The sequence below is a fragment of the Streptomyces sp. RLA131 genome, assembly GCF_056270125.1.
Window position 1 is genome coordinate 6,706,249 of the sequence record NZ_JBWDOQ010000002.1, and the last position, 453,540, is coordinate 7,159,788.

The following is a 453,540-nucleotide window of genomic DNA, read 5'->3' on the forward strand; positions in this document are numbered from 1 at the left end:
CGCCGTCGTTGTGGTTGATCTGGCCGGGGAGCCTGCGGGCCGGGTCGGCCCAGTACGGGACCCCGGCCCGCTGGATCCGTTCGAATCCCGCGTCGAACTCCTTCTCGGAGACGAGGAACGCGTAATGCTGCGGAGTGATCGCCTCGTCAGGACCGGCGGTCGCGAAGTCCAGGGTCACGCCGTTGTCGGTCCGTACGGGAAGGAACGGACCCCAGGCGGTGCCGACCTCCAGGCCGAGGACGCCGGCCAGGAACTCGGCGGCGGTCTGCCGGTCGCGGGACTGGACGATGGTGTGGTTCAGGCTGACTGACACGGTGGAATGCCTCCAACGGGCATCTCACGGACACCTCCATGCCTCACCCGGACGGTGACCGACACGCGACGCCGTACGGCGATCCTAACCGGGGTTCCGGGCGGGGCCGGGGCGTATCGTGAGGGGACGGTCACCCTGCGCCATCGGGGAAGCGTGATCGTCTCCACCGTTCAGCCGCACGGCTGTTGCCACCAGCCGGAGGCCACGTGCGCAGCAAGGAGGCCGGAGTATGAGCCGCACCGTCGTCCGTGGCGGACTGGTCGTGACCGCCGCGGAGGAGATCCACGCCGATGTCCTTGCCGAGGGAGGCCGGGTCGTCGCCCTGGCCTCGCACGACAGCGAGTTCGCGCGGAGCTGGGTGACCTCCGCCGACCGGGTCGTGGAGGCGGCCGGGAAGTACGTCATCCCGGGCGGTGTGGACGCGCACACCCACATGGAGCTGCCGTTCGGCGGCACCGCCGCCTCCGACACCTTCGAGACCGGCACCCGCGCGGCGGCCTGGGGCGGTACGACGACCATCGTGGACTTCGCCGTCCAGTCGGTCGGCGAGTCGCTGCGCGGAGGCCTGGACGCCTGGCACGCCAAGGCGGACGCCCAGTGCGCGATCGACTACGGCTTCCACATGATCCTGGCCGACGTCAACCAGGAGACCCTCAAGGAGATGGACGTCCTCGTCGAGGAAGGCGTCACCTCCTTCAAGCTGTTCATGGCCTATCCGGGGGTCTTCTACAGCGACGACGGCAAGATCCTGCGGGCCATGCAGCGCGGCGCCGCCAACGGCGGGCTGATCATGATGCACGCCGAGAACGGCATCGCCATCGACGTCCTGGTCGAACAGGCGCTGGCGGCCGGCCACACGGACCCCCGCTACCACGGCGAGGTGCGCCGGGAGCTGCTGGAGGCCGAGGCCACCCACCGCGCGATCAAGCTGGCCCAGGTCGCCGGCTCCCCGCTGTACGTCGTCCATGTCTCCGCCCGGCAGGCGCTGGAGGAACTCGCCGCCGCCCGGGACCAGGGGCTGAACGTCTTCGGTGAGACGTGCCCGCAGTATCTGTTCCTGTCCACGGACAATCTGGCCGAGCCGGACTTCGAGGGTGCCAAGTACGTGTGCTCGACGCCGCTGCGGCCCCGGGAGCACCAGGCCGAGCTGTGGAAGGGCCTGCGCACCAACGATCTGCAGGTGGTCTCCACCGATCACTGTCCGTTCTGCTTCTCCGGTCAGAAGGAGCTGGGCCGGGGTGACTTCTCCAGGATCCCCAACGGTCTGCCGGGGGTGGAGAACCGGATGGACCTGCTGCACCAGGCGGTCGTCGACGGTCGCATCTCGCGGCGCCGCTGGATCGAGATCGCCTGCGCCGCCCCGGCCCGGATGTTCGGCCTGTACCCGCGCAAGGGCACCATCGCGCCGGGCGCCGACGCCGACATCGTCGTCTACGACCCCCACGCCGAGCAGGTCATCTCCGCCGAGACCCACCACATGAACGTCGACTACTCGGCCTACGAGGGCAAGCGCGTCACCGGCCGGGTCGAGACGGTGCTGTCGCGCGGCGAGCCGGTGATCTCGGACCGGACGTACGTGGGCCGTGCCGGGCACGGCCGTTACACCCCGCGCGGTACCTGTCAGTACCTCATCTAGGAGCAGCGTCAATGGACTTCGGACTCGTACTCCAGGCCGATCCGCCGGCCTCCGAGGTGGTCGCCCTGATGAGGCGCGCTGAGGGCCAGGGCTTCACCCACGGCTGGACGTTCGACTCGGCGGTGCTGTGGCAGGAGCCGTTCGTCATCTACAGCCAGATCCTGTCCGGCACCGAGCGGATGATCGTCGGCCCGATGGTCACCAACCCGGGCACCCGCACCTGGGAGGTCACCGCCTCCACCTTCGCGACGCTCAACGAGATGTTCGGCAACCGCACCATCTGCGGCATCGGCCGCGGCGACTCCGCGATGCGGGTGGCCGGCCGGGCGCCCAACACCCTGGCCCGTATCGAGCAGGCCATGCACGTCATCCGGGAACTCGCCGAGGGCCGCGAGGCCGACCTCTCGGGCTGCGGCGGTACCACGATCCGGATCCCGTGGATCAGGAACGGCAGGCTGCCGGTGTGGATGGCGGCGTACGGGCCCAAGGCGCTGGCGCTGACCGGCGCGAAGGCCGACGGGTTCATCCTCCAGCTCGCCGACGTCCATCTGACGGAGTGGATGGTCAAGGCGGTCAAGGACGCGGCGGTGGCGGCCGGCCGCGACCCCGCCGACGTCAGGATCTGCGTCGCCGCCCCGGCCTATGTCACCGAGGACGGCTCACCCGGGGCGCTGGCCCACGCGCGCGAGCAGTGCCGCTGGTTCGGCGGCATGGTCGGCAACCATGTCGTGGACCTGGTCGCCCGGTACGGGAAGCACTCCGCGGCCATCCCCGACGAACTGACGGACTACATCGCGTCCCGCCAGGGGTACGACTACTCGCACCACGGCCGCAGCCGGCACCCGGACGCCGCCTTCGTGCCCGACGAGATCGTGGACCGCTTCTGCCTGATCGGCACCGCGCAGCAGCACATCGACAAGCTCAACGCCCTCAAGGCACTGGGCGTCGACCAGTTCGCCCTCTACAACATGCAGGACGCCAAGGAGTCGACCATCGACACCTACGGCACGACGGTCATCCCGGCCGTCAACGGCTGAACACCGCCCCCGGCTCCGCCCCCTGCTTCGTCCGCCCGGACCCCGCAGAGGGACGGCACGACCGCCGTCGATCTGATCTGATGTACACGTGATCGATGACGCACTGCTCAAGGCCGTGGAAGACCGGATCCGGGCCGTCGCCGCGGCCGAGATCCTGCCGAGGTGGCGGCAGCTGACAGCCTCCGACATCAGCACCAAGTCGGGACCGGGGGACCTGGTCACCGTCGCCGACCGGGAGGCGGAGGCCCGGCTGACCGAGGAGCTGACGGCGCTGCTGCCGGGGTCCGTGGTGGTCGGCGAGGAGGCCGTGCACGCGGACCCGGCGGTGCTGGACCGCATCGGGGACCCGGCGCCGGTGTGGATCGTGGACCCGGTGGACGGCACCGCCAACTTCGTGGCGGGACGCGAGGAGTTCGCGACGCTGGTCGCGCTCGCCCAGGACGGCGAGCTGCTCGGGTCGTGGACGTACGTACCCCAGCTGGGCCTGATGGCCACCGCGCGGCCCGGCCGGGGCGCGTGGCTGGGCGGCGAACGGATCCGCACCGCCGGCCGGGGGGAGCTTCTGCGGGTGGCGACCTCGCAGTTCGCGTACCTGGACGAGCAGGAGCGGCGCAGGTTCGAGGGGCTGGGGACCGAAGGGGTGTACGCACGGCAGTGCACCTGCGCGGGACTGGACTACCTGGAGGTCGCGCGGGGCGGAATCGACGCGGTGGCCTTCACCTGGGAGCTGCCGTGGGACCATGCCGCGGGGGTGCTGCTGGTGACGGAGGCGGGCGGGGCGAGCCTGACGGCGGCCGGTGAGCCGTTCCGGATCGGCGGGGGCAACGCCTTCCCGTTCTCGGTCGCACGGGACGCGGAGACGGCCCGGCGGGTCGTGGAACTGGTCGGGGCGACGGGACCGAGGCGAGCGACGGGGGAGCAGGAACGATGAGCAGGGCACACGTACGGGACGCGATCGTCGTCGGATCCGGCCCCAACGGGCTGACCGCGGCGATCGAACTGGCCCGCGCCGGACTGTCGGTGGAGGTCTACGAGGCCGCGGACGGCATCGGCGGCGGCGCCCGCACCGAGGAGCTGACGCTGCCCGGCTTCCGCCACGACCCGTGCTCGGCGGCCCACCCCTTCGGCGCCGGGTCACCCGCCTTCGACGCGATGCCGCTCGCCCGCCACGGACTGGCGTGGGTGCACGCCGAGCTGCCCATGGCCCACCCCTTCGACGACGGCACCGCCGCCGTGCTGGCCCGTACCGTCGGCGAGACCGCGGCCTCCCTCGGGGCCCGTGACGCGGGCGCGTACCGGCGGCTCATGGCGCCCTACACCGGCCGCTGGGCCACTCTCGCGGCGGACTTCCTGCGCCCGCAGTGGCTCGGTCTGCCCCGTGACCCGGTGCGCTTCGCCCGCTTCGGCCTGACCGGCCTGCCGCCGGTCTCCTTCCTCGCCCGCCGCTTCCAGGGCGTCCGGGCGCGCGGACTGCTCGCCGGCATGGCCGGGCACGCCGTCGCCCCGCTCACCTCGCCGCTCACCGGTGCCATGGCGATGATGTTCGCCCTCGCCGGCCACGAACGCGGCTGGCCGGTGGCGCGCGGCGGCTCCCAGGCCATCTCCGACGCGCTGGCCGGCTACCTCGACCAGCTCGGCGGCACCATCCGCACGGGCTTCCTGGTGCGCAAGCTCGACGAGCTGCCGCCGGCCCGCGCGTATGTCTTCGACACCTCGCCGACCGCGCTGGCCAGGATCGCCGGCCTCGGCGACGCCTACGCGGGCTACCGCTACGGCCCCTCCGTCTTCAAGGTCGACTACGCCCTCGACGGCCCCGTGCCCTGGACCGCCCCCGACGCGCGCCGCGCCGGCACCGTCCACATCGGGCCCACCTTCGGGGAGATCGGCGAGGCCCTGAACCGGGCGATCGGCGGGCAGCCGCCCCGTACGCCGTTCCTCATCACCACCCAGCCCACCGTCGCCGACCCCACCCGGGCCCCGGCGGGCAAGCATGTCTTCTGGGCGTACGCCCATGTCCCCAACGGCTGGGACGGCGACGCCCTCGACGTCGTCGAGCGCCAGATCGAACGCTTCGCCCCGGGCTTCCGCGACCTCGTCCTGGCCCGCGCCGTCAGCGGCCCGCCGCAGCTCGCCGCCCGCAATGCCAACTACGTCGGCGGCGACACCGCCTGCGGCGCCTTCACCGGCCTGCAGACCGCCTTCCGCCCCAAGCTGCGCCTCATCCCCTACACCACCTCCCGCCCCGACGTCTTCCTCTGCTCCTCCGCCACCCCGCCCGGCCCCGGCGTCCACGGCATGTCGGGTCACCACGCGGCCCGGGCGGTCCTGCGGTCGCTGCGGCGCTGAGAGCCGGGGTCCGACGCCCCGACGACCCGATGCCGCGATTAGTGTTATCGGCCCGGGTCCGTGTACGTCTCCCGTACGGGGCCCGAAGCCGGACCGTGGTGCGGAGTGCGTGTGGTGGAGATACGGCAGTGGAGCGACCAGGTCGCGGCGGCGCAGGCCGGGGACCAGCGCGCGCTGGACGCGCTGATAGCGCGGTACCTGCCGTTGGTCTACAACATCGTGGGCCGGGCGCTCGACGGCCATCCGGACGTCGACGACGTCGTGCAGGAGACGATGCTCCGCGCGGTCGACGGGCTGGACGGCCTGCGCGATCCGGACAGCTTCCGCTCCTGGCTGGTGGCGATCGCGATGCGGCAGATCCGCGACCGGTCCCGGGTCCGGCAGCGCACCCCTGTCGCCGTCCTCGACGAGGAACGGGACCACGCGGACCCGGGGGCGGACTTCGTGGACCTCACGATCCTGCGGCTGAACCTCGAAGGGCAGCGGCAGGAGGTCGCGGAGGCGACCCGCTGGCTGGACGGGGACGACCGGCGGCTGCTGTCGCTGTGGTGGCTGGAGGTCGCGGGGGAGCTGACCCGGCGCGAGCTGGCGACGGCACTGGAGCTGACACCGCAGCACGCGGCCGTACGCGTCCAGCGGCTCAAGGCGCAGCTGGAGGCGGCCCGTTCGATCGTACGGGCGCTGGGCACCGTACCGCGCTGCTACGAGCTGGGTTCGGTCGCACTGGAGTGGGACGGGCGGCCCTCGCCGCTGTGGCGCAAGCGGCTGGCGCGGCACACCCGGGCGTGCCCGGCCTGCGGGGGCACCCGGCCGGACCTGGTGCCGGCGGAGCGGCTGCTGGTGGGGCTGGCGCTGGTGCCGCTGCCGGTGGGGCTGGCGGTCGCGTGGCAGCTGCTGCCGGGCGCGGCGACAGCGGGCGCCGCGACGGCGGGCGCCGCGACGGCGGGCGCGGCGACGGCGGGCGCGGCGGGCGCGGCGGGCGCGGGTTTCGCCCAGTCGGCCTGGCAGCTCCTGCTCAAGCCCGCCGTCGCCGTGACGGCGGGGGTCACCCTGGCCGCGGGCGGCGCGGTCGTGGCGTACCGGGCCTCGCACGGTTCGGGCGCGGCCCTGCCCCGGGCCGCCGCCGCGCCCTCCGCCGCCGTCCGCGCTCCGGCGCCCGCCCGGACCACCGCACAGGCCTCGCCGACGCCCTCGAAGACGCCGGAACCGTCCCCGTCCCCGTCCCGGTCGGCGACGCGGCCGGCCGGCCCGGTCTACGGCAGCGTCGTGGACGTGGCCGACCCGCCGCCGGCCAAGGACACCGTCCCGGGCGCGCTGCCGAAGCGGCCGGAGTCCACGCTGACCAGCTCGTACGGCGGCAAGGCCGTCATGCAGTGGGCCGGCAACGCCGTCACCCTCAAGGGCCGCGGCTACTTCCGGGTCCGCTGGCAGCTCGGCACCACGCGCCGGAACCTGCTGGTCATGCCGACCTGGACCGGTCTGCGGGGCACCCTGTTCCATGTCGCCTCCGGCGGCGGCCGGCGCATGGACGAACACCCGGTCTGGCCCGGCTTCACCCTGCCCTCCGGCGCCCAGCAGATGTGGCAGAACGAGTACTACTACGTCGACGGCGAGGTCACCCTCCACCAGAACGAGAGCGGCGCCGCCGACTACGGCCTCGTCGTCGAGCTGTCCTCCTGGGCCGCCGTCACCGCCGACGTCACCGCCGGGCCGCCCGCCGGCGTGACCCGCTACGGCCTGGTCCGCGACACCGGCGGCGCCGACGCCCCCGTACCGCAGTACGTCACCCGGTCCTCGCCCGCCGACCAGAGCCGGGTGCCGCAGCGCTCGCGGGTGAAGTAGGCGGGCGCGCCCGAGCCGGGTCGGAGCGCGAGGGGCCCCGGCCGTAATCTCGCCCCATGGAACAGCGTGTATTGGGCAGGACGGGCCGCCAGGTGTCCGTCGTCGGACTTGGCACCTGGCAGCTGGGCGCCGACTGGGGCGAGGTGCGCGAGGAGGACGCCCTCGCCGTCCTCGACGCGGCGGTCGAGGAGGGTGTCACCTTCTTCGACACCGCCGATGTGTACGGGGACGGCCGCAGCGAGCAGCTGATCGGCCGCTATCTGCGGGAGCGGCCGGACGCCGGGGTCTTTGTCGCGACCAAGATGGGCCGCCGCCAGGACCAGGTCCCGGAGAACTACGTCCTGGACAACTTCCGTGCCTGGAACGACCGTTCACGCCGGAATCTGGGTGTGGACACCCTGGACCTGGTCCAGCTGCACTGCCCGCCCACCCCCGTCTACTCCTCCGACGCCGTCTACGACGCCCTGGACACCCTGGTGGAGGAGCAGCGGATCGCCGCGTACGGGGTGAGCGTCGAGACCTGCGACGAGGCGCTCACGGCCATCGCCCGCCCCGGCACGGCCAGTGTGCAGATCATCCTCAACCCGTTCCGGCTCAAGCCCCTGGAAGCGGTGCTGCCGGCGGCCGCGAAGGCCGGTGTCGGGATCATCGCCCGGGTGCCGCTGGCCTCCGGGCTGCTGTCCGGCAAGTACACCGAGGACACCGTCTTCGGCAAGGACGACCACCGCAGCTACAACCGCCACGGCGAGGCCTTCGACCAGGGCGAGACCTTCTCCGGCGTCGACTGGACGACGGGCCTCGAAGCCGCCGCCGAGTTCGCCGCGCTGGCCCCGCAGGGCGCGACCCCGGCCGGGACCGCGCTGCGCTGGGTCATCCAGCAGCCCGGCGTCAGCTCCGTCATCCCCGGCGCCCGCTCCGCCGCCCAGGCCCGCGCGAACGCCGGGGCGGCCGCGCTGCCCGCGCTGCCGCAGCCCACGCTGGACGCCGTACGGGACCTCTACGACCGTCGTATCCGGGCGCAGGTGCACGGCCGTTGGTGAGTCACCGGCCCGCTCCCGCCTCCTGGGCCATCGCGTCCAGGAGCGCGGGGAGCGCGCTGCCGATCGGCTCGCGCACGACCTCGTCGGCCACCGCGTCGTACGGGGTCGGCTCGGCGTTGACGATCACCAGCCGCGCCCCGTGCTCGGCGGCGATACCGGCCAGCGACGCCGCGGGCCGCACCTGAAGGCTGGTGCCCACCGCGATGAAGACCTCGCAGCCCTTGGCGACGGCCAGCGCGTTCCCCAGCACCACCGGGTCCAGCGACTGCCCGAACATCACCGTGGCGGACTTCAGGATCCCGTCGCACTCCCGGCACGGCGGATCGTCCTCACCGGCCCGGACCCGCTCCAGCGCCTCCTCCATCCCGGACCGCCGGTGGCACCGGGTGCACACCACCTCCCGGGCCGTGCCGTGCAGTTCCAGCACCTTGCGCGGCGGCAGTCCCGCCTTCTGGTGCAGCCCGTCCACGTTCTGCGTCAGCACCCGCACCGGCACCCCGGCCCGCTCCAGCCGCACCACCGCCAGATGCGCGGCGTTCGGCTCGGCCCGCAGGGTCGTGCTGTCCCGCCGCATCAGCCATGCCCGGCGCCTGATCCCCGGATCCGCCATGTAGTGGTCGTACGTGACCAGCTTCTCGGCCTCCGGGTCGCGGCGCCACAGGCCGTTCGGCCCACGGTAGTCCGGGATGCCGGAGTCCGTCGAGATGCCCGCGCCGCTGAGGACGGCGACGAGCGGCTTGTGGTTGCCCATGTGGCGAGGGTAATCCGGAAGCCGCCGCCGGTGCCTCCCGTTAACGTCGGACCATGACGGACATCAGGGCAACGCACCGACGGGCGTTACGCACCGTCCAGAACCTGGTCGGGAAGGCCGGGACGGACCGGCTCGGCGCGCCGACGCCGTGCGCGGGTTGGGATCTCGCGCGGCTGCTGGCACATATGACCGGCCAGAACCACGGCTTCGCGGCATCTGCCCGCGGCGAAACCGGTGACCTGGGGATATGGGCCGACCGGCCGGTGGGGACGGAACCGGCGCGGGTATTCGGCGAGTCGGCGGACGAGGTGCTGGCCGCGTTCGCGGAAGAGGGTGTCCTGGAACGCCGGTTCTGGCTGCCGGAGATCCGCGACGGCAGGACGTTCCCGGCCGGGCAGGCCATCGGGTTCCACTTCGTGGACACCGTGGTCCACGGATGGGACGTGGCGCGGACCCTCGGCGTCGAGGCCGGGTTCGACGCCGATGTGCCGGCGGCGGTGCTGCCGATCGCCGGGGCCGTGCCCGGGGGAGACGCGCGGCTGGCCGAGGGGGCCGCGTTCCGGCCCTCGGTGACGGTGGAGGACGCGGCGGGAACGCTCGACCGGGTCGTCGCCGCGCTCGGACGGTCCCCGGACTGGGCGCCGCCCCCTACGGTGTGAGGACCGCGGTGACGTCCGTGACCAGCGCCGCCGCCGCTTCGACGGCCTCCGCGGGCTCACCGAGCCCGGACAGCACCGCCTCGGCGCGCTCCCGGAAGCTCTCCGGGGTGTCCGGGAGGGCGGCGGCCGCGGCCAGCGCGCCCTTCTCGTTGAGGCACCAGACACGGTGGTGGGCGTGCAGGGCCTGGGTGAGGACACCGACGGCCCGCGACAGGCACAGGGCGGCGTGCAGGATGTCACCGGCGGACTTGCGGGCGGCGGTCACGCAGAACCCGGCCTCCCAGACCGCCCCGGTGAGCGCGGCGCGCAGCGGCTCCGGATACACCCGGGTCTGCTCCCGCAGCGCCGTCAACTCCCCCGAGGGATCGGCCAGTACGTGACCGAGGGCGACCTCGCCCGGGTAGGCGGGCGACCAGAAGCCGAGCGGGTGGCCTGGCTGGATCCCCACCTCGTACCGCCCCTGACGGCACTCCTGCCACACCCGCTCGACGCGGTCGAGGTCGCGCAGGATCCAGTCGACGTGCGCGCCCCCGGCCACCAGCCAGGCCCCGCCGTTGACCCAGGGGCCCCAGCCGCCGGGCCCGGCGACCGTGACGGGGACGCCGGTGACGTCGGCGGCGAGGGCGGTGAGCGCGGGCAGGTCCGGCCCGCCCCGGTAGTACACCCCGAGGTCCCAGTCGGAGCCGGGGCGCTGGGTGCCGCGCGCCCGGCTGCCGCCGAGCATCACGCCGGTGACGCCGGGGACCCGGGCGAGGCGGCCGGCCATGGCGTGCACGGCGTGCTCGGCGTGCTCGGCGTGTGCGGGGTGTGCGGGGTGTGCGGCGTCGAAGGTGGTGGGCACCGGACGAGCGTAGACCGGGCCCGGACGGCCGGCCCAGCGGTTTACGGTCCCTCTACGGGCGGTCATCCCGCGGCTGGTCCTCCTGGTGGGCCACGGCCTCGATCAGGCGTTGCAGGTCCGCCAGGTCCGCCTCGAACTCGGCGTCCCAGTCGACCGGTTGGTCCAGCCACCGGGCCAGCTCGGCATGGGCGGGCAGGGCGCCCCCGGGGAGCTGCCCGCGGCGCCCCCGGGGGTCGAGGCGGCCGGGGCCGAACCGGCCGCCCGACTCGGAGGCGGCGAAGCCGATGATGAAGGTGCTCACCATCCGCTCCAGCCGGGGAACCTCGCGCGGCGGCACACCGGCGTCGAGCAGGGCCGCGTAGATCCCGTCGATCGTCCGGACGGCGTCCGGGGTGACGCCTGGGCGGGAGAAGAGCAGGGCCGCCGCCCAGGGGTGGCGCTGGCTCATGGCCCGTGAGGCGTACGCGAGGACGCGCATCCGCTCCCTCCAGCCGGCCGCCGCTGTCCAGGCCTCGTCCCGGGGGACGAGTGAGAGCAGCCGTCCGATCATGCCGTCGAGCAGCGCGTCCTTGCCGCCGATGTGCGGATACAGCGCCATCGGTGTGACGCCGACGCGGTCCGCGACGGCCCGCATGGACACAGCCTTGATGCCGCGCTCGTCGGCGATGGCGACTGCCGCGTCCAGAATCTCTTCCCGTCGTCCGCTCATGGCTCTACACTGTAGATCTATACGGTGTAGATCATTTACGTTCCCAGAGGAAAGGGGGTCCGGACATGCTCACCGCCGAAGCGGTCGTCAAGCGCTACGGATCCGTCCGCGCGCTCGACGGCTTCGACCTCACCGTCGAGCCGGGCGAGATCGCCGGGCTCATCGGGCACAACGGGGCCGGCAAGACGACCTTCGTCGAGGTGGTCACCGGCCTGGTGCGTCCCGACGCCGGCCGCGTCACCCTCGGGGGCGCCTTCGGGGTCGCCCCGCAGGAGCTGGCGCTCTACCCGAGCGCCACCGTCCGCGAGAACCTGCGGCTCTTCGGCGCCCTGGCCGGGCTGCGCGGGGCGGGCCTGCGCCGCGCGATCAGCGGCGTCGCGGAGGAGCTGATGCTGGGCGGCGACCTGCTCGACCGGCCCACCGGGCTGCTCTCGGGCGGCCAGCGCCGCCGGACCCAGGCCGCCGTGGCCCTCGTCGCCGACCCGCCGCTGCTCCTGCTGGACGAGCCGACGGCAGGCGCCGACCCCGAGACCCGTACGGCCCTGCTCGACGCCGTACGACGACGGGCCGCGGCCGGTACCGCCGTCCTCTACACCACGCACTACCTGCCCGAACTGACCGACCTGGGCGCGACACTGGCCGTGTCCCGGGCCGGCCGCGTCGTCGCGCGCGGCACCCGGGAGGCGCTGACGGAGGGTCTGCCCGGCGAACTGCGGCTGCGCTTCGCCGACCCCGCGCAGCGCGCCCGCGTCCCCGCCCCGATCGCCCGCCGCGCCCGCGACGTCGCCGGCGAGCTGTGCGTGACCAGCCACGACGCCCCCGCCGACCTCGCCGCGCTCCTCGCCGCGGGCTGCGTCCCCGCCGCCGTGGACCTGCGCAGACCGGATCTCGACGACCTCTACCGGGCACTCGCCCTCACCACCACCGAGGAGGCCGCGCATGCCACCGCGTGATTCCGCCCTGCGCACGGCGACTGTGCGCACGGCGACTCTGCGTACGGCGACTCTGCGCACCGCCGCTTTGCGCACGGCGGCCCTGTGCGCAACGGCCCTGCGCGCGGCGGTCCCGGGCGCCCTGGCCCTGGGCTCGGCCGCCCTGCGCACGGGTGCGCCTGCGCATCCTGCCGGCGATCTGCGCGTGATCAACCATGGTGCCCTCGCAGACCTTGCCGTGCCGCTCGCCGCAGGCCTGCGGCGGTCGGATCTCGGACGACCTCGACCCCGGAGGCCGACCGTGCCGCCGCGTGATCCCGCCAGGCGTACCGCCGCCCCGCGCACGGCGCCGGTGCGCGCCCTGGCTCTGCGCGTCGCGCCCCTGCGTGGCGCCGCCGCGCACTGTGCCGGGGAGCTGCCCGCGACCAGTCATGGTGCCCTCGCAGACCGTGCCGTGCCGCTCGCCGCAGGCCCGCGCAGACCGGATCTCGACGGCCTCTACGGGGCACTCGCCCTCACCACCACCGAGGAGGCCGACCGTGCCGCCGCGTGATTCCGCCCTGCGCACCGCCGCCCTGGTTCGTCACAACGCCCTGCTCCTGGTGCGCGAACCCGGGCCGTTGCTCAGCCGCATGGTCCTGCCGCTGGTCTTCATCGCGATCCTGCGCCCCCTCTACGTCGCGGCCCAGGGCGACCGCGCGGGGACCGACCAGGCCGTCATGGGCACTCTCGTCACCTTCTCGCTGCTCGCGATGGGCACCGTGGGCGCGTCGCTGCTCACCGAACGGCTCTGGCACACCTGGGAACGGCTGCGCGCCACCCCTGCCCGGCCCGCTGAACTCCTCCTCGGCAAGGGCCTGCCGGTGATGGCCGCGATGCTCGCCCAGCAGGCCGTCGTCCTCACCTTCGGCGTTCTCGTGCTGCGCATGCCCGTCCCCGACCCGCCGCTGCTCGCGCTCGCCCTGCTGTCCTGGACGGCGGCGCTCCTCGGCATGGGGGCCGCCCTCGGTGCCATGGCGCGCAGCTTCGGCGAGCTGTCCGCCGGGTACGACATCGGCGGCATGCTGCTGAGCAGCCTCGGCGGCGCCCTCGTACCGCTGGCCTCGATGCCGCACTGGGTGAGGGCGGTCGCCCCCCTCTCACCCGGCTACTGGGGCATCTCGGCACTCCGTTCCGCCCTGCACGGCGCACCCGGGCAGACCCTGCGGGCCTGCGCGCTGCTGGCCGCCTTCGCCCTCGGTTTCGGCGCTCTGGCGGCGGTGCGGGCCGGGCGGGGGCCGAGCCGCTCGGCCAGGCTGTGACGGCTACGTTCCGGCGGGGTGGCCGTCCTCCAGCTCCGCTGTGCCCGAGCCCGCTTCGAGGGCGGCCAGCGCGGCCGTGATCCGCCGGTACAGCCCGGCGGAGACATACGACTCGGCCTCGGCCGGGGTGACCATGCGCCAGTCCGACAGCTCCTCCTCCTGGAGGCGGATCGCGCCCTGCCGCGCCTCGTCCAGGACACCGCCGTCGTAGAGGTACGCCACCAGCGGCGGCCGGCCCGGCCCGCGCACCCAGTCCACGGCCAGCAGCCGGCCGGGGGCGACGTCGAGCCCGATCTCCTCCAGCGTCTCGCGCCGCGCGCCCTGGCGCGGGGTCTCGCCGGCGTCGGACTCCACCGTGCCGCCCGGCAGCGTCCACTTCCCGTCCTCGCGGTAGGTCGTCTCCGCGATGAGGACGCGCCCCTCGGAGTCGCGGAAGAGAACGGCGGCGCCGGACAGCACCTTGGGCAGACCTGCGATGTACTCGCTGAACGTCACTGTCACCATGTCAATCTACGTCCGGCGACCGGTCCGGGGAGACCAGGCGGACGGTGCGGGACGCCAGTTCGGTGATGCGTACGCCGTCGAAACCGAACACCGCGCTGCGCACGCGGTCTTCGAGCGGCTCCGTCCACTGCGGCGGGATCGCGGCGGCGCCGCACAGCACTCCGGCCACCGAACCGGCGGTCGCGCCGGAGGAGTCGGTGTCCAGGCCCCCGCGCACGGTGAGGGCGATGGTGGTGGTGAAGTCCCCGGCGCCGTAGAGCAGTCCGGCGGTGATGCGGGCGGCGTTGGGCACGGTGTGGATCCAGGGCAGGCGGCCGTAGTCGGCGTCCAGTTCGGCCATGGTGTCGGCCCACTCCAGCCCCGAGTCGTGCAGGGCGGCGGTACCGCGTACGGCTCGGGCCAGCCGGCTGCTGGGCGGGATGTGGTCCAGCGCGGTGTCGAGGGCGGAGCGGGCGTCCCGGGCGGTGAAGGCGGCGGCGACCAGGGCGGCGGCCCACATGGCGCCGTAGACCCCGTTCCCGGTGTGCGAGAGGACGGCGTCGCGCCGGGCATGGGCCGCGGCGCGGGCGGGGTCGCCGGGGGAGGTCCAGCCGTGGATGTCGGCGCGGATGAGGGCGCCGATCCACTCCTGGTACGGGTTGTCCAGGGTGGCCGTCAGCGGCGGCCGCACCCCGTTGGCGAGGTTGCGGTAGGCGGCGCGTTCGGCGGTGAAGGTCTGCCCGTAGGGCAGCCGCAGCAGCCACAGCTCGCCGACCTGCTCGGTGGTGAAGCCGGGACCGTACCGCTCCAGCAGGTCCAGCCCCAGCAGGGCGTAGTCGATGTCGTCGTCGCGGGCGCTGCCGTGGATGTTGCCGCGGGTGCACTCCGGCCACTCGGGGCGCAGTTCGAAGCCGGCCGGCGGCGGATCGAGGGCCGGGATGTAGTCGGTGAGCGGCAGCGCGTCCGCGCGGCGCAGATAGGCGTCGATGCGCTCCCGGGTCCAGTGGTCACCGCGTTCGACGGGCTTGCCGAGCATGTTGCCGGCGATCCGGCCGAGCCAGCCGCCGAGGATCCTGTCGTACAGGCCGTCCGCCGTGGTGAGGTGCGCCGTGCCGCTGTCCGCTGTCATCCCTCCGGTGTACCCGATCCCGCGCCCGGGGCGGCGAACCCGTCGGCACCAGCGCGGCGAGCGCAACGGGGCTTCCCCCGGGGCCGGTCGCAGGGGTACACGGCCCTGTTCCTCCGCGTCGGCTCCGTGAACTGCCCCTGTCGCGGGCGGCGGGGCATGGGCAGATCCCCGTCCCCGGGATAGGGTCCGAACGGCGTGACCTTGCCTACCAGGGAGATCAATGGCGACCGAGGCGCGGCGAGTACTGATCGCCGCAGACAAGTTCAAGGGATCGCTCACGGCCGTTCAGGTCGCGGAACGGGTGGCGGCGGGGCTGCGGGCGGTCGCGCCCGGTGCCGTGATCGAGTCCGTGCCGGTCGCCGACGGCGGTGACGGCACCGTCGACGCGGCCGTGGCGGCCGGCTTCGAGCGGCGCGAGGTCACGGTGACCGGGCCGCTCGGTGAGCCCGTCGGTGCCGCGTACGCGCTGCGCGGGGAGACCGCCGTCGTCGAGATGGCCGAGGCCTCCGGGCTGCGGCACCTCCCGGCCGGGGTCTTCGCGCCGCTGACGGCCACCACGTACGGCACCGGTGAGCTGCTGCGGGCCGCGCTGGACGCGGGCGCGCGCAGCGTGGTGCTGGGGGTCGGCGGAAGCGCGACCAACGACGGCGGCGCCGGCATGCTCACCGCTCTGGGCGCCCGGTTCCTGGACGCCTCCGGCGCGCCGGTGGGGCCCGGCGGCGGGGGGCTCGCGGCCCTGGCCGCCGCCGACCTGAGCGGGCTCGACCCCCGGCTGGCCGGCACCGAGGTGGTTCTCGCGAGCGACGTCGACAATCCGCTGCTCGGGCCGAAGGGTGCCGCGGCGGTCTACGGCCCCCAGAAGGGCGCCTCCGCGCAGGACGTCGACACCCTGGACGCCGCCCTCGGGCGGTACGCGGAGGTGCTGGACGCCCGGCAGGCGGCCGAGGCCCCGGGTGCCGGGGCGGCCGGCGGCGTCGGGTTCGGCGCCCTGGTCGGGCTCGGGGCGGCCTTCCGTCCCGGTGTCCAGGTGCTGCTGGACATGCTGGGCTTCGCGGAGGCGCTGGGCCGCGCCGATCTGGTCATCACCGGTGAGGGCTCGCTGGACGAGCAGACCCTGCACGGCAAGGCCCCGGTCGGTGTGGCGGCCGCCGCCCGGGCGCTGGACCGGGACGTCATCGCCGTCTGCGGCCGGCTCGCGCTCCAGCCGGGCGCCCTCGGCGCGGCCGGTATCCGCCGCGCCTACGCCCTCACCGACCTCGAACCCGACGCCGGCCGCTGCATGGCGGAGGCCGGTCCGCTGCTGGAGCGGCTCGCCGCGCAGATCGCCCGCGACTTCCTGGTGTAGGGACGGGCGCACGACGTAGCGGAGCGGGGCCCGAGCCTTCCGGCTCGGGCCCCGCTCCGCTACGTACGCTCTGTGGAACGAGGGACTACGGCAGCTCCGCCGCCCGTGCCTCGCGCCGGTTGGCGCGCATGGTGTTGACGCGCCGGGTGGTGGCGAACAGCGGGATGAGCGCGCCGGCCAGGATCTGGAGCGAGGCGCCGGTCTGGAGCAGCATGTCCCCGCCGGGGACGGCGAAGGCCCAGCAGATGAGGCAGCCCATGCTGAGGGCGATCCAGGCCAGGGTGATCAGGGCGAGGCGGCCGCGCGGCTTGGGGTATTCGACGCGGCTGACCATGAGCCAGGCGACGCCGACGATCGCGAGCAGTGTGGGGATGAAGGGCAGGCCCAGCAGCACCACGGAGATCACGGTCATCGCCCCGAAGGGGCTGGGCATGCCCTGGAAGATGCCGTCCCGGACCGTCGTGCAGGAGAAGCGGGCGAGCCGCAGCACCACGGCCAGCAGCACCACGACCGCCGCGACGGCCGAGACCCGGCCGTACGCGTCGTCGGCCACCAGTCCCCAGACGACCACGAAGTAGGCGGGGGCCAGGCCGAAGCTGATCAGGTCGGACAGGTTGTCCAGTTCCGCGCCCATCGCGGAGCTGCGGAGCTTGCGCGCCACGAGCCCGTCGAAGAGGTCGAAGACGGACGCCATGAGCATCAGCAGCACGGCGGTCGCGGCGCTGTGCCGTGCCATGCCGCCGTCGGCGTTGCCCATGAGGTGCGGCACCAGGACGCCGGTGGTGGTGAAGTACACCGCCATGAAGCCACAGATGGCGTTACCCAGGGTAAGGGTGTCCGCTATCGACAGCCGCGTCGACAGTGGCATGTCGTCGACGTCAGCGGCGTCGTCGTCGTCCATGTCGAGGGCGTCGGCCCACGGGGCGCGGGCGGCGTCAGGATCAATCACGGTCAATGCGAGTCACCCCAGCCACAGTGGTCTGGCCGACCTCCACGTCGGGCTCGACGCCCTCGGGGAGGTAGATGTCGACGCGGGAGCCGAAACGGATCAGGCCGATCCGCTCACCCTGTTCGACCTTGGTGCCGGCGGGCAGGTACGGGACGATGCGACGGGCGACCGCGCCCGCGATCTGCACCATCTCGATGTCACCGAGCTCGGTGTCGAAGTGCCAGACAACGCGCTCGTTGTTCTCGCTCTCCTTGTTGAACGCCGGGACGAACCCGCCGGGGATGTGCTCCACGGACGTGACCGTGCCCGCGAGCGGGGCACGGTTCACGTGGACGTTCAGCGGGCTCATGAAGATCGCGACCCGGGTGCGCCCGTCCTTCCACGGCATGATGCTCTGCACCACGCCGTCGGCCGGAGAGATCACCCGGCCCTGAGCGATCTCTCGCTCGGGGTCGCGGAAGAACCACAGCATGCCCGCCGCGAGAGCGGTGGTGGGTACGGCCACGGCCGCCCAGCGTCCGGAACGCCGGGCGCGGACGAGGCTGACCGCTGCGGTGGCCACGGTCGGGAGGAGCCACGGCGACGCTCCGCGCGCGAGGCGGACCCGGCCGCGTTGTGCAGTGGAAAGGCTGTGGGGCATGGAAGACCTTCGTAGCGGAGGGTGCCGCGAGATGGTTCAGGGGACGGCGGCTTTCATGAATGGTATCGGTTGAGACGTGCAACTGGGCAAGCCAGCAGCCGAGTCGATGGCCGAGAAGTGATGACTGGGTGTGACCATTATCTCGGGCAAACAGCTACATTCATGACTTTCAGCCCTGGATACGGTACTCCTCCAGGAGCCTTCGTCCGATGATCATTTTCTGGATCTCGGCGGTTCCCTCGCCGATCAGGAGCATCGGAGCCTCCCGGTACAGGCGCTCGATCTCGTACTCCTTGGAGAAGCCGTAGCCGCCGTGGATCCGGAACGCGTCCTCCACGACCTCCTTGCAGTACTCCGAGGCCAGGTACTTCGCCATGCCGGCCTCCAGGTCGTTGCGCTGGCCGGAATCCTTCTTGCGGGCCGCGTTGACCATCATCTGGTGGGCCGCCTCGACCTTGGTGGCCATCTCGGCGAGCTTGAAGGAGATCGCCTGGTGCTCGATGATCGGCTTGCCGAAGGTGTGCCGCTGCTGCGCGTACGAGATGCCCAGCTCGAAGGCGCGCCGCGCCACCCCGCAGCCCCGGGCCGCCACATTGACCCGGCCGACCTCGACGCCGTCCATCATCTGGTAGAAACCACGGCCACTCGCGCCGCCCAGTACGCGATTTGACGGAATCCTGACGTCCTGAAGCACCATTTCGGTGGTGTCGACGCCCTTGTAGCCCATCTTCTCGATCTTCCCCGGCACGGTCAGACCGGGCACGGACGGGTTCGGGCCGAAACCCGGCTCCTTCTCGATCAGGAAGGTCGTCATCGACTTGTGCGGCTTGGCGGCCGCCTCCTCGGGCGAGAGGCCCTCGTCGGTGCGGCACAGCACCGCCACCAGGTTGGACGAGCCGCCGTTGGTCAGCCACATCTTCTGGCCGTTGATGACGTAGTCGTCGCCGTCCCGCACCCCCTTGGTGCGGATCGCCGAGACGTCGGAACCCAGGCCCGGCTCGGACATCGAGAAGGCGCCGCGCACCTCACCGGTGGCCATCCGGGGCAGGAAGTACTCCTTCTGCTCCTGCGTGCCGTGCTGCTTGAGCATGTAGGCCACGATGAAGTGGGTGTTGATGATGCCCGACACGCTCATCCAGCCGCGGGCGATCTCCTCGACCGTGAGGGCGTATGTGAGAAGGGACTCACCCAGCCCGCCGTACTCCTCCGGGATCATCAGGCCGAAGATGCCGAGTTCCTTGAGCCCCTCGACGATCTCGGTCGGGTACTCGTCCTTGTGCTCCAGCTCGGTCGCGACCGGCAGGATCTCCTTGTCGACGAAGGTGCGGACGGTGGAGAGGATCTCCCGCTGGATGTCCGTCAGCCCGTCGGTCTGCGCGAGGCGGCTCATCGGCTCAGTTCTCCCTCAACTCGGGGCGGCCGGGCTGCTCGCCGCCGCGCTCCTTGATGTACGTGGCGGTGGGCACCATCACCTTGCGGCGGAAGACGCACACCAGGGTGCCGTCCTGGTTGTAGCCCTTGGTCTCGACCTGGACGATGCCCCGGTCGTCCTTGGACTTCGACGGCCACTTGTCCAGCACCGTGGTCTGGCCGTAGAGGGTGTCGCCGTGGAAGGTCGGCGCGACGTGCTTGAGCGACTCGACCTCCAGGTTGGCGAGCGCCTTGCCCGACACGTCGGGGACGGACATGCCCAGCAGCAGGGAGTAGATGTAGTTGCCCACCACGACGTTGCGGCCCTGGACCGTGGTCGTCGCGTAGTTCGCGTCCATGTGGAGCGGGTGGTGGTTCATCGTCAGGAGGCAGAAGAGGTGGTCGTCGTACTCGGTGACCGTCTTCCCGGGCCAGTGCTTGTAGACGGCCCCGACCTCGAACTCCTCATAGGTGCGTCCGAACTGCATCTCTTCTATGCCTCCGCTGCTTCGAACGTGCCGGTACCGGACGGCACCGCCGGCTCCAGGCTGTTGGCCCGGCGGATCTCGTCCACGATCCGGCCGATGATCTCAGTGATGCCGAAGTCCTTGGGCGTGAAGACCGCCGCCACGCCCGCCGCGCGCAGCGCCTCCGCGTCGGCCGGCGGGATGATGCCGCCCGCGATGACCGGTACGTCGTCGACGCCCGCCGCGCGCAGCCGGGTCAGGACGTCGGGGACCAGTTCGGCGTGCGAGCCGGACAGAATGGACAACCCGACGCAGTGCACGTCCTCGGCGACGGCCGCCGACACGATCTGCTCGGGGGTCAGCCGGATGCCCTGGTAGACCACCTCGAAGCCCGCGTCGCGGGCCCGTACGGCGATCTGCTCGGCGCCGTTGGAGTGCCCGTCAAGACCGGGCTTGCCGACCAGCAGCCGCAGCTTGCCGACGCCCAGGTCGGCGGCGGTGGCGGTGACCTTGCGGCGGACCTCGGCCAGCGGGGTGCCGGGCTCGGCGGCGACGGCGACCGGGGCGCTGCTCACGCCGGTCGGGGCGCGGAACTCGCCGAACACGTCGCGCAGCGCCCAGGACCACTCGCCGGTGGTGACACCGGCCCGGGCGCACTCCAGGGTGGCTTCCATCAGGTTGTCGGTGCCGGCCGCCGCCGACTTCAGCGTCTCCAGCGCCTTGGCGGCGCGTCCGTCGTCGCGTTCGTCCCGCCAGGTGTGCAGCGCGGCCACCACCCGGGCCTCGTTGGCCGGGTCCACGGTCATGATGGCCGCGTCCAGGTCGGAGGTCAGCGGGCTGGGCTCGGTGCCCTGGTAGGAGTTGACGCCGACGATCTTCTCCTCGCCGGACTCGATCCGGGCCCGCCGCTCGGCGTGCGAGGACACCAGCTGCGACTTGAGATAGCCGGACTCCACGGCGGCCATCGCGCCGCCCATCTCCTCGATCCGCGCCATCTCGGCCAGCGACTGTTCGACGAGCTCGCCCACCTTGGCCTCGACGACATGCGAGCCGTCGAAGATGTCCTCGTACTCCAGCAGGTCGCTCTCCAGCGCCAGCACCTGCTGGATCCGCAGGCTCCACTGCTGGTCCCAGGGGCGCGGCAGGCCCAGCGCCTCGTTCCAGGCGGGGAGCTGCACCGCGCGGGCGCGGGCGTCCTTGGAGAGGGTGACGGCCAGCATCTCCAGCACGATGCGCTGGACGTTGTTCTCCGGCTGGGCCTCGGTCAGGCCCAGGGAGTTGACCTGGACGCCGTAGCGGAAGCGGCGCTGCTTGGGGTTCTCGATCCCGTAACGGTCCCGGGTGACGGTCTCCCAGATGCGGTTGAAGGCCCGCATCTTGCACATCTCCTCGACGAAGCGCACACCGGCGTTGACGAAGAAGGAGATCCGGCCGACCACCTCGCCCATCCGCTCCCGCGGCACCTGGCCGGAGTCGCGGACGGCGTCCAGGACGGCGATGGCCGTCGACATCGCGTACGCGATCTCCTGGACCGGGGTGGCCCCGGCCTCCTGCAGGTGGTAGCTGCAGATGTTGATCGGGTTCCACCGGGGGATGTGGCTGACCGTGTACGCGATCATGTCCGTCGTCAGGCGCAGCGAGGGCACCGGCGGGAAGACATGTGTCCCGCGCGACAGGTACTCCTTGACGATGTCGTTCTGGGTGGTGCCCTGCAGACGGGTGATGTCGGCGCCCTGTTCCTCGGCGACCACCTGGTACAGCGCCAGCAGCCACATGGCCGTGGCGTTGATGGTCATCGAGGTGTTCATCTCCTCCAGGGGGATGTCCTGGAAGAGCCGCCGCATGTCGCCCAGATGGGAGACCGGGACCCCGACCCGGCCGACCTCGCCGCGGGCGAGGATGTGGTCGGGGTCGTAGCCGGTCTGCGTCGGCAGGTCGAACGCGACCGACAGGCCGGTCTGGCCCTTGGCGAGGTTACGCCGGTACAGGGCGTTGGACTCCTCCGCGGAGGAGTGCCCGGCGTATGTCCGCATCAGCCACGGACGGTCCTTCTGGCGGCCTGTCATCAGATGTTCCGGAAGCGGTTGATCGCGTCGATGTGCTTGGCCCGCTTCTCCTCGTCGCGCACGCCGAGCCCCTCCTGCGGGGCCAGCGCGAGCACCCCGACCTTGCCCTGGTGGACGTTGCGGTGCACGTCGTGCGCGGCCTGGCCGGTCTCCTCCAGGGTGTACGTCCGGGAGAGGGTCGGGTGGATCTTGCCCTTGGCGATGAGGCGGTTGGCCTCCCACGCCTCGCGGTAGTTGGCGAAGTGCGAGCCGACGATCCGCTTCAGGCTCATCCACAGGTAGCGGTTGTCGTACTCGTGGTTGAAGCCGGAGGTGCTGGCGCAGGTGACGATGGTGCCGCCCTTGCGGGTGACGTACACGCTGGCGCCGAAGGTCTCCCGGCCCGGGTGCTCGAAGACGATGTCCACGTCCTCGCCGCCGGTCAGGTCGCGGATCCGCTTGCCGAGCCGCTTCCACTCGCGGGGGTCCTGGTTGTGCTCGTCCTTCCAGAACCTGAAGTCCTCGGCGTTGCGGTCGATGATGGCCTCGGCGCCCATGCTGCGGCAGATGTCCGCCTTCTGGGGGGAGGAGACCACGCAGATCGGGTTCGCCCCGCCGGCCAGCGCGAACTGGGTCGCGTACGAGCCCAGGCCGCCGCTCGCGCCCCAGATCAGGACGTTGTCGCCCTGCTTCATGCCGGCGCCGTTGCGGGACACCAGCTGCCGGTACGCGGTGGAGTTGACCAGGCCGGGGGCCGCGGCCTCCTCCCAGCTGAGGTGCCCGGGCTTGGGCATCAGCTGGTTGGACTTCACCAGCGCGATCTCGGCCAGGCCGCCGAAGTTGGTCTCGAAGCCCCAGATCCGCTGCTCCGGGTCGAGCATCGTGTCGTTGTGGCCGTCGGCCGACTCCAGCTCGACCGACAGGCAGTGCGCCACGACCTCGTCGCCCGGCTTCCAGGCGTTCACTCCCGGGCCGGTGCGCAGCACCACGCCCGCCAGGTCGGAGCCGATGATGTGGTACGGCAGGTCGTGCCGCTTGGAGAGCGGGGAGAGCTTTCCGTACCGCTCCAGGAAGCCGAAGGTGGACACCGGCTCGAAGATCGAGGTCCAGACGCTGTTGTAGTTGACCGAGCTGGCCATGACGGCGACCAGCGCCTCACCCGGCCCCAGCTCGGGGACCGGCACGTCGTCCAGGTGCAGTGACTTGCGCGGGTCCTTCTCGCGGCTGGTCACGCCCTCGAACATGCCGGCCTCGTCCTTGTGGACGGTGATGGCGCGGTACGACTCGGGGAGCGGCAGGGCCGCGAAATCGGCGGCAGTGCTGTCCGACGCGAGAATCGCGTCAAGAATGTCCTTCACGGTGGGCCTCCGGCGAAGCGCGACGAAGTCGGGATGCTCTTGCTTTGCGTGGTGGTGCCGTCGGTTCGGCGGTGATGCTTTTCCGTGACGGTCGCACGGGACGGGCCAGGGCGCGCGGTGGCGCGTTGCTGATGCCCCCGGACGCAGTCCGGGGATGCCTGTGACGCAGGCGTCCGGGCCTTTGGGGACAGACGGAGTGCGGCAGATCTTGCATACCGTCCGCCCGGACATTCCCCCGGCTCGCGCCGGGAGGTGCCCCCAACGTTATGGCACGCGGTGCCACCCGGCAAGACACTGCGTGCCAAATATTTCGCGCAGATGGCACGCGTACGTCACACCTGAGCGGTATCGGGGTCCGGTGCGCCCGGATGAGGGGGTGTTCCGCGCGGGTTGGCGCGGGTGTGAAGGGGCCGTGTGAGAGGGGGCCGGCTACGCGCCGGCGTCGCCCTTGAGGGCCTTCTCGATGGTCCGCATGACCTCGGCCGGGGAGGCGTCCGTACGGGCGACGGCGATGACGACCTCACCCGTCGTGGAGGCGGCCACCGGGGAGGCCGCCCGGCCCAGGGCCCGGCCACCGCCTATGCCGGTGCCGAAGGTGTCCTTGATGACGTCGAAGGCGTGGTCGAGCTGGGCCTCGACGTCACCCTTGCCGCCGGCCCGCAGCCAGCGGCGCAGGACGTGGTTGTGGGCGGCGACCACCGCCGAGGCGGCGACCTCCGCCAGCAGCGGGTCGTCGTCGCCGTCCCGGTGGGCGGACTCGTCGAAATGGCCCAGCAGATAGCGCGTGAAGAGCCGCTCGTAGCGGGCCACCGAGGAGATCTCGCGCTCCCTCAGGATCGGGATCTCCCGGGTCAGCCGGTACCGCTCGACGGAGACCTCGGGGGACTCGGCGTACATCCGCAGCACTTCCGTGATGCCCCGGCACACCGTGTCGAGCGGGTGCTCGTGCGGCTCGGCGGACTCCAGCACCTCCCCGACCCGGACGAGCGTGTCGTCGTGGTCGGGGAAGATCGCCTCTTCCTTGGAGCGGAAGTGCCGGAAGAACGTACGCCGTGCGACCCCGGCCGCCGCCGCGATCTCGTCGACCGTCGTCGCCTCGTAGCCCTGGGTCGCGAACAGGTGCATCGCGGCCGCCGCCAGATCCTGGCGGACCCGGTGGCGCTGGGCGGTGGCGGACGAGGTACGGGCGGACTTGACGGGCTGGGCCATATGGGGACCGTACTGCATCGCGGGCCCGGCACGCCGGGACGGCCCGAGGAGGCCGCCCCAGCCGGTGCCGCTGCCCGGGTGCTGGTCAGCGCCGTGCATACTCGCGGAAGCCGCGGCCCGTCTTGCGGCCCAGGCAGCCGGCGGACACCAGGTGCTCCAGCAGCGGCGCGGGGGCCAGCCCCGGGTCGCGGAACTCCTTGTGCAGCACCTGCTCGATCGCCAGCGAGACGTCGAGCCCGACCACGTCCAGCAGCTCGAACGGTCCCATCGGGTAGCCGCCGCCCAGCTTCATCGCGGCGTCGATGTCCTCGACCGTCGCGTAGTGCTCCTGCACCATCTTCACCGCGTTGTTCAGGTACGGGAACAGCAGCGCGTTGACGATGAAGCCGGCCCGGTCGCCGCAGTCCACCGCGTGCTTGCGCACCTTCGCGCACACCTCCCGGACGGTGGTGTGGACGTCGTCGCCGGTCAGGACGGTACGGACCACCTCGACCAGCTTCATCGCGGGGGCCGGGTTGAAGAAGTGCATACCGATCACGTCCTGCGGGCGGGACGTGGACGAGGCGATGGCGATCACCGGCAGCGAGGACGTGGTGGTCGCCAGCACCGCCCCGGGGCGGCACACCTTGTCCAGGGTCGCGAAGAGCTGCTGCTTGACCGCCAGGTCCTCGGCGACGGCCTCCACGGCCAGGTCCACATCCGCGAACGCGTCCAGCGAGCCGGCCGCGGAGACCAGGGAGACGGCGCTGTCCCGCTGCTCCTGGGTGAGCCGGCCCTTGGCCACCGACCGGTCCAGGGACCTGGCGAGCTGGGCGGCGGCCCGGTCGGCCTTGTCCTGGGTGCGGGCGGCCAGCACGACCTGGTAGCCCGCCTTGGCGAAGACCTCGGCGATACCGGTGGCCATGGTGCCCGAGCCGGCCACGCCGACCCTGCTCACCGGCCGGCCGACCCCCTGCGCACCGTCCGGCCGCGGGGTCTCGGTGTCGGCCACCACGGTGGCGCTGCCGGGGGCCTCGTAGGTGTAGAAGCCGCGGCCCGACTTGCGGCCCAGCAGCCCGGCGGAGGCCAGCTGCCCCAGCACCGGGGCGGGGGCGTGCAGCCGGTCGCGGGAGGCCTCGTACATGGCCTCCAGGACGGTACGGGCGGTGTCGATGCCGATCAGGTCGAGCAGGGCCAGCGGCCCCATGGGCAGCCCGCAGCCCAGCCGCATCGCGGCGTCGATGTCCTCACGGGTGGCGTACCGGGCCTCGTACATCGCGGCGGCCTGGTTGAGGTAGCCGAAGAGCAGCCCGTCGGCGATGAACCCGGGGCGGTCGCCGACCGGCACCGGCTCCTTGCCCAGCGCCCTGACCAGCTCGGTGACCGTCTGCGTGGTCTCGGGCGAGGTCAGGACGGTGGAGACCACCTCGACCAGCTTCATCGCGGGGGCCGGGGCGAAGAAGTGCAGCCCGAGCACCCGGTCCGGACGCGAGGTGTGCGAGGCCAGCCGGGTCACGGACAGCGCGTTGGTGCCGGTGGCGATGATCGCCCCGGGCTTGACGACGGCGTCGAGCGCGGTGAAGACCTCGCGCTTGACGTCGAAGTTCTCGGTGACGACCTCGATGACCAGGTCGGCGTCGGCCGCGGCCCGCAGCTCGGGGAAGGTACGGAAGCGGGCCAGGGTGGCGGTGCGCTCCTGCTCGGTGATCCGCTCGCGTCGCACGGCGCGGGCGGTGTTCGCCTCCAGGGTCTCGACGGCCTGGCGGGCGGCGTCGGGGGCGGTGTCGATGCCGATGACCTCGTGGCCCGCACGGGCCATGACCTCGGCGATGCCGCTGCCCATCGTGCCGAGGCCGATGACAGCTATGAGAAGGGGACGGTCCATCGCGGGACTCCAGGTGCTGAGGGTCCCGTCGCGCCGCGCGGCGCGCACGGGTGCGGAGTTTGGGTGGAACCGCGGGGCGTGTACGCGGGTAGGCGTGCCCACACGTGAACTGAGGAATGGCGGGCCCTGTCCCGGGGCCGCGCCGCGATGGCGCCGAACCGACAACGGCTGCACTCAGCGGCTGCGTCACCGGCCGCTGGGTACGTGGATCGAGAGTAACCGGCCAGTAACCTACGCGCCACCCCTGCGCCCATGTGATTTGGCTCGCTGACAGATGAGCGGAAAGAGGGTTGGAAGAGGGCCGGGAGGGCAGGAAAGAGGGCGCCGTGGCGCACGGCATAGGGTGTGCCGGTGGACACCCCCTTACGGGAAGAACTCGCCGCCACGCTCACCGAGCCGGGGCAGACCCTCGCCACCAGGCTGGACGCCGCCGTCGCCCTGGCCGAAGCCGGTGACCCGCGCGCCTTCGAGACCCTCGTGATGCTGCTCAACTACCGCGACCCCGGGCTCGCCGACATCGCCGCCCGCGCCCTGGCGCGCCTCGCCGACCCGCGCACCGCCCGCGCCGCCGCCGCGCTCGCCACCAATCCGCTCCGGGTCGCCTACGCGGCCCCGCCGATCCGGCTGCTGGTCGCGCTGCGGGCGCCGGAAGCCGTGCCCGCGCTGACCGGAACCCTGCGCCGGCTGCTGGCCGAGCCCGCGACCCCGTACTGGCGGGTCGCCCTCGCCTGCGCCGAGGGGCTGGGCGAACTGGCCGACCCCGGCGCCGAGCCGCTGCTCCGCGCGGCCTGCGACGACACCCGCCTGCGGGAGGCCGCCGTGGCCGCGCTGGCCCGGCTGCAAACCAGCCGGTCCGGCGACTGAGTGTTCAGCCGGTCCCGCGATCGCGGACAAGCGGCGGCCGCAGGCTAGGCCCGCAGGTCGAGCGGCCGGCCCGCTCGCAGGTTCCACCGGCCCGACCGGCCGGTCAGCTCCACCGCGGTCAGCGGCGGCACGTCGAGCCGCCAGAAGGCCTGCGGAGGCAGCCCCAACGCCCGTACCACCAGGGCCCGTACGACCTCCGGCTCGACCACCGCCAGCAGCCGGCCCGCCGGGCCGGGACCGTCCAGCCAGCCACCGGCCCGGTCGCACAGCGCCAGCAGCGACTCCCCGCCGTGCGGCGCGCCCGCCGGGTCCGTCAGCCACGCCGCGACGCCCTCCGGCTCGGCGGCCGTGACCTCCGCCAGCGTCCGGCCCCGCCAGCGGCCCATCGCCCACCCGGCCAACTCCCCGGGCGCGGCGGCGGCGTTCAGGCCGAGGGCCGCCGCCGTCTCCCGGCAGCGCGCCGAGGCGGCGGTCAGGGCACCGTCGGCGGCCGGCACCGCGCCCGCCGCGGCGCGCGCCCGCCGGGCCCCCGCGGGGTCGAGCGGCCGGTCGTCGTCGAAGCGGGCCTCGCGCAGGCCCGCGCTCAACGCCGGTGAGATCAGGGTCAGCCGACAGGTCATGCGCCCTCCATGCGCTCTTGGCCCAGGTGGCCGGTTCGCGATACGGTCACGTCGATATTGACGACGGCACAACGGAAGCCCGGTGAGAATCCGGCACGGTCGCGCCACTGTAAGCCGTGAGGCAAGTCAGACCCGACGCCGTCGTCCCGAGCTCCAACAACATTTGGGACGCGAGTTCCCCAGGAGGTCCCGCCATGGCACAGTCCGTCGCTCCGCCGACCGTTGCCCCCGCCAGCCCCGTCACCCTGCCGATCCGGGCCATCCTGCCCTGGGCCGTCTTCTTCGGCGTACTGATGCTGGTGCTGCTCTACTTCGTCGGCGCGGAACAGGGCGCCACCTCCCTGCTCTCCGGTGAGAACGTGCACGAGTGGGTGCACGACGGCCGTCACCTGCTCGGCTTCCCCTGCCACTGATCCTGCGAGGGGAAGACAGCTCGTGAACACCGTGAACGGTGCCACCGTCAGAAACCTCCTCGTACGCGGCATGCTCGCCGGCCTCGCCGCCGGTGTCCTCGCCTTCGTCGTCGCGTACCTCCTCGGCGAGCCGAGGGTCGATGCCGCCATCGCGTACGAGGAATCCCACTCCCACGAACACGAGATGGAGATCGTCAGCCGCACCCTGCAGTCCACCGCGGGCCTGGCCACCGGCGTTCTCGTCTACGGCGTGGCGCTGGGCGGCATCGCCGCCCTCGCCTTCTGCTTCGCCCTCGGCCGGATCGGCCGCTTCGGCCCGCGCGCGACCGCCCTGCTGCTGGCCGGCGCCGCCCTCGTCGCGGTCTACCTCGTGCCGTTCCTGAAGTACCCGGCCAACCCGCCGTCCGTCGGCGACCCCGACACCATCGGCAAACGCACCCTGCTGTACTTCCTGATGATGCTGCTCGGGGTGCTGCTGGCGGTCGCCGCCGTCATCCTCGGCAAGCGGCTCGCCCCGCGGCTGGGCACCTGGTACGCCACCCTGGCCGCCGGTGCCTTCTTCGTCCTGGCCGTCGGGCTCGCGTACGCCTTCCTGCCGGCCGTCAACGAGGTGCCGGGCGACTTCTCCGCGACGCTGCTCTGGCAGTACCGCCTGGCCGCCCTGGCCATCCAGCTCACCCTGTGGACCGCCTTCGGCCTGGTCTTCGGCGAACTCGCGGACCGGGTCCTTCAGCCCCGGCCCGCCGGCGTCGCCCGCGAGCAGCGAACCTCCGTCAGCGGCGTGCCGTCGTAGTCCTCCTGCTGCGTCGCGCCGTCCTCGGTGAAGCCGGCCCTGCCGTAGAAGCGGCGGGCCGGCGCGTTGCGGGCCAGCACCCACAGCCGTAGCCGTACGACTCCCCGGGTGGCGGCGGATCCGAGGACCGCGCCGGTCAGGGCGCGGCCCACGCCCCGGCCGATCCGGTCGGGGCGCACGTACAGCGCGTACAGCTCCCCGTCGCGCGGCCCGGCGGCCTCGCCCCGGTAGGGGCCGTGAGCCGCCCAGCCCACGACGACGCCGTCCTCGACTGCCGCGCCGTCCTCGCCATCTTCGACGGCGACCAGATTCTCCACCCGCCCCGCCGACTTCGTCCGCGCGAAGAACTCCCGCCGCCGGGCGGCGTCCTGCTCGGCGCTCATCGCGTCCAGATACGTCTGCGGCACGATCCCCGCGTAGGCGGTCTGCCAGCCCCGCACCCGGATCCGTGCCACGGCGTCGATGTCCGTCTCCGTCATGGGTCGCACACGCAGCATGGGCCCACCCTACGGAGAGCGGCCCGCCGCCGGACGGCGGTCCGGGTAACCTCCGGGACGGCGAATGTGCCGCGGATCCTGGAGGCCGAGGAGATGAGCACCGTTCGTACGCTGCTGGGCGACATCCCGGCGGCCGGGCTGGGGGTCTGCGACGCGCACGACCACCTCTTTCTGCGCTCGCCGCTCCTGCCCGGCCAGGAGCGGGACGACCCGGTGGCGGCGGAGGCCGAACTGCGGGACTTCCGGGCGCTGGGCGGGACGGCCGTCGCGCAGTGGACGCCGTACGGGATGGGCCGCGAACTCGCCCTGCTGGCACGTCTGTCGCAGACGTCCGGGGTCCATGTGATCGCGGCGACGGGGCTCCACCAGGCGGTGCACTACGACGCGGAGCTGCTCGGGGACGTACGGGACCGGCTGGCCGGGCTGTTCGTGGCGGAGCTGACCCGCGCGGAGCTGCCGGCCGGCCTGATCAAGGTCGCCGGCGGCTACCACGGCCTGGACGGGCACGCCCGCCTGACGATGACGGCGGCTGCCGAGGCCCACCACGCGACGGGCGCGCCCATCGGCGTCCACCTGGAAGGCGGCACCGGGGCGGCGGACGTCCTCGGCCTGCTCTGCGGGGACCTCGGGGTGGCGCCGGACGCCGTGATCCTGGGCCATCTCAACCGCTTCCCCGACATCCGCGTCCACCGCGAGGCGGCCGAGGCGGGTGCCTTCCTGGCCTTCGACGGTCCCTCGCGGGCCAACCACGCCACCGACTGGCGGCTGCTCGACTGCCTGACCGCCCTGGCGGAGGCCGGGCACACCGACCGGCTGCTGCTCGGCGGCGACTCCACGGTGCGGTCCGCCCTGGGGGTTCCGTACCTGCTCAGCGGGGTGCGGCCGCGCGTCGAACGTGAGCTGGGGGAGCGGACCGTCTCGCGGATCCTGACGGAGAACGCGGCCCGCGCATTCGCGCTGCGCCACTGAGTCACTGACACGCCGGACCGCCCGGGCGTTGACATGTGACCAAAGGGTCACCTATTTTTGGGGGTATGCAGGAGGACGCGGTGTTCAAGGCCCTCGCCGACCCGACCCGGCGGAGTCTGCTGGACGCGCTCTTCCTGGAGGACGGTCAGACGCTGAGCGCCCTGGAGGCGCGCTTCGACATCTCGCGGTTCGCTGTGATGAAGCACCTGCGCCAGCTGGAGGAAGCCGGCCTGGTGGTGACCAGGCGGCGCGGCCGCGAGAAGCTGCACCACCTCAACCCGGTCCCCATCCGGCTGGTCCACGACCGGTGGGTGAGCAAGTACGCGGAACCCTGGGCCGCCGCGCTCAGCGGCCTCAAGAGCCGACTGGAGAGTCCGATGGAGAAGATCTTCGAGATTTACATCCGCACCACCCCGGAGCGTCTCTGGGAGGCGATCACCGACCCGGACATCCGCAGCAAGTACAACTTCGGCGCCGGCGTCGTCACCCCGGAGTGGAAGGCCGGCGCGCGCTACGAGATGGGAGCCCCCGGAGCCCCCGGGCCACTGGGTGAGGGGGAGCTGCTGGAGGTCGACCCGCCGCGCCGGCTGGTGCAGAGCATGGTGGCGCTGTGGAGCGAGGACGTGAAGAGCGAGGGCACGTCGCGCGTGACCTGGGAGATCGAGCCCGTCGGTGACTCCTGCCGGCTCGTCGTCACCCATGACCACCTGCGCGAGGGCGCCAACGAGGAGCTGTACGGCGGCTGGCCGATGATCCTCTCCGGTCTGAAGACCTGGCTGGAGACGGGCGAGCTGCTGACGACCCCGGGCTCGCTGCTCTACACCTGAAGCATCAGCTCCGTGGGCTCCGGCCGCTCCGGAGGCCCCTGCTCCGGCCCCCGCTCCGGCCCCGGCCGCGGCCCCTGCTCCCGCCCCGGCCCCGGCTGCGGTTCGGCGCGGTGGGCCGCCGGCGGCCGGCCCGGGCCGATGCCGTACTCGGTGGCGAGTTCGTTGACCTGGCGCGTGACGCGCCGCTGGTACCAGGTGGGTGCGTAGGCCCCGTCCGCGTACAGCGCCTTGTAACGGCTGATCAGGCGCGGGTGGTGGACGGAGAGCCAGGCCATGTACCACTCGCGGGCGCCGGGGCGCAGATGGAGGACGAGCGGGGTGACCGAGGTGGCGCCGGACTCGGCGATGGCGCGGACGGTGGCCCGCAACTGCTCGGGCGAGTCGCTGAGATAGGGCAGCACCGGGGCCATCAGTACGGCCGAGGGGATGCCGTGCTCGTTCAGGGTGCGGCAGACGTCGAGGCGCTTGGCCGGTGAGGGGGTGCCCGGTTCCGCCGTGCGCCACAGCTCCCGGTCGGTGAAGCCGACGGAGACGGCGGTGGAGACCTCGGTGACCCGCGCGGCCTGTTCGAGCAGCTCCAGGTCACGGAGGATGAGCGACCCCTTGGTGAGGATGGAGAAGGGGTTGGCCCGGTCGCGCAGCGCGGCCAGGATGCCCGGCATGAGCCGGTAGCGGCCCTCGGCGCGCTGGTAGCAGTCCACATTGGTGCCCATGGCGATGTGCTCGCCCTGCCAGCGGGGTGCGGCGAGCTCGCGGCGCAGCAGGTCGGGGGCGTTGACCTTGACGATGATCTGCGAGTCGAAGTCCAGGCCGGTGTCGAGGTCGAGATAGCTGTGCGACCTGCGCGCGAAGCAGTACACGCAGGCGTGTGAGCAGCCCCGGTAAGGGTTGACCGTCCATTCGAACGGCATCCGGGACGCTCCCGGCACCCGGTTGACGATCGAGCGGGCCCGCACCTCGTGGAAGGTGATGCCGCGGAACTCCGGGGTGTCGAAGGTGCGCGTCACCACGTCGGTGCCGAAGAGGGCGGGGGCGCCGTCGCGGCTCAGGTTGTCCCAGCGCATGGTGCCTCCTGGCGTTGTCCTGATATCGAGAATAGAACATCTGAGCGAATCACGTCGAGTGGGATGCTTGGCCGCGCATGCGGCACGACGTGCGCAGCCATACGCAACCGACGGAGGACCGGCACATGGGCCAGGTAGAGGCCACCACCCAGCGCGAGATCGAAGCGGGACCGCAGGAGGTGTTCGCCGCGCTCGCCGACTACGACGGCACCCGCGCCAAGCTGCTCCCCGAGCAGTTCAGCGAGTACGAGGTCCGTGAGGGCGGCAAGGGCGAGGGCACCCTCGTGCACTGGAAGCTCCAGGCCACCGAGAAGCGGATCCGGGACGTGCTGTTCGCCGTCACCGAGCCCACCGCCGGTCAGCTCGTCGAGACCGACCGCAACTCGTCCATGGTGACCACCTGGATCGTCACCCCGGCCGGCGAGGGCCGCTCCAGGGTCGTCACCACCACCACCTGGAACGGCGCCGGCGGCATCGGCGGCTTCTTCGAGCGCGCCTTCGCACCCAAGGGCCTCAACCGGATCCACGACGCGGTACTGGCCCGGCTGGCCGCCGAGGTCGAGGCGAAGTAGGACTGCCGGCGCCGGCCGCGTCCGCGAGTGCGTGTCCGGGCATCACGACCGCCCGGCGCGCACCGCGGACGCGCCGCCGTCCGGCGCGGGGGAGTCCGGCGCGGGGGAGGTCACCGATACGGGTGGTTCCGCGGCCCTTTGGCGCATCGTCGCCGCCGCTGGTCGTTGTCGCTCGCAGGGCAGGCGCGACGAGGCGGACGAGGGAGCGGACACGTGGGCGACAGCGCACTGATCGACCGGGTGGACGCCGCGGACCCGTCCGGCGCCCCGGAGGCGGTGCGGGAAGTGGAAAGGGGGGCCGCGGGGGAGTCCGGGCCCGCCCCCGAACTGACGCCGCGCCAACTCCGGTTGGTCTTCCTCGGGCTGATGCTCACCCTGCTGCTCGCCGCGCTCGACCAGATGATCGTGGCCACCGCCCTGCCCAGGATCGTCGGCGAACTGCACGGCCTCGACAGGATGTCCTGGGCCGTCACCGCCTATCTCCTCGCCTCCACCATCGGGCTACCGCTGTACGGCAAGCTCGGTGACCTCCTCGGCCGCAAGAGCGTCTTCCAGTTCGCCATCGTCGTCTTCGTCATCGGCTCCGCACTGGCCGGCTGGTCGCGCTCGATGGACGAACTCATCGCCTTCCGCGCCGTCCAGGGCGTCGGCGCCGGCGGCCTGATGATCGGCGTCCAGGCGATCATCGCCGACATCGTCCCGCCCCGCGAACGCGGCCGCTACATGGGCCTGATCGGCGCCGCCTTCGGCCTCGCCTCGGTGGCCGGACCGCTGCTCGGCGGCTTCTTCACCGACCACGCCTCCTGGCGCTGGTGCTTCTACGTCAACGTCCCCTTCGGGCTGCTGACGCTCGCCGTCATCGCCGTCGTCCTGCGGCTGCCCCGGCCCGAGGCCCGGCCCCGGCTCGACGTCCTGGGCGCCCTGCTGCTGGCCGCGGGCTCGACCTGCCTGGTGCTGCTGACCAGTTGGGGCGGCACCACGTACGCCTGGCGCTCGGGGGTGATCGTCGGCCTCGGCGCGGGCGCGGTCGCCAGCGCCCTGCTGTTCGTGCTGGTGGAACGGTTCGCGGCCGAACCCGTCATCCCGCTGCGGCTGTTCCGCGACGGCATCTTCAACGTCACCGCGCTGATCGGCGCCGTCGTGGGCGTCGCGCTCTTCGGCGCCGCCAGCTATCTGCCGACCTTCCTGCAGATGGTCCAGGGCGCCAGCGCGACCGGCTCGGGGCTGCTCATGCTGCCGATGATGCTCGGCATCGTGCTGGCCTCGGTCGTCTCCGGCCGGCTCATCAGCCGTACCGGCCGCTACAAGATCTATCCCGTGCTGGGCGGCGCGGTCTCGGCGGCCGGGATGTGGCTGCTGTCGCGGCTCGACGCGGACACCTCCCGGGGTCAGTACAGCGTCTCCATGGCCGTGCTGGGTCTCGGTATCGGCCTCGTCCTGCCGGTGCTGGTGCTCGCCGTCCAGAACTCCGTACACCCCGCCGACCTGGGCACCGCCACCAGCGCCAACAACTACTTCCGCCAGATCGGCGGTTCCCTCGGCGCCGCCGTCTTCGGCACCCTGTTCGCCAACCGGCTCGCCGACCGCCTCGCCGCCGAACTCCCGCGCGGCGTCGGCGCGTCCGACCCGCAGTCCATCACCCCGCAGCTCGTCCACGCCATGCCGCCGGCACTGCGCGACGCGTACGTACGCGCCTACGCCGACGCCATGCCGCGCATCTTCCTCTACCTGGTGCCGGTGCTGGCCGTGGGCTTCCTGCTGGCCTTCCTGCTCAAGGAGAAACCCTTGGTGACCACCCAGCACCACGTCCCCGGCGCCCGCCGGACCGCCGCCGGGCCCGTGCCGGAGGCCGGCGTCCCCGTCTGCGGCACCGTCCAGCACTCCGACGGCACCACGGTCGGCCGCGCCGCCCTCACCCTCATCGACGCCACCGGCCGCCAGATCGGCCGCGGTGCCACCGCCGACGACGGCCGTTACGCCCTCAGCACCCCCGGCCACGGGGCCTTCGTCCTCATCGCCGCCGCCGGCGGCCACCAGCCGCAGGCCGTCACCGTCACCGTCGCCGGGCACCCGGTCGACCTGGACATCGTGCTCGGCGGCGCGGGACGCCTGGCCGGTACCGTCCACACCTCCGACGGCACCCCGGTCGCCGACGCCGTCATCACCCTCACCGACCCGCGCGGTGACGTCATCGCCGGCACCCGCACCGGCCGCGACGGCGGCTACGCCCTCACCGAACTCGTCGCCGGTGAGTACACCCTCGCCACCACCGCCCCCGCCTACCGTCCCACCGCGCTCCCCGTCGCCGTACAGCCCTCCCGGGAGACCCGCCAGGACATCGAACTCGCCGGCGGCGCCATCCTGCGGGGTGTCGTCCGGGCCCCGGACGGCCGTCCCGTGGAGGACGCCCGCGTCACCCTTCTGGACGCCGGGGGCAATGTCGCGGACTCGGTGACCACCTCCTCCGACGGGACCTTCCGCTTCGTCGACCTGGCGGCGGGCGAGTACACGGTCATCGCCTCGGGCTATCCGCCGGTCGCGACGGTACTGCGGCTGGAGGGCGGCGGGCGCACCGAACGGGATCTCCAGCTGGGATACGAGGACTGAGCGGCTGGCCGGTCCCGGCACGCCCCCGATCCCGTCCCGGCGGCCGTCCGCTCACTCGCAGGGCGTCCCCCGCGTCAGCGCGTACCGGGCCCCGATGTGGTAGGTCCCGGCCGCCGGGGCGTACAGGCGGGCCCAGCTGCCGGACTCCGACAGGCAGCCGTGCAGGGAGTCGGTGGCGCCCTCGATGCCGAGCCACGGGGAGTAGGGGATCCGGATCAGGTACGAGCCGGGCGAGGGGACATGGACGGTGACGGCGGCCGGGCCCGCGTGCGTGACGGTGGCGGGGGGATCGGCCAGCGGCAGGGTGCCGGTCACCCGGTAGACCCGCCAGTGGGCGTTGTGCCAGACGGGCCGCAGCCAGGCGTGCGGGCGGGCGGTGATCAGCTGCGACTCGGCGAGCGCGGCGCCGTCGGGCTGGTCGGAGGGCAGGACGACGTAGCCGACACCCCAGTGCCGCAGCCAGGCCCGGTAGGCGGAGGCGGTGAGGGTGCCGTCGTAGAAGAGGGGGTTGCGCTCCACGTCGGCCTGGCGGTTCCAGCCCCGGGCGAGATTGACGTAGGGGGACAGGCCCGCCGCCTCCCAGTGCGAACGCAGCGGGACGACCTCGACCCGGGCCCGGTCGGCGTCGAGCCGGCGGAGCTCGGCTATCAGCGGCGCGGCGTGCTGGACGGAGGCGCCGACGGGGGCGGTGTTGATGAGGTCGGTGACGGGTTTGGCGGTCTGCCAGACGGCGACGGCGCAGAAGGCCACGTAGAGGGCCACCGTGGTCCGGCTCCGGCCCCTGATCGTGCTCCGGCCCCTGGTGGCGGGGCGGCGGCCGTGCCGGGCCAGGGCGGCGCACAGCAGGACGACGCCACCGAACAGCAGCGCCAGCCGCTCGGCGTTGCTGCCGACGGGCGACGGGATGGCGAAGGTGAGGACTATCCCCGCCGCGTAGACCGCCGCACCGGCCCGTACGGTGCGCCAGTCGCGCGGCACGAGCAGCACCACCAGGACCGACGTGGCGAAGGGGAGGGCGGCGAAGTACCAGGCGAAGGGCTGGACTCCGGAGAACGGGAAGAGCAGTGAGGTCACGCCGACGACCAGCGGCGGCCCGGCGGCGAGTCCGTAGGCGTCCCCGCGGCGGCCGGTGAGGAACAGGGCGGCGGCGAGGACTTCGACGAACAGGCCGGCCACCGGGCTGCACGCGGTGGCCAGCACACCCAGGGCGCAGGCCGTGGCCAGCCGGCGGGGGCGGGGCGGCCCCAGGACCAGGTCGGTGGCCAGCAGGCCGAACAGGATGCCGAGGGCGAAGGTGACCCGGCCGGACGCCACGTCGCACCACAGGGCGAAGGCCGCCCACAGCGCCGGGAGCATGGGGCGGGCCACGCCGGAGCGCAGGATCAGCCGGGCCGCGACGGCGGCCGAGAGCGTGCCGGCCAGCACGGCGGTCGTGCGGACCCCGAGCAGTCCCATGACGTAGGGCGAGAAGAGGCTGTACGAGGCCGGATGCATCCCGCCGTACCAGGAGAGGTTGTACGCGGAGCCGGGGTACTTGAGGGCGAAGTCGGTCCAGGCGTACTGCGCGGCGAGGTCACCGGCGTCGTTGGCCAGGAACAGCGCCCAGACCAGGTGCAGCGCCAGGGCCAGCGCGGTCGCGGCCACGACCGGCCTGCGCAGCGCCCCCGGACGCCGCGGCCCGGGGCGCCGGACGGGCGCCAGAACTGGTTCCGGGCCCGGTTCCAGGACTGGTACCAGGACGGGCTCCAGAACGGGCTCCAGGACGGCCACGGCGGATCTCCTCGGGTGGGGTGCGACGTACGACCCCACCATCGTTGGTTCTGGAGTCCGATCAGGGATGAGGGACGCCGCCACGGGGGTCCGTGGTTGCCTGGCGGCCCGGCCAGATCTTCCCGTGGGCAGCGCGCCCGGTACGTCGGCCGCCGCCGGGCGGCCCGGACCCGCCCCGGCACATCCGGGCCGCCGGGCCGCCGGGCCGCCGGGCCGCCGGGAATAGCGGAGTCGCGGAGTCCGTTGCCATGGACGCGACATTCGGGGGTCGTGCAGACGAGACCCACGAGCAAGGAGGATCCGGTATGAAGGTGCGCCAGTCACTGCGGTCGCTGAAGTCCAGGCCTGGGGCGCAGGTCGTCCGCAGGCGGGGCCGGACCTTTGTGATCAACACCAAGAACCCGCGCTTCAAGGCCCGCCAGGGCTGAGGCCCGGCCCGTGGGCCGTGTTCTGGAAGTCCCGCCTTGTCCCGCGACGCTCCCCCAGCCCGGCGGCTGGGGGCACCCCCACCCGGCGGTAGCCGGGGGAGCCGCTGGACCCGCCCTCCGGGCTCCCGGCGCTACTTCTGAAACACGGCCCAGGGCCGTACGGCACCACGCGACCCCCGCAGCTCCGGCCGGCGGGGGTCGCGTCGTGCTGTGCCGTACCGGCGACCTGCGATAGACCTGGGCCATGGTGAAGATCCTGATCTCGGCCGACATGGAGGGTGCCACCGGCGTGACCTGGCCCGCCGATGTGCTGCCCGGCACCGAGCAGTGGCAGCGCTGCCGGCACATGTTCACGTCGGACGTGAACGCCGCGATCGCCGGGTTCCACGACGGCGGCGCCGACGAGGTGCTGGTCAACGAGGCCCACTGGAGCATGCGCAACCTGCTGCTGGAGGAGCTGGACGAACGGGCGCAGATGCTGACCGGCCGGCACAAGGACCTGTCCATGGTGGAGGGCGTGCAGCACGGCGACGTGGACGGCGTCGCCTTCGTCGGCTACCACACCGGGGCGGGCACGGAGGGCGTGCTGGCGCACACCTACCTGGCGAACTCCGTCACCGGGGTGTGGGTCGACGGCGAGGCGGCGAGCGAGGGACACCTCAACGCGCTGGTCGTCGCGGAGTACGGGGTTCCGGTGGTGCTGGTCACCGGGGACGACCGTACGGGGGCCGACGCCGGAGGCTATGCCCCGCGGGCCCGTACGGTCGCCGTCAAGGACTATGTGTCCCGTTACGCGGCGGTGTGCCGGCCGCCGGCCCGCACCGCGGCGGAGATCAGAGCGGCGGCCCGCGAGGCGGTGCCGCTCGCGGTGCGGCACGAGCCCCGCCGGGACGGCCCGTTCACCGTGGAGGTGGAGTTCGACGCCGTGCATCTGGCCGGGGCGGCCACGGTCGTACCGGGCGTGGAGCGGACGGCGGAGCGACGGGTGAGCTACGCATCGGCGACCATGTACGAGGGCATCCGCTGCTTCAAGGCGGTGACGACGGTCGTCTCGGCGGCGGTGGAGGAACAGTATGGCTGACCAGGCAGGACAGACGGTCCGGACGCGGCAGGCGGAACAGACGGGGCAGGCCGACCCGCAGGCGCTGGACGAGGTGGTGCGCTTCACCTCCGAGCTGATCCGTATCGACACCACCAACCGCGGCGGCGGCGACGGCAAGGAGCGCGAGGCGGCCGAGTACGTCGCCGGGCACCTCGCGGACGCCGGGATCCGGGCGCGGATCCTGGAGTCCGCGCCCGGCCGCGCCAACGTGGTGGCCCGGATCGAGGGCACCGACCCGACGGCGCCGGGGCTGCTGGTCCACGGGCACCTGGACGTCGTGCCGGCCGAGGCCGCCGACTGGACCGTGCACCCCTTCTCCGGTGAGATCCGCGACGGGGTGGTGTGGGGGCGCGGCGCCGTCGACATGAAGGACATGGACGCGATGATGCTGGCCACCGTGCGGTCCTGGGCCCGCACCGGGCGGCGGCCCCGGCGTGACATCGTGCTCGCCTTCACCGCCGACGAGGAGGACAGCGCCAGGTTCGGGGCCGGTTATCTGGCCACCGAACACCCCGGCCTCTTCGAGGGCTGCACGGAGGGCATCAGCGAGTCCGGCGGCTTCACCTTCCACGCGGGCGGCGGCCTGCGGGTCTACCCGGTCGCGGCGGGGGAGCGGGGCACCGCCTGGCTGAAGCTGACCGCGCACGGCCGGGCCGGGCACGGCTCGAAGGTCAACCGGGAGAACGCGGTGAGCCGGCTGGCCGCCGCGATCACCCGGATCGGCGAGCACGAGTGGCCGGTGCTGATCATCCCGACCGTACGGGCCGCGCTGACCGAACTCGCCGCCCTGCACGGCATCGAGCCGGACTTCGACGACGTGGACGCCCTGCTGGCCAAGCTCGGCCCGGCGGCGGCCCTGGTCGAGCCGACCGTGCGCAACAGCACCAACCCGACCATGCTCCAGGCCGGTTACAAGACCAACGTCATCCCGGGCCACGCCACCGCGTACGTCGACGGCCGGATGCTGCCCGGCGGCGAGGAGGACTTCAACCGCACCCTGGACCGGCTCACCGGCCCCCATGTGGAGTGGGAGTTCCAGCACCGCGAGGTGCCGCTGCAGGCACCGCTCGACGCGCCGGTGTACGCGGCGATGCGCGAGGCGCTGCTGCACTTCGACCCGGACGGGCATGTGGTGCCGTACTGCATGGGCGGCGGCACGGACGCCAAGCAGTTCTCACGGCTGGGCATCACCGGCTACGGCTTCTCACCGCTGAAGCTGCCGGAGGGCTTCGACTACGCCGGGATGTACCACGGCGTGGACGAGCGGGTGCCGGTGGAGGCACTGCACTTCGGGGTGCGGGTGCTGGACCGCTTCCTGACCGACGGCGGTGCGGTGTGACCCGGGTCGTCCCCTACGGTGCCTGGGCGTCGCCGGTCGACGCCCGTACCACCGCCGCGCACGACGGCCGGGCCGAGTTCCCCGGCATCGTCGGCGACGAGGTGTGGTGGACCGAGCCCCGGCCCGCCGAGGGCGGCCGCAGCACCCTCGTGCGGCGCCGGGCCGACGGCGGCACGGCGCCGGTGCTGCCCGCCCCCTGGAACGTCCGCACCCGCGTCATCGAGTACGGCGGCCGGGCGTGGACGGCCGCCGAACGGCCGGGCGGCGGACAGCCCGGCGGCGAACGGCCGGGCGGCGGAGCGCTGGTGGTCTTCGCCCACTTCCCCGACCAGCGGCTGTACGTCCACGAGCCCGACGTGCCCGGCGCCCGGCCGCGGCCGCTGACGCCGGTGTCCGCCGTGGGCGGCGGACTGCGCTGGGCGGACCCGCGACTCCACCCCGAGCGGGGCGAGGTGTGGTGCGTCCTGGAGGAGTACACCGGGCCGGGGCCCGGCGACGTACGCCGGGTGGCCGCCGCCGTCCCGCTCGACGGCTCGGCCGCCGCGGACCGCGCGGCGGTACGGGAACTGTCCGACGGCGCCCACCGCTTCGTCACCGCGCCCCGGCTGTCCCCGGACGGGCGGCAGGCCGTCTGGATCGGCTGGGACCACCCGCGGATGCCCTGGGACGGCACCGAGCTGATCATCGCCGAGGTCACGGACGACGGCGTCTTCACCGGCGCCCGTACGCTCGCCGGCGGGCCGGGCGAGTCGGTCGCCCAGGCCGAGTGGGCCCCCGACGGCACCCTGCTGGCCGCCACCGACCGCACCGGGTGGTGGAATCTGCACCGTCTGGACCCCGCCACCGGCGAGGCGGTCAACCTGTGCCCGCGCCAGGAGGAGTTCGCCGGGCCCGCCTGGCAGCTGGGCGCACGCTGGTTCGCCCCGCTGGAGGGAGGGCTGATCGCCGTGCTGCACGGCGTGGGCGCGCAGCGGCTGGGCATCCTCGACCCGGCCACCGGCGAGGTCGCCGACGCGGCCGGCCCGTGGACCGAATGGGCCGGCGGCCAACTCGCGGCAGCCGGCAGCCGGGTCGTCGGCACCGCCGCGAGCCCCCGCTCGTCCTACGAGGTCGTCGAGCTGGACACCAGCACCGGGCACGCCCGCGTGGTGGGGGCCGCCCACCACGACACCGTCGACCCGGCCTTCGTGCCCGAGCCCGTGGAGCGGGTCTTCACCGGCCCCGGCGGCCGGGAGATCCACGCCCAGCTCTATCCGCCGCGCAACCCCGGCCACACCGCCCCCGAGGGCGAGTCGCCGCCGTACGTGGTGTGGGTGCACGGCGGGCCCACCAGCCGGGTGCCGTGCGTGCTGGACCTGGAGATCGCCTACTTCACCTCGCGCGGCATCGGCGTCGTGGAGGTCAACCACGGAGGTTCGACCGGCTACGGGCGCGCCTACCGCGAACGGCTGCGCGAGCAGTGGGGGGTGGTCGAGGTCGAGGACTGCGCCGCCGTCGCCCGGGCGCTCGCCGCGGAGGACACCGCCGACGGGGCCCGCCTGGCCATCCGGGGCGGCAGCGCGGGCGGCTGGACCAGCGCCGCCTCGCTGACCTCGACCGAGGTCTACGCCTGCGGCACCGTCAAGTACCCCGTCCTCGACCTGTACCGCTGGGCCGCCGACGGCGAGACCCACGACTTCGAGTCCCACTACCTCGAATCGCTCGTCGGGCCGCTCGCCGAGGTCCCGCACCGCTACCGCGAGCGCTCCCCGGTCAACCGCACCGACCGCATCCGCTCGCCCTTCCTGCTCCTGCAGGGGCTGGAGGACGTGATCTGCCCGCCCGCCCAGTGCGAACGCTTCCTGGCGACCCTCGCCGAGGCCGGGCACCGCGTCCCGCACGCCTACCTCGCCTTCGAGGGCGAGGGCCACGGCTTCCGCCGCGAGGACACCATCGTCACCTGCCTGGAGGCCGAACTGTCGCTGTACGGACAGGTCTTCGGCTTCGACCCGCCCGGTGTTCCCCGCCTGGAGCTGACCACGTGAACCTCACCCCCCTGCGCCGCCCCCGGCCGCTCGTGCCGGGCGACCGGGTCGCCGTCGTCGCCCCCAGCGGGCCGGTCGTCCCCGAACGGCTCGACGCCGGACTCGACATCCTGCGCGGCTGGGACCTCGACCCGGTCGTCGCCCCGCACGTCCTGGACCGCGACCGCCGCCTGCCCTACCTCGCCGGCGTGGACGCGGCACGGGCCCGCGACTTCCAGGACGCGTGGTGCGACCCCCGGGTGGCCGCGGTGCTCTGCGCACGCGGCGGTTACGGCGCGCAGCGCATGACGGATCTGCTGGACTGGGACGCCCTGGCCGCGGCCGGCCCGAAGACCTTCGTCGGCTTCAGCGACGTGACCGTCCTGCACGAGGCCGTCGCCCAGCGCCTCGGCCTCGTCACCCTGTACGGCCCGGTGGCGGCCGGGGTCGCCTTCACCAAGGACGACGCCACACAGGAGCACCTGCGCAGCACCCTGTTCGCGCCGGAGACGGTCCGCACCCTCACCTCCGCCGGCGCGGCGCCGCTCGTGCCGGGCCGGGCCCGCGGCGTCACCGTGGGCGGCTGCCTGGCCATGCTCGCCGCCGACATCGGCACCCCGTACGCCCGGCCCGGCATGCGCGGCGGCATCCTCGTCCTGGAGGACGTCGGTGAATCCCCCTACCAGCTCGACCGGCTCCTGACCCAGCTGCTCCGCTCCGGCCTCCTCGACGGCCTCGCCGGCGCGGCCCTCGGCTCCTGGCGCGATTGCGGGCCGTACGAGGACGTCCGCGCCGTCCTCCTGGACCGGCTCGGCGGCCTGGGTGTCCCCGTCGTCGAGGAACTGGGCTTCGGGCACTGCGACAGCAGCCTCACCGTGCCGCTCGGCGTCCCGGCGGTCCTGGACGCGGACGCCGGGACCCTGACCCTTACGGAGCCGGCGTCGCGGGGACGCTGAGATCGATTGGGAGCACGTCGGCACCGCGATCCGAACTCGGCCCGGCAGCGCCGCCCGAGGGCGCTTCGGCTTTTGTGTAGAGGACCTCGCGGGCCTGTTCCGCGGCGCGGTTCATGCTCTCGCCGACGAAGTCGACGAAGCGGGCGATGCCTTCGAGGCGGACGGCGGCCGGGGTGCCGGGGCCGAGGATGCTGACGCCCTGACGTGCGGTCTTTGCGAGCTGGGTGTGGGAGCGGGCGGCGGCGATCATCCCCTGGTACCAGACGTCGTTGTCGACGACGTAGCGCTCACGGCGGCGTTCGTCGCGTTCGCGGCGGATGAGGCCCTGGCTTTCGAGGAGCGTGGTCGCTTTGGAGACGGACGCCGGGCTGACCTGGAGACGCTGGACGAGTTCGGACGCGGTGAGGCTGCCCGTGTCGGTGGTGTAGAGGGACGCCAGCACCCGGGACGTCATCTTGGGCAGACCCGACTGCATGAAGACGGTGGTGAAGATCTCCACGTACTCGCGCACGGCCTCGGCGTCGCGGCCGTGGGTCTGCGGGGGCGCCTGCGCCCCCCGGGGCGCGGCCTGCCTGCGCCGGTGGGTGCGCTGTTCGGTGGCGCGGTGGGCCAGGTCGGCGCGGTAGGCGGTGGGGCCGCCGTTCCGTGTCACCTCACGCGTGATCGTCGAGGTGGGGCGGTCGAGGCGTCTGGCGATCTCCGCGTATGCGACCCCGTCGGCCAGCCCCAGCGCGATCTGCTGGCGTTCCTGCTGGGTGAGCCTGCCTCCCGGCATCACGTTCTCCCTTCGTGCTTCCCTGACGTCCTCCAGTATAGCGTTCACTCCTTATTCATTGCAACGAGCAAGTTGAGTGCTGTTGCGTTAGAAATCAAGTCATTGCAACGATTTCCGTGCCTTCACCTGCTCTGATGGGGATAACGTGCAACGAGTCTGTTGCCAGATTCTCGAACGCAACGTAGCGTTTCCGATATCAGAAACAAGGAACCCGAAGGAGCGCACCATGCAGAAGTTCGACACCCCCGCCCCGGTCTCCGCCGTCCTCGACATCCCCGCGGGACGCATCCGGTTCATCGCCGCCGACCGGGCCGGCACCACGGTCGAGATCCTGCCCGCGGACCCCTCGAAGGGACGCGACGTGAAGGCGGCGGAGCAGATCACGGTCGAATACGGCGACGGCGTCCTGCGGATCGGGGCCTCACCGGCGAAGAACCGGATCCTCGGCAGCTCCGGATCCGTCGAGGTGACCATCCAGCTGCCCGCCGGCTCCCGCGTCGAGGCGAAGGCGGCCAGCGCCGAGCTCCGGGGCGTCGGACGGCTCGGCGACGTCGCCTTCGAGGGTGCGCAGGGCTCGGTCAAGCTCGACGAGACCGCGGGCGCCCGCCTCACCCTCCTCGCCGGCGACGTCTCGGTCGGCCGCCTGGGCGGCCCCGCGGAGATCAGCACCCGCAAGGGCGACATCCACATCGACGAGGCCCTGCGCGGCGCGGTCGTGCTGCGCACCGAGGCCGGCGACGTGTCGGTCGGCGCCGCCCGCGGAGTCTCCGCCTCCCTGGACGCCGGCACCACCCACGGCCGGATCCACAACGCGCTCAGGAACACCGAGGGCGCCGACGCCGGCCTCGACATCCACGCGTCCACGGCCTACGGCGACATCACCGCCCGCAGCCTGTAGAAGGAGCGCCCGTCTTCGGCGACACGATGAGCTCGGGCATCGGCGGCGGCGGTCCGGACCGCCGCCGCATACATCGCGTATGTCGTCCCGGGTTCGCTGCTGATGACCATCGGCAGCACCGTGGCCGGAACCGCGGTGTCCGTCTCCAACGACATGGCCGAGGGCATCATCGCCCGCTTCCGCACGACGGCGATCCACCGCCCCTCGGTGCTCGTCGGGCACGTCGTCGGCAGCGTGCTGCAGCCGATCATGAGCGTGGTCCTCGTGGGCGCCGTCGCCGTGGCCATCGGCTTCCGGTCCGCGGACACGACCGCCCTGGAGTGGCCGGCGGCGTTCGGGCTGCTCTGCTCTTCGCCATGGCACTCACCTGGATCGCGGTCGGCATGGGCCTGATCAGCCCCAACGCCGAGGCCGCCGGCAACAACGCGATGCCGCTGATCCTGCTGCCCATCCTGTCCAGCGCCTTCGCCCCGGTCGACTCCATGCCCGGCTGGTTCCGGCCGATCGCCGAGTACCAGCCGTTCACGCCCGCCATCGAAACCCTGCGGGGCCTGCTGCTCGGCAGCGAGATTTCCGGTCGGACAGACGGCGCTGCCGGCGCGGCACGCCCTGGCTAGAAGTAGTCCGGGCACCACGGCGCGACGGCGCTGCGCAGCAGCAGGTCGGCCGTGCGGGCGGCGCCGTCGCGCAGTTCGTGGACCAGACCGGCGGCGGCCAGCCGGGGTACCGACTCGCCGCCGAGGTAGAGCGAGCCCAGGGCGGAGGCGTCCAGCGCGAGGTCCGCGGGGGCGTCGGTGGGGATGGCCTCTCCGCTGCCGTCGGCAACGGCCTCCACGGCCCAGCGGCCGGCCGCGTAACCGCCGGGGCCCGGGTCGGTGACCTCCAGGACGACGCGGCCGGGCACCCGGTAGGTCCGCGCGGCGAAGGCGGCCGGCACGTCCAGCACGCGCAGCCAGAGGCCGTCGCCGCCCTCGTCCGTGGGCCGGGCCGCGCGGGGGTTGGCGAGCAGCAGCGGCAGCGGATCGTCGGGGGCGATGTCGTCGACCACGACCTTGCGCACCCAGTCGACGGAGAAGGCGTACCGCCACAGCGCCTCGGCGGCCTCCGGTGTGGTGGCGAAGTGGTCATGGACGGTGAGGGTGGAGTCGGGGGATCCGTCGGTCCACTCGCCCTCCACCCGGTAGGCCAGCAGCCCGGCCGGCTCGCCCGACGCGTCCCGGTACACGGCGACGAAGGGTTCCTTGAACGAGGCGCCGGGCCGGACCAGTTCACCGGTGTACACCTGCCAGAACCGGTTCGACCGGCTGATGGCCCCGGGCTGGCCCACCCGGTAGCGGTCGTGCAGCTCCGGGCCGAACCCGCGCAGCTCGTCCATGGTCACCAGATCGATCCGGCCGTCCCCGGTGTGGCCGACGTCCGCGCGCAGACCGCCCGAGGCGGGAACGCCGATCCGGTAACCGCCGCTGCGCAGGGCGGGCCCGTAGCCGTAGCGGCCGTAGATCGGATACTCGGCGGGATACAGGATCGTCACCGCGTCGCCGCGCGCGTGCGCGGCGGCGGTGCCGCGCTCCATCATCGCGCCCAGCAGCCCGCGCCGGCGATGCGTGGCGATCACCGACACGCTGGCGACGCCGTCCGCCCGCAGGGTCGCGCCGCCGGGCACGGTCAGCTCGAAGGGGATGCTGCGGAAGGTGCCCACGCAGCGGTCGCCGTCGAACGCCCCGAGCAGCCGGTCCGGCTCGTACATCCCCTTGCGCCAGGCCCCTTCGTCCGGCCGGTAGGGCGTGAGAAAGCCCTGCTGCGCGGCTCTGGCCCAGTCGTCGGTCTCGTTCTCGCTGATGAACCGGACGTCGAGGCCGTCGTTGGTGTTCGTGTTGGATCCCATGCTCTGCACGGTACGGAGCAGGGGCGCCGTCGACCAGCGATTTCCCCGGTCGCCGGGCTCAGCCGGCGGCGGGCAGGACGACCTCGAAGCGGCAGCCGCCCGGCACGTTGCGCACGGCGGCCCGGCCCCGGTGGGCCTCCACGATGCCGCGGACGATGGCGAGGCCGAGACCCGCCCCGGCGGGGGGCGTGCGGGCGTCGGTGCCGCGCCAGCCGGTGTCGAAGACGCGCGGCAGGTCGTCGGCGGGGATACCGCCGCAGCCGTCGGTGACGGAGAGGACGACCTGGTCGTCGAGGCGGTGCGCGGTGACGGCCACGGTGCCGTCGGCCGGGGTGCGGCGGATGGCGTTGACCAGCAGATTGGCCAGGACCCGGGTCATCTCTCGGCCGTCGACCTCCACCGGGACGGCCTCCACGCCGTGGCCGACCAGACGCACCCCGTGCTCGCGGGCCAGCGCGTCCGCGCCCGCGATGGCGTCGCCCACGAGGTCGTACGCGGACATCCGGGTGGGGGCCAGCGACAGCACGCCCGCCTGGATCCGGGACAGCTCGAAGAGGTCACCGACCATGTCGCTGAGCCGCTCCACCTCGGCGCGGATCTGGGAGTAGTAGCGCAGCGGTTCCTGGGCGACGCCGTCCTCCAGCGCCTCGGCCATGGCGCGCAGCCCGGCCAGCGGTGTGCGCAGGTCGTGCGAGATCCAGGCCACCAGTTCGCGCCGGGACGCCTCCAGGGCCCGTTCCCGTTCCCGCGAGGCGGCCAGCTTGGCGCTGGTGGCGGCCAGTTCGCGGCCGAGGTCGGCCAGCTCGGCGGTGGGCGCCGCGTCCGGCGCGGCGAAGCCGCCCCCGTCGCCCAGAGTGCGGGTCGCCTCGGTCAGGGCACGGCTCCCGGCGACGACACTGCGGCCCAGCAGCAGGGCCACGACCAGCGAGACGACCGCCGCTATCGCGCAGACGGCCGTGACGACGCCCAGGTCGTGCGAGGACAGGAACATCGCCCACGCCACCGACAGTGTCCCGGCGAGCATCGCGCCGACGGTGACCACGGCGACCACGGCCAGCGACAGGGCGACCGAGCGGTTGCGCAGCAGCCGCAGCACGATCGAGCCGGCGACGCCTGCCGCGGCGGCGCCCAGACCGGCGTAGGCCACGATGAGGGCGAGGTCACGCACCGGGCACCTCCGCGGCGGGGGCGTCCCCGCTCCCAGGCGGGTCGAAGCGGTAGCCGGCCCCCCATACGGTGCTGATCAGCCGGGGCCGCGCGGGATCGTCCTCGACCTTCTCGCGCAGCCGCCGCACATGGACGGTCACGGTGGACAGGTCGCCGAACTCCCAGCCCCACACCCGGTGCATCAGCTCCTCGCGGCCCAGCACCCGCCCCGGATGCCGCAGGAAGAACGCCAGCAGGTCGAACTCACGCAGGGTGAGGGCGAGTTCGGTGCCCGAGCGGGTGGCGCGCCGGGCCGCCGGGTCCAGCGCGATCGGACCCGCGCTCAGCCAGGCCCGGCCCGGGTCGGGCCGCGCGGCGGCCCCGGTCCTGCGCAGCACGGACTCCACCCGCAGAACCAGTTCGCGCGGGCTGAACGGCTTGGTGACGTAGTCGTCCGCGCCGACCTCGAGGCCCAGGATCCGGTCGTCCTCGTCGCCGCGCGCGGTCAGCATGACCACCGGCACCCGGCCCTGTTCCTCCCGGATCCGGCGGCACACCTCCAGCCCGTCCAGCCCCGGCAGCATCAGGTCGAGGACGACCAGATCGGGCCGTACGGCGGTGGCCCGGGCCACCGCGCCGAGGCCGTCGGCGGCCCGGTCCACGGCGAAACCGGCCCGGACCAGATAGCCGGCGACGACCTCGGCGACGGTCGGGTCGTCGTCCACGACGAGGACTCTGCGGGGGGTGGTGGTCACGCCCTGAGTCTCGCACCGGGCGACGGCGGACGGGCGCCCGCGAAGGGGCCGGGCGGTCGATGTCCGCGTTTCGTAAGGAGTCCGGAGTCCCGGATGCCGGGATTCCCGTTCGCAGGGCCGGAGCCTGACCGACCAACCGGCCAACAGCGGTACTGCCCGGTTCGGCGGGTCCGGCGGCCCGTCGCGTACGGCGTCGCCGCGGCCCTCGTTTTCGGCGGGATGCCGCTGCGACGATCGGGGAGCCGGATGGGCGGGCACTCGCGTCTGTAAGCACACAAGCGCGAATCACCGCAGAGGGAAGGCCTCCCGTATGAAGCGTGACCCCCGTGCCGCCGTCGTTGTCCTGGCGCGAGTCCTGTCCGGACTGACCGCCGCCGCACTGCTCGCCGCCTGCACCGCCTCGGGCGGCGGCCCGGCACCGTCGGCGAAGCCGTCGTCGGCCGCCGCCGCCATCACCGTGAGCCCCGGCCCGGGGGGCAAGGCCGTACCGGTGAGCCGCAAGGTCACCGTGCGGGTCAACTCGGGCACCCTGACCGCCGTGCGGGTCACCGCCGCCGGTCCCGGCCCGCTGCGCGGGGGGCTGTCCGGCGACAAGGACACCTGGACCTCCGCCGGACGGCTCGCGCCCGGTGTGACGTACCGGGTGACCGCCCGGGCCACCGCCTCCGGCGGCGGGAAACTCACCCGGCAGGTCACCTTCACCACGGCCGAGCCGAGCCGGAGCCTCATCGGCGAGTACCACCCGGACCAGGGCACCACGGTCGGCGTGGGCATGCCCGTCTCGATCGTCTTCAACAAGGCGATCAAGGACCGGGCCGCCGTCGAACGCCATCTCGCCGTCACCGCCTCCCCGGCCGTCAGCGGCTCCTGGAGCTGGATGAAGGACTGGTCCGGCCGCGACCGCGTCGACTTCCGCCCCCGTACGTACTGGAAGGCGGGCACCGATGTGACCCTGCGGATGAACCTCGACGGCATCGACGCGGGTGACGGCCTCTACGGCACCCAGAACCGCGTCGTGCGCTTCACCGTCGGCAAGGCCGTCACCACGACCGTCGACACCGCGAAGAAGAAGCTCACCCTCCGCGAGAACGGCCGTGTCGTCGGTACCCTCCCCGTCTCCACCGGAAAGCCCGGTTACGAGACCTGGAACGGCACGATGGTCGTCCTGAGCAAGGTCCCCCGGATCACCATGAACTCCCGTACCGTGCGCATATTCGGGACCCAGGCGTACAACCTCAAGAACGTCAAGTGGGATGTCCAGCTCAGCACTTCGGGCACCTACGCGCACGCGGCCCCGTGGAACGCCGGCAAGTTCGGGCGGGTCAACGGCAGCCACGGCTGCATAGGCATGAGCACCGCCGACGCCAAGTGGTTCTACCGCCATGTCGGGACCGGCGACCCGGTCACCGTCCTGCACTCCACCGACACCCTGCCGGTGGGCAACGGCTACGGCGACTGGAACGTCAACTGGGCGGACTGGCAGGCCGGGAGCGCGCTGCACTGACATCCGGCCTCTGGCAGGATCACCCGGGTGAGACTCCTCGGCCCCGGCCCGCTGCCCGCCGGTCTCGTCCCGCCGGTGGCGGCGGGCGCGCCGCCGCAGGTATGGCTGCTGCGCGCCGCCGACCACACGCCCGTCGACGGTCTCGGCGTGCTCGACGCGGCCGAACGGGCCCGCTACGGCGCCTTCCTGCGCGACGGCGACCGCGCGACCTACGGCGCGGCGCATGTCGCGCTGCGGCGGCTGCTCGGGGCCCACCTCGGGAAGCCGCCGGAGGCCGTGGTCCTGGGGCGCGAGGACTGCCCGGTGTGCGGCGGTCCGCACGGCCGGCCCGCGGTGGCGGGCGGCGCGGGGCCGCACTTCTCGCTGTCGCACAGCGGCGGAACGGTGCTGCTGGCCTTCGCCGGCACCCCGGTCGGCGTGGACGTCGAGCTGACACCGGCGCCGGGCACCGCCGAGGAGCTCGGCGACGTCATCCTGCATCCCGATGAACGCGCCGAGCTGGACGGCCTGCCGGCCGCCGCGCGGGCCGTCGCCTTCGGCCGCTGCTGGGCCCGCAAGGAGGCCTATCTCAAGGGCACCGGCGCGGGACTCGGCGACAACCCGCACCGCAGCCTGGTGGGCGCGGGGCCGGACCCGGCTCCGGTGCCGGGCTGGTCGATCACCGACCTCGACGTGTCGGGGTTCGCGGCGGGATACAGCGCGGCGGTGGCCCTGGCCCTGGTCGCGTCGGGGCCGTCGGCCGCGTGGCCGGGCCTCGAAGAGTCCGTCGGACCGCACAGGGCCGCGCCGTGACGGAGACGCCGGGCACGCCGACATTCCGGTCAGGTGATCGAGGACGGACCGGCAGCCGGGCGGACCGGCAGCCGGGCGGACCGGCTACGGATGCGACCGTGATCTCTGCCGCGACAGCGGCCTGGGCTGCGACCGCGCCCCGCCGAGCAGGACGGCCAGGCCCTCGGCCAGCTCCTCGCGCCAGCACAGGTAGTCGTGGCCGCCGTTGGTCTCCCGGTAGTCGACGTCGTAACCCTTGGCGCGCAGGGCGTCGCGCAGCCGGCGGCCGGCCGGCAGCAGCTCCCACTCCTGGAGGCCCACGGTGAGGCGGAAGCGGATCGGGCGCCGCCGGGCGGCCCCGACGCGGTCGGTCAGCCACTCCTGGCCGCATGCCGGGTCGGTGGGGGAGGTGGGCCACCAGAAGGCACCGGACTGGGCCAGTACGTTGCCGAAGCGGTCGGGGCGGCGCAGTGCCGCGTAGGCGGCGGCCAGGCCGCCGAGGCCCTGGCCGGCCAGAAGGGTGCGGGCCGGGTCGGCGCTGACCGGCCAGCGGCCGGCGGCCCAGGGGAGGAGTTCGCCGGTGAGGAAGTCCACGAAGGCGTCGTCGCAGGTGAGTTCGTCCCAGCGGGTGTCGTTGTCCAGGGAGTCCGGCATGAGGGCGACCAGCGGTGGGAGGACGCCGTCGGCGATGAGGTTGTCCAGCAGGGTGGCGACGCCCAGCCCCGGTCCCCACACCTCGCCGTCGAGCAGCACCAGGACCGGCAGGTCGGTCATGGTCTCGTGGCCGGCGGGCGCGTACGTCCAGACCCGGCGCCAGTTGCGCAGGTGGGAGCTGCGCATGGTGTGGACACCGCCCTCGCCGGTGCGGGCGCCGGGGCGTCTGCCCCAGGAGGACAGCGGTGAGTGCGCGGCGGCGGGCAGTTCGGCCACCGACAGCGGCTCACCGCCCCAACGGCGCGGGAAGGAGGCCCGGTTGAGGGGGTCGCGACGCGGCCGGGAGCGCAGCCACCGCAGATAGGTGGGCCCTTGGGGGAGTACGCCCGCCGGGCCGTCGTCGTCCACGCACAGCGCGTACGTGCCCCGCCAGTCGCCGCGCAGCCGGACCGTCCAGTGCCACACGTCGGTCCCCGGCACGAGGGACATCAGGTTGCCGCCCGCCCCGGCGGGCTCCACGAGCTTGTTGGGCAGCGCCAGGACCGCCCGGGTGACGTCCGGCTTACCGCGCCACAGGAAAGTGACGGCGGCGAATCCCGGGTCGCCCGCGATCGGTTCGACCAGGGGAGTGCCCTCGGTCTCCACGGCCCGCCAGAAGTCCGTTGCCTTCTCGGGGGCTTCGGCCAGCGCCGTGATCCTGGGGCTGCTTACGCGTTCCACGGGTGCCGGCCGGGGCATGCGGGGCGCGTGGGCCGGGCTGCCGGTCGGCGGACTCCAGGGGGCAGACAGCATGATCGGCAAACCAACCCTCCACGACGTAACGACACAGGCCTGGGCATTGGCAAAGAGACGCTAAAATCACGGTCACCTTACGCGCTTGCGCGCGTAACCGGAGAGTACGAGTCTGACTACCCGTGGCTGCCGTCGCTATGCGAGGGGTTTCCCTACGGGTAACCCCCGGGACGGGCCGTCAGTCCCGCCTGGGCCGCGGCCCGTTCGGTGGCGGCGGCGAGGGGGAGACGCCGTCGCGACAGGGCCGTCCGAGCCCGTCCGGTGACGGCGGAAGAGCCCCTGGCGCCGCGCGCCGAGCCACGCGGCGGCCTCCCGCGAGGGATCTGAGCGGCAGCTCGGGCCGGCGCCGACGGCCGTACGCCGGTGGGCGCGGCCGTACCGCGTCCAGCCGGTCCCCAGCCGCACCGCGAGGCCCCCAGGACCACCGGCCCGGGGCGCTGCGCAACCACGTCCGCACGCCAGCGCAGGGGCATCGGCCCTGGTCAAGCCCTTTTCCTCGGCCGATCCGCATGTCTGCGGGGAGGGCGGGTATGCGGCCCGTTCAACCTCCATGAGTCCCGCTACGAGAGGAATCGGCCATGACCGAGAGCAACCCCAACGGTGCCCTGCCCCCCGCGCAGCGCGCACTCCACGAGATAGCCGTGGGCGGCGACAACGCGGCCGCGCTCAGCACCCTCGCCGTCAGCGACGTGCTGCTGCCCGTGCCCGGCGAGCCCGACACCACGGGCGGCGTCCCGGAGCAGCAGGCCATCCAGCTCCCCGTCTACGAGCAGGAGGACGGGACCAAGCTGGTGCCGGTCTTCACCGACGAGGTCCGGCTGACGCAGGCGCTGCCCACGACCCAGAGCTACCGGATCGTGCCGCTCGCGGTGCTCAGCACCAGCTGGCCGTCGGACGAGCTGACGCTCTCCATCGACGCCGGATCGCCCGACACCCTCACCATCGGCGGCGAGGGTGTCAGGGCGCTGGCGGGTCTGTCCCCCGGTCAGTAGTCCGGCCGGTGACCGAGCCGGTCAGGCACCGGGGTCGGCGACGTCGCCCATCGGCCGGTAGACGGTCAGGGCCTCGTTGACCTTGTCGAGGACCAGCTCCGTGGGGGCGGGCGCCACTTCGCCGTCATAGGCGAGGTGAGCGCCCGCACCCATGCCGCTGACCCGGAGCCTGCGCACCCTGCTCTCCGAGTAGACCGGTGACTTCGCCAGCCCGCCGGTCACGGCGGCGGCGAGCAGCCGCGTACGGGCGAAGGGGCCGCCGTCGACGACCCGTACGTCCAGCAGGCCGTCGGCCAGGTCCTGCCGCTTGACCGGGGCCAGGCCCAGGCCGCGGTAGGAGCAGTTGCCGGCGAACAGCAGCCAGATCCGGCGGCGGTGGCCGTTGATGACCACCTCGACCGGGCTGGACGTGCGCAGCACATGCAGGGCGGCCAGCACACCGGCCGGCCAGCTGCCGGCGCGGCGGGCCCAGCGCTCGCGGTAGCGCACCAGCTCCGGGTAGGCGCCGACGCTGAAGGTGTTGAGGAACGGCACCGGCTCGGCGTCCGGGTCGTCCAGCGCCGTGCACCGCGCGATGTCCACGGAGACCGCGGTGCCCGCCAGCACCGCCGACGCGGCGTCCTCGATGGTGCGGATGGCCAGATCGGCGGCGAAGTGGTTGTAGGTGCCGCCGGGGAACACCACCAGCGGCACCCCGAACCGGACGGCGATGGCCGCCGCCAGGTTGATGCTGCCGTCACCGCCGTGGATGCCCAGCGCGCCGTCGGTCTCGGCCGCCTGGCGGGCCGCCTTCTCCAGCAGCCCGGCCAGGTCGTCGTCCTCCGTGCACAGCGCCACCTCGGCCTGCGGCAGGGCGGCCCGCAGCCGCTCGGCGGGCTGACTGAGCAGCGGGGGCGGCCCGGACGCCTCGTTGACGACGACATACAGCCCCCGGCCCTCGGGCAGGGCGGGGGCGTCGGTGCGCGGCTTGGCCGCGGGCGCCAGGTCCTTGTGGGTCGCCACGAGCCCCCGTACGGCGTAGGCCGCGCCCGCGCCGATCGCCGCGCCGACCAGGACGTCGGAGGGGTAGTGGACGCCGGTGTAGATCCGGGAGAAGGCCACCGACCAGGCGACCGGCGCGACCACCGCGCCCCACCGAGGGGACTCCATGGCCACGCCGGCCGCGAACGCCGCCGCCGACGCCGCGTGCCCCGACGGGAACGAGGTGGTGACCGGCTGCCGCCGCAGCCGCCGCATCACCGGCACCGCGTGCAGCAGTGGCCGGTTCCGGCGCACCGCCCCCTTGGCGATGGTGTTCACCGTGGCCGAGGCCAGCGCGAGCGAACCCACCCCGCGCAGCGCTGCCCGACGCCCGGAGCTGCCGCCCACGGCCGCGATGCCGGCCGCCACGCCGAACCACAGCAGACCGTGGTTGGCGCTGCGGCTCAGCCGCGGCAGGACGGGCTCGGCGGCGGGCCACTGGCGTTCGGCGACCTGACGGAAGAGCGTCCGGTCCCAGCTGATGAATTTCGACGTCATGCCGGGCGGATACCCCGTCGGGGCCGGTTTCAGCGGTCGGGCGGGCCCACCGTCACCGGATCGGGGCCGGCCGACGAGCCGGCGCTCACGGTGTGCGGGTCCGCCCCGTCGGCGACCGCGCGGACCGTGATGTCGCGTTCGGTGACCACCCCGACCACCCGGTCGCCCTCGGCGACCAGCACCCCGCCGATGTCCTGGTCACGCATCAGCTGCGCGACCTCCACCAGCGAGGCCTCCGGCCGTACGGCGGCCGGACCGGCCGTCATGACGTCCCTCACGAGCTGTGCCACCTGCGTCTCCTTCCGCCGGGTGCGCTTCTCAGCGCCCGCCGGCCGCCGTCACGATCTCCTGGACGTTGCGGTACTCGTGGTCGCCGCCGGGCAGCCCGCGTACCGCGTCGATCACCGGCCCGGGCGCGTTGTCGCCCTCCAGGGTCCGCAGCAGGGTGCCCCGCCGGGCCGGGAACGCCCGGCGGGTCAGGTGCCGCGCCAGTTCGGTGCCCAGCGGTGCGCCGTCCGGGCCGCCCGCGACGGCCGGGTCGTCGTCGGCCACCGGTTCCGGGTCGTGCCACTCCTGGGTCCGGGTGGGGTGGCCGGAACGCAGCAGGCCCTCCAGTTCGTGCTTCATCTCGTCGTCCTTGTGGACGCTGAGTCGGTTGCTGCCTCGCTGCACGATGCTTGCTCCCTTCCTCGGCGGACCCCGGTGCGGGATCCCCGTCGCCGTTCGCCTAACCAGGTGGGGCGTGATGAATCCGCCCTTTTCGGGTACGTGATGTCCATGAGCCCCCATGACGACGGAATCAACCCCGCTGATCTGGACGAACCACAACTGCTGCGGGAGCTGGAATCGGTCCACCGGACCCGGCACGAGACCCTTCTGCACGGCTCTCCGGCGGCCCTGGACGCCCACACTCAGCGCACGACCGCCCTGGAGGGCGAGTATCTGCGCCGCTACCCCGATCGTCAGGTGGCCGCCGGCCGTACCCGCGCGGGCGCGCGGGAGCGCGACTAACGCGCCCGACCCGGTTGGTTCACCGGGCCCGTCCGGTGGCGCCCCCTCCGGTCGCGGGCCCACGCAGGGCGGCAGCGACGCCGTGCCCCGGCGTACGGCGGGGCACGGCGGAGGCGGCGGGGTGGTACTGGATGGCCACCTTGCCCCTGCCGGTGCGGCAGGGCGAGCCCGCCGGGGCGGGTGCGATCTCTGCGGCGAGGCCCACGCCCCCGCACCCCAGGTGCGGGGGCGTGGGCCTCGACGGCGGGCTCCACGGGTAGAGACAGCCGTCCCGTCGCGCGGTGCTGCCGTCGATCCACAGGAGCTTCTTGTCCTCGACGGGGATGTTGTCGTACATGGCCTGGATGTCGCTGGGCCGGGTCATCAGGTCGTCGCGGACCTGGTAGAGGAACGTGGGAATCGTGACGCTCTTGGCCGCCGGGCCGAGGTCCTCCTCCGCCTCTGGGTCGCGCCAGGCCCTCGACGACCTCGCCGCCGCCGACATGGTGCCCCGCGGCGACATCATCGACCGCTTCCACGACAACGTGCTCTACAGCCTGCGGACGCTTCCCGAGCCGTCACCGTCCACTGACACGGACTCTGTGACCCCACTGTCATAACCCTGCGTATCCCGCCCGCTGACACCCACTCGGCGTCGACAACGTGAAAGGCCTGCCACCGCTCGCTGGTCCGCCATGCGGGCGGCGCCAAGGAACCGCGCCAAGGAACCGCGCCAAGGGTTTCGCGGCCGCCACAGGCCGTGGGCGCGCATGCCGGCGCGGTTTGGCCGCGGGGAGCGGGGGCACGCGAAAGAGGTGCTTCGCAACGGAGGCACGCCCGCCCGCCGCGGTGACACCGCGGCCCGGCCCGTGTGGGGCGTGCCGGTGTGCCGAGTGAAGCGTCCGGCCCCGCCCCCTCATCCGCAGGAGGCGAACGCATGGCCGCACACCCACATCCACACCCACATCCTGATCACGACGCCTCGGACACCACCGAGACCTTCCGGCGGATCGCCGCGCTCCCCGACGGTCCCGAGAAGGACGCCCTGCGCAAGGAGGTCGTCACCGCCTGGATCCCCATGGCGGACCGCCTCGCCGGACGCTTCCGCAACCGCGGCGAGAGCACCGAGGACCTGCGCCAGGTGGCCGCCCTCGGCCTGGTCAAGGCCGTCGGCCGGTACGACCCCGCGCGCGGCAACGCCTTCGAGAGCTTCGCCGTCCCCACCGTCGTCGGCGAGGTCAAACGGCACTTCCGGGACCACCTGTGGGCCATGCACGTCCCGCGCCGCGTCCAGGAGCTGCGCAACCGGGTGCGCGCCGCCCGCCGCGAACTCGCCCCGCTCCTGGACGGGCGAAGTCCCACCGTCCCCGAGATGGCCGCCCGCACCGGTCTGACCGAGGACGAGGTCATCGCCGGCATGGAGGCCATCGACAGCTACGCGGCCATGTCCCTGGACGCCGAGCTGCCCGGCGCGGACGGCCGCGCCCTCCTCGACAGCCTCGGCCACCACGACCCCGGCCTCGACATCGTTGTCGACCGCGTCACCATCGCGCCGCGGCTGCGCGCCCTCCCCGAACGCGAGCAGCGCATCCTCTACCTGCGGTTCTTCGACGACATGACGCAGAACCAGATCGCCGAGATCATGGGGATCTCCCAGATGCACGTCTCCCGGCTCATCAGCCGCACCTGCGCCGCGCTGCGCGCGCACGCCCTGTCCGAGGCCTGACCCGGCGCGGCGCACCCCGGTCCTGCCCGCTCCGGGTCAGGCCCTGCGCCCCGGCCCGCCCGTGCTCCCCGCGCCGACCGCGCCGACGTGTGCGAGGGTGCCCAGAAGGGCAAGGAGGACGGATGGTGCGCACCCTGTGGCCGGATCCCGGCCTGCCGGCCCCGCCGTACGCCGCGTCGGCCGGGGCCACCGATCCGCGCACCCTCGTCGCCGCCGCTGCCGGCTACTGGGGCCGCCGGGGTCTGCACACGGACCCCGGCCAGGTGGTGGCCGCCCCCTCCGCCGAGCCGCTGCTCGCCGCGCTGCTGGCCGCCGCCGGCGGTGACGCCGTCGTGGTGGGCCGCCCCGCCGCCGTCTGGCACAGCCCGCCGGGCCTGCGCACGCTGCGGGTGCGGACCCCGGCCGAGGGCGGTGGCGCCCCGGACCCGTTCGCGCTGCTGGAGACGGTCCGCCGGGCCCGTGCGGACGGCCTGGATCCGCGCGTCCTCGTACTGGCCGCCGCCGACGATCCGACCGGCACCGTCACGCCCCCCGAGCCGCTGCACGAGGTCTGCGAGGCCGCCGCCGGGGCCGGGCTGCTGCTGATCTCCGACGAGACGTACAACGACACCCTGCACCACCACGGCGTCGTGCTGCTCAGCCCCGCCGAGATCCTCCCCGGCCGCACAGTCGTACTCACCGACCTGAGGTCCCACCGGGTGCCCGCCGCCATCGCGCGCTTCCCGGCCGACGGTCCGGCCGCCGCACTGCGGCAGGCCGTCCGCACCGAGACCCTGCCGCCGTACGCGGCGCGGGCCGCCGCCTACACACTCGCCGAACCGGCCGACGTACGGGCCTACGCCGAGGCCGCCCGGCGGCTGCACGCGGCGGTGGGCGGCGCCGCCTGCGCGGTCCTGAGGGAGGCGGGCGCGCTGTGCCGGCCCCCGGAGTGCGGCTTCCAGCTCTACGCGGACCTGGCGCCGCTGAGCACCGGCCGCGACGCGGCCGGCGCGGAGGAGTGGCTGACCCGGCGGCTCGGCCGGCCGGTGCCCGGCGGCCACCGGTTCGGCGACGACCCGTCGGCGCCGCGGGTACGGATCGACGTCGGCCCGCTGTGCGGCACGGGCGAGGAGCCGCGCCGCGCGGCCCTGGAGGCGGCCGACCCGCTGACGCTGCCTCACATCACGGACGCGGTAAGGGGGTTGGCGGAAGTCCTCAGCGAACTGTCTGGCGACGGGTGACGGTCACCAGCCACCTCCACACCTGCGGGGCCACCGCGATGGCCAGGGTCAGCCCGACCGCGAGGATCACGCCCTCCCAGGGCTCCGCGAACAGCGAGCCGCCCAGCACCCCGATCAGCTGGTACGCCAGCGCCCAGGCCAGGCAGGCCGGTATGTCGCCGCGGGCGAAGCGGGCGGGCGGCAGCTCCGACAGCAGACAGGCCACCATCACCGGGATCCGCCCCGCCGGTACCAGCCGGGACAGCACCAGCACCGCGATCCCGTGCTGGTCCAGCTTGTGCTGAGCGGCCTCCAGGCGGCCGGGCTCGGCGCGGTCCTGGAGCCGCTTCAGCCACCGCGAGCCATTCCTGGAGTGCACGCCCCGGTGGCCCAGCCAGTACAGGCTCATGTCCCCGATGAACGCCGCCAGTGACGCCGTGACGAACACCAGCGCCAGCGCGACCGGCGGGTTCTGGTGGTGGAACGCCACCGCCGCCGCGCCGCTCACCAGCGCCCCCGTCGGTACGACCGGCACCAGCGAGCCGAGCGCCACCAGCAGGAACAGCGACGGGTACCCCACCACCTGCCCCGTGGAGTCGGCGGAGGTCGCGGCCCGCTCGGCCAGGAAGCCGATCATCGGGCGACCCCCAGCTCCACGCTCTGCCCGTGGTCGAGCCGGTGCACGGCCGTCCCCGGCGCGAGCCGGCCGGCCAGGCGTACGAAGTCGTCGCCGGGGGAGTGGAACTCGTGCGGGCGCACCGCGTCCATGCCGATCGGCCAGTACGTCCCGTAGTGGATCGGCACCGCGTGGACCGGCCCGCCGCCTCCGGGGTGGCCGCCCGCGCCCGTGCCCAGCCGGGCCAGCGCCTGCGCCGCCCGGTCCGCGTTCAGATGCCCCGAGCTCAGGAACGGCCCCCAGCCGCCGACCGGCAGCAGCGCGGCGTCACACGGCCCGACGGCCTCCGCCATCGCGTCGAACAGCCCGGTGTCGCCCGCGAAGTACGTCCGGGCCTCACCCTCGATCACATACCCCAGCGCCGGGCTGCGCCGCGGCCCGTACGGCAGCCGGCGCCCGTCGTGCGCGGCCGGGACCGCCCGTACCGTCACCGGGCCCGCCTTCACCTCGTCGCCCGGCGACACCTCCACCAGCTCCAGCCCGCGGGTCCGCCGCAACCGCCGCAGCCCCGGCACCGCGTCCTGCGCACCGCGCGGCAGCACCACCCGGGTGCCGCGCGCCAGCCGGGCCAGCGAGCCCAGGTGGAGATGGTCGGCGTGCAGATGCGACACGACCACCACATCCGCCTCGGCCGCCCCCGGCGGCGGCACCGCGCCCCGGCGCCGCCGCAGATGCGCCAGCCGCGCCGCGAACAGCGGATCCGTCAGGACCCGCACCCCGGAGTCCCGCACGGTCACGGTGGCATGACCCCACCAAGTGATCCCGACCGCCGCCACACACGCCTCCTCGTTTGGTGCCCGAGCCTATGCCTGCCCCGAAAAGCCGTCGTGACAGGCTGGGAGTATGAACTTGCGTCGGTGGCGGTCATCCGGCCGCACGGTCGGCCGCGTACTGGCCGTGTGGGCGGTGGCGACGGCGACCATGGCCGTGCTGGCCGGGATCCTGCCGGACTTCACCATCCAGTCGCCGACCGGCGACAGCCCGACCCGGATCGCGGTCACGGCGGCGGTCGGCGCGGGGGTGTTCGGCCTGCTGAGCGCACTGGTCTGGCCGCTCCTGGTCCGGGCGCTGCTGCTGGTGCCGGCGCTGGTCCTGGGCGGCCTGGTGTTCTTCCTCAACGGCTCGCTGCTGCTGATCGCGCTGCGCATCGCGCCCGACTGGCGCGGTGACGTCACCCCGGCCACCGCCGTCCTGATCGCCGCCGCGATGTCGGCGACCTCGTCCGCGACCAGCACCACGCTGGCGATGCGCGACGACGAGGCGTACGGACGCCGGCTGGCCCGGCTCGCCGGACGCCGGCCGGTCCCGCACAACCCCGAGCCCGGCATCGTCTTCCTCCAGCTCGACGGAGTCGGGCACGACGTGCTGCGCGAGGCGGTCCGCCCCACCCGCCGCAAGGGCCGCCCCCGGCCGGCCGCGATGGAGACCGTCGCGCGGTGGCTCGACTCCAGCCACCACCTCGTCCCCTGGCGCACCGACTGGAGCAGCCAGACCGGTGCCAGCCAGCTCGGCATCCTGCACGGGACCAACGAGGACGTGCCGGCCTTCCGCTGGTACGAGAAGGAGACCGGACAGCTGATCGTCTGCAACCGGCCGTCCAGCGCCGCCGAGCTGGAACGCCGCGCCGTGGAGCGCACCGGCCGCCCCGGGCTGCTCGCCGACGGCGGCGCGAGCCGGGGCAACCTCTTCAGCGGCGGCGCCGAGCAGCTGGCGCTGGTGATGTCGGTCGCCGCGCAGCGCGGCCGGCTGACCCGCTCGCGCAGCGGCTACTTCGCGTACTTCTCCGACCCCGCCAACGCGGTGCGCACCGCCGCGTCGTTCGTCGCCGAAGTGGCCCGCGAGATCACCGAGTCGACGGCCTCGCGCTTCGTACGCCGGGACCGGCCCCGGGTGAAGCGCGGCGGCCTCTACCCCCTCGCGCGGGCCTTCGCCACCGTCGTCGAACGCGACGTGGCGGTGGCCGCGGTGGTCGGCGACATGCTCGCCGGACGCGACGCCGTCTACGCCGACCTCGTCGCGTACGACGAGGTGGCCCACCACTCGGGGCCGCGGGGCGGCGATGCCATGCGGGTCCTGGCCCGGCTGGACCGTATGGTCCGCCTCGTCGCCGACGCCTCGCGTCACGCCCCCCGCCCGTACCGGATCGTGCTGCTGTCGGACCACGGCCAGAGCCACGGCGAGACCTTCGCATCCGTCTACGGGCTGCACCTGAAGGACCTGGTCCGCGCGGGCTGCGGACTGCCCGTCTCGCGCCGGGCCCGGCGCACGACCAGCGGCGCCGAGGCCCGCACCGCCGCGAGGGCCGCGCTGCGCAGGCCCGAACACGCCCGGCGGGCCGAGGAGGACACCGAGTGCGCGGGGCCGGTCTCGGACCCGGTGGTGCTGGCCTCCGGCAACCTGGGCCTGGTCAGCTTCCCCGACATCCCCGGCCGGGCCACCCGTGAGGAGATCGACCGCCGCCACCCCGCCCTGCTGCGCACCCTCGCCGAGCACCGGGGCATCGGTTTCGTCCTCGTCCTCGGCGAACGCCGCGGCCCCCTCGTGCTCGGCCCCGGCGGCGCCGAGCACGAACTGAGCACCGGCAAGGTCACCGGCGGCCCCGACCCGCTCGCCCCCTTCGGCCCCGGCGCCGCCGCCGCCGTCCTGCGCACCGCGGGCTTTCCGCACGCCGCCGACATCATGGTCAACTCCGCCTGTGACGCCACCACCGGGGCCGTCCACGCCTTCGAGGAACAGGTCGGCTCCCACGGTGGCCTCGGCGGCGACCAGAACCGCCCCTTCCTGATGTACCCGTACGTACTGGAGGGCCCTCGGGGACGGCTCGTCGGCGCGGAGGCGGTGCACGCGGTGCTGCGCGGCTGGCTGGAGCACACCGGCCGGACCGACCAGGCCGACCGGCCCGGCGACGAACCGGAGTTCACCCCCAGCGGGGCCCGCACCGGACACTGACCCCGGCGCGGCCGACCGGCCGGGCCGCCCTTACCAGCGACGTAATCGACGTGCCGAGCGCCCCCGGGCATCGTGGAACCCGTCCACCAGCGGCCACAACCGAGGAGAGCACACATGTCGCAGTACGAGAACGCCGCCGCCCGCTACATCCAGGCCTGGAACACCGCCGACCCCGAGGAGCGCGCCAAGGCCGTCGCGGCCACCTGGACCGAGGACGGCAGCTACACCGACCCGCTGGCCGAGGTGGCCGGGCACGAGGGCATCGCGGCAGTGATCGCCGCCGCGCAGGCGCAGTTCCCGGGGTTCGCGTTCCGGCTGGCGGGCGCGGTGGACGGGCACCACGACACGGCGCGCTTCGGCTGGGAACTGGTGTCGGTGGCCGACGGGTCGGCGCCGGTGGCGGGGTTCGACGTCGTCACGCTGGCGGCCGACGGCCGGATCCGCAGCGTGAGCGGCTTCCTGGACCGGGTGCCCGCGGCGGGCTGAAATACGGGTGCGGGACCGGGCGCTCCGATGGTGGGATGCCCGGATGGACAGCGAGACGCGCAGCGTCGACACCGGGACGTACGACGCGTCGGTCACCCCCTGGGCCGACCCGCGGTGGCGGCGCGAGGCCATGGAGTGGGCCCGGGAGGCACTGGCCGCCCGGGGGACGCCGGCGGCCGGACAGGGCGGCTGGGAGGTGCGGCTGCGCCCGTGGTCGGTGGTGATCCGGATCCCCTTGGAGGACGGCACCCCGGCGGTCTGGTTCAAGGCCAACCCGCCCGGCTCGGCCTTCGAACCGGCACTGACGCGGGCCCTGTCGCAGTGGGTGCCCGGACAGGTGCTCACCCCGGTCGCCGTCGACCCGGAGCGCGGGTGGGCGCTGCTGCCGGACGGCGGCGGCCTCCTGGCCGACGTACTGGACGGGGAGGGGGCCGGCCCGCAGCAGTGGGAGGGCCCGCTGCGGCAGTACGCCGGTCTCCAGCGCGCCGTCGGCCCCCGGGCCGGCGAACTGCTCGCGCTGGGAGTGCCGCAGGCCGGGCCGGAGCACCTGCCGGAGCGGTTCGACGAACTGGTGGCGCTGACGGGCGCGCCCGCGGAGGTCCGGCGGATCCGGCCGCGCCTGGCCGACTGGTGCGCGGAGCTGGCCGGTTCGGGCATCCCCGCCACCCTCGACCACAGCGACCTGCACGAGGCCCAGGTCTTCCACGGCGACGGCGGCCGCTTCGTGTTCTTCGACTGGGGCGACGCCTCGGTGGCGCACCCGTTCTCCAGCCTCCTGGTCACCGCCCGGGTCGCGAGCCTGCTCCCCGGCGGCGACCAGGAGGCCGTCCTCGCCGGGCTGCGCGACGCCTACCTGCGGCCCTGGGCCGAGGACGGCCACGACCTGACCGTGCTGCGCGGGCTGGCGAGCCTGGCCTGCCGGGTCGGGCCCGTCAACCGCGCCCTGAGCTGGGGGCGGGTCTTCCCGGCGGCCGGGGCCGCCCATCACCACAACATCGCCCGCTGGCTGGCCGAACTGCTAGACGAGCCGCCCCTGTGAGGGGGATACGCGCCGTACCGGCACAGCCGCGGACCGGGCCGGCCTGTGGACGTGCGCAAGGCCGGCCCGGGAGGGGCCGGCCCTGCGCGGGTGCTGAAGGAACGTCTACCGCTCAGGCGAACGTGGAGGGGTCGGGGCCCAGGCGGGTGCCGTTGTCGAGGGCGGCGACGGCCGCGAGGTCCTCCGCGTCCAGCTCGAAGCCGAAGACGTCGAAGTTCTCCCGGATCCGCGAGGGCGTCACGGACTTGGGGATGACCACGTTGCCGATCTGGAGGTGCCAGCGCAGTACGACCTGCGCGGGGGTCCTGCCGTGCTTGGCGGCGACCGCGGCCAGCGCCGACGAGCCCAGCAGGCCCTTGCCCTGTCCCAGCGGGGACCAGGCCTCGGTGGCGATGCCGTGCCCGGCGTGGAAGGCCCGCAACTCCGGCTGGGAGAAGTGGGGGTGCAGCTCGATCTGGTTGACGGCCGGTACGACCGAACCCTCGTCCAGGACGTGCCGCAGTTGCGCGACGGGGAAGTTCGAGACCCCGATGGCCTTGGCGCGGCCTTCGGCGAGGATCTTCTCGAAGGCACGCCAGGTGTCCAGGTACTTACCGTGCCCGGGCATCGGCCAGTGGATCAGGTAGAGGTCCACGTAGTCGAGGCCGAGCCTGTCCAGCGAGGCGTCGAACGCGCGCAGTGCCGAGTCGTGGCCCTGCTCCGAGTTCCAGAGCTTCGTCGTGACGAAGAGCTCCTCGCGGGGCACGCCGGCGGTGGCGATCGCCTGGCCGGTGCCCTTCTCGTTCTCGTAGATCGCCGCGGTGTCGATGCTGCGGTAGCCCGCTTCGAGGGCGGTGGAGACCGCCGCCGCCGCCTCGTTGTCCGGCACCTGCCAGACACCGAAACCCAGCTGGGGCATCTCGACACCGTTGTTGAGCGTGATGAAGGGGACCTTGCTCACGAGCACGTTTTCCTTACGTCGTCGGTCGTACTCTGTCTCCCTAGGTCAATGTTTCGCGGAGTGCCCGAATTCCCCGTTCAGCCGCTGTAAAGGGCTTCGATTTCCTGTTCGTAGGCCTTTTCGATCGCCCGGCGCTTGAGTTTCAGCGACGGCGTGAGCAGCCCCTGCGCCTCGGAGAACTGCCCGGCCAGGACCTTGAAGGTGCGGATCGACTCGGCCTTGGAGACCAGCGTGTTCGCGGCCACCACGGCCCGGCGTACCTCCGCCTCCAGATCCGGGTCGCGCAGCAGGTCGGTGAGGGCCGGCGTGGCCTTGCCGTGCATGGCCAGCCAGTGCGAGACGCCCTCCGGGTCGAGGGTGACCAGGGCGGCGACGAAGGGGCGGTCGTTGCCGACGACCACGCACTGCGCGACGAGGGGGTGGGAGCGTACCCGCTCCTCCAGGGGCACCGGGGAGACGCTCTTGCCGCCGTTGGTCACCAGGATCTCCTTCTTGCGGCCGGTGATGGTGAGGTAGCCGTCCTCGTCGAGCGCGCCGAGGTCGCCGGTGGCCAGCCAGCCGTCGTGCAGGATCTCCTGGGTCGCCTTGGTGTTGTTGAGGTATCCCTCGAAGATCTGGCCGCCCCGCAGCCAGATCTCGTGGTCGTCCGCGATGTGCACCGTTGTGCCGGGTACGGGCCGGCCCACGGTGCCGAAGCGGGTCTGCTCGGGCGGGTTGGCGGTGGCGGCGGCGGTCGACTCGGTGAGGCCGTACCCCTCGAAGATGCGGACGCCGGCGCCGTCGAAGAACAGACCGAGCTGCCGGTCCATCGCGGAGCCGCCGGAGAAGGCGTGCCGTACCCGGCCGCCCAGGGCGGCGCGCACCTTGCCGTAGACGAGCTTCTCGTAGAGCTGGTGCTGCATGCGCAGGCCGGTTCCGGGTCCGGGGCCGGTGCCGAAGGCCTTGGCCTCCATGGCTTCGGCGTGGCGGACGGCGACGTCGAAGGCCTTCTCGAAGACCGGCAGCCGGCCGCCGGCCTCGGCCTTGCGGCGGGCGCCCTGGTAGACCTTCTCGAAGACGTAGGGCACGGCGAGCACGAACGTCGGCCGGAAGGAGGCCATCGCCGGCAGCAGTTCGGCGGCGGCCAGGTTCGGCTGGTGACCGAGCCGGACCCGGGCGCGGACGGCGGCCACCTCGACCATCCGCCCGAAGACATGGGCCAGGGGGAGGAAGAGCAGGGTCGAGGCCTGGTCGCCGGGCCTGCTGTGGAAGACCGGCTCGTACTTGCTGATGATGTTGTCGGCCTCGGCCATGAAGTTGGCGTGGCTGATCACACAGCCCTTGGGGCGGCCGGTGGTGCCCGAGGTGTAGATGACGGTGGCGATGGCGTCCGGGGTGACCGCCATGCGGTGCCGGTGCACGACGTCGTCGTCGATATGGGTGCCGGAGCCGGTGATCTCGGTGAGGGCGTCGGAGTCCAGCTGCCACAGCCGGGTGAGCTGGGGCAGTTCGTCGATGACGGCGCCGATGGTCATGGCGTGGTCCTCGTGCTCGACGACGCAGGCGACCGCCGCCGAGTCGTGCAGCATCCAGCGCACCTGGTCGGAGGAGGAGGTGGGGTAGATGGGGACGGGCTGCGCGCCGATCGTCCACAGCGCGAAGTCCAGCACCGTCCACTCGTACCGGGTGCGGGACATCAGTCCGACCCGGTCGCCGAAACGTATCCCCTGCGCGATCAGGCCCTTGGCGACGGCCATCACCTCGTCGCGGAAACGGGCGGCGGTCACATCCAGCCACTCACCGGCCGGAACCGCGTCCTCGTCACTGTCCGCAGTCGGGATCTCCTCGTACCGGTACCGGCCGAGCACCACACGCTCCGGCTCCTCGGTGGCGTTGGCGAAGACCACGTCCGCCAGTCCGCCTACCTGGGGTGCCGTCACCAGTGGGGGGATGGTGAACTCACGCAAGAGCTGCTCCTCGACTGCTCGGGGCGCCCGTAACGTACCCGATACACAGGAAGCCGGGGAGGGGTCCGGATGCGTTCTGTGAGCGGTGTGGATTCGTACGTTCTTGCTACTTTCGGGTGAACTCCCTGCTACCGCCGGGAACATGACGCGCGCCGGGCCTCCGACCGGAGACCCGACGCGCGTAGATCTTCATGAAATCTGCTCGTGTCAGTTACTGACGCTCTACAGCTGCCGACCGCTGACGCTCCATCGCCACCGCCGCTGCCGCGGGTCCCGCCGGTTCCGCGGATCCCGCCGGTTCCGCCGCCCGCTCCGGCGGCCGGTCGTGGTGGGCGGCCTCCGGAGCCCTGCTGCGGACCAGGAGCAGGACGACGACGCCGGCCACCAGGCCGATCACTCCGGCGACCGCGGCCGCCACGTCCAGCCCCGCCGTGAAGGCCGCCCGCAGCGCGTGCTCCAGGGCGTCCCGCTGCCCCGACGACGCCCGGGCCAGCAGCTCCCGCGCCCCGCCACCGGCCAGCACCCGGGCCGTCCCGTGCGGATCCGGCACCCCGTCGCCGCGCAGCGAGTCCTGGGCGCGGGCGGTGAGCAGGGTGCCGAAGACGGCCACCCCGAGGGCGTAGCCGAGCTGGCGCATCGTGTTCACCGCTCCGCCGGCCATACCGGCCTGCCGCGGCGGTACGCAGGCCAGCGCCGCCGAGGCCACCGCCGGGGTGACCAGGCCGACACCGAACCCGGCCAGCACCAGCCCCCCGGTCAGCGACGCCCAGCCCGAACCGGCGTCCAGCACGGTCTGCGCCAGCGCCCCGGCACCGATCAGCAGCAGCCCCGTGCCGATCACCCAGCGGTGCGGGACACCGTGCAGCACCCGCCCGCCCACACCGGCCGCCACGAACGCCGCCAGCGCCAGCGGGATCAGCACCAGCCCGCCGCGCACCGGGCTCATCCCCAGCACCGTCTGCAGCCAGATCGAGGTGTACGGCGCGAAACCGAAGGCGGCCGCGTTGAGCGCCACGGTGCCCGCCATCACCCCCACGAACGACCGGTCGCGGAACAGCCGCAGGTCCAGCATCGGGTGCGCGCGGCGCCGTTCCACCGCCACGAACACCACCAGCGCGGCGACCGACGCCGCCAGCGTCGCGAACGTACGGCCCGAGGCCCAGCCCACCGTGTCCGCGCGGATCACCGCGTACGTCGCCGTCCCGGCGAAGGCCGAGAACGCCGCCGTACCGGCCCAGTCGATCCGGGCCCCCGCCCCGCCCCGCGACTCGCGCACCGCGCGCAGCGTCAGCCAGATCGCGGCAGCGCTCACCGGCAGGTTGACGAAGAACACCCACCGCCAGCTCAGCCCCTGCGTCAGCAGCCCGCCCAGCACCGGCCCCAGCGCCGCCGCCGCGCCGCTGACCGCACCCCACACACCGAGCGCCACCGACCGGTCCCGGCCCTGGTAGGCCGCCCCCAGCAGGGACAGCGTCGTCGCGAACATCGCGGTCGCGCCCACCCCCTGCACCGCGCGCATGCCGATCAGCATCCCCGCGTTCGGCGCCAGCCCGCACGCCAGCGAGGCCACCGCGAACAGCGCGGTTCCGGCCACGTACACCTTCCGCCGGCCGATCACATCCGCCGCCGAGCCCGCGCCGAGCAGCAGTGCGGCCAGCGCCAGGGCGTAGATGTCGATCACCCACTGCAGCTGCGACAGCGAGGCGTCCAGCGTGCCCCCGATGTCCGGCAGCGCCACGATCACGATCGTCACGTCCACCAGCAACATGAACGTGCCCAGACAGACCGCGACCAGCGGCCCCCACTTGCGCATCACTCGCTCCCCTCGATTCGGCACACCGTGTGCGATGTCCCGTAGCATCGCCCCGTGGCGGCCGCCTTCACCAGCCACGGCAGCTGATGCGAAGGATTCCGACATGGGGAGATCGTCAGTGGTGGATTCCCACGACAAGGAGAAGCGCGACCCGGGCAGTCACGAGGACCCCGGCCTCCACCCCGGCCTCGACCCCGACCGTGACCGCGACAAGGCGGGCCGGCTCGACACGCTGGACCAGCAGCTCCTGCACGCCCTGCAGATCGACCCCAGGGCGCCCTTCAGCCGTATCGCCGCCGTCCTGGAGGTCTCCGACCAGACGGTCGCCCGCCGCTACCGCCGGCTGCGCGCCGACTTCGGACTGCGGGTGGTCGGCATGACCGACGGCTCCCTGCTCGGCCGCACCCGCTGGATGCTGCGGCTGCGCTGCGCCCCCGACGCCTCGGTGGCCATCGCCCGGGCCCTCGCCCGGCGCCCCGACACCGCCTGGGTCCGGCTCACCTCCGGCGGCACCGAACTGCTCTGCGTCGCCGACGCCGGCCCGGACGCCTACGACGCCCTGCTCTTCGGCAAACTCCCCCGTACGCCGAGCATCGTCGAGATCGGCGCCGTCAGCCTGCTGCACGTCTTCTACGGCGGATCCCCCGGCTGGTTCACCAAGAACGGCCCCCTCACCCGCGCCCAGGCCGCCGCCCTGCGCCCGCCGCCGCACCAAGGCGCCCCCGCCCCCGGAGCGGGACCCGCTCCCGCCCCCGGGCCCGAGGACGAGGCGCTGCTCACCGCCCTCGCCGGCGACGGCCGTACCTCCTATCCCGAGCTGCACCGGGCCACCGGACGCTCGGAATCCGCCGTCAAACGGCGCCTGGAGCAGCTGTTCCGCTCGGGCATGCTCTATTTCGACGTGCAATTCGACTCGGCGCTGCTCGGCTACGACGCGCAGGCCGTACTCTGGCTGACAGTCGCGCCGTCCGCGCTCGCCTCCGTGGGCAAGGCGCTCGCCGGCCACCCCGAGACCGCCTTCGTGGCCGCGACCACCGGCACGTCAAACCTGATCGCTTCGGTCATCTGCCGTGACCACGCCGGTCTTTACACATATCTGAGCGAAAGGATCGGAGCAATCGAGGGTCTGCGCCATGTGGAGACCTCACCTGTCGTACGCAAGTTCAAACAGATGACGTACGAAGGCCATATCTAGCCCGATGCTCTTGCGCGGTGGCGGCTACCTGCTCCATCGTACGCACCACCAACGCGACCACCGGGGGGTGGGTACGACGGAAGTGACAGGGGAACAGGCCCCCGAGAGAACCAGCGGCACCAGTGCCGCGACGACGACAACCGGCACCGGCGAACTCGGCGAACGGATAGCGCGGCTGGCTGCCGCACAGGTCCGGCACGGCAGCGAACTCGACGGCCTCAGCGTCAAGGTGACAGGCGTCAACGCCTGGGTCGGCGGGATCCACGCGACCATGAGCGAGGTGTCCGCCCGGGTGGCGGACCTGACCCGGACGGTGAACGGGCTCGGCGAGGACGTCGCCAGCGGCCAGGCCGAACTCGCCGCCTTCATGCGGCAGTACGAACGCGACCGCATCGCCACCGGCGCGCAGACGGAGCTGGCTCGGCTGACCACCGACTGGCAGCTGCGCTTCGGCGGCCGCAAACGGATCCGCTCCCTCGCCCGGGGACTCCTGCACACCCTCACCGCCGACGCGATCCGACGCGACGTCGTCGAACCCGCGATCGTCGGGGAGTGCGTCAACGACGCGATGCTGCGCGACCCCTCCTACTGGCTGGCCCCGGCCTGCGTGGCACTGGCCGCCCGCCACCTCGGCGAGCATGTGCTGAGCGAGCACGCCCGTGGCCAGGCCTACGCCCTCGACCCGGCGAAGGCCAAGCTCTTCTCCGCCCTCACCTGCGCACGGCTCGGTGAGGAGAACGAGGCCGCCCGCTGGGCCGGCCGCTACCTGGAGACCCTCGATCCCCGGCGGCTCGGCCCGGAGTTCCTCCCGGTGCTCAGCGCCATCGCCGCCGGCGAACTCGGCGCCGAGGCACACACCTTCGCCCTCCAGGCGATGCTGCGCTGGGACACCGACCCGCTCACCCCGGAGCCCGTCCCGTCCGGCCGTGCCCCGCAGGCCCGGCACATCGCGGCGTCACGGCCCCGCTTCCAGCGCTGGGAACAGCGACTGTGGGAGTTGCGCACCCAGGTCTCCGCCGAGCGCTTCCCGGCCCTGCGGCAGCTCGTCGCCGGCCAGTGGGAACCCCTGGCGTACGGCTGGGAACTGGCCACCGTCCCCGGTGGCCTGCTTGCCCACCTGAGCCGCGAGTTCCCCGACACCCCGGAGGAGTTCGCCGCCGCGCGCGGCTACGCCGGGCTCGCGCTGCAAGGGCTCGTAGAACGCCTCGAACCCGACGAGGAGGAGCTGCGCCGCGAGGTGGAGTGGCAGCGCCGCGTCGTGGAGAACCGCGGCGAACCGCCCACGGACGCCGCCACTGATCCGGCGCCGGTGCCGCCCGCAGTCCTCGCCTTCGGCTCGGCCCCACCCGATCCGGTGCTCGACTTCTCCACCGTCCTGGACCAGGCGGTCTTCGAGCCCGACGGGATCGAACTCGGCTCCGCCGCCCGGCGTCTGGCCCTCATCTGCGTCTGGAAGAGCGTCCAGCACGCAGCCGGCGACTTCGTCACCGCCGCGGCCGCCCAGCGGCCCCCGCACATCGTGCTCACCCTCGACGGCTGGACCGCCGAGGTGCCCACCGACCCCGCCGTGCTCGTCGACGAACCCCTCCTCGCCGACAGTCTGGCCGCCCACATCGACCACCGAACCCGGTCCCAGGTCGAGGCCGTCACCCACAACCCCGTCCGGCTGCTGGCCGCCGGTCTCGGCGGCGCCCTCACCACATCCCTGTCCGTCGTCCTCCTGCACGGCGCTCCCGCCGTCACCCTCGCCCTCTCGGGCGGTGCGCTCCTGCTCTGGGGCCTGTTCGATCTCCGTCGCGTCCCCCTCCAGCGACGGCGCCGACAGGACCACGGCTCACGGTCCCGCAAGGAGTCCCTGCGCCTCCTGTCCGCCGCGCTGCGCCAGCGCACCGAGTTCTTCGACACCTGGGACCGCAGCACCGCCGAACTCACCGGACTGCGCGTCTGGTCCCCCTTCGGCAACGGCCCCGGATCCGTTCCCAAGACGCTCCCCTTCGACGACGACCCCGAGTCCGAGCAGTAGCCGTCCCCCACCGACGGCGCCACGGAGCCCCCACCCGCTGACGAGGCGGATGGGGGCTCCGTGGCTATGGGTTACCGGTGGCGGTCGTCACCGGTAGTGGTCGCAGAACCAGTGTCCGGGGACCCAGACCCTGACCCAGTACCCGTGGTGCCAGTTGCCCCAGCGGTCCTGGAAGCCGTGGTGCCAGAACCCGGTCCAGTGGCCCTGCTGCCAGTGGCAGTGGCGGTGGTGGTTGCCGTGGTTGCCGTGATTCCCGTGGTCGCCGTCATGTCCGTCGTTGCCGTTGTTGTTCCCGGGCCCCGGAGGGGGCGGAGCGGGTACCGCAGATGCGGCGCCCGCCGTGGCGAACGCGGCTCCGCCCGCGAGCATTGCGGACGCCGCACCTATCGCGAGGCCTCGCGTGAGTCGATTGCGCATGGTCGTCCTTCCATGGCTGTCGGTCAGTGAAGACACTGACGCTGAGCCGGGATCGAGACCCTGTCCGCCGCGAGGACGGGCGCGGCGCCGGTGGCGTGACAACGAGTCAATCGCCTTCGCATGAGACGGCCCTCCTTCCCCGTCGGCGCGGGATCGGTACCCGTATCAACTCGCATCATCGTATACGCCAAAAGGCGTCATGTAACGGAAAAAATAGGCAAAATCGGGCATTTGTCAACGCAGTATGTCTGCCACCAGCACAGATGCCGCCATTCCGAGGAACAGGGTGTAAGGCCCCGAGGGCCTCCCCGCGGTCCCCCGACCGCGGTCCCCCGACCGCAACTGCATGACCAGCACCCAGGCGAAGACGAGCGCCTCGACGACCGCCCCGGCCACCCCGAGCTGCGGGAACCGCAGACCGGTGACGACGGCGACCGTGCCGGCCGGATTGAGGCTCCCCAGCAGCGTCCGCACCCGCACCCGGCGGCCCTGGAGGACGCCCTGGCGGGTCGGCTCGTCGAGGCGGGTCAGAGCGGGTTTGGCACGGGCCGGCCGCACTGTCGCCGACGGCAGCGATTCGAGGACGGGAAGCACGGTGAGGGCGACAGCCAGGGCGTACACGGCGCTCGGTCCGGCAGCGCCCTAGGCTGGGGGTGTGGGATCGACAGAATCGTTCATCCATCGCGTCGGGGTCTTCGCGTCGGACCTCGCGGACAGCAGGGCCTTCTGTTCGGCCTGCTCGGCCTGTTCGCCCTGCTCGGCCGCGCCCGGCTCGCCGGGCATCGGGCTCGGACACGACAGCGATGTCACGGCCGGAAACCGGCACCGGGTCCGCCACGCACCGTCGCCGTCCAGGCAACGGACGGTGACCGGCCCCACCCGCGGCGCGCACCGGGCCCTTGCGGCGGCCGGCCGCGCGCGGGTCGGCGCCCGCAACACCATCGAAGCGGTACACATGGAGGAGTCCTGATGCCCCCGCGCCTCATCCTGGTCCGGCACGGCCAGACGGAATGGTCGCAGAACGGCCGGCACACCGGGCGGACGGACATCCCGCTCACCGACGAGGGCCGCGACGCCGCCCGGCTGCTCGGCAAGCGCCTCCAGCGGTCGCCGTGGCACGACTTCCCGGGCGCCAGGGTCCGTACCAGCCCCCTGGCCCGGGCCCGCGAGACCTGCGAGCTGGCCGGCTTCGGCGACCGGGCCGACGGGTGGGACGCCCTCATGGAATGGGACTACGGCGCCTACGAGGGCCGTACGTCCCCGGAGATCCGCGAGGAGCGGCCCGGCTGGGTGATCTGGCGCGACGGCGTCATCGGCGGGGAGACGTCCTGGCAGGTCGCCAACCGCGCCGACGAGGTCGTGGCCTGGGCCAAGGGCGCCGAGTCCGACGCCGTGGTCTTCGCCCACGGCCACTTCCTGCGCACCCTGGCCGCCCGCTGGCTGCGCCTGGACCCGATGCGCGGCATGGTGCTGAGCCTGGCCCCCGCCTCCCTGTCCGTCCTGGGCTGGGAGTACGGGAATCCGGCCGTCACCCTGTGGAACGACACCGCCCATCTGCAGGGGTGAGCGGCAGCGTCGCGGTGTAGCGCACCATGCCGAAGGCGGAGACCTTCGCCAGCACCCACCACCGTCCGTCGCCGCCGGCCTGGCCCCGTACCGCGTAGGGGAGTTCCACGGTCGCGCCGGGCGCGACGGCGAAACCCCGCGTGCGCGGGGTGACCGCCAGGTCGTCGCCGGGGGCGCCCCAGGTGCCGTACGGGCTGATCAGCTGGACCTCGCCACGGATCTCGGACCGCGCGTGGTTGGCCAGCCGGACGCCCCGGGCGGTCAGTTCGGCCCGCAGCGGGTCGGGGGTGGGGGCGCCCACGGTGACCGGGAGCACGTCCTCCAGCAGCTGGCCGAGGTCGTCGTCGATGCGCGCCGCCAGGTAGTACGTGCCGGGGGCGGCGTTGTCGTCCGGGCGTACGGTCACGGTGAACGCGGCATGCTCACCGGGCGCCAGATCGTACCCGGGGCCGCCGTCCGCCACGGTGGCGCGCAGCCCGGCCGGGACGTCGAGCCGGACCGTGCCCCGGGCGGGACGGACGGACGTCGCGACGGTGACCCGGAACCGGTCCGGGGCCAGCTCGCTGAGATGCACACTCACCGGCAGGTAACCGACCGGGGCGGGGCCGGTGTTGTGCAGCCAGTAGCGCGTGAACACCGGCTGGACGGGCTCACCGGCTGTCGCCTGCCCCGCTGTCGCCTGCCCTGCTGCCGGGTGGCCGGCCAGTGGGTGGCCGGCCAGCGGCAGGGCCGTCAGGGTCGCCACGTCCGCCGCCCCGAGCCCGATCCGTACGGTGCCGTCCTCCACGGTCAACGGCCGCACGGCGGAAGGCTGTTCCAGCAGATCCGTCGCCTCGGCGCCGGCCAGGCCCCCGTACAGCCGCACCTGGGCGGTCGTCGGCCGGCCCTGCGCCTCGTAGAGCCGGACCGCCACCCCGTCCACCGCCGGATCGACATCCCCGGCCAGCCCGGCCGCGAGCGGATTGCCGCGCGGCTTCAGGGCGCTGAGCAGGACGTTCGCCGGCTCGACGGTCAGTAGCGCGGCCCTCGCCGGCAGTTCGCCGGGCCCGGATGCCGTCCCGGCCGCCAGCAGCGGGTGGTTGGCCTCCTGCCCGGCCCGTACGAAGCCGACGTCCCGCCAGTCGCCGGGTCCCGCGACCAGGCTGTAGCGGAAGTCGTGCGTCCAGTGCTGGGAGGCGAAGCTGCTGCCGTCGGGCGCGGTGCGGCGCTCGCCGTCGATCCAGATCCCGGCCGGCCAGTCGGTGCAGGCGCGCATCAGGGTCAGGCAGAGCGTGCCGTCGGCGGTGGCCACGAAGCTGGGGGTGCCGTGGTTGACCAGCGCGGCGGAGTAGTCCTCGGCGGGCTCGGCCGTACCGGCCAGACCCGCGGGGACGGGTACGTCGATGACGGGGCCGTCCACCACCAGGCCGTGCGTGGCGATGAGCACCGGCAGGTCACGGGCGCCGCGCAGGTCGGCGCCGGGCACCCAGGCCTCGCGCCGGGTCCCTTCCGCCGGTACGAAGACCAGGCCGTTCGCCTCCAGCGCCTGCCGGTAGGCGGGTCCGGCGGACCGCAGGACCTCCTCCGCGAAGGCGTTGTCAGTGCCGAGTGCGAACCTGATGTCGGGGAGATTGGAGTCCGCGTCGAGGGAGCCGTAGCGCAGGCCCTCGGGGCGGGTCGTGGTGGCTGTCACGCCCTGGGCGACCAGGGCGGCCAGGAGGGGGCGTACATCATGGTCTTCGGGGGCGATCACCTCGGCGACGCCGATGGCATGGCGCTGCGTGCCGGTGTCCGTGCCGCTGTCCGTGCCGCTGTCCGTGCGGTGGAGGGCCAGGCAGGCGGTCGTGCCGAGCCCGGCCCAGGTGTGGGCGGGGTTGTCCAGGGTCCACAGGTGCTCGGCCGCGTCGGAGTCCGGGAAGCCGAACGACCGCCCGATCGCGGCGAATCCCACCTCGGAGAGGGGCAGCGTACCGGGCAGGTCGAGGTCGAAGCGGACCCGCAGCATGCGGTCCTCGCCGATGGAGCCGTCGGCGCGGGTCCTGAAGTCGATGCGGTCCGCGCCCGCGCCCTGGTTCCACAGTGTCGCGGTCTGCGTCAGACGCAGCTCGCCCAGCCGTGCCTCGCTGGTGATGCGGCGGCCGGCGGGGGAGTGCTCGACCCGCACGGAGACGGCCGGCTCCGCGCCGGTTCCGCGCCCGGGGCCCTTGGGGAGCAGATGCCAGGGGCCCTCGCCCCACACCGGGTGGGTGGAGTGCTCGTCCTGGACGACGAGTTCGGCGCCCAGACCGCCGGGCCGCAGCAGCTCCCGGCCGGTGCGCAGATCGGTGACGCGGCTCAGCGCCCCGCCGCGCGCGGGATCGGCCTCGATCCGGAAGACGCCGTTGTCGACGCAGGTCGCGCCGGGCACCACGGTCCAGCCGGGCGTCGCGCCCTCGACCAGACGGTGCACGCGGTGGCCGAGGGAGGGGACACCTGCGGCGAGGAAGGTGAGCGTGCCGGCCTCGGCGACGGCCGGTACCGGCCGCCCCGTCTCGTCGCGCACCTCAAGGCCCTGGGCGGGGTCGTGGGCGGGACCGTCCGCGGAGCCGTGGGCCGCGTCGTGGCCGGGGCCGGGGCCGTGGCCGTGGCCGGGGCCGGGGTCCTCGGACGCGGGGACGGTGAGGGTCACCACCCCGTCCCGCTCCCAGGAGAGCGTGTTGGCGACGAACACCGCCTCGCCCTCACCACGCGTGTCCGTGCCCTCGGCCAGCTGCTCCAGGGCCGTGCGGCGCACCTGGTCGCCCAGTTCGTACGCCTCGCGCCAGCCGCCGACCAGGTCGATGTAGACCTGGTCGGACTCGGTGCCGGTGACGGCGTCGTGGTGCGCACCGTAGGCGAGCTGCCGCCATGCCTTGTCGAGGGCCTCGGAGGGGAAGCGTTCGCCGAGCAGCGCGCCCGCGAGGGTGGCGAGGCGTTCGCCGTCCAGCACGGCGGTCTCGGCGGCGCGCTGCGCCTGCTTGGTGTCGATGTAGGAGACGTCCTTGCCGGTGAAGACCGGGTTCATGTCCCGGGTCTGCGGCAGCACGGGCGAGACGGCCCGGCCCTGCGCCTCGTGCCGTACGGCGGCGAAGAAGTCGCGCGGCAGGCCCATCGTGAAGCGCGGCCAGACGTAGCGCTCGGCCCACTCGCGGTGGATCTCGGTGCACCAGCGCGACGGCACGTTGTGGTCGTGGCCGACCGGGAGCATCACATTGCGCGTCGCGGCCACCTTCTTCAGGTCGGCGTACTGGTCGTACGCCGCCACCATGGCCGCCTCCAGCGACTCCGTACGGTGGATGGCCCAGCCGGCGGTGTAGTGGGCCGCCATGTAGTGGGTGAGCACGCCCCGCCCGCTGGGGGCGATCCACTCGAACTCGGAGGGGAACTGCATCCGGGTGATGTCCTGGGTGTGCCCCTTGGGGCCCGAGTTGTGGAACGGGCCGCGGGCCCAGGCGCTGGAGTCCAGTCCGGCGTCGGCCATCAGGCCGGGGTGGGCGGGGTCGTGGCCGAAGACGTCCAGCATCCAGCCCGAGCGGGGGTCGCCACCGAGGACGTCACGCTGGTAGCCGATGCCGTAGACGGTGTTGCGGATCGTCGACTCGGGGTGGGTGAGGTTGGTGTTGGGCTCGTTGTAGCTGCCGCCGACCAGCTCGATCCGGTCCGCGTGCAGAAAGCGCCGAAGGTCGGCCCGGTCGTCGGGGTGGGCGTCCCAGTGCGGCTTGAGATAGTCGATCTCGGCGAGCACGAAGCGGTAGTCCTCGTCGTGCCGGGCCGCGTCGAGGTGGGCGCGTACGAGGTCGAAGGCGCTGCGTACGTGGGGCGGCCGCAGCCGGTCGACCCAGGGCAGGTCGGGGAGTTCGTGGCGGACGGCGGTGAATCCGGCCTGGGTGTTCCACCACACCGGGTCGTAGTGGAAGTGGGACACCATCCACATCGTCCAGCCGGTGGCCTCGGCCGTGACGGTGCCCTGCGCCGTGCAGCGGCTGCCGTCGGCGTCCGGTCCCTGGCTCCTGGCCGGGCCCGTGGCCGGCTCCACGACGGCGGTGACCCGGTGCACGGACCCCTCGGTCGCCGGTGCCGAGATGACCACGCCGACCTCGGCCACGGCCTCCCCGCCCGGCCCCGGGGCCGCGATCAGCTCCGGTTCGGGGGTGCTGACGGTCGGGCCCTCCACCCGGACCCGCACCGGGCCGGTCCCGCCGTGCACGGTGACCCGTACGACTTGGCGGGGTGCCTGGGCGGTGCCGACGAAGAGGTCGGTGGACCGGATGGCGCCGATCCGCAGGTGGTCCCGGTTCATGCCGTGGTCGCCTTTCCGGGCGTGGGTCGGGGTGCCGGTCCGGACATCGGCCGGGCGGCGGGGCTCGTCGCGGCGCCGGCTGTGACCGGGGCTGGGGCTGGGGCTGTGGCTGTGGGGGGTTGCCGGGCTTCGGCGAGTGCGTGGGCCAGCCTGACCGCCCCGGTGACCGGCGGTACCCGCAGGGGGTGCACACGAGAGCCCGGCAGCGCGCCGGCCAGGGCAGCGGTGAGGGCGCCCAGGAGCTCGGGCTGGTTGAGCACGACGCTGCCGGCGACGACGATGTCGTCGGTGACGGCGCCGCGCTCGGCGAGCTGCACGACCAGTCGCGCCAGGGCCCGGCCGCCGGCCTCGATGACCTCGCGGGCGATATCCGAGCCGGCCGCGGCCGCCTCGAAGACGGTGGAGCCATGGCGGCCCCAGTCGGCGGACGGCTCCGGCGCGGCCTCCAGGGCCGCGCCGAGCGCGGGCACCTCGGGCACGCCGAAGGCCGCGGTCAGCAGCCGGGCGAGCTCGTCGGGATGTTCGTCGCGGTCGTGGGCGGCGTAGACGGCGCGGACGGCCTCGCGGACCAGTCCCGCGGCGCCGCCCTCGTCGCCCAGGACCGCGCCCCAGCCGCCGACCTGGACGGCCGTGCCGTCGGGCAGCCGCCCGACGGCGATCGAGCCGGTGCCGGCGACGAGCCCGACACCGTCGTCCAGGCCGAGGGCGGGGGCCAGCAGCAGTGAGTCGTTCATGACATGACAGGGCACGCCACCGAGACGGGCGCTGAGCGCCTGCCGGATGAGCGAGCCCTGCCGCGGCGTCTCGCACGCGTGGGCGCCGACGGCGACCGCGACGGGGCGGCTCCCCGCGGGCAGCGAGTGCTGGATCAGTTCGGTGAGCCAGGCCGCGGCATCGGTCGCGTCGTGGGGTCGCCAGCCACGGCTGGTGCGTATGTGATCGGCGACGATGTCGTCCCCGGCGCACGCCCGGACATGGGTCTTGGTGCCGCCGACGTCGATACCGACGATGAGGGGCATGGAGTCCTGCACGGTGGTTCTTTCGCCTTTCGCGACGCAACGCTGTGGGGGTGATGCGTGCTGCGCACGGCGGGCGAAACCGTGGCCGGATGGGGTGGGAGCAGCGGAGACGGTTGGTGTCAGGAGGCCCCGGGACGGGCCTCGACGGGATGTGACAGGCGTGTGTCCGACTTCGTTAGGAAATTAACTAACGAAGTAGAGTGAGTCAAGGGGCTGCCGAGAACCCGGCTGCCGGTGCCATATGCGCAAGTTCGATCGCGACGGACTTTTGGGGGAAGCATGACCAACGACAGCACCGGCACCGACCCGGCGGGGCCATGGCCCAGCGACAGCGCCAGATCCGTCTTCGCCGTCCTGGCCGGGGCCGGCAGCGCCACCCGCCCCCAGCTCGCCGCCGCCTGTGGCCTGTCCAAACCCACCGTCTCCCTCGCCGTGGCCGAGCTGGAGTCCGCCGGCCTGGCCGCCCGCTCCGGCACCGCCAATGGTGCCACCGGCCGCTCGGCGGCCGTCTACCGCCTCGGCCCGCAGGCCGGCTGCGTCGTGGCCGTCGACCTCGGCTCCACCCACACCGAGGTACGCGGCTGCGCCCTCGACGGTACGGTCCTGGCCGTCCGCAACAGCGGCGACGAACTGCGCCCCGCCGACGCCCTCCACACCGTCGTCGATGCCCTGAGCGGCGCCGGGGCGGGCCCGCTGCGGGCCGTTGTCGTCGCCGTCCCGGATGTGGTGAGCCGGGACGCCGAAGGCCGCTCGCGCCCGGCCACCGCCCGGATCGGCACCGCGTTCGACGCGCTGGCCCTGCCGCCCTCGGTCCCGGTCCAGGTCGAGAACAACGTCAACTGCGCCGCCCTGGCCGAGCTGCACGGGGGTGCCGCCCGTGACCGGGGCGCGGCCGGTTTCGGTTATCTGCAGATCGGCTACGGCATCGGCCTGGGCATCGTGCTCGGCGGCCAGGTGCTGCGCGGCGCCAACGGCGCGGCCGGCGAGGTCGCCAGGCTGCCCTACCCGTGGGCGGAGGGCCGGCAGGCCCAGCACGAGGGGCTGGAGGCCTATCTCGGGGCGCGCGCCCTGCTGACCCGGGCGGCCAGGGCCTGGGGGCCGGGGGACGGCCGCCGCCCGCTCACCGCCGAGCGGCTGTTCACGCTGGCCGGAGAGGGCCATTCCACCGCCGTGGCGATGGTCGCGGCCCATGCCGCCGACGTGGGCCGGCTGGCCGCCGCCGTGGCCGCCGTCTTCGACCCGGGCCTGATCGTGCTGGGGGGCGGCGTCGGCGCGAACCCGCAGCTCCTGCCCGGTGTCCGCGCCGAACTGGACCGGCTGAGCTGGCCCACCGAGGTGGTCTCCAGCGGCCTCGGCGACAGCAGTACCGTGGTGGGCGCCACCCGGCTCGCGGTGGCGCGCGGAATCCAAACCGTTACCGGCGGCGCGGAGGGCAGGCATTGACGTCGGGCCCACGTCTCTGCGAATGTCCGGACAAGCGCTTACCAAGCCGGCGGGACCCGGCTCCGGGTGAGATGTTCCGATCCGTACGAGGGCGTGCCCGTACGGCAGGACAGGATTCTGCATACAGGATCCAGGGACTCGATCCCTCAGGCGGCGCGGCCGGGCGAGGCCGCGTTCGCGGGAGCGCTCATCCCCGAAACCCCCAGATCAGCACCTGAAATATCCTCAGAGCATTCCCAGAGCATTCCCAGAGAAGATCCCTCAGAAGAATGTCCCGAATCAGCACATCACTCGGGCACTTCGTCGCGCACACGTAGGAGGAACCGGTGGGCACGGACATCTCGCGCAGAGGCCTGCTCCGCATCGGCGGAGGACTGGCCGCGGCAAGCGCTCTCGGCGGCACCCTCGCCGCCTGTGGCGGCACTGGCGCCAGCTCCGGTGGCGGTGACCTGACCATGACATGGTGGGGCAGCGACGAGCGGCACGCGGCCTACAAGAAGGCCCTGGCCACGTTCACCAAGAAGAACTCCGGCATCAAGATCAAGCCGCGCTACTCCGGCTACGACGGCTACTTCGACAAGTTCAACACCCAGGTCGCCGGCGGCAGCGCCCCCGACCTGCTCCAGATGGACACCGCGCTCGTCGCCTCGTACGCCAAGAAGGGCGTCCTCGCGCCGCTGGACGAGTACGTCGGCAAGTCGCTCGACCTCACCGGCTTCTCCAAGTCCCTGCTCGCCGCCGGCACGGTCGACGGCAAGCTCTACGGCGTGCCCTCCGGCATCGGCGTCAGCGTCCTCACGATGAACGTGACGGGCCTGAAGAAGCTCGGCCTGGCCGAGCCCGACAAGGAGTGGACCTGGGAGGACCTGAAGAGCTACGCGGCCAAGGTCTACAAGGCCAGTGGCGGCAAGGTCTTCGGCGTCGACGACGGCGGCGGCTCCACCAACCAGGCCTTCGACATCTTCGCCCGCGAGAAGGGCCAGAACCTCTACACCAGCGAGGGCAAGCTCGGCTACACCAAGGACACCCTTGAGGAGTGGTGGACCTACTGGGCCGAGATGCGCAAGATCCACGCCTCCGGCGGCGGCGCGCTCACCTCGGCGGCCCACAACGACCTCACCAAGAACGCGGTCGTCATAGGCAAGGCGATGATCTCCTTCGACTCCGGGCTCAACAGCAGCTCCGGCAGCCTCACGGGAGCCACGCTGGACCAGATCCCCACCCCGCAGGGCAGCTGGGCGGGTGCCCACGAGGGCAACTACGTCAACGGCGGCGTGCTGCTGAGCGCCACCAAGAAGAGCTCGCACATCGCGGACTCGGTCAAGATCATGAGCTTCTTCGCCCAGGACAAGACGGCGATCAAGGACATGGTCCTGTGGCGCGGCATCCCGCCGACCGAGAAGGCCCGCGCGATCGTCGCCCCGCTGATGACCGCCGACGAGAAGCGGTTCTCGGACGCGGCCGCCTACATCTCGGCGCGGGTCTCCAAGGCGACCAACGCGCTGCCCGCGCCGGTCGCCCCGCCCACCGGCGCCGACCAGGTCACCCAGCTGCTGTTCCAGTCCAACCTGGCGATCGCCTTCGGCAAGAAGACCATCAAGGCGGCCCTGAGCGAGTTCTTCGAGCAGGCCGACAGCATCCTGTCGCAGTAAGCATCCGCACCGACCGGGGAGAGGCCAGGGAGATGAGTGTGACCACCGAGACCACCGACGAGGTCGTGAAGGAGCCGCCGGGCAGCCGCCCGGCAGCCCCCGCCGACCGCGAACGCGATCGCAAACGCGCGGCCCGCCGCCGCGCCGGCGGCTGGTGGCCCTTCCTCTTCCTGGCCCCCTGGTTCGTGGGGGTGTTCGGGCTCGTCATCGGCCCGATGCTGGATTCGCTGTACCTCTCCTTCACGGACTTCGACCTTCTGAGTCCCGCCCGGTGGACCGGCCTGGACAACTACAGCCGGATGTTCACCGAGGACCCGAACTTCTGGCAGTCCGTCCGCGTGACGCTGGTGTACGTGGCCGTCTCGGTCCCCCTCAAGCTCGCGCTGGCCCTCGGCGTGGCGATGCTGCTCAACCGGCCGCTGCGCGGACTCGGCTTCTACCGGGCGGCGTTCTACCTGCCGTCCCTGCTCGGCGGCGCGGTCGCCGTGGCCATCATGTGGCGGCAGATCTTCGGCGAGGACGGCCTGTTCAACGACGTACTCGGCTGGTTCGGCATCAAGGGCCAGGACTGGATCTCCTCGCCCGACACCTCCATCTACACGCTGATCCTGCTGGCCGTCTGGCAGTTCGGCACCCCGATGGTCATCTTCCTGGCCGGCCTCAAGCAGCTCCCCAAGGACGTCTACGAGGCCGCCGCCATCGACGGCGCGGGCGCGTTCACCCGGTTCTTCCGGATCACGCTGCCGCTGCTGACGCCGATCGTCTTCTTCAACGTCGTGCTCCAGATCATCGGTTCGTTCCAGACCTTCACCCCCGCCTACGTCATCAGCAACGGCAGCGGCGGTCCGATCGGCTCGACGATGCTCTACTCGCTCTACCTCTACAAGAAGGGCTTCACCGACTTCCAGATGGGATACGCCTCCGCGCTGGCGTGGGTGCTGTTCCTGGTCATCGCCCTGTTCACGGCGGTCAACTTCATAGCCAGCCGGTTCTGGGTCCACTACGACGACTGAGGAGTACGCACCACATGTCCGCGAAAGCAATCACCATCCCCGGTCGCCGGATCCTGATCCACACGCTGCTCATCGGCGTCGCGCTCGTCATGCTCTACCCGCTGATGTGGATGATCAGCAGCTCCCTCAAGCCCGACCAGGACATCTTCACCAACGTGTCCCTGTGGCCGGAGCACTTCCATCCGCAGAACTACGCCAAGGGCTGGAGCGGCTCCGGCAACTCCTTCACGCTCTACCTCACCAACTCGCTGATCGTCACGATCGGCGCGGTGATCGGCAACGTCCTGTCCTGCTCGCTCGCCGCCTACGCCTTCGCGCGCTTCGAGTTCCGGGGCAAGCGGATCTGGTTCGCGCTGATGCTCGGCACCATGATGCTGCCGATGCAGGCCACGCTCATCCCGCAGTACACGCTGTTCTTCAACCTCAACTGGATCAACACGTTCCTGCCGCTGATCGTGCCGAAGTTCCTCGCGACGGACGCCTTCTTCATCTTCCTGATGGTGCAGTTCATCCGCAGCATCCCGCGCGAGCTGGACCAGGCCGCGATGATGGACGGCGCCAACCCCGGCCAGATCTATCTGAAGATCATCCTGCCGCTGATGAAGCCGGCCCTGGTCACCACCACGATCTTCACCTTCATCTGGACCTACGACGACTTCTTCAGCCAGCTCGTCTATCTGTCCGACAACGCCAAGTTCACCGTGCCGCTGGGCCTGACGCTCTTCCTGGACAAGACCAGTGGATCGTCCTACGGCCCGATGTTCGCGATGTCGACGCTGGCGCTGCTCCCCACCCTCGTCTGCTTCCTGGTCTTCCAGCGGCGGCTGGTCGAGGGCATGGCGACTTCCGGAATGAAGGGCTGATCCCCACCCATGGCCCCCTCCAGCTCCGCCTCCAGCTCCCCCTCCAGCTCCGCCTCCGGTTCCGCCTCCATCTCCACCTCGCCCTCCACTGGGCGACCGGTGTACCTCACCCACCAGCGCGGCGCCCTGCACGACCTGGCCGACGACCCGGCCGCGTACGACGCCGTGCTGGAGCGGGCCGCGGCCCAGGCGCTGGACCGCCTCACCGACGAGGGCAACCTCGAACGCCCCGGCTGCCAGGACGACATCGGCGACACCTCGCTCGGCGTCACCTCCCTGCTGGCCCTGGCCTGGCAGCGCTCGGCCGGCCGGCTCGGCCACCTCGCCGAACCGGTGCGCCGCAGCGTCGACTTCCACCTGCGCCACCGGGTCTGGCGCACCGACAACCCCGGCTACCCCAACCTGCGGGTCCGCGGCTCGGGCGAGCCCCATGCCCGTTACGTCCTGGCCGACCGCGAACACCCCGTCGGGGACTGGCCCAGTACCGCCTGGGCCCTGCTCCAGGCGGTCAACGTCCTGGACCTCGCCGACGGCCTGCTCACCGACACCCAGCGCGCCGAGCTCACCGACGTCGCCCACGGCTACTGGCGCTGGCTCACCGACATCGCGTACTTCAACCCCCAGGACACCGCCAACCAGGCCATCGGCGCCATCACCGGCGCACTCATGCTGACCCGGCACCTGGCCCCCAAGGACGCCGAGGCCGTCCGCGAACGCGCCCTGCACCTGTACGCCACCGAGATCCGTGCCCGCCACCTGCCCGACCGGGGCGCGCTGCTGCCCGCCGAACACGGCGGGGCGTACGACAACAACTACGGCCCGATCTCACTGTCCTTCCTCGCCCAGGCCCACCGGGTCAGCGGCAAGCAGGTCTTCGCCGAGGACGGCGACGAACTGGCCCGCTACATCGACGCCCGGCTGGCCTCCGGCGGCTACGACAACGGCGGCCCCCGCTACAGCGAGCAGCACTCCGGCTTCGAAGCCGTCCTCGGCATGCGCTACTTCAGCCGCCGTATCCGCTCCGATCTCGGCCGCTACCTCGGCGACACCCGCTGGGGCCGTCACGCCTGCGGCCCCGACGGGGCGCTGGACGGCCACTTCGCCTTCATGCTGGTCTGGCAGATCCAGGACTCCACCCGCTGGTACCGCACCCCGCGCACCGCGCCGGTCCGCCACCAGCTGCGCGCCGCCCGGGTCTCGGTCTCCTTCGACAGCGCCATGACGCCCGCGCTCATCGAGACCGCCGGGACGATCGTGCTGCCCGCCGCCGTCAACCGCCAGCACGGCATCGGTCCCGCTGTCGACGGCTTCCTGCTCACCCGCCCCATGGGCGAGGTGCGGGTCCGTGACGCCGCCGCTCCGGGGCTGGCCGCCAAGCTGGTCACCAAGCCCGTCGTCACCCGCGACCAGGTACTGGTCCATGTCCAGTCGCTGTACGTCACCGACGGCACCAGTCTGTGGCTGACCGTCGCGATGGAACGCACCGAGGGCGCCTATCTGCTGGCCGGACTGCCCTACGCCACCGCCGGCAACGGCCGCCTGGTCAAACTCACCCGGATCGCCGGTCTCGACCTGGCCGACAAGGGGGCCCGCCTCACCACCGGCGGTCCGCTGGTCGCGGGCGCCCTGGCGGTCAGCGGCGCCGGTGAACTCGCCCTGACCACACCGGACTTCCCCGGCACCGACGGCTCGGCGTACTTCAACAGCCCCGACACCATCGCCCTCACCCAGGAGCAGGCCGCCTTCCGGCTGGCCGCCGATCCGCGCGGCTACGGCAACCCCGACGCCGGCTGGCGGGACATGATCGCCACCACCGCGCTGGAGGCCGCGCCCGTCCCCGACGGGTCCGCGGTGCCGGACGGCCTCACGGTCTTCGCCGTCCGCTACGGGCCCGCGCACGCCGCCGGGGTTCCCTTCGCCCCCGTCCTGTCCCTGGATCCGCGCGGCCTGACGGTCCGTACGGAGGCCTTCACCGCCGTGATCGGTGATCCCGCCGGTGACGCCGCCGGCAACCCGACCCTCGAACTGGGCCGGGCCCCGGCGGCGTAGACCGCGCCGCCGGTCAGGAGTTGCCGGAGAACAGCCCCGGGCTGGTGTCGCCCGGGGTGCCGAACACGCCGCTGGGGCCGTCGACGAACGCGGCCCCGGTGAGCAGGGCGATGGCGGCGAGGGCGGCGCTGAAGAAGCGGCGCATGGTGAGTCTCCTTGGACGTCGAAGGTGGGCCGGACGTCCACTGGATACCGTAAACAGCCCGGCGCGCCGCCGCATTTCACTCCTCCGAGGGCGCGGCGGCGGCCGTCAGCGGCCCCACGGGGGCGACACCCGCGAGCCGTCGGGGAAGACGCCCTGAAGGCCACGGCTGGTGGTGACCCAGACCGTGGCCGGCTCGTCGCCGAGGTTGTCGAAGGCCAGGGCGGATCCGGCCGGTGCGATCGCCACATCGCCGGGGGAGAGGTGGTGCCGTTCGCCGTCGAGGGTGAGCCGCAATGAGCCGGTGAGCATCAGGAAGACCTCCTCGCGGCTGATGGTGTGGGCCGGTGTCTCGGTGCCGGCCGGGATCTCGCCGCGCCAGGCGCACAGTTCGGTGCTGCCGAGCGCGGAGGCGGCGTACGAAACGAAGCGGGTGCCGTGCATCTCGTGGACGACGGCGTCATGGGGGCGGACGACGGGCATGGCTGACCTCCGGGAGGAGCGGGGACGGGCAGGGGCGAGTGGGGACGAGCGGGGACGAGTTTTTAGGCAAGTAACTTGAGTAAGTTGCTTGCCCATATGGTCAAGCTGCTTGCGCAATGTGTCAAGCTTGGCCCGTGAACGAAGACGACGCCATGGCGCTGAGCGCCACCCTCCTGGCCGCCGCCGGCGACCTGGTCACCCGGATCCACGAGGGCGTGCGGGCCCGGGGCTTCGACGACCTGCGCCCCGCCCACGGCTTCGCCTTCGCCCGGATGTCCGCCGCCGGCGCCACCGTCAGCGAACTCGCCGACCACCTCGGCTTCACCCGCCAGGCGGCCAGCCAGCTCGTCGACGAACTCGTCCGCAAGGGCTACGCCGAACGTCACCCCCACCCCGACGACGCCCGGTCCCGCCTCGTCGTCCTCACCGACCGGGGCCGCGCCTGTACCCGCGCGGCCGAGCAGGCCGCCGCCGACGCCGTACGCCCCTGGACCGCCGTCCTCGGCGAACGCCGGCTGCGCGCACTCCACGACGACCTGGCGCGGATCGCCCCCGGCGGACCGATCCGCCCCACCTGGTAGCCGCCGGGCAGGGGTGCGGCCGGGGCATTGTCGGGGCGGCGGGCCGGGAATGCCCTGCCCGCCAAGGGAGTTGAGAACCGTATGACGGAAGCCGAGCGGTTGCGGGTACGCGAGTGGGGCGACGGCGAGCGGCTGGCCGTCCTGGTGCACGGCATCACCAGCGACTCCGGCAGCTGGTGGCGGCTCGGCCCCGCCCTGGCCGAACGCGGCTACCACGTCCTCGCACCCGACCTGACCGGCCACGGACAGAGCCCGCACACCGACACGTACACCGTGGACGCCTGGACCGAGGCACTGGTGGCCGCCGTACCCACCGGCCCGGACCTTCTGCTCGGCCACTCCCTCGGCGGGTTGCTGGCCGCCCTCGCGGCCGACCGGATCCGTCCGGCCCGCGTCGTCTACGAGGAGCCGGCCTGGTCGCCGTCGGCCGACCCGGCGATCCTGCGCGGCATCCTCGCCCAGAAGTCCTGGACGCCCCAGGACCTCCAGGCCCAGTACCCCGGCTGGGCGCCGGAGTCACGGCTGGCCAAGTACGACGCCCTCCAGCGCTGGGACACCACCACCCTGCGCGCCTTCGACCGCTTCCAGCACCACCTGCCGACGAGCCCCGCCGTCCCCTCCCTGGTCCTCACCGCCGACCCCAGCGACTTCGTCCCCCCGGGCCGCGCCGCCGAACTGACCGCCCTGGGCTACGAGGTCCGCCCCGTCCCCGGCGCCGGCCACATCGTCCACCACGACGACTTCGACGGCTTCCTCAAGGCCCTGGACGGCTGGCTGCGTTCCTGAGCCCCGCCTCTTCCCGGCCTTCCTTCCCCGCTTTTCTACCCCGCGCTGCCGACCAGGGCCGTCACGGCCGGCAGCCACGGCCGCGAGGCCGGGCCGGAGAGCACCAGCCGCCGGTGCTCCGGCCGCCGCAGCGGTACGAGGACCAGGTCGGCCGGCAGCATCGCCCCTGCCAGGCCCGGCACGACGGAGACACCGATACCGGCGTGCACCATGGCGATCAGCGTGCCCAGTTCACGGATCCGGTGCACCGGGGCGAAGCGCAGGCCCGCGCGGCGGAAGATCTCCCGGATCCGGGGCTCGCAGCCGCCGAGGGAGAGCAGGAAGGGGTCGTCCTCCAGGTCGGTCACGTCGACCTCCGGCTCACCGGCCAGCGGGTGGTCGCGGCGCACCACCGCGTGGAAGGCGTCCGCCACCAGCAGCCGGGAACCGGGCGGCTCGGACTGCGGGTCGACCAGCACGGCGGCGTCGGCGGTGCCGGACTCCAGCCAGGCCGACAGCTCCTCGTCGTCACCTTCGAAGATCCGTACCCGGATCCGGGGATGGGCCGCCGACCAGTGCTTGAGCAGGTCCGGCAGCAGCCCCTGGCAGACGGTCTGCGGCGCGGCGAGCCGTACCGTCCCGGCGGGTGCGCGGCCCAGCCGGGAGGCGATGGTGGTGACCGCGTCGGCGGACACCACGGCGGCGCGGGCGTGCGGCAGGATCCGCGCGCCGAGCGCGGTCGGCCGCACCGGGGCGTCCCGGTGCACCACCGGCGCGCCGAGCGTGCGCTCCAGAGCGGCGACCGCGTGCGAGACCGCCGACTGGCTGACGGCGAGCTCCAGCGCGGCACTGCCGAAACCACCGGTGTCCGCCACCGCGAGCAGCGCGCGCAACTGGGCCAGATTGACCGATGCTGAGGACGGCCGGGTCATGAGCAGGTCTCATCTCATGGTAGGCATGACTTGTTGGACTCATGACTACCGCGACCGCCACCGTGATGTCCATGGGGACTTCACGAACACCGTCGAGGACATGGCTGCCGGGCTTCGTCGCACTCTCCGCGATCTGGGGATCCAGCTTCGCGCTCATCAAGATCGCGGTCGACGCGGGCATGCCGCCCGCCTGGGTCGCGCTGTGGCGCTGCGCGCTCGGCGCGGCGGCGCTGTGGACGATCCTGGCGGTGCGGCGCCTGCACATCCCGCGCGACCCGCGAACCTGGGGCCACGCGGCGGTCGTCGCCCTGCTGCTGCACACCGTGCCCTTCGTCCTCTTCCCCTTCGGCGAGACCCGGATCAGCTCCGTCCAGGCCGGGGTGTGGAACGCCACGACCCCGCTGTTCACCATGATCTGCTCGGCGGCCGCACTGCGCACCGAACGGCTGGGGATACGCCAACTCATCGGACTGGCGCTGGGGTTCGGCGGCGTCCTGGTCGTCCTCGACGCCTGGCGCGGCCCCGGCCCCGGCCCCGGACAACTGACCGGCAGCCTCGCCTGCCTGGGGGCCGCCCTGTGCTACGGCGTCGGCTTCACCTACAGCCGCCGCCACCTCACCGGCCTGCCGCAGTCGGCGACCGCGCTGGCCACCGTCCAGATCACCGCCGGAGCCGCCGAACTCGCCCTCGTCGCCCCCGCGCTGGGCGGCCCGCCCCGCTGGCCGGGGGCGAACGCGGCGGCGGCACTGCTGGTCCTGGGCGTGATCGGCACCGGCGTCGCCTACATCATCAACGTCGGACTGCTGCGTACGGCGGGCGCGACCGCCGCGTCCACCGTCACCTACGCCATGCCGCTGTGGTCCACCGCACTCGGCGCGCTGCTGCTCGCCGAGCCGGTCGGGGCGAACACCGCCGCGGGCGGGGTGCTGATCGTCATGGCCGTGGCGCTCGTACGCGTGCGAGCTGACGCGACTGCGCCACCAGCCGTCCTGTCGAGTCCCACACCTCTGCGTCCTCCTCCATGTAGCCGTCGGCGAAGTTCCGGGTCGAGTGGCTGATCCGCAGCCAGCCCGGGGCGGGCCTCGCCCGGACATGGGCGGTCAGCTCCAGGGTCGGCGCCCAGCCGTCGATGCCGAGGTCGAAGGAGACCGGCGGCAGGCTGTCCACGGCGAGCAGCAGCATCAGCGGATCGGGCTCGCGGCCGTCGGGCAGCCGCAGCCAGCCCTGGATGAGTCCCCGCCCGGTGGGCGCGCCCACCGCCCAGCCGACGGTGGCCGGGTCGAGCCGCAGCTCGACACTGTCCAGCATCGGGGCCTCCTTAAGGAAGGCCGGCGGGGCCAGTTCGGTGCCGACGCAGCGTTCGGGCGTCGGCAGCTCCGGCGGGGTGGCGGAGGTGCGCACATCGCCCTCGGCATGACCGTCCAGGTCACCGTAGGTGGCGATGGCCCGCAGCCGCTCCTGGCCGTCCTGGGCGAGCGACACCGTGCCGGTGGAGACCGAACGGCCGCGCCGCAGGGTCTCGGTGCTCAGGGTCGCCGGGCCGGGCCGCGAGGCCGACAGGTAGTAGGCGCTGATCGAGAACGGATCCCGGTGCCCCTCCTGGCCGGCGCCCAGCTCGGCGGCGAGCGCCCGGCCGGCCAGGGCCAGCAGCAGGCCGCCGTTGATGCCCATGCCGATCCGCCAGCTCTCGTGCAGCTCGGCGTCGTACAGGCCCGGGGTGCCCGGGCGTGGCGTGACGGCCGTGTCGCGGTCGAACCCGAATATCTGGCTCATGATCCGTGTTCCTGTCCTTCGTTCAGCAGGCCGAAGGCGCGGAACAGCGCCTCCAGCGCGTCATCGACGTCCGCCGTCCCCGTCGCCAGGGGCAGCGAACCCCACATCCACAACTGCGCCAGCCCCTGCAGGCCGGCCCACAGTGCCCCGGTCAGCAGCGGGGCGTCGTCACCGGGCCGCCAGCCCTCCCCCTGGGCGGCCCGCACCAGCATGACCAGGTCCTCGAAACAGGTCAGGCTGACCCGGCTCAGCTCCCGGTCGTCCGGGTCGAGCAGATCGTGCCGGAACATCAGCGTGAACATCGCCGGGTGCGCGAGCGCGTACGCGACGTATCCGCGCCCGCCGCCGCGCAGCCGCTCGACCGCGCGGACCCCCTGCGGGCACCGAGCGGCGGCCCGGTCGGCGCCACGCCGCATCTGACGGAAGCCGATGGTCGCCACGGCGGACAGCAGCGCCGCCCGGTGCGGGAAGTGCTTCAGAGGTGCCCCGTGCGACACGTTCGCGCGCCGGGCGATGGCCCGCAGCGTCAGCCCTTCGACCCCGTCCTCGGCGAGTACGTCCAGGGCGGCGTCCAGCAGGCGGCGGCGCGGGTCGGCGGTGGTCACGGTAGACAGTGTCTACCGGGGAGGTGGACAGTGTCTACCCCGAGATGGGGCCGGGGGTGGCTGTGTATGCAGGATCCGTTGCGCCCGAAGTGACTGGATATTGCATACAGGATTCCCCGTCCGAACCGCCGGCTCGTGTATGCACGATCCAACCCGCCCCACCACCCGGCTCCCGTGTATGCAGGATCCGATCCGCCCCCTAGTGGGGAGCGGGCGACGGGGGCTCCCGGCGTCGGGGGTGCACGCGCTACCCCGCCGGGAGGTCCCCGACCCGCGTGCGCAGGGCGATGCGCTGCTCCCCGGCGTACACGTTCATGGAAGCGCCCCGCAGGAAGCCCACCAGGGTCAGCCCGGTCTCGGCGGCCAGGTCGACGGCCAGCGACGACGGGGCCGAGACCGCCGCCAGTACCGGGATGCCGGCCATGACGGCCTTCTGCGCCAGCTCGAACGAGGCCCGCCCCGACACCAGCAGGACCTTCCCGGCCAGCGGCAGCAGGCCCTGCTGCAGGGCCCGCCCCACCAGCTTGTCCACGGCGTTGTGGCGCCCCACGTCCTCGCGTACGTCCAGCAGTTCGCCGTCGGCGGTGAACAGCGCGGCGGCGTGCAGGCCCCCGGTCCGGTCGAAGACCTGCTGGGCCGCGCGCAGCCGGTCGGGGAGGGCGGCCAGCAGCTCGGGTTCGAGGCGGATCGGGGGAGCGTCCGGGGCGTCGGCGATCGGCCAGCGCGCCTGCGTACGCACCGCGTCCAGGCTCGCCTTGCCGCACAGTCCGCAGGAGGAGGTCGTGTAGACGTTGCGTTCTAGGGTGATGTCGGGGACCGGGACGCCGGGTGCGAGCCGCACATCCACGATGTTGTAGGTGTTCGCGCCGTCGACCGTCGCGCCCGCGCAGTAGACGATGTTCGCCAGCTCGTCCGCGCTGCCGAGCACCCCCTCGCTGACCAGGAAGCCCGCCGCGAGTGCGAAGTCGTCACCCGGTGTGCGCATGGTGATGGCCAGCGGCTTGCCGTTCAGCCGGATCTCCAGCGGCTCCTCGGCGACCAGCGTGTCCGCGCGGTGGCTCTCGGCCCCGTCCCTGATGCGCAGTACGCGGCGCCGCTCGGTGACCCGTCCCATGGTGATCAGTCCCGTCAGTTCCGGTGCTGTACGTGCTCGAAGCCGAAGCGCTCCCTGACACAGAGGTTGCCACGGGCGGCCGGCCGGTGGTGCGGCGCCCCGGGTCGCTGGCAGTCGACAGGATATTGTCTACAGTATGCCTTCCGGGGATGGTCGCGGTGTCATGCCGCGGTTGACGGCTCGTCCTCCGCGCGGGTACAAACGTGCGAATCTGCCGCGCATCACGTCCTGTTCGGAGCCCCGACCTCCCGTGACCACCACCGAAGCCGACCAGGGCGCCCAGCCGCCGGTCACGACCTGCTACCGGCACCCCAAGCGGGAGTCGTACGTCCGGTGCACCCGCTGCGACCGCTACATCTGCCCCGACTGCATGCGCGAGGCGTCCGTGGGTCACCAGTGCGTCGGCTGCGTACGGGAGGGCAGCCGGAGTGTCCGCCAGGCCCGCACGATCTTCGGCGGCCGGGTCGCCGGCAGCGCGGTCCCCGTCGTGACGTACACCCTGGTCGCGCTCAATGTGCTGATGTACCTCGCCGAGCTGATCCGCCCGGAGATCGTCGACCGGTTGTCGGCCCTCGGCCAGGGCCTGCTGGGCTCCGACGGCCAGTGGTACGTCTTCGACGGCCACGGCTATCCGGACGTCGCCACCGTGGGCATCGCCTACGGCGAGTGGTACCGCCTGGTCACCTCGGCCTTCCTCCATGCGCTGCCGACCCAGGGCTACTTCGGGATCACGCACATCCTGTTCAACATGTACTCCCTGCTCCTCCTCGGGCGGGTCATCGAAGGACAGCTCGGCCGGCCGCGCTACCTCGCCCTCTATCTGCTCTCCGCCGTCGGCGGCGGTGTCGCCCAGTACCTGATCGCGCCCACCCAGGGCGCGGTCGGCGCGTCGGGCGCGATCTTCGGACTGGCGGCCGCCTACTACGTGTTCAGCCGCCGCCTGCACCACGATCCGCTGGGCGGCAACCGGTTGATCACCGGATTCCTGCTCTGGATGCTGATCTCGGCCGGCATCACCTCCTGGGAGGGGCACCTCGGCGGACTGCTCACCGGCGGTGCCGTCGGTCTGGCGTTCGCGTACGCCCCGAGGAACCGGCGGGCGGCGGCGCAGGCGTTCGGAGCGGTCGCCATGGCGGTGGTGCTGGTGGTGCTGGTGGTGCTGAAGACCCGGGAACTGACCGGCGCGGCCTGAAGCCGGTCCACCGGCACCGGCTGGAAGGGGCCGGACTCCGGCTCGCCGGTATGCGGACGACGCGTCACTCCTTGTCGCTCACTCCCTGTCGCGCTTGTGCCACGCTGCGGGTTGTACTCCGTAGACTGTAGACGAAAGCCAATATCCATTCGCCTGAAGAGAACGGGGGGCACCGATGTTGTCCACTGCACTGCCACAGGGAGCCGTACCCAAGCTGGAACGCCCCGGACCGCTGCGCGAGCGCGTCTACGAAGCGCTCCTCGAACTGATCATCACCCGTGCCCTGCACCCCGGCCAGCACCTGGTCGAGACCGAACTCGCCGGCCACCTCGGTGTATCGCGGCAGCCCGTACGCGAAGCGCTCCAGCGCCTCAACACCGAGGGCTGGGTCGACCTCCGCCCCGCCCAGGGCGCGTTCGTCCACGAGCCCACCGACGACGAGGCCGACCAGCTGCTCGTCGTCCACGCCCTCCTCGAAGCCGAGGCCGCCCGCCTCGCCGCCGTCAATGTCTCCGACAAGGGTCTCAAGCACCTCGACGAGCTCTGCTCGGCCGGTGAACGTGCCGTCGAGGCCGACGACATCGACGCGGTGGTCACCGCCCATGCCGCCTTCCACGCCTACGTGATGGAGCTGGCGGGAAACGCCGTCCTCGCCGAACACGCCGCCCAGGTCGAGCGGCGCGTCCGCTGGTACTACACCCCCGTGGCCCGGCAGCGCGGCACCCAGGCGTGGAACGAGCACCGCAAGCTGATCATCGCCATCGCCGAGCGTGACGGATCCCGCGCCCAGCAGGTCATGCGCACCCACACCGAGCACACCCACAACGCGTACCACCAGCGTGAGAAGCACGCGGACTGAGCCACGAGCCGACGGCCGCGAGCCGAGCCGACCGCCACCAGCCGCCGACCGCCACGAGCAGCCGGGAGCCGCCGGGCAGCCGGGAGCCGTCGGAGCCGCCGGGGCAGCCGGGAGGCGCCGGAGCCGCCGGGGCAGCCGCCGCGTCTAGAGCAACCGGATGCCCTCGAACTGCCCGAGGTTCTCGCGGTAGAGCTCCAGGTTGAGACCGTTCGGATCGCGGACGTACAGGCTGTTGTCCACGCCGCGGTCGGGACCGAGGTAGTCGAAGCCGGCCGCGTCGAAACGATCCTTCGCGGCCGTGAACTGCTCGGCGGTCACCGACAGGGCCAGGTGCTGGAGGCCGCCGACGGTCTCGTGCTGTTCGGGGTGTTCGTGGCCGGGGAAGTCGAAGAAGCCCAGCAGGTTGCCGTTGCCGATGTCGAAGAAGAAGTGGCTGGAGCCGGCGTAGTCCCTGTTCTCCACCAGCTCGACCAGCGGGAAGCCCAGGAAGTCCTGGTAGAAGGCGATTGTCTCCTCGACGTCCCGGCAGATGAACGCCGCGTGGTGGATACCGGCCGCGGTGGTCGCCGGCCGCTCCGAAACCGGACGCAGATACTTGGTCCGCAGCGCGTCCCGCCGTTCGCGCACCGCTTCGAGTTCCTTGCCCTGGGGCTCGGCCATGATCTGATCGCCTCCTGATGACGTCCGCGGGAAAATCCCGATGCCCGTGAGGGCCTACTCGCTATATCTTCCCGGCATGGTGTCACTTGACCGACTCGCCGCCTTCGCCGCGATGTCGCTGCTCATCTGTGTGATCCCCGGTCCCAGTGTGCTCTTCGTCGTCGGCCGGGCGCTCGCCCACGGCCGCCGCGTCGCCCTGACCTCCGTCGCCGGCAACACGCTGGGCTCGTACGTCCTGGTGGCGGCCGTCGCCCTGGGGGTCGGCCCGGTCGTGGAGCGTTCCGCGCTGCTGTTCGCGACCCTGAAGCTGGCGGGCGCCGGTTACCTGGTGTACCTCGGGGTCAAGGCCCTGCGCGAGCGCCGGTCACTGTTCCTGACCGCGGGGGAGCGGCAGGCACCACGCGGCATGCTGCGCACGCTCGGCGAGGGTTTCGCGGTGGGGGTCTCCAACCCCAAGACCATGGTGTTCTACGCGGCCGTGCTGCCGCAGTTCGTGGACCGCGAGGCAGGGCGGGTGGCGGTGCAGATGCTGCTCCTCGGCCTGATCTTCAACGCCGTCGCCCTGGTCTCCGACTCGACGATGGGTCTGGCCGCCTCCGCCGCCCGTTCCTGGTTCGCCCGCTCCCCGAAGCGGCTGTCCATGGTGGGCGGAGCCGGTGGTCTGGCGATGATCGGGCTCGGCGTCACGGTCGCGGCGACGGGCCGTACGGACTGACCCCGCAGCAGCCGGGGAGCGCCCACCGCAGCCACCGGGGAGCGCCCCGGGGCCTACGTGGCCTAGGGGGCCTACGTGGCCTATGGGGCCTACCCAGCAGCGGGGCCCAGCAGCGTGTCGAGCAGCACCGGGAAGCCGGCGTCCGCCCCGCCCACCCGGTCGCCCGTGAAGTGGCCGTGCCCGCGGAACTCCCGGTAGTGGAGCCCGGCGACGCGCTTCCGGATCAGCCGCACACTCTCCTGGATGTCCGCCGAGTCGTCGTCGGAGTGGAAGAGCCAGATGCCCGCCGTACGCGAGGCGAGGCCCGGGTCGAGGTCGAAATCGAAGAACGCGGGTGCCACCGAGCCGTCCGGATCGAGCCAGGGGCCCACCAGCACCAGGCGTCCCACCCGCTGCCGCGGGTGCTCGCTGAGCCACCGCAGCAGGAAGCCGGCCCCGCAGGAGTGGCCCACCAGCAGGGTGTCGGGGCCGGTGTCGTAGCGCTCGAACTCCGCGCGCCAGGCCGGGTAGTCGGGCGCGTAGGCCAACGGCATCTCGGGGGTGTGCGCGGGGATGTCCCGTATGATCAGCTGTTTGGCCAGCCATGGCAGCCACTGCTGGTTGCTGGGCGAGAGTACGCCGGGATCGTAGAACTCCGCGCGGGGTGGGGACCCGTGGACGATGATCGCGTTCGGCATTGTCCGAGCATAAGGACGGCCCGGGCGAGCGGATAGGGTGCTGCCGTCCCCTTCCTCCCCGACCAGGAACGTGAGTGAGTAGCGCATGACTGAGCAGCCGTCCGGCGGCGACGAGGTGTTGCGGCGCCTGCGGTATCTGCGCGGCAGTATCGACAACCTCGACGCGGCCCTCGTTCATCTGCTCGCCGAGCGCTTCAAGGCCACCCAGCAGGTCGGCGAGCTGAAGGCCGCGCACAACCTGCCGCCGGCCGACATGGCCCGGGAGGCCCAGCAGATCGCGCGCCTGCGGGCGATGGCCGAGGACGCGCACCTGGATCCGGCGTTCGCGGAGAAGTTCTTGAACTTCATCATCGACGAGGTCATCCGCCACCACAAGGCGATCGCCGAGAAGGTCGTGACCGGCGATGGGAGTGCCTGAGACGCGACCCTGACCGACGTACCGCGCCGCGACGTACCGCGCCGCGACGTACCGCGCCGCGACGTACCGCGCCGCGACGTACCGCGTCGCGCCGCGCCGCGTCACGTCACGTCACGCGTGCGACACCGATGCCGACGCCGACGCCGACGCCGACGCCGACGCCGCAGGCTCCGGCCGGTGGACGCCGCGCGGCCGGTAGCCGAGCCGGTCGGAGACGCCCGCCAGGTCGGCCAGGTACCAGGTGATGGCGAGCCACATCTCGGTTCCCTGGAGACCCGGCTCGGTACCGGGGCCCGGGCCGCCGTCGGCCGGGGGGCCGAAACCGAAACCGGCCCCGTCCCGCCAGCGGAGCAGGGTGCGGGAGAGCTGGTCCTGTGCCCAGGCGCGGATCTCGGCCGTCCGGTGGGCGGTGCGCCGCGACGCCACCCACAGCGGATGGGCGACGTCCAGTACGTTGCAGGCGTTCTCCCGCCCCTCCGCGAACCAGCGCGGATCGCGGCCGTGGGTGAGTACGGTGTCAATGACCCGCTCCGGGTGCGGCACGTCCACGCCGAACTGGGCGTAGCTGCCGCGGACGAGGCGGTAGTACCCGTTGACCACCTGCAACCGGCCCGCGGGGTACGACTCGGGCTCGCCCCACATGCCCGTCCACGGGTCGACGCGGAGGGTCAGCCAGCCGAACAGCGCCTCCAGGGCGCCGGGAGCCGCGGCGCCGGCGCCCAGCTCGCGGTTACGGTGGGCGGCGGTGGCCCAGGAGTCCACCCAGGCGCCGGCCGACCAGGCCCGTGTCCGCCAGGGCAGGGACTCCAGCCGCGCGATGAGCTGACTGGCCGTCATATTCCGTGCGGCGTGGACGGGATGGGCGAGGCGGGAGTCCAGCAGGTCCAGCGCGTAGCCCACGGACAGTACGTGGTACTCGGCGCTGCCGTCGTCGATCCAGCCGTCGTCGCCGGGCGCGGGCAGGACGCCGGGGCCGCCGTCGGAGGCGTACTCGGGCACCAGTCCGCTGCGGGGATCCTGCAGGGCGCGCAGGCGTTGGGCGTGTTCGGCGGCGGGCAGTTGCGGCGGGGGCGCGTGCAGGAGCAGGTCGGTGATCTCGACGGCGTCGCAGTGGGCGCGGACGGTGGCGGGGGCTCCCGGCCGGTCGGTGTAGTGGCCGGCGTCCGGGTTCCAGCAGCGGGCGACGACCTCGGCGGCCTGCTCCCTGACCCGCTCGCCGAACCGCGCGACGGCACCGCCCAGTTCACCGCTCCGACCACCGCTCCGACCACCGCTACGTCCGTCACTTCGACCGTCACTGCGACCGCCGCGCCGGTCGCGCAGCGGCCGGGCGGGGTTGCCGGCCGCGATCGTCCAGTGGGGGAGGTCGTGGGTCACGACGGCGCCGGCGCCGATGACGCAGTGGTCGCCGATCGTCACCCCGTCCAGGACGACGACGTTCGAGCCGATCCACACGTCGTCGCCGACGATGATGCCCTTGCTGGTGTGGTCCTGCCGGAACACGGGTTGGTCGGGGGCGAATCCGTGGTTGAACCCGAGGAGCGAACTGTGCGCCCCGATGCGCACGCCGTGGCCGAGGGTCACACGTCCGCGGACCGTGGCGAAGGGATTGACGGTGCAGTCGGCCCCCGTCGTCAACTCACCGGTGACGTAGGCGTGTCCCGCGATGTAGGAGTTCTCGCCGAGCACGAGGGCATCGCTGAACACCCCGGCGGCGGGTGAGACGAAGCAGCGTGGCCCGAGGCTCGCCCCGCTGTCGGTCAACCGTCGCTGGCGCGCCTGCTGCGCGGCGCGCTGGGCGGCCGAGGCGCGCCGGTCGAAATCCCAGGGGCAGTAGTCGAAGTGCGAGTCGTCGACGGCGGTTCCCGAGTCCATCCGGCCGAGTCTAGAGAGCGCTTACTGCCTCGGCAATGCCGCCATCGCGCCACCGCACTTGAGCCAGATTCTAGGCGGCACCCGCGAAATGGTCCTGGTGCACCACGAGGACCGCGCCGCCGTCGGCGACCCCGACACGGACCTCGGGGCGTGCCTGGACCGACTGCGTACGAGTCATGAGCTGCCCCGCATACCGACGTGGTGCGCGGCTTCGTCCACACGCGTGGTGGCGCGCCGCGCGAGATCCGCCCCGAATCACGAGCGGAGTACACCCGATGACCCCGAGCCCGACCAACCCCCTCGCCCCACCCGCACCCTTCACCCCACCGAGCCCCCTCGCCCCACCCACCTCCCTCGCCCCACCGAGGCCCCTCGCTCTCAAGCCCGGAACCACCTGGTCGGACGCCTGGCAGCGCTGTCTGGCCACCGCCCCCGAGGCATTCCGGGACGACCGCGTCCTCAACCTCTGGCAGGGCGCCTGGCACGCCGACGGCCGCATCCTGCCCACCACCTCACCCGTCGACGGCACCCCCATCGCCGGCCTGCCCCGGCTCGACGCCGCCGGCGCCCACATCGCCGTACGTGCCTGCCTCGACCAGCACCGTGCCTGGCGCGGCGTCCCGCTCGCCGAACGCAAGGCGCGGGTCGCCGCCGCCCTGGACGCCCTCGTAGAGCACCGCGACCTCCTCTCCCTCCTCCTGGTCTGGGAGATCGGCAAGCCCTGGCGCCTCGCCCGCGCCGACGTCGACCGCGCCATCGACGGTGTGCGCTGGTACGTCGACGAGATCGACGCCATGGTCCGCGGGCGCACCCCGCTCCCCGGCCCGGTCAGCAACATCGCCAGCTGGAACTACCCGATGAGCGTCCTGGTCCACGCCATGCTCGTCCAGGCGCTGGCCGGCAACGCTGTCATCGCCAAGACCCCCACCGACGGCGGCCTCGCCTGCCTCACCCTCGCCTGCGCCCTGATCCACCGCGAGGGTGTCCCCGTCACCCTGGTCAGCGGCAGCGGCGGCGAACTCTCCGAGGCCCTGGTCCGCGCCCCCGAGATCGGCTGCGTCTCCTTCGTCGGCGGCCGCGACGCCGGCGGGCGTATCGCCTCCGCCGTCGCCGACCTCGGCAAACGCCACATCCTGGAGCAGGAGGGCCTCAACACCTGGGGCGTCTGGCAGTACACCGACTGGCCCGCCCTCACCACCCACATCCGCAAGACCTTCGACTACGCCAAGCAGCGCTGCACCGCCTACCCCCGCTTCGTCGTCCAGCGCTCGGCCTTCGCCGACTTCCTCGCCGCCTACCTCCCCGCCGTCCGCTCCGTACGCTTCGGTCACCCCCTCGCCGTGGCCGACCCGTCCGACGACCTCCCCGAGCTGGACTTCGGCCCCCTCATCAACGCCGCCAAGGCCAAGGAACTGGCCGACCTCGTCTCCGAGGCCATCGACCGCGGGGCCGTCCCCCTCCACCGCGGCACCCTCGCCGACGCCCTCCTCCTCCCCGGCCAGGACACCTCCGCCTACCTCCCCCCGACCACCCTCCTGGGCCCGCCGCCCTCCTCCCCCCTCCACCACGCCGAACCCTTCGGCCCCGTCGACACCATCGTTCTCGTCGACACCGAGGCCGAACTCCTCGCCGCCATGAACGCCAGCAACGGCGCCCTCGTCGCCACCCTCTCCACCGACGACGACTCCGCCTACGCCCGGCTCGCCCCCCACATCCGCGCCTTCAAGACCGGCCACAACGCCCCCCGCTCCCGGGGCGACCGCGCCGAGCTCTTCGGCGGCTTCGGCGCCTCCTGGCGCGGCGCCTTCGTCGGCGGCGAGCTGCTCGTCCACTCCGTCACCGAAGGCCCGGACCCGACCCCCGCCCCCGGCAACTTCCCGGACTACCACCTCATGCCCTGAGCCGCCCCCGCCCCGCCACCCGGCACCCGCCCGGCGCCGCACACCACAGCGTCGAATACGCAGGTGAAACGCTCCCCGAATCCTTGGTATCGTTGTCCCTGTCGCCGCGGGCAACCGCACGACACACACCTGGTCCGGGTGGCGGAATGGCAGACGCGCTAGCTTGAGGTGCTAGTGCCCTTTATCGGGCGTGGGGGTTCAAGTCCCCCCTCGGACACGTTTTTTACGCACATCAGTGGTGTCGGCCGAGTCTCGGTCGGCACCATTTGTGTTTCGTGGGAAGGCCACGGTGTTCGCCACCGAACAGGTCGGTGAACTGTGCGACGAACCGCCGCCACAGGCCCTTCCGCCTCGGCTTCGGCAGCTCGTTCGGGCCGCGTCGCTCTGTCTGCCGGAGCCGCACCTGCGCCGCCGGCAGTCCACGGGGGGATCCGTCCAGAGCGCCGAAGACCTCGGCCGGCGGCAGCCCCCACAGCGGAGTCCGGGCGGGGCGCCGAGGCCCGTCCCGCCGGAAACGGCGGGCGGCGTGTCATTTCGTGGTCCCGGTCATCCGGACCCCCGCGGGGAACACGGTGTCCGACGCGCACAGGGCCGATCAGGTGCTACGCCGGGACCGGCGGCCCGACGGCGTCAGCGTGCCCGGAGGGCCGGACGGTTCCGAAGCCGGGGGCGCCGGCCGGAGCGACCGCCGCAGGGTTCGGGTGCGCGATGCCGCCCCTCACTTCTTCTCCGACGCCCGTTCGGCGGCTTCCTTGACCGCTTTGAGGGTGGCGCGCAGCACGATGCCGACGCCGGCCGATACCAGCGTCCAGTAGCGCAGGAAGTACGCGGTGGAGTCGGGGTCGGTGCAGGCGGTGCGGGCCTCGTAGGTCAGGAGGGCCCGCCGCTCGCCGTACGGGTGGACGACGAAGGAGGCGGCCATCCTGGCCCAGCCCGGCTCGTCGAACGCGGTGAAGTCCTCCGCGGCGATCCACCGCCATTCGATGGACGGCCGCCACACCTTGCCTACCGCGCCGAAGACCAGCTCGCGGCCGGGGACCTCGCCGAGCGGCAGCCAGGGCTGCTCGCCCTTGTAGGCCAGGTCGAACAGGTCGGCGACGCGCAGCGAGGGGAGAGGCGGCGGGGTGCGGCCCAGGACCTTGTCCGGCATCGCTCGCACCCATGTCACCGCGTCGAACAGTGGGGAGTGGACGCTGAGCAGGTCGAGATCGCGTGCGGCGTCGAACACCACCCCCGGCGGAGCCGCGGCCGCGGTGCTCTCCAGACGGGTGAAGCGGAAGTCCGGCAGTACGCGGTCCAGCAGCAGCGGCGCGTCTGTCGGGGTTGGGGTCCTGGCATCCATGCGTTCCTCCGAATCACTGCCCACTCGTCAATCGTGACCGTCGTGGCCCGATTCGTCCTTGCAGGTGGGGCACTGTCGCCCGGGTGGCGGAGCCCTGGGTGTCGTCGCTCCCGTACGCGATGTGCTCGGAGACCGAGACCACGCCGTCAACGCTCCGGCACAACTGCTCGACGACGGGAACCAGGCTCTTGACCGCAACGGTTCCGCCGAGCGTGACCTGCCCCTCGCGAACCTCGACCCGTCACGTCCAGCGGGGCCAGGCCCATCGTCCGCCGCAGGACATCCTGGTTGATCCCGTCGCGAATGGCGTCGTCACGGCGCAGGAAGATCCGCAGCAGGTCGCTTCGGCTGACGACACCCATCGGGCGGTCCAGATCGTCCACGACGGGAACGGCGGTGATCATGACGCCGGCTGTGGCCACGAGTCAGGCGTGCCGGGAGCGCTGGTTCCGCCCGCTGAGGCGGAGCAGCTCGCTCCGCGGAGCGGATACCCGAGTCTCACGCTTTGGCCTGTACGCGGCCCGGGCCGCGTGACCCGGGGAGTGGTCCGAGTGGCCCATACGTGCCGCCGGGCAGGGGGTCAGGATGGAAGTACGGGCGGAAGCAGGGGCCGAGCGGGGCCGGATCGCTGCCCCGCGTGGTGGTGGTGGTGGGGCTTGGACTGCGACCGCCGGGCGACAGCGTCCTGCCAGAGAGGAACCGGTCATGAAGGCATTCGTTTTCCACGGCCCCGGGCAGTCCGCCTGGGAGGACGTCGCCGACCCCGGTGTCGAGGACCCCACGGATGCGATCGTCCGCGTCGACACCGTCACCATCTGCGGCACCGACCTGCACATCCTCAAGGGCGATGTGCCGGACGTCCGGCCCGGCACGATCCTCGGCCACGAGGCCGTGGGCGAGGTCGTCGAGGTCGGCCGTGGTGTCAGCACCGTCCGGCCCGGGGACCGGGTGCTGGTCTCGTGCATCACCGCGTGCGGGCGCTGCCGCTACTGCCGGGACAGCGCGTACGGGCAGTGCCGTGGCGGCGGGGGCTGGATCCTGGGCCACCTGATCAACGGCACGCAGGCCGAGTACGTACGGGTGCCGCACGCGGACCTGTCCGTGCACCCGCTGCCCGGCGCGGTGAACAGCCAGGACGCCGTGCTGCTGGCCGACATCTTCCCGACCGCCTACGAGGTGGGTGTCCTCAACGGCGAGGTGCGCCCCGGGGACACCGTGGTCGTGGTCGGTGCCGGGCCGATCGGGCTCGCCGCGATCGCCACGGCCCAACTCTTCTCGCCGGGCAGGATCATCGCCGTCGACCTCGCGCAGTCCCGCCTGGAGGCGGCCGGGCAGCTCGGCGCGGACGCGGTGGTCAATGCCGCCGAGGGCCCCGAACGGCTGGTCGCGGACCTCACCGAGGGACTCGGCGCGGATGTCGTCATCGAGGCGGTCGGCGTGCCCGAGAGCTTCGAGCTGTGCACCCGTATGGTGCGCCCGGGCGGCCACGTGGCCAATGTCGGCGTCCACGGCAGGCCCGCGACGCTGCACCTGGAGGACCTGTGGATCAAGAACCTGACGATCCGCACCGGCCTGGTCGACACGTACTCCACTCCCACCCTGCTGCGGATGATGGCCGCCGGACGGCTCCCCGCGTCGTCGCTGGTCACCCACAGCTTCGAACTCGACGGCATGGAGGAGGCCTACGACGTCTTCTCCCGGGCGGCGGACACCGGCGCGCTGAAGGTCGTGCTCGGTGGCAAGCACCACGACGTCGTGGCCCTCCGGGGCGCGTGAACGCGAACGTCACGGGGGACACCGGGCGCCGGATCGCACAACGGCGCGCGAGCTGGGCCTGACCCATGGGCCGCCGGCCGCCCGCCGCCCGCCGACCGCCGACCGGCTGATGTGCCGCAACGGACGCCGGGCAAGGACCAGTTGGCCCCTGTGGCCCGCGCTCGGCCCGGCGGACAGTGGCGGTATGGACAGACGCATAGTGATTCTGGGAAGCGGTGCCGGTGGCACGCTGACGGCCAATCGGTTGCTGCGTCACTACGACGAGAGCGAGTTCCGGATCATCGTGGTCGACCAGGACGACGACCACGTCCACCGGCCCGGGCTGGTCTCCGTCCCCTTCGGGCTCACCGAGCCCGAGGCTGTCGTCCGTCCGCGACACCTCCAGCTCCGCGACGGGATCGGCTTCCGCCGGGCGAAGGCCGCTGCGGTCGATCTCGACGCGGACAGGGTGCACTTCACCGACGGAACCTCCCTCGACTACGAGGTGCTGGTCCTGGCAACCGGCACGACCGCCCTGCCGGAGGAAGTCCAGGGCCTGACCGGCCCCGGACAGGGCGGGAAGGTCTTCACCCTCCACGACCTGCCCGGTGTCGTCGGCCTGCGCCGGGCCCTGGCCGCCTTCGAGGGCGGCCGGCTGGCTGTCGGCGTCGCGGGCCTGCCCGTCTCGTGCCCGGCCGTCTCGTGCCCGCCCGTCTCGTGCCCGGCCGCCGCGCTGGAGTTCTGCTTCCTCGCCGACTGGTACTTCCACCGGCGCGGGATCCGCGACCGCGTGGACCTGTCCTATGTCACCCCGCTGGACGGCGCGTTGGCCCGGCCCGCCGCCTCCCGCGTCCTGGGCCGGCTGCTGGAGGCCAAGGGCATCGAGCTGGTGACCGGCTTCACCACCGCCACCGTGGACGGCGGGGGCGGCCGCCTGGTCTCGTACGACGGCCGCGAGGTGCCCTTCGACCTGGTGGCCGTCGTACCGCCGCACAGCGCGGCCCCGTACGTCGCACGCTCCCCGGGCCTGGGCGACGAACGCGGCTTCGTCGCCGTCGGCAGACGCACCCTGCAGTCCACGGCCCGGCCCAACGTCTTCGCCATCGGCGACGCCACCGGGACGCCCGGCCCCGAACTCGTATCGGCGGCCCACAGCCAGGGGCAGGTGCTCGTGAACAACATCCGCCGGTTCCTCGCCGGCCGGCCGCTGGACGGCTCCTTCGACGGGCCCGCGAGCGGCTTCGTGGAGACCGGCTTCGGCAAGGCCCTGCTCGTCGACTTCGGTCACGACACCGAGCCGCGGTCCATGGAGTCCCGACTGAGCCGCCTCGGCAGGCGGGCGTCCTCGTGGCTGTACTGGAACAGCGTGCTCCCCGGCCGGGAACTGCCCGGCATCGGCTCGTCCATGCCCCGGCGCGGCAGGACCCGTCGTCACGCCCCGGCGCGGAGCGGCCGGTAGCGGGAGACAGTGAGCGGCCGTCGGTCCCGGACGGCGGCCGGCCGGACCCTGTCCGTCACCTCGTGGTCGTCCGACGACGGTCCTTCCCGAGCCCGCCGGTCGTGGGCGACGTGAGGACCACGACCGTGGTGGCCCGTGGCCCGCTGTGCGTCGTTCGGCCGCCACCTCGTGAGGCGGCGGCCGGGCTCACCTGTGCACCGGGTGTACCGGGCTCAGTCGTGCGGTACGACCGCGACCGGCGCCGGCGAGTGGTGCAGCACCCCGTGGGTGACGGGACCGATGTGCGCACCGAGCGGTGAGCGGTGGGCGCGGCGGCCGACGACCACCAGCGAGGCGTCGCGCGCGGCCTCGATCAGGTGACGGGCGGCCTGGCCGATCACTGAGTGCTCGGTCACCTCGACGCCGGGAAACTTCTCCCGCCAGGCGCGCAGCGTCCTGGTGAGCGCCGAGGCCTCGTCGTCGGCCAGTTCCTCGCTGAGCCCGGGGTCCATCACGCCGGGGCTGTGGCCGTACACGGGAGGCAGGCTCCAGCCGTGGATCACCCGCAGAGCGGCAGCGCGCCGGGCGGCCGCGTCGAAGGCGAACTCGATGAGCGCGTCGCTGGGCCGGTCGGTGTCCAGTCCGAGGACCACGTCGCGGTACGGGGTGGTCGCCGAGGGCAGCCCGTCGGCCCCCGGCCGGTGCTCGTCCTCCTCGATCTCACCGGCCCGTACGAGGACCACGGGCCGCTCGGCCGTGGCCACGGTGGCCTGGGCGACGGAACCGACCAGGAAACCGGCCACCCCGCTCAGCCCCCGGGAGCCCAGGACCAGCAGTTCGGCCTCCTCGGCGGCGAGCGGCAGCACGGCGGCGGGCTGACCCGCGAGTTGTTCGCTGGTGATCTTCAACTGAGGGAAGCGGACCCGGAGTTCGTCCGCGGCCTCGCGGGGGATCCGCTCGGCCCAGTGCCGCTGCGTCTCGGGGCCCACGAGCGGGGTCCGGGTGGTGGGTTCCCACTCCCAGACGTGTACGAGCCGCAGTGGCAGCCCGCGGCGCAGCGCCTCATGGGCGGCCCAGTGCGCGGCGGCGACGCTCTCGCGTGAGCCGTCCAGTCCGGCAGTGACGGTGCGGGCCATGTGCGTACCTCCGGATGGGAATGGGGAAGGGCGGGACTCGGTTCACGCCCAGACTGGGTTGCCCGGAGGGCGCGGCGGCAGGGGCCGCAGGTCCCCGCGCGGGGCCGACCGGCCCCTGTGGCGTCGGCCTACCGGCTCCGACACTGGTGGGGACCCCGGCGGGGACACCGACGGGGGTCAACGGAGGGGCAGGACATGGTGGTTCGCCGCGTCATAGCCGGGATCGACGGGTCCGAGCCCAGTCTGACGGCGGCCCGCTGGGCGGCGCGGGAGGCGGCGCTGCGTGGTTCCGGTCTCCGGCTGATCCACGTGTGGCCGCCGGATCCGTACGCGCCACCGGTGCTGGACCGGGCGGTTCGCGAACTCGCCCTGCGGCACCCGGGGCTGGATGTTCAGGGTCAGCAGGCCGACACCACCGGCGGAACGGCCGCCGACGTACTCGCCGATGCCGGCCACACCGCCGACCTGCTGGTGCTCGGCTCGCGCGGGCTCGGTGGATTCGCCGGTCTGCTGCTCGGCTCCGTCGCCCTGGAGACCGCAGGCCGGTCACCCTGCCCCGTCGCCCTCGTCCCGGAGCACCAGCCGGGCGGCGAACGGCCTTTCGAGGTGGTCCTCGGCATCGATGCCCGACACCCGGCCGGCCCGGCCGCCGACTACGCCCTCGACGCCGCCCAGCGCCGCGAGGCCAGGCTCCGCGCGGTCCACGCCTGGAGCCTGCCCGCACCGTACGGATCATCCTGGGCCCCGTACGCCGTCGTCGAGGAGGACCGCGCGGCCTGGGAGGACCAGGAGGTCCAGTTGCTCCAGGACGCGCTGCGCGGCCACCGCTGCCGGTATCCGGCGGTGCCGGTGGTCGCCGACGTCCGGCTCTTCAGTCCCGCGAAGGCCCTCGTCACGGCCTCCTCCCGGGCGGAGTCGCTGGTCGTCGGCCGCCCTGGCGGGTCCCTGAGCGGCGTGGCGCACGCCGTCGCCCACCACGCACGCTGCCCGGTGGTCCTGGTGCCGTGAGTGGCCGCCGCTGTCAGCCGCACGGAAGGCCGAGCGTGCGGGATTCGCCCTGGGCGACGGTGAGTTCGTGGCTGTCGACGACGACGGTGATCGGGGCTGAACTCCTTGAGCTCGGGCAGCGGGGCGGGGCGCAGGGCGTCGTCACGGGTTTCGAGGCCGGTGAGGCCGCGCTGGACGTGGTCGAGGGTGCCGGCGCATGCGCCGAGGCGGATGCCTTCGGCGGTGGTGCCGCCCTGGAGGTCGGCGATGTCGCCTGTGAGGGCTTCCCGGCAGCATCGACCGCCGGACCGGTGTCGTGCCCGGGCAGGTCGGCGGCGGGTCTTTCCTGCGGGACGGGCTCTCCCTCCGTGGCACCACGGGTGGCCGTCACGGGCGCGCCGCGACGTATTCCGTATAGGGCGCCGGCCAGGGCCGACGCAGGTGGTTGCGGCCCCTACGGCCGGAGCCGTTGATGCCCACTCGTACGGTCATGACGGTTCTCGCCTCCGGCACATGGGAACCCGGCCCGGGGCGGGGGAGCCCGGGTCGGGAGTGGGACGTGCGGTGCGGGTTCAGCGGAGCCAGCGGTGGTCGCGGACGACGGGCAGCTCGGCCCAGGCCTTGCCGAGTCCCCAGATGGTGCCGGCGCCGACGACCGCGAGGGCGATCAGGACGGCGGCGTAGACGATGTGGTAGTCGACCAGCGGGTTGGGCGACATGCTCGGCGAGCCGTCGGACAGGTGCTTGGCGAGCGGCCATTCGGCCATCCACATCAGCGCCATCATCGCGGTGCCCGCGACGGCGGCGAGCCGCAGGGCGATGCCGCTGACGAGGGCGAGTCCGACGCCGAGCAGGCCGAGCATGAAGAGCCAGTCGGCCCAGCCGGCCCCGGCCCAGTCGTGGAAGGCGGACTCCATCGGGCCGGCGGCGACGCCGCTGAGGAAGCCCTTGGTCGGCGAGCCGCCGTCGGTCCAGCCCTTGCCGGACGGGGTCGCGTAGCCCCAGCCGAAGGTCTTGTCGAGGAAGGCCCACAGGAAGACGAACCCGGTCAGGAGCCGGACGCCGGCGAAGACATGTGCGCGGGTCGCCGTGTCGGTCGCGGTGGCGGCGTCACCGGAGGCGGGAGCGGTACCGGTCCTGCGCAGCGACGGGAGGTGGAACCCCGGGCCCTGGTGCTGGCGCGGGTTCTCGTGGACTGCCATGATTCCATCCTTTTCGAGTGCTGTTCATGGTGCGCGGTGGTTGTTCGCTCCTCGTTGCACGTTCAATGTCCCGTTGCGACGGCCACCGGTGGAGGGGTCGGCAGGGTCCCCGCACGGGGCCGAACGGCCCTGTTTCCAGGGCCCGTTCAGCCGTTCCGACGCCAGTCGGTGACCTCGGGCAGGTCGGTGTCGGTGCCGCTCGCGGATCCACGCGTGGTGGCGCAACCGGGGCGTCCTCCGTCAACTGCCGTACGGGCGGCCCGCGAGGCGAGGCCCGCGGCGCGGTCAGTGGCGGCCGACATCACCGCGCTGGACGCGGTGGGGGGCCGGCCGGTGGAACGGGACAGGGCCACTGGTCACGCTGGCCCCGTCCGACCGGCCCCTTCGGTCAGCCGCGGGCACGACTGCCACGGGGCACTCGGCGCGGGACGCCACCGCCAGGCCGGCCGGCCCGGACGCGAAGCTCACTGCCGAGGTGCTGCCCGAGGACACCGTGCCGGCGCTCGCTGGTCACCGGTCACCGCGGCCGGGGTGAACTCTCCGGGCTGCTGCTCGCATCGACCGGCCTGGCGGTGGCACTTGTGCGCACCGGGCCACTGCCCGTGAACGCGTACGAGGGGCCGGTGCGGCCCCGATCGGGGACGGTCGGCCACCGGAGGAGGCCGACCGGCCCACGCGTTGCCGTCCCGGCCACGCGGACAGTGGGAGTGAGAGAGCGGGAACGCCACCAGGCAGCACCAGGCAGAAGGAGGCGAGGGCCATGACCGCGCAGCACCGTTGCGTCAGTGACCTGATGACGAGGGACGTCGTTCGCGCAGGTCGGGACACGCCCTTCAAGGAGATCGCCGAGCTCCTGATGGAGTACGACATCACGGCCGTGCCCGTCGTGGACGACGCGGACCGCCCGGTGGGCGTGGTGTCCGAAGCCGACCTGCTGCGCAAGGAGGCGCGGCAGGTGGATCCGGCCGGGCTGCTGCCGGCCGCGGCCATGGCGCCCGGGGACCGGGCCAAGGCCGAGGCCGTGACGGCCGAGGGCCTGATGACCAGCCCGGCGGTCCTCGCGCGCCCGGAGTGGACGATCGTGGAAGCCGCCCGGGTGATGGAGAGCAACCACGTCAAGCGGCTTCCCGTGGTGGACGACGCGGGCCGCCTGATCGGTGTGATCAGCCGTGCCGACCTGCTGCGGGTCTTCCTGCGGCGGGACAGCGCCATCCGCGAGGAGATCCAGGGAGATGTCCTCACGCGGACGCTGGGCCTGGCCCCCTGTGCGGTGACCGCCCACGTCGTCGACGGTCGCGTCACCCTGAACGGCACTGTGGAACAGGCAGGCGTGATGCCCGTCGTCGAGCGGCTGTGCCGTGGCGTGGACGGTGTGGTCGACGTCGACTGCCGGCTGGTTCACAAGCTCGACGCCTGAGGAGAACGCCATGAAGCAGCAGAAGATCGGCAACGTGATGACGGACGACGTCGTCCGGGTGGTGACCACGACGCCGTTCAAGGAGGTCGCGGCACTGCTCGCGGAGCACCGCATCAGCGGTCTGCCGGTCGTGGACGACGACGAGAAGGTCCTCGGGGTCATCTCAGAGACCGACCTGACGCTCCGCCAGGCCGAGCGGACGGACGCCGACGGCAAGCGGCGCTTCCGGCTGACCCGTCTGACCCGTCTGACCCGCGCCGCCCGCCGGGCCTCGGCCAGGGCCCGGGCGCGTACCGCCGGGGAGCTGATGTCCGTCCCGCCGGTCACCGTCCGTGCGAACGACTCCATCGCGCGCGCCGCCCGCACCATGGCGCAGCGCCGTGTCGATCGGCTTCCCGTGCTGGACGAGGAGGACCGCATCGTCGGCATCGTCACCCGCCATGACCTGCTGCAGGTCTTCCTCCGCGCCGACGGCGACATCCGCGAGGAGGTGATCGACACGATCCTGGTCCGCACTCTGTGGCTCGACCGGCATGCCGTCGGCGTCACAGTCACCGACGGCGTCGTCACCCTGGAGGGCCGGCTGGAGCGGGAGAGCGAAGTCACCATCGCCGTGCGGATGACGCGGCAGACCGACGGCGTGGTCGCCGTCGTCAACCACCTCACCTACCGCTTCGACGACTCCCAACCGCGCCCGGGCGAACCGGCGGTGCACGGCGTAGCCGACGGCTTTCTCCGCGGCTCCTGACGAGGGGCGGACACCGTGTTCATGTACGACAACGGCATGAACGGCTGGGGTTACATCCTCATGGCACTCGTAGTTCTTGGCGCTGGTGGCGCCGGCCGCCATGGCGCTGCTGCTGCGCCGCCCGCAGGCCGCCCCGCACGCGTTCGGCCCCACGCCGCAGCAGCCGCTCGCCGGGCGATTCGCCCGGGGCGGGATCGACGACGAGTACTACCGGCGGTTCTCCGCCCTGGAGTACAACGGCCCACCGGAGAAGACGAGGTGAATCACCATGACCGCACAGCGCGTGCTCATCGCCTACGGCACGAAGAACGGCTCCACCGCCGAGATCGCCGGGTGGATCGCGGGGGAACTGCGCCAGCGGGGCCTCGACACCGACGTCCGCTCCGCCGCCTCGGTCCGCGACATCGCCGGGTACGACGCCGTGGTGCTGGGAGCGGGCCTGTACGCGGGCCGATGGCAGCGCGACGCCGCCGGCCTCGTCCGCCGTCACCGAGAGGCACTCACGCATCGGCCGGTCTGGCTCTTCGGCAGCGGCCCGCTCGATGCCTCCGCCACTGAACGCGACCTCCCGCCCGCGCGAGGGGTGGCCCGCGTCGCCGACCGTCTGGACGCCCGCGACCACGTCACCTTCGGTGGCAGGCTCACCGAGGGCGCCCAGGGGTTCGTCGCCCGCCAGATCCTCAAGCAGGGCAAGGGCGGCGACTTCCGCGACCGCGAGCAGATCCGCACCTGGGCCCATGGCATCGCCTCCGGGCTCATCCCCGCCGCGCGGCCCGCTGACCGCGGCTGACGTGGCACATGGGCCGAGCGGCCGAGCGGTCAGGACCGCTCGGCCCATGTCCTGACCAGGGGCGTCGGCCCACGATGGTGATGAAAGCTCTTGTCACTGCCGAACCGGCATCATCTGGCCCGGAGGGCCGTCATATGACCACCACCACGACAAGCAACCTGCTCGGCGCACTGCCCCCCGAGGGCCGCGAGCGGATGATGGAGCTGGCCCGCGAGGTGTCGTTCACCGCGGGAACCCGCATCTTCGACGAGGGCCGCAAGGCCGACAGTTTCTGGATCATCCACACCGGCTCGGTCACCCTCGACCTGCATGTCCCCGGTCGCCACGCCGCCACCGTCGAGACCCTCGGCCCCGGCGATCTGCTCGGCTGGTCGTGGCTCTTCCCGCCGTACACCTGGCACCTGGGCGCCGAAGCCCAGAGTCCCGTGCGGGCGCTGGAGTTCGATGCCACGGTCGTGCGGGCCCTGATCGAGGCCGACCCGGTGTTCGGGCGGGCCGTCTCCCGCCGGATCGCCGAGATCGTCGCCCACCGGCTGCAGGGCGCCCGCACCCGTCTGCTGGACCTGTACGGACCGCACGGCAGCGGCCCCCTGCCGTGAACGCCGCCCGGCTCGGCACGGGACCCGGTGAAGGAGGAGACCCCATGCATGGCACCCCGCACATCGTGAGCGACGTGATGACCCGGACCGTTGTCGCCCTCGGCCGTGACGCCGCGTTCAAGGAGATCGTCCGGACGATGGAGCAGTGGAAGGTCAGCGCTCTGCCGGTCCTGGCCGGCGACGGACGCGTCATCGGCGTGGTCTCCGAGGCGGATCTGCTGCCCAAGGAGGAGTTCCGGGACAGTGATCCCACCCGCTCCGAGCAGCTGCGCCGGCTGAACGACCTGGGCAAGGCGGGAGCGCTGACCGCCGGGGACCTGATGTCGACTCCGGCCGTCTCCGTCCACGCCGACGCCACCATCTCCCGGGCCGCCAGGGTGATGGCGGCCCGGCGCGTCAAGCGGCTGCCCGTCATCGACGCCGAGGGGATGCTCACCGGCATCGTCAGCCGCGGCGACCTGCTCAAGGTGTTCCTGCGGCCCGACGAGGAGATCGAGGAGGAGGTCCGCCGCGAAGTGGTCACCTACCTCTTCCCCGGCGAGCCCTCGCCCGTCAGGGTCCGGGTGAAGGAGGGCGTGGTCACGCTCGCCGGGACGATACGCGACACCGCCCTGGTGCCCGTGGCGGTCCGGCTGGCCCGCGCGGTCGAAGGCGTCGTGGACGTCGGCTGCGAGCTCACCGGCGGCGCTCCCGGCGAAGCGGGATCCGGAGGCCGGACCGGTGATCCGGCCACCGAGCACCATGTCAGCGGCCCGGCGGTGCCACTCTCCCCGCCGGGCCGCTGACGGTCGTCCTCCGCCGACCGGCCGCGCCGTACGCCGCCCCCGCTCCGGGCCCACCTCGGCCTGCGCGCCGCACTCCCTTGGGGGTACGATCAGAAGGTAATTTGAACTTGTTCAAAAATGGGGGAGCAGACCATGCCTGAGCCGACCGTGCCCGGCCGGACCGACACACCCGCCGTCGCCCTGGGCCCCACCGCACTTGTCCTCGGCGCCATCTCCGCCATATGCCCGTGGACGCCCGCGCTGGCGCTCGCCACGCTCCCATGGGCGGTCATCGCCGGCGGCCTCGCCATCGCCCTCGGAGCAATGGGCATCCACCACGCCCGCGAAGGCGCCGGCCGCCTGTGGACCGCCGTCGCCGGAACCACCCTCGGCGCCATCGGATTCGTCGGCGCCACCACCTTCCTGTGGGCGCTCGGCGCCTGACCCCGGCGCCGTCGCCGGCCGGTGCGCCGGCCGCTTTCCGCGTGTGGCAGAACTCGAAGACGAGCCGGGCTTCGGCCCGGCCGCCCAGCACCTCGTCGATGGCGTCGTTGACCTGGTCCAGGCGCCGGGTCTCGGCGATCACCGGGTGCGGCCGGCCGCGTGCAGCGCGAAGACCTCGGCGAGGTCCTGACGGGTGCCGACGATGGAGCCGATGACGGAGATCCCGAACAGCACGGTCTCGAAGATCGGCAGCTCGATGGCCGCGTCGTCGCCGGGAAGGGCCACGCACACCAGCCGTCCGCCCCGGTTGAGGGACCGGTACGCCTGCTCGAAGACCTTCGGTGAGGCGGCGAGCACGATGGCCACGTCGGCGCCGCCGACGGCCTTGATCTCCTCGACGGGGTCGTGGGTGCGGGCGTTGACGAGATGGTCGGCGCCGAGCAGCCGGGCCACCCCGAGCTTGTCGGATTCGATGTCGACCGCGGTGACGAAGGCGCCGACCAGCCGCGCGTACTGCACCGCGAGGTGGCCGAGGCCGCCGATCCCGAACACCGCGACCCGCTCGGCCGGCACCACGCGGGCGACCTTGACCGCCTTGTACGTGGTGACGCCGGCGCAGGTCAGCGGGGCCGCGTCCAGCGAGCTGACGCCGTCCGGGACCCCGACGACCGCGCGCGCGTCGGCGACGACGTACTCGCCGTAGCAACCGTCCACCGAGTAGCCGGTGTTGACCTGGCTCGGGCACAGCGTCTCCCAGCCGGAGACGCAGTACCGGCAGTGCCCGCACGACGAGCCCAGCCACGGGACGGCGACCCGCCTGCCGACCAGAGCGGCGTCGACGCCCGCGCCGACCCGCTCGACCGGGCCGACGCCCTCGTGGCCGGGGACGAAGGGCGGGTTCGGCTTGACGGGCCAGTCGCCGTGCGCCGCGTGGATGTCGGTATGGCACAGCCCGGAGGCCTCCATACGGACCAGCACCTGGCCGGGGCCGGGCTCCGGGACGGGGAGTTCCTGGATTTCGAGCGGCTTGCCGAACTCGGTGACCACTGCTGCCTGCATGACGTGCTCCTGGGTGTGAGGAGGGGCGGGGGCGGGGTGTGCCCGGAAGCGGCTGATGCCGGGGTGCTCACATCCTGTGTCCGCGCCGGCCCCGGCGTCCGGGGCCGAACGGCCCTTCGGAAGGGGCCGTTCCGTACCGTCCTGAACCCTCGGGCGCACCCGTCCCGTTGGCCCGGCTCCGCCCCGGGGACCGTCCGCTTGGGCCGGTCGGTCCCCGCCAGGGACCTGCGGCCCCTGCTGCGGCCCCCTACCGGCCGGGAGCATGGAAAACAGGATCGGATGACGAGTGAAGGAGGTCGGCACCATGTCACGCACTGTTGTCGCAGGTCTGGACGGTTCGCCGGAGAGTCTGGCCGCAGCCGGATGGGCGGCCCGCGAGGCAGAGCGCCACGACGTACCGCTGCGCCTCGTGCACGCCTGGGACTGGCAGCCGCTTTCGTACGCCCCGCTCGCCGGAACCGAGCCGCACCGCCACTGGGCCGAGCGCGTACCGCGCGAGGCGACGCAGGAACTGGGCCGCCACCACCCCGACCTGGAGATCCACGCCGAACAGGTGAACAAACAGCCGGTAGACGCCCTCCTGGCCGCCGCCGAGGACGCCGAGCTGCTGGCGCTCGGGTCGCGCGGCCTGAGCGGTATCGGGGGCTTCCTGGTCGGTTCGGTCGCGCTGTCGGTCGTGGCCCACGCGACGCGGCCGGTGGTGCTGGTCCGCGCCGGCGAGCAGGAGCAGGACGAGCACCTCCGCGATGCCTTCGGCCGGCCGTCCACGAGTTCCCCGTACCGGGACGTCCTGCTCGGCCTCGACCTGGCACGGCCGAGCGACGCCGTGATCGGGTTCGCCTTCGACGCGGCCCTGCGCCGCACCACCGGGCTGCGCGTCATCCACGGCTGGAATCTCCCGCCGTACTACGGCTACGGCGCCGTCATGGATCCCGGTCTCAGCGCGGAACTGGCCGAACAGGAGACCAACGCGCTGACCGAGGCCCTGCGTCCGTGGCGCGAGAAGTACCCCACGGTCCGCGTGACCGCCCAGGCCGAGGTCGGTCCGGCCGCCGACCGCCTCGTCGACGCGGCAGCCGACGCCTCCCTGGTGGTCGTGGGCCGCCGCAGCCGAAGTGTGCCCGTCGGCGCCCACATCGGTCCCGTCACGCACGCCGTCCTGCACCATGCCGCCGCCCCCGTCGCGATCGTCCCGCACGACTGACCGGTTGAGTTCCCGAAAGGACCGGCGGCGGCGGGGCGTCGCCGGCCCGGCCTGCCCGTCGGAGTCGATGGATCGGTCCGGAGGCCGTGGCCGCCGGCAGTGCGGCGGTAATTGCAGAATGCGTATCTGACGCGGTACCGCGAGCGCCGACGCTGGGCAGTGGCGAATTTCGTGGGGCCAGGGAATTCACCGGCCTTGGCGGGCTCGATCTCGGAACGGGCGCCGGACTTTATGCCAGGGGCGCTGCTGCCCCGTCGCTTCGGGCCGGCCGCCGGCCACGACCGGCGGTGACGCGCCGGACCGCGCCCCGGCCGGTCCGATGGAGGATGTCGTGGCGGCTCCCGCTGAAGTCGCCTGCCGCCAACGGCGGAACCGTGCGCGGTGCACTCCACGAGCCCCCTGCGCGGTGCGGGCCGGGCGCACCGGGCGCACGCCACCGGTCGCGGGGACGGAAAGATCCACCGGTACCCGTCACAAGCGCCCGTGACAATACCGGAGGATATTTGGTCCGTGACTGCCGCCCTACCGGGGGATAGGGGCGGGAGGTACCATTGACTGGATATTTACCGCCGCCTCGACTCAGTCAAGGGGACTTACATGACAGAGCCGCTCCAGGTGGGTGCGCGTATCCGCCGTTTGCGACGGGCGCGCGGTCTGTCGCAGGCCGAACTGGCGGGACAGGACCTGTCCCCGAGCTATGTCTCGCTCCTGGAGGCCGGCAAGCGGGTCCCGTCCGGCGAAGTACTTCGGCAGTTGGCTTCGCGGCTGGGGTGCGACGTCGCTGAACTCAGCGGCCAGGACCTGCCGATGACGGTTCCCACTCCCGATCTGGAGGTCGAGCTGCGCTATGCGGAGATGGTGCTGCGCAACGGCGACGCCGAGGCCGCGCTGCACGCCTACCAGGCCGTGCAGCAGAGGATCTCGGTAGCGGAACATCCGCAGCTGTGGTTCGCGGCGGAAATGGGAATCGCCCAGTCACTGGAGCACTGTGGTCGGCTGGAGGAGTCAATCCAGCATTACGAGGCGCTGCGGGAAGCGTCGAACGGCAATCCCGAGAGCCGGGTCTCACGTCTGACGACGGTGGTCGCCCTGTGCCGCTGCTACCGGGAGCTCGGCGACCTCACCCACGCCGTGGAACTCGCCGAGTCCACGCTCACCGAGCTGGAGGCGCTGGATCTCACGCCGACACTGCTCGGCGTGGAGCTGCTGTCGACACTGGTGGGCGTCCATTTCGAGCGTGGTGACCTCCACCGCGCGGCTTATCTCGCGTCGCGTGCCATCGAGCAGGCCGAGAAGGTGAGCAATCCCAAGGCGCTCGGTGCCGCCTACTGGAACGCGAGTCTGGTCATGCACCGCAACGGCCACACCGCCGACGCCCTCGTGCTGATCGAGAAGGCGCTGTCCATCTATTCCGAGGGCGAGGACGAACGGGCTCTCGCGCGTCTGCGCAATGCCTACGCGTCCGTGCTGCTGCAGTCGGACACCCCCGATGCCGGTGCCGCCAAGGGGCTGCTGGAACAGAGCGCGGACTCCCTCAGCCGCGCCGGCAGCAGCGTGGACATCGCCTACTGCCACACCGACCTGGCGAAGGCCGAACTCCTCCTGGGCAATGCCCCGGCGGCGATCGGGCACGCGGACGAGGCGCTGCGTCTGCTCGGCCCGAACCACCGTCTGCAGACCGCCAGGACGTTGCTGGTCCTGGCGCATGCCCGGCTCGCTCAGGACGACCGGGAGGGCGCCCAGGCCGCCTACGAGCGCGGGGCCCTGATTCTCGAAGCGTCCGAGGCAGGGCGGCGGGCCGCCTTCGCCTGGGCCGAGCTCGCGGAGATCCTGCAGATCTGCGGCGACGACGAGCGCGCGGTCTGGGCCTACCGGCAGAGCCTGCGGTGCATGGGCCACCGGGAGACCGCACTCACCGCCTCGCTCAGGCAGTCGTTCTCCTCTCCGAACTGACGGCCGAGCACCACGGCGTCACCGGGTCCCGCCCCCGGACGAGCCGGCCTGCCCGTGCGGCGCCTCGGCAGCTGGACGGGCGGTCCTGCCACTCGGACGCGACCACCACGCGCGTGCCCCTTTGGTGGCTTTCGGGTCGCATGACCGTTCCTATGGATACCCCTTTCTTCGCCAAATCAGGCATTCTGACTCCCGGGGTTTATCTTGACATCGTCAGTCACGGGTGTCACTATCGAGTCAATGAGCAATCACCTTGCTGGGAGGGTAATGTGCGCCGGGGAATATCTGTCGTGCTTGCGTTGATGTTTGTGATGGGCGGCAGCGCGCCTGCGGTCGCGAGCTTAGAGGCGGGGGCGTCTACGGGGGGCAACGTGCGGGCGGCGGGTCAAACGCCGGGTGACGGGCCCTTGTGCTGCTGAGAACCCCTGCTGTGCGGTTCCGTCCGTGGGGCCCGGGTCGGAGTCGGCTTCGGCTCGGGAGGGCGGCCGGTGATCGGGCCCCATTGTGGTGACGCGTGATGACGCTTTCTTGTTCTGCTGACTTTTTCGGCACCGGGGTGGTGTGCTCGTCGGCAAGACGTAATAATGATCAGGTCAATAGGTCGTCGGCCTTGGTCGTAAAGGCGTCTATTCTTCTGGAGCGCCATGAGGGGGACCAGCCCGTCCGGCAGCAGCCCCTCCGAGGGCGCCGAGGCAGGCGCGCGACTGCTCGCCATGGAGTTCGCCGCGGCGGGGTACCGGCACCACCATCCGCAGGGGCTGAATTCGGATTCCGGCGATCCGGTGCTGTTCACCCATCCCGCCTCACCCGCGTGGCGGCGGTGGATGCTCGCCGAGCTTCCCCGGGCCGGCGGAGGCGCCGTCGTGGTCCAGTGGTGTGTCCGCGCCACCCGTCTGGACTCCCTGCCCGTGGCGGCGCCACCCTCCGCCGAGCGCGTGGTCGGTGCGGTCTGGCAGGGACGGCGAGCCCACGCCGCTCTGCTGGACGAGTTGTTGCGCGCCTTCGTGCGTGCGGGCGTCGATCCGCTGGACATCAGCTTCCTGCTGTCGGGACACGACCGATCCGCCGGGCAACCGGTCGCCGACGCGCTCCACGGCTTGGGCGTCCCCGCGCACCGTGTGGTGCACGGCGCGCTGCCGGCCGCCGCGCCACAGCGGATGGAACCCGAGCTGGGCCTGTGCGTGACCTTTCGGGTCGCCGTCGGGCCGCCGTGCTCCGCCGGATGCGCGCCCGACTGCCCGTGCGGCCGTCATCTGTCCGTCGCCCACTGCCAGTTCGTCGAGCGGGATCGGGCCGCGGACGGGCGCGTGGTGGCGCTGCGCCGCCCGGTCTTCGAGGTGCTCGTTCCCGAACACGCCCTGCTGTGCGCGTTGTTCAGCACCAGGGATCCGTATGCGCTGCCCGCCATGCGGTCGCTCATGGGACGTATCGCGGCCGTACTGCCCGGCCGGTCGGCGTTCCGCGACCGTCACGCCCGGGTCCTGGCCGACCACAGCTTCACCAGTGCCCTGCTGCTCGGGGAGGGCACGGCGCCGGGGCCCCCGGGGGCGTCCGTACGTCCTGCGACGTCTGGTGCGGCGGGCCGCAACCGAACTGCGTCTCGCCCAGGCGCCGTTGCCGGACCTGGTGGGCCTGATCGCATCCGCCGACCACCTCAACCGGGTCCCCATGGGGTTTCCTCCGCTGCGGGACAACGCGCTCATGCTGGCCCGGCGGGAGGTCGCCTCGGTCTCCCGGGTGTTCAACGACGGGTATATCCGCTTCCTGCGGCATGCGCGTGACGCGCGCGATCCGGCGGACACCGCGCGTGACCTGGTCCGTCTGCGGTCGGAGCACGGCGTGCCGCTCGCCCTGGCGCTGGCGTGGTGCCGGGAGGAGGGGCTGGAGGTGCCGCTCGCCCGTGTCGCCGCCGCCGATCTCGACAGCCGCACCGAGCGCCGGGCCACCGGCGGCGCGGCCGCCGCGGCACCCTGGGTACGGACCCGGTGACCGGGGCGTCGGCCCGGTCACCGCGCGCCAACGGAACACGGGCGCGGGGGACCGGCCCGGCGACCTGCCCGGCGACCGGCCCGGCGATCGGACCCCGCGCCCGCCGCAGGCTATGACGCGATCCGCCTCTCGTACTCCGCGACATCGACCGCATAGCCGGTCTCCGCGGCGATCTCCGCGGTGAACTCGATCGGGAAACCGTAGGTGTCGTACAGCGTGAAGGCGGTCTCGCCCGAGAGGGTGTCCCCGCCGTTGCGGCGCAGCAGGTGGAGTTCGTGTGCCAGCAGGGCCGTTCCCGCCTCGATGGTGGCGGTGAACTCCTCCTGTTCCCTCCGCAGCCGGTCGAGGACGCGGTCCTGGTGGTCCACCAGCCACGGATAGGTGGACCGGTAGGCCCTGATGACCACCGGCGCGGCCTGGCACCATTCCGCCGGGGTCATGCCGAGGTGGTCGGCGTACCGCACGGATCGCCGGACGATGCGGCGCAGCAACTGCCCGGCGCCCGGTTCGCCCGGGTGGATGTCGGCACTCCCCAGGAGGAGCACGGAGGTGCGCAGATGGTCGGTGAGGATACGCAACCAGCGGGTGAGGTCGGGGTCGTCGTCGATCTCGTCCATGGTGTACGGGCTGTAGCCGACCAGGGCCTCCACGATCGCCGCGAGGCGTGGTGTCTCGTAGACGCTGGAGCATCCGTCCCGGAACGCCAGGACGCGGTCGAGTTCGACCACCGGTCCGAGTCCGGGCACCGTGCTCCAGATCTCGGAGAACCGGCCGTTGCCACAGAGCCCCGGCAGGCAGCGGCCGGGATCCTCCGCCGGGCAGGGCCGCCCGGTGAGGTCGACATACCCGGCGGCGTCGGGAGCGAACTGCCTGCCGTCCTCCGCGGACGACCAGCGGCGGAGCCGGGCCACCCGCACGACGCGCTCCCGCGGGATGCCGTCACAGTGTCGGGCCTCCTGCGCGGCGGACTCCGGTCCGTGCGCGCTGTCGGCCAGGGCCACCCACAGGCGATCGGCGGAGACGCCCAGTTGGTCGGCGTCGCGCAGCGGGGTGGCGCTCCGTGCGGGCCGTTCGTCCTCCGGCCGGTCGGTGTCGTCCCACCTGCCGACCACTTCGAGAAGGGTGAGGTGGGTGGTGGTCCCCACCTCGTCCACGTCGTCCGTCCAGACCAGTTTGCGGTGGGCGGGCGACCGTCCGGCGGAGAGGGCGTCGTGGGGGCGGCAGTCGTAGGGGGACGCGTGCCCGGCGGAACCGGTGCCCAGGTCTTCGGACGAGGGGATGTCGTGGTTCATCTCTTGACCTCGCGAGGGATCTGCTGCCGGGCTCGTCGCACGGCAAGAAGCGGTTCGGGTCGGGGTCGAAGTCGGGGTCGGGGGGTCACAGCAGGCCGACCGGCCGGTCCAGCAGGGTGAGGGCCCCGTTCGCGGTCAGCAGCCGGTCATTGGCGTAGTTCAGTGCGGCCGAGCGCAGGTCGCGGAAGGTGCGCTCCAGCGGCAGGGGTGAGTCGGAGCTGTAGCCCAGGGAGAGGCCCGCCAGCTGCACCATCCGATCGACGGCGCCGAAGGTGAGTTCCGAGGCGGCCAGCTTGAGGGAGTTCAGGTGGATCTGGACCGCCGGGTCGTCCATCCGGGCGCCGGCGGCCCGGCGTTGGTCGACCTCCTCGCGGACGCGGTGGAGATAGGCGCTGACGAGTTCCAGGTCGAGCCGGATCCGGCCGAGCCGTTCCCGCAGGAGCGGGGACGAGGTGTCGTGCCGGCTGCTGCGGGGCAGCAGCCGCAGCAGCCCGGAGAAGACGCCGCGGGCCGCGCCGAGCCAGCAGGCACTCCAGGCGAGGTGTCCGACCGGGATCATGCTGTCCACCGCCACCGTGCGGAACAGGCCCGGCTCACCTATGAGTTGGTTGTCGGGGATGCTGCCCGCCAGCCGGAAGCCGGCACTGTCGGTGCCGCGCATGCCCGGCGAGTGCCAGCCCCTGGTGCGTTCGACGACCAGATCGTCGCGGTCGGCGTAGACCAGCGAGACCGCGTGGTCGTCGGCGCTCTCGTCGGCGCGCATGGTGACCAGGTACGCGTCGGCGTGCTCGCCTCCGCTGACCACCGGCGCCCGCCGGTCCAGCCGCAGGCGCCCGGGGTTCCGGCCGGTCGGGCCGGTCGGGTCGGTCGGGTCGAGGGGGTCGCGGGAGAGCGCGTCCGAGGCCGACAGCAGGAAGCCGCCCGTGTCGGCGCCGGTGGTGACCGAGGCGAGGTACACCTCGCCGGCCGCCACCCTGGGCAGGATCCGGGCGCGCAGCCGTGGGTCGGCGTGCCGGACCACCGCGTCGACCTGCTGGCAGTGCATCGCCCAGATCATCGCTGTCGACAGACAACTGCCCGCCAGCGTCTGCGCGGTGTCCACCAGCCCGCCCAGACCGGCGCCCATGCCGTCGTACTCCGCCGGGACGAGATAGCCCAGGTAGCCGGATTCGCGGAGCGCCCGGAGTCCTTCGACCGGGAACCGCGCGTCGCGGTCCACGTCGCCCGCGTGCAGTGCCAGCACACGGGCCACGTCGTCCAGGGCGGTGCCGTCGGTGGTGTGCGGTTTTGCGGTCTCAGACATCGCAGTGCACCTCCTGGGCCTGCACGGACAGCCGTCGGGCGGACAGGACCTGCCCGCGGTCGGTCACGATCTCGGTCGTCGGTGGTCTGCTGAGGAAGCCCAGCAGGCTCGCGGTCAGGCCGTAGGCGCCCACGTTGGGTATCGCGAGCAGTTGGCCGGGCCGCGGGTCCGGCAGCCGCACCGAGGTGCTGAGTACGTCGAGCGGGGTGCACAGGGGACCGGCCAGCACGCTCGGGTCGCCCTCCCCGGTGCCGTACGGCTGGGCGGAGGGTGCCAGCAGCCGGCCCAGGCCGGACATGCCCCCCAGGACGTTGATGCCGGCGTCGACCACGACGAAGGTCCGGTCCCCGCTGCGCTTGACGTCGAGCACCGTGGTGAGGAGCGTGCCCGCTGTCGCCACCAGGTACCGCCCGGATTCGAAGAGCAGGTCCGGTGCGTCCCGGCCGGGGAAGCGGGCGTCCAGGGCGCGGTGGATCCCGGCGGACAGCAGCGGATGCCGGGCCAGTTGTCCCGGCCGGGCGGACGGGGCGGGGAAGCCGCCACCCAGATCCAGTACCCGGGGTACGAATCCCGCGCGGTCGACGACCTCCGCGGCGGTGGCCAGTGCCTGCTCGAACTCCTGCAGCAGCGCGTCCGGTTGGTCGACGTTGGTCGCGAAGAAGGTATGCGTGCCGATCGGCCGGGTCCGTCCGCGGGGCCGCAGCAGGGCGCGGAGATCGTCGGCGGCCGACGGGTCGACTCCGAACGCGGTCGGTCTGCCCCCCATCCGCAGGGAACCCGCGGCACTGCCCCGGGGCGGGTTCAGCCGCACCAGGTACTCCGCGTCCGCGCCCGCCGTCGCACAGGCCTCGGCCAGCCGGTCGCGGTCGGTCGTGGATTCCACCGAGAACCGCCGGGTCCCGGCGTCCAGGGCGGTGGCGATCTCCCCGGGCGTCTTGCCGGGACCGGTGTAGAGGACGCGCTCCGCGGGATGCCCGGCGGCCAGCGCGGTGCGCAGTTCCTCCGGCGAGCTCACCTCGGCGCCCAGGCCCAGTACGGCGAGCTGCCGTACGAGGGCCGGATGCGGGTTGGCCTTGAGCGAGTACAGCAGCTCCGCGCCGTCGGGGAGGTCACGGGCGAGCGCCCTGGCGGCGGAGCGTACGACTGCGAGGTCGTAGACGTAGGCGGGAGTGCCGAAGCGCCGGGCCAGCCGCGGCCAGTCGGTCATCGCGGCACCTCGTGCGCCAGGGCGCGCAGCGCCGACCGGTCGACCTTGCCGTTGACGGTCAGCGGCAGCTCCGGCACGACGACGCAGCGGTCAGGGGCGCGGGCCGGGCCCAGCCGTTCCGCCACCCCCCGCACCACGTCGTGGGGGGTCAGCTCGGTGACCGCCCACACCACGAGCGTCCCGTCGGGTTCCGGCGGGGCGGCCGCGGCGGCCCTCACCCCGGGGATGTCCAGCATCGCGCTCTCCAGTTCGGGGGTGCTCATGCGGTGTCCTCGGCGCTTGAAGATGTCGTCGAGGCGTCCGACGAAACGGAGCCGCCCGTCGGCGTCCAGTCGGCCCTGGTCCCCGGTGAAGACCGCGGTGCCGATGCCGTCGGGGGCCGGGCGGAACCGTTCGGCCGTCGCCTCGGGGGAGCGCCAGTACCCGGCCATCACATGGGGCCCGGCCGAGACGATCTCCCCGGTCTCTCCGGGCGGGAGCGGCCGTCCCGCCCGGTCGACCACGAACAGCCGGGTGCCGGGCAGCGCGCGTCCCACCGTGCCGGGATGGTCGATGTCCTCGTCCGGGTCGGCGATGGAGATGCGCTTGCACTCGCTCATGCCGTACATGCACACCAGCGACGTCCCGGGAAAGGCGGACCGCAGCCGCTCGGCGGCCGTGCCGGTCAGCGCCGCCCCGGTGTTGGTGATCACGCGCAGTGAGGTGGGGCGCCGGTCGCGGGCGGCCAGCCGGGTCAGCAGCGCGGCGAGCGTCGGCACGGCGGGGAGCACGGTGGCTCCCGAGGCACGGATCGCCACGAGTTCACCGGCCGACAACTCGCCCTCCGGAAAGACGAGTTCGGCGCCCGACCAGGCGCAGAGGAAGAGCTGGTACAGCCCGTAGTCGAAAGACATCGGCAGCCGGTTCCAGACGATGTCCTGCGGCCGGTAGCGCAGCCTGTCCCCGATGGCCGCGACCGCGGCGGTGACCGTGACGTGCGGGCAGACGATTCCGCGTGGCCGGCCGGTGCTGCCGGAGGTGTACAGCAGCAGCGCCCTGCCGCCGGGCTCCGCGAGCGCGGCGGGCTCCGGCCCGGTGGGACCGGCCGTCAGGTCCGGGGCCGGCGGTGCGACGACGGGGACTCCGGCGTCCCGGGGCGCCCGCATGGTCCGCAGCCGCGTCGGGGTGCTGACGACGAGCGCCGGCGAGGCGTCCTGGAGCAGCCCGCGCAGTTCGTACTCACTGCTGGTGTGGGCCGCCGGAATCACCGTCGCGCCGGTGCGGAGCGCTCCGAAGAGCACCGCGGCCGATGCCCGGCCGGGCGGCAGCAGCGACAGCACCCGGTCGCCGGGGCCGATGCCGAGGCCGGCGAGCCAGCCGGCGGCCCCGCGGGCGGCGGCACCCAGCTCGGCCCAGGTCCACCGGCCGCCGCCGTCACGCACTCCGGGGCGCTGTCCGAACGTACGGACCGCCCGGTCGAGGAGGGCGACCAGGTCCTGCGGGCCGTCGTCGGGGTCACTGGACGAGCGCACGGTAGAGGCCTTCCTGTGCGATGAGTTCGTGGTGGCCGCCGCACTGTGCCACCCGTCCGCCGCTGAGCACGACGATCTGGTCGGCCTCCTCGACGGCGGTCAGCCGGTGGGCCACCACGATGAGAGTGATGCCCAGACCTCGCAGACGGGCGAGTATCTCCTTCTCCAGTACGGGGTCCAGGGCGCTGGTCGCCTCGTCGAGAACGAGGGCGGCCGGCTTGCGGAGCAGGGCCCGGGCGAGGACGACCCGCTGGCGCTGGCCGCCGGACAGTCCGGCCCCGCCGGGGCCCAGCAGGGTGTCGTAGCCCATCGGCAGGGCCGCCACCGTGTCGTGGATGCCGGCGGTGCGGGCGGCCGCCTCGATGTCGGCGTCGGGGGTCCCGGCCGCGTGCCAGGTGATGTTGTCGCGGACGCTTCCGGAGAAGAGCCGGGCCTCCTGGTTCACGAACGAGATCGACCGGCGGTACCCGGCGGTGTCGAGCTGCTCCAGGTCCCGGCCGTCCACCAGGACCCGGCCGGAACCCGGGGTGTGCAGTCCGGCGAGGAGCAGCGCGCAGGTGGACTTGCCCGACCCGGAGGCGCCCAGCAGGGTGGTGAAGCTTCCGGCGGGCACCGAGAAGGACACCTCGTGCAGGACCGGGGTGCCGTCGCGGTACCCGAACGACACCTGCTCGACCTGGTGGGCGGTCGCCGCGGTTGGCGCGTAGGACTCGCCCCGGTGTTCCGGGGCCGACTGCATGATGTCGTCGAGGCGGGCGAGGCTCGCGCCCAGTCCGGAGATCTGCAGCCCGACCTGGACGAGGTTGGTCAGGGGCACCAGCAGCCCCATGGCCAGGACGCTGAAACCGAGGACCTTGCCGGGGGACAGCGATCCGTCGGCGATGCGCAGCGATCCGGCGGCCAGCACCAGCAGCGGCGCGCCCGTCTGCAGCGCGCTGCTCAGGGCGGAGGACACCGCCAGCAGCCGCCTGCTGCGCAGCCTGACGTTCAACTCCTCGGCCAGGGAGTGGCTCCACCGCTGTCCCATGTCGTTCTCGGCGGCCGCCGACTTCATCGTGGGCATGCCCTCCATGAGTTCGGCGAGTTCCGCCTCGGCCAGCGAGCGTGCCTCCAGGGCGTCGGCCCCGGCGTACTCCTGGTGCCGCCAGGACACCGCCAGGACGCCGACCTGGAGCAGTGCCAGCGCGATGACCAGCATGGCGAGCAGGGGGTCGGCGAGCAGCAGGAGAGTCATGTAGAGCAGGATCAGCAGGCCGTCGAAGACGCTGGTGAACGCGGACACCGACAGCACCTGCCGCACGGTGGAGCTGGTGCGGACGCGTTGCAGGAGGTCGCCGGGCCTGCGGCTGGAGAAGAACTCGTAGGGCAGGGCGAAGAGCCGGTCGAGGATGCCCAGGGTGACGGTTTCGTCCACCCTCGCCTGGATGAGGTGGAAGGACATCGAGCGCGCGAACTGCAGTACCACCGAGGACGCCAGTACGGCCACCAGCCCGAGGCCGAGGTACTCGGCGGAGAGGGCGCCGCGGCCGCGGCTCACCTCGTCGCCGACATAGGCGGTCGCCAGCGGGACCGCCAGGTTCAGCAGCAGCAGTAGCAGCGAGCATGCCAGGAACGTCGCCCAGCGCCGGGTGCGCGGCAGGAACATCCGCAGGTACTGCCACGGGCTGCCGGACCGGCGCTTCGGCGCCGTGCGGTCGGCGACGTCCGGGCCGGGCGTGATCGCCAGGGCCACGCCGGTGAAGGCTTCGCCCACCGCGCCCAGTTCCATGCGCCGGCGCCCCAACGCCGGGTCGACGAGGTGGACCTGGTCGCCGGCGACGCGTTCGAGGACCACGAAGTGGTTGAAGTTCCAGAACAGGATGGTGCCGGTGGGCAGCGACCGCAGTCCCTCCAGGGGCACCCGCAGTCCCCGGCCGTGGAACCCGTAGGACCGGGCGGCGTCCAGCAGCAGCCGGGCGGACACCCCGTCCCGGCCGGTGCCGGTGGCCGCGCGCAGCTCATGGGACGGGGCGTCGACGCCGTGGAGGGCGAGCACCATCGACAGGCAGGCCGGTCCGCAGTCGCTGATCTGTGACTGCAGGCGCACCGGTACGCGGCGGCGACCCAGGACGCCCGCGGCCTGCCGCAGGCGTTCCCGGAGCGCCGGCCGCCGGCCGGACCGCCTGCGGAAGCCCTCGATGCCGACGGGGGCGCCGTACTGGCGTGACGCGCCCCGGGCGGCGTCGGCCTGGCGCCGGAAGCGGGGGGTGGGGGGCGTGCGGCCGCCGGATCCGGCACGCGTGGTTTCCGGTCCGGTGGAGTCCTCGGTACCGGTCTGATGGGTCACCGGGATCCTCCGGGGCCGTGTGCCGCTGCCATGTGTTTCGTAACTCTCCTTCCGGGCCCGCGGTGGCGGAGGCGCCCGGGCGGGAACGCCTGGACGCCTCCTCGGGTCACGCGCAGGCTGACGGCGCGATGAGCCCCGAACCGCCGACGATGTCGTCGAGCATGTCGTCGGACATCGCCTCGATGTCGACGACGTCGAAGAACTCCTGCTCCTCCATGGCTGCCTCCTTCCGGATCCAACTGGTGGTCGTGAGGTGCGCACGGGTGTGCGGCCACCTCGTCGCCGATGCCTCTCGCTCCGGTGACAGCACGATGGCAGCACGGTCGTTTTATTTAGTCAAGTTAGTCATGACTAAGTTTACAGAGGCTGTCGCTAATCCAGTCAAGTAGTGGACTGGGTCATCCTGGGTATGCCATGATCCCACCGTGTCTCACATCAAGGAGGGGCCTGTGGTTGGTCCCGTTGTTCTGGCCACACCCTCACCGATCACTCATCGGACCGCCGAGGAGAACCTGGGAATCGGTTATCTCGCGGCGTTTCTCAGAGAAGCAGGACACGAAGTCGTCGTCGTTGACGGCTGGCTGGAAGGATTGGACGTCCGTCAACTGGCGGACCTGATTCTGCTGCACAACCCCCTCATGGTCGGATTCGCCTGCTACCGCTCCAACATGGAACGGGCCATCGAGACCGTCCGTCTTGTCCGGCAGGAGTGCGAAAGCACCTTCGCCGTCGCCGGCGGATACGGTCCGACCTTCCACACCAATGAATTCCTGGAAGCCGGATTCGACGCAGTCGTCCGGGGGGAGGGCGAAGTACCGCTGCGCATGCTGGCCGACGGCCTGCGCGACGGTGAACCCCGGCTGGACTCGATTCCCGGGCTCAGCTACCGCGCCACGGACGGCGTCCCGTGCCACAACGGCGCACCGGCGCCCAAACTCCCCATGGGCAGCCTTCCGGCGCCCGCCCGCGACACCCTCCACCTGACCATCGCCCGGCGCAGCATGGTCCACGTCCAGACCGCCCGTGGCTGCCAGGCGTCCTGCACCTTCTGCTCGATCGTGGCCTTCGAGCGGGTGGGCGGCGGTTCGACCTGGCGCGAACGCACCATCGAGCAGATCGTCGACGAGCTGGCGGACCTCTGGTCGCGGGGGGCCACCCACTTCAAGGTCATCGACGACTCGCTGATCGAACCGCCCCGCGACGCCCGCTGGTGTGCCGAACTGGCCGACGCCATCGCCGATCGCGGGATACAGCCCCGGCTGCGCGGCTCGATCCGCGCCGACCGGGTGTCGGAGGAGGTCATGTCCGAGCTGGCGCGGGCCGGCTTCTTCTCCTTCTCCTGCGGCATCGAGAACTTCTCCGCCACCGCACTGCGCAGAATGGCCAAACGCGCCGACCCCGCCCAGAACCGGCGGGCCCTGGACATCTTCCGCAGTCACGGCATCTACGTACAGGCCGGACACATCCTCTTCGACGACCGCACTTCCCTGGAAGAGCTGGAGGAAAACCATTCCGGCATGCGTGAATACCAGTGGACGATCTCGAAAGGGATCTTCACCGAGATGTATGCGGCCGCCGGGACGAACTTCACCCGGCGGCTCAACAGGCGGGGCGCCCTGCAAATCCAGGAGGATGCCCTGGGTAACACCCGTTATGACCTGCTGGACGAACGCGTCCGACCCGTGTACAGCTCGCTGAAGCGCTGGCACAAAGCGCATTCGGCCGTTTATGACAAGGCCATCGATCCCCTTTCGGCGCCCAAGGCCCTCGATCCGCCGGAACTCGCGCGGCTGCACGAATTCGCCGTGCGACTGCGCGGCAGGGACCTCGACGTGCTGCGCGGGCTGCTCGACCTGGCCGCGGAACCGGTGGCCACCTCGCGACTGGAGGGCCGGGCCCAGGAACTGGTGACGGCCGAGATCGAGAGCAGCGCCGGCTGGCACGCCGAGCTGGACCGGCAGGTCGACGCCGCCTACCGCGACGTCGGCCTGGTCTACGACGCCGACCCCAACCCGTTTATCTGCTGACCCCTGGCCGATGGAGCACGCCGTGACCGACGCACCCGAACAGACCACGACCGACTTCCCCTGGACCCGCAACGAGAAATCCCTGCCGCTCTCGGTGATCAACGCCAAGGAGCACTTCGACCGGCAGGTGGGGCCGATCGAGCACGAGGACGCCGACGAGTGCCCGATCGACATCAAGAACATCGGCTGGACCCTGGGCAACGACTGCCCCTACCGCTGCAGTCACTGCTACTCCATGTCCGCGCGGGAGAAGGGCATGGACTTCACCCCGGAGATCGTGGACCGCATCATCGAGCAACTGGCCCTCAACGGCGTGGAGACCGTCAACCTCGGCGGCAACGAACCGCTCTTCACCAACGGCCCCAACCCGCGCAACACCCTGCTCCCGCGGATCATCGACGGGCTGGTGGACGCGGGCATCATCGTGGGGCTCACCACGTCCGGCGTGACCGCCCTGCACCTGGAGCGCGATCACACCGCGACCTGGCGGCGGCTGAACGACCTCGATGTCAGCTTCGACTCGCCGTTCGAGGACGAGCACAACGCCAACCGCGGCGCCAAGCTCTACAAACAGGCCATCCGCACCCTGGAACTCGCGCAGGAGTACGGCCTGGACCACACCATGATCATGTGCGGGATGAACTGGAACTTCACCCCCCGCCACCTGGAGAAGATGGTCGAGCTGGCGAAGCGCTACGACGCGAACATCCGGATCAACCCGATCAAGCCGGTGGAACCGAAGCACATGGAGTCGATGCTGACGGCCGAGCAGTACTACGAGGGCTTCGCCTACCTCATGGAACACTGCTCGCCGATCGACCTGGGCGAACCGCCGATCGCCGCGATGACGGACTATCAGAAGGCCAAGGGGTGCCCGTGCGGCCGCACCTCCTTCCGTATCCACTCCATCACCCCCGACGGCCGCATCCCGGTGTCGCCGTGCGTGTACCTGCACGACTACAAGGTGGGCGACCTCCGCAAGGACGACCTCCACGACATCGTCCGCTCGCCGCAGTTCCGCAGCTTCCGGCGCCGCAACGCCAACCCGGAACTGGTGGACGGCTGTGACGGTTGCAGCCTGCTCCAGTCCTGCCGCGGCGGCTGCGCCGGCCGGTCCTACCTGGTCCAGGCCCACGAGACCGGCAAGCGGTCCCTGTTCGCCCGCGACCCCTACTGCCCCCGCGACATAGCGCCCAAGCAGAAGTTCCCGCAGCGCCCGGTCGTGCCGACCGACAAGCGGCTGGTCCACATGGACTACCTGTGCACCTGGATCGGCAAGCCCCAGTGACCGCTCCGCCACCGGCCGAAGCCGTGCTCGACGGCGGCCTGGTCGGGGACCTTCCCGACGGGGTCGCCCGCCGGCTGGCCGCCGCGACCGGCGTGCGGGAATTGCGCCAGGTGCCGGCCGCGAGCCACAAGCAGCGGTCCAGCAACGCGTGGTTCCGGGGCGAGCACGACGGCGTCCCGGTGTTCGTCAAGCTCTACGCCCGGTCCGACCGGGCGGCCGTGGACGCCACGGTGGCCGCTCTGGTGCCGCCGGCCATGACCACCGAACTGCTGGCCCGGGGGACCGCCGGGGCGCTGGGCGCGTACGCGGTCTTCCGCTGGGCGGACCTGACGCCGGTCCCCGGCACGCCCGACGGTCCGGTGCTCGCCGGCACACTGCTGGCCGCCCTGCACGACGTGAAGCTGCCCCCGCCGCCGGCCGGACCTCCCCCGGCAGCCGTGGGCGAGGAGGCGTACGGCCTGCTGCTGGACAGCCTGGCCGCACAGGCTCCGCACCTCTTCGCCGAGGTGCGCGGCCGGTTGACCGGGCCGGCCGCCAGGGCCCTGGTCCGGGCCGCCGGCGACGAGTCCGCCGGACACCCGCAGGTGCTGCTGCACGGTGACTTCTCGCTGCGCAACATCGCCCGGGACACACGGGGCCGGGGCGTGGTCTTCGACTTCGAGCGAGCCCTGCGCGGCCCCCGCGAACACGACCTGGAGCGGCTGTGGGACCGGGAGCTGGCCTATGCCGCCGCGGCGCGGGAGCGGTTCGCGGCGGCGTACCGCGCCGGCCGGGAGCACGACCCCGGACCGTTCGACCGCGTTCAACTCGACTACGCACGGCTCACCTGCGCGGTCTCGACGCTCACGGCCGCCCGCCGTACGGGCGACGCGCCGTTCGAGCGGCAAGGCCGCAGGATACTGGAGGCACTGCGATGACAGCCCTATCGGACCGGACGGCGGACTACCTCCACGTCCCCATCGCGGGCATCACGTTCGCGGTGGACGCCGATCCCGGCGTCCGGTCACGGCTCCGTGAGATATCCGCCCCGTTCTACGAACCGGTGGACGCCCCGACCGGCCTCGTCTGGCGGATCCAGCTGAAGGTCTCCGACCCCGACCCCGGCACCGCCTCGGACCCCGGCCCCGCCCACGGCACCGTCTCCGACGACGACAACGAGCCGCCGCACCGCGTGCTGTTCGACACCGTGCGCCGGCACATTGTCATCGGGTGCGCGCTGCCGGACTGGCTGCCCGTCTTCGCGGTGCGCCACCTGTGCACCGTGGCGCGCAGCCTGGCGGTGGACGCCGGAGCGGTGCCGCTGCACGGTGCCGCGGTGGAACTGGCCGGGCGGGGGGTGATGTTCGTCGGCGAGAAGCAGGCCGGCAAGACCACCTCGTCCCTCTCCCTGGTCCGGGGGAGCGGCGGCAGCCTGGTCTCCAACGACGACGTCCTGCTCACCGACGGCCCGCTGGGCTGGCACATGGTCGGCGGGCCGCGTTCGGTGGGCGTACGGACCGGCTCCCTCGCCGAGCACCGGCCGGTGCTCACCGAACACGGCCTGCTGGCGGCCGTACGGCCGCACCCGGCGAACCGGCCCGACAAGATCTTCGTCTTCCCCGGTGACGTCCCGGTCCTGGGCGGATCGGTCCGGTCCGAGGCGGGCGCGGACGTGATCATCGAACTGGTCTGCCGGCCCGGCGAACCGGTCGGACATGAGGCGCTGGACGACGAGCAGGCGGCTGCCGTGCTCCACCGCTACCTCGAACCGGAGGCCGACCGCCGCCGCCTGGACCTCGTTCGGGCCATCCGGGGGGCACCACCCGCGCTGACCGGCGACACCGTCTCGTCGCTGGTGAGGTCGCTGCGCTTCTACCGGTTCAGCCACCCCGTCCAGGGGTGGGTGGACGATCTGATCTCGTTTGTCGACGGCACCGTACTGCGTGAAGGAGTAGGGGTATGAGACTCGGAGTGGTGCTACGCGCCGAACGGCTCATCCGGGAGGCGAAGTTCCGGCAGAACCGGGTGGTCACCGATTTCGGTCCGGTCGACCGGATCTTCAGCGGGACCCTTCACGACACCGAGACGCACTTCCTGTACGGCCGCTTCCCCGGCAAGCGTGTCCCCAGCTGGGAGATCCCCTTCCAGGCCAACCAGAGCGCCTTCGACGAACTCGGGGTCGAGCACCTCATCGGTACCTTCGTGGTGGGCGGGGTGGACAAGGACGTCCACGGCGGCGACCTCGTCATCCCGCACGACCTGGTGAGCCTGGCCGGTCCGCGGATCAGCCTGCCGCCCGCCGACGGGCGGTTCAGCAACGCCCATGTGATCCCGTCCTTCTGCCCCGTCCTGCGCCGCCTGCTGATCCGCGGCGCCCGGGAGGCGGGTATCACCGTCCACGAGAGCGGCGTCTACCTCAGCAACTTCGCCTTCGCCAGGATCGAGACAGTCGCGGAGCTGGAACTCATGGACCGGCTGGGCATACGCCTGGTGGGCCAGACCATGGACCCCGAGTTCACCCTCGCCCGGCAGCGCAAGCGCCACTACGCGGCCATCGCCGTGGCGATCGACTCGTACCACGACATGAAGAACGAGTCGGAGCAGAACCCCGACGAGTACCGGGCCCGCTCCCGGCAGGCCATCGCCGACGGCCGCGAGAAGTTCGAGCGGATCATCGAGGCCGGGCTCGCCACCCGAGGCCAGGACGAGGCGGGAGAGGAGTGCACCTGCGACCACTCGGCCAAGGGCCGCTACCGCGACATGTTCGCCTCGTTCCCGGAGGACCTGCTGTGAAGGAGTTCCCCGGCTTCGAGCACGCGTACCGGCACCAGCTCGGCGAGCTGCTGCACGCGCCCCAGTTCCGCAACGCCCCGCGCGGGGTCACCAGCCAGGAACGGCTGGCGGTGACCTTCGCCCTGGACAACCCCCGGCGGCGGCTGGTCATCCACCCCGCCCGCCGCAGCAACCTCGTCTTCAACTTCGCCGAGGCGCTGTGGTACCTGGCCGGCCGGGACGACGTGTCCTACCTCGCGCACTACGCGCCCGGCGTCGCCCGGTACTCCGCTGACGGCCACCGACTGACCGGTACCGCCTACGGACCGCGGATCTTCCGGCACGGATCCTCGGCCCTGGACCAGTGGAGTGCGGTGGTCGACCTGCTGCGCGCCGACCCCGACAGCAAACGGGCCGTGATCCAGGTCTTCCGGCCGGACGAACTCGACGCCCCGGACAACCGGGACGTGGCCTGCACACTGGCCCTGCAGTTCCTCATCCGTGAGGAACGGCTGCACACCATCGGCTACATGCGGGCCAACGACGCCTACCGGGGCATGGTCAGCGACGTCTTCTCCTTCACCTTCCTGCAGGAGATGATGGCCCGTCAACTCGGGGTCGCACTGGGCCCGTACACCCATGTCGCCGGGTCGCTGCACCTGGACCGGCCCGACCTGGAACGGGCCCGCCGGCTGGTCGGCGCCGGTCCGGCGCAGGGGCTGCCGCCGGACGTCATGCCACCGATGCCCGACGGCGACAACTGGTCCAGCCTGTGGCGGGTCATGACGATCGAGGAAGCGCTGCGCGCGGACGACCTGCGGCTGGACGCCACCACCCTGGACGGGCTGGACCTGCCCGAGTACTGGGAGCACGTCCTGGTCCTGTTCGAGTTGCACCGCCGGGAACGGTACGGCACCGGGGAGGCCGACGGCCTGGCCGGGCGACTCCCCCCGCTGTACCGGCAACTGCTGTTCACCCGCTTCCCGAACCTGGCAACCGACCGTACCGAGGTGATCACGACCGATGCAGCCGTCTGACCGAGCCCCCCGGACCCCGCGGCCGTCTTCACCGGCGGCCCCTTCAAGGCATGGGTCGACCCGGACACCAACGTCCTGTCCGCCCACCTGCGGAACCGCTACGAGTCCCTCATCGCCCTGTTCGGCACCGCGGGATGGCAGGTCCTCAACGCCCACCGCCACGAAGGCTGGGGTGAGCGCATGGTGAGCGACGTCGAGTGCACCACGCGTGACCTGGAGTGGATGCGCCGCTGCGATCTGTTCGTCGCGTTCCCGGGCGAGCCCGTGTCGCCCGGCACCCATGTCGAGATCGGCTGGGCCAGCGCCCTCGGCCGGCCCACCGTGCTGCTGACGGAACCCGGCCGTTCCTACGCGGCCCTGGTCACCGGACTTCCCTCCGTCGCCCCGGTACGCCTGCTGGTCCACCACGGCGGCCGGACGTTTCCGGACGAACTCGCGGCGGTCGTCGCGGAACTCCTCCCGGACACCGTTCCGGCGCCGGCCGGCCGGCCATGACCGCCGCCCGCACCCGCTGCCTCACGGTCGGCTCGTCCGACTCGGGAGGCGGGGCGGGTATCCAGGGAGACCTGAAGGCGTTCGCCTCGCTCGGCGCGTACGGCACCACGGTGCTGGTCGGCGTCACCGCCCAGAACACCGAGGGCGTCACGGCCGCCGCCCCCGTGGCGCCCGAGATCGTCGCCGCCCAACTGGACGCCGTGCTCGCGGACATCGGCGTCGACGCCGTCAAGGTCGGCACGAGCTGGAGCGCTGCAGTGGTCCACCTCGTCGCCGACCGGCTGCAGGACATCGGTGTCCCGGTAGTGATCGATCCGGTGCTCACCACGGCGGCCGGGTCCCAGCTCTCCGGCGGCCGGGAGGCGGTCGCCGCCGCCCGCGATCGCCTGCTGCCCCTGGCCTCGGTGGTGACCCCCAACCTCGGCGAGGCGCGGCAACTGGCCGAACTGCCCGGACAGAGCGACCCGGCGGTCCTCGCCGAGGCGCTGGCCGGCCGCGGAGCACGCGCCGTCCTCATCACCGACGTCGGGGGCCCGGCGCGCGGCGGAGGGGACTGGCTGTTCGACGGGCGGCGCCACCACCCCATCCCCGGGCAACGGCACACCACCGGCTGCGAACACGGCGCCGGATGCGCGCACTCCGCGCTGCTCGCCGTGCTCCTCGCCCGGCAGGTGCCGCTGGCGCGGGCCGCCCGCCTCGCCCACCACATGGTCGCGGCGGCCGTGCTGCACGGTTCCGCCGGCATCGGCGGCGGCACACACCCGGTCGACATGCTCGCTGCGGCCCGGCGCGCCGAGGAGCTGTTCGGCACGGGCGCCCGGTGACCGCCCGGTCCGGGACCGACGTGACCGTCATCGGGGCCGGCGTGGTCGGGCTGTCGACGGCCTGGCAGCTCGCCTGCCGGGGCGCCGAGGTCCTGCTGCTGGACGCCGGACCGCCCGGCGGCGGCGCCTCGCACGCGGCCCAGGGCGAGATGGTGCCGCCGGCCCCGCCGCTGGGCGGGCTGTGGCGGCACAGCCTGGAGCTGTACGAGCGGCTGGCCGACGACCACCCGGTGGAGTACGACCGCCCGCCGCGCGGGACGCTCGTGGTGGGGCTCCCCGGCCGGCCCGGCCCGGCGGTCCGCCGCACGGCGGCCGCCGGCGAACACCTCGCCGGCGACGACCTGCACGGCTTCGAGCCGGCGCTCGCCCCGCGGGTGCGGGCCGGACTGCGGTACACCGAGGGGCGGCGGCTCGGCCCGCGGTCGGTGGTGACGGCGCTCACCGCCGCCGCGGCGTGGTGATGCGCACCGGCCGCGGACCGCAAAAGGTCGAGCCGCGAGGCGGTCACGGCTGGTCGGTGACCGGACCGTGCGGCGACCGCCACGCCACGTTTGCCCTGGTGCTCGCGACGGGCCTGGGCACCCGGGGCCTGCTGCGGGACCTGGGGCTGAGGGTACCGCTGACCGGGCTGCGCGGTACGGTCCTGGTGACCGAACCGGCGCCCTTCGAGCTGCGCCACGTACTGGCCGAGACAGTGATCGGCCCCCCGGGCACCGTCGGCTTCCTGGCCCACCAGCAACCCGCCGGCCACCTGGTGGTCGGCGGATCCTGGTACCCCGAGGGCGAGCCCGACCCCGCTCACCTGCGGCTCCGGATCGTGCGGCACGCCCAGCGGGCACTGCCCGGGGTGTCCGGTCTCCGTGTCGTCGCCGCCCGGTCCGGCGTGCGCCCGTGCCTGCCCGACCGGCTGCCGGTGGTGGGGGAGATCGCGCCCGGCCTGTTCGGCTGCTTCGGCCACGGCGGCGACGGTTTCACCACCGGCCCCGGGTCGGCGGCGGTCCTCGCCGACCTGGTCCTCGGCGGCGTCCCGGCTGTCGATTTCGACCCGGCCCGCTTCGCCTTCGGCCGCTGGGAGCCGTCGCACCCCCAACCGGCAAACCCGTCGAGGAGTTCACCATGACGTATCTCGCCGAGTGCCGTGAGGCCAGCTCCGAGGTGTGGGAGGCCTACCGGGGCCATCCGTGGATCGAGGCGCTCGCCTCGGGAGAGCTCCGCGCCGAGCAGTTCGCGTACTTCCAGCTCGACGACGGCGCGCACGTCGCGGACTTCAACCGGGTGCTCGCCCTGGGCATCGCCAAGGCGCCGGTGGGACACCCCTGGGCGGCGGCCGCCGCCCATGTGCTCGACGACCTGTCGACGGTCTCGGAGCTGTCCGAGAAGAGCTCCCTGCTCAGAGAGCTCGGCTACCACGAAGCGCCCGCCCAGGACCGCTGGAACGCGTCCCCGGCCCGGGAGGCCTACGTCACCACCTGGTCCGGGCCGCGTACGAGGGGGGCCTGCCGGAGATCGCCGCCGCCCTCTACCCGTGCTCGCTGTTCACCGAGGTCATCGGCGAGCGCTTCCGGGGGGTGCGGGTCCCCGGGCCCACGGCCTTCAGGCGCTGGACGGACATGTACACCCGCCGTACCCGCGGCGAGATGTGTGCCCGGCACGCCGCGGTGGTGGAGGAGGCCGCGGCCGGTGCGAGCCCGGCCCGGCGGGAGTCGTTGCTGCTGCTCTACCGGCGGAGCCTGGAACACCAGGTGCGGGTCTTCGACGCCGCGTGGGCACTGGAGGGGCGGTGGCCGGGTGGCCGGGACGCCTACGCCCTGCGCGCGGTCCGCGCCGCGGCCGGCTCCCGGCCGAACGACACCTCTCCCGGCGCGAAGCCACCGGTCAGCTGAGAGTGCGCCGGGTCGGTCCGGGCGACTTCACGGCCGCCGCGGAAGACATGCAGACGCGCCGGGAGCAGGCGCAGTGCCGAGACCGGGTCGTCGGCGTCCAGGACGACGAGGTCGGCCGGCCTCCCCTCCCGCAGGCCGTAGCGCGCGCCCAGCCCGAGCAGTCCGGCGCCGGAGGTCGTGGCCGGGTCCAGGACGCGTGCCAGCTGGTCGTGCCCGGTCAGGTGGCCGAGCAGGGCGGCCAGTTGGGCCACCGCGAGCATGTCCCCGGTGCCCAGCGGGAACCACGGGTCCACCACCGAGTCCTGGCCCAGACCGACCCGTACGCCCGCGTGCAGCAGGGGCCCGAGCGGGGCCATGCCGCGCCGGACCGCCGTCGTGTCGGACCTCCCCTGGAGCACCACGTTCACGAACGGGTTGGCGACCACCCCGACGTCCGCGTCGGCCAGCAGCCGGGCGGTGGAGGCCAGTGTCGACGGGTCGTAGCCGGCCATGGCGGTGCAGTGGCTGACGGTCACCCGGCCCTGGCGTCCGTGGGCGACGGCGGCCAGGGCGATGTCCCGGGAGAACCGGGAGGCGGGGTCGTCGGTCTCGTCGCAGTGCATGTCCACATCGGCGTCGAACTCGTCCGCCAGCCGGAAGAGTTCATGGATCTGTGCCCGGCCGAGGTCGGCGGTGCGCTCGTGGTGCGGAATGCCGCCGACCAGGTCGCAGCCGAGCTCCATGGCTCTGCGTACCCCTCCCAGCCGCTCGGGGTCGAGGCGCCCGCCGTTGTCGAACAGTCCGTCCTGGGGGAACGCGACCAGTTGCAACGTGCAGACGTCGCCGACCTCCTGGCGCAGTTCGAGCAGGGCCCGGAGAGCGGTGAGATCCGGCGTGCCCACGTCGACGTGGCAGCGGACGTGAAGAGTGCCCTGGGCGACCATCCACCGCAGCACCTCGCGGGCGTTGCCCAGGATCTCCCGGGTGGTCATCGTCCGCTTGCGTTCGGCCCAGATCCCGATGCCCTCCAGCAGGGTGCCGGATCGGTTCGGGCGGCGCGGGTCGAGGGTCAGCGCGGTGTCCAGGTGCATGTGCGCGTCCACCAGGGGCGGAATCACCAGCCGGCCGCGCAGGTCGATGACGCGCCGGGCGGCCGGGCCGGTGGCGGCACATTCGCCGAGGGCGAGGAGCCCGTCCCTGAAGCGGATGTCCACCGGTTCCGCCCCGGCCGGGAATTCGCGCGTTCCGGAGTTCGACATCCGCTGCGCTATCCATGCCATTACTCCTCGGTCGCGCTTACGGAAGTTTTATGTCAAGGAGGTTGACTGCTTGTCATGCATATTTGACAAGCTATGTCGACGTGACTAGGTTCAGACCGCCGAGGGAGGAAGGAAGTCCCATGCCTGACATTCACGCCTGTCCCGGGCTCCGGCTCGCACGTACCGCTGTACGCGGCGCGGCGGTCGCGGTCACGACGGGCCGCCCGTCATGACCGCGACCGCCTCGCGCCGCCGCGTCCCGGCCGAACAGGCGCTGGCCGTGGTCGGACTGACCGTCCGGCAGGTCCTCGACGGCACCGGCGGCGCGCTGCGGGACGGCGAAGCGTACCTCGTGGGATCGCTCGCCTCGGGCCTGGGCAACGCCCACAGCGACGTCGACCTGCACCTGCTGGTGGCCGGCCTCGAACGACCGGTCGGCCCGACGCTGCACTTCGCCGCGGGTATCACCGTCGACGTCGAGGAGTACCCCGCGGCCTGGCCGGCGCGGGTACTGGAGGACGCGGCAGCCAGGCCCACTGCCCGGCTGCCCTTCGGCGGCGTGGCCCTGGGGGCCGCGGTGGACGGCCGTCAGCGCCGCTGGACCGCCCGGTGGGTGCACGCCACGCCACTCTTCCCGGACACCGCGCCGGTCTTCACCGACGAGCAGGTGGAGCTGCTGCTCCCGCTGCTCCTGCGGGAGGCGTTCGACCAACTGGTCCTCGCCCAGGCGGTCGCCCACCTCGCGGACGCCGCCGAGGGCGGTCCGTTCGGCCAGGACGCCCGCGGCTATCTCTGGAAGCGCGCCGGGCGCGCCCTGACGGAAGTGCGGTGCCGGGCCGCCGGGGACGTCACCACCGGGGAGAAGTGGCTGGCCGACCGGGCCGCCAGGCTCGGGCTGGACATCTGCGCGGCTCACGATCGCGACGGGCACCTCGCCCAGGCGCGCCGGGAGCTCGGCATGACACCGCCGGATGCCCGGCGGCTGGTCCTGGTGCGCCCCGCCGAGGACGCCCGCCGTGCCCGGCTGGCCGGCAGGGACGTACTGGTCAACCGCCACGACCAGCTGCTGGAGGAGTGGGTGGACTGCCGCGGGCCGCTCCTCGACGCCCTGGGGCGGTACCCCGCCGCCCGGCTGCTGGAAGCCGTCCGGCGCGGCGAGCTGGAACTCTCCGTCGATCCCGATGCCCTTGAGGTGGCCCTGCGATGCCCGGCCGTATGACCCACCCCGCCGATGACGGGACCGACGTCCAGTGGGTGATCACCCACGGTGCCAACATGTCCTGGCGGTACGCCCGTTCGGTGCAACCCGCCCTCGCCGACATGGAAGCCGCTCTCGAAACGGAAGCCTGGGGCCTGTGCGTCGGCGCCTGCGCCATGGCGCTGCTGGCCATGGCCTTCTGCCGCGCGGTGGGAGCGGGCCTCAGCGGCGTCCCGAGCCCCGTGGAACTGCACCTGCGGATGGCTGTCGATCCCGGTCCGGACGCCGTCGCCCTGCGTGCCCTGCCCTCGCCCAGCGACGCCGACGGGCCCACCGCGCACGAGGCGGCGGCCGTCGTACGGGAACTCGACGCCGAACTCCGCCGAGTGCTGCCGTTCGAGATGCCGGTGATACGCAAGGCCGGGGGGCGCGCCCCGTCGATCCGCATCACCGGCGAAATCGCCCGCTGGAGGGCGGAGCGCAACCTCGGCCCGGTCGACTGGAACAGGTCGGCACTCTAGCGGGCGGTGAGCGGGCCTACGCGCCGGGACGACCCTGTTCCCGGCGCGGCACCAGCAGGCCGCCGATCTCCAGCACGTCGTTGAGCAGGTGCCGGATCTGCTCGATCTCGTCGGTGGTGCAGTCCGTCAGTACCTTCACCTCGACGTCCCGCTTCTCGGGGTCCGCGGTGACGAACACCCCGACCACGCCCAGCCCTTCGGCGCTTCCGTGGAAGACGTCCACCCCCTCGCCGTCGCCGGAGGCGGTGCCGTCGAGGTAGCCGTAGTCCACCGGGTAGACGGCCTGCGGCACTCGCGGGTGGCGGGTACCGCGGGGACGGTCGACCACGAACGTCGAGGTGGCCGACAGGGTGTCGAGGTTCTGGAAGAAGCGACCTTTCGACATGGCGGCCTTGTCTGCCACATCTGCCATATCTGCCGTATCGGCCATATCGTTCATATCAGCCATGATCGCTCACCTTGGAGTGCACCAGGTCCACGATTCCGGCGATCGTCTCGAAGTTCTCGAAGGAGAGTTCGGCGTCCTCGAAGGTGATGCCGAAGCCGTCCTCCAGGGACAAGGTCAGCTCCACGCTGCCGAGGGAGTCCAGTCCGTGCCGGGCGAGTGAATCGGTCTCGGTGAAGCCGGCGGGCGCCCCGGTGATCTTTTCGACGTACTCCCGGACCATGGCTGATATGTCGTCCCTGCTCATCTTCACGCTGCCGTCACCTGTTGACATCAAAATGGACTGGGGAAGCCGACCGTAGCATTCACGAAGTTGCTCCGCCAGTAAAGTGACTGGATAATGACAGACTTGACCGCTTGTAATAGGGTGCCTGACGTATCAGTGCGTACGGGCCGCTCGACAGTCTCCTGGGAAAGGGCTTCCATGGGCGACGCCGATCTTGGATCACCGGCTCCCCTGTCATTCGGTCAGGACGCCTACGACCTCGCCGACCCCGGTGTCGAGCCACACTCCCTCCAGGCGGCCTTCCGTATCAACGGACCACTGGACGTCCGGGTCCTGGAATCCGCGCTGCGTACCGTGGTCGAGCACAACGACTGCCTGCGCGTCCGTATCCACCACACCTCCACCGGATCGCCGGTCCAGACCCTGCACACCCCGCCCACCGGCCCGCTCATGACACGGCAACTCGTCAGGGCTCGCTCCGAGGAGCAGTTCGCCACCTACGCGACCAAGCTCAGATCGGCCGCGCGGACCACACCCTGGAACCTCGCCGACGAGCCCTGCTTCCGCTTCCGGCTGCTCCGCCACACCGCCGGACACCACGCTCTGCTTGCCGACTTCCCACGGATCGGGATCGACGGCACCGGACGCGCGATCTTCGTCCGGCGGCTCTGGGAGGCCTACGGGCACCTGCTGTCGGGCCGCACGGTTCCCCGGCAGCGGCCCGCCGGTGACCTGCTCGCCACGATCCGCCGGCAGCGCGAGCGTTTCCGGCAGCGGTCGGCGACGGCCAACCACGACTACTGGAAGCGGAAGTTCGCGGAGCTGGCGCAGGCACGTGCCGGCGCCCCGACCGCCCCGGCCGATCCTGCCGAGCCCGTACAGCCGTGCCTGACCCGGTTCGTCCATCTGGAGGGCGACCGGCTGGCGTCGGTCCGCCGGGAGTGCGAGTCCGGCGGTGTCTCGCTGTTCCAGTGGGTCCTGTCCCACTTCGTCGTCACGGTCTTCCGGAGCCGGCCGCAACCCCTGCTGGAACTGCACTGCATGATGGACACGCGCGACCCGGGCGACCAGGACCTGATGGGGAGATTCGCCCGCTCGCTGCCCCTGCTGCTGCCCCGTACCACCGACAGTGACCAGGCACTGCGAGACGTCAGGACGGAACTGCTGCACACGATGCGACACCGGCACATCGGCTCGGCCGACCTCCGCCGGGCGCTTGCCTCCACCCCCCGGCTCATGTCGCGTGGCGCCGTCACCGCCCGCTTCCTGGACCACGGAACCGGACCGGATGCGACCGCGTCCGGCGGCATCGAGGTGGCGGCCAACGCCTTCCGGCCTGCGGCGATGTCCAGCCGTGGGGTCGAACTCGCCGTCCACGACTACCGGAACACCGTCATCCTCGCCGTCGACCTCGACAGCCGTGACTTCCGTGCCCCGGACGCCGACGCCTTCACCGGGGCACTGGCCCGGCAGATGGCCGTCGTACGGTGAGCGCGTCGGCCTCCACCCGTCCGCCGGGTCCGCGCCACGCGGCCTTCGACCTCGACGGCACCCTGCTGGACGACTGCGGCGGCTACGCCCCGTCCCTGCCGGACGGGCTGCGAGCGCTCCGGTCGGCCGGCGTCTCACCGCTCCTGATCACCGGCAGGCCGGTGGCCGGCTTCCGCCGCTTCGACCCGGACGGCGTGCTGACCGGTGCCCTGGAACACTTTCTGCTCAGCGACGGCAACGTCCTGCTCGACCGGGTCACCGGTGAGGTCACGGCCCTGCGCCGGCTCCCCGCGGAGCTCCCCGACCGGCTGGTGGACAGCGGTGTCCGCCACTTCGTCGTGGAACTCGCCGCGGAGCCGGTGGCGTCCTCACGGCAGGCCGCGCTGCAGTACGCCCGAACGCACGGTATGCCGCGCTCCGAGGTGACCGTGGCCACCGATGTCCGGGCTCTGCCCGGCCCGCTCGTCGCGGTAACGGTCTTCCCGCCGCACCCCGGGCTGTCCCCGGCCGTCGACGGGCTTCCCCACGACCTGGACACCGTCCGGGCCTTCGACGCCTGCGTGATCCGCCCCCGTGGTACCTGCAAGGCCACCGGCCTGGCACGGTTCCTCGCGCGGTACCGGGACGAGCCCGATCTGAGCCGGGTGGTCGCGTTCGGCAACGGCTACAACGACGCCTGCCTCCTTGCCTCCGCCGCCTGCGGTGTCGCGGTGCGCGGTGCCGACGACGTGGCGGTCCGCAACTGCGACCGTCACCTGACGGAACCTCTGGGGGACTTCCTGTCCCGGCCCGGCACGCCGTCGGCCCTGCGCGACATCCTCACGCCCGGCTCGTCCACGCCCGCCCTCTGCACCGGCGCTCACCGGCGCCCCCGCGTCCGACCGCCTCGGTAACCTGGCGCCGTGACAACCGCTGATCTCCTGCTGCGGGCCCTCCACGACACCGCGGACCCGCCTCTGCGCCCGCTGCCGGACCGGGTGGGCCGGCTCCTGCGGAACCTCGACGCGCCACCGCGCCTCGCGGCCCATCTGCGAGCCGTCCACGATGTCGCACACCAGCTCGTCGACTGGACGGCGCGGCGGCACCCCGCTCTGCGCTTCGATCGCGACGCCGTGCTCTTCGGGGCGGCCACGCACGACATGGGCAAGACGGTGCACGTCGCCGAACTGTCCGGGCCCGGCTCCGCGCACGAAGAGGCCGGCCGCCAACTGCTGCTGGCCCAGGGCTTCGGCCCGGAGCTGGCCCGCTTCGCGGGGACCCACGCGGCGTGGACCGGACCGGACATCGGGATCGAGGACCTGCTGGTGAGCGTGGCGGACAAGATCTGGAAGAACAAACGGGTCCCGGAACTGGAAGATCTCGTGGTCACGCGGCTGGCCGAGGCCGGCGGCCGGACGGCCTGGGAGGAGTTCCTGACGTTCGACGACCTGCTCGGGTCCATCGGTGACGGTGCCGACCGGCGGCTGGCCTTCCAGGCGTCCCATCCGGTCCGTCGGGGCGGTGGGCAGGCCGGTCAGTTCGCGGGGACACCCGTGGCGGACAACGGCTGCGGGGCGTAGCAGTCACAGGCCAGCACGGTGGCCGCGGCGGATGCCTTGGCCGGCACCTCGATGAGTGCCGTCATGCTGAGCTTCTCGTCGACCTTGTGCCGGCGGGCGTGACCACCGCCGAGCAGGACGTCCGCGCTGCTGCCGGGGTCGTAGCGGACCCAGCTCGTGGCGCTGGTGCCCAGGGTGTGGAACCCGACGTCGAAGGTGCAGGCGACCAGCGAACTCCCCGATCCGAGCGCGAAGACCGGCAGTTCGGTGCCCGTCACGCTGTAGTCGAAGCTGCGGCTGAGCTGTTCGCCGGCCCATCCGTTGTAGTACTTGACCACTCCGCTGGTGAAACCGCCCTCGGCGAAGCGCGCGTCGTCGGTCTTGCCGTGCGGCGCGGTGAAGCTCAAGTAGTCGGCGAAGCCGCCGCAGTACGTCCGCGCACGTGCCGCCGCCGGTGAGGTGGAGGCCGCGCCGGAGGAGCCCGTACGGATCGAGGGGAGCACCTTCGGCCGGACGGAGACCGTGCTCCCGCCCCCGCCCGCCGAGCGGCTGGAAGTGGGCCCGGGACTCGCGGACTTGTCCACCGGGTCGGTGACCGCCCAGGTCGCGGCGGTGGCCTTCCACGCGCCGGCCGCCCTGTTCCGGACGAAGTAGTGGAGTGTGGAGGAACGATCGCTCTCGCGCCCCTTCGACTTGCTGAGGACGGCGAAGAATCGCGGATACGTCGTCTGCTTCTCCAGCCCGGGGATCAGGAAGGCCGGCCTGACGTAGGTGACCGGGGTGTCCTTGGTTCCGGCCAGCCGGTGCATCCGATATCCGGCCCGGGACTGCTTGAGCAGGGTCCCGGTCTCCACCTTGCTGATCCTGCTCCCGTCCAGAGCGGCATCCGCGGCGGCGTTCTCCCGGACGTAGTGTGCGAAGACCTTTTTCGCCTGTGCCTGGGTGATGGCCCGGGTAGCGGGCTAAAGTTGCAGGTCGCGGGGCTGGCGTGGGCCGTGGGTGGGGCACTCGGGCCGATCGAGGCCGTGATCGCTAGCAGGTGATCATCGGTCAGCGGTCGACCCCGGCACGCCGGCGGCCGAAACGGCAATGCCTGCCGTAAAGGTGCGGCATGCCACGCTGCTGCGTCCGCCTGCGGCCTTTACAGCTGTGTGTCCGCACCTTCGAGCGGGATCGCCCGAGGGCCGTCATGCAGGAGCCGGCGGGAAATCGCACGGGCCGTCGCCCGCACGGCCGGGCCGTAGCCCGCATCCGCGAAACGGGTGCTGGGCGCCACGACCGACAACGCCGCCACCACCTTGTCGCCGTCCCGCACCGGCGCGGCCACGGTACTCAGCCGCCACGGATGACTCTGGCGACCGAAGGCGTAGTCACCGCGCCGTACCTCCGCGAGCACACGGCGCAGGTCGGCCGGCGTACGGATGTCGTCATCGCCGTGCCTGGGCTCATAGGCGGCCATGGCGTGGTCCTGTACGGCCGGCGGCGCGAAGGCGAGCAGCACCACTCCGACGCCGGTGGACGTCAGCGGCAGGCGGCCCCCCACGCGGAAGCGCACGGGACTGGCATCGAGTGCCGAAAGCCGCTCGACGAGCAGCGCCTCCCCCTGGTCGCGCACAGCAAGCAGCACGTGCTGACGGGTGACATGGAAGAGATCTTCCATGAATGGCATGGCCACGGACCGCAGCCCGTGTCCACGCGGTGCCAGGGAAGCGGTCTCCAGCAAACGCAGCCCCACGACGTAGCGGCCGTCGTCGAGCCGTTCCAGTGCACCCACATGGACGAGCGAGCGGGCGAGCCGCAGTGCACTGGTGCGGGGAATGCCGCTCCGCTGTGCGAGTTCGGCGAGGGGCAGTGCACGATGGTCGCTGTCGAACGCGCTGAGGAGGGCGAATGCCCGGTCGATGACCGGTTGCCCCGCAGCGGGCCTGCCTCCGCGTCTGCGTCGGGTGTCGCCGTGACTCGGTGTTTCATTCATCGGAATCACTCATGCCAGCCTACGACCGCTTTCCTACGGTGACACACATACCGAACCGCGAACCCGGGAGATCCGCATGACCTTGGCCGGACTCATCGACGTCCACGCCCACTTCGTCACCGACAGCTACGTCGCCGCGGCCCGATCCGCCGGTATCGAACACCCGGACGGGATGCCTGGCTGGCCCACGTGGAGTGTCGAACAGCATCTCGGCATGATGGAGCGCTCGGGGATCGAGAAGTCCTACCTGTCGGTGTCCTCCCCGGGCGTGCACTTCGGGGACGACAGCGCGGCCCGCGCCCTCGCCCGTGAGGTCAACGTCTTCGCCGCCGGGGTGCGCACTGCGCATCCGCGGCGGTTCGGTCACTTCGCTTCCCTGCCTCTGCCCGACGTCGAGGGCTCGCTCACCGAGGCCGCCCATGCACTCGACGTACTCGGTGCCAACGGAGTGGCGGTAAAGACCAATCACCACGGCCTCTACCTCGGCAACCCCGAGTTCGAGCCGCTGTGGGAGGACCTCGACCGCCGCGGCGCCGTCGTCTTCGTCCATCCCACGTCACCGCCCCACGCCGACGACGTCTCCCTGGGCCGACCGCGGCCGATGCTGGAGTTTCTCTTCGACGTCGCCCGCACCGCGAGCGACCTGCTCTTCCGCGGCGTCCTGACCCGGAATCCGCGGATCCGCTGGATCCTGACCCACGGCGGCGGGGCGCTCCCGCTGCTCGCCGACCGCATGGAACTGTTCCGCGCGCTGGGCGGCGGGCCCGTGGACGAACCGAGCGCCGTGGAACAACTCGGCCGCCTCTGGTACGACATGGCCGGGACGCCCTTCCCCCGCCAGATCCCGGCCCTCGCCGCAGCGTTCGGCGTCGAACGCCTCCTGTACGGCAGTGACTACTGCTGGACACCGGACGAGGCAGTGCTCGCTCAGGTCGAGGCCGTCGGTTCCGCGGCGCAGCCGTCCGCCACTGACACCTGGCGGGACCTCACCACCCGCAACGCGCGCCAACTGTTCGCCGGGGACGCACGATGACCGCCCGTCAGCCGAAGGAACGGACGCGGATACGGCGGCAGGTGGGGGCGTCTTGGGGCGTGGTCATCGGGCGGCTTTCTGGTCGATGCGGGTGCGGATGAAGCCGGCCGATCTTGGTGCCCAGCAAGCCGCGGCAAGACCTCGTTGAGCTCGTCACCAGCGTGGGACACGCCTTCATCTGGCCAGAAGGCAGGGAATACAGCAGCACTGACCCGAAGCTGCTGCCCTGATGGCGGCAGCGGTTGGTCGTGTCAAGAGCGGTAGCCGAACCTGACATCAACGTCTGACACCAACAGACCCGGACAGCGGCGATTGGCTGCGGCTCCAGGCGAACGGTGAGCAGAGGACTCCGGCGGGTTGGCGCAGCCTCCGGACACCCCATGATCGACCTGATAAGGATGAAGCCAGACCTCAAAATAGCCCCATTGGCCCTGAGAGCTGAGATCACGACAATGGCCCACGCAGGCGGATCACCTTGCAGCTCACCCCTTCTGATCGTCTCCCATGACGCCAGGGAGCAGCGCCTGCCCTCCCGAAGGTCGATTTCCGTTCAGCCTCGCCTCGTAGCGGATCGCGAGCTCGTGAAAGCGCGAGGTTAATGCCGCGCGACCGTGTGCCGAGCCTTCGTCCGCCGGTTCCCTCCTCTGCGAAGGACATGACGTTCACAGGATCTGAGAGATCTTGTAGGCAAGGCCGCCTTCGACCGGGTATCCCGACCCGACGCAGACCGTGCCGTTGAGCCATGCGTAGGTCTCGGCCCCTGTCTCGAAGAGCGGGGTGGTCCGGAAGTAGTAGCGGGTGGGGTCGGGGTCGGCCATGGCGTCGGGCGCGGGCGGGTTGACCCAGCGGCCCCCGTAGGTCATGTACAGGAGGGCACCGTCGTGAGTGCGCAGGGTCAGGCGTATGTCCAGACATATCATTCCATCGGGGCCGATCAACGCCCAGTCTCCGCCGCCGGGGAGGACGTCGCCGTGCAGTCTGGGGCCGTGGAACGTGCCGCCTGCGGCACCGAAGAGAACCCGACGGCCGAACGGGCCGCTACCGAAGGGCAGGGGCGGGTCCAAGTCGACGACCATGTCGAACAGGTGTGCTGTGCGGATGTCGCCGATGTCCTTCACACGCGGGTCTGCTGTCACGTGGCGTCACCTCCTGTGCGCGCGGGGAGGGTGCGTCGGGCCTCGTCCGTCGAGACGCCCGACTGGGCACACGGCGTGGCCAAGCCGAAGAAGAACCGTTCGCCCGCGATGAGCACGTTTTTGAAGGTTAACTGTATGAATGGCGCTTCGGCCGGGGAGCCGGGTCGGATCCGGCGGGCTTGGTGCTGGTCATGAGGGGGTGGTTCTCCTGTCGTGCCCTCTCAGGCTAACCCGCCGAAGCGGGGCGTCGCACCCAAGGCTGACAGAGAGGGACCTGGTGTTCTGCGATGAGGGTTACACCTTCGACGTTCGTCTGCGGGCGGGGACGACCGAGGCCGAATTGACGGACCTGGTGAATGCTGCGGGTTGATCTCAGCCCGTGACAGCGAGCCGGAGGACCAGGACGGCTTGGACGAGGCTCGTGATCCGGGTGGTCGAGCAGCGGAGTTTGCGGAGGAGGCGCCAGGACTTGAGGGTGGCGATGGCCTGCTCGACAAGTGCACGGATCTTTGCGTGGGACCGGTTGACGGCCTGCTGGCCGGTGGAGAGGCTGTCCCATCGGCCGCGGTAAGGGAGACGGACCGTGCCGCCTGCACCCTGGTAGCCCTTGTCTGCCCAGCAGGTGATGCCGGCCTCGGCGAGTGGATCACGTACGCCTTCGTCGACGCCGCTCGTACGGCTTCGGTGAGGGTGGGGGCGAGGGCGGCCAGGAGGTTGACGGCCTCGGTGATGTATCGGTAGTCGGTGGTGGTGCCGATCCCGAATCCGGCCGCGAGTTGGGCGTAGGGCTGGCCGTTGCGCAGGTATGCGAGGGTGAGCAGGGCCTGTCGTCCTGCGTTCAGGCGCCGCCATCGGGTTCCGGGAGCGCGGCGGTGTTCCCTCAGGCGGGCGGCGAGGAAGCGCAGGGCAGAGCTGGATACGTCGACGCCGGACGGGTAGACAAGCATGCGAAGCCTCTGGTGGAGACGGTTCTCTTGGTCGAAAACCCATCTACCAGGGGCTTCATCTGTCTGTCATCCCAACTGCGCAGCTGGCATGCGAGGTTGGAAAGAGCTGTGTGCCACGAACAAGAGGAGGGGCTCAATGTAGGAGAGCCGCTGCGATTGATGCTGTGCAGGAGATGAAGGATTTGGCCCTTCGGAGCCGCCCTGCGGGGGGAGGCTCCAAACCGCCACATGCTGCGGAAGCGGTGACGCGACCGTGGTGAGCGATGTGGAAAAGGCACTCTTTGAAGTGTCAGGTGGGGATCAGGAAGACGAGCGCGAGCGAATCACTGATGACGTGTCGTTATCCAACTCAAGTGGCATCAAAACCGGGGCGATGGCTTTTGCTCCGGGAAGAGTCTGGCGGGTTCCCGTTTATTGGCCAGGCGGTGTCCGGCATGGAGGTGACGTGAGCCTGATCTGCTGCTCTTGTACGGAACGTGGGAAGACATGCCTCGACACTGCAGCCCGGTGCGGGCGCGAGAGGGAGCACTCCAAGCGGTGACCACCGTGAGGATCCGAGTACCGTCGCGGGGCATGTCGGCGGACCGGCCCGTAGTAGTGCTGAAGCCCCTGTAATGGGGGTGGAGCGAAGGGGCCGGGTCACTCGTGACTGTGGGAGTTTGACCAACCGGAGGTTCTCCGGGAGGAGTCGAGGGACCAGTTGAAGTCGTCGGAGAAGTCGTTTGATATTTCGAAGTGGGAAGTCTGGGAGGCGTTCCAGGAGGTAAAGAGGAATCAGGGCGCGCCGGGAGTGGATGGGCAGTCCATTGCTGACTTTGAATCAGATCTTCGGGGCAACCTGTACAAGATCTGGAATCGGATGTCGTCAGGGGCTTACTTTCCCCCTCCGGTGCGAGCGGTGGAGATCCCGAAGCAGCATGATCGCGGCACAAGAATGCTAGGTATTCCCACTGTCGCCGATCGCGTTGCTCAGACCGTGGTGGCCAGGCACCTCGGAGTCCGGGTGGAGCCTGCGTTCCACGAGGATTCCTATGGATACCGGCCACGTCGGTCGGCCCTGGATGCGGTGGAACGCTGCCGGGAACGGTGCTGGAGGAAAGACTGGGTGATCGATCTCGACATTCAGAAATTCTTCGACAGCGTCCGGTGGGACCTCATCGTCAAGGCCGTGGAGGCTCACACCGATGCCGTCTGGGTGATTTTGTATGTCAAGCGATGGCTCCAGGCGCCGCTTCAACTGCCCGACGGCACCTTGCAGAAGCGGAACCGGGGGACCCCGCAGGGGTCTGCCGTTTCGCCCGTGCTGGCGAACCTGTTCATGCACTACGCATTCGACCTGTGGCTGGCCCGGGCCTTCCGGGATGTCCAGTTCGAACGGTATGCCGACGACGCGGTCGTGCACTGCGTCAGCGAGCGCCAGGCCCAACAGGTCCTGACGGCGCTCGGGAACAGGATGGAAGAGGTCGGGCTGCGGCTGCACCCCGACAAAACCAAGATCGTGTACTGCAAGGACGGAAACCGGCGCGGTGCCTACGAGCACACGTCGTTCACCTTCCTCGGGTTCACGTTCCAGGCCCGCAGGGCGCGGAACAGGAGAGGGAAGAACTTCACCAACTTCCTGCCCGCGATCAGCAAGGAGGCCCTGAAGAAGATCAGTGGGGAGGTCCGCTCCTGGCGGATCCACCTGCGGATCGGCCTCACCTTCGCCGAACTGGCCCGCAAGATCAACCCGATCGTCCGCGGGTGGATGCAGTACTACGGAGCGTTCTACCGCTCGGAACTGCTACCCCTCCTACGGCGCATCAGCGCCTACCTGATGCGCTGGATCCGCAAGAAGTACAAGCGATTTCGGTCGTTCAAAGCAGCCCACAAGTGCTGGCAACGCATCACCAGCCGGCACCCCAGGCTCTTCGCCCACTGGGCTTGGACACCGTGTTTCTGGTGATCAGAGTGATAAGAGCGGAGTGACGGGAGACTGTCACGCTCCGTTCTGTGGGAGCCCGGGGGTGAGATCCCCCCGGGCGACCCGACCAGTGAAATCACCAGCGTTGACACCACGGTTGCGGCTGTTGCAGCGGCCTTGTCCACACGACGCACAGCGCGCGGCACGATGACCCAGCCTCTCCCCGTTTTGCGTGATCACGACAGGGATAGCCGGTGGGTGCCGCACCGTACGGGCAACGCGCCCCCGCTGTCGCGGACCGGCCGTCCCCGGGTCCACCGCCGGCCACCCCGGCCGGCCGCGATCCGGCGGCCGGCGGCCGGGGGCCAGTACAAACAACCGTAAGCAGGTCAGGCGGGAGAAATGCGGAAATCGCCGATCGGGAGCCACCTTGAGCCTTGTTGCCACCCGCGCCGGCCGTCGCATCGAGGCGGGAACCGGCAGGCGCGGTAGGCTGCGACGAGAGCTTTTGACCGGTCAATGGGGGCGGCCAACGGGAGTTTTATGCTTTCGCGCGGTCAATTGAGAGACGGCGTGGGGAATGGGGCCCCGTCACGCCTCACCCCGGCCCGGTGGTGAGGATGGATTCAAAAATGGCCGATGCGGTCCGAGGTGTCGGTACGCGTGTTGTGGTGATCGAGAGCATCCCCCTGGTCCTGGGGGGATTACGTGCCGCGCTGGAGGGCGACGGCATCGCCGTCGCCACCGGGACCCCGGACCCGCGCGCGGGGGTGCGGGCGGTCCGGCAGCATAAGCCCGATGTGGTCTTCGTCGACCTCGACCTGCCCGGTCGCGAGGGAATCAGGCTGCTCCAGCGGTTGCGTCGGGAGTGCCCGGCGACGAGGACGATCGCCGCCGTGTCCCCGCAGCACGACGATGAGGGGCTCCTGCTGGCCACGCTGATGGCGGGAGCGACCGGCTACCTGCTCAAGGACACGGAGACCGCGGACCTGCTGCGCATCGTGCGGGCCGTGCAACGCGGCTGCGTCACCCTCGGCCCCCGGGTGGGCGACGAATTCTCCGCCCTGCTGGTACGCCTGGCGGGAACCGGCGAGACAATTCAGTTTCCGGCGCTCACCCATCGGGAACGGGAGGTGCTGCAATTGGTCTCGCTCGGCTACGGAAACCGCCGAATAGCGGCGGAGCTGTTCATATCGGAGAAGACCGTACGCAACTACGTCTCGTCCATCCTGCCGAAGATTCGTGTTTCCAGCCGTTCGGAAGCCATCATTTCCGTGCGGCTGGCGGGTCTTGAAGCGGCCCGGTCCGGCGCCGGACCGGGGACCGCCACGTAGGACGGGCTGGGAGTGTCACTCGTCGTGGGTCACGAGGCCGGCGGCCACCAGCCGGCGCACACTGTCGCTCACCTGCCGGCCGACGTCGTCCGAGCCGGCCGGGAGCCCGGCCGCCCGGGCGTACGCCGTGTGCAGCGCGTCGAGGCCGCGTCCGTCGCACAGTGAATAGATCGTCCACGAGCGCGAGTTGAGCCAGTGCATCCTGGCCGAACCGGCATTGCTGACGACGAGTTGCCCCAGGCCGGGCAGGGCGCACGCGTCCACAGGCGTGACCCTCTGGAGCACGCCCCCGGGCCGGACCACCGCCGTCGGCGGCCCCGCCGCCGCCCGGCGGGGCGTTGCCGCGGCCCGGTCGCGGGGCGCCGGCGCGTCCCCGTCCACCAGGCGCAGCGCGGTGAGGAGCCAGCGCGCGAACCGGTGCCCGTTCTCGGTCAACGCCTCGTCGGGGAGGGACAGAACGCATTCGGCGAGATGGCGGGCCCGTTCCGCACTGGACCGGTACGTTCCGTGCCGGGCGGCGGGGGTGCCGGGACTGGGCTCGTCGATGACCTCCGCGGACGGCGGCGGACCGAATCTCTCCCGTACCGCCGCGCCCGCTGCCTCCGCCGCGGCCCGGAAGACCAGCAGGTGTACGTAGAAGTGGAGGGCGACGAACACCCGGATGACCGTCCAGGAGCCGATACGCCACGGGATCGCGACCCGCTCGGTGGCGTTCATGACCACGGCACCGGTCCGCAGCGCGTCGAAGAGCTTGAGATGGGCGCCCTCGTGCAGCAGGCTCTCGGCCGCGAGCCACGGGTTCGTACAGCGCTCGGGCGCCATCAGCACCGTCGAGGGGAGCGGATCACCGCCGGACATGGACTGGAGGGGGCCCTCCTGGCTCTCCCGGTGGGTGAATCCGACCATGGCGATATGGCCGAGTACGCTCGCTCCCGCCGCGGGCATCAGCGACGCGAGGAGTTCCGCGCCCTCCCGCAGGGTGGCGCGGACGTCGTCCGTCGGATTGACCGGACCTTCGGCCCGGTCGTCGTCGAGCGCACCGCGATACAGCTCCATGAGGCGCTCGCCCAGCATCCGGTCCACTCCGCCGCGCGGTTTCAGCTCGGTGAGGATCCACGCGTCCCCCAGAACGGGCCAGGCCCGCCGGTGGGGACGGGTCAGGCTTTCGCACGGTCCCGGGGAGGAAGCGTCGGTGGCCGTCCGGCCGGCCAGGTACTCGCCGAATGTGCTCCGTTCGAGCGTGCCGCTCTCCAGCCGCGCGATGTCGTCCTCGAAGCAGTAGCGCAACACCGGGTCGAACAGCAACGGACGCAGGCGTTCCTCCGTCGCCGCGGCCACCGTCCGCAGCGCCTGCGCGCTTGCGCCGTCCCGCCGCGCCAGCATGGTCAACCCCAGCCGGAACCGGGCGTAGTTGCGTTGGCCGATGGCGGCGGAGTCGCCGAACTGCCGGTCGGCGCAGAGCAAGGAGTCGGCCCGCGCCGCCACGTCGGAGGCGGAGGAGCCGGCGGAGGAGCCGGCGGAGGAGAGGTCGGACAACAACGACGAACCGTCCTTCGGTGTCAGGAAGCGAGTGCGGGCCCGGAGCACTGGACCTTGCCGCGGATCCGGCACCCGGCCGGGCCACGCCGTCGCTCGCTTGTCGCGTGTGCGGCGGCGCGACCCTGGGCGGCGCCGCGCGTCAGGCGGTCAGGGCAGCCTGGTAGGAGGGAAGCCAGGCCCGCTCCGCCGGCGAGTCGGTGGCGACTTCCGGGGCCTCCTCGTCCAGGTACGTCTGCGAGGCCAGATCGGGTACGTCGATGTGGTCGACCAGCATTTCTCATCCCTCTCGGTCGGTGGACGGAGCCGGTGGGGATCCGCCACCGCGGACGCCGGCTCCCTGCCCGGTTCGTCTGGTACGGAGCAGCATTCTCCGGCAGTCCGCGTCCCACGAAGACGGGGCCGCTGTCCCGGTTCTTGTCCCGTGCCCGCCCCGGGGCCGGCCCCCGGCGGCGGCGGAGGCGATGGGGAACCGGCGTTCAGCGCCGCCCGGGTTCCGGGCCTGGTTCCTTGCCGAGGTCGACGCCGGGCGCTGCCGGGGTCGGGGTGAGGGCGAGGCGCTGCTGCTCCTCCTCGACGATCAGGCGGGCGAGGGACTGCTCGGAGATGTCCACGGCGTCGGGGGTGGACTCGGCGAGGTCGCTGCGGCGGGCGTAGGCGTCGAAGAGCCTCTGCTTGGTGCCGAGGATGTCGAGCATGCGCTGGTCGATGCTGTCGGGGGTCAGGAGGCGGTGGACCTGGACGCGGCGGATCTGGCCCATGCGGTGGGCGCGGGCGACGGCCTGGGCTTCCAGGGTCGGCTTGACCTGGGGTTCGCACAGGATGACGACGGAGGCGGCCTGCATGTTGAGGCCGGTGCCGCCGGCCTGGATCTGGCTGAGCAGTACGGCGTGGCCGGGGGCCGCGGTGAAGGCGTCGACGAGTTCCTGGCGCCGGGTGGCGGTCACGTCGCCGGCGATGGGGCCGAAGAGCGGATGCGCGCCGAGGGCTTCGTGGGCGGCGGTCAGCACGTCGCGGAAGTAGGAGAAGACGACGACCTTGAGGCCGTTCTCGGCGGCCTCGGCGGCGAGTTCGAGCAGCCGACGCAGTTTGGCGGACCCGGCGGGGTCGGCGTAGGCGGCGCGGCGCATGGCCATGAAGTTCCCGGCGGCGACCGCTTCGCGGTAGGCGGCGAGGTCGGCGGGGCTGAACTCCTCCCACTCGTCGGTCCGGAGGAGCTCGGGCAGTTCGGTGAGGACGTCCTGCTGGTTGCGGCGCAGGTATGCGGGGGCGACGGCCTTGCGGAAGGCGTGGGAGCCGGCGGCGGCGTCGCTGTCGCGGATGTGGGGGAGGAGGTCGGGCTGGAGGTGGTGCACGAGGTTGCGGAACTCCTCGACGCGGTTCTCCATGGGGGTGCCGGTGAGGAACAGCACGTGGCCGGTGCGCGCGGTCCAGCGGGCGATGGCCCGGGACCGCCGGGTGGCGGGATTCTTGACGTAGTGGGCCTCGTCGACGACGAGCATGCCGATCGCGAGGTCGTCGGGGACGGCGGGGCTGCCGAGGGCGTTCAGTACGTCGAAGGTGGTGACGGCGGTGCCGCCGTGGTGGATCCACTCCGCGAGGGCGGCGTCACGGTCCGGACCGTGCACCCGGTAGGCGTCCAGGGTGCTGCGGGACTCGATCTCGCGGATCCAGTTGATCAGGACGCCGGCCGGGCAGACCACCAGGAAGTGGGTCGCCCCCTCGGCCTTGAGGTGAGCGAGGGCGGCGATGGCCTGGATGGTCTTGCCCAGCCCCATCTCGTCGCCCAGGACCACCCTGCGCTGGGCCAGGGCGAACCGGGCGCCGAAGGCCTGGTAGCCGCGCAGCGACACCCGGCGGTGGGTGTCGTCCAGCCGCTGGGCCCGTACGCGGTCGGAAACCCCGCTGGGCAGAAAGCCCTCGGCCGCCTCGACGTCCGGGGTGAGCCCCGCGACCTCGGAGAGCAGGACGGTGTACTCGGCCGGGCGGACCTGGAAGTCCAGCCACGCCTCGTCCGCCGGGTCGGAGGGCCGGAGCAGATCGGTGGCCGCCTGGGCGAGCAGCAGGGGGACAGCGTGTGTGTCGGCGTCGGCGAGCAGGGCGTCGATCTGCTGGACGGCGTCGAGTGCCTGCTGTCGGCGCTCCCTTCCGGTGAACAGCATGCGCAGCCGGCCTCGGGCGGGGCGGGCGGCCGCGAGCAGCGGGGCCAGCCCGGAGTCGACGCGTCCTGCGGCGTCGACGGCCCGGGGGATGTCGGGACCGGCGTTCACCAGCCGGTTCAGCGCCGTGACCAGGGCCGTGGTGCCGGGGTCGCCGGTCGCGTCGGGATCGATCCGGACGGCGACGTGCTCCGCCACGGCGTCCGCGATCTGCCGCGCGGCGGCGACCGCCTGGCCGGCGCTGCGGGCACCGATGCCCGGGATCTGCTGGAGCGCGTACGGCCTGGCGTCCAGGACCTGGCGGACCGTCGTGTACCCGGCCTGTTCGAGGTTGCCCAGGCGCAGCCTGCCCTCGGTGACGTCCTTGAGGCGGGACACCGGGATGCCGTCGAGTTCCCGGCGGACCAGGGCGTCCGACAGGGGCGACAGGGCTGCCCGGATCCCGGAGAGCACCGCGGCGTGGTCGGCGGCGACCGTACGCGCCGCCGCCAGGAGAGCGTCTGCCTGGGCGAGGACCGCTCGCGCGCTCCCGCCGGAAGGCACCGGCCTGCGTTCCAACCCCACCCCGCCCGTCGCACCCACTGTGCCGTGCACCCACCGTGCTGTGCACATCTGCTCCGGGCACATGATTCCACCGGCGTGCGGCTCCCCCCGCGGCTTTTCTCGCGGCTTTTCTCCGCGGGGGGACCCACCGAGGCGGTCAGCTTCCGGCCGTGGCCTGTTCGGGCGCGGCGGCCGGGGCGTCCTTGCTGCCGGTGTCCGTGGCGCGGCGCGCGGCCGGGATGGTGACCGCGACCGCCGCGGCGACCAGGGCGACACCGCCGCCGACCAGCAGGCCGGTGCGGAAGCCCTGCTCGGAGGTGAAGGTGTAGCCGCCCATGGTGGTGGTCATCTGGGAGAGGAGCACGCCCATGACGGCGGCGCCGACCGAGGTGCCCAGCGCGCGCATGAGTGTGTTGAAGCCGTTGGCGGCGGCGGTTTCGGAGAGCGGGACCGAGCTCATGATCAGCGCGGGCATGGAACCGTAGGCCAGGCCCACGCCGCTGTTGATGACCATACCCACCAGCATGAGACCCCAGGCCGAGCCCATCAGCGCCTGCGACAGGCCGTAGCCGGCGGCGATGACCAGGACACCGCAGGTCAGGGTGGTCTTCGGGCCACGGGCGTCGGTGAGCTTCCCGCCGAGCGGCGAGACGAACATCATCATGATGCCGCCGGGAGCCAGCCACAGGCCCGCCGCGAGCATCGACTGACCCAGGCCGTAGCCGGTGGCCGAGGGGAACTGCAGCAGCTGCGGTACGACCAGCATGCTGGCGTACATGCCGAAGCCGACGAAGACCGAGGCGACGTTGGTGAGCAGTACCCGGGGGCGGCCCGTGGTGCGCAGGTCGACCAGCGGGTCGCGGGTACGCAGCTCCCACAGGCCCCAGGCCACCAGCACCACGACGGCGGCGGTGAACAGGCCGAGGGTGGTCACCGACCCCCAGCCCCAGTCGGCGCCCTTGGAGACCGCGAGCAGCAGGCAGACCAGTCCGGCGCCGAGGCCGATCGCGCCGGGCGCGTCGAAGCGCTGGCCCTTGGCGCTGGCCGGTACGTCGGGGATCAGGAACCAGATCAGTACCGCGACCGCCGCGGCCAGGCCGGCGGAACCCCAGAACAACGCCCGCCAGTTCGCGTACTGGGCGACCGCCGCGGCGATCGGCAGTCCGAGGCCGCCGCCGATTCCCATGGAGGCGCTGACCAGCGCGATCGAGGAGCTGAGCTTCTCGGCCGGCACGACGTCACGCAGCAGGGCGATGCCCAGCGGCACCATGCCCATGCCCATGCCCTGCAGACCGCGCCCGACGATCATGGGGACGACGGAGGACGAGAGGGCGCACACCACCGAGCCGCCCACCAGCGGTACGGCGCACACGAGAAGCATCCGCCGCTTGCCCACCAGGTCGCCGAGGCGTCCGGAGACCGGCACGCAGACGGACGACACCAGGAGGGTGGCGGTGATCACCCAGGCGGAGTTCGAGGACGTGGTGTTCAGGATCTGCGGCAGCTCCGCGATCAGTGGCGTGACCAGCGTCTGCATGATCGCTGCCACGATGCCCGCGAACGCCAGCGTGGCGACCACGCCGCTCGATCGGGCTGACGACTGGGGGGCGTCCATCACGGGACTCCTGGGAGGTCTGTCGGGACTGGGGTGAGGATGTGCATCGTACACGTCATATGTATCAAGCACTTCAAGTGGTAGATGCATATGCCTGTGGGAGGATGGGGGCCGGGGCCGGCCCGCGAGGTGAGGTGCCGCCGGCCCGGCGGGAAGCGGGAGGCGACAGGCGCATGGTCAAGCCCACACACGAGGTCGAGTACGAGCAGATGCTGCTCAGCCGCCACGGCCTCCCGCTCCACAAGAGCGGACGCCGCAAGGGCGGCGTACTGGACCGCAGCGCCTACATCCTGCTCAGCCGCATCCGCGTCCAGGGACCGATGTCGATCGGCGAACTGAGCGACGCCTTCGGACTCGACGCCTCCACCCTCAACCGGCAGACCGCCGCGGCGATGCGCGCCGGGCTGGTGGATCGCATCCCCGACCCCGAAGGGGGCATGGCCCGCAAGTTCCGCATCACCGACGAGGGCGCGCGGATGCTCGACAAGGAACGCGAGGGCACCATAGACGCCCTGGACCGGGTCATGGCGGACTGGCCCGACGAGGACATCGCCGCCTTCGCCGCCTACCTGAGGCGCTTCAACACCGACATCGAACGCCTCGGTGGACGCCCCTGGCCCCGCCCGTGAACACAGCCGCGGCAGCGGCGCAGGCCGGCTGACGGGCCACCCGTCCGACCGATCGCCGGGATCCGTCGGACGGGTGGCGCGGCGGGTAACCGCCGCAATTCGTACGGCGGTTACGCGCCGCTCGCGTCGAGCATCTCCTCGCGCTCGACGACCTTCACCCGCTGGCGGCCCTGCGGTTCGCCGAGGGCCCGCTCGTGCGCGTCCAGGCGGTACCAGCCCTCCCAGGTGGTGTAGCGGACGTTCCGCTCGCGCAGGTGCGTCCCGATCGCGTCCTCGCCGGGCTCGGCGGGAGCGGTGAGGCGGCCGGCGGCGTGATCGGCGAGCAGGCAGGCGACGGTCTCGTTGGCGTCGCCCTTGGTGTGGCCGATGAGGCCGACGGGGCCGCGCTTGATCCAGCCGGTGACGTACGTGGACGGGATGTGGGCACCGTCGCCGTCCAGGACGCGCCCGGCCTCGTGCGGGACGGTGCCGGAGACCGGGTCGAAGGGGAGCTTGGGCAGCTCCTCGGACAGGTACCCCACGGCGCGGTAGACGGCCTGCAGGTCCCAGTCGCGGAAACGGCCGGTGCCGCGGACGTTGCCCGTGCCGTCGAGTTCGGTGCGCTCGGTGCGCAGACCGGTCACGCGGCCGTCCTCGCCGGTGATCTCCACCGGGGACTCGAAGAAGTGCAGGTAGAGCTTGTGCGGGCGGTCGCCGACATCGCGGATGGCCCAGTTCTCCAGGGTGGAGGCGACCATGTCGGCCTGCTTGTTGCCGCGCCGGGTGGCTATGGACCCGTCGTCGTACTCGATGTCCTCGGGGTCGACGACGACCTCGATGTTCGGGGAGTGGTTGAGCTCGCGCAGCTCCAGCGGGCTGAACTTCGCCTGGGCGGGGCCGCGGCGGCCGAAGACGTGCACCTCCAGGGCGCGGTTCCCGGCCAGGCCCTCGTACACGTTCGGCGGGATCTCGGTCGGCAGCAGCTCGTCGGCGGTCTTGGCCAGGATGCGGGCGACGTCCAGGGCGACGTTGCCGACGCCGAGGACGGCGACCTTCTCGGCCTCCAGGGGCCAGGTGCGCGGGACGTCGGGGTGGCCGTCGTACCAGGAGACGAAGTCGGCGGCGCCGTAGGAACCGTCCAGGTCGATGCCCGGGATGTCGAGGGGGCGGTCGGCGGTGGCGCCGGTGGAGAAGACCACCGCGTCGTAGAAGCGGTGCAGGTCGTCCAGGGCCAGGTCGCCGGGGTAGTCGACATTGCCGAAGAACCGGACCTGGGGCTTGTCCAGGACCTGGTGCAGCGCGGTGACGATGCCCTTGATCCGCGGGTGGTCCGGGGCGACGCCGTAGCGGATCAGACCGAACGGGGCGGGCATCCGCTCGAACAGGTCGATGGACACCCCCGGATCGGCGGCGGCCTCGGACTTCAGCAGGGCATCTGCGGCGTAGATCCCGGCGGGACCGGCACCGACGATGGCCACCCGTATGGCGCGTGACATGGAGCAACCTTCCTTTTGGCGCAGTGCTCCACAGTACGCGAGGGGGTAAGGCCACCCTTACCCCGTCCATATCCTGGTTCCGGTGGCCGGCGCGGGCCGTGTGTGTCCGCCCCCGTAGCCCCGTAGCCCGGCCGGTGCCGGCGTGCCGGCACCGGCCGGGCGACGGTTGCGGCATGGGCCGCCGCTAGGCCGTGTTTTAGAAGTCCCGCCTGTCCCGCGACCCTCCCCCAGCCTGGCGGCTGGGTGGTACCCCCAGGTACGGCACCTCGCTGCGTTGTCGAATTGTCCGAGTAGCCCACTACGAGGACAGTTCTCCGCCTTGCGATGCACCGCACCAGACGCCGCGGGACCCGCCCTCCGGGCGGCCGGGGCTACTTCTAAAACACGGCCTAGAAGCAATGCCGTTGCGTTACGGGCTTGCGGGCTGGGGTCTTGTGATGAGGACCGCTTGAGGTCCGGTGCGGGTCGGCTGTGGCCAGGAACGGTGTTCAGTTCGCTTGAGGCGGTAGTTGGACATCTTGCGTTTCACCACGCGGGGCTGGCTGCGGAGGCGTCTGACGGGCAGGAGCCGTTCCAGGAGGTCCTGCTCGAGCATCACCAGTGCTCTGACCAGGAGGTCAGGGGGAAAAACTGCCCGGCGTGACGGTCACGCTGCGCCGGGCAGAGCGCAGCGTTTCGGTGAAGGAGACCCGGTCAGGGTCCAGGCCACGGGTGGCAGCCGTTCTCAGCATGAGTTCCCGCAGAGCGTGGTGGACCAGCAGGTGTGCCCAGATCTGCTGGTGAACACCGTCGGGTGTTTTACTGCTGAGCACGACGCGTGCGCCACGCTGATGGGTTTTGATCTCGGCGAAGACGGACTCGATCTCCCAGCGTTCGCGGTAGAGCGCGGCCAGCTGCCGGGCAGGATACCGTCGGGCGTCCAGCAGGCTGGTGACCAGGCGATAGTCGTCGGTCTCACCCTCACCGGCCCGGTCCTTGAGCCGGTAGGCCAGGACACGGACCACAACCGGCTCCTTGCGGGCCGGGCCGCCGCTCGCTCTGATGTGTGAGAGCCATGACCCGTCGCGGAACTGTTTGGTGACGGGCAGGACGCGGTTGGCGGGCACCCGCCACAGCAGGTCGGCGCCGGTGGCGGTGAACGCCTGCCACAACGGGACGCCAAGGAACCCACGGTCGGCCAGGACCAGCTGACCTGGGCCGGTCGAACGCGGCAGGCGGCCTACCAGAGTGACTTCCCCGGTGCGGCAGCCGGCCAGTTCCGCGTCCAGCACCGCATGGCTGCCGATCTCCACCAGAGCTGCCATCCGCACTTGCGGAAACGCGCTCCTGCCCGACCCGCGGCCACTGCCCGGACGTCCGAAGGCAGTCTCGTTGGCTTCACTGTCCGCGACGTCCCAGCACGTGCCGTCGACGGCGAGCAGCCGCAAGCCCCGCCAGAACGCGCCGGGCGTCGCCTCGGTCGCCATCGGCTTCGCGGTCGTGGCGAACAGCACCCGCAGCGGCTCGGAGCCCAGCCGCTGCCGGGCCCTGAACAGCGAGGACTTCGCCGGAACACGCCAGTTGCCCAGCAGCCCCGAGCCCCGCAAGCCCTCGACGAGATGGCGCATCACTTCCAGATACGGGGCAGGTGAGAACAGGGCCAACGCCAGCACGAAGTACACCACCAGCCGCGCGGGAAGCAGCCGCTGACGTCGCTCGGCACGGCCGCACGCCGTCACCACCCGGTCCACCAAGCCTGGCGGATACACCCAGGTCAACAGGCCGAGACCCGATAAGTCAGACACACTCGCAGCCATCCGAACCACCCCCGGGACGAACTGCCAAGCACAGTACGCCTACAGCAAAGGCAACGGCATTGGGCCTAGAAGACTGCTGAAAATCTCATGTTCTGGCCCCGGCTCGGTGGAGTCGGGGCCAGTCTTGTAGGCATGCAGGGTGAGTGGGCCGGGGAGATGGTCGGGCCGGATGTGTGGGAGACGTGCCGGGAGTTGATCCCGGTGGGGAGTGTGTTCGCGTTCCTGGCCGAGCATCGTGAGGTGCTGTTCCCGCCGGGGATGTTCGCGGACATGTATCCGTCGTCCAATGGCCGTCCGAGTCTGCCGCCGCAGGTGCTGGCCGCGACGGTGGTGCTGCAGAGCCTGCAGGGGCTGTCGGACTTCGAGACGGTCCAGGAACTGCGGTGTGACCTGCGGTGGAAGGCGGCTTGCGGGCTCGGGCTGTACGACACCGCGTTCGATCCGTCGCTGCTGACGTACTTCCGGCGCCGCTTGCGTCATTCGGCCGATCCGATGCGGATCTTCACCAAGGTCAGGGAAGTCGTGGCCGCGACCGGCGTGCTCAAGGGCAAACAGCGGCGCGCGCTGGACTCCACCGTGCTCGATGACGCGGTGGCCACCCAGGACACCGTCACCCAGATCATCTCCGCGATCCGCCGGGTGATCCGCGAGGTCCCCGGCGCCGACGAGGTGGCCGCGGGGCACTGCCGGGCACACGACTACACCGACCCGGGCAAGCCGAGGATCGCCTGGGACGACGAGAGGGCCCGCGCCGCGCTGGTCGACGCGCTGGTCACCGACGCCCTCAACCTGCTCGGGCACCTGCCCGAGCAGAACCTGGGGGAGAAGGCGGCGAACGCGGTCGGCCTGCTGGCCCTGGTCGCCGGGCAGGACGTGGAACCCGCCGAGGACTCCGACGGACGCGACGGGCGCTGGCGCATCGCCAAGCGCACGGTGGCGGACCGGACGGTGTCCACCGTTGACCCCGACGCGCGGCACATCCACAAAAACCGCACCCGTCACCAGGACGGCTTCAAAGGGCATGCGTCCTTCGAGCCGGAGACCGGGCTGTTCACCGCCGTCGCCCTGACCAGCGGCTACGGCCCCGACAACCACGAGGCCGCCGTCGCCGCCGGTCTGCTGGCCGACGAGGAAGAGGGCGCGGAGTTAACCGTGCTCGGCGATTCCGCCTACGGCACCGGCGACCTGCGCGCGCAACTGCAGGCCGACGGCCACACCCTGGTGATCAAGCCGCCGCCGTTGCGGCAGGCAGTGCCCGGCGGGTTCACCGTCGACGACTTCCGTATCGGCCTGACCGCAGGCACCGCGACCTGCCCGGCCGGAAACACCGCCAACCTCGGCCAGATCAAACCCGACGGCGCCCGCACCGCCCAGTTCAAGGGTGTGTGCGCCGACTGCCCGCTGCGGACGCGTTGCACCACCTCCAAGACCGGACGCACCCTCAACGTCCACCCCCAGTACGAACTGCTGGCCGCCGCCCGGGCCCAGGCCGCCACCGACCCCGTCTGGAAGGACGAATACCGCCGATGGCGGCCACCCGTCGAACGCGCCATCGCCTGGCTCGTCGCCAAGGGCAACCGCCGGGTTCCCTACCGCGGCGTCATCGCCAACAACATCTGGCTCCACCACCGCGCCGCCGCCCTCAACCTCCGCCGACTGATCAACCTGGGACTCACCCGGACGAGCAACACCTGGCATCTCACCCCAGCCACCGCATAGCAAAAGGGCCGCCCGGCCTGCGGCCGGACAGCCCCTCGACAAGATTTTCAGCAGTCTTCTAGGTCCTGTCTGGAGTTCGGATCACGAGTGTGGTGCGATGCTGCGGAGCCAGAGCATCGCACCACACAGGTGCAGTCCGGCCTCGTAGCTCTCCGGGGTCTTGTCGTACCGGGTAGCGATACCGCGCCAGTTCCGCAGCCGGTTGATGCACCGTTCCACGGTGTTGCGCTCTTTGTAGAGTGTCGCGTCGTGTGAGACTGGCCGACCGCCAGCGCTGCCACGCTTCTTGCGGTTCGCGGCCTGGTCGACCTTCTCCGGGATCACGGCTCGGATCCCGCGTCGTCGCAGGTAGTGGCGGTTGCGTCGGGACGAGTACGCCTTGTCCGCGGCCACCGCATCCGGCCGGGTCCGCGGGCGCCCGATCGGGCCGCGCACCTTCACCCGTTCCAGGACCGGGGCGAACTGTGGACTGTCGCCGGCCTGCCCGGGCGTGAGGACGAACGCAAGCGGGCGACAGCGTCGGTCAGCCGCCACATGGATCTTGCTCGTCAGTCCGCCCCGGGAACGCCCCAGCTCGGCGGCTTTCAAGCGGGCTCGGTGTCGTCGGCGGACCCGTCGCCGCTCGACGCGCGCCTCATCCTCGGCCTGTCCGTCCTGCGTTCTTTGCGCCTTGCCATCGCCCCCTTTTCGGCCTCGACGGCCATTTCCAAGGCCGCCAACTGCTCGGGGTCCAGGGCCATCCCGGCGGCGTGATGGTGGGCCCGGGCGGTCGCAGAGTCCACGCTGACCAGGCCCAGGTCGGCCTGGCCGCGGGCGGCGGCCTCGGCGATCACTGTTTGCATCAGATCCTGGAAAACACCCCGCGTCGCCCAGATCCGGAAGCGGTCGTACGCGCTCGGCCAGGGCCCGAACTCGGTCGGCAGGTCACGCCAGGGGCTACCGGTCCGGAACCGCCACATCACCGCGTTGAAGTGTTTCCGCAGGTCAGGGATGGGCCCAACCGCGGCAATCGGGAGATGGGGCTCGATCAGGGCCCACTGCTCTTCGGTGAGATCGCCTCGCGCCATGACTGACGGCCTATCAAGACCGAGCCCTCGCGCGCAGGCGATCTACCGAACTCCTGATCCGAACTCCAGACAGGACCTAGGAGCCCGCCACCGGCTCGCCACGGCCCCAGGCCCAGGCCAGCCGGTCGGCGCCGGAGGCGTTGGTGGTCGCCAGCCAGGGGCTGGCGGGGTCGCCGGTGAGGGTCTGCAGGCTGTAGGTGTCGCCGGTACGCAGGCCGGGCCAGTAGACCGAGCCCATGCGCAGTGCGCGGAAGGTGTCGGTGTCGGCCTGGATGAACGAGATCTCGTTGTTGCCGGCGTTCGTTCCGTTGTAGTCCAGGCCGCTGGTCATGGTGGCGCCGAACTCGTCGGCCACGGTGCGCCACGCGCAGTCGCCCAGGCGGGCCTTGAGGTCGGTGGTCCACTCGTCGTAGGTGCGGTTGCCCCAGAAGCCGTAGTGGTGCAGGGAGAGGTAGGTGCCCTTCAGCCGGGGGTCGGCGCAGACGGAGACGACGCTGTCGTTGTAGCCGCTGCCGCTGACGAATACACGGTCGCGCGGTACGGCGGCGCGGAAGGTGTCGATCCACTGGGCGGCGACATCGGCCCACTCGGCGGGGGTGTACCCGTGCGGTTCGTTCATCGGCTCGAAGTAGACCCGGTCGTTCGCCTTGTAGGCGCGGGTCACGGTGGACCACATGCGCCAGTAGGCGGCGGTGTCGTCGATCAGGCCGTCCTTGGCGGCACCGGTGCCTTCCCAGTAGGAGACGATCACCTTGAAGTGCAGTCGGGTGGCGGCGTCGATGACCGCCCGGTAGGAGTGCCAGTACGAACCGTTGACGGTGTACGGGTTGATCGGCAGCCGGACGGTGTTGGCGCCGAGGTTGGCGTGGAAGGCGGCGATGACGCGGCTCGCCTTCCGGTAGGTCGTGGCGTAGCTGTCGGAGAGGGACAGGCCGGACAGCACCACCGGGTCGTCCGCGAAGTTGTCACGGGGGTCGGCCCAGTTCACGCCTTTGAACTGGCTGGTGTTGGCGGTGTGGCCGGTGGTGGCCGTGGCCGGCGTGGCCGCTGCGGCGGAGGGCTGGAGGCCGGCGCACAGCAGCGCGGCGGAGGCCACGGCGGTGGCGACGAGCGTGCGTCCGCCGGTCCGCCCGGGGCGGCGGACACGGGCGCGGATACGGGCGCGGATGCGGGTGCGGGTGGGCATGGCGGCACCTTCTTCGTGGGGGGACTCGACGGGCGGGCCTGTGGTGGCGGCAGGGCGAGGCACAACTGCTCGGTCCGGTTCGCTCGTTCGGGCTGGGCCTGGTCTCGCCGAGTCGGCGTTCCGGGTGATGTTTGCGCAAACATGGCCGACTGAGCTGCGAGTGTGGTCGTGGCCACTTCAATCTGTCAAGCATGTTGCGTCAGGGTTTCAACTGTGAGGCCCACGGCCATGCTTGAGGGATGCGGACGGTGTTCCGGCCGTGTTCCGGCCCTGTTCCGGCGGGGTCGCGGCCGGGCTGGCGGGATCGGTCCCGCAGCAGGTCGGGGGCTGCCCCCGATACGGCCGGACCAGCACGCCAGGAGCCTCCATGAGCGTCTGGCGCGTGATCCGGGTACCGCTGGCCCGGTCCTTCGTACGGCTGACCGTCGGGATGTACCCGCCGGCCGTACGGGCCAGGCTGGGCTACCGCTGGTCGCGGCGGAGCGCGCTCGCGCTGCGCCTGCTCGGCCGTACGGTGGCGCTCGGCTGGCACCTGGTGCCCTTCGAGCGGCGCTACCACCCACGCGCCCGGGCGGCCTGGCGACGTGCCCGCGGGCTGTCCGTACCGCTGGTGGATACTCCGGCGCGTAACCTGCCTCCGGTCGAGCGCCGTGGCGAGCCCAGGCACTATGCGCCGGACGTGCCGGACGTGCCGGACGTGCCGGATCGGCGGGATTTTCCCAGCTGCGGGACACGCTGAAGCAGGCCGCGCACGCGCCGACACGCGGGTGTCCCCGGAGAGACATCGGGCCCGGCCCGCCGTTGCGCCCCCCGCACGTCCCGTGAGGAGTCGCAGGCGGGCCAACTCCCGTGTCGCAGAGGGCCGCTACGCTAACCTCGCGCTCACACCGTGCGAGAGAACCAGGATTCCCATGCCAGACGACAAGCGCTTTCGGCCAGAGACGATGGCCTATGCGGTGGCCGGCATGGAACCACCCCCTCCGGTTCCGCTGCGGGACAGCGACCCCCGGCGGGTCGGCCCGTATCTCCTGGTGTCGGTGCTCGGCAGCGGCGGGATGGGCCGGGTCTACCTGGGCCGGGCCACCACCGGCGCGGGCGGACTGGCCGCCGTCAAGGTGATCCGGCCGGAGTACGCGGAGGACCCGCAGTTCCGGAAGCGTTTCGAGCGGGAGGTCGGCGCGCTGGACCGGGTCCGCAGCGCGCACACGGTGCGGCTGCTGGGCAGCGGCTGCGACGGAAACCTGGTGTGGGTGGCCACCGAGTACGTACCGGGGCCCACGCTCTCCCAGGTGGTCGACGCGCGCGGTCCGATCGACGCGGCGGCGGCCTGGCGCCTGATGGCCGACCTGGGACGTGCGATCGAGGCCATGTGGCGGGCGGGGATCGTCCACCGCGACCTCAAGCCGTCCAATGTGATCCTGGCCTCCGACGGCGCCCGCGTGATCGACTTCGGGATCGCCCAGGCCACCGACGGCGCCTCGATCACCACCACGGGCCAGCACGTGGGCACCGCCGCCTACATGTCACCGGAGCAGGCCAGAGGCCATCAGGTGACCGCCGCGTCCGACATCTTCTCCCTGGCCTCCACCCTTACGTACGCCCTGGTCGGCAAGGCCCCGTTCGGGGAGGGTACGGGTGTCGACGTCCTGCACCGGGTCGCCTTCGAACCGCCGCGGGAAAAGGTCCTGGCGGCCGTGGCGGCCACCGATCCGGAGCTGGCGGCCTTCATCCGGACCTGCCTGGACAAGAACCCCGAGCTGCGTCCGGCACCCGGGACCGTGTTCCGGACGGCCATCGGCCAGCAGCTGTCGGGGCCGGCCACGGCGCCGCCCCGGTCCGCCCCGAGCCGCCCCGCCGCCGGGCCAAGCGGGCCCGCCGGGCCCGCTTCCAGGAAGCGCAGGAACGTACTCGTGGGCGCCGCCGTGGCCGTCGCCGTCCTGGCCGCCGCGGGCACCACCGTCGCACTGCTGCACCCGGGCGGCGACGGGACGGCGGCCGCGTCCGGGCCGGACACCTCCCCGACCGCGACCACGGACGGAACTGCCACCTCCGCCGCCTCACCGAAGGCCACGTCCACCTCCGCGTCGACGTCCACGTCCTCGGCGGCCGGCCCGTCGAAGGCCGAGGACTCTCCGGGGCCGACGACCGCCGGGAATCCCGCGAACCCCGACATCCGGTCCGCCTCCTGCCCCACCCCCATCACCTCGGGGACCGGCGGCGCCTGCGTCCGCGCCCTCCAGAGGCTGCTCCTCGGCTACGGGCTGTACGTCACCGTCGACGGCAAGTTCGGCGGCCGGACCCTCGCCGCCGTCAAGGTCTTCCAGACCGAGGCCGGAATCACTGTCGACGGAAGGGTCGGCGCCCAGACCAAGAAGTACCTCTACAGCCGCCCCCGCGGCCCGCTCCGGAGCGGCGCGCTCACCGTGACCGAGAGCGTCGACGCCGTCGACACCGCCCGCTGCCTCGACATGGCCACCGGCGCCGCCCGCAAGGTCCGGGTCTGGGACTGCGCGGGGGCCGGCAGGCAGAAGTGGGCCCTGTACCCCGTCCCCGGCCAGAGCTCCGCGTACACCGTCGTCAACCGCGGCAGCCATCTCTGCCTGGACGCCGACGCAGCCACCTCCGGCCGGAACGGCCAGAAGGTCCGGGGGAGGGGCTGCGACGGCCTGACCGCCCAGCGCTGGACCCTCGGCGCCACCGCCGCCTCCGGCGGCCGCACCCTGGTCAGCGTCCCCAACGGCTACTGCCTGGACGCGGACGCCGCCACCTCCGGCCGGAACGGCCAGAAGGTCCAGGGCTGGAGCTGCGCGGGCAGCAGCAACCAGGTCTGGAAGTGGGCGTGACCCCGCCGGGTCACCGGTCCGGGCGCGCGCCGCGCTGCTGACGCCACGTCAGATAGTGGTCGAGTACCGTCTCCTCGACCGGGCGGTAGGTGATGCCCAGTTCGTCCACGCCGCGCCGGTTGTCCACCGCGAACCGGATCCCCAGGTGCTTGCGGATGTAGTCCGGCGTGAGCCCGAAGGCCGGCCCGAGCGTTCTGACCGCCCAGTGCGGCAGCCCGTGGGCGGGGAGCCTGAGGTTCCGGGGGAAGCGGTCACGGAGGATGCGTGACATCTGCAGGAACGAGTACATCTCCTCCCGCGCGACGATGTAACGGCCGTGCGCGTCCGCGGTTTCCGCCGCCGCGACGTGCGCGCTCGCGACATCCCTGACGTCCGCGACCGTGAAGCTGAAGTCCGGTGCGCCGTAGAAGAAGTAGCCCTTGAAGAGCTCGTCCAGCAGGAACAGACTCCCGGATTCGGACGCGGGGGTCAGTGAAGGCCCCAGTATCAGCCCCGGATTGACGGCGACCATGCTCCAGCGGTCCTGGGCCCGCGCCGCCTCCCAGGCCGCCTCCTCGGCGACCGTCTTCGCGTAGTGGTACGGGTTGTTCTCCGGGGTGCTGGTGGTGTTGACGTAGCGCTCGGAGAGCACCTGCCCGTCCATGCCGAGGACGTCGGCGTAGTCGCCGAAGATCGCGCCGACGGTGGAGGTGAGCACCAGCCGCTCGACCGTGGGAGTGCGTTCGATGCCAGCGAGGACATTACGCGTGCCGGTCAGCGCGGGCGTCACGACGTCCTTGGCGCCCTTCTTGATCGTCTCGGGCATGAAGAACGGCGAGGCGACGTGGAACACCACGCGACAGCCGTCCATCGCCCTGTCGAAGGACCTCTCCGTCAGCAGATCGGCCTCGAACAGGCGCAGCCGGTCCGGGAAACGGCCCCGCAGCGCTTCCAGCGGCCGCCTCTTCGCGGCTCCCGCCGAGGGCCGGAGCGTGGTGTGCACGCGATAGCCGCGCTCCAGAAGCAAGGTGACCAGATGACCCCCGACAAACCCGCTGCCACCGGTCACCAACACGGTCTCGCCGCCGCCGTCCACTGTGCCCCCTCCCGCCGATCCCAGCGCGCACCCTACCGGCGTGAGCCGTTACATGGTGGTGTCCTGGGATGCGGGGTGGAAGGCCACGTTCGGCGCGGTCCGTGCCGGTGCTGTCCGCACCCGCACCCGCACCCGCACCCTCACCCGCACCCGCACCCTCACCCTCACCCATGCCCCGGCCTACCGCCGGCCCCGGTCCCCAACGCCGCGAGCGCGCCCGCATCCGCAGCGAACGACAACGGCGCCGGGGTCGACCCGCCACCCGAGCAGCCTGACCCCCACACCTCAAACGTGCTCGGTCACGGCGCCGGTGCCGTGATCGCGATGGTCGGGCAGATGTCGATGAGTTCTCGCTGTCGTGCATCACCCGTCGGCGAGGCGTTGGATGGTGGCGCTCAGCCAGGCCTGGAGATCGGCGGGGTCGCCGAGTTCGGAACGCAGGACCCGGCGACGGGTCGAGACGCCGAGCACGAAGGCGTCGATCGCTGCGGCTCGGCTGCGGGCGTCCGCGTCGTCCAGGCCGCTGTCGCGCAGGTAGCGGTGCAGCGGCTCCAGCGAGTTCGTGTCGAGGAAGGCGGCCAGCGCCTCCGCCGCCTGCGGGCGTTCGCCGGAGGCCCGTTGCAGGACGAGCAGCGGATCCTCCCCGGGTGCGCCGAACCAGCGCTGGACGATGCTCGCCGCGAGGCGCGAACCCAGCGCGGAACGGTCGCCGTCGAAGGAGTCGGAGACCGGGATCTCCACCCGGGTTGCCGCCAGGAAAAGGCCGTCCTTGCCGCCGAAATAGCGCGTGATGAGGTTGGGAGACACGCCGGCGGCGTCGGCCACGCCTTTGACCGTGATCGCCGCGTACCCGTGCTGGGCGAACTGGCGTTGTGCGTGCTCCAGGATCCGCTGCCGGGTGGCGGCCGCATTGCGCGAAATCATGTGTACGAGCATACACATCATGTGTACGCTGATACACATGAACAACGAGATACGGGAACGACTCCGGCGGACGCGGCGCGTCACGACCCCGTGGAGTGACGACGGGACGCGCGGCATCAGCGGCACCCACCTCGACGCACTGCTCGAACGCTGGGCGAACGGGTACGACTGGGGCGTGCACGAGCGCCGCATCGGCGAGTTCCCCTGGGTGACGGTGCGGGCAGGCGGCACCGACCTGCGTGTGATCCACCAGCGGTCCGCGGATCCCGGCGCCCCGGTTGTCGTGCTGCTGCATGGCTGGCCGGACTCGGTGTTGCGGTTCGAGCGCGTCCTGCCTTTGCTCGCGGACATGCATGTGGTGGTTCCCGCGCTGCCGGGCTTCCCGTTCGCGGCCCCGCTCACCACTGCCGACATGTCGGTCAACCGGATCGCCGGGATCGTCGCGGAGGCTCTGGACGAACTCGGTTACTCGCGGTACACGGTGTCCGGCGGCGACGTGGGTGGCACCGTCGCGGAACTCCTCGCGGCCCAACACCCGGACCGGGTGGCTGCCGTGCACCTCACGAACATCGCCCCGCAGCGTGCGCTCACGGCGGAGCTCGCGCCCGACGCGGCGGCCTACCTCGCCCGGGCGGCGCAGTGGTTCCGGACCGAAGGCGGGTACATCGCGGAGCAGTCGACGCGGCCGAACACCCTCGCCGTCGCCCTCGGCGACTCACCCGCCGGCCTCGCGGCGTGGATCGTCGAGAAACTGCAGTCCTGGTCCGACGAGTCGGCCTTCACTACGGACGAGCTGCTCACCTGGGTCACCGCCTACTGGGTCACCGGCACGATCGGCACCTCTTTCACCACCTATGTCGAACCGGCCACCCTCCCTGACCGGATCGACACGCCGACCGTGCTCTCCGTGTTCCCGCGCGACATCAAACCGGAGCCGCGAAGCTACGCCGAGGCGTTCCTGAACGTTCGCGATTATGTGGAACACCGAGCCGGCGGCCACTTCGCAGCCTGGGAACAGCCCGAGGCTTACGCCGACGACGTACACCGTGCGGTCAAGCTGGGCGGCTGACGCGGAGCTTGGGGATGCTCCACCACTGCAACGCCGTGCGCCCGGCACGGCCCATGGCATGGAAGCCGGCACCGTGAACGCCGTGGGGCTGGAAGGGCAGACCCCGCGCGAGCGCCGGGGCCTTCCTCCTGCCGGTGATCGGCGCGGGCATGGGCGGACAGCTCGACGACGGCGGCGGCACCGATACGGGCAAGAGCAAGAGCGGGTCGAAGCCGGTCGCGGCTGCGCCCCGCACGGCGAGCCCGATGGTGTCGAGGAGCGGGACCGCTGAGCCGAGGACGCGGGACTGCGCGGGTGAGCACCTTGACGAGGCCGAGGAGAAGGCCCGCGCGGCCGGATACACCACCTTCGGCGCGACCGGCGTGACCCTCGCGGTACGTCCTGGTGTCACCGGGGCCGGAAGTAGGTGCCGGTGGACTGCTTTCCGGTGACCGTGGCGATGCAGCGCAGCACGCGGAGGCCGTCGGCGTACTGGGTCGGTGAGGGCGGGAGGACGTCGACGGTCCAGCGGGCGGGGGCGATCTTGAGTGCCGCGCCCCGGCGGGACTTCGCCATGACGTCGCGGGAGCAGAGCCGGCGTACGTCGGGGTGGTTCTCCAGCTCCTGCTGGTTGACGGTCATGCCGTCCGCCGGGAGCGGGGCGATGGCGAAGGTCTCCCAGGGGTGCTCCACCAGGCAGTCCGCGCGGTTGACGGTGACGTTTCCGGTGATGACGACCAGGCCGCCCCAGCATTCGGCGGTCGTGGTGCAGCGGGCGTGCAGCCCGCCGACGGAGGCCGCCGGGCAGCTCTCGGTGGTGGTCGGCACCTTGAAGGCGGCGGTGGCGGAGGATGCCGTGGGCGTGGGGGAGGAGCCTGCGGACGTTCCGGAGGAGGCCCCGCCCCGGGCCCCGCCCTCGGTCCGGTCCTCGGTCCGGTCCTGGTACGCCAGCACGCCGGCCGTGCCGAGCAGGGCCGTGGCCAGGACCAGGGCCGGGACCGCCAGGCGCCGGCGCCGGTTCGGCCGCCGCTTCCGGCCGGTCGTGGCCAGGGGCTCGGTGTCCGGCGGGAGTTCCGCATCGGTCCGTGGCGGCGTGTCGGGGGCGGCGGGCGCCGACGTGCCCAGGTCGACGGCGGCGAGTGCGTCCCGGAAGGCCGCCGCGTCGGGGGTGCGGTCGGCCGGGTCCGCGGCCATGGCCCGCCTGAGGACGTCGGTGAAGGCCGGGCTGACGCCGGGCAGGTCGGGCAGGGGCCAGGTGTGCCGCACGATGACCTCGGCGATGCTGAGGCTGCCCTCTTCGGGGTAGTGCGGGGCCCGGCCGTGCACCAGGGCGTAGACGGTCGCGGCGAGGGAGTACACGTCACCGGCGGGTGTGGGGGTGGCCAGCCTGAACGCCTCGGGCGGGGCGTACGCGGGCGTCAACGCCTCCCGGGTCACGGACAGGTCGTGGTCCGGCCGGGGCATGGCGGCCAGCCCGAAGTCGGCGAGGGCGACGCCTCCGTACTGGTCGACCATGATGTTGCCCGGCTTGATGTCGCGGTGCAGCACCCCGGCGGTGTGCGCCGCGACGAGCGCGTCGGCGATGCGCACCCCGATGTCCCGCGCCTCCCGCACCGGGAACGGGCCCTGCCGGCGGAGCCGGTCACCCAGGGAACCTCCGGGACACAACTCCAGCACCATGTACGGCCGGCCGTCGGCGAGGACTCCGGCGTCGTACACCGCCACCACGTTGGGATGGCCCGACAGCTGACCGGCGGCGGTGACCTCGCGGATGAACCGCTGCCGGTCGCGGGCGGAGGACAGCACCCGGCTGTCCATCTTCAGCGCGACCTCCCGCCCCACGGACAGCTGGCGCGCGCGGTAGACGGTGGCGAACCCGCCCTGGCCGAGGACTTCGACGACCTCGTAACCGGGCAGGTCCGTACGTTCGGACTGCATCCTGCGGAATCCCCCAGCGAAGCTGCCTGACCCCGGTCGCGACACCCGGCCGGGGAATTGAGAGCGCCGACTGTAGCCCACCCGTCCGACACCGGCCCCGAAGCGGCAGCTGCGATACCTCGGCGCGGCCCCCCGCGCTTTGCTGCGCGCCGCCGGAGCGCTGTGCGGTGCTGAGGGGGGAGCACGGTCCTCGGTGGGTTCGCAGCACTCAGCGGGCCAGTCGCCCGCTGTCTTGTGGGTATAGGCCTGGGAGTTGGACTCGACTATGGGGGTTTCAGGAAGTGATGACATCGTTACTCTGGGTCATTGTCCTCGTTGGTGCAGCTGTTCTCATCGGTACACGAGGACGTGCTCGAAGCCAACGACGGCGTGCCTCAGACAGGGCGTCCTCGCCTCCTCCGTCATCACGAGCTGAGGCGGCGCGTAGATCAACCGAGCGTTGGATCGAGGCCGGGCGATCCTTCAGGCCGCAGGTCCCGCCCCAACAGCACAGCGCTCCCGGTTTCATCCCCTCCCGACACGACTTGTTCCTGAACGAACCTGGTGAGGCGGTGACCAAGAGGGGTATTGCGGAAACAGGATCGGCCCTCGGAGACACGCCGTGGCACAGAGGTGCGACAGGAGAGACCGTCCAGGCAATCTTCTGGAGTCTCTGGGACGGCGGGGCTGGTACATCTTGCACGCGGTCCCTTGCCCGTCCGGTGGAGACATCGACCATCTCGCCATTGGACCCGGCGGTGCATTTGTGATCAACACCAAATATCTCCGCGGCGCACAGGTTCAGGCAGACGGCGATCACCTTCGTGTGGACGGGCGGTGCCGCGACAGTGATCTCCTCGAAAGGAGCCGCTGTGAAGCCTTCGAAGCCTCCGAGATTCTGTCAACCGCCACGGGATTGCAGGTCGAGGCTGTTCCTGTGCTTGCCTTCGTCGATGCTATGGATGTCGAGGTCGAAGGCCGGCCCCGCGGGGTGCTGGTGACGGACGTGCGACGGCTGATTGCTCTGCTGGCTGGGGAACATGGCGCCGTGCTGGGCGCTGGGGAGATCGAGGTCCTTTTCAGCGCAGCTCGTGACCTGCGCGTATGGCGTGGAATGGGTGGTTGAGTGCCTGCTGGGCCAAGAACCCCGACCCTGCCGAGGCGCATGGGTACCCTTGATCACATCGCAATTGCGGCCCGACGGGCTTCCGCTCCACTCCGGTGGAGTCTCGAAGGACATGCCCCCACCCGCACGAGTCACTTCGTGCTGCCTGGGGGAATTCCTTGCTGTTCCGCGCGTCGGCCAGGACGGTCGCCGTCATGGCGCTAGACGGTTCGCTCTTCCATCACCTCGCCGAGAAGTTCGTCCGCATGCACGGTTATCGCCCTGGACCTGCCGAGGCCCGTTCCTGGGAGCGCAGCATCCCGCTCCTGGTCGCCGCCCTCAACGAAGCGGGCCTCGGCGACGTGGAGGTCATGCTCGAGTACGCGCTTCCCCTGAACAGCAAGCGGGCTGACGCCGTACTCGCCGGGGTGCACCCGGTCAGCGGGGAGTCGTCCTATGTCGTGGTCGAGCTGAAGCAGTGGAGCGAGGCCGTGCCGCACGAGGACGACCCGGCACTCTGCCATGTCGAGGCATACGCGCAGCCTGTCCTGAACCCCATCGAGCAGGTGCGCCGCTACTGCGAATACCTGGTCAACTTCAACGGCGCGGTCGCCGAACACCCGGAGCGTGTCAATGGGGTGGCGTACCTGCACAACGCCACCGAGTTCGGGGCGAGCGGACTCCGTCAGATCGAAATCGACGACCGGGGACAGTTGTTCACCGCCGAGCGACGCGGACAATTCGTCGGCCACCTCCGTGCCAAGCTGAGCGACAAGCATCGGGGCGCCCCTGCGGCCGATGAACTCCTTGCGGGGAAGACGGTCCCGTCGAAGCAGCTGATGTCGGTTGCTGCCCAGGAGGTGCGCGAGCGCGAGCAGTTCGTACTGCTGGACCAGCAACAGGTCGCCTACCGCATAGTGCTCAACGCCGTCCGCAAGGCGAAGCAGTCCGACCACAAGGAGGTCGTGGTCGTCACCGGGGGCCCCGGCACAGGCAAGAGCGTCATCGCGCTTTCTCTGCTCGGTGAGCTGTTCCGGCAGGGTGTGCCCGCCTTGCACGCCACGGGCTCCCAGTCGTTCACCAAAACCATGCGCAAGGTCGCGGGCGCCCGTAAGCGTGAGGTGCAGGACCTCTTCAAGTACTTCAACAGCTTCATGACGGCAGAGAAGAACACCCTTGACGTGCTGATCTGTGACGAGGCGCACCGCATCCGCGAGACCTCCGCCAACCGCTACACCTCGGCTGCCCACCGCACGGGCAGACCACAGATCGACGAACTCATCGACGTTGCCCGTGTCCCCGTCTTCCTCCTCGACGAACACCAGGTGGTGCGTCCTGGTGAGATGGGCAGGGTGGCTGACATCGAGGCAGCCGCTGCCCGGAAGGGGGTCGCCTGCCGTGTCGTATCGCTGGACGGTCAGTTCCGCTGCGGCGGCAGCGACGCCTATCTGCGTTGGGTGGTACGGCTCCTGGGCCTGGAGGCGGGCGGCTCGGTGGCCTGGGATCCTGACGACCGTATGCGACTCCTGGTCGCCGAAAGCCCCGAGGAGATGGAAGCCTTCCTCGACGGCCGCCGCGCCGAGGGCTACGGCGCCCGGATGTCTGCGGGCTACTGCTGGCCGTGGTCGCCGGAACCCAGGCCCGGGAACCCGCTTCCCGTGGACGTGGTGATCGGCAACTGGGGCCGCCCCTGGAACCTGCGGGGCGACCGAGCCGTCTCCGGCGCCCCGCCGTCCGCCCTGTGGGCCACCGACCCGGCCGGCTTCGGCCAGGTCGGCTGCGTCTACACCGCGCAGGGCTTCGAGTACGACTGGTCCGGCGTCATCATCGGCCCCGACCTGGTCTGGCGCGTCGACCGCTGGGTCACGGACCGTACGGCGTCCAAGGACCCGGTCTTCAAGAAGTCCACGTCGGATGCCGACGTGGACCGCCTGATCCGCAACACGTACAAGGTGCTGCTGACGCGCGGCATGGTCGGCACCGTCGTGTACTCCACGGACCCGGAGACGCGCGAGAAACTGCGGGAGCTGGTCAGGGCGGAGCAGGAGGTGGCCACGGTCCGACCGGTTGCTCAGTCGACATCGACGGCGTAACCGATCGGGGAAGCCTCATGGATGCGACCCCCTCCGTTTCCGACCAGCGTGAGCTGAAGGTGTAGTACCGCTCTCCGTCCGGGTTGAGGACCGCTTCCAGCATGGCCATCGACCGGCGCAGGTTCCGCAGCGTCGGGACATCCATCCAATCGGACACCGCTGCCAGTTACCCGGTCGCCCTCCCGGCGGCCGGGCGGCGACAACAAGCCACTTCCATCCGCACGGACGCCCGATTCCTTAAGATCGCCCGTACCGGTTGCGGCCCGACGGGCTTCCCCACGCGGACACGCCCCCACCCGCACGAGTCACTCGTGCCCTGGGGGAACCACCTCGTGTCTGTGCTCCTGCTGAAGCTTTCAGCAAATGACCTGCTCACCCTGAACTTACGGCGCCGAATGGTGCCCCACCTCGCAGCCCGGTGGCAGCATTTCCGCGGATCCGAGGCCTCGGTCTCCGAACGCTCCGCATGGGCGGAGAGCCTGATCGAGCTTGCGAAGGACCTTGTCGCGGCCGGCCGTGGCAACGTCGAGATGATTGTCGAATGCGCGGCGACGGTCGACGAACCCGAGGATGGCACCGAACTCCGGCTCATCGACGTGGTACTCGTCGGCAGACACCCCGAGACCCACCGGCCCTCATTCCAACTTGTGGAGCTGAAGCGCTGGTCCACGGTGACCCGGGTGGAGGCCTTCACCGCTGAGCTGGTCAGGGTCCCGGGGATGGATCCGAAGCGGCATCCCGCTCTCCAACTCCGTGAGTCCTACGAACTGTTCACCGGCGACAAGGGGCCGCTGAGCGGCCTCACCGTCGAATGCGGCGGCTTCACCTATCTGCATAACGCCACCGACGAGTCCGTGAAGGCGTTGCTGGGCGCGGACGCACCCACGGGGCCCTATGCGCGCGCATACACCAATGACAGTCGCGCCAGATTGCTCGCAGATCTGCGGAACGACTTCGCCGAGGACGGTGCCGACTCCGAGGCCGAGAGCTTCCTGCGGCGCATGAACCTGCGGAACACCCCGCTGCTCGACGCGATGATCAAATCTCAGGGCGAGGACACGGTGTTCACCCTTCGGGGCGAGCAGAAGAAGGTCGCCGGGGCCGTTCTGGAGCGAGCGGCCATGATCCTCGGGGACCCCGACCGTCCCGGGCTCCTTCCGGACGACAGGCGAGCTGTCTTCCTCGTGACGGGCGGCGCCGGCACGGGCAAGAGCGCCGTCGGACTGCAGCTCAAGGCGGATCTCGAAGCAGTCGGCCGCACGGTCAAGTACGCCAGCGGCAGCCGGGCCTTCAACGGCGCGATCCAGGAGCATGTGGGCTACGGCGACAAGGAGTTCAAGGAGACCTTCACCTACTTCAGCAACTTCGTCACACCCCCCGACCCGCCCTTGGACGTCCTGATCTGCGACGAGGCTCACCGCCTGCGCGACCGCACCACCAACCGTTACCTCCCCGCGGAGAGGCAGGGCACGAAACCTCAGGTGGACGAGCTGCTGGACGCCTCCCGTCTCACCCTGTTCTTCCTGGACGAGAGCCAGTCCGTGCGGCCCAACGAGGTCGGCACGGTCGCCCTGATCGAGAACGCCGCGAGGGCGCGGGGGATCCGCCCGGTGCTGTACCCGCTCAGCGAGCAGTGGCGTTGCGGGGGAAGCGACGCCTACGTGCGCTGGGTGCGTGCCGTGATCGGCCTCTCGGACGAGGAGCCGAAGCCGTGGATCCCCGACGGCCTGATGCACGTGGAAGTGGCGGAAAGCCCCGAAGAACTCGAACAGATCATCAGCACGGAGGCCGCGGCCGGCGCCTCGGCCCGCATGGTGGCCGGATTCTGCTGGCCCTGGACCAAACCCCTGGGCAAGGAGAAGCGGCTGGAGGCCGATGTCCGCATCGGTGACTGGCACAAGCCCTGGAACGCCGACAGCCTGAGCTTCTGCGAGAACGGGGCGGTCCCACCGTCCAGGATCTGGTCCGTGCACGAGAACGGGATCAACCAGATCGGCTGTGTCTACACGGCCCAGGGCCTCGAATGGGACTGGTGCGGTGTGATCCTCGGCGACGACATGGTGCGGCGGGAGGGACAGTGGGTCTTCCGGAAGGGCAAAGCACGCAAGGACCCGGAGGCAGGAGTGAAACGCGTCGCGGTGCCGGGCTCCTTCGACCCGAGACTCAACGGGAAGAAGCTGAGCCAGGAGGACTTCGCCCGGTGCGTACGGCACGCGTACCACGTGCTGATGACGCGAGCCAGCCGTGCCACCGTGCTCTACTCCACGGACGAGGAGACCCAGGCTTACCTGAGAGACATCGTCGGCGACGTGCACATTCACGGACTGCGTCCCACCTGGGAGAACCTTCCGCCCGCCGCTCGGCAGCCGCACCTGCCCCGTCCGCCGCGAGGGCGGAATCGTTCACGTGCCAGAAAGAGGAAGAAGAAGCAGCTGGATGCCGGGAAGGACGGGAACCACCCCGGGCAGAGAACTCTCTTCTGAGAGGTGCCCCGACCGCTCCCGAGAGACGGCGAGTCGAAAGAGGAGTGGCGGGCTCACCGGGCCCGCCACCCGCCTGTCTCAGATGAGCAGACGCGCTGCCGCCGCCAGCGCCTCCAGCACGAGGTTGGAGACGATTCCGGCGGCGGCGCCGATCAGGACCTCACGGACCCAGACGCGGCGCGCAGGCTTGTACTCGACAGGGTTCAACAGGACCACTCCTCGGACGTGGGCTCGGAATGGCGGGACCGCCCTTCCGGGCATCCGTCCTCACGCGAGGTGAGGTCCACGCGGTGGCTCTCCATCCGTTGCCCACGACCGGCGAACCGGACCGCGAACTCTGCGCTCGTACCCTCCGGGAAGGTGCGCAGCCCAAAAACCTTACCCCACAGCGGACTTCGATTGCGCGCCCGAAACTCGCCGCAGGCCGTACGGGCAGCGGTGTACGGGTTCGCGGCGCGGAGCGTACGAGTAACCGATCCCGGTGGTGGCGTCGTTGGACAAGGGCGAGGAGTACGACATGTATGACGAGGGGGCCGCCGATGGCGAGCAGCAGTTGTGGACCCGAACCGTCGGACGGCCTGCGGGCGTTCGGGGCGGTCCTCAAGGTCTTCCGTGAACGGGCCTCGCTCACGCAGGAGCAGCTCGCGGAGCGGGTGTGTTTCTCGATGCACTTCGTGGCCTCGATCGAGCAGGGGCGGCGGCTGCCGCCCGGTGACTTCGTGGAGCGGGCCGAGGAGGTGCTGGACGCGCTCGGCGTGCTGCGGGCGGCGGCGCGGCATGTGGCGCGGCAGCCGGGCCTGGCGGCGTGGTTCCGGCAGTGGGCGCAGCTGGAGGCGACGGCGGTCAGCCTGGGCACGTACGAGTGCCGGGTGGTGCCCGGACTGCTGCAGACGGAGGCCTACACACGCGCCGTGATGCTGAACGTCCCGCCGCCGCCCACCGAGGAGGAGGTCGAGCAGCGGATCGCCGCGCGCCTGGAGCGGCAGGAGTTGCTGACCCGCAAGCCGCCGATCGCGTTCAGCTTCATCGTCGAGGAGTCGGTGCTGCTGCGGCACACGGGCGGCGAGGACGTGACCCGGGAACTCCTCGGCCACCTCCTCGCCTGCGCGCGGTTGTGGAACGTCGAGCTGCAGATCATGCCGCTGCGCCAGCCGCAGCACGCCGGTGCGGACGGCCCGATGCGGCTTCTGGAGGCGCAGGATCACCAGTGGCTGGGCTATGCGGAGGGGCAGCAGACCGGGCAGCTGATCTCTGGCCGGAAAGACGTCAGCCTCATGCAGATGCGCTATGCCAAGATGCGCTCACAGGCCCTGTCCCCGGCGGATTCGGCGGAGCTGTTGAAACGGATGCGAGGAGCTCTATGAGCGCCAACGGCGAGCTGGACTGGTTCAAGAGCAGCCACAGCGGTTCCCAGGGTGACGACTGCGTGGAGGTCGCGTACCGGCCCGAGGCCGTCCACATCCGCGACTCCAAGGACAAGGACGGCCCCCGGCTGTCCGTGTCCCCGGCCGCCTGGGCCGATTTCGTCGCGTACGCCGCAGGCTGAGCCGCGCGAGAGCTCACCGCCCGCGTGGCCGGAGCCACAAGGTGGGCCGGGGCGGGGCGCGCCAAAGGGAAGGTGCTCAACGTACGATCAGCCAATGGCTGACATGACCGACACCACGCCCGGCTGGCTCGCTCCGGACGAACTCGAACTGGCGCGCGAGCGGATGCCGATTCTGTATGTCAACGCTGTGCCGGTGCGGGTCGGCGACAGCGGTGACGTCACGCACATCGGGCTTCTGCTGCGGATCGGGCCGGAAGGTACGGTCAGCCGTGCCCTGGTCTCCGGGCGGGTGCTGCACCATGAGCGGGTCCGTGACGCGCTGCTGAGGCACCTGGAGAAGGATCTCGGCCCGGTGGCGCTGCCACGGATCCCGGCCTCTCCGCAGCCCTTCACCGTCGCCGAGTACTTTCCGACGCAGGGGGTGACGCCCTTCCACGACGCCCGCCAGCACGCGGTGTCCCTGGCCTACATCGTCCCGGTGGCCGGCGACTGCACCCCCCGGCAGGACGCCCTGAACCTGGTCTGGTTCAGCCCGGAGGAGGCCGCGGACCCGCTGGTGCAGCAGGAGATGCCCGGCGGGCAGGGCGTTCTCCTCAAGCAGGCCCTCGCGCACGTCGGCTGCCTGAGCTGAGGACCAGCTCGCCGACGGACGCGGCGACCGGCTCGGCCTGCTGGGAGAGCGGGTAGAGGCGGTCGGTGTCGACACCGGCGACCAGGGCCGGGGCGGTGACGCGCCGCAGGGCGGCGGCGCGGCCGCCCCGGGCGTGGCCCACGTCATGGCTGTTCACGGCCTGGGTGAGCACCACGCAGGAGCCCGCGCCGAAGCGGCGTACCGGCTTGCCCGCGTGGCGGTCGGGACAGGAGTCGACCTGCGTGTCGGGGCGCCGCCGCAGGCCCGTGCGGCGTGCCCGGCGGGTGGACCGGCGCGGCCCGTGCGGCGGATACGGCGGCGGCCGGTCATGACCGGCCGCCGTACGTGGCCCGCCCGAGCGGCGCCACGCGTTCCCGTACGTGTTCCAGCAGCCCTCTTCCTTCCGGGCCGTTGAACCACTCGGCGTGGCGCAGGTAGTAGTCGTAGGCCAGGGCGACGCTGTCGGCGGAGCCGATCACCCCGTGGAAGTAGTCCATTTCCGACAGCGCGAACTCGGCGTGCACCAGCGGCAGCAGTTCCGGCAGTGCGGCGGCCTCCGCTGCGCTGAGCGGCCGGACCGCGGTGTAGCCGTCGAGCAGGGCGTCCAGATGGGCCCGTTGGACGCGTACCGTGCCGTGCGGCAGGTCCAGCCACTGGACGATGTTGCGTTCGACGGCGGTGGCCAGGTCGTGGACGGCGGTGGTGCGGTCGCTGAGCCCGAAGTCCAGCACCGTGGCCACCCGCGCGTGCGGGCCGTCGGTGTCCCACAGGAGGTTGGAGGCGTGCCAGTCGTTGTGGGTCCACAGCGGTTCGAGGCCGTCGAGCAGCGGGGCCAGCCGCCGGTGGAAGGGCAGGTGCACCCGTTCGGTGTCGGCCCGCCACGGCCGGCCGGCCAGCGCGGCGGCCAGCGCCGGGCGCCGCGCCGCGTACCGTTCCAGCGCCGCCGCCGGGTCGGCCGGGTCGGCGAAGACGGTGAAGGAGGACACCAGGGGCTGCACCCGGCGCGGCGGCGCCTCGTACCCGGCCGCGGCGAGGTGGAGCCGGGCCAGCGCGGCCCCGGCGGCGCCCGCGTGCCCGGCGGAGGTGAACGGCGACCAGGACAGCGCGTCCTGGTACAGGTCGGTACCGGTACCGGCGGTGTGCACCTCGTACACCCACTCGCCGAGCCGCACCGCCGACAGGACCTCCACGACGGGGGCGCCGTGCTCGCGCAGGTGCCGCAGGAAGGCGTGCTCCTCGGCGAGCCCGTCGAGGCCGCGTACGCGGGAGTGGTGCCGTTTGACGAAGAGCAGCCGGTCGCGCTCCACCAGGGCGGCCGCCGAGAAGGGGCGCGGGCTGCGCCACAGCACCCGGGCCGCCGGGCCGTCGCCGAGCACCTCGGCGACCTCCGCCTCGGTCAGCGGGGGCCAGTCCGGGGCGACCGGCTCGGTGCCCATGCCGTGGGCCGTCAGCCGGCTCACCGGACGGCCCGGTCGCTCAGGGCGTCCAGGACGCGGCGTTCGACGGCGGTGAACTCCGGCTCGGTGACCAGGTCCGCCGGGCGCGGCCGGGGCAGCGGCACCTCGATCCGCGCCACCACGGACGCGGGTCGCGGGGAGAGTACGTGCACGGTGTCGGCGAGCAGTACCGCCTCGCGGATGTCGTGGGTGACCAGGACCACCGTCCAGCGGTAGCGCTGCCACATGTCGGCCAGCCACAGCTGCATCTCGGTGCGGGTGAGCGAGTCCAGCGCGCCGAACGGCTCGTCCAGCAGCAGGACGGGCCGCTCCAGGACGACGGTGCGCAGCAGGGCGGCGCGCTGCCGCATGCCGCCGGAGAGCTGGAAGGGGTAGGCGGACTGGAAGCCGTCCAGGCCGAACGCCCCGAACAGCTCACCGGCCCGGCGCCGCGCCTCGCGCCGCCGGACGCCCTGGGCCTCCAGGCCGATGGCGGTGTTGTCCAGGACGGTCCGCCAGGGGAAGAGCAGGTCCTTCTGCGGCATGTACGCCACCTGCCCGGACCGCAGATCGGCGGGCCTGCCGTCCACCAGCACCTCGCCGGAGGTCGCGGTGTCCAGCCCCGAGACCAGGTTGAACAGGGTGCTCTTGCCGCTGCCGCTCGGCCCGATCACCGCGGCGAACTCGCCGGGCCGCACGCTGAGTTCCAGATCGCGCAGCACCTCCAGATCGCCGAAGGACCTGCCGACGCCACGGATCTCCAGCCGCGCCCGCGTGCCGGTCATGCGCGCTCCTCCTTCTTCAGCGCCCGTTCCCAGGGCAGTACCAGCCGTTGCAGCAGGTAGGTGGCCCCGAACAGCGCGATGCTCAGGGCGGCGGTCACCGCCACCGCCGCGAACACCAGGTCGGTACGGAAGGCGCTCTTCTGCGCCTGCATGTAGATGCCCAGGCCGCTCTCGGCGCCCGCGTACTCGGCGAAGACGGCACCGACCACCGCGTAGGTGATGCTGACGCGCAGCCCGGCGAAGAAGTACGGCATCGCGCTCGGCACCCGCACCAGCCGGAAGCTGCGCAGCCGTCCGGCGCCCAGCGAACGCAGCAGCCGCATCGCCTCGCGGTCGGTGGCGGCGAAACCGGCGGCCAGGTTGGCGGCCAGCGGGAAGAACGTGGTGAGGGTGACCACCAGCATCTTCGGCAGCAGACCGAAGCCGAACCAGATGATCAGCAGCGGGGCCACGGCGACGATCGGGATCGTCTGCGAGGCCACCAGCAGCGGGTACAGCCCCCGGCGGGCGGTCGCGGAGAAGTCCAGCAGGACCGCGACCAGCCAGGCGGCGACGAAGGACAGGCCGAAGCCGGACAGCGTCTCCTGGAGGGTCGGCAGGGTGTTGGCCCACAGGTCGGCGCGGTTGGCCCAGCCCTGCCCGACGACCCGGGCCGGGCCGGGCAGGGTGCTGGGATCGACGCCGGCGGCCGTGGTGTAGAGCTGCCAGCCGGTGATGACCAGGGCCAGTACGGCGAGGGGCGGGCCGACGGAGGTGACCGCCCGGCGGACGGCGTTGTGCCGGGCCATCACTGCTCCGGCAGGTACGTGGTGGTGAAGAAGGCGGAGGCGTCCGGCTCCTTCGTCAGCTTCTTGCCGTTCGCGTCGCTGAGCAGGCCCGCCTTGAACTGGAAGTGGGTGTAGTCCTGCCAGCGCTTCGCGCTCTGCCCGCCGACGCTGCCGTCCGCCGCGAGGTAGTACTCCTTGGCGAGCAGCCGCTCGCTCTGCTTCACCAGTTCGGTGTTGGTCAGTACGCTCCGGTTCGCCTTGATCAGCAGCGCGGAGGCCTTGTCCGGGTTCTTCGCCGCGTAGGCGTAGCCCTTGCTCACGGCGGCGAGGAACTTCCGGGCGACGGCCGGATGCTGCTTGAGGTACTGGCCGGAGGAGGCGATGAGCGTCGAGTACGTCGCCGGGAAGCCGTAGTCGGAGAGCTGGAAGTCCTTCAGCGGCTTGCCGAGCAGCTTGGCCTCCAGGCCCTCCCAGGTCGGCATCGGCATGGCGAAGTCGGCCTTGCCCGCGTAGAGGGCGGAGTACGCGGAGGTGCTGAGCGTCACGGTCTTGAAGTCGCCGGTGCCGCCGTCCGCGCGGATCACCTTCCGCAGCAGCGGCTTCTCGTAGGGGGCGCCGAACCCGGCGTAGGTCTTGCCGTCCAGGTCCTTGGGGGAGGTGATGTCGTCGCGGTCGGCCCGGACGGAGATGGTGACGTCGGTCTTCTGGGTGACCGCGAAGACGGAGGTGATGTCCTGGCCGGCGGCGCGCGCGGTGCTGACGCCCTCCTGGTACGAGATGCCGAAGTCCGCCTTGTGGTTGGCGATCAGCGTCTCGGGGGCGGTCGAGCCGTACGGGACGATCCGCAGGTCGATCCCGGCCTTCTTGAACCAGCCGAGCTGCTGGGCGACGTAGATGCCCGTGTGGTTGGTGTTGGGCGTCCAGTCCAGGGCGAGGGTGACCTTGGTCAGGCTCGCGGCGGCGGCGGCGGAGGTGCCGGAGCCGCTGTCCGGGGACGAGCAGCCGGTGGCGGCGAGCAGTACGGCGGCGGACAGGGCGGGAACGATACCGAGCAGGGCGCGGCGTCTCATGGCGGGGATCCTCGGGGGTGCTGTGCGCGGTCCGGCGGGCAGGCCGGGGTGACGGGGTGACGGGGTGGCTCGGTCAGCCCCGACACAGCGCGCTGGTGACCCGCATGAGGTCCACCGCCATGCGGCGGGTGAGGTCGGCCGCCTGCGCGGTCAGGGCCCCTACCCCGCGGGAGAAACGATCGGTGCTCATCGCGCGGCCGCGCCCAGCAGCAGTTCGTTGGTGAACGACCGCTCCCAGCCGTCCGCGTGCGCTATCGCGCCGTGCTCGGCGAGCCAGCGGGCGTACGGCCGCGTACGCCCCTCGTCGATCACGCCCCAACGGCCCTCGGTATCGGTCCAGGTCGGGGCCACCAGCTCCAGCGACCGGGCGATCAGCGGGCGCGGGAAGTACGGGATGACCCGCTCCAGCAGCGCCAGCGTACGGTCCGGTTCGGCGGCGGCCGCGGCGAAGCCGCGGGCGGTGGCCTCCAGGAAGGCCCGGACGAGGCCGGGGTTGCGCTCGATCAACTGCTCGCGGGTGCCGAGCACATAGCTGTGGTAGCGGGGCGCGCCGATCTCGTCGACCGGCCAGGTGATCCGCTGCTCCTCGGGGAGCCGGCCGCGCAGGGCGTCCCAGGACCAGTAGTTGCCGAAGGTGGCGTCGGCCTCGCCCGCGGCGATGTCGTCGACGGTCAGCTCCCGGCTGCCGGAGTCGACGGTGACGACCGTGTCCGGATCGCCCCCGTCGGCGGCGACGAGATGCCGGACCATGGCCCGGCCGCGCGGCGTCGGGTTGAAGGCGATCCGGCGTCCGGCCAGGTCGCGGGGGCGCGATATGCCGGTGCTGGTGACGGTCTGGACGGCCTCCAGGGCGCGGTGGTTGACCGCGGCCACCGCGATCAGCGGCTGGTGCAGGGTCCGCCGGGCCAGCAGCCGGTTCGGCGGGAAGACCCCGAAGTCCGCCTCGTGCCGGAGCAGATACTCCAGGGTGTCGCCGCGCCCGGCGTCCTGAACGGTCATTTCCACGTCGATCCCCGCCGCGCGGTACCAGCCCCGCTCACGGGCGGTGTAGAAACCGGCGGAATTCGGCCATGGGTGGAAGTAGTCGAGCATGACGCGGACGTGCGACATCGGGGAACTCCGCAGCGGGTGAAGGCGGGGCAGAAGAGGGTGGGGAGAGGCGAGGCGGGGAGAGGCGAGGCGCCGGGCCCGGGAGGACGTCGGTTCAGCGACAGGAGCGGGGCGTCAAGGCCGCGGCCGGATGACACTGCTGCTCGGAAACTGCTGCTGACATCGGTACTCCTACGCGGCACTGACGACTCAAGTGATGCGGTCGGCGTCCCCTTGGGGCCCGGATTCCCGGTCCCAGACGCCCTCTCAGCCCGTTCGGCTCGGGGCTCCCGCGTAGATGGCCGAAACCATAACCTTCCAGGGGTGATTCCACGCAAGCGCAGTCCGAGGAGTGGGACACTTTTGTCTCGTAGCGTGATACGAGTGGCGATACGTGCGAGGTCACGGCGTTAGCATCCGGCCATGGACGCCTTCCTTCCCGGCCCTCTGGTCGATGACGTATGGCTGGCCCGGCACCTCGGCGACCAGCGGCTCGTGGTCCTGGACGCCACCGCGGAACTGCCCTCACCACGCCACGACGGCGACTACCGGGTGGCATCCGGCCGCGCGGGCTGGCTCGGCGCCCGTGTCCCCGGCTCCCGGCACGCCGACCTCACCGCCGAACTGTCCGACCCCACCGCGCCCCACCACTTCACCCTCCCGGCCCCGGACGCGCTGGCGGCGGCACTGACCCGGCTCGGCGTGCGCGACGGCACATCGGTCGTCGTCTACGACAACGGCGGCGGCATCTGGGCCGCCCGGCTGTGGTGGATGCTGCGCTCCCTCTCGGTGCCGGCCGCCGTGCTGGACGGCGGCCGGGCCGGCTGGCTGGCCGCCGGACACCCGGTGGAGTCCGGCGAACCGGATGTATCGGGTCAACCCGTCGCACCGGACGGCAAGCTGACCCCGGTGCCCCGCCCCGGCCTCTGGGCGGGCATCGCCGACGCCGAGGCCGTGGCCGGCGGCGAACGCCCAGGCACCCTGGTCTGCGCGCTGCCGGCCTCCGGCTTCGAGGGCACCGCCCCCACCCGCTACTCCCGGCGCGGCCACATCCCCGGCAGCCACAGCCTCCCCGGCCGGGACCTGCTGGACGACGCGGGCCGATTCCTGCCCCCCGCGCGACTGGCGGCCCGGGTCGCCCCGGTACTCACGGATCCGGACTCCCCGGTCCTGCTCTACTGCGGCGGCGGCATCTCCGCCGCGGCGGTGGCGCTCGCGCTGACCCTGCTCGGCCGCGAGGACGTCGCCGTGTACGACGGCTCCCTGGAGGAGTGGTCCGCCTCCCCGCGCCCGCTGGCCACCGGCCCCGAGCCCGGGACACCGTAGCCCCGGCCGCCCCGGCCGCCCCGGCCGCAGCGCCGCGCCGCACCCGCCGCCCGCCGAGGGGGGGGTCACCGCGCGGACTGCCCGGCGCCCAGGAAGGTGAGCAGGTCCACCGGGGCCGCGGGCGCCGGGCGGCCCGTTCCGGCCGCGACGAGCGACCGGTGCAGATCGCGTACCGTGCGCGCCACGGCGTCGCTGACCACGGTGACGCCGGCCTTGCGCTCGAACCAGTTCCAGTCGCCGTGCACATTCACCTCCAGGAAGACGGGTTCACCGCCGTCGAGGAGGAAGTCGAACGCCCCGTAGGTGAGGTCCCATGCCCGGGACAGCGCGCCGACCGCGTCGGCCACCGGTGCCGGCGCGTCGACCGCGCGTACGCGTACGCGGTCGGGGCGGGACCAGATGTCGCCCGGGTCGTCCTTGACGACCTCGAAGGCGTGGACCTCCCCGCCGACGGCGTAGACCCGCATCTCCCGCTCGTGCGCGACGTACTCCTCCACCACCACAGGTGCGCCCGCGCGGAACGGCGGCGCCCCGTCGGCCAGTGACCCGCGATCGACGATCCGCGGGAGGAACCAGGCCAGTTCGCCGGGCTCGGGCTCCACGAAGTGCCGGTCCAGCACCTTGACGACGTACCGGCCGCGCGGGCAGTGTGCCGCGACGGCCCCGGGATCGGTGGTGACCAGCCCACGCGGTGTGCGCACCCCCAGCGCGAGCGCCCGGGCCCGCTGCTGGAGCCGGCCGGGTTCCACCCCGCCGATGACCGCCCCCGACACCACGGACAGCTGGCGGACGAGCGCGGTCCACGAGTCGCGGTGCAGCATGCGCCCCGCGGCGTCGCCCGGTCCCGGCGCGGCGCGCATGGAGAAGTGACGCAGCCAGGTGACCGTGGGAAGGCAGCGGACCCCGCCCACGGTGAGGGCGCCCCCGGCCTCCACGGTGACCGCGACCCCGTCCAGGCCGTCGCAGTCGAGACGGCGGACGGGGACCCCGACGCGCCGCAGCGAGCAGGCCAGCCCGGTGGCCTCCGCGTCGCCCCTTCTGGTCACCAGCAGCACACACCGCTCACCCATGCGCGGTGGCCAGCAGCGCCTCTGCCATTTCGAGGAGCCGCAGTGCCTTGTCCGACCGCTGGTTCGGGGTCGAGGTGCGCAGCCGGGTCAGCAGTTCCAGGCCGATGGCGGCCTGGTCGGCGAGCAGGTCGAGCAGTTCGACGTCGGCCATCTCGCGCTCGCCGTTGACACCGCGGTCCAGCACCTCCAGGACGCCGATGCAGTTGTCGTTGCTGAACAGCGGTGCCGCCATGATGCTGTTGGGGACATAGCCGGTCGACTTCGCCGCCTCGCCGGAGAACTGCGGTGAGTCCCGCAGGTCGTCCACGAGCATCGACTGCCCGGAGGCGGCGACCCATCCGGCGATGCCCGTACCCGGGGGGAAACGGGCCCCGATGAGCTGGCCGTCCCCCTCGCCGGCGACGGCTTCGAAGACCAGTTCCCGGGTGTCGGGAGCGATGAGGAACACCGAGGAGGCGGCCGCGCCGAACGCGTGCCGGGCGACCTGCACGACGGATTGGAGCAGGCGACGCTCGGTGGTCGCCTCGACGTCAAAGGGGGGCGTCATGAGCACCTCCGATACGGCCAGCCACATTGCTGGCGGACAGAAAAAGGACCGTCTTGAGCTGGAACGGTGTGAGCCAGGGGTGTTTGCTGAGTACGAGCGCGCAGATCCCCGCGATGTGCGGCGCGGCGAAGCTGTTCCCGGTGGAGCGGATCGTCCCGCCGCCCGGCCAGGCGACCGGCACCCGCACCCCGCGGGCGTGGAACTCCACCGGGGGAGCGGGGTTGTAGTAGTAGGTCAGCGGATCGGCCTCGTCATGACTGGCGACCGAGATCACCGACGAGAAGGACCAGGGATAGCTGTTCACCGGCCGGTTGTGCGCCGAGACCACCAGCGCGCTCCGCCGGAAGTACGCGCGGTCCACCAGGTCGTGCAGCGCGGCCGACAGCTTGGACTGGGTGGTCGCCAGGCTCAGGTTGATCACGTCGAAGCCCTCGTCGATGGCCCACGACAGCCCTGCGATCAGCGCCGCGCCACTGCCCGTCTTGCCGTCGGTCAGCACGCGTACCGACGACACGGAGGCCTCCGGCGCGACGGAGCGGATCACCCCGGCGCACGCCGTGCCGTGCCCCGCCAGATCCGCGGCGGGGCAGTCGACCACGGTCATCGTCCCGTCGGAGCCCTCGACGACGGTCACCGACCGGTCCAGCCGGCCCACCAACGGGTGGCCGCCGTCGACCCCGCTGTCGACCACACAGACCCGCACACCCGCGCCGGTCGCCCCGCCCCAGGACCACTCGGGGGAGACGTCGTCGACCAGACTGGCCCGGAACTCCTCCGGGGCCCGGGTGCTGGTCGTCGCCCCGAACGCCGGAACACCCGGGGTCCAGGCCGCCGTCGGGCGTCTCCACGGCGGATCGCTCATGCTCTCCCCCTCGGGACGGCCAGCCAGGAACGGACACCGGCGGCGGGCAGCCCGGCCCCCTTGGCGGTGAAGTTCGTCAGCGCGCTGAGCGCCGCTCGCCGGGCGGCCTCCGGCCTCCCCACGATCTCCAGGACCTGGGCCACCTCGAACCACACATCGCCGGTGAGGCAGGGATCGTCGGTGTGGGCGAGCATCGCGACGGCCTCCTCCACGGTCGCCACCGCCTCGTCCTCCGCCGCCCGCTCGGCGCTCAGCCGGGCCCGCAGGGCCAGCAGGACCAGTTGGGCGCGCCGCTCCAGCGGGACCGCCGCCAGAGCGCCCAACGAGGCGGTGCAGGCGGCCGTGTCCCCGGAGTGGAACTGTTCACGGGCCGCGTACACCGCGAGGGTGGCCGCCGTCGTCAGCTGGCCGAGCCCGCCGAGCCGGGCGGCGGCCGTGGCGTAGTGCAGCGCGGCCCGCGCATGGGCCCCGGCCAGGGACTCGACCAGTCCGGCGACCTGCTCCGCGGCGACCGATCCGAGGGTCAGCTGCAGGTCGTCGGCGTAGCCACGGGCCTGCCGCACGCCCTCCCGCGCGTCGTCGAGGCGGCCGCCCAGGGCCAGCAGGCGTGCCCGGGTCAGGAGGATCGGGATCAGCAGGGAGCGGTCCGTGCCGAACCTCGCGGTCAGTTCGTCGCACAGCGCGATGCCCTCGCCGAGCGGGGTGGGGGACCACTGCGTCAGCTCGCAGACCGACGCCAGCACACGGTCCTCCTCGTAGGTGTCGCCGAGCCGCCGGGCCCTGACGAGCGCTTCGCGCATCGCGGACTCGGCGGCGCCGATCCGCCCGTCGGCGAAGCCGCGGAACGCGGTGAGCTGGTGGAGTCTGCACCAGCTGAGGTCGTCCCTCGGCTCCGGGCCGACGTCCGGTGCGGCGTTGTCCGGCAGGCCGCTCCGGTCGCCGGAGCGCAGGGCGAGGGCCTGACGGAGGATCGCGCAGGTGCGCCGGGTCCACGGATCACCGCCGTTCCTGCGTTCCCCCTCGTCGACGGCCTGCCGGGCGCGGTCCCACCGGCCGAGTCCGGCGTAGGCGTCGCTGATGCGGATCGCCAGCGTGCGGTGCTCCTGATCGCCCGCGGGGACCAGGGCACGGCCGCGTTCCAGCAGCGACACCGCTGCCGGGAGGTCCCTGCGGTGCAGCGCCCGGTACCCCGTGGCCACCAGGGCGCGGGCGGCCCGCGCGGTCAGCGCGGGGAGCCGGGGATCCCCGGGATGGACCTCGTTGAGCAGCCGGCACGCCGATTCCAGGTGATGGGCCGGCTCCCCGTCGAGAAGGTCGGCGCAGCTGTCGCCGGCCCGCTCGCCGGCCCGGTCGGCGAGCAGGGTGTGCCAGGTGGCGCGGCGTGCCTTGGACGTCATCTCGTAGAGGGTGTCCCGGGCCAGCATGCGGGTGAACCGGTAGCCGTCCGCAGCGCCGGAACGATGGACCGCCCGCGAGTGGTCGAGCCGGTGGACGGAGTCCTCCAGCACGCTGTCCGTCAGGGACGGCGAGTCCGCCGCCAGCGCGCGGACGTCCCCCAGGGTGAAGGTGCCGCCCACGCAGGCGGCACGTTCCAGCACCTCGCGGTCGGTGGCCGGCAGCCGGTCCAGCCAGGCCGCGAGCAGCACGCGGACGGTGGTCGGCACGCCCTCGGCCCGTACGTCGCCGTCGCCGAAGGGGCTCTCCAGCAGCAGTTCGGCGAAGAGCGGATTGCCGTCGCACTCCTGGACGATCCGTTCCAGGGCCTCGTCGGTGCGATCCGCCGACCGGACGGCTGTGGCGGCCGGGGCGGACTGGGCCGTCACCTCGCCCTGTTCGGCCAGCAGGGCGACCAGGACCCTGCTCTGAGCGGTGGTCAGCGGATCGAGTTCCAGGACGACGGATTGCGAGGTGACGGACTGCGAGGTGACGGACGCCGCGAGTTCACCGGCCCAGGCCGTGACCGGGCCGGCCGTCTCCGACCGGGCGGTGCACACCACCAGCACCTCGGAGTCGGCGGTCCCGCCGACCACTTCGCCGATCAGGGACAGCAGCGTCGGCTCCGCCCAGTGCAGATCCTCGAACACCACGATCAGCGGACCGCGCCGGCCCAGGGCCTCGACCAGGCAGCGGAACGCCCAGGCGATCTCCGCGACGCCGACCGAGCAGCCGTCCTCCTCATGCAGTTCCAGCGCCACGGACAGAGCCCTGATCGCCTGCCGCGCGTCCGGGTGGCCGGCTTCGAGGACACTCACCGCCTCGGCCCATCCGCCCGGAAGGGACCGGACCACCTCCGCGACCGGCCGGTAGGTGAGCCCGACACCGTAGGCCTGGCAGGTGCCGCGCAGCACCGCCGCACCGGCAGCGGCCGGGGCGGCGAGGAACTCCCGCACCAGGCGGGACTTGCCGATGCCCACGCTCCCCAGCACCGTCACCAGGGCGCAGCGCCGGTCCTGTCGTGCCCGCGCGTAGGTCGCCAGCAGCCGGCCGAGCTCGGCGTCCCGTCCGATCAGCGGTAACAGGTCGTCCTGGAGTGTGCCGTCGAGCAGTTCGACGACCCGCCAGGCCGTGACGAGTTCCCGTTTCCCCTTCAGCCGGAGCGGGGCGACGGCCTCCATCCGCACCCCGCCCGCCACGAGCCGGGCCGTCGCGTCACTGACGAGGATCTGGTGCATCTCGGCGTTGGACTGCAGCCGGGCCGCGGTGTGCACCACGTCGCCGACCACGCGGGCGCCCGCGCCGGGGGCCGCGACGACGACCGCCTCACCGGTGGCGATGCCGGTGTGGATGTCGAGCCGCACCCCGAAGCCCCGCTCCAGGTCGACGTTGAGCCCGACCAGCGCGTCCCGTATCACGCACGCGGCCTGGACGGCGCGAAAGGCGTCGTCCCGGTTGCTGACGAAGGCCCCGAAGACGGCCATCACCGCGTCGCCGATGAATTTCTCGACGACACCCCCGCGTTCGGTGATGGCCGCGGTGCAGGCGCTGTAGTAGCGGTCCATGGTGAGCCGCAGGGCCTCGGGATCGAGGGTTTCCGCGAGCTCCGTCGAACCGACGAGATCGATGAAGAGAACGGTCACGATCTTCCGGCTGTCCGAAACGCGTTCCGGCCGGGTCAGCGGAGTTCCGCATTCCGAGCAGAAACGCGCCGCTTCGGCCGCCGGCGACTGACAGCCGGGACAGCGCACGGGACCGCTCATAGGAGTTTGAGTTCCTGGCCTTCCACTTCGGCGGAGACGGCTTCCAGACGCCCCTTGACCGAGTTGAGAACCTGAACCTCGACCTCGCTCAATTCCGCCAGGACAGAGCGTTGTTCGACCGCCAGGAGATCCACTGGATGGCCGGCCTCTCGAAGCGCCTGCAAAGCATTGAAGGTCATGGTCACCGATACCTCGTTCCCAAACTGTGCCCAGCTGACACTGACAGATTCGGTTGAGCGACCCAATGTATCCAGAGGGGATTCCGAAACCGCTGCGGCGGTTCCCACGCGCGGACTTCGCTCCGTCGCAAGGGGCGGCCAGGCTCCAGGGATCAGAACTCCCATCGCATAGAGACGTGCGATCAACTCGGTTCTGTTCGACGCGCCCACTCTTCTGAGCATGTTGCGCAAGTGCGCCGCGACGGTGTGCGGGCTGATGCGAAGATCCTGTGCAACATGGCGGTTCGAGGCGCCAGCAGCCATAAGTGTGGCAATGCGCAGCTCACGTCTCGTCAAACCCGTTCCCGCGGGTAAGTTACCCGTGGCATGAACTTCCCAGCACAAATCGTCAGCCACAGGCGCAGTGTAGCTTCGGGGGATGAGTCGGACAAGTGGTCGACCCGGGGCGAGTCCGGCCCCACCACCTCGTGATTCATAGTCGATTGAGGGATGTCGGCGCTCTGGTCCGGTGGGAGTCTTGCTCGTGCAACGACCCCGGTGACCATCTTCAGAAGGAGCAGACATGTCCCAGGAGACGCTGGAAGCCTTGCGCAGCGCCGGTACGCCCGTCGACCTGCTGTCCGAGTCCGAGCGCGAGGTGTTCGCCTCGCTCAGCCCGGAGGAGGTCTCGGTCCTCGGCTCGATCCAGGCCCGTCTGAACGCCGTGGCCAGCGAGGTCGAGGGACAGGTCGCGGACTCGAACACGAACGTCGTCTGCTGAACTGACCACGAGGGAACCGGCCGCGGGCCTCCCCGCCGCGTGGTGGCACTCCGGCGCCGGAGGCCCGCCGGCGCGGGGGAGGCCTGCCGTCCGCCCGGACCGCCGTCTCGCACCGATTCACGCGCTCGGCCCGACGACCAGCACCGAGAGGCGGAGGTATGGAGAAAGTCAGTCGCTATGTCGTGATGAGCGAGAATAGCTACAGCGACGGCACCGGTGTGGGCGTACGGCTTCTTTACGGAACAAGGGCCGCGAAGGTTATGGTCGTGGACCTTGAGACCGCGGAGTCGCTCCGTACCGGAAACCTGGACGGGACCTCACCGCAATGGCTCGGCGCACTCCGGGACGCGCAGGTCGTCGTACCGGCCGACGAGAACGAAATGCCGGCGGTGCTCGAACGCAACCGGCGGGCCTCCGCGGACCGTTCCTCCGTCCAGATCGCCCTTCTGCCGACTTCCTACTGCAATATGGGATGCGCCTACTGCGGTCAGCAGCACACCCGCGGCGGTCTCACCCGCACACACCGGGACCGGGTACGGGACCGGGTGCTGCGAGCGGTGAACGCGCCGTCGACCGAGCGGATCCGTATCGACTGGTTCGGCGCCGAGCCGATGATGGGCTACGCGGTGATCCGGGATCTGGCGCCGCGATTCGTCCGCGCCGCGCGGGAACGGGGCGTAGATTACTCTTCCGTCCTGGTGACCAACGGCACCCTGCTCACCGCGGACAAGGTGAAAACCCTCATACAGGACTGCGGGGTCACCCATTTCGAGATCACCGTCGACGGCCCCCCGGAGATACACGACACCCACCGCCCCCTCAAAAGCGGACAGGGCTCGTTCTGGAAGATCGTACGGACGGTACGGGACGCGGTGGAACGCCCCGAGTTCCGCTCTGCGCACTTCACCTTTCGCACGAACGTCGACGTACACAATCACGACAGCATCCCCCGTTACATCGAACTCATGGCGGAACTCGGTTTCTCCCGGCCGAATGTCAGCTTCTCGATCGTTCCCGTCCACTCGTGGGGGAATGACGTCTCGGAAATCGAGGTGTCCAAGAAGAGGTTCGCCGAGCAGGAACTGGGCTGGATACAGCTCCTTGTCGATCACGGTCTGACGGTGCAGTTGCTGCCGCGCGCCGCGAAGAAGGTGGTGTGCCCGGCCACCACGACCACGGCGGAGATCATCAGCAGCACCGGCAACATCTTCTCTTGCAGCGAGCACCCGCTGGTGCCCGACGCCGAACGGGAACTCGCCCTGGTCCACCTCGACCGGGCCGGGCCCGAACCCGTCCGCCCCCAGGGGCCTTTCGACGGCTGGAACGACGACATCGAGCAGGGGAAGTCCTGGTGCACCGACTGCGTTCTCATGCCGACCTGTGGCGGATCCTGCCCCAAGGCCTGGCATGAGGGGCATCCGCCCTGCCCCAGCTACAAGTTCAACATCCAGGGCCGGCTGGACCTCATCGCCGCCCAGGCGGGTCTGCGGCCCACGGCCCCCTCGGCCATCGGGGACCGATGACGGCGGACGACGCACACCCCGGACGGCGGCCCCCGGACGGCGGCATCCGGCCGCCGGCCGCCCGGCGGCTGCTGGTCGGGGTGTGCGGATCCGGCAACGTCCTGTCCCTGCCGAACTACCTCGTCGCGCTGCGCGCCGACCCGGAAGTCGAGATCCGGGTCGTCATGACCCGTGCCGCGGCGGCGATCATGCCGGCCACGACCCTCAGGCTGATCTGCGACGACGTCCACTGCGACGGAGCGGACGAACTCGCCGTCGGCCATGTGTCGCTGGCCGTGTGGGCGGAACGGTTCATCGTGCTCCCCGCCACGGCCAACACCCTCGCCCAGGCGGCGTACGGCCTCGCCTCCGGACTGCTCGGGTCCACGATGCTCGCGTACGAACCCCCGGTGCTCTTCTTCCCCTGCATGAACCCGCGGATGTGGGCGCAGCGCAGCGTCCGGCGCAACGTCGCCCAACTGCGCGCCGACGGACATGTGGTGGCCGATCCCGTGCCGGTCTCGGGCTGGCAGATCGCCACCCGCAGCGTGGAGAAGAACCTCGGCCTGCCGCCACCCCCGGCCGTCGTCGCGATGGTGGACGAGTTCCGCCGCCTCCCCGTCGGCAGCCGGAACCCCACCGTCACCTGACCGACGGTGACACCCGGCGTTCGTGAAGGATGGAGACACGAGACACGTGGCAGGGCTGGCACGCAAAGTGCGCACCTCACTGGCCGGCGGACCCATGGCTGCCGTCCCCTTCCGGCTGCTGCTCGCGGGGCAGTTCACCTCGACACTCGGTGACTACTGCTACGCCGTCGCCGTCCCGTGGTGGATCCTCTCCGGCGACGGCGGCACCGTGCTGCTGGGCAGCATGCTCGCCTGTTACGGGATTCCCCGGCTCGTCACCATCCCGCTGGGCGGCATCGTGGCCGACCGGTTCGGCGGCCGGCGCGTCATGCTGGTGGCCGACGCCGTACGGGCCGTCGCCGTGGCCGTGCTGGCGGCCATGGCCTTCCTGGTGACGCCGACCCTCGGACAACTGGCGCCCATTGCGGTGATCCTCGGCGCGAGCTCGGGCATCTTCATCCCGTCCTCGTACACGGTGCTGCCTGCCCTGCTGGACAAGGCCGACCTCGGCCGGGGGAACGCGCTGTCCACCATCGTCAACCAGGCCGGCGGCCTGCTCGGGCCGACCGCCGGCGGTGTGCTGGTCGCCGCGTTCGGGGCGGGGCCGGCACTGGTCGTGGATGCCGCGTCGTTCGTGGTGTCCGCCCTGGTGCTGCTGCGGATGCGCCCCCGGAAGGCCGTTGAAGGAGCCGTTGAGGGTGACGCCGAGGGTGACGCCGAGGGTGACGTCGGCGGTGCCGGGGAGACGGGCCCGCGGACGGGGACCGGCCCGGCGGACTCCGCCCCGGCCGGGCCGTCGTTCTCCGAACTGCTGCGCCGGGGACGGCTTCTGCATGTCGTCCTGGTGGTGGCGCTGGTATGCAATCTGGCCTTCAACGGCACCATCGAGGTCGCCCTGCCCGAGTTCGCCCACCAGGGCCCGGGAGCCGCGGGCTACGGCATCCTGCTCACCGTACTCAGCCTCGGCGGACTGGGCGGCTCCCTGCTGGCCACCCGCAGCCCCGAACTGAAGTCGCCCGCCTACCTGTTCGCGGTACTGGCCGTCGTGATGGGCACCGGACTGGCCGCCGTGCCCTACGCCGGCGGCCTGGCCGGCGCTGTGATCTGCCTCTTCGTGTACGGCGCGGCCAGCGGCTGGCAGAACATCGTCGCCGTGACCATGCTCCAGGTGTGGACGCCACCGGCCCTCATCGGGCGGGTCATGGGCCTGGTGATGCTGGCGGTGACGGGCACCTTCCCGATCTCCGTCATGATCGCGGGCTTCGGGGTACGGCACCTGGGCGCGGCACCGTTCTTCCCGGTCGCGGGCGCGGCCATCGCGGTCGCCGTGCTCTTCGCGCTCACCCAGACGGCGTTCCGGGAGTACCGGACGGGCGGCGAGTACGCCCCCGCACGGCAGGCGGCACCGGGGACGCCCACCTCCGTGAGCAGAGCGGGCGGCTGAGGCAGGGGGCCTGCACTGTTCACTGCAGACTGTATGCAATATCCGATATGTGATATTCGATCAGCAATATCCGATATCCAATATCTCATCTCCAGTATCCATGGGGACGTGACAAGACGGGAGTCACCGGGATGAGCGTGTTCGTTCCGCTTGGCAGGACCGCCCCGCCCACCAGGCGGGAAGGCAGCGACATTCCGTACCTCCTGGTCAATCCGCCGGTGACCGACCCCACCACCGCCTACCACTCCATTCCCTACCTCGTGGGAGCGGCCCGGGAGGCCGGTCACCGGTCCTACCGCTGCGTGGACGCCAACCTCGACGCGTTCGAGTACCTGGCCGCCCCCGACCGCTTCGGTGCCACGATCGAACGCGCCCGGCGGCTCCGGACCCGCTTGGAACAGAGTCCGTCCCTGACCCGGCTGGACGAGATCCGCTACCGGCTGGCCCTGGCCGCCGAAGGCCTGACGGCCGGCTCGGCGCAGGGCGCCGTCACCGTCTTCAAGGACCCGGAGCTCTTCTACCACCAGGCGACCTACAGCCAGGCCGTCGCGGTGATGAGCCGCTGGTGGGACCTGCTGGCGCTCGACATGCCCGTCGGAGCGCTCGACGGCTTCTCGATGCGGGGCAAGTCCGTGGTCAATCTGTGCAGCACCTCGGACCTGGCCGACCCCGCGCTGCTCGCCGCCGTCTCCCGCCCCTTCGAGGGCTATCTGGCGGACGAGTTCAGCGCCTGCCTGCGCGAACAGCCCTGGGGCCTGGTCGGGCTGTCGGTCAACTACACCAGCCAGCTGCCGGTGGCGCTGCGCATGGCGCGCCTGATCCGCAGTGTCGTCCCGGAGGCGGTCATCGTCTTCGGCGGCACCGAGACCGGCGACGTCGTCAAGTATACGGACGACCGGGACGCCCTGTGGCGGGTCTTCCGCGACGCGGACCTCATCGTCCCCGGCGAGGGCGAGACCGTGCTCATCGACATCCTCGACGCGATCCGCGACAAAGCCGGCTCCGGCGGCTCCGGCGGCTCCGGCGGCTGCGGCGGCTTCGACGGAATCGAGGGGGTCCTGACCCGGTCCGAGCCGAGCCGGCAGATCACCTACGGGAGTGTGGCCACCCTCCCGAGCCCCGCCTACGACGTGTGGGACTGGTCCCGGTACTGGTCGCCGGAGCCGGTCATCCTCTACAGCCCGACCCGCGGCTGCTACTGGAACAAGTGCACTTTCTGCGACTACGGCCTCAACACCGACAAGCCGACGTCGCCCTCGCGCGAACGGCCGGTCGCCGCCGTACTGGAGGACCTGCGCCAGGCCACCCGGCACGGCAGGTTCCTGTACTTCGCGGTGGACGCGATGTCCCCCCGCTACCTGCGCGATCTCGCCACCGCGCTCGCCGATTCGCCCCTCGACATCAGGTGGGGCGCCGAACTGCGGCTGGAACGCACCCTGCCCGAGCGGGCCGTCGGCGACCTGCTGGCCTCCTCCGGCTGTGTCGCGATCTCCTTCGGCTACGAGTCGGGCACCCAACGCGTCCTCGACCTCATCGACAAGGGCGTCCGGATCGCCAACGTCCCCGCCGTCCTGAACGAGTTGACGCGCAACGGCATCGCGGCGCAGATGATGGGCTTCACCGGCTTTCCCACCGAGTCCGAGGCGGAGGCCCTGGCCACCTACGAGTTCCTCCAGGAGCACGAGGAGCTGTGGACGACGGCCGGGATCGGCGTCTTCTCCCTGACCCCCGGCTCCATCGTCGCCAAGGAACCCGCCCGCTTCGGCATCGAACTGCTCCCGCCGTCCGTCTCGGACGACATCCGGCGCTACATCCCCTGGCGGGAACAGGGCTCAGGAGCCGAACACTGGCCGGAGGCCGCGGACCCCCGGATCCCCAAGGAGTTCATCGCCGCGACCCGGCGGGTGAGCTTCGACCGCCCCTTCGTCGGCGGCATCGACTCCGCCCACAGCCTGCTCTACTACGACCGTTACGGCCGCGACCTCTGGCCGGCCGGCCGCGCCGCGCAGGCGCCCCGCGTCCAGCTGGTCGAGGAACCCGCCGTGAGCGTGCCGTTCGCCTCCGTCGACGCGCTGACCAGCGTCGACGACCTGATGCGCGAGGTCGGCCGGCGGAGCAGGGCCAACCAGGACACCACCGCGCCGTCCTTCGGCAAATGGCTCCAGGAGCCCGGCGGGGCGCAGCCCGGCGTCTCCGGCGTCCTCGTGCTCGCCCACGGCCGGCTCGTCGAACTGCCCCCCGAGACGGACCTGTTCTCCGACAGCCCCCTCAGCCGCGCGCTGCGGGTCATCGTCGCCGCCCAGGCGCGGGACTGAGGGTACGGCCGGCCGTCACGGCGCCGGTGTCACGGGGGGACGCGCCGGGCCCGGTGCGACCGGCCGGGCTCCGGGGAGCCGGTCGAGTACCTCCTCGACGGTGGCGGCCAGGGCGAAGAGGGTATCGCTGCCGGTGATCTCCAGGAGGTACCTGAGCTGGGGCCGGGGGGCCACCAGCACCAGCTGGCCGCCGCGGTCGCGGGTGTCGTGCCACAGGCGGAGCAGCGCCGTCAGTCCCCGGGAGTCGCAGAAGTCGAGCCGGTCGCAGTCCAGGGCCAGGTGGATGACATGGGCAGGCCGGCTCATGACGGCGGCGTCGGACAGCAGGTTCTCGGTGTCCATGTCGAGTTCGCCGGTGAGCGTGAGGACGGCGATGTCGTCCCGCGGCGGTGGACCGGCGGACCGCACGTGCAGACGCGCCATGCTGCACTCCTCCTTTCGTCGGCATGATGCTCGCTGCCGCGTCTTTCCAGTTCGAACGTGGCATCGAGTGGATGCCGTCCTTCCTTTTGCTCCACCCGGGCGGCGGTCAAACGTGCTGTGTGCCGACTGTGCATCGGGTCGGTGCGCAGGGGTAGACGAGGGGCGCGGAACGACCGGCTTCCGCGCGGGGCGTGCGGGAGGAAACGAACGCGTGAGCGGGAGCGGTGCGACACCTGCGGGGCCGCGGATACGGGTGAGCGCGAACTATGACGGCGAGCCGGAGACCATCGGTGAGGCGCGCCGCTTCGCCACCGGATTCCTCGCCAGGGTCGTCGCCGACCACGGGGTCCCGGTCGGCGACCGGCGGGCCGACGCGGTGCGGCTGATCGTGAGTGAACTCGTCACCAACGCGGTGAAGTACGCCCCGGGGCCGTGTGTGCTGGACCTGGAGCTGCACGGCACCACGGTGGTGATCCTGGTGTGGGACACCGAGCCGGCGCTGCCCTTCGCCCACCACCACGATCCGGCGCGCATCGGCCGGCACGGTCTGGAGGTCGTCACCGCGCTCAGCGACGAGGTGGAGATCCGCCCTCGGCCGGTCGGCAAGTGCGTCGTCGTGCGGATCGGGCTCGCCGACCAATAAGGTCATCTTGACGATAAGCGGCCCGTCTCGTATTGTCGTACTGACGATAAGGGGGGCCGATATGGCCGACATCAGCAAGCGGTTCGGGCTGCGACACCTGCGCGCGACACCCACCTCGCACATCCGGCACCTGCGCCGCGGACAGGTCGTCCACGAGGGGGTCGGACTGGCCTTCTGGTTCCGGCCACTGGTGGCGGCACTGTCCGAGGTCCCCGTGGACGACCGGGAACTGGCCATGCTCTTCCACGCCCGCACGGCCGACTTCCAGGACGTCACCGTGCAGGCCACGGTGACCTTCCGGATCACCGACCCGGCGGCCGCGGCCACCCGGATCGACTTCGCCATCGACCCCCACCGCGGGGTCTGGCGCGCCGCGCCGCTGGAGCAGATCGGCACACTGCTCACCGAGACCGCCCAGCAGCACGCCCTGCACCTGCTCGCCCGCACCAGCCTCGCCGACGCGCTGGCCGACGGTGTGGCGGCGGTACGGGCACGGATGGCCGAGGGGCTGGGCGCGGAGCCACGGCTGACCGAGACCGGGCTGGAGGTCATCGCCGTCCGCGTGGTCGCACTGCGGCCCGAGCCCGAGGTGGAGCGGGCGCTGCGCACCCCCGCCCGTGAGCAGATCCAGCAGGAGGCCGACCGGGCGACCTACGAGCGCCGGGCGGTCGCCGTCGAGCGGGAGCGGGCGATCTCCGAGAACGAGCTGGAGAGCCGGATCGAACTCGCCCGCCGTGAGGAGCAACTGGTCGCCCAGCAGGGCACCAACGCGCGCCGCACGGCGCAGGAGGAGGCCGCCGCCGCGGCCGTACGGACCGAGTCCGAGGCCGTCCGCCGGACCACCCTGGCCACCGCCGAGGCCGAGGCCGTACGGACGCTGGGTGCCGCGACCGCCGCCGCCGAGGCCGACCGGCTCGCCGCGCACCAGCAGGTCGACCCGGCCGTACTGCACGCGCTCGCCCTCACGGAGCTGGCCGGCAACCTGCCCCGGGTGGAACATCTGACCCTCACCCCGGACCTGGTCACCGACCTGCTGGGCCGGCTGACCCGATGAGCCTGGCCCCGCGCGCCGTACTGGTCCACCGGCGCACCGAGTACCAGCAACTGATCGACCGTCACGGCACCCGGGGACAGGCGGAGTTCTTCCTGCGCACCCGGGGCCGGGGGATCCAGGAGGTCGAACTGCGGCACCGGCTCACCGAGGCCGCCCTCGCCCAGGTCGCCGCGGCGGTGCCGGCCGACTGGCGGCACGCCCGGGTGGAACGCGGCGACCTGGCCCGCTTCCTGTTCGCGCCCGACGACGTGGTGGTCGTCGTCGGGCAGGACGGGCTGGTCGCCAACACCGCCAAGTACCTCGACGGGCAGCCCGTCGTCGGCATCGACGCCGAACCGGGCCGCAACCCCGGCGTTCTGGTCCGCCACCGCGCCGAGAACGCCGCCGGGCTGCTGCGCGCCGCCACCTCGGCGGGGGTCGAGCGCCGGCTCGACGCCCGCACCATGGTGGAGGCCGTCGCCGACGACACCCAGCGGCTGCTGGCCCTCAACGAGATCTACCTCGGCCAGCCGGGGCACCAGACCGCGCGCTACCGCCTGGAGGCCGGCAACGCCCCCGAGCAGCAGGCCAGTTCGGGGGTGCTGGTCGGCACCGGGACCGGCGCCACCGGCTGGTGCCGCTCCGCCTGGCTGGAGCGCGGCAGCCCGCTGCGGCTGCCCGCCCCGGCCAGTCCCGAGCTGGCCTGGTTCGTCCGCGAGGCCTGGCCGTCGCCCACCACCGGCACCGAGCAGGTGCAGGGCGTGCTCGCGCAGGGCCGGCGACTCTCGCTCACCGTCGAGTCCGACCGGCTGGTCGCCTTCGGCGACGGCATCGAGGCCGACGCCCTGGACCTGACCTGGGGCCAGGTCGTCCGGATCGGTGTCGCCCCGACCCGGCTGCGCCTGCTGGCCTGACCCGGCTCCACCGCCGTTCAGCCGGCGGGTTCAGCCGCCGGCCCGGCCCGGCCCGGGCGGGCCGACGACGGCCACCCGGAACTCACCGGAGCATCTGCCGCCGGCCGCGTCCCAGAACCGGGACCTGGCCTGGATGATCACGACGTCGAGCCGCTCCACGATCCTGACGAAACTCAGCTCGCCCTGGAAGGAGGCCGGATCGAGCGGCCGCCGGAACGAGCTCCGGAAATCGGTGATCAGGATGCTGCCCAGCTGTCTTTCCCGGTACTCCGCCATGCTCCACCGCGAGAACGGCCACATCAGCCCGTCCTGCGCCGCCTTGGCGAACATGTAGTAGCCGAGCTGGTTGGAACACAGGTTGAACTCGACGGAGTTGAAGTGGCCGGTGTCGGCGATGTACCAGGACTCGCCGATGTGGAAATCGGCCCTACCGGTGACCCGGCCGCCGTCCCGCGGATCGCCCTCGACCTGGATCACGCAGGACCGCAGGTAGCGGCAGTCGGGCCGGTACGGCCGGAGAACCTGCTCCGCCAGTTCCTCGTCGTACGCGTGGACCGTGGTCGCCGCGATGATGCCGGACATGTGGATCCCCCTTCCGGTCAGTGCGTCACACCCGTGAACAGGCGCATCTGCGAGACCACGTCACCGCTGTCCTCGCCGGGGCCGCGGCCGTAGCGCGCCTGGAAGCCGAAGGCCGAGCCGCCGGACATCGCCCAGCCCTGGCCGGTCAGCCAGGCGACCGGGTCGCGGCGCTCCTGGGTGCTGAACAGCGCGCCCATGTCCACGCCGAGCTTCTCCCGGCCCTCGGTGAAGACCGGGTCGCGGCGCACCTGGTCCGTGGTGTGCTTCAGCGCGATCTCCAGCGCGATCCGGCTGCCGGGTGCCGACAGCGACAGCACGGTCTCCAGCAGCCGGGTCTCCACCTCGGCGGACAGATAGACCAGCAGCCCCTCGGCGAGCCAGGCGGTCGGCCGTGCCGGGTCGAGTCCGGCCGCCAGCAGCGCCCGCGACCACGGGCCGGCCAGGTCGGCGGCGATCGGGTGGCGCCGCACCCCGGGCTCGGCGCCCACCGAGTCCAGGACCCGCTGCTTGAAGGCCAGCACCGGCGGCCGGTCGATCTCGTACAGGTCGCTGTCGCCGGGCAGGCCGAGCCGGTAGGCCCGTGAGTCCAGGCCCGCCGCCAGCAGGACGAACTGGCGGATCCCGGCCTCGGCGGCCCGGCCGAACCAGTCGTCGAAAACCCGGGTGCGCAGGCCGAAGTAGCGTCCGCCCCGCCCCCACACCGCGTCCTGGTCGCCGTCCTCGACCTCCTCGATCCTGGTCGGCAACGTGACCTGCGCCGACACCGCCCGGACGAAGAGCTCGGCGAAGGGATCGTCGATCAGGCCCTGGGGGTGGTTGGTCTCGATGGCGCGTCCCGCCGCGATGTTGAGCGCGGTCAGCCCGACGCCGGACACCACGGCCTCGTCGACCGGCGCCCCGGGCCGGTCAGCGGGCCGCACCGAAGTATCCGTACGCGTCGTGGGCGGTCACCCGGAAGGAGACCGTCGGCTCCGGCTTCGGGGTGTGCAGGGCCCGGTGCATCAGGCTGCGGTTGTCCCAGACGAGCAGGTCGCCCTCCTCGAAGGTCTGCAGATGGACTGCTTCGTGGCGGAAGGTGTCGTCGAGCTGGCCGCTGGCCTCCAGCAGGTCCCGCAGCAGGCCGTCGGGCCGGGTGCCGCCGTCGGGGTCCTCGATGGCGGTGGTGGCCGCGCTGGTGACGTAGAGCACGGACTCACCGGTGACGGGGTGGGTGAACACCGTCGGATGGGAGATCGGCGGGGTGCTGCGCCGGATCTCGTCGAGCACCTGTCCCACCGGCTTGTACACGTCCTCCGGCCGGATCTTGATGTGCCGGACCGGGTCGTGCACCGCGCGGGTGCCCTCGACGGCGTCCTTCTGCTCCCGCGACAGCCGCTCGTAGGCGCGGCCCATGTCGATGAAGTAGGTGCCCCGGTTGTGCCGGGGAACCACCTGCGGATAGATCAGGGTCAACGCGAAGGGGCGCGGCATCATCATGTAGTCCGCGTGCCAGAACGCCCCGGTCCGGGGCACGCCGACGGCCGTGTCGCTCTCCTTGACGTTGGAGGAGACGAAGATGTCCGGCTCCTCGGGGTGCCAGTACATCGGCTCGTAGTAGCGCTCGACCTCACCGAGCGCCTTCCCGAGCGCGACGAACTGCGCCGGGGTGAGGTGCTGGTTTTTCAGGACGGCGATCTTCCTGGTGTAGACGGCCTTCCTGAGTTCGTCGACGTCCCCGGGGTCCGCCCCGGCCGCGTCGAAGTCCTCCACGACGACGCCCATGGACGCGTCGCTCTGATCCTGGATCCTCATGGTCCCTCGTGATTCCCCCACCGCACGGCGGTACGGCCGGCCGGCGGCGGCTCGGCGTGAGAACAGCCACGTATGCGCCCGTGCACTCGACGGTCCGCACCGGAGGGTGCGGTGGAGAGATGGAACGTTCACGCTATAGAGGACGGAGCCGCCGGCGACCCCGGCGGGGACGGTTTCTGGGGTCCCCGGCCCGCCTTCTGGGGTGACGGGCGGCCGCGCGGAAGGGCTGATTCCGCCACCGGTGTCCGGCGCCGGGTACGGGCGCGGGTGTACACGTGGCTCCGCATCGGAGATGCTGCGGACCAGTGGTGTTCCGCCCGGCCTCTCGGGGAGAATTGTCACGCGCGGTGAGACGGGATAGCCTCCGGATATTTGCCGTCCGACAACGGTAAAGCGCTTTCGAAACCAACGACCAGAGACGTGGAACAGACGGAGGCCCGGGCCCACGAGGGGCCCGGCCGGCTCCTGGAACACTTTCCGGGACGGTGCCCGGCGGATCGAGGATGGACATGGCAGAGACCACGACCGAGGAAGTGGCCCCCGGTCCGCGTCCCCGTGGCGGACGGGGCGCCGGCAAGGTGGGTGAGCCGGAACTGCGGCAGCTGCTCGCAGGTCTGACCGCCGTGCGCGACGGTGACTTCGGTACGCGGCTGCCCGACGAGGCCGACGGTCTCCTGGGCGAGATCGCGACGGTGTTCAACGGCATGGTCGACCAGCTGTCGCTGTTCACCTCCGAGGTCACCCGGGTCGCCCGCGAGGTCGGCACCGAGGGCACCCTGGGCGGTCAGGCCGAGGTCCCCGGCGTCTCCGGGACCTGGGCGGACCTGACGGACTCCGTCAACGCCATGGCCGGCAACCTCACCACCCAGGTCCGTGACATCGCCCAGGTGGCCACGGCCGTGGCCAGGGGCGATCTGTCGCAGAAGATCGACGTGGACGCCCAGGGCGAGATCCTGGAGCTGAAGGAGACCGTCAACACGATGGTCGACCAGCTCTCGGCGTTCGCCGACGAGGTGACCCGGGTCGCCCGCGAGGTCGGCAGCGAGGGCCGGCTCGGCGGCCAGGCACAGGTACCCGGCGTCGGCGGGGTGTGGCGCGACCTCACCGACTCGGTGAACTTCATGGCCGGCAACCTCACCGACCAGGTGCGCAACATCGCCCAGGTGACCACGGCCGTGGCCAAGGGCGACCTGTCGCAGAAGATCACGGTGGACGCGCGCGGCGAGATCCTGGAGCTGAAGAACACCATCAACACGATGGTCGACCAGCTCTCGTCCTTCGCCGACGAGGTCACCCGCATGGCCCGCGAGGTGGGCACCGAGGGCCAGCTCGGCGGCCAGGCCGACGTCAAGGGCGTCTCCGGCACCTGGCGCGACCTCACCGACTCGGTGAACTTCATGGCCGGCAACCTGACCGCGCAGGTGCGGTCCATCGCCCAGGTGGCGACCGCGGTGGCGCAGGGTGACCTGTCGCAGAAGATCCGGGTGGACGCGCGGGGCGAGATCCTGGAGCTGAAGGAGACCATCAACACGATGGTCGACCAGCTCTCCGCGTTCGCCGACGAGGTGACCCGGGTCGCCCGCGAGGTGGGCACCGAGGGCCGGCTCGGCGGCCAGGCCGACGTCAAGGGCGTCTCCGGCACCTGGAAGGACCTCACCGAGTCCGTCAACGTCATGGGCGACAATCTGACCGCGCAGGTGCGGTCCATCGCCCAGGTGACCACGGCGGTCGCGCAGGGTGACCTGTCGCAGAAGATCCGGGTGGACGCGCGGGGCGAGATCGCGGAGCTGAAGGAGACCATCAACACGATGGTCGACCAGCTCTCGGCGTTCGCCGACGAGGTGACCCGGGTGGCCCGCGAGGTGGGCACCGAGGGCAACCTCGGCGGCCAGGCGACCGTACGGGGCGTCTCGGGCACCTGGAAGGACCTCACCGACAACGTCAACGTCATGGCGTCGAACCTCACCGGCCAGGTGCGTTCCATCGCCCAGGTGGCGACGGCGGTGGCCCGCGGTGACCTCTCGCAGAAGATCACCGTCGAGGCCAAGGGCGAGGTCGCCGCGCTGGCCGGCGTGATCAACACGATGGTCGACACCCTGTCGGCGTTCGCGGACGAGGTGACCCGGGTGGCCCGCGAGGTGGGCACCGAGGGCCGGCTCGGCGGCCAGGCCCGGGTGCCCAACGTGGCCGGTACCTGGAAGGACCTCACCGACAACGTCAACTCGATGGCGAACAACCTGACCGGGCAGGTCCGCAACATCGCCCTGGTCACCACCGCCGTCGCCAACGGCGACCTGTCCAAGAAGATCGACGTCGACGCGCGCGGCGAGATCCTGGAGCTGAAGACGACCATCAACACGATGGTCGACCAGCTGTCCTCGTTCGCCGCCGAGGTCACCCGGGTCGCCCGCGAGGTCGGCAGCGAGGGCCGGCTCGGCGGCCAGGCCGAGGTCGAGGGTGTCTCGGGCACCTGGAAGCGGCTCACCGAGAACGTCAACGAGCTGGCCGGCAACCTGACCCGTCAGGTACGGGCCATCGCCGAGGTGGCCAGCGCCGTCGCCGAGGGCGACCTGACCCGGTCCATCACCGTCGACGCCTCCGGCGAGGTCGCCGAACTCAAGGACAACATCAACTCCATGGTCGGCTCGCTGCGCGAGACCACCCGGGCCAACCAGGAACAGGACTGGCTCAAGACCAACCTGGCCCGCGTCTCCGGCCTCATGCAGGGCCACCGCGACCTGGCCGTCGTCGCCGAGCTGATCATGGGCGAGCTGACCCCTCTGGTCTCCGCGCAGTACGGCGCCTTCTATCTGGCGGAGGACATCGGGGAGGGCACCGAGCTCACGCTCGTCGGCTCCTACGGCTACCCCGCCGAGGACCACCGGCCCACCCGTATCCCGCTCGGCCGCTCGCTGGTCGGCCAGGCCGCGCGCACCCGCCGCGCCATCGACGTCACGGAACTGCCACCCGGTTACGTCACCATCTCCTCCGGCCTCGGACAGGCCGTGCCCACCGCGCTGATGGTGCTGCCGATCGTCGTCGAGGAGCAGGTGCTCGGGGTGATCGAGCTGGCCTCGGTCAGCCGCTTCACCCAGATCCACCACGACTTCCTCGGCCAGCTGATGGAGGCCGTCGGCGTCAACGTCAACACCATCGTCGCCAACGCCCGCACCGACGAGCTGCTGGGCGAGTCCCAGCGGCTGGCCGGCGAACTCCAGGCGCGGTCCGAGGAGTTGCAGGTCCAGCAGGAGGAACTGCAGCGCTCCAACGCCGAGCTGGAGGAGAAGGCGGCTCTGCTGGCCTCGCAGAACCGCGACATCGAGGCCAAGAACCTGGAGATCGAACAGGCCCGGCAGGAGCTGGAGGCCCGTGCCCAGCAGCTGTCCCTGGCGTCGAAGTACAAGTCGGAGTTCCTGGCGAACATGAGCCACGAACTGCGCACCCCGCTCAACAGCCTCCTGATCCTCGCCCAGCTGCTGGCCCAGAACCCCACCCGCAACCTCACGGCCAAGCAGGTGGAGTACGCGGGCATCATCCACTCGGCCGGCTCGGACCTGCTCCAGCTGATCAACGACATCCTGGACCTGTCGAAGGTCGAGGCCGGGAAGATGGACGTCAACCCCGAACGGGTCTCGCTGCGCCAGCTGCTGGACTACGTCGAGGCCACCTTCCGGCCCATGACCACCCAGAAGAGCCTCGATTTCAAGATCGCCACCTCCGCCGGAGTCCCGGCCGACCTGCTCACCGACGACTCCCGGCTGAGGCAGGTCCTGCGCAACCTGCTGTCCAACGCGGTCAAGTTCACCGAGCGCGGCGTGGTGGAACTGCGTATCGAGCCCGCCTCCGACGCCGAGATCCCCGAGTCCGTGCACCGTGGCAGCCCGGTGGTGGCCTTCCGGGTCAAGGACACCGGCATCGGCATCGCCGAACAGCAGCTGGAGACCATCTTCGGCGCCTTCCAGCAGGCCGACGGCACCACCAGCCGCAAGTACGGCGGCACCGGGCTGGGCCTGTCCATCAGCCGGGAGATCGCCTACCTGCTGGGCGGGGCCCTCACCGCGGAGAGCACCGTCGCCAGGGGGAGCACCTTCACCCTGTACATGCCGGTGGCGCGGCCGGACTTCGAGGAGCCGCAGCGGAGCGGCACGGCAGTGCCCGCGCCGTCGGCGGCGGCCGACGAGACGGCGGCCGTCGAGGCCCGCCCCGCCCGCTCCCGTCCGGCGCTCGCGCCGGCACCGGTGACGCGCCGCATGCGCCGGCTGCTGGTGATCGAGGAACGTCCGCGCGGACTGCTGTCGCTGGTCGCCGAGAGCGCCGTGGCCGACCTGGCCGGCGGCCGGGACCTGGCCGGCCCGCACCACGCCGTCGAGATCATCACCGTCGTCGGCGCCCAGGAGGCGGCGGTCACCCTGGCCGCCGAGCCCTGCCACTGCGTCGTCCTCGAACTCGACATGTCCGAGGGTGAGGCGCTGCGCTTCCTGGAGGCCATGGACGGTGACTCGGCCCTGGCGAACCTGCCCGTCCTGGCGCACAACAACCGCCGGCTGGACGCCGAGCAGGAACGCGTGCTGCAGGTCCGGGCGAACAGCCGGCCGCTGGAGCTGCTGTCCAGCCTGGACGAGCTGCGCGAACGCATCGCGCTGCACCTGTCGGCCGAGGAGCCCGGCGACGTCCTGCCGCTGGTCCGGCCGGAGGAATCCCGTCCGCAGGCCCCGCAGGCCGTCGACGCGTCCCTGTCCGGCCGTACGGTCCTGGTGGTCGACGACGACGCCCGCAACCTCTACGCGCTCAGCGGCATCCTGGAGCTGCACGGCGTCCGGGTGCTGCACGCCGAGAACGGGCGCAAGGGCATCGAGACACTCGCCGCCAACCCGCAGATCGCGCTGATCCTGATGGACGTGATGATGCCGGAGATGGACGGCTACGCGGCCACCGCCGAGATCCGGCGGACACCGGCCCACGCCCAGCTGCCGATCATCGCCGTCACCGCGAAGGCGATGCCGGGGGACCGGGAGAAGAGCCTCGCCGCGGGCGCCAGCGACTACGTCACCAAGCCCGTGGACGCCGACGACCTCATCACCCGCGTCCGGAGATGGCTCACCCCCTGAGTGCCTTCGCGACACCTCTGAGAAGAGAGCAGCAGCGTGAGCAGTTCCCCCTTCTTCGGATCCGGAGAGCCCGGAGAACTCGACGGGCCCGGCCGTGACGACGGGCCCGGCCGTGACGCCGGGTCCGGCCGTGACGCCGGGTCCGGTCAGGCCGACGAGCCCGTCGCGCTGGGCCGGCTGGCCGCCACTGTGGAACGGCTGCGCCACGAGGTGCGGGCGGCCCACGCCGCCGTCGAGGGGCGGGCGCTCATCGAGCTGGCCAAGGGCGTCCTGGTCGAACGGCTGCACTGCGGCCCCGCCGAGGCCCTCCAGCAGCTCGGCGCGCTCGCCGAGCGGGCCGGGGTGACCCAGCTGGAACTGGCCGCCGACATCGTCAACCAGGCCGCCCGGGACCGGCTGTCCGAGGCCGCCGAGGCCTTCGTCGCGCGGGCCGCCGAGTCGGCGCGGAGCGAGGCCGAGAGCGTGGCCGAGAGCCGCTCGGCCCTGGTACGGCTGCGCACCGCGGAGAGCGGGGCGCTGGCCGCCGACGACACCCAGGCCGTCGCCGAGTCGCTGCTCCAGCACGCCCTGGAGCCCATCGGCGCCACCGCGGTCGTCATCTGGAGCGTCGGGCCCGACGCCTCCCTCACCCTGGCCGGATTCGCCGGGCTGCCCGCCGAGGAGGCGGCCCGCTGGCGTCATGTACCGCCCGCCGTGGCCACCGTGGCGCGCCTGGCCCTGGCCGAGCGCCGGGCGGTGTGGCTGCACTCGCTCTCCGAGGAGGGCGTCCCCTCCGTCGGACAGTCCCAGACCCCGCACGGCGGACGGGCCGCCATCCCGGCCGGTACCGGCGGCCGGATCCACGGCGTGCTGGAGATCTGCTGGCCGGGCCCGCTGGAGCCGCAGCCGCCGCAGATCATGCGGCAGGCCGAGGCCCTGGCCGAGCTGTGCGCGCACACACTGGACACCCGGCCCGCCGAGGCGGCCCTGCTGCCCGCCACGCCCGGACGGGTCTCCGAACTGGTGGACCTGGCGGAGGGCCTCTTCGACCCGGCCCTGGTCCTGCTGCCCCACCTGGACGCCGACGGCAATCTCGCCGACTTCCGGATCCACTACGTCAACAACCGTTTCCTGGACCCGGCCGGGCGCCCCCGCAGCATGGTGAGCGGGGCGCTGATGCTGGAGGCCTACCCGATGGCCGCAGGCGAGAGCGGACTGTTCGCGGAGATCGAGCGGGTCTACGCCACCGGCGAGCCGTTCCGGGCGCAGCGGATGGCGCTGACCGCCCTGATCGACCAGGTGCCGCTGACCACGGTCGCCGACATCAGCATCAACCGCCACGGCGGCCAGGTGCTGCTGATCTGGCGGGCCGAGGACGAGGACTCGCGGCTGGCCAGCCTGCTCCAGCACGCGCAGCGGCTGGGACGCGTCGGCGGTTTCGAGGAGAACCTCTCGACCGGTGAGATCACCTGGAACGACCAGCTGTTCGTGCTCTACGGCCGGCCGCCGAGCGCCACCCCGGTGCCGCTGGAGGACCTCCCCAACCACGCCCACCCCGACGACTCCGACGCCATCGGCCGTTTCCTGCGGACCGTGCTGCACCACCGGCGTTCCGCCTCGGTCGCGTTCCGCCTCGAACGCTCCGACGGCGTCACCCGGCACATCCGTCTGGTCGCCGAGCCGGTGCCGGACGCCGAGGGGCGGCTGCTGACCGTACGCGGGGCCTACCAGGACATCTCCGCCCAGCACTGGACCGAGGTGGCGCTCGCCGCGACCCGCGACCAGCTCGCGCACAGCGAGCAGCAGGCGGTCGAGCGCAACCGGCTCACCCTCCAGCTCCAGCACGCCATCATGCCGCCCACCCGGACGCCGCTGGTCGCCCCCGGTCTCCAGCTCGCCGTCCGGTACCGCCCGGCGGAGACGGAGAGCCTGGTGGGCGGCGACTGGTACGACGCGGTGGTGCTCCCCACCAAGCAGGTGCTGCTGTGCGTCGGCGATGTCGCCGGCCACGGCATCGAGGCGGCCACCAGCATGGTCGTCCTGCGCAACGCGCTGCGCGGACTCGCGGTCACCGGCGCGGGCCCCGGCCAGCTGCTGTCCTGGCTCAACATGGTGGCCCACCACCTCACCGACCAGGTCACCGCCACCGTCGTGTGCGGTGTGTACGATCCGGCGACCGGCGTGCTGCGCTGGGCCCGGGCCGGGCACCTGCCGCCGGTCCTGGTGCGCGGGTCGGAGGCGACCACCCTGCCGCTGGTGGGGGGTCTGCTCCTGGGCGCCCTCGCGGACGCCGAGTACGAGGAGTCCGAGCTGCAACTCCAGCCGGACGACACGCTGTTGATGTACACCGACGGGCTGGTCGAGCGCCGGGACCGGTCGGTCCAGGACACCCTGAAGCATCTGCTGACCACGGCCCGGGGCGCCTCGCAGGACCTGGAGCAGCGTCTCGACCGGCTGCTGATCCACAGCCGGTCCGACACCGACGACGACACCTGTGTCATCGGGGTCCGCGTCTCCTGAAGGCTCGCCCGTCCCGCCTGGGCACCCGGCGCCGGCCACCGGCCGGTGAACCGCGCCGGCGGCAAGGCCGTGGAGGTGTACGACGTCGGGCCGCCGGCGGCGCCGGCAGCCGGCAGTGTCCCTGGCGGGACAGCACCGCCCGGAGTTCGCCTTCGTCAGCAGCCGGCGGTGCTGACGAGGGCCCCTGACGCCGGCGCCCGTGTGACGGGTTTGTGCGCTCCCGGCCGGGGCGGGGCGCGGGCTGTTAGAAAGGTCCTATGCCGACCCGTGTCTCAGCCCCTGAGCCCAACGCCGAGGCGATGGTCAACGCCCTGCTGACCGCTTCCCGTCTGCTGGTCGCGGTGTCGGCCCGGTCGCTGGCGGCGGTGGAGGAGGCCCTGACCCTGCCGCAGCTGCGGATGCTGGTGGTGCTCGACATGGGGGGCTCGCTGAGCCTTTCGCGGCTGGCCACGGAGCTGCGGGTGCAGCCGTCCACGGCCATGCGGATGATCGACCGCCTGGTGACCGTGGACATGGTCGCCCGGGGCGCGTCCCCCACCGACCGGCGGACCAGCGTGATCTCGCTGACCGAGGGCGGCCGCCGTACGGTCGGCGAGGTCACCGAGCGGCGCCGGCGCGAGATCGCCCGCATCGTCGGGGCGATGCCGGCCGGGCAGCGGCTTCACCTCGTCGAGGCGTTGCAGGCGTTCGCCGAGGCGGGCGGGGAGCCCGCCGTCGCCTCGGGAACGCCGCTCCACCTGGACTGGTGAGAGGCCGCTACGCGCCGGTCACGGGGAGGGGGAGGAAGTCGCCGGGGGCAGTGAGGCGTTCGCGGACGGCGTCACGATCAGCGTCGGGTCGCCCGGGTTCGGGGACGGCGGGATGAGGTCGTTGGGGTTCGTCGTCGGGCTGGCGGTCTCGTCGTTGACGATCTGGTCGAAGTTGACCAGGCCGGTCTTCTCCATGACCGTCATGTGGTCGAGCACCGTGTTGTTGGCCTGGTCGGCCAGCTGCCGGACGAGGGTGTTCTTGGTGGTGGAGCGGATCTTCGCGATGGCGGTGAAGATCTGACCGTGCGTCAGCCGCAGGATGTTGGCGAACGTGGTGTCGAAGTCCGCCCCGCTGGCGGCGGACAGCGTGGTCAGGAAGCCCTGTTGCTGCGGCGTGGGGGCGTTGGGCAGGGTGATCCCGAGCTGCGGGGCGACCGACCGGACGGTGGTGTCGAGGTCGGTGTGCCCCTTGATCAGGTGCTGGCCGGCGGTCTTGACCGCGGCGATGGTGCCCTTCTGCTCCGCCATCTGCCCGGCGGGGAACTCCCACAGCCCGGCGAGTCGGACCTTCACCACGAAGGTGCGGTCATCGGCGGTCAGGGGTCCGAACGGGGTGGAGACGGTCTGGGCCGCGACGCTCGTCGACGCGTTCTCCACGCCCTTCACGGTCGGGTAGATCAGTGCGACGACGGTCAGGACCCCGGCCCCGATCACAAGCGCGGTGCCCGTGATGTAGCGCGTGGTTTGCATATGTGGGCTCCTCAGGGGCGGCGACACAGCCGAGTTGCCGGGCGGGGGGCCGGTGGCTGGTAGGGCACCGGGAACACTAGCCTTTGCATAGAGCAAAGTCTGTGAAATCCCGGTCGGCCTGCATCTGGCGGTACGAAGGTCCTATAATCCGCCCGTCGCCGGGCCGGACGTGCAATATACCGCCCCGGCGACGGGTTTCCCCGCCCGGGACCGTCCTGCCAAGTGGGGGCGCACACGGCGCCGCCACCCGAGGGGAGGGCAGTCATGCTGAAGGACAAGGTCGCGGTCGTCCACGGCGGAGCGGGCTCACTGGGCACCGGCATAGCGAAGGCCTACGTCGAGGCGGGGGCGCGGGTGTTCCTCGCCGGCCGCACCCGGGCCACACCGCGCGAGGCCGCCGCCGGGACAGGAGCCGGGTACGACGTGCTCGACGCCCGGGCGAGGAGGCCGTCGAGGCGCACGCCACCTCGGTCGTGGAGCGGGCCGGCCGGATCGACATCTCCGTCAACCTCGTGCCGCGGGGGGACTTCCAGGGCGTGCCGCTGATCCGGACGTCGGTCGAGGACTACGTCCGGCCGGTCGCCCAGGGCATCGCCTGCCAGTTCGTCACCGCACGGGCGGCGGCCCGACGGATGACCGCCCAGGGCTCCGGGGTGATCCTGTCGCTGGACAGCGGCTCGGCCAACGGCAGCCCGATGACGGGCGGTACCGGCGCCGCCGACGGCGCGATCGACGCGCTGATCCGCCAGCTCGACGGCCTGCGGATGCCCAGGCGCTCGCCGCGGATCGCCGACATCGCCGCCCCGGCCACGTTCCTCGCCTCCGACGCCGGCGTCGCCATCACCGGCACCTGGGTCAACGCGACCGCGGGAATGTTCTCCGGCTGACCGGCGCACCCCGTATGCCGGTGTCCGCCGGGATCCCGCCGACCGGCCGCGGACGCGGCCGCGGCCTGGCATCGTGTGCCCATGCCCTGCGCCGAACTGAGCCACACCTTCCGGGTCGCCGCCTTCCCACGGGAGGTGATCGCGCATCTCCGCGAACCGGCGAGTTACGTCGGCCTGTCCCCGCTGGTGGTCGAGGTGCGCGACATCCACCGCGTGGACGGGGTCACCCACTTCGTGGCCGTCGAGCGGTTCCGCTTCCTGGGAGTCCTGCGCCACGACAACCGCATCGCGGTCAGCCTGGCCGCCGGTGACGACGGCATCACCGGCGAGGTGCGCAGCCCCGGCGGCGTCCGGCTTTCGTACCGCTTCGACGTCACCCCGGACGCGAAGCACCCCGGCCGCAGCACCGTCACCGACACCCTGCGGCTGCGCACCCCGCCGGGGCTGCTGCGCTTCGCCGCCTCCCAGGCCCGTACGGTCCAGCTCGCGCGGGCCCGGATCCTCGCCGGGCGGCTGGAGGGGTAGGTCGCAGCGGCCATGGCCCGCGGCCGGGGGCGCCGTTGACAGGGCCGGCGATCGGCGTCACGTTGATATGACGTCACGTCAGGAGGCCGCCCATGGCACCGCCCGCCGCACCTGATTCCGATGCGGACATCGTCGAACGCCTGCGGGCGCTGCGGCCGTTCATCGCCGAGCACGCGCTGCGCGCCGAGCAGGACCGGCGGGTGACTCCGGAGGTTTTCGCGGCGCTGACCGGCGCCGGCGTCTACCGGATGAACGTCCCCCGGCGGTACGGGGGTTACCAGACCCCGCTGCGGACCCAGACGAGGGCCCTGGCCGAGATCGCCGGCGCCTGCGGCTCGGCAGCCTTCACGGCCCTCCTCCAGGCCGGCTGCTCCTACATCGCGGCGCTCTTCCCCGACGAGGCGCAGGACGAGATCTTCGCGAACCCCGACGTCCGTATCAGCGGCACCCTCGTCCCGGACGCCACCGCGGTCGCCCGCGACGGCGGGTACGTCGTCACCGGGACCTCCGGCTTCGCCACCGGATGCCAGGACGCCGACTGGCATCTGCTCACGGTGCGGGTCGAGTCCGGCGACGGCGGGCCGCCCGAACTGCTGTGGACCGCCGTGCCCATGGCCGAGCTGGACATCCTCGACGACTGGCAGGTGTCGGGGCTCGCCGGCAGCGGCAGCAACAGCGTCGTCGCCCGGGAGGTCCTCGTGCCCGCCCACCGGGTCCTGCCGGTCGGCCCGCTGCTGGCCGGCCGCTTCCCCTCGAAGGCCAACGCCGACGACCCCTTCTACCGGATGCCGGTCCTGCCGCTGTTCTGCGCCTGGGCGGCGCCGGGGGCACTCGGCCTGGCGCGGGCGGCACTGGCCGACTTCACCGGGCGGATCCACCGGCGCGGCATCACCTACACCTTCCACGAGCGGCAGAACGAGGCCGCGGTCACCCATCTGCAGGCCGCCGAGGCCGCCATGAAGATCTCCTGTGCCGAGGCGCTGGCCGACGCGATGGTCACCCTGATCGAGTCCAGGGCCGCCGCCGACGAGCCCTACACGCAGGAGGAACGGGCCAGGATCCGGGCCCAGAGCGGCTATCTGACCCGGCTGTGCAAGGAGGCCGCCGACCTGATCGGCTCCGCCTCCGGCGCCTCCTCGCTCCGCGCGGACGACCCCGTCCAGCGGATCGTCCGCGATCTGAACGCCCTGAGCCTGCACGCCTTCGTCAACCCCGCCACCAACCTGGAGCTGTACGGCCGGGTCCTGTCCGGACTGGACCCGGGCACGCCCTTCCTGTGAGGGGCCGCCTGGGACGGGTCGCCGTGACGGGTCGCCTGGGACGGCTGCGCGTGGCGGGCCGTCAACCGGTCCGGTGGAGTCGTTCGAGCTCCAGCAGCGCCTGCTTGCGGGGCAGGCCGCCCGCGTAGCCGGTCAGCGTCCCGTCGCTGCCCACCACCCGGTGGCAGGGGCGCACCACCAGCAGCGGGTTCGCGCCGATCGCGGTCCCCACCGCCCGGCAGGCACTGCGGGGGACGCCCATCCGGTCCGCTACCTCGCCGTACGTCACGGTGGTGCCGTACTCGATCGTCTCCAGCGCCTTCCAGACCTGCTGCCGGAAGGGGGTGCCGCCCGGGGTGTACTCGATGGAGAAGCGGGTCAGGGTGCCGTCGAAGTACGCCCGGAGCTGCTCGGCGATCCGCGCGAATGCCTCCGGGTCGTGCCGCGAGCCGTCCGGCGGGGCGGCCACACCGCCCTTCTGGCCCGGCACGGACAGCGAGCTGAGCGCGGTGCCGCCGTCCGCGGTCGCCGACTCCTCACCCACCAGCAGCAGTTCGCCCAGCGGGCTGTCGAGGGTGGTCCAGGACGTCATCGGTCGTTCCTTCCGCACATGACTGCCGTGTGCGGGACGTTCCCCGCGCACCACCACTGTGCGCCACGCGGGGCCCCGGAAGCTGGCGGAAAACGGACATGACGTTCGGGGCGGCCAGGGGCCTACTCCTCGGACTGCTCGAAGTAGGCGTCCAGGACCACGTCGAGGTCCGCCGTCCACTGCTTGAGACGGCCACGGGCCGGGGCGTCGACATCGGCCTGGAACCAGCGGCGGGTGCTGGTGTAGACGGTGACGGAGAACCGGCGGGCGAAGCGCGGGGTGTCGATCTCGACCGCGCCGATCTCGTCCCAGTCGAACTCGGCCTCCTCGGTGTCCAGCCGGAACCGGATGCCGGTGCGGTCGGCGAAGACCGAACCACGGCGGTCCGAGACCTCGAACACCGGTCCGTCGGCCTCGGCTTCGTCCTCCGCCTCCGCCTTCGCTTCCGCTTCCGGCGCGTCATCCGCCTCCGCCTCGTCCTCCGCCTCGTCCTCGGCGTCCGCTTCGGCGTCCGCTTCGGCCTCGGCCTCGGCCGGGGCCGTCACTTCGTCCTCCGCCTCCGGGGCGGCCTCCTGTTCCTGGTCGGCCTCCGCCGCCCCGGCAGGGCTCGGGGCCGTGATGCCGGGGACGTACGACGGATCGGTCCCGGCGCCAAGCACGGGCTGGATCTTCGAACCTATGCGCTGCTCCACGGCGGGAAGTATGGCCGATAAACCTGTGCCGGGAACAGTCGGCCCCGCCGCGACGACCTCTCAGGGGCGCGGTCGCGGCCGCTTGCGGGCGCGCGGCAGGACCACCGGGGAGGCCCCGGCGACAACGGTGTTGGAGACCGTGCCCAGGCCCTCGACGGTGAGGGTGACGGTGTCGCCAGGCTCCAGCGGCGGCGGGTCGTGGCGGCCGCGCAGGCCCCACAGTTCGCCCAGGCAGCCGCCGTTGCCGCAGGTGCCGGAGCCGAGGACGTCGCCGGGACGGACCACGGTGCCCCGGGAGGCGTAGGCGGTCATCTCCTCGAAGGTCCAGCTCATGTTGGACAGCAGATCCCGGCCCACGACCTCACCGTTGATCTCGGCGGTCAGCGCGAGCCGCAGGAATCCCTCGCTGTCGCGGTACGGTTCCAGCTCGTCGGCGGTGACGAGATACGGGCCGAGCGTGGTGGCGGTGTCCTTGCCCTTGCAGGGGCCCAGGCCGACCCGCATCTCGCGGGACTGGAGGTCGCGGGCGGACCAGTCGTTGAGCACGGTGTAGCCGATGATGTGGTCGCGGGCCTGCTCCGGCGTCAGGTCGCGGCCCTCTCGGCCGATGACGGCGGCGACTTCGAGCTCGAAGTCCAGCACCCGGCAGCCGGGCGGCACGGGTACGTCGTCGTGGGCGCCGATGACCGCGTAAGGGTTGGTGAAGTAGAACGTCGGCGCGTCGTACCAGGCGTCCGGGACCCCGGCGGCCCCGTCGACACTGCGGCGTACGCCCTCGACATGCTCCTCGAAGGTGACGAAGTCCCTTACGGTGGGCGGCTGGAGCGGCGGCAGCAGCCGTACCTCCGTCAGCGGGACGGAGGGCCCGTGGGCGGTGGCCGGCAGGTGCGGGGCGTCGAGCGGGCCGGTTCCGTCGGGCAGCGGTGCGATCCGCTCCCCGGTGACGACCCCGGTGTGCCGGCGGCCCGCGTGCTCGTAAGTGGCGATGCGCATGGGGGGCGGTCCTTACACCGGCGGGGCGACGAAGACGCCGCGGTCGACGTCGTTGAACGACTCCCTGGCGACCAGTTCGTTCATCGGGTTGGCGGTGCCCCACTGGTCGGTGACCTCGGGCCGCGAGAAGTCGTAGACGTGCGGGTGCCAGGTGTCCTCGTCCAGCTCCTCCAGCTCGGTGGTGTACTCCACGGTGTTGCCGTGCGGGTCGAGGAAGTACGTGAAGGTGTTGTCGCCCGCCATGTGCCGGCCCGGACCCCAGATCTTGCGCACACCGGCCCGCAGTACACGGCCGGTGCCGCGCATGTACTCGTCGAGGCCGCGCAGCTCGAAGGAGATGTGGTGCAGCGAGGTGTGCGGGCCCCTGGAGATGGCCATGCTGTGGTGCTGGGAGCTGATCCGCATGAAGTGCATCACCTCGCCCATGTGCGGGGAGCTGAGGGTGTCGGAGAGCCGGAAGCCGAGGTGCCGCTCGTACCACTGGCGGGTGCGGTCCAGGTCGGGGGAGTTGAGGACGACGTGGGACAGCCGGACCGGCACCGACTCCTTCTCCTCGATCCGGCGGTGCCGCCGGGCGGCCACGTCGGCGGAGACCTCGATGGTGCGGCCGTCGACGTCGAAGAAACGGAAGCCGTAGCCGCCGCCGGGGGTGTCGAGCGTCCCGGGCCGGGAGATCAGCGTCACGCCGTCCGCGAGCAGCCGCTCGGCGAGGGTGTCGACGTCGGCCGCGTTCGCCGCCCCGTACGAGACGAGGTCGAGCCGCTTCTCGTCGGCCTCGCGCAGCCGCACGATGTACTGCTCGGGGCTGCCCTCGGCGGCGAGGAAGGAGATCCCGGAGTCCTCGGCGGCACGGGTCAGGCCCCAGACACCGGAGTAGAAGTCCAGCTGCTTTTCGTAGTCGGGCACGGCGAGGTCCACGTGCCGCAGATGGGTGAGCACAGGCATGTCAGAGGTCCTTCCGGAGGAGCAGGGCGGCGGCGGTCGCACCGCGTACGGCGTGGAAGTCGGGGTCGGGCAGGGCGGCGGCGCGCAGGGCGGCCAGCGGGTCCCCGGTGCCCATGTCGAAGGGGAAGTCGGAGCCCAGCAGTACGCGGTCCTGGCCGGCCGCGCGCAGCAGCTCGCGCAGCACGTGCGGGTCGTGGACCAGGGAGTCGAAGTACAGGCGGCGCAGATAGCTGCTGGGCTCGTGCGCGCAGCCCCGGGTATCGGGGCGGGCCCGCCAGGCGTGGTCGGAGCGGCCGATGTGGGTGGGCAGGTAGCCGCCGCCGTGGGCCGCGATCAGGGTCAGTGCCGGGTGGCGGTCCAGGACGCCGGAGAAGATCAGGTGCGACAGCGCCACCGCGTTCTCGGTGGGCTGGCCGACGGTGTTGGACAGGTACCAGCGGTCCAGGCGCTCGTCGAGCGTGCAGCCGAAGGGATGCAGGAAGAGCACCGCGCCGGTCTCCTCGGCCCGGGTCCAGAAGGGCTCGTACGCCGGGTCGGAGAGCTCGCGGCCGGGGGCGTGCGAGGAGATCTCCACGCCCAGCAGCCCCTGCGCGAGGGCGTGGTCCAGTGCCTCCACGGCCGCCGCCGGATGCTGGAGCGGCACCAGGCCGAGGCCGAGCAGCCGGCCGGGGGCCTGTGCGCAGTGCGCGGCGGTGCCGGTGTTGGCGGTCTCCCAGACGGTGCGGGCCAGTTTCTCGTCCGCCCAGTAGTGGTAGTGCGACGGGGACGGCGACACCAGCTGGACGTCCACCCCGGCGGCGTCCATGGCCGCCAGCCGGACCGTGACGTCGGTCAGCCGCGGGATGCGCTCGCGCACCATCGGGCCGCTGACCGCCAGTGCCTCGGCGCCGTTGCGCAGGGCGTCCAGGGCCCGGGCGGCGGCGAGCCCCGGCGCCGGGGCGACGGCCTCCTCCACCCCGGGGAGCAGCACATGCGCGTGCACGTCGATCGTCGGGGCGGCTGCGGCTGCGGCGGTGCCGTCGGCGGCGCTCACGGGCGCTCGCCCAGTACGGCCATGGTGCGGCCGATCAGACCCGGCACGTCGGCGTCCCGCACCCCGTCGATCAGCCACCGGCCGAGCTGTACGGAGGCGTCCACCACCATGCGCACGCGGGGTATGCGGCGTGCGTGATAGGCGGTGAGCGCCTCCTCCACATCGCCGCCTGCGGTGAGCAGTTCGGCCAGGACCCAGGCGTCCTCCAGGGACATCGCCGCGCCCTGCGCGAGGGTGGGCGGGCAGGCGTGGGCCGCGTCGCCGACGAGGACGACCCGGCCGCGGTGCCAGGGGCCCTCCACCAGGTGCCGGTCGAACCAGGTGTAGTTGACCTGCGCGGGGTCGGTGATCGACGCCCGGATCTCGTCCCAGACGCCGCCGTACCCCGCGGCCAGCCGCCGCATCTCGTCGGCGTACGTGGCGGGGTCGATGCCCGCCCGGTCCCGCTTGGGTTCGACCAGGTAGGCGTAGAGGGTGTCCTCGCCGGTGGGGCAGTAGCCCGCGATGTAGCAGGGGCCGCCGTAGGCGAGGTCGGTGCGCCTGACGCCGCTGGGGCGCGGTGCGGCGGTGCGCCAGATGCCCATGCCGGTGGGCTCGGGACGGTCGGTGACGCCGATCAGGGCGCGGGTTGCGGAGTTCAGGCCGTCGGCGGCGACCACCAGCCCGTAGCGGCGGCCGGTGCCGTCACTGAAGCGGACGTCGACCCCCTCGGCGTCCTGGTCCAGGCTCTCCACGGTGCGGCCGAGGCGGATGCCGGCGCCGCTGTCGCGAACGGCGTCGATGAGGATGCGCTGGAGCTGCGGGCGCTGCATGCCGACAGTGGCCGGCAGATCGGCGCCGCCGGTGCGGACGTCGTCCTGGACGTGCAGGACGGTGCCGTCGGGGGCGATCAGGCCGAGCGCGTCGAAGCCGAATCCGTGCTCCTCCACCCGTTCCCAGACGCCGAGTTCGCGCAGCACCCGCAGCGCGTTGCCCTGGAGGGTGATGCCGGAACCGTAGACGTTCCAGTCGGCCTTGGCCTCGATGATGTCGACGGCGATACCGGCCCTGCGCAGCAGGATCGTCAGGGCGTTGCCGGCGGTGCCGCCGCCGACGACGAGTACGGGGCCGGCGCTGGTGGTGTCGGTCATGGGGGAACTCCTTCGTCCCGGGCGTTACTTGACGGCGATCGGATTGACCGGCGACCCCACGGCCCCGGTGATCGGCAGCGGGGCGGCGGTCAGCCAGAACGCGTACCGGCCGTCCGCCGCGCAGTGCCGGGCCAGGGCGTCCAGGTCCCACATCTCGCCGATGAGCAGGCCCATGTTGGGGATGGCCACCTGGTGCAGCGGCTGGAAGGCGTGGTCGAACTCGTTGGGCCGGACCTCGAAGCCCCAGGTGTCGGTGGCGATCGCGGCGATCTCGGTGCGGTGCAGCCACCCCGCCGTGGTGAAGCTCAGCCCGGGGGCCGGGCCGCCCGCGTAGTCGCCCCAGCCCTCGCGGCGGGCGCGGGCCAGCCGTCCGGTGCGCACTATGACGATGTCGCCGCGGCCGACGGTCACCCCGTGGGCCGCGGCGGTGGCCGTCAGATGCTCCTCGGTGATGGCGAAGCCGTCCGGGAGTTCGCCGCCCGTGCCGTCCGTGCCGTCCGTGCCGCCGACGACGAGCCCGACGTCGAGCAGCACCCCGCGCCCGGCGACATGCGGCGCCATGTGCTCGATGCCGGTCACCAGGTCGCCGTCGGAGGTGACGACCTGCTCGGCCGGGCGGCCGTTCCAGGCCTTGCCGTGGTCGAAGATGTGGCCGAGGCCGTCCCACTGGGTGGAGCACTGCAGGGGCATCGCGATGACGTCGTCGGCGCCGCCGATGCCGTGCGGGAAGCCCTGGTTGCCCAGGGCGGCGTCGGTACCGGTGTCGAGCATGGTGTGGACGGGGTTGGTGCGCCGCCGCCAGCCCTTCTGCGGGCCGTCCATGTCGAAGGACTGGGAGAGGGAGAAGCTGACGCCCTGGCGGATGAGCGCGGCCGCCTCCCGGCGCTTGCCGGCGTCCAGGAAGTTCAGGGTGCCCAGCACGTCGTCCTCGCCCCAGCGGCCCCAGTTGGAGTACGCGGCGGCAGCGGCGGCGATCGCGCCCTCGGGATCCGTACGGTCGATCACCGGGCCTCCTCCGCCACACAGCGGGTGCGCTGGACGCCGAGCCCGGTGACCGAGCCCTCCATGACGTCGCCGTCGCGCAGCAGGCGCCCCCAGTGCATGCCGTTGCCGGCCGGGCTGCCGGTCAGGACCAGGTCGCCGGGGAGCAGCCGGGCCGTCCGGGAAACGTACGAGACCATACGGGCGACGCCGAAGATCATGTCCTTGGTGGACTCGTCCTGCATGGTGTCGCCGTTGAGCCGCAGCGTCACCTGGAGGTCCGAGGTGTCGCCCACCGACTCCGCCGGGACCAGCCACGGGCCCAGCGGGGTGAAGCCGGGGGCGTTCTTGGAGCGCAGCCAGTCGGTGCCGATGGCGGGCATGTCACGGCGGAAGACGCCGGCCCGGTCGGTCAGGTCGTTGGCGATGGTGTAGCCCGCGACGTACTCCAGCGCCTCCTCGACCGTGACCTGGTGGGCGGGCCGGCCGATGACGGCGGTCAGCTCCAGCTCCCAGTCGGGCTTGGCGGCCCAGGAGGGCAGGACCACGTCCTCGTACGGCCCGGCGATCGTGGTCGGCAGCCCGATGAAGACGTACGGCAGGTCCTCGGCGGCCCGCCGGTCCATGATCGCGGCGATCTCGGCCCGTGCCTGCTCCTCGGTGCGCGGGTCGTCGGGGGAGCGGTGGGCGATCTCCAGGTCGATCACATGCTGCCGGTAGTTGGCGCCCGACTGGAAGATCTGCCGGGGCTCGACGGGGGCGTGCACCCGCAGGTCCTCCAGCGGCCGCCAGTCGTCCGCCCGCGAGGCCCGGTCCGCCGCGAGGGCACGCAGCCGGGGCAGTTCCTCGTCCCAGCGCTCCAGCAGGGCGCGGGTGGTCGTGCCGAGGCCGAGCACCTCGCCCTCGGGGACCACCAGCCCGGCGAACGGGTCATGGCCGGGGGCGGAGAAGGTGCCGAGGGCGAAGGGGCCGGCGAACAGCGGCGTGTTGGCTGCGGGTTTCACGGAGATGTCCTCACGGTTGCGGTGGGACTACCCTGGCCTCCCGCCCTGGGATCAGGGAAATCGATTCTGTGGATCAGGGTCATCCACGTGGTGAATGAAGGTCGCGTATGAACCTGGCCAGCCTGGACCTCAACCTCGTCGTCGCCCTGCGCGCGCTGCTGGAGGAACGCAACGTCACCCGCGCCGGGCAGCGCATCGGCCTCAGCCAGCCGGCCATGAGCGCCGCCCTGGCCCGGCTGCGCCGCCACTTCGACGACGACCTGCTCTCCCGGTCCGGCGGCCGCTACGAGCTCACCGCCCTCGGCCTCGCCCTGCTCGACCGCACTGCCACCGCCTGTGACCTGCTGGAACGCGTCTTCACCAGCCAGGCCGACTTCGACCCCGCCCAGGAGGAGCACGAGTTCACCCTGCTCGCCTCCGACTACGCGGTCACCGTCTTCGGCGCCGAACTGGCCCGCACCGTCCACGCCGAGGCCCCCGGCATCCGGCTCGGCTTCCGCCAGACCCCGGGCGGCGTCACCGAGGACACCACCGCCCTGCTGAGCGCCGCCGACGGCCTGCTCATCCCGCACGGCATCATCAGCGACGTCCCGGCCGTCGAACTCTTCCGGGACCGCTGGGTCTTCCTGGTCGCCGACGACAACTCCGAGGTCGGCGACGAACTCACCCTCGCCGACCTGGCACGGCTGCCGTGGGTGACCTACCAGCGCACCTACGACGCCCCCGCCGTACGCCAGTTGAGCATGCTCGGCATCGAACCCCGGGTGGAGGTGTCGGCCGACGGCTTCCTGGTGCTGCCGTTCCTGGTCGCCGGGACCCGCCGGATCGCCCTGGTCCAGGAACTGCTCGCCGAGCGGCTGCGCGGCGTGGCCGCCGTACGGATCATGGAGCCGCCGTTCGACGCCGTCCCGCTCCAGGAGGCCATGTGGTGGCACCCGGTGCACACCCACGACGCGGCGCACATCTGGCTCCGGGAGACGGCGGCGCGGGTGGGCGCACGGGTCGGAGCGGCGTCCGGCGCGAGCACGGCCGGCCGGGGCGCGGCGGGGGAGGGCGCGGCCGCTGAGGGCGCGGCCGGCTGAGGGCTGTGGCGAGGAGCGTTCACCGGACCGGGGGCACCTCCCAGCGGTAGCCGGGGGCGCTGGGGCGGGGCCGGGGCGTTGCGGCCGGGGCGTTGCTGACGTCATCCACGGCAGGGATGATCCGGATCCGGGATATCGATCGGGCCGAGGCTGGTCAACGGGCGGCCGCGGGCACATAGTCGTCCCCAGCCGCTCCGCGCGGCAGCTCCCAGCAGTTCCTCGCAGTATCGCCCCGCGCCCCTGGTCCTGGTGGGCCGCGCCGCACCTCCCTCCTCGCCACGTGGAGTTCCCGCATGCCCACTTCCGTGCTCCCGGCCGGAGCGGCCGCCCCGGCGGTCCCCGCCGCGCACCCCCGGCTCCGCGTCGCCCTGCTCATGGCCGGCAGCTGCCTGCCGATCCTGGGCGCCGTCCTGATCGCCCCCGTACTGCCCCGCATGCAGGACCACTTCGACGGCGTCCCCGGCGCCGAGGTCCTGGTGCCGATGGCGCTCACCGTGCCGGCCCTGGCGCTGGCCCTGCTGGCGCCCTTCGCGGGCGTCGTCGTCGACCGGCTCGGCCGCAAGCGGCTGCTGGTGGCCGCCACCGTGCTCTACGCGCTGTTCGGCACCGCCCCGCTGTGGCTGGACTCGCTGGGCGCCATCGTCGCCAGCCGGGCCCTGGTCGGCATCGCCGAGGCCGCCATCATGACCTGCTGCACCACCCTGATCGGCGACTACTACACCGGCCGCGTACGGGACCGCTACCTCGCCCTCCAGACCATGTGCGCCTCCGCCTCGGCCACCGCGTTCTTCGTGATCGGCGGCGTGGCCGGCTCGGCCGGCTGGCGGGCGCCCTTCTGGATCTACGCGATCAGCCTGCTGCTCGCCCCCGCCATGGCCCTCGTCCTGCCCCGCCCCACGGCGGTCACCCCCGCCGGGACCGCCCCGGATCAGTACCCGGACCGGCCCTTCCCCTGGCGGCCGCTGGCCGGGACCTGCGTGCTGACCGCCTTCGGCGCCATGGTCTTCTACACCGTGCCCGTGGAGATGTCCTATCTGCTGGACGACCTGGGCGTGACGGCCACCGGCGTGATCGGACTGGCCACCGCCGTCGCCAGCGCCGCCACCGTGGCCGGCGCCATCCTCTTCACCCGGCTGCGCCGGGGCGCGGAGGCCTGGCTGCCCGCCGTCCTCGCCCTGTGCGCCGCCGGGTTCGCGGTCATGTGCTTCGCCGGCGGCACCGCGCTGCTCGTCACCGGCGCCGTCATCAACTGCCTGGGCACCGGCATCCTCCTGCCGTCCCTGCTCACCCGCGCCATGGCCCGCCTGGACTACGCCGACCGGGGCCGGGGCACCGGCCTGTGGACCGCGTCCTTCTTCCTCGGCGAGTTCGTCTGCCCCCTGGTGCTGCTCGCCGTCGCCTCCCTGGCCGGAAGCCTGGCGGCCGCCGTCGGCCTGCTCGGCCTGGCCGCCGCACTGGTCGCCGCCGTACTGCTGCTGACGGCCCGTGGCCGGGCGTCAGGCGCCCGGCGACCGCGTCAGCGGCCCGCTCCCAGCGAGAAGAGGAGGTAGAGGAAGGCGGCGAAGATGTGGCCCGCGAACAGGTAGATGGCCAGCCTGATCATCAGGCCGAGCGGGGCCTTGGCCTCGGTGTGCCGGGGTGCGGGATTCTGTCCTTCGGTCATGACACGGTCTCCTGGGGTCTCAGCGCCGCAGGGCCGCGCCGCCGCCGAGACACAGGTCGGCGGTGGGGCTCTGCAGCAGGGTGTGGATGAACAGCAGATCCGCGCCGGAGGGCGTCACGGCGCCGATGCGGTGCGGGGTGAGTGAGTCGAAGTGGGCACTGTCGCCCGGGTCGAGAAAGTGCTCGGTCTCGCCGAGGAACAGCCGCAGCCGCCCCTCCAGCACGTACAGCCACTCCTCGCCCGGGTGCACGCGGACCAGGCGGTCCTGGCTGCCGCCGTACGGGACGTGCAGCCGGAGCGTCTGCATACCGCGTCCGGGGCTGCCGGCCTGCCAGTACGTCCAGCCGTCGGCCTCCCGGGCGCCGGGGCCGCCGGCCCGTACGATCGGATCGGGAACGGGGGCGGTCTCGCCGAGCAGCGCGGAGACCGTCGTACCGTAGATACGGGCCAGGGCGAGCAGCATCGGAAGGGACGGCTGGCGCAGGCCGGTCTCCAGGCGGGACAGATGCGCCGGGGAGAGCCCGGCGCGGCCGGCGGCGGCCTCCAGGGTGAGGCGCGCGTGACGGCGCAGCTCGCGCAGCTGCGGGGCGACGGAGGGCAGCTCGGCGGCGGGCGGCTCGGTGGCGGCCGGCTCGCCGGCGGGGGTGCCGGGGCGGGGAGCAGGGCTCATGTTCTCGATTGAGCCAGAGCCTTCCCCGTGAGGCAAATTTATTGCCCCATGGGCAAGAACCCGGAGTGGGCCCGCCGGATCAGCGGGACTCCCGGGTCGCCACCACCAGCCGGCAGCGGGGGCTGCCGTCGGGAAGGCGCCCGAGTCCGGGCAGCGCGTGCGTCTCGACGGAGAAACCGGTGCCGCGCAGCGCCCGCGTCATCGTCGAGAGCCGGACCGCGCGGTAGTACATGACGAAGGGCGGGCGCCACAGCACGTTGCGCACCCGCATGACGGAGTCGAAGCCCAGCAGCGTCCAGTAGCCGCGCGAACCGGGGCGGGCCGGCGCCGCCAGCGGGAAGGCGAACCGGCCGCCGGGCCGCAGGACCGAGTGCACCTGCGCGAACAGCGCGGGCTGCTCCCGGGGCAGGAAGTGGCCGAAGGCGCCGAAACTCACCACCAGGTCGAAGACCGGGCCGAACGGCAGAGCGCGGGCGTCGGCCCGCACCCAGCCGGCACGGAGCGGCCCCGCCCCGGCGGCAGGACGCTCCCGGGCGACGGAGAGCATCCCGGCGCTCAGGTCGACGCCGGTGATCCGGTCCCGGCACACCTGCCCCAGCACACCCATGCCCGCGCCGGTGCCGCAGCACAGATCGAGGCCGGACCCGAACGGGCCGAGGGGACGCAGCACACGCGTCACGGGATCGAGCACCTGGTCCGGCGTGCGGAAGGGGGTGTGGTCGAACTTCGGGGCCAGCAGGTCGTAGCCGCGCTCGACGGAGGACATCGCCTGCACGGCGAGTTCACGGAGACTGGGTCCCTGGGCGGTGAACATCACGTCTCAGCGTAGTGCCGAGGCCGCCGGTATTTCAGCGTTCCCCCCGGGCTCGCGCACCCCCAGGAGCCGGGCGGGGGCAGGAGATCGGCCCCGCCGAACGGGGTGACGACGGCGTACGGGCCGCGCCGCGGCGCGCAGGCGCGGCCGCCGGACCGGCCGCCGGACCGGGGGCCTAGGGTTGACCCATGAGCGGCGGCGGCAAGGACGTGAGTACCGACCGGTACAAACAGAAGGCCGTACTGCTGCGCGTCATGATCTACATCTTCGCGACGCATCTGTTCGCCGGCTTCGTCATGCTGCTGTTCTTCCTGGGCCGGCACGCGGACAAATGAGCCTCAGCCGCCGCGAGTCCCGGGCGCGCCAAGCGCCCCGGGCGTCCCGGATGCCTCTGGTGCCTCTGGTGCCTCTGGTGCCTCTGGTGCCTCTGGCGCCCCTGGTGCCCCTGGTGTCACGCGCAGGGTGAACCAGACCGTCTTCCCGCTGGTGGTGGGCCGGGTGCCCCAGGCCTCGCCGATGGCGTCGACGAGCAGCAGCCCCCGCCCCGACTCGTCGGCGAGGTCGGCCGGCCGGCGCTGCGGGATATGGGTGCTGCGGTCGGTGACCTCGACGGCGACGTCCTGGGCCGTGAGGTGCAGGCGCAGCCCCAGCGGGCCCTGGGCGTGCCGCACGGCGTTGGTGAGGACCTCGGAGGCCAGCAGACAGGCCGCGTCGACAGCGCCGTCGCAGCCCCAGCCGCGGAGCGTGTCGCGGACGAAACCACGGCCCGCGGCGATGGCGGCGGGCTCCGCGGCCACCTCGGTGGCCGCGGCGGCCAGCGGGGCCTGGGGCAGCCGGGCCAGCAGCAGGGTGACGTCGTCGGCGTGGCCGTCGGCGTCGGGACGGAGTGCCTCCAGCACCATGTCGGCGGCCTCCTCCAGCCCGGGGGAGCGGGTGAAGGCGGCGCTCAGCTCGTCGCTGAGTTCGCCGAGCCGGCGGTCCAGGTCGGAGCGCGGGGTCTCCACCAGCCCGTCGGTGTACAGCACCAGGGTCGATCCCGCCGGCACCGGGATCCGGGCCTGCTGGTGCGGTACGTCACCGACCCCGAGCGGCACGCTCACCGGCACCGGCAGCGGCCGTACGGAGGCGTCGGGATCCACCAGCAGGACCGGCAGATGCCCGGCCGAACAGGCCGTCACCTCGCCCGCGTCCGGGTCGACCACCAGATAGCAGCAGGTCACCAACTGGTCGGGCAGATCGGTGGTGAAGGCGTCCAGGGCCTGCATCAGCTGGCTCGGCGGCATCCCGGTCTTGGCCAGCGCCCGCGCCGCCGAGCGCAGTTGTCCCATCACCGCCGCCGCTTCCAGGCCGCGCCCCATCACGTCGCCGATCAGCACGCCCACCGGTCCGCCGCCCAGCGGGACCAGGTCGAACCAGTCGCCGCCCACCCCGTTGCCCTGGGTGGCGGGGAAGTAGCGGCTGGCGGTCTGCATGCCGGGCAGTTCGGGCGGCGAACCCATGAGGCTGCGCTGCAGGGTCAGGGCGATGTGGCGCTGCTGCTGGTACAGCTCGGTCAGCTTCTCCTCGGCCCGCTTCAGGTCCGCGATGTCCCGCACGATCGAACAGGCGCCGACGATGTCGCCGTCCTGGCCCCGGATCGGCCACAGCGTGATGTCGACGTCGAGCAGGTCGCCGCCGCTGGTGACCCGGAAGGTCTCGAAGTGCTCGATCCGCTCACCCCGGGCCAGCCGCTCCAGCAGCACGGTGATCTCTTCCTTGAGCTCGGCGGGGGCCAGCAGCGACACATGGCTGCCGATGACCTCCTCGGACGTGTAGCCGTACAGGCGCTGCGCCGCCGCGTTCCAGTAGGTGATCCGGCCGTCCAGGGTCTTGGCGAGGATGGCGTCCTGCGAGGACTCCACCAGCACCGCCAGCTCGTTGATCCGCGCCTCTGCGGCCTTGCGGTCGCTCACGTCGCGCACGGCGGCGGAGACCAGCAGGCCCTCCGTGGTCTGCAGCGGGCTGAGGCTGATCTCGACCGGGAACTCCCGGCCGTCCTTGCGCAGCCCGTACAGGTCGAGCCCGGCCCCCATGGGGCGCACCTGCTGGTTGGCGGTGTAGCCGCGCCGGTGGCCGGCGTGCCGGTCGCGGAAGCGGTGCGGGACCAGTACGTCGACGGGGCAGCCCAGCAACTCCTGCCGGGAGTAGCCGAACAGGGACTCCGTCTGGGCGTTGACCAGCAGGATGGTGCCGGAGTCGTCGACGATGACCATCGCGTCCGGCGCGGCCTCCAGCAGGGCCCGGAACATCTCCTCGGCGGCGCTGCGCATCGGGCCTCCCCTGTCCGTCCGCGCGGAGTGGGCGCGGTATGTGCGGACGTTATGGCCCTGCGGCGGCAAGGTTCGGGCAAAGCGCCAAAAGCGACTTGTATCGTACGGAAATGCCCTTTCGGTGACCTGCTGTGTCCTTCTGCTGTCACCGCGCTGCTGTCACCGCACTGCCGTCACGCACTGCCGTCACCACAGGGCGCGGTCCAGCCGCGCCCGCAGCACCAGCCGCCGCGACGAACCCGGCGGCAGGGCGTCCACGGCCGCCTGGAGGATCTCCATGTCGTCCTGGTTCTCCGGGCGTTCCAGCCACTCCACCAGCAGCGCCGGATCGGCGTGATGGCGCAGTGTCCGGCGCAGTTCGCAGGCCAGTTCCTCGCGCGTCCCGGCTACGGACGGGGCCCGCGAGGCCGGCAGCAGCGGGCCCGGATAGGCGGCGAGGGCCCGGCGGTGCGCGCCACGGGCCAGCAGGGCGTGGACCTCGCCCGCGTCGGTGGTGACGGGCAGCAGCAGACGGTACGGGCGCGAGCCCAGCAGCCCCGGGCCGAGCAGCCGCCGCAGCCGCGACATCTCGGCGCGCACCGTGACCCCGGCCGACTCCTCCTCGTGGAGCCGTACCGCCAGGGCGTCCGCGCTCAGGCCGCGCGGATGCAGCGCGAGCAGCAGCACGATCTCGGAGTGGCGCGGGCTCAGATCGAGCGTGCCGTACGGCGAGACGAACCGGGCCCGGTCACGGCCCAGCACCTCCAGCCGGGCGCCGCCGGCCCGCCGGACGGGCGGCAGCCGCCGGCGCAGCCGCAGCAGCCGCAGCTCGGCCTCGGCCGCCGCGACGGTGGCCCGCACCAGGGCCAGGGCGTGCGGGGCGGCGATGTGGTCGCCGCCGGTCAGGTCGAGTACGCCGATGATCGACCCGGTGTCGGGGTCGCGCACCGGGGCGGCCGAGCAGCTCCAGGGGTGGACGGGACGGCTGAAGTGCTCACCGGCGTAGATCTGGAGCGGCTGGCCGAGGGCCAGGGCCGTGCCCGGCGCGTTGGTGCCGGCGGCCTCCTCGGTCCAGACGGCGCCCTCGGTGAAGCCGATGCGCTCGGCGGCGGCGGCGAGCGAGGGGGAGCCCTCGACCCACAGCAGCCGGGCCCGGGCGTCGCCGACGGCCACCAACTGGTCGTTGTCCTGGGCCGTTTCGACCAGCAGGCTGCGGATGACCGGCAGCACCGCGGCCAGCGGGTGGCTCTCGCGGTAGTCACGCAGCTCCGGCCCGTCCATGCGGGGGCCGGCCCGCATCGCCTCGGGGTCGACGCCCCGGCTGCGCGAGCGCTGCCACGAGTCGCGCACCACGTCCCGTACGGGCCGCCCGGCCTGCCCGGTGGCCAGGAACTCCTCATGGGCGCGTGCCACATCCCGGCGCAGCAGATCCGGGTCTGTTCCCGGCGGCCAGGCCGCGTACGAGACAGTCATGGTCGGCCCCCAGCGGCGGGAGGGTCGGATACGGGTGCGGCCGAGTCTAGGCGGGCGGCCACGCCGCCGACAGGGGCCGGACGTCCCCGCCCCCGCCCGTCCCCGCCCGTCCCCGCCCGGCCCGCGCCCGGCCACGCCCCGGCCGCAACCTGGCTGCAACCCTGCGCCGCCTAGCGTCCGCAGCACGCCGCCCGTGATGGCGCGGGCGGCCCGTCGATGGGAGGCCGCCCCATGTCCCGTTACGTCAGCCCCGGTTCCGAAGGCGCGATCATGTCGTACCTGCCCCGCTACGACCACTGGATCGGCGGCGAGTACGTCGCGCCGGCCCTGGGCCGGTACTTCGAGAACCCCACGCCCGTCACCGGAGCGCCCTTCACCGAGGTCGCCCGGGGCACCGCCGAGGACGTCGAACGGGCCCTGGACGCCGCCCACGCCGCCGCCCCCGCCTGGGGCCGCACCCCGGTCGCCGAACGCGCCGGGGTGCTCGGCCGGATCGCCGACCGGATGGAACAGCACCTGGAGCAACTCGCGGTCGCCGAGAGCTGGGAGAACGGCAAGCCGGTCCGCGAGACCCTGGCCGCCGACATCCCGCTGGCCATCGACCACTTCCGCTACTTCGCCGGGGTCGTACGCGCCCAGGAGGGCGGCCTCGCCGAACTGGACGAGGACACCGTCGCGTACCACTTCCACGAGCCGCTGGGCGTGGTCGCCCAGATCATCCCGTGGAACTTCCCGATCCTCATGGCCGCCTGGAAACTCGCCCCCGCCCTGGCGGCCGGCAACGCCGTGGTCATCAAGCCCGCCGAGCAGACCCCGGTCTCCCTGCACTACTGGATGAGCCTGATCGCCGACCTGCTGCCGCCGGGCGTGATCAACATCATCAACGGCTTCGGCCCGGAGGCCGGCAAGCCGCTCGCCTCCAGCCCCAGGGTCGCCAAGGTCGCCTTCACCGGCGAGACCACCACCGGCCGGCTGATCATGCAGTACGCCGCCGAGAACCTGAAGCCGGTCACCCTGGAGCTGGGCGGCAAGAGCCCCAACCTCTTCTTCGACGACGTCTCGTCGGCCGACGACGACTTCTACGACAAGGCGCTGGAGGGCTTCACCATGTTCGCCCTCAACCAGGGGGAGGTGTGCACCTGTCCGTCCCGCGCCCTGATCCAGCGGGGCCACTACCGGGACTTCCTGGACGCGGCGATCACCCGCACCGAGAAGATCGTCCAGGGCCACCCGCTCGACCCCGCCACCATGATCGGCGCCCAGGCCTCCAGCGACCAGCTGGACAAGATCGTGTCCTACTTCGGCATCGGCCGCGAGGAGGGCGCCAAGGTCCTCACCGGCGGCGACCGCGCCGACCTCGGCGGCGACCTCGCCGGCGGCTACTACGTACGGCCCACCATCCTGGAGGGCGCCAACCACATGCGGGTCTTCCAGGAGGAGATCTTCGGCCCGGTCGTCGCCGTCACCGGGTTCGACGGCTTCGACGACGCCATGACCACCGCCAACGACACGCTGTACGGCCTCGGCGCCGGCGTGTGGACCCGCGACGGCAACACCGCCTACCGCGCGGGCCGCGCCATCCAGGCCGGCCGGGTCTGGACCAACTGCTACCACGCCTACCCGGCCCACGCCGCCTTCGGCGGCTACAAGGGCTCCGGCATCGGCCGCGAGAACCACAAGATGATGCTGGACCACTACCAGCAGACCAAGAACCTCCTGGTCAGCTACTCCGCGAAGAAGCTCGGCTTCTTCTAGCCACCCACGCGAAGGGCGCCTGCCCCGGCCCCGCCGGCACCGATGCCCGTCAGGCGCCCTTCGCGGTACGAGCACGCCCGGCCCCCGGGTGCGGCTTGTCGGCCCGAAGCCGGGCCGACGGAACTTTCCATCTGCGTCGGGCCCACGTTATTCGTGGTGACCGGCCACGATCCTCGCCTGCACTCTCGGGTCGTCAGCGACCGACGAGGGTAGCTTCGTGGTCTCGTCGAAAAAAGCGGTGAGGACCTGATCCACCGTGATATCGGTACCTGTGAAGTTCGCGCCCCGCAGGTCGGCATTGGTGAGGTCGACGCTGTACGCGAGGGAATCAGAGCCCAAGTCGAAGAAGGGGCCGAGACGTGCGCCGCGTAAGTCGGCGCCCCGCAGGTCCGCGTTGTGAAAATCGGCTCGCAGAATCACACCGGCCAAGTCCGCTTCCTGTAGATCGGCGCCCCGCAAGTCCGCGCCGGTGAAGTCCGCTTGGAGTTTGGAACCATGCAGCTTCGCATCGCGAAGGTCGGCATGCCGCAGGTCAGCCGCTACCAGGGACGCGAACAGCAGGTTGGCTCCGCGCCAGGTGGTGTTGTTCAGGTGAGCGCCGTTCAGGTTGGCGTGCGTTGGATCATCGTGCCAATCGAAGGAGCGGGCGGCCAGGTCGGCGCCGCTCAGGTCCGCACCGTGAAAGTCCAGCAGCGCCACGCCGTCCCGCTGCCCGGCAGTGTTTCGGAAACAGGCAGCACGCAACGCGGCGGTGACATCGGTGGACAGATCCCTCGCGGGCATGTGCTTGGACGATCTCACCTTGGCGGTGTGCGTGCGCACGTAGGCGGAGAGCACATTGATGATCGTCGGCTGATCTCGTGCCGAATCCTGCATGATGCGCTGGAGGGCGTAGACGCCACCGAGGCGCACGTCGGCAGAGTCGCTTCCGAGGTTCTCGACGGCGGCGTTGTACCGGTCGGTGATCTGCCCCTCGCGGGTTATGGCCTGCTCATCGCGGACCTGGGTGATCGAGACCCATGTGAACGCGGCAACAGCCAGCGTGGTCATGGCCGCGAGGAGACCGACGGTCCGCTCAGCACGATTCCACCAACTGGCAGCCGAACCGCCGGTTTCCTCAGTCGGGCGACGTACGCCCAGGAGTGCCGCGACTGCCCGGACCCGGCCGGTCGCCCGGCCGCGTTGCCCGGGGCGCCGTGCTCCCAGCGGTGCGGTCACCCGCCGACGCGACGTCGCGCGTCTCCGCCCTGCTATGCGCCGAAGCTGATCCACGCGTGCCCCTGGCCGGGGCATTCCACTCGTCATGGAAACATTCGACCGAATAGCCCGCCGCCGCGCCGGGTTATGGCGAAAAGCCCTGCCCCTGCGAAGTGGTGACGGCAGCCCCGGTCCAGGGTCGGCACCTGGGGTGCAGAGTGGGACGACTGCCACTATATTGGCGTCTTCTGCCGGGGGGTGGACATGGTGTCGCATGAGGCGACGGCGAAGAGCCGGTCCGTCCCGGGGCCGGTCCGCAGCCGCAGGGGGTACCGCCATGGACGATCAGGAGATGCGCCGCCGGGCCGAGGCTCTGCGCGCACTGGGGCAACAGCGAGAGGCCGCGCTTGACGCAAAGCGTGTTGCGGCAGATGCCACTGAGGCGGAATTCCGCGAGGGAGTGCGGGACTTCGCCGACTTGGCCGCGCGGCGACTGTCGGCCGCCGGCGTGCCGACCATCCAGGCCCAGCAGGCACCGCCTCCGGTCGAGCCGCAAGAGCGCCGCTCCTGGCAGCGGCCGACCTGGCGGGACAGACTGACGGAAGCGTGGCGCGGCCCTGAGGCGTGGCGCGACCCTGAAGCGGCTCAACAGCCGCCTGCTCCCGAAACCGTGTGGGGATGGCGCATCCCCATCCTCCACCCCGTCACAGGCCAGCGGACCGACCACGGCTACATGTTCGAGATCGCGCGATACGAGCGAGGTGACGTATCCGGCCGTGCCACATGGTTCCTCGTCGTCTTCCTCACCGTGGACGGACGCCTGTGCTTCGCCGCCCAGTCCATCGACGCGAAAGGGTCGCCCCTGCTGTACAGCTTTGACCGGGACGTTCACTGGGTGCACACCTACGCGGGCAAAGAGGTCGGTTCCTTTCAACGCGCCGAGGTCGCGCTGGCGCTGGGATTCCTGCGTGACTCGGAGAAGGAATGGCAGGTGGGGCGCGAACAAGCCCAGGTCCCTCTGTACGAAACAGCGGAGCACAACGACCGCGTCGGCGATGGACTGCTCGTCGGATGGCACGCGGCGCTGGATGAACTGATCCAACCCCGCTGATCAGGCGTCGTTGTCCTAGCTCAGACACCAGCCGCAAAGTAGCGGGGTGATCACGTGCTCGCCGCCGTGGCGGCCTGTTCGTCGTGTTCATGCAGCATCCGCATGACGGTGGCGGGCGAGGGGTGCTTGCCCCTCTTCGCGCCCGTGGTGATGACGAGCCGCTTGGCGATGTCGCGCAGGCTCATCTCCTGGTCGCGTAGGTGAAGGGCCATGGACAGCATGGACTCGTCGGTGACGCCCGCGCCGCCGATGGTCTTGCCGCGCTTGCGGGCGGACTCGTGGCCTTCGAGGGTGCGGTCGCGGATGTACTCGCGCTCCATGCCGGACATCGCCGCCAGCACCGTAAACACGATGCCAGACGGGTCGTGCGAGCCCTTCAGCTCCCCGGTGAGGAACTCCAGCCCGACATCGCTCGCCTTCAGCTCCTCGGCGAGCATGGCGAGTTCGATACCGCGGCCGAGCCGTTTGTGCTCGTGGACGACCAGGGTCACCGCGACGCCGGAGGGGCGGATCTCCCCGGCAAGCTTCACGGCGGCCTCCAGCTCGGGGCGCCGGGTGGCGCGGGTGGAGATCTTCTCCGAGAAGACGCGCGTCACCCCGGCCTCGGCCAGTGAGTCGAGCTGCGCGTCGAGGGACTGCCGGGCGGTAGAGGCGCGGGCGTACCCGAGGCGGACGTGCCCGACGGGTTCGGCGCCGGCGCTGACGGGCCGGGGCAGCTCGGTCCACACCGACCCCGGCTTGCGTACGGCGGGGGTCGGCACGCTGAGCGCCTTGGCGAGTTGGGGCACGAGGCGGAAGCGCGCGGTGTGGTACTGGATGGCCACTCTGCCTTTCCCGGTCCGGCACGGGGAGCCCGCGGGGGCGGCGCAGGTGGACATCGGGCAGGCGTGCGATTCCACGCGCTTGAAATTGTCGTTCACGATCCCGGAGCGTTTCATGAGGGTGTTTCAGGCGTCCAGTCGGTTGCAACAACTCATGAAACGTGATCGCCGCAGGTGGGCCTCTGGGCAACGGGGTGTTTCATGGGCGACCACCTATGAAACGCTTTCATCATCCTGGCCATGCCACCTGTCCCGCCTCAAGATCAACTCATTGCCCCACTGACTCCCATCTCGGCGATACCCCGGCTACGCCGGGGTCGTCGCGTTCGTTTACGTGGTCGGCCACGCAAGTGGTCGGCGCACCCCGAAGCGAGTCGAGGTGGCCACCTCGCCCCCGCGTCCGCGAATACTTGGCTAGCCACATGATTGCTGCTACGTTAGTCATGTGGCCAGCCACACTTTCTCTTGAACTTCCCCCGCAGAACTGAGGAGACCCCATGGGTGTGCCATCAGAGGGGGCCATATTGCCTTGGAGGAGCGACCCCATGTCCCACAAGAACTCTCAAGTGAAGCCTCCGATCAATCAACGCGTGCTGACCCTCGGCATCACCTCTGATGCGCTTTCGCCGGACGATTTTCCGCCGGGGGTTGCGACGCACGAGGAGTTGCTCGCCATGAGGAAGCGCAGCTGGGCTGCGCTCCGGGCCACAGGCATCGACGGCGAGGAGGGCTATGTCAGCCTGGACCCCGACGAGGCTGAGGCCGAGCTGCGTCGACTGTTCGACGGGCACACCTTCGGGGTGGTGCTCATCGGCGGCGGCATCAAGAATGTCCCGGAGTACACCGTCCTGTTCGAACGGATCGTCAACGTGCTCATCGACCTCCAGCCCGACATCCGGTTGAGCTTCAGCTCGCATCCAACGAACGTGCCCGAGGCGCTGCAACGCTGGCTTAAGAGGTCCTGACAAAGACATCTCACGGAGCTAGGCGTTGGACGTGGCGGTGAGTGATGAGGCAGGTGGCGAGGCCGAGGAAGGCTTCGTGGATGTCGTCGCGTCATTCCCAGCGGATCCGCAGCCGGCGGAAGCCGTGCAGCCAGGCGATCGTCCGCTCGACCACATACCGGAAGATGCCCGGGCCGCTGCCGTGTTGCCCGCCTCGTTCGGCAATGACCGGGCGGATACCGCGGGCCCAGAGCAGACGCCTACTTGTCGTGGTCGTAGCCACGGTCTGCCAGCAGCGCGTCAGGCCGGTGTCTGGGGCGGCCGACGGCACCGGCCACGGCCGGGACCTTGTCCAGCAGCGGCAGCAACTGCGTGACGTCGTTGCGGTTTCCGCCGGTCAGCGACACCGCGAGCGGGTGCTCCACCTATTTCCACTGCCCGTCCAACGGTAGGCCCCGCAGGCGCACCCCCGCCCCGCCGACGCTGATCCGCCCGTGCGAACGGCTCGAACACATCGCCGCGAAGTCCTCCAGTCCGCACCGGACTTCAGGTGTCACACACCGGTCAATGACACAGCCCCTCGGCCAAAAACGTTACCGACAAACGAACCCTCCCAAGCCTTGCCTCAAGTGCGCCAAGCCTTGAACAGGCGGGTGGGGTGTCGAACGCATCAACGGTTGAATCTCGGTGACACCCCTCCCGCATGCGCCGCCCCGCACAGCGGGAGCTCCCACCGCAGAAATGATCAGCCCGAGGAGGAACGACCGTGATCACGGAACGATCGAGTTCCTCAATGGAGATCACCCGAGTAGGAGCAACACATGCTTGAAGGATTCGAAGACCGTTATGCCGACGTGAACGGCACCCGCCTCCACTACGTCATCGGCGGCGAAGGCGAGCCGCTGGTCCTCATGGACGGGTTTCCGCGCACCTGGCACGGCCTCCACAAGATCATGACCCCACTGGCCAAACACTTCCGGGTCATCGCCGTTGATTACCGCGGTCAGGGAGAGTCGGACAAGCCCGAGGGCGGCTACGACAAGAAGACCATGGCGAAGGACATCTACGAACTGGTCCGCGGCCTGGGCCACGAGCAGGTGAACATCGCCGGTGCTGACATCGGTGCGATGGTCGCCTACAGCTTCGCCGCCAACTATCCGCAGGCCACCAAGAAGCTCGCCCTGTGGGAAGGCGCACCCTTCTCGCAGGCATTCCAGGGCTTCGCCAAGCCGTTCCCCGGGCCCGGTGATCTGAACCTGTGGATATACCCGTTGAGCCAGGCCGAGGGACTGCCCGCCAAGCTTCTCGCGGGGCGGTTTCGGCACGTGATCGACTGGTCGGCCGAACACCTCGCACTGCACCCGGAACGGATCAGCGAGGAGAGCCGGGTCATCTACACCCGAGCCTACGACACCCCCGAGGCGCTGACCGCGGGTTTCGGCGTATTCCATACCTTCCACCAGGATGTGGCGGACAACGACTCATATCCCCCGCTGGAGATGCCCGTCCTGGCCATCGCCCATGGGGACGCCGGCTTCATGCGGCCAATGATGGAAGGCAAGGCCAACGACATCCGCTACAGCGGCATCGAGGACAGCGGCCACTTCGTCGCGGAGGAGCAGCCGGAGGCCCTGGTAGCCGAACTGGAAAAGTTCTTCGGCTGACTACCCACGAGCGGCTTGAGTCGCAAGCTTCCAGAGCCGGCAAGCTCGCCACCGTCACCGCCTACCCGCTCGGCCAGGCGGCCACGGCCCAGCAGGTCAGCGACGGCGGGCACGTGCGGGGCAAGCTCGTCCTGACCGTCGACTGAGCACGCCCGCCCACCGCCTCCCCACGACCACCCGCTGCCTCTACGGTGACCGGCCGGTCACCGCCATATCGAAGGACCCCCTCATGCTGAACGCCCTGTGGACACCGACCACTCTTGGCGGCATATCTCTGCCGCACCGCCTGGTCATGGCCCCCATGACCCGTGACCGCTCCACACCCGAAGGCGTACCGACCGAGCTGAACGCCGAGTACTACGCCCAGCGGGCCTCGCATGCGCTCGTCATCACCGAGGGAACCCAGCCCTCCGCCGACGGCCAGGGCTACCTCCTGACCCCCGGCGTCCACAATGACGAGCAGATCGCCGGGTGGCGCAAGGTCACCGACGCCGTGCACGCGGCCGACGGCCGGATCGTCATCCAGCTGATGCACACCGGACGCATCGCCCACCCCGACAACACCCCCCACGGCCGCCGGCCGGTCGCCCCTTCGGCGATCCGGCCGCAGGGCATGATGTTCACCGCGTCCGGGCCCCAGGAGATGCCGACCCCCCGTGCTCTGTCGACGCAGGAGGTCGCGGCGACCGTCGAGGACTTCCGCCGCGCCGCAGCGGCCGCCGTCGCGGCCGGCGCCGACGGCGTGGAGATCCACGGCGCCAACGGCTACCTGCTGCACCAGTTCCTGTCCGACAACACCAATCAGCGCACCGATGGCTACGGCGGCTCGATCGAGGGCCGCATCCGCTTCGCCGTCGAGGTCGCCGCCGCGGTGGCCGACGAGATCGGCGCCGAGCGCACCGGTATCCGTATCTCCCCCGCCAACCCCTACAACGACATCGCCGAGTCCGACACCGCCGAGCTCTATCCGGCGCTCCTGGACGCCCTGCGCCCCCTGGACCTGGCCTACCTCCACGTGATGCACGCGGGCGACGAGGAGCTGCTGGGCACCCTGCGCGCGCTGTGGCCGACCACGCTGATCCTCAACCGGGGCGGCACCGACCTGCCCGCCCGCGCCAAGGACATCGACAACGGCACGGCCGACCTCGTCTCCGTCGGCGCCCTCGCGCTCGCCAACCCGGACCTGGTCGAGCGGCTCCGCGCCGGCGCGCCGCTGAACACCCCCGACCCGGCGACCTTCTACGGCGGCGGAGTGGCCGGCTACACCGACTACCCCACCCACACCGGCTGAGGAACGAACCATGCCCACCCCCGAACCCCGCATCCCCACGACGGCCGGCGCAGGACCGATGAGCTACGCGATCTTCCAACTCGCCCGCGCCCACCGCGCCTACGCCGCCACCCTGCTGCGCGCGATGGACCTGCATCCCGGACAGGAACTGCTGCTGATGCAGCTCTTGGACCGGGACGGCCAGACCCAGTCCGAGCTGCTCGACAGCGTCGGCCTGGACCACTCCACCGTCTCCAAGGCGCTACGCCGCATGCAGGACGGCGGCCTGGTCATCCGCGAGCCGGCCGCACATGACCGGCGCGTCATGGTGGTCCACCTCACCGACAAGGGCCGTGCCATGCGCGAACCCATCGCAGCCCTGTGGCAGGCCCTGGAGGAGACCTCGGCCCGGAATCTGTCGGAGCAGCAGGCGGAGTCCTTCGTCGAGACCGCGTACGCCATCACCAAGGCGATCAGCAGCCGCGCGCTGCCGGAAGAAGAGTCCGCGTGACTCCCCGGTGTGCACCCCACGCAGCCTGGGGTGCACACCGTCCCGCATGCGGCGCGACCACCTCCAGGTCGGCCCTATCACCCATCCCGTCCCGGCTGCCTTCAAACGCGGCACGTTCCAGCGGCGAGGCGCACTGCGGATCCGCCCCCACGGCCCGCCACCATTAGTCCTCCGGCACGCAGGCGCCTATCTCTGCAGCCACCTCTCCCCCGCTCACCAAGCCCCTCGCTGATCACCTGACGGAAAGTGAGACCCTCATGCCTGCCACCGACTCAACGATCCTCCCGGTCCTCGTCGTCGGGGCGACCGGCTCCCTGGGGAGCAAGGTCGTCGACGAACTCCTGGCGCGCGGCAAGAACGTCCGCGCCCTGGTGAGGCCGGCCAGCGACGCCGGCCGGCTCGAAAGCCGGGGCGTTCAGATCGCCCGCGGCGACATGCTCAACGTCGACTCGCTCGTGGCAGCCATGAACGGCGCCGACGCCGTCATCACCACCGCCGCCGGCTACACCCGCGGCGGCAAGAACGCCAACGACATCGACACCATCGGCAACGCCAACCTCGCCGAGGCCGCCCACCGCACCGGCATCCGGCGGTTCGTCCTGACCAGCATCCTCACCAGCGACCAGACGCCCGATGTCCCGCACTTCTGGCACAAGAAGCTCGCCGAGGACAAGCTCGAACAGCTCGGCGTCCCCTTCCTCGCCCTGCGCCCGGGGGCGTTCCTCGACCAGGTCGCGAGCATGGCGGGCGACCCGGTCGACAAGGGCCGCATGGTGTGGATCGGCAAGGCCACCGTCCCGCTGACCTTCGTCCACACCTCCGATCTCGCGGCGTACCTGGCAGCCGCGGTCGACGCCGAGGCCGAGGCCGGTGAGCGGATCGACATCGGTTGGGACCGTCCGGTCAGCATGCGCGAGGTCGCCGACGTGATGGGCAGCCGGGCCGGAAAGAAGATCAAGGTGTGGGCCGTCCCGTCCGCCGTCGCCCGCGCCGCAGGAGCCGTCGCCGGCCGCTTCATGCCCCTGATCAAGGACATGGCCGCGATGTTCCGCTGGTTCGAGACCGGACGCTACGTCGCCGACCCCCGCCGCCAGGAGCAGCTGTTCGGCCCCGTCCCCACGGCCGAGGAGGCCCTCGCCCGGTTCACCGACGAGCTGCGCACCACACAGCACCGGTGACAGACCCGCGTCCCATTCTCGCCGCCGAGCAGCCCGTCGACCCGCACACCTACGGCACCAGCACGCGGGCGGCTCGGTGAGCCCGGCCGGTGACCGCCTCCAGGACACCGGCCGCCAGGCGGCCCTCGCCCTCCCCGACGTCAGCCACGGCCGCCCCTTCACCCCCGGACTCGACGTGTACAAGGTCGCGGACAAGGTGTTCCTGATCGTCACCGACGACCCGGACGAACAGATCATCACGGTCAAGTGCGAGCCCGAGCACGCGCGGGCACTGGAGCGCGGCTACGCCTCGATCACCCCGGGCCGCTATCTCGACAAGAGGCACTGGATCTCGCTGGGGCCCGGGCGGGGCATCACGAAGCGGCTGATCAACGATGCGGTCGAGCACTCCTACGACCTGGTCGTCGACGGTCTGCCACAGAGCGAGCGCCCGCCGCGAGCCCCTGGCCCGGACGCGGCCGTCAGGTGAACGTTGGCCGCGCCCCCTTGGACACTGGCTGGCCTCAGGTCAGCCACGCAGTGCTGGGAGCTGGCGATGACGTCGCTTATCGCGTCTCCGTGGCCGACCGGTCGGCGTCCGCCGGGGTTCGGGGGCGGGGCAGGGCAGCAGCCGGCCCCAGGTCCAGGCGCTTGTCCATGTCCAGGCGGAAGGTGCCGTACGGATTGACGTTCGACCAGAACAGCGCGGTCAGGCCGCGCCGGTCCTCGCCGCTGAGCTTTTTCGCCCAGGCCGGTTCGGCCAGGACCTGCTGCACCAGCAGGGTATTGACGTGCACGAGCGCGGACTGGAGCAGGTGCAGGGCGAGCATCGAAGTTTCGGCGTGCTCCTTGTCCGGGCCGGTCAGGGCACCGTCCTTGCCGTAGTGGAGCACGGTGTTCGCGCTGTTCCAGTCTTCGACGACCTGGAGCCTGCCGTGGATCTCGCGGCGCAGGCCGGAGCTGGCGAGGTAGTCGCAGGCGAAGTTCGTGCGCACCGCGCGGCCGAGTTCTTCGAGGGCCTGGTAGGTGGGGTGCTTGGGGCCGCCGCGGGTGAAGCGCCGCAGCACCTGCTCGGCCTCGGCGGTCCCGAGCCGGAGCGCGGTGGCGTACTTGACCATCTGGTCGTATTGCTGCTCGATCAGTTCCCAGCGGATCGGCCTCGTCAGCGAGGCGCCGAGCGCGGGCCAGCCGGGCGGGGCGTCGTCCGGGCGGTACAGGCGGATGCTGCCGATGTTCTTCAGCCGCGGCAGCAGGCGGAAGTTGAGCAGTTCGGTGAAGGCGAACCCGACGACGCTCGCACCGTGGGTGTCGACGTAGTTCGACTCGATCTCGGCGTCGGTGCAGTGCCGCAGCAGGCCCTCGATCATCGCGGCGACCTTGGACGACGAACAGCTCTTGAGCTGCGAGTAGATGCAGACGTTCTTCCGCTCGACGTGCCAGTAGATCATCACGCCGTTGCCACCGTAGCGGGCGTGGTACTCGGTCATGAAGTTCGAGGACCAGGACCCGAACTTCTTCGAGTCCGACGCGCACGCGGTGCCGCGGCCCCACCATGCGGTGTCTCGGGCGGCGAAGGTGGAGTTCACCAGCCTGGTGACGGCGGCCCGGAGGTTGTCGACGGTGATGGAAGTGCCGCCGGACGTGTCGCAGCGCTGCCTCACTCTCGCCGTGCTCGCCGGTCGCCACGATCGCGCGGATGCCCATATTCGTGCCCAGCGCGAAGAGGGCCAGCAGCAGGCGGCGCTGGAGGACGTCACGCTCGATGCGCTCGTACGCGGCCACCGAGGAGAACTCCTCGGTGAAGCCGGTCAGGAAGTCGGCGTTCTTCAACACGTCCAGGAGGTCCAGGACGCCCCAGCGGCGTGCGACCTCCGCCTTGAGGGCCGCCAAGCCGGTGGGCTCGGCCAGCGGCTCCAGCTTCGGAACGGTGATCCACGGCTCGCCCTTGCGGGTGGTGACCTTCACCCCGCCCGCCGAACCATCCGCGAGCGAGGCGGAGAAGCGGTCCAGGCCCGCAGTCATGCGCTTCTTCAGGTCCGCGATGAACGCCCTCGGGTTCAGCGGCTGGCGGATCGCGGCGTAGTGAACGGCACGGGTGGCCTCGAAGTCGCCGGGCAGGTCGTCCTCCGGGTTTCGCCAGCGGGCCGCACCCTCAACGTAGATCTCGCGGCGGCGGACCGCGTCCCGCAGCGCGACCAGGACGCACAGCTCGTACGGGATGCGCTCGACCTTGCCCTTGTCATCGACGACCGCCTCGCGCCAGTCCTTGCGCACCACGCCGTCCATGGGCACTTCGTCGCCGGCGTCGTAGAAGCGGGTCTTGCCGTCGACATCGGCGTACTTCTTCAACAGCTTCATCGCGTCCATCACCGGCCGGTAGGCGGTGTTGTTGCACCTGAAGCCGAGGGTGTTCAGCAGCGGAGGCAGCATCTGCCGGTAGTACGAGCTGTAGGAGGAGCGCAGGGTGGTGCGGACCTTGGCCTTGAAAACCTTCTCGTTCGCCTTCGCCTCGGCCACCAGCTCACGCAGCGTCTTCTCCCCGACCACCGGGAACAGGGCCCGGCGGACGACCTCGTCGGGCTTGTCGACGGCGGCCGACGCGAGCTTGAAGAGGATGCCCTCCTTGCCGCGAACCTTCTTCAACTCGGCGGTGAGCTGCTTCTCCACTCGCCGCTCGGCACGAGCGTTGATCTTGTGGACCAGGGCGACCAACAGATCGACCAGGGCGTCGGTAATCTCCGCCTGCCGGGACGAGCACAGCGCCGCAAGCAGGGTGATCCGTACGTCCTCGCTGGTGTCGCGGAAGTCCGAGGGGTACATCTTGATCGCCCGTGCCCGCCAGGCGGCCACCAGCTTCTCCGAGCAGTCCGCGAACAACCCGTCGGGCAGCCCAAGCTTGCGCACGTCGTTGAGCTTGGTGATCTCCGTCAGCAGAGAGTCCAGGCCCACCGCGCCCGGGTCGCGCTTGAGCGCGGCCAGCAGGGCGGTACCCGCCTCGTTGTCCTCGGCCACCAGGGACAGCAGCCGGGCCGTGCCCGCCTTGCCCAGGCGGCCGATCGTGCGGGCGCAGAACGTCTTCTCCCACTTGCCCCGCGCCGCGACGAGTACCTTCTCGGCCCGGGTCCGGCCCGGCGGCTCGATCTTCCGGGCCCGGCACTCCACCAGCAGAGCCTCGCGCTGCCGGTCCTCCACTAGCTCGACCGGACAGACTTCCACGGCAAGCCACTCGGCCAGCGCCTTCTCGTCCGCGACCGTCGACGGTCGGAACCCCAGGGCCTCGCGGATCTGCTTGCGGTGGTACTCGGCAGTCCGGCCGACCAGCATGTACTTCGCGAAGTCGGTGGCCGGAACCTTCACCAGATCGGCGACGTACTCCACCGCGGCCGGCGGGACCTCTTCCAGCACATCGGGGGACTGGCCTTTTAGTTCGAAGAACTTCAGCAACAGGCTGAAGCCGAGCCGGGTCGCCCCGCTCTTGTTCGCTACCAGGTCCCAGTCGCCGTCTACCAGCGTCCAGTTCGCCAACAGCTCCTCTGGCGACCACTCTTGCAGCACGCCCACCCCTTTGGCCTCGATCACTCGATCAGACCAACGACGGCGCCCAGGACAGGGAAACGGGACTCGTCCCGCTACCCACGACCTACTTTGCGGCTGGTGTCTGAGCTAGGACACCGAGGCCGATCAGGTCCGCCCCCGCCAGGGATACCCGGCGGGTCCTCGGGCGCTCGGTCTGCCCGGCGTTCGCCTCGTGTTCAGGAGGCCGCGATGCCTTCCATGCCGCCCTGGCCGCCCGTGGTGTCGAAGGCGGGGAGGCCGTCGTCGGTGCTGGTGACCGGGGTCAGTGTGCCGTCGGTGCCCACGGCGAAGCCGTCGACGGTGCCGGAGAGGGCGTTCTGGACGTAGAGGAACCGGCCGTCGGGGGTCGGAGCCATGTCGATGGGGCCCCGGGAGTCGGGGGACGGCGGGACGGCCTGCTCGGCGGTGACGGTGACCTTGCCGTCGGGATCGAGGGCGTAGGCGGTCAGCGCGGAGTTGCCGGGGCTGGAGCCGATGAGGGTGTCGCCCGCCGTCGCCGGCCGGCACAGGGTGTTCTGGCCGTTGGGTACGGAGGCCGTGATGGTGCCGAGCGTGCCGTCGGCGCCGATCTCGTAGGTGCTGACGGTGGACTTGGCGGCCTCGGTGACCACCAGCCGGCACCCCGGTCAGGGGCCGACGTAGGCGGCGAGGTGTTGGCCGGTGAGGGTGGAGCGGGCGGCGACGAGGTCGGCGGGGGTGCCCTCGAAGACGATCCGGCCGCCGTCATGGCCGGCGCCGGGGCCGAGGTCGATGATCCAGTCGGCGTGCGCCATGACCGCCTGGTGGTGCTCGACGACGATGACCGACTTGCCGGAGTCCACGATCCGGTCGAGCAGGCCGAGCAGTTGCTCGACGTCGGCGAGGTGCAGGCCGGCGGTCGGCTCGTCGAGGACGTAGACGCCGCCCTTCTCGGCCATGTGGGTGGCCAGCTTGAGCCGCTGCCGCTCGCCGCCGGACAGCGTGGTGAGCGGCTGGCCGAGGCTGAGGTAGCCGAGCCCGACATCGGCGAGCCGGCCGAGGATGGCGTGCGCGGCCGGCGTGCGGGCCTCGCCGGCGCCGAAGAACTCCTCGGCCTCGGTCACCGACATCGCGAGCACCTCGCTGATGTCGCGGCCGCCGAAGTGGTACTCCAGCACCGCTGCCTGGAACCGCTTACCCTCGCACTCCTCGCAGACGGTGGCGACGCCGGCCATCATCGCCAGGTCGGTGTAGACGACGCCCGCGCCGTTGCACGTGGGGCAGGCGCCCTCGGAGTTGGCGCTGAACAGCGCCGGCTTCACGCCATTGGCCTTCGCGAACGCCTTGCGGATCGGGTCGAGCAGTCCGGTGTACGTCGCCGGGTTGCTGCGCCGGGAACCCTTGATGGCTCCCTGGTCCACCGTCACCACGCCGTCCCGCCCGGCCACCGAGCCCTGGATCAGCGAACTCTTGCCGGAGCCGGCGACGCCGGTGACCACGGTGAGCACCCCGAGCGGGATGTCGACGTCGACATCGCGCAGGTTGTGCGTCGTCGCGCCGCGGATCTCCAGCGTGCCGGTCGGCGTCCGCACCGTCTCCTTGAGAGCGGCCCGGTCGTCGAAATGGCGGCCGGTGATGGTGCCGGCTGCCCGCAGCCCCTCGACGGTGCCCTCGAAGCAGACGGTGCCGCCCCCCGTACCGGCGCCGGGGCCGAGGTCCACGACGTGGTCGGCGATCGCGATCGTCTCCGGCTTGTGTTCCACGACGAGGACCGTGTTGCCCTTGTCCCGCAGCCGCAGCAGCAGGTCGTTCATCCGGCTGATGTCATGGGGGTGCAGGCCGATGGTGGGCTCGTCGAAGACGTAGGTGGTGTCGGTGAGCGAGGAACCGAGGTGGCGGATCATCTTGACGCGCTGCGCCTCGCCGCCCGACAGCGTGCCCGACGACCGGTCGAGCGAGAGATAGCCGAGGCCGATCTCCACGAACGAGTCGAGGGACTGCCGCAGTGCGTCCAGCAGCGGCGCGACGGACGGTTCGTCGAGGCCGCGGACCCATTCGGCCAGGTCACGGATCTCCATCGCGCAGGCCTCGGCGATGTTGAGTTTGCCGATCCGCGCCGACCGGGCCGCCTCGCTGAGCCGGGTTCCGTCGCACTCGGGGCAGGTGGCGAAGGTGACGGCCCGTTCCACGAACGCCCGGATGTGCGGCTGGAGGGCCTCCTTGTCCTTGGACAGCATCGACTTCTGGATCTTCGGGATCAGCCCCTCGTAGGTGAGGTTGACGCCCTCGACCTTCACCTTGGTCGGCTCCCGGTAGAGGAAGTCGTGCATCTCCTTCTTGGTGTACTTACGGATCGGCTTGTCCGGGTCGAGGAGGCCCGACTCGGCGTAGACCCGGACGGTCCAGAAGCTGTCGGACTTCCAGCCGGGGATGGTGAACGCGCCCTCGGCGATCGACTTGGAGTCGTCGTAGAGCTGGGTGAGGTCGATGTCGGAGACGGTGCCCCGGCCTTCGCAGCGCGTACACATGCCGCCGGTGCGGTTGAAGGTCGCCTTCACGGTCCTGGTCCTGTCGGCACCGCGGTCGACGGTGATCCCGCCGCTCGCCCGGACCGAGGCGACGTTGAAGGAGAACGCGCTGGGCGGGCCGATGTGCGGCTCGGCCAGCCGGCTGAAGAGGATCCGCAGCATCGCGTGGGCGTCGGTGGCGGTGCCGACCGTGGAGCGGGGGTCGGTGCCAAGTCGCTGCTGGTCGACGGTGATCACGGTCGTCAGCCCGTCGAGTACGTCGACCTCGGGGCGGGCCAGCGTCGGCATGAAGCCCTGTACGAAGGCGCTGTACGTCTCGTTGATCAGCCGCTGCGACTCCGCGGCGATCGTGCCGAACACCAGCGAGCTCTTGCCCGAGCCCGAGACACCGGTGAACACCGTCAGCCGGCGCTTCGGGATCTCGATGCTGACGTCCTTGAGGTTGTTCACGCGGGCGCCGTGCACGCGGATCAGGTCGTGGCTGTCGGCGATGTGCGATGCGGGCGACTGCGTGTCCGTCCTCGTGGCCATGCTCATCGTGTCTCCATCTGTTACGCGGGGCCGCCTTCGCGGTCTCTGTCGGCGTCGCCTGGTTCGGGGTGTCGGCAGGGCGGGGGCGCGAGGACCAAGGTATCCACGCCGCTCCGGCAGGGGGCCGTTACCGCTTGAGGGGCTGGGTGAAGCGGAGCATGTTGCCCGCCGGATCGCGGAAGGCGCAGTCGCGGACGCCGTACGGCTGGTCGATCGGCTCCTGCAACACCTCCGCGCCGGCGGCCCGGATGCGTTCGAAGGTGCCGTCGCAGTCGTCGGTGGAGAAGATCACGCCGCGCAGCATGCCCTTGGCCAGCAGTTCCGCCATCGCCTGCTTGTCGGCCGCCGAGGCGTTGGGGTTGGCGAGCGGCGGTTCGAGGACGATCTCCACGTCCGGTTGCGCGGGTGAGCCGACGGTCACCCAGCGCATCCCCTCGAACCCCACGTCATTGCGTACCTCCAGGCCGAGGACGTCGCGGTAGAAGGCGAGCGCCCTGTCATGGTCGTCGACCGCGATGAAGCACTGTGCGAGCTTGATATCCATGCCCTCGACGCTACGAGGCGGGGGCGGATCGCGCTTCTCCATTCCTGACCGGTCGCGTGTGGATCTTGGCGATGCAGGCGGGGATCGCGGCGCCGTCCTCGTGGCGGCGGGCCCGGTAGGCACTGGGGCTCTCGCCGACGAGCTCGGTGAACCGCGAGCTGAACGACCCCAGCGAGGTGCAGCCGACCGCGAAGCAGACCTCCGTCACCGTGAGGTCACCGCGCCGCAGCAGCGCCTTGGCCCGCTCGATCCGGCGCGTCATCAGGTAGCTGTACGGCGTCTCCCCGAAGGCGGCGCGGAAGCTGCGGGAGAAGTGGCCCGGTGACATGAGGGCGACGCGTGCCAGCGCCGCGACGTCGAGCGGGTTGGCGTAGTCGCGGTCCATCAGGTCACGGGCCCGGCGCAGCCGGACGAGGTCTTCCAGGATCACGCGACCACCATCGCACAGGGCGGGCCGCCGAGGACACACCCCGGCGACCGCCGCGGACCGCACCGCCCTGGTGCTGCCGCGGCCTCGCCTCCCGCGGGGAACGGGCGCGCTTCTCCTCGGTGCGACAGCGGCTTCGACCGCTGTGCGCGGCCGGGCGCCGGGTGACGGCCCCGACGCCGTTACCCGGCCGGGGCCGGGGGGCCGGTGGTGGCCAGGACGTTGCCCCGCGCGTCGTACGCCGTGACCGTGAGGCGGCGGGCGGCGCCGGCGGCCGGTTCCGGCGGGGTGACCAGGTAGCCGGCGGTGTAGCCGGGGTGGCCGGGCAGGGTCACCATCCGCACGGGGTAGACGTGGCCCTCGACGGTGACGGTCATGCGCACCGGTTGCCGCGGGCCGACGTACAGCGGCGTGTACAGCGTGCCGTTCGGGCCGGTGCGGATCCGGGTGCCGATCGAGCCGCCGCCCACCGGCGACGTGCTCGTCCCGGCGCCGCCCGGGCCGCTCACCGCGTCCCCGCAGTTCCAGGCGCCGTCGCCGAAGCCGAGGCAGCGTCCGGCGGATTCCAGCTTCATACGGCCGCCGTTGCCGATGTCGATGACCCGGCCGGGCGGGACCACCTGCGTGGTGGGGACGACGGGCACGGTGGGGCCGGGCGGCGCGGTCGCGGCGGGTCCGACGGACGCCCGGTCGTGCGTTGCGGCCGCCGTGACCACGGCGCAGGCCGCCACGGCGGCGGCCATCGGGAGCACGGTGGCGATCCGCCGGTTCCGGAGCCGTCTGCGGGCGCGTTCCCGGACGGCGTCGGCCGGCCAGGCGGACGGTTCCACGACGGCGACGGCGTCTCGGAGGCAGCGCCGGACGCGGTCCTCCTCGGGGGTCGGCGGCGGGCCGGGGGGAGCGGCGGTCCCGTCGTACGGCTGGCTGCTCATCGGCCCGTCACTCCTCTGCCTCGGCCAGGTCGGCCAGCGCCGGGTGGTCGCGCAGCTTGCGCAGCCCCCGGCTGGCCTGGCTCTTCACATTGCCCGGGGAACACCCCAGGATGTCGGCGACCTGCTGCTCGCTCAGGTCCTCCCAGTACCGCAGCACCACGGCGGCCCGCTGCCGCGGCGGCAGCGTGGCCAGCGCGGCCATCAACACGGCGCGGTCCTCGATCCGGTCGTCCTGGCCGGGGCGGCGGCGTACGCGTCGAACGGCAACGGCTGCTCCCTCGCCGCCCGGGCATGCGCGGGCGCCGGCCCGGGCGGCGGTCCGCTCCGGGCCGGCACTCCCAGCGCCGGGACGTCAGAGCCGGGCAAGAACCCCGCCCGCCGCGTCGTACACCGTGACGTGGAGGTTCCCGGTGCCCGGCGGGTCGGTGAGGGGGGCACCCCACACATGGCCGGAGGCGTACCCCGGGTGCCCGGCCAGGGTCAGGACCTGGACGTCGTACGTCACACCGCCCGCGGTCACCGTCATCCGTGCCGGCCGCCCGTCGCCGGTGTACAGCGGGGTGTACATCGTGCCGGAGGCGTCGCCCCGGGTCTGGAGGCCGACTGGTGTCCGGCGGCTGGAGGCTGGTTGCCGTCCACCACGCTCTTGCAGGCCCGGTCCCCGGGTACGCCCACGCAGCGGTCGGCGCGGTTGAGCTGGATGTCGACGCCGTGCCCGGTGTCGACGACCTGGCCGGCCCCGACCACCTGGATCGCAGAGGTGTCCGCTCCGGCCGCCGCGGTGGCGGAGGTCGCCCCGCCCGCGCCGACGGCGGCCGTCGCGGCCAGGACAGCGGCGGTGAACATCTTCCTGGAATGCATGGTGCTCCTCGTCGTCCCTGGATCTGTCGTCGTTGTGATCGCGTGCCGAACCGGTGCGACCGGTCCGGAGCGGGCCCTCTCCGCACTACTCACCCCGTTGGCGGCCGCGGGGTTGCACGCTTTCCGCGACGACTTGGGCGCGGCGTCCCGGGGTCACCCGAAGCCGACCCGCTCCAGCCAGAAGCCGAGCAGCTCCTCGTCGCCGAGGATCTCGACGCCCTCGCCGTGGGCGGGGCGCCGCTTGTAGACGAGCAGCAGCAGTTCGATGAGCGGCGCGCGCACGGCGACCGCGGCCTTCTCGTGGGCGCGGCGCCAGACGATGGTGTCGCCCGTCAGGTCGACCAGCCACTCCGCCGCGGCCTCCGGCGCGGTGTCGGTGGCGTGGAAGTGGAGGGTGTGGCCGGGCCCGAGCAGTTCGCGCATCCAGGGCTGGACGTCGAAGTGCATGGGCAGCGAGCCCAGTTCCATCCACTCGTCGAGGGCGTCGAGCGCGATCTCCTCGTCGAGGGTGAACTCCGCGCCCAGGGCCAGGGTCGCGTCGGCCCGGTGCATGACGGTCTCATGGGTGAACCGGCGGGCGTAGAACCGGGTACTGCCGCCGGGGACCGGGGTCCACAGCCTCGCGTCCGGCCCGGCGGCGCGCAGGGTGTTCGCCAGCTCGGCGGCGCCCTCGGCGAGCCAGGGGCCGACCACGGCCGGGTCCTCGTCGGTGTGGGCGGACAGATCGCGGAAGTGCGAGTCGGGGAGCGGGCTCGTCGTCCGGGTCCGTACCGCCTCCTCGGCCCAGCGCTGGGCGCCGCCGAGGTGCCGCAGCAGCTGGCCGGCGTTCCAGCCGGGGCAGGAGGGCACCGGGACCGTCAGGTCCGCGCCCTCGACGCGGGATCTCAGCAGGTCGGTCTGCACGACGATCTCGGAGCAGTAGCGGTCATGGCTCAGGAGGGTCATGCCTTCACGGTAGGTGCCGCCACCGGCAGCGCCCCGGCAGCGCCCCGGCACCGTGCCGGAACCGCTGCCGCCCCGACGGCCGATCAGATCGGTTGCCGGGTAAGGTGATTCGCGGCCGCCCGCCCGGGCGGGTACGGGCCGCACGGTTCCCGGCCGGACGGCGGCCTCCCCGGTGCTGCCGGCCCGCCGCCGGGTCAGCCCAGCTGGCGGCGGACCAGTTCGTGCAGGCGGCCCGAGGTGTCGGCGAGCAGTTCCGCCGGGGGGCCCTGCTGGACGACGCGGCCCTCGTCCATGACGATCACCCGGTCGGCGTCCATGACCGTGGAGAGCCGGTGGGCGATCACGACGCGGCTGGCGCGCAGGGCGCGGGTGCTCTCGATGACGATGCGCTGGGTCTCGTTGTCCAGGGCGCTGGTGGCCTCGTCGAGGAAGAGGACACGGGGACGGCGGACGACGGCCTGGGCGATCATGAGGCGCTGGCGCTGCCCGCCGGAGATGGTGGCGCCGCCGGAGATCATGGTGTGCAGGCCCATCGGCATCCGCTTGATGTCCTCGGCGAGACCGGCCATGGCTGCGGCCTCCCAGGCCTCGTCCTGGGTGAAGGTCTCGGCGCCGCAGATGCAGTCCAGGATGGAGCCGGTGAGGGGCTGGGCGTTCTGCAGGACGACCCCGCACTGACGGCGGACGGCCGCCTGGTCGAGGGCGGCGAGATCCTGGCCGTCGTACAGGACGCTGCCGGAGGTGGGCCGGTCGAAGCCGATGAGCAGGCGCAGCAGGGTCGACTTGCCGCAGCCGCTGGGGCCGACGATCGCCACGAACTCGCCGGGCCGCACCCGCAGTGACACGTCGTCGAGGACCAGTGGGCCGTCCCCGGTGTACCGGAAGGACAGGGAGCGGGTCTCGATGCCGCCGGTGAGCAGGCCGGGCCGGGTGCTGGACCCGCGTACCTCGGGCGCCTCCCGCAGGACGGGCTTGAGCTGCTCGTACATCGGCAGTACGGCCACGGCCGAGACCAGCGCGCCGGTGAGCTGGGTGACCGAGGTCAGCAGCATGGTCAGGGCGGTGCTGAAGGTGAGGAAGCCGGTGGCCGTCAGGGAGCCCCGGGCGGGGCCGGCCAGCAGCATGAACATGATGAGCAGACAGAGCGGCAGGTAGACCGCGTTGAGGACCGCCGTGAGGTTCTTGATCCGGCCCGCCCGCTGCTGGAACTCGCGGCTGCGGGCGAACTCGCGCGCCCAGGCGGCGTACGCGAAGCTCTCGGCGGCCGCGACCCGCAGCTTGGGCAGCCCGCGCAGGGTCTGGAAGGCCTGGTTGTTCAGTTTGTTGCCCAGCTCGACCAGCCGGCGCTGCCAGCGCACCTGCCACAGCCCCAGCGCGAGGAAGACGGCGGCGATGACGAGCAGCATGGCGACGGCCGCCAGCGCCAGCGGGACGCTGTACACGAGCAGCAGGGCGAGGTTCACGGCACCGACCGTGACCGCCTGGACGGCGACCGGGCCGACCCCCGCCAGCACCCGGCGGATCGCGCTGACACCCATGGCCGCGCCGGCCAGTTCGCCGGTGGAGCGCTCGGCGAAGAAGGCGGTCGGCAGGCGCAGCAGCCGGTCCCAGACGGCGGGTTGCAGGGTGGCCTCGATGCGGCCCTCGATCCGCAGCACGGTGAGGTTTTGCAGCAGGGCGAAGGCGGCGGCGACGATCCCGGTGACGATGATCGCCAGTGAGAAGGCGACGATGAGCCCGGTCTCGGCGGCCGGTACCCAGGTGCCGAGCACCTGGCCGGTGGCGATCGGGACCAGGGCGCCCAGCGCGACCGTCACCAGGCCGCTCAGCAGCAGGTCGCGCAGATCCGCGCCGGTGCCGCGCAGGGCGAAGCGCAGCAGCCGCAGCGGGCTCAACGGCCGCTCCGGCAGCGGCCGGTAGAACATGACGGCGCGCGGCCCGAGGTCCCCGGCGTTGTCGGAGGTGACCCTGATCCGGCTGCCGCTGGCCGGGTTGACGGCCTCGTACCGGCCGCGCCGGCCATGCCGCCCGCCGCGCCACAGGAGGGCCACCGGCGCCCCGGAGGCCGCCCGGTGGCCGACCAGGGGGCCGGCGTCCTCCCGCCACCAGCGCCCGTCGAGCCGGACCGGCCGGGTGCGGATGCGCGAGGTGACGGCGATGCGCTCGACCGGGTCGATCCGGTCGCTGACCGCCCCGCCCCGGGAGGGCGGGGCCAGGGTGATGCCGCCGGCCCGGGCGACCAGCGCGCAGACGGCGTATGTGGTGTCGTCGCTGGTCCCCGCGGTACGGGAAGGGGCCTTGCGGGGCGTGGCGATGGAGGCCAGCAGCGCCTGGTCCGCCTGCTCGCGCACGGCTTCGCCCGCCTTGAGACCGGCCGCCGCCCGGTCCTCGTGGGCGCGCTCCAGCCGTTCGATCCAGCGGTCCAGGGTGGACAGCAGCCGCTGCTGCTGGTCGACCATGCTCTGCCACATCGCGCCGTCGACCAGCAGGTCGGCCGCCGCCTCGGCGGAGTACGCGGCGCCGTACGCCACGCTGCCCGGCGGTACCGGCAGCCAGAGGATGTCGTCGTCGGACACCGCCTCCGCGTCCGGGGTACGGCCGTCCAGCGGGGCCTCGTAGAGCACCTGCCGGCTGCGGCCGACGCCGAGCGCGAAGGCCTGCTCCAGCAGGCTCAGGGGCACGTCCTGGGTGTCCGTCCGGTACGGCCGGGGGGCGGCGGGCCCGGGACGGTACAGCTCGCGCAGCGGGATCCGGCGCAGCCGGCAGTTCCGCAGCGGCCTCCCGACCAGGGTGTGCCGGGGGCCCTCGGCGGGGCCGAGGAGGAGGGTGCCGGGTTCGAGACGTCCGAGGAAGTGCCAGTGGCCCTGTTCGGTGGCGTCGACCGCGAACAGGTCCAGGGCGCCGGCCGTGACCAGCCACAGGACGTGCGGGCCCTCCAGGCCGAGGCTGCGCGGGCCGCTGCAGTCGACGGGGGTGCCGAGGCCGCCGAGAGCGGCGGTCACCGGGTCACCGGCGGCCGGGTCGCCGTCGACGGAGGTGTGCTGGACGGGGATCACGGATGCTCAGTGCTCCCTGACCAGGTCGGCGTAGGGACCACCGGCGGCGACCAGTTGTTCGTGGCGGCCGCGCTCCACCACCGACCCGTGGTCGAGCACCACGATCTCGTCGCTGTCGCGGACCGTGCTGAGCCGGTGGGCGATCACCACGCAGGCGCAGCCGCGCCGCCGCAGGTTGTCGATGACGGTCTGTTCGGTCTCGGCGTCCAGGGCGCTGGTCACCTCGTCGAGCACCAGCACGCTGGGCCGGCGGACCAGCGCGCGGGCGATCTCCAGCCGCTGCCGCTGCCCTCCCGAGAAGTTGCGGCCGTCCTGTTCGACCCGGCTGTGGATCCCGCCGGGGCGGCGCATGACGATCTCGTGGACGGCGGCGTCCTGGAGGGCGGTGACCACCGCCTCGTCGGGGATGGAGGGGTCCCACAGGGCGACGTTGTCGCGCACCGTGCCCTCGAAGAGGAAGACGTCCTGGTCGACGAAGGAGACGGAGGCGGCGAGTGTGCCGCGGGGGATCTCGTCCAGGCGCTGCCCGTCGATGCGGATCACGCCCTCCCAGGGGCTGTAGAGGCCCGAGATGAGGCGGGAGACCGTCGACTTGCCGCTGCCGGAGCCGCCGACCAGCGCCACCTGGCGGCCGGGCGCGACGGACAGCGAGAAGCCGGACAGCAGCGGCTTGTCCAGCGGGCTGTAGCCGAACGTGATGTTCTCCAGGGTGACGTGGCCCTTGAGGCGCCGGGTGCCGGCCGCGGGCCGCGGGCGGGTGTGGAGGGCGTCGGCCGGGAAGCTCTCGACGTCCTTGAGCCGGGCCACGTCGGCGGCGAAGTCCTGGATCCGGCCGGCCACCCCGTTGAGCCGGGTGACGGGTGCGGTGAAGCGGGTGACCAGGGACTGGAAGGCCACCAGCAGACCGATCGAGATATGGCCCTCCACGGCCCGCAGCCCGCCGATCCACAGGATCAGCGCGCTGTTGAGGGTGGCCAGCGCGGGTGCGACGACCGCCAGCCAGGCGCTCGGCACACCGAGCCGCTGCTGCTCCTCCAGGGTGGCGGCGTGCTGGCCCGACCACCGCCGGAACCAGCCGTTCTCGCCGCCGGTGGCCTTCATCGTCTCGATCAGCTGCAGGCCGGTGTACGAGGTGTTGGTGAGCCGCGCGGTGTCGGCCCGCAGCTTCTGGGTGCGGGTGGCCCGCAGCCGTACCACCACCCGCATGGCCACCACGTTGAGCAGCGCGATCCCGATCCCGAGCAGGGTCAGCTGGGGGTCGTAGCTCCACAGCAGCAGGGCGTAGAGCACCACCACGACCCCGTCCACCGCGGCGGCGGCCAGGTCCCGGGCCAGGGTCTCGGCGACCGCGTCGTTGGACTGGAGGCGCTGGACCAGGTCGGCGGGGCTGCGCTGGGTGAAGAAGGTGACCGGCAGCCTGAGCAGATGGCGCAGGAAGCGGGCGCTGCCGAGGGTGGAGGAGATGATGCGGCCGCGCAGCAGGTTCGCCTGCTGGAGCGCGGTCAGGGCGGCGGTGAGCGCCACCATGGCCGCCATCGACGTGAACAGCACGCCGAGCAGCGAGGTCTGACGATCAATCAGAAACAGGTCGATGTATGTACGGCTCAGCGCGGGCAGTGCCGCGCCGACCGCGACCAGCAGCAGACTGGCGAGCAGCGCCGCCAGCATGGTGCCCCTGGTGCCGCGCAGCCGGGCCGGCAGCCCGCCCAGGACCCCGGGCCGGCGACCGCCGCGCCGGAAGTCCGCACCGGGTTCGAAGGTCAGCACGATGCCGGTGAAGCTGGTGTCGAAGTCCTCGGCGGGCACGAAACGGCGTCCCTTGTCGGGGTCGTTGACATACGCCCCGCGCCGGCCGAGGCGCCGCCCCATGCCGTCGTAGACGACGTAGTGGTTGAACTCCCAGAACAGGATGGCCGGGGCCCGCACCTCGGCCAGGGCGGCCGTCTCCATCTGCATGCCCTTGGCCCGCAGGCCGTAGCCCCGGGCCGCCTTGAGCAGGTTGCCGGCCCGGGACCCGTCACGGGAGACACCGCAGGCGATACGCAGTTCCTCCAGCGGGACATGGCGGCCGTGATGCCCGAGCACCATGGCGAGCGCGGCGGCGCCGCACTCCACCGCCTCCATCTGGAGCACGGTGGGGCTGCGTACGGTCCTGGGTCTGCGCCGCCCGGGCCCGCGTCCCCCGGGCCGGTGCCTCTTGGGCCGGTGCCTCTTGGGCCGGGGCGTGTCGGGCCGGTGCGTGTCGGGCCCGGGCGGCGCGGTGCGGCGGTGTCCGTGCTGCTGGGGGAGTGCGGTCACGGGAGCAGCCAATCGATCGGGCGCCGGTCGGCCAGGTGGACGGCGCCGGTGGCCGGGGTCATGGAGCCGGCCGCGCGGGCGGCCGGGGCGTCGTCCAGCCGCACCACGACCGGGACGGGCCGGCCGTCGCGGGAGAACTGTCCGGCGAGCTGGCTGTCGCCGAGGAAGGCGGTGAGCTGCGCCCGGGTCCTGGAGGCGGGGCCGACGGAGGTCACCCGGCCGCGCAGGCCGGCGTACCCCTCGGCCGTCACCGACTCGGTGGTCAGCTCGACCACGGCGCCCACCGGCACCGACGCGGCGCTGCCGGCCGGTGCGTACAGCACGGCGATGAGGGGGTCGCCGGGGTGGGCGACCTTCTCGATGGCCGCCACGTCCGCTCCGGTGGTGACGACACTGCCGATGGAGGCGGTCAGGGTGGTCACTTGGCCGGCGGCGACGGTGCGGACGACGGTCACGCCCTGCCGCGTGCGCAGGTGGAACAAGGGGGCGCCCGCGGCCAGTCGCTCACCCTCGTCGGCGAGCACCCGGGTGACCTGTCCGGCGACCGGGCTCTGCAGGATATAACTGCCCTGCCCGTGCGTGAGAATTCCGGGGAGGCTCAATTTCGACGAAACGGAGCCGGTGACCGCCCAGAATGCGGCGACGGCCATGACGGCAATGGTGACGCACAGCACGAGCAGACCCTGCGGGCGGGCGAAACGCACCGGGAGATCGAGTTCTTCGGGTGATTGCAGCCTGGAAAGGGCCTGCTGGCGGAACTGCACGGAACTCTCTCCCGGCACCATTCGTAGCGGTTCGGAGCTGTTAGTGGCTGTTCGCAGCCATCCGTAACTATTCGGACATCTGGTCGCAATGGCGGCCGTGAGTCCCGGAACGGGTGGTTCCGGGACTCACGGAGCATTTCGGTCTCAGAGGCCGACGACGATGCCGGTGACCGGCGCGGTGTTCAGGCCGGTGATGCCCTCGACGGTACCGACGACGCCCGCGACGGTGCCGGTGACCGGGGCGGTGTTCAGGCCGGTGACGCCCTCGGCGGTGTTCACGAGGCCGCCGACGAGGCCGCCGGAGACGTTGTCCAGGTCGGCGTCGGAAATTTCGCGGGTCTCGACCTGGGGGGTGAAGTTCATGATGGGGCTTCCCTTCAGCGTGGGCATTCTCGAAAGGTGCCGGACAGTTATTCGGGAACTGCCCGGCACTGCGGAGGATCAAAGCACGCAGGCCGCGCACGCCGCTAATTACCCGTGTTGCTGTTCGAATGGGATTCGGATTTCTTGTTTCACTGGTGTGCCGTCGTTCCCACGGCTTGGTGCCAGTTTCTTCACATCGGGGGCATTGCCGAGGCACAGCGGAACCGGGCACTCCGGATCAAAGCGCCCGTTCGCCCGCCGGCCTCCCGTGCGCAGCCGGTCGCGTTATGACGGCCGCGTGTGCGGTGTGCAGATTTACGGGAGGTCATGCGACCGGGCACGGTGCGGCCACCCGCGGGACTGATGTGCCGCCCTCGACGGACCGCGCCACCTGTCGACACTCACCGGGGATTCACAGGGCGAGACCCCTTTCCCCCGACCCCGGCAGCCGCTTGAATCGCTGGCGCCGAGCACGAGTTGCTCAGGCGCTTCCGCGATTTCACCGGCAACCAAGGGAGTTCACCGTGGCACCCCTCCAGAACGAGTTGGCGTCAAAAGTGTCGACAGTCAATGCCAAGGCTCGGTTACTGACGGATCGTGAGTACACCTACCGGGCCCGCCCGCGAGCCCTGCTCGTGGCGGTCGCCGCCGCGATGGCCCCGGCACTGACCGTGCCCACCGCCGCCCGGGCCGCGACCGGCAAGAAGATCACGGTGGCGGCCGGGGAGACCCTGGAGATCACCGAGACCACCACGGTCGCCTCCCTCGGCATCGCCGAGGGCGGTGCCATCGCCGCCCCCGACGGCTACGGCCTCAGCCTGACCGTGGGCGGCGTGGAGACAGGTGCCGCCCTGGCCCCGCTCACCGACGGCTACGGCGGAGCGGCCACCGCGATCGCCGCCGGCACCTACAGCGGCGACGTCGTCATCACCGTCGCCGGGGCCAACGACGTCGCGTACAGCGACCTCACCTTCCCCTTCCGCCAAGCCCTCTACATCGACGCCGACGGCGTCGACACCGCCAGGTCCGTCCTGGCCGACGTCCTGGGCGGCTCGGCCACCGGCACCGCCGCCACGGACATCAGCCTCACCTCGACCGGCGAGGCCTTCAACGGCGTCTACGTCACCGGCGGCGGCAGCTACACCCTCACCTCGCCCGAGGTCGCCTTCACCGGCAACGGCCGCTGCGACTTCGTCGGCTACGGCGCTTCCGTGGTCGGCACCGGCGAGGGGACCACGCTGGTCCTGGACGGCGCCACCATCAACAACCAGGGCGTGGTCCGTACCGCCGTCATCGCGGACGCCACGGCCAACGTGATCGTCAAGAACTCCACGATCCACTGCGCCGACGGCACGCTGCCCGAGGAGTACGTCCCCACCGGCGACACCCGATACATGATCACCGTGCCCTGGATGCTGGGCCTGTCCGGCAATGTACGGGCCACCAATCTGCTGGGCGCCAACACCCGGGCCGCCTTCGTCAACTCCTCGGTCTCCTCGCAGAACTGGGGCGCCCTGTCCGTCGACGGCGGCAGCGACTGCACCCTGACCGTCGTCAACAGCCGGATCGCCAACACCGGCGGGGTGGGCTACGGCTCGTACGCCATCGGCGACGTGACCGAGCACATCCTCGGCTCCCGCTTCGACGTCGGCGACTATGTGCTGATCGCCTGGAGCGGCGGCGCCCACTACGGTGACAGTGCCGCCGACGCGGTCGCCGCACTCAACGAGGACCTCGAACTGGGGCTCACCGGTTCGGAACTGGCCGCCCTCGACGAGCGGTCCTGCGTCCTGAACTCCGGGCGGTTCGGCTTCATGTGGTACGGCGCCGCCGCCGTCACCATCGACGGCGGGACCCGGGTCAGCACCGGGAAGACCACCTTCCTGTCCAAGGCCTCGGCGGCCGCCGTCACGGTGGACGGCTCCCAGGGCGCCACGATCGAGGCCGGCAACGGGGTGCTGTTCCAGCTGATGGACACCGACCGCCCCGGCAGCGTCGCGGTGACGGGCAAGCCGTGGAGCACGGAGACGATCGGCACGTACACCGAACCCACCGGCACCGTCGCGAGGTCCGGCAGCTGGGACGTCACCACCGCGCACTCGGGGGACGCGACCGCCACCTTCACCGGCATCTCCCTGACCGGCGACTTCTACAACTCCGTCCGGGGCGGCGGCAACGCGGGCCTGCAGGGGATGAACCTGGTGCTCACCTTCGACGACGCCGATGTCGAGGGCGTCATCTCCGCGACCACGGCCCGGCACGGCGTCTCCACCATCACCTCGGCGGAGTACCTGGAGACCGGCGAGGTCACCAACACCGCGAGTGCCGTGGTCAACAACGGCGTCGTCGTCAGCCTGGAGAACGGCGCCGGGTGGACGGTGACCGGCACCTCCTTCCTGAGTGCGCTGACCATCGCCTCCGACGCCTCGGTCACCGCCTCGTCGGGCCGGTCCGTGACCCTGACGGTCGACGGCACGGCCACCGCCCTGGCCCCGGGCGGCAGCTGGACCGGGGCGCTCACCCTGACGGTGACGTAGGGCGCCGGCGGGTTGTGCGACCTCCTGCCGAACGTGAGGTGTCCACACTTGGTTCGCTCTTGACGTGGATAGCGGCTAACGGCAGGCTGAGTGTCGACAGTTAAAGGAGGTCGGATGAAGCTGGTGACATTTGACGAGGGGCTCACGGGGCGCATCGACGGCGACACCGTCGTCGAGCTCGACGTGCCGTCGACCCGTCAGTTCTTCGAACAGGAAGGCCGGGTGGCCGAGACCGGCCGGAGCTTCCCGCTGGCCGGTGTGCGGCTGCGGGCGCCCATCGTGCCCAAGAAGTTCTTCCACACGGCCGGGAACTTCCGGGAGCACCACGAGGATCTGGTCCGTGTCGACTGGTCGCATCCGGTCAACAAGGGGATCGTGTTCTTCCAGAACGTGGACGCGATCATCGGTCCCGAGGATGCGATCGTCTACCCGGAGAGCCTGACCCGGGAGCTGGACTACGAACTCGAACTGGCCGTCGTCATCGGCAGGCCCGGCAAGTTCTTCTCCGCCGAGCAGGCCGTCGAGCACATCGCCGGGTATCTGGTCTTCAACGACATCACCGCCCGTGACATCCAGCGCGAGGAGATGGAGTCGGGGGTGTTCTCCTTCTCCAAGGCCATCGACACCTTCTGCCCCATCGGCCCGTACATCGTCACCGCCGACGAGATCGGGGATCCGCACGACCTCGACATGGAGCTGCGGGTCAACGGGGACGTGCGCCAGAAGTCCAGCACCTCGCGGATGTCGGTGTCGATCCCGCAGCTGGTCGCCTACCACTCACCGCAGACCTACAGCGCGGGGGACATCATCACCACCGGCACCATCGCCGGTGTCGCCGCGAGCACCGGGGACCCCTTCGCCAACTACCTCAGGCCCGGCGACGTCGTCGAGGCCGAGATCGAGGGCCTGGGCGTCCTGCGCAACCGCGTCGTCTCCTGGCAGGAGGCGTACGGAACCCCGGCGCCCCCCGCCCGGCAGTGGGTGTGACGGGATGCGGATCGTCAATCTCGCCGGACGCGCCGCCCTGCTGGCCGGGGACGGTGTCATCGACGTGGCGCTCGGCAGCGGCGGCCGGTTCCTCGCCGACCCCCGGGCGGTGTTCAGGCGCTGGGACGAGCTGCTGGCGTGGTCGGCGGAGGCCGACCACGCCCTGGCCCGTCCGTACGAGCCGGCCGCGCTGCTCAACCCGGTGCCCGAGCCGCGGCAGGTCTTCGCGGTCGCCCTCAACTACCGTCCGCACACCGCCGAGGCGGGCTACGAGGAACCGGCCGAGCCGCTGGTCTTCACCAAGTTCCCCAGCTGCCTCACCGGCCCCTACGCGACGGTCGGACTGCCGCCCGGCCATGTCGACTGGGAGCTGGAGATGGTCGCCGTCATCGGCCGCGAGGCCTACCGGGTGCCCGAGGAGAAGGGCTGGGAGCCGGTCGTCGCGGTGACCGCGGGTCAGGACCTCTCCGAACGGATCACGCAACTCGCCGGCCGCCCGGCGCAGTTCTCCCTCGGCAAGTCCTTCCCCGGCTTCGGCCCGGTCGGGCCCGCGCTGGTCAGCACCGACGAACTGACCGACCGCGACGACCTGGAACTGACCTGCGAGCTCAACGGCAAGGTCGTCCAGCACGACCGCACCTCCAACATGATCTTCCCCGTGGCGCGACTGGTCGCCCACCTCAGCGCGATCTGCCCGCTGCGCCCCGGCGACCTCATCTTCACCGGCACCCCGGCAGGGGTCGGCAACCGCCGCACACCACCCCGCTTCCTCACCCCTGCCGACACCCTGGTCAGCAGGATCGGGGGCATCGGTGAGATGCGGCACCGGTTCCGCACCGCGAGGGGGGAGTAGAGGGGGGCGGCCGGGAGCAGCAGCCCGCCGGGTGAGCCGGTAGCCTGGTGCTGCCGTGTTACCGGCCCACACATCCCCCCGTTTAGTGTCGACAGAATTGCCATTTCTGTGAGTTCTGTGCGGATTCTCATGCGATACTGTCGACATGACCGATCATGACACGCATGTGGTGCTGGAACGGCTGCTGCGGCTGCGGGATCGGCGCGAACCCCTGGTCGCGCAGATCGCCGAATGGGTGGGCGCGGGGATCATCGAGGGCCGGCTGCAGCCCGGCGAGGACCTCAACAGCGTCGACCTGTCACGGCAGTTCAACACCAGCCGCACCCCCGTGCGCGAGGCGCTGATGCTGCTGGAGCAGGAAGGCCTGGTCGAGATGAAGGCCCGCCGTCGCCCCCGGGTCGCGGCCCCCTCCCTGCAGGACATCCGCGACATCTACCAGGTGCGCCGGCAACTGCTGTCGATGCTCGCCGCGCTGCTCGTCGAGCGCGCCGACGACGAGCACATGGCCGGTCTGCGGGCCGAGGTCGTCCGGATGCGCGAGCTGGCCGACGCCGGTGACGTGGACGCGTACTTCTGGAGCCACGTCCACCTCCAGGAGCGGATGACCGAGATCGTCGGCAACGCCACCCTCAAGCAGATCCTCGACTCGCTGGCGCTGCGCACCCTGATGCTGCGCCATCTGAGCCTGACCCGCCCCGGCCGCCTCGCCTACAGCGTCGACGACCAGGAACGGCTGATCCAGGCCTGCGAGGAGCGCGACGCCGAGCTGGCGTCGGCGCTGATCGCGGGGGCGACCGTACGGGCCCTGCGGGCGGTCGAGGAGCAGCTGGAGGCGGATGCCCCGGCCGTGGTCAAGCCGTCCCGCAGGCGCCGTGCCACCGCCTGACCCCCGGCGGCGGCCGCCGCTCACGCGGCCAGGAGGGGCACCGGGCTCTGCGAGCGGATGACCGAGGCCGTTCCCCCCGCGGAGACGCCCTCGACATCTCCTGGACGCCGTGCCACGGTAGCTCCGGGTGACGTTGGTGTGAGGTTCGGGTGACGTTCGGGGTGGTCGGCGTGGTCGCTGCGGTCAACGACGGATGGGCGGACGCGGTCGGCGGCGCCCTCACACAGCTCGTCGATGTCGCGGGCATGGACGTCGCCTTCGGGGCGCGGGTCATGGCCGACGGACAGCGGATGGTGATCAGCCAGCTGCGCGGCGCGCGCACCACCGAGCTGCAGGACCTGGTCGTACTCAGGGGCACCGGGCTGGGCGGCAAGGCGATGGCGCTCAACCGGCCGGTCACCGTCACCGACTATCTGGCGGCCGGCGGGATCAGCCACCAGTACGACCCACCGGTCCAGCGCGAGGGCCTGCACGCCATGCTCGCCGTGCCGGTGGTGACCGCCGGCCGGGTCAGCGGGGTCTGCTACGCCGCGCTGCGCCAGCGGCTGGACATCGGCGAGCGCGTCCAGCGGCTGGCCGTGTCCGTCGTGCGCAGGACCGAGGAACGCCTCGCCGCCGAGCAGCAGGCCCGCCGGATCGCCCCGCCGCCGGCCGACAGCCGGCTCCGCGACACCTACCGCGACCTGGGATCGGTCCTGGCCCGGGTCCACGACCCGGCGGTGCGGGCCGAACTGGAGGCCATCCGCCGCAGACTGGTCGCCGACGGGGCCGGCCCCGCAAGCGGCATCGGCCCCGTAAGCGGCATCGGCACGGGACACGGCATCGGCGCGGAAAGCGGCGACGCGCCCGCCCCGGCCCCGGCCGCGCTCTCCCGCCGCGAGCGCGAGGCCCTGCGCTGCGCCGCCCTCGGCCTGGCCAACGCCGAGATCGCCGAACTGATGGGCCTGTCCCCGGGCACCGTCAAGGCGTATCTGCGCAGCGTCATGCGCAAGCTCGGCAGCCGCAACCGCATGGAGGCGGTCAACACCGCCCGCGCCATGGGCTACCGGCTCTGACCCGTGCCGGCTCCGGCCTCGCTGGTCACGCCGGTCGTCCCGGGACGACTACCCCCGAAAGGCAGTAGCGGCCCGGCGCCCCGTCGGCGACGCTGACGGAGACCGTCCGGTCATGTCTCAACGGGGAGGCGTACGCGTCATGGTTACCGAGCTGAGTTACGACGCGGGGGCCACGGCCACACCGCTCCTGACGGACACCATCGGCGGGAACTTCGCCCGCACCGTGCGGCTCCACGGGGACCGCGAGGCCCTGGTGGACCGGCCGGCCGGCCGCCGGTGGACGTACCAGGAGCTGGCCGCCGAGGTCGAGGCGCTCGCCCTGGGGCTGCTGGAGCTGGGGATCCGCACCGGCGACCGGGTCGGCATCTGGGCCCCCAACCGCGCCGAATGGGTGGTCACCCAGTACGCCACCGCCCGGATCGGCGCGATCCTGGTGACCGTCAACCCGGCCTACCGGGGCCATGAACTGGAGTACGTACTCAACCAGGCCGGCGTGCGCATGCTGATCGCCGCCGCCGCGCACAAGTCCTCCGACTACGCCGCGATGATCGCCGAGGCACGGCCCCGGTGCCCGCGGCTGGAACATGTGGCGCTCCTCGGCACCCCGCGGTGGCACGCCCTGCTCGGCGGCGGCCGGGCGGCCGCCCCCGAGGCCCTGGCCGCCCTCGCAGCCGTCGAGAGCGCCCTGAGCGCCGACGACCCGATCAACATCCAGTACACCTCGGGCACCACCGGCTTCCCGAAGGGCGCCACCCTCTCCCATCGCAACATCCTCAACAACGGCTTCTTCGTGGGGGAGTTGTGCGGCTACACCGAGGCCGACCGGATCTGCGTCCCGGTGCCGTACTACCACTGCTTCGGCATGGTGATGGGCAACCTCGCGGCCACCAGCCACGGCGCCTGCATCGTCATCCCGGCGCCCGCCTTCGAGTCGAGGGAGACGCTGCGGGCCGTCCAGGACGAGGCCTGCACCGCGCTCTACGGGGTGCCGACGATGTTCATCGCGGAACTCGCCGAGCAGGACTTCGACTCGTACGACCTGTCCTCGCTGCGGACCGGCATCCTCGCGGGCTCGCCCTGCCCGGTCGAGATCATGAAGCAGGTCATCGAACGGATGGGCATGGCCGAGGTGACCATCTGCTACGGCATGACGGAGACCTCGCCGGTCTCCACCCAGACCCGCGCCGACGACCCGGTGGAGCGGCGGGTGTCCACCGTCGGCCGGGTGCACCCGCATGTGGAGGTCAAGGTCGTCGAGCCGGCCACGGGACGGACGGTGCCCAGGGGTACCCCCGGTGAACTGTGCACGCGCGGCTACTCGGTGATGCTCGGCTACTGGGAGCAGCCCGAAACCACCGCGGAGGCCGTCGACGGCGAGGGCTGGATGCACACCGGTGACCTCGCGGTGATGGACGACCAGGGCTATGTCGGCATCACCGGACGGATCAAGGACATGGTGATCCGCGGCGGCGAGAACATCTACCCGCGCGAGATCGAGGAGTTCCTGCACACCCACCCCGACATCGTCGACGTCCAGGTCATCGGTGTGCCCGACGACCGGTACGGCGAGGAGGTCATGGCCTGGATCCGGATGCGCGAGGCGGCGCGGCCGCTGACCCCCGAGTCCGTGCGGGCGTTCTGCTCCGGGCGGCTCGCGCACTACAAGATCCCGCGCTATGTGCACCTCGCCGAGGAGTTCCCGATGACGGTCACCGGCAAGATCCGCAAGGTGGAGATGCGCAGGGAGTCGATCGCGCTGCTCGGTATCAAGGAGCCGGACGAGCCGGGCGAGCCGGGTGAACCGGGCGAGGCGGGCGAACCGGGGGTCTGAGCGGGGCGGCCCGCCCCGGCAGCCGTACAACTCCTGGTCCGGGCCTGAGGCATGTGACATATTACTGTCATGGCCAGTGAACCGGTCAGCGATGTCGTGGTCGTCGGCGCCGGAATGGTGGGCGCCGCCTGCGCCCTGTACGCCGCCCGCGCCGGGCTGACGACCCTGGTGGTCGACCGCGGCCCGGTGGCCGGCGGTACCACCGGCTCCGGCGAGGGCAACCTGCTGGTCTCCGACAAGGAACCCGGCCCCGAACTCGAACTGGCCCTGCTCTCCGGACGGTTGTGGCGCGAACTGGCCGCCGAGGAGGACCCCGGGCCCTCCTCGTACGAGTACGAACCCAAGGGCGGCCTGGTCGTCGCCCCCGGCCCCGGCGGGCTGCGCGCCCTGGCGGACCTCGCCGCGCGGCAGCGGCTCGCCGGTGTCGACGCCGTGCCCGTGCCGGGCGACGCCCTCCACGACCTGGAGCCCGCTCTCGCCCCCGGGCTCGCCGGCGGCGTCCACTACCCGCAGGACGCCCAGGTCCAGCCCGCGCTGGCCGCGGCCGGGCTGCTGCGTGCCGCCCGGCGGGCCGGCGCCGGACTCCGCACCGGGACCGCCGTCACCGGCCTGCTGCGGGACGCCGGGGGCCGGGTGCGGGGCGTCGTCACCGACCGGGGGGAGCGGCTGCCGGCCGGCGCGGTGGTCAACGCGGCCGGCACCTGGGGCGGCGAGGTGGCCGCGCTGGCCGGCGTCCGGCTCCCGGTACTGCCCCGGCGGGGCTTCGTCCTCGTCACCGAGCCGCTGCCGCCGGGCACCGTCCGGCACAAGGTCTACGCCGCCGGCTATGTCGCCGACGTCGCCAGTGACTCCGCCGCCCTCCAGACCTCCGCCGTGGTCGAGGCCACGGCGGCCGGTCCCGTCCTGATCGGGGCCAGCCGCGAACGGGTCGGGTTCGACCGCACCTTCTCCCTGCCGGCCGTCCGGCGGCTCGCGGCCCAGGCCGTCGCCCTGTTCCCGTTCCTGGCCCGGGTGGCCGCACTGCGCGGCTACCCCGGCTTCCGCCCCTACCTGCCCGACCACCTGCCCGCCATCGGCCCCGACCCGCGCGCCCCCGGCCTCTTCCACGCCTGCGGCCATGAAGGCGCCGGCATCGGCCTGGCCCCCGTCACCGGCCTGCTGCTCGCCCAGTGCCTGGCCGGCCGGACCCCGGCGCTGGACCTCGCCCCCTTCCGGCCGGACCGCTTCCCGAACGTCCCGGAGGAGGGCCCCCGTTGAGCCGTCCGCGTCATCCCCTCCGGCTGGTCCGGGCCCGGCCCGAGGCAGCGTTCACCGTTGAGTTCGACGGGCGCGAGATCACCGTCCTGCCGGGCCGGACCGTCGCCGCCGCGCTGTGGTCGGACGGCACCCTCGCCTGGCGTGCGACGCGGGTACGGGGCGAGCCGCGCGGGGTCTTCTGCGGCATCGGGATCTGCTTCGACTGCCTGGTGACCGTCAACGGTGTTCCCAACCAGCGGGCCTGCCTGGTCGTCCTGGCGCCGGGGGACGTGGTCCGTTCGCAGGAGGGCACCGGTCATGACCGCTGAGGTGACGCTGGCCGTGATCGGAGCGGGTCCCGCCGGGCTGGCGGCGGCGGTCGCGGCGGCTGACGCCGGGGTTCGGGTGACGTTGCTGGACTCGGCCCCCGAGGTGGGCGGGCAGTTCTGGCGCGGGCCCGCCCCGGCCCTGGGCGCGCGACGGCCCGGGGCGCTGCACCATGCCCGGCGCACCTGGGCGCGGCTGCGGGCACGGCTGGCCGGGCATGTCGCCGACGGCCGGATCACCCACCTGGCGGACCGTCATGTATGGCTGGTGGAAAGCGGGTTCACCGTCCACGCGCTGCGCGGCCGGTTCCTGGACGCCGCCGAGGCGGTCACCGCCGACGCCGTGCTCCTGGCCACCGGCGGCTACGAGAAGGTGCTGCCCTTTCCCGGCTGGACCCTGCCGGGGGTGCTCACCGCCGGCGGCGCCCAGGCCATGCTGAAGGGCGGACTGGTGCTGCCCGGCCGGACGGCGGTCGTGGCCGGGACCGGGCCCCTGCTGATCCCGGTGGCCGCCGGGCTCGCCGCCGCCGGGGCCCGGGTCGCCGCCCTGGCCGACGCGGCGGACCCGCGTGCCTTCCTGCGGCGTCCGGCGGTCCTCGCCCGGCACCCGGGCAAACTCGCCGAGGGCGCGGCGTACGCGGCCCGGCTGGCCCGGCACCGGGTCCCCCTGCGCAGACGGCACCAGCTCGTCGCGGCCCACGGCACCGACCGGGTCGAGGCCGTCACCCTCGCGGGCCCCGGCGGGACCCTGCTGCGGATCGCCTGCGACACCCTCGCCGTCGGGCACGGGCTGCTGCCCCACACCGACCTCGCCGACACCCTCGGTGCCCGGCTGGACGGCGGGGACGGCGGGGACAACGGGGACGGCGGGGCGGTCGCCGTCGACGACGAACAGCGCACCGGCGTCGAGGGACTGTGGGCGGCCGGTGAGGCCACCGGCGTCGGCGGCGCCGGTCTCGCCCTCGCCGAGGGCGAGATCGCCGGCCGCTCGGCCGCCGCCCGGCTGCGCGGCCGCGCCCCCGACCCGGGCGGCCTCGCCGGCCCCCGCCGGGCCCGCCGCCGCCACCGGGAGTTCGCCGCGCTCCTCGACGTCGTCTACCCGCCCCCGGCCGGCTGGGCGGAACGCGTCACCGACGACACCGTCGTCTGCCGCTGCGAGGACGTCCCCGCCTCCGCCGTGCGCCGGGCCGTCGCCGACCTCGGAGCCGGCGACCTGCGTACGGTCAAGCTGCTGACCCGCGCCGGCATGGGCTGGTGCCAGGGCCGGATCTGCGCCCCGGGGGTCGCCGCCGTCGCCGGCTGCCCGGCCGCCCCCGCCCACCGCCCCCTCGCCCGGCCCGTGCCCCTCGCGGTGCTGGCCGGGGAACCGCCGGACGAGCACCACGCCCCATGACCCGCAACCAGAGAGGCCGCAGATGACCACTCCCTCCGACCACCGTCCCTGGCGGGGCGTCCTGGTCGCCACCGCGCTCCCGCTCCGCGACGACGACGACCGGTCCATCGACTACGACGCCTACGCCGCGCACTGCGCCTGGCTCGTCGACAACGGCTGCGACGGCGTCGTCCCCAACGGCTCGCTCGGCGAGTACCAGGTACTGACGCACCGGGAGCGGGCGAAGGTGGTCGAGACGGCGGTGGCGGCGGTCGGCGGCGCCAGGGTGATGCCCGGTGTCGCCGCGTACGGCTCGGCGGAGGCCCGCGGATGGGCCGAGCAGGCCGCGGCGGCCGGCTGCGGGGCGGTGATGCTGCTGCCGCCCAACGCCTACCGGGCGGACGGACGTTCGGTGCTGGCGCACTACGCCGAGGTGGCGAAGGCCGGGCTGCCGGTGGTCGCGTACAACAACCCGCACGACACCAAGGTCGACCTGGAACCGGAGATGCTGGCGCGGCTGCACGCCGAGGGGCACATCCACGCCGTGAAGGAGTTCAGCGGCGATGTGCGCCGCGCCTACCGGATCGCCGAACTCGCCCCCGGACTGGACCTGTTGGCAGGTGCGGACGATGTGCTGCTGGAGCTGGTCACCGCGGGGGCCCGGGGCTGGGTGGCGGGCTTCCCCAACGCACTGCCCAGGGCCTCGGCCGCGCTGTTCCGGGCGGCGGTGGCGGGGGACCTGGCCACGGCGCTGCCGCTGTACCGGACGCTTCACCCGCTGCTGCGCTGGGACTCGCGCACGGAGTTCGTGCAGGCCGTCAAGGTGTCGATGGACGTCGTCGGCCGTCCCGGCGGGGCCTGCCGGCCGCCCCGGGTGCCGCTGCTGCCGGACCAGGACAGGGCCGTACGGGCCGCGACCGAGAAGGCCGTCGCCGACGGCCTGGCCTGACCCCGGAGGGAGACCGCACATGCGCAGCACACTGGTCCTGCACGCCGTGGACTCGCACACCGAGGGCATGCCGACGCGGGTGGTCACCGGCGGCATCGGCACCGTGCCCGGCGCGACGATGAACGAGCGCCGGCTGTACTTCCGCGAGCATCTGGACCACATCCGCACCTTCCTGATGGACGAGCCCCGGGGCCATGCCGCGATGAGCGGGGCGGTCCTCCAGCCGCCGACCCGGCCGGACGCGGACTACGGCGTGATCTACATCGAGGTCTCGGGCTACCTCCCCATGTGCGGCCACGGCACGATCGGGGTGGCGACCGTCCTCGTCGAGACCGGCATGGTCCCGGTGACGGAACCGGTCACCACCGTCCGGCTGGACACCCCGGCCGGGCTGGTCGTCGCCGAGGTCGCGGTCCGGGACGGCGTGGCCGGGTCCGTGACGCTGGCCAACGTGCCGTCGTTCAGTGTCGGCCTGGACCGTACGGCGACCCTCTCCGACGGGCGCACGGTCACCTACGACCTGGCCTACGGCGGCAACTTCTACGCGATCCTCCCGCTCGACGCCTTCGGCCTGCCCTTCGACCGGGCCCGCGGGGACGAGATCCTGGCGGCCGGACTGGCCCTCATGGACGCCGTCAACGCCGGGGAGCCGCCGGTCCATCCGCAGGACCCGAGCATCCGGGGACTCAAGCATGTCGCGCTGCTCGCGCCGGGTTCCACGGCCGGCCGCTCCCGGCACGCGATGGCGATCAGCCCCGGCTGGTTCGACCGTTCCCCCTGCGGTACGGGAACCAGCGCCCGGATGGCACAGTTGCACGCACGCGGTGAACTGCCCCTGCACCGGGACTTCGTGAACGAGTCCTTCATCGGGACGGCCTTCACCGGGCGGCTCGTCGGCACCACCGAGGTGGCCGGCCGGCCCGCGGTCCTGCCCACCGTCACCGGCCGGGCCTGGATCACCGGCACCGCCCAGTACCTTCTCGACCCGGCCGATCCCTTCCCGGCCGGCTTCACCCTCTGAGCCCCACCCTCACCGGCCGTCCCTCACCGGCCGTCCCTCACCACCAAGGACCAGCGCATGGCTCACGAACCCGCTCTGCCCAGCCTCGGCGGAGCGCGCCCCAGTTACCGCGAGCGCGTCGCCGAAGCCCTGTACGCGGCCCTCGTCGCGGGCGAGTTGCGGCCCGGACATGTCTACTCCGCGCCCGCCCTGGCCGCCCGCTTCGGGGTGTCGGCCACGCCGGTGCGCGAGGCGATGCTGGACCTGGTCAAGGAGGGACTGGTCGAGGCGGTGCCCAACAAGGGCTTCCGGGTCACCGCCCTGTCCGAGCGCGGGCTCGACGAGTACACGCACATCCGCGCCCTGATAGAGATCCCCACCGTGACCGGGCTCGCCGCGACCGCCGGCCCGGCCGCCCTGGAGGCGCTGCGGCCCGCCGCCCGGGACATCGTCACGGCGGCCGCCGCCGGTGACCTCATCGCCTATGTGGAGGCCGACCGGCGTTTCCACCTCCGGCTGCTGGCCCTGGCGGGCAACGCCCATCTGGTGGAGGTCGTCGACGGCCTGCGCAAGCGCTCGCGGCTGTACGGGCTGGAGGCCCTGGCCGAGCGCGGGCTGCTGGTGGCCTCCGCCGAGGAGCACATCGAGCTGCTGGACGCCCTGCTCACGCGCGACGCCGACGCCGTGCACGCCGTCATGACCCGCCACATAGGACACGTCCGGGGCCTGTGGGCCCATCAGGAACCGGAGCCGGAAACGGAATCGGAGCCGGGCCCGGCCGGCTGACGCCCGCCGTCAGCGCGCGAGCGTGATCGCGTACGCCTTGCGCAGCGTCTCGTGCACCGTCCATGTCGTGCGGTCGCCCTCGCGCAGCACGGCGAGATCCCCCGGGCCGACGTGGAGCGTGGGGCCGCCCTCGACCTCGATCGTGGCACGGCCGCTGACCACGACGAACAGCTCGTCGGCCTCGGTGTCGGTGACGACGCCGGGGGTGATCTGCCAGACGCCGCGGATCTGCCGGCCGTCCTGGGACTCCCAGACCACCCGGCCGGACACCTCGGGCGCACCGGAGACGATCTGCCCCGGGTCGAGGGGATCGAGCTCCAGGTCGGCGTCGGGTATGTGCAGGGCGAAGCTCTCGGTCATGGGCCGACCCTAGCCGTGCCGGACCGTACCCGGACGCGACAGGGTGTGCCGGATTCAGGGGGCGGGCTGACACTCCGTAGCGCGGCCGGCCGGCAGCCGGGGCGCGCGGCTCTCCAGTGCGGACAGCAGCAGCTCGACGGCGTCGTCGAAGGCGCTGCCGGCCATCAGGGGCAGCCGGTCACGGACCGCGTACAGCGCCGGGTGGGACTCGGCGGTCACCGCCCGGTAGGCCTCCGTCCAGGCCTGGTCGTCGGCCTCCCACTGGTGGCGGGGCAGCGCCGTACAGGCCGCGTCCAGGGCCGCGTGCCCCAGCACCGTGTCGATGAACGCGTGATAGAGCCGTACCGCCTCGGCCGGTTCGAAACCGGCCCCCAGCAGGATGCCCACCCCGGCCTCGACGGCCCGGATCTCGTGCTCCCGGCGTGTGACGCGGTACGCGGCCAGGGCGGCGGCGCGCGGATGGGCGAGGTACCCCTGCCGGACCCGGGTCGCCATCTCGCGGAGCGAGGCACGCCAGTCCGGGCCGGGGGTGAAGCCGCGCATCGCGTCCCCGATGATCCGGTCGGCGATGGCCAGCAGCAGGTCGTCGGTGCCGCGGAAGTAGCGGTAGACCGCGCTCGGGTCGCAGCCGAGCGCCGCGCCGAGGCGGCGGACGCTCAGGGCCTCGGGACCGTGGCCGCCGATCAGCCGGAGCGCGGTCTCCACGATCAGGTCCTCCGACAGCAGCACCCCCGAGCGGGTGGGGCGGCGGCGCCTGCGCTCGGCGGGGACCCGTTCGGGGCTCGGGCTGCTGGTCATCGGATCCTCTTCACCTGTGGTCAGCGGCGGGCCGGACCGCCAGTGAAGAGCGGCCGCGCCCTTATGTCAACAGCATTGACGCAACAAGAACGGCCGTTGTTTCATCACAGCCATCCCGCACGGCTCTTCCTCCCCGGCCCGTCCCTCTCTTCAGTGAGGAGCCCACCCATGAGCACCACCCCCAGCACCGACCGGCCCGACCGGCCCGCCGGGCCCGCCGGGCCCGCCGGTAAGCTGCGCCGCTCGCTCGGCGTCGTCGACAGGCCGGTCGTCCTGCTGCTCGGCTTCCTGCCGGTCCTCGGCATCGCCGGCGCCTACACCCGGCTCAACCGCTCCGAACCGAACTGCGGCAACGGCTACGTCCGGGTCGGCAGGACCCTCGGCCCCTGGCCCGGCTTCCTGACCGGCTGGGTCACCACGGCCGGCACCGTCGTCTTCCTCGCCTACACCACCGCCATCACCGGCTCCGTGGTGCTGGCCTTCGCCAACAAGGCCGGCTGGACCGAGTTCGCCGGGATCGCCCTGGACCCCGGCTCGACGGTCACCACGACCCTGGTGGGCATGGTCGTACTCACTGTCGTCACCGTCCTGGCGGTCACCGGGGTCCGCTCGGCCACCCGGCTCCAGGCGGGGCTGCTGGTCTTCGAGTACGCCGTCCTGCTCACCTTCTGCGCCGTCGCCGTGGTCACCGGCGACCACCCGGTCTCGCTCGCCTGGTTCGACCCCTTCCGGATCCACAGCGGTACCGGCTTCGCGCAGGGCCTGGTCCTGGCGGTCTTCTTCTTCTGGGGCTGGGAGTCCGCCTTCAGCGTCACCGAGGAGACCCGCGGCCCCGCCGACTCCTCCCGGGGCGGACTGATCGCGCTGTTCGCCATGCTCGGCCTGTTCCTCTTCGCGTCCATCGCCTTCCAGCGGGAGATGAGCCTGACCGAGCTGATCGAGAACGGCCCGCGGGCCCTGCCCTACCTGGGTGCCAAGCTCACCGACGAGCCCTGGGCCGGCCTGCCGCTGCTCGCCCTGATGTTCTCCGCCGTGGCCTCGCTCCAGGCCAACGTCATCCCCACCGCCCGCGGACTGTTCGCCATGGGCCGGGACCGCACCATGGGGCAGGCCTGGACCCGCGTCCATCCCCGCTACGGCACCCCCGCCCTCGGCACCGTCATCCTGATGTCCGTCTCGGCGGCCATCGCCCTGCTCGCCATGGCCATCCCCCGGCTCAGCGACATGCTGCTCGCCGCCGTCAACTCCGCCGGACTGCTGGTCGCCCTCTACTACGGCCTCACCGCGCTCGCCTGCGCCGTACGCTTCCGCGCCGAACTGCGCGCCGGGGTCCGCGCCGCCCTGCTCGCCGTGGTCGTGCCCGCCGTCAGCGGCCTGTTCCTGCTGGGCACCGGGGCGTTCCTCGGCTACACCTACCTCACGACGAGCGACCACTTCGAACTCTCCCCGGACAACGGCTGGTTCATGTTCGCGCTGCCCGCCGTCACCGTCCTGAGCGGCCTGGCCATGGCGGCCGTCGCCAAGTACGTCCGGCGCTCGCCCTACTTCATCACCGGGCGCGGCACCGACGCCGACTCCCTGACCCTGCCCATGGACCGTACGGTCGCCTGACACCCCGTACCACCCCCGCGAGGAGAGCTCCGCCCATGTCCCACCCCAAGGCCGACCTGGTGTTCACCGGCGGCCCCGTGCACACCGTCGACGCCGCCCGCAGCCGGGCCACCTCCGTGGCGGTGCGCGCCGGACGCGTCGTCGCCGTCGGCCACGACGAGATACACGGACTCGTCGGCCCCCGCACCGAGGTCGTAGACCTGGCCGGACGGCTGCTGCTGCCCGGCTTCCAGGACGCCCACGTCCACCCGCTGGCCGCCGGCCTGGAACTCGGGCAGTGCGACCTCACCGGCAGCACCGACGCCGACGAGTACCTGCGGCGCGTCGCGGCCTACGCCGCCGCGAACCCCGGCACGGCCTGGATCAGCGGCGGCGGCTGGTCCATGGAGGCCTTCCCCGGCGGCACCCCGACCGCCGCCCTGCTCGACGCGGTGGTCCCCGACCGCCCGGTCTTCCTCCCCAACCGCGACCACCACGGCGCCTGGGTCAACTCCCGCGCCCTGCGGCTCGCCGGTGTCGACGCGGCCACCCCCGACCCCGCCGACGGCCGTATCGAGCGCGACCCGGACGGCAACCCCACCGGCATGCTCCAGGAAGGAGCCGTCCACCTCGTCGGCCGGCTGCTCCCCGCGCCCACCCCCGCCGAGCAGACCGCCGCCCTGCTGCGCGCCCAGAGCCTGCTGCACTCCCTCGGCGTCACCGCCTGGCAGGACGCCATCGTCGGCAGCTACGCCAACATGTCCGACCCCACCGCCGCCTACCACGCCGCCGCCGACGCCGGCCTGCTCACCGCCCGCGTCACCGGCGCCCTGTGGTGGGACCGTGACCGCGGCGCCGAGCAGATCCCCGGACTCGTCGCCCGCCGCGAGCAGGCCGCCCGCGGCCGCTTCCGCGCCACCAGCGTCAAGATCATGCAGGACGGCATCGCCGAGAACGGGACCGCCGCCATGCTCGGCCCCTACCTCGACGGCCACGGCTGCCCCTGCGCCTCCGGCAACAGCGGCCTGAGCTTCGTCGAGCCCGGCGCGCTGAGGAGTTACGTCACCGAACTCGACGCCGCCGGTTTCCAGGTCCACTTCCACGCCCTCGGCGACCGCGCCGTACGCGAGGCACTGGACGCAGTCGAGGCGGCCCGCACCGCCAACGGCCCCCGCGACACCCGGCACCACCTCGCCCACCTCCAGGTCGTCCACCCCGAGGACGTACCCCGCTTCCGGGCGCTGGGCGCCACCGCCAACCTCCAGGCCCTGTGGGCCGCCCACGAACCCCAGATGGACCTGCTCACCCTGCCCTTCCTCACCCCCGAACGGGCCGCCCGGCAGTACCCCTTCGCCGACCTGCTCCACTCCGGCGCCACCCTCGCCGCCGGCAGCGACTGGCCGGTCAGCGACCCCGACCCCTTCGCAGCCCTCCATGTGGCCGTCAACCGCCGCCTCGCCGGGCCCGACGCCGACCCCCGGCCCTTCCTCCCCGGCCAGCGCATCGACCTCGGCGCCGCCGTCGCCGCGTACACAGCGGGCAGCGCGTACGTCAACCACCTCGACGACACCGGCAGCATCGCCCCGGGCAACCTCGCCGACCTCGTGGTCCTGGACCGTGACCCCTTCGCCGGGCCGCCGCAGGACATCGCGGGCACCCGCGTCCTGCAGACCTTCGTCGGCGGCGAACGGGTCCACGCGGCCCCGGACGCCTGACCACCCCGGGCCGGAGGCGTCAAGACCGCGTCAAAGTGGCCGCCGCCTCCGGCCCGAAGTCCTGTTCGTCCCGGTCGGCGGCCATAGGGTTGCCCCATGGCACGAGGCACGCTGCGTATCTACCTCGGGGCCGCACCAGGCGTCGGCAAGACGTACGCGATGCTCTCCGAGGCCCACCGCCGGCTGGAGCGGGGCGCCGACGTGACCGTCGGCTTCGTCGAGCACTACGGGCGGCCCCGCACCGAGGAACTCGTCCACGGCCTGGAGGTGATCCCGCTGCGGGAGCTCCCCTACCGGGGCACCTCCTTCACCGAGATGGACGTGGACGCCGTCCTGGCCCGCGCCCCGCAGATCACCCTGGTGGACGAGCTGGCGCACACCAATGTGCCGGGCTCGCGCAACGCCAGACGCTGGCAGGACGTCGAGCAGCTCCTCGCGGCGGGCATCGACGTGATCTCCACCGTCAACATCCAGCACCTGGAGTCCCTGGGCGACGTCGTGGCGGCCGTCACCGGCGTGCCCCAGCGCGAGACCGTCCCCGACGAGGTGGTGCGCCGCGCCGACCAGATCGAGCTGGTCGACATGTCGCCCGAGGCGCTGCGCCGCCGCATGGCGCACGGCAACATCTACACCGCCGACAAGGTCGACGCCGCCCTGTCGAACTACTTCCGCCCCGGTAACCTCACCGCGCTGCGCGAACTGGCCCTGCTCTGGGTCGCCGACCGGGTCGACGAGTACCTGCGCCGTTACCGGGCCGAGCACGGCATAGGGGAGGTCTGGCAGGCCCGCGAACGCATCGTGGTCGGCCTCACCGGCGGCGCCGAGGGCGGCACCCTGATACGCCGCGCCGCCCGGCTGGCGGCCAAGGGCTCCGGCGGCGAGATCCTCGCCGTGCACATCGACAGCGGCGACGGGCCGGCCGCGGGCGGGCCGCCCGGCCGGTCGCGGGGCCGCGCCCACCGGATCCCGATCCTCCCGCCGCGCGGATCGGCCGCCCGGACCCTCGCCGTCCAGCGCACCCTCGTGGAGGACCTCGGCGGCTCCTTCCACCAGGTGATCGGCGAGGACGTGCCCACCGCCCTGCTGGACTTCGCCCGGGGCGTCAACGCCACCCAGATCGTGCTGGGCACCAGTCGCCGCAAGGCCTGGCAGTACGTCCTGGGGCCCGGCGTCGGCGCCACCGTCGCCCGCGAGTCGGGCCCCGACCTGGACGTCCACATCGTCACCCACGAGCAGGCCGCCAAGGGCCGCGGGCTGCCCGTCGCCCGCGGCGCCCGGCTCGGCCGGACCCGGGTCGTCGGCGGCTGGCTGGCCGGGCTCGCCGGGCCGGTGCTCCTCACCCTGCTGCTGATCCACTCCGCGATCGGCCTCCCCGCCGACATGCTGCTCTTCCTGACCTGCACGGTGGCCACCGCGCTGCTCGGCGGGCTGTTCCCGGCGCTGGCCTCGGCGCTGCTCGGCTCGGCCCTGCTGAACTGGTACTTCACCCCACCGGTCCGCACCTGGTCCATCGCCGACCCGCAGAACATCGTCGCGCTGGTGGTCTTCGTGACGGTGGGGGCCTCGGTGGCGTCGGTGGTCGACCTCGCCGCCCGCCGCACCCAGCAGGCCACCCGGCTGCGGTCCGAGGCCGAGACGCTCTCCCACCTCGCCGGGAGCGTGCTGCGCGGCGAGCACTCCCTCGACGACCTCCTGGAACGGCTGCGCGAGACCTTCGCGATGGAGTCCGTCGCCCTGCTCGAACGCGACACCGCCCCCGGCGCCACCTGGACCCGGGTGGCCTCAGCCGGCCCCCCGGCCACCACCCGGCCGGAGGACGCCGACGTCGAGGTCGCGGTCAGCGACCGGCTCTCGCTCACCCTCGTCGGCCGGGTGCTGCCCGCCTCCGACCAGCGGGTGCTGTCCGCGTTCGCCGCCCAGGCCGCCGTCGCCCTGGACCGGCAGCGGCTGGCCGACCAGGCCGAACGGGCCCAGCGGCAGGCCGAGGGCAACCGCATCCGCACCGCGCTGCTCGCCGCCGTCTCGCACGACCTGCGGACCCCGCTCGCCGCCATCAAGGCCTCCGTCAGCTCGCTGCGCTCCGACGACGTGGCCTGGTCCCCCGAGGACGAGGCGGAGCTGCTGGAGGCCATCGAGGCGGGCGCCGACCGACTGGACCACCTGGTCGGCAATCTGCTCGACATGTCACGGCTGTCCACCGGCAGCGTCACCCCGATCATCCGGGAGACCGACCTCGACGAGGTGGTGCCGCTCGCCCTGGCCGGGGTACCGGACGGCAGCGTCACCCTCGACATACCCGAGAGCCTGCCCATGGTCGCCTCCGACCCCGGGCTGCTGGAGCGCGCGGCGGCCAACGTGGTGGAGAACGCCGTCAAGTACAGCCCGCCCGGCACCCTCGTCCTGGTCGCCGCCAGCGTCCTGCGCGACCGAGTGGAACTGCGGGTCGTGGACCGCGGCCCCGGGGTGCCCGACGAGGCGAAGGACACCATCTTCGAACCCTTCCAGCGGTACGGGGACCGGCCGCGCGGCAGCGGCGTCGGACTCGGCCTCGCCGTCGCCCGTGGCTTCACCGAGGCCATGGGCGGCACCCTGACCGCCGAGGACACCCCCGGCGGCGGTCTCACCATGGTCCTCACCCTCCGCGCCGCCCGCGCGGAGCAGCCCGTGCTCCAGAAGGGACTCACATGAACCGGGTGCTCGTGGTCGACGACGAGCCGCAGATCGTCCGCGCGCTCGTGATCAATCTCCGGGCCCGCAAGTACGAGGTCGACGCCGCCCAGGACGGTACGACCGCGCTGCGCCTGGCCGCCGCCCGCCACCCCGACGTGATCGTCCTCGACCTCGGCCTGCCCGACATGGACGGCGTCGACGTCATCCGGGGCCTGCGCGGCTGGACCCGGGTGCCCATCATCGTGCTGTCCGCCCGCCAGACCTCCGACGAGAAGGTGGAGGCCCTCGACGCCGGCGCCGACGACTACGTCACCAAGCCCTTCGGGATGGACGAACTCCTCGCCCGGCTCCGTGCGGCCGTCCGCCGCGCCGCCCCGGCGGGGCCGGAGGACGGCGCCTCCGTGGTGGAGACCGACTCCTTCACCGTCGACCTCGCCGCCAAGAAGGTCAACCGTGACGGCGTCGACATACGCCTGACGCCCACCGAGTGGCACCTGCTGGAGGTCCTGGTCCGCAACACCGGCCGGCTGGTCACCCAGAAGCAGCTGCTCCAGGAGGTCTGGGGACCCTCCTACAGCACCGAGAGCAACTATCTGCGGGTCTACACCGCCCAGCTGCGCCGCAAGCTGGAGGCCGACCCCTCCCGCCCCCGGCACTTCATCACCGAGCCGGGCATGGGCTACCGCTTCGAGCCCTGAGCGGGCCGGCGCCTGAGCGGGCCGGCGCCTGAGCGGGCCGGCGTCAAGAGGCCGTCAAGGAGCGGGGGGTCCGCGTCAAGGGGCCGCCAACGGGGGCCGCCGGGGGCCGTGACCGGGGTTTCGATGGGTGTGCCGGGTTCCACCGGCTGCCGGGTTCCACCGGCACACGTCGCGCCGACCCACCGGGGTGTGTCCCACATGCAAGATCTGGCCTTCATCGTCCTGACCGTCGTGGTCTTCGCCGTCATCGGCCTGGTGGCCAAGGGGGCGGAGCGGCTGTGAGCGTCGAAAACGTCGTCGGACTCGTCGTCGCGGTGGCCCTGGTCGGCTACCTCGTGGTGGCGCTGATCCTCCCGGAGAAGTTCTAGTGAACGACACCCTCGCGGGCTGGCTCCAGGTCCTCGCGCTGATCGGCGCCCTGGCCCTGACGTACCGGCCGCTGGGCGATTTCATCGCCCACATCCTCACCGCGCCGAAGCACCTGCGCGCCGAGCGCGTCGTCTACCGCCTCGGCGGCGTCGACGGCGACGCGGACCAGCGCTGGCCGGTGTATCTGCGCGGCGTGCTGGCCTTCTCCGTGGTCTCCGTGCTCTTCCTGTACGGGTTCCTGCGCCTGCAGAACCATCTGCTGCTCTCTCTCGGCATGGCACCGATCGCGCCGGGCCAGGCGTTCAACACCGCCGCGTCCTTCGTCACCAACACCAACTGGCAGTCGTACTCGGGCGAGTCGGCGATGGGCCACCTGGTGCAGATGGCGGGCCTGGCCGTGCAGAACTTCGTCTCCGCCGCCGTGGGCATAGCCGTGGTCGCCGCCCTGATCCGGGGCTTCACCCGCAGGCACACCGACCGGGTCGGCAACTTCTGGGTGGACCTGACCCGGGTGGTGCTGCGGCTGCTGCTGCCGCTGGCGTTCGTCTTCGCGATCGTCCTGGTCGCGGCCGGGGTGGTGCAGAACTTCCACGGCATCGAGTCGATCACGACCATCGCCGGCGGCCACCAGAGCCTGACCGGCGGGCCGGTCGCCTCGCAGGAGGCCATCAAGGAACTGGGCACCAACGGGGGCGGCTTCTACAACGCCAACTCCGCCCACCCCTTCGAGAACCCCAACGCCTTCACCAACTGGCTGGAGATCTACCTGCTGCTGGTGATCGCCTTCTCGCTGCCGCGCACCTTCGGCAGGATGGTCGGCGACCACCGGCAGGGCTACGCGATCGTGGCCGTCATGGCCCTGATCTGGGCCTCCTCGGTGGCCCTCGTCACCGCCAACGAGCTGCACAGCGTCAGCAGCCAGGCCGGACACCTGGCCGGCGGCATGATGGAGGGCAAGGAACAGCGGTTCGGCATCTGGGCGTCCGCGCTGTTCGCGGTGTCGACGACGCTCACCTCGACCGGTGCCGTCAACTCCTTCCACGACTCGTTCTCGCCGGGCGGCGGCGGCATGACGATCTTCAACATGATGCTGGGCGAGATCGCCCCCGGCGGCACCGGCTCCGGCCTCTACGGCATCCTCGTGCTGGCGATCATCGCGGTGTTCGTGGCCGGCCTGATGGTCGGACGCACCCCGGAGTACCTGGGCAAGAAGCTCGGCGGCCGGGAGATGAAGTTCGCCTCCCTGTACATCCTGACCACCCCGGCGATCGTGCTGGTCGGCGCCGGGCTCGCGATGGCGCTGCCCGGTGAGCGGGCCGGCATGCTCAACACCGGCGCCCACGGCTTCTCCGAGGTGCTGTACGCCTTCACCTCCGCCGCCAACAACAACGGCTCGGCGTTCGCCGGCATCTCCGTCAACACCGACTGGTACAACACCGCGCTCGGGCTGGCCATGCTGCTCGGCCGTTTCCTGCCGATGGTGTTCGTCCTCGCCCTGGCGGGGTCGCTGGCCGGGCAGCGGACGGTGCCGGTCACAGCGGGCACGCTGCCCACCCACCGCCCGCAGTTCGTCGGTCTGCTGACCGCCGTGATCATCGTCGTCGTCGGCCTCACCTACTTCCCCGCTCTCGCGCTGGGGCCGCTCGCGGAAGGCCTGTCCTGATGTCCCTGACCACCGTCGAACCCCCCGCCACATCGGGCAGCGGTCCGTCCGCACCGCAGCAGCACCGGGTCTCGGGCGGCATGCTCGACCCCAAGCAGCTCATCACCTCCCTCCCGGACGCCTGCCGCAAGCTCGACCCCCGGGTGATGGTGAGGAACCCGGTGATGTTCGTGGTCTGGATTGGGGCGGTCCTGACCACCCTGTCGGCCGTCAAGGACCCGTCGGTCTTCGCCTGGGTGATCACCGTCTGGCTCTGGCTCACCGCGGTCTTCGCCAACCTCTCCGAGGCCGTCGCCGAGGGCCGGGGCAAGGCACAGGCCGACACCCTGCGGCGTACCAGGACCGACACCGTCGCCCGCCGGCTCACCGGCACCGGCGAGGAACAGGTGCCGGGCGCCCAACTGCGGCTGGGCGACCTGGTGGTCGTCGAGGCCGGCCAGACCATCCCCGGTGACGGCGACGTCGTGGAGGGCGTGGCCAGCGTCGACGAGTCGGCGATCACCGGCGAGTCGGCCCCGGTCATCCGCGAGTCCGGCGGCGACCGCAGCGCTGTGACCGGCGGTACGAAGGTGCTGTCGGACCGTATCGTCGTGAAGATCACCTCCAGGCCGGGGGAGACCTTCATCGACCGCATGATCGCCCTGGTCGAGGGCGCCGCCCGGCAGAAGACACCCAACGAGATCGCCCTGAACATCCTGCTGGCCTCACTCACCGTCGTCTTCCTGCTGGCCGTCGTCACCCTCCAGCCGTTCGCGATCTACGCGGGCGCCGAGCAGACCATCGTCATCCTGGTCGCCCTGGTGGTGGCGCTGATCCCGACGACCATCGGCGCGCTGCTCTCCGCGATCGGCATCGCCGGCATGGACCGGCTGGTGCAGCGCAACGTCCTGGCGATGTCCGGCCGCGCGGTGGAGGCCGCCGGTGACGTCAACACCCTGCTGCTCGACAAGACCGGCACGATCACCCTCGGCAACCGGCAGGCCTCGGAGTTCATCCCGGTCGGCGGGGTGAACGCCGACGACCTCGCCGACGCCGCCCAGCTGTCCTCGCTGGCCGACGAGACCCCCGAGGGCCGCTCGATCGTGGTCCTGGCCAAGGAGAGCTACGGGCTGCGCGCCCGTACCGAAGGCGAGCTGGGCCACGCCGAGTTCGTGCCCTTCACCGCCCAGACCCGGATGTCCGGGGTGGACACCGCCGGGCGCCGGGTCCGCAAGGGGGCCGCCTCGGCCGTCCTGGCCTGGGTCACCGAACACGGCGGCCGGGCGCAGGAGGAGGCCGGTACCGTCGTGGACGGCATCGCGGCGGCCGGCGGCACCCCGCTGGTGGTCGCCGAACACCGCGACGGGCAGGGCGCCCGGGTGCTGGGCGTCATCCACCTCAAGGACGTCGTCAAGCACGGCATGCGCGAACGCTTCGCGGAACTGCGCCGGATGGGCATCCGTACGGTCATGATCACCGGCGACAACCCGCTGACCGCCAGGGCCATCGCCGAGGAGGCGGGCGTCGACGACTTCCTCGCCGAGGCCACGCCCGAGGACAAGATGGCGCTCATCAAACGGGAGCAGGCGGGCGGCAAGCTCGTCGCGATGACCGGTGACGGCACCAACGACGCCCCGGCGCTTGCCCAGGCCGACGTCGGCGTGGCCATGAACACCGGCACCTCGGCCGCCAAGGAGGCCGGGAACATGGTGGACCTGGACTCCGACCCGACCAAGCTCATCGAGATCGTCGAGATCGGCAAGCAACTGCTGATCACCCGGGGTGCGTTGACCACCTTCTCCATCGCCAACGACGTCGCGAAGTACTTCGCGATCATCCCCGCGATGTTCGCCACCGCCTACCCGGGCCTGGACAAGCTCAACATCATGGGCCTGCACAGCCCGACCTCGGCGATCTCCTCCGCGATCATCTTCAACGCGCTGATCATCATCGCGCTGATCCCGTTGGCCCTGCGCGGCGTCCGCTACCGGCCCATGAGCGCCGACAAGCTGCTCAGCCGCAACATCTGGGTCTACGGCCTGGGCGGCCTGGTCCTGCCGTTCGTCGGCATCAAACTCATCGACCTCGTCGTGCGGTTCATCCCCGGACTCAGCTGAGAGAGGGCAGTCCCCATGCGTACCCATCTGGCAGCCCTGCGAATGCTGCTGGTGTTCACCCTGATCACCGGCATCGCCTACCCGCTGCTCGTCACCGGCGTCGCCCGGGCGGCGTTCCCCGGCCAGGCCGACGGATCCCTGGTGCGGAAGGACGGCAAGGCCGTCGGTTCCAGCCTGATCGGCCAGAACTTCACCGGCGCCCGCTGGTTCCAGCCCCGGCCGTCGGCGGGCGGATACGACCCGCTGGCCTCCGGCGCGTCCAACCTCGGCCCCAACAGCACCGAACTGGTCAGGAGCGTCCGGCAACGCCGGGACCACGTCGCGGAGTTCAACAAGGTGCCGGTGACCCGGGTCCCGGCGGACGCCGTCACCGCCTCCGGCTCGGGACTCGACCCCGGCATCTCGCCCGCGTACGCCGCCATTCAGGTCGACCGGGTCGCCACGGCACGCGGCCTGAGCAGCACCGCCGTCCGCGCGCTCGTCACCCGCAGCACCCACCACCGGGCCCTGGGCTTCCTCGGCGAGGAGTACGTCAACGTGGTGGAGCTCAACCTCGCCCTGTCCGGGCTGACGTGACGCCACCGGCACCCCGACCCCGGAGCCGCCCCGGAGGACTCAAGGTCTTCCTCGGGGCGGCTCCGGGGGTCGGCAAGACCTACCGGATGCTCGACGAGGGCCGGCGCCGGGCCGCCCGCGGCACCGACGTGGTGGTCGGCTTCGTCGAGTGCCACCGACGCCCGCACACCGAGGCGATGCTCACCGGGCTGGAGACCGTGCCCCGGGCCGTACGCGACCACCGGGGCACCGCCTTCACCGAGATGGACCTCGACGCGGTCCTGGCCCGCGCCCCCCAGGTGGCCCTGGTCGACGAGATGGCGCACACCAACGTCCCCGGCGGCCGGCACGCCAAGCGGTGGGAGGACATCGAGGCCCTGCTCAAGGCCGGCATCGACGTCGTCACCACCGTCAACGTCCAGCACCTGGAGTCGCTCAACGACGTCGTCCAGAAGATCACCGGCGTGCCGCAGCGCGAGACCGTCCCCGACGAGGTGGTGCGCCGGGCCGGCCAGATCGAACTGGTCGACATGCCCGCCGAGGCGCTGCGCCGCCGGATGGCCCACGGCAACGTCTACGCCCCCGAGAAGGTCGACGCGGCCCTGTCGAACTACTTCCGGGTCGGCAATCTGACCGCGCTGCGCGAACTGGCCCTGCTCTGGGTCGCCGGGCGGGTGGACGAGGGACTGCAGAACTACCGCTCCGAGCACGGCATAGGCGGCGTGTGGGAGACCCGCGAACGGGTGGTCGTCGCCCTCACCGGCGGCCCGGAGGGCGAGACGCTGATCCGCCGCGCCGCCCGGATCGCCGACCGGTCCGCCGGTGGCGACCTGCTGGCCGTGCACATCTCCCGCAGCGACGGGCTGGCCGACACCTCGCCCGCCGCCCTGACCCGGCAGCGCCAACTGGCCGAGAGCCTGGGCGGCAGCTACCACACGGTCGTCGGCGACCACATCCCCACCGCGCTGCTGGACTTCGCCCGCGCCGAGAGCGCCACCCAGCTGGTGATGGGGACCAGCCGCCGGGGCCGGCTCTCGCACCTCGTCACCGGGCGCGGCGTCGGCGAGACCACCATCGAGCTCTCCGGCGACATCGACGTCCACATGGTCACCCACGAACGCGCCGGGCGTGGCCGGCTGCTGCCCGCCACCGGCAGCGAACTGTCCCGCGCCCGCCGGGTGGCCGGGCCGGTGGCGGGCCTGGTCCTCCCGGTCCTGCTGACGCTGGGGCTGGCCAACACCCGCGGACACCTCAACCTCACCAGCGAGGCGCTGCTCTTCCTGCTCACCGTCGTCGGGGTGGCCCGTATCGGCGGTGTGCTCTCCGCGCTCCTCGCCTCGGTCACCGCCTCCCTGCTGCTCAACTACTGGTTCATCCCGCCCATCGGCCGGTTCACCATCGCCGAGGCCAACAACGCGCTGGCCCTGGTGGTCTTCGCGTCGGTCGCGGTGACCGTCGCGACCATCGTGGACCGCTCCCTGCGGCTGTCCCGGCGCGCCGCCGGTGCCACCGCCGAGGCCGAGACCCTGTCCTCGCTGGCCGGCGGCATCCTGCGGGGTGACCGGGCGGTCGGCGTCCTGGTGGAACGTACGAGGGAGGCCTTCGGCATGGAGTCCGCCGTGCTGGTCCGCCGTGACGACCGGTCCGCCGGCCCCGACGGCGGCCCCGACGCCGGCCCCGACAGCGGCTCCGACGCCGCGACCGACGCCGGAATCGACGGCGCCGTGGCGGTGCCCGTCGGCCCGCAGGACCTCCTCGTGCTGCGCGGCCGCCGGCTGGCCGCGTCCGAGCACCGGGTGCTCACCGCCTTCGCGGGCCATGTCGCGGCCGCCCTGGAACGCGCCCGGCTCGCCGAGGCCGCCGCCGAGGTCGAGCCGGTCAGGGCCGCCGACCGGATGCGCACCGCCCTGCTCGCCGCCGTCGGCCACGACCTGCGGACGCCCCTGGCCGGCGCCTGGGCCGCCGTCAGCAGCCTGCGCAGCCGGGACGTCGAGTTCTCCGACGAGGACCGCGACGAACTCCTGGCCACCGCCGAGGAGTCGCTCGACCGCCTCAACCGGCTGGTCGACAACCTGCTGGACATGAGCCGTCTCCAGGCCGGCGCCCTCACCCTGCGCCTGGAGCCCACCGCGCTCGCCGACATCACCCCGCTGGCCCTGGACACCCTGCCGGACAGCCCCGCCGGCATCACCACCCAGGGCCTGGCCGAGGTACCCGATCTGCTCGCCGACGCACCGCTGCTGGAGCGGGTCATCGCCAACCTCGTCACCAACGCGCTGCGCCACACCCCCCGGGGCACCCCGGTCCTGGTCAGCGCCAGCGCCCACGCCTCACGTGTCGAACTGCGGATCGTCGACCGGGGCCCCGGCCTGCGGGCCGCCGACCGGGAGCGGGTCTTCGAGCCCTTCCAGCGGCTCGGCGACACCGACAACACCACCGGCCTGGGCCTGGGTCTGGCGCTCTCCCGCGGCCTGACCGAGGCCATGGGCGGCACCCTCACCCCCGAGGACACCCCAGGCGGCGGCCTGACCATGGTCCTGTCCCTGCCGGCCGCCCCCGGCCCCCCGGTATGACGCCGGACCCTTCGGCGGGGATCTCAGCCCACATGCACCCGGGGGCGGCGGTCCCGGACCGGCTCGGCCTCGCGCAGCACCTCACGGGTGGTCGGCGCGACCTCGCCCTGGCCGAAGAGGAAGAAGCGCAGGAAATTGCGGAACGGATTGCCCTCGGTCCACTCGAAGTAGATGTGCGGGCGCCGGCCGGTGATGTCACGTACGTGCAGGAGCAGCGCGGCCAGCGCGTTGGGAACGCTGGAGCTCTCCAGGGTCAGCACGCGGTAGCGGTCGCACAGCACCTCGCCGCGTACGGTCAGCCCGGACTCGAACTCCGACGGGTCCAGGACGGTGACCTCGACGAAGACGAAGTCCTCCTCCGGCGGAAGGTCGTTGTCCTCGCGGATCTGCTGGACCTTCTCGCGGTACTCGGCCGCGTCGCGGCGGTCGGGCTCGTTGGCGATGAACCGGATCTTGCGGTGCGCGATGTCGCGGACGAAGCGCTCGGCCATGGCGTCCAGGGTCACCCCGGTGATGCGCAGCTCGAAGGCGCGGACGAGCCGGGACAGCAGGGAGACCAGCATGATGCCCGCGATGAAGCAGGCACCGATCTTGACGCCGTCGGGTCGTTCGATGACGTTGACGACGGTCGTGTAGAGGAAGACCGCCGAGATGACGGCGAAGGCGATCGTCGCCTTGCGCTGCCCGGCCTTGTGGCAGGCGATGGTGACGGCGATCGCCGCCGAACTCATCAGCACCAGCACACCGGTGGCATAGGCGCCGCCCTGCGCGTCCACGTCGGCGTCGAAGATCCAGGTGACCAGGAAGGCGATCAGGGTGAAGACCAGCACCATCGGCCGTACCGCGCGCGCCCAGTGCGGGGCCATGCCGTAGCGGGGCAGATAGCGGGGCATCAGATTGAGCAGCCCGGCCATCGCCGAGGCGCCGGCGAACCACAGGATGGCGATGGTGGAGAAGTCGTAGACGGTGCCGAAGGCCGAGCCCAGGTACTCGTGCGCCAGATAGGCCAGGGCGCGGCCGTTGGCCGGCCCGCCGGACTGGAAGTCCTTCTCCGGGATGAGCAGGGTGGTGATGAAGCTGGTGGCGATGAGGAAGCAGCTCATGATCACGGCGGCGGTGGTCAGCAGCTTTTTCGTGCCCCGGATCCGCCCGGTGGGGTGCTCCTCGGTGTCGCTGGCGTCGCCCTCGACATGCGGCATCACGGCCACGCCGGTCTCGAACCCGGACATGCCCAGCGCCAGCTTCGGGAAGATCAGCAGGGACACGCCGATCATCGCGAACACGTTCCCGTGCTCCTGGGTCAGCGCCGACGACCAGTCGGTGACCACGTGCGCGGCCGTCAGGACGTGCCAGAAGCCGACCGCGACCACCACGACGTTGAGCGTCAGATAGATCCCGACCAGGACGACGGCGACACCGATCGCCTCCAGGAAGCCCTTGAGGAACACAGCGCCGAGCAGCGCCACCAGAACCAGGGTGATGATCAGTTCCCGGCCGTGCAGCAGGCTGGTGAAGTGCGGGTTCTCCACCAGGTGGGTCGAGGCGTCGGCCGCCGACAGGGTGATGGTGATCAGGAAGTCGGTGGCCGCGAAGCCCAGCAGGGCCAGGACGAACAGCTTGCCCTTCCAGAACGACAGCAGCCGCTCCAGCATCGCGATCGACCCCTCACCGTGCGGGCTCTCCTCCGCCACCCGCCGGTACACCGGCAGTGCCCCCGCCAGCGTGACGATCACCAGCACGATGGTCGCGACCGGCGACAGCAGCCCGGCCGCCAGCGCCGCGATGCCCGGCTGGTAGCCCAGCGTCGAGAAGTAGTCCACGCCGGTCAGGCACATCACCCGCCACCAGCGCTGGCCCTTGTGCACCTGCGTGGGCTGGGCGTGCGGTCCCTGCTGGTGCCCGGCCATGTCGGACAGGCCCTCCAGCAGCCAGGCGCGCAGCCGGTGCCGCGGGGCGGCCCCGGGTCCGGACTCCGCTGGGGCGGTCGTGGCCACCGATTGCTCCTGTCGTACGTGAACATTCCGGCCATCGAACGGATGGCCAGGTCAGAGTACGCAACCGGGCCCCGGCGGCCGGGCAGGCGGCGGACCGGCAGGCAAATCCTGACGCGTTCTTAACGTGTCGTACCCGGGGCCCGGGCAGCGGCCGCCCGGTCCGGCGCACGTGCCCTCACCCGGTCTCCCGGGCGCGGCGGATCCGTTGCCGCCGACCGCCGGTGAACGCGGCGGCGGCCCGGTCCGTACTCCGGGCCGCAGGACCCGCCGTCCCAGCTGTCACTCTGTAACGAGGAGCGAGGCCATGGCCGAGATGCGTTACGCCGTCACCGGTATGAGCTGCGGGCACTGCGCCGCGAGCATCATGGAGGACCTGTCCCGTCTCGCGGGCGTCAGCGAGGTCACCGTCGACCTGGCCGAGCACGTCGTCACCGTCCGGGGCGGCGCGGTCGACGACGGACAGGTGCGCGCCGCGATCGTCAGGGCCGGTTACGGAGTCGTCACGACCCTGGACGCGGCCTGACCGCCACTGCATCGAACGGCCGTTCCTGGGCAGGCGCCTGACGAAGGGCGCGCATCGCGCGCCCCCTTGTCTGCGAGGAGGCCGTGTGACGCCGCACAATGAAGGGGACGCCGCGCTGACCGTCGCGGGACGGCTGGGGTTCACCGCGCGGGGCGTGGTGTACGTACTGATCGGCGTACTGGCGTTGCGCATCGCCTTCGGTCACGGCGGCCATCAGGCCGACCGCCAGGGTGCCCTGCAGCAGATCGCCTCCCAGCCGTTCGGCAACGTGATGATCTGGGCTCTGGCGGTCGGCTTCGGCTGCATGGCGCTGTGGCGGGCCGCGACCGCGATCACCAGCCGGCGGGGCAGCAACAAGACCGGCTCACGGCTGCTGAACGCCGGGCGCGCGGTCTTCTACGCCTCCGTGTGCTGGGGAACGGCCGCCTACGCGGCGGGCAGCGGCGGGTCGTCCAGCAGCGACAAGAAGTCGCAGGACTGGACCAAGGCGGCACTGGAACTCCCGCTCGGCCGCTGGCTGGTCGGCCTGGCCGGCTGCGTACTGATCGGCGCCGGCGTGGTGCTGGCCGTCCAGGCGCTGCGCCGCCGCTTCCTGCGCAAGATGGACACCGCGGCGATGAACGACCGCACCCGGCAGGTCGTCACCGTGCTCGGCACCACCGGCGGCACGGCGCGCGGCGTGGTCTACACGGCGGCGGGGATCTTCCTGATCATCGCGGCCGTCCAGTTCGACTCCGACGAGGCCAAGGGCCTCGACGCGACCCTGCGCACCTTCGCCCGGACCCCGGCCGGCCCCTGGCTCCTGGTCGCAGTCGCCGTCGGCCTCGTGCTCTTCGGCCTCTTCTCCTTCGCCTCGGCCCGCTGGCGCCGCACCTGAGGCCGCGGCCGCGGAGGCTCACCGGGTCGCGCGGCCCGCGTTCGTCCACCGGCCGGACCCGGTGAACCAACGCGGTCACCGCACCAGGTCCACGGCCGCGCCGGACAGGCCGAGCGACTGCTCGGCCCAGATCACCTTGCCGTCCGGGGTGTAGCGCGTGCCCCAGCGCTGGGTGAACTGCGAGATCAGGAACAGGCCCCGGCCACCCTCGTCCGTGGTGCGGGGGTGGCGCAGGTGCGGGGCGGTGCTGCTGGCGTCGGAGACCTCGCAGATCAGCGAACGTTCCCTGATCAGCCGCAGCCGGATGGGGGCCGACGCGTGCCGGATCGCGTTGGTGACGAGTTCGCTGACGACCAGTTCGGTGGTGAAGACGAGATCCTCCAGGCCCCAGGCGGCCAGCTGCCCGGCTGCCGCCTCGCGGGCCCGCGCCACGACGGCCGGATCGGCGGGCAGATCCCACGACGCGACCCGGTCCGGGCCCAGCACACGGGTCCTGGCCAGCAGCAGCGCCACGTCGTCGCGGGGCCGGTCGGCCAGCATGGTGTCGACCACCGTGCGGCACAGGCCGTCCAGCGACAACACCCGCCGCTCCAGGGCGCGCAGCAGCCGCTCCCGGCCCCGGCAGGAGTCCTCGGCGTCCGTGTGGGCGGCCAGCAGCCCGTCGGTGTAGAGCGCGATCACGCTGTCCTCGGCCAGTGTCACGTCCAGGGACTCGAACGGCAGACCCCCGACGCCCAGCGCGGGCCCGAGCCGCAGGTCGGGGAAGTCGATCGTCCCGTCGGGGCCGACCAGCGCCGGCGCGGGATGGCCCGCGCTGGCCATGACGCACCGGCGGCTGACCGGGTCGTAGACCAGGTACAGGCAGCTGGCCCCCAGGGCGGTGGCGGCCCGTGCCGGGGACGCCCCGACCTCCTCGCGCGAGACCCGGCCGACCAGGTCGTCGAGGTGGGCCATCAACTCCTCGGGGCGCAGGTCGAGATCGGCCAGGGTCTGCACGGCGGTGCGCAGCCGCCCCATGGTGGCGGCCGCGTCGATACCGTGGCCCACCACGTCCCCCACCACCAGCGCCACCCTGGCCCCGGACAGCGGGATCACATCGAACCAGTCGCCACCGACCCCGAGCAGATCGTCGGCGGGGCGGTAGCAGGACGCGACATCGACGGCCTGCTGGTCGGGGGTGCCGTGGGGGAGCAGGCTGTGCTGCAGGACCAGTACGGCGTCGCGCTCCCGGGTGTAGCGGCGGGCGTTGTCGATGCACACGGCCGCCCGGCCGACGAGTTCCTCCGCGAGCCGCAGATCGTCCTCGTCGAACGGTTCTTCGTTGTGCCGCCGGAAGAACGTGGTGATCCCCAGCGTGATGCCCCGGGCCCGGATCGGCACGATCATCGCCGAGTGCAGCCCGAGGTCGGCGAAGCGGGCCTCCCGGCCGCCCGGGAGGTCGCTCGCCCACTCCTTGGCGAGCGGATCCAGCCGCGCCTCCCACCAGGACGCACCGCTGCGCAGCGCCTGGACCGGCGGCGACCACGCGTGGTACGCGGCCGGGTCGCCGATCCCGACGCCCGCCTCGGGCACCCCTTCCTCCACCGTCTGCCGGCCGCCGCGCCGCAGCTCCACGGTGTCGGCGTGGTCGATCCGGCCCGGGGGCGGTTCGCCGCCCCTGATCACCGGGGCCAGCAGATCGACCGCGACGAGGTCGGCCAGGTCGGGCACCGCGACATCGGCCAGGTCCTGCGCGGTCTGCATGACGTCCAGGACACGCCCGATGAACCGGCCGGCCCGGTCCAGCAGCGCCAGCCGCCGCCGCACCCGGTTGCGCTCGGTGATGTCGATGACCGTGTAGTACACACCCATCGGATGCCCATGGTCGTCCTCCAGGCGTACGAACGACATCGAGTACGCGTGCTCGCGGTGCGGCGCCGCCATGGTGCGGCCCGTGTGTTCGTACCCCAGCACCGGGACGCCGGTCTCCAGGACACGGCGCATCTGCGCCTCCAGCACCCCGGCGTCCAGATTCGGCTGGACGTCCGCGAGCCGCCGTCCGAGCCGGTGACGTGCGGGGACGCCGCCGGACTCCTCCAGCGCCGCGTTCGACCACACGTAGCGCAGATCCGTGTCCAGGACGCCGATGCCCACCGGCGACAGCGCGATCAGCCGCTCCAGCATGGTCCGGCTCATCTGCCATCCGCCGGTGCCGCCCGCGTCGGTGACCAGCGCCACCCACCCCACCGGGGTCGGCACCAACCTGGCCGCCACCCGGACCGGACGGCCGTCCCGGTGCCGGGCCCACAGCAGCCCGGTCCAGCCACCGTCCCGGCGGCACCGCTGTGCGACCGCGCCGATCCGGGCCGCGTCCTGCGGGGTCAGCAGGGACGTGATGTCGCAGCCGATGACCTCCGCCGCCGGCCGCCCGAGCAGCGCCTCGGTGTCCCCGCTCCAGCTCATCACGGCGCCGAGGGCGTCCATCACCACGACAGCGCCGTCAGCCGTGCCGGCTGGCGCACGCTGCCGGGTGGAATCGCCCTCGCGGTCCGTCGCCACGACCACCCTTCTCTGCGCGTTCAGGCCGTATACAGGTGACCTTTCCCTCTTTCGTTCCCTATCACCCAGTCTGTGCCGAACCCTCCCAGGAGTAGGGCGGGAAGGCGGGCCGTCACGGCATCTCCAGCCGCTTCGTGATGCTTCCTTGTTCTGACGTACGCCCTGCACCCCGCATACTGAAGGCAATGACGAACTCCGGTGTTTCCAGACGCGTCCTTCCCGCCAGCCCCTTCAAAGCCCCGGCAGCGCCCCCTCTCAAGCGCTTCGACATAGGGAACCGGGTTTCCCACGACGAGCACGGCCTCGGCCGGGTCATCGGTGTCGAGGACGAGATCGCGGTGCTCGTCGACTTCGGTTCCTTCCGCGCCCGTATCACCAGCCCGTACTCCAGGATGGCCAAGCTCTGAAACCGGCGCCGCCCGGCGTCCACCCGCTTCAGGCTGCCACCGCCTCGGTGTCCAGCGCCTGCGCCGTACGGTCACCGGCCCCCCGGCCGTACGGACGGTGCAGGGCCAGCGCCGCGACGGCGGCCAGCGCTGCCGCGACGGCGGCGGCCAGCCAGCCGTGGCGGAACGCGGTGAGGGCGGCGTCGGCGGAGCGGGGCTCGCCGAGCAGGGTGACCATCACGGCGACGCCGAGCACCGACCCGGTCTGCCGGGCCATGGTCGTGACGGCCGAGCCGGTGGCGAAGCGGTGCGGCGGCAGAGCGGTGGCCGCCGCACCGACCAGGGTGGGCAGCGCGAGGCCCACGCCGACACCGGTGATCAGCATGCCCGGCAGGAAGTCCGCCGCGTAGTCCGGGGCGGTGCCCAGCGCGCCGGCCCACCACGCCATGCCCCCGCCGAACAGCAGACAGCCCAGCGCCGCCGTACGCCCCGTGCCCAGCCGTCGTACGACGCCGCCGGAGGCGACCGCGAGCGCGGGTACGACCAGCGGTCCGGGGGCGATGGCCAGGCCGGTGCGGATCGCCGAGTAGCCCCAGACCTGCTGGCACCACAGCACCGAGGTCAACAGCATCGCGGCGAAGGCCACGGTGAACAGCAGTGCCGCGAGCGTGGCGACCGCGAAGGCGGGCACCCGCAGCAGCGCCGGCTCCACGATCGGCGCGGTGTGGCGGGCCGAACGCAGCCAGAACGCGGCGCACAGCAGCACGGCGCCCGCCAGTGAGCCGATGACGCCCGGCGAGGCCCAGCCCCAGGCGGCCGCCTTGACCAGCCCGAGGGCCAGCGCGCCGATGGACAGGGTGAGCAGGGCGGCGCCGACGAGGTCGGGCAGTGGGCCGTCGCGGTCCGGGCGGGCCTCGGGCAGCAGCCTCGCCCCCGCGATCAGCCCGGCCACCCCCACCGGGACATTGACCAGGAACACCCAGCGCCAGTCGGCCTCCACCAGCAGCCCGCCGGCCACCGGGCCCAGCCCGGCCGCGATCCCGCCGATGGCAGCCCACCCCCGGATCGCCCGGGGCCGCCGCCCGGCCGGGGTGCCCGCCAGCAGCAGTGCGAGCGAGGTGGGCATCAGCGCGGCGGCCCCGGCGGCCTGGACCGCGCGGGCGGCCACCAGCCAGCCGACGTCCGGGGCGGCCGCGCAGAGCGCCGAGGCGGCGGTGAAGACCGCCAGGCCGAGCAGGAAGCCCCGGCGGTGCCCGTAGCGGTCGGCGAGCCGGCCGGCCACGACCAGCAGCGCCGCGAAGACGATCGCGTAGGCGTTGAGCACCCAGGACAGCGAGGCCAGCGAGGAGCCGCCGAAGGACGCGGACAGCGAGGGCACGGCCACGTTGACGATGAACAGATCGAGGTTCACGACGAAGACGCCGGCCGAGACGATCCAGGCCGTCGCGCGTGAGCCGGGTGGGTGCGCGGCGGGCGACTTCGCGATAAGCGAGTTTGATTCTCCAACTGACATGCGGGCAAGCTAGCGCGAGTCGGTTTGAGATGGCAACCTTGTCCGCATGACCGGATTTCCACCGGCGCTGCCGGAGCCCCTCGCGTCACCCGCCGTGCCCGACGGTTCCGATGCGGCCGCCGTGCTCGACGTGCCCGCCGTGCCGGCCCTGCCCGGACGTCCCTGCTCGGCCGCCGCCGCGCTGCACCTCGTCGGCGAGAAGTGGTCGCTGCTCGCCGTCCGCGAGATCTTCTTCGGCAACCACCGCTTCGACGCGATCGCCCGCAACACCGGCGCCCCCCGGGACCGGCTGGCCGCCCGGCTGCGCGGGCTGGAGCAGGCCGGGATCGTCGAGCGCCGCCCCTACAACGAGCGCCCCCCGCGCCACGAGTACCACCTCACCGAGGCGGGCCGCGACCTCGAACCCGTGATCCGCGCCCTCCTCGCCTGGGGCGACAAGTGGCTCATGTCCGAGCCCCCCACGGTGCTCCGCCACGGGCCCGGGACCGGCCACGAACTAAACGGTTCCTGGGTCTGCCGCACCTGCGGCGAAGAGGTGACGCCCGGCAGCCTCGCCGCCGAGATCCGCGCCCCGGGCTGGGACCGTACGGGCCCGCTCCGTCCGGATGGGAAAACAGATCAGGCGCGTCGCGGCTGAGCGGAAACGGAAACGGTCGGGGTGTCCGGCCGCCCCTGACGGGAGTCCGACCGCGCATGACCCGCATCGCCAAGTCCGTCATCGCCGCCGTCGTCTTCCGGGACGCGGCGGGTGGCCCGCACTACGCGTCCATCGGCACCCGGGTGGTCTTCGGCGCCCCGCGCGGACTGTCCCCCGGCGATCTCACGGTGACCGCCGGCGGCGTACCGCTCACCCTCACCCGGGGCCCGCGCGACACCCTGTCCGCCGTGGTCCCCGCACCCGCGCCCGCGCCCGCGCCCGCACCCGGCCTCGACCTCGCGGCGGGCGGGACGTACAGCACGCCGGTCACGGACGCCTCCGGGCGCCGCGCCCGGCAGATGAGCCTCATGGCGGAACTGCTGGCGCAGGGCTACGAACCGCTCCGGCGCACCGGCGTGGTGGCAAGCGCCCGACCGCCCGGCCGGCGTCCACCGGACGGTCCGGTTCCCGCCCGGCGCACGCGAAGGGCGGCGGATGATCCGCCGCCCTTCAGGAGTGCGCTTGTCCGCCGGCTACCACCGGTACCAACGTGACCTGCCGCCACCCGAGGACGTGCCTCGCGTGACAAAGCCGAGCAGCCACAGAACCAGCACGGCCAGCGCGATCCACCAGAGAATCTTCACCGCGAACCCAGCCCCGAAAAGAATCAGAACAAGGAGCAGTACCAATAGCAGCGGAACCATTTCCGTACCTCCTGATCTGCGGGTGCCCGCAGTTCGCTTAATTACATACAGCCGGGTTTCCCGATTCTGCGGGCGGAAACCACGGATCGCGAATCGGCCTGCTGCGTTTCCGGGGCCGGAGGAGGGGCAGTCGAGGGATGGTCCCGGTGTCTTCCGGGCCCCCGCATGCCTCTACGGCAGGACGTGAACGACATGACCGGACTGCGCATCGCCATCATCGGCGCGACGGGCAACGTCGGCAGCGGCGTACTGCGGGCCCTGGCCGAGAGCCCCGGGGTGGACTCGGTGCTGGGGATCGCCCGCCGGATCCCGGAGGCGGCAGCGGCGAAGACCACCTGGGTGAGCGCGGACCTCGGCAGGGAGGACGTGCGCACCGAACTCACCGCCCTGTTCCGCGACGTGGACACCGTCATCCACCTCGCCTGGCTCTTCCAGCCCACCCACGACCCGGCGCTCACCTGGCGGACCAACGTCCTGGGCAGCGTCCGCGTCTTCGAGGCCGCCGCCCAGGCCGGTGTGTCCGCGCTGGTGTACGCGTCGTCCGTGGGGGCCTACTCCCCGGGGCCCAAGGACCGCCGCGTCGACGAGTCCTATCCCACGCACGGCTGGCCGGAGGCCGCGTACTGCCGCGAGAAGGCCTACGTCGAGCGCTTCCTCGACGGCTACGAGCACGAGCACCCCGGGATCCGCGTGGTGCGCATGCGGCCCGGCTTCATCTTCAAGGGAACCTCGGCCTCCCAGCAGCGCCGGCTCTTCGCCGGGCCGCTGCTGCCGCGCCGCCTGGTGCGCCCCGGCACGGTACCGGTGGTCCCCGACCTGCCCGGGCTGCGCTTCCAGGCCCTGCACACCGAGGACGCCGCCGACGCCTACCGCGCCGCCGCGCTGAGCGAGGTGCACGGCGCCTTCAACCTGGCGGCCGAACCGCCCCTGGACGCCACCGCGCTCGCCGCGATCCTCGGGGCACGGGTCGTCCGGCTGCCGCGCCCGGCCGCCCATGCCGCGCTGGCCGCCGCCTGGCGGCTGCACCTCGTACCCGCCTCGCCCGGTCTGTTCGAGGCGGTGCTGCGGCTGCCGCTGATGGACACCCGCCGCGCTCGCGACGAACTGGGCTGGCAGCCCCGTCACACCTCCGCCGAGACGATCGAGGAGTTCGTGCGCGGCCTGCGCCGCGGCGCGGGTGCCGGCACCGCGCCGCTCGCCCCGGCCTGATCCCCGTCCTGATCCCCGGCCGCGAAATGGCGAAATGGCAGAATGGTGAAATGGCGTAACCCGGAATTCGCCGGAGCGCGTCCACTTGTTGCCTGTGATATGCGCGGGGCATTCACCGCCCCCTTTCAGCCGGTCCGGTGCGCTTGAGGACGCACCGGCCACCGCACCGGCCACGCACCGGCCCGCCGCGCCCCCGTGGGCCCGCGCCCCCGCGGCCCGGCAGAATGGGGGCATGTCCCGACGTTCCTCCGCCGCCTCGCACTGTCCCTGTGGGCTGCCCGCCGTGTACGCCGACTGCTGTGGCCACCCGCACTCCGGCTCGGTACCGGCCGCCACCGCCGAGGCGTTGATGCGCTCGCGGTACAGCGCCTTCGCCGTCGGGGACGAGGCCTATCTGCTGCGGACCTGGCATCCCGGCACCCGGCCGGCCAGGGTCGATCTCGACGCGGGCCTGCGCTGGACCGGGCTGGAGATCCTCGACGTCAGCGAGGGGAGCGCCTTCCACACCGCCGGCACCGTCACGTTCCGGGCCCGGTACACCCAGGACGGGCGGCCCGGCGAGCTGCGCGAGCGCAGCCGGTTCGTACGGCACGCGGGCGCGTGGGTCTACGTCGACGGTGAGTTCCCCGGCGGGTGAGCCGGCGGCAGCCGGGGCAGTGGCAGCGCGACCGTGAAGACCGTCCGGCCGGGCTCGCTGTCGACCTCGGCGCGCCCGTGGTGGGCCGCGACCACGGCGGTGACGATGGCCAGCCCCAGGCCACTGCTGCCGGCGGCCCGCGAGCGTGAGGCGTCCCCGCGGGCGAAGCGTTCGAAGACCCGGGGCCGCAGCTCGGGCGGGATGCCGGGGCCGTCGTCGCCGACCCGGATGAGCGCCTCGCCGCCGGTCACCTCGACGGTCGCGGTGACCGTGGTGCCGGGTGGGGTGTGAACGCGGGCGTTGGCCAGCAGGTTGGCGACGACCTGGTGCAGCCGGGCCTGGTCGCCGGTGATGAACACGGGTTCGTCGGGCAGTTCGATCCGCCAGTGGTGGTCCGGGCCCGCCGCGTGCGCGTCATGGACGGCGTCGGCGACCAGCGGGCCCAGGCCCAGTTCCTCGTCCTCCAGGGACCGGCCGGCGTCGATCCGGGCCAGCAGCAGCAGGTCCTCCACCAGCGTGCTCATGCGTACGACGCCGGACTCGACGCGGCGCAGGGCGCGGGCGGTCTGCGGGCCGACCTCCTCCGGGCCGCGCATGACCAGCTGTACGTGGCCGGCGATGGAGGCGAGCGGGGTGCGCAGTTCGTGGCTGGCGTCGGCCAGGAAGCGCCGCATCCGGGTCTCGGTGGCGAAGCGGGCGGCCAGCGCCCCCTCGACATGGCCGAGCAGCCGGTTCAGCGCGGCCGCCATCCGGCCGACCTCGGTCCCGGGCCCGGCGTCGGCGTCCGGCACCCGTTCCAGGGCGGTCACCTCGCCGTGGTCCAGCGGCTGACAGGACACCCTGGCCGCGGTGGCCGACACGCGCTGCAGGGGCCGCAGGTGATAGCCGATGATCACCGCCGCCGCCAGGGCCGCCAGCAGCAGGCCGCCGGCCGCCACCGCCGCCTCGACGGCGATCAGCCGGCCGACCGCGCGGTCCACCGAGTCGTACGGCAGCCCGGTGGTCACGGTCACCTCGCCCTCCCGGGAGTCGGCGTGCACGGCCTTCACCCGGTAGGCGCCGAGCCCCGGCAGGACCAGCGTGTAGTGGTGGCCGTCGGCGTCCACCGCCGACAGCGCGGCCTGCTGGCCGGCGGTCGGCTCCAGCATGGCCCCGGACGCGCCGACCATCGCCGCGCCGCGCACGCTGCCGCCGTACTCGGAGACCCCCATGGTGCCCTTCGGCACCCCGAACGCGCCCAGGTACGGCAGCCCGGTGGAGGCCAGGCCGCCGTGGGAGGAGCCGGGATCCCCGCAGCCCCTGACGCCCGTGGCGTGCTCCGCCAGCGCGTCGAGCCGGTCGTCCAGCCCGGTCATCAGATAGGACCGCATGACCAGGGTGGTGATCACCGTGATCACCACGCAGACCACCGCCAGCAGTACCGAGCTGGAGACGATCAGCCGGCTGCGCAGGCTCCGCCGCGGCTTCACCGGGACGACGGTTCGGCCGGTTTGAGGAGGTATCCCACCCCGCGCACGGTGTGGATCATCGGATCCCGGCCGCGGTCGATCTTGCGCCGCAGGTAGGAGATGTAGCTCTCGACGACGTTGCCCTGGCCGCCGAAGTCGTACGACCACACGCGGTCCAGGATCTGCGACTTGGTGATCACCCGGCGCGGATTGCGCATCAGGAACCGCAGCAGTTCGAACTCGGTCCCGGTCAGCCGCACCGGCTTGCCCGCGCGGTGCACCTCACGGCTGTCCTCGTCCAGGACCAGGTCGCCGACCGCGAGCACGGAGTCGCAGCGGCCCGCCGCACCGGAGCGGCGCAGCAGCCCGCGCAGCCGGGCCATCACCTCGTCGATGTTGAACGGCTTGGTGACGTAGTCGTCGGCGCCGGCCGTCAGGCCGCCGATCCGGTCCTCCACCCCGTCCCGCGCGGTCAGGAACAGCACAGGGACCACCGGGAGTTCCTCCCGGACCTGCCGCAGCACCTCCAGCCCGTCCATGTCGGGCAGCATGTGGTCCAGTACGACGGCGTCGGGCCGGAACCTGCGGGCCGAGCGCACCGCCGTCGCCCCGTCCAGCGCCTGGGCCGGTTCCCAGCCCTCGTAACGCAGCACCACCGACAGCAGTTCGGTCAGATGCCTCTCGTCGTCGACGACCAGGATGCGCAGCGGGCTGCCGTCGGGTCTGCGCAGCGTTTCGCGAGTCTGCCCGGAAGGGCCGGCGACGGTGCCGGAGGTCAGAGGTATGCGCGAAGCCATGTGCCGTGACACTGCCGCTCCAGGCTGTGAATTGACTGGGTGTCAGCTGAGGACGCGCTGGCAAAGCGGAGCCGTCGGCGCCGCCTGCCCGCAGGATCCTCCGAAGGCGTCCGTCGCGCCACCACCGCAGGCCGGGGCCACCGCCCGGCCCGGTGTCGGGGCCGGCGCGGGCGCCGGTGTCAGCGTCCTGCGAGCAGACCGCCGACGGCCCGGCCGAAGGCCAGCCGCCCCGCCCAGGCCGTCGGCCGGTCGAAAGCGCCCGGCAGCACCGCGATCCGCAGATCCTCGGTCCACACGACCTCGGAGCCGCCGGCCGCTTCCCGTACCTCGATCTCGGCCCAGCCGGTGACGACCGTGCCCCGTTTCTCCAGCCGGCAGTGCCCCGGCGTGCCGGGCACGGGCGCCGTCCAGCGCACGACCTCCATCGGGTCGTCGAAGGCCAGCCGCCCGATGCCGCTGCGCGCGACGAACCTGGTGCCCGGGCCGTTCGGCGGCGCGGTCGTCACCGTGATGGTGGTCAGCGGTACGTGGGCCGCGTGGCGGGGCCAGTCCGTCATCCGGCGCCAGGCCTCGTCGACGGGCAGCGCGGTGCGGTGCTGGATGCGGAAGACGGCGGTCACCGGCCGAGCATAGATCGCTCCGCGCGTCCGGCCGGCCGGCCAGCCCGGCGCGGCCGGACGCGGCGCGGCGCGGGTCACTCCAGGAGCCAGCCCGACAGCCACCGCTCCCGGACACCGGGCCACTCCGAGGCGACCAGCGAGTAGTAGACGGTGTCGCGCCACGACCCGTCCACCCGGCGGGAGTGCCGGCGCAGCGCGCCCTCGCGGATCCCGCCGATCCGCGACACGGCGTCCTGCGAGGCCTGGTCGAGATCGTCGAGCCGCCACTGCACCCGCTGGAACCCCAGGTCCTCGAAGGCGTGGTAGATCAGGATGAAGTGGATCTCCAGATGCGCCGGGGTGCCCCACAGCGAGGGGGACAGCCAGTTCCAGCCGATGTCCACCCGCTCGTCCGCGACCGAGATGTCCAGATACGCGGCCCAGCCCGCCGGCTGCCCCGTCGAGCGCGGCAGCACCGTGAACACCACCGCCTCGCCGGCCGCCTGCTGCGCCAGCCGCTGCTCGGCCAGCGCGGCCATCTCCGCCTCCGAGTTGGGCGTGACGGTCGGCAGCCAGCGCCAGATGGAATCGTCGCCACCGCCGGCCGCGTACAGCGCGGGGACATGGCTGAGCACCAGCGGGACCAGTCTGACGTACCGGCCGTCGATGGAGACAGGAGCGGGGAAGCGTGCTGCCATGAACCGAACGCTAGGCCGAGAGGCCGTCGGTGTGCGGCCACTCGGTCAATTACATCCCCTTACATCCCCGCTTGCATCCCCGCGGAGGCCACCGAGGTCAGGGAATGTCCCGCAGCACCCGGCACGGATTACCCACCGCGACCACCCGCTCCGGCAGGTCCCGGGTGACGACACTGCCCGCGCCCACCACCGTGTTCTCGCCGATCGTCACGCCCGGGCAGACGATGACGCCGGCACCCAGCCAGGCCCCGTCACCGATGGTGATGGGTGCCGTGGTCTCCCAGCCGGCCCGCCGGTCGGCCGGGTCCAGCGGGTGGATGGCGGTCGCGAGCTGCACCCGGGGGCCGATCGCCACCTCCTCGCCGATGGTGATCGGGCCGCAGTCCAGCATGATCGCGTCGTAGTTGACGAAACTGCGCGCGCCGATCCGGATGTTGTACCCGTAGGCGCAGGTGAAGGGAGCCTTGACGTACGCGCCCTCGGCGAGCCCGCCGAGCAGCCCCAGCAGCACCTCCCGGGAGCCGGGGGCGTCGGCCGGCGCCGTGGCGTTGAACCGCGCCGCCATCCGCTCGGCGGCCTGCCGGTCGGAGGTCAGCCGGGGATCGAGGCTGCGGTAGCGCTCACCGCGCACCATGCGTTCCCGGTGGTCGCTCACTGTGCCACGCCACTTCCGTCGTTCCCGCGCTGTCCGCGCTGTCCGCGCTGTCCGTGCTGCTCAGACGCCCGAGCAGCGGCGTCCGCCGTTCAGGCACTGTACAACCGCCGTCATCTGCGGCTCGGTCATGACGTTGACGAACAGGGCGTGATCGGTCCGAGGGCCGTGACGCTGCCCGGGGAACGCGTCCACCGCGCCGGGCACGCCCGGCGGCAGCGCGTAGGACAGCAACGACGGTCAGCCGCGGCACCGGGAAGGTACCGGACGGGCAGCCGCCGTTGGCGGCCGGACCTGGCGGTGCACGGTCAGATGCCCGTGGCCGCGCCGGGACCGGCCGTCAGGGGAGCGGGCTCACCGGCACCGGCGATGTCGGTGAAGTCCCTCGCGTACGGGCCCGGTTCTCCCGCTCCGTGCTCCGGCCCCGGGCTCGCCGGGCTCGGGCCGCTGCCGGATGTGCGGTCGGTGAGCGCGAACCCCATGCCCGCCACGGCCGGTCAGCGGGCGGCCTGCGGGGCGACGCGCGTCGCGGACAGGCCCGGTGCCCCGTCGCCCCCGGCCCCGGGCCCGGCCACGGGGACACGTACGCCGGAGAACGCCGTCATGCGGCGCAGCCGGAAGCCCAGCGACTCGTAGAGCCGGATGGCACCGGTGTTCTCCGCGGCGGCGTGCAGGAACGGCGTCTCGCCGCGCTCCCGTATCCCGGCGGCGACGGCCAGGATCAGCCGGGTGGCCAGTCCCTGGCCGCGGTGGGCGTCGTCCGTGCAGACCGCGCTGATCTCGGTCCAGCCCGGCGGGTGCAGCCGCTCGCCCGCCATCGCCACCAGGGCGCCCTCGCGCCGGACGCCGAGATAGGTGCCCATCTCGACGGTGCGCGGCAGGAAGGGCCCCGGCCGGGTGCGCTCCACCAGCTCCAGGATCTCCGGCACGTCGTCGGCGCCGAGGCGCACCGCCTCCTCGTACGGCTCGGCGGGCACACCGTCACCGACCAGTTGGACGCCCTCGATGTGGAACTCCACCTCCCAGCCGTCCGGCGGCGGCACCCGCACGGCGGCCAGCGGCACCAGCGCCCCCGGCCCGGCCAGCGCGGCGGTGTCCTGCCAGTCCGCCGCCTCCGGCACGTCCGGCAGGGCCAGCCACGGCGACACGTCGGCCGGGTAGCGCAGGACCCGGCCCCGGCGCTCCGCGAAGTGCGCGTGCGGGCCGGTCAACGAGGAGCGGGCGGGGTTGTCCAGGGGATGTCGGGGGTGGGGCGCGCTCGCGCTCATCGGGGCCGGCCTCCGCGGGGTCGTGTCATTCGGGCAATGGCGTCAAGCGTCCGGCCCGCCGCGCTATTCCGGCGCACCGCCCGACCAGCCGCGCCGTACTGCCGCGCCGCCCCCGGCCGCGATGCCCGCCAGGGCCATGAACGACGCCGGGGCGGGCGGGGCGTGGTAGCGGTCGCGACGGACATCGTGGTCTCCTCGGATGAACGGGACGGGTGGTGGCACCCGTATGGCACTCGTAGAGGTGGACGGCACGGCGGTACGGAACTCGGGTGGGCGGCGCGCTGTTGGGCGCGCCCCGTCGGGGTACTCGGAAGAAGGGACCGGTGGCGGGTGGCGGAGGTGGGGCGATCCATGGACGGGCACGGGTCCCGGCTGTCGAGCCGGGAGCAGCGGATTCTGGCCCAGATCGAAGTGGTCCTCGGACAGGACAGACGCCTTGAGCGCCGGCTGCGGACCCTGCGCGCCGGCCCGTGGGCGAGGTGCGCGGACCGCACCCGGCGGCTGCGGCCGTGGGGGTTGGTGCTGTTGGCACTCGCCTCGGTGACCTTGCTGGTGCTGGCGGTCCGCACTCCGGTCCCGGTGCTGATCGTGGTCTTCACCATGACCTGGACGCTCACCGTGGCGTTGTGCCTCACGGCCTGCCGGCGGTGGGTGCGGCGCGGCCGGTGGTGACCGGGCCGGGCTGACGGAGCGGCAGCAGGAAGCGCAGCACCTCGGTGGTGAAGACCTCCGGCTGCTCCCAGTGCGCGTTGTGACCGGCCTCGGGCACGACGACCGTCCGGCAGCGCGGCAGCTGCCCGGCGACCAGCCGCGCCATGGACGGCGGGGCGTAGAGGTCGGCGTCGCCGGTGACCAGCGGTACCGGGGTGTCCAGGGTGGCGAGCGCGGACCGGGTGACGGTGTTGGCGAACGGCAGACGCGGCTCGGCCCCAGGCCCGCCCTGCGGGCCCGCGCGCCGGGCGATCTCCAGCCAGGCGGCGACCCCGTCCGGGTTGCCGCCCCGGTAGGACGGCCCCAACTCCCTGAACTCCAGGGGCAGGTCGTCGAAGCCCACCGGGCGGAGCGCACTGCTGCGCGCGGCGTGGCCGGGCTCGGCGATGCCGGCCAGGCTGCCCGCCAGCACCAGGCCGCGCAGGCGATCGCCGTACGAGAGCGCGTAGTCGAGCGCGATGCAGCCGCCCGCCGCCGCGCCCAGCAGATGGAACGCGGGCAGGTCGAGATGCTCCACCAGGGCGTGCAGGTCGGCCGACGCGGGCCGGGCGGTGGGGCGGTCGTGGCCCGCCGGACGCGCCGGACGCGCCGGGCCCGCCGCCGGACCTGCCGGACCCGGTGCCGAGCGGAAGCGGCCGCGCCGGGAGTAGCCGATCACGCGCAGCCCGTGCCCGGCCAGCACCGGCTGCTGGTACGGCCAGCTCTCGCCGCTGCCCGAGGCGGGGTGCAGCAGCACCACGGGCTCGCCGGGACCGCCGGTGTCCCAGCACCACAGACTGGCCCCGCCGGGGACCGGCACCTGCCGTTCGGTGACCGCGACCTGCTCCGGGACGGGCACGGGAAGCCAGTCGATGTACGAAGGTGAATATGCCATCCCCCAGGCTAGTGTCGACAGTCGGGTGGATTGAGCGATTCTCATGCTGTGAAATCGCTCAACTGTCGACACGTATCGACCGTAACTTTGATTGAAACCACAGGCGGGTGATACGCCCGGCACAGGGAACCTCCGTAATTTCCGTGGCCATGACAGACAACTCCTCTGCCGACAGGCAGAGCACCGCGAATCACCGGGCCGCGAGCCCCGTCAGCCGTCGCCGTGTCGTCATCGGCGGCACCGCCTCCGCGGCCGTGGCAGGCCTGGGCCTGGCCGGCGCAGCCTCCGCGGCGGGCGGCAGCGGCCGCCCTACCGGCTCCACGGCCGCTTCGGCCACCGTTTCCACCACCGTCTCCAGCGGGGTGTGCTCACTGACAGCCGAGGTCACCCAGGGTCCGTACGCCCTCGACGGCGCGCTGGTCCGCGAGGACATCACCGAGGGCAAGGACGGCGTGCCGGTGGAGTACACCTTCACCGTCGTCGACGAGGCCGACGACTGCGCGCCGCTGGCCGACGCGCTGGTGGAGATCTGGCACTGCGACACCCTGGGCGAGTACTCCGGTTTCGTCGGCGGCAACGGCCACAGCGAGGACGACGACGGCACCTTCCTGCGCGGCGGCCAGCTCACCGACTCCAGCGGCCAGTGCTCCATCACCTCCATCTGGCCCGGCCACTACGTCTCCCGCGCGGTCCATGTCCACCTGCGCGTCCACACCGGGGTCACGCTGACCGACGACTCCTACACCGGTGGCAGCCTGATCCACACCGGACAGCTCTTCTTCGACCAGGACATCAACACCGCGGTCCAGAAGCTCTCCCCGTACTCCGCCAACACCACCAGCGAGACCTTGCTGGAGAACGACGGCATCTACGACGACGGGGGCGCCTCCAGCGGTCTGCTCACCCTCACCGCCCTCGGCAGCTCCGTCTCCGACGGCTACGCCGCCACCCTCACCATCGGCGTCAGCACCGACTGACGACCTCCCCCGACGGCCGGCCGCGCGGGCCTACGGCCCCCCGCTGCCCGCGCGGCCGGCTCCTCCCCACCTCCGACCCCCCCACCGGAAGGACCCCCGTTCGCCCATGAGCGAGCACAAGAAGCACATGACACGCAGTGTCCTGGCGGCCGGCGCGGCCGGCGCCTTCGTCCTGGCCGCCGGCCTGGCCGGCCCGGCCTCGGCGTTCGTCACCACGGGCGAGGAGTGCTCGGGCACCCTCACCTTCACCGCCTCCGGCACCTCCGCCGCGGCGGGCGACAACACCCGCCAGGTCGCGACCGGCGACCTGAACGGCGACGGCGCCCAGGACGTAGTGGCCGCCAACCTCGACGGGAACTCGGTCACCGTCCTGCTCGGCAACGGTGACGGCACCTTCGCCACCGGCACCGAGTACGCCGTGGGCACCAAGCCCTACCAGACCGTCGTCGCCGACTTCGACGGCGACGGCAACCCCGACATCGCCTCCGCCGACTTCGGCGGCGCGACCGTCAGCGTCCTGCTCGGCAGCGCCGACGGCGACGGCACCTTCGGCACCGCCACCCAGTACACCGTCGGCGAGGCACCCCGCTCCCTCGCCCCCGGCGACCTCGACGGCGACGGTGATCTCGACCTGGTGGTGGCCGAGCAGGACACCGGCTCCGTCGGCGTCCTGCTCGGCAACGGTGACGGCACCTTCGCCGTCCAGGCGCAGGCCCTGAGCGTGTCCCGGCCGCACGGCATCGTCCTGGCGGACTTCGACGGCGACGGCGCGCCGGACATCGCCACCGCCAGTGTCGGCAGCGGCGCTGTCAGCGTGCTGCCCGGCAACGGCGACGGCACCTTCGGCGCGGCCACCGACTACGCGACCGTCTCCCGGCTGTACTCCATCGCCTCCGGTGACTTCGACGGCGACGGTGACACCGACCTGGCCACCGTCAGCAACGGATCCAACGTCCTGGAGATCCTGCTCGGCAACGGCGACGGTACCTTCGGCGCCGCGACGGCCTACACCACCCCGGGGCTGCCCGTCGCCGTCAGTGCGGCCGATCTCGACGCCGACGGCAACAGCGACGTCCTGGTCTCCTCCCTCAACGGCACCTCCGTCACTCTCTTCCAGGGCGCCTCCGGCGGCACCCTCACCGAACTGTCCGAACTCACCGCCGCCGGTGCCTATGACGCCTCGGCCGCCGATCTCAACGGCGACGGCACCGAGGACATCGCGGTGGCCGACAGCAGCGCCGACCAGGTGGATGTCTTCACCGGCTCCTGCGAGGCCTGACCCGTACGACGACCGAGGCGGCGCTACCCGCCCGAGCAGCGGCACCGCTCGCAGCGCTCCTCCCCGGGCGGGCAGGTCGCCCCGCAGCACTCGCACGCCGGCGGCGGCCTCAACGGCCCGTCGCCGGCGAGCAGTTCATTGAGGCGCCGGACCACGGCGGTCTGGCAGGCCGCAGCCTCGTCGGGGGAGAGGCCGCCGAATCCGCCGAGGCGCAGCAGGGCGGGCCGCAGTTCGCGCAGCGTCCCGGCGCAGGCCTCCGCGTCGGGCAGCGACAGCGTCGCGATCGCGGAGACCGGGGGCAGCGTCTCCACCAGGGACCGGCCCGTCAGGAAGGCGGACGCGATGCCGGAGAAGAGGCCGTCAGTGCCGCCCGGGAGGGTGATCAGCCGCCAGACCGTGGCCCCGTCGGCCGGCCACGGGGCGTCGGCGGCGACGCCGGCGCCCGCCGCCAGGCGGGCCGCCCGCCATCTGGCGGTGAGGGCGACCGGCCACTGGGCGTACAGGCCCCGGTGCCCGGCGAGGGCCCGGCCCGCCGCCGTGCGCCACGCGGCCAGGGCGTGCGGGATCTCGCCGGGAGCGGGTCGGCCCAGCTCCTCCCAGGCGGGAAGCAGTGGCAGCCGCCCGCGCCCCGGGGCGGCGCCGTCGACCGCCGCCTCCACCGCGTCACGCAACAGCCGTCGCCCGGGCGGCTCCACGGGCAGGGCCGTGTGGTAGGCGCCGACGACCCCGTCGGCGTACGCGGCCAGCCGGGCCGGCGACCACCCCGGAGGCGACCCCGGTGACCAACCCGGTGACGACCCCGGTGACGACCCCGGAGCCGGGGACTCCGGCTCACCGGGCCCCGGGCCCGGCAGCTGTGCGAAACGGACCGTGGCCAGCGGCGGCACGGGGTCGCGCCCGAGGACCGCGGTCGTGACGGCGATGTCGACCTCCCTGGCGGCCAGCCGGCGCAGTTGCTCACAGCGGACGGCGGCGGGCAGCGACTCGTACAGCACCGTCGCCACCCGTCCGGCGGTGAGCAGCTCGCGGTGCAGCGCGTGCGCCCACGCGCGGTCCCGGACGACGACCACCGTGCCCGGCGCCAGTTCGCCGGGACCGGCCGGAGCGGCGAGGGTGAGCGGCGCGGCCCGCTGACGCCCGACGGTCTCCACACGCGCGGCCCCCGGCCCGGTGAAGAACGCCCCGAGCAGCGCCTCGTCCCGGGGCACGCCGGTGACGTGCACCGTGCGCTGTGCCCCTGTCAGCAGCAGCCGGGCCAGGGCGTCACCCTCGACGGCGTCCACGACCAGGACGTCGGCGGCCGGGCGGACGTACTCCGGGGTGCAGCACAGCAACCGGGCCCGGCTGTTGACGCGGCCCTGGTCCGTGGCCAGGCCGACCTCCCGGGAGCCCAGGCGGGCCCGCAGCAGCCCGAACGCCTGCCGGGCGTGGGCGTGCCGTGCCGTGACGTAGACGCCGCTGCCCGGCTGTCCGGCCAGGGCCTCGACCACGGACCGGGTCCTCCCCGAACGGGGCGGTCCGAGATGCAGCAGGACCCGCTCGGGCACCGGATCCCGGACCGGGAGCCGCACCCTGACCCGCGCGGCGGCCTCCTCCCGCAGTGCGCCCTGCCGCCGTCGTTCGCTCTCCCGCCCGCGGGCCAGTGCTCTGCGCCGCCCGGTCCCGGCCAGGGCCCGCGCCTCCCGGGCCGCGGCGAGGGCGCTGTGGAAGGGCTCGGGCCGTGCCACGATCTCCCCCACCTGGGCGGGGTCGAAGGACCGGGTGCCGGGGTCGCGTCGCAGCAGGCCGTAGTCGACGGCGAGTTGGATCTCGGACCGTGGCAGGCCGAGCAGTTCGCTGGTCTGGGCCAGGCCGAGATGGCTGTTCAGGTGCATGGTCATGGTTGTGTCCGCGCCGGGCGCCCGTCGGCGGGAGCAGCCCGGCGCACCCCCCTTCGTCACGCGACGTACGGGACAGCGCTGCCGACATCACTCACCGTAACCGAGGGGTCTGACAACGGGCCCCATGGCCGGAGCCGAATCCGGTGCCGGAGCCCGAGCCGGTCCAGCCGGTCTCACACCGGCTGGCCGAGCGGCCGCACGATCACCGTGTTGACATCGACCCCGGTCGGCTGGGTGATCGCCCAGACCAGCGAGGCGGCCAGTTCGTCGGCGCTCAGGAGGCGGCCCTCGGGCAGGCCGCCCATGCCGTCCCAGAACGGTGTCTCCACCCGTCCCGGGGCGATGAGGGTCACGCCGACACCGTCGGCGGTCACCATGCGCCGGGCGTTCTCGGCGAGCCCGGTCACCGCCCACTTGGTCGCCCCGTAGATGTTCCCGGGGGTGTTCTGGAAGCCCGCGACGCTGCCGATCAGCACGATCCGCCCGCCCGTTTCCTTCAGGGCGCCGAGCGAGGCCCTGATGAGCAGTGCGGGGCCGAGGACGTTGGTCAGGACCATCTCGCGCCATCCGGCGGGGTCGCCGTCGGCGAGGGTGTCGTGGGTGGCGAATCCGGCGTTGGCGACGACGGTGTCGAGCCGCCCGAACTCCGCGAGGACGGACGCGACGGCCGCCTCGACCGCTTCGTGGTCGGAGGCGTCCCCGGGGAGCACCAGAAGTTCCTTCGGGCTGCCCAGCTCGTGGGCGAAGGCGTCGAGCCGGCCGCGGTCGCGCCCGGTGACGGCGACGCGGTGGCCGAGGGCGAGCAGCCGGCGGGCCGCCGCCGCGCCGATGCCGGTGGAGCCGCCGGTGATGAGTGCCACAGGAGAGTCGGTCATGCGCCGCACCCTAGGAGCTGGAGTTGACTCCATGTCAAGAGTGGTACGGGGCAGGTGGCTCGGCCTTCACCGGGAGCACCGGCGGGCTTGCGTGTTCGCGCAAACATCACCAGGAACCAGGCGTGTCACGGCTATTGACATGGGCACATTGTGAACTCGACACTCACGCACGCCCCCACATGTTCGCGCAAACACCGGATGGGACACCGTGATGCCGTACAGCTCCCTGATTCGCAGGCTCAACAGATTCCGCGGACTCAGCACACTCCCCGGGCTTTCCGGCCCCCGCAGGATCCCCCCACTCCCCGGCCCTCGCGGGCTCCGCGGCTTCCCGGGACTTCGCAGGCTCCGGCGGCCGGCCGCGCTCGCCGCCCTCCCGCTCATCGCCTCGGTCCTGGCCGCGGGCCCGCTGGCCACCGAGGCGCAGGCCGCCACCTCGGCGCCCGCGCTCGTCACCACCCAGGCGCAGGGCATCGACGGCTTCGCCGCCTCGGGCGCCTGGTGGGTCAACGACCTTGCCGGGTTCTCCTCCTCCGTCAAGAGCCAGGTCGGTAACCTGCTCTTCGACGAGTCCGGGCTCGACCTCAGTATGTACCGCTACAACATCGGCGGCGGCGGCACCGGCGTCACCGACCCCACGCGCGCCCCGCAGTCGCTGATGACCTCGGCCGGCAGCTACGACTGGAGCCGTGACCCCGGCGGCAGCTACTTCCTCCAGTCGGCGGCCGACCACGGCGTGCCCACCCTGATCGGCTTCGTCAACAGCGCCCCCAAGAACTGGACCAGCAACGCCCAGAGCTGCGGCGGCACCCTGGTCTCCGGTGACGAGTCCGCGTACGCGTCCTACCTCGCCGACATCACCGCGCACTGGTCGGCGGCCGGCGTCAACCTCGACTACCTCAGCCCCATGAACGAGCCGGACAGCTCCTTCAGCGGCTGTGGCCAGGAGGGCATGGCCGTGCCGGTGTCGCAGCGGGCCGCCCTCATCAAGGCCGTCGGCTCCACGCTCGCCGCCCGCTCCCTGACCTCCACCGGCATCATCGCCGACGAGACCAGCCAGACCAGCAATTTCGTCACCAACACCCCCACCTGGATGAACGATTCGACGGCCGCCGGCTACGTCAGCGCGCTCGCCCACCACACCTACGACTTCCCCGGCGACGCCGCCCTGCGCAAGGTCGCCGCCGTCGGCAGTACGTACAACAAGCCGCTGTGGGCCAGTGAGATCTGCTGCCAGAAGTCCGGCACCAGCGGCTGGGGGCAGCAGTACGACCCCACCATCGACGGCGGACTCGACCTCGCCAACTACGTCTACCGGGACTTCACCCTCGCCAACGACCGCTCCTTCCAGTGGTGGACGGCGCTGTCCTCGGTCATCGGCTGTGACGTGGGCGCCGACGCCTCCTGCGCGAGCCAGGTCAACACCAGCGGCTGGAACGACGGTCTGGTCTACTACGACCCGGACTACGCCACCGACGGCAACCAGTCGCTGTACATGACCAAGCGCTACTACGTCCTCGGCCAGTACAGCAAGTACGTACGTCCCGGGGCCGTGCGCTACAACGTCTCCGGCGCGCCGGCCGGCGTCCAGACCATGGCCTTCTTCAAGGACGGCGCCTGGACCGTGGTCGCCACCAACACCAACTCCGCCGCCTCCGGCCTCATCCTGGACACCAACAGCGGCACCCTCACCCCCACCGCCACCCACCGCACCAGCTCGACCGAGAGCCTGGCCGCCGTCTCCAACCCCACCACCAGCGGCTCGGTGCTGACCGCCTCGCTGCCCGCCCGCAGCGTCACGACCTTCCAGCTCACCAGCTCCGGCGCCCCCGGCAGCGGCAGCCGGACCAGCACCAGCACCCTCATCGGCGCCCAGTCCGGCAAGTGCCTTGAGGACCCGGGGTACTCCACCACCAACGGCACCCAGACGACCATCTACACCTGCAATGCCGGCACCAACCAGAACTGGATCCTCACCGCCGCCGGTGAGCTGCGCGGCTACGGCAGCAAGTGCCTCGACGCCTACAACCAGGGCACCGCCAACGGCACCGTGGTCGACATCTACACCTGTAACGGCGGCGCCAACCAGAAGTGGGCCGTCACCGACGGTGGCGCGATCGTGGGCCAGCAGTCCGGTCTCTGCCTGGACGTGACCGGTCAGGCCACCGCCAACGGCTCGCCACTGGAGCTCTACACCTGCAACGGCGGCACCAATCAGAAATGGACCCGGGGCTGACACACCGGGGCTGACACACCGGGGCCCGCGGCCGTCACCGGCCGCGGGCCCGTCCCGCCCTGCCGGCGCCGGGGTTCAGCCGCTGTAGGCGTAACCGTCCTGGGCGTACGGCGCCTTGGGGTCGGCGCCGTACCGGTTGGCGCCCGAGTCACCGTCGCTCGCCGTGAAGACGATCAGGATGACCAGGCCGACCAGCGGGACGACGCTCAGGAGCACGTACCACCCCGAGTGGCCGGTGTCGTGGAGCCGGCGGGTCGTGACGGCGAGTGTGGGGATGAACGTGATCAAGGTGTAGACGCTGCTGAGGAGTTCGCGGTCCAGTGTCCGGTTCTCGATGGCGCTCAGCACAAGGAGGATCACACTGCTCCACAGGGCGAACATCCAGAACTCTTTGCGGCGTGCCCGGCCGCTGAATCGGGCGTAGTTCTTCAGTACGGCCACATACCAGTTCACCGGGGGTCGTCCTTCGTCGGATCCGCAAGGACCGCATATGCTAGCGCGCGGACCGACGAACTGATCATCACACCGCCGGTGGTCGGTCCGTTGTGGCGCCCAGGGCCGCGACCGTGCTGGCCGCGAGTCGGTTGAGGTAGCCCTTGGGCAGCGGGGAACGCATCACGGCCAGGCGCCAGTACAGAGGCCCGGTGATGAGGTCCAGGGCGAGGTCGACATCGGTGCCCACGGGGAGTTCGCCCCGCTCCACGGCGGAGCGCACGACGGCCTCCGTTATCCCGCGCTGCGTGCCGCGCAGCGCCTCCTGCAGGGCCAGCGCGATGTCGGGGTTGCGGGAGGCCTCGGCGAGGAGGTCGGGGATGATCTGTGAGGCGACGGGGTGCCGCAGCGCGCGGGCGCTGACCTCCAGCAGGATGCGTACGTCGCCGGGCAGACTGCCGGTGTCGGGGGCGGGGACGCCCAGGGCGGCGACGGCCGACACCACGTCCAGGACGAGCGGCAGTTTGGAGCGCCAGCGGCGGTAGACGGCGGCCTTGCCGACACCGGCCCGCCGGGCGATGCCCTCGATGGACATGCGGCCGTACCCGACAGCGGCGAGTTCGTCGAAGACGGCTGCGCGGATGGCCTCGGTCACGTCGTCGCGGAGCACGGCGGCGCCCGCCGGGCTGCGACGTGGGGGTGGGGTCTCCGGTGCCATGCCCATGAGAGTAGCGTGAGGAGAGGACGGAACGGTTGCGTTCCATCGGCCGAGTGGGCTAGCGTCGGCGCTGCGACGATACGGATGCGTTCCGTCGGCCGATCGGGCCGGACGGCCGGCCGGTCACCCGTCGTCCCCCCTCGGCTTCTCTCTGCCTCGTACGAAAGGCAATCCACGTGAGCCTCCACCTCGACGAGTCCCCCGCCGCGCGGCTCGCCCCCGACCCGGGGCCGGCCGCGCAGGAACTGGCGGCCAGGTACGGCCTGGCCGTCAGCGGGGCCCGTCCGCACCTGCGGGAGTACGTGCGCCAGCTGTGGGCGCGGCGGCACTTCATCACCGCGTACGCGCGGGCCAAGGTGCACGCCCAGTACACCCAGGCGAAGCTGGGCCAGCTGTGGCAGGTCATGACCCCGCTGCTGAACGCGGCCGTGTACTACCTGATCTTCGGCCTGCTGCTCGGCACCAGCAGGGGCGTCGACGACTACATCCCGTTCCTGGTGACGGGCGTGTTCATCTTCACCTTCACGCAGTCCTCGGTGCTGGCCGGCGTCAAGGCGATCGCCGGGAACCTGGGGCTGATCCGGGCCCTGCACTTCCCCCGGGCCTCGATGCCGGTCGCCACCACCCTCATGCAGCTCCAGCAGCTGCTGATGTCGATGGCGGTCCTGATCACCATCGTCGTCATGTGGGGGGAAGTACCGTCCGCCTCCTGGCTGCTGGTGATCCCCGCGCTGCTCCTGCAGAGCCTGTTCAACGCCGGGCTGGCGCTCGCCATGGCCCGCCTCGGCAGCAAGATCACCGACCTGGCACAGCTGATGCCGTTCATCCTGCGCACCTGGATGTACACCTCCGGTGTCATGTACAGCCTCAGCGCGAAGCTGGGCGACGCACCCCACGTCGTCAAGCTCCTGCTGCAGATCAACCCGGCGGCCGTCTACATCGACCTGATGCGCTTCGCGCTCATCGACAGCTTCACCGCGGCCCAGCTGCCCCCGCACGTCTGGGCCCTGGCCCTGGGCTGGGCGCTGCTTGCGGGCTTCGGCGGCTTCATCTACTTCTGGAAGGCCGAAGAGGAGTACGGACGTGGCTGAGACGCAGAGCGAGAAGACCGGCACCGTCACCGACAGCGGCACAGGCACCGGAACCGACAGCGGCACCGGGGAGCGCGTCCCGACCGTCATCGTGGACGACGTGCACATCGTCTACCGGGTACACGGCGCCGGCGGCAAGGGCAGCGCCGTCAACGCGCTCCGGCGGATCGTCACCCGCAAGGGGAATCCCAATGTCCGCAAGGTGCACGCGGTGCGCGGGGTCAGTTTCACCGCCTACAAGGGCGAGGCGATCGGCCTGATCGGCTCCAACGGTTCGGGCAAGTCGACGATGCTGCGAGCCATCGCCGGGCTGCTGCCCGCCGAGAGCGGCAAGGTCTACACCCAGGGCCAGCCCTCCCTGCTGGGTGTCAACGCGGCCCTGATGAACGACCTGACCGGCGAGCGGAACGTCATCCTCGGCGGCCTGGCCATGGGCATGACCCAGGAGGAGGTGCGTGAGCGCTACCAGCAGATCGTGGACTTCTCGGGGATCAACGAGAAGGGCGACTTCATCTCCCTGCCCATGCGCACGTACTCCTCCGGCATGGCCGCACGGCTGCGCTTCTCCATCGCCGCCGCCAAGAACCACGACGTCCTCATGATCGACGAGGCGCTGGCGACCGGCGACCGCAAGTTCCAGAAGCGGTCCGAGGCGCGGATCCGCGAACTGCGCAAGGAGGCCGGCACCGTCTTCCTCGTCAGCCACAACAACAAGTCGATCCGCGACACCTGCGACCGCGTCATCTGGCTGGAGTCCGGGACCCTCCGCATGGACGGCCCGACCGACGAAGTCGTGCGGGCATACGAGGAATTCACCCGCGCGAAGTAGCCGAAGGACGTGGCCTCCGCCACACCCGGATCCCCGGCGCCGGTCCGCGAGGCCCCGCTCAACAGGCGCGACTGGTTGCGGCTCGGTAAACTCCCTGTTCGCCGTGCGCGGAGCGGGGGTTCGCAGCGCACTCCACACGACTTGAGGAGAGTGAGAGATGCGCACGAAGCAGCCGGGCATCCACCCTGTCGAACCCATGGCGGGCGACGAACGGCCCGCCGCATGACCACAGCCACCGAGTCCCAGCCACTGTTCGAATCGCTGCTCGACGCCGAGGCAGCCCCCGCCGTCTTCACCGCCGGGGAGGCCGCCCCCGAGCGGACCCTGCTCGACATCCTCGACGCCACCGCCCGCCGCCACCCGGACGCACCAGCCGTCGACGACGGCACCGCCCCGCTGACCTACCGAGCGCTGCTCGCCGAGGTCGAGACCCTGCGGCTGAGCCTGAGCGCAGCCGGGATCGGCACCGGCCACCGGGTCGGCGTACGGGTACCGTCCGGGACCGCCGACCTCTACACCGCCATCCTCGCCGTGCTGGCGGCCGGCGCCGCGTACGTCCCGGTCGACGCAGAGGACCCGGACGAGCGGGCCCGGCTGGTCTTCTCCGAGGCCGCCGTGAGCGCCGTCATCGGCGCCGGGTGCGAGATCACGCCGTGGCAGCCCCAGGACGGACCCGCGCCGCCCGAAGCCGCCCCGGCCGCACCCGTCGAGGCCGCGCCGGCCGCCCCGGCCGGCCCCTCATCGGCTCCGGCGTCCGAACGGGCGGCCACCGGCCGCCGCCCCGGACCCGACGACGACGCCTGGATCATCTTCACCTCCGGCTCCACCGGCAGGCCCAAGGGCGTCGCCGTCACGCACCGCAGCGCCGCCGCCTTCGTCGACGCCGAGGCCGGGCTCTTCCTGGCCGCCGAGCCGCTCGGCCCCGGCGACCGGGTGCTGGCCGGGCTCTCGGTCGCCTTCGACGCCTCCTGCGAGGAGATGTGGCTCGCCTGGCGGCACGGCGCCTGCCTCGTCCCCGCCCCCCGGTCCCTGGTACGCACCGGCCTGGACCTCGGACCCTGGCTCGTCGAGCAGCGCATCACCGCCGTCTCCACCGTCCCCACCCTCGCCGCGCTCTGGCCCGCCGGGGCGCTGGACGGCGTACGCCTGCTCATCTTCGGCGGTGAGGCGTGCCCGCCCGAGCTGGCCGAGCGGATGGCCGTCGACGGCCGCGAGGTCTGGAACACCTACGGCCCCACCGAGGCCACCGTGGTCGCCTGCGCCGCCCCCATGACCGGCACCGGCCCGGTACGGATCGGCCTGCCCCTCGACGGCTGGGAACTGGCCGTCGTGGACGCCCGGGGCGAGATCGTGCCCATGGGCGCCACCGGCGAGCTGGTCATCGGCGGTGTCGGGCTCGCCCGCTACCTGGACGCCGCCAAGGACGCCGAGAAGTACGCCCCGCTGCCCGCCCTCGGCTGGGACCGCGCCTACCGCAGCGGCGACCTGGTGCGGGCGGAGGAAGAAGGGCTGCTCTTCGTGGGCCGCGCCGACGAGCAGGTCAAGCTCGGCGGCCGCCGTATCGAACTCGGCGAGATCGACGCCGCCCTCCAGGCCCTGCCGGGCGCGGCCGGCGCCGCCGCCGCGGTCAGAAGCACCAAGGGCGGCAACCAGCTCCTCGTCGGCTATGTCGTCGCGGGCGACGACTTCGACGCCGAGGACGCCCTCGCCCGGCTCCGCAAGGAGCTGCCGGCGGCCCTCGTGCCGCTGCTGGCCGTCGTGGACGGCCTCCCCACCCGCACCTCCGGCAAGGTGGACCGGGCCGCGCTGCCCTGGCCGCTGCCCACCCCGGACACCGGCTCCCCGCGGGAGCGGGCCCGGCTGACCGCCACCGAGGCCTGGCTGGCCGAGCAGTGGGCCGACGTCCTCGGCATGCCGGCCGGCACCGCCGACGCCGACTTCTTCGCCTCCGGCGGCGGCAGCCTGGCCGCCGCGCAGCTCGTCTCACGGATCCGGGAGCGCTTCGCCGCCGGATCGGTCGGCGACATCTACCAGAACCCGACGCTGGGCGCCCTCGCCCGCACCCTGGACGCCTCCGCGGCCCGCGGGCCCGAGGCGCCGGACGTACGCCCGGTGCCGCGCCGCACCGGCTTCGCGCAGACCCTGCTCATGCTGCCGCTGCTGACCGTGGCCGGGCTGCGCAGGTGCGTCGCCGCGACCGCCGCCGCCAATGTGCTCGCGCTGCCCTGGACACCCGTCGTGTCCTGGTGGTGGATCGTCCTCGGCTGGCTGCTCGTGGCGAGCCCGGCCGGGCGGATCGTCATCGCGGCCGGCGGCGCCCGGCTGCTGCTGCGCGGCCTGCGCCCGGGTACGTACCCGCGCGGCGGCGGTGTCCACCTGCGGCTGTGGACGGCCGAACGCCTCGCCGAGCTGAGCGGCGCCACCGGCCTGGCCGGGGCCTGGCTGACGTACTACGCCCGTGCCCTGGGGGTACGGGTCGGCGAGGACGTCGACCTGCACGCGCTGCCCCCGGTCACCGGCATGCTGCGACTCGGCAAGGGCTGCGCGGTCGAGCCCGAGGTGGACCTGTCCGGTCACTGGCTGGACGGCGACCGGCTGCACATCGGCGCCGTACGGATCGGGGCCGGCGCCACCGTCGGCGCCCGCAGCACCCTCTTGCCGGGCGCCCGGATCGGCAAGCGGGCCGAGATCGCCCCCGGGTCCGGGGTCACCGGATCCGTACCGGCGGGCCAGCGCTGGGGCGGCGTCCCGGCCGTGCGCGACGGCAAGGCCGCCCGGCCGCGCCCCGAGGGCCGTCCGCCGCGCCGGCGCCGCTGGACGGTCGTCTACACCCTCACCTCGCTGGCCCTGGGCCTGCTGCCGGTGCTCGCCGCGCTGCCCGGGCTGCTGGTGACCGGAGCCTTCCTGCGCGGCGCGGCAAGCCCCTGGCAGGCCCTGACCGGGGCCCTCGCCGCCGTGCCGCTCGCGACGGCCGCCGCCCTGGTCACGTACGCCCTGCTGGTCCTGGGCGGCGTGCGCGTGCTGGGTATCGGCCTGCGCGAGGGCCACCACCCCGTCCACGGCCGCGTCGCCTGGCAGGCCTGGGCGACCGAGCGGCTGATGGACATGGCCCGCGTCCACCTCTTCCCGCTCTACGCCAGCCTGTTCACCCCGGTGTGGCTGCGCGCGCTGGGAATGAGGGTGGGCCGTCGTGTCGAGGCCTCCACCGTGCTGGCGCTGCCGACGATGACCACGGTCGGCGACGGCGCCTTCCTGGCCGACGACACCATGATCGCCTCGTACGAACTCGGCGGCGGTTGGCTGCGCATCGCGGAGGCCCGGATCGGCAAGCGGGCCTTCCTCGGCAACTCCGGCATGACGGCCGCCGGGCGGTCCGTACCCAAGCGCGGCCTGGTCGGTGTGCTGTCGGCGACGCCCAAGCGGGCCAAGGCGGGCAGCTCATGGCTCGGTATGCCGCCGATGAAGCTGCCCCGGAGGGCCGAGGCCACCGACACGGCCCGCACCTTCGAGCCGCCCCGGCACCTGATGTGGGCGCGGGCGGCCGTCGAGCTGTGCCGGGTCGTGCCGGTGATGTGCGGGGTGGCACTCGCCGTGCTGGCCTTCGTGGCCTTCGAGGTGCTGTCGGCCCGTGCCGGTGTGGCCCTGGCCGTGCTGGCCGGCGGGGCGTTGCTGGCGGCCGGGGGAGTGGCGGCCTGCCTGGTGGCGATCGCCGCCAAGTGGCTGCTGGCCGGGCGTTTCCGGGCGGCCGAACACCCCCTGTGGTCCTCGTTCGTGTGGCGCAACGAGCTGGCGGACACCTTTGTCGAGGTCCTCGCGGTGCCGTGGCTGGTCGGCGCGACCGGCGGGACACCCCTGATGAACCTGTGGCTGCGCGGGCTGGGCGCCCGCGTCGGACGCGGCGCCTGGTGCGAGACGTACTGGCTGCCGGAGGCGGACCTGGTCACCGTCGGCGCCGGGGCCAGCGTCAACCGGGGCTGTGTCGTGCAGACCCACCTGTTCCACGACCGCATCATGCGGATGGACCACGTCGTCCTCGGCGAGGGCGCCACCCTCGGCCCGCACGGCATCGTCCTGCCCGGCGCGGTCATCGGGGACCGGGCCACGGTCGGCCCGGCCTCACTGGTGATGCGCGGCGAGGCGGTGCCGGCCGGCAGCCGCTGGCTGGGCAACCCGATCACGGCCTGGCACCACCGGCAGCCACCCGCGACGCCGGACACACGGCATGCGCAGCACCACACGGAACAGGCGTAAGGACGCACCAGGGTGAAGGACTCCTACCTCCCGCAGCACGGCGACAGCGGGTACCGCACCACCGACTACGACCTGGAACTGGACTACCGGCCGCACAGCGGACGGCTCTCCGGCCGGGCCAGGATCACCGCTGTCGCCGAACGGGCCCTGGCCGAGGTGGCCCTGGACCTGGGCCCGTTCCGCCTCGACAAGGTCCTCGTCGACGGTGCGCGCCCGGCCCGCTACACCCACCGCGCCGACAAGCTCCGGATCCGCCCCGCCCGCCCGCTGCGCGCGGGGGCCCCGTTCACCGTCGAGGTCCGCTACACCGGCGTGCCCAAGCCCGTCCGTACCCCGGACTGGGGCGATCTCGGCTGGGAGCAGCTCGACGAGGGCGCCCTCGTCGCCTCCCAGCCCAGCGGCGCCCGTTCCTGGTTCCCCTGCAACGACCGCCCCGACGACAAGGCCGCCTACCGCATCGCGGTGACCATCCCCTCCCCGTACACCGTCGTCGCCAACGGCGCGCTCGTCTCCCGTACGATCAGCGCCTCGACCACCCGGTGGGTCTACGAGCAGCCCGCGCCCATGGCCAGCTACCTCGCCACCGTCCAGATCGGCCCGTACGACCTGGTCGACGTGGCGGACGCCGGCCCGGTGCCGCAGCCCGCCGCGGTGCCGCACCGTCTGCTCGGGCGCTTCGAGCACGACTTCGCCCGCCAGCCCCAGATGATGACGACCTTCACCGACCTCTTCGGGCCCTACCCCTTCGACGACTACGCCGTAGTGGTCGTCGACGAGGAACTGGACGTCCCCGTCGAGGCGCAGGGACTGTCCATATTCGGGCGCAACCATGTCGACGGCCGGCGCGGCAGCGAACGCCTCATCGCGCACGAACTGGCCCACCAGTGGTTCGGCAACAGCCTCACCGTCGGAGGCTGGCGGCACATCTGGCTCAACGAGGGCTTCGCCAAGTACGCCGAGTGGCTCTGGTCCGAACTGTCCGGCGGCCCCTCGGCAACCGTCCACGCCACCCGCTCCCGCTCCCGCCTGGCCCTGATGGACCAGGACATCCGCATCGCCGACCCCGGGCTGCGCCGCATCTTCGACGACCGCGTCTACCAGCGCGGCGCGCTGACCCTGCACGCGCTGCGCACGGTCATCGGGCACGCCGCCTTCGTCGCCCTGCTGCGCGAGTGGACGACCACCTACCGGCACTGGACGGTGACCACCGAGGAGTTCACGGCGCTCGCGCAGCGGTACAGCGTCCATCCGCTGGACGGACTGTTCACCATGTGGCTGTACGACACGAGACTGCCCACGCTGCCGCAGCCGCGCTGACCGGCGCCGCCCGCCGGCGTGCTGCCGCCGCGGTGCTGCCCGGCGTGCACGACGGGGCCTTCGGCACGATCCTGATCGCGACAGCGGCCATCGCGGGGCCGTGACCCCGGTCCACGTAGCGGCCCCGCGGTACGGGCTCCAGCCGATCACCCCGCGGTTCCCCGACTGAGGAGGCGTCGTGTTCGAACTGCTGCAACAGGGCATGCGGGTGGACCACACCGACATCGACGACCCGGTGCTCGTTCACCCGGACGGCTCACCGGTGGACACCTGGCGCGAGAACTACCCGTACCCCGCTCGGATGGGCCGCCCCGAGTACGACCTGCACAAGCGGCTCCAGCAGATCGAGCTGCTGAAGCTGCAGTCCTGGGTCAAGGAGAGCGGCCAGCGGATCGTCATCGTCTTCGAGGGCCGCGACGCCGCCGGCAAGGGCGGCACCATCAAGCGCTTCACCGAGCACCTCAACCCGCGCGGCGCCCGCGTCGTCGCCCTGGAGAAGCCCACCGAGCGCGAGCGCGGGCAGTGGTACTTCCAGCGCTACGTGCAGCACCTGCCGACCGCCGGCGAACTCGTGCTGTTCGACCGCTCCTGGTACAACCGCGCCGGCGTCGAGCGGGTCATGGGCTTCTGTGACGACGAGCAGTACCGGCAGTTCACGCAGCAGACGCCCGCCTTCGAGCGGATGCTCGTCGACGACGGCATCCACCTGGTCAAACTGTGGTTCTCGGTCTCCCGGGGCGAGCAGCTCACCCGCTTCACCATCCGGCAGGTCGACCCCGTCCGGCAGTGGAAGCTCAGTCCCATGGACCTGGCCGCGCTGGACAAGTGGGACGACTACACCGCCGCGAAGGTCGCGATGTTCCGCGCCACGGACACCGGGTACGCGCCCTGGACGGTGGTGAAGAGCAACGACAAGAAGCGCGCCCGGGTGGAGGCCATGCGCAGCGTACTGGCCCGCTTCCCGTATCCGGACAAGGACGAGGAGGTCGTCGGCGTACCCGACCCGAAGATCATCGGCGCGGCGGCGACCCTGCTGGAGATGGGTGAGGACACCGGCTAGCGCGGTGGCCCCGGGGCGCGCGCGGCCCTCGGCGGTGCCTCTCACGACCTTCTCACCCGGCGCACAGCATCCCCAAAGGACGGTCAAAGGGTCACCTCAGAGCACGACGGCATGCTCGGCCCCATGACTACTCTGACCCGCCCGCCGAGCACCGGGAACGAAGCCGCCGGGGTCCCCGGCCCGCAGGCCGCCGCACCCCGCTGGGTGCGGCCCGCCGTGCTCGGACTGCTGCTCGGCACCCTGGGGCTGTACCTGTGGGGGCTGAGCGCCTCCGGATGGGCCAACAGCTTCTACTCGGCCGCCGTCCAGGCGGGCAGCCAGAGCTGGAAGGCCTTCTTCTTCGGTTCCTCGGACGCCTCCAACTTCATCACGGTCGACAAGCCCCCGGCGGCCCTGTGGCCGATGGAGCTCTCGGTCCGGATCTTCGGCCTCAGCTCCTGGGCGATGCTGGTCCCCGAGGCCCTGATGGGCGTCGCGGCGGTCGGTGTGCTGTACGCGGCCGTACGGCGCCGCTTCGGCCCCGGAGCCGGGCTCGTCGCGGGCGCCGCGCTCGCGGTGACGCCGGTGGCGGCGCTGATGTTCCGCTACAACAACCCCGAGGCGCTGCTGACGCTGCTGATGGTGTGCGCCGTCTACTGCACGCAGCGCGCCACCGAGCAGGCCCGCACCCGCTGGCTGCTGCTGGCCGGGGCCGCCGTCGGGCTCGGCTTCCTCACCAAGACCTTCCAGGCCTTCCTGATCCTGCCCGCGCTGGCCCTGGTCTACGGGGTGTGCGCGCCGACCCGGCTGCGCAGGCGGCTGGGACAGCTGGCGCTGGCCCTGGCCGCCGTCGTGGTGTCGGGCGGCTGGTGGGTCGCCGTCGTCGAACTGTGGCCCGCCTCCTCGCGGCCGTACATCGGCGGCTCCCAGGACAACAGCTTCCTGTCGCTGACCTTCGGTTACAACGGCTTCGGCCGGCTCACCGGCAACGAGACCGGCAGCCTGGGCGCCACCGGCAACTCCAGCGCGACCGGCCTGCTGCGGATGTTCTCCACCGAGATGGGCGGCCAGATCTCCTGGCTGCTGCCGGCCGCGCTGATCCTGCTGGTGGCCGGGTTGTGGGCGGTCGGCCGGGGCTCCGGCCGCACCGACCCCCGGCGCTCCGCGCTGCTGGTGTGGGGCGGCTCGCTGCTCTGCACGCTCGCCGTCTTCGACTTCATGAGCGGCATCTTCCACGCCTATTACACGATCGCCCTGGCCCCCTACATCGCCGCCCTCGCCGGCATGGGTACCGCGCTGATGTGGCAGCGGCGCCGCGAGGTGCTGGGGGCGGCCGTCGCCGTGACGGTGGTGTGGTCGTACGTGCTGCTGGGGCGGGCCTCCGGTGACTCGTACGGATGGCTGCGCTGGCCGGTGCTGGTCCTCGGCCTGCTCGCCGCCGCCGGTATCGCCGCCTCCGGCCACCTCGGCGGCCGGCTGCTCGCCCGTGGCGCGGTGACGCTGGCCCTGCTGGCATCGCTGGCCGGCCCCTTCGCCTACACCCTCACCACGGTGAGCTCCGGCCACACCGGCGCCCTGCCCACGGCGGGCCCCGGCACCGGCATGGGGATGGGGATGGGGATGGGCGGCGGTGGTGGCGGCGGCAGGCCGGGCGGCATGGGCGGCACCGGCGGCCAGGCCCGTACCGGCACCCCGCCGCAGGGCGGCACGGGTGGTCCGGGTGGCGGCACCGGTGGCGGTGGTGGCGGCAACATCGGCAGCCTGCTCAACGGCACCACCGTCACCTCCGGGATGACGGCTCTGCTGAAGGCCGACGCGGAGTCCTACACCTGGGTCGCCGCCACCGTCGGATCCACCCCGGCGGCGAGCTACCAGCTGGCGAGCGGCGAACCGGTGATGGCCATCGGCGGCTTCAACGGCACGGATCCGACGCCGACCCTCGCCCAGTTCAAGAAGTACGTGGCCGCAGGAAAGATCCACTACTTCATCTCCGCCGGCACGTCGAGCGGCGGCAGCGGCACGGCGGCGCAGATCACCGAGTGGGTCGCGGCGCACTACACGAAGAAGACCGTGGGCAGCACCACGGTCTACGACCTCGGCTCCGGCTGAGCGCGGTCCCTTCCCCGTACGGCCGGCGTCGCGGAATCACTCCGTGGCGCCGGCCGTGCGCGTGCGGGGCCGTGCGCGTGCGCGCGAGCAGCCCCGGGAGCAGGATTTCGAGCATCTGGCGCGGCGCATCGTGGCCGCTGTGCCGAGGAGCGCTGCCGACGGCAGTCCGCTGGGCCTGCTGGTCGACAACGCGGGCGGGATGGCGCCGCCCGTACGACCCGCCGGGTGCTCGACGCCGCCGCCCATGCCGGCTGTGGGCCGGGGCCGGACGCCTCACCGGCGTCGCCCTGCCCGTGCTCGCCGCCCGAGCGGCGCGGGCGGCAGCCGCACGTGGACTGTCAGCGGACGCGGTTGTCAGTGCCCGGTGCAAGACTGAGGGCGATCAGGGAACACCACCCCGGTCACCTGTTCCACCCGTCCAAGGAGCGGACCATGCTCAGCACCCGTTACGTTCCCGGCGCCCCCAACTGGATCGACCTGGGTTCGCCCGACATCGACGCCTCCGTCGCCTTCTACGGAGGCCTGTTCGGCTGGACCTTCCAGCCGCTCGGCCCCGAGGCGGGCGGATACGGCTACCTCCAGCTCGACGGCAGGACCGTCGCGGCGGTCGGCCCGCAGATGGAGCAGGGCGCGAGCCCGGCCTGGACGGTGTACTACCAGACTCCTGACGCTGATCTCACCGCCAAGACCGTCGAACAGGCGGGCGGCACGGTCCGCTTCGGGCCCATGGACGTCTTCACCGCGGGCCGCATGGCCGGGTTCACCGACCCGTCCGGGGCGCGCTTCGCCGTCTGGCAGCCGGGCGAGACCAAGGGCCTCGACCTGGTCACCGACCCGGGCTCGCTGTGCTGGGTGGAGCTCCACACCACCGACGCGGCCGCCGCCCGCGGCTTCTACCAGGCCGTCCTGGCCTGGGACGCCCAGGACATACCGCTGCCCGGCGGCCTGACCTACGCCGTCGTCTCCACCACCGGCGGCGGGCAGGAAGCCGGCATAGGCGGCATCATGCAGCTCGGCGGGGAGTCGCTCGCTCCCGGTGTCGGCTCGCACTGGCTGCCCTACTTCGAGGTCACCGACGTCGACGCCGTCGTCGCCAAGGCGGGTGCGAGCGGCGGCACGGTCCAGATGCCCGCCGTCGACATGGAGGGCGTCGGCCGTATGGCGGCACTCGCCGACCCGTCCGGCGCGCTCTTCTCCGTCATCAAGAGCCAGCCGATGACGCAGTCCTGACAGGGAGCCCACCGTGTGCGCCGCGTGCGCCGCGCCGGAACGGCTACTCGGGCGGCGTCGGGGTGTCGTGGCTGTCGAACATGGCCTGGATGTCCAGCTCCAGCTGGATCGTCGGGCCGACCACCGCGATGCCCCGGGCCAGCGTCTTCCGCCAGTTCAGCGTGAAGTCCTCGCGGTGCAGTTCGGTCCTGGCCAGGGCGGCGCAGCGCAGCTCCTCGCCGTAACCGCCGGTGGTCAGGCCCAGATAGGTGGTGTCCAGGGCGACCGAGCGGCTGGTGCCGTGCATCGTCAGATGGCCCTGGAGGGTCCACTTGGAGCCGTTGCGGTGCACAAAGCGGTCGCTGGAGAAGGTGATGTAGGGGAAGCGCTCGACGTCCAGGAAGTCGTCGGAGCGCAGGTGGTTGTCACGGGTCTTGTTGCCCGTGGCGATGCTCGCGGCCTCGATGCGGACCTCGGCATGCGAGTCCTCCATCCGCTCCGCGATGTGGATGCTGCCCTGGAAGCGCTCGAAACGGCCGTGCACATGGGCCATGCCGACATGCTTGGCGATGAAGCGGATCGCGGTGTGCGGCGGATCGAAGAGCCAACTGCCGGGCGGCGGCAGCTCCGCCTGCGGGGACGGCGCCAACTGGACCTGGCCGATGGGGGACTGGAGCCCGGCGGCTATCTCCACCGTGCCGCGGTAGGGCTGGAGGCTGTCGGCGGTGATCGTCGCGGTGTAGTTGCCGGGCGGCAGTGTCGTGATGAAGGTGCCGTACGGGTCGCTGGTGCCCTTGACCTGGGTCCGGCCGTCCGCCATGTCGCTGACCGTGATCTCGGCACCGCCCATGGGGTGTCCGAGGGGGTCCAGCACCTGACAGCTCAGCAGACCCGCGCCGCCCGCGACCGGTGGAAGAAGGGCCGCCCCGCTGTCGGTTCTGGTACCTCTCCGCCGCAGCAGCGCGAAACCCATGAAAGCCAGCCCTCCACTTTTGTGCATTGTTCTCCGCAAAGGAGCGAAGATCCGAACGAACTCACCCTAGATGGTTGCGCTCTGCAATCGCCAATCGCCCCCGATGCGGCGCCGCCACGTCCCGGGCGCCAACTCCCCTGCCGGCGGCATCGACATGTATGCGACGGGCGCGCGCAAACACCGACACGTCCCATTACGATCACATAGCTATCCGTACCGCGGCCCTATGGCCGGAGCGGGGGTCAGGTCTACGCTCCGGCCGTGACCCTCATCGAGACCGACCGTCTGCGTCTGCGCCCGCTGACCACCGCCGACGTGGACGCGTTCGTCGCCCTGCACCAGGACGCCCGGGTGAACCGTTTCGTCGGCACCTACACCCGACGCCAGGCGCTGGAGCGGCTCACCGCGATCGAGCGGCAGTGGGCGACCCGCGGTCATGGGCTGTGCGCCGTGGAACACAAGGAGACCGGCGAGTTCATCGGCCGCTGCGGGCTGCAGTACTGGCGCCAGTTCGACGAGGTCGAGGCCGCCTGGACGCTGCGCGCCGAGGCCTGGGGCCAGGGCTATGCCACCGAGGCCGCCCGCGCCGCCGTCGACTGGGGCTTCGAACACCTCGGGCTCGGCGCGGTCACCGCCATGATCCGTACCGGCGACGACGCGTCCGAGCGGGTCGCCGGGCGGCTCGGCTTCACCCGCAGCCGTGCGGACTTCATGTTCGGCCACCGGGTGACGGTGTACGCGCTCACTCCGGACAGCCATGCTTGACCTCCGAGGCGATCAACGATCCGACCCGAGGACCCCCATGGCCAAGAGCCCCGACGTCGGCGCCCCCGCGCCCGACTTCACCCTGCCCGGACTGCTCGCCACCGCCGACGGCGACGCCCCGCGCGGCAGTTACACCCTCTCCGAACAGCGCGGCAACCCGCTCGTCCTGGTCTTCTACCCCGGTGACAACACCGCTGTCTGCACCAAGCAGCTGTGCTCGTACACCTCCGACCTCGACCGCTTCAAGGGCCTGGGCGCCACTGTCTGGGGCATCAGCCCCCAGGACCTGGACAGCCACGAGGGCTTCGCCCGCCGTTACGACCTGCGCTTCCCGCTGCTCGCCGACACCGGCCGCGAGGTGGCCAGGGCGTACGGCGTCGCCGTGCCCGGACTCGGGCTGCGCCGCTCGGTGTTCATCGTCGACGCGGCCGGCACCGTGCGCTGGAAGCACGTGGCGCTGGCCGGACTGACCTTCCAGAGCACCGACACCCTCACCGACGAGCTGGCGAAGGCCCTGGCCACCGGCCTGTCCTAGGCCGTTCCGGCAGTCCCGGCCGTTCCGGCCGTCCCCGGGCCTCCCGAGTCCCGGGGCGGCCCCCCGGGCTCTGTCCGGCCACCCGGCCAGTGCTGCCGGCCGAGGTGCATCAGGTACATCTGCCTGCGCGCGGTCCGCGCGATCCGCGCCTCGGCCTCGGCGTCACCCGCCGGTGCCTCCATGAAGGCGGTGGCCGTCATCAGCATGCGGTCGACATAGAGCTCCGAGAGCATCCGCAGATCCTCCGCGTTCCAGCCCCGCGACAGCGGCTGCGCGCCGAGCGCGGCGCCGACCTCGTCGGCGAACTGGCCCAGTTCGGCCGCGATGGCCTCCCGTACCGGCTGCACGCCGCCGTGCCGTTCCCGGGCGATGAAGCGGATATGGGCCCGGTGCCCGCGCACATGCCCGGCGATGAGACCGACGCTGCGGCTGATCACCTCGGCGGCGTCGTCCTGTTCGTCGAGGATCGCCCGGATCATCGCGTGCAGACTCCCCAACGACTCCTCGACCAGGGCGACTCCGAGATCGGCGATGTCCCGGAAGTGCCGGTAGAAACCGGCCGGTGCCACCCCCACGGCGCGGGTGACCTCGCGCAGACCCAGGCTGCTCAGGCTCTGGTTCTCCAGCAGGCGCAGACCCGCCTCCAGGAGGGCCTGACGGGTTTGCAGCTTTTGGGCCTGTCTGACCCCGAGGGTGTGACTCATGTCATCCAGTAAACAACTGTTCGCCGAGTCTGGCGAGTGCGGGCTTGAGTAGACTTCCAAGTCAGTGAACAAGTGTTCCGACAACTGTTCACCGAGTTCACGGAACCGCGTCGTCCGCGGCCCCGCCGTGGACCGTCCGCCCTCACCCGAGAAAGAGCGAACGCATGGTCCTCCTTGTCGTCCTGGTCGCCTTCGGGATCCTCCTCGGCGCCGCCTCGTACACCTCCCTCCCGGTCCTGATGGCCGGCATCGGAGTCGTCACCGCATGGCTGCTCGCCTTCTACGTCCGCGAGCGCGTCTCGCACACCCGTAACCGCTGACACCTCCGGGGGAACCACGCATGGACACCTACGCAACGCCCGAAGCCCGCGCCAAGGCGCAGGCCGCGGCCCGCACCGAGGACGCCACCGCCGGTGCCGACGGCATGGCCGTCGCGTCCTTCGTCCTCGGCCTGATCGGCCTGCTGGCCTTCAACATCGTCCTCGGCCCGTTCGCCCTCGTCCTCGGCGGCATCTCCCTCGTGCGCGGCACCCGCCGCCCGCTCCGGGCCATCCTGGGACTGTTCCTGGGCGCGGCCGACCTGATCGTGCTGGTCGTCCTGGTCACCATGCACCGGGGCGTGATCTGGCCCTTCGGTCTCTGAGAGCCGCCGGACCGTGCGGGCCGTGCGGGCTGTGCGGGCTGTGCGGGCCGGCGGGCCCGCACAGCCCGCACGGGCTCACAGCGGCTCGCCCTCGGTCAGCCCGCCGTCCAGCCGCAGCCACCGGGTGACCCCGACGGCCCGCAGGAACGGCAGATCGTGGCCCGCCACCATCAGCGCCCCGCGGTACGCGGCCAGCGCGGCGGTGAGCTGCCGGACACCGTCCAGGTCCAGGTTGTTCGTCGGCTCGTCCAGCAGCAGGAGCTGCGGCGGACGGTCGGCGAGCATCAGGGCGGCCAGCGTGGCGCGGAAGCGCTCCCCGCCCGAGAGGGTGCCGGCCGGCTGGTCGGCGCGGGCGCCTTTGAAGAGGAACCGGGCAAGCCGGGCCCGGATCTCGTTGTCGGTCGCCGTGGGGGCGAACGCCGCGACGTTGCGGGCGACGCTCAGTTCGTCGTCCAGCACGTCCAGGCGCTGCGGCAGATAGCGCAGCGGCACATGTGCCAGCGCCTCGCCCGCCACCGGCGCGATCTCACCGGCGATCGTCCGCAGCAGCGTCGACTTGCCCGCGCCGTTGCGCCCGGTCAGCGCGATCCGCTCCGGCCCGCGCACCTCCAGCCCCGGGACGGTCGCGCCGTACCGCAGCCGCAGCCCGCTCAGGGTCAGCACGGCGCGGCCGGCCGGTACCGCGGTGTGCGGCAGGTCGATCCGGATCCCGGCGTCGTCACGCACCGCGCCGACGGCCTCGTCCAGCCGCTCCCGCGCCTCCGCCAGCCGCTCGGTGTGCACGGCGCGGTGCTTGCCCGCCGAGACCTGCGCCTGGCGGCCGCGCTGCCTGGCCACGATCCGGGGCACCACCTTGTTGTCGTAGCTCTTCTGCCCGTAACGGGCCCGCCGCCCCAGCATGACCTGCGCCTCGGCCAGTTCGCGCTTCTGGCGCCGCACGTCGGCCTCGGCGGCCCGGACCGTGCGCTCCGCGGCCTCCTGCTCCACGGCGAGCTGCTCCTCGTACGCGGCGAGATTGCCGCCGTACCAGCGGACCTCGCCGTCGCGCAGATCGGCGATCCGGTCGACGAGCCCGAGCAACTCGCGGTCGTGGGAGACGACGACCAGCACGCCGTTCCAGGCGGCGACGGCGTCATGGAGCCGGCGCCGGCCGTCCAGGTCCAGGTTGTTGGTCGGTTCGTCCAGGAGCAGCACGTCCGGGCGCCGCAGCAGCAGCGCCGCCAGCCGCACCAGCACCGACTCGCCGCCCGACAGCTCGCCGACGGTGCGGTCCGGGGTGATGTGCGGCAGGCCGAGCTGGTCCAGGGTGGCCCGGGCCCGCTCCTCGACGTCCCAGTCGTCACCGACGGCCGCGAAGAGCGCGTCGGCCGCCGGACCGGCTTCGCCTGCCCCGCCCGCCTCGATGGCGAGCAGGGCCCGGCGGGCCGCCGCGATGCCCAGTGCCTCGTCGACCCGCAGGCCGGTGTCCAGGGCGGCGTTCTGCGGCAGATGGCCGACCTCGCCGTGGACGCGGACCGTGCCGCTGGTCGGGGTCAGCTCACCGGCCAGGAGCCTGAGCAGCGTGGACTTGCCCGAGCCGTTGAGGCCGATCAGCCCGGTACGGCCGGGGTCGAACGCCAGCTGGAGGCCGTCGAGGACCGTGGTGCCGTCCGGCCAGGCGAAACCCAGCCGGGAGCAGGTCACGGAGCCGGGGGATGGTGAGTGTGCTGTGTGCGCTGAGTGAGTCGAGTGCCCCATGCGGGCCTCCAGGTTGCTCGTGGTGACGATGGCAACGCGTGGAGACACCGGGGAACGACGGCCGGGCGGGCGCGGAGGCGTGAAGGCGGCTCTGCGAGGTCGGCGACGTGTCCGCTCCCACGACCGCGCGAACGCACGGGCGGGGCCGGTGTCCCATCACCTCAGACGAGCAACTGCCTTCTCCGATCAACGACATCAGGGCCGTTTCGAAAGTTACAAGGCGCTCCGGACGGCCGCAACGCGTTTTCCGGCAGCCCACGCCCACACCCACGCCCACACCCACGCCCACACCCACGCCCACACCCACGCCCACACCCACGCCCACACCCACGCCCCGGCGTGGCCGGGGCGTCCGGGAGGCGATTTGGTCCTGGGGCCGGCACCCCGTAGTGTCAGGTTCAACGACGCGGGGTGGAGCAGCTCGGTAGCTCGCTGGGCTCATAACCCAGAGGTCGCAGGTTCAAATCCTGTCCCCGCTACTGTGAGGAAGGCCCGGAAGCATCAGCTTCCGGGCCTTCCGCCTTTTCGTCACCCGCCCCTGGCCGCTACGGCGGTGGCGGCGGGGGAGTCAGGGAAGTGATTTGGTCCTGGGGTCGGCACCCCGTAAGGTTGGGTTCAACGACGCGGGGTGGAGCAGCTCGGTAGCTCGCTGGGCTCATAACCCAGAGGTCGCAGGTTCAAATCCTGTCCCCGCTACTGTGAGGAAGGCCCGGAGGCAACAGCCTCCGGGCCTTCCGCCTTTCCGTGCTCCGCTCCGCCCGCTCACCGCCGGTCGGCCCGGTGGTACGGGGGCACATCCGGGCCGGGCTGCCAGTGCGGTCCCTGCCGGAGACGGTGGACGATCACCGCCAGATCCACGGCGGCCACCACCGCGACCACCCCGAACACGATTGCCCACCCGGAGCGCCCGGCCACCGCGAACAGCGCGGTCCCGGCCAACGCCCAGGCCAGTCCCCACGCCGTGAAGGCGCGCCGCATCCGCAGTGCGCTGCGGGCCTGCGTGGGCTCGCTCCCGGTACGGCCGAGGGGCATGACAAACCATCTCCCACCCGGTTCCTACCCGCGTCCGCAACGCCTGACGCGGCCGACGCCCACCGCCTCGGGTGCCTGCGGCGGACATGCCGGACGCCGGCCCCGGGGGGAGAGGGCCGGCGTCCGGAGTTCATGCGCCCGCACGGCCGTTCAGCCGCGTACTTCGGGTGCCCCGTCGCGCGCGGCCCAAACCGTGGCCCCCAGACGGTAGAGCACGCTGCGGCGCAGCGGCCCGTCGGGCACATCGGGGTCGTCGAAGTCGTCGGCCGGATCGCGGGTCATGCCGATCCGCTCCATCACCGCCCGGGAACGCCGATTGGTCGCGGTGGTCACCGCCAGGATCTCGGGCAGGCCCAGCGCCCCGAAACCGAGGCCCAGCACGGCCAGGGCGGCTTCGGTGGCGTAACCGTGCCCCCAGGCGGCGCGGGCCAGCCGCCAGCCGATCTCCACCCCGGTGAACGGCATGGTCTCGTCCACCGGATCCAGGCCGGTGAAGCCGATGAACTCACCGGTGGCCGTCACCTCGACCGCCCACCATCCGTAACCCCGTTCCGCCAGCTCGGCCCGGAAACGCTCCATGGAGGCGGCGCTCTGCCCGGGGGTGAGCACTCCGGGGAAGTACTTCCTGACCTCGAGGTCGGCGTTGAGGGCCGCCCAGGGGCCGAGATCGCAGTCGCGCCACTGGCGCAGCAGGAGACGGTCGGTACGCAGTTGTGGCGGCATGGCGCCCATCCAACGCGGTCACGGCTGCCGGGTCGACCGGATTTCGGCCGGTGGCACCGATGAGTTTCCGGTGCGCGGCTCGTCGGTAGGGGTACGCACAGCTCACCCGCAGGAGGTACGCATGACCACCGACGGCTTCACCACGTGCCTGTGGTTCGACGGCCAGGCCGAAGAAGCGGCGAACCACTACGTCTCCATCTTCAAGAACTCCCGGATCGGCAGGACCGGCCGCTACACCGAGGCCGGGCCGGGCCGGGCGGGCTCGGTGATGGCCGTGGAGTTCGAGGCCAACGGGCAGCGGTTCGTCGCCCTCAACGGCGGCCCGCAGTTCACCTTCAACGAGGCCGTGTCGTTCCAGGTCCACTGTGACGACCAGGACGAGGTGGACCACTACTGGAGCCGGCTCACCGAGGGCGGCGAGGAGGGCCCCTGCGGCTGGCTCAAGGACAGGTTCGGGGTGTCCTGGCAGGTCTTCCCGGCCGTGCTCCTCGACATGATCGGCGACCCGGATCCGGAGAAGGCGAGGCGGACCACCGAGGCGATGCTCGCGACGACCGGCCGGTTCGACCTGGCCGCGCTCCGCAGGGCCTACGAGGGCCAGTGACGCCCCGCGTGCGTCTGCTGAGCCTGTGACCGTCCGGGCGCTGCGGGCGCTCGCAGCGCCAGGACGGTCTCACAGGTCCGGGAATCGCGAACGGGCTGCGGAGCTTCTTCCCGTCTTTCACCGGACAGCCAGGTTTTCTACGGGACGGGCGGGGCACGCGATCGTTATGAGCACACACAAGAAGGCCAAGAACACCGCCGAGACGATCAAGGGCAAGGCGAAGGAGGCCGCGGGAAAGGTCACCGGTAACGAGAGTCTGCGCGCCGAGGGCGAGGCCGACCAGACCAAGGGCGACGCGAAGCAGGCCATGCAGAAGATCAAGGACGCCACGAAGCACTGAGGCCCTACGACCCCGACGCACCAGTGGCTTCACGGCTCGAACACACCCGAAGCGCTACCTCCGGGCGCTGCCCGTCCGGTCCCGCAGCAGGCGGCGGGCGCGCGACATCGCGGCATGCGGATCGCGTAGGCCCGTGTAGACGCAGACGGTGTACTGCACATCCTCCAGGCGGCGCCGGATGACCGTGGAAACGGCCCGAGGCGCCGCCGCCGTGCTGAGGCGGTCGAACTCCGACACGAGCTCACGCAGAGCACGGAAATCGATGAGCGGCATGCTGCGTCCCTTCCTCGGGGACCCGGAACATTTCACACCCGGTTCACGAACCCTCCCACCGGATCGTGAGCGCCGCCACCGGGAACTACGCCGGACCGCGGAGGCGACGACCGCCGGCCGTCCCGTCCGTCCGTGACATGCCGCCCGGCCTCACAGCACCAGGGCCTCACAGCCCCAGGTAGAAGCGGATCGTCGTACCGTCCTCGCCCGTGTGGAGACGGACCAGGTCGGCCAGGTAGTTGACCATGATCAGGCCGCGACCGTTGGGCCTGTCGCGGGACGGCGGCCGGCGGCCCGCCAGCGGGTCCACCAGCTGTCCGGTGTCACTGACCTCGCAGACGACGCTGCCGCCCTCGGCCCAGACCCGTACGATCCCCGAACCGCCGCCGTGCACCACGCTGTTACTGATCAGCTCGCCCACGGCGAGGGTGAAGTCGCCGAGCCGGCCCTCGCCCAGACCCAGGCGGCGGGCGTGCGCGACGGCGATGTGGCGGGCGTCGGACAGGGTTTCGCCGTCGAAGGCCTCGGCGGCGGCGTCCGCGGGACGGGGCAGCGGCTGGTTGAAGTCGGCCACCACCCGGTCGGGCGCGTACGAACCGCTGGGCCGCGCCGGACCGGTGTCCATCACGACGGGGTGCGTGGCGTAGGCGTCGTCGAGCACGGCGGCCTCCAGCCGTCCGGCGTCGTAGGGGCACAGGATCGTGACGTCGCGCCCGGCGAACGCCAGGTTGATCAGTGCCTCGTGCTGGACGCAGGCCGGGTACTCCACCGCGCTGCGCCCGGGCCAGATGGGCTCGCCGATGATCCGTACCCGGGACGCCGAAGCGTGCGAGTCGGCGAAGGCGCGCAGGACGCCGGGGATGATCCGGCCGGGATTACGGCCGGCCTGCTCCATGTCGAGCAGTTTCACACCGGCGGCACGGTCGCCCAGTTCCTCCCGCAGCAACGCGAGATTGCCGGCCGGGACCGCCACCGCGACCGGCTCGCCGGCCGCCAGGCCCGCCAGTACGAAAGGCACCGTGCCGGCCAGGTACTCCCGGGGGCCGCGGTAGAACAGCGCCGGATGCGCGAACCCCTCGTCGGCAGCCGCCTCGTCGGCGACGCTGCCGCTCAGCACGGCGTCATCTCGATCGTCGGCAGACCCGGCCAGAACGTCGCCAGGGTCAACCGCAGCGCGGCGGGCGGGCGGTGCAGCACGATCCGGCGGCCCGGCTCCAGTCGCGCGGCCGCGGCGGCGACCACGCCGGCGCCGGCGACATCCACATAGGTCACCGCCGACAACTCCAGGTGCACATCTTCGCTCCGCTCACTCAGGCCGACCAGCTCGTCCAGCACGCGTTCCCAGACCGCGTGCGTGGTCAGGCACACCTCGCCCGCTGCCCGGATCCCGATCCGGTCCGGCAGCGGAAGGAGCTCAAGCAGCGCCCTGTCCTGCCGCGACGTCACCGTCCACACCTCCGGACGCCCTGCGACGCCTCGCGTTCTTCTGCCGTTTCCCCGTTGCCGACCGACCCCAGGGTAACCCGGTGTGCCGGCCCTGGGCCCGGGTACCCACTGGAACATGACCGCCAGCCTCCGACTTCCGGCCGCCGTACGCGCCTGCCTCTTCGACCTGGACGGTGTGCTGACCCGCACCGCGGTCGTGCACGCCGCCGCCTGGAAGGACACGTTCGACCCCCTGCTCGCCGCGCGCGGTGACCGGCCCTTCGACACGGACGCCGACTACGGCACCTACGTCGACGGCCTGCCACGCGACGACGGCGTCCGCTCCTTCCTCACCTCGCGCGGCATCACCCTCCCCGACGGCGCCCCGGACGACCCGCCGGACCGCGACACCGTCCACGGGCTCGCCAACCGCAAGAACGACCTGCTGCTGCGCAAGCTCCGCCTCAGCGGCGTCCAGGCCTACGAGGGCTCGGTGCGGTTCGCCGAGGCGGCCCGCGACGCCGGACTGCGACGGGCGGTGGTGTCCTCCAGCGCCAACTGCCAGGAGGCGCTGGCCGCCGCCGGCATCGAGGACCTCTTCGAGGTGCGGATCGACGGCCTGGTCGCGGCCCGCGAGAAGCTCGCCGGCAAACCCAGCCCCGACACCTTCCTCGCCGCCGCCCGCCGGCTCGGCGTCGAACCCGGCCAGGCGGCGGTCTTCGAGGACGCCCTCGCCGGTATGCGGGCCGGCCGGGCCGGCGGCTTCGGCTGGGTCGTCGGAGTCGACCGGGCCGGGCACGCCGACGCCCTGCGCGCCAACGGCGCCGACGTCGTCGTGGACGACCTCGCCGACCTGGTGGAGGCCACCGCGTGATCACCCACCCGTCCTACGCGGTCGAGCCCTGGCAGCTGCGCGAGACCGACCTCAACCTCGATGTGCTGGCCCAGAGCGAATCGGTGTTCGCCCTGTCCAACGGGCACATCGGCTGGCGCGGCAACCTCGACGAGGGCGAGCCGCACGGACTGCCCGGCAGCTACCTCGGAGGCGTCCACGAGCTGCGCCCGCTGCCCTACGCGGAGGCCGGCTACGGCTACCCCGAGTCCGGCCAGTCCGTCATCAACGTCACCAACGGCAAACTGCTGCGGCTCCTCGTCGACGACGAGCCCTTCGACCTGCGCTACGGCCGCCTCCACTCGCACGAACGGATCCTGGACTTCCGTACCGGCCTGCTGCACCGCACCGTCGACTGGACCTCACCGGCGGGGCGGCGCATACGGGTGCGCTCCACCCGGCTGGTCTCCCTCACCCAGCGTTCCGTCGCCGCCGTCCGCTACGAGGTCGAACCCGTCGCCGACGACACCGGCCGGGCCGTCCAGATCGTCCTGCAGTCCGAACTCGTCGCCAACGAGCAGCTCCCCGGGCCCGACGACGACCCACGGGCGGCCGCCGCCCTCCAGTCGGCGCTGATCGGCGAGGAGCACCACGCCGACGGCGCCCGGCTGCGGCTGATCCACCGCACGACCCACAGCGGTCTGCGGATCGCCGCCGCCGCCGACCATGTCACCGACGGCCCGGACGGCACCCGTACAGCCTCCGAGTCCGGTCCTGACACCGCCCGCTTCACGGTGGTCACCCGGCTGCGGCCCGGCCAACGGCTGCGGGTGGACAAGACCGTCTCCTACGGCTGGTCGGGCACCCGCTCGCTGCCCGCCCTGCGCGACCAGGCGGAGGCCGCGCTCGCCGCCGCCGGCACCACCGGCTGGAGCGGTCTGGCCGCCGAACAGAGCGACTACCTCGACGACTTCTGGGAGCGCGCCGACGTCGAACTCGACGGCGACCCCGAGATGCAGCAGGCCGTGCGCTTCGCGCTCTTCCACGTCCTGCAGGCCGGCGCCCGCGCCGAGGAACGCGCCATCCCCTCCAAGGGCCTCACCGGATCCGGATACGACGGCCACAGCTTCTGGGACACCGAGGCCTTCGTGCTGCCGGTGCTGACCTACACCGCGCCCCGGGCCGCCGCCCAGGCCCTGCGCTGGCGCCACAGCACCCTGCCCGCCGCGCGGGACCGGGCCGCCCAGCTCGGTCTGCACGGCGCCGCGTTCCCCTGGCGCACCATCGCCGGCCAGGAATGCTCCGGCTACTGGCCGGCCGGCACCGCCGCCTTCCATCTCAACGCCGCCGTCGCCGACGCCGTCGTCCGCTACATCGCGTGCACCGGCGACGAGGCCTTCGAACGCGAGGCCGGTATCGAACTCCTCGTCCACACCGCCCGCCTGTGGTGCTCCCTGGGCCACCACGGCTCCGACGGCGCCTTCCACATCGACGGCGTCACCGGCCCCGACGAGTACAGCGCCATCGCCGACGACAACACCTACACCAACCTCATGGCCCAGGCGAACCTGCGGGCCGCCGCCGACGCCGCCTCCCGCCACCCGCGCGCGGCCGCCGCCCTCGGCGTGGACGACGCCGAACCGGTCCGCTGGCGCGAGGCCGCCGACACCATGGCCGTTCCCTACAACCACGCCCTCGGCGTCCACGAACAGTCCGCCGGCTTCACCGACCACGCGGTCTGGGACTTCGCCGCCACCGCCCCCGACCGCTACCCGCTGATGCTGCACTACCCCTACTACGACCTCTACCGCCGCCAGGTCGTCAAACAGGCCGACCTCGTCCTGGCCATGTTCCTGCGCGGCGACGCCTTCACCGACGAGGAGAAGGCCCGTAACTTCGCCTACTACGAGCCGATCACCGTCCGCGACTCCTCGCTCTCCGCGGCCGGCCAGTCCGTCATCGCCGCCGAGACCGGCCATCTGCGGCTCGCCTACGACTACCTCGCCGAAGCCGCCACCATCGACCTGCACGACCTCCAGCACAACACCCGGGACGGCCTCCACATCGCCTCCCTGGCCGGCAGCTGGACCGCCCTGGTCGCCGGCTTCGGCGGGCTGCGCCGCACCGGCACCGCCTTCTCGTTCAGCCCACGCCTCCCGCCGCACCTCACCCGACTGGCCTTCCGCGTCCTCATCCGGGGCCGCCGCCTCGCGGTCGAGATCACCGACGGCTCCGCCACCTACACCCTCCTCGACGGCGACCCCTTCGACATCGCCCACCACGGCGAGACCCTCAAGCTCGCCACCGGCTCCCCCCAGAGCCGCCCGCTGCTGCCGCCACCCCGCCACCCCGAGGTCAGCCAGCCGCCGGGGCGTCGCCCCACGCCCCGGCCGCTGCTGTAACCGCCCGCCCCGGGGTCCGCGACTCAACCGCTCGTCCACTCCTCTACTCGTACTCCGTGCCGCCCCTGCGGGTCAGGTACGCCCCGCCGACGGCCTTGACGATCGCGCGGCCGCCCAGCACCGGACTGTGACGGTCCGTCAGGGGGCGTACCACGACGCCCTCGCGGATGTGCAGATCACGCCCCGAGACGGTCTCGCGCCCCTCGGCGAGCTCCAGGACCCGCGCGGTGTCGAAGGGCCCGGTCCACAGGGTGGGCACCAGCGGCAGCGCGTCCGCCAGCAGCTCGCGCAGCTCGGCCGGGTCGAGCCAGCGCAGCCGGCCGGCGGTCTCGGCCACCACGTCGAAGACGGCGTAGGCCGGGCCGCCGCGCCGGCTGTCCGCGCCGTACCCCAGGTCCTGGACGCCCGCGCCGTAGACCTCCCCGTAGACGCCGACCCGGGTCGCGCCGAGCCTGACGGCCAGGGCGGCGGCCGCCTCCGGCACCCGGTGGGCCCGCACGGCCCGCCAGTACAGATTCCGGTCGTCCTCCCGCAGCGCCAGCCGCTGCGCGCCCAGCCCCTTGGAGGTCACCCGCACCACACCGCCCCGCGCGGTGTACGTCAGGCAGCAGGCGGTGCCGTGCAGCTTCTCCGTCACGGCGACCGGCTCGCCCGGGGCGAAGACCTCGGGATACCGCCGGATGTTCTCGATGTCGATCCACGGCAGCAGATCGGGCGCCGGCTCCACCTCGCCGCTCATCGACACCGGCACCTCGGGCACCCACTTGGTGATGCCCAGCCGCTCCGCGAAGTCCTCGCCCTCGGCGGCCGCCCGCTCCAGATCCGTACCCTCCAGCGCGTGCGGCCGGCACACCAGCCCCTGCGAGAGCTCACCGCGCAGCCGGATCGCCCTGACCCGGTTGGCGTCCGGTCCGGCCAGCCGCCCGGTCAGCCCCAGCTCACCGATCAGCCCCCCGGGGAGCACCGCCTGCTCGGGTATGTAGACGGCGAACTCACCGGTCCGGTACGCCCCCTTGGCGACGACCGCCCGATACAGGCCCACCTGGGCCAGTTCCAGGGCGTCGGCGTTCGGGTGCTCGTGGACGGTCAGTTTCTCGGCGGTGACGCGCAGTGTCGACATGATGCGACCTCCCCCTGCTTCCGGTGACAGCTGGTCACCACTGTGAGCGATTCCCGTATCGCCCGGCCACCGGATTTCGCAGCACGTACAGTGCCCGGATGACCAGGCACATCGCCTTCCGGCGTCTCCACAACTTCCGTGACGTGGGCGGATATCCGGCCGCCGGGGGCCGGACGCTGCGCTGGGGCCGGCTCTACCGCTCCGACGCGCTGTCGGTACTGGCCGACCCCGCCGCCGCCGAGGACCTGCGGCGCTTCCGCGAACTGGGCATACGCACCGTCATCGACCTGCGCTATCCCTGGGAGATCAGCGCCCGGGGCAGGGTGCCGGCCGGCGACGGGCTCGGCTACCACAACCTCAGCGTCGAGCACCGGCCGGTCCGCCAGGCCGAGTTGCCCCACGACACCGAACCGGTCCGCTTCTTCGCCGAACTGCACGCCGAGGCCGCGCACGACGGCACCGAGGAACTGCGCCGGATCCTCGAACTCGCCGCCGACCAGGCCAACACCCCCCTGGTCTTCCACTGCGCGGCCGGCAAGGACCGCACCGGACTGGTCGCCGCCGTCCTCCTCGCCCTGCTCGGCGTCGGCGAGGAGGACATCGTCGCCGACTACGCGCTCTCCGGACTCGCCACCGAACGCCTCCTCGCCGACCGCAGGGCCCGCAAGCCCGGCGAACGCGGCCTCTGGCCCGGCTACGGCCTCGCCCCGGCCGACTCCATGCGCCTCTTCCTCGACCGCCTCACCGCCGACCACGGCTCCGTGCGCGGCTACGCCCGCGACCGGCTCGGCGCCGACGACGCCCTCGTCGCCCGGCTCCGCTCCCACCTGCTCGAAGGCTGACCCGCCGGGCCGGCCCCCGGGCCGGCCCCCGGGCCGGCCCCCGGGCCGGCCCCCGAGCCGGCCCCCGAGCCGGCCCCCGAGCCGGTCCCCGGGCGGGTCCGCCGGCGCGGGCGTCACAGCCGGGTGCCGTGCACGGTCAGCCACTCACCGGCGGTCGGCCGGTATCCGTACGCCGCGTTCAGCCGCCGTACGACGGCCGGCATGTGCGCGGCACCGTAGACCACGGCCACGTCCAGCGGCTCGGCGGCCCGCTCCTCGTGCAGCCGCGACAGGGCCGCGACCAGCAGATCGTCGCGGTCGTCCAGGAGCATCGCCGTCAGGTGACCACCGCCACCGCCGCCGAGCACCGTGGTGTCCTCGACATCGAGGCCGAGCGACCCCCGCAGAAACCGCCGCCCGCCCAGCACCGGCACCACGAACATCCGCAGCGGCAGCAGGAGCAGGAACCCCAGGAACAGCAGCCGGCCGCCCCACGACCGCTCGACGCGCGCCACCGCGTCCTGCGGCGGCGCGTCGTCCAGGTCCGGCCACAGCACCGGCACCCCGAACGCGGCGTAGTCGAGGTGCTGGTGGACCAGCCCGGTATCGCCGGCCCGGCGCAGCACGCGGTAGAGGCCCAGCCGCAGCCGGGCGAAACGCCGCCGCGACGGGCCGTACCCCTCGGCCACGATCATGTCGCAGCCGCCGACCCGGGCCGCCACCTCGTCGTAGAACCCCTGCGAGCCGATATGCACCATGCAGAACAGCTGGAAGCGCAGCGGAGTGCCGCGCCGCGTCAGCACCCACACCGCGGAGCGCACACTGAGCCCGGTCGCCTCGACGAACTGCACACGTATGCCGACGACCCCCGGCGCGCCGCCGGTTCCCGGGCGCGTCAGGTCACGTAACGGTCGGCCTGCATCCGGAACAGCTCCTGGTAGCGGCCCTGGGCCCGGGCCAGCAGTTCATGGTGGCTGCCGGACTCCACGAGCCGGCCCTCGTGCAGTACGTGGATGATGTCGGCCTCGCGGACGCTGCTGAGCCGGTGCGTGATCAGGATGACCGTCTGACCCCGCGCCGCCAGGCCGCGGATCCGGTCGAAGGCCTCCAGTTCGGCGCGCGGATCGAGGGCGCTGGTCGGCTCGTCGCAGATCAGCAGCGGCGCGTCGCGGTAACGCGCCCGCGCGATGCCGAAGCGCTGCCACTGCCCTCCGGACAGCTCCACGCCGCCGTGGAACTCCCGGGCCAGCAGCGTGCGCAGGCCGGACGGCAGCGAGTCGATGACGGCGTCGGCCCCGGCGTAGGCGGCGGCCTGCCTCAGACGGTCGCCGGTCAGCGGAGCTTCGGGCCGGCCGATGGCGATGTTGGTCCCGGCGGTGAAGGGCCAGCGCTCGAAGTCCTGGGCGACCAGGGCGATCCGGCCGAAGAGCTGGTCCCGGTCGGCGACGGCGGCGTCCACCCCGTCCCACAGCACCCGCCCGGAACCGGGGGAGTACAGCCCCGCCAGCAGCTTCGCCAGCGTCGACTTCCCGCTGCCGTTCTCGCCCACCAGGGCGACCACGGCGCCGGCCGGAATGCTCAGGCTCACCTTGTCCAGGGCGGGCGCGTCACGACCGGGATAGGTGAAACTGACGTCCTCGAACCGTATCTGCGCCGGCCTGGACGCCACCGGCACGCCGCCCGCCGGAATGGCGTACCGCCGGGCCTCGACGATCAGTTTCTCCAGGTCGGCCACGAACAGGGCCTCCTCGTACAGCCGGTTGACCTGCGTCACCAGCGCCGCCAGGCTCGCCGACCCGGTCCGTATCGCCAGCACCGCCGTCCCCGCCACCGCCAGCTGCATCCTCCCGGTGAGCAGCAGCCCCGCCAGCGCCCCGTACGTCGCCAGCGTCGCCGCGCCGGTCAGCGCGGCCGCCGTCAGCTCGGTGGCCGCCTTGCCGCCCGCCAGCCGGGTCTGCTCGGCCTCCGAGGCCTCCGACATCGTCCGGAAGTGCCCGAGCAGATACGACCCGACGCCGTGCACCCGCACCTCCTGGGCCGCAGTGGAGTCGATGAGCAGCTGGCCCAGCAGCCGCGCGGCCCGTACGTGCTCGATCCAGGTCTGCATCGAGGCGTACCGCCCCCGCGACACCCGCAACGCGCCCCAGCTGCGCGGCAGCGCGATCAGCACCAGCATCGGCAGCAGCACCGGATGCAGCACGGTCAGCACCCCGGCCGCCGCCGCGAAGGCGAAGATCCCGTTGACCACGGCGACACACGCCCCGATCATGTGCCGTGAGGCGGTCGCCCCGTACTGCGCCGAGTCCAGCAGCCGGTGGAACTCCGCGTCCTCGATCGCGGCCAGCTCCACCCGCGCCGCCCGCTCCAGATAGCGTTCGGTGGCCGCCCGCTCGACCTTCGGCTCCAGCCGCCCCGTGCCCGCCGTCGAGCCCGACGCCAGCAGCGCGTTCAGTACCGCGATGATCCCGGCGGCCACCAGCGCCGGAGCCGCCGCCCGCAGCCGTTCCTGCGTGCCGCCGCCGGCGAACAGCGCCTGCAGCACCTGGTTGGTGACGACCAGTCCCGCCGCCTGCACCACGCCCTGCCCGATCTCGCACCCGCCCACCACCAGCAGGGCCCGCCGGTCGGCCTCCCACGCCAGCCGTACCGTCCCGGCCACCAGCCCCGGCAGCCGCCGCACCATGCCCAGCAACGACAGCTCCAGAAAGGCCCGTTCGTGCTGCGACCATCCTGTGTCGTACCGCAGCCGCCCCCCGAACAGCACCTCCTCGCTCTCCGACACCGGCTCGGCCACCCGCTTGCCCCGGCGCCGGAACAGACGTCCCGCGAGCCCTCCCGCCGATCCCATTGCTCCCATCGGGCCAGGGTGCCGGAGCGCACACGGGGTGCGGCAGAGAGCATTCGCGGCGCACGGGCGCCCCGGGGTGGCCCTCGGGGCGGCTCCTTCGGGCTCGCTCAGCCGATGACGTGTTCCCGGGGGATGTGGCGGGGACGTTGAAGGGACGTTGCGGGACGGAGGCGGTTCCGTTCCTCGACAACGGCGTCACCGGGGCCGGTTCGCCGGCTCAGGAGGGGGCGGCGCCCATGGTCCTGGCGAAGGCGTCGGGGTCGGCGTCGAATCCGCGGACTGCCCGGCGGAAGAGCCAGGCGCCCGAGCCGTCCCGGACGAACTCGGCGAAGGTCGCGGCCGTCGATCCGGACACCTCGGCGAAGTCGGTCTCGGCGAGCTCGGTGTATCCCTCCAGGATCCGGGCGCCGGTGCCGGCGACGTCGCCGAACGTCATCCGTCCGCCGCGTTGCTGGATGGCTATGCCGACGACGACACGCCCGTATGCGGCTGACAGACGGTCGAACTCCAGGGTCATGACCTCGTCGTCGCCCAGGCCCTTTCCGGTCTTGCTGTCCCGGTTGAGGGTGATGGTGCCGTCGGGTGACCGGCTGTCGAAGTGCACGAGGTACGCGGGCCTGCCGTACGGGTCGCCCGCGGTGTAGGTCGCGGCGATGATGTCGAGGTCGCTGTCCGGGGCGCCCAGGGGACTGGGGTCCCACTTGAGCCTCACTTCGACTTTCCCGACTCCCTTGTTGGGACTGCTCACGGGGCTTCCTCTCCTTGGAACCGGGCCGACGTTCCCTGCGGGGTCCGTCCGGACGGCCGGAGCGTGGCCCGGGACGGACATCAAGCCTGCGACGGAACAGGTCTCATCGCAAGATCATGTCGGTAACTGCCGTCAGCCGCATGCCGATTGGCCATGACGGAGGAGAGGATTCAGGCCCGGGACACAGCTGAGGGGCGGGCCCACGACCGCTTGGGCGATCGTGGGCCCGCCCCTCGTACGTCAGACGCGGTCGGTGCCGTACTGCCGGCGGAAGCGCTCGACCCGGCCGGCGGTGTCCAGGACGCGGGCCGTTCCGGTGTGGAACGGGTGGCTCGCGGAGGAGATCTCGACGTCCACGACGGGGTAGGTGTTGCCGTCCTCCCACTCGACGCTCCGGCCGGAGTCGGCGGTGGAACGGGTGAGGAAGGCGAAACCCGCTGAGCGGTCGCGGAAGACCACGGGGCGGTAGGCGGGGTGGATGCGGGGGTTCATGCGGGTCCTTCCCGTGCGACGGGGCGAGGCGGTGAGTCCGGGCGGTGAGTCCGGGCGGAGTCCGGGCGGTGAGTCCGGACCTGGGTCTGCGAGGTCAGCGCTCTTCGCGGAAGAGGACGTGCTGGCCCAGGGTGGGGTCGTACTTGCGCAGTACGAGCCGGTCCGGGTTGTTGCGCCGGCTCTTGCGGGTCACGTACGCGTGGCCGGTGCCGGCGGTGGAGCGGAGGGTGATGACGGGGCGGGCGTCGGTACGCGCCATGGGGTCCTCCAGAGGTTCGGGCCGGATCCCGCACCCCCTGAATGGGGATGGGATCCGTTTTCACTGCGTGTCTCTGGTGACCGTAACGCCGTACCCCCCGGCGGCATTCCCCGCTGGTCGGCGGTCAGTGCAGATGCTCGTTCCAGTCATCGGGCACGCGGCCCGCGGGGCCGGGAACGGGCTGGTCGGCCGGGTGGCACTCGGGCGGCGCCAGGTCGGGGCCGGTCTCGGCGAACTCGTCGGTCCGGTAGCTCCAGTACCAGGCCTCGCCCGGCTCGAAGCTGCGGATGAGCGGGTGACCGCTCTCCTTGGCGTGCGCCGAGGCGTGCTGGGAGGGCGAGGAGTCGCAACAGCCGATGTGGCCGCACTGCGCGCAGCGGCGCAGATGGAACCACCAGCCTCCGGCGGTGTCGCACTCGGCGCAGCCGGAACCGCTGGGAGGCACGGTCGGGTCGATGCCGGGGGTGCTGGTCATGGCGACTCCTGCGGTGCGGTGAGCGGAAGGCGTACCCGGAAACGGGTGTCGCCCGGGGCGGACTCCACCTGGAGGTCGCCATGGTGCTTGGTGACGACGATGCGCCAGGAGATGTCGAGGCCCAGGCCGGTGCCCTCGCCGACGGGCTTGGTGGTGAAGAACGGCTCGAAGATGCGGTCGCGGATCTCCGGCGGGACCCCGGGGCCGGTGTCGCCGAACTCCACCAGGACGTGGTCCCGGTCCAGCGCCGTGCGGACGGTGAGGGTGCCCGAGGCGGTACCGGCGCCGCCGCCGTTCATGGCGGAGACCGCGTTGTCGATGAGGTTCGTCCAGACCTGGTTGAGCTCGCCCGGGTAGGCGGGGATCCTCGGCAGCGCGCGGTCGTACTCCCTGACCACGGAGATGCCCTGGCCGATCTTGCCGGCGAGCATCTGCAGGGTGCTGTCGATCAGCTCGTGGACGTCGACCACCTGGAAGGGCGAGCGGTCCAGCTGCGAGTACTGGCGGGCCGCGCCGACCAGCGTCGAGATCCGGGTGGTGGAGTCCTCGATCTCGTTCATCAACAGCTCGGTCTCGACGGTGTAGTTCAGCCACCGCACCGCGCCTTCGAGGATCGCGCCGTCCACCGCGGCGGCGACCCGCTCCAGCCAGTCCGTCTCCAGCCCGGCCTGTACGAAGGTCGGGGCGAGCTGCCAGCCGCCGGACACCCCGTGGTCGTCGAGCCAGTCCGCCACGGCGTCCTCGCGGTCGGAGGCCTCCAGCGGGCTCAGCACCGGGGCCTTGGAGACCTGCTCGGCGGCGGCCTCCTGCAGTCCGGTCAGGGTCTCCAGGGCGGCCCGGTCGAAGGGCCCGGACGCGATCATGCCCAGCTTGTGGCGCATTCCGGCGACCCGCTCCCGCAGCGCGGACGTGGCACGGAGCGCGGCGGCGGCGGGATTGTTCAGCTCGTGGGTGAGCCCGGCCGACAGCGAGCCGAGGGCCAGGAGGCGTTCGCGCTGGCCGATGGCCTGCTGGGTGGTCCGGTTGCCGAAGAAGACACCCTCCAGCATGTGCACGGCCATCGGGAACCACTCGCGCATCAGCTGCGAGAAGCTGTCGGCCGCCAGCACGAAGAACCGCGAGGGGACCGTGACCCGCATCGAGCTGTTGTAGACCTGGGGGACCCGGTCGCCGAGATAGGCCTGCCAGGCGCCGGCGTACACCCCGCGGCCGGAGGCGCGGGTGACCTCGATGTCGTCGGAACCGACCCGGCGGGACAGCACCAGGGTGCCTTCGAGCAGCACGTAGAAGCAGGTGGCGGCCTCGCCCTCGGAGTAGACCTGGCCGGGGGCGACGGTCTCCACCCGGCCCTCGCCGCACAGCCAGTCCAGCTGCTCGGACGACAGCTTCTCGAACAGGAACAGCGAGCGCAGCTCCTCCACGCTGCACGGCTCCGGGCGGGCGCTCACAGCCGCTCCAGGTACCGGTGTACGAGCATCACGGCCATCGCGCCCTCGCCGACGGCGGAGGCGACCCGCTTGGCGGACTCGGCGCGTACGTCGCCCGCCGCGAAGACTCCGGGGACCGAGGTCTCCAGGTGGTACGGGGGCCGGGACGGCTCCCAGCCGGCCGGCGGCGAGCCGTCCGCGGTCAGGTCGGGGCCGGCGATGACGAAGCCGCGTTCGTCGCGCACCACGACACCGTCCAGCCAGTCGGTCAGCGGGGCCGCGCCGATGAACACGAACAGCCACTGGGCGTCGACCTGCTCGGTGGCGCCGGTCGTGGTGTCGCGCAGCGTGAGCCCCTCCAGGTGGCCGTCGCCGTGGGCGGCCACCACCTCGGTGTGGGTGCGCACCGAGATGCCGGGGGTGCCGGCGACCTGCTGGATGAGGTAGTGCGACATGGAGGCGGTCAGCGAAGGGCCCCGCACCAGGAGCGTCACGGACTTGGCGCCCTTCGCCAGGAACACCGCCGCCTGACCCGCGGAGTTGGCCCCTCCGACGATGTACACGTCATGGCCCTCGCAGCCGGCCGCCTCGGTCAGCGCCGAGCCGTAGAAGACCCCGCACCCGGTCAGCTCCGCCAGCCCGGGGGCTTCGAGCTGCCGGTACGAGACACCGGTCGCGAGGATCACCGTGTGGGCGGCGATCGCCGAGCCGTCCGCGAACCGGACGGTACGGGCCGGGCCGTTGATCTCCAGGCCGGTGACCTCGCGCGCGGTGAGCATCTCGGCGCCGAACTTGGCGGCCTGGCGGCGTGCCCGGTCCGTCAGCTGGGCCCCGGACACGCCGTCCGGGAAGCCCAGGTAGTTCTCGATCCGGGAACTCTGCCCGGCCTGGCCGCCGGTGGCGGTGCGCTCCACGAGTACGGTCCGCAGCCCCTCGGAGGCGCCGTAGACCGCCGAGCCCAGTCCGGCCGGACCGCCGCCGATCACGATGAGGTCGTAGAAGTCGGCCGTCGGGGTGGTGGTCAGACCCACCCGCCCGGCCAGGTCCTGGTCGGAGGGCTCGACCAGGGTCTTGCCCTCGGAGGTGATCACCAGCGGCAGCCGCAGCCCGTCCTCGCCGGCGGCCGTGAGCAGCCGCTGCCCCTCCGGCTCGTCGGAGGCGTACCAGCGGTACGGCACCTGGTTGCGGGCCAGGAACTCCCGGACCCCGGAGGAGCGTGCCGACCAGCGGTGACCGACGACCTTGGTCTCCGGCACCGGGCGGTGGTCCGAGGCCAGCCAGATGTCCAGCAGGTCGTCCACCACCGGGTAGAGCTTCTCCTCCGGCGGGTCCCAGGGCTTGAGCAGGTAGTGGTCGAGGTCCACCACGTTGATCGCGTCGATCGCGGCGCCGGTGTCCGCGTACGCGGTCAGCAGCACCCGGCGGGCGCCCGGGAAGACGTCCATCGCCTGTTCCAGGAACTCGATGCCGTTCATCCGGGGCATCCGGTAGTCGGCCAGGATCACCGCGACCAGATCGCCGCGCAGTTTCAGCTCGCGCAGCGCCTCCAGCGCCGACTCCCCGGACTCCGCGCGCACCACGCGGTACGACTCGCCGTAGCGTCGCCGCAGGTCACGGGCGACGGAACGGGAGACTCCCGGGTCGTCGTCGACCGTCACGATCACGGTCCGTGTCGTGCCGGCCGGCTCTGTCACTGTCACTGGCGTCCCCACCCCCGAGTTGTCGGTGTCCCCCTTTGGATCACGCATCCCCCATCGTAGGGACCGGGGGCGGCCGCCGCAGCGCGATCTTGATCAGGCGAGGAATTCGGTGAGGTCGATGGCGTGGACGCGCAGCGGATGTCCGTAGACGGGATGGATGGTCTCGCGCTCCGGCGTCATACCGAGCTTGCGCATGACGTTCTCCGAGGCGTCGTTGCCGATACGCGCGATGCTGACCACGCGGTCCAGGCCGCGGTCCTCCACGGCGAACTCCAGGGCGGCGTGGGCGGCCTCGGAGGCATAGCCCTGGCCCCAGAAGTGCCGTCCGAACCGCCAGCCGATCTCCACGGCGGGCAGCACCTCGGGCAGGAACTCCGGCACGGACAGGCCGGTGAAGCCGGCCAGCTCGCCGGAGGCCAGGAGCTCGACCGCGAAGAGGCCGAAGCCCTCGTCGTCCCACTCCTCCTCCCAGCGCTCGATGGACTCCGCGGTCTGCTCCAGATCGCGGACGGAGCCGTCACCGATCCAGCGCATGACCTGGGGGTCCGCGTTGATGTCCGCCATCGGGGCGAGGTCGTCGTCGGTCCAGCGGCGCAGGAGGAGGCGGGGTGTGCGGATCTCGGTCATGGACCCCATCCTGTCCAATGCGGCGCCGCGACGGTAATCGCCCACCGGGCCGGGCGCCGCTCCGCCCGACGAGAGGAACATCATGGAGCTGGGTCTGTCCGGCAGGACCGCCGTCGTCACCGGTGCGAGCAAGGGTATCGGGCTGGCCGTCGCCCGGGCGCTGGCCCGGGAGGGCGTGAACGTGGCGGCCGGGGCCCGGCATGTCACCGACGAGCTGGCGGCGCTCGCCAAGGAGTACCCGGTGCGTGCCGTACCCGTGGACCTGGGCACGCCGGACGGCCCGGCCCGGCTGGTCGCCGAGGCGGTATCGGCCTTCGGCGGCCTGGACGTCGTGGTCAACAACGTGGGCGCGGTGCGGCCGCGCCTGGGGGGATTCCTGTCGGTGACCGACGACGACTGGATGTCGGCGCTGAACCTCAACTTCCTGTCCGCGGTCCGGACGACCCGCGCGGCCCTCCCGCACCTGCTGGAGCGGGGCGCGGGCAGCATCGTGACCGTCTCCTCGGTCAACTCCTTCCTGCCCGACCCGGTCGTCATCGACTACTGCGCCGCCAAGGCGGCCCTCGCCAACTTCAGCAAGGCGCTCTCCAAGGAGGTCGGCCCGCGCGGCGTCCGCGTCAACACGGTGAGCCCGGGACCGGTCGCCACCGACCTGTGGCTCGGCGCGGACGGCGTCGCCGCGACCGTCGCCCGCACCACCGGGGGTGAGCCGGACTCCGTGGTCGACCAGGCCGCCGGGGCGGCGGTGACGGGCCGGTTCACCCGGCCGGAGGAGGTCGCCGATCTCGTGCTGATGCTCGCCGGGGAGCGCGCGGGCAATGTCACCGGCGCGGACTTCGTGATCGACGGAGGCATGATCAGCACGCTGTGACCGGCCGGGGCCGCCGGTGCGCGACCGTCGGCCCCTGACCGCCGGCCCCTGACCGCCGGCCCCGGTGGGCGGTCAGCCCCGGTAGACGATGGTGCACAGGGCCTTCGTGCCGCCGTCGACCTTCCACCAGTAGTAGTACGTGGTGTCGTTGGCGGCACGGCTGCAGGTCGCGGCCGTGATGGTGCCCGAGTGCTTGGGGACACCGGTGATGTGCATGATCTGGTTGTACGGCTTCGGGACCTTCTTGACCGTGCAGTCCACGCCCGTCATGTCGCCCAGCGTGATCGTCGCGCCGCTGCCGCTGCCCTTCTGCACGGCGAGCAGGCAGTAGCCCGTGCGGTAGATGCGGCTCATGCACAGGACCGTGGTGCCGCCGTCGGACGCCAGGTGGTACCAGCGCCCGCGTCCCGTCCCGGTCGCGCAGTCACTCAGGTCGTCGGTGACCTCGGTGACCTTCACCAGTGCCTTGGAGCTTGAGCAGCTCACCGGGTCCGGCGGCACGTCGGTGCTCCAGTCGTAGTGCTGGAGGTCGCCGCCGTAGCCGGTGTCGTACACGGTGAGGCAGTCGCCCGCCGAGACCGCGTTGAAGGCCTGCGTGGTCGGGTCGGGGGCGGCGGTGGTGGGGTCGGCGGCCGACCCGTCGCCGTCGCTGTCACCGGAGGACCCGGAGTACGCCGACGTGGAGGTGGCGGTGGGGGAGACCGCCGGGTAGGTGATGTCGTCCGCCTTGGACTCGAACCAGCCCGCCATCGCGCCCAGCGCCAGCACCGCGACCAGGGCGAGGACCAGCGTGCCGCCGATGCCGATGACCAGGATCGCCGCCGCGTTGCTCCTGCGGGGCGGCTGCGGCGGACCGGGCGGGTAGGGAGCCCCGTACGGCGGCTGATGGCCGTACGGCGCCGGACCGCCCGGGGGCGGGCCCGGTGGGCCCTGTGGGGGCGGCCCCTGCGGGGGCGGTCCGAACTGGCCGGGCGGGCCGTAGAAGTCACTCATGCTGTCCCCCGAGGCTGCGGTGCTGTGATGGGTGCTGTGATGGGTGCTGTGATGGCAGGTGTATGGCGTGTGCATGCTATCGATCCGGCTGCCGGCGCCCGGGCACGGGTGCCCCTGGCGGCCGGGCGCGAAAACGGCGAGACTGCCTGGGTCGTCGCCGTTCACGGGAGTTGAGTCGTATGAGCCACAGGCCGGTGCTTGTTCCGGGGCCGGACCACCCGATCACGGTGGACAAGAACCCCGCCCGCGTCGTGGTGTCCGTCGCCGGACGGGTCGTCGCCGACACCCGCGAGGCGCTGACGGTGCGCGAGGCGGCCTACCCGCCCGTGCAGTACATCCCGCGCCAGGACGTCGACCTCACCGAGCTGGAACGCGGCGATCACACCACGTACTGCCCCTACAAGGGGGTGGCGGCCTACTACAGCGTGCCCGCCGGCGGCGAGCGCTCGGTGAACGCCGTGTGGACCTACGAGGCCCCGTACGAGGCGGTGGCCGGGATCAGGGACCATGTGGCCTTCTACCCCGATCGGGTCGACGCGATCGAGGAGCGGCCGGCCGGCTGAGGCCGCCTACCAGTGAGCGGGCCGGGCGAGCGCCGGCGGCAGCCGGGTGGCGGAGTCACCCCTGGCCGCGTTGATCTGGGCCTGGGTGAGGAAGATGCTGCCGGTCAGATCCGCGCCGCGCAGGACGGTGTCCCGCAGGTCGGCTCCGATGAGATCGGCGCCGCGCAGATCGGCTCCGGTCAGGTCGGCGGCGATGAGGCAGGCGCCGCGCAGACTGGCACCGCGCAGGTCGGCCCCCTTGAGGCGGGCCCCGGCGAGGTCGGCTCCCCGGTGGTTCCTCTTGCGGCCGGGGATGCCCGCCCGTGCCAGTTCGGCGCTGCGCAGCAGCAGCGTGTTGACCTCGTGCCGCAGGGCGGCCATGTCCAGCCCGGCGAGCTCCTCGGCGCTGCCCCGGCCGAGGGCCTCCAGCCGGTCCCGCTCCCGGCGCAGGTCGCCGTGGACGCGGCGGGCGGGCGCGAGCGACAGGGCCTCGGTGACGTACCAGAGCAGTTCGTGCAGCTGCCGCATGACGGGGAAGACGTCGAACATCGCGCGTGCGGTGTGCGGAGCCCGGCGCCAGTCCGTGCCGCCGAAGGTGACCTGGGAGACCTTCTGACCGGCTCCGAAGCAGTCGAAGACGGTGCAGCCGGGAAAACCCTCCTCGCGCAGGCGGGTGTGGATGCCGCAGCGGAAGTCCGTGCGCAGGTTCGCGCACGCCCTGCCGGCGGGCTTGTCCACGGCGAAGTCGGCCGAGGCGGCGAAGGGCAGCGCGACGCAGCAGAGCCCGAAGCAGTTGGCGCAGTCGGCCCGCAGGGCGGCACTGCCGGTACCGGCGGAAGGGGCTTCGGGCGTGTCGGACAAGGTGCCTGATCTCCTGCGTCGGTTCTGGGCCCGCCCACGAGGACGGGCCGGGACGTCATTCTCCCCGACGGGGACGGCGTCCGGCGCACCGAGGCGCTTCCCGGCGGGGGGAACCGTCGTGCGCAGGGACGTGTTCCGAGGCCGGGTGTGGAGTGCGCACGCGCTGCGCACCGTACGGGACACCGGGGAGGCGCTGGTCGCCTGTTCCTGGCCGGGGGCGGAGACACGGGTGGGGACCACCTACGCCGCGGCGCTGCGCACCGGCGACGACGCGCTGCGCAAGCAGACCCTGCCGGAACTCGCTTCCGGCCGTTGGCAGTTGGGCCGCCGGTTCTGGCAGGACACGGTGCTGCTGGTGTGGCGGCCGCCGCAGGGGTACTTCAGCGTCAACGCCTTCTACGCGCCCGGCGGCGACCACCCACGGCTGCTCACCTGGTACGTCAACTTCGAGCGCCCGCCCCGCCGTACGGCCGTCGGCTACGACACCCTCGACCTCCTCGTCGACCTGGTGGTCGCCCCCGACCTGTCGCGCCGGCGGTGGAAGGACGAGGACGAGTACGCCCAGGGCCGGCGGCTCGGCATCGTCGGCAAGGCCGACCACCGCGCCGTGGAGGTGGCCCGGGGCCGGGCCCTGGCCATGATCGAGGCCCGTGAGGGACCGTTCGGGGCGGACGCGGGCTGGGCGGACTGGCGGCCCGACCCCGCCTGGCCCGTTCCCCGGCTGCCCGCCGGGGCGCTCGTGCCGGGGCCCCAGGGCTCGTGAGCGGCCCGTGGGTCCGGTGGTCTGCCGGCCCGGCGGCCCGGCGGCGTAGTGGCCCCGTGGTGTGGCCGGCCGGATAAATCGGTTGCCGCCGGGAAGGCCCGCCTGCTGTAATCCCGGCAGGAAACCGCACCGGCCACAGGAGAGAGACGACAATGCGCGCGACATTCATGTCCGACCCGAAGGGAATTTCCATCCACCCGAAGGACATGAAGCTCCGTGCACACGACCAGCACGCTCAACCTGGGAATTCTGGCGCATGTCGACGCCGGTAAGACAAGTCTGACCGAGCGGCTTCTCCACGCCGCCGGAGTCATCGACGAGATCGGCAGCGTCGACGACGGCAGCACCACGACCGATTCCCTCGCGCTGGAACGCCGGCGCGGCATCACGATCAAATCGGCTGTCGTGTCGTTTCCCGTCGACGACATCACCGTCAATCTGATCGACACACCCGGGCACCCGGATTTCATCGCCGAGGTGGAGCGGGTGCTGAGCGTGCTCGACGGCGCCGTCCTGGTCGTCTCCGCCGTGGAGGGCGTACAGGCGCAGACCCGGATCCTGATGCGGACCCTGCAGCGGCTGCGCATCCCCACCCTGCTGTTCGTCAACAAGACGGACCGGGCCGGAGCGCGGTACGGCGGCACGTTGCGGGGCATCGCCGAGAAGCTGACCCCGTCCGTGATCCCGATGGGTACGGCCGTCGCGCCGGGCACCCGTGCCGCGGGCTGGGTTCCCTACACCTCCGCCGACGCGGACTTCACCGGCGGCCTGGCCGATCTGCTCACCGGCCACAGCGACGCCCTGCTGGCCGAGTACGTCCGCGACGAGAAGGCGCTGACGTACGACCGCCTCCGCCGTGAACTGGCCGCGCAGACCCGGCGCGCGCTGGTGCATCCGGTGTATTTCGGCTCGGCCGTCACCGGCGCCGGGGTGGATTCGCTGACCGCCGGGATCAGGGAGCTGCTGCCCGTCGCCGAGGGCGATGCCGACGGCCCGGTCTCGGGCACCGTGTTCAAGGTCGAGCGCGGTCCGGCGGGGGAGAAGATCGCCTACGTCCGGATGTTCTCCGGGACGGTCAGGACCCGCGACCGGATCCGGCTCCGTATCGACGGAGACGCGGGCGGGGGCGCGGGCGCCGGGAAGGAGCCCAAGGTCACCGGGATCGGCGTCTTCGAGAACGGATCGGCGGTCCCGGGCGAGTCGGTCGCCGCCGGCCGGATCGCCACGCTCCGGGGCCTCGGCGACATCCGGATCGGCGACCCGATCGGCGCCGCGCGGGCCGCACCGGCGCACGGGCACTTCGCCCCGCCCAGCCTGGAGACCGTGGTCGTCCCGTGCCGCCCCGGCGACAAGGGGGCCCTGCATGTGGCGCTCACCCAGCTGGCCGAGCAGGACCCGCTGATCAACCTCCGGCAGGACGAGGCGCGGCAGGAGATCTCCGTGTCGCTCTACGGCGAGGTCCAGAAGGAGGTCATCCAGGAGACGCTGGCGAGCGAGTACGGCGTCGAGGTGACCTTCCGCGAGACCACGACCATCTGCGTCGAACGGCCGGTCGGCACCGGTGCGGCCGTCGAGTTCATCGACAAGGAGCCCAACCCGTTCCTCGCGACGGTCGGGCTGCGGGTCGAACCCGCCCCGGCCGGCGCGGGGGTGGAGTTCCGGCTCGGCGTCGAACTCGGCTCGATGCCCTTCGCGTTCTTCAAGGCGGTCGAGGAGACCGTCCGGCAGACCCTGCTCCAGGGCATCCACGGTTGGCAGGTCACCGACTGCACCGTCACCATGACGCACGCCGGTTACTGGCCCCGGCAGAGCCACTCGCACGGGGTCTTCGACAAGAGCATGTCGAGCACCGCGGGGGACTTCCGCAATCTGACGCCGCTGGTCCTGATGGACGCCCTCAGCCGGGGCGGCACCCAGGTCCACGAGCCGGTCCACCGCTTCCGGCTGGACCTTCCGGCGGACACCCTCGGCCTGGTCCTGCCCGTACTGGCCCGGCTGCGGGCCGTTCCGGACACGCCGGTGACGCGCGGGGCCGCGTACGTCCTGGAGGGTGACATCCCGGCGGCCCAAGTCCATGAGCTGGAACAGCGGCTGCCCGGGCTGACCCGTGGCGAAGGCGTCCTGGAATCCGCCTTCGACCGTCACCGGCCGGTCGGCAGCACCGGCCCGGTGCCCTCCCGGCCGCGTTCGGACCACAACCCGCTCAACCGCGAGGAGTACCTGTTGCAGGTCGTACGCCGTGTACCCGGCCGGTGAGCAGCAGTTCGACGGCGCGCTGGAGGGCCAGTTCGACGGCGGCGGGGGTGTGAAAGGTGCCGCTGCCGTCGGGCGGCACCAGCCACCGCAGTGAGCCGGCGTTCCGGTAGGGGGCGGGGACCGCGATCCAGGATCCCGTGCCGGCGTGGCGGATACCGGACCCGACCCACCGGGTCGCCGGGTCAGGGGGGAGGAAGAAGCCGACCCGGCGCGCCCCGAGATCGGCGAGTGTGGGTCCCGGCTCCTGCCAGGGCACCCGCATGAGCGCGTCGAGGGTGAGCAGACCGAGATCCTCCGGCACGCTCAGCACGTCCCAGAACCGGCCGGCGGGCAGTAACACCGTCCCGCTCTCGCCGTGTTCCCATTCCCGTTTGCAGGCGAGCGGATCGGCCGCGGCGGCGGCAAGCCATTCCACCGCCCGTTCCGGTGCCTGTTTCGGTGCGATGCCTCTCATGCTGCCCCTTCCGGCTCTCACATCATTTTGGTAGATATTTCTACGCTCCGGAAGGGTGGCGCACCATGGCGTTTACCGCGGCCCGCCGATCATCTCTTGTGTTTCCGTGATTAGTAATCTCTGTGTACGTTCGCGGATTTGTTGCAGAACCCGCACAGGACGCGCCGTAACCGGAGATGAAAAGGGCATGGCAGCGGAGAAAACTGAGCGGCCGTCGACACGGAACGACATGGATCGTCAAAAGCAGGGATTTCCCCACGACCAGAACGATCGTTCACCGTTTCCGGATGCGGAGGTCTCACCATGCCCTACTCCCGGACGAACTCCTGTAAGGACCAAGAGCACGACCACGGCCAGGGCCAAGATCACGACCGCGATCGCGGCCACGGCCGCGACCGCCCCGATCGCCCGACCGGCGCCCGCCGCCTCGCCAGAACCCCAGGCGCCCTGCTCCTCCTCGTACTCCTGGTGGCCGCCGTCACCGTCACCGGCCCGACCGTCCCCGCCGACGCGGTGGGGCGCTACGGGGTCAGGGCGTTGATCGTCGCCGCGTCCAAGCAGGGCGCGCCCTACGCCTACGGGGCGACGGGCCCCGACCGCTTCGACTGCTCGGGGCTCACGCTCTACGCGTTCAGCAAGGCCGGAAAGCGCCTGCCGCGCACCGCCGAGCAGCAGTACGAGCTCACCCAGCACATCAGACGCCGTCATCGCGTCCTCGGTGACCTGGTGTTCTTCCCCGCCGGCCGGGCCATGGGCCATGTCGGGATCTACGCGGGCCGCGGCCGGATCTGGCACGCCCCCCGTCCGGGCGCGAGGGTGCGGCTGGAACGGATCTGGACCAGGAACGTCCGCTACGGACGGGCGACATAGCGGGCCGCCCCGTCCTAGGTCCTGTCTGGAGTTCGGATCACGAGTGTGGTGCGATGCTGCGGAGCCAGAGCATCGCACCACACAGGTGCAGTCCGGCCTCGTAGCTCTCCGGGGTCTTGTCGTACCGGGTAGCGATACCGCGCCAGTTCCGCAGCCGGTTGATGCACCGTTCCACGGTGTTGCGCTCTTTGTAGAGTGTCGCGTCGTGTGAGACTGGCCGACCGCCAGCGCTGCCACGCTTCTTGCGGTTCGCGGCCTGGTCGACCTTCTCCGGGATCACGGCTCGGATCCCGCGTCGTCGCAGGTAGTGGCGGTTGCGTCGGGACGAGTACGCCTTGTCCGCGGCCACCGCATCCGGCCGGGTCCGCGGGCGCCCGATCGGGCCGCGCACCTTCACCCGTTCCAGGACCGGGGCGAACTGTGGACTGTCGCCGGCCTGCCCGGGCGTGAGGACGAACGCAAGCGGGCGACAGCGTCGGTCAGCCGCCACATGGATCTTGCTCGTCAGTCCGCCCCGGGAACGCCCCAGCTCGGCGGCTTTCAAGCGGGCTCGGTGTCGTCGGCGGACCCGTCGCCGCTCGACGCGCGCCTCATCCTCGGCCTGTCCGTCCTGCGTTCTTTGCGCCTTGCCATCGCCCCCTTTTCGGCCTCGACGGCCATTTCCAAGGCCGCCAACTGCTCGGGGTCCAGGGCCATCCCGGCGGCGTGATGGTGGGCCCGGGCGGTCGCAGAGTCCACGCTGACCAGGCCCAGGTCGGCCTGGCCGCGGGCGGCGGCCTCGGCGATCACTGTTTGCATCAGATCCTGGAAAACACCCCGCGTCGCCCAGATCCGGAAGCGGTCGTACGCGCTCGGCCAGGGCCCGAACTCGGTCGGCAGGTCACGCCAGGGGCTACCGGTCCGGAACCGCCACATCACCGCGTTGAAGTGTTTCCGCAGGTCAGGGATGGGCCCAACCGCGGCAATCGGGAGATGGGGCTCGATCAGGGCCCACTGCTCTTCGGTGAGATCGCCTCGCGCCATGACTGACGGCCTATCAAGACCGAGCCCTCGCGCGCAGGCGATCTACCGAACTCCTGATCCGAACTCCAGACAGGACCTAGGTGTTCTGTCCCGGGAGGTTGTGGACGGTGAGCAGGATCTCGGTTGGGGGATCTTGAAATGGGTGAGGGCCTTCCGGTTCGGTGTGGATTGCGACGTCTACACCAACAGAAAGGCCCTCGTGTCCCACCGTAATGCACCCCTGACCGAGACCGGACGCCTGCGCCTGGCCCGCTGCGTGGTCGAGGACGGCTGGCCCCTGCGCCGGGCCGCCGAACGCTTCCAGGTCTCGCCCACCACCGCGCAGCGCTGGGCCGACCGCTACCGGCGACTCGGCGAGGCCGGGATGCGGGATCTGTCCTCCCGCCCGCACACGAGCCCGCGCCGCACCCCGACCCGCATCGAACGCCGGATCATCAAGGTCCGCATCCTGCGCCGCTGGGGCCCGGCCCGCATCGCACACCTGCTGCACCTGGTGCCCTCGACCGTGCACCGCGTCCTGACCCGCTACGGCCTGGCCCGCCTCACCCACCTGGACCGGGCCACCGGCCGTGTCATACGCCGCTACGAACGCGAGCGGCCCGGCGAACTCGTGCACGTCGACATCAAGAAGCTCGGCAACATCCCCGACGGCGGCGGACACAAGGTCCTGGGCCGCCAGGCCGGCCGCAAGAACCGCAAGAACGCCGGCTACAGCTACCTCCACACCGCCGTCGACGACCACTCCCGCCTCGCCTACAGCGGGATCCTCTCGGACGAGAAGAAGGAGACCGCCACCGGCTTCTGGACCCGCGCCCACGCGTTCTTCGCCCAGGCCGGGATCACCGTCGAGCGGGTCCTGACCGACAACGGCTCCTGCTACCGCTCACGCGACTGGCGCGACCTGCTGGCAGCAGCCCAGATCACCCACAAACGCACCCGGCCCTACCGGCCACAGACCAACGGCAAGGTCGAACGCTTCAACCGCACCCTGCTCGACGAATGGGCCTACGCCCGCCCCTACCGCTCGGAGACCGAACGCCGCGAGGCGTTCCCCGGGTGGCTGCACACCTACAATCACCACCGCGGACACACCGCGCTGAAAGGCCAACCACCCGCCAGCCGCGTCCCCAACCTCTCAGGGCAACACACCTAGGATCGCCGGAACGAGGGAGAGCGATCACGGCGACAGCGGCAATCGGCCAGGCCCGTACGGGCGATGAGCATCCGGAACCCGTCACGGGCACCGGCGCGGGCAGGGGCTTCACCTGGTTGCTGCTGGTCTGCGGGGCTCTCGGGCTGCTCGCGTCCTGGGTGATCACCGACGAGAAGTTCAAACTGCTCGAAGCCAAGGCCCTGGGCAAGGTCTACAACCCGCCCTGCAGCATCAATCCGGTCATCAACTGCAAGCACATCATGGAGAGCGACCAGTCCCACGTCTTCGGCTTCCCGAACCCGATGATCGGCCTGGTGGCCTACGCCGTCGTGATCTGCGTGGCCATGGGCCTGTTCGCCGGGGCCCGTTACCACCGCTGGTTCTGGCTCGGACTGCAGGCGGGCACGGTCCTCGGCGTCTGCTTCGTGACCTGGCTGCAGTACCAGTCGCTCTACCGCATCAACTCACTGTGCCTGTGGTGCTCGCTGGCCTGGGTCGTCACCATCGCCCTGTTCTGGGGCACGGCCCTGCACAACATCAGGCAGCGCCTGATCCCGCTGCCCGCCGCGCTGCGCGGCGCCGTGCTGGAGTTCCCGTGGGCGGTGCCCGCCGTGTGGTACGGGGGCATCGTCACGCTGATCCTGGTGCGCTGGTGGTCGGTCTACTGGAGCACCCTCCTGTGAGCCCCGGCGGGCCCGGACGATCCGACGACCGGGGTCAGAGGTCGAATTCGGAGGGCGGCAGCCCCAGGGCGTAGCAGGCCTCGCGGACGACGGCCTGCTCGGTCTTGTCGAAGTTGCCGTCCGCGCCGCCGATGACGATGCCGATCTGGATGACGGCCCTGGCCTCGGCCGGCTTCTTCTTGGCCTTGGCGACCTCCTGCAACAGGGTGACCTTGCCGAAGTCGAAGTCGGCGGTCAGCTTGTCGAGGTAGTCGTCGAAGCGCCGCTGCAGATCGGCGGCCGGGAAGTTCTGCAGCACCTCGTTGGTGCCGATGAGCTGCGCGACACGCTGCCGCTCGGAAGGGTCGATCGAGCCGTCCGCCGCGGCGACGAGGGCGCAGATCGCCATGCCGGCGTCCCGGAACGCACCGCTCTTGAGATCGTTCTTCTTCGCGTTGAGCTGGCTCTGCATCGTCGATGCGGATTCCTTGAACCGGTCCCACAGGGCCACGGTCTCTCCTCGTGTCATCGTCAGTCGCTTGCACCGGTCCCAACGAAGGGGCGCCCGCCAAAGTGCCTCGGGCCCGGACCCCCGAGGCGCTTCGGTCTCCGCGGCTCAGTACGCGACGGGCCAACCGGTGGACCAGTTCAGGAGGTTGACGCCGAGCTTGGGTGTGCCGCCGTCGTTGCCGTCGTAGTAGTGGTAGACGATCAGGTCGCCGTCCGTGTCCGCCGTGATCGACTGGCCACCGGGGCCGATGACGCTGCCGTGCGAGGCCAGCACCAGCGTGCCGCCGTTGTTGAGCATGCTCACCCCGGACGCGTCGTAGTAGGTGCCCGTGACGCTCGTGGCCCGGCCCGCCCTGACCTTGTACGTGCTGCTGGTGCCCGAGCAGCAGACGTCGTACGAGGCGAAGAGGTAGTAGTAGCCGTTCCGCTTGACGATGTACGGGGCCTCGACGGCCTTGGTCCCGGTGGGGCGGGACGCGATGCTGTAGCGGGTGGTGTCGCCGGCGTACTGCTTTCCGGTGGACGGGTCGACGCGGATCATCTTGATCCCGGTCCACCAGGAGCCGAAGGACAGCCACCACTTGCCGTCGTCGTCGACGAAGAGATTGGGGTCGATGGCGTTGTAGTCGCTGCTCGACGCCGAGGTGTAGACGATCCCGTAGTCGCTCCAGCTGCCCGGCAGCCCGGTCGAGGACCCCGCCAGTCCGATGGCGGAGGTGTTGGAGCCGAACGACGAGACGGCGTAGTACATCAGGTACTTGCCGCCGTGGTAGGAGATGTCCGGTGCCCAGGCCTCCGAGGACGAGGACCAGTTCGTCCACCAGCCGGGGCGGGTGCCGAAGGCGTCACTGCCACTGCTGAAGGCGATCCGGTCGGTCGAGGTGCGGTACGACAGCCCGCCCCCGGTGGCGTACAGCAGGTACCGGCCGGCCGAGGTGCGGACCATAGACGGATCGTGGACCACGACGGAACCGGTGACGGTGCCGGGGTTGGGGTAGGCGGAGGCACTGCTCGGGACGAGGGCGAGCAGGGCGGCCGCGGGGAGGGCGAGGACGGTGCGGAGGGTATGGCGGGAGATGCGGCTCACGCGATTCTCCTGTTCCGTGGGGGGAGACGAGTGTTCGGCATGTCGAACGATGCTCGGCGTGTCGGGCGGAACGTAGAATCGAATCCCTTGGGCGTCAACGGTTCGCGCCGGGTGCCGGGTGCCGGGTGCCGGGCGCCGGGCGCCCGGCCGTTGTTCAGCCGGAGCGTCGCACCGCGGCCGCGCCCAGCAGCGTGGCCGCGGCGAGGGTGAGCCACAGGGGTCCGGCTCCCACGGCGAGCAGCGCCGTCAGCACGGTGGGCGCGGCCGCTCGGCCCAGGCCCGTCGACAACTGCCAGCGGGCCAGCGCCCGGCCGAGCAGCCCGGGCGGAGCCTCCGAGACCACCAGCGCCGTACCGCTTCCCGCGTAGAGGATCTCCCCGAAGGTGTAGAGCACGGCCACCGCCGCGATCGCCGGCGCCCCGGCCCGGCCGCCCAGGGCCCCCGCCGCCCAGAAGCCGGTGTACGAGACGGCGAGCAGCACGCCGGACCCCGCCAGCACCGAGCGCCGCGAACGGTTCGCCGACCGGCGTACGACGGCGACCTGCGCGGCGATGACCAGGACCGTGTTGCCCACGAAAATCGCGGAGGACCAGGCGGGCGCGGCCCGCAGATGCGACACCAGCACCACGGGCAGGGCGATTTCGAGTACGTCGAAGCAGAGCGCGAACGGCAGATTCGCGAGGCTGAGCACCGTGAGCCGCCGCATCCCCGGACCCTCGGGCCGCTCCTTGGCGGGCTGTTCCTTGCGTGGCCCGCCGACGATCGCCGCCGGAGCCGTCACCCGCGTCGACCGCACCAGGACCGCCGCCACCAGATAGCCCGCCAGCGTGACCACGGCGAGGCGGCGCAGCGTGCCCGCGCCCCCGGCCAGCGCCAGCGTCGCGACCAGGGCGCCGGCGCCGAGCCCGGCATTGCGCAGGGATCGGCTCGCTGCCAGGGCGGCATCACGGGCCCTGCCCCCGGTCAGGGTGGCGACCATCGCGGCATGCGCGGCCGGCCAGGTCTGGGTGCCGGTGCCCAGCAGGGTCGCGGCCAGCACGAATCCGGGGGTGCCGTCCGCGGTGAGCAGCGCACCGACCCCGGCGGCCCGGGTCAGCAGCGTCACCACCACCGCGCCCGACCGGGCACCCCGGTCCAGCCACCGCCCCAGCGGGACCACCGCCGCCAGCCCGGCCAGCATCCCCGCCGACATCGCCAGCCCGGCCGCGCCGGCACCCAGCCCCAGCACCCCGATCGCGTACAGCAGCAGGAAGGGCCGCAGCAGGCCGGAACCCAGCGCGTCCACCACCAGGGCCACCGCGTAACGCCGTCCGCCACGGACCGCGAGCAGCCCCGGGCCCTCGTCCTCCCGGCCGCGTGGCGCGGCCGCCGTAGTCGCCTTCATGACCGTCACGCTGCGGCCCGGAAGCCCCGCCGGGCACGCCGATTGACGCAGGCCGTCAACCCACGGGCCGCCCCGCGGGGCGTCTGCGAGCATCGGTCCCATGAGCGTGACGATCGACATCACCGGCCTGCCCCACGAGCGGCTGTTCTTCGCCCCGTCGCCGCTCGCGGAGCTCACCTCGATGCTGCATGTGCTCGCCGAGCCCGCGCACCACCCCGCGCTGCACGGCTGGGCGACCGGCACCGCCACCGCCCTCAAACCCGGGCTCGCCGACCGGCTGCTGGAGGCGGACTTCCTCTGGCGCTCGTCCCGAGCGGACTTCCTCGTCCCGGGCCGGCCCGCCGCGACGCTGGCCGCGGAACTCGACGCCGTCGACCGCATCGACGACGAACGCTATGTGGCCGCCGCCCTCGTCACCGTCTGCGGATCCTCCCGGCTGACCTTCCGGCCGCGCTCCCCGCTCGTGGACGCCAGGGCCCGTGATCTCGCCCGCGAACTGGCGCACGCCCGCGGACCCCGCCAGGCCGCCTTCGCCGACCGGCTGCTCGCCGACCCTCCGGCGGTGCGGACGATCGTACGACGGCTGCTGGAGGACTGCGCCGCGTCGTTCTTCACCGACGCCTGGGCCCGGGCGCTGCCCCAACTGGCCGCCGACGCCCGGCTCAAGGCCGATCTCCTCGCCCGGCGGGGGCTGTCCGAGGCGCTGGCCGCGATCTCGCCCGCGGTGTCGTACGACCATGAGCGCGAGCGGATCGTCATCGACAAGCTCCAGGACAACGCGACCAGCGGTGCCGGTGAGGGCGTCACCTTCATCCCGACCGTCTTCGGGCGGCCGCATCTGCTGGTCGTGTACTCCCCGGCCCGGCGTCCGGCCGTGCAGTACCCCGTCGCGGAGCAGGCGGCTCCCCGCCCCGTATCGCTCGACCAGGTCCAGCAGCGACTGGAAGCACTCGCCCACCCCACGCGGATCCGGCTGGCCCGCACACTGGCCCGCGGTGAGCACACCACCGGTGAACTCGCGGCCTCCTGGCAGCTGTCGCCGCCGGAGGTCTCCCGCCATCTGACCGTGCTGAAGAAGGCGGGCCTGGTCACCACCCGGCGGCGCGGGCGGTATGTGCTGCACCGGCTGGACCTCGGGGCCGGCGCGCGTCTGGGGACCGACTTCCTGGAGGCCGTGCTGCGCTGACGTTCTCCGCCGGCCCGCTGTCGCCGGCCGGCCTCCGCCGGCCAGGTGGACACAGAAGCAGTCATGTGACTGATTGCGGGGGACACAGGTCCCTCAATAGCGTCGGAACATGACAGCGAATGACGCGCGGCAGATAGAGCGGGCCAACGCCACCGGACTCACCCCGGTCGTATTCGTCCACGGTCTGTGGCTGCTGCCCAGCAGTTGGGACCGCTGGGCGACCCACTTCGAGCAGGCCGGTTATGCGCCGGTGTCCTTGTCGTGGCCCGATGACCCCGAGACGGTGGCGGAGGCCAACGCCCGTCCGGAGGTCTTCGCCGGCAAGACCGTCGGGGAGGTCGCCGACCACACCGCGAAGCTGATCGGCACGCTGGAGCGCAAGCCGGCGGTGGTCGGTCACTCCTTCGGCGGCCTGATCACACAGATCATCGCCGGGCGTGGCCTGTCGGCGGCGTCGGTGGCGATCGACCCGGCGCCCTTCCGCGGCGTGCTGCCGCTGCCCGTCTCCTCGCTGCGGTCCTCCGCCCCGGTACTGGGCAACCCCGCCAACCGGCACCGTGCCGTACCGCTGACCTATGAGCAGTTCCGCTACGGCTTCGCCAACGCGGTGAGTGAGGAAGAGGCCAGGCACCTCTACGAGACCTTCGCGGTGCCCGCGCCCGGAGCGCCGCTGTTCCAGGCGGCGACCGCCAACCTCAACCCGTGGACCGAGGTCAGGGTCGACACCGGGAACCCCGACCGCGGCCCGCTGCTGCTCATCTCCGGGGAGAAGGACCACACGGTCCCCTGGGCCATCACCAACGCCTCCTACAAGAAACAGTCGCACAACCCGGGCGTCACCGAGATCACCGAGATCGCGGGACGTGGTCACGCGCTGACCATCGACAGCGGTTGGAAGGAAGTCGCCGACACGGCGCTGTCCTTCGTCCGCCGCTTCGTCTGACCCCGGAAGCACCCTCGAAAGGAACACTGTGAGCACCTTCACCACCTCCGACGGCACCGAGATCTTCTACAAGGATCTGGGCGTGGGACAGCCCGTGGTCTTCAGCCACGGCTGGCCGCTCAACTCCGATGCCTGGGAAGGCCAGATACGGCTCGTCGCGGAGAACGGCTTCCGCGCCATCGCCCACGACCGCCGTGGACACGGCCGCTCCGCCCAGTCCTGGCAGGGCAACGACATGGACACCTACGCCGACGACCTCGGCGAGCTCATCGAGTCCCTCGACCTGAACGACGTGATCCTGGTCGGCCACTCCACCGGTGGTGGTGAGGTCGCCCGCTACATCGGCCGGCACGGCACCGCCCGGGTGGCCAAGGCCGTCCTGCTGGGCGCCGTACCGCCCCAGATGCTCAAGACCGAGGCGAACCCGGAGGGACTGCCGATCGAGGTCTTCGACGGTATCCGCGCCGGTGTCGAGAACGACCGCTCGCAGTTCTACGCCGACCTCAGCGAGGCCTTCTACGGTGCCAACCGGCCCGGGTCGGCCGTCTCGCAGGGCAAGCGCGACGAGTTCTGGCTGCAGAGCATGCAGGCCGGACTGAAGGCGGCGTACGACTGCATCAAGCAGTTCTCGGAGACGGACTTCACCGAGGACCTCAAGCGCATCGACGTCCCCACCCTCATCGCGCACGGCGACGACGACCAGATCGTGCCCGTCGCGGACGCCGCCCTGAAGTCGGCGGAGCTGGTCAAGGACGCCACGCTCAAGGTCTACCCCGGCGCTCCGCACGGTCTGACCGGCGAGTTCGAGAAGGCGTTCAACGCCGACCTGCTCGCCTTCATCAAGAGCTGATCACCGGGGCGCCGTCGCGGTCGCGGCGGCACCCGCTATGCGCGGGGCGGCCGGCTGCCGGAGCAGCCGCGCCGTCTCGCGCAGCGCGTCGTCGAACGGTTCGGCCCGCAGGCCGAAGGTGCGCGTGGCGGCGCTGGAGTCCATGACGAACGGACGGTCGAACTGGTAGCGGGTGGTGCGCAGTTCACGCAGCATCATCGAGAACAGTCCGGTGGTCCACAGCACCGGGTACGGAATCTCCGTCAGCTTCGGCGCATCGGCTCCGGTGACCTCGGTGAACCGGACGGCGAGTTCACGGACGGTCAGGGGAGCGCCGGTCGGCACATGCCAGGCCCTGCCCCAGGCCCGCTCGTCCCCGGCGGCTGTCACCAGCATCGCCGCCACGTCGTTGAGCGAGGTCCAGCTGTGCGGCTGGTCCAGGGGCGCGGGGCAGTAGGCCCGGCGGCCGGCGAGCAGGGGCTCGCCGAGCGAGAAGGTGAGAATCGAGCGTGCCTGGAGGTAGTCGCCGGCGCGGACCTCGGTGGCCCGGATCCGGTCGGCCTGGTGGGCCGCGAGAGCGTCCCGCCACATGTCCGCCCGCACCCGCAGCTTGGGGTGGGTGGCCGCGAGCGGTGTCTCCTCGGTCATCGGCCCGTCCACCGGACCGTATCCGTACAGGCAGCTCAGGGTGACCAGGGTCGCTCCGCTCCGCTCGGCCGCGCTCAGCAGGGCGGAGGCGAGCGGCGGCCAGTCCGTCATCCAGCGGTCGTACTCGGGGTTGGCGCAGTTGTAGAGAGCGGTGGCGCCCTCGGCCAGCGCTCCGAGGCGTTCGGAATCGGTGGCGTCCGCGGCGATCCGCTCGATCGCCGGGTGCTCGGGGCCGCTGCCGGAGCGGGTCACGAGCCGGACGTGCTCGCCGCGCGAGGCCAGGAGCCGTGCGGTGGCCGAGCCCGCGGCGCCACTGCCGACGATGACATGCAGAGACATAGGAGTTCCCCTCGACTGGAGAGCGGCGCTCTCGCTTGTGCTCCATGGTCACACTTGCGTCGGCTCTCCGTCAAGAGCAGTGCTCTCGAACGTGTGCGTCGCTCGAAGATTTGGAGGTGAGGCCCCGGCCCGGGAGGAGAACCGGCAGGCGCCCCGGCGGCTACGCCGGCAGCGGGTCGAAGCGCTGCAGTTCGTACGCGCCGGGCTGCACGACGCCGTAGCTGCTCTCCGGAAGTTCGTTCCAGGCCCCCGGCAGGTCGCCGAGCGGCTCGGACACCACGAGCCGGGTCTCGTCGGAGACATGCTGCAGGAATGCCATCTCGGGGTGCAGCGCCCGCAGGGTCTCCACCTCGCTGCTGTAGAACAGCGAACGCGACTTCCCCTGGCTGGAGTAGCGGAAGGCCCATGTGCGCACGCCGTCGGTCACCGCGATCGTCATCTGGAGAGGGAACTCCACCCCGTGGTCCCGGCCCAGACGCTCCACCAGGCCGGCCATCCGGGCGACGGCGGTCGGGGCGTCCTGGTCCAGCCCGAAGGTGAGGGCCAGGAAGAACATCACCTCGGAGTCGGTCGACCCCTCCATCGAGGAGAACAACGCCGGGTCGATGGCCACGCACATGTCCCGCCGGAGCCGGTGGAAATCGGTGATGGCGCCGTTGTGCATCCACATCCAGCGGCCGTGGCGGAAGGGGTGACAGTTGGTCTGCTGCACGGCGGTACCGGTCGAGGCGCGCACATGGGCGAAGAACAGCGGCGAGCGGACATGGTCGGCGATCTCGCGCAGATTGCGGTTGTTCCACGCCGGACCGGTGTCCCGGACGATCGCCGGGTTCTGGGAGTCCGGCGAGTACCAGCCGACGCCGAAACCGTCACCGTTGGTGGTCTCGACCCCGAGCCGGGAGTGCAGACTCTGGTCGATCAGCGAGTGCGCGGGCTTGTACAGGATGTCGTCGAGGAGCACGGGCGTTCCTGAGTAGGCGAGCCACCGGCACATGAGAACAACCCCTTTCGGGATCCGACAGCGCCACACGCCTCGCCTCGACCGGGCGGGGCCGCCGTACCAACGAGACTAGGGCAGCCGTTGAGGTCGCGCCGTTCCGCGCACACCCGGAACATTCCGCCCACCTCTCCTGACGCCCGCAGCTGTGACATTCTGAAGATGTGAGCGCCTTGCCATTCCCGGGCATGCCCAACGACGGCGGCGCCGGGGTCGGGTTCCCGAGGCCGGGGGAAGGCGCGGCCGGGGCACTTCAGGCCCCGGCCTTCGCCGGCGCGCTGGTGGCTGCCGTCTATGTGCCGGACGACGCGGCGGGCGACGAGGCGGGCGGCCTGAGTCTGCGGCTGGTGGAGACGGCCGGAGGCAGGGCGGCACGGTACGGACTGCCAGAGAGCTATCCCCTGTCCGGCCGTTCCCCCGCCGCCGAGGCCTTCTGCGCCGGCCGGCCCCTGTGGCTGGACGCGGCCGAACTGGCCTCCTACGGCGGCAACCACGCAACCGCCCCGGAGCCGGATCCGGGGACCACCCCCGAGGCGCCGGCTGCCCCCCTGTCCCTCGGGGTGCTGCCCCTCGGGTCGGACGGCGGCCGACTGGGCTGCCTGGTCGTCGTGGGGGGTACCGGGGACGGCTTCGAGGCCGAGCAGCGCAGCTTTCTGGAGCTGTACGCGGCCCAGGTCGCCACCCGGCTCCTGGCGGACCGGCCCACCCCCGCACCGGCACTGCCGCCCCCGCCCGTGGCCGTCCCCGAACCGGAAACCGGGTCCGCGCCGCCGCCGGCCCTGGGGGGCCTGCGGGCCGGCTCCTTCACCCTGGTACTGGGTACGGGCCGGATCGACGTGGACGCGACGGTACTGGATCTCGTCGGTATCGCCCCCGAGGACTTCGACGGCAGGGTCGAGACCCTGCTCGCGCGCGCAGTCCCGGACGATCTGCCCGCGCTGATGTCCATCGTCGAGCCCGCCCAGGCCGCTTCTGGCAGCCGCGAGCTGGAATTCCGGGTCCTGCCCAGGCGCCCGGCCGGTGCCGGCGCACCCGGACCCGTCCATGGAGCCGGCCTGGGCGAGCCGCGCTGGCTGCGGATGAACTGCCAGGTACTGGCCGACGCCACCGGCCGGCCCGAACGGGTGCTCGGAGTGGTCGCCGACGCCTCGTACCCGGCACCGCGCGGCGACGAGGTGTCCCGGGTGCAGCGACTGTCCGCCGCGCTCGCCGACGCGCTGACCGTCCGGGACGTCAGCGAGGTGGTGGTAGCCGCGCTGCGCGAGCCGTTGGCGGCCGACCGGGTGGCGCTGGCCGAGGTGGAGGCCGACAGGCTGGTGGTCACCGTCCTGGACCCACCGCGGCCCGGCTTCTGGCCGGAGATCTGGCGCTCGGAATGGCGTTCCGAATGGCCCGACGCCCCGATCCGGGCCCTGCCCACCCTGGAGGCCGCACTGCGCGACGGGCGCACCTGCCTGCTGGCGGCCGGCACTCCGCTGGAGCCCGGCCTCGCGGGCGTCGGGCCCGGCGCCCTGGCCGTGCTGCCACTGCCCGCGCAGGGCCGGGTCGCCGGGGTGTGCCTGGTCGGCTGGGACCGCCCGCACGAGTTCGGCCCCGAGGAACGCTCCCTGCTCACCGCGACGGCGGGCCTGGTCGGCCAGGCGCTGATGCGCGCGCACGCCCATGACGCCGAGCAGGAACTCGCCACGATGCTTCAGCGCAGTCTGCTGCCCCGCAGGCTCCCGGAGCTGCCCGGCGGGCTGGCCGTCGCCCGCTATCTGCCCGCGATGCGCGGGCTTCAGGTGGGTGGCGACTGGTACGACGTCATCGCGCTCGGCCAGGGGCGGGTCGGGCTGGTCATCGGTGACGTCCAGGGGCACAGCGCCGGAGCGGCCTCGATCATGGGCCAGATGCGCACCGCCATCCGGGCCTACGCCGTCGAGGGCCACCCGCCCGACGTGGTCGTCTCCCACGCCAACCGGCTGCTCGTCGGCATGGAGACCGACCTGTTCGCCACCTGCGTCTATGTCGAGCTCGACATGGAGGAGGGCAACGCCTGGTTCGTGCGCGCCGGGCATCTGCCGCCGCTGCTGCGCCGCCCGGACGGCAGCACCGAGGAGGTCACCGTCGAGGGCGGGCTCCCGCTGGGGGTGCTCGCGGACGCCGAGTTCCCGATGACCGCGCTCGGACTGAGCCCCGGCACGGTCCTGGTCCTGCTGACGGACGGTCTGGTCGAGTCCGCGAGCCTGCCCCTGGAGGAGGGGCTGCGCCGCATGTGCGTGACGCTGGCCGCCGCCGACCCGACGGACCCAGGACAGATGGCCGACGAGCTGCTCGGCGACGACGGCCGGCGCGACGACGACGTAGCACTGCTGCTGATGCGCTACGACGGCATGAAGGTACGGCCGATACGGATCGGCTGGTCGGTGTGGCGGCTGCCCGACGCCGTCATGCACGCGCGCCGCTTCACCGCGCGGACCCTGCGCTCGTGGGATCTCACGTCGGAGGCCGACGCGGTGCTGCTGGTCGTCTCCGAACTGGTCACCAACGCCCTGGTGCACACCCATGGCGAGGTCCGCCTCGACCTCATCCTCGCCGCGGACCGCCTGCGCGTCGCGGTGACCGACTCCTCGCCCCGGGCGCCGGCCAAACCGGTGATCGTGGACTGGGAGTCCACCGGCGGCCGGGGCATCCTCCTGGTCGAGGCGATGTCGGCGTCCTGGGGCTCGGTGCCGGTCAGCGGGGGCAAGCAGGTGTGGAGCGAGATCGTCGTGCCGCCCCGCGAACCCCCGCCGGACTAGGCCCGGACGTTACGGCTTGCGCGCGACGCCCACGTACATCGGGACGGGCAGCGGGCCACCGGCGACGGCATCCGGACCGGGGCGCCAGCGAGGGGCCAGCACCACGCCGGGGTCGAGGAGTTCGAGACCGTCGAAGAAGCGGAGCACCTCGGCGTGGGTGCGCGGGTAGAGCCCGGTACCGCCCTTGCGGTAGGAGTCGGCGACCCTGGCCATGGCATCGGGGGAGACGTCCGGGGTCAGCTGGGACAGCACGAGGAAGCTGCCGGGCGCGAGCACGTCCAGGTAGCTGCGCACCAGGCCGTACGCGTTGTCCTCGTCCTCGGACACGAAGTGCATCAGCGCGACCATGGACAGGGCCACGGGCTTGCCGAAGTCCAGCACCTTCTGCGCGGGGGCCAGGATCTGCTCGGGGTCCCTGACATCGGCCTGCAGGTAGTCCGTCGAGCCTTCCGGCGTGCTGCGCAGCAGGGCCTCGGCGTGGCGCAGCACGATCGGGTCGTTGTCGGCGTAGACAACGCGTGCCGCGGGCGCGACCTCCTGGGCGATCTGGTGCAGGTTGGGCTCGGTGGGGATCCCGGTGCCGATGTCGAGGAACTGACGGATGCCCTGCTCGGCGAGCATGCGCGTCGCGCGGTGCATGAAGCGCCGGTTGGCCTTCGCCCCGACCTTGACGACCGGGTCGAGGGAGAGGATCCGGTTGCCCAGCTCCTCGTCGACCGGATAGTTGTCCTTGCCGCCCAGGAACCAGTCGTAGACGCGTGCGGGGTGTGGCTTGCTGGTGTCTATACGGTCGTTCATACGGCGCTCCGTTGCGTGTGGCGGCTGGCTGACGTTCTTCGGCTTGCGCCAGGAGAGCAGGAAGTCGGCCTCACCGGCCTTCGCTCCCTGGACGAACGCGCTGAACTCGCTGGAGGTGCAGATCAGGGCGGGCCCGTCGGGGTCGGTGGACTGGCGCAGCGCGATCCGGCCGTCACCCAGGCGCATGGCCTCGATGCAGTTGCCGCCGTTGCCGCCGCTCCACGGCTTGTGCCACCCCTCGGTGCCGAGGTCGGCGGCGCGCATGCCGTTGCGTATGCCACCGGGTACGCGGTCCATTCAGAACTCCTTGCGGAAATCACGCAGGATCTCCTTGGTGCGTGGGACTGTGGCGGCTTGCGCCACCATGTGGTCCATGGCCTCCAGATGGGCCGCGACCTCGGCCCGCTCGTCGAGGTACACGGCGCCGGTCAGGTACTCGACGTAGACCATGTCCGGCAGTTCCGGGACGGCGAAGCGGAAGAGGACGAACGGCCCGTACGTGCCGGGGTGGTGCCCGGAGGCGAACTCGGCGATCTGCACCGTGACGTTGGGCATCTGCGCGGCGCCGAGCAGACGGTCGGCCTGGCCGCGCATGACGGCCGCGTCGCCGACGGTCCTGCGCAGTACGGTCTCGTCCAGCACCACCCACAGGCGCGGCGCGCCGGGGCGGGTCAGCAAAACCTGACGCTCCATGCGCAGCGCGACATGCCGCTCGATCTCCTCGGCCGACGACTGCCCGAGGGAGCCGTTGCGCAGGATGGACCGGGCGTAGTCCTCGGTCTGGAGCAGGCCGGGGACGAAGTGGGGCTCGTAGGAGCGGATCAGACTGGCCGACCCCTCCAGGCTGACGTGCACGCTGAACCAGTCGGGCAGGATGTCGTGGAAACGCTGCCACCAGCCGGGCCGGTTGGCCTCCTCGGCGAGGGTGACGAAGGCGTCCGCCTCGGCCTCGGGGATGCCGTACGCCTTCAGCAGCAGCTGGACGTAGGGGATCTTCAGCGCGACTTCGGCGGTCTCCATCCGGCGGATGGTCGCGGGGGCCACGCGCAGGACGGCCGCGGCCTCCTCGCGCCGGTGTCCCGCTTTCTCGCGCAGGGTCTGAAGACGTCTGCCCAGGACGACCTGACCGACTGTCGGGGCGGGCCGCGGTCCACTCACGTCTGCCTCCCCCCGAGCGCTGGTCGGAGCAGTCTGACACGCACGGACCGGGCGGCGGGGTCACTCTGCAGATTTCAGAGTGACCCTTGCCAAGTGCTCGTGGCGACCCCCATAGTGGCGCCGTGACCGCACCCGGTAACGCGTTGACAACCTGGCCGTCAGGGCCCGGAGTCGGCCAGGCCCTGGGCCCTGATCCCGGCACCCCGGACGGCCGCCGGTGCGTCTTCGCGCGACCGGCGCGAGCGGAGTCCGTCGCGTACGCCCGGAGCCGGGCGAGGGCGCGACTGGCCCGCTGGAACCTCGATGCGGGCACCCGCGAAACCGCCGTCCTGGTGCTCCCCGAACTCGCCACCGACGCCATCCCGCATGCGGGGGGCGAAACGATCCTGTGCGAGCTCGTGGACCAGGGGCTGCGGCTCTGTGTCGCGGTGCACGACCAAGGGGTTGGCCCGAACAGCCCTCGGGCCAACCCCGACCCCGACCCCGGCCCCAACCCCGAACCCGAACCCGGCCTCGCCGGCAGCGGACGGGGACTCCTGGTGGTCCGGGCCCTCGGCGGCTCCTGGGGCGTCCGGGACGCCCGGCCCGCTTCCGGCCGCGTGGTCTGGGCCGAACTGCCCTACGGCGTGGCCGGACCGGCCGCCCGCGGGCGGGCATGATCCCGGCTTCGGCCGTCAGGCTCGGCCGCCTGCGCCGCCCCCGCTCCGGCGGGCGGCTCCTCCTCCCGGACGACCTCCCGGCCACCCTCGGCTGCGACGCGGTCGGCCTGCCCAGCCATTACGGCAGCCAGGTGATGGGCCGGCTGCCCGGCGTCGGCTGCGTCTTCGCCACCTCCGACCGGCGCTGGCTGTGGTGGATCGTCCCGGCCGGCTCCGACGACCGGCTCACCTGGCCCTCGCCGGCCCGCTACGCCGTGGGCGCCCACATCACCGGCACCGCCGGGCTGATCCACCGCCCCGACCGGCCCTGGCCGTACACCCCGCCGATCCCGCTCTATGTGACGGTCTGCCATATCGCGGGTGTGCCGCCCGTCTGAGCGGAAGCGCGTACGGTGCCCGGGCCGTGGCCACCCCGTCGAGCCCTCCGGCCCTGGCCTGCGCGACCAGCGAGGAGAACTGGTCCGGGCTCATCTGCCCGGGGTCCACGAACAGCTGGGCGCAGCCGCGGTTGCACTCGCCGCAGAACGTCGCCACCGGCTCCGGCCCGTTGATGTCGCTCATGGTCACCCTCCACGCGATGGGGGCGGTCACAGGACGACCGCCCGGACCGTCCGGGAGTTACCCGTACGGTCCGGGCGGGAACCGCGTCCTCAGCCGCCGGCGGGGTGCTCGGCGGGACCGCCTGCCGCAGGGTTATCCGGCGTCCGTGAGGCGGACGGGCAGGGTGCGCCAGCCCTGGGAGATGAAGCCCTCGACGGGCCTCGGCTCCTGCCCGGGCGCGGGCTGGAGCCCGGGGAAGCGGGCGAAGAGCGCGGGCAGCGCGATGGCGGCCTCCAGGCGGGCCAGCGGCGCGCCGATGCAGAAGTGGACGCCGTGGCCGAAGGCCAGGTGTTCGGCGCCCGCGCGGCGGGCGTCGAACTCACCGGCGGTCGGGCCGTGCCGCTCGGGGTCGCGGTTGGCGCCGAAGTAGGAGGCCAGGATGGCGTCGCCCTTGGCGATGGTGATGCCGCCGGGCAGGTCGATGGCGTCGACGGCGAAGCGCAGCGGCAGGTTGGCGATGGAGGGCGCCCAGCGCAGGGTCTCCTCGATGACGTCGTTCCAGGAGATGGTCCCGTCCAGGACGCCGGCGCGCTGTTCGGGGTGGGTGAGCAGCGCGTGGACGGCGTTGCCGATGAGGTTGACCGTCGTCTCGTGTCCGGCGCCGATGACCAGCAGCAGGGTGTCGATGAGTTCGGCCTCGCTGAGGCCGCTGCCGCCGTCCTCGTCGCGGGCGGCGATGAGCGCGCTGGTCATGTCGTCGCCCGGCGTCGCGCGCTTGAGGGCGACGAGTTCGGCGAGCAGTGCGTGGACCTCCTGGTAGGTGGCCATGGCCTGCTCGGGGGTGGCCGTGGTGTCCATGATGGCCTCGATGAGGCGCGCGGTGTCGGCCTGTTGGTGCTCGGGCAGGCCGAACAGCTCGCAGATCACCCGCATGGGCAGCGGATGGGCGTACGCGCCGCGCAGTTCGGCCTCGGGGCCGCCGGCCGCCAGGGCGTCGAGCAGTCCGGCGGTGATCTGCTCGATGCGCGGGGCCAGGGCGTCGGTGCGGCGTTTGGTGAAGGCGGGGGCGACGAGCTTGCGCAGGCGGCGGTGGTCGTCGCCGTACGCGCTGAGCATGTTGGTGACGCCGATCCAGTTGGCGACCCAGGTCTGCTGGTACTCCCCGTTGATCCAGGCGGGCCAGTGCAGGCGCGGGTCCTTGGATACCCGGTCGTCGGTCAGCAGCTGCTTGAGGAGCGCGCTGCCGGTGACGGACCAGGCGCGGATGCCGCCGGGGAGCTCGACGAGAGCCGCGGGCCCTAACCCGCGGAGTACGGCGGCCTCTCCGGCGAGGTCGGCACCTGCGGGGTCGAGGAGGACGGGCTGGTGTTCCAAGGGGTGGCTCCTGCCTGGTCGGGGGTGATCGGGGTGAAGCGGGCCGGGAGGTGGGCGAGGGCGCGGTGGAAGGGACCGGGGCGCCACACGAGTTCGTCACGGGGGACGGTCAGTTCGAGGTCGGACAGCCAGCTGGTGAGCCGCTCGACGGCGGTGACTGCGATCAGCACCGCCGGGTTCCTCACCGGGCAGGCGTGCGGACCGGCCGACCAGGCCAGATGCGCGCCGCCGTCGGTGCGCGGGCCGGGCGCCAGGCCGTCGGGCGCGGTGTTGGCGGCCGCGTACGAGACCATGACCAGCTCGTGCGCGCGGATCCAGGTGCCGTGGAAGCGCACGTCGTGACGCGGGAAGTGCACCGAGTAGTTGGCGAGCGGAGGCTCGTTGCGCAGCACGTCCTCGATGGCGTCGAAAGCGGTCAGGGCGCCGCCGGTGAGGGTGTGGTAGTACCGCGGGTCGGAGAGCATCCGGGACAGCGCGTTGGAGACGAGGTTGGCGGTCGGCTCGTTGCCCGCACCGAGGGTCAGGAAGACCTGGTGGAGCACCTCCTCGGGGGTGAGCCCCGCCGGGTGGTCCAGGAACCAGGAGGTGAGGTCGTCGCCGCGCCGCCGCTCCTTGAGGGCCACCAGGTCGGAGACATAGCCGAAGAACTCGGCGCCGCCCTCGGTGGCCTCCTCGGGACTCCGGGCCTCCATCATCCTGGACAGGGCGCCCACCAGCCGGGCGCCGTTCTCGTCGGGCAGTCCGAACAGGGCGTTGAAGAGCAGCAGCGGCAGCGGACGGGTGAACTCGGTGACCAGGTCGACGTCTCCGCGCTCGGCGAAGCGGACGATGAGGGAGTCGGCGACGGCGGCGACCCGGGCCCGCAGCAGATGGGGTTCGATGCGGCTGAAGCCGTCGGTGATGACCTGGCGGTAACGCCGGTGCGTGTCACCGTCGTTGAACAGTACGTTGGGCCGCCACTGCATCATCGGCAGGACCGGGCTGTCCGCCGGGAGGGTCTCCTGCCAGACCCGCGGGTCGTGCGACCAGGTGCCCGGGTCGCGCAGCAGGTCCAGGGCGGCGCGGTAGTCGGTGACCAGGTGCGCGGGCACCCCGGGGGATATCTCGACCGGCGCGACCGGGCCGAACCGGCGCAGCCGCGCGTAGACCGTGTGCGGATCGGCGGCGAAGTCCGGCCCGTACAGGGGCACGGGGCCGGTGGAGGGGGGAACGGTGGTCACGGGGCGGCTTCCAGGGAGGTCTCGGCGATCAGGTGGGAGACGAGCGCGATGAGGGCGTCGAGGGCGGAGCCGGGGTCGCGGGCGTCACACAGCACCAGCGGGGTGCTCTCGTCGAGGTCGAGGTGGTCGCGCAGCACCTCGGGGGAGTGCACCGGGGCGTCGGGGAAGGTGTTGACGGCCACGGCGTAGCTCAGACCGGCCTCCTCGATCAGGTCGATGACCCCGAAGGACTCGGCCAGCCGCCGGGTGTCGGCCAGCACCAGGGCGCCCAGCGCGCCACGGGCGATGTCCTCCCACAGTGGTTTGAAGCGGCGCTGGCCCGGTGTCCCGTACAGGTAGAGGACGAGATCGCCGGGCAGGGTGCGGCGCCCGAAGTCGATGGCGACGGTGGTGGTCGTCTTGTCGCGTACTCCGGCGAGGTCGTCGACGAGCGCGCCCGCCTCGGTCATCACCTCCTCGGTGTGCAGCGGACGGATCTCGGACAGCGAGCGGATCAGGGTCGTCTTGCCGACGCCGAACGGCCCGGCGACCACGACCTTCACCAGGAGCTGGTCCGGTCCACCGGTCAGGTACATGTCGCTGTCGGACGGCTTATCGAATGGCGCGTAGCCCACTGAGAAGCCTCTCTAGGATCTGCCGGTCGTGCTTCTGGGCCGCCGGGACGGGAGCGCGGGCGATCAGGTGTCCGGCGTCGACGAGGTCGGACACCACCACCTTGGTGACACTGACGGGCAGCCCCAGATACGCGGCCGCCTCGCTGAGCGACAGGGCGCCGCCCGCCAGGAGTTCCAGCAGGCGCCGCTGCGGCGGGTCCAGTGCCTCGGGGATACCGGTGGCCGCCGCGTTGATGAGGGTGAGCGGGTCCAGCGTGTTGCGGCTGGGACGGGCCCGGCCCTCGGTGGCCAGGTAGGACGGTACGAGCCTCCGGCCCCCGCGGCCCGCGGTCATGAGCCCGAGGCGGTGCCGTTGTCCCGGGGTGCTGTGCTCATGACCTTCCGGCCCAGGGTGTTGACCTGGATCTGCATGTGGTGGGTGACCACGCCCATGTCCACGCTGTGCGCGGCGAAGACCGCCAGCACGGTGTTGGGGCCGGCCGGGACCGCGAAGACGAAGCCGTTGCTGGTCTCCACCACGACCTGCCGTACCTGGGTCTCCAGATCCCCCGACAGGGCCGCACCCATCGTCCGGGCCGCTCCCTGCAGGGCCGACATCATCGCCGCGGCGCCCTCGCCCGCCTCCCGGCTCAGCTCCGGCGACGCGCCCCGGACCATTCCGTCGGTGGACAGCACGAGCCCGTGGCGCACCCCCGGAAGCACGAGCAGGGGTTCCAGGACCCAGGACATGTCCTGCCGGATGGAGGTGTTCTTGGCGGCGGTCATGCGCGTTCCCCTTCGCGGGACTCGGTCGGTACGTCGTGCGCGGCATCCCGCGGTGTCTCCCGTGCCGCTTCCTGTCCTGGCTCCCGCCCGGCCTCCTGCGCGGGTTCGCGCTCCGCCTCGCGTCCCGTCTCGCGCACGGTCTCCCGAACGGCGGCGCGTCCGGAGGCGGTGCCTGCCTGGAAGGAGGCCCAGGTCGCGCCGGTCTGCTCCGGGCTACGGGAGTGCTCCTCCCGGGTGTCCTCGGCGGCCGGTGCCGCGTCCTGCGCAGTGGTGGGTACGGGGCGGCGCCTGCGGCGGCGCGGCAGTTCCTCGGACCCGGATACGGGAACGGGCCCGGGTGCGGACCCGGCGGCGGAAGCGACCGGGGCGGGGGCCGGAGCCGGGGCCCGGGTCGCTGTGGTGCGCAGCGGCGGCAGCGGGGCGCTCACCGACATCGGCTGTTCCTGCTCGTCCATGACGGTCAGCAGATGGCCGGGAATGAACACCACCGCCCGCACCCCGCCGTAGGGTGCCGGCTTGTCCACGGAGACCGCGAAGCCGTACTGCTGGATGAGCCGGCCGATGACGGCGAACCCGGTACGCGGCGGGTCGCCGAGTTCGGTGAGCCGCACCGGGAGCCGGCCGGACATCATGGCGGTCGCGTACTCGATCTCGTCGGCGTGCATTCCGACCCCGGCGTCGTCGATGACCACGCAGGCGCCCGAACTGGTCTGGTGCAGGCTGACGTCGACGGCCAGCGTGCCATGGGTGTGGTGCACCGCGTTGGCCAGCAGTTCCGTGACGGTGACGGCGATCGGCTCCACGGCGCGCGAGACGACGCCCACCGGGTCGGCGAGCTGGCTGTTGACCTGGATTCGCTGGAAGCCCCGTACACGGGACTTCGCCCCGACGACGATGTCGCCCAGGTGCGAGTCCGCCCGGCTGAGCCCGGGCCAGGCCCCGCACAGCACACCGGTGGCCTGGATGCGCCGCAGGTTCTGCTCGTTGAGCTGGTCGAGGGCGAGCAGGTCCTCGGCCAGACGCGGGTCGTCGTACCGCTCCTGCATCTCGACGATGCCGGACTGGAGCCGGTAGCTCATGGCCTGCATGACGGTCGTGGCGCCGCGCATCGTCGCCTGCGCGGCCTCGTCCACCCGCAGCCGTTCCGCCTCGACGGCCCGGACCAGCAACTGCAGCGCCGCGGCGTGGTCCTGCCCCACCTCGGTCTCCTCGAACCCGGTGTGCAGGGGTCCAGGAACCGGAAGGTGACGGTGGGTCAGGTGGTCGGCCATGGCCGGCAGCCGGACGGTGGCCAGGTGCCGGCTCTCCTCCGCCAGCGCCTGCGCGTGCGCGGCGAACGCCCGTTTCTCCTGCGCCAGGGCGTCCCGTTCGGCGCCGGCCAGATCCTCGTTCCTGCGCAAGGAGGCCATTCGCCGCCGTGAGTGGACCAGGAGCGGCGCGGTCACCGCGCCGACCGCTGTACCGACCGCCAGGCACCAGCTCAGGGCCTCCGGTATCTGTGTCATCGCTTCCTCGTTCAGCCGGGTGGGCGTTGTCGGCTCGCCCCACGACGCCGGTTGTCCGTCGAGGGACAGCACGGAACATTAGCGCTCGATCTTGGCACTAAGATCGCGAATCCGACAGATTTACCGACGACTTCCGAACATTTGGCTCACATTCGCGGTCGCCTCGACAGGACACGCGTCGGCCACGGAGTGTTCTCCCAGGATCTGCACCAGCGACACCCGCCCTCCGTCGATGTCGGGCACAGTCGGCGGTCAGTCGCTGAACGGTGGAGCAGTATGAGGAAGATCCTTTCCGGGTCGGGCTTCAGGGCCGGGCGGAAGGACCAGGAACCGGGTGTCGCCCCGGGCCCGGGACCGGGACCGGAGGCCGACATGGCCCGTGGAGTGCGGCTGTGCGCCGAGTACCTCGCCGGCCTCAGCGGCCCGGAACGCACCGACCCCGGACGCCCCCACCCCGCCCCTGAGACGGATCGCGGTCGGCTGCTGCTCGCCGCCGCCATCGGCTCGCTGGTCGCCGCCCGCGACGAGGCTCCGGCGCAGGCCGCCTTCGAGGCGCTGCTGCGAGCCGGCGAGCGCGCCCTCCAGGTGGACGCCGAGGCCGAATCGCGGCTGGCGCTGGGCATCGCCGAGACCGCGACCGCCGTACGTGACCGGTCCAAGGGCGCCTGGCGGCTGCGCGGGCTGGCCCTGGAGGCGCTGGGCCGCGACGAGGAGGCGATCGGCGCGTACCGGCGCCATCTGGAGCTCCAGCAGGACCCCGATGCCGGGCGGGCGATCGCCCTGCGCCTGCGCACGCTCGGCGAACTGCGAAGCTGCCTGTCGGAGGCGGCGGGGGATCCGGCAGGGCAGGTGGCGGACGGACTCGCCGCGCACGGAGCCGGCGACCCGCGGACCCGTCGGCTGGCCGGGCTCTACGCCACGCATCGCCGCCTCACCGCGCGGGGCCGGACCGCCGATCCGCTGCTCGGCGGGAGCGAACCGATCGGGGTCAGCGGCTTCCGCAACCTCGTCGCCGGGCGCACCGTCTGCGTGGTGGCGGGCGCCGCCGCCCTCGCCGGCAGCGGGTTCGGCGCGCGGATCGACGCCTACGACCTGGTGGTCCGCTGCGACGGCCTGCGTACGGAACCGCGGGACACCGGCGAGCGCACCGATGTGCACGCCGTCAGCCTCCGGGGCGACACCCCGTGGGAGGGCCCCGGCTGGGACCGGCACGCCGGAATCCGGCTGCTGTTCGGGGAGTCGGTGAAGGACTGGCGGCAGACACTGCGGCGCCGCATCGTCCCCGGTGCCCAGCAGCATGTCGGGAACGCCTCGCTGCGCAGGCCGGTTTCCGATCCGGCCCTGATCGGCGAGGCCGGCCGGCCGCGGCACGGCACCGCCTTCACCATGCTGCGGCTGCTGGACTTCCTCGACGTCAGCCCGCGCATCGACCTGATCGGCCGCCTGCGCGACGACGACGAGAGCGCGTGGGTCACCGCCCACGCCAAGGACGTGGATCCGGCCGGCATGAGGACAGCCCTGCGATGACCCGCCCGACATCAGGCCCCGCCACCGGCCCCGCCTCCCGACCCGCATCAGGCTCCGCCACCGGTCGCCGCCGGATCGCCTTCGCCGTCCACACGGACGAGCAGCGGCTGCCCGGCCTGCTGGTGCTGCTGCGCAGCCTGGCCCTGACCAACCCGGGGATCTGCGAGGACTTCGTCGTCCTCCACCCCGGGCTGGCCGACAGTGACCTCGACGCCGCCCGCCGCCTGCACCCCCGGCTGATCGCGCGCCGCACCACGGCCGTCCGGCGGCTCGACGCGCTCGCGCTCCCCGGCTACGACACCGTCATCGCCCTGGACACCGGCATGGTCGTCCTCGGCGACATCGGTGAGCTGCTGCGCGTCCGCCACGGCGCCGCCGCCGTCCCGCAGCTGCTCCCCGGGGAACTCCCCAAGCAGCGCCGGGTCGTGGCCGCCGAGGACGGCGGGCTGCTGGTGCTCCATGGTGAGCACCTCGACGCCCCCGGACACGCCCTGGAGCACGATCTGCTGCCCCTGGACACCCGGTACGACTTCCCCGCGCACCGCCTCTACGACGATCTGCCGGTCCCCGGGGACGTCGCGGTCCTGCGCTTCACCGGTCAGGAGGACCAGCCCGGCCACGGCCCCGCGCGGCAGGCCCGCGACCGCTTCGCAGGCCTGGACGACGACGCGTTCCGGGCCGAGTACTGCGCGCGGCGCGGCACCAGCCACCCCGAGCTGCTGCTGCACCTCGCCGTGCCGCTGCTCGCCCGCCGCCCGCAGGTGGACCTGGCCCGCGCGGTCGCCGAGGTGCACCTGAGGCAGGGCCGCTACCAGGAGGCGGTCGACGCGCTGGCCGGCGTCATGGGCACCACGGCGGAACGGCCCCGCTGTCACGAGACGCTCGGCACCGCCCTGATGGCGCTGTCCCGGTACGACGAGGCCGAGACGCACCTGCTGCTGGCCACCGCCTCACCCGACGCCGCCCCCAACGCCTTCGCCCTGCTCTCCCGGCTCGCCTGGCTGCGCGGCGCCGACGACACCGCCCACACCTACGCCCGCGAGGGACTCGACGCCGACCCCACCGACGGCGCCTGCCGCACCATGTACCGCCGCACCCTGCCGGAACCCGCCGGGGACGAGGGCGCCCGCGTCCAGGAGCAGGCCGGGGACCAGCTCGCGCATGTCGCCCTGTTCGCCGAGGCCTGGGAGAACGCGGGCGACCGCGTCCTGCCGGAGGCCGTGCGGATGTGCCTGGACACCGGCAGCGGGACCGACGCGGGCAGCGGTACCGACGCGGGCCCCGGCCCCGGCCCCGGCACCGACGCGGGCCCCGATGCGGACCCGGGCCCGCGACGGTGGCACTCGCTGCACGCCCACCGGCTCGTCGACGAAACCGTGCTGGAACAGCTCAACGCCCGGCGTGCGGTGATCGTCGGCGGCGGCGGGCTCTTCCTGCCCGACACCGCGCCCAACGGCAACAGCGCCTGGCAGTGGAACGTCCCCGACGCCATGCTGCGGCGGATCACCGCGCCCCTCGCGGTCTTCGCCGTCGGCTACAACGTCTTCGACGGCCAGGAGGTCCACCGCCAGAGGCGGTTCACCGAGTCCCTCACCGCCCTCGTCGAGCGCTCCGCCTTCTTCGGCCTGCGCAACCTCGGCTCCGTCGAACGTGTGCGGGAACTCCTGCCCGCCGGACTGCGCGACCGCGTCCTCTTCCAGCCCTGCCCCACCACCGTCTTCCGCCAGTTGGTCCCCGGCTGGACCGACCCCGGCGTGCGCGACGACACCATCCTGCTCAACTGCGCCTACGACCGGGCCGGCCTGCGCTTCGGCCACGACTACGGCCACTTCCTCGCCGAGATGGCCGCCGCCGTGCGCACGCTGCGCGAACACGCCGGCGTCCGCTACGCCGCCCACATGCCCTCCGACGAGAAGTTCGTGCACGACCTGCGCCGCGAGCACGGAATCACGCTCCCCGTCGAGCCGCTGTACGACGCCTCGAACGACGGGATCCGCGACATCTACCGGCGGACGAGACTCGTCATCGGCATGCGCGGCCACGCCGGCATGATCCCCTTCGGCTGCGGCACCCCCGTCATCAGCCTGGTCTCGCACCCCAAGATGACGTACTTCCTCGCCGACATCGAACGCCCCGACTGGGGGGTCTCCGTCCACGACCGCGACCTCGCCGCCCGCCTCACCGAACGCGCGCTGGCGATGCTCACCGACCACCCGGCGGCCGTCGCGGACGTCCACGACCGGCAGCGTGCCCTGTGGCGGGTCACCGAGGCCAACATCGCCGCGCTGCGCAGGATCATCGGCTGAGGATCACTGCGCGGCGAGGGCTTCGGCCGTCTCCGGGTCGGCGGGCAGGAAGGTCTCGATCGCCAGCTCGGAGACGGTCACATCCATGGGTGTGTTGAAGGTGGTGGCCGTCGAGATGAAGGACAGCACCCGCCCGCCGTGCTCGATGCGCAGCGGCAGCGCGAAGGGGAACGCCTCGTCGTCGCCCCGGTGCGCGGGCCGGCCGTGGGAGTCCGGATGGGCGGCGACCTCCTCGTACAGCGTGCGCAGCGCGCCCGCGCCGGGCCGCAGCGCGATCTGACGCTCCATGCGTTCCAGCAGGTGCGCCCGCCACTCGCCGAAGTTGACGATGCGCGGCGCCAGGCCCTCCGGGTGGAGGGTCAGCCGCATGGCGTTCATCGGCGCCCGCAGCAGATGCCCGGCCACCCCCTCGACCAGTGCCCCGATGCCCCGGTTGGCCGCCAGCACGTCGTACGTGCCGTTCATCACCAGCGCGGGGTACGGCTCGTACGCGGCCAGCAGCCGGTCCAGGCCGGTGCGCAGCGCGTCCAGCGCCGGGTCGTGCAGCGGGGTCTCGTGGTAGGCGGGGGCGTAACCGGCGGCGACCAGCAGTGCGTTGCGCTCCCGCACGGGCACCTCCAGGTGCTCGGCGAGCCGCAGCACCATCGGCTGGCTGGGGCGGGCCCGGCCGGTCTCGATGAAGCTGATGTGGCGCGCGGAGCTGTCGGCGCGCAGCGCGAGTTCGAGCTGGCTGATACGGCGCCGCTCCCGCCACCCGCGCAGCAGCGTTCCCACGGTCGTCATGCCCCCGACGCTAACCCACCCCCAATTCGCCCCGCGCGGCGGATCGGCAGGCTACCGTCCTGCTCATGCCGATGCCGCCGACGGGCAAGCCGCTGCTCCTGCTGGACGTGGACGGGCCGCTGAACCCCTTCGCCGCCAGACGATTCCGCCGCCCGAGGCTGCGCGGCTACGCCCGGCACCGGGTCCTGCCGGACGGCTGGGCGGCCTACCGCACCGGGCTCGGCGAGCCGGTGAAGCCGCTGCGGGTGCGGCTCAACCCCGGACACGGGGCGGCGCTGCTCTCTCTGCCGTACGAGCTGGTGTGGGCCACGGCCTGGACGCACGACGCCAACACCGAGATCGCGCCCCGCGTCGGCCTGCCCGAGCTGCCGGTGATCGAATGGCCGCGGACCGACCAGCAGACCGCGGGCGGCGTCCACTGGAAGACCCGCCACCTCGTCGCGTGGGTGGCCGGCCGGTCCTTCGCCTGGGTCGACGACGGCATCGGCGAGGCCGACCGGACCTGGGTGGGCGAGAACCACACCGGAGCGGCACTGCTCCACCACGTGGACCCACGGATCGGCCTGACCGAGCAGGACTTCTCGACGCTTCGCGACTGGGCGACGACGTTCCGCTGACGCGGGTGGGGCGCGTGCGGGAAGCGGGCCCGGCGGTGCGATGCTTGCTGCCGTACGTGATCGCCGAGCTGGAGGCCTGATTCTGAGCACTGGTGTGGCGGAGGCCGTCTCCGTGGGGCTGCTGCTGGCGGTGCTCGCGTTCGCCGTGGTACGCCCCCGGGGCCTGCCCGAGGCGGCGGCCGCGGTTCCGGCGGCCGTGTTGGTGGTCGCGGTCGGAGCGGTGTCGCCCGGGGACGCCTGGGAGCAGGTGGGCTCGCTGCTCCCGGTGGTGGGATTCCTCGCGGCGGTACTGGTGCTGTCCCAGCTGTGCGCGGACGAGGGGCTGTTCACCGCGGCAGGCGAGGTGGTGGCCAGGGCCTGCGGCGGCAGCCCGGGACGGCTGCTGGGCGGGGTGTTCGTGGTGGCCTCGCTGATCACGGCGGTGCTCAGCCTGGACGCCACCGTCGTGCTGCTGACCCCCGTGGTCTTCGCCACGGCCGCCCGGGTCGGCGCCCGGCCCCGCCCGCATGTGTACGCCACCGCGCACCTGGCGAACTCCGCGTCACTGCTGCTGCCGGTCTCCAACCTCACCAACCTGCTGGCCTTCAGCGCCAGCGGACTGACCTTCGTACGCTTCGCGCTGCTCATGGGCCCCGCCTGGCTGCTGACCATCGGCATCGAGTACGTGGTCTTCCGCCGCTACTTCGCCGCCGACCTGGCCGCCGGGGCCGGGACACCCGGCAAGCCCGAGCGGCCCCGGCTGCCGGCGTTCACCCTGACCGTCCTGGCGCTCACCCTCGCCGGCTTCGCGGTGACCTCCTTCGCCGGAGCCGATCCGGCCTGGGCGGCACTGGCCGGGGTGCTGGTGCTCGGCGGGCGGGCACTGGTACGGCGCCGGACCACCGTGCGGGGCCTGGTGGGGGCGGCCAGCCCGCTGTTCTGCCTGTTCGTGCTGGCGCTGGGTGTCGTGGTCAAGGCCGTGGTCGACAACGGCCTGGACACCGCCGCCGGCCGGATCGTCCCCGGCGGCACCAGCCTGCCGGCGCTGCTCGCGATCGCCGGCATCGCCGCCGTCCTGGCCAACCTCATCAACAACCTCCCCGCGATCCTCGCCCTGCTGCCCATCGTCGCCACCGGCGGTCCCGGCCCGGTCCTGGCCGCGCTCATCGGCGTCAACCTCGGCCCCAACCTGACGTACGTCGGCTCGCTGGCGACCCTGCTGTGGCGGCGGATCCTGCACGAACACGACACCCGGCCCGGCATCGGCGACTTCACCCGGCTCGGACTCATCACCGTGCCTGCCACACTGGCGGGCGCGACGGTGGCACTGTGGGGGATGCTGCAGGCGTTGGGAGGCTGACCCCCTTGACCACCACCACCGTTCTCGTCTGGATCGCCGAAGGCACCTGGCAGGCCGCCGTGGACGCCGCCGTCGCCCACGCACCGGACCCGGCGGCCGTCACGCTGCTCCATGTCACCGGTGAGAACGTCGCCGCCGCCGCGCACGGCTCCTTCGCCGGGCTGCTCGGCCGCGGCCACCCCGAACGGGACCCCGGCGAGCGGCTGGAGGCCCTGTCCCGCGCGGCCGCCGCCGAACTGCTGGCCGCCGCCGGCGACCGGCTAGGCCGCCCCGCCACCGCCGTCTCGCGCCACGGCCGCGTCGAACACGAGGTCGTGGCCGCCGCCCAGGACGCCGACCTGCTGATCTGCGCCCGCGACGGCGACCCCCGACGCCCCGGCCCGCACAGCCTCGGCCCCGCCACCCGCTTCGTCGTCGACCACGCGCCTTGCGCCGTCCTGCTGGTGTGGCCCGGCGCCCCGGCGGCGCGAAATCGGGTCGCGGGCCGGGGAGCAACGCCGTGATGATGGGCCCATGGACCGCACCGACATCCCCAGCCGCCAGATCAGGGCCGCCCACACCGACAGCACGGTGACGGTCTATCAGGCCTACCGGCCCGGGATCGGGGAGTACGCCGCGCGCCACGGCCGGTTCCCCGAAGCCTGGAGCCGGTCACGGATGACCTGGATCAAGCCCTCGTTCCTGTGGATGATGTACCGCTGCGGCTGGGGCCGCAAGGAGGGCCAGGAACGGGTCCTCGCCCTGGACATCACCAGGGAGGGCTTCGACTGGGCGCTGCGCAACGCCTGCCTGTCCCACTACGACCGCGCCGCGCACGCCGACCGCGAGGCGTGGGCGGCACGCCTGCGCGAGTCGCCCGTACGCGTCCAGTGGGACCCCGAGCGCGACCTCGACCTGAGGCCGCTGCCGTACCGCTCACTCCAGGTCGGCCTCTCCGGCCGCGCGGCCCGGCTGTACGCCGACGAGTGGCTGGTCGCGGTCCGCGACGTCACCGTGCTCGCCGGGCAGGTCCACACACTGCTGTGCGCGGGCGACCGCACGGGCGCCGCGGCGCTGCTCCCGCCGGAGTCGCCGTACCCCCTGGACGACACCACCGCCGGCCTGATCGGCGCGGGAGCGGGCGGGACGTCCGGGACGAGGGCGGCCGGGGCGGCCGGCGCCGGCGTCAGCGGCTGAGCAGCGCGGCGAAGGCGTCCTGGCGGGCCAGCGTTTCGAGCTCGTCGAGGGCCCGGCGGGCGTGCCGCGCGGCGGCGGGGTCGCGGGTGTCGAGGCCGCTGTCGAGGAACTCGTCCTCGTCCAGGCGCAGCAGGGTGTCGCGGTCGGCGGACAGCCACAGGTCGAGGTCGAGATCCTGGACGACCAGGGAGTGCGGGGCCTCCACGACGGCGGGGCGGGCGACGTCGCAGTACCAGCCCTTGAGGGTGCCGTCGGCGGCGCGCACCTCCTTGACGGAGTACCAGCGGTCACGCCAGTAGTGCTCGGTGAACAGGTCGCCGGCCTCGAAGCGGACGAATCCGAAGTCGCGGGTCGCCGCCCCGGCCCAGGGGGCGCGGACGACGAGACGGGTGCCGTCGTCGTGGACGACGGTGGCGGGGTAGCGGACATCGGGGCGGGGGTGCTTCACCAGCCGTACCGTCACCGGGTTTCCGGGAGTGAGGGCGGCTGCCGTGTCAGTGCCGTTCATGCGGCCTAGCCTCACGCACTCCGGGGCTCACGGCGACCGAATTCCCGGTCGGTGAGGGAGAGCGCCCGGCCAGCAGCGAGACCAGGGCGGCCAGTGCGCCGAGCCCCGCGCAGGCCAGGCAGGCCTGCCAGTAGGCGGCGGGGGCGTCCGTGGCCGAGCCGCGCAGATAGACACCGGTGATGGCGGAGACGCAGATCGCGGCCGATATGCGCTGCGACATCTGCAGGATGCCGCCCGCGACGCCGGCCGCCTCGGGCGGGGCGTGGCGCAGCACGAGCGCCTGGTTGGGGGAGATGACGAAACCGTAGGCGGCGCCCCCGCACAGCTGCACCAGGGCGAGCAGCCAGGGAAGCGGGGCGGCGGCGGGGGCGTGCAGTGCCACGAGGCCGCCGGCGATCACGCACAGCGTGCCGCAGGCCAGGCCGACGGTGATCACATGCCGCCCGAAGCGGCGCACCGCGCGCCAGGCGAAGGCGGAAGTGGTCCCCATGGCAAGGGCGTTGGGCAGCGCGACGGCGGCGGCGGTCATGGCGGACAGCCCGAGGCCGTCCTGCAGGAACATCGCCAGCACCAGCGAGGCCGCCAGCCCGCCCCCGAACTGGGCCATCGCCACCACCGTCCCCAGGACGTACGGCGCCGAGCGCGGCAGCGCCGGATGCACCAGCGGAGTGTGCCCGGTACGGGCGTACCGCCGCTGCCACCGGGTGAACAGCCCCGCCAGCACGAAGGCGGCGCCGGCCAGGGTGAGCTTCACCCCGCCCGGCGCCGAGGACAGGATGAACGGCAGCATCACCAGCAGCGTCATCGCGCCGACCATCACCAGGCCGACGGGGTCGAGGTCGGCGCGCCCGGTGCGGGGCCGGGCGGCGGGCAGATGGCGGGCCGCCAGCAGCAGCGTGAGCAGCCCGAAGGGCACGTTGAGCAGGAAGGCGAGCCGCCAGCCCGCGCCGGGGCCGGCGGCGCCGATCAGCAGGCCGCCCAGCGGCGGACCGAGGGCGAGCGCCATTCCGGCGGTCACCGCGTACATGCCGAGCGCCCGGGCGCGGAGCTGGCCGCTGAAGGTGTCCTGGAGGGTGCCGATCACCTGGGCGTTGACCAGTCCGGCGCCGGCGCCCTGCAAGAGCCGCGCCACGATCAGCAGCCATGGTCGGTCGGCGCCGCCGGCCACCGTGCCGACAGCCACGAAGGTCGCGAGACCGGCGAGGAAGAACGGTTTGCGGCCGCGGAGGTCGCCCAGCCGCCCACCGGGGATGAGAGCGAGCCCGAAGGCCAGTGAGTAACCGGCGACGATCCACTGCACCTCGGTCGGGCCCGCGTGCAGCGCGTCGCGCAGCGCGGGGACGGCGATGTTGAGCACCGACTGGTCGAGCAGGGTGGTGAAGCCCGCGGCCACGCACACGGCGAGCACCCGCCGCCCGTGCGCGTCGAATCCGGCGTCGGACCCCGCCTCCGATCCGGCATCGGACCCGCCGCCGGATCCCGCGCCGGATCCCGCGCCGGCCGTGGCAGCTCCGCCTTTTCCCATGAGCGGGACGATATCCCGGATACGGGACGCGACGACAGGGGGCGACGGAAAACGAGGAGCGCCCGGCCACGGGCGCCCATAGGGTGCCGGATCATGACCCTGATCGTGCGCGAGTACCGGCCCGCCGACGCCGAACCCGTATCCCGGCTGGTCCGGGCCGCCCTGCCGTACATGGGCGCCAACACCCCCAACTCCATCGCCTGGAACGTCGCCAACGCCCCCGCCGCCCGGCGCAACCGGCTCCATGTCGCCGAGCTGGACGGCCGGGTCGTCGGCTGCGCGCGCACCGGGCTGTTCCACGACAGCACCGAACCCGGGGCCGCCTTCGTCAATGTCAATGTCCATCCGCAGCACCGCCGCCGGGGCGCCGGCGATGCCCTGCTGACGGCGGGCGAGGAGTACGTCGCCGGGCTCGGCGCCACCACGGTCTACGCCTGGGCGCTGACCGACGACGGCTCGGACCGCTTCGGCGAGGGACGCGGCTACCGGCCCGGCTCCTCCTCCGCCTTCCAGCGCCTCGACCTCACCGCCGGCCCACTGCCCGAGGTGCCGCCACTGCCGCCCGGCGCCGAGCTGCGCACCGCCGCCGACTTCGCCGACGACCCCCGCCCGCTCTACGAGACCGACGCCCACTCCATCGAGGACGAGCCCAACGACGTACCCACCGTCGCCCCCGGTTACGAGGCGTGGCTCGCCAACGAGTGGTCCGCCCCCGACCTGGACCGCCGGCTCACCACCGCCGTCGTGATCGACGGAGTCGTCGCCGCGCTCTGCGCCGCCCACACCGACGGCCGCACCCGCTACTTCTCGGTGGGCACCGGAACCCGCCGCGGCTACCGGGGCCGTGGCCTGGCCAAACTCGCCAAGCACGCCTCCTTGTCCCGCGCCCGTGCCGCCGGCTACACCGAGGCCTTCACCGGCAACGACCTGGGAAACCTCCCGATGCTCGCCGTCAACAAGTGGTTCGGCTACCTGCCCTGCGCCACCGAGCGGCGGATGCGGCGCGAACTCACCACGGGCTGAGCGGCCCGCGTCGGCTGCCCGGCCGGTGGTCAGTGCGGTCGGCGTAGTCCTGTGATGAGGAGCTCGACCAGTCGGCGTGCGTCGTAGCCGGGATCGTGGTCGGCGCCGATGCAGAGGTTCCCGACGCCGCGCATCAGCTCGTAGGCCTTCAGGTCGGTTCGGATCTCGCCGGAACCGGCCGCGGCGTCGAGCAGCTGGGTGCACGCGGGCAGGAGGCGGTCGAGGAAGTAGGCGTGCAGCGTGTCGAAGCCGGCACTGTCGGACCGCAGTGCGCCGGCGAGTCCGTGCTTGGTGACCAGGAAATCAACGAAGAGGTCGATCCAGCGCCCCAGCGCGGCGTGCGGAGTCGCGCTGGTCGCCAGCAGGGCCGGACCGGCCTCGGCGCAGGCCTCGACCTGGTGCCGGTAGACGGCGACGATGAGATCCGCCCGGGTCGGGAAGTGGCGGTAGATCGTGCCCACCCCGACGCCGGCCTTGGTCGCGATGTCGCGCACCGGTGCTTCCACGCCCGAGGCGACGAATACCGCCGCGGCGGCTTCGAGCAGGGTCTCCTCGTTACGCCGGGCGTCCGCCCGCTTGGGCCGGGCCGCGTGCTCCGCGCCCTCGTCGCCGTCGTTCACCGCGCCGCTCCTCCGTCATCGGGGTTGCCAAACGGAACGTCGTTCCGTATCGTTGGCGGAGCAAGGTTCCGCTTGTTCATGATGTCAGAGCAGCGGCCCGGCAGCCAAACCACGCGCGATGAGAGGAACACGGTCATGCAGTACCGCAGCTTGGGCCGCACCGGTGTGCAGGCCAGCTCCCTCGCCCTCGGCGCGATGAACTTCGGCACGATCGGGCGCACCACCCAGGGCGAGGTCACCGCCGTCGTCGACGCTGCTCTTGAGGGCGGGATCAACCTCATCGACACCGCCGACATGTACAGCGGCGGCGAGTCGGAAGAGATGGTCGGCAAAGCCATCGCCGGCCGTCGCGACGACATCGTGCTGGCCACGAAGGCGGGCATGCCCATGGGCGACGAGCGCAACCATCAGGGCAGTTCGCGCCGCTGGCTGGTGACCGAGCTGGACAACAGCCTGCGCCGGCTCGGTGTCGACCACGTCGATCTCTACCAGATCCACCGGTGGGACCCGAGGACCAGTGACGAGGAGACGCTGTCGGCGCTGACCGACCTGCAACGCGCGGGAAAGATCCGCTACTTCGGCTCCTCGACCTTCCCCGCGTACCGCCTCGTGCAAGCCCGGTGGGCCGCACGCGAGCATCACCTGAGCCGTTACGTCACCGAACAGCCCAGCTACTCGATCCTGCAGCGCGGAATCGAGACCCACGTGCTCCCCGTGACCGAGCAGTACGGGCTCGGTGTGCTGGTGTGGAGCCCGCTGGCTTCGGGCTGGCTGTCGGGCGCGATCCGCGAGGGCCGGGAAATCACCACCAGCCGCTCGACGTTCATGCCGCAACGCTTCGACACCGCCATACCCTCCAACCGGGCCAGGCTCGATGCCGTCGAGCAGCTGGCCGAGGTCGCCGACGAGGCCGGCCTGACCATGATCCAGCTCGCGCTCGGATTCGTGACCGCGCACCCCGCTGTGACCAGCGCGATCATCGGTCCTCGAACGCTGGACCACCTGCACTCGCAGCTCGCCGCCGCCGACACCGTGCTCTCCGCCGATGTGCTCGACGCGATCGACGCGATTGTCGCTCCCGGCACCGACCTGGCCGCGCACGAGAAGTACGACACCCCGCCCGCGCTGCTCGACCCGTCGCTGCGGCGCCGCTGACCGACCGGCGAATCACCGCATGCCGATCGGCGGCGACCCGGGGGGACCGGCCCACGAAGGCTGGACACCACTCCCGGCCCTCGCCGCCCGCACCCGAGGACTGCGGCTCGGCGTGAGTACGCAGCGAACGGCCACCGGACGGACCCGAGCACCCGGTGCGCCGGCGCGGTCACCGCGCTAGGTCCTGTCTGGAGTTCGGATCACGAGTGTGGTGCGATGCTGCGGAGCCAGAGCATCGCACCACACAGGTGCAGTCCGGCCTCGTAGCTCTCCGGGGTCTTGTCGTACCGGGTAGCGATACCGCGCCAGTTCCGCAGCCGGTTGATGCACCGTTCCACGGTGTTGCGCTCTTTGTAGAGTGTCGCGTCGTGTGAGACTGGCCGACCGCCAGCGCTGCCACGCTTCTTGCGGTTCGCGGCCTGGTCGACCTTCTCCGGGATCACGGCTCGGATCCCGCGTCGTCGCAGGTAGTGGCGGTTGCGTCGGGACGAGTACGCCTTGTCCGCGGCCACCGCATCCGGCCGGGTCCGCGGGCGCCCGATCGGGCCGCGCACCTTCACCCGTTCCAGGACCGGGGCGAACTGCGGACTGTCGCCGGCCTGCCCGGGCGTGAGGACGAACGCAAGCGGGCGACAGCGTCGGTCAGCCGCCACATGGATCTTGCTCGTCAGTCCGCCCCGGGAACGCCCCAGCTCGGCGGCTTTCAAGCGGGCTCGGTGTCGTCGGCGGACCCGTCGCCGCTCGACGCGCGCCTCATCCTCGGCCTGTCCGTCCTGCGTTCTTTGCGCCTTGCCATCGCCCCCTTTTCGGCCTCGACGGCCATTTCCAAGGCCGCCAACTGCTCGGGGTCCAGGGCCATCCCGGCGGCGTGATGGTGGGCCCGGGCGGTCGCAGAGTCCACGCTGACCAGGCCCAGGTCGGCCTGGCCGCGGGCGGCGGCCTCGGCGATCACTGTTTGCATCAGATCCTGGAAAACACCCCGCGTCGCCCAGATCCGGAAGCGGTCGTACGCGCTCGGCCAGGGCCCGAACTCGGTCGGCAGGTCACGCCAGGGGCTACCGGTCCGGAACCGCCACATCACCGCGTTGAAGTGTTTCCGCAGGTCAGGGATGGGCCCAACCGCGGCAATCGGGAGATGGGGCTCGATCAGGGCCCACTGCTCTTCGGTGAGATCGCCTCGCGCCATGACTGACGGCCTATCAAGACCGAGCCCTCGCGCGCAGGCGATCTACCGAACTCCTGATCCGAACTCCAGACAGGACCTAGCGCGCCAGCGCCGTGCGCAGTACGTCCACGGCCTGGCCGATGGCGGCGTCCGCCGCGTACGTGCCGCGCAGCGCGTCGAGGGTGACGAAGCCGTGGACGGTGCCCCCGTAGCGGACCGCGACGACCGGGACGCCGGCGGTGCGGAGTTTGGCCGCGTAGGCCTCGCCCTCGTCGCGCAGGACGTCCGCCTCGGCGGTGATGACCAGGGCCGGCGGTAGACCGTGGAGCTGCCGCACGGTGGCACGCAGCGGCGAGGCCGTGATCTCGGCGCGCCGGCCGGCGTCGGGGGTGTAGCGCTGCCAGAGCCGGCGCATGGTGTCGCGGCGCAGATAGTAGCCCTCGGCGAAGCGGTGGTAGGAGGGCGTGTCGATGGCGGCGTCGGTGACCGGGCAGAACAGCACCTGCTGGACGGGGCGGATGTCGCCCCGTTCGCCGGCCAGCAGGGTCAGGGCGGCGGCCAGGTTGCCGCCGGCCGAGTCCCCGACGAGGGCGAGCCGGGAGCCGTCGAGGCCGAGCAGCCCGGCTTCGGGGGCGTTGGTGATCCAGCGCGCGAGGGCGTAGTTCTCCTCGACGGCCAGCGGGTAACGGGCGCCGTACACCGGGCCGCCGGCGGTCAGGACGACGGCCGCCCCGGCGCCGGCGGCGAGTTCGCGGACCAGGCGGTCATGGGTGTGCGCGGTGCCGGAGTCCCAGCCGTGGAGGTAGAGGATCACCGGGAGCCGCCCGGTCAGGCCCGCGGGACGGACGATGCGGGTGCGGACGCCCGCCACGCAGGTCCGCCGTTCGTCGGTGGCCGGACCGCAGGGCTCACCGGGCGGCATCCGCCAGAGGTACGGCGGCCGGGCGGTGGCGTCAACAAGCGCTTGCGCCGCGGGCTCCAGGACCGGCGCGGGCTCGTCGGGCACGGCACGCCTCCTCACGTAACCTTGAGAGGATTCTCTGCGGGGGCGAGGATCACTGCATCTGTCATGTGACTGGTTCGCTGCACTGGGGGCGGATTGACTGTCGGCCGGAATGCCGAATTGTCGCGTATCGGCGAGCTCCTCGACACGGAGGGCGGCACGCGGGTCCTGGTGGCGGTCGGCGACCCCGGCTCGGGCAAGAGCACCCTGCTGGACGCCGCCGCCGAGCGGGCCGGACACGCCGGGACGCGGGTGCTGCGCGTGCGGGGAAGCGAGAGCGAGGGCGAGCTCGCGTTCGCCGGACTGCACCAGCTGCTGCTGCCGTTGCTGGACGGGGTGCGCGAGCTTCCCTCGCGGCAACGGGCGGAACTGCTGGGCGCGTTCGGCTTGGAGGACGGCCCCGGGGCGGTCTCCGGCGGGGTCTCCGGCGGTCTCTCCGACGGCGGACCCGGCGACGCTGCCGCGCCCGGAGCCGGGGAGGACCGTGCCGGACGGCCCCACCGGTTGCTGCTGAGCGTCGCCGCGCTGACCCTGCTGTCCGACGCGGCGGCCCACCGGCCGCTGCTGGTCGTCGTGGACGACGCGCACTGGCTGGACGCCTGCTCGCTGGACGTCCTGGCCTTCGTCGCCCGCAGGCTGGAGGGCGAGCCGATCACGATGCTGGTCGGCGCCCGGACCGAGGCCGTTCCCCCGGCGTTCGAGCGGGACTTCGCGATCCTCCCGGTGGAGCCGCTCGACGAGGTGGCGGCCTCCCGGCTGCTGGACCTCCAGCCACGCCCGCCCGCCGGGCGGCTCCGCACCCGGGTGCTGGAACTGGCGGCGGGCAATCCGCTGGCCCTGGTCGAACTGGCCAGGGCCGTGGCCGACGACCCGGCGGCCGGCCGGGAACTGTGGGTGGCCGACGGACTGCCGCTCACCGCGCGGCTGGAGCGGATGTTCGCCGCCCAGCTCTCCGAACTGCCCACCGCCACCCGCGAGGTGCTGCTGCTCGCGGCGGCCGCCGACGGCGCCGACCTGTCCGCGGTGATCGCCGCCGGCCCCGACCGCGGCCGGCCGGAGCGGGCCCTGGAGGCATGGCGCCCCGCCGAACGCGCCGGACTGGTCCGCCTCGACGGCGACCTGGTCCGCTTCCGGCACCCCCTGGTCCGCTCCGCCGTCTACCGGACGGCGGACCTCGCGGCCCGGCACGCCGCCCACCTCGCGCTGGCCGAGGCGCTCACCGCTGACCCGGACCGGCGCGCCTGGCACCTCGCCGCCGCGACGGTCACCCCGGACGAGGAGGTCGCCGCGGCGCTGGAGGCCACCGCCGACCGGGCCCGCCGGCGCGGGGGCTACTCCGCGGCGGCGGCCGGCCTGGAACGTGCCGCCCGGCTGAGCCCCGACCCCGAGCAGCAGGCCCGGCGCCTGGTCGCCGCCGCCGAGATGGCGATGTACGCCGGCCATCCGCGCTGGGTCGGCGAGATGTCCGCCCGGGCCGCCGCGCTCACCGAGGACCCGGCGGTCCGCGCCGAGGCCTCGGTGCGGGCGGGCTGGGCGCTCGCGGTGACCACCCGGCACACCGCGTCCCTGGGCTTTCTGCTGCCGGTCGCCGAGGCCGCCGCCGAGAAGAACCCGGCGCTCGCCCTGGACGCCCTGAGCACCGCCACCACGCCCGCCTACAACTCCGGTGATCCGGCGCTGCGCGGCGAGATCATCCGGATCGCCGCCCTGGTCCCCCCGCCGGAGCTGTCCGGTGACGCTGCCGGCAGTGCCACCGCCGGCAGTGCCCCCGCCGACGACGCCACCACCGGCTTCGCCACCGACTGCGTGTGGATCGCGGCCGGCACCGAGCCGTTCGCCGCCCGCGACCGGACGCTGCCGCTGCTGCGCCGCGCCGCAGCGCTCCCGGGCCTTCGCATGCCCCATATGGCGATCCTGGGCGCGGCCGCCTGGGTGCTGGACGAAACCCCCGACGCCGTACGGCTGCTGGGCCAGGTCATGGACCATCTGCGGCGTACCGACACCTCCGGCGCCAACGCCACCGTCGCCGGGGCCCTCGCTCTGGCGCACTACGAGAGCGGGGCCTGGACGACCGCCGGCGCCCTGGCCGACGAGGCCCTGAGCGCGGCCGCCGGCGCCGGACTGGAGATCGTCGTCGCGGGTGCCCCGATCCTTGTCGCGACCATCCAGGCCCTGCGGGGCGACGGCGAGGGCGCCCGCCGCCGGGTGGCCGACGCCACTGCCGGCCTCGATCTCGACAACAGCCTCACCCTGTACGCCCGGGCCCGTACCGCGCTGGGCCTGGCGGCGGTCGCCGACGGCGACCACCAGGCCGCGTACGACCAGTTCCGGGCGCTGTTCCGGGACGATCCGGCCGCCCCCGGCAGCCCGGCGCCGGCTCACTACCACTCCTCCTACTACGGCATCGCCGACCTCGCCGCCTGCGCCGTACGAGCCGGCCGGACCGACGACGCCCGCGTGGTCCTCCAGGCCGCCGTGCGGCGGCTCGGCGGCGATGTCTCGGTGCGCCTGGACGCCCTGCTGCACCGGGCCCGCGCGCTGCTGGCCGAACCCGACGACGCGGAGCCCCACTTCCTCACCGCGCTGGCCGACCCGGCCGGCGACCGGTGGCCGTTCGAACGCGCCCGCACCCGCCTGGACTACGCGGAATGGCTGCGCCGGCGCCGCCGGGTCAGCGAGGCCCGGCCCATGCTGGCCGCCGCGCTCGACGTCTTCCAGCGGCTCGGCGCCCGCCCCTGGGCCGACCGGGCGCAGGCCGAGCTGCGCGCCGCCGGGGTGCTCAGCCTGCCCGGCGAACGGCCTCCCCCCTGCGACGCACTGGCCGAACTCACCCCGCAGCAAAGGCAGATCGTCCAGCTGGCCGCCGCCGGGCACACCAACCGTGAGATCGGCGAACGCCTCTTCCTCTCACCGCGTACGGTCGGGTTCCACCTCTACCGGATCTTCCCCAAGCTGGGCATCACGGCCCGCGCCCAGCTGAGGGACGTTCTGGGCCCGGAAGGAGACAGGGCATGACGATCACCGGCTGCGTCGTCGCCGAGAGCCTGCGGACGGGCTCGGTGTTCGAGCCGCCCCCGCTGCGGATCCTCCGGATCGACCGGGTCGACGTGCCGTCCGGCGCCGCCCCCGGCCGGCCGGGCACCTGGACCGTGATCGACTTCGAGGCCGACGACCGTGACGCGGAGTCGCTCGCGGACGCGCTCGCGGCGTGCCTGGCGGACGAGGGCGGCTGGTACGCCGACTTCGGGGTGGGCGAGGACCATGTCGTCGTCTTCGCCGGCAAGGTCTTCCGCTACCGGCGCGGCGACCGGGCCGCCCGTGCCGAGGCCGAGGCCCATGCCCGCTCGGTGGGAGTGCCGGAGCATCAACTGGACTGGAAGGACTCGTAGACGGCCGCCGCCACGACCAGGTCCTCCCAGGCCATGCCGACGCTCTTGAAGAACCGCGGCCGGCCGTCGGGTACCGGGTCCGCGCCGCGCACCAGGTCCGCGAGGGTGATCAGCCGTGCCGGGTCCAGGGTGCCGGCGGCGACCGCCTGAACGATGTCGCCCGCCTCCCGCAGGGCCGCCGAGCGGGCCTCGACCACGACCGCGCCGGCCCGCCCCGGCAGGTGCTGGTCGACCTCGCGGGCGTCGGGTTCGTGGGAGCCGACAGCGACCACCGTGGCGTGCGGCGGCAGCAGGGCGCTGTCGAAGAGCGGCTCACGGGCGGACGTGCGGCAGCAGACCAGGTCGGCGTCGGCCACGGCCCCGGGGCCCGCGGCGGAGGCCGTGAGCCCGGCGGCCTCGCAGACGTCGGCGAGGGCGGCTACGCGGCCGGGGTCGCGGCCGACGATGTCGACATGCTCGACCGGGCGCACCGCCCGCATCGCCGCCACATGGCCCCGGGCCTGCGGTCCGGTGCCGAAGACCACCAGCCGCCGGGCCCCGGGGACCGCCAGGTACCGCACCGCGAGCGCGGAGACGGCCGGGGTGCGCAGCGAGGTGAGGGCGCCGCCGTCCAGCAGGGCGAGCGGGGTGAGTGTGCCCGGGGCGAACAGTACGTGGACGCCCTGGACGCGGGGCAGGCCGCGCCCGGGGTTGTCCGGCGCGACGGTGGCGAGCTTGACGCCCGCGTACGAGGCCGTGGCGGAGGGCATCAGCAGGATCTGGCCGCCGGGGCCGGGGCGGTGCCACGCGGCGGGTCGGCCTCGGGGTCGAGCCCGGCGAGCAGGGCGGCGTCGAGCGCGTCGACGGCGCCGCCCATCGGGAGCAGCCGGGCGACGGCGACGGCGCCGGCGTCGAGGCCGGTCAGCTGCGGCGGGGACATGGCGGCACGCCGACCGGCGGGGGGCCGTCCGTCCGGACGACCCCCCGCCGGACCCCTGCCGCCGGTCAGGTGCAGTAGGTCGATTCCTTGCCGATGGCGCGGTACATGCAGTCCGCGTTCTCCAGGAGCAGCAGGGTGGCCTCCCGGTTGCGGCTGGTCTGGGCGCTGATCACCTCGTCGGGCGGGTAGAAGCCCGAGGACCCGTTCTCGTCGGGGTACATCTCGAAGGTGTAGGCGAAGATCTTCTGGTTGCCCCACAGCCAGTCGTCGATCGACCCGTCGGTGATGTAGAGGTCGCTGGACTGCTCGGGGGTGTAGCCGTTGGTGCCGGCCATGGTCTCGCCGAAGGTGGCGAAGGTGTTGTACTGGTCGGCCGTCATCCCGGTGGTGGTGCCGGAGTAGGTGTAGCCGAAGGGCCACAGCACCAGTTCGCTGTAGGTGTGCCAGTCGATGGCGGCCTTGATCTGCTGGGTGCCGTTCACGACGCGGCTGCGGACGAAGTTGGCGACGACCTTGACCTCGGGGGCGGACTCGGCGGCGGAGCCGCGGTAGGTCAGGCTGGAGGTCGAGCCGGAGGAGCCGCCGCAGCAGCCCCAGTTGTAGGCCCAGTTGCGGTTGAGGTCGGTGCCGACGTACGAGGAGCCGGAGTTGGGCTGGCGGTTCTTGCGCCAGCTGCGGTAGCTGCCGGTGGCGATGTCGTACTCGCCGCCGTCGGGGTTGAGGTCCGGGATGATCCAGATCTCGCGGCTGTTGACGATGTTCGCGATCCGGCTGTCGGTGGCGTAGTTGTCCCCGAACTGGTGCAGCAGGTAGAGCGCCATCTCGACGGTGAGGTGCTCGCGGGCGTGCTGGTGGTGGGTGAACAGCACCTCGGGCTCGGACTCGTCGGTGCCGACGTTGTCACTGATCTTGATCGCGGTGATGTTGCGGCCCTCGTACGAGGTGCCGATCACCTGCTGCGACATGATCGTGGGGTGTGCGGCGACCAGGGTGCCGATCTCCGAGGTCATCTCCGCGTAGTTGTGGTAGCCGGAGTCCGAGCTCGGGAAGTTCTTGACGGTGACGGCGTTCCCTGAGGGGTTCTGAGCATTCCGGCGGTTCTGGGCCCGCTCGTCCTCGACGACCGTGAGCCGGTAGCCGAGGGTCCGCACCTTCCGGGCCTGGGCGGCGGTGGCGGTGATGACGACGGTGTGCTCCAGCACCGCGTCCAGGGAGACGCCGGTGGTGGTGAGCCGGGTGCGGTCGGCGAAGGTGCGCACGCCGGCGACCTCGTACTGCTGGACGGACTCGTCGGCGGCGGCTGCCAGGGGCCGGCCGCCGGAGTCGGCCGCGGGTGACGCGTCGGCCTGTACGGACAGTGAGCCGGCCAGGGCGAGAGCGAGCAGAGCGGCGGTGGCCGTTGCCCGTCTGCCGGATCGGGGGAACCTCATGAACGTCCTCCTGGATGTGGGGGATGCGCAGGAGTGCGGTGTGCCGTCCATGATGCTCTTTGCTATGACATGGCCTCGTCAATGCCATGTCATGGGAATGGCCGGAACCTCCCTATGAGTTCGCTGTGACCGCCGCGCCCAGCCGCAACGCCAGCACCGGGCAGTCGGCGGCGGCCCGCCGGGCCCGCTTCACCGCCGCGCGGCCGACGGGAGCCCCGTCCAGGAGCGGGTAGCCCCACTCGTCGAGCGTGATGTGCTCCGGCAGCAGCTCCGCGCACAGCCCGTGGCCCTGGCAGGCAGTCCAGTCCACGGCGAGTGAAATCGGCTGATTCATCGTCAGTTCCCTTCCGGCAGCGGGTGGGACAGGGGCAGCGGCAGCAGCGGGGTGTGATCGCTCGCCCGGCAGTACCCGGCGGTGTGCGCGTCGGCCTCGCCGGCGAACGCGGTCAGCGCGCTGCGTACGAGCCGGACCGTGCCGTCGGGATGGTGGCAGGCGCCCCGCCCCTCCACCAGCCCGGCCCAGCGGGCGATGTCCTCCCGCAGCCCCGCCGCGGCGCCCGGGCGCGCCAGCTCGGCGAAGGCTCCGGCGATCCGCGGCAGCCCGTTCAGACACGGCCCGCACCGCCCCGCCGACTCCAGCGCCAGATACCGCAGGACCTGGGCCGTCTCGGCCAGTCCGCACCGCTCCGCCGGCAGTGCCGCCAGCACCCCGGCCCCCGGCGCGGCACCGTACGGCGCCAGATCGGCGGCGGACAGCCGCAGCCGTACCGCGTGCGCGGCGGGGATCCACGCCCCGTGGTAACCGCCCACCAGCACCGCCAGCACCGCCTGCACCGGATCGCCCTGCCCGAGCAGCAGCAGCCGGCGCAGCGGCGTGCCCAACGGGGCCTCCACGACCTCGGGTTCGCGGCCCGCGAGGTGCACGGTGTACAGCATGCTGCCGGGCTCCTGCGGCATACCGGCCGAGCGGAACCAGACGGCACCGTAACGGGCGATCAGCGCCACATGGGCCAGCGTCTCCACGTTCTGCACCAGCGTCGGCGCCCGGCCGACCCCGCGCTCGCGCACCGGCGGAACGGGATGGCGGGGGAGTGCGGCCCGGTCGCCCGACAGCCGTGCCGCCAGCGCCGAGGCCTCACCGGACAGAAACCGGCGCGGCACCTGCGTCAGCCGCACCGGCAGCTGGTCGATCCCGGCCCTGGCCCGCCGGTCCAGCGCCTTGCGCAGACCGGCCGCCGGCCCCGTGCCCTCCTCGACCACGAGATGCGCCTCGCCCGCGCCGACCGCCGCCGCGGCCAACTGCAGCCCGTCCAGCACCAGATGCGGGGCCCGGCGCAGCAGCGTCACGTCCTTGGAGCTGGCCGGCTCGCCCTCCGCCCCGTTGGCCACGACGACCGGCCCGCGCCCGCCCCGCCGCCTCGCCCCGGCGACCGAGGCCCACTTGCGGTGGACCGGGAAGGCCGCTCCGCCATGACCCACGAGCCCGGCCTCGGCCAGGACCCCGGTCAGGGCCGGCGCGGCGGCGTAAGGCGGGGTGCCGTGCAGCGCCACATGCGCGTCGAGGCTGTCGCTTCCGTACAGCGGCAGCAGCCGCCTCGGCCCGTCCGGCCCGTGCGGCCGGGCCTCGGTGGTGTCCGTGACGACGGTCATGGTTCAGACTCCGATCGGGAGGTCGGTGCGGTCGGCAGCGTCGGCAACGTGGGCAACGTGGGCGAGGCCGGCACCGTCGACAAGTCCGGCGGGCGTGCGGGGCCCGGGCGCCCGCACCGTACGCACCGTGCGCACCACCAGGGCGGCGGCCACCGCCGCGACACAGCCGGCGGTGAGCCAGAGCATCCAGACCCGGTCGGTGCCGATGCCCAGGCCGTGCACGACCGCCACCGGCCAGGAGACATACGCCAGCCAGTGCACCGCCCGCCAGGTACGCCGGCCCAGGCGGGCCCGCAGCAGGCTGGTCACGACCACCGCCAGCATCAGGTCGAAGGCGACGGTGCCCAGCCCCAGCCACAGCGGCTGGTAGTCGCCGGCGAAGGGGACCACCACATCCGTCAGGCCGATATCGACATAGCCGTCGGCCACCGCCGAGGCGATGTGCACCCCTAGGAAGACCACCGCGATCAGCGACACACCGCGGTGCAGTGTCACCGTGCCGAACCGCGGCAGTCCCGGCAGCCGGGTGCGCAGCCGCACCCCCAGGCCCAGCAGCATCACCGCGGTGAACAGGACCAGGCAGACCACCCCGGTCGCGCGGTTGAGGTACCACAGCGTCATGCCGCCACCGCCGTACGCTCTCCGGGCCAGCCCGGCGTCGTCCGGACCGTGCCGTCGGCCGCCACCAGCCGGGCCGGCAGCCGCAGGGCGCTCAGCCACTCGGGCGCGTCCGCGCCCCGCAGGATCGCCGCCGTGCTCGCGGTGTTGGCGTCGGCGCAACTCGCCGCCGCGACCGTGACCGTACGCCACGGGGTCCGCGCCGGCAGGCCCGTACGCGGGTCCACGATGTGGTGCAGCTCCTGGCCGCCGCGCCGCCACCGCCGGGCCGAGGTGCCGGAGGTCGCGAGGCCGCCGCCCCGGATCGCCACCGTCGTGTGCGGTCCCACCGGCGCCTCGTCCGGGTGGCCGGTCACGTCCTGTACGCGGATCCGCCAGCCCTGCGGCGGTGGCGGGCCCGCCACCGCGGTGTCACCGCCCAGGCTCACCAGCACCCCGCAGCCCGAAGCCGCCGCCAGCATGGCCGCCGCCCGGTCCGCCGCCCACGCCTTCGCCGTCGCGCCGAGGTCCAGCCGGGTCCCGGCCGGCATCGTGACGGTGCCGTACACGTGGTCCAGCCGCACCAGGCGCCATCCGGGCACCGGCCTGACCTCCAGCCGCACCGGCCGGCCGTCCCGCTCCACCAGCTCGAAGTCCCGGTCGTAGCCGATCGCGTCCATCGCCGACCCCACGGTGGGGTCCACATCGCCGTCCGTCAGCTCGGCCGCCCGCAGCGCCACCGACAGCGCCTCGTGCAGCAGCGGGCTCACCGGCACGGTCCGCCCCTCCGCCCGGTCCAGCGCGACCAGTTCCGACTCCTCCCGGAAGCGGCTGCACGCCTGGTCGATCTCGGCCAGTTCCAGTTCCAGCAGGTACTTGCAGGCGTCGAGATGGTCCTCGTCGGTCACCACCAGCCGTGCCAGGCAGCCGAGCGCCCGGAAGTCCGCCGAGGCCAGTACCGTCGCCCGCATCACGAGCTCCCCGACGTCGCGTCGTCGGAGCCCTGGGCCGCCGAGGTCGGGCTGTCGGCCGGCGACTGGAGCTGCGAGGACGAGCCGGAGCTCGACCCGGAGTCCGAGCCGCTGGACGAGCCGCTGGACGAGCCGCTGCTTGAGCCGCTGCTTGAGCTGCTGGAGGAACCGCTGCTTGAACCGGTGCTGCTGGAACTGCTGCTGCCGCTGCTGCCGCCCGAACCGCTCGCGGACACCGAGTCGTCCGGCATCACCCCGATCAGCGCGAACGTCCCCGCCAGCGCCGCCAGTGCGACGCCCGCCGTCACCATCCCCGTACGTGCGGTGCCTCTGCGGACACTGTCCGCGGCACCTGTCGACCCCCATGACATGGCGGCGCTCCCTTCTCCCTTGTGCTGCCTCGTGCGCAATCGCTCCGACAGCAACCCTCGGGGAGCGGGGTGAGAAACCTATGAGTCGCCAGTGATCCCCCAGTGAGCTTTCCGGGCCGGCGCCTTAAGACTCGCTATGAGGGCAGGAGCGGTTCGAGATCCCGGTCGACGCGCCGCCAGTCCTGGACGGCCAGCGTCCATACGTGGGCCCGCCCGAGCTTGCGCCGGAACTCCGCGAGAGCCCTCTCCCGCAGCCGTGCGGCCTCCGGGCCGCGGTCGAGCGCCCGAAGGGTGACAGCCAGGTTGGACTCGCAGATCACCGTGTCCGGATGGCCGGGGCCGAGCACCTTGCGCAGCGTCCTGGCGCAGGCCCGGGCCAGTTCCTCCGCCCTGTCCAACTGCCGCAGATCGCCCAGGGTGTTGGCCAGTGTCACCTTGCCGCACAGCGTGTACGGATGGTCGTTGCCGAGGGACTCCGTGAACGCGTGCACGGTACGTGTGGCGGTCTCCAGCGCCTCGTCGAACTCACCCGCGGCGCGCAGCCGAACCGCCAGATTGTGGCCGCAGCCCACAGCGTCCGGGTGCTGCGCACCGCGGATCCGCACGAACCGCCGCCGGAGCTGCCGGATGCCCTCAACCGCGGCGGCCGGGTCCTCGCCGTCGGCCAGCAGGGCGGCGAGACCGGACGCGCAGGCCAGGGACTCGGCACTGTCCTCCCGTCGCCGTGCCCGGAACCGCTCGTGGGCGGCCGAGGCCAGCCCGGTGGCCTCGGCCCGCTGTCCGATCCGCCGCAGGGACACCGACAGGCTCACCTGGACGCGCAGTTCGTCGGCGGAGCCCGCGCCCAGGCCGTGGGGCGTCTCCAGGACCTCCCGCAGAACGCCGATCGACCCGGCGTACTCACCCGCCTCCCGCAGATCCCGGGCAAGGCCCAGGGCGGAGTCCACGCAGGAGCGATGGCCGGGCCCCAGCACCTCGCGCCGCATGTCCAGCGTGGTCCGGTCCAGCTCCCGGGCGGCCTCGTAATCCCCCGTCAGGCGCAGCGAGGTGGCCAGGGCTCCCGCCGCGGACAGCGCGCGCGGATGCTCGTCCCCGAAGGACTCCCTGAAGCCCGCCGACGCCTCCTGGTCCAGTTCCAGCGCCTGCGTGAACAGCCCCAGCGCCCGCAGATCCGCCGCGAGTCCTTCGGCGGTCATCAGGATGTGCGGGTGTCCGGCCGGCAGCAGTTCGCGCTGCCGGGCCAGGGTGTCGGCGTCCAGTTCCCGCGCCTCGCGGCACCGGCCGAGGTCGCGCAGTACGGCTGCCACCCGGAAGCGGAGCAGCAGGATCTGGCGGTCCGGCCCGGTCTCGCCGCTCCGGGCCCAGGCCTGTTCGAGCCGGTCGCCCAGATCGAGCGCGCGCTGCGGCATGCCCTGCCGGGCGGTGCGGCGCAGCCGTTCGATGAGTACGGCCCTGGTCCCGTCGTCCCGGCAGGACTGGGCGCCCGTATGGTCCAGATGGGGCCACAGCCACTCGCAGGCGTCGTCGTGGGAGTCCTCGCCGTCCTCCCGGCGCGGGCTCGCCGCGGTCAGGACGCGGTGCGCCTCGTGCCGGGTCTCCCGCCGCTCGTCCGGGCTCAGAGCGTCGCGGACCAGGGACTGGACCACCCGGTGCACCCGCAGTGTGTGCCCGGCCTGGTCCACGTCGGCGAGGCCGAGCCGGCTCAGCTGCCGTACGATCCCGCCGAGCAGCAGGGGTTCGCGCAGCGTGTCGTCGTGCGCCTGGAGGATGCGCAGCGTCGTGTCGTTGTACACCAGGCCCAGCGGTATCGGCAGCGGCGCCAGATGGCTGCACAGCACCAGCAGACGTACCGCGGCGGGCGACCGCTCCGCCAGCCGGGCGAGTGCCGTACGGGTGGTGAGCGCGAGCGGCCAGGCGGCCGGATCGCCGGCCGCCGGAGGTTCGCCCTGGGCGGCGAGTTCGCGCAGATACCGGTCGGCGGGGCCGGCCTGGGCCAGCCGGATGCCTGCCTGGTCGACCGCCAGCGGCAGGTCCTGGAGGGTCTCCGCGACCCGGTCGGCGTCTTCGAGGCTGAGCGCGGGCGCACGTCTGCGCAGCAGTTCGACGCTCTGCTCCCGGCCGAAGGCGGCGACCTCGACGGTGTCCATCTGCTCCGCCCACGCCGGATCACGTGAGGTGACCAGAATCTGGCCCGGCCCGCCGGAGGGCAGGAAGTCCGCCAGCTCGGCCGGACTTCCGGCGTTGTCGTACACCAGGAGCCAACGGCCGTGCGGGACCCCGCGGTCCAGTGCCTCCAGCGCCCGCCGCGCCGCCTCGGGGACGTCGCAGCCCGCGGCCGGCAGGTCCGGCAGCCCGAGCTGCCCGGCAAGCTGTGCCAGCGCGGACAGCACGCTGTCCCGGGTCTCCGCGCGGATCCACCGGACCAGGTCGTAGTCGGCCTGGAAACGGTGGGCGTACTCGACCGCGAGCTGGGTGCGGCCCGCGCCGCCCAGGCGCCCGCGTGGCAGCACGACGGCCCTGCGGCTGACGTCGAGGGTGGCGTGCAGTTCGTCCAGCAGGCGGTTCCGGCCGACGAACAGCGGGTTGCGCGGCGGCGCGTCCATGACCGCGGGAACGTTCTTGGGGAAGCGCGGCCGGGCGGCTCCCGGCGGCTGCCGGGTGGGCTCCGGGTGGTGATCGAGGCCGTGCAGCAGTGCCGCGTCGGCCTGTGCCTCGTCCAGCGACGAGAGGTCGACCAGGGGGTACCGGGTGAACGGCGGGGTGAGCGTGACGGGTTCGATGCGTACCGGAACGAGCTTCGGCGGCGAGCCGGGGTGGGTGGTGCTGTGCGTCTCCCACAGTGTGCGCGCCTGCGGGGAGCGGAGAAAGGACGAGGACAGCAGCGCCACCGTCCGCGGCGACACCCCGGGACGGGCCGCCGCGTCCGCGCCCGCCGGCGTGAGCACCTGGAATCCCGAGCGGGTCAGGACCCACCGGATCCAGTCCGCCCACATCCTGTCCTGGGGCACGTAGTTGAGTGCCAGCGGTGTCGCGACGGGGGACACCGGGCGTACGAAGGAGGCTAGGTGCCGCCTGCGCAGCTCGTCGTCGAGCGGCGGGAACTGGGTCACCCGGCCGTCGGTGATGGCGGCGGTGAGCCGTTCGAGAGCGGAGAGCAGACTGCCCGGGGAGCCGGGCCGGTCCCCGAAGGTGGCGAGCGTCTCCTCGTAGGTGTAGTCCGGACGATGCGGGATCTCCACGTCCGCCCAGTAGTTCTGCGGGACATCCGGGAAGGACGCTCTGATCAGCTCTCGTCCGGCGGTCAGCCGGGTGTCCGCGACGGCCGTGCCGGTGCCGACGCGCATGGGCACGGGCAGGATCCGGATGCCGCGGATCGAGTCGTTGACGATGCTCCGTGCCACCCGGGCCGCGCCCTCGATGCTCTGCGAGCTGAGGGTGAAGCAGTTCACCAGTACGTCCGGCAGATCCGTCGTGCACAGGGCGCCCCACTCGCTGACCCCGTTGCGGCTGTCGATGAGCACGTAGTCGTACTGGCCGCGCATGTCCTCGCGGAGGGCGTCGACGAACCACTTGCCGCCGAAGGTGTCGAACTGCTGCCAGTTGAAGTACAGCAGGTTGGGAAGGTACTCGCCGTCCTGCCGCCCAGCGGAGAGGAAGTCGAGAGTGCCGTTGCTGGGAAAGGTCCATTCCAGCGACACCGCGTGCGGGAGGACGCGGGCATGGCGCCGCCTGCGGTCGGGCTCGGACTGGGGGGCGCTGTCGCGGCTCTCCTCCACGAAGTCCGCGAAGATGTTGAGCACGCCGGTGGTGGAGGTGACCGTGGCGGGCGGCAGGAACGGATGGAAGAACCGGTGCAGCCCGGGAGCCTCCAGGTCCCAGTCGGCGGCGAGCACACGGTAGCCGTTGGACGCCAGGATCCAGGCGACGTTGGCCAGCGCCATGGTGCGCCCGGTGCCGCCCTTGAGCGAGTAGAAGGTGACGATACGGCCGTCACGCGCACCGGTCATCGAGCGCCTCCTCCCGGGGGGAAGGGGGAGCCGGGCGCCACGTCGGGGCCCCTGAGCCGGGGGCGTGCGGCGGCCGGGCCGACGGGCGGATAGGTGACCGCGTGCCGGGCGAACTGCGCGGCGGCCCACTGGACGACGGCCGGGAGGACATCGAAGAAGGCCTCAAGGCTGGGCACTCCGCCCGTCGCCGCGCGGGAGGCGGTTCGGCCTCGTTGCAGCATGCCGGGGAGGACTTCCTCCAGTTCGGCCCCTTCCGGGGCACCGGGCGCGGTGTTGTCGGGGTCGTCCCGGCTCCAGGGCACGACGACGCTGATCCACGGCTTGGCCGCCACGTTCAGCTTCGCGAGCAGCTGCAGCGAGTTCCGGTCCCGCAGTGTCCACCGGTCGATCAGCATCACGGTGGGCGCGTCCGGGGGTTCCTCCCCTCCGCCGAGCTCGTCGGCGGCCTCGCTGAGGGAGACCGTGCTCGTCCGGTAGTCGAGGTTGGTGACGAGTTCGGCGGTGACCTGCGCCAGTGGTCTGGCGGAGGCGGGGTGGTACGGGTTCCAGTCCAGGCTGGACTCGCCGTAGCAGTCGGCGGACCGTCCCTCGGGCAGCGCGGACCGGACCGGGGCGGCGACCACGATCCGCACATGGCGTGGTCCCGACGGGGGACCGAAGGCGCTGGGGAGCTCCCGGTAGCGCAGGGGCCGGCCGGTGCCGACCGGAGTGGCGTGCGCGACCTTCACGATGGTGCGGGCCAGGGAGTACACCGCTTGCTCGTACTGTTCCCGGTAGAAGCGCAGCTTGCTCAGCCCGTAGAACCCCTCGGTGGCGTACTCGGTACCGAACTCCTGGTGGTTGAACGGCAGTCGCAGGGCGGGCCCGGGGAGCTGGGAGGGCTCCACCGGGACCCACAGGGCGGGCACGATGCCTGTGGACGGCTGCGCGGCGTACGACCGGTCCTCCAGGACGCGTTGGGAGAAGGCGTACCACTCGCGCCCGCACTGCTCGCTGCGGAAGTAGCGCGGGGAGTAGAGCGGGACGAACACCCGGCAGGTGGCCAGCGCTTCGGACAGCGACTCGCTCCACCCCTCCCCGGGGTGGATGGCCCGGTCCATGAAGCCGACGGGGGTGTTGCTGCGATGGTCGTCCAGGGCCATCACATGGCTGCACAGATCGCGGTACAGGCGCTCCACCCAGAAGTCCGGGTCCGCGAACGCGGCGTCGGAGCGGGGGGTGTGCGCGTAGCTCAGGAAGAAGTACGGCCCTCGTTGGGACACCGGACGTCCGGATACCGGATGCACACGCAGCCCTCCGTCACTCGGTGCTTCCCGCTAGAGGGTTCGCAGGAACACGGCCAGCTCCAGCATGTCGACGCTGTGATGATTCCTGGGGTGGACCACGATGGTGAGGTCCTTGCACACGACGCCCGTCCGGGACCGTCCGACGAAGGACAGCAGGATCAGTTTCAGCAGACTTCCGTGGTCCATGCTGTCGACGCGCGCCAGGTCCGACCCGATGACCGGCATGGCCAGTGCCTCGCGGTGGCCGTGCAGATGTACCGAGGTCCACAATTCTCCCAGGCTCTGCCACAGTTGGTCCACCCCCGAGCTCACGGTGAGATCGTTGCGCATCCTGCCGTACGCCGTGCAGAAGTAGCGGCGCTCGGGACCGCCGAGCACCGCGACCGTGCCGATCGGGTAACGGGACAGTTTGCCGGCCCGCTTGGCCGTACGGGACTCGGTGGCGGCCGGTGTCACGCCGGCCAGCGCCGCGGTCAGCTCGGCGTCGAGCCGGGCGAGGTCGCCCGCGTAGACCCGGCGCAGGAACTGGCCCTGCACGCTGCGGCTGACGACCAGCAGATCATCACGGGTGTCGGTGTCGAAGACGTCGTTGCAGCCGATGACGAGATGGGACGGCTGGTCGAAGAGGTCGCCCACCTTGACGGTCACCGTGAACCCGGGATTGCGGAACTCCCGGCTGAATCTGTCGCGGGGCCAGGAACGCAGCGTCCCGCCGACCAGCACCAGCGCGGCGATCCCGGCGAGCGTGGTGCCCGGGGGTACGGAGCTGTCCGGCCAGAACGTCAGACAGAGCTGGGCGATACCCGACAGCAGGGCGAACTGGACGGCGAAGTTACGGGCCAGCAGCGAGATTCCGTGCCGCGTGCAGTAGAGCAGCGCGAAGCCGCGGCGGATTCCGGAGATCATCGCCGGTGGTGCTCGGTCGGCGTCGCTGTCGTCGCCGGCCCCGGCCCCACTGCCTCCGGCGGGGGCAGTGCTCCGGGACCGCCGACCGCGGACGGAGGGGGCAGCGTCCTGGACGACTGACCGTCGACGTCCTCGTAGAGTCCGCTGAACGGCATCCGCCGTCGGGCCGGTCCGGACCGGCCCTCGCGCAGGGCGTCCACCGCCCGCTCCAGGTCGCTGATCCGGTTGATCTGCTCCTCGACGAGATGGAGGAGATCTTCGAGCAGGTCCTCGACCGGCCTGCGGGCGGCGGCCGTCGCGGGTGGTTCCGCGGATTCCTCCGCCGTCAGGTCTATCGCGGCCAGGCCCTGCTGGAAGTCGGGCCACATCCTCTCGAAGAGGGCCTCGACGGTCTCCTTGTCGTGCGCCGGTTCGCACATCGAGTTGATCGTGAGCACCATGGCGAGCACCGACTCCGGCCGGTGGGCCGCGACCGCCTGGAACTGACGCAGCGGACTGGCGGCCAGTTCCTCGATCGCGCAGTCCAGCAGAAGGGGCACGACCATGCCGTCACTGCGGTCGGCCTGCTTGGACAGGGCGCCGGACTCGTAATTGAGCCACGGGGCGTGCACATTGGCCCGGGTGACGCAGGCGATCCCGAAGGACGACCCGCCCAGCTGCTCCGCGATCCGCTCCAGCCCCCGGGCACCCATCCTGATGTCCGCCGAGGACACGAAGGGCACGATGGCGGAGTTGAAACTGCGCAACCACCGGTGCAGCAGTTCCGCGCACTGCTTCGACGGCTCTCCGGACCAACTCAGAAAGATCTTCATCGACTCGCCCCCGCGTCCGCTCCCCTCCTCGCGAGGATAGCCGCAATAGCATCAACTGCCCCGGGAAAGAAGCAAATACGCCGCACCACGGGCTAATCTGAAGTTGCCGGGCAACCGGACCCACTCCGACTCCGACGGCGGCATGGCGGGGGGCATCGATGGCCGATGGCCGTGACGGACGGATCATCACGTTCTACTCGTACAAGGGCGGCACCGGCCGCACCATGGCCCTGGCCAACATCGCGTGGATCCTCGCGGCCAACGGACAGCGGGTGCTCGTGGTCGACTGGGATCTGGAGGCGCCGGGACTGCACCGCTTCTTCCACCCCTTTCTCGACCCCGCGACGATCGGTGTCACCACCGGGGTGATCGACATGATCACCGAGTACTCGTGGGCGGCTCTCGACAGCCACCGCAACGACCCGGGCCGGCGTGACTGGCATCTGTCCTACGCCCGGATCCTGCCGCACGCCGTCTCCCTCAACTGGGACTTTCCCCATGGCGGCACGCTCGACTTCGTCTCCGCCGGCCAGCAGGGCCGGGAGTACTCGGCCACCGTCAGCAACTTCGACTGGGACAACTTCTACGACCGCCTCGGCGGCGGCTTGTTCTTCGACGCGCTGCGCCAGGACATGAAGCGTCACTACGACTACGTACTGCTCGACAGCCGTACAGGCCTGAGCGACATCGCCGACATCTGCACCGTCCACCTGCCCGATGTACTGGTCGACTGCTTCACCCTCAGCGACCAGAGCATCGACGGCGCGGCCGTCATCGCACGCGACATCGCCGACCGGTACGGCGGGCGGAACATCCGGATCCTCCCGGTGCCCATGCGCATCGACGAGGGGGAGAAGGAGAAGGCCGACGCCGGCCGTGCCCTGGCCCGGATGAAGTTCGACGGCTTTCCGGCCGGTCTGGCGGGTGAGGAACTCGTCGACTACTGGGGCTCGGTGGAGATCCCGTACCGGCCCTACTACGCGTACGAGGAGACGCTGGCGACCTTCGGCGACGAGACCGGCATCACCACCTCCCTGCTGAGCGCCTTCGAGCGCCTCACCGGTGTGCTGTCCGACGGCCGGGTGAGCTCACTGCCCCCCATCGAGGAGGCGCTGAGGGTCCACTACCGGGACGCCTTCGGACGCCGCAGGCCCGTCGTCCCCTCCGACATCAGCCTCAGCTATGTGGCCGAGGACCGCATGTGGGCCGACTGGATCGAGGCGCTGCTGACCGGCGCCGGATTCCGCGTGCTGCCCCAGGAGGCGGGCAGACCCGGGGCCGGCGGAGGCGACGGCATACCGGACACCGGGCCCCGGACGGTCGTCCTGCTGTCACCGGCGTATCTGCGGTCCGCCCGTGCCCGGCGGCTGTGGGAGAGCGTGGCGGCCGACGACTCCACCCGGGCCGGGCGGCAACTGCTCCCGGTCAGGGTGGGCGACGTAAGGCTCACCATGCCGCTCACCAACTGGGTGCCGGTGGATCTGCTCCGGCTGGACGAGGCGCACGCCGCCGCCGCCCTGCTGCGCGCCCTCGACCGTTCGCTGCCCGGTGAGGGCACCTCGGCCGTGGGCCCCCGCTTCCCGGGCAGCGTGCCCGCGATCTGGAACGTGCCCCCGCGCAACCGCACCTTCACCGGCCGCAGCGTCATCCTGGAACGGTTGCGCGACCAGATGGGCGGTGGCATGACGGTGGTCCTGCCGCAGCCGCAGACGCTCCACGGGCTCGGCGGCGTCGGCAAGACCCAGGTCGCCCTGGAGTACGTGCACCGCTTCATGGCCGACTACGACGTCGTGTGGTGGATCTCGGCCGAGCAGACCGAGCAGGTCGTCGCCGGGCTCGCGGAGCTGGCAGTGCGGCTCGGCGCCCGTACCGGAGCAGACGTCACCGCGGCCGCCCGGCAGGCGACCGGGATGCTGACCCGTGGCGAACCCATGTCGCGATGGCTGCTCGTCTTCGACAACGCGGACGACCCCGAGGAGCTGCGCCGACATCTCCCCGGCGGCGCGGGCCACATCCTGGTCACCTCCCGGGACCGGACCTGGACCCGGTACGGCGAGGCGCTGGAGGTCGACGTCTTCCGGCGCGAGGAGAGCGTCGAGCACCTGCTGCGCCGCGCTCCGGGACTGACGGCCGACGAGGCCGAGAAGGTGGCCACCGCGGTGGGTGACCTGCCGCTGGCGGTCGAGCAGGCCGCCGCCTGGCTCGCCGAGACCGCCACACCCGTCGACCGCTACCTCCGGCAGCTGACCGAAGGAGCGGCGCGGGCGCTGTCGTTCAACCAGCCGCCCGACTACCCCGAGCCGGTCGCCGCGACCTGGAACGTCTCCATCGCGCGGCTCAGGGAGCGCTCCCCGGCGGCCGTCCGGCTGCTGCAGCTGTGCGCCTTCTTCGCGCCCGAGCCGATCTCCATGAACCTGCTGTACGGCAAGGAGATGTTCGACGCGCTGATGCGGTACGACCCGGGTCTGCGCGAGAAGCTGCTGATGGGCCGGGTCGTCCGGGAGATCGGCCGCTTCGCCCTGGCCAAGGTCGATCACGAGGGCAACAGCATCCAGGTGCACCGGCTGGTCCAGGCCGTGGTCCGTTCCCAGCTCACCGAAGAGGAGCAGGCCGAGGCCCGGCACACCGTGCACCGTGTCCTGGTGGGCGCCCGTCCGGACGACGACGAGGTGGCCGACGACCCGGAGAACTGGCCGCGGATGGCGACCATCTGGCCGCATCTCGGCCCGTCCGAAGCGTTGGACTGCGACGAGCCGACGACCCGCCGACTGCTCATCGACCGGGTGCGCTACCTGTGGAAACGCGGGGACTTCGACTCCGCCCTCGCCCTCGGACAGCAACTCGACGAGGCATGGGCGGAGTTCGGCGACGACGATCCGCAGAGCCTCTATCTGCGCTACAACATCTGCAACATCCTGCGCTCCTGCGGCAGGCACGACGCGGCCCGGGTCCTGGGCGAGGCCACCGCGGAACACCAGCGCCGGGTGCTCGGGCCGGACCACCCGCACACCTTCATGAGCACCAGCGGCCTGGCCATGGACCTCGGTGTCCTGGGCGACTACAGCACGGCCCTGGGCCTGGCCACGGACGCCTACAACGGCTTCGCGGAGCTGTTCGGCCACGAGCATCCGCGCACCCTGGCCGCGGCGAACAACCTCGCCCTGTTCCTTCGGCTGGTCGGCCGCTACAACCAGGCTCGCGAACTGGACCAGGACGTCTGCGACCGGCGCACCGGCGCCTACGGCGCCGAGCACAGCCACACCCTGTCGTCGGCGGTCTGTCTCGCCCGCGACCTGCGCGAGATCGGGCAGTACGAGGAGTCCGTGCTCCTGCTCAGCACCACGTACGAGTCGTACAAGCGCACCCTCGGCGTCGGATTCCCCGGCACACTGAGCGCGGCCAAGAGTCTGGCGGTGTCACTGCGCAGGGCCGGCCGGGTGGACGACGCCCGGCGGCTGACCACCAACACGCGCGAGCGCTACCGGGCCAAGTACTCCGCGCCCAACCCCGAGACGCTGGCCTGCGACCTCAACCTGGCGGCCGATCTGTACGCCACCGGGGAGGCCCGGGAGGCGCGGGAGCTGGCGGCCGAGGCCGTCGCCCGGCACCGGGAACTGCTGGGCGCCCGGCATCCCGACACCCTCGCCGCCGCCAACAACCTGGTCATCTATCTCTGGGCCACCGGTGAGCCGGAGCGCGCCCGCGTCCTGGCCGTCGACACCATCGGCCTGCTGCGTGAAGGACTGGGCGAGGAACACCCCTTCACCCTGGCCGGCACCGTCAACCTGGCCAACTGCCATGCCACCGCCGGCGAGCTGGAGAAGGCGGAGGAGCTGGAACGGGCGGCCGCGGCGGGACTGGGCGCGGCTCTGGGCCCGGGACACCCCCAGACGCTGGCCTGTGCCGCCAACCTGTCCGTGACGCTGGAGGCCCTCGGCCAGACCGAGAAGGCGCATCGGCTCCGCGCGGAGAGCGTGAGCGACCTCGCCCGGATCCTCGGCGAGGGCCACGCCGTCACCGACGCGGCCCGCCAGGGCAGACGGCTGTCCCAGGACCTCGAACCCACCGGCTTCTGACGCCGGACGGGTCAGCGCGCCCCGGGCGACGCGCCCCCGGTACGCAGGACGCCGTCCAGCAGCCCGGACCAGGTACGGACGACGCCCGCGCGGCGGGCGGAGTCGTCGGTGAGGAGGTTGGCGAGGCCGAGGCCGCGGGCCATGTCCAGGGTGGCCTGGACGGTCTGCCGGACGCCCGGGGCGTCGTCGTCGGCGCGGAGCAGTTCGACGGCGAGGCGGTGGGCCTCGCGGCCCAGGCGCGACTCCAGGGCGGTGACCCGGGGGCGCAGCGCGGGCTCGTTGGCGGCGGCGACCCACAGGTGGAGGGCGGCCCGGAACAGGGTGCCGGTGTAGATGTCGGCGAGCATGGAGACCACGGCGTGGGTGCGCGGGGCGCCGTCGGTGGGGAGGGCGTGGGCGTGTTCGCGCAGGGTGCGGAGCCATTCCTCGGCCACGTGCTCGATGGCGGCGGTGAACAGGTCCTCGCGGGTGGGGAAGTGGTGCTGGGCGGCGCCCCGGGTGACGCCGGCCCGCTCGGCGACGACGGAGACCGTACTGCCGGCCCAGCCGTGTTCGCCCAGGCAGACCAGGGCGGCTTCGAGGAGGCGGCGGCGGGTGGCGCGACTGCGGTCCTGCTTGGGGGCGTTCACCACGCCCATGGGGGCTCCCTGCGTTCGAGGAGGGCCCGGACGCCCTCGGCGGCCTCCGGGGAGGAGAAGAGCCGCGCGGACTGTGCGACGACTGCCTCCGTGTCACGGGCGAAGGCCCGGCGCACCGCCGCCGTGGTGAGGCGCTTGGACTCGGCGAGCCCCTGCGGGGACGCGGCGCGCAGGCCGTCCAGGATACCGGGCAGTGCGTCGTCACCGGCACTGGCCAGACCGATGCGCACCGCCTCGGCGGGCCCGAAGGTCTCACCGGTGAGGTAGTAGCGGGCGGCGGCCCGCGGGTCCAGGCGGGGGAGCACGGGCAGTGAGATCACGGCGGGGGCGAGGCCGAGCCGGGACTCGGTGAAGGCGAAGGTGGCGGCGGCCCCGGCGACGGCGATGTCGCACGCGGCGAGCAGGCCGAGGCCGCCGGCCCGTACGTGCCCGGTGGTGCGGGCGACGACCGGTTTGGGCAGCTCCACGACGGCCAGCAGCAGTTCGGCGAGCCTGCGGGGCCCGTCGGGCGAGGTGGCCTCCTTCAGGTCGGCGCCCGCGCAGAAGGTGCCGCCGGTGTGGGTGAGGAGCACCGCGCGTACCTGGGGGTCCCGCCCGGCGCGGTCCAGCTCCCGGGCGAGGGCGGTCACCAGGGGCGCGGACAGCGCGTTGCGGTTGTGCGGGGTGTCGAGGGTCAGGGTGGTGATCCCCCGGTCGTGGGCGTGCGTCACCGGTGTCACCGGGCGTCACCCCGCCGCCGCGCCGGCGGTTCCTCATGGATGGGCAGGTCCGGCACGGGCACGTCGGGGTAGTCGCTGCGGTGGACGCCGGTCGGGCGGCGCGTGTCGGCCGGACGGTGTGCGTCGGTCATGGGCCGTTCCCTTCCGTGCGTCAGTACGACTTGGGCAGGCCCAGGGTGTGGTGGGAGACGAAGTTGAGGATCATCTCCCGGCTGACCGGGGCGATCCGGCCCACCCGGGACACCGCGAGCAGCGACGCGAGTCCGTACTCGCTGGTCAGGCCGTTGCCGCCGAGGGTGTGCACGGCCTGGTCGACGGCCTTGGCCCCGGCCTCCGCGGCGGCGTACTTGGCCATGTTGGCGGCCTCGCCGGCGGCCGTGTCGTCCCCGGAGTCGTAGAGGAACGCGGCCTTGCCGAGCATCAGGCGGGCGAGTTCCAGCTCGATGTGCGCCTGGGCGAGGGGGTGGGCGATGGCCTGGTGGGAGCCGATGGGTGCCTGCCAGACCTGGCGGGTGCGGGCGTACTCCACGGCGGTGGACAGCGCGTAGCGGCCCATGCCGATGGAGAAGGCGGCGGTCATGATCCGTTCGGGGTTGAGCCCGGCGAAGAGCTGCGTCAGCCCGGCGTCCTCGTCGCCGACCAGGGCTTGCGCGGGCAGCCGGACGTCGTCCAGGAAGAGCTGGAACTGCTTCTCGGGCGCGGCGAGTTCCATCTCGATCCGCCGGTACTCGAAGCCGGGTGTGCCGCGCTCCACGATGAACAGGCAGGGTTTGAGCCGGCCGGTGCGCGCGTCCTGCGTACGGCCGACCACGAGCGTGGCGTCACAGATGTCGACACCCGATATGAAGACCTTGCGGCCGGTCAGCAGCCAGTCGGTGCCGTCGCGGCGGGCGGTGGTGGTGATCCGGTGGGAGTTGGAGCCCGCGTCGGGTTCGGTGATCCCGAAGGCCATCCGGGTGCTGCCGTCGGCGAGTCCGGGCAGCCAGCGGGCCTTCTGTTCCGGGGTGCCGAAGCGGGCTATGACGGTGCCGCAGATGGCGGGGGAGACGATCATCAGCAGCAACGGGCAGCCCGCCGTGCCGAGTTCCTCCAGCACCAGGGCGAGTTCGGCGAGTCCGCCGCCGCCTCCGCCGTACTCCTCGGGGAGGTTCACTCCCAGGTAGCCCAGCGAGCCCGCCTCCTGCCACAGCTTCTCCATGTCGTGGCCCCGGCCGTGGCGCCGGCCCAGCTCGCCCACGGCCCTGCGCAGGGCCCGGTGTTCCTCGCTCTCGACGAGGACGTTCCCGGAACCGGTGGTCATCATGGCGACTCCTCTTCCTGTCCCTGTGCGGCTTCCTGCGGGGCTTGCTGCGGGGCTTGCTGCGGGGCTTCGGGCGGGGCTTCGTCCACGGTCTCCTGCACGACGGCGAGTACGGCGCCGACCTCGACCACCCGGCCCACCTCGGCCGGCAGCGCCGTCAGCACCCCCGACACGGGCGCCGCGACGCGGTGTTCCATCTTCATCGCCTCCAGCCACAGCAGCGGCTGCCCGGCCTCCACCCGGTCGCCGGCCTTGACCCCCGCCAGCCGCACCACCGTCCCCGGCATCGGCGCCAGCAACGACCCGGGTTCGGCGGTCGGGGCCGCGGGCTCGGGCAGCCGGGGCAGCGCGGTGAAGGCGAACGCCCCGAGTGCGGAGTCCACCTGGACCCGGTCGCCGTACACCGCGACCGCGAACTCCCGCCGCACGCCGCCCACGTCGAGTACCGTGCGGTCCCCGGCCGCCGTCAGCAGACGGACCTCCGGGTGGTCCTCGGACACCGGTCCGGTGCGGGCCGTCCGGTAACGGACCTGATACGTGTCCCCGTCCGGCCCGGCGGTCCGGTAGGTCCTGCTCTGCGGCTGCGACGGCACATTGCGCCAGCCCCCGAGCCGGTGCCGGCCCGAGGCGTCGGCCAGCGCGGCCGCGAGCGCGGAGAGCCGGGCCGGCTCCTCCCGCGGCGCGGCCGGGGCGATGCCGTCCAGGAAGGCCGTGGACACCGCGCCCCGCGCGAAGTCCGGGTGCCGCAGCACCTGGACCAGCAGGTCCCGGTTGGTCACGGGGCCGTGGATCTCGGCCCGTTCCAGCGCGTGGGCCAGCAGCCGCAGCGCCTCCTCGCGGGTGGGCGCGTGGGCGACCACCTTGGCGACCAGCGGGTCGTAGTGCGGCCCGATGAGCTCGCCGTCCCGGTACGCGGCATCGACCCGCAGGCCGCCGCCGGGGCGCCGGCCGAACGCCGCCGCGTCCCCGGCGAACCGCAGCCGGTGCAGCCTGCCCGTCTGCGGCCGCCAGCCGTGAGCCGGGTCCTCGGCGTAGAGCCGGGCCTCGACGGCGTGGCCGTGCGGTACCGGAGGGCTCGCGGGGAGCCGGTGGCCCTCGGCGACCCGGATCTGCTCGCGGACCAGGTCCAGGCCGCTGACGGCCTCGGTGACCGGATGCTCCACCTGGAGCCGGGTGTTCATCTCCAGGAAGTACGGGCGTCCGTCCGGCGTGACCAGGAACTCCACGGTGCCCGCGCCGGTGTAGCCGATCGCGCGCGCGGCCGCCTCGGCGGCCGTGCACAGGGTTTCGCGCAGGCCGTCGCCGATGCCGTCGCCGGTGCCGTCGCCGATGCCTGGGGCGGGGGTCTCCTCGATCACCTTCTGGTGCCGGCGCTGCACCGAGCAGTCGCGTTCGCCGAGCGTCCATACCGTCCCGTGGGCGTCGGCGAGCACCTGCACCTCGATGTGCCGGCCCTGCTCCACATACGGTTCGAGGAAGACCTCGCCGTCGCCGAAGGCCGCCGCGGCCTCCGCCCGCGCCGCCGTCAGCTCCTCGTCCAGCAGCGCGAGGTCGCGTACGATCCGCATCCCGCGCCCGCCGCCGCCGGCCGCCGCCTTGACCAGCAGCGGCAGGTCCGCCGGGCCGGGGCTGCCGCCCACCGACAGCACGGGCACCCCGGCCGCGGCCATCAGCCGTTTGGCGCGGGTCTTGGACCCCATCGCCTCGACGGCCCCGGCCGGGGGCCCGATCCAGGTCAGCCCCGCGGCGGTGACGGCCCGCGCGAACCCGGCGTTCTCCGACAGGAAGCCGTAACCCGGATGCACCGCGTCCGCGCCCGCCGCCAGCGCCGCCGCCACGATCAGATCGGCCCGCAGATACGTGTCGGCGGCGGCGTCGCCCGGCAGCCGCACGGCGGCGTCGGCCTCGGCCACGTGCGCCGCGCCCGCGTCGGCGTCGGAGAAGACCGCGACCGTGGCGATCCCCATCTCATGGCAGGTGCGCAGCACCCGGCGGGCGATCTCACCGCGGTTGGCCACCAGAACGGACCGGATCATCCGATACACCGCCTCACATCCGGAAGACGCCGAAGCCGCCCCGCGCGCCCTCGACCGGGGCGCTGTGGACGGCGGACAGACACAGACCGAGCACCGTACGGGTGTCGCGCGGGTCGATGACCCCGTCGTCGTACAGGCGTCCGGACAGGAACATCGGCAGCGACTCGGCCTCGATCTGCCGCTCGACCATCGCGCGCAGCGCGGCGTCCGCCTCCTCGTCGTACACCTGGCCCCTGGCCTGCGCCGACTGCCTGGCCACGATCGACAGGACGCCGGCGAGCTGGGCCGGACCCATCACGGCCGACTTGGCGCTGGGCCAGGCGAACAGGAAGCGCGGCTCGAAGGCCCGGCCGCACATGCCGTAGTGCCCGGCGCCGTAGCTCGCCCCCATCAGGACGGACAGGTGCGGGACCCGGGAGTTGGAGACCGCGTTGATCATCATGGCGCCGTGCTTGATGATCCCGGCCTGCTCGTACTCCCGGCCGACCATGTAGCCGGTGGTGTTGTGCAGGAAGAGCAGCGGGATGTCGCGCTGGTTGGCGAGCTGGATGAACTGGGCGGCCTTCTGCGACTCGGCGCTGAACAGCACGCCCTGCGCGTTGGCCAGTATCCCGACCGGATAACCGTGCACCTGCGCCCAGCCGGTGGCCAGGCTCGTGCCGTACAGCGGCTTGAACTCGTCGAACTGCGAGCCGTCGGCGATCCGGGCGATGACCTCGCGCGGGTCGAAGGGCGTCCTGAGGTCCTCGGGGACGATGCCGAGCAGCTCGTCCTCGTCGTACAGCGGGGGCGCGTACGACGCCGCGGGCGGCGGACCCTGTTTCGTCCACCGCAACCGGGCGACGACCCGGCGGGCCAGCCGCAGGGCGTCCGGTTCGTCGAGGGCGAAGTAGTCGGCCAGGCCCGAGGTGCGGGCGTGCATGTCGGCGCCGCCCAGCGACTCGTCGTCGGTCTCCTCACCGGTGGCCATCCGCACCAGGGGCGGCCCGCCCAGGAAGACCTTGGCGCGGTCCTTGACCATGATGACGTGGTCGGACATCCCCGGCACGTACGCCCCGCCCGCCGTGGAGTTGCCGAACACCACGGCCACGGTGGGGATCCCGGCCGCGGACAGCCGGGTGAGGTCCCGGAAGAGGGCCCCGCCCGGTATGAAGATCTCCTTCTGGCTGGGCAGGTCGGCGCCGCCGGACTCGACGAGGTTCACCAGCGGGAGGCGGTTGGCGAGGGCTATCTCGTTGGCGCGCAGCGCCTTCTTGAGGGTCCAGGGATTGCTGGCGCCGCCGCGCACCGTCGGGTCGTTGGCGGTGATCACGCACTCCGTGCCCTCCACGACCCCGACGCCGGTGACGATCGAGCCGCCGACCGGGTACTCGCTGCCGTGCGCCGCGAGCGGCGACAGCTCCAGGAACGGTGTGTCGGGGTCGAGCAGCAGCTCGACCCGCTCCCGGGCGAGCAGTTTGCCGCGCGCCCGGTGGCGCTCGGTGTACTTGGGCCCGCCGCCGGCGACCGCCTTCGCGTGCTCGGCGTCCAGCTCGGCGAGCCGGGCGAGCATCGCCGCGCGGTGCGTGCCGCTCACCGGCCGCTCCCGGGCTCCGGGTCGGTGCCGGGGTCGGTGCCGGGGCCGGTGCCGGGGTCTGTGCCGGTGCCGGGGTCGGTGCCCGGTTCCGTGTCCGGGCCGGTGCCCGGCTTCCCGCCCGGGTCCGTGCCCGGCTCTCCGCCCGGGTCCGTGCCCGGCTCTCCGCCCGGTTCCGGGGCGCGGCCGGTGCCGGGCGGGCCGGCGTAGGCCTGCGCGATGTCGAGCCAGACGTCCGCGTCCTTGCCCTCGGCCCGTAGCGCGAGGTCGTCGCGGTGGCGGCGCCGGGTGGCCAGCAGGCAGAAGTCCAGCGCCGGGCCGGTCACCCGCTGGGCCGCGTCCTCGGGACCGTGGGTCCACAACTCGCCGTCGGGTGCGGTGAGTTCCACCCGGAACTCGGCCGCCGGCGGTTCCATCCCCCGTACGGCGTACGCGTGGTCCCTGGCCCGTACGCCGATCCGGGCGACATGGCGCAGGCGGGCGGTGGGGGCGCGGCGGACGCCGAGCGTGTCGGCGATGTCCTCGCCATGGGCCCAGGTCTCCATCAGGCGCCCGGTCGCCATGGAGGCGGTGCTCATCGGGGGCCCGAACCAGGGGAACCGCACACCGGGCGGCTGTGCGGCCAGCGCCGCCCGCAGTTCGTCGCGGCCGCCGCGCCACCGCGCGAGCAGCCGGGACGGCGGCAGCGCGGCGCCCTCGGCGGCGGCCTCGTCCACCCGGCCGCCGAGCGAGGCGACGGCCCGGTCCACCTCCCGCGCGAAGGCCTCGGGGTCACGGACGGCGAGCACAGCCTGCCGGTCGGTCCAGGCGAGATGGGCGATCTGGTGCGCGATCGTCCACCCCTGGGCGGGAGTCGGAGCCGCCCAGTCCTCGTCGGCGAGGCCCGACACCAGCGCGTCCAGGCCTTCGCTCTCGTCCCGCAGATCTGTCAGTACGTACGTCGGATCGGCCACGGGCGACAGCGTGGCACCGGTGGCGGGCGAAAAACAAGCACGCGTGCATGATTTTCGCCCGCTCCGCCGTCCGGCGGGGCCCGCAGGGCCTCAGGAGGCCGCGCGGGCCGCCCGGCGGGCCAGCAGCGCATCGCGCCGCTCGTCGAACTTGACGGCCTGGGCGTTGAGTTCGCCCATGAAGAAGCCCAGCTCCTGCTGCGCCTTGAGGCCCTCGGCACCCAGGCCGGTGAACTCCAGCACCTTCAGGTGCCGCAGCACCGGCATCAGCACGTCGTCGTGGTGGATCCGCAGGTTGTAGATGCCGCCGATGGCGATCCGGGCCGCCGACCGCTCGAAGCCCGGCATTCCGTGGCCCGGCATCCGGAAGCCCACGACCACGTCACGGACCGCCTGCATCGCCAGATCCGGCGCCAGCTCCAGCGCGGCACCCAGCAGGTTCCGGTAGAAGACCATGTGCAGGTTCTCGTCGGTGGCGATGCGCGCCAGCATGCGGTCGCACACCGGGTCGCCGGACTCCTTGCCGGTGTTGCGGTGCGAGATGCGCGTCGCCAGCTCCTGGAAGGCCACGTACGCCACCGAGTGCAGCATGCTGTGGGCGTTGTCGGACTCGAAGCCCTCCGACATGTGCGTCATCCGGAACCGCTCCAGCTCCACCGGGTCCACGGCGCGGGTGGTCAGCAGGTAGTCGCGCATGGCGATGGCGTGCCGGCCCTCCTCCGCCGTCCAGCGGTGCACCCAGGTGCCCCAGGCGCCGTCGCGGCCGAACATCGTCGCGATCTCGTGGTGGTAGCTGGGCAGGTTGTCCTCGGTCAGCAGGTTGACGATCAGCGCTATCCGGCCGATGTCGGTGACCTTGGACTGCTCCGGCGCCCACGCCTCGCCACCCATGATCCCGTCGAAGTTACGGCCGTCACTCCACGGCACGTACTCGTGCGGCATCCATTCCTTGGCGACGCCGAGGTGGCGGTTGAGCTCCTTCTCGACCACCTCTTCGAGGGCGTACAGAAGCTTCGTGTCACTCCATGTGTCCGATTCGGTGCGCTGGGACGGGGTGAGGGTCACGTTGTGCTCGCTCCTGACGACTGTTGGACACCTACGGAACCGTAGGTTACGCCACCGTAAGTTAAGACCGGCCCAAAAGGCAACCAGCCTCCTACGTGTACAGATCCCGAAGGCGCACGGACAGACAGGTCACGCAGCCCTCCAGTTTTTCGAACTCGCCGATATCGGTGACCACCGGCTCGTACCCGAAACCGGCGAGCAGTTCCGCGGTCCGCGGCGCACTGGCCGCCATGAGCAGCCGCCCCGCCCCGAGAAGTACCACATGCGCGCCTGCCTCCTCCGGGACCGGCACGAAACGGGGGAAGACCGCCGGGTCGTCGACCAGCGCGGGATGGCCGATGACGGTGCCGTCGGGCAGCGCGGTGACGGCCGACTTCAGGTGCAGGACGACGCTGACGGGGACGGCGACCACCCGGGCGCCCAGCGGCTCGAAGACCGACCGCAGCTGCCGGACGCCCTCGCCGTTGGTACGTCCCCCGCACCCGGCGTAGATCGTGTCGCCGATCTTCAGGATGTCGCCGCCGTCCAGGGTGCCGGGTTCGCGGATCCGGTTGACCGACAGACCGAGCGCGGTGACGGCCTCCTCCACCGCGGCGGTCTCCGGCCGCCGCGAAAGAGCACCCGGACGGGCGATCAGCGCGACGTTGCGGAAGACGACCACCGCGTCCTCCACGAAGACCGAGTCCGGGCAGTCGTCGGCCGGCTGGACCTCCACGGTCTCCCAGCCGTGCGTGCGCAGCACGCCCACGTACGCCTCCCACTGCCGTTGCGCGAGGGCGGCGTCCACCGGCGAGCGCTCGATGTGGGTGACCAGTCCCTCCGCGATACGCGGACCGGGGCGGCGGACCAGGGCGGTTCGACTGGGCATAACGGGTGCTCTCCTCGGGCCGGTGCCTGGCAGGCGGTAATATCGGCGCCCTGATGAGCGCCACACTTGTTGCCAAGGATCTTGCCGCAGGCCACGGGGACCGTGTCCTGTTCTCCGGTCTCGAACTTGTCGTCGCCCCCGGCGACGTCATCGGACTGGTCGGCGCCAACGGCGCCGGAAAGTCGACCCTGCTACGGCTGCTGGCCGGCCTGGACACGCCCGAGCAGGGCCTGCTGCGGCTCAGCCCGCCGACCGCCTCCGTCGGCCACCTGCCGCAGGAGCCCGAGCGCCGCCCGGGCGAGACCGTACGGGCCTTCCTGGCCCGGCGCACCGGGGTGGACGCCGCGCAGCGGGCGCTCGACGCCGCCACCGAGGGCCTGGTGGAGGGCACGCCCGGAGCGGACGACGCCTACGCCGACAGCCTTGAGCGCTGGCTCGCCCTCGGCGGCGCCGACCTGGACGAGCGGGCCGACGAGGTGGCCGGATCGCTCGGCCTGTCCATCGGCCTCGACCAGCCGATGACCTCCCTGTCCGGCGGCCAGGCGGCCCGCGCCGGCCTCGCCTCGCTGCTGCTCAGCCGCTACGACGTCTTCCTGCTGGACGAGCCGACCAACGATCTCGACCTGGACGGCCTCGAACGGCTCGAAGCCTTCGTCACCGGTCTCAAGGCCGGCACGGTCGTCGTCAGCCACGACCGTGAGTTCCTCACCCGTACCGTCACCCGGATCGTCGAACTCGACGTCGCGCAGCAGCAGGTGAACACCTACGGCGGCGGCTACACCGCCTACCTGGAGGAGCGCGAGGTCGCCCGCCGGCACGCCCGCGAGGAGTACGACGAGTACGCCGACACCCGTGCCGGCCTGGAATCGCGCGCGCGCACGCAGCGCAACTGGATGGACAACGGCGTGCGCAACGCGCGCCGCAAGGCCACCGACAACGACAAGCAGAGCCGCAAGACCCGCGCCGAGTCGACGGAGAAGCAGGCCGCCAAGGCCCGGCAGACCCAGCGCATGATCGAACGGCTGGACGCCGGCGCGGTCGAGGAGCCCCGCAAGGAGTGGGAACTGCGGATGGAGATCGCCGCCGCCCCCCGTTCCGGAGCCGTCGTCGCCACCCTGCGGGCCGCCGAGGTCCGCCGCGGCGGCTTCACCCTCGGCCCGGTGGACCTCCAGATCGACTGGGCCGACCGGGTCGCCATCACCGGCGCCAACGGCTCGGGCAAGTCCACCCTGCTCGGCGCGCTCCTCGGCCGCGTCCCCCTGGACGCCGGCAGCGGCTCGCTCGGCCCCGGTGTGGTCGTCGGTGAGGTCGACCAGGCCCGGGGACTCTTCTACGGCGGTGAGGCCCTCCTGGAGGCCTTCGGCGCCGAGGTCCCCGACCTCCCGCCCGCCGAGGTCCGTACGCTGCTCGCCAAGTTCGGCCTCAAGGCCGCCCACGTCCTGCGCCCCGCCGCGACCCTGTCGCCGGGGGAGCGCACCCGCGCCGCCCTCGCGCTCCTCCAGGCGCGCGGCGTCAACCTCCTGGTGCTGGACGAGCCCACCAACCACCTCGACCTGCCCGCCATCGAGCAGTTGGAGTCCGCGCTCGCGTCCTACGACGGCACGCTGCTGCTCGTCACCCACGACCGGCGCATGCTCGACGCGGTGCACACCACCCGCCGGCTGGCCGTCGACGCCGGCCGGGTCACCGAGAGCTGACCGCCACCCGCCCCCGGCATCGGTCACGCCGATGCGCGACACCACGCCCTCCGACGGGCGCGCCGCCCGCCGTCCTGGGAAGATCGGGCACGGCGGCGGGGTTGAGTCGGACGTCATCCCGCCCATTGAGGAGTTCTCACCGTGAGCCTGTACGACATCCCCCTGCGCACCCTGTCCGGCGAGCCCGCCTCCCTCGCCGACTATCGCGACCAGGCCCTGCTGATCGTGAACGTCGCCTCCAAGTGCGGCCTCACCCCGCAGTACGAGGGCCTGGAGCGGCTGCAGAAGCGGTACGCCGACCGTGGCTTCAGCGTGCTGGGCTTCCCGAGCAACCAGTTCGCCGGTCAGGAGCCGGGCTCGTCCGAGGAGATCGCGACCTTCTGCTCGGCCACCTACGGCGTCAGCTTCCCGCTGTTCGAGAAGACCGAGGTCAACGGGGACGGGCGGCACCCGCTGTACGCGGCGCTGACCGGGACGGTGGACGCGGCGGGCGACGCCGGCGACGTCCAGTGGAACTTCGAGAAGTTCCTGGTCAGCCCGGCGGGCGAGGTCGTCGGCCGGTTCCGTCCGCGTACCGAGCCGGAGGCCGACGAGATCGTCTCCGCCGTCGAGTCGAACCTCCCGCGTTGACCCGCTCCCTCCGTCTCGCCGTGGTCTGCGCCGCCGTACTGGCCTGTGCCGCCGGTACGGCCGGCGCGGGCCGGTCCGTCGGCGCGGACCACGGCCGGCCGTCAGCGCGGCCGGAGCCGCTGCCGGCCCGGATGGCCGACACCGGCGGCGGCACCCAGCTCGTCACGGCCGAGGCGGAGGGGACCGGTTCCACCACCGGCACCGTGACCTGGTGGGACCTGAGCCAGGGCCGCTGGCGCGCGGCGGGCTCGGCCCCGGCCCGCTTCGGCGCCCACGGTCTGGCCGAGGGCGCGAGCCGCAGCCAGGGCACCTCCACCACCCCCACCGGGCTGTACGACCTGCCGTTCGCCTTCGGCACCCGCCCGCCGCCGCCCGGCACGGCGACGGAGTACCGGCGGGTCACCGACGCGTCGTGGTGGTGCCAGGACAACGCCTCGGCCTCCTACAACCGCTGGACCGAGGGCCTGCCGCGCGACTGCGCCGCCACCGAGGCCGAGCATCTGACCGACTACCCGGTCCAGTACGCCCACGCGATGGTCATCGGCTTCAACTACGACCGGCCCGTCCGCCGGCGCGGGGCGGGGATCTTCCTCCACGTCAACGGGCAGGGTGCCACCGCCGGTTGTGTCTCCGTCCCGGACGACGCGATGCGGAGCATCCTCGCCTGGGCGGACCCGGCGCGGCAGCCGCACATCGCCATCGGCACCGCCGGGGGAACGGCCGCGATCGCCCGCGACTGACGACACGCGGTCCGGCCCGGCGGCCCGGCGAGGATCTCCCGCAGGACGGTCCAGCCGGCCCCGCGGCCGCCCGCGACAGCGGTGACCGCGCCCGGCGCCATGCGGGGCGTCACGTGCGGCGTCACACGCGGCGACGGGCACGGCGACGGGCACGGCGACGGGCACTGCGACGGGCACTGCGACAACTCCTCTGACCTGCGCGGGCGTTGCGTGATGTCCGGGCTTCTGCCGGCGGGTCCGTGCCGGCGGTCCGCCCTGCCGGCCCGGTGATCGGCGTATGCCCCCGGCCGGCAGGCCGGCGGCCCGCCCGGCGGTAGCCCGTATCCTGGTGACGGCCGCCGGTCGATGGCGTCCTGGCCGGCCCGCCCCCACTCCCTCCCCGCTCGCCCACCGCCCGAGGATGCCCGTTGCCCCTGCGTACCCTGCCGGCCTGGCTCGCCCACCCCCTGCGCTGGCAGCGGGTGCCCGTGCCCTGGGGTGCCGTGCTGCGCGGGGCCCTGGCGGCGGGACCGCTGCTGGGGGCCGGGATCGCCACCGGCAGGCCCGAGGTGGGCGTCCCCGCCGCGCTGGGCGCGATGCTGGCCGGGGTCAACGACCGGCCGGGCACCCGGCGCACCGGGATCGTGCACGTCGGGCTGCCCGCCCTGGCCGGGGCCACCGGACTGCTCGCCGGAGCGGCCTACGCGGCCGTGACAGGCGGCTGGTGGGCGCTGCCCGTGCTGTTCGCGGTCGGACTGGTGTCGGGCGCGGTGAGCATGGCCGGGCCGGTGAGCTCGGCGGCGGGCGTCCAGCTGATGGTCACCACCGTGATCGGCATGGGGATGCCGTTGCCGGGCGCCCCGTGGTTCAAGGCCCTGTGCTTCCTCGCCGGCGCCGCCTGGCTGCTGCTGCTCCGCCTCGTGCTGCGCCCGCCCCGCCCGGCCGGCGGGGCGCTGGACGGTGAACGGGCCGCGCTGGCCCAGGTCTTCGACTCGCTGGCCGACGCGCTGGGGGCGGTCGGCGGCCCGGAGGCCGTACCGGCGCGCCGGCGCCTCACCGCGGCGATGGACCGGGCCGACGAGGCGCTGCGGCTGCACCGGCTGCTGCGGCGCCGGGTCACGACCGGGGAACTGCTGCTGACCGAGCGCTACGCGGCCGCGACCGCGCTCTGCGAGGCGGGCGTGGCCCTGCTGTGGGAGGGGGTGCCCCTGCCGGCACGCCTCGCCCGGGGACCGCACCGGCTGGCCGAGGCCATCCGTACCGGAACCTCCCCGGGGGCGCTGCCGGCCCCGGAGTCGAGCACCGCCGCCCGGGCCGCCTTCGACCGGGCGCTGCTGTCGGCGGCGGTGGCCTTCGCCCGCACCGAACCCCAGGTCGCCAGCCCGGCCGAAGTGGAGTCGGTGGCCCCGCCACCGGTGCGGCGCCGCATGCTCGGCGCGGCCGGACGGCGTTACGGGGCACGGGTCGCGGTCTGCGTGACGGCCAGTGCGGCGGTGGCACTGGCCCTGCGCGCCGACCACTGGTACTGGCTGCCGGCCACGGCCGCCTTCCTGGTCAAGCCGGACCTGGGGCCCCTGTTCTCGCGGGTGGTCAACCGCTTCGTCGGCACCGCGCTGGGCGTCCTGGTCTTCGCCGGAATCGCCGCCGGCGCGGCGGCCTTCGGCGGGACCTGGTGGCCCGCGGTGCTGGCCTGCGTGGCCGGGGCCCTGGTGCCCGTCGCGAGCCGGCACTACGCCCTGCAGACCGGCGTCGTCACGGCGCTGGTGCTGAGTTTCGTCTGGGTCGGCGGCGACACCCAGGCCGCCGGCCACCGGCTGGCCGACACCGCCATCGCCTGCGCCATCGTGCTGATCGTCGGGCATCTGCCGCGCCTGGTCGATCCGGCCGCACGGGTCGGCCACCGGCTCGCGGCCGCCCTGCGGCTCACCGAGAGCTACCTCGGCCATGTCCTGGGCGACCCGGACGGCCTGCGCACCGGCGAGCGGATGGCGCTGCGCAGGGCGGCCTACCAGGCGCTCGCCGAGGCCAGGGCGGCGGCCGGCACGGCGGCGGCCGAGCTGCCCGCCCAGCGCCGCCGGATCGCCGACTGGGCCCCCGTCGTCGCCTCCGCGGAGCGCATCGTGGACGCGGCGACGGCCTGCGCGGTGCGCATGGAGCACGGTGCGCCGCGCCCCTCGCAGGCCGAGGCGCGGGAGGTGAGCCGGGCCATCGACGGCATCGCGGACGCCCTCGACGGACGCGGGAGGAGCCCGGCGCCGGAACTGACCACCGCCCCGGAATGCGAGACCCTCGCGGCGGTGGTCGCCGAGCTGCACCGGATCCGCGAAGTGACCATGGCGTGACCCGTGCGGTGACGCCCCGGTCTGTCGAGGGGGCGCATCGGCGTCCCCGGCAGGCATCGCGATCACACGGCCGGTGGAGTTATGGTCGGCCCCAAGCCGTTCGATGCTTTCTCGTCCTTCGAGAGGATTGACAAGAACGTGGGCGTAGCCGTGTTTCTGCTCGGGGTGAGCGCCGCGTGCTGCCTGGGCCTCGGCTTCGTACTGCAGCAGCGCGCCGCTCAGCGTGCCCCGCTCTCGGACTTTCTCTCCTTCAAACTGCTGCTCGACCTGATGCGGATGCCCGAATGGCTGCTGGGCATCGCGTTCATGGTTTCCGGCATGGTGCTCAGCGCCCTCGCGCTGACCAAGGGCGAGGTCTCGCTCGTCGAACCCCTCACCGCCACCAGCCTGCTCTTCGCGATGGCCCTGTCGCGCCGCCTCACCGGGCAGCGGCTGGGCCGCCGGGGCTGGTCCGGTGTGCTGCTGCTGGCCGCCGGGGTCACCGCCTTCATCGTCGCCGGACAGCCCTCCGGCGGCGGCGCGCAGGCCGGGCCGCTGCGGCACTGGCTGGTCGTCGGGATCGTCGTCGGCCTGGCCCTGCTCCTGGTGGGCGTCGCGAAACGGCTGTCGCCCTCACCCGAGGCCACCCTTCTGGCCCTGGCGGCGGGCCTGCTCTACGGCCTGCAGGACGCGCTCACCCGGATCACGGGCCAGATCGCCGGCGACAGCGGGATCGCCGCGCTGGTCGTCCACTGGCAGCCGTACGCCGTGGTCGCGATCGGTCTCACCGGGCTGGTCCTGGTGCAGAGCGCCTTCGAGACCGCCCCGCTGCGCATGTCGCTTCCCGCGCTCACCGCCGCCCAGCCGCTGGCCGGCATTGCCTGTGGCGTCGGCTTCCTCGGCGATCAGCTGCGCGTCACCCCGGGCGCCCTGGCCTGGCAGGCGGCCGGCCTGGCCGCGATCACGGTGGGTGTCGTCCTGCTCGGACGCCACCCGGCGCTGCCCTGCTCCCAGGACACCTCCCGCCGGCCGCCGCCGCAGGAGCCCGAGGTCCGTGACGCCCGGCCGAGGGCGGTCCGGTAGCCTCCGGCCCCTGAAAGGGAACCCGGCGCTCCGCCGCCGTGGTTTGTGTTATCCCCGCTGCCCGAAGCCGTCTCCGAACCGGAGCCGCCCGTACGGGGCAGGCCCGGAGCACAGGAGAAGGTGACGGCATGCGCAGGGACGAAAGACCCGCCACCGCGACGGTCGAGGCGGCCCGGGAGGGCGACCGGAAGGCACTGGACACCCTGATCGCCGAATGCCTGCCGCTGGTCTACAACGTGGTCGGCCGGGCCGTCGACCGCCACGAGGACGTGGACGACGTGATCCAGGAGACGATGCTGCGGATCGTCAGCGGCCTGGTCGGGCCCGGCGGCCTGGACGGCCCGGACGGCCTGCGCGACCCGGCGGGCTTCCGCTCGTGGCTGGTCGCCGTCGCCATGCGGCACGTACGCGACCGGCCGCGGGTCCGCCGGGCCCAGCCGGGCTTCGAGCCGGCCGCCCTGGCCGGCTTCGTAGACCTGACCGTCCTGCGGCTGGGCCTGACCGGGCAGCTCGCCGAGGTCGCCGAGGCCACCCGCTGGCTGGAGCCCGAGGACCGCGACGTGCTGTCGCTGTGGTGGCTGGAGGCCACGGGCGAGCTCACCCGCGCCGAACTCGCCGCCGGCTGCGGCCTCACCCCGCAGCACGCCGCCGTACGGGTCCAGCGCATGAAGGCCCGCCTCGACGTGGCCCGCGGCGTCGTGCGGGCCCTCACCGCCTCGCCCCGCTGCGGGGCCCTGGCGGAGATCACCGCGTCCTGGAACGGCCTGCCGTCCGCGCTGTGGCGCAAGCGGATCGCCCGCCACTGCCGCGAGTGCCCCCCCTGCTCACGGCGGTGGGACGGGCTCGTCCCGGCCGAGGGGCTGCTGGCCGGCCTCGGCCTGGTGCCGCTGCCCGTCGGATACCCGGCCGCCGCGGCGCTGTCCGGTTCCGCGGCCTTCGGCCGCGCCTGCCCTCAGTCGCCGGACGGGCCGAAAGACCTGCCCGTCCGGCGACTGCGGACGAACCGGCCACCGGACGGACCCGGAGAACCAGCCTGGTCACCGCACACGGCCGGCGTCACCGCGGTGCCACGGACTCCGTGAGCGCGTCGGCGACCCGCGCGATCGGCGGCCAGGCCCACTGGCCGTCGCGGGCGACCAGGAAGTGCCGCCGGGTGCCCACCTGGGGCTCCAGCGGCCGGAACACCACATCCGTACGGTCCCGCTCGACCCCCGACTCGGCCAGCAGCGCGACCCCGAGCCCCGCGCCGGCCAGCAGGTTCACCAGGTGCAGGCTGTCGACGCGGTGGACGATGCGGGGCGCGAAGCCGGCCAGCGCGCACACCCGCCGCACCAGTTCGTCGTCGTCGCTGCCCCGGGAGTTGGTGATCCATCCGGCGTCCGCGAGCCGCCGCAGCCCGGCCAGGGCCACCGTCGCGTCCGGCCCCGGGTCGTAACGGTGCCCGGCCGGCAGGGTCAGCAGCATCGGCTGCTCGGCGAACTGCCGCATGCTCAGCCCGGTCGGCACCGTCCGCGGCACCAGGCTGTAGTCGTAGACCACGCCGAGGTCCAGCTCCCCGGCGAGCAGCAGCTCCAGGGTCTGCTCGGGCTCGTGCTCGTACAGCTGCACCTCCACACCGGGGTGCTCCGCGCGCAGCCGTACGAGGGCGGGCACGACCATCGGCTCGACGGTGCTGGCGATGCTGGCCAGCCGCACCCGGCCGGCGGGCCCGGCCTCGCCGCTCAGCTCGGCCCGTGCCTCCTCCACCCGGGCCAGGATGCCGACCGCGTGTTCCACCAGCCGTTCCCCGGCCGGGGTGAGCCGCACCCGGCGGCCGACCGGGGCCAGCAGCCGGGCGCCGACCTCCTGTTCCAGGACGGCCAGGTGCTTGGAGACCGCCGAGGTGCCGTAGCCGGTGCGCTCTGCGACCGCCGCCATGGTGCCCAGACGGCTGAGCTCGACCAGCAGGCGCAGCCGGCCGAGGTCGGGGAGAGGTGTGTCGATCATCCCTCAATCATCCACGATAAGCGGATGGTCTGTCCTCCATTGGCCCGTGGACAGAAACGGATGCGACGCGGTGCAATGGCCCGGTGACGACCTCCAGCACCGCCCTGACCTCACCGAACGCCGCGCGCAAGCTGCCCGGCGCGGTGCTGGTCCTTGCCGCCATGACCGTTCTGCACACCGGCAGCGCCCTGACCACCGAGCTCTTCGACGACCTCGGCGCCGCCGGTACCACCTGGCTCAGGGTCGGCTTCGCCGCGCTGGTACTGCTCGCCTTCACCGGCCGCTCCCTGTGGCGGGCGGTGAAGGCCGCGCCGGGCCGGGACCTGGTCGCGGTGCTGCTGCTCGGCACGGTCAGCGGCGCCATGATGCTGCTGTTCTCCGAGGCCGCCGCCCGGATACCACTGGGCACCGCCACCGCCCTGGAGTTCCTCGGTCCGCTCGCGGTCGCGGTCGCCTCGCTCAGCCGCCGCCGGGAGCTGGCCTGGCTGCTGCTCGCGGCCGGGGGAGTGCTCTGCCTCACCTCGCCCTGGCAGAGCGGCGTCGATCCGGCCGGTGTGCTGTTCGGCCTGGGCTCGGGGGCCTGCTGGGCCCTGTACGTCATCGGCACCCAGCACGTCGGCAGCCGTTTCCGGGCCGGGCACGGCCTGGCCCTGTCGCTGACCGTCGCCACCGTCTTCACCGCGCCCTTCGGCGCTCCGGCGGTCGTCGCCGATCCGCACTGGGGTGCGATCGCCGCCGTCGCCGGGATCGCGATGCTGATGCCCCTGGTGCCCTTCCTGCTGGAGATGAAGGCACTTCAGCGCATCGGCCGGACCGCCTACGGCACCCTGGCCGGCCTCGAACCCGCGATCAGCCTGCTGGCCGCGATGGTCCTGGTAGCCCAGATCCCCACCGTGCTCCAGGCCGCCGGCACCGCCCTGGTCGTCGTCGCCGGCATCGGGGCCGCCCGGGGGGAGAGCCGGGCCGCCGCGCAGGAGGTCAGCCGACGTCCGTCGAGTACGCCGTCGTGTTCAGCTGCGCCTTCCCCGTGAACACCTCGGTGCCCGCCTCCACGCTGCTCAGGTAGTCGGTCCTGGCCACCAGGCCCCGGCGGACCAGCGCCTGCAGGAAGTCGTCCAGGTCGAAGTCGACCGACGTGGTGTTGCCGACCCGCACGAACGAGTAGACGTTCCAGCCGATGTTCCCGGCGTACAGGTCCCAGGAGGCGCCCGCGATCTTCACCCGCTGCTTCTTCGTGCCGAGCGGTCCCGCCCCGCCGGCCTTGTTCAGCCAGACCATCACCTCGTGCTTGGGCTTGCTCTGCCAGTCGGTGTCGGCGGTGTCGTGCAGCCACAGGTCGTAGGCGACGTTGTAGACGCTGTCGGTGGACTCCTTGACCTTGAACGACCAGGCGCTCTTCACCGGCGTCTTCGCCGACAGCTTCACCGGCAGCCCGGTGTTCCGCGACTTCCAGCCCCAGTGCCAGCCCAGCACGCTGCTCGCGTAGGACTTCACCGCGTTCTTCTGGCCCGACCACTCGTAGCCGGTGCCCCAGCCGATCGTGTCGCCGGAGCGGTAGGAGTCCCAGACGCAGGACCAGCCGGTGCCGCTGTCGGCGCCCCAGGTGTTGTTGTTGATCCAGTACTTGCCCATGGTGATCGATTCGTACGCCTCGCACCCACCGGCCGCGCTCGCCCTCTGCGACGTCGACTCGACCGCGTAGACCGTTCCCCCGCCCAGTGCGGCGAAGGCGACGGCCGCGGCCGTGAAGCGCTGACGGGTGAACCGGTGACGTCCGGTCGCTGACATGGGCATGCCTCTCAGATCGGTGGTCTACGCCCCCAGGTCGTCACCGTCCCCGGAAAGGTTGCTTTCCCCTGGCCGGGGCGGGTGCCGGCGCGCCTCCACCCCGAGAAAGCGCCCGAGGTCGGCGATCTCCTCGTCGACCCCGGCCCGTACGGCCTCCGGCAGCGGCCCGGTCAGCGGCTCCACCCGCACATCGAGCCGTGCCGCGCCGCGCCAGGTGTGCCGCCAGGTCGCCGCCACCGCCCCGTCCACCAGGACGCAGGGCATCAGCAGCCCGCCGCCGGTCGCGATCCGGGAGGCGATGGCCGGCGGAAGGATCAGGTCGCGGTCGCGGTAGCCGAGCAGATACGGGTCGAAGTGGCCGGTCAGCCGGACCGGAAGGGGCCCCTCGGGTGGCGGGGCGGACCCGGCGTCCACCCACAGCGGCTCGTCGGCGGGACCCCGTACCGGGAGCAGCCGCCCCTGCCCGGCCAGCTCCCGCAGCCCGCGCCGGGCCGACCCGAGCGGCAGCCCGGACCAGCGGGCGAAGTCGGCCTCGGACACCGGCCCGTAGGCGGCGGCATGGCGTGCCGCGAGTTCGGCGAGGGCGTCGTCGCCGGAAGGGCCGGGGCCGTCGACGCCGGCGAGCCACTCCTCGCGCAGCACATAGGTCGCCCGGTCCCCGGCGGCCTCGGGGCCCCGGCAGACCAGGCCCGACGCGGCCGCGTAGAGCAGCAGATGGGCGGGGGCCTGGCCGCGCGGATCGAGGCCGAGGCCCGCCTCGCCCAGCCGGGCCACCAGGTCGTCCCTGAGCATCGGCGGCCGGCCGGTCAGCACCCGCTCCAGCGCGGGCAGGGCCCGGGCGCAGGTCTGCTCGTCCAGGCCGAGCCGGGCCCGCCGCCCCCGCTGGGAGTCCGCCACGCGCGGCCCGAGCAGGGCGGTCATCCAGCGGACGTCCGCCGCGGGCACGGCGTGCAGCGTGCCGCGCATCAGCCAGGTCCGTACGACCTGTGGCCGTGGCCCCGCGCAGGCCGCGTCCAGGTCGGCCGCCGTCAACCCGGCGCTGCGGGCCCGCAGTTGCAGGCGGCAGGCCTTCGCGTCCTGGGCCTGCAGGGCCGCCGCGCGGCGTACCGCGCCTGCGGCGGCGACGGCAGGGGGGCCGGGCTCCTGCCCCGCGGTGCCGCCGGCCAGGCCCTGGGCGCGCATCCGGCGGGCGCGCATCCCGGCGGCGTCGAGTCTGTCCACCCGCGTCATCCTGCCGCACCGCCCCCGGCGGCTTCAGGGCCTGTGTCCGAAACCGGGCCGGGCGCCCGCCGCTCCCCCGGCCCGGAGCCCCCGGACACGCACGCTCCCCGCGTCGCCGAAGAGCCCTGGTGGCTCCGCTGCGGGGACCTTCCGGCGCCTTGCGATCGCAGGCACCGGACGACGGGTGCTGCCCCGGCCAGGGGTCGGGCTCGGACTCGGGGTCGGGCTCGGGCTCGGGGTCGGGCTCGGGCTCTCTGGTCAGCCCTTGCCGAAGTGCTGCACCGGGAAGCCGCCACCCGCCAGCACGGTCTGGGTGAAACCGCCGGCGAGCGCGGTGAGCCGTTCGACGCCCGCCCGGCCCAGATGCTCGTACGGGGCCCGGTCGAGCCGGTCGGTGACGGCCTCGATCTCGCGGCGCAGGGCGACGCCGTCCTCGGTGAGTTCCCCGGAGCCGTCCAGGAGACCCCGGTCGTGCAGCCGGGACCGGGCGGCGGACCACTGCTCCGGCGTCCAGCCGCGGGTCAGCTGGCAGAAGCGCGGGGTGAAGCCCTTGCCGGTGGCGCTGTGGGTGACCAGGGCCTCCAGCCCGTCGAGCCCGGCGCCCGCCAGGGCCATCAGATGGCCGTCGCCCCGGTGCTCGCGCAGCAGGGTGGCCGCGTGCCACAGCGCCAGGTGGGGCTGCTCGGGGACGGGCAGGTCCGCGTTGGCCGCGAAGAGCGGGCGGGCCCCGCGCTCACAGGCCTCGGCGGCGCGCAGGGCCAGGCCGGCGGCCTCCGCGACCTCCGGGGAACCCGCGGTCTCCGCCCCGAGCAGCCGGGTCAGTACGGTGTCCACGGCGCGCAGCCGGGCGGCGAGTACGTCCTCGGGTCCGGCGATCGTCCAGGCGGCCGGTACGGACCGGGCCACCAGGGAGTGGCTGAAGTTGTAGAAGGTCGCGGTGACCACGCCCGCTCCGACGGCGCCCAGTGGTGCGGCCCGTCCGGCGAAGTACGCCATGGAGCCCCGTTCCAGGCCGATCGCGGCCAGCTCCTCGTCGTATTCCGGTGCGAAGTAGACGGCGGAGTGCAGCGGGTTGACGGCGTTGTGGCAGCGGCGGCCGGCGCGCGGCTCCAGGGTGGCTGTGGTCATGCCTGCAGGTTACCGACCGGTCAGCATGTTGCGGAAGCCGCTCACAGCGTCCAGCCGAAGCGCGGTTCCCGGCGGTCCAGGAACGCGGAAGCGCCCTCCGCCGTGTCCCCGCTGCCGGCCGCCTGGCGGGCCCAGTGCTCGACGCGGGCCGGATCCGGCTCGTGCCCGGCGAACTCCTTGGCGGCGGCCTGGGTGAGCAGGGACCGTGAGGCGAGCACCCCGGCGAACTCCTCGACGCGCTTGCCGAGGGCGTCCCCGGGCAGCACCTCGTCCACCAGCCCGGTCCGCAGCGCCCGTTCGTGGCCGATCAACTCGGCCGAGAACAGCAGGTACTTGGCGGTGGCCGGTCCCACCAGGGCGACCAGCCGCCGGGTGGACGACGCGGCGTAGACGATGCCGAGCCGGGCCGGGGTGACCCCGAAGCGCGAGCCCTCGGCTGCGAACCGCAGATCGCACGCGGCGGCGAGCTGGCAGCCACCCCCGACGCAGGAGCCGCGGACGGCCGCGAGGCTGGGCTTGGGGAAGGCGGCGAGTGCCTCCTCGGCCTCGACGGCGGCGCTCTGCACCGGCAGCGGGCCGATCGCCGGGTCCCGCAGGTCGGAGATGTCGGCACCGGCGGAGAAGGCGTCGCCGGCGCCGGTGAGCACCAGCACCCGTACCGCCGGATCCGCGGCGAGGCCGGCGAGCAGCCCGGGCAGGGCACACCACATGTCCAGGGACATGGCGTTGCGTTTCGCCGGATTGCTGATCGTGATCGTCGCGGTGGGTCCGGTCACGTCCAGCAGCAGCGGCATCCCCCGATCCTATCCGCCGCCACCTCGCCGGATCATGACGAGAGGATCATCGTAAATAGGGGTATACGTTGCGTAAGCGATGCGAGGAGGCGGGTATGTCCGCGCTCAAGGGACGCAGAAGGCAGCCGGAGCCCCCGGAGGCCCGGATCAGCCGCTCCTTCGGGTGGGTGGCGGCGCTGGGCGTGATCCTGGTCATCGGCGGTCTGGTCGGTCTGGCGTACGTCGCGTTCGCGACCCTGACCACCATGATCCTGTTCGGCTGGCTGCTGCTGATCGGCGGTGTCGTCGGCCTGTTCCAGGCGGTGCAGAACCGCACCACCAACTTCTTCTGGCTGGCGCTGGTGGTCGCGGCGCTCAACATCGCCGCCGGGGTGGTCGTCATCCGTCAGCCCGAGGTCACGGCGGCCGCGCTGACCATGTTCGCCGCGCTGCTCTTCCTGGCCGGCGGCATCTTCCGGCTGTTCGGCGCTCTGGCGGTACGCGGCCCGCAGATGGTCTGGACGATGGTGCAGGGCGCGGTGGGCATCCTGCTGGCCGTCCTGGTGCTGGCGAACTGGCCGCACAGCAGCCTCTATGTGATCGGTGCCTTCGTCTCGCTCGCGCTGCTCTTCGACGGGCTGGGGCTGATCGCCGCCGGGATCGGCGGCCGGCGGATCGTCGGCATGGTCGCCGACGCCCGGGCCGAGGACCTCGGCCTGACGGAGCCGAAACGCCAACAGGGCTGACAGGGCTGACAGGGCTGACAGGGCCGACAGGGCCGTCGCGCCGGAACGACACCAAGGAAGCCAAGGGTGGTCGATGCAGTGACAACTTCTCTCGCATCCGGACGCCGAGGGTCGAAACCCGTGCGTTTCCGGTGAGGCGCTCAATCCGGTGTGCTGCGCTGCCGACACTCGACAGGTGAGGCGGATCCCGTCGGCGCCGTAGCGGCGCGCGAGCGGGGCTGCGGGGAGCACATCGCGCGAGATGCGAGGGTGAATGCCGCCATGGAGGTCCGCGGGAGCGTCCCGCCCGAACCGGTGCCGGCCGAGGCGGCCGAGGCCACTGCCCCGGACACCCCGCGCCCCTACGAGGGCGCGTGGCGCTTCACCACGCCCGCGCTGGACTCGTCGGTCCCGCAGGCCCGGCATGCCGTACGGAACCTGATCGCCCACCGGCGGATCCCGGTCGGCGACCGACTGCTCCAGGACCTGCTGCTGATCGTGTCCGAGCTGGTCACCAACGCCGTCCGGCACGCCGCGCTGCTCTCCCCGGAGATCGCCGTGGAGATCGCGGCCGGGGCCGACTGGGTAAGGGTGGCCGTCGAGGACAACCACCCCTACCGCCCCAAGGCGGTCCAGGCCGACAGCGCCGACACCGGCGGACGCGGGCTGATGCTGGTCAAGACGATCACCGCCGAGGCGGGCGGGATCTGCGACGTCGAGCATGTCGAGAGCGGCGGCAAGGTGGTCTGGGCCGCGCTCCCGCTGCCGCTGGGCGCGGCCCCCGCCGCCCCTGTCACCGCCTGACGGGCGGTGCCGGGGGCGGGCGGCGAGCGGCGGGCCGGGGGACCGGCGGGCTACCAGCCCGCGTCCGCCGTCAGCTCGCGGATCCCGGGCAGCGCCGCGTCCAGCACGGTGGGGAACCAGGCGGAGAACGGACCGGTCTCGCGCAGCTCCTCCAGGTCGACGGGGTTGACGAAGGCGGTCTCGCCGATCTCCCCGGGGTCGGGCCGCAGCTGCTCGTGCACCAGCCCGACGAACAGGTGGTTGTACTCCTGCTCCACCAGCCCCGACGCCGGGTCGGGGTGGTTGTAACGGACCGTGCCGGCCTCGCGCAGCAGCGCCGGCGCGGCGCCCAGCTCCTCGGCGGTACGGCGGGCGGCGGCCACGAACGGCGGCTCGCCCGGGTAGGGGTGGCCGCAGCAGGTGTTGGACCAGACACCGGGGGAGTGGTACTTGCCCAGCGCCCGGCGCTGAAGGAGCAGTCTGCCGTCGTCGTCGAAGAGGAAGACCGAGAACGCGCGATGCAGCCGCCCCGGCGCCTGGTGTGCCGACAGCTTCTCGGCCGTACCGATCGTCATACCGGCCTCGTCGACCAGTTCGAGCAGGATCGGGGCGGCAGGATCTGCCGCGGGGTTGTTGCCGGGCCGGCCGTTGGCGGTACTGGTGGGCATGGCCATCCTTTGAATCGACGACAAGCCCTCAGTCTGCCTCACCCACCCGCCCTCAACGGCACAGCCGCGCCTCGTGCCCGGCGTGCCCCGCCGGCTCCGCCCGGAAGGTGCGGTGCTCCACGCCGACGTGGTCGCCCGGGCAGCCCCGGAGGTCGTGGGTCGCCTTGCTCGGCCCGCCTGGTCCGGCGCCTTCACCCTCCGGCAGCTCCGGGACGCGGGACCGCACCCCGGGGCTGCCGGCAGCCCCGGGGTGCCGCCGCCGTTCCGGTCGGATCAGCCGCGGCGGGCCTGCGGGTGGTGCAGCAGCCAGCCCTGCCAGGCGGACTCGACCATGTCGCGCGGGCCGCGCGCCGCGGACCAGCCGAGCTCCTTGCGGATCAGGTCGGGCGAGGCGACCACGCGGGCCGGGTCGCCGGGGCGGCGGGGGGTGACGAGAGGCCGGACCTCGGTGTAGCCGGTGACGTCGAGGACGAGGTCGAGCAGTTCGCGCACCGAGACCCCCTCGCCGCTGCCGACGTTGACCGTCAGATCGCCGGAGCCGCCGGTGAGCCGGCCGGCGGCGGCGACATGGGCGTCGGCGAGGTCCTCCACGTGGATGTAGTCCCGGATGCAGGTGCCGTCGGGTGTGTCGTAGTCGTCGCCGAAGATCTGCGGGGCCTCGCCACGGGTGAGGCGGTCGAAGACGATCGGGACGATGTTGAACACCCCGGTGTCGGCCAGCTCGGGGGCGGCGGCGCCGGCCACGTTGAAGTAGCGCAGGCAGGCGGTGGAGATGCCGTGCGCCCGGCCGGCCGCGCGGACCAGCCACTCGCCGGCGAGCTTGGTCTCGCCGTACGGGCTGATCGGCAGGCAGGGGGTGTCCTCGGTGACCAGCGGTACGTCCGGGAGGCCGTAGACGGCGGCGGAGGAGGAGAACAGGAAGCGGTCGACACCGGCCGCCGCGACGGCCTCCAGCAGGGTGCCCAGACCGCCGAGGTTCTCGCGGTAGTACAGCAGCGGCTCCTCGACGGACTGGCCGACCTGCTTACGGGCCGCGAGATGGACGACGCCGGTCACCCCGTGGTCCGTGATCGCCCGGTCCAGCGCCTCGCGGTCGAGTGTGGAACCGGTCACGACGGGCACCCCGGCGGGGATCCGCTCCGCGACGCCGGCCGAACCGTCGTCGTACACGACCACGCGCTCCCCGGTCCGGGCCATAGCCCGGACCACGTGCGCTCCGATGAATCCGGCCCCGCCGGTGATCAGCCACGTCATGCGGCCACCCTATCGGCGGCCCGGTCACCGCCGTTTGTCGGCACGCTCCGGATACCGCATGATGATCAACGCCGTGCGCGCGACAGCGAAGCGAACGGGTGGTGAACGGAAGTTCTCAGGAATCCGATAGCCTCTGCGCTCATGCCCGCCCCGTCCGGCGGAACGTCTTGCCGTTTACCGGGTGCACCGGACTTACCAGGGAGCTGAGCCGTCTGTCGACCGCCATCCTCACCGGTCCGCCGGTCGCGGAGTCGCCGATCGAGGGCGATCTGCGCGGCCTCGGCTTCGATGTGCTCGCCGGTGACGGCCCCGGCGAGCTCGCCGCCCGGCTCGCCACCGTGCCCGCCGGGGAACGCGTCGCGCTCGTCGACCCGCGCTTCGTCGGGCATGTGCACGCCCTGCGGCTCGCCCTGACCGACCCCCGCTTCGACGCGGGCGCCGTCCCCGGCGCCCTGTCGGTGCAGGCCGCCGCCCGGCCCGCGCTGGCCCGCGCGGTGGCCGACCTGCCGGACGCCCGGGTCGACGAACTCGCCGCCCGCCTCGACACCGAGGGCACCGCGGTGCACCGGCCCGAGCTGGGCGTCCTGGTCGCCGCCGTACCGGCCGGTGAGGCCGAACGCGAGAAGGCCGCGGCGGCCGTCGCCGACGTCGACGACGAGGCGGTACGGCTGCGGAGCGCCGTCAAGTCCCGGGACGGCTTCTTCACCACGTACTGCGTCAGCCCGTACTCCCGCTACCTCGCCCGGTGGTGCGCCCGCCGCGGACTGACCCCCAACCAGGTCACCACCGCGTCCCTGCTGGTCGCCCTGCTCGCCGCAGGCTGCGCGGCCACCGGCACCCGCCCCGGCTATGTCGCCGCCGGCGTGCTGCTGATCGCCTCCTTCGTCCTGGACTGCACCGACGGCCAGCTGGCCCGCTACTCCCTGCAGTACTCCACGCTCGGTGCCTGGCTCGACGCCACCTTCGACCGCGCCAAGGAGTACGCCTACTACGCGGGCCTCGCGCTCGGCGCCGCCCGGGGCGGGGACGACGTATGGGCGCTGGCACTGGGCGCGATGGTGCTCCAGACCTGCCGGCATGTCGTCGACTTCGCCTTCAACGAGGCCAACCACGACGCCATCGCCAACACCAGTCCGACCGCCGCCCTGTCGGGACGCCTCGACAGCGTCGGGTGGACCGTCTGGCTGCGCCGGATGATCGTGCTGCCGATCGGCGAGCGCTGGGCGCTGATCGCGGTGCTCACCGCCGTCACCACGCCCCGCACCACCTTGTGCGTACTGATCGCCGGCTGTGCCCTCGCCGCCTGCTACACCACCGCGGGCCGGGTGCTGCGCTCCCTGACCCGCAGGGCGAGCCGTACCGACCGGGCCGCCCGGGCGCTGGCCGAGCTCGCCGACTCCGGGCCCCTGGCGGAGGGCGTCGCCCGCGCCTTCCGCGCCCCCGCCCGGCGGCTGCCGTCGCCGGCCGCCCCGGCGGTCGCGCTGCTGGGCGCGGTCCTGGTCGTCGCCACCTCGGCGGCGGCGCCCCGCGGCAGCTGGTGGCCGGTGCTCGCGGCCGCCGGATACGCGGTCACCTCGGGCCTCGCGGTCGCCCGCCCGCTGAAGGGCCCGCTGGACTGGCTGGTGCCGCCGCTCTTCCGTGCCGGCGAATACACAACCATTCTGGTACTGGCATGCGTCTCACAGGTGAACGGTGCGGTCCCGGCCGCTTTCGGACTGGTCGCCGCTGTCGCCTACCATCACTACGACACCGTGTACCGCATCAGGGGCGGCACCGGGGCGCCCCCGCGGGCCCTGGTGCGCGTGATCGGCGGGCACGAGGGCCGGACGCTGGTGGTGACCATCGCCTCCGCCGCACTGGCTCACAAAACAGGTTTCACGGTCACGCTGACGGTTCTCGCCGTCGCGCTGGCACTGGTGGTGCTCGCCGAGAGCATCCGTTTCTGGGTGTCGTCCCACGCACCCGCTGTACACGACGAAACAGGAGAACCCGCATGATCGGCCTCGTGCTGGCAGCCGGCGCCGGACGGCGTCTGCGTCCCTACACCGACACCCTGCCCAAGGCCCTGGTGCCGGTCGGCCCCGAGGGCGCCGAGGACAGCATCACCGTCCTGGACCTCACCCTCGGCAACTTCGCCGAGATCGGCCTGACCGAGGTCGCGATCATTGTCGGGTACCGCAAGGAGGCCGTCTACGAGCGCCGCGAGGCGCTGGAGGCCAAGTACGGGCTCAAGATCACGCTGATCGACAACGACAAGGCGGAGGAGTGGAACAACGCCTACTCGCTGTGGTGCGGCCGTGACGCCATCAAGCACAGTGTGATCCTCGCCAACGGCGACACCGTGCACCCGGTCTCCGTCGAGAAGACGCTGCTGGCCGCCCGTGGTGACGGCAAGAAGATCATCCTCGCCCTCGACACGGTGAAGTCCCTCGCCGACGAGGAGATGAAGGTCGTCGTGGACCCCGCCAAGGGCATGACGAAGATCACCAAGCTGATGGACCCGGCCGAGGCCACCGGTGAGTACATCGGTGTCACCCTCATCGAGGGCGAGGCCGCCGACGAGCTCGCCGACGCCCTCAGGACCGTCTTCGAGGCCGACCCGCAGCAGTTCTACGAGCACGGCTACCAGGAGCTCGTGAACCGCGGCTTCCGGATCGACGTCGCCCCCATCGGCGACCTCGCCTGGGTCGAGATCGACAACCACGACGACCTCGCCAAGGGACGCGTGATCGCGTGCCAGTACTGACGAGGCTCATCCCCTCGCCGGTCGTCGTCGACATCCGTCGCGGAGCGCTGGACGATCTGGCCGGCGTCCTCGCCGACCAGCGGATCTCCCACTCCGGGAAACTGGCCGTCGCCATCAGTGGCGGGTCGGGCGCCGTGCTGCGCAAGCGGCTGGAGCCCGCCCTGCCCGGCGCCGACTGGTACGAGGTCGGCGGCGGCACCCTGGACGACGCGATCAAGCTGGCCGACGCCATGAAGTCCAGCCACTACGACGCGGTCGTGGGGCTGGGCGGCGGCAAGATCATCGACTGCGCCAAGTTCGCCGCCGCGCGCATCGGCCTGCCCCTGGTCGCGGTCGCGACCAACCTGTCGCACGACGGGCTGTGCTCCCCGGTCGCGACGCTGGACAACGACGCGGGCCGCGGCTCGTACGGTGTCCCGAACCCGATCGCGGTCGTCATCGACCTCGATGTGATCCGCGAGGCCCCGGTGCGGTTCGTACGCTCCGGCATCGGCGACGCGCTGTCCAACATCTCCGCCGTCGCGGACTGGGAGCTGGCCCACCGGGTCAAGGGCGAGCAGATAGACGGGCTCGCCGCCGCCATGGCCCGTCAGGCCGGCGAGGCCGTGCTCCGGCACCCCGGCGGCGTCGGCGACGACGCCTTCCTCCAGGTGCTGGCCGAGGGCCTGGTCCTCACCGGGATCTCGATGTCGATCGCGGGCGACAGCCGGCCCGCCTCCGGCGCCTGCCACGAGATCAACCACGCCTTCGACCTCCTCTACCCCAAGCGCGCGGCGAGCCACGGCGAGCAGTGCGGTCTGGGCGCGGCCTTCGCGATGTACCTGCGCGGGGCCCACGAGGAGTCCGCGTACATGGCCCAGGTGCTGCGACGGCACGGCCTGCCCGTACTGCCCGGCGAGATCGGCTTCACCGCCGAGGAGTTCGTCAAGGTGGTGGAGTTCGCTCCGCAGACCCGGCCGGGCCGCTACACCATCCTCGAACACCTCGACCTGCCCACCGACCAGATCAGGGACGCATACGCCGACTATGCAAAAACCATCAGTAGCTGAACTCCGCCCGGTCGTCCACCCTCCGGGTGTGCAGGACCGTCGGAGCGGCGAGCACTGGGCCGGCCGGCTCTACATGCGCGAGATCTCGCTGCGCATAGACCGGCACCTGGTGAACACGCGGGTCACGCCCAACCAGCTGACCTACCTGATGACCGTCTTCGGCGTCCTCGCCGCCCCGGCCCTGCTGGTGCCGGGTATCCCGGGCGCCGTGCTCGGTGTGCTGATGGTCCAGCTCTACCTGCTCCTGGACTGCGTCGACGGCGAGATCGCCCGCTGGAAGAAGCAGTTCTCGCTCAGCGGGGTGTACCTGGACCGGGTCGGCGCCTACCTGTGCGACGCCGCGGTCCTGGTCGGCTTCGGTCTGCGCGCGGCCGACCTGTGGGGCACCGGGCGGATCGACTGGCTGTGGGCCTTCCTGGGCACCCTCGCGGCCCTCGGCGCCATCCTGATCAAGGCCGAGACCGACCTCGTCGGTGTCGCCCGCCACCAGGGCGGGCTGCCGCCGGTCAAGGAGGCGGCGTCCGAGCCGCGCTCGTCCGGTGTGGCGCTGGCCCGCAGGGCCGCCGGGGCGCTGAAGTTCCACCGGCTCGTCCTCGGCGTCGAGGCGTCCCTGGTCATACTGGCCCTCGCCGTCGCGGACACCATCAGGGGCGACCTGTTCTTCACGCGGGTCGGCGTCGCCGTACTGGCCGCGATCGCCGTGCTGCAGACCGTGCTGCACCTGGTCAGCATCCTGGCGTCGAGCAGGCTGCGATGAGCGCGACGCCGGCGGAGCTCCGGCTCGGGGCGGTGATCATCACCATGGGCAACCGCCCCGAGGAGCTCCGCGACCTCCTGGACTCCGTCGCCAAGCAGCGCGGCCCCGCGATCGAGATCGCGGTGGTCGGCAACGGCTCCCCGCTGCCCGAGCTGCCGGGCGGTGTCCGCACCGTCGAGCTGCCCGAGAACCTGGGCATCCCCGGCGGCCGCAACGTCGGCATCGAGGCCTTCGGCCCCGGCGGCAGCGAGGTCGACGTCCTGCTCTTCCTCGACGACGACGGGCTGCTCCCCAACGAGGACACCGGGGAGCTGGTCCGCCAGGCCTTCGCCGCCGATCCGCGGCTGGGCATCGTCAGCTTCCGGATCGCCGACCCGGAGACCGGCACCACCCAGCGCCGGCACGTCCCCCGGCTGCGCGCCGCCGACCCGATGCGCTCCTCCCGTGTCACCACCTTCCTCGGCGGTGCCAACGCGGTCCGCACCACGGTCTTCGAGCAGGTCGGCGGCCTGCCCGACGAGTTCTTCTACGCCCATGAGGAGACCGACCTGGCCTGGCGGGCCCTCGACGCCGGCTGGATGATCGACTACCGCTCGGACATGGTGCTCAACCACCCGCTCACCGCCCCGGGCCGGCACGCGGTCTACCACCGGATGGTGGCCCGCAACCGGGTGTGGCTGGCCCGGCGCAACCTGCCCTGGCTGCTCGTCCCGGCCTACCTGGGCACCTGGATGCTGCTGACCCTGCTGCGCCGCCCCTCCCGTGCGGCGCTGCGGGCCTGGTTCGGCGGTTTCAAGGAGGGCTGGACGAGCCCGTGCGGTCCTCGGCGGCCCATGAGATGGCGTACCGTGTGGCGCCTCACCCGACTGGGCCGACCCCCGATCATCTGACAAGCTCGGACTGAGAGCATCGGACGAAAGTGTCAATTGTGAGCGAGACAACCCACGACGGTGCCGTCGCCGTCGGTGACCTGCCGGCGGACTCGGCCGAGGCCAGGCTGTCGTCGGACGAACTGGCGGCCCGGTACGGCCTGGCCGTCAGCGGAGCCAGGCCGCCCCTGGGCGCGTACGTGCGCCAGCTGTGGGCGCGGCGGCACTTCATCTCGGCCTTCGCGCGGGCCAAGGTGTCGGCGCAGTACACCCAGGCACGGCTGGGCCAGCTGTGGCAGGTCATGACCCCGCTGCTGAACGCGGCGGTGTACTACCTGATCTTCGGCCTGCTGCTGGGCACCGACCGGGGCATCGACAACTTCATCGCCTTCCTGGTCACCGGCGTGTTCATCTTCACCTTCACGCAGTCCTCGGTGCTGGCCGGCGTCAAGGCGATCTCCGGGAACCTGGGACTGATCCGGGCCCTGCACTTCCCCCGGGCCTCGATGCCGATCGCCTTCACCCTGGTCCAGCTCCAGCAGCTGCTGATGTCGATGCTGGTGCTCCTGTCCATCGTGCTGATGACCGGCGAGGTGCCCACCTGGTCGTGGCTGCTCGCGGCGCCCGCGCTGCTCCTGCAGTCGGTCTTCAACGCGGGCCTGGCCCTGGTCATGGCCCGCCTGGGCAGCAAGATGACGGACCTGGCGCAGCTGATGCCGTTCATCCTGCGCACCTGGATGTATATGTCCGGTGTCATGTACAGCATCAGCCACTTCGCGAGCAGCGCGCCGTACTTCGTCAAGGTGCTGCTCGACCTCAATCCGGCGGCGGTCTACATCGACCTGATGCGCTTCGCGCTCATCGACAGCTTCACCGCGGCCCAGCTGCCCCCGCACGTCTGGGCCCTGGCCCTGGGCTGGGCGCTCGTCGCCGGCGTCGGCGGCTTTGTGTACTTCTGGAAGGCTGAGGAGCAGTACGGCCGTGGCTGAGTCCCCGAACGACAGGATCCCCACGGTCATCGTGGACGACCTGCACATCGTCTACCGCGTCCATGGCGCCGGCAGTGGCAAGGGCAGCGCGGTCTCCGCGCTCACCCGCATCGTCACCCGCAAGGGCAACCCCAATGTGCGCAAGGTGCACGCGGTGCGCGGGGTCAGTTTCACCGCGTACCGGGGTGAGGCGATCGGTCTGATCGGCTCCAACGGTTCGGGCAAGTCGACGATGCTGCGGGCCGTCGCGGGGCTGCTGCCCGCCGAGAGCGGCAAGGTCTTCACCGAGGGCCAGCCCTCGCTGCTGGGTGTGAACGCGGCCCTGATGAACGACCTGACCGGCGAGCGGAACGTCATTCTCGGCGGCCTGGCCATGGGCATGACCCAGGAGGAGGTGCGTGAGCGCTACCAGCAGATCGTGGACTTCTCGGGGATCAACGAGAAGGGCGACTTCATCTCCCTGCCCATGCGCACGTACTCCTCCGGCATGGCCGCGCGGCTGCGTTTCTCCATCGCCGCCGCCAAGAGCCATGACGTGCTGATGATCGACGAGGCGCTGGCGACCGGCGACCGCAAGTTCCAGAAGCGGTCCGAGGCGCGGATCCGAGAACTGCGCAAGGAGGCCGGCACGGTCTTCCTCGTCAGCCACAACAACAAGTCGATCCGCGACACCTGCGACCGCGTGCTGTGGCTGGAGAAGGGCGAACTGCGGATGGACGGGCCCACCGACGACGTCCTCAAGGCGTACGAGGAGTTCACCAGCAAGTAGCCGGCCGCCGCGCCGGCAGCCGCCCGCCGTCAGCCGTCAGCCGTTGACCCCGGTGTACCGGCTCAGCCGCCGGTTCCACAGCAGCCGGGAGCCGGCGAAGGCGGCGAGCCCGACCAGTGGCGAGGCCGCCGCCAGGACCACGGGCACCCCGAGGCCGGAGGTGTTGCCGGTCAGCACGGCGGCCGGGAAGTAGGCGACGAAGGCCAGCGGCAGCCCGAAGGTGAGGACCCCGCTGATCATCCCCGGAAGGATCTTCAGCGGATAGTTGCCGAAGGTGGCGAGCAGTTCCTCGGTCCAGCTGCTCCAGGCGTTGGCCGCCGGGTGGTGCAGGTGGAAACTGGAGATCGCGGTGAAGATCGCGCCTTCCATCAGCATTCCGCCGATCAGCGCGGCGGTCGCGTAGCCGGACCGGGCGACGGTCCAGTGCAGGTCCGACCGCCACACCGCGCCGGCGAACATCGACCCGCCGACCAGCAGGTCACCGATCGCGTTGGCCGGGAAGTACGCCAGCTGGACCTGCCGGTAGACCGGCATCGGGCGCAGCAGGAAGCCGTCGATCAGCCCCTCCTGGACGAACTGCGAGAGCATGAAGACCCGGCCGAGGAACAGCACGAACAGGCCGTGGCTGAGCATCCGCATCGCGGCGATCAGCAGTACCGCCTCGCTCGACCAGCCGCCCATCCCGGGGGAGCGGCCCAGCAGCACGGTCGCGAAGACGATGATCGAGACCTGCCAGACGACCCCGATGCCGATGTTCAGCAGGAACTCGGCCCGGTACTCCAGGCGGGCCCGGAAGGTGACTCTGATGATGCGCCGGGCCACCCGCCAGGCCGCGAGGAAGGTCCGTACGGGATGCCGCGGCATGTCACCCTCCCTGGGAGGCCGCGTCGTTCACGCTGGCGATGTTCACCCAGATGTCTTTCATGATCGTCTTTCTGTTGGTAGCGACGAACGTTCCAGGATCGGGCCAACAGCGATGCAGGGCAAGCGAGTAACGAAGTTCTACGGACTGCCGCGGATGACGCTTGATCGAGCGCACCAATCGAGTGCCGGCCGCCTCCGCTTGATCTGGGCAACCTTGCTGCGCCGGACATGGGAGCCGTGCGGTAATGGCTGCCGTGGATCAGAACTCGCTACGGAAGCTCGTGGAGGGCCAGCTCCTTCGGCTTGAGGGCAACACCTTCCAGGACTGCATGGATCGGCTCGGCCTGGAGCTGTACCCGGGGGACTACCAACCAGTGCGGGCCGCCGGGCCGAAGGGCGACACTAAGAACGACGGCTACTGTCCGAAGGCTCGGGTGTTCTTCGCGGCGCACGCCACGCGCGGCGAGCGGATCGACAAGACCAAGGCGAAGATCCGCGGTGACTTGGGGGGCTGCCTCCAGGAGCACCGCGACGTGAAGGTGTGGCGCTTCCTCACCAACGACACGTTGCCAGGCGAGGTCGATCAGTTCATCGACAACGAGCTTCGCCCCTTGTACCGGGGTGTCACCATCGAGGTGTGGGGGCTCAAGACCCTCGCCGATGAGATCAGCAAGCTCAAGCGGGTGCAGGTCGACAGGATCATCGACGTCATCACGGTGGACGAGCCAGAGTTTGAAGTCGTGGTGCACGACCACATGAAGACGGGGCGTGACCTCTGGCCGATCCTGTCCGGTTGCCTTGGATGGTTACCGCATGAGGAACCAGACGACTGCACCGACGAGGAGCAGGACCTCATAGACGGCGCCGTTCAGAGCTTCCGGGACTGGAGCGACATCTCAGGCGACATCGAGTTCAATCGCTCCTCGGTGCGGGACGCACAGCGAAGCATCACCGCCATCCTGGAGGAGCTTGCAGAGAAGAAGCTCGCCCTCTACGCCGCAACGACAGACAACTACCCCCTGACGGGTGGCCCGTCGCCGTTCTTGGGCACCGTGGCCATCTTCAGGATTGCTCGGGTGGATCCTGCTACATCTACGAGCAGCTGACAGGTGGTTGCTCTCCCGCGTATGAACCGCAGGACCAACCCACAGCCGGCCACGGGTCGTAGTAGGCCACGGTCAAGAGCAAGACCGTCAGGTATGGCACGTGTGAATATCGACGGCCGCGGTCTCGTGCTTGAACCGTTCGATCCAACCCAATGTCGGCGGGAACGGTAGATCACACCGCTCTAGAGCACACCCAGCAACATTTCTTCTGTAGAGGGCCATGGGGCGTTCGGTGCCGCACCAGTGGCGACCCACGGCGGACGGCTACTAACGTTCCGACTTTTCGACCAGGTCCGCGACGCCAAAGGCACCGACTTCCAGCAGCTGGTCAATGAGATCGAGAACCTTCGCTCGCTTCGTTCGCACGGTGGCTTGGGCGTACGCCCTAATAAGGAGCTCACCAACATACCGAGCATCTCCTGCCGCACCGGTTCTCATGTCAGCAGAATCTGCACCCTTGACTTCAATGAAGCGCTGCGAACACGCCAAGACCAAGTCATCCACGCGATCAGGGGCATGTTCCAAAGTAATAAAGAGCTGGGGCAACGAGGCTGAGAATGAAGCTGAAGCGATTAGTCGAGTCAGCGGTTCCCCCAAAGGACGAAGGTGCTGGCCACGAAGTGCAGCCGCCGCTTCGCCAATCGCCTTCTGTACTGCCTCGTCTGAATCATTCATAAGCACTTCAAAGGCGCGCCGGACAACGACCGAGTCATTTGTGTCGGACAATCTGTGGGCACACAGCCGTGCAGCACCCTCTCGTTGCGCCACATCACCAGTAGACAGGATGGTGTCGAGAAAGTCCGGCATACTCCATTGTACTGCGGCCAGGGCGGCAAGTTGCCCTGCAATTCTTCGCACTTCCGCGATCTGGGATTGAAGCATTCGCGTAATCACGGGGCGGACTGCATCTGGATTTTCCGACCCAATGTAGACGATCAATTTGTTGACCGTGTGGGTTGTGAAGAGATTGTCGTCATTCGTCTCAACAAGATCAGCGAACGCGTCAAGCGCCTGCGGCTGTGCGTGCCGCATGGAAGCGTGAATAAGATGTGCAACACACGAACGAACCGGGATAGAGGCGTCTCCCGCTAGCTGATTCAGTATTGGAAGAGCCAGTGCTGTACGGCTTCCGTCCGTGTCGTAGACGAGAAGGTCCCCCAAGGCTTCGGCTGCCGAACCACGGACTGAATTTATTCCAGCTCCGAAGACATCGCGACCGATATTTTTATCCTCATCAGACGACCAGGCAACTGGATCGCTGCCATGAATCTCTGAACGAGTAGCGTAATCAGCAATCGTCTCTACGAGATCCAGAGGGACTGACTTGTAATAGTGCCGAAGTGCATGACCGACCCAGCGAGCATTGTCTTCATAGTTAAGTGATGAGATGTGACGGACGGCATCGAATACTGGAGCCCCGTCATCGAGTGCTTCTGCTGCCCCCAAAGCCATGAGGAACGCAGTGCCATAAGCCGGGTGCATGTTGCGATCAAAACGCAGGGCGAGAGCTGAGAATCTTGCAGGATCGCGCTCCGCTTCCTGACGCAACACGCTTGAAAGTTCATGAGCGCCACCCGTGAAGGTGTTCCAGTCAGTTCTATCTGTACTGTGCTTAGCGATAGCACGCAGCCATTGCTCATCGGTCATTCGCTGAGCGGCTTCCGGGGGGATCGGAGATCCAATAGATCCGCCCGTCACACCTTCCGGTGCAGGCGGTTGCTCCATACCTGTAGCTCTCCGCAGCTCACCTAGACGACGCTTGGCTACATCAGAAAGACGTTCCTCATCCACCCCGGACAGGAGGTTAAACATGTACCAACCTGGTCGCCGGCCTTCCCAGGGAAAACGGAGAGCTAGAATAGATGCTTCTAGCTCACGAAATGATTCCTCGGAGCAAAATTTGCTTGTCACCTGGATCAGCTGGCGTGCTGTCCATACACCGTTCGACGAGTACCCACTCATGAAACGATGAGTCCCCTCTAGCATGAGGTCTGTCGCCCACTGCGCGTACCTCTTACCATCGACCCGCAAGCCCTCGTACAAGAGCCACTGCGCCGCCTCATAGTGACTTGACGCAAGAGTTTCCAGAATAGGTCGTGCCTGTTCTGGACCCTGTTGAACCAAGCTACGG

General features: G+C 72.3%; 408 protein-coding genes, 3 tRNA genes, 15 pseudogenes and 1 riboswitch (2 of these 427 cut by a window edge). Of the genes and pseudogenes, 212 read left to right on the forward strand and 214 right to left on the reverse strand.

The window, feature by feature from the left end; translation table 11 throughout:
- Positions 1–313, reverse strand: the 5' portion of a protein-coding gene (locus RWE79_RS31265; RefSeq protein WP_475943436.1) for a VOC family protein. Its footprint begins 71 nt before the window's first position; only the first 313 of its 384 coding nucleotides appear in the window; the start codon lies at positions 311–313; its stop codon lies off the left edge, out of view.
- Between the two features lie 229 nt (positions 314–542).
- Between RWE79_RS31265 and hydA the strand changes: the two genes are divergently transcribed.
- The 6 genes from hydA to RWE79_RS31295 all read left to right on the forward strand — a co-directional run bounded on the left by hydA (position 543) and on the right by RWE79_RS31295 (position 8,214).
- On the forward strand, positions 543–1,949 hold the full coding sequence (hydA, locus tag RWE79_RS31270) for a dihydropyrimidinase (protein WP_475943437.1): 1,407 nt from the start codon (positions 543–545) through the stop codon (positions 1,947–1,949).
- An 11-nt stretch (positions 1,950–1,960) separates the two neighbouring features.
- Positions 1,961–2,986, forward strand: coding sequence for a TIGR03842 family LLM class F420-dependent oxidoreductase (locus RWE79_RS31275; RefSeq protein WP_475943438.1), 1,026 nt, complete (start codon positions 1,961–1,963; stop codon positions 2,984–2,986).
- 88 nt (positions 2,987–3,074) lie between these two features.
- Positions 3,075–3,917: an inositol monophosphatase family protein gene (locus RWE79_RS31280; protein ID WP_475943439.1), complete on the forward strand. Its 843-nt coding sequence runs from the start codon at positions 3,075–3,077 to the stop codon at positions 3,915–3,917.
- Positions 3,914–5,332 carry a phytoene desaturase family protein gene (locus tag RWE79_RS31285; protein WP_475943440.1) on the forward strand — a complete coding sequence of 473 codons (1,419 nt, stop codon included), beginning with the start codon at positions 3,914–3,916 and terminating at the stop codon, positions 5,330–5,332. The genes RWE79_RS31280 and RWE79_RS31285 overlap by 4 nt, the downstream gene beginning before the upstream one ends.
- 114 nt (positions 5,333–5,446) lie before the next feature.
- A complete protein-coding gene (locus tag RWE79_RS31290; RefSeq protein WP_475946203.1) occupies positions 5,447–7,174 on the forward strand; it encodes an RNA polymerase sigma factor in 1,728 nt (575 codons plus the stop codon).
- Between the two features lie 56 nt (positions 7,175–7,230).
- A complete protein-coding gene (locus RWE79_RS31295) occupies positions 7,231–8,214 on the forward strand; it encodes an aldo/keto reductase (protein ID WP_475943441.1) in 984 nt (327 codons plus the stop codon).
- A gap of 1 nt (position 8,215) precedes the next feature.
- Here the strand turns inward: RWE79_RS31295 and RWE79_RS31300 are convergent, their stop codons facing one another.
- On the reverse strand, positions 8,216–8,965 hold the full coding sequence (locus RWE79_RS31300; protein ID WP_475943442.1) for an SIR2 family NAD-dependent protein deacylase: 750 nt from the start codon (positions 8,963–8,965) through the stop codon (positions 8,216–8,218).
- Between the two features lie 53 nt (positions 8,966–9,018).
- Here RWE79_RS31300 and RWE79_RS31305 point away from each other — a divergent pair, with 53 nt between their 5' ends.
- Complete coding sequence (locus tag RWE79_RS31305; RefSeq protein ID WP_475943443.1) at positions 9,019–9,624, forward strand: TIGR03086 family metal-binding protein; 606 nt, start codon at positions 9,019–9,021, stop codon at positions 9,622–9,624.
- Here the strand turns inward: RWE79_RS31305 and RWE79_RS31310 are convergent.
- Positions 9,614–10,390: a nucleotidyltransferase domain-containing protein gene (locus RWE79_RS31310; protein ID WP_475946205.1), complete on the reverse strand. Its 777-nt coding sequence runs from the start codon at positions 10,388–10,390 to the stop codon at positions 9,614–9,616. The two genes, RWE79_RS31305 and RWE79_RS31310, sit on opposite strands and share 11 nt — an antisense overlap.
- Before the next feature lie 127 nt (positions 10,391–10,517).
- Positions 10,518–11,174 (reverse strand): TetR/AcrR family transcriptional regulator, encoded by a 657-nt coding sequence (locus RWE79_RS31315; RefSeq protein ID WP_475943444.1) that lies wholly within the window; start codon positions 11,172–11,174, stop codon positions 10,518–10,520.
- A 65-nt stretch (positions 11,175–11,239) separates the two neighbouring features.
- On the opposite strand from RWE79_RS31315, the gene RWE79_RS31320 reads away from it, so the two are divergent.
- Genes RWE79_RS31320 through RWE79_RS31330 form a run of 3 tightly spaced genes read left to right on the forward strand, consistent with a single transcriptional unit; the run spans position 11,240 to position 13,407 of the window.
- Entirely contained in the window at positions 11,240–12,127 is an 888-nt protein-coding gene (locus RWE79_RS31320) for an ABC transporter ATP-binding protein (protein ID WP_475943445.1), read from the forward strand.
- A complete protein-coding gene (locus RWE79_RS31325) occupies positions 12,114–12,659 on the forward strand; it encodes a hypothetical protein (protein WP_475943446.1) in 546 nt (181 codons plus the stop codon). Before RWE79_RS31320 ends, RWE79_RS31325 begins: the two co-directional genes overlap by 14 nt.
- A complete protein-coding gene (locus tag RWE79_RS31330; protein ID WP_475943447.1) occupies positions 12,646–13,407 on the forward strand; it encodes an ABC transporter permease in 762 nt (253 codons plus the stop codon). Before RWE79_RS31325 ends, RWE79_RS31330 begins: the two co-directional genes overlap by 14 nt.
- Before the next feature lie 3 nt (positions 13,408–13,410).
- On the opposite strand, the gene RWE79_RS31335 is transcribed toward RWE79_RS31330, so the two are convergent.
- Positions 13,411–13,911: an NUDIX domain-containing protein gene (locus RWE79_RS31335; RefSeq protein WP_475943448.1), complete on the reverse strand. Its 501-nt coding sequence runs from the start codon at positions 13,909–13,911 to the stop codon at positions 13,411–13,413.
- A 1-nt stretch (position 13,912) separates the two neighbouring features.
- A complete protein-coding gene (locus RWE79_RS31340) occupies positions 13,913–15,019 on the reverse strand; it encodes an ADP-ribosylglycohydrolase family protein (RefSeq protein ID WP_475943449.1) in 1,107 nt (368 codons plus the stop codon).
- A 220-nt stretch (positions 15,020–15,239) separates the two neighbouring features.
- On the opposite strand from RWE79_RS31340, the gene RWE79_RS31345 reads away from it, so the two are divergent.
- The gene (locus RWE79_RS31345; RefSeq protein ID WP_475943450.1) at positions 15,240–16,364 is read left to right on the forward strand and encodes a glycerate kinase; all 1,125 of its coding nucleotides are present in this window, start codon (positions 15,240–15,242) and stop codon (positions 16,362–16,364) included.
- 85 nt (positions 16,365–16,449) lie between these two features.
- On the opposite strand, the gene pssA is transcribed toward RWE79_RS31345, so the two are convergent.
- The 8 genes from pssA to RWE79_RS31385 all read right to left on the reverse strand — a co-directional run bounded on the left by pssA (position 16,450) and on the right by RWE79_RS31385 (position 26,306).
- Positions 16,450–17,319, reverse strand: a complete 870-nt coding sequence (gene pssA / locus RWE79_RS31350; RefSeq protein ID WP_475943451.1) for a CDP-diacylglycerol--serine O-phosphatidyltransferase — start codon at positions 17,317–17,319, stop codon at positions 16,450–16,452.
- Entirely contained in the window at positions 17,306–17,953 is a 648-nt protein-coding gene (locus RWE79_RS31355) for a phosphatidylserine decarboxylase (RefSeq protein ID WP_475943452.1), read from the reverse strand. The genes pssA and RWE79_RS31355 overlap by 14 nt, the downstream gene beginning before the upstream one ends.
- 169 nt (positions 17,954–18,122) lie before the next feature.
- Positions 18,123–19,343: an acyl-CoA dehydrogenase family protein gene (locus RWE79_RS31360; RefSeq protein WP_475943453.1), complete on the reverse strand. Its 1,221-nt coding sequence runs from the start codon at positions 19,341–19,343 to the stop codon at positions 18,123–18,125.
- 4 nt (positions 19,344–19,347) lie between these two features.
- Positions 19,348–19,851, reverse strand: a complete 504-nt coding sequence (locus RWE79_RS31365) for a MaoC family dehydratase (RefSeq protein ID WP_475943454.1) — start codon at positions 19,849–19,851, stop codon at positions 19,348–19,350.
- A gap of 5 nt (positions 19,852–19,856) precedes the next feature.
- Positions 19,857–21,896, reverse strand: coding sequence for a protein meaA (locus RWE79_RS31370; RefSeq protein WP_475943455.1), 2,040 nt, complete (start codon positions 21,894–21,896; stop codon positions 19,857–19,859).
- Positions 21,896–23,233 (reverse strand): crotonyl-CoA carboxylase/reductase, encoded by a 1,338-nt coding sequence (gene ccrA / locus RWE79_RS31375; protein ID WP_475943456.1) that lies wholly within the window; start codon positions 23,231–23,233, stop codon positions 21,896–21,898. The genes RWE79_RS31370 and ccrA overlap by 1 nt, the downstream gene beginning before the upstream one ends.
- Positions 23,234–23,662: 429 nt before the next feature.
- A complete protein-coding gene (locus RWE79_RS31380) occupies positions 23,663–24,442 on the reverse strand; it encodes a TetR/AcrR family transcriptional regulator (RefSeq protein WP_475943457.1) in 780 nt (259 codons plus the stop codon).
- Positions 24,443–24,527: 85 nt separating this feature from the next.
- Positions 24,528–26,306, reverse strand: a complete 1,779-nt coding sequence (locus RWE79_RS31385; RefSeq protein WP_475943458.1) for a 3-hydroxyacyl-CoA dehydrogenase family protein — start codon at positions 26,304–26,306, stop codon at positions 24,528–24,530.
- A 351-nt stretch (positions 26,307–26,657) separates the two neighbouring features.
- Between RWE79_RS31385 and RWE79_RS31390 the strand changes: the two genes are divergently transcribed.
- Positions 26,658–27,170: a HEAT repeat domain-containing protein gene (locus RWE79_RS31390; RefSeq protein WP_475943459.1), complete on the forward strand. Its 513-nt coding sequence runs from the start codon at positions 26,658–26,660 to the stop codon at positions 27,168–27,170.
- A 44-nt stretch (positions 27,171–27,214) separates the two neighbouring features.
- Here RWE79_RS31390 and RWE79_RS31395 read toward each other — a convergent pair whose 3' ends face one another.
- Positions 27,215–27,790: a histidine phosphatase family protein gene (locus RWE79_RS31395; RefSeq protein ID WP_475943460.1), complete on the reverse strand. Its 576-nt coding sequence runs from the start codon at positions 27,788–27,790 to the stop codon at positions 27,215–27,217.
- Between the two features lie 26 nt (positions 27,791–27,816).
- A riboswitch (cobalamin riboswitch) is annotated at positions 27,817–27,948 on the forward strand.
- 36 nt (positions 27,949–27,984) lie between these two features.
- On the opposite strand from RWE79_RS31395, the gene RWE79_RS31400 reads away from it, so the two are divergent.
- Positions 27,985–28,203, forward strand: a complete 219-nt coding sequence (locus RWE79_RS31400) for a CbtB domain-containing protein (protein ID WP_475943461.1) — start codon at positions 27,985–27,987, stop codon at positions 28,201–28,203.
- A 31-nt stretch (positions 28,204–28,234) separates the two neighbouring features.
- Positions 28,235–28,996, forward strand: coding sequence for a CbtA family protein (locus RWE79_RS31405; RefSeq protein ID WP_475946207.1), 762 nt, complete (start codon positions 28,235–28,237; stop codon positions 28,994–28,996).
- Here RWE79_RS31405 and RWE79_RS31410 read toward each other — a convergent pair.
- Positions 28,933–29,493 (reverse strand): N-acetyltransferase family protein, encoded by a 561-nt coding sequence (locus RWE79_RS31410; RefSeq protein ID WP_475943462.1) that lies wholly within the window; start codon positions 29,491–29,493, stop codon positions 28,933–28,935. The two genes, RWE79_RS31405 and RWE79_RS31410, sit on opposite strands and share 64 nt — an antisense overlap.
- 93 nt (positions 29,494–29,586) lie before the next feature.
- Here RWE79_RS31410 and RWE79_RS31415 point away from each other — a divergent pair, with 93 nt between their 5' ends.
- The gene (locus RWE79_RS31415) at positions 29,587–30,462 is read left to right on the forward strand and encodes a phosphotriesterase family protein (protein WP_475943463.1); all 876 of its coding nucleotides are present in this window, start codon (positions 29,587–29,589) and stop codon (positions 30,460–30,462) included.
- Positions 30,463–30,527: 65 nt separating this feature from the next.
- A complete protein-coding gene (locus RWE79_RS31420; protein ID WP_475943464.1) occupies positions 30,528–31,289 on the forward strand; it encodes an ArsR/SmtB family transcription factor in 762 nt (253 codons plus the stop codon).
- On the opposite strand, the gene RWE79_RS31425 is transcribed toward RWE79_RS31420, so the two are convergent.
- Entirely contained in the window at positions 31,280–32,353 is a 1,074-nt protein-coding gene (locus RWE79_RS31425; RefSeq protein ID WP_475943465.1) for an Rv2578c family radical SAM protein, read from the reverse strand. The genes RWE79_RS31420 and RWE79_RS31425 overlap by 10 nt on opposite strands.
- Before the next feature lie 125 nt (positions 32,354–32,478).
- Here RWE79_RS31425 and RWE79_RS31430 point away from each other — a divergent pair, with 125 nt between their 5' ends.
- The gene (locus tag RWE79_RS31430; protein WP_475943466.1) at positions 32,479–32,925 is read left to right on the forward strand and encodes an SRPBCC family protein; all 447 of its coding nucleotides are present in this window, start codon (positions 32,479–32,481) and stop codon (positions 32,923–32,925) included.
- A 276-nt stretch (positions 32,926–33,201) separates the two neighbouring features.
- The gene (locus RWE79_RS31435) at positions 33,202–35,532 is read left to right on the forward strand and encodes an MFS transporter (RefSeq protein ID WP_475946209.1); all 2,331 of its coding nucleotides are present in this window, start codon (positions 33,202–33,204) and stop codon (positions 35,530–35,532) included.
- A 51-nt stretch (positions 35,533–35,583) separates the two neighbouring features.
- Here RWE79_RS31435 and RWE79_RS31440 read toward each other — a convergent pair whose 3' ends face one another.
- Positions 35,584–37,302, reverse strand: a complete 1,719-nt coding sequence (locus RWE79_RS31440) for an MFS transporter (protein ID WP_475943467.1) — start codon at positions 37,300–37,302, stop codon at positions 35,584–35,586.
- Between the two features lie 305 nt (positions 37,303–37,607).
- Here RWE79_RS31440 and ykgO point away from each other — a divergent pair, with 305 nt between their 5' ends.
- From ykgO to RWE79_RS31465, 5 genes are all read left to right on the forward strand, one after another.
- Positions 37,608–37,730 carry a type B 50S ribosomal protein L36 gene (gene ykgO / locus RWE79_RS31445; protein ID WP_475943468.1) on the forward strand — a complete coding sequence of 41 codons (123 nt, stop codon included), beginning with the start codon at positions 37,608–37,610 and terminating at the stop codon, positions 37,728–37,730.
- A 247-nt stretch (positions 37,731–37,977) separates the two neighbouring features.
- Entirely contained in the window at positions 37,978–38,811 is an 834-nt protein-coding gene (locus RWE79_RS31450) for a M55 family metallopeptidase (RefSeq protein WP_475946211.1), read from the forward strand.
- The gene (locus RWE79_RS31455; RefSeq protein WP_475943469.1) at positions 38,804–40,171 is read left to right on the forward strand and encodes a M20/M25/M40 family metallo-hydrolase; all 1,368 of its coding nucleotides are present in this window, start codon (positions 38,804–38,806) and stop codon (positions 40,169–40,171) included. The genes RWE79_RS31450 and RWE79_RS31455 overlap by 8 nt, the downstream gene beginning before the upstream one ends.
- Positions 40,168–42,195, forward strand: a complete 2,028-nt coding sequence (locus RWE79_RS31460; RefSeq protein WP_475943470.1) for a prolyl oligopeptidase family serine peptidase — start codon at positions 40,168–40,170, stop codon at positions 42,193–42,195. Before RWE79_RS31455 ends, RWE79_RS31460 begins: the two co-directional genes overlap by 4 nt.
- Entirely contained in the window at positions 42,192–43,130 is a 939-nt protein-coding gene (locus RWE79_RS31465; protein WP_475943471.1) for a S66 peptidase family protein, read from the forward strand. Before RWE79_RS31460 ends, RWE79_RS31465 begins: the two co-directional genes overlap by 4 nt.
- Here RWE79_RS31465 and RWE79_RS31470 read toward each other — a convergent pair.
- Positions 43,102–43,905 carry a GbsR/MarR family transcriptional regulator gene (locus RWE79_RS31470; RefSeq protein WP_475943472.1) on the reverse strand — a complete coding sequence of 268 codons (804 nt, stop codon included), beginning with the start codon at positions 43,903–43,905 and terminating at the stop codon, positions 43,102–43,104. The genes RWE79_RS31465 and RWE79_RS31470 overlap by 29 nt on opposite strands.
- Before the next feature lie 226 nt (positions 43,906–44,131).
- Between RWE79_RS31470 and RWE79_RS31475 the strand changes: the two genes are divergently transcribed.
- Both RWE79_RS31475 and RWE79_RS31480 read left to right on the forward strand, forming a co-directional pair.
- Entirely contained in the window at positions 44,132–44,803 is a 672-nt protein-coding gene (locus tag RWE79_RS31475; RefSeq protein ID WP_475943473.1) for a DUF4097 family beta strand repeat-containing protein, read from the forward strand.
- A gap of 11 nt (positions 44,804–44,814) precedes the next feature.
- Positions 44,815–45,375, forward strand: a pseudogene (locus RWE79_RS31480) (ABC transporter permease); the annotation flags it as partial.
- Positions 45,376–45,416: 41 nt separating this feature from the next.
- On the opposite strand, the gene RWE79_RS31485 reads toward RWE79_RS31480, so the two are convergent.
- Genes RWE79_RS31485 through RWE79_RS31495 form a run of 3 tightly spaced genes read right to left on the reverse strand, consistent with a single transcriptional unit; the run spans position 45,417 to position 48,589 of the window.
- Positions 45,417–46,688 (reverse strand): GNAT family N-acetyltransferase, encoded by a 1,272-nt coding sequence (locus RWE79_RS31485; RefSeq protein WP_475943474.1) that lies wholly within the window; start codon positions 46,686–46,688, stop codon positions 45,417–45,419.
- A 58-nt stretch (positions 46,689–46,746) separates the two neighbouring features.
- A complete protein-coding gene (locus tag RWE79_RS31490; RefSeq protein WP_475943475.1) occupies positions 46,747–47,856 on the reverse strand; it encodes a sensor histidine kinase in 1,110 nt (369 codons plus the stop codon).
- Positions 47,849–48,589 (reverse strand): response regulator transcription factor, encoded by a 741-nt coding sequence (locus RWE79_RS31495; RefSeq protein WP_475943476.1) that lies wholly within the window; start codon positions 48,587–48,589, stop codon positions 47,849–47,851. The genes RWE79_RS31490 and RWE79_RS31495 overlap by 8 nt, the downstream gene beginning before the upstream one ends.
- A gap of 310 nt (positions 48,590–48,899) precedes the next feature.
- Between RWE79_RS31495 and RWE79_RS31500 the strand changes: the two genes are divergently transcribed.
- Both RWE79_RS31500 and RWE79_RS31505 read left to right on the forward strand, forming a co-directional pair.
- Positions 48,900–50,093, forward strand: coding sequence for a L,D-transpeptidase (locus RWE79_RS31500; protein WP_475943477.1), 1,194 nt, complete (start codon positions 48,900–48,902; stop codon positions 50,091–50,093).
- A 27-nt stretch (positions 50,094–50,120) separates the two neighbouring features.
- Positions 50,121–50,885 carry a 4'-phosphopantetheinyl transferase family protein gene (locus RWE79_RS31505; protein WP_475943478.1) on the forward strand — a complete coding sequence of 255 codons (765 nt, stop codon included), beginning with the start codon at positions 50,121–50,123 and terminating at the stop codon, positions 50,883–50,885.
- 84 nt (positions 50,886–50,969) lie between these two features.
- On the opposite strand, the gene fes is transcribed toward RWE79_RS31505, so the two are convergent.
- The gene (fes, locus tag RWE79_RS31510; protein ID WP_475943479.1) at positions 50,970–52,238 is read right to left on the reverse strand and encodes an enterochelin esterase; all 1,269 of its coding nucleotides are present in this window, start codon (positions 52,236–52,238) and stop codon (positions 50,970–50,972) included.
- 650 nt (positions 52,239–52,888) lie between these two features.
- On the opposite strand from fes, the gene RWE79_RS31515 reads away from it, so the two are divergent.
- On the forward strand, positions 52,889–53,302 hold the full coding sequence (locus RWE79_RS31515) for an SseB family protein (RefSeq protein ID WP_475943480.1): 414 nt from the start codon (positions 52,889–52,891) through the stop codon (positions 53,300–53,302).
- A 21-nt stretch (positions 53,303–53,323) separates the two neighbouring features.
- Here RWE79_RS31515 and RWE79_RS31520 read toward each other — a convergent pair whose 3' ends face one another.
- The 3 genes and pseudogenes from RWE79_RS31520 to RWE79_RS31530 all read right to left on the reverse strand — a co-directional run bounded on the left by RWE79_RS31520 (position 53,324) and on the right by RWE79_RS31530 (position 55,492).
- Positions 53,324–54,820, reverse strand: coding sequence for a phosphatase PAP2 family protein (locus RWE79_RS31520; RefSeq protein WP_475943481.1), 1,497 nt, complete (start codon positions 54,818–54,820; stop codon positions 53,324–53,326).
- Between the two features lie 35 nt (positions 54,821–54,855).
- Positions 54,856–55,086: pseudogene (locus RWE79_RS31525) on the reverse strand (CBS domain-containing protein); the annotation flags it as partial.
- Between the two features lie 52 nt (positions 55,087–55,138).
- Complete coding sequence (locus RWE79_RS31530; protein WP_475943482.1) at positions 55,139–55,492, reverse strand: DUF2795 domain-containing protein; 354 nt, start codon at positions 55,490–55,492, stop codon at positions 55,139–55,141.
- A 105-nt stretch (positions 55,493–55,597) separates the two neighbouring features.
- On the opposite strand from RWE79_RS31530, the gene RWE79_RS31535 reads away from it, so the two are divergent.
- Positions 55,598–55,831, forward strand: coding sequence for a DUF6158 family protein (locus RWE79_RS31535; protein ID WP_475943483.1), 234 nt, complete (start codon positions 55,598–55,600; stop codon positions 55,829–55,831).
- Between the two features lie 19 nt (positions 55,832–55,850).
- On the opposite strand, the gene RWE79_RS31540 is transcribed toward RWE79_RS31535, so the two are convergent.
- Positions 55,851–56,336: a hypothetical protein gene (locus tag RWE79_RS31540; protein WP_475943484.1), complete on the reverse strand. Its 486-nt coding sequence runs from the start codon at positions 56,334–56,336 to the stop codon at positions 55,851–55,853.
- A gap of 411 nt (positions 56,337–56,747) precedes the next feature.
- Here RWE79_RS31540 and RWE79_RS31545 point away from each other — a divergent pair, with 411 nt between their 5' ends.
- A complete protein-coding gene (locus RWE79_RS31545; RefSeq protein ID WP_475943485.1) occupies positions 56,748–57,536 on the forward strand; it encodes a SigB/SigF/SigG family RNA polymerase sigma factor in 789 nt (262 codons plus the stop codon).
- 122 nt (positions 57,537–57,658) lie between these two features.
- Positions 57,659–58,756, forward strand: coding sequence for an aminotransferase class I/II-fold pyridoxal phosphate-dependent enzyme (locus RWE79_RS31550; RefSeq protein WP_475943486.1), 1,098 nt, complete (start codon positions 57,659–57,661; stop codon positions 58,754–58,756).
- Here RWE79_RS31550 and RWE79_RS31555 read toward each other — a convergent pair.
- Positions 58,731–59,372, reverse strand: a complete 642-nt coding sequence (locus RWE79_RS31555) for a DedA family protein (protein ID WP_475943487.1) — start codon at positions 59,370–59,372, stop codon at positions 58,731–58,733. The two genes, RWE79_RS31550 and RWE79_RS31555, sit on opposite strands and share 26 nt — an antisense overlap.
- Positions 59,369–60,187 (reverse strand): MBL fold metallo-hydrolase, encoded by an 819-nt coding sequence (locus RWE79_RS31560; RefSeq protein ID WP_475943488.1) that lies wholly within the window; start codon positions 60,185–60,187, stop codon positions 59,369–59,371. Before RWE79_RS31560 ends, RWE79_RS31555 begins: the two co-directional genes overlap by 4 nt.
- Positions 60,188–60,254: 67 nt before the next feature.
- Here RWE79_RS31560 and RWE79_RS31565 point away from each other — a divergent pair, with 67 nt between their 5' ends.
- The 3 genes from RWE79_RS31565 to RWE79_RS31575 all read left to right on the forward strand — a co-directional run bounded on the left by RWE79_RS31565 (position 60,255) and on the right by RWE79_RS31575 (position 63,885).
- Entirely contained in the window at positions 60,255–62,360 is a 2,106-nt protein-coding gene (locus RWE79_RS31565; protein WP_475943489.1) for a phage holin family protein, read from the forward strand.
- Positions 62,361–62,474: 114 nt separating this feature from the next.
- Complete coding sequence (locus tag RWE79_RS31570) at positions 62,475–62,846, forward strand: nuclear transport factor 2 family protein (RefSeq protein ID WP_475943490.1); 372 nt, start codon at positions 62,475–62,477, stop codon at positions 62,844–62,846.
- Between the two features lie 43 nt (positions 62,847–62,889).
- The gene (locus RWE79_RS31575) at positions 62,890–63,885 is read left to right on the forward strand and encodes an aminoglycoside phosphotransferase family protein (RefSeq protein WP_475943491.1); all 996 of its coding nucleotides are present in this window, start codon (positions 62,890–62,892) and stop codon (positions 63,883–63,885) included.
- A gap of 112 nt (positions 63,886–63,997) precedes the next feature.
- Here the strand turns inward: RWE79_RS31575 and RWE79_RS31580 are convergent, their stop codons facing one another.
- The 3 genes from RWE79_RS31580 to RWE79_RS31590 form a co-directional block, all read right to left on the reverse strand.
- Entirely contained in the window at positions 63,998–64,825 is an 828-nt protein-coding gene (locus RWE79_RS31580) for an aldo/keto reductase (RefSeq protein WP_475943492.1), read from the reverse strand.
- A 77-nt stretch (positions 64,826–64,902) separates the two neighbouring features.
- On the reverse strand, positions 64,903–66,771 hold the full coding sequence (locus RWE79_RS31585) for an AMP-dependent synthetase/ligase (protein ID WP_475943493.1): 1,869 nt from the start codon (positions 66,769–66,771) through the stop codon (positions 64,903–64,905).
- A gap of 211 nt (positions 66,772–66,982) precedes the next feature.
- Positions 66,983–68,584, reverse strand: coding sequence for an MFS transporter (locus RWE79_RS31590; RefSeq protein ID WP_475943494.1), 1,602 nt, complete (start codon positions 68,582–68,584; stop codon positions 66,983–66,985).
- A gap of 103 nt (positions 68,585–68,687) precedes the next feature.
- Between RWE79_RS31590 and RWE79_RS31595 the strand changes: the two genes are divergently transcribed.
- Together RWE79_RS31595 and RWE79_RS31600 are read left to right on the forward strand one after the other, a co-directional pair.
- Positions 68,688–69,779 (forward strand): Lrp/AsnC family transcriptional regulator, encoded by a 1,092-nt coding sequence (locus RWE79_RS31595; protein ID WP_475943495.1) that lies wholly within the window; start codon positions 68,688–68,690, stop codon positions 69,777–69,779.
- 82 nt (positions 69,780–69,861) lie between these two features.
- Entirely contained in the window at positions 69,862–71,802 is a 1,941-nt protein-coding gene (locus tag RWE79_RS31600) for a hypothetical protein (RefSeq protein ID WP_475943496.1), read from the forward strand.
- 87 nt (positions 71,803–71,889) lie between these two features.
- On the opposite strand, the gene RWE79_RS31605 is transcribed toward RWE79_RS31600, so the two are convergent.
- Both RWE79_RS31605 and RWE79_RS31610 read right to left on the reverse strand, forming a co-directional pair.
- The gene (locus RWE79_RS31605; RefSeq protein ID WP_475943497.1) at positions 71,890–72,219 is read right to left on the reverse strand and encodes a hypothetical protein; all 330 of its coding nucleotides are present in this window, start codon (positions 72,217–72,219) and stop codon (positions 71,890–71,892) included.
- Between the two features lie 234 nt (positions 72,220–72,453).
- Positions 72,454–72,840, reverse strand: a complete 387-nt coding sequence (locus RWE79_RS31610) for a hypothetical protein (protein WP_475943498.1) — start codon at positions 72,838–72,840, stop codon at positions 72,454–72,456.
- A 34-nt stretch (positions 72,841–72,874) separates the two neighbouring features.
- Here RWE79_RS31610 and RWE79_RS31615 point away from each other — a divergent pair, with 34 nt between their 5' ends.
- Both RWE79_RS31615 and RWE79_RS31620 read left to right on the forward strand, forming a co-directional pair.
- Positions 72,875–73,189, forward strand: coding sequence for a hypothetical protein (locus RWE79_RS31615; protein WP_475943499.1), 315 nt, complete (start codon positions 72,875–72,877; stop codon positions 73,187–73,189).
- Entirely contained in the window at positions 73,189–73,785 is a 597-nt protein-coding gene (locus tag RWE79_RS31620; protein ID WP_475943500.1) for a histidine phosphatase family protein, read from the forward strand. Before RWE79_RS31615 ends, RWE79_RS31620 begins: the two co-directional genes overlap by 1 nt.
- Here RWE79_RS31620 and RWE79_RS31625 read toward each other — a convergent pair.
- Both RWE79_RS31625 and RWE79_RS31630 read right to left on the reverse strand, forming a co-directional pair.
- Positions 73,748–78,082 carry a glycoside hydrolase family 38 N-terminal domain-containing protein gene (locus RWE79_RS31625; protein ID WP_475943501.1) on the reverse strand — a complete coding sequence of 1,445 codons (4,335 nt, stop codon included), beginning with the start codon at positions 78,080–78,082 and terminating at the stop codon, positions 73,748–73,750. The two genes, RWE79_RS31620 and RWE79_RS31625, sit on opposite strands and share 38 nt — an antisense overlap.
- Entirely contained in the window at positions 78,079–79,113 is a 1,035-nt protein-coding gene (locus RWE79_RS31630) for an N-acetylglucosamine kinase (RefSeq protein WP_475943502.1), read from the reverse strand. Before RWE79_RS31630 ends, RWE79_RS31625 begins: the two co-directional genes overlap by 4 nt.
- A gap of 267 nt (positions 79,114–79,380) precedes the next feature.
- On the opposite strand from RWE79_RS31630, the gene RWE79_RS31635 reads away from it, so the two are divergent.
- The 5 genes from RWE79_RS31635 (at position 79,381) to RWE79_RS31655 (ending at position 86,121) form a co-directional block, all read left to right on the forward strand.
- Entirely contained in the window at positions 79,381–80,544 is a 1,164-nt protein-coding gene (locus RWE79_RS31635; RefSeq protein ID WP_475943503.1) for an ROK family transcriptional regulator, read from the forward strand.
- A 326-nt stretch (positions 80,545–80,870) separates the two neighbouring features.
- The gene (locus RWE79_RS31640) at positions 80,871–82,196 is read left to right on the forward strand and encodes an ABC transporter substrate-binding protein (protein ID WP_475943504.1); all 1,326 of its coding nucleotides are present in this window, start codon (positions 80,871–80,873) and stop codon (positions 82,194–82,196) included.
- A gap of 38 nt (positions 82,197–82,234) precedes the next feature.
- Entirely contained in the window at positions 82,235–83,209 is a 975-nt protein-coding gene (locus RWE79_RS31645) for a carbohydrate ABC transporter permease (RefSeq protein ID WP_475943505.1), read from the forward strand.
- A gap of 14 nt (positions 83,210–83,223) precedes the next feature.
- Complete coding sequence (locus tag RWE79_RS31650; protein WP_475943506.1) at positions 83,224–84,072, forward strand: carbohydrate ABC transporter permease; 849 nt, start codon at positions 83,224–83,226, stop codon at positions 84,070–84,072.
- A 99-nt stretch (positions 84,073–84,171) separates the two neighbouring features.
- Positions 84,172–86,121: a hypothetical protein gene (locus tag RWE79_RS31655; RefSeq protein WP_475946213.1), complete on the forward strand. Its 1,950-nt coding sequence runs from the start codon at positions 84,172–84,174 to the stop codon at positions 86,119–86,121.
- Positions 86,122–86,134: 13 nt separating this feature from the next.
- On the opposite strand, the gene RWE79_RS31660 is transcribed toward RWE79_RS31655, so the two are convergent.
- The gene (locus tag RWE79_RS31660) at positions 86,135–86,266 is read right to left on the reverse strand and encodes a hypothetical protein (protein ID WP_475943507.1); all 132 of its coding nucleotides are present in this window, start codon (positions 86,264–86,266) and stop codon (positions 86,135–86,137) included.
- A gap of 105 nt (positions 86,267–86,371) precedes the next feature.
- Positions 86,372–86,746: a cupin domain-containing protein gene (locus RWE79_RS31665; RefSeq protein WP_475943508.1), complete on the reverse strand. Its 375-nt coding sequence runs from the start codon at positions 86,744–86,746 to the stop codon at positions 86,372–86,374.
- Between the two features lie 116 nt (positions 86,747–86,862).
- Here RWE79_RS31665 and RWE79_RS31670 point away from each other — a divergent pair, with 116 nt between their 5' ends.
- Positions 86,863–87,327 (forward strand): MarR family winged helix-turn-helix transcriptional regulator, encoded by a 465-nt coding sequence (locus RWE79_RS31670; RefSeq protein WP_475943509.1) that lies wholly within the window; start codon positions 86,863–86,865, stop codon positions 87,325–87,327.
- Between the two features lie 81 nt (positions 87,328–87,408).
- On the forward strand, positions 87,409–88,113 hold the full coding sequence (locus tag RWE79_RS31675; RefSeq protein ID WP_475943510.1) for an alpha/beta fold hydrolase: 705 nt from the start codon (positions 87,409–87,411) through the stop codon (positions 88,111–88,113).
- A gap of 35 nt (positions 88,114–88,148) precedes the next feature.
- Here the strand turns inward: RWE79_RS31675 and RWE79_RS31680 are convergent, their stop codons facing one another.
- The gene (locus tag RWE79_RS31680; RefSeq protein WP_475943511.1) at positions 88,149–89,024 is read right to left on the reverse strand and encodes a LysR family transcriptional regulator; all 876 of its coding nucleotides are present in this window, start codon (positions 89,022–89,024) and stop codon (positions 88,149–88,151) included.
- 71 nt (positions 89,025–89,095) lie between these two features.
- On the opposite strand from RWE79_RS31680, the pseudogene RWE79_RS31685 reads away from it, so the two are divergent.
- Positions 89,096–89,917, forward strand: a pseudogene (locus tag RWE79_RS31685) (DMT family transporter); the annotation flags it as partial.
- 40 nt (positions 89,918–89,957) lie between these two features.
- Here the strand turns inward: RWE79_RS31685 and RWE79_RS31690 are convergent.
- From RWE79_RS31690 to fdhD, 3 genes are all read right to left on the reverse strand, one after another.
- Entirely contained in the window at positions 89,958–90,797 is an 840-nt protein-coding gene (locus tag RWE79_RS31690; protein ID WP_475943512.1) for a thioesterase family protein, read from the reverse strand.
- Positions 90,794–91,402, reverse strand: coding sequence for a TetR/AcrR family transcriptional regulator (locus RWE79_RS31695; protein ID WP_475943513.1), 609 nt, complete (start codon positions 91,400–91,402; stop codon positions 90,794–90,796). Before RWE79_RS31695 ends, RWE79_RS31690 begins: the two co-directional genes overlap by 4 nt.
- 247 nt (positions 91,403–91,649) lie before the next feature.
- Positions 91,650–92,516 (reverse strand): formate dehydrogenase accessory sulfurtransferase FdhD, encoded by an 867-nt coding sequence (fdhD, locus tag RWE79_RS31700; RefSeq protein ID WP_475943514.1) that lies wholly within the window; start codon positions 92,514–92,516, stop codon positions 91,650–91,652.
- A gap of 250 nt (positions 92,517–92,766) precedes the next feature.
- Here fdhD and RWE79_RS31705 point away from each other — a divergent pair, with 250 nt between their 5' ends.
- Both RWE79_RS31705 and RWE79_RS31710 read left to right on the forward strand, forming a co-directional pair.
- Complete coding sequence (locus RWE79_RS31705; protein WP_475943515.1) at positions 92,767–93,708, forward strand: rhomboid family intramembrane serine protease; 942 nt, start codon at positions 92,767–92,769, stop codon at positions 93,706–93,708.
- A 175-nt stretch (positions 93,709–93,883) separates the two neighbouring features.
- Positions 93,884–94,567, forward strand: coding sequence for a GntR family transcriptional regulator (locus RWE79_RS31710; protein WP_475943516.1), 684 nt, complete (start codon positions 93,884–93,886; stop codon positions 94,565–94,567).
- A 144-nt stretch (positions 94,568–94,711) separates the two neighbouring features.
- Here the strand turns inward: RWE79_RS31710 and RWE79_RS31715 are convergent, their stop codons facing one another.
- Entirely contained in the window at positions 94,712–95,227 is a 516-nt protein-coding gene (locus RWE79_RS31715; protein WP_475943517.1) for a VOC family protein, read from the reverse strand.
- Between the two features lie 76 nt (positions 95,228–95,303).
- On the opposite strand from RWE79_RS31715, the gene RWE79_RS31720 reads away from it, so the two are divergent.
- Positions 95,304–95,942 (forward strand): LysE family translocator, encoded by a 639-nt coding sequence (locus RWE79_RS31720; protein ID WP_475943518.1) that lies wholly within the window; start codon positions 95,304–95,306, stop codon positions 95,940–95,942.
- An 89-nt stretch (positions 95,943–96,031) separates the two neighbouring features.
- Here RWE79_RS31720 and RWE79_RS31725 read toward each other — a convergent pair whose 3' ends face one another.
- Entirely contained in the window at positions 96,032–96,619 is a 588-nt protein-coding gene (locus tag RWE79_RS31725) for an alpha/beta hydrolase (RefSeq protein ID WP_475943519.1), read from the reverse strand.
- Positions 96,620–96,704: 85 nt separating this feature from the next.
- On the opposite strand from RWE79_RS31725, the gene RWE79_RS31730 reads away from it, so the two are divergent.
- Positions 96,705–97,037 carry a chorismate mutase gene (locus RWE79_RS31730; protein ID WP_475943520.1) on the forward strand — a complete coding sequence of 111 codons (333 nt, stop codon included), beginning with the start codon at positions 96,705–96,707 and terminating at the stop codon, positions 97,035–97,037.
- A 111-nt stretch (positions 97,038–97,148) separates the two neighbouring features.
- Here the strand turns inward: RWE79_RS31730 and RWE79_RS31735 are convergent, their stop codons facing one another.
- A complete protein-coding gene (locus RWE79_RS31735; protein ID WP_475943521.1) occupies positions 97,149–98,912 on the reverse strand; it encodes an acyltransferase in 1,764 nt (587 codons plus the stop codon).
- A gap of 275 nt (positions 98,913–99,187) precedes the next feature.
- Here RWE79_RS31735 and RWE79_RS31740 point away from each other — a divergent pair, with 275 nt between their 5' ends.
- Positions 99,188–100,813, forward strand: a complete 1,626-nt coding sequence (locus RWE79_RS31740; RefSeq protein ID WP_475943522.1) for an aldehyde dehydrogenase family protein — start codon at positions 99,188–99,190, stop codon at positions 100,811–100,813.
- Between the two features lie 132 nt (positions 100,814–100,945).
- Positions 100,946–101,030: transfer RNA gene (locus RWE79_RS31745), tRNA-Leu, on the forward strand.
- Positions 101,031–101,045: 15 nt separating this feature from the next.
- On the opposite strand, the gene RWE79_RS31750 is transcribed toward RWE79_RS31745, so the two are convergent.
- The 4 genes from RWE79_RS31750 to RWE79_RS31765 all read right to left on the reverse strand — a co-directional run bounded on the left by RWE79_RS31750 (position 101,046) and on the right by RWE79_RS31765 (position 102,559).
- A complete protein-coding gene (locus tag RWE79_RS31750; protein ID WP_475946215.1) occupies positions 101,046–101,288 on the reverse strand; it encodes a cation-transporting P-type ATPase in 243 nt (80 codons plus the stop codon).
- A 243-nt stretch (positions 101,289–101,531) separates the two neighbouring features.
- Positions 101,532–102,155 carry a hypothetical protein gene (locus tag RWE79_RS31755; RefSeq protein WP_475943523.1) on the reverse strand — a complete coding sequence of 208 codons (624 nt, stop codon included), beginning with the start codon at positions 102,153–102,155 and terminating at the stop codon, positions 101,532–101,534.
- Positions 102,156–102,168: 13 nt separating this feature from the next.
- Positions 102,169–102,339: a hypothetical protein gene (locus tag RWE79_RS31760; RefSeq protein WP_475946217.1), complete on the reverse strand. Its 171-nt coding sequence runs from the start codon at positions 102,337–102,339 to the stop codon at positions 102,169–102,171.
- On the reverse strand, positions 102,302–102,559 hold the full coding sequence (locus tag RWE79_RS31765) for a CBS domain-containing protein (protein ID WP_475943524.1): 258 nt from the start codon (positions 102,557–102,559) through the stop codon (positions 102,302–102,304). Before RWE79_RS31765 ends, RWE79_RS31760 begins: the two co-directional genes overlap by 38 nt.
- Positions 102,560–102,860: 301 nt before the next feature.
- On the opposite strand from RWE79_RS31765, the gene RWE79_RS31770 reads away from it, so the two are divergent.
- Positions 102,861–103,931, forward strand: a complete 1,071-nt coding sequence (locus RWE79_RS31770) for a zinc-dependent alcohol dehydrogenase family protein (protein WP_475943525.1) — start codon at positions 102,861–102,863, stop codon at positions 103,929–103,931.
- 184 nt (positions 103,932–104,115) lie between these two features.
- A complete protein-coding gene (locus tag RWE79_RS31775; RefSeq protein ID WP_475943526.1) occupies positions 104,116–105,369 on the forward strand; it encodes an NAD(P)/FAD-dependent oxidoreductase in 1,254 nt (417 codons plus the stop codon).
- A gap of 212 nt (positions 105,370–105,581) precedes the next feature.
- Here the strand turns inward: RWE79_RS31775 and RWE79_RS31780 are convergent, their stop codons facing one another.
- Positions 105,582–106,484, reverse strand: coding sequence for a universal stress protein (locus RWE79_RS31780; protein WP_475943527.1), 903 nt, complete (start codon positions 106,482–106,484; stop codon positions 105,582–105,584).
- Positions 106,485–106,679: 195 nt separating this feature from the next.
- On the opposite strand from RWE79_RS31780, the gene RWE79_RS31785 reads away from it, so the two are divergent.
- Positions 106,680–107,492: a universal stress protein gene (locus RWE79_RS31785; RefSeq protein ID WP_475943528.1), complete on the forward strand. Its 813-nt coding sequence runs from the start codon at positions 106,680–106,682 to the stop codon at positions 107,490–107,492.
- 77 nt (positions 107,493–107,569) lie between these two features.
- Here the strand turns inward: RWE79_RS31785 and RWE79_RS31790 are convergent.
- Positions 107,570–107,797 (reverse strand): annotated as a pseudogene (locus RWE79_RS31790) (hypothetical protein); the annotation flags it as partial.
- 246 nt (positions 107,798–108,043) lie between these two features.
- Entirely contained in the window at positions 108,044–108,673 is a 630-nt protein-coding gene (locus RWE79_RS31795; RefSeq protein WP_475943529.1) for a hypothetical protein, read from the reverse strand.
- Between the two features lie 760 nt (positions 108,674–109,433).
- Between RWE79_RS31795 and RWE79_RS31800 the strand changes: the two genes are divergently transcribed.
- From RWE79_RS31800 to RWE79_RS31830, 7 genes are all read left to right on the forward strand, one after another.
- Positions 109,434–110,090, forward strand: a complete 657-nt coding sequence (locus RWE79_RS31800) for a CBS domain-containing protein (RefSeq protein ID WP_475943530.1) — start codon at positions 109,434–109,436, stop codon at positions 110,088–110,090.
- Between the two features lie 10 nt (positions 110,091–110,100).
- On the forward strand, positions 110,101–110,838 hold the full coding sequence (locus RWE79_RS31805) for a CBS domain-containing protein (RefSeq protein WP_475943531.1): 738 nt from the start codon (positions 110,101–110,103) through the stop codon (positions 110,836–110,838).
- Positions 110,839–110,914: 76 nt separating this feature from the next.
- Complete coding sequence (locus tag RWE79_RS31810; protein ID WP_475943532.1) at positions 110,915–111,100, forward strand: hypothetical protein; 186 nt, start codon at positions 110,915–110,917, stop codon at positions 111,098–111,100.
- Positions 111,101–111,106: 6 nt separating this feature from the next.
- Complete coding sequence (locus RWE79_RS31815; protein WP_475943533.1) at positions 111,107–111,628, forward strand: flavodoxin domain-containing protein; 522 nt, start codon at positions 111,107–111,109, stop codon at positions 111,626–111,628.
- Between the two features lie 134 nt (positions 111,629–111,762).
- Positions 111,763–112,227: a Crp/Fnr family transcriptional regulator gene (locus RWE79_RS31820; RefSeq protein ID WP_475943534.1), complete on the forward strand. Its 465-nt coding sequence runs from the start codon at positions 111,763–111,765 to the stop codon at positions 112,225–112,227.
- 44 nt (positions 112,228–112,271) lie between these two features.
- A complete protein-coding gene (locus RWE79_RS31825; RefSeq protein ID WP_475943535.1) occupies positions 112,272–113,012 on the forward strand; it encodes a CBS domain-containing protein in 741 nt (246 codons plus the stop codon).
- A gap of 132 nt (positions 113,013–113,144) precedes the next feature.
- Complete coding sequence (locus RWE79_RS31830) at positions 113,145–113,435, forward strand: hypothetical protein (RefSeq protein ID WP_475943536.1); 291 nt, start codon at positions 113,145–113,147, stop codon at positions 113,433–113,435.
- Positions 113,436–113,487: 52 nt separating this feature from the next.
- On the opposite strand, the pseudogene RWE79_RS31835 reads toward RWE79_RS31830, so the two are convergent.
- Positions 113,488–114,494: pseudogene (locus tag RWE79_RS31835) on the reverse strand (zinc-dependent alcohol dehydrogenase); the annotation flags it as partial.
- Positions 114,495–114,798: 304 nt separating this feature from the next.
- On the opposite strand from RWE79_RS31835, the gene RWE79_RS31840 reads away from it, so the two are divergent.
- Positions 114,799–115,698 (forward strand): universal stress protein, encoded by a 900-nt coding sequence (locus RWE79_RS31840; RefSeq protein ID WP_475943537.1) that lies wholly within the window; start codon positions 114,799–114,801, stop codon positions 115,696–115,698.
- Between the two features lie 597 nt (positions 115,699–116,295).
- Positions 116,296–117,651, forward strand: coding sequence for a helix-turn-helix domain-containing protein (locus RWE79_RS31845; protein WP_475943538.1), 1,356 nt, complete (start codon positions 116,296–116,298; stop codon positions 117,649–117,651).
- 803 nt (positions 117,652–118,454) lie between these two features.
- Here RWE79_RS31845 and RWE79_RS31850 read toward each other — a convergent pair.
- Positions 118,455–119,123: a hypothetical protein gene (locus tag RWE79_RS31850; protein ID WP_475943539.1), complete on the reverse strand. Its 669-nt coding sequence runs from the start codon at positions 119,121–119,123 to the stop codon at positions 118,455–118,457.
- Between the two features lie 100 nt (positions 119,124–119,223).
- On the opposite strand from RWE79_RS31850, the gene RWE79_RS31855 reads away from it, so the two are divergent.
- Complete coding sequence (locus tag RWE79_RS31855; protein WP_475943540.1) at positions 119,224–119,640, forward strand: hypothetical protein; 417 nt, start codon at positions 119,224–119,226, stop codon at positions 119,638–119,640.
- Positions 119,641–119,750: 110 nt separating this feature from the next.
- Here RWE79_RS31855 and RWE79_RS31860 read toward each other — a convergent pair whose 3' ends face one another.
- From RWE79_RS31860 to RWE79_RS31880, 5 genes are all read right to left on the reverse strand, one after another.
- Positions 119,751–120,932 carry an alanine--tRNA ligase-related protein gene (locus RWE79_RS31860; protein ID WP_475943541.1) on the reverse strand — a complete coding sequence of 394 codons (1,182 nt, stop codon included), beginning with the start codon at positions 120,930–120,932 and terminating at the stop codon, positions 119,751–119,753.
- An 85-nt stretch (positions 120,933–121,017) separates the two neighbouring features.
- Positions 121,018–122,235 (reverse strand): acyl-CoA dehydrogenase family protein, encoded by a 1,218-nt coding sequence (locus RWE79_RS31865; RefSeq protein WP_475943542.1) that lies wholly within the window; start codon positions 122,233–122,235, stop codon positions 121,018–121,020.
- Positions 122,228–123,442, reverse strand: a complete 1,215-nt coding sequence (locus RWE79_RS31870) for a type III PLP-dependent enzyme domain-containing protein (RefSeq protein WP_475943543.1) — start codon at positions 123,440–123,442, stop codon at positions 122,228–122,230. The genes RWE79_RS31865 and RWE79_RS31870 overlap by 8 nt, the downstream gene beginning before the upstream one ends.
- Positions 123,439–124,953 (reverse strand): class I adenylate-forming enzyme family protein, encoded by a 1,515-nt coding sequence (locus tag RWE79_RS31875; RefSeq protein ID WP_475943544.1) that lies wholly within the window; start codon positions 124,951–124,953, stop codon positions 123,439–123,441. Before RWE79_RS31875 ends, RWE79_RS31870 begins: the two co-directional genes overlap by 4 nt.
- On the reverse strand, positions 124,937–127,279 hold the full coding sequence (locus RWE79_RS31880; RefSeq protein ID WP_475943545.1) for a peptidase domain-containing ABC transporter: 2,343 nt from the start codon (positions 127,277–127,279) through the stop codon (positions 124,937–124,939). The genes RWE79_RS31875 and RWE79_RS31880 overlap by 17 nt, the downstream gene beginning before the upstream one ends.
- 449 nt (positions 127,280–127,728) lie before the next feature.
- Here RWE79_RS31880 and RWE79_RS31885 point away from each other — a divergent pair, with 449 nt between their 5' ends.
- The 10 genes and pseudogenes from RWE79_RS31885 (at position 127,729) to RWE79_RS31930 (ending at position 137,584) form a co-directional block, all read left to right on the forward strand.
- A complete protein-coding gene (locus tag RWE79_RS31885; RefSeq protein WP_475943546.1) occupies positions 127,729–129,306 on the forward strand; it encodes a B12-binding domain-containing radical SAM protein in 1,578 nt (525 codons plus the stop codon).
- Between the two features lie 22 nt (positions 129,307–129,328).
- On the forward strand, positions 129,329–130,594 hold the full coding sequence (locus tag RWE79_RS31890; RefSeq protein WP_475943547.1) for a radical SAM protein: 1,266 nt from the start codon (positions 129,329–129,331) through the stop codon (positions 130,592–130,594).
- The gene (locus RWE79_RS31895) at positions 130,591–131,511 is read left to right on the forward strand and encodes a phosphotransferase (protein WP_475943548.1); all 921 of its coding nucleotides are present in this window, start codon (positions 130,591–130,593) and stop codon (positions 131,509–131,511) included. Before RWE79_RS31890 ends, RWE79_RS31895 begins: the two co-directional genes overlap by 4 nt.
- A complete protein-coding gene (locus tag RWE79_RS31900) occupies positions 131,508–132,536 on the forward strand; it encodes a hypothetical protein (RefSeq protein ID WP_475943549.1) in 1,029 nt (342 codons plus the stop codon). Before RWE79_RS31895 ends, RWE79_RS31900 begins: the two co-directional genes overlap by 4 nt.
- A complete protein-coding gene (locus RWE79_RS31905; protein ID WP_475943550.1) occupies positions 132,533–133,366 on the forward strand; it encodes a phosphorylase family protein in 834 nt (277 codons plus the stop codon). The genes RWE79_RS31900 and RWE79_RS31905 overlap by 4 nt, the downstream gene beginning before the upstream one ends.
- A complete protein-coding gene (locus tag RWE79_RS31910) occupies positions 133,363–134,382 on the forward strand; it encodes a thymidylate synthase (RefSeq protein ID WP_475943551.1) in 1,020 nt (339 codons plus the stop codon). The genes RWE79_RS31905 and RWE79_RS31910 overlap by 4 nt, the downstream gene beginning before the upstream one ends.
- A gap of 87 nt (positions 134,383–134,469) precedes the next feature.
- Positions 134,470–134,877: a nucleoside 2-deoxyribosyltransferase gene (locus tag RWE79_RS31915; RefSeq protein ID WP_475946219.1), complete on the forward strand. Its 408-nt coding sequence runs from the start codon at positions 134,470–134,472 to the stop codon at positions 134,875–134,877.
- Complete coding sequence (gene thiD / locus RWE79_RS31920; protein WP_475943552.1) at positions 134,874–135,701, forward strand: bifunctional hydroxymethylpyrimidine kinase/phosphomethylpyrimidine kinase; 828 nt, start codon at positions 134,874–134,876, stop codon at positions 135,699–135,701. The genes RWE79_RS31915 and thiD overlap by 4 nt, the downstream gene beginning before the upstream one ends.
- Positions 135,702–135,721: 20 nt before the next feature.
- Positions 135,722–136,821: pseudogene (locus RWE79_RS31925) on the forward strand (NAD(P)/FAD-dependent oxidoreductase).
- Positions 136,818–137,584: pseudogene (locus RWE79_RS31930) on the forward strand (TenA family protein). Before RWE79_RS31925 ends, RWE79_RS31930 begins: the two co-directional pseudogenes overlap by 4 nt.
- Here RWE79_RS31930 and RWE79_RS31935 read toward each other — a convergent pair.
- Positions 137,503–138,843 carry an amidohydrolase family protein gene (locus RWE79_RS31935; RefSeq protein ID WP_475943553.1) on the reverse strand — a complete coding sequence of 447 codons (1,341 nt, stop codon included), beginning with the start codon at positions 138,841–138,843 and terminating at the stop codon, positions 137,503–137,505. The pseudogene RWE79_RS31930 and the gene RWE79_RS31935 overlap by 82 nt on opposite strands.
- Positions 138,844–139,051: 208 nt before the next feature.
- Here RWE79_RS31935 and RWE79_RS31940 point away from each other — a divergent pair, with 208 nt between their 5' ends.
- Positions 139,052–140,041, forward strand: coding sequence for a hypothetical protein (locus RWE79_RS31940; protein WP_475943554.1), 990 nt, complete (start codon positions 139,052–139,054; stop codon positions 140,039–140,041).
- Complete coding sequence (locus RWE79_RS31945) at positions 140,026–140,541, forward strand: hypothetical protein (RefSeq protein ID WP_475943555.1); 516 nt, start codon at positions 140,026–140,028, stop codon at positions 140,539–140,541. Before RWE79_RS31940 ends, RWE79_RS31945 begins: the two co-directional genes overlap by 16 nt.
- Positions 140,542–140,557: 16 nt before the next feature.
- On the opposite strand, the gene RWE79_RS31950 is transcribed toward RWE79_RS31945, so the two are convergent.
- Both RWE79_RS31950 and RWE79_RS31955 read right to left on the reverse strand, forming a co-directional pair.
- Positions 140,558–140,953 (reverse strand): inorganic pyrophosphatase, encoded by a 396-nt coding sequence (locus RWE79_RS31950; protein ID WP_475943556.1) that lies wholly within the window; start codon positions 140,951–140,953, stop codon positions 140,558–140,560.
- Positions 140,954–140,981: 28 nt separating this feature from the next.
- Positions 140,982–141,233: an acyl carrier protein gene (locus tag RWE79_RS31955; RefSeq protein WP_475946221.1), complete on the reverse strand. Its 252-nt coding sequence runs from the start codon at positions 141,231–141,233 to the stop codon at positions 140,982–140,984.
- 177 nt (positions 141,234–141,410) lie between these two features.
- Between RWE79_RS31955 and RWE79_RS31960 the strand changes: the two genes are divergently transcribed.
- Genes RWE79_RS31960 through RWE79_RS31970 form a run of 3 tightly spaced genes read left to right on the forward strand, consistent with a single transcriptional unit; the run spans position 141,411 to position 144,262 of the window.
- Positions 141,411–142,703, forward strand: a complete 1,293-nt coding sequence (locus RWE79_RS31960; protein WP_475943557.1) for a condensation domain-containing protein — start codon at positions 141,411–141,413, stop codon at positions 142,701–142,703.
- Positions 142,700–143,596, forward strand: coding sequence for an HAD family hydrolase (locus tag RWE79_RS31965; protein WP_475943558.1), 897 nt, complete (start codon positions 142,700–142,702; stop codon positions 143,594–143,596). The genes RWE79_RS31960 and RWE79_RS31965 overlap by 4 nt, the downstream gene beginning before the upstream one ends.
- A gap of 9 nt (positions 143,597–143,605) precedes the next feature.
- Positions 143,606–144,262 (forward strand): HD domain-containing protein, encoded by a 657-nt coding sequence (locus RWE79_RS31970; RefSeq protein WP_475943559.1) that lies wholly within the window; start codon positions 143,606–143,608, stop codon positions 144,260–144,262.
- Here RWE79_RS31970 and RWE79_RS31975 read toward each other — a convergent pair.
- Both RWE79_RS31975 and RWE79_RS31980 read right to left on the reverse strand, forming a co-directional pair.
- The gene (locus RWE79_RS31975) at positions 144,217–145,188 is read right to left on the reverse strand and encodes a DUF8094 domain-containing protein (protein WP_475946223.1); all 972 of its coding nucleotides are present in this window, start codon (positions 145,186–145,188) and stop codon (positions 144,217–144,219) included. The genes RWE79_RS31970 and RWE79_RS31975 overlap by 46 nt on opposite strands.
- 194 nt (positions 145,189–145,382) lie before the next feature.
- The gene (locus tag RWE79_RS31980) at positions 145,383–146,216 is read right to left on the reverse strand and encodes an IclR family transcriptional regulator (protein WP_475946226.1); all 834 of its coding nucleotides are present in this window, start codon (positions 146,214–146,216) and stop codon (positions 145,383–145,385) included.
- Between the two features lie 76 nt (positions 146,217–146,292).
- Here RWE79_RS31980 and RWE79_RS31985 point away from each other — a divergent pair, with 76 nt between their 5' ends.
- Positions 146,293–147,249, forward strand: a complete 957-nt coding sequence (locus RWE79_RS31985) for an amidohydrolase family protein (protein ID WP_475943560.1) — start codon at positions 146,293–146,295, stop codon at positions 147,247–147,249.
- A 662-nt stretch (positions 147,250–147,911) separates the two neighbouring features.
- Here the strand turns inward: RWE79_RS31985 and RWE79_RS31990 are convergent.
- Positions 147,912–148,385 carry a DUF3237 domain-containing protein gene (locus RWE79_RS31990; protein ID WP_475943561.1) on the reverse strand — a complete coding sequence of 158 codons (474 nt, stop codon included), beginning with the start codon at positions 148,383–148,385 and terminating at the stop codon, positions 147,912–147,914.
- A gap of 372 nt (positions 148,386–148,757) precedes the next feature.
- A pseudogene (locus RWE79_RS31995) lies at positions 148,758–149,332 on the reverse strand (transposase family protein).
- Between the two features lie 700 nt (positions 149,333–150,032).
- On the opposite strand from RWE79_RS31995, the gene ltrA reads away from it, so the two are divergent.
- Complete coding sequence (gene ltrA, locus RWE79_RS32000) at positions 150,033–151,277, forward strand: group II intron reverse transcriptase/maturase (RefSeq protein ID WP_475941772.1); 1,245 nt, start codon at positions 150,033–150,035, stop codon at positions 151,275–151,277.
- A gap of 590 nt (positions 151,278–151,867) precedes the next feature.
- Positions 151,868–152,569 carry a response regulator gene (locus tag RWE79_RS32005; RefSeq protein WP_475943562.1) on the forward strand — a complete coding sequence of 234 codons (702 nt, stop codon included), beginning with the start codon at positions 151,868–151,870 and terminating at the stop codon, positions 152,567–152,569.
- Positions 152,570–152,584: 15 nt separating this feature from the next.
- On the opposite strand, the gene RWE79_RS32010 is transcribed toward RWE79_RS32005, so the two are convergent.
- The 4 genes from RWE79_RS32010 to RWE79_RS32025 form a co-directional block, all read right to left on the reverse strand.
- Positions 152,585–154,105 (reverse strand): aKG-HExxH-type peptide beta-hydroxylase, encoded by a 1,521-nt coding sequence (locus RWE79_RS32010; protein WP_475943563.1) that lies wholly within the window; start codon positions 154,103–154,105, stop codon positions 152,585–152,587.
- 142 nt (positions 154,106–154,247) lie between these two features.
- Positions 154,248–154,382 carry a hypothetical protein gene (locus tag RWE79_RS32015; protein ID WP_475943564.1) on the reverse strand — a complete coding sequence of 45 codons (135 nt, stop codon included), beginning with the start codon at positions 154,380–154,382 and terminating at the stop codon, positions 154,248–154,250.
- 202 nt (positions 154,383–154,584) lie between these two features.
- Complete coding sequence (locus RWE79_RS32020) at positions 154,585–156,876, reverse strand: DEAD/DEAH box helicase (protein WP_475943565.1); 2,292 nt, start codon at positions 156,874–156,876, stop codon at positions 154,585–154,587.
- An 88-nt stretch (positions 156,877–156,964) separates the two neighbouring features.
- Positions 156,965–158,422 carry an MFS transporter gene (locus tag RWE79_RS32025; RefSeq protein WP_475943566.1) on the reverse strand — a complete coding sequence of 486 codons (1,458 nt, stop codon included), beginning with the start codon at positions 158,420–158,422 and terminating at the stop codon, positions 156,965–156,967.
- A gap of 173 nt (positions 158,423–158,595) precedes the next feature.
- Between RWE79_RS32025 and RWE79_RS32030 the strand changes: the two genes are divergently transcribed.
- Positions 158,596–159,051, forward strand: a complete 456-nt coding sequence (locus RWE79_RS32030) for a MarR family winged helix-turn-helix transcriptional regulator (RefSeq protein ID WP_475943567.1) — start codon at positions 158,596–158,598, stop codon at positions 159,049–159,051.
- A 110-nt stretch (positions 159,052–159,161) separates the two neighbouring features.
- Here RWE79_RS32030 and RWE79_RS32035 read toward each other — a convergent pair whose 3' ends face one another.
- A complete protein-coding gene (locus RWE79_RS32035; RefSeq protein ID WP_475943568.1) occupies positions 159,162–160,526 on the reverse strand; it encodes an FAD-dependent oxidoreductase in 1,365 nt (454 codons plus the stop codon).
- Positions 160,527–161,143: 617 nt separating this feature from the next.
- Entirely contained in the window at positions 161,144–162,322 is a 1,179-nt protein-coding gene (locus tag RWE79_RS32040; protein ID WP_475938055.1) for an IS4 family transposase, read from the reverse strand.
- A 132-nt stretch (positions 162,323–162,454) separates the two neighbouring features.
- On the opposite strand from RWE79_RS32040, the gene RWE79_RS32045 reads away from it, so the two are divergent.
- A complete protein-coding gene (locus RWE79_RS32045; protein WP_475938642.1) occupies positions 162,455–164,041 on the forward strand; it encodes an IS1182 family transposase in 1,587 nt (528 codons plus the stop codon).
- An 81-nt stretch (positions 164,042–164,122) separates the two neighbouring features.
- Here the strand turns inward: RWE79_RS32045 and RWE79_RS32050 are convergent.
- Positions 164,123–165,108: pseudogene (locus tag RWE79_RS32050) on the reverse strand (IS5 family transposase).
- A gap of 76 nt (positions 165,109–165,184) precedes the next feature.
- Entirely contained in the window at positions 165,185–166,294 is a 1,110-nt protein-coding gene (locus RWE79_RS32055) for a glycoside hydrolase family 5 protein (RefSeq protein ID WP_475943569.1), read from the reverse strand.
- 367 nt (positions 166,295–166,661) lie between these two features.
- Here RWE79_RS32055 and RWE79_RS32060 point away from each other — a divergent pair, with 367 nt between their 5' ends.
- Together RWE79_RS32060 and RWE79_RS32065 are read left to right on the forward strand one after the other, a co-directional pair.
- On the forward strand, positions 166,662–167,033 hold the full coding sequence (locus RWE79_RS32060; protein WP_475943570.1) for an oxygenase MpaB family protein: 372 nt from the start codon (positions 166,662–166,664) through the stop codon (positions 167,031–167,033).
- Between the two features lie 226 nt (positions 167,034–167,259).
- The gene (locus RWE79_RS32065) at positions 167,260–169,137 is read left to right on the forward strand and encodes a protein kinase domain-containing protein (RefSeq protein WP_475943571.1); all 1,878 of its coding nucleotides are present in this window, start codon (positions 167,260–167,262) and stop codon (positions 169,135–169,137) included.
- 10 nt (positions 169,138–169,147) lie between these two features.
- Here the strand turns inward: RWE79_RS32065 and RWE79_RS32070 are convergent, their stop codons facing one another.
- Positions 169,148–170,212, reverse strand: a complete 1,065-nt coding sequence (locus tag RWE79_RS32070; RefSeq protein ID WP_475943572.1) for an NAD-dependent epimerase/dehydratase family protein — start codon at positions 170,210–170,212, stop codon at positions 169,148–169,150.
- A gap of 363 nt (positions 170,213–170,575) precedes the next feature.
- Complete coding sequence (locus RWE79_RS32075) at positions 170,576–171,136, reverse strand: TetR/AcrR family transcriptional regulator (protein WP_475943573.1); 561 nt, start codon at positions 171,134–171,136, stop codon at positions 170,576–170,578.
- A gap of 37 nt (positions 171,137–171,173) precedes the next feature.
- Here RWE79_RS32075 and RWE79_RS32080 point away from each other — a divergent pair, with 37 nt between their 5' ends.
- Positions 171,174–172,205: an epoxide hydrolase family protein gene (locus tag RWE79_RS32080; protein ID WP_475943574.1), complete on the forward strand. Its 1,032-nt coding sequence runs from the start codon at positions 171,174–171,176 to the stop codon at positions 172,203–172,205.
- Between the two features lie 387 nt (positions 172,206–172,592).
- Here RWE79_RS32080 and RWE79_RS32085 read toward each other — a convergent pair whose 3' ends face one another.
- Positions 172,593–174,122, reverse strand: a complete 1,530-nt coding sequence (locus tag RWE79_RS32085; RefSeq protein ID WP_475943575.1) for a serine/threonine-protein kinase — start codon at positions 174,120–174,122, stop codon at positions 172,593–172,595.
- Positions 174,123–174,723: 601 nt separating this feature from the next.
- Here RWE79_RS32085 and RWE79_RS32090 point away from each other — a divergent pair.
- The 3 genes from RWE79_RS32090 to RWE79_RS32100 all read left to right on the forward strand — a co-directional run bounded on the left by RWE79_RS32090 (position 174,724) and on the right by RWE79_RS32100 (position 179,782).
- Entirely contained in the window at positions 174,724–175,227 is a 504-nt protein-coding gene (locus RWE79_RS32090) for a nuclease-related domain-containing protein (RefSeq protein ID WP_475943576.1), read from the forward strand.
- 158 nt (positions 175,228–175,385) lie between these two features.
- On the forward strand, positions 175,386–177,299 hold the full coding sequence (locus RWE79_RS32095) for a DNA/RNA helicase domain-containing protein (protein WP_475943577.1): 1,914 nt from the start codon (positions 175,386–175,388) through the stop codon (positions 177,297–177,299).
- 101 nt (positions 177,300–177,400) lie between these two features.
- On the forward strand, positions 177,401–179,782 hold the full coding sequence (locus tag RWE79_RS32100) for a DUF2075 domain-containing protein (RefSeq protein WP_475943578.1): 2,382 nt from the start codon (positions 177,401–177,403) through the stop codon (positions 179,780–179,782).
- 78 nt (positions 179,783–179,860) lie between these two features.
- Here the strand turns inward: RWE79_RS32100 and RWE79_RS32105 are convergent, their stop codons facing one another.
- Positions 179,861–179,989 carry a DUF6408 family protein gene (locus RWE79_RS32105; RefSeq protein WP_475943579.1) on the reverse strand — a complete coding sequence of 43 codons (129 nt, stop codon included), beginning with the start codon at positions 179,987–179,989 and terminating at the stop codon, positions 179,861–179,863.
- Positions 179,990–180,303: 314 nt separating this feature from the next.
- Here RWE79_RS32105 and RWE79_RS32110 point away from each other — a divergent pair, with 314 nt between their 5' ends.
- The 3 genes from RWE79_RS32110 (at position 180,304) to RWE79_RS32120 (ending at position 181,959) form a co-directional block, all read left to right on the forward strand.
- Positions 180,304–181,146 carry a helix-turn-helix domain-containing protein gene (locus RWE79_RS32110; protein ID WP_475943580.1) on the forward strand — a complete coding sequence of 281 codons (843 nt, stop codon included), beginning with the start codon at positions 180,304–180,306 and terminating at the stop codon, positions 181,144–181,146.
- Positions 181,143–181,328, forward strand: a complete 186-nt coding sequence (locus RWE79_RS32115) for a DUF397 domain-containing protein (protein ID WP_475943581.1) — start codon at positions 181,143–181,145, stop codon at positions 181,326–181,328. The genes RWE79_RS32110 and RWE79_RS32115 overlap by 4 nt, the downstream gene beginning before the upstream one ends.
- Before the next feature lie 103 nt (positions 181,329–181,431).
- Positions 181,432–181,959 carry an NUDIX hydrolase family protein gene (locus RWE79_RS32120; protein ID WP_475946228.1) on the forward strand — a complete coding sequence of 176 codons (528 nt, stop codon included), beginning with the start codon at positions 181,432–181,434 and terminating at the stop codon, positions 181,957–181,959.
- Here the strand turns inward: RWE79_RS32120 and RWE79_RS32125 are convergent.
- The 7 genes from RWE79_RS32125 to RWE79_RS32155 form a co-directional block, all read right to left on the reverse strand.
- A complete protein-coding gene (locus RWE79_RS32125; protein WP_475943582.1) occupies positions 181,922–182,134 on the reverse strand; it encodes a hypothetical protein in 213 nt (70 codons plus the stop codon). The two genes, RWE79_RS32120 and RWE79_RS32125, sit on opposite strands and share 38 nt — an antisense overlap.
- 151 nt (positions 182,135–182,285) lie before the next feature.
- Positions 182,286–183,395 (reverse strand): phosphotransferase, encoded by a 1,110-nt coding sequence (locus RWE79_RS32130; RefSeq protein ID WP_475943583.1) that lies wholly within the window; start codon positions 183,393–183,395, stop codon positions 182,286–182,288.
- Positions 183,396–183,415: 20 nt separating this feature from the next.
- Positions 183,416–184,180, reverse strand: a complete 765-nt coding sequence (locus RWE79_RS32135; protein WP_475943584.1) for an ABC transporter ATP-binding protein — start codon at positions 184,178–184,180, stop codon at positions 183,416–183,418.
- On the reverse strand, positions 184,177–184,968 hold the full coding sequence (locus tag RWE79_RS32140) for an ABC transporter permease (RefSeq protein WP_475943585.1): 792 nt from the start codon (positions 184,966–184,968) through the stop codon (positions 184,177–184,179). Before RWE79_RS32140 ends, RWE79_RS32135 begins: the two co-directional genes overlap by 4 nt.
- Entirely contained in the window at positions 184,968–186,017 is a 1,050-nt protein-coding gene (locus RWE79_RS32145; protein WP_475943586.1) for an ABC transporter substrate-binding protein, read from the reverse strand. The genes RWE79_RS32140 and RWE79_RS32145 overlap by 1 nt, the downstream gene beginning before the upstream one ends.
- 73 nt (positions 186,018–186,090) lie before the next feature.
- The gene (locus RWE79_RS32150; protein WP_475943587.1) at positions 186,091–186,207 is read right to left on the reverse strand and encodes a putative leader peptide; all 117 of its coding nucleotides are present in this window, start codon (positions 186,205–186,207) and stop codon (positions 186,091–186,093) included.
- Complete coding sequence (locus RWE79_RS32155; protein ID WP_475943588.1) at positions 186,204–187,127, reverse strand: ABC transporter substrate-binding protein; 924 nt, start codon at positions 187,125–187,127, stop codon at positions 186,204–186,206. The genes RWE79_RS32150 and RWE79_RS32155 overlap by 4 nt, the downstream gene beginning before the upstream one ends.
- 402 nt (positions 187,128–187,529) lie before the next feature.
- Here RWE79_RS32155 and RWE79_RS32160 point away from each other — a divergent pair, with 402 nt between their 5' ends.
- Positions 187,530–188,432, forward strand: coding sequence for a sulfurtransferase (locus RWE79_RS32160; RefSeq protein ID WP_475943589.1), 903 nt, complete (start codon positions 187,530–187,532; stop codon positions 188,430–188,432).
- A gap of 65 nt (positions 188,433–188,497) precedes the next feature.
- Here RWE79_RS32160 and RWE79_RS32165 read toward each other — a convergent pair whose 3' ends face one another.
- The 5 genes from RWE79_RS32165 to RWE79_RS32185 form a co-directional block, all read right to left on the reverse strand.
- On the reverse strand, positions 188,498–189,502 hold the full coding sequence (locus tag RWE79_RS32165) for an MvdC/MvdD family ATP grasp protein (RefSeq protein WP_475943590.1): 1,005 nt from the start codon (positions 189,500–189,502) through the stop codon (positions 188,498–188,500).
- Positions 189,495–190,049, reverse strand: coding sequence for a GAF domain-containing protein (locus tag RWE79_RS32170; RefSeq protein WP_475943591.1), 555 nt, complete (start codon positions 190,047–190,049; stop codon positions 189,495–189,497). The genes RWE79_RS32165 and RWE79_RS32170 overlap by 8 nt, the downstream gene beginning before the upstream one ends.
- Positions 190,033–190,911: a S8 family serine peptidase gene (locus RWE79_RS32175; RefSeq protein ID WP_475943592.1), complete on the reverse strand. Its 879-nt coding sequence runs from the start codon at positions 190,909–190,911 to the stop codon at positions 190,033–190,035. The genes RWE79_RS32170 and RWE79_RS32175 overlap by 17 nt, the downstream gene beginning before the upstream one ends.
- Positions 190,908–193,988 (reverse strand): AAA family ATPase, encoded by a 3,081-nt coding sequence (locus tag RWE79_RS32180; RefSeq protein WP_475943593.1) that lies wholly within the window; start codon positions 193,986–193,988, stop codon positions 190,908–190,910. The genes RWE79_RS32175 and RWE79_RS32180 overlap by 4 nt, the downstream gene beginning before the upstream one ends.
- Positions 193,989–194,104: 116 nt before the next feature.
- Complete coding sequence (locus tag RWE79_RS32185; protein WP_475943594.1) at positions 194,105–194,683, reverse strand: response regulator transcription factor; 579 nt, start codon at positions 194,681–194,683, stop codon at positions 194,105–194,107.
- Between the two features lie 166 nt (positions 194,684–194,849).
- Here RWE79_RS32185 and RWE79_RS32190 point away from each other — a divergent pair, with 166 nt between their 5' ends.
- The 5 genes from RWE79_RS32190 (at position 194,850) to RWE79_RS32210 (ending at position 200,937) form a co-directional block, all read left to right on the forward strand.
- Positions 194,850–195,047: an aroma-sacti cluster domain-containing protein gene (locus RWE79_RS32190; protein ID WP_475943595.1), complete on the forward strand. Its 198-nt coding sequence runs from the start codon at positions 194,850–194,852 to the stop codon at positions 195,045–195,047.
- A 260-nt stretch (positions 195,048–195,307) separates the two neighbouring features.
- Positions 195,308–196,570, forward strand: a complete 1,263-nt coding sequence (locus RWE79_RS32195) for a radical SAM protein (protein ID WP_475946230.1) — start codon at positions 195,308–195,310, stop codon at positions 196,568–196,570.
- Complete coding sequence (locus RWE79_RS32200; protein WP_475943596.1) at positions 196,567–197,199, forward strand: flavoprotein; 633 nt, start codon at positions 196,567–196,569, stop codon at positions 197,197–197,199. The genes RWE79_RS32195 and RWE79_RS32200 overlap by 4 nt, the downstream gene beginning before the upstream one ends.
- Before the next feature lie 46 nt (positions 197,200–197,245).
- A complete protein-coding gene (locus RWE79_RS32205; RefSeq protein ID WP_475943597.1) occupies positions 197,246–198,622 on the forward strand; it encodes an MFS transporter in 1,377 nt (458 codons plus the stop codon).
- Positions 198,623–198,753: 131 nt separating this feature from the next.
- Positions 198,754–200,937 carry a B12-binding domain-containing radical SAM protein gene (locus tag RWE79_RS32210; protein ID WP_475943598.1) on the forward strand — a complete coding sequence of 728 codons (2,184 nt, stop codon included), beginning with the start codon at positions 198,754–198,756 and terminating at the stop codon, positions 200,935–200,937.
- Between the two features lie 15 nt (positions 200,938–200,952).
- Here RWE79_RS32210 and RWE79_RS32215 read toward each other — a convergent pair whose 3' ends face one another.
- The gene (locus RWE79_RS32215) at positions 200,953–201,360 is read right to left on the reverse strand and encodes an STAS domain-containing protein (protein WP_475943599.1); all 408 of its coding nucleotides are present in this window, start codon (positions 201,358–201,360) and stop codon (positions 200,953–200,955) included.
- A gap of 253 nt (positions 201,361–201,613) precedes the next feature.
- On the opposite strand from RWE79_RS32215, the gene RWE79_RS32220 reads away from it, so the two are divergent.
- The 3 genes from RWE79_RS32220 (at position 201,614) to RWE79_RS32230 (ending at position 203,950) form a co-directional block, all read left to right on the forward strand.
- Positions 201,614–202,003: an ATP-binding protein gene (locus tag RWE79_RS32220; RefSeq protein ID WP_475943600.1), complete on the forward strand. Its 390-nt coding sequence runs from the start codon at positions 201,614–201,616 to the stop codon at positions 202,001–202,003.
- A gap of 61 nt (positions 202,004–202,064) precedes the next feature.
- The gene (locus RWE79_RS32225) at positions 202,065–203,057 is read left to right on the forward strand and encodes an SPFH domain-containing protein (RefSeq protein ID WP_475943601.1); all 993 of its coding nucleotides are present in this window, start codon (positions 202,065–202,067) and stop codon (positions 203,055–203,057) included.
- Positions 203,054–203,950, forward strand: a complete 897-nt coding sequence (locus RWE79_RS32230; protein WP_475943602.1) for a diacylglycerol kinase catalytic domain-containing protein — start codon at positions 203,054–203,056, stop codon at positions 203,948–203,950. Before RWE79_RS32225 ends, RWE79_RS32230 begins: the two co-directional genes overlap by 4 nt.
- A gap of 30 nt (positions 203,951–203,980) precedes the next feature.
- On the opposite strand, the gene RWE79_RS32235 is transcribed toward RWE79_RS32230, so the two are convergent.
- Genes RWE79_RS32235 through scoE form a run of 3 tightly spaced genes read right to left on the reverse strand, consistent with a single transcriptional unit; the run spans position 203,981 to position 206,323 of the window.
- Positions 203,981–204,532, reverse strand: a complete 552-nt coding sequence (locus RWE79_RS32235; protein ID WP_475943603.1) for an FcoT family thioesterase — start codon at positions 204,530–204,532, stop codon at positions 203,981–203,983.
- A gap of 17 nt (positions 204,533–204,549) precedes the next feature.
- The gene (locus tag RWE79_RS32240) at positions 204,550–205,452 is read right to left on the reverse strand and encodes an SAM-dependent methyltransferase (protein ID WP_475943604.1); all 903 of its coding nucleotides are present in this window, start codon (positions 205,450–205,452) and stop codon (positions 204,550–204,552) included.
- Positions 205,439–206,323: a (3R)-3-[(carboxymethyl)amino]fatty acid oxygenase/decarboxylase gene (gene scoE / locus RWE79_RS32245; RefSeq protein WP_475943605.1), complete on the reverse strand. Its 885-nt coding sequence runs from the start codon at positions 206,321–206,323 to the stop codon at positions 205,439–205,441. The genes RWE79_RS32240 and scoE overlap by 14 nt, the downstream gene beginning before the upstream one ends.
- A 509-nt stretch (positions 206,324–206,832) precedes the next feature.
- Here scoE and RWE79_RS32250 point away from each other — a divergent pair.
- The 3 genes from RWE79_RS32250 to RWE79_RS32260 all read left to right on the forward strand — a co-directional run bounded on the left by RWE79_RS32250 (position 206,833) and on the right by RWE79_RS32260 (position 214,679).
- The gene (locus RWE79_RS32250; RefSeq protein ID WP_475943606.1) at positions 206,833–211,431 is read left to right on the forward strand and encodes a HAMP domain-containing protein; all 4,599 of its coding nucleotides are present in this window, start codon (positions 206,833–206,835) and stop codon (positions 211,429–211,431) included.
- A 36-nt stretch (positions 211,432–211,467) separates the two neighbouring features.
- Positions 211,468–213,930 (forward strand): SpoIIE family protein phosphatase, encoded by a 2,463-nt coding sequence (locus RWE79_RS32255; protein ID WP_475943607.1) that lies wholly within the window; start codon positions 211,468–211,470, stop codon positions 213,928–213,930.
- 257 nt (positions 213,931–214,187) lie between these two features.
- Positions 214,188–214,679, forward strand: coding sequence for a MarR family winged helix-turn-helix transcriptional regulator (locus tag RWE79_RS32260; protein ID WP_475943608.1), 492 nt, complete (start codon positions 214,188–214,190; stop codon positions 214,677–214,679).
- 18 nt (positions 214,680–214,697) lie between these two features.
- Here RWE79_RS32260 and RWE79_RS32265 read toward each other — a convergent pair whose 3' ends face one another.
- Positions 214,698–215,429 (reverse strand): DUF4142 domain-containing protein, encoded by a 732-nt coding sequence (locus RWE79_RS32265; RefSeq protein WP_475943609.1) that lies wholly within the window; start codon positions 215,427–215,429, stop codon positions 214,698–214,700.
- Between the two features lie 473 nt (positions 215,430–215,902).
- Here RWE79_RS32265 and RWE79_RS32270 point away from each other — a divergent pair, with 473 nt between their 5' ends.
- The 3 genes from RWE79_RS32270 (at position 215,903) to RWE79_RS32280 (ending at position 218,121) form a co-directional block, all read left to right on the forward strand.
- The gene (locus RWE79_RS32270) at positions 215,903–216,316 is read left to right on the forward strand and encodes a hypothetical protein (RefSeq protein ID WP_475943610.1); all 414 of its coding nucleotides are present in this window, start codon (positions 215,903–215,905) and stop codon (positions 216,314–216,316) included.
- An 81-nt stretch (positions 216,317–216,397) separates the two neighbouring features.
- Positions 216,398–216,841, forward strand: a complete 444-nt coding sequence (locus RWE79_RS32275; RefSeq protein WP_475943611.1) for an SRPBCC family protein — start codon at positions 216,398–216,400, stop codon at positions 216,839–216,841.
- Between the two features lie 92 nt (positions 216,842–216,933).
- Entirely contained in the window at positions 216,934–218,121 is a 1,188-nt protein-coding gene (locus tag RWE79_RS32280) for an acyl-CoA dehydrogenase family protein (RefSeq protein WP_475943612.1), read from the forward strand.
- A 61-nt stretch (positions 218,122–218,182) separates the two neighbouring features.
- Here RWE79_RS32280 and RWE79_RS32285 read toward each other — a convergent pair whose 3' ends face one another.
- The 8 genes from RWE79_RS32285 to RWE79_RS32320 form a co-directional block, all read right to left on the reverse strand.
- Positions 218,183–218,692 carry a methylated-DNA--[protein]-cysteine S-methyltransferase gene (locus tag RWE79_RS32285; protein ID WP_475943613.1) on the reverse strand — a complete coding sequence of 170 codons (510 nt, stop codon included), beginning with the start codon at positions 218,690–218,692 and terminating at the stop codon, positions 218,183–218,185.
- Between the two features lie 122 nt (positions 218,693–218,814).
- Entirely contained in the window at positions 218,815–219,384 is a 570-nt protein-coding gene (locus tag RWE79_RS32290) for a hypothetical protein (protein ID WP_475943614.1), read from the reverse strand.
- A 60-nt stretch (positions 219,385–219,444) separates the two neighbouring features.
- Complete coding sequence (locus RWE79_RS32295) at positions 219,445–220,377, reverse strand: fumarylacetoacetate hydrolase family protein (protein ID WP_475943615.1); 933 nt, start codon at positions 220,375–220,377, stop codon at positions 219,445–219,447.
- Between the two features lie 12 nt (positions 220,378–220,389).
- Entirely contained in the window at positions 220,390–221,322 is a 933-nt protein-coding gene (locus tag RWE79_RS32300; protein WP_475943616.1) for a VOC family protein, read from the reverse strand.
- Between the two features lies 1 nt (position 221,323).
- Complete coding sequence (locus RWE79_RS32305) at positions 221,324–222,355, reverse strand: amidohydrolase family protein (RefSeq protein ID WP_475943617.1); 1,032 nt, start codon at positions 222,353–222,355, stop codon at positions 221,324–221,326.
- Entirely contained in the window at positions 222,352–223,485 is a 1,134-nt protein-coding gene (locus RWE79_RS32310) for an FAD-dependent oxidoreductase (protein WP_475943618.1), read from the reverse strand. The genes RWE79_RS32305 and RWE79_RS32310 overlap by 4 nt, the downstream gene beginning before the upstream one ends.
- A 24-nt stretch (positions 223,486–223,509) precedes the next feature.
- On the reverse strand, positions 223,510–224,490 hold the full coding sequence (locus RWE79_RS32315; RefSeq protein ID WP_475943619.1) for a cyclase family protein: 981 nt from the start codon (positions 224,488–224,490) through the stop codon (positions 223,510–223,512).
- Complete coding sequence (locus tag RWE79_RS32320) at positions 224,487–225,470, reverse strand: fumarylacetoacetate hydrolase family protein (protein ID WP_475943620.1); 984 nt, start codon at positions 225,468–225,470, stop codon at positions 224,487–224,489. The genes RWE79_RS32315 and RWE79_RS32320 overlap by 4 nt, the downstream gene beginning before the upstream one ends.
- 107 nt (positions 225,471–225,577) lie before the next feature.
- On the opposite strand from RWE79_RS32320, the gene RWE79_RS32325 reads away from it, so the two are divergent.
- Together RWE79_RS32325 and RWE79_RS32330 are read left to right on the forward strand one after the other, a co-directional pair.
- Entirely contained in the window at positions 225,578–226,552 is a 975-nt protein-coding gene (locus RWE79_RS32325; RefSeq protein WP_475943621.1) for a LysR family transcriptional regulator, read from the forward strand.
- A 293-nt stretch (positions 226,553–226,845) separates the two neighbouring features.
- Positions 226,846–228,102 (forward strand): MFS transporter, encoded by a 1,257-nt coding sequence (locus RWE79_RS32330; RefSeq protein ID WP_475943622.1) that lies wholly within the window; start codon positions 226,846–226,848, stop codon positions 228,100–228,102.
- Here RWE79_RS32330 and RWE79_RS32335 read toward each other — a convergent pair.
- The 3 genes from RWE79_RS32335 to RWE79_RS32345 all read right to left on the reverse strand — a co-directional run bounded on the left by RWE79_RS32335 (position 228,069) and on the right by RWE79_RS32345 (position 229,699).
- Positions 228,069–228,215 (reverse strand): DUF6126 family protein, encoded by a 147-nt coding sequence (locus tag RWE79_RS32335; protein WP_475943623.1) that lies wholly within the window; start codon positions 228,213–228,215, stop codon positions 228,069–228,071. The two genes, RWE79_RS32330 and RWE79_RS32335, sit on opposite strands and share 34 nt — an antisense overlap.
- Positions 228,216–228,234: 19 nt before the next feature.
- Entirely contained in the window at positions 228,235–228,885 is a 651-nt protein-coding gene (locus tag RWE79_RS32340) for a helix-turn-helix domain-containing protein (RefSeq protein WP_475943624.1), read from the reverse strand.
- Between the two features lie 79 nt (positions 228,886–228,964).
- Positions 228,965–229,699, reverse strand: a complete 735-nt coding sequence (locus RWE79_RS32345; protein WP_475943625.1) for a class I SAM-dependent methyltransferase — start codon at positions 229,697–229,699, stop codon at positions 228,965–228,967.
- Positions 229,700–229,887: 188 nt separating this feature from the next.
- Between RWE79_RS32345 and RWE79_RS32350 the strand changes: the two genes are divergently transcribed.
- Positions 229,888–230,034, forward strand: coding sequence for a DUF6126 family protein (locus tag RWE79_RS32350; RefSeq protein WP_475943626.1), 147 nt, complete (start codon positions 229,888–229,890; stop codon positions 230,032–230,034).
- Positions 230,035–230,037: 3 nt separating this feature from the next.
- Here RWE79_RS32350 and RWE79_RS32355 read toward each other — a convergent pair whose 3' ends face one another.
- Both RWE79_RS32355 and RWE79_RS32360 read right to left on the reverse strand, forming a co-directional pair.
- The gene (locus RWE79_RS32355) at positions 230,038–232,008 is read right to left on the reverse strand and encodes a PAS domain S-box protein (protein ID WP_475943627.1); all 1,971 of its coding nucleotides are present in this window, start codon (positions 232,006–232,008) and stop codon (positions 230,038–230,040) included.
- Positions 232,009–232,194: 186 nt separating this feature from the next.
- Positions 232,195–233,460: a GAF domain-containing protein gene (locus tag RWE79_RS32360; protein WP_475943628.1), complete on the reverse strand. Its 1,266-nt coding sequence runs from the start codon at positions 233,458–233,460 to the stop codon at positions 232,195–232,197.
- Positions 233,461–233,691: 231 nt separating this feature from the next.
- Here RWE79_RS32360 and exaC point away from each other — a divergent pair, with 231 nt between their 5' ends.
- Entirely contained in the window at positions 233,692–235,215 is a 1,524-nt protein-coding gene (gene exaC / locus RWE79_RS32365; protein WP_475943629.1) for an acetaldehyde dehydrogenase ExaC, read from the forward strand.
- A gap of 147 nt (positions 235,216–235,362) precedes the next feature.
- Here the strand turns inward: exaC and RWE79_RS32370 are convergent, their stop codons facing one another.
- Entirely contained in the window at positions 235,363–236,265 is a 903-nt protein-coding gene (locus RWE79_RS32370) for a pentapeptide repeat-containing protein (protein WP_475943630.1), read from the reverse strand.
- Between the two features lie 484 nt (positions 236,266–236,749).
- On the opposite strand from RWE79_RS32370, the gene RWE79_RS32375 reads away from it, so the two are divergent.
- Complete coding sequence (locus RWE79_RS32375; RefSeq protein WP_475943631.1) at positions 236,750–237,523, forward strand: hypothetical protein; 774 nt, start codon at positions 236,750–236,752, stop codon at positions 237,521–237,523.
- Between the two features lie 50 nt (positions 237,524–237,573).
- Here RWE79_RS32375 and RWE79_RS32380 read toward each other — a convergent pair whose 3' ends face one another.
- The gene (locus RWE79_RS32380) at positions 237,574–238,461 is read right to left on the reverse strand and encodes a recombinase family protein (RefSeq protein WP_475943632.1); all 888 of its coding nucleotides are present in this window, start codon (positions 238,459–238,461) and stop codon (positions 237,574–237,576) included.
- A gap of 428 nt (positions 238,462–238,889) precedes the next feature.
- On the opposite strand from RWE79_RS32380, the gene RWE79_RS32385 reads away from it, so the two are divergent.
- Positions 238,890–239,309, forward strand: a complete 420-nt coding sequence (locus tag RWE79_RS32385) for a hypothetical protein (protein WP_475943633.1) — start codon at positions 238,890–238,892, stop codon at positions 239,307–239,309.
- Positions 239,310–239,319: 10 nt separating this feature from the next.
- Here RWE79_RS32385 and RWE79_RS32390 read toward each other — a convergent pair.
- Positions 239,320–239,704: pseudogene (locus tag RWE79_RS32390) on the reverse strand (transposase); the annotation flags it as partial.
- A gap of 405 nt (positions 239,705–240,109) precedes the next feature.
- Here RWE79_RS32390 and RWE79_RS32395 point away from each other — a divergent pair.
- The 5 genes from RWE79_RS32395 (at position 240,110) to RWE79_RS32415 (ending at position 244,380) form a co-directional block, all read left to right on the forward strand.
- On the forward strand, positions 240,110–240,952 hold the full coding sequence (locus RWE79_RS32395) for an alpha/beta fold hydrolase (protein WP_475943634.1): 843 nt from the start codon (positions 240,110–240,112) through the stop codon (positions 240,950–240,952).
- 229 nt (positions 240,953–241,181) lie between these two features.
- Positions 241,182–242,243, forward strand: coding sequence for an alkene reductase (locus RWE79_RS32400; RefSeq protein ID WP_475943635.1), 1,062 nt, complete (start codon positions 241,182–241,184; stop codon positions 242,241–242,243).
- A gap of 10 nt (positions 242,244–242,253) precedes the next feature.
- Positions 242,254–242,733: a MarR family winged helix-turn-helix transcriptional regulator gene (locus RWE79_RS32405; protein ID WP_475943636.1), complete on the forward strand. Its 480-nt coding sequence runs from the start codon at positions 242,254–242,256 to the stop codon at positions 242,731–242,733.
- Between the two features lie 257 nt (positions 242,734–242,990).
- On the forward strand, positions 242,991–243,911 hold the full coding sequence (locus RWE79_RS32410; protein WP_475943637.1) for an SDR family oxidoreductase: 921 nt from the start codon (positions 242,991–242,993) through the stop codon (positions 243,909–243,911).
- A gap of 76 nt (positions 243,912–243,987) precedes the next feature.
- On the forward strand, positions 243,988–244,380 hold the full coding sequence (locus tag RWE79_RS32415) for an MmcQ/YjbR family DNA-binding protein (RefSeq protein WP_475943638.1): 393 nt from the start codon (positions 243,988–243,990) through the stop codon (positions 244,378–244,380).
- Positions 244,381–244,456: 76 nt separating this feature from the next.
- On the opposite strand, the gene RWE79_RS32420 is transcribed toward RWE79_RS32415, so the two are convergent.
- The 15 genes and pseudogenes from RWE79_RS32420 to RWE79_RS32490 form a co-directional block, all read right to left on the reverse strand.
- The gene (locus tag RWE79_RS32420; protein WP_475943639.1) at positions 244,457–245,647 is read right to left on the reverse strand and encodes a Tn3 family transposase; all 1,191 of its coding nucleotides are present in this window, start codon (positions 245,645–245,647) and stop codon (positions 244,457–244,459) included.
- Positions 245,568–247,469: pseudogene (locus RWE79_RS32425) on the reverse strand (DUF4158 domain-containing protein); the annotation flags it as partial. The gene RWE79_RS32420 and the pseudogene RWE79_RS32425, both read right to left, overlap by 80 nt.
- A 173-nt stretch (positions 247,470–247,642) precedes the next feature.
- Positions 247,643–248,077 (reverse strand): beta-propeller fold lactonase family protein, encoded by a 435-nt coding sequence (locus tag RWE79_RS32430; protein ID WP_475943640.1) that lies wholly within the window; start codon positions 248,075–248,077, stop codon positions 247,643–247,645.
- A 15-nt stretch (positions 248,078–248,092) separates the two neighbouring features.
- Entirely contained in the window at positions 248,093–250,489 is a 2,397-nt protein-coding gene (locus RWE79_RS32435; protein WP_475943641.1) for an ATP-binding cassette domain-containing protein, read from the reverse strand.
- A 121-nt stretch (positions 250,490–250,610) separates the two neighbouring features.
- Positions 250,611–251,027: a VOC family protein gene (locus RWE79_RS32440; RefSeq protein WP_475943642.1), complete on the reverse strand. Its 417-nt coding sequence runs from the start codon at positions 251,025–251,027 to the stop codon at positions 250,611–250,613.
- 10 nt (positions 251,028–251,037) lie between these two features.
- A complete protein-coding gene (locus RWE79_RS32445; protein ID WP_475943643.1) occupies positions 251,038–251,457 on the reverse strand; it encodes a helix-turn-helix domain-containing protein in 420 nt (139 codons plus the stop codon).
- Between the two features lie 179 nt (positions 251,458–251,636).
- Positions 251,637–252,386, reverse strand: a complete 750-nt coding sequence (locus RWE79_RS32450; RefSeq protein ID WP_475943644.1) for a hypothetical protein — start codon at positions 252,384–252,386, stop codon at positions 251,637–251,639.
- A 7-nt stretch (positions 252,387–252,393) separates the two neighbouring features.
- A pseudogene (locus RWE79_RS32455) lies at positions 252,394–252,594 on the reverse strand (sigma-70 family RNA polymerase sigma factor); the annotation flags it as partial.
- Between the two features lie 144 nt (positions 252,595–252,738).
- Entirely contained in the window at positions 252,739–252,912 is a 174-nt protein-coding gene (locus RWE79_RS32460; RefSeq protein WP_475943645.1) for a hypothetical protein, read from the reverse strand.
- Positions 252,909–253,247, reverse strand: coding sequence for a hypothetical protein (locus RWE79_RS32465; protein WP_475943646.1), 339 nt, complete (start codon positions 253,245–253,247; stop codon positions 252,909–252,911). Before RWE79_RS32465 ends, RWE79_RS32460 begins: the two co-directional genes overlap by 4 nt.
- Positions 253,248–253,400: 153 nt before the next feature.
- Entirely contained in the window at positions 253,401–254,192 is a 792-nt protein-coding gene (locus RWE79_RS32470) for a maleylpyruvate isomerase family mycothiol-dependent enzyme (protein WP_475943647.1), read from the reverse strand.
- A gap of 194 nt (positions 254,193–254,386) precedes the next feature.
- Positions 254,387–257,248, reverse strand: coding sequence for an NHLP bacteriocin export ABC transporter permease/ATPase subunit (locus RWE79_RS32475; RefSeq protein WP_475943648.1), 2,862 nt, complete (start codon positions 257,246–257,248; stop codon positions 254,387–254,389).
- Between the two features lie 6 nt (positions 257,249–257,254).
- Positions 257,255–259,381, reverse strand: coding sequence for an NHLP family bacteriocin export ABC transporter peptidase/permease/ATPase subunit (locus RWE79_RS32480; protein WP_475943649.1), 2,127 nt, complete (start codon positions 259,379–259,381; stop codon positions 257,255–257,257).
- A gap of 161 nt (positions 259,382–259,542) precedes the next feature.
- Positions 259,543–260,310, reverse strand: a complete 768-nt coding sequence (locus RWE79_RS32485; RefSeq protein ID WP_475943650.1) for an HlyD family secretion protein — start codon at positions 260,308–260,310, stop codon at positions 259,543–259,545.
- A gap of 144 nt (positions 260,311–260,454) precedes the next feature.
- The gene (locus RWE79_RS32490) at positions 260,455–260,673 is read right to left on the reverse strand and encodes a type A2 lantipeptide (RefSeq protein WP_475943651.1); all 219 of its coding nucleotides are present in this window, start codon (positions 260,671–260,673) and stop codon (positions 260,455–260,457) included.
- A 557-nt stretch (positions 260,674–261,230) separates the two neighbouring features.
- Between RWE79_RS32490 and RWE79_RS32495 the strand changes: the two genes are divergently transcribed.
- From RWE79_RS32495 to RWE79_RS32550, 12 genes are all read left to right on the forward strand, one after another.
- Positions 261,231–263,210 (forward strand): autotransporter outer membrane beta-barrel domain-containing protein, encoded by a 1,980-nt coding sequence (locus RWE79_RS32495; RefSeq protein ID WP_475943652.1) that lies wholly within the window; start codon positions 261,231–261,233, stop codon positions 263,208–263,210.
- A 114-nt stretch (positions 263,211–263,324) separates the two neighbouring features.
- Positions 263,325–264,197 carry a fumarylacetoacetate hydrolase family protein gene (locus tag RWE79_RS32500; protein WP_475943653.1) on the forward strand — a complete coding sequence of 291 codons (873 nt, stop codon included), beginning with the start codon at positions 263,325–263,327 and terminating at the stop codon, positions 264,195–264,197.
- Positions 264,198–264,201: 4 nt separating this feature from the next.
- On the forward strand, positions 264,202–265,050 hold the full coding sequence (locus RWE79_RS32505; RefSeq protein ID WP_475943654.1) for a fumarylacetoacetate hydrolase family protein: 849 nt from the start codon (positions 264,202–264,204) through the stop codon (positions 265,048–265,050).
- Positions 265,051–265,195: 145 nt separating this feature from the next.
- The gene (locus RWE79_RS32510; RefSeq protein ID WP_475943655.1) at positions 265,196–265,936 is read left to right on the forward strand and encodes a GntR family transcriptional regulator; all 741 of its coding nucleotides are present in this window, start codon (positions 265,196–265,198) and stop codon (positions 265,934–265,936) included.
- 149 nt (positions 265,937–266,085) lie between these two features.
- Positions 266,086–266,991, forward strand: coding sequence for a LuxR C-terminal-related transcriptional regulator (locus RWE79_RS32515; protein WP_475943656.1), 906 nt, complete (start codon positions 266,086–266,088; stop codon positions 266,989–266,991).
- A 112-nt stretch (positions 266,992–267,103) separates the two neighbouring features.
- The gene (locus tag RWE79_RS32520) at positions 267,104–268,822 is read left to right on the forward strand and encodes an AMP-binding protein (RefSeq protein WP_475943657.1); all 1,719 of its coding nucleotides are present in this window, start codon (positions 267,104–267,106) and stop codon (positions 268,820–268,822) included.
- A 69-nt stretch (positions 268,823–268,891) separates the two neighbouring features.
- Positions 268,892–270,079 (forward strand): NAD(P)/FAD-dependent oxidoreductase, encoded by a 1,188-nt coding sequence (locus tag RWE79_RS32525; RefSeq protein ID WP_475943658.1) that lies wholly within the window; start codon positions 268,892–268,894, stop codon positions 270,077–270,079.
- Positions 270,076–270,387: a (2Fe-2S)-binding protein gene (locus RWE79_RS32530; RefSeq protein ID WP_475943659.1), complete on the forward strand. Its 312-nt coding sequence runs from the start codon at positions 270,076–270,078 to the stop codon at positions 270,385–270,387. The genes RWE79_RS32525 and RWE79_RS32530 overlap by 4 nt, the downstream gene beginning before the upstream one ends.
- Positions 270,377–271,777, forward strand: coding sequence for an FAD-dependent oxidoreductase (locus tag RWE79_RS32535; RefSeq protein WP_475943660.1), 1,401 nt, complete (start codon positions 270,377–270,379; stop codon positions 271,775–271,777). Before RWE79_RS32530 ends, RWE79_RS32535 begins: the two co-directional genes overlap by 11 nt.
- Before the next feature lie 22 nt (positions 271,778–271,799).
- On the forward strand, positions 271,800–272,705 hold the full coding sequence (locus RWE79_RS32540; protein ID WP_475943661.1) for a dihydrodipicolinate synthase family protein: 906 nt from the start codon (positions 271,800–271,802) through the stop codon (positions 272,703–272,705).
- Between the two features lie 19 nt (positions 272,706–272,724).
- Positions 272,725–273,726 carry a proline racemase family protein gene (locus RWE79_RS32545; RefSeq protein WP_475943662.1) on the forward strand — a complete coding sequence of 334 codons (1,002 nt, stop codon included), beginning with the start codon at positions 272,725–272,727 and terminating at the stop codon, positions 273,724–273,726.
- 57 nt (positions 273,727–273,783) lie between these two features.
- On the forward strand, positions 273,784–274,491 hold the full coding sequence (locus tag RWE79_RS32550) for a GntR family transcriptional regulator (protein ID WP_475943663.1): 708 nt from the start codon (positions 273,784–273,786) through the stop codon (positions 274,489–274,491).
- A gap of 9 nt (positions 274,492–274,500) precedes the next feature.
- Here the strand turns inward: RWE79_RS32550 and RWE79_RS32555 are convergent, their stop codons facing one another.
- Together RWE79_RS32555 and RWE79_RS32560 are read right to left on the reverse strand one after the other, a co-directional pair.
- The gene (locus RWE79_RS32555) at positions 274,501–274,851 is read right to left on the reverse strand and encodes a cupin domain-containing protein (RefSeq protein ID WP_475943664.1); all 351 of its coding nucleotides are present in this window, start codon (positions 274,849–274,851) and stop codon (positions 274,501–274,503) included.
- A gap of 54 nt (positions 274,852–274,905) precedes the next feature.
- Positions 274,906–275,649 carry a TetR/AcrR family transcriptional regulator gene (locus RWE79_RS32560; protein ID WP_475943665.1) on the reverse strand — a complete coding sequence of 248 codons (744 nt, stop codon included), beginning with the start codon at positions 275,647–275,649 and terminating at the stop codon, positions 274,906–274,908.
- A gap of 168 nt (positions 275,650–275,817) precedes the next feature.
- Between RWE79_RS32560 and RWE79_RS32565 the strand changes: the two genes are divergently transcribed.
- From RWE79_RS32565 to RWE79_RS32605, 9 genes are all read left to right on the forward strand, one after another.
- Entirely contained in the window at positions 275,818–277,260 is a 1,443-nt protein-coding gene (locus RWE79_RS32565; RefSeq protein WP_475943666.1) for an APC family permease, read from the forward strand.
- 35 nt (positions 277,261–277,295) lie between these two features.
- Positions 277,296–278,954: an amidohydrolase gene (locus RWE79_RS32570; RefSeq protein WP_475943667.1), complete on the forward strand. Its 1,659-nt coding sequence runs from the start codon at positions 277,296–277,298 to the stop codon at positions 278,952–278,954.
- Between the two features lie 96 nt (positions 278,955–279,050).
- Entirely contained in the window at positions 279,051–281,642 is a 2,592-nt protein-coding gene (locus tag RWE79_RS32575) for an ATP-binding protein (protein ID WP_475943668.1), read from the forward strand.
- Positions 281,639–282,322 (forward strand): response regulator, encoded by a 684-nt coding sequence (locus RWE79_RS32580; protein WP_475943669.1) that lies wholly within the window; start codon positions 281,639–281,641, stop codon positions 282,320–282,322. The genes RWE79_RS32575 and RWE79_RS32580 overlap by 4 nt, the downstream gene beginning before the upstream one ends.
- Positions 282,323–282,600: 278 nt before the next feature.
- Entirely contained in the window at positions 282,601–282,690 is a 90-nt protein-coding gene (kdpF, locus tag RWE79_RS32585) for a K(+)-transporting ATPase subunit F (protein WP_475943670.1), read from the forward strand.
- Entirely contained in the window at positions 282,690–284,354 is a 1,665-nt protein-coding gene (kdpA, locus tag RWE79_RS32590; protein WP_475943671.1) for a potassium-transporting ATPase subunit KdpA, read from the forward strand. The genes kdpF and kdpA overlap by 1 nt, the downstream gene beginning before the upstream one ends.
- Complete coding sequence (kdpB, locus tag RWE79_RS32595) at positions 284,354–286,450, forward strand: potassium-transporting ATPase subunit KdpB (protein ID WP_475943672.1); 2,097 nt, start codon at positions 284,354–284,356, stop codon at positions 286,448–286,450. Before kdpA ends, kdpB begins: the two co-directional genes overlap by 1 nt.
- Before the next feature lie 15 nt (positions 286,451–286,465).
- The gene (gene kdpC / locus RWE79_RS32600) at positions 286,466–287,026 is read left to right on the forward strand and encodes a potassium-transporting ATPase subunit KdpC (RefSeq protein ID WP_475943673.1); all 561 of its coding nucleotides are present in this window, start codon (positions 286,466–286,468) and stop codon (positions 287,024–287,026) included.
- Positions 287,023–289,578, forward strand: a complete 2,556-nt coding sequence (locus RWE79_RS32605; RefSeq protein WP_475943674.1) for an ATP-binding protein — start codon at positions 287,023–287,025, stop codon at positions 289,576–289,578. The genes kdpC and RWE79_RS32605 overlap by 4 nt, the downstream gene beginning before the upstream one ends.
- A 23-nt stretch (positions 289,579–289,601) precedes the next feature.
- Here RWE79_RS32605 and RWE79_RS32610 read toward each other — a convergent pair whose 3' ends face one another.
- Complete coding sequence (locus RWE79_RS32610) at positions 289,602–291,485, reverse strand: APC family permease (RefSeq protein ID WP_475946232.1); 1,884 nt, start codon at positions 291,483–291,485, stop codon at positions 289,602–289,604.
- 391 nt (positions 291,486–291,876) lie between these two features.
- Here RWE79_RS32610 and RWE79_RS32615 point away from each other — a divergent pair, with 391 nt between their 5' ends.
- Both RWE79_RS32615 and RWE79_RS32620 read left to right on the forward strand, forming a co-directional pair.
- Positions 291,877–292,095, forward strand: coding sequence for a heavy-metal-associated domain-containing protein (locus tag RWE79_RS32615; protein WP_475943675.1), 219 nt, complete (start codon positions 291,877–291,879; stop codon positions 292,093–292,095).
- 85 nt (positions 292,096–292,180) lie between these two features.
- Complete coding sequence (locus RWE79_RS32620) at positions 292,181–292,972, forward strand: DUF1206 domain-containing protein (RefSeq protein ID WP_475943676.1); 792 nt, start codon at positions 292,181–292,183, stop codon at positions 292,970–292,972.
- Positions 292,973–293,047: 75 nt separating this feature from the next.
- Here RWE79_RS32620 and RWE79_RS32625 read toward each other — a convergent pair whose 3' ends face one another.
- Positions 293,048–295,510 (reverse strand): SpoIIE family protein phosphatase, encoded by a 2,463-nt coding sequence (locus tag RWE79_RS32625; protein WP_475943677.1) that lies wholly within the window; start codon positions 295,508–295,510, stop codon positions 293,048–293,050.
- A 185-nt stretch (positions 295,511–295,695) separates the two neighbouring features.
- Here RWE79_RS32625 and RWE79_RS32630 point away from each other — a divergent pair, with 185 nt between their 5' ends.
- Positions 295,696–295,917 (forward strand): hypothetical protein, encoded by a 222-nt coding sequence (locus RWE79_RS32630; protein WP_475943678.1) that lies wholly within the window; start codon positions 295,696–295,698, stop codon positions 295,915–295,917.
- A gap of 28 nt (positions 295,918–295,945) precedes the next feature.
- On the opposite strand, the gene RWE79_RS32635 is transcribed toward RWE79_RS32630, so the two are convergent.
- Positions 295,946–297,409 (reverse strand): MFS transporter, encoded by a 1,464-nt coding sequence (locus RWE79_RS32635; RefSeq protein WP_475943679.1) that lies wholly within the window; start codon positions 297,407–297,409, stop codon positions 295,946–295,948.
- Positions 297,410–297,455: 46 nt separating this feature from the next.
- Here RWE79_RS32635 and RWE79_RS32640 point away from each other — a divergent pair, with 46 nt between their 5' ends.
- Positions 297,456–298,046, forward strand: coding sequence for a winged helix-turn-helix transcriptional regulator (locus tag RWE79_RS32640; RefSeq protein WP_475943680.1), 591 nt, complete (start codon positions 297,456–297,458; stop codon positions 298,044–298,046).
- A gap of 56 nt (positions 298,047–298,102) precedes the next feature.
- Positions 298,103–298,600 (forward strand): hypothetical protein, encoded by a 498-nt coding sequence (locus RWE79_RS32645; protein ID WP_475943681.1) that lies wholly within the window; start codon positions 298,103–298,105, stop codon positions 298,598–298,600.
- On the opposite strand, the gene RWE79_RS32650 is transcribed toward RWE79_RS32645, so the two are convergent.
- Positions 298,580–298,750, reverse strand: coding sequence for a hydrophobic protein (locus tag RWE79_RS32650; protein ID WP_475943682.1), 171 nt, complete (start codon positions 298,748–298,750; stop codon positions 298,580–298,582). The two genes, RWE79_RS32645 and RWE79_RS32650, sit on opposite strands and share 21 nt — an antisense overlap.
- Positions 298,751–298,933: 183 nt before the next feature.
- On the opposite strand from RWE79_RS32650, the gene RWE79_RS32655 reads away from it, so the two are divergent.
- Both RWE79_RS32655 and RWE79_RS32660 read left to right on the forward strand, forming a co-directional pair.
- Positions 298,934–299,959, forward strand: coding sequence for an NAD-dependent epimerase/dehydratase family protein (locus RWE79_RS32655; RefSeq protein ID WP_475943683.1), 1,026 nt, complete (start codon positions 298,934–298,936; stop codon positions 299,957–299,959).
- 232 nt (positions 299,960–300,191) lie between these two features.
- On the forward strand, positions 300,192–300,596 hold the full coding sequence (locus tag RWE79_RS32660) for a YchJ family protein (protein ID WP_475943684.1): 405 nt from the start codon (positions 300,192–300,194) through the stop codon (positions 300,594–300,596).
- Here the strand turns inward: RWE79_RS32660 and RWE79_RS32665 are convergent.
- From RWE79_RS32665 to RWE79_RS32690, 6 genes are all read right to left on the reverse strand, one after another.
- Positions 300,566–302,065, reverse strand: coding sequence for a sensor histidine kinase (locus RWE79_RS32665; protein ID WP_475943685.1), 1,500 nt, complete (start codon positions 302,063–302,065; stop codon positions 300,566–300,568). The genes RWE79_RS32660 and RWE79_RS32665 overlap by 31 nt on opposite strands.
- Positions 302,062–302,841, reverse strand: coding sequence for a response regulator transcription factor (locus tag RWE79_RS32670; protein ID WP_475943686.1), 780 nt, complete (start codon positions 302,839–302,841; stop codon positions 302,062–302,064). Before RWE79_RS32670 ends, RWE79_RS32665 begins: the two co-directional genes overlap by 4 nt.
- A gap of 179 nt (positions 302,842–303,020) precedes the next feature.
- Positions 303,021–303,398 carry an SRPBCC family protein gene (locus tag RWE79_RS32675; protein ID WP_475946234.1) on the reverse strand — a complete coding sequence of 126 codons (378 nt, stop codon included), beginning with the start codon at positions 303,396–303,398 and terminating at the stop codon, positions 303,021–303,023.
- Between the two features lie 137 nt (positions 303,399–303,535).
- Positions 303,536–304,138, reverse strand: coding sequence for a GNAT family N-acetyltransferase (locus RWE79_RS32680; RefSeq protein WP_475943687.1), 603 nt, complete (start codon positions 304,136–304,138; stop codon positions 303,536–303,538).
- 97 nt (positions 304,139–304,235) lie between these two features.
- A complete protein-coding gene (locus RWE79_RS32685) occupies positions 304,236–304,793 on the reverse strand; it encodes a sugar O-acetyltransferase (protein WP_475943688.1) in 558 nt (185 codons plus the stop codon).
- Between the two features lie 494 nt (positions 304,794–305,287).
- Positions 305,288–306,058, reverse strand: coding sequence for a GNAT family N-acetyltransferase (locus RWE79_RS32690; protein WP_475943689.1), 771 nt, complete (start codon positions 306,056–306,058; stop codon positions 305,288–305,290).
- Between the two features lie 351 nt (positions 306,059–306,409).
- Here RWE79_RS32690 and RWE79_RS32695 point away from each other — a divergent pair, with 351 nt between their 5' ends.
- Positions 306,410–306,730 (forward strand): DUF3040 domain-containing protein, encoded by a 321-nt coding sequence (locus tag RWE79_RS32695; RefSeq protein ID WP_475943690.1) that lies wholly within the window; start codon positions 306,410–306,412, stop codon positions 306,728–306,730.
- Here RWE79_RS32695 and RWE79_RS32700 read toward each other — a convergent pair.
- Complete coding sequence (locus RWE79_RS32700; protein ID WP_475943691.1) at positions 306,690–307,643, reverse strand: alpha/beta fold hydrolase; 954 nt, start codon at positions 307,641–307,643, stop codon at positions 306,690–306,692. The genes RWE79_RS32695 and RWE79_RS32700 overlap by 41 nt on opposite strands.
- Before the next feature lie 149 nt (positions 307,644–307,792).
- Here RWE79_RS32700 and RWE79_RS32705 point away from each other — a divergent pair, with 149 nt between their 5' ends.
- Positions 307,793–308,620, forward strand: a complete 828-nt coding sequence (locus RWE79_RS32705; RefSeq protein ID WP_475943692.1) for an intradiol ring-cleavage dioxygenase — start codon at positions 307,793–307,795, stop codon at positions 308,618–308,620.
- A gap of 106 nt (positions 308,621–308,726) precedes the next feature.
- Positions 308,727–309,899, forward strand: coding sequence for an FG-GAP repeat domain-containing protein (locus RWE79_RS32710; RefSeq protein ID WP_475943693.1), 1,173 nt, complete (start codon positions 308,727–308,729; stop codon positions 309,897–309,899).
- A gap of 23 nt (positions 309,900–309,922) precedes the next feature.
- On the opposite strand, the gene RWE79_RS32715 is transcribed toward RWE79_RS32710, so the two are convergent.
- Both RWE79_RS32715 and RWE79_RS32720 read right to left on the reverse strand, forming a co-directional pair.
- Positions 309,923–311,779, reverse strand: coding sequence for a DEAD/DEAH box helicase family protein (locus tag RWE79_RS32715; RefSeq protein WP_475943694.1), 1,857 nt, complete (start codon positions 311,777–311,779; stop codon positions 309,923–309,925).
- Positions 311,780–311,952: 173 nt separating this feature from the next.
- Entirely contained in the window at positions 311,953–312,654 is a 702-nt protein-coding gene (locus RWE79_RS32720; protein WP_475943695.1) for an SDR family oxidoreductase, read from the reverse strand.
- Between the two features lie 211 nt (positions 312,655–312,865).
- Here RWE79_RS32720 and RWE79_RS32725 point away from each other — a divergent pair, with 211 nt between their 5' ends.
- On the forward strand, positions 312,866–314,890 hold the full coding sequence (locus tag RWE79_RS32725) for a glycoside hydrolase (RefSeq protein WP_475943696.1): 2,025 nt from the start codon (positions 312,866–312,868) through the stop codon (positions 314,888–314,890).
- Positions 314,891–314,965: 75 nt separating this feature from the next.
- On the opposite strand, the gene RWE79_RS32730 is transcribed toward RWE79_RS32725, so the two are convergent.
- Both RWE79_RS32730 and RWE79_RS32735 read right to left on the reverse strand, forming a co-directional pair.
- Positions 314,966–315,343 (reverse strand): DUF805 domain-containing protein, encoded by a 378-nt coding sequence (locus tag RWE79_RS32730; protein WP_475943697.1) that lies wholly within the window; start codon positions 315,341–315,343, stop codon positions 314,966–314,968.
- Positions 315,344–315,410: 67 nt separating this feature from the next.
- On the reverse strand, positions 315,411–316,040 hold the full coding sequence (locus RWE79_RS32735) for a TetR/AcrR family transcriptional regulator (RefSeq protein WP_475943698.1): 630 nt from the start codon (positions 316,038–316,040) through the stop codon (positions 315,411–315,413).
- Between the two features lie 176 nt (positions 316,041–316,216).
- Here RWE79_RS32735 and RWE79_RS32740 point away from each other — a divergent pair, with 176 nt between their 5' ends.
- From RWE79_RS32740 to RWE79_RS32770, 7 genes are all read left to right on the forward strand, one after another.
- The gene (locus tag RWE79_RS32740; RefSeq protein ID WP_475943699.1) at positions 316,217–317,131 is read left to right on the forward strand and encodes an ABC transporter permease; all 915 of its coding nucleotides are present in this window, start codon (positions 316,217–316,219) and stop codon (positions 317,129–317,131) included.
- Between the two features lie 88 nt (positions 317,132–317,219).
- Complete coding sequence (locus RWE79_RS32745; protein ID WP_475946236.1) at positions 317,220–317,960, forward strand: ABC transporter ATP-binding protein; 741 nt, start codon at positions 317,220–317,222, stop codon at positions 317,958–317,960.
- A 222-nt stretch (positions 317,961–318,182) separates the two neighbouring features.
- Positions 318,183–322,211 (forward strand): Pls/PosA family non-ribosomal peptide synthetase, encoded by a 4,029-nt coding sequence (locus RWE79_RS32750; RefSeq protein ID WP_475943700.1) that lies wholly within the window; start codon positions 318,183–318,185, stop codon positions 322,209–322,211.
- 12 nt (positions 322,212–322,223) lie between these two features.
- Positions 322,224–323,528 (forward strand): M1 family metallopeptidase, encoded by a 1,305-nt coding sequence (locus RWE79_RS32755; protein WP_475943701.1) that lies wholly within the window; start codon positions 322,224–322,226, stop codon positions 323,526–323,528.
- Positions 323,529–323,730: 202 nt separating this feature from the next.
- Complete coding sequence (gene ppk2 / locus RWE79_RS32760) at positions 323,731–324,588, forward strand: polyphosphate kinase 2 (RefSeq protein ID WP_475946238.1); 858 nt, start codon at positions 323,731–323,733, stop codon at positions 324,586–324,588.
- A gap of 123 nt (positions 324,589–324,711) precedes the next feature.
- Positions 324,712–326,676, forward strand: coding sequence for a glycosyltransferase family 39 protein (locus RWE79_RS32765; RefSeq protein ID WP_475943702.1), 1,965 nt, complete (start codon positions 324,712–324,714; stop codon positions 326,674–326,676).
- A gap of 432 nt (positions 326,677–327,108) precedes the next feature.
- Positions 327,109–327,906: a VOC family protein gene (locus RWE79_RS32770; RefSeq protein WP_475943703.1), complete on the forward strand. Its 798-nt coding sequence runs from the start codon at positions 327,109–327,111 to the stop codon at positions 327,904–327,906.
- Between the two features lie 43 nt (positions 327,907–327,949).
- Here the strand turns inward: RWE79_RS32770 and RWE79_RS32775 are convergent, their stop codons facing one another.
- Positions 327,950–328,858: a YceI family protein gene (locus tag RWE79_RS32775; RefSeq protein ID WP_475943704.1), complete on the reverse strand. Its 909-nt coding sequence runs from the start codon at positions 328,856–328,858 to the stop codon at positions 327,950–327,952.
- 261 nt (positions 328,859–329,119) lie between these two features.
- Here RWE79_RS32775 and RWE79_RS32780 point away from each other — a divergent pair, with 261 nt between their 5' ends.
- Both RWE79_RS32780 and RWE79_RS32785 read left to right on the forward strand, forming a co-directional pair.
- On the forward strand, positions 329,120–329,623 hold the full coding sequence (locus tag RWE79_RS32780) for a GNAT family N-acetyltransferase (protein ID WP_475943705.1): 504 nt from the start codon (positions 329,120–329,122) through the stop codon (positions 329,621–329,623).
- A gap of 37 nt (positions 329,624–329,660) precedes the next feature.
- Positions 329,661–330,158 carry a peroxiredoxin gene (locus RWE79_RS32785; RefSeq protein ID WP_475943706.1) on the forward strand — a complete coding sequence of 166 codons (498 nt, stop codon included), beginning with the start codon at positions 329,661–329,663 and terminating at the stop codon, positions 330,156–330,158.
- On the opposite strand, the gene RWE79_RS32790 is transcribed toward RWE79_RS32785, so the two are convergent.
- The gene (locus RWE79_RS32790; protein WP_475943707.1) at positions 330,155–330,862 is read right to left on the reverse strand and encodes a TetR family transcriptional regulator; all 708 of its coding nucleotides are present in this window, start codon (positions 330,860–330,862) and stop codon (positions 330,155–330,157) included. The genes RWE79_RS32785 and RWE79_RS32790 overlap by 4 nt on opposite strands.
- 164 nt (positions 330,863–331,026) lie before the next feature.
- Here RWE79_RS32790 and RWE79_RS32795 point away from each other — a divergent pair, with 164 nt between their 5' ends.
- Positions 331,027–331,182: a hypothetical protein gene (locus tag RWE79_RS32795; RefSeq protein WP_475943708.1), complete on the forward strand. Its 156-nt coding sequence runs from the start codon at positions 331,027–331,029 to the stop codon at positions 331,180–331,182.
- Between the two features lie 20 nt (positions 331,183–331,202).
- The gene (locus RWE79_RS32800) at positions 331,203–331,505 is read left to right on the forward strand and encodes a DUF4190 domain-containing protein (RefSeq protein ID WP_475943709.1); all 303 of its coding nucleotides are present in this window, start codon (positions 331,203–331,205) and stop codon (positions 331,503–331,505) included.
- Between the two features lie 75 nt (positions 331,506–331,580).
- Here the strand turns inward: RWE79_RS32800 and RWE79_RS32805 are convergent, their stop codons facing one another.
- Complete coding sequence (locus tag RWE79_RS32805; RefSeq protein WP_475943710.1) at positions 331,581–333,242, reverse strand: ABC-F family ATP-binding cassette domain-containing protein; 1,662 nt, start codon at positions 333,240–333,242, stop codon at positions 331,581–331,583.
- Between the two features lie 405 nt (positions 333,243–333,647).
- Here RWE79_RS32805 and RWE79_RS32810 point away from each other — a divergent pair.
- Together RWE79_RS32810 and RWE79_RS32815 are read left to right on the forward strand one after the other, a co-directional pair.
- Positions 333,648–333,721, forward strand: a tRNA-Met gene (locus RWE79_RS32810).
- Positions 333,722–333,864: 143 nt separating this feature from the next.
- Positions 333,865–333,938: transfer RNA gene (locus tag RWE79_RS32815), tRNA-Met, on the forward strand.
- Between the two features lie 66 nt (positions 333,939–334,004).
- Here RWE79_RS32815 and RWE79_RS32820 read toward each other — a convergent pair.
- Positions 334,005–334,274, reverse strand: coding sequence for a DUF6343 family protein (locus RWE79_RS32820; RefSeq protein ID WP_475943711.1), 270 nt, complete (start codon positions 334,272–334,274; stop codon positions 334,005–334,007).
- Between the two features lie 150 nt (positions 334,275–334,424).
- Positions 334,425–334,997 (reverse strand): GNAT family N-acetyltransferase, encoded by a 573-nt coding sequence (locus RWE79_RS32825; RefSeq protein WP_475943712.1) that lies wholly within the window; start codon positions 334,995–334,997, stop codon positions 334,425–334,427.
- Positions 334,998–335,118: 121 nt separating this feature from the next.
- Here RWE79_RS32825 and RWE79_RS32830 point away from each other — a divergent pair, with 121 nt between their 5' ends.
- Together RWE79_RS32830 and RWE79_RS32835 are read left to right on the forward strand one after the other, a co-directional pair.
- On the forward strand, positions 335,119–335,601 hold the full coding sequence (locus RWE79_RS32830) for a VOC family protein (RefSeq protein WP_475943713.1): 483 nt from the start codon (positions 335,119–335,121) through the stop codon (positions 335,599–335,601).
- A 166-nt stretch (positions 335,602–335,767) separates the two neighbouring features.
- The gene (locus RWE79_RS32835) at positions 335,768–335,941 is read left to right on the forward strand and encodes a CsbD family protein (protein ID WP_475943714.1); all 174 of its coding nucleotides are present in this window, start codon (positions 335,768–335,770) and stop codon (positions 335,939–335,941) included.
- A 54-nt stretch (positions 335,942–335,995) separates the two neighbouring features.
- Here the strand turns inward: RWE79_RS32835 and RWE79_RS32840 are convergent, their stop codons facing one another.
- The 3 genes from RWE79_RS32840 to RWE79_RS32850 all read right to left on the reverse strand — a co-directional run bounded on the left by RWE79_RS32840 (position 335,996) and on the right by RWE79_RS32850 (position 337,660).
- Positions 335,996–336,214 carry a DUF5133 domain-containing protein gene (locus RWE79_RS32840; protein WP_475943715.1) on the reverse strand — a complete coding sequence of 73 codons (219 nt, stop codon included), beginning with the start codon at positions 336,212–336,214 and terminating at the stop codon, positions 335,996–335,998.
- Positions 336,215–336,380: 166 nt separating this feature from the next.
- Positions 336,381–337,331 carry an anti-sigma factor RsbA family regulatory protein gene (locus RWE79_RS32845; RefSeq protein WP_475943716.1) on the reverse strand — a complete coding sequence of 317 codons (951 nt, stop codon included), beginning with the start codon at positions 337,329–337,331 and terminating at the stop codon, positions 336,381–336,383.
- Entirely contained in the window at positions 337,325–337,660 is a 336-nt protein-coding gene (locus tag RWE79_RS32850) for an STAS domain-containing protein (RefSeq protein WP_475943717.1), read from the reverse strand. Before RWE79_RS32850 ends, RWE79_RS32845 begins: the two co-directional genes overlap by 7 nt.
- A 115-nt stretch (positions 337,661–337,775) precedes the next feature.
- Here RWE79_RS32850 and RWE79_RS32855 point away from each other — a divergent pair, with 115 nt between their 5' ends.
- Together RWE79_RS32855 and RWE79_RS32860 are read left to right on the forward strand one after the other, a co-directional pair.
- Positions 337,776–338,513 carry an HAD family hydrolase gene (locus RWE79_RS32855; RefSeq protein WP_475943718.1) on the forward strand — a complete coding sequence of 246 codons (738 nt, stop codon included), beginning with the start codon at positions 337,776–337,778 and terminating at the stop codon, positions 338,511–338,513.
- Positions 338,510–340,873: a glycoside hydrolase family 65 protein gene (locus RWE79_RS32860; RefSeq protein ID WP_475943719.1), complete on the forward strand. Its 2,364-nt coding sequence runs from the start codon at positions 338,510–338,512 to the stop codon at positions 340,871–340,873. The genes RWE79_RS32855 and RWE79_RS32860 overlap by 4 nt, the downstream gene beginning before the upstream one ends.
- Positions 340,874–340,916: 43 nt before the next feature.
- Here the strand turns inward: RWE79_RS32860 and RWE79_RS32865 are convergent, their stop codons facing one another.
- On the reverse strand, positions 340,917–341,993 hold the full coding sequence (locus tag RWE79_RS32865; protein WP_475943720.1) for an RNA ligase (ATP): 1,077 nt from the start codon (positions 341,991–341,993) through the stop codon (positions 340,917–340,919).
- A 98-nt stretch (positions 341,994–342,091) separates the two neighbouring features.
- Between RWE79_RS32865 and RWE79_RS32870 the strand changes: the two genes are divergently transcribed.
- The gene (locus RWE79_RS32870) at positions 342,092–342,835 is read left to right on the forward strand and encodes a tyrosine-protein phosphatase (RefSeq protein ID WP_475943721.1); all 744 of its coding nucleotides are present in this window, start codon (positions 342,092–342,094) and stop codon (positions 342,833–342,835) included.
- A 113-nt stretch (positions 342,836–342,948) separates the two neighbouring features.
- Here RWE79_RS32870 and RWE79_RS32875 read toward each other — a convergent pair whose 3' ends face one another.
- From RWE79_RS32875 to RWE79_RS32915, 9 genes are all read right to left on the reverse strand, one after another.
- Positions 342,949–343,665, reverse strand: a complete 717-nt coding sequence (locus tag RWE79_RS32875; RefSeq protein ID WP_475943722.1) for a hypothetical protein — start codon at positions 343,663–343,665, stop codon at positions 342,949–342,951.
- A gap of 44 nt (positions 343,666–343,709) precedes the next feature.
- Positions 343,710–345,662, reverse strand: coding sequence for an ABC transporter ATP-binding protein (locus tag RWE79_RS32880; RefSeq protein WP_475946240.1), 1,953 nt, complete (start codon positions 345,660–345,662; stop codon positions 343,710–343,712).
- Between the two features lie 217 nt (positions 345,663–345,879).
- Complete coding sequence (locus tag RWE79_RS32885; RefSeq protein WP_475943723.1) at positions 345,880–346,410, reverse strand: TerD family protein; 531 nt, start codon at positions 346,408–346,410, stop codon at positions 345,880–345,882.
- Positions 346,411–346,650: 240 nt separating this feature from the next.
- The gene (locus RWE79_RS32890; protein ID WP_475943724.1) at positions 346,651–346,902 is read right to left on the reverse strand and encodes a type B 50S ribosomal protein L31; all 252 of its coding nucleotides are present in this window, start codon (positions 346,900–346,902) and stop codon (positions 346,651–346,653) included.
- Between the two features lie 94 nt (positions 346,903–346,996).
- Positions 346,997–347,161, reverse strand: coding sequence for a 50S ribosomal protein L33 (gene rpmG, locus RWE79_RS32895; protein WP_475943725.1), 165 nt, complete (start codon positions 347,159–347,161; stop codon positions 346,997–346,999).
- Between the two features lie 124 nt (positions 347,162–347,285).
- A complete protein-coding gene (locus tag RWE79_RS32900; protein WP_475943726.1) occupies positions 347,286–347,636 on the reverse strand; it encodes a UBP-type zinc finger domain-containing protein in 351 nt (116 codons plus the stop codon).
- Entirely contained in the window at positions 347,633–349,084 is a 1,452-nt protein-coding gene (locus RWE79_RS32905; protein ID WP_475943727.1) for an ATP-binding protein, read from the reverse strand. Before RWE79_RS32905 ends, RWE79_RS32900 begins: the two co-directional genes overlap by 4 nt.
- On the reverse strand, positions 349,081–350,757 hold the full coding sequence (locus RWE79_RS32910; protein ID WP_475946242.1) for an NAD(P)/FAD-dependent oxidoreductase: 1,677 nt from the start codon (positions 350,755–350,757) through the stop codon (positions 349,081–349,083). The genes RWE79_RS32905 and RWE79_RS32910 overlap by 4 nt, the downstream gene beginning before the upstream one ends.
- Before the next feature lie 99 nt (positions 350,758–350,856).
- Positions 350,857–351,390 carry a GNAT family N-acetyltransferase gene (locus RWE79_RS32915; RefSeq protein ID WP_475943728.1) on the reverse strand — a complete coding sequence of 178 codons (534 nt, stop codon included), beginning with the start codon at positions 351,388–351,390 and terminating at the stop codon, positions 350,857–350,859.
- Positions 351,391–351,472: 82 nt separating this feature from the next.
- Here RWE79_RS32915 and RWE79_RS32920 point away from each other — a divergent pair, with 82 nt between their 5' ends.
- A complete protein-coding gene (locus RWE79_RS32920; protein ID WP_475943729.1) occupies positions 351,473–352,261 on the forward strand; it encodes an oxidoreductase in 789 nt (262 codons plus the stop codon).
- A gap of 72 nt (positions 352,262–352,333) precedes the next feature.
- Here the strand turns inward: RWE79_RS32920 and RWE79_RS32925 are convergent, their stop codons facing one another.
- Complete coding sequence (locus RWE79_RS32925) at positions 352,334–353,254, reverse strand: LppU/SCO3897 family protein (protein ID WP_475943730.1); 921 nt, start codon at positions 353,252–353,254, stop codon at positions 352,334–352,336.
- 179 nt (positions 353,255–353,433) lie between these two features.
- Between RWE79_RS32925 and RWE79_RS32930 the strand changes: the two genes are divergently transcribed.
- A complete protein-coding gene (locus tag RWE79_RS32930; RefSeq protein WP_475943731.1) occupies positions 353,434–353,817 on the forward strand; it encodes a DUF427 domain-containing protein in 384 nt (127 codons plus the stop codon).
- A gap of 6 nt (positions 353,818–353,823) precedes the next feature.
- Here RWE79_RS32930 and RWE79_RS32935 read toward each other — a convergent pair whose 3' ends face one another.
- Positions 353,824–354,657, reverse strand: a complete 834-nt coding sequence (locus RWE79_RS32935) for a pentapeptide repeat-containing protein (RefSeq protein ID WP_475943732.1) — start codon at positions 354,655–354,657, stop codon at positions 353,824–353,826.
- Positions 354,658–354,775: 118 nt separating this feature from the next.
- Between RWE79_RS32935 and RWE79_RS32940 the strand changes: the two genes are divergently transcribed.
- Together RWE79_RS32940 and RWE79_RS32945 are read left to right on the forward strand one after the other, a co-directional pair.
- The gene (locus RWE79_RS32940; RefSeq protein WP_475943733.1) at positions 354,776–355,420 is read left to right on the forward strand and encodes a ribonuclease FAU-1 family protein; all 645 of its coding nucleotides are present in this window, start codon (positions 354,776–354,778) and stop codon (positions 355,418–355,420) included.
- 216 nt (positions 355,421–355,636) lie between these two features.
- Positions 355,637–357,676 carry a GTP-binding protein gene (locus RWE79_RS32945; protein WP_475943734.1) on the forward strand — a complete coding sequence of 680 codons (2,040 nt, stop codon included), beginning with the start codon at positions 355,637–355,639 and terminating at the stop codon, positions 357,674–357,676.
- Here the strand turns inward: RWE79_RS32945 and RWE79_RS32950 are convergent.
- Positions 357,624–358,130, reverse strand: coding sequence for a hypothetical protein (locus RWE79_RS32950; RefSeq protein WP_475943735.1), 507 nt, complete (start codon positions 358,128–358,130; stop codon positions 357,624–357,626). The two genes, RWE79_RS32945 and RWE79_RS32950, sit on opposite strands and share 53 nt — an antisense overlap.
- A gap of 303 nt (positions 358,131–358,433) precedes the next feature.
- Here RWE79_RS32950 and RWE79_RS32955 point away from each other — a divergent pair, with 303 nt between their 5' ends.
- Complete coding sequence (locus RWE79_RS32955; protein ID WP_475943736.1) at positions 358,434–359,000, forward strand: C40 family peptidase; 567 nt, start codon at positions 358,434–358,436, stop codon at positions 358,998–359,000.
- Between the two features lie 37 nt (positions 359,001–359,037).
- On the opposite strand, the pseudogene RWE79_RS32960 reads toward RWE79_RS32955, so the two are convergent.
- A pseudogene (locus RWE79_RS32960) lies at positions 359,038–360,023 on the reverse strand (IS5 family transposase).
- 199 nt (positions 360,024–360,222) lie between these two features.
- On the opposite strand from RWE79_RS32960, the gene RWE79_RS32965 reads away from it, so the two are divergent.
- Positions 360,223–361,176, forward strand: a complete 954-nt coding sequence (locus RWE79_RS32965) for an IS481 family transposase (protein WP_475943737.1) — start codon at positions 360,223–360,225, stop codon at positions 361,174–361,176.
- A gap of 23 nt (positions 361,177–361,199) precedes the next feature.
- Positions 361,200–361,859, forward strand: coding sequence for a vitamin K epoxide reductase family protein (locus RWE79_RS32970; RefSeq protein ID WP_475946244.1), 660 nt, complete (start codon positions 361,200–361,202; stop codon positions 361,857–361,859).
- Positions 361,860–361,893: 34 nt separating this feature from the next.
- Here RWE79_RS32970 and RWE79_RS32975 read toward each other — a convergent pair whose 3' ends face one another.
- From RWE79_RS32975 to RWE79_RS32985, 3 genes are all read right to left on the reverse strand, one after another.
- Positions 361,894–362,349: a tellurite resistance TerB family protein gene (locus tag RWE79_RS32975; RefSeq protein ID WP_475946247.1), complete on the reverse strand. Its 456-nt coding sequence runs from the start codon at positions 362,347–362,349 to the stop codon at positions 361,894–361,896.
- 105 nt (positions 362,350–362,454) lie between these two features.
- On the reverse strand, positions 362,455–363,426 hold the full coding sequence (locus RWE79_RS32980; protein ID WP_475946249.1) for an arabinan endo-1,5-alpha-L-arabinosidase: 972 nt from the start codon (positions 363,424–363,426) through the stop codon (positions 362,455–362,457).
- Between the two features lie 163 nt (positions 363,427–363,589).
- A complete protein-coding gene (locus RWE79_RS32985; protein WP_475943738.1) occupies positions 363,590–364,819 on the reverse strand; it encodes an MFS transporter in 1,230 nt (409 codons plus the stop codon).
- Between the two features lie 100 nt (positions 364,820–364,919).
- Here RWE79_RS32985 and RWE79_RS32990 point away from each other — a divergent pair, with 100 nt between their 5' ends.
- From RWE79_RS32990 to RWE79_RS33000, 3 genes are all read left to right on the forward strand, one after another.
- Positions 364,920–366,005: a DUF5937 family protein gene (locus RWE79_RS32990; protein WP_475943739.1), complete on the forward strand. Its 1,086-nt coding sequence runs from the start codon at positions 364,920–364,922 to the stop codon at positions 366,003–366,005.
- Between the two features lie 109 nt (positions 366,006–366,114).
- Positions 366,115–366,948, forward strand: coding sequence for an alpha/beta hydrolase (locus tag RWE79_RS32995; RefSeq protein WP_475943740.1), 834 nt, complete (start codon positions 366,115–366,117; stop codon positions 366,946–366,948).
- 28 nt (positions 366,949–366,976) lie between these two features.
- Complete coding sequence (locus RWE79_RS33000) at positions 366,977–367,798, forward strand: alpha/beta fold hydrolase (RefSeq protein WP_475943741.1); 822 nt, start codon at positions 366,977–366,979, stop codon at positions 367,796–367,798.
- Here RWE79_RS33000 and RWE79_RS33005 read toward each other — a convergent pair whose 3' ends face one another.
- On the reverse strand, positions 367,799–368,764 hold the full coding sequence (locus RWE79_RS33005; protein WP_475943742.1) for an NAD-dependent epimerase/dehydratase family protein: 966 nt from the start codon (positions 368,762–368,764) through the stop codon (positions 367,799–367,801).
- A 160-nt stretch (positions 368,765–368,924) separates the two neighbouring features.
- Positions 368,925–369,758 carry a class II glutamine amidotransferase gene (locus tag RWE79_RS33010; protein WP_475943743.1) on the reverse strand — a complete coding sequence of 278 codons (834 nt, stop codon included), beginning with the start codon at positions 369,756–369,758 and terminating at the stop codon, positions 368,925–368,927.
- Positions 369,759–369,949: 191 nt separating this feature from the next.
- Between RWE79_RS33010 and RWE79_RS33015 the strand changes: the two genes are divergently transcribed.
- Complete coding sequence (locus tag RWE79_RS33015; RefSeq protein ID WP_475946251.1) at positions 369,950–372,541, forward strand: SpoIIE family protein phosphatase; 2,592 nt, start codon at positions 369,950–369,952, stop codon at positions 372,539–372,541.
- Between the two features lie 9 nt (positions 372,542–372,550).
- Here the strand turns inward: RWE79_RS33015 and RWE79_RS33020 are convergent, their stop codons facing one another.
- The 3 genes and pseudogenes from RWE79_RS33020 to RWE79_RS33030 form a co-directional block, all read right to left on the reverse strand.
- Positions 372,551–373,339 carry an SAM-dependent methyltransferase gene (locus RWE79_RS33020; protein ID WP_475946253.1) on the reverse strand — a complete coding sequence of 263 codons (789 nt, stop codon included), beginning with the start codon at positions 373,337–373,339 and terminating at the stop codon, positions 372,551–372,553.
- A gap of 90 nt (positions 373,340–373,429) precedes the next feature.
- Positions 373,430–373,636, reverse strand: a pseudogene (locus tag RWE79_RS33025) (DUF397 domain-containing protein); the annotation flags it as partial.
- Complete coding sequence (locus tag RWE79_RS33030) at positions 373,637–374,497, reverse strand: helix-turn-helix domain-containing protein (RefSeq protein ID WP_475943744.1); 861 nt, start codon at positions 374,495–374,497, stop codon at positions 373,637–373,639. It lies immediately after the preceding pseudogene.
- Positions 374,498–374,619: 122 nt separating this feature from the next.
- On the opposite strand from RWE79_RS33030, the gene RWE79_RS33035 reads away from it, so the two are divergent.
- Together RWE79_RS33035 and RWE79_RS33040 are read left to right on the forward strand one after the other, a co-directional pair.
- Positions 374,620–375,156 (forward strand): ATP-binding protein, encoded by a 537-nt coding sequence (locus tag RWE79_RS33035; protein WP_475943745.1) that lies wholly within the window; start codon positions 374,620–374,622, stop codon positions 375,154–375,156.
- Positions 375,153–375,533: a hypothetical protein gene (locus tag RWE79_RS33040; protein ID WP_475943746.1), complete on the forward strand. Its 381-nt coding sequence runs from the start codon at positions 375,153–375,155 to the stop codon at positions 375,531–375,533. Before RWE79_RS33035 ends, RWE79_RS33040 begins: the two co-directional genes overlap by 4 nt.
- Before the next feature lie 316 nt (positions 375,534–375,849).
- On the opposite strand, the gene RWE79_RS33045 is transcribed toward RWE79_RS33040, so the two are convergent.
- From RWE79_RS33045 to RWE79_RS33070, 6 genes are read right to left on the reverse strand one after another with little or no spacing between them, the layout of a single operon-like run.
- A complete protein-coding gene (locus tag RWE79_RS33045) occupies positions 375,850–377,070 on the reverse strand; it encodes a cytochrome P450 family protein (protein ID WP_475943747.1) in 1,221 nt (406 codons plus the stop codon).
- Positions 376,995–378,290, reverse strand: coding sequence for a cytochrome P450 (locus tag RWE79_RS33050; RefSeq protein WP_475943748.1), 1,296 nt, complete (start codon positions 378,288–378,290; stop codon positions 376,995–376,997). The genes RWE79_RS33045 and RWE79_RS33050 overlap by 76 nt, the downstream gene beginning before the upstream one ends.
- Positions 378,287–378,865, reverse strand: a complete 579-nt coding sequence (locus RWE79_RS33055; protein ID WP_475943749.1) for a GTP-binding protein — start codon at positions 378,863–378,865, stop codon at positions 378,287–378,289. Before RWE79_RS33055 ends, RWE79_RS33050 begins: the two co-directional genes overlap by 4 nt.
- A gap of 16 nt (positions 378,866–378,881) precedes the next feature.
- Positions 378,882–379,238, reverse strand: a complete 357-nt coding sequence (locus RWE79_RS33060) for a DUF742 domain-containing protein (RefSeq protein WP_475943750.1) — start codon at positions 379,236–379,238, stop codon at positions 378,882–378,884.
- Positions 379,235–379,669, reverse strand: coding sequence for a roadblock/LC7 domain-containing protein (locus tag RWE79_RS33065; RefSeq protein WP_475943751.1), 435 nt, complete (start codon positions 379,667–379,669; stop codon positions 379,235–379,237). Before RWE79_RS33065 ends, RWE79_RS33060 begins: the two co-directional genes overlap by 4 nt.
- The gene (locus tag RWE79_RS33070) at positions 379,666–381,174 is read right to left on the reverse strand and encodes a histidine kinase (RefSeq protein ID WP_475943752.1); all 1,509 of its coding nucleotides are present in this window, start codon (positions 381,172–381,174) and stop codon (positions 379,666–379,668) included. Before RWE79_RS33070 ends, RWE79_RS33065 begins: the two co-directional genes overlap by 4 nt.
- Positions 381,175–381,546: 372 nt before the next feature.
- Between RWE79_RS33070 and RWE79_RS33075 the strand changes: the two genes are divergently transcribed.
- The gene (locus RWE79_RS33075) at positions 381,547–382,701 is read left to right on the forward strand and encodes a glycosyltransferase family 29 protein (RefSeq protein ID WP_475943753.1); all 1,155 of its coding nucleotides are present in this window, start codon (positions 381,547–381,549) and stop codon (positions 382,699–382,701) included.
- Positions 382,698–385,007 carry a polysaccharide pyruvyl transferase family protein gene (locus tag RWE79_RS33080; RefSeq protein ID WP_475943754.1) on the forward strand — a complete coding sequence of 770 codons (2,310 nt, stop codon included), beginning with the start codon at positions 382,698–382,700 and terminating at the stop codon, positions 385,005–385,007. Before RWE79_RS33075 ends, RWE79_RS33080 begins: the two co-directional genes overlap by 4 nt.
- A 3-nt stretch (positions 385,008–385,010) precedes the next feature.
- On the opposite strand, the gene RWE79_RS33085 is transcribed toward RWE79_RS33080, so the two are convergent.
- A complete protein-coding gene (locus RWE79_RS33085; protein ID WP_475943755.1) occupies positions 385,011–385,790 on the reverse strand; it encodes a helix-turn-helix domain-containing protein in 780 nt (259 codons plus the stop codon).
- Positions 385,791–385,861: 71 nt separating this feature from the next.
- Here RWE79_RS33085 and RWE79_RS33090 point away from each other — a divergent pair, with 71 nt between their 5' ends.
- The 4 genes from RWE79_RS33090 to RWE79_RS33105 are packed head-to-tail and all read left to right on the forward strand — an operon-like array spanning position 385,862 to position 388,922.
- Positions 385,862–386,407 (forward strand): HAD domain-containing protein, encoded by a 546-nt coding sequence (locus RWE79_RS33090; RefSeq protein WP_475946256.1) that lies wholly within the window; start codon positions 385,862–385,864, stop codon positions 386,405–386,407.
- Between the two features lie 40 nt (positions 386,408–386,447).
- Positions 386,448–387,746, forward strand: a complete 1,299-nt coding sequence (locus tag RWE79_RS33095; protein WP_475943756.1) for an SLC13 family permease — start codon at positions 386,448–386,450, stop codon at positions 387,744–387,746.
- A 5-nt stretch (positions 387,747–387,751) separates the two neighbouring features.
- On the forward strand, positions 387,752–388,249 hold the full coding sequence (locus RWE79_RS33100) for a universal stress protein (RefSeq protein WP_475943757.1): 498 nt from the start codon (positions 387,752–387,754) through the stop codon (positions 388,247–388,249).
- 10 nt (positions 388,250–388,259) lie between these two features.
- Positions 388,260–388,922, forward strand: a complete 663-nt coding sequence (locus tag RWE79_RS33105) for a DUF4291 domain-containing protein (RefSeq protein ID WP_475943758.1) — start codon at positions 388,260–388,262, stop codon at positions 388,920–388,922.
- On the opposite strand, the gene RWE79_RS33110 is transcribed toward RWE79_RS33105, so the two are convergent.
- Positions 388,912–389,430, reverse strand: a complete 519-nt coding sequence (locus tag RWE79_RS33110; protein ID WP_475943759.1) for a ribonuclease FAU-1 family protein — start codon at positions 389,428–389,430, stop codon at positions 388,912–388,914. The genes RWE79_RS33105 and RWE79_RS33110 overlap by 11 nt on opposite strands.
- Positions 389,417–390,955 carry an MFS transporter gene (locus RWE79_RS33115; protein WP_475943760.1) on the reverse strand — a complete coding sequence of 513 codons (1,539 nt, stop codon included), beginning with the start codon at positions 390,953–390,955 and terminating at the stop codon, positions 389,417–389,419. The genes RWE79_RS33110 and RWE79_RS33115 overlap by 14 nt, the downstream gene beginning before the upstream one ends.
- A 93-nt stretch (positions 390,956–391,048) precedes the next feature.
- Here RWE79_RS33115 and RWE79_RS33120 point away from each other — a divergent pair, with 93 nt between their 5' ends.
- Positions 391,049–391,978 carry a GNAT family N-acetyltransferase gene (locus RWE79_RS33120; protein WP_475943761.1) on the forward strand — a complete coding sequence of 310 codons (930 nt, stop codon included), beginning with the start codon at positions 391,049–391,051 and terminating at the stop codon, positions 391,976–391,978.
- Between the two features lie 29 nt (positions 391,979–392,007).
- On the opposite strand, the gene RWE79_RS33125 is transcribed toward RWE79_RS33120, so the two are convergent.
- Positions 392,008–392,598, reverse strand: a complete 591-nt coding sequence (locus RWE79_RS33125) for a TetR/AcrR family transcriptional regulator (protein ID WP_475943762.1) — start codon at positions 392,596–392,598, stop codon at positions 392,008–392,010.
- Between the two features lie 135 nt (positions 392,599–392,733).
- Here RWE79_RS33125 and RWE79_RS33130 point away from each other — a divergent pair, with 135 nt between their 5' ends.
- Positions 392,734–393,753: an aldo/keto reductase gene (locus tag RWE79_RS33130; RefSeq protein ID WP_475943763.1), complete on the forward strand. Its 1,020-nt coding sequence runs from the start codon at positions 392,734–392,736 to the stop codon at positions 393,751–393,753.
- A 200-nt stretch (positions 393,754–393,953) separates the two neighbouring features.
- Here the strand turns inward: RWE79_RS33130 and RWE79_RS33135 are convergent.
- Together RWE79_RS33135 and RWE79_RS33140 are read right to left on the reverse strand one after the other, a co-directional pair.
- Positions 393,954–394,939, reverse strand: a pseudogene (locus RWE79_RS33135) (IS5 family transposase).
- Between the two features lie 76 nt (positions 394,940–395,015).
- The gene (locus RWE79_RS33140; RefSeq protein ID WP_475943764.1) at positions 395,016–395,924 is read right to left on the reverse strand and encodes an alpha/beta hydrolase; all 909 of its coding nucleotides are present in this window, start codon (positions 395,922–395,924) and stop codon (positions 395,016–395,018) included.
- 93 nt (positions 395,925–396,017) lie between these two features.
- On the opposite strand from RWE79_RS33140, the gene RWE79_RS33145 reads away from it, so the two are divergent.
- A complete protein-coding gene (locus RWE79_RS33145) occupies positions 396,018–398,936 on the forward strand; it encodes a helix-turn-helix transcriptional regulator (RefSeq protein ID WP_475943765.1) in 2,919 nt (972 codons plus the stop codon).
- Entirely contained in the window at positions 398,933–399,310 is a 378-nt protein-coding gene (locus RWE79_RS33150) for a hypothetical protein (protein WP_475943766.1), read from the forward strand. Before RWE79_RS33145 ends, RWE79_RS33150 begins: the two co-directional genes overlap by 4 nt.
- Here the strand turns inward: RWE79_RS33150 and RWE79_RS33155 are convergent.
- The 7 genes from RWE79_RS33155 to RWE79_RS33185 all read right to left on the reverse strand — a co-directional run bounded on the left by RWE79_RS33155 (position 399,286) and on the right by RWE79_RS33185 (position 404,817).
- Entirely contained in the window at positions 399,286–400,059 is a 774-nt protein-coding gene (locus RWE79_RS33155; protein WP_475943767.1) for an ornithine cyclodeaminase family protein, read from the reverse strand. The genes RWE79_RS33150 and RWE79_RS33155 overlap by 25 nt on opposite strands.
- Positions 400,059–400,229, reverse strand: a complete 171-nt coding sequence (locus RWE79_RS33160; protein WP_475943768.1) for a hypothetical protein — start codon at positions 400,227–400,229, stop codon at positions 400,059–400,061. Before RWE79_RS33160 ends, RWE79_RS33155 begins: the two co-directional genes overlap by 1 nt.
- A 65-nt stretch (positions 400,230–400,294) precedes the next feature.
- The gene (locus tag RWE79_RS33165) at positions 400,295–401,659 is read right to left on the reverse strand and encodes a M14 family metallopeptidase (protein WP_475943769.1); all 1,365 of its coding nucleotides are present in this window, start codon (positions 401,657–401,659) and stop codon (positions 400,295–400,297) included.
- Between the two features lie 112 nt (positions 401,660–401,771).
- Positions 401,772–401,993 carry a ferredoxin gene (locus RWE79_RS33170; RefSeq protein ID WP_475943770.1) on the reverse strand — a complete coding sequence of 74 codons (222 nt, stop codon included), beginning with the start codon at positions 401,991–401,993 and terminating at the stop codon, positions 401,772–401,774.
- Positions 401,994–401,995: 2 nt separating this feature from the next.
- Positions 401,996–403,309 carry an NADH-ubiquinone oxidoreductase-F iron-sulfur binding region domain-containing protein gene (locus tag RWE79_RS33175; protein WP_475943771.1) on the reverse strand — a complete coding sequence of 438 codons (1,314 nt, stop codon included), beginning with the start codon at positions 403,307–403,309 and terminating at the stop codon, positions 401,996–401,998.
- A 3-nt stretch (positions 403,310–403,312) separates the two neighbouring features.
- A complete protein-coding gene (locus RWE79_RS33180; protein ID WP_475943772.1) occupies positions 403,313–403,930 on the reverse strand; it encodes a ferric reductase-like transmembrane domain-containing protein in 618 nt (205 codons plus the stop codon).
- Complete coding sequence (locus RWE79_RS33185; protein WP_475943773.1) at positions 403,927–404,817, reverse strand: FAD:protein FMN transferase; 891 nt, start codon at positions 404,815–404,817, stop codon at positions 403,927–403,929. The genes RWE79_RS33180 and RWE79_RS33185 overlap by 4 nt, the downstream gene beginning before the upstream one ends.
- Here RWE79_RS33185 and RWE79_RS33190 point away from each other — a divergent pair.
- Positions 404,797–405,321: a hypothetical protein gene (locus RWE79_RS33190; RefSeq protein ID WP_475943774.1), complete on the forward strand. Its 525-nt coding sequence runs from the start codon at positions 404,797–404,799 to the stop codon at positions 405,319–405,321. The two genes, RWE79_RS33185 and RWE79_RS33190, sit on opposite strands and share 21 nt — an antisense overlap.
- Before the next feature lie 61 nt (positions 405,322–405,382).
- Here the strand turns inward: RWE79_RS33190 and fxsT (RWE79_RS33195) are convergent, their stop codons facing one another.
- From fxsT (RWE79_RS33195) to RWE79_RS33210, 4 genes are read right to left on the reverse strand one after another with little or no spacing between them, the layout of a single operon-like run.
- A complete protein-coding gene (gene fxsT / locus RWE79_RS33195) occupies positions 405,383–409,255 on the reverse strand; it encodes an FxSxx-COOH system tetratricopeptide repeat protein (RefSeq protein ID WP_475943775.1) in 3,873 nt (1,290 codons plus the stop codon).
- Positions 409,252–410,517, reverse strand: coding sequence for a TIR-like protein FxsC (locus RWE79_RS33200; RefSeq protein ID WP_475943776.1), 1,266 nt, complete (start codon positions 410,515–410,517; stop codon positions 409,252–409,254). The genes fxsT (RWE79_RS33195) and RWE79_RS33200 overlap by 4 nt, the downstream gene beginning before the upstream one ends.
- 54 nt (positions 410,518–410,571) lie before the next feature.
- On the reverse strand, positions 410,572–411,447 hold the full coding sequence (locus tag RWE79_RS33205; protein WP_475943777.1) for a macro domain-containing protein: 876 nt from the start codon (positions 411,445–411,447) through the stop codon (positions 410,572–410,574).
- Positions 411,444–412,259 carry a TIR domain-containing protein gene (locus RWE79_RS33210; RefSeq protein ID WP_475943778.1) on the reverse strand — a complete coding sequence of 272 codons (816 nt, stop codon included), beginning with the start codon at positions 412,257–412,259 and terminating at the stop codon, positions 411,444–411,446. Before RWE79_RS33210 ends, RWE79_RS33205 begins: the two co-directional genes overlap by 4 nt.
- Positions 412,260–412,417: 158 nt before the next feature.
- On the opposite strand from RWE79_RS33210, the gene fxsT (RWE79_RS33215) reads away from it, so the two are divergent.
- Positions 412,418–416,335 (forward strand): FxSxx-COOH system tetratricopeptide repeat protein, encoded by a 3,918-nt coding sequence (gene fxsT, locus RWE79_RS33215; protein ID WP_475943779.1) that lies wholly within the window; start codon positions 412,418–412,420, stop codon positions 416,333–416,335.
- 11 nt (positions 416,336–416,346) lie between these two features.
- Here fxsT (RWE79_RS33215) and RWE79_RS33220 read toward each other — a convergent pair whose 3' ends face one another.
- The 9 genes from RWE79_RS33220 to ddaH form a co-directional block, all read right to left on the reverse strand.
- Positions 416,347–416,973: a TetR/AcrR family transcriptional regulator gene (locus RWE79_RS33220; protein WP_475943780.1), complete on the reverse strand. Its 627-nt coding sequence runs from the start codon at positions 416,971–416,973 to the stop codon at positions 416,347–416,349.
- The gene (locus tag RWE79_RS33225; RefSeq protein ID WP_475943781.1) at positions 416,961–417,692 is read right to left on the reverse strand and encodes an enoyl-CoA hydratase family protein; all 732 of its coding nucleotides are present in this window, start codon (positions 417,690–417,692) and stop codon (positions 416,961–416,963) included. Before RWE79_RS33225 ends, RWE79_RS33220 begins: the two co-directional genes overlap by 13 nt.
- Positions 417,689–417,823, reverse strand: a complete 135-nt coding sequence (locus RWE79_RS33230) for a hypothetical protein (RefSeq protein ID WP_475943782.1) — start codon at positions 417,821–417,823, stop codon at positions 417,689–417,691. Before RWE79_RS33230 ends, RWE79_RS33225 begins: the two co-directional genes overlap by 4 nt.
- Positions 417,824–417,843: 20 nt before the next feature.
- Positions 417,844–418,992, reverse strand: coding sequence for an acyl-CoA dehydrogenase family protein (locus tag RWE79_RS33235; RefSeq protein ID WP_475946258.1), 1,149 nt, complete (start codon positions 418,990–418,992; stop codon positions 417,844–417,846).
- A complete protein-coding gene (locus tag RWE79_RS33240) occupies positions 418,992–421,028 on the reverse strand; it encodes an acetyl/propionyl/methylcrotonyl-CoA carboxylase subunit alpha (RefSeq protein WP_475943783.1) in 2,037 nt (678 codons plus the stop codon). Before RWE79_RS33240 ends, RWE79_RS33235 begins: the two co-directional genes overlap by 1 nt.
- Before the next feature lie 13 nt (positions 421,029–421,041).
- Entirely contained in the window at positions 421,042–422,580 is a 1,539-nt protein-coding gene (locus tag RWE79_RS33245) for an acyl-CoA carboxylase subunit beta (protein WP_475946260.1), read from the reverse strand.
- Positions 422,581–422,600: 20 nt separating this feature from the next.
- Positions 422,601–423,554, reverse strand: coding sequence for a TIGR03084 family metal-binding protein (locus tag RWE79_RS33250; protein ID WP_475943784.1), 954 nt, complete (start codon positions 423,552–423,554; stop codon positions 422,601–422,603).
- A 90-nt stretch (positions 423,555–423,644) separates the two neighbouring features.
- Positions 423,645–424,616, reverse strand: coding sequence for an acyl-ACP desaturase (locus tag RWE79_RS33255; RefSeq protein ID WP_475943785.1), 972 nt, complete (start codon positions 424,614–424,616; stop codon positions 423,645–423,647).
- A gap of 91 nt (positions 424,617–424,707) precedes the next feature.
- Positions 424,708–425,484, reverse strand: coding sequence for a dimethylargininase (gene ddaH, locus RWE79_RS33260; protein WP_475943786.1), 777 nt, complete (start codon positions 425,482–425,484; stop codon positions 424,708–424,710).
- A gap of 53 nt (positions 425,485–425,537) precedes the next feature.
- On the opposite strand from ddaH, the gene RWE79_RS33265 reads away from it, so the two are divergent.
- The 6 genes from RWE79_RS33265 to RWE79_RS33290 all read left to right on the forward strand — a co-directional run bounded on the left by RWE79_RS33265 (position 425,538) and on the right by RWE79_RS33290 (position 433,016).
- Complete coding sequence (locus RWE79_RS33265) at positions 425,538–427,181, forward strand: ABC-F family ATP-binding cassette domain-containing protein (protein WP_475943787.1); 1,644 nt, start codon at positions 425,538–425,540, stop codon at positions 427,179–427,181.
- Between the two features lie 141 nt (positions 427,182–427,322).
- On the forward strand, positions 427,323–427,811 hold the full coding sequence (locus RWE79_RS33270; protein ID WP_475943788.1) for a glutathione peroxidase: 489 nt from the start codon (positions 427,323–427,325) through the stop codon (positions 427,809–427,811).
- Positions 427,808–428,551: a L,D-transpeptidase family protein gene (locus tag RWE79_RS33275; RefSeq protein WP_475943789.1), complete on the forward strand. Its 744-nt coding sequence runs from the start codon at positions 427,808–427,810 to the stop codon at positions 428,549–428,551. The genes RWE79_RS33270 and RWE79_RS33275 overlap by 4 nt, the downstream gene beginning before the upstream one ends.
- A gap of 407 nt (positions 428,552–428,958) precedes the next feature.
- Positions 428,959–430,872, forward strand: a complete 1,914-nt coding sequence (locus tag RWE79_RS33280) for an FUSC family protein (RefSeq protein ID WP_475943790.1) — start codon at positions 428,959–428,961, stop codon at positions 430,870–430,872.
- Between the two features lie 138 nt (positions 430,873–431,010).
- Positions 431,011–431,934, forward strand: a complete 924-nt coding sequence (locus tag RWE79_RS33285) for a DMT family transporter (protein ID WP_475943791.1) — start codon at positions 431,011–431,013, stop codon at positions 431,932–431,934.
- Positions 431,935–432,062: 128 nt separating this feature from the next.
- On the forward strand, positions 432,063–433,016 hold the full coding sequence (locus RWE79_RS33290) for an RNA polymerase sigma factor (RefSeq protein WP_475943792.1): 954 nt from the start codon (positions 432,063–432,065) through the stop codon (positions 433,014–433,016).
- On the opposite strand, the gene RWE79_RS33295 is transcribed toward RWE79_RS33290, so the two are convergent.
- Positions 432,991–433,920 carry a LysR family transcriptional regulator gene (locus RWE79_RS33295; protein WP_475943793.1) on the reverse strand — a complete coding sequence of 310 codons (930 nt, stop codon included), beginning with the start codon at positions 433,918–433,920 and terminating at the stop codon, positions 432,991–432,993. The two genes, RWE79_RS33290 and RWE79_RS33295, sit on opposite strands and share 26 nt — an antisense overlap.
- Before the next feature lie 83 nt (positions 433,921–434,003).
- On the opposite strand from RWE79_RS33295, the gene RWE79_RS33300 reads away from it, so the two are divergent.
- On the forward strand, positions 434,004–434,951 hold the full coding sequence (locus RWE79_RS33300) for an EamA family transporter (protein WP_475943794.1): 948 nt from the start codon (positions 434,004–434,006) through the stop codon (positions 434,949–434,951).
- On the opposite strand, the gene RWE79_RS33305 is transcribed toward RWE79_RS33300, so the two are convergent.
- From RWE79_RS33305 to RWE79_RS33320, 4 genes are all read right to left on the reverse strand, one after another.
- Positions 434,899–435,708: a GH12 family glycosyl hydrolase domain-containing protein gene (locus tag RWE79_RS33305; RefSeq protein ID WP_475943795.1), complete on the reverse strand. Its 810-nt coding sequence runs from the start codon at positions 435,706–435,708 to the stop codon at positions 434,899–434,901. The genes RWE79_RS33300 and RWE79_RS33305 overlap by 53 nt on opposite strands.
- Before the next feature lie 24 nt (positions 435,709–435,732).
- The gene (locus RWE79_RS33310; protein WP_475943796.1) at positions 435,733–436,929 is read right to left on the reverse strand and encodes a winged helix DNA-binding domain-containing protein; all 1,197 of its coding nucleotides are present in this window, start codon (positions 436,927–436,929) and stop codon (positions 435,733–435,735) included.
- A gap of 258 nt (positions 436,930–437,187) precedes the next feature.
- Positions 437,188–438,057: an SCO6745 family protein gene (locus RWE79_RS33315; RefSeq protein ID WP_475943797.1), complete on the reverse strand. Its 870-nt coding sequence runs from the start codon at positions 438,055–438,057 to the stop codon at positions 437,188–437,190.
- A gap of 41 nt (positions 438,058–438,098) precedes the next feature.
- Complete coding sequence (locus RWE79_RS33320; RefSeq protein WP_475943798.1) at positions 438,099–438,851, reverse strand: enoyl-CoA hydratase-related protein; 753 nt, start codon at positions 438,849–438,851, stop codon at positions 438,099–438,101.
- A 95-nt stretch (positions 438,852–438,946) separates the two neighbouring features.
- On the opposite strand from RWE79_RS33320, the gene RWE79_RS33325 reads away from it, so the two are divergent.
- The gene (locus tag RWE79_RS33325) at positions 438,947–439,576 is read left to right on the forward strand and encodes an HdeD family acid-resistance protein (RefSeq protein WP_475943799.1); all 630 of its coding nucleotides are present in this window, start codon (positions 438,947–438,949) and stop codon (positions 439,574–439,576) included.
- A gap of 261 nt (positions 439,577–439,837) precedes the next feature.
- The gene (locus RWE79_RS33330; protein ID WP_475943800.1) at positions 439,838–440,359 is read left to right on the forward strand and encodes an ATP-binding protein; all 522 of its coding nucleotides are present in this window, start codon (positions 439,838–439,840) and stop codon (positions 440,357–440,359) included.
- A 50-nt stretch (positions 440,360–440,409) separates the two neighbouring features.
- Here the strand turns inward: RWE79_RS33330 and idi are convergent, their stop codons facing one another.
- Positions 440,410–441,006, reverse strand: coding sequence for an isopentenyl-diphosphate Delta-isomerase (gene idi, locus RWE79_RS33335; RefSeq protein WP_475943801.1), 597 nt, complete (start codon positions 441,004–441,006; stop codon positions 440,410–440,412).
- Between the two features lie 273 nt (positions 441,007–441,279).
- Complete coding sequence (galE, locus tag RWE79_RS33340; protein ID WP_475943802.1) at positions 441,280–442,260, reverse strand: UDP-glucose 4-epimerase GalE; 981 nt, start codon at positions 442,258–442,260, stop codon at positions 441,280–441,282.
- A 212-nt stretch (positions 442,261–442,472) separates the two neighbouring features.
- On the opposite strand from galE, the gene RWE79_RS33345 reads away from it, so the two are divergent.
- From RWE79_RS33345 to RWE79_RS33375, 7 genes are read left to right on the forward strand one after another with little or no spacing between them, the layout of a single operon-like run.
- The gene (locus RWE79_RS33345) at positions 442,473–444,257 is read left to right on the forward strand and encodes a DUF5941 domain-containing protein (RefSeq protein WP_475946262.1); all 1,785 of its coding nucleotides are present in this window, start codon (positions 442,473–442,475) and stop codon (positions 444,255–444,257) included.
- The gene (locus RWE79_RS33350) at positions 444,254–445,006 is read left to right on the forward strand and encodes a phosphocholine cytidylyltransferase family protein (RefSeq protein ID WP_475943803.1); all 753 of its coding nucleotides are present in this window, start codon (positions 444,254–444,256) and stop codon (positions 445,004–445,006) included. Before RWE79_RS33345 ends, RWE79_RS33350 begins: the two co-directional genes overlap by 4 nt.
- Complete coding sequence (locus RWE79_RS33355) at positions 444,994–446,055, forward strand: iron-containing alcohol dehydrogenase family protein (RefSeq protein WP_475943804.1); 1,062 nt, start codon at positions 444,994–444,996, stop codon at positions 446,053–446,055. Before RWE79_RS33350 ends, RWE79_RS33355 begins: the two co-directional genes overlap by 13 nt.
- A complete protein-coding gene (locus RWE79_RS33360; protein ID WP_475943805.1) occupies positions 446,033–446,812 on the forward strand; it encodes a CDP-alcohol phosphatidyltransferase family protein in 780 nt (259 codons plus the stop codon). The genes RWE79_RS33355 and RWE79_RS33360 overlap by 23 nt, the downstream gene beginning before the upstream one ends.
- Positions 446,809–447,702 (forward strand): glycosyltransferase family 2 protein, encoded by an 894-nt coding sequence (locus tag RWE79_RS33365; protein ID WP_475943806.1) that lies wholly within the window; start codon positions 446,809–446,811, stop codon positions 447,700–447,702. Before RWE79_RS33360 ends, RWE79_RS33365 begins: the two co-directional genes overlap by 4 nt.
- Positions 447,703–447,740: 38 nt before the next feature.
- Positions 447,741–448,670: an ABC transporter permease gene (locus RWE79_RS33370; protein WP_475943807.1), complete on the forward strand. Its 930-nt coding sequence runs from the start codon at positions 447,741–447,743 to the stop codon at positions 448,668–448,670.
- Positions 448,663–449,439 (forward strand): ABC transporter ATP-binding protein, encoded by a 777-nt coding sequence (locus tag RWE79_RS33375; protein ID WP_475943808.1) that lies wholly within the window; start codon positions 448,663–448,665, stop codon positions 449,437–449,439. Before RWE79_RS33370 ends, RWE79_RS33375 begins: the two co-directional genes overlap by 8 nt.
- 36 nt (positions 449,440–449,475) lie before the next feature.
- On the opposite strand, the gene RWE79_RS33380 is transcribed toward RWE79_RS33375, so the two are convergent.
- Positions 449,476–450,303, reverse strand: coding sequence for an ABC transporter permease (locus RWE79_RS33380; protein ID WP_475943809.1), 828 nt, complete (start codon positions 450,301–450,303; stop codon positions 449,476–449,478).
- A 245-nt stretch (positions 450,304–450,548) separates the two neighbouring features.
- On the opposite strand from RWE79_RS33380, the gene RWE79_RS33385 reads away from it, so the two are divergent.
- Entirely contained in the window at positions 450,549–451,409 is an 861-nt protein-coding gene (locus RWE79_RS33385) for a hypothetical protein (RefSeq protein WP_475943810.1), read from the forward strand.
- 267 nt (positions 451,410–451,676) lie between these two features.
- On the opposite strand, the gene RWE79_RS33390 is transcribed toward RWE79_RS33385, so the two are convergent.
- Positions 451,677–453,540: the end of an NACHT domain-containing protein gene (locus tag RWE79_RS33390; protein WP_475943811.1), read on the reverse strand. The gene runs 2,522 nt beyond the window's last position; only the last 1,864 of its 4,386 coding nucleotides appear in the window; the start codon falls outside the window, past its right edge; the stop codon is at positions 451,677–451,679.

What these genes read in the sequence shown, in the direction of transcription:
- hydA (WP_475943437.1), top strand. Translation starts at nt 543, where the DNA reads ATGAGCCGCACCGTCGTCCGTGGCGGACTGGTCGTGACCGCCGCGGAG.
- RWE79_RS31275 (WP_475943438.1), top strand. Translation starts at nt 1,961, where the DNA reads ATGGACTTCGGACTCGTACTCCAGGCCGATCCGCCGGCCTCCGAGGTG.
- RWE79_RS31285 (WP_475943440.1), top strand. Translation starts at nt 3,914, where the DNA reads ATGAGCAGGGCACACGTACGGGACGCGATCGTCGTCGGATCCGGCCCC.
- RWE79_RS31295 (WP_475943441.1), top strand. Translation starts at nt 7,231, where the DNA reads ATGGAACAGCGTGTATTGGGCAGGACGGGCCGCCAGGTGTCCGTCGTC.
- RWE79_RS31300 (WP_475943442.1), bottom strand. Translation starts at nt 8,965, where the DNA reads ATGGGCAACCACAAGCCGCTCGTCGCCGTCCTCAGCGGCGCGGGCATC.
- RWE79_RS31305 (WP_475943443.1), top strand. Translation starts at nt 9,019, where the DNA reads ATGACGGACATCAGGGCAACGCACCGACGGGCGTTACGCACCGTCCAG.
- RWE79_RS31310 (WP_475946205.1), bottom strand. Translation starts at nt 10,390, where the DNA reads ATGGCCGGCCGCCTCGCCCGGGTCCCCGGCGTCACCGGCGTGATGCTC.
- RWE79_RS31315 (WP_475943444.1), bottom strand. Translation starts at nt 11,174, where the DNA reads ATGAGCGGACGACGGGAAGAGATTCTGGACGCGGCAGTCGCCATCGCC.
- RWE79_RS31320 (WP_475943445.1), top strand. Translation starts at nt 11,240, where the DNA reads ATGCTCACCGCCGAAGCGGTCGTCAAGCGCTACGGATCCGTCCGCGCG.
- RWE79_RS31325 (WP_475943446.1), top strand. Translation starts at nt 12,114, where the DNA reads ATGCCACCGCGTGATTCCGCCCTGCGCACGGCGACTGTGCGCACGGCG.
- RWE79_RS31335 (WP_475943448.1), bottom strand. Translation starts at nt 13,911, where the DNA reads ATGGTGACAGTGACGTTCAGCGAGTACATCGCAGGTCTGCCCAAGGTG.
- RWE79_RS31340 (WP_475943449.1), bottom strand. Translation starts at nt 15,019, where the DNA reads ATGACAGCGGACAGCGGCACGGCGCACCTCACCACGGCGGACGGCCTG.
- RWE79_RS31345 (WP_475943450.1), top strand. Translation starts at nt 15,240, where the DNA reads ATGGCGACCGAGGCGCGGCGAGTACTGATCGCCGCAGACAAGTTCAAG.
- RWE79_RS31355 (WP_475943452.1), bottom strand. Translation starts at nt 17,953, where the DNA reads ATGCCCCACAGCCTTTCCACTGCACAACGCGGCCGGGTCCGCCTCGCG.
- RWE79_RS31360 (WP_475943453.1), bottom strand. Translation starts at nt 19,343, where the DNA reads ATGAGCCGCCTCGCGCAGACCGACGGGCTGACGGACATCCAGCGGGAG.
- RWE79_RS31365 (WP_475943454.1), bottom strand. Translation starts at nt 19,851, where the DNA reads ATGCAGTTCGGACGCACCTATGAGGAGTTCGAGGTCGGGGCCGTCTAC.
- RWE79_RS31370 (WP_475943455.1), bottom strand. Translation starts at nt 21,896, where the DNA reads ATGACAGGCCGCCAGAAGGACCGTCCGTGGCTGATGCGGACATACGCC.
- RWE79_RS31380 (WP_475943457.1), bottom strand. Translation starts at nt 24,442, where the DNA reads ATGGCCCAGCCCGTCAAGTCCGCCCGTACCTCGTCCGCCACCGCCCAG.
- RWE79_RS31385 (WP_475943458.1), bottom strand. Translation starts at nt 26,306, where the DNA reads ATGGACCGTCCCCTTCTCATAGCTGTCATCGGCCTCGGCACGATGGGC.
- RWE79_RS31395 (WP_475943460.1), bottom strand. Translation starts at nt 27,790, where the DNA reads ATGACCTGTCGGCTGACCCTGATCTCACCGGCGTTGAGCGCGGGCCTG.
- RWE79_RS31400 (WP_475943461.1), top strand. Translation starts at nt 27,985, where the DNA reads ATGGCACAGTCCGTCGCTCCGCCGACCGTTGCCCCCGCCAGCCCCGTC.
- RWE79_RS31410 (WP_475943462.1), bottom strand. Translation starts at nt 29,493, where the DNA reads ATGCTGCGTGTGCGACCCATGACGGAGACGGACATCGACGCCGTGGCA.
- RWE79_RS31415 (WP_475943463.1), top strand. Translation starts at nt 29,587, where the DNA reads ATGAGCACCGTTCGTACGCTGCTGGGCGACATCCCGGCGGCCGGGCTG.
- RWE79_RS31420 (WP_475943464.1), top strand. Translation starts at nt 30,528, where the DNA reads ATGCAGGAGGACGCGGTGTTCAAGGCCCTCGCCGACCCGACCCGGCGG.
- RWE79_RS31425 (WP_475943465.1), bottom strand. Translation starts at nt 32,353, where the DNA reads ATGCGCTGGGACAACCTGAGCCGCGACGGCGCCCCCGCCCTCTTCGGC.
- RWE79_RS31430 (WP_475943466.1), top strand. Translation starts at nt 32,479, where the DNA reads ATGGGCCAGGTAGAGGCCACCACCCAGCGCGAGATCGAAGCGGGACCG.
- ykgO (WP_475943468.1), top strand. Translation starts at nt 37,608, where the DNA reads ATGAAGGTGCGCCAGTCACTGCGGTCGCTGAAGTCCAGGCCTGGGGCG.
- RWE79_RS31455 (WP_475943469.1), top strand. Translation starts at nt 38,804, where the DNA reads ATGGCTGACCAGGCAGGACAGACGGTCCGGACGCGGCAGGCGGAACAG.
- RWE79_RS31470 (WP_475943472.1), bottom strand. Translation starts at nt 43,905, where the DNA reads ATGCCGGGAGGCAGGCTCACCCAGCAGGAACGCCAGCAGATCGCGCTG.
- RWE79_RS31475 (WP_475943473.1), top strand. Translation starts at nt 44,132, where the DNA reads ATGCAGAAGTTCGACACCCCCGCCCCGGTCTCCGCCGTCCTCGACATC.
- RWE79_RS31485 (WP_475943474.1), bottom strand. Translation starts at nt 46,688, where the DNA reads ATGGGATCCAACACGAACACCAACGACGGCCTCGACGTCCGGTTCATC.
- RWE79_RS31500 (WP_475943477.1), top strand. Translation starts at nt 48,900, where the DNA reads ATGAAGCGTGACCCCCGTGCCGCCGTCGTTGTCCTGGCGCGAGTCCTG.
- RWE79_RS31515 (WP_475943480.1), top strand. Translation starts at nt 52,889, where the DNA reads ATGACCGAGAGCAACCCCAACGGTGCCCTGCCCCCCGCGCAGCGCGCA.
- RWE79_RS31520 (WP_475943481.1), bottom strand. Translation starts at nt 54,820, where the DNA reads ATGACGTCGAAATTCATCAGCTGGGACCGGACGCTCTTCCGTCAGGTC.
- RWE79_RS31535 (WP_475943483.1), top strand. Translation starts at nt 55,598, where the DNA reads ATGAGCCCCCATGACGACGGAATCAACCCCGCTGATCTGGACGAACCA.
- RWE79_RS31540 (WP_475943484.1), bottom strand. Translation starts at nt 56,336, where the DNA reads ATGATGTCGCCGCGGGGCACCATGTCGGCGGCGGCGAGGTCGTCGAGG.
- RWE79_RS31545 (WP_475943485.1), top strand. Translation starts at nt 56,748, where the DNA reads ATGGCCGCACACCCACATCCACACCCACATCCTGATCACGACGCCTCG.
- RWE79_RS31550 (WP_475943486.1), top strand. Translation starts at nt 57,659, where the DNA reads ATGGTGCGCACCCTGTGGCCGGATCCCGGCCTGCCGGCCCCGCCGTAC.
- RWE79_RS31555 (WP_475943487.1), bottom strand. Translation starts at nt 59,372, where the DNA reads ATGATCGGCTTCCTGGCCGAGCGGGCCGCGACCTCCGCCGACTCCACG.
- RWE79_RS31565 (WP_475943489.1), top strand. Translation starts at nt 60,255, where the DNA reads ATGAACTTGCGTCGGTGGCGGTCATCCGGCCGCACGGTCGGCCGCGTA.
- RWE79_RS31570 (WP_475943490.1), top strand. Translation starts at nt 62,475, where the DNA reads ATGTCGCAGTACGAGAACGCCGCCGCCCGCTACATCCAGGCCTGGAAC.
- RWE79_RS31575 (WP_475943491.1), top strand. Translation starts at nt 62,890, where the DNA reads ATGGACAGCGAGACGCGCAGCGTCGACACCGGGACGTACGACGCGTCG.
- RWE79_RS31590 (WP_475943494.1), bottom strand. Translation starts at nt 68,584, where the DNA reads ATGCGCAAGTGGGGGCCGCTGGTCGCGGTCTGTCTGGGCACGTTCATG.
- RWE79_RS31595 (WP_475943495.1), top strand. Translation starts at nt 68,688, where the DNA reads ATGGGGAGATCGTCAGTGGTGGATTCCCACGACAAGGAGAAGCGCGAC.
- RWE79_RS31605 (WP_475943497.1), bottom strand. Translation starts at nt 72,219, where the DNA reads ATGCGCAATCGACTCACGCGAGGCCTCGCGATAGGTGCGGCGTCCGCA.
- RWE79_RS31620 (WP_475943500.1), top strand. Translation starts at nt 73,189, where the DNA reads ATGCCCCCGCGCCTCATCCTGGTCCGGCACGGCCAGACGGAATGGTCG.
- RWE79_RS31625 (WP_475943501.1), bottom strand. Translation starts at nt 78,082, where the DNA reads ATGAACCGGGACCACCTGCGGATCGGCGCCATCCGGTCCACCGACCTC.
- RWE79_RS31635 (WP_475943503.1), top strand. Translation starts at nt 79,381, where the DNA reads ATGACCAACGACAGCACCGGCACCGACCCGGCGGGGCCATGGCCCAGC.
- RWE79_RS31650 (WP_475943506.1), top strand. Translation starts at nt 83,224, where the DNA reads ATGTCCGCGAAAGCAATCACCATCCCCGGTCGCCGGATCCTGATCCAC.
- RWE79_RS31660 (WP_475943507.1), bottom strand. Translation starts at nt 86,266, where the DNA reads ATGCGCCGCTTCTTCAGCGCCGCCCTCGCCGCCATCGCCCTGCTCACC.
- RWE79_RS31665 (WP_475943508.1), bottom strand. Translation starts at nt 86,746, where the DNA reads ATGCCCGTCGTCCGCCCCCATGACGCCGTCGTCCACGAGATGCACGGC.
- RWE79_RS31670 (WP_475943509.1), top strand. Translation starts at nt 86,863, where the DNA reads ATGTGTCAAGCTTGGCCCGTGAACGAAGACGACGCCATGGCGCTGAGC.
- RWE79_RS31675 (WP_475943510.1), top strand. Translation starts at nt 87,409, where the DNA reads ATGACGGAAGCCGAGCGGTTGCGGGTACGCGAGTGGGGCGACGGCGAG.
- RWE79_RS31680 (WP_475943511.1), bottom strand. Translation starts at nt 89,024, where the DNA reads ATGACCCGGCCGTCCTCAGCATCGGTCAATCTGGCCCAGTTGCGCGCG.
- RWE79_RS31690 (WP_475943512.1), bottom strand. Translation starts at nt 90,797, where the DNA reads ATGAGCCAGATATTCGGGTTCGACCGCGACACGGCCGTCACGCCACGC.
- fdhD (WP_475943514.1), bottom strand. Translation starts at nt 92,516, where the DNA reads ATGGGACGGGTCACCGAGCGGCGCCGCGTACTGCGCATCAGGGACGGG.
- RWE79_RS31710 (WP_475943516.1), top strand. Translation starts at nt 93,884, where the DNA reads ATGTTGTCCACTGCACTGCCACAGGGAGCCGTACCCAAGCTGGAACGC.
- RWE79_RS31715 (WP_475943517.1), bottom strand. Translation starts at nt 95,227, where the DNA reads ATGGCCGAGCCCCAGGGCAAGGAACTCGAAGCGGTGCGCGAACGGCGG.
- RWE79_RS31720 (WP_475943518.1), top strand. Translation starts at nt 95,304, where the DNA reads ATGGTGTCACTTGACCGACTCGCCGCCTTCGCCGCGATGTCGCTGCTC.
- RWE79_RS31725 (WP_475943519.1), bottom strand. Translation starts at nt 96,619, where the DNA reads ATGCCGAACGCGATCATCGTCCACGGGTCCCCACCCCGCGCGGAGTTC.
- RWE79_RS31730 (WP_475943520.1), top strand. Translation starts at nt 96,705, where the DNA reads ATGACTGAGCAGCCGTCCGGCGGCGACGAGGTGTTGCGGCGCCTGCGG.
- RWE79_RS31735 (WP_475943521.1), bottom strand. Translation starts at nt 98,912, where the DNA reads ATGGACTCGGGAACCGCCGTCGACGACTCGCACTTCGACTACTGCCCC.
- RWE79_RS31740 (WP_475943522.1), top strand. Translation starts at nt 99,188, where the DNA reads ATGACCCCGAGCCCGACCAACCCCCTCGCCCCACCCGCACCCTTCACC.
- RWE79_RS31755 (WP_475943523.1), bottom strand. Translation starts at nt 102,155, where the DNA reads ATGGATGCCAGGACCCCAACCCCGACAGACGCGCCGCTGCTGCTGGAC.
- RWE79_RS31765 (WP_475943524.1), bottom strand. Translation starts at nt 102,559, where the DNA reads ATGATCACCGCCGTTCCCGTCGTGGACGATCTGGACCGCCCGATGGGT.
- RWE79_RS31770 (WP_475943525.1), top strand. Translation starts at nt 102,861, where the DNA reads ATGAAGGCATTCGTTTTCCACGGCCCCGGGCAGTCCGCCTGGGAGGAC.
- RWE79_RS31775 (WP_475943526.1), top strand. Translation starts at nt 104,116, where the DNA reads ATGGACAGACGCATAGTGATTCTGGGAAGCGGTGCCGGTGGCACGCTG.
- RWE79_RS31780 (WP_475943527.1), bottom strand. Translation starts at nt 106,484, where the DNA reads ATGGCCCGCACCGTCACTGCCGGACTGGACGGCTCACGCGAGAGCGTC.
- RWE79_RS31785 (WP_475943528.1), top strand. Translation starts at nt 106,680, where the DNA reads ATGGTGGTTCGCCGCGTCATAGCCGGGATCGACGGGTCCGAGCCCAGT.
- RWE79_RS31795 (WP_475943529.1), bottom strand. Translation starts at nt 108,673, where the DNA reads ATGGCAGTCCACGAGAACCCGCGCCAGCACCAGGGCCCGGGGTTCCAC.
- RWE79_RS31800 (WP_475943530.1), top strand. Translation starts at nt 109,434, where the DNA reads ATGACCGCGCAGCACCGTTGCGTCAGTGACCTGATGACGAGGGACGTC.
- RWE79_RS31805 (WP_475943531.1), top strand. Translation starts at nt 110,101, where the DNA reads ATGAAGCAGCAGAAGATCGGCAACGTGATGACGGACGACGTCGTCCGG.
- RWE79_RS31815 (WP_475943533.1), top strand. Translation starts at nt 111,107, where the DNA reads ATGACCGCACAGCGCGTGCTCATCGCCTACGGCACGAAGAACGGCTCC.
- RWE79_RS31820 (WP_475943534.1), top strand. Translation starts at nt 111,763, where the DNA reads ATGACCACCACCACGACAAGCAACCTGCTCGGCGCACTGCCCCCCGAG.
- RWE79_RS31825 (WP_475943535.1), top strand. Translation starts at nt 112,272, where the DNA reads ATGCATGGCACCCCGCACATCGTGAGCGACGTGATGACCCGGACCGTT.
- RWE79_RS31830 (WP_475943536.1), top strand. Translation starts at nt 113,145, where the DNA reads ATGCCTGAGCCGACCGTGCCCGGCCGGACCGACACACCCGCCGTCGCC.
- RWE79_RS31840 (WP_475943537.1), top strand. Translation starts at nt 114,799, where the DNA reads ATGTCACGCACTGTTGTCGCAGGTCTGGACGGTTCGCCGGAGAGTCTG.
- RWE79_RS31845 (WP_475943538.1), top strand. Translation starts at nt 116,296, where the DNA reads ATGACAGAGCCGCTCCAGGTGGGTGCGCGTATCCGCCGTTTGCGACGG.
- RWE79_RS31860 (WP_475943541.1), bottom strand. Translation starts at nt 120,932, where the DNA reads ATGAACCACGACATCCCCTCGTCCGAAGACCTGGGCACCGGTTCCGCC.
- RWE79_RS31865 (WP_475943542.1), bottom strand. Translation starts at nt 122,235, where the DNA reads ATGTCTGAGACCGCAAAACCGCACACCACCGACGGCACCGCCCTGGAC.
- RWE79_RS31870 (WP_475943543.1), bottom strand. Translation starts at nt 123,442, where the DNA reads ATGACCGACTGGCCGCGGCTGGCCCGGCGCTTCGGCACTCCCGCCTAC.
- RWE79_RS31900 (WP_475943549.1), top strand. Translation starts at nt 131,508, where the DNA reads ATGACAGCCCTATCGGACCGGACGGCGGACTACCTCCACGTCCCCATC.
- RWE79_RS31905 (WP_475943550.1), top strand. Translation starts at nt 132,533, where the DNA reads ATGAGACTCGGAGTGGTGCTACGCGCCGAACGGCTCATCCGGGAGGCG.
- thiD (WP_475943552.1), top strand. Translation starts at nt 134,874, where the DNA reads ATGACCGCCGCCCGCACCCGCTGCCTCACGGTCGGCTCGTCCGACTCG.
- RWE79_RS31935 (WP_475943553.1), bottom strand. Translation starts at nt 138,843, where the DNA reads ATGGCATGGATAGCGCAGCGGATGTCGAACTCCGGAACGCGCGAATTC.
- RWE79_RS31940 (WP_475943554.1), top strand. Translation starts at nt 139,052, where the DNA reads ATGACCGCGACCGCCTCGCGCCGCCGCGTCCCGGCCGAACAGGCGCTG.
- RWE79_RS31945 (WP_475943555.1), top strand. Translation starts at nt 140,026, where the DNA reads ATGCCCGGCCGTATGACCCACCCCGCCGATGACGGGACCGACGTCCAG.
- RWE79_RS31950 (WP_475943556.1), bottom strand. Translation starts at nt 140,953, where the DNA reads ATGGCAGATGTGGCAGACAAGGCCGCCATGTCGAAAGGTCGCTTCTTC.
- RWE79_RS31955 (WP_475946221.1), bottom strand. Translation starts at nt 141,233, where the DNA reads ATGAGCAGGGACGACATATCAGCCATGGTCCGGGAGTACGTCGAAAAG.
- RWE79_RS31960 (WP_475943557.1), top strand. Translation starts at nt 141,411, where the DNA reads ATGGGCGACGCCGATCTTGGATCACCGGCTCCCCTGTCATTCGGTCAG.
- RWE79_RS31980 (WP_475946226.1), bottom strand. Translation starts at nt 146,216, where the DNA reads ATGAATGAAACACCGAGTCACGGCGACACCCGACGCAGACGCGGAGGC.
- RWE79_RS31985 (WP_475943560.1), top strand. Translation starts at nt 146,293, where the DNA reads ATGACCTTGGCCGGACTCATCGACGTCCACGCCCACTTCGTCACCGAC.
- RWE79_RS32005 (WP_475943562.1), top strand. Translation starts at nt 151,868, where the DNA reads ATGGCCGATGCGGTCCGAGGTGTCGGTACGCGTGTTGTGGTGATCGAG.
- RWE79_RS32015 (WP_475943564.1), bottom strand. Translation starts at nt 154,382, where the DNA reads ATGCTGGTCGACCACATCGACGTACCCGATCTGGCCTCGCAGACGTAC.
- RWE79_RS32020 (WP_475943565.1), bottom strand. Translation starts at nt 156,876, where the DNA reads ATGTGCACAGCACGGTGGGTGCACGGCACAGTGGGTGCGACGGGCGGG.
- RWE79_RS32025 (WP_475943566.1), bottom strand. Translation starts at nt 158,422, where the DNA reads ATGGACGCCCCCCAGTCGTCAGCCCGATCGAGCGGCGTGGTCGCCACG.
- RWE79_RS32030 (WP_475943567.1), top strand. Translation starts at nt 158,596, where the DNA reads ATGGTCAAGCCCACACACGAGGTCGAGTACGAGCAGATGCTGCTCAGC.
- RWE79_RS32035 (WP_475943568.1), bottom strand. Translation starts at nt 160,526, where the DNA reads ATGTCACGCGCCATACGGGTGGCCATCGTCGGTGCCGGTCCCGCCGGG.
- RWE79_RS32040 (WP_475938055.1), bottom strand. Translation starts at nt 162,322, where the DNA reads ATGGCTGCGAGTGTGTCTGACTTATCGGGTCTCGGCCTGTTGACCTGG.
- RWE79_RS32045 (WP_475938642.1), top strand. Translation starts at nt 162,455, where the DNA reads ATGCAGGGTGAGTGGGCCGGGGAGATGGTCGGGCCGGATGTGTGGGAG.
- RWE79_RS32055 (WP_475943569.1), bottom strand. Translation starts at nt 166,294, where the DNA reads ATGCCCACCCGCACCCGCATCCGCGCCCGTATCCGCGCCCGTGTCCGC.
- RWE79_RS32060 (WP_475943570.1), top strand. Translation starts at nt 166,662, where the DNA reads ATGAGCGTCTGGCGCGTGATCCGGGTACCGCTGGCCCGGTCCTTCGTA.
- RWE79_RS32065 (WP_475943571.1), top strand. Translation starts at nt 167,260, where the DNA reads ATGGAACCACCCCCTCCGGTTCCGCTGCGGGACAGCGACCCCCGGCGG.
- RWE79_RS32075 (WP_475943573.1), bottom strand. Translation starts at nt 171,136, where the DNA reads ATGATTTCGCGCAATGCGGCCGCCACCCGGCAGCGGATCCTGGAGCAC.
- RWE79_RS32080 (WP_475943574.1), top strand. Translation starts at nt 171,174, where the DNA reads ATGAACAACGAGATACGGGAACGACTCCGGCGGACGCGGCGCGTCACG.
- RWE79_RS32085 (WP_475943575.1), bottom strand. Translation starts at nt 174,122, where the DNA reads ATGCAGTCCGAACGTACGGACCTGCCCGGTTACGAGGTCGTCGAAGTC.
- RWE79_RS32100 (WP_475943578.1), top strand. Translation starts at nt 177,401, where the DNA reads ATGGCCATCGACCGGCGCAGGTTCCGCAGCGTCGGGACATCCATCCAA.
- RWE79_RS32110 (WP_475943580.1), top strand. Translation starts at nt 180,304, where the DNA reads ATGACGAGGGGGCCGCCGATGGCGAGCAGCAGTTGTGGACCCGAACCG.
- RWE79_RS32115 (WP_475943581.1), top strand. Translation starts at nt 181,143, where the DNA reads ATGAGCGCCAACGGCGAGCTGGACTGGTTCAAGAGCAGCCACAGCGGT.
- RWE79_RS32120 (WP_475946228.1), top strand. Translation starts at nt 181,432, where the DNA reads ATGACCGACACCACGCCCGGCTGGCTCGCTCCGGACGAACTCGAACTG.
- RWE79_RS32130 (WP_475943583.1), bottom strand. Translation starts at nt 183,395, where the DNA reads ATGGGCACCGAGCCGGTCGCCCCGGACTGGCCCCCGCTGACCGAGGCG.
- RWE79_RS32135 (WP_475943584.1), bottom strand. Translation starts at nt 184,180, where the DNA reads ATGACCGGCACGCGGGCGCGGCTGGAGATCCGTGGCGTCGGCAGGTCC.
- RWE79_RS32140 (WP_475943585.1), bottom strand. Translation starts at nt 184,968, where the DNA reads ATGGCCCGGCACAACGCCGTCCGCCGGGCGGTCACCTCCGTCGGCCCG.
- RWE79_RS32145 (WP_475943586.1), bottom strand. Translation starts at nt 186,017, where the DNA reads ATGAGACGCCGCGCCCTGCTCGGTATCGTTCCCGCCCTGTCCGCCGCC.
- RWE79_RS32150 (WP_475943587.1), bottom strand. Translation starts at nt 186,207, where the DNA reads ATGAGCACCGATCGTTTCTCCCGCGGGGTAGGGGCCCTGACCGCGCAG.
- RWE79_RS32155 (WP_475943588.1), bottom strand. Translation starts at nt 187,127, where the DNA reads ATGTCGCACGTCCGCGTCATGCTCGACTACTTCCACCCATGGCCGAAT.
- RWE79_RS32160 (WP_475943589.1), top strand. Translation starts at nt 187,530, where the DNA reads ATGGACGCCTTCCTTCCCGGCCCTCTGGTCGATGACGTATGGCTGGCC.
- RWE79_RS32165 (WP_475943590.1), bottom strand. Translation starts at nt 189,502, where the DNA reads ATGGGTGAGCGGTGTGTGCTGCTGGTGACCAGAAGGGGCGACGCGGAG.
- RWE79_RS32170 (WP_475943591.1), bottom strand. Translation starts at nt 190,049, where the DNA reads ATGACGCCCCCCTTTGACGTCGAGGCGACCACCGAGCGTCGCCTGCTC.
- RWE79_RS32175 (WP_475943592.1), bottom strand. Translation starts at nt 190,911, where the DNA reads ATGAGCGATCCGCCGTGGAGACGCCCGACGGCGGCCTGGACCCCGGGT.
- RWE79_RS32190 (WP_475943595.1), top strand. Translation starts at nt 194,850, where the DNA reads ATGTCCCAGGAGACGCTGGAAGCCTTGCGCAGCGCCGGTACGCCCGTC.
- RWE79_RS32195 (WP_475946230.1), top strand. Translation starts at nt 195,308, where the DNA reads ATGGTCGTGGACCTTGAGACCGCGGAGTCGCTCCGTACCGGAAACCTG.
- RWE79_RS32200 (WP_475943596.1), top strand. Translation starts at nt 196,567, where the DNA reads ATGACGGCGGACGACGCACACCCCGGACGGCGGCCCCCGGACGGCGGC.
- RWE79_RS32210 (WP_475943598.1), top strand. Translation starts at nt 198,754, where the DNA reads ATGAGCGTGTTCGTTCCGCTTGGCAGGACCGCCCCGCCCACCAGGCGG.
- RWE79_RS32215 (WP_475943599.1), bottom strand. Translation starts at nt 201,360, where the DNA reads ATGGCGCGTCTGCACGTGCGGTCCGCCGGTCCACCGCCGCGGGACGAC.
- RWE79_RS32225 (WP_475943601.1), top strand. Translation starts at nt 202,065, where the DNA reads ATGGCCGACATCAGCAAGCGGTTCGGGCTGCGACACCTGCGCGCGACA.
- RWE79_RS32230 (WP_475943602.1), top strand. Translation starts at nt 203,054, where the DNA reads ATGAGCCTGGCCCCGCGCGCCGTACTGGTCCACCGGCGCACCGAGTAC.
- RWE79_RS32235 (WP_475943603.1), bottom strand. Translation starts at nt 204,532, where the DNA reads ATGTCCGGCATCATCGCGGCGACCACGGTCCACGCGTACGACGAGGAA.
- scoE (WP_475943605.1), bottom strand. Translation starts at nt 206,323, where the DNA reads ATGAGGATCCAGGATCAGAGCGACGCGTCCATGGGCGTCGTCGTGGAG.
- RWE79_RS32250 (WP_475943606.1), top strand. Translation starts at nt 206,833, where the DNA reads ATGGCAGAGACCACGACCGAGGAAGTGGCCCCCGGTCCGCGTCCCCGT.
- RWE79_RS32260 (WP_475943608.1), top strand. Translation starts at nt 214,188, where the DNA reads ATGCCGACCCGTGTCTCAGCCCCTGAGCCCAACGCCGAGGCGATGGTC.
- RWE79_RS32265 (WP_475943609.1), bottom strand. Translation starts at nt 215,429, where the DNA reads ATGCAAACCACGCGCTACATCACGGGCACCGCGCTTGTGATCGGGGCC.
- RWE79_RS32275 (WP_475943611.1), top strand. Translation starts at nt 216,398, where the DNA reads ATGCCCTGCGCCGAACTGAGCCACACCTTCCGGGTCGCCGCCTTCCCA.
- RWE79_RS32280 (WP_475943612.1), top strand. Translation starts at nt 216,934, where the DNA reads ATGGCACCGCCCGCCGCACCTGATTCCGATGCGGACATCGTCGAACGC.
- RWE79_RS32285 (WP_475943613.1), bottom strand. Translation starts at nt 218,692, where the DNA reads ATGACGTCCTGGACCACCCTCGACAGCCCGCTGGGCGAACTGCTGCTG.
- RWE79_RS32295 (WP_475943615.1), bottom strand. Translation starts at nt 220,377, where the DNA reads ATGCGCATCGCCACTTACGAGCACGCGGGCCGCCGGCACACCGGGGTC.
- RWE79_RS32300 (WP_475943616.1), bottom strand. Translation starts at nt 221,322, where the DNA reads ATGCCTGTGCTCACCCATCTGCGGCACGTGGACCTCGCCGTGCCCGAC.
- RWE79_RS32310 (WP_475943618.1), bottom strand. Translation starts at nt 223,485, where the DNA reads ATGACCGACACCACCAGCGCCGGCCCCGTACTCGTCGTCGGCGGCGGC.
- RWE79_RS32325 (WP_475943621.1), top strand. Translation starts at nt 225,578, where the DNA reads ATGAACCTGGCCAGCCTGGACCTCAACCTCGTCGTCGCCCTGCGCGCG.
- RWE79_RS32330 (WP_475943622.1), top strand. Translation starts at nt 226,846, where the DNA reads ATGCCCACTTCCGTGCTCCCGGCCGGAGCGGCCGCCCCGGCGGTCCCC.
- RWE79_RS32335 (WP_475943623.1), bottom strand. Translation starts at nt 228,215, where the DNA reads ATGACCGAAGGACAGAATCCCGCACCCCGGCACACCGAGGCCAAGGCC.
- RWE79_RS32340 (WP_475943624.1), bottom strand. Translation starts at nt 228,885, where the DNA reads ATGAGCCCTGCTCCCCGCCCCGGCACCCCCGCCGGCGAGCCGGCCGCC.
- RWE79_RS32345 (WP_475943625.1), bottom strand. Translation starts at nt 229,699, where the DNA reads ATGTTCACCGCCCAGGGACCCAGTCTCCGTGAACTCGCCGTGCAGGCG.
- RWE79_RS32350 (WP_475943626.1), top strand. Translation starts at nt 229,888, where the DNA reads ATGAGCGGCGGCGGCAAGGACGTGAGTACCGACCGGTACAAACAGAAG.
- RWE79_RS32355 (WP_475943627.1), bottom strand. Translation starts at nt 232,008, where the DNA reads ATGCGCAGCGCCGCCGAGGAGATGTTCCGGGCCCTGCTGGAGGCCGCG.
- RWE79_RS32360 (WP_475943628.1), bottom strand. Translation starts at nt 233,460, where the DNA reads ATGACTGTCTCGTACGCGGCCTGGCCGCCGGGAACAGACCCGGATCTG.
- exaC (WP_475943629.1), top strand. Translation starts at nt 233,692, where the DNA reads ATGTCCCGTTACGTCAGCCCCGGTTCCGAAGGCGCGATCATGTCGTAC.
- RWE79_RS32370 (WP_475943630.1), bottom strand. Translation starts at nt 236,265, where the DNA reads ATGACCACGCTGGCTGTTGCCGCGTTCACATGGGTCTCGATCACCCAG.
- RWE79_RS32375 (WP_475943631.1), top strand. Translation starts at nt 236,750, where the DNA reads ATGGACGATCAGGAGATGCGCCGCCGGGCCGAGGCTCTGCGCGCACTG.
- RWE79_RS32380 (WP_475943632.1), bottom strand. Translation starts at nt 238,461, where the DNA reads ATGAAACGCTCCGGGATCGTGAACGACAATTTCAAGCGCGTGGAATCG.
- RWE79_RS32385 (WP_475943633.1), top strand. Translation starts at nt 238,890, where the DNA reads ATGTCCCACAAGAACTCTCAAGTGAAGCCTCCGATCAATCAACGCGTG.
- RWE79_RS32395 (WP_475943634.1), top strand. Translation starts at nt 240,110, where the DNA reads ATGCTTGAAGGATTCGAAGACCGTTATGCCGACGTGAACGGCACCCGC.
- RWE79_RS32400 (WP_475943635.1), top strand. Translation starts at nt 241,182, where the DNA reads ATGCTGAACGCCCTGTGGACACCGACCACTCTTGGCGGCATATCTCTG.
- RWE79_RS32405 (WP_475943636.1), top strand. Translation starts at nt 242,254, where the DNA reads ATGCCCACCCCCGAACCCCGCATCCCCACGACGGCCGGCGCAGGACCG.
- RWE79_RS32410 (WP_475943637.1), top strand. Translation starts at nt 242,991, where the DNA reads ATGCCTGCCACCGACTCAACGATCCTCCCGGTCCTCGTCGTCGGGGCG.
- RWE79_RS32435 (WP_475943641.1), bottom strand. Translation starts at nt 250,489, where the DNA reads ATGAGCATGGCCACGAGGACGGACACGCAGTCGCCCGCATCGCACATC.
- RWE79_RS32440 (WP_475943642.1), bottom strand. Translation starts at nt 251,027, where the DNA reads ATGGATATCAAGCTCGCACAGTGCTTCATCGCGGTCGACGACCATGAC.
- RWE79_RS32450 (WP_475943644.1), bottom strand. Translation starts at nt 252,386, where the DNA reads ATGAGCAGCCAGCCGTACGACGGGACCGCCGCTCCCCCCGGCCCGCCG.
- RWE79_RS32460 (WP_475943645.1), bottom strand. Translation starts at nt 252,912, where the DNA reads ATGACGGTGACCGCGGGCGGTGTGACGTACGACGTCCAGGTCCTGACC.
- RWE79_RS32465 (WP_475943646.1), bottom strand. Translation starts at nt 253,247, where the DNA reads ATGCATTCCAGGAAGATGTTCACCGCCGCTGTCCTGGCCGCGACGGCC.
- RWE79_RS32470 (WP_475943647.1), bottom strand. Translation starts at nt 254,192, where the DNA reads ATGACCCTCCTGAGCCATGACCGCTACTGCTCCGAGATCGTCGTGCAG.
- RWE79_RS32490 (WP_475943651.1), bottom strand. Translation starts at nt 260,673, where the DNA reads ATGAACTTCACCCCCCAGGTCGAGACCCGCGAAATTTCCGACGCCGAC.
- RWE79_RS32500 (WP_475943653.1), top strand. Translation starts at nt 263,325, where the DNA reads ATGAAGCTGGTGACATTTGACGAGGGGCTCACGGGGCGCATCGACGGC.
- RWE79_RS32505 (WP_475943654.1), top strand. Translation starts at nt 264,202, where the DNA reads ATGCGGATCGTCAATCTCGCCGGACGCGCCGCCCTGCTGGCCGGGGAC.
- RWE79_RS32510 (WP_475943655.1), top strand. Translation starts at nt 265,196, where the DNA reads ATGACCGATCATGACACGCATGTGGTGCTGGAACGGCTGCTGCGGCTG.
- RWE79_RS32520 (WP_475943657.1), top strand. Translation starts at nt 267,104, where the DNA reads ATGTCTCAACGGGGAGGCGTACGCGTCATGGTTACCGAGCTGAGTTAC.
- RWE79_RS32525 (WP_475943658.1), top strand. Translation starts at nt 268,892, where the DNA reads ATGGCCAGTGAACCGGTCAGCGATGTCGTGGTCGTCGGCGCCGGAATG.
- RWE79_RS32535 (WP_475943660.1), top strand. Translation starts at nt 270,377, where the DNA reads ATGACCGCTGAGGTGACGCTGGCCGTGATCGGAGCGGGTCCCGCCGGG.
- RWE79_RS32540 (WP_475943661.1), top strand. Translation starts at nt 271,800, where the DNA reads ATGACCACTCCCTCCGACCACCGTCCCTGGCGGGGCGTCCTGGTCGCC.
- RWE79_RS32545 (WP_475943662.1), top strand. Translation starts at nt 272,725, where the DNA reads ATGCGCAGCACACTGGTCCTGCACGCCGTGGACTCGCACACCGAGGGC.
- RWE79_RS32550 (WP_475943663.1), top strand. Translation starts at nt 273,784, where the DNA reads ATGGCTCACGAACCCGCTCTGCCCAGCCTCGGCGGAGCGCGCCCCAGT.
- RWE79_RS32555 (WP_475943664.1), bottom strand. Translation starts at nt 274,851, where the DNA reads ATGACCGAGAGCTTCGCCCTGCACATACCCGACGCCGACCTGGAGCTC.
- RWE79_RS32560 (WP_475943665.1), bottom strand. Translation starts at nt 275,649, where the DNA reads ATGACCAGCAGCCCGAGCCCCGAACGGGTCCCCGCCGAGCGCAGGCGC.
- RWE79_RS32565 (WP_475943666.1), top strand. Translation starts at nt 275,818, where the DNA reads ATGAGCACCACCCCCAGCACCGACCGGCCCGACCGGCCCGCCGGGCCC.
- RWE79_RS32570 (WP_475943667.1), top strand. Translation starts at nt 277,296, where the DNA reads ATGTCCCACCCCAAGGCCGACCTGGTGTTCACCGGCGGCCCCGTGCAC.
- RWE79_RS32575 (WP_475943668.1), top strand. Translation starts at nt 279,051, where the DNA reads ATGGCACGAGGCACGCTGCGTATCTACCTCGGGGCCGCACCAGGCGTC.
- RWE79_RS32580 (WP_475943669.1), top strand. Translation starts at nt 281,639, where the DNA reads ATGAACCGGGTGCTCGTGGTCGACGACGAGCCGCAGATCGTCCGCGCG.
- kdpB (WP_475943672.1), top strand. Translation starts at nt 284,354, where the DNA reads ATGTCCCTGACCACCGTCGAACCCCCCGCCACATCGGGCAGCGGTCCG.
- kdpC (WP_475943673.1), top strand. Translation starts at nt 286,466, where the DNA reads ATGCGTACCCATCTGGCAGCCCTGCGAATGCTGCTGGTGTTCACCCTG.
- RWE79_RS32610 (WP_475946232.1), bottom strand. Translation starts at nt 291,485, where the DNA reads ATGGCCGGGCACCAGCAGGGACCGCACGCCCAGCCCACGCAGGTGCAC.
- RWE79_RS32615 (WP_475943675.1), top strand. Translation starts at nt 291,877, where the DNA reads ATGGCCGAGATGCGTTACGCCGTCACCGGTATGAGCTGCGGGCACTGC.
- RWE79_RS32630 (WP_475943678.1), top strand. Translation starts at nt 295,696, where the DNA reads ATGACGAACTCCGGTGTTTCCAGACGCGTCCTTCCCGCCAGCCCCTTC.
- RWE79_RS32635 (WP_475943679.1), bottom strand. Translation starts at nt 297,409, where the DNA reads ATGTCAGTTGGAGAATCAAACTCGCTTATCGCGAAGTCGCCCGCCGCG.
- RWE79_RS32640 (WP_475943680.1), top strand. Translation starts at nt 297,456, where the DNA reads ATGACCGGATTTCCACCGGCGCTGCCGGAGCCCCTCGCGTCACCCGCC.
- RWE79_RS32645 (WP_475943681.1), top strand. Translation starts at nt 298,103, where the DNA reads ATGACCCGCATCGCCAAGTCCGTCATCGCCGCCGTCGTCTTCCGGGAC.
- RWE79_RS32650 (WP_475943682.1), bottom strand. Translation starts at nt 298,750, where the DNA reads ATGGTTCCGCTGCTATTGGTACTGCTCCTTGTTCTGATTCTTTTCGGG.
- RWE79_RS32660 (WP_475943684.1), top strand. Translation starts at nt 300,192, where the DNA reads ATGTCCCGACGTTCCTCCGCCGCCTCGCACTGTCCCTGTGGGCTGCCC.
- RWE79_RS32670 (WP_475943686.1), bottom strand. Translation starts at nt 302,841, where the DNA reads ATGGCTTCGCGCATACCTCTGACCTCCGGCACCGTCGCCGGCCCTTCC.
- RWE79_RS32675 (WP_475946234.1), bottom strand. Translation starts at nt 303,398, where the DNA reads ATGACGGACTGGCCCCGCCACGCGGCCCACGTACCGCTGACCACCATC.
- RWE79_RS32680 (WP_475943687.1), bottom strand. Translation starts at nt 304,138, where the DNA reads ATGGCAGCACGCTTCCCCGCTCCTGTCTCCATCGACGGCCGGTACGTC.
- RWE79_RS32690 (WP_475943689.1), bottom strand. Translation starts at nt 306,058, where the DNA reads ATGAGCGCGAGCGCGCCCCACCCCCGACATCCCCTGGACAACCCCGCC.
- RWE79_RS32695 (WP_475943690.1), top strand. Translation starts at nt 306,410, where the DNA reads ATGGACGGGCACGGGTCCCGGCTGTCGAGCCGGGAGCAGCGGATTCTG.
- RWE79_RS32700 (WP_475943691.1), bottom strand. Translation starts at nt 307,643, where the DNA reads ATGGCATATTCACCTTCGTACATCGACTGGCTTCCCGTGCCCGTCCCG.
- RWE79_RS32705 (WP_475943692.1), top strand. Translation starts at nt 307,793, where the DNA reads ATGACAGACAACTCCTCTGCCGACAGGCAGAGCACCGCGAATCACCGG.
- RWE79_RS32710 (WP_475943693.1), top strand. Translation starts at nt 308,727, where the DNA reads ATGAGCGAGCACAAGAAGCACATGACACGCAGTGTCCTGGCGGCCGGC.
- RWE79_RS32715 (WP_475943694.1), bottom strand. Translation starts at nt 311,779, where the DNA reads ATGACCATGCACCTGAACAGCCATCTCGGCCTGGCCCAGACCAGCGAA.
- RWE79_RS32720 (WP_475943695.1), bottom strand. Translation starts at nt 312,654, where the DNA reads ATGACCGACTCTCCTGTGGCACTCATCACCGGCGGCTCCACCGGCATC.
- RWE79_RS32725 (WP_475943696.1), top strand. Translation starts at nt 312,866, where the DNA reads ATGCCGTACAGCTCCCTGATTCGCAGGCTCAACAGATTCCGCGGACTC.
- RWE79_RS32735 (WP_475943698.1), bottom strand. Translation starts at nt 316,040, where the DNA reads ATGGCACCGGAGACCCCACCCCCACGTCGCAGCCCGGCGGGCGCCGCC.
- RWE79_RS32750 (WP_475943700.1), top strand. Translation starts at nt 318,183, where the DNA reads ATGACCACAGCCACCGAGTCCCAGCCACTGTTCGAATCGCTGCTCGAC.
- ppk2 (WP_475946238.1), top strand. Translation starts at nt 323,731, where the DNA reads ATGCGGGTGGACCACACCGACATCGACGACCCGGTGCTCGTTCACCCG.
- RWE79_RS32765 (WP_475943702.1), top strand. Translation starts at nt 324,712, where the DNA reads ATGACTACTCTGACCCGCCCGCCGAGCACCGGGAACGAAGCCGCCGGG.
- RWE79_RS32770 (WP_475943703.1), top strand. Translation starts at nt 327,109, where the DNA reads ATGCTCAGCACCCGTTACGTTCCCGGCGCCCCCAACTGGATCGACCTG.
- RWE79_RS32775 (WP_475943704.1), bottom strand. Translation starts at nt 328,858, where the DNA reads ATGGGTTTCGCGCTGCTGCGGCGGAGAGGTACCAGAACCGACAGCGGG.
- RWE79_RS32785 (WP_475943706.1), top strand. Translation starts at nt 329,661, where the DNA reads ATGGCCAAGAGCCCCGACGTCGGCGCCCCCGCGCCCGACTTCACCCTG.
- RWE79_RS32790 (WP_475943707.1), bottom strand. Translation starts at nt 330,862, where the DNA reads ATGAGTCACACCCTCGGGGTCAGACAGGCCCAAAAGCTGCAAACCCGT.
- RWE79_RS32795 (WP_475943708.1), top strand. Translation starts at nt 331,027, where the DNA reads ATGGTCCTCCTTGTCGTCCTGGTCGCCTTCGGGATCCTCCTCGGCGCC.
- RWE79_RS32800 (WP_475943709.1), top strand. Translation starts at nt 331,203, where the DNA reads ATGGACACCTACGCAACGCCCGAAGCCCGCGCCAAGGCGCAGGCCGCG.
- RWE79_RS32805 (WP_475943710.1), bottom strand. Translation starts at nt 333,242, where the DNA reads ATGGGGCACTCGACTCACTCAGCGCACACAGCACACTCACCATCCCCC.
- RWE79_RS32820 (WP_475943711.1), bottom strand. Translation starts at nt 334,274, where the DNA reads ATGCCCCTCGGCCGTACCGGGAGCGAGCCCACGCAGGCCCGCAGCGCA.
- RWE79_RS32825 (WP_475943712.1), bottom strand. Translation starts at nt 334,997, where the DNA reads ATGCCGCCACAACTGCGTACCGACCGTCTCCTGCTGCGCCAGTGGCGC.
- RWE79_RS32830 (WP_475943713.1), top strand. Translation starts at nt 335,119, where the DNA reads ATGACCACCGACGGCTTCACCACGTGCCTGTGGTTCGACGGCCAGGCC.
- RWE79_RS32835 (WP_475943714.1), top strand. Translation starts at nt 335,768, where the DNA reads ATGAGCACACACAAGAAGGCCAAGAACACCGCCGAGACGATCAAGGGC.
- RWE79_RS32840 (WP_475943715.1), bottom strand. Translation starts at nt 336,214, where the DNA reads ATGCCGCTCATCGATTTCCGTGCTCTGCGTGAGCTCGTGTCGGAGTTC.
- RWE79_RS32855 (WP_475943718.1), top strand. Translation starts at nt 337,776, where the DNA reads ATGACCGCCAGCCTCCGACTTCCGGCCGCCGTACGCGCCTGCCTCTTC.
- RWE79_RS32865 (WP_475943720.1), bottom strand. Translation starts at nt 341,993, where the DNA reads ATGTCGACACTGCGCGTCACCGCCGAGAAACTGACCGTCCACGAGCAC.
- RWE79_RS32870 (WP_475943721.1), top strand. Translation starts at nt 342,092, where the DNA reads ATGACCAGGCACATCGCCTTCCGGCGTCTCCACAACTTCCGTGACGTG.
- RWE79_RS32880 (WP_475946240.1), bottom strand. Translation starts at nt 345,662, where the DNA reads ATGGGATCGGCGGGAGGGCTCGCGGGACGTCTGTTCCGGCGCCGGGGC.
- RWE79_RS32890 (WP_475943724.1), bottom strand. Translation starts at nt 346,902, where the DNA reads ATGAACCCCCGCATCCACCCCGCCTACCGCCCCGTGGTCTTCCGCGAC.
- rpmG (WP_475943725.1), bottom strand. Translation starts at nt 347,161, where the DNA reads ATGGCGCGTACCGACGCCCGCCCCGTCATCACCCTCCGCTCCACCGCC.
- RWE79_RS32900 (WP_475943726.1), bottom strand. Translation starts at nt 347,636, where the DNA reads ATGACCAGCACCCCCGGCATCGACCCGACCGTGCCTCCCAGCGGTTCC.
- RWE79_RS32915 (WP_475943728.1), bottom strand. Translation starts at nt 351,390, where the DNA reads ATGACCGAGATCCGCACACCCCGCCTCCTCCTGCGCCGCTGGACCGAC.
- RWE79_RS32920 (WP_475943729.1), top strand. Translation starts at nt 351,473, where the DNA reads ATGGAGCTGGGTCTGTCCGGCAGGACCGCCGTCGTCACCGGTGCGAGC.
- RWE79_RS32925 (WP_475943730.1), bottom strand. Translation starts at nt 353,254, where the DNA reads ATGAGTGACTTCTACGGCCCGCCCGGCCAGTTCGGACCGCCCCCGCAG.
- RWE79_RS32930 (WP_475943731.1), top strand. Translation starts at nt 353,434, where the DNA reads ATGAGCCACAGGCCGGTGCTTGTTCCGGGGCCGGACCACCCGATCACG.
- RWE79_RS32950 (WP_475943735.1), bottom strand. Translation starts at nt 358,130, where the DNA reads ATGAGAGGCATCGCACCGAAACAGGCACCGGAACGGGCGGTGGAATGG.
- RWE79_RS32955 (WP_475943736.1), top strand. Translation starts at nt 358,434, where the DNA reads ATGCCCTACTCCCGGACGAACTCCTGTAAGGACCAAGAGCACGACCAC.
- RWE79_RS32985 (WP_475943738.1), bottom strand. Translation starts at nt 364,819, where the DNA reads ATGAAGGCGACTACGGCGGCCGCGCCACGCGGCCGGGAGGACGAGGGC.
- RWE79_RS32990 (WP_475943739.1), top strand. Translation starts at nt 364,920, where the DNA reads ATGAGCGTGACGATCGACATCACCGGCCTGCCCCACGAGCGGCTGTTC.
- RWE79_RS32995 (WP_475943740.1), top strand. Translation starts at nt 366,115, where the DNA reads ATGACAGCGAATGACGCGCGGCAGATAGAGCGGGCCAACGCCACCGGA.
- RWE79_RS33005 (WP_475943742.1), bottom strand. Translation starts at nt 368,764, where the DNA reads ATGTCTCTGCATGTCATCGTCGGCAGTGGCGCCGCGGGCTCGGCCACC.
- RWE79_RS33010 (WP_475943743.1), bottom strand. Translation starts at nt 369,758, where the DNA reads ATGTGCCGGTGGCTCGCCTACTCAGGAACGCCCGTGCTCCTCGACGAC.
- RWE79_RS33015 (WP_475946251.1), top strand. Translation starts at nt 369,950, where the DNA reads ATGCCCAACGACGGCGGCGCCGGGGTCGGGTTCCCGAGGCCGGGGGAA.
- RWE79_RS33020 (WP_475946253.1), bottom strand. Translation starts at nt 373,339, where the DNA reads ATGAACGACCGTATAGACACCAGCAAGCCACACCCCGCACGCGTCTAC.
- RWE79_RS33040 (WP_475943746.1), top strand. Translation starts at nt 375,153, where the DNA reads ATGATCCCGGCTTCGGCCGTCAGGCTCGGCCGCCTGCGCCGCCCCCGC.
- RWE79_RS33055 (WP_475943749.1), bottom strand. Translation starts at nt 378,865, where the DNA reads ATGTACCTGACCGGTGGACCGGACCAGCTCCTGGTGAAGGTCGTGGTC.
- RWE79_RS33060 (WP_475943750.1), bottom strand. Translation starts at nt 379,238, where the DNA reads ATGACCGCGGGCCGCGGGGGCCGGAGGCTCGTACCGTCCTACCTGGCC.
- RWE79_RS33065 (WP_475943751.1), bottom strand. Translation starts at nt 379,669, where the DNA reads ATGACCGCCGCCAAGAACACCTCCATCCGGCAGGACATGTCCTGGGTC.
- RWE79_RS33070 (WP_475943752.1), bottom strand. Translation starts at nt 381,174, where the DNA reads ATGACACAGATACCGGAGGCCCTGAGCTGGTGCCTGGCGGTCGGTACA.
- RWE79_RS33075 (WP_475943753.1), top strand. Translation starts at nt 381,547, where the DNA reads ATGGCCCGTGGAGTGCGGCTGTGCGCCGAGTACCTCGCCGGCCTCAGC.
- RWE79_RS33080 (WP_475943754.1), top strand. Translation starts at nt 382,698, where the DNA reads ATGACCCGCCCGACATCAGGCCCCGCCACCGGCCCCGCCTCCCGACCC.
- RWE79_RS33085 (WP_475943755.1), bottom strand. Translation starts at nt 385,790, where the DNA reads ATGACGACCGTGGGAACGCTGCTGCGCGGGTGGCGGGAGCGGCGCCGT.
- RWE79_RS33090 (WP_475946256.1), top strand. Translation starts at nt 385,862, where the DNA reads ATGCCGCCGACGGGCAAGCCGCTGCTCCTGCTGGACGTGGACGGGCCG.
- RWE79_RS33095 (WP_475943756.1), top strand. Translation starts at nt 386,448, where the DNA reads ATGCTTGCTGCCGTACGTGATCGCCGAGCTGGAGGCCTGATTCTGAGC.
- RWE79_RS33105 (WP_475943758.1), top strand. Translation starts at nt 388,260, where the DNA reads ATGGACCGCACCGACATCCCCAGCCGCCAGATCAGGGCCGCCCACACC.
- RWE79_RS33110 (WP_475943759.1), bottom strand. Translation starts at nt 389,430, where the DNA reads ATGAACGGCACTGACACGGCAGCCGCCCTCACTCCCGGAAACCCGGTG.
- RWE79_RS33115 (WP_475943760.1), bottom strand. Translation starts at nt 390,955, where the DNA reads ATGGGAAAAGGCGGAGCTGCCACGGCCGGCGCGGGATCCGGCGCGGGA.
- RWE79_RS33120 (WP_475943761.1), top strand. Translation starts at nt 391,049, where the DNA reads ATGACCCTGATCGTGCGCGAGTACCGGCCCGCCGACGCCGAACCCGTA.
- RWE79_RS33130 (WP_475943763.1), top strand. Translation starts at nt 392,734, where the DNA reads ATGCAGTACCGCAGCTTGGGCCGCACCGGTGTGCAGGCCAGCTCCCTC.
- RWE79_RS33150 (WP_475943766.1), top strand. Translation starts at nt 398,933, where the DNA reads ATGACGATCACCGGCTGCGTCGTCGCCGAGAGCCTGCGGACGGGCTCG.
- RWE79_RS33155 (WP_475943767.1), bottom strand. Translation starts at nt 400,059, where the DNA reads ATGCCCTCCGCCACGGCCTCGTACGCGGGCGTCAAGCTCGCCACCGTC.
- RWE79_RS33160 (WP_475943768.1), bottom strand. Translation starts at nt 400,229, where the DNA reads ATGTCCCCGCCGCAGCTGACCGGCCTCGACGCCGGCGCCGTCGCCGTC.
- RWE79_RS33165 (WP_475943769.1), bottom strand. Translation starts at nt 401,659, where the DNA reads ATGAGGTTCCCCCGATCCGGCAGACGGGCAACGGCCACCGCCGCTCTG.
- RWE79_RS33170 (WP_475943770.1), bottom strand. Translation starts at nt 401,993, where the DNA reads ATGAATCAGCCGATTTCACTCGCCGTGGACTGGACTGCCTGCCAGGGC.
- RWE79_RS33175 (WP_475943771.1), bottom strand. Translation starts at nt 403,309, where the DNA reads ATGACCGTCGTCACGGACACCACCGAGGCCCGGCCGCACGGGCCGGAC.
- RWE79_RS33180 (WP_475943772.1), bottom strand. Translation starts at nt 403,930, where the DNA reads ATGACGCTGTGGTACCTCAACCGCGCGACCGGGGTGGTCTGCCTGGTC.
- RWE79_RS33190 (WP_475943774.1), top strand. Translation starts at nt 404,797, where the DNA reads ATGGTCCTCGTCGGTCACCACCAGCCGTGCCAGGCAGCCGAGCGCCCG.
- fxsT (WP_475943775.1), bottom strand. Translation starts at nt 409,255, where the DNA reads ATGACCGGTGCGCGTGACGGCCGTATCGTCACCTTCTACTCGCTCAAG.
- RWE79_RS33205 (WP_475943777.1), bottom strand. Translation starts at nt 411,447, where the DNA reads ATGATCTCCGGAATCCGCCGCGGCTTCGCGCTGCTCTACTGCACGCGG.
- RWE79_RS33210 (WP_475943778.1), bottom strand. Translation starts at nt 412,259, where the DNA reads ATGAAGATCTTTCTGAGTTGGTCCGGAGAGCCGTCGAAGCAGTGCGCG.
- fxsT (WP_475943779.1), top strand. Translation starts at nt 412,418, where the DNA reads ATGGCCGATGGCCGTGACGGACGGATCATCACGTTCTACTCGTACAAG.
- RWE79_RS33220 (WP_475943780.1), bottom strand. Translation starts at nt 416,973, where the DNA reads ATGGGCGTGGTGAACGCCCCCAAGCAGGACCGCAGTCGCGCCACCCGC.
- RWE79_RS33230 (WP_475943782.1), bottom strand. Translation starts at nt 417,823, where the DNA reads ATGACCGACGCACACCGTCCGGCCGACACGCGCCGCCCGACCGGCGTC.
- RWE79_RS33235 (WP_475946258.1), bottom strand. Translation starts at nt 418,992, where the DNA reads ATGACCACCGGTTCCGGGAACGTCCTCGTCGAGAGCGAGGAACACCGG.
- RWE79_RS33240 (WP_475943783.1), bottom strand. Translation starts at nt 421,028, where the DNA reads ATGATCCGGTCCGTTCTGGTGGCCAACCGCGGTGAGATCGCCCGCCGG.
- RWE79_RS33245 (WP_475946260.1), bottom strand. Translation starts at nt 422,580, where the DNA reads ATGCTCGCCCGGCTCGCCGAGCTGGACGCCGAGCACGCGAAGGCGGTC.
- ddaH (WP_475943786.1), bottom strand. Translation starts at nt 425,484, where the DNA reads ATGCCCAGTCGAACCGCCCTGGTCCGCCGCCCCGGTCCGCGTATCGCG.
- RWE79_RS33265 (WP_475943787.1), top strand. Translation starts at nt 425,538, where the DNA reads ATGAGCGCCACACTTGTTGCCAAGGATCTTGCCGCAGGCCACGGGGAC.
- RWE79_RS33290 (WP_475943792.1), top strand. Translation starts at nt 432,063, where the DNA reads ATGCGCAGGGACGAAAGACCCGCCACCGCGACGGTCGAGGCGGCCCGG.
- RWE79_RS33295 (WP_475943793.1), bottom strand. Translation starts at nt 433,920, where the DNA reads ATGATCGACACACCTCTCCCCGACCTCGGCCGGCTGCGCCTGCTGGTC.
- RWE79_RS33305 (WP_475943795.1), bottom strand. Translation starts at nt 435,708, where the DNA reads ATGTCAGCGACCGGACGTCACCGGTTCACCCGTCAGCGCTTCACGGCC.
- RWE79_RS33315 (WP_475943797.1), bottom strand. Translation starts at nt 438,057, where the DNA reads ATGACCACAGCCACCCTGGAGCCGCGCGCCGGCCGCCGCTGCCACAAC.
- RWE79_RS33320 (WP_475943798.1), bottom strand. Translation starts at nt 438,851, where the DNA reads ATGCCGCTGCTGCTGGACGTGACCGGACCCACCGCGACGATCACGATC.
- RWE79_RS33325 (WP_475943799.1), top strand. Translation starts at nt 438,947, where the DNA reads ATGTCCGCGCTCAAGGGACGCAGAAGGCAGCCGGAGCCCCCGGAGGCC.
- RWE79_RS33330 (WP_475943800.1), top strand. Translation starts at nt 439,838, where the DNA reads ATGGAGGTCCGCGGGAGCGTCCCGCCCGAACCGGTGCCGGCCGAGGCG.
- idi (WP_475943801.1), bottom strand. Translation starts at nt 441,006, where the DNA reads ATGCCCACCAGTACCGCCAACGGCCGGCCCGGCAACAACCCCGCGGCA.
- galE (WP_475943802.1), bottom strand. Translation starts at nt 442,260, where the DNA reads ATGACGTGGCTGATCACCGGCGGGGCCGGATTCATCGGAGCGCACGTG.
- RWE79_RS33350 (WP_475943803.1), top strand. Translation starts at nt 444,254, where the DNA reads ATGATCGGCCTCGTGCTGGCAGCCGGCGCCGGACGGCGTCTGCGTCCC.
- RWE79_RS33360 (WP_475943805.1), top strand. Translation starts at nt 446,033, where the DNA reads ATGCAAAAACCATCAGTAGCTGAACTCCGCCCGGTCGTCCACCCTCCG.
- RWE79_RS33365 (WP_475943806.1), top strand. Translation starts at nt 446,809, where the DNA reads ATGAGCGCGACGCCGGCGGAGCTCCGGCTCGGGGCGGTGATCATCACC.
- RWE79_RS33380 (WP_475943809.1), bottom strand. Translation starts at nt 450,303, where the DNA reads ATGCCGCGGCATCCCGTACGGACCTTCCTCGCGGCCTGGCGGGTGGCC.
- RWE79_RS33385 (WP_475943810.1), top strand. Translation starts at nt 450,549, where the DNA reads ATGGCTGCCGTGGATCAGAACTCGCTACGGAAGCTCGTGGAGGGCCAG.